At 69.1% G+C, this 449,187-nt stretch carries 446 protein-coding genes, 6 tRNA genes, 5 pseudogenes and 1 other annotated feature (2 of these 458 running past the window's edge); of the genes and pseudogenes, 275 read left to right on the top strand and 182 right to left on the bottom strand.

The window, feature by feature from the left end; all coding sequences use genetic code 11:
• Positions 1-41 carry the end of an urea carboxylase gene (gene uca, locus ACN27E_RS09710; protein WP_422748581.1) on the top strand. Its footprint begins 3,607 nt before the window's first position, so only the last 41 of its 3,648 coding nucleotides appear in the window; its start codon lies off the left edge, out of view; it ends in the stop codon at positions 39-41.
• A gap of 35 nt (positions 42-76) precedes the next feature.
• Positions 77-1,795: an allophanate hydrolase gene (atzF, locus tag ACN27E_RS09705; protein ID WP_422749765.1), complete on the top strand. Its 1,719-nt coding sequence runs from the start codon at positions 77-79 to the stop codon at positions 1,793-1,795.
• On the opposite strand, the gene ACN27E_RS09700 is transcribed toward atzF, so the two are convergent.
• Positions 1,774-2,454 carry a TetR/AcrR family transcriptional regulator gene (locus ACN27E_RS09700; protein WP_422748580.1) on the bottom strand — a complete coding sequence of 227 codons (681 nt, stop codon included), beginning with the start codon at positions 2,452-2,454 and terminating at the stop codon, positions 1,774-1,776. The genes atzF and ACN27E_RS09700 overlap by 22 nt on opposite strands.
• Positions 2,455-2,683: 229 nt before the next feature.
• On the opposite strand from ACN27E_RS09700, the gene ACN27E_RS09695 reads away from it, so the two are divergent.
• From ACN27E_RS09695 to ACN27E_RS09645, 11 genes are read left to right on the top strand one after another with little or no spacing between them, the layout of a single operon-like run.
• Positions 2,684-4,657: a dipeptide ABC transporter ATP-binding protein gene (locus ACN27E_RS09695; RefSeq protein ID WP_422748578.1), complete on the top strand. Its 1,974-nt coding sequence runs from the start codon at positions 2,684-2,686 to the stop codon at positions 4,655-4,657.
• Positions 4,657-5,535: an ABC transporter permease gene (locus ACN27E_RS09690; RefSeq protein ID WP_422748576.1), complete on the top strand. Its 879-nt coding sequence runs from the start codon at positions 4,657-4,659 to the stop codon at positions 5,533-5,535. Before ACN27E_RS09695 ends, ACN27E_RS09690 begins: the two co-directional genes overlap by 1 nt.
• 9 nt (positions 5,536-5,544) lie before the next feature.
• Entirely contained in the window at positions 5,545-6,549 is a 1,005-nt protein-coding gene (locus ACN27E_RS09685) for an ABC transporter permease (protein ID WP_422748574.1), read from the top strand.
• Positions 6,550-7,200 carry a cysteine hydrolase family protein gene (locus ACN27E_RS09680; protein WP_422748572.1) on the top strand — a complete coding sequence of 217 codons (651 nt, stop codon included), beginning with the start codon at positions 6,550-6,552 and terminating at the stop codon, positions 7,198-7,200. It abuts the gene before it with no gap.
• Positions 7,197-8,777, top strand: a complete 1,581-nt coding sequence (locus ACN27E_RS09675; protein ID WP_422748570.1) for an ABC transporter substrate-binding protein — start codon at positions 7,197-7,199, stop codon at positions 8,775-8,777. The genes ACN27E_RS09680 and ACN27E_RS09675 overlap by 4 nt, the downstream gene beginning before the upstream one ends.
• Complete coding sequence (locus ACN27E_RS09670; protein WP_422748568.1) at positions 8,777-9,619, top strand: N-acyl homoserine lactonase family protein; 843 nt, start codon at positions 8,777-8,779, stop codon at positions 9,617-9,619. Before ACN27E_RS09675 ends, ACN27E_RS09670 begins: the two co-directional genes overlap by 1 nt.
• The gene (gene allB / locus ACN27E_RS09665) at positions 9,619-10,917 is read left to right on the top strand and encodes an allantoinase AllB (protein WP_422748566.1); all 1,299 of its coding nucleotides are present in this window, start codon (positions 9,619-9,621) and stop codon (positions 10,915-10,917) included. The genes ACN27E_RS09670 and allB overlap by 1 nt, the downstream gene beginning before the upstream one ends.
• The gene (locus ACN27E_RS09660) at positions 10,914-11,666 is read left to right on the top strand and encodes an aspartate/glutamate racemase family protein (protein WP_422748565.1); all 753 of its coding nucleotides are present in this window, start codon (positions 10,914-10,916) and stop codon (positions 11,664-11,666) included. Before allB ends, ACN27E_RS09660 begins: the two co-directional genes overlap by 4 nt.
• Positions 11,663-12,694, top strand: a complete 1,032-nt coding sequence (alc, locus tag ACN27E_RS09655) for an allantoicase (RefSeq protein WP_422748563.1) — start codon at positions 11,663-11,665, stop codon at positions 12,692-12,694. The genes ACN27E_RS09660 and alc overlap by 4 nt, the downstream gene beginning before the upstream one ends.
• Positions 12,691-13,245, top strand: coding sequence for a hypothetical protein (locus ACN27E_RS09650; RefSeq protein WP_422748561.1), 555 nt, complete (start codon positions 12,691-12,693; stop codon positions 13,243-13,245). The genes alc and ACN27E_RS09650 overlap by 4 nt, the downstream gene beginning before the upstream one ends.
• Positions 13,242-14,279: an isopenicillin N synthase family dioxygenase gene (locus ACN27E_RS09645; RefSeq protein WP_422748559.1), complete on the top strand. Its 1,038-nt coding sequence runs from the start codon at positions 13,242-13,244 to the stop codon at positions 14,277-14,279. Before ACN27E_RS09650 ends, ACN27E_RS09645 begins: the two co-directional genes overlap by 4 nt.
• A gap of 6 nt (positions 14,280-14,285) precedes the next feature.
• Here ACN27E_RS09645 and ACN27E_RS09640 read toward each other — a convergent pair whose 3' ends face one another.
• Positions 14,286-15,374: an iron-siderophore ABC transporter substrate-binding protein gene (locus tag ACN27E_RS09640; RefSeq protein ID WP_422748557.1), complete on the bottom strand. Its 1,089-nt coding sequence runs from the start codon at positions 15,372-15,374 to the stop codon at positions 14,286-14,288.
• A 157-nt stretch (positions 15,375-15,531) separates the two neighbouring features.
• Here ACN27E_RS09640 and ctaD point away from each other — a divergent pair, with 157 nt between their 5' ends.
• Together ctaD and serB are read left to right on the top strand one after the other, a co-directional pair.
• Positions 15,532-17,283, top strand: coding sequence for a cytochrome c oxidase subunit I (ctaD, locus tag ACN27E_RS09635; protein ID WP_422749763.1), 1,752 nt, complete (start codon positions 15,532-15,534; stop codon positions 17,281-17,283).
• A gap of 29 nt (positions 17,284-17,312) precedes the next feature.
• A complete protein-coding gene (gene serB, locus ACN27E_RS09630) occupies positions 17,313-18,548 on the top strand; it encodes a phosphoserine phosphatase SerB (RefSeq protein ID WP_422749761.1) in 1,236 nt (411 codons plus the stop codon).
• A 28-nt stretch (positions 18,549-18,576) separates the two neighbouring features.
• Here serB and ACN27E_RS09625 read toward each other — a convergent pair whose 3' ends face one another.
• Entirely contained in the window at positions 18,577-20,031 is a 1,455-nt protein-coding gene (locus tag ACN27E_RS09625) for a PLP-dependent aminotransferase family protein (protein WP_422748555.1), read from the bottom strand.
• Between the two features lie 86 nt (positions 20,032-20,117).
• Between ACN27E_RS09625 and ACN27E_RS09620 the strand changes: the two genes are divergently transcribed.
• From ACN27E_RS09620 to ACN27E_RS09585, 8 genes are all read left to right on the top strand, one after another.
• The gene (locus tag ACN27E_RS09620; protein WP_422748553.1) at positions 20,118-20,249 is read left to right on the top strand and encodes a hypothetical protein; all 132 of its coding nucleotides are present in this window, start codon (positions 20,118-20,120) and stop codon (positions 20,247-20,249) included.
• Positions 20,250-20,326: 77 nt separating this feature from the next.
• The gene (locus ACN27E_RS09615) at positions 20,327-20,959 is read left to right on the top strand and encodes a YczE/YyaS/YitT family protein (RefSeq protein WP_422749759.1); all 633 of its coding nucleotides are present in this window, start codon (positions 20,327-20,329) and stop codon (positions 20,957-20,959) included.
• Positions 20,872-21,795, top strand: coding sequence for an ABC transporter ATP-binding protein (locus ACN27E_RS09610; protein WP_422748552.1), 924 nt, complete (start codon positions 20,872-20,874; stop codon positions 21,793-21,795). The genes ACN27E_RS09615 and ACN27E_RS09610 overlap by 88 nt, the downstream gene beginning before the upstream one ends.
• Positions 21,792-22,619, top strand: coding sequence for an NUDIX hydrolase (locus tag ACN27E_RS09605; protein ID WP_422748550.1), 828 nt, complete (start codon positions 21,792-21,794; stop codon positions 22,617-22,619). The genes ACN27E_RS09610 and ACN27E_RS09605 overlap by 4 nt, the downstream gene beginning before the upstream one ends.
• Before the next feature lie 2 nt (positions 22,620-22,621).
• The gene (locus tag ACN27E_RS09600) at positions 22,622-23,284 is read left to right on the top strand and encodes an enoyl-CoA hydratase (RefSeq protein WP_422749757.1); all 663 of its coding nucleotides are present in this window, start codon (positions 22,622-22,624) and stop codon (positions 23,282-23,284) included.
• A complete protein-coding gene (locus tag ACN27E_RS09595) occupies positions 23,281-24,261 on the top strand; it encodes a class I SAM-dependent methyltransferase (RefSeq protein ID WP_422748549.1) in 981 nt (326 codons plus the stop codon). The genes ACN27E_RS09600 and ACN27E_RS09595 overlap by 4 nt, the downstream gene beginning before the upstream one ends.
• Entirely contained in the window at positions 24,219-25,439 is a 1,221-nt protein-coding gene (locus ACN27E_RS09590; RefSeq protein ID WP_422749755.1) for a THUMP-like domain-containing protein, read from the top strand. The genes ACN27E_RS09595 and ACN27E_RS09590 overlap by 43 nt, the downstream gene beginning before the upstream one ends.
• Positions 25,440-25,472: 33 nt before the next feature.
• The gene (locus ACN27E_RS09585; protein ID WP_422748547.1) at positions 25,473-26,180 is read left to right on the top strand and encodes an esterase; all 708 of its coding nucleotides are present in this window, start codon (positions 25,473-25,475) and stop codon (positions 26,178-26,180) included.
• 2 nt (positions 26,181-26,182) lie between these two features.
• Here ACN27E_RS09585 and ACN27E_RS09580 read toward each other — a convergent pair whose 3' ends face one another.
• Entirely contained in the window at positions 26,183-27,727 is a 1,545-nt protein-coding gene (locus ACN27E_RS09580; protein ID WP_422749753.1) for an alanine/glycine:cation symporter family protein, read from the bottom strand.
• Between the two features lie 138 nt (positions 27,728-27,865).
• Complete coding sequence (locus ACN27E_RS09575; protein ID WP_422748545.1) at positions 27,866-29,143, bottom strand: PQQ-binding-like beta-propeller repeat protein; 1,278 nt, start codon at positions 29,141-29,143, stop codon at positions 27,866-27,868.
• Positions 29,144-29,252: 109 nt separating this feature from the next.
• On the opposite strand from ACN27E_RS09575, the gene ACN27E_RS09570 reads away from it, so the two are divergent.
• Complete coding sequence (locus tag ACN27E_RS09570) at positions 29,253-29,990, top strand: acyltransferase (protein WP_422748544.1); 738 nt, start codon at positions 29,253-29,255, stop codon at positions 29,988-29,990.
• A 55-nt stretch (positions 29,991-30,045) separates the two neighbouring features.
• Here ACN27E_RS09570 and ACN27E_RS09565 read toward each other — a convergent pair whose 3' ends face one another.
• From ACN27E_RS09565 to ACN27E_RS09550, 4 genes are all read right to left on the bottom strand, one after another.
• Positions 30,046-30,513 carry a hypothetical protein gene (locus ACN27E_RS09565; RefSeq protein ID WP_422749751.1) on the bottom strand — a complete coding sequence of 156 codons (468 nt, stop codon included), beginning with the start codon at positions 30,511-30,513 and terminating at the stop codon, positions 30,046-30,048.
• A gap of 122 nt (positions 30,514-30,635) precedes the next feature.
• A complete protein-coding gene (locus ACN27E_RS09560) occupies positions 30,636-31,877 on the bottom strand; it encodes a glycosyltransferase family 4 protein (protein WP_422748542.1) in 1,242 nt (413 codons plus the stop codon).
• 4 nt (positions 31,878-31,881) lie between these two features.
• Positions 31,882-33,423 carry a 1,4-alpha-glucan branching protein domain-containing protein gene (locus ACN27E_RS09555; RefSeq protein ID WP_422748540.1) on the bottom strand — a complete coding sequence of 514 codons (1,542 nt, stop codon included), beginning with the start codon at positions 33,421-33,423 and terminating at the stop codon, positions 31,882-31,884.
• Positions 33,420-34,214: a methyltransferase domain-containing protein gene (locus ACN27E_RS09550; RefSeq protein WP_422748538.1), complete on the bottom strand. Its 795-nt coding sequence runs from the start codon at positions 34,212-34,214 to the stop codon at positions 33,420-33,422. The genes ACN27E_RS09555 and ACN27E_RS09550 overlap by 4 nt, the downstream gene beginning before the upstream one ends.
• A gap of 206 nt (positions 34,215-34,420) precedes the next feature.
• Here ACN27E_RS09550 and ACN27E_RS09545 point away from each other — a divergent pair, with 206 nt between their 5' ends.
• The 11 genes from ACN27E_RS09545 (at position 34,421) to mnmA (ending at position 45,939) form a co-directional block, all read left to right on the top strand.
• On the top strand, positions 34,421-35,212 hold the full coding sequence (locus ACN27E_RS09545; protein ID WP_422748536.1) for an electron transfer flavoprotein subunit beta/FixA family protein: 792 nt from the start codon (positions 34,421-34,423) through the stop codon (positions 35,210-35,212).
• A 42-nt stretch (positions 35,213-35,254) separates the two neighbouring features.
• On the top strand, positions 35,255-36,211 hold the full coding sequence (locus ACN27E_RS09540) for an electron transfer flavoprotein subunit alpha/FixB family protein (RefSeq protein WP_422748534.1): 957 nt from the start codon (positions 35,255-35,257) through the stop codon (positions 36,209-36,211).
• Positions 36,212-36,292: 81 nt separating this feature from the next.
• Positions 36,293-39,043 carry an AAA family ATPase gene (locus ACN27E_RS09535; RefSeq protein WP_422748533.1) on the top strand — a complete coding sequence of 917 codons (2,751 nt, stop codon included), beginning with the start codon at positions 36,293-36,295 and terminating at the stop codon, positions 39,041-39,043.
• 60 nt (positions 39,044-39,103) lie between these two features.
• The gene (locus tag ACN27E_RS09530) at positions 39,104-40,051 is read left to right on the top strand and encodes an alpha/beta hydrolase (RefSeq protein WP_422748531.1); all 948 of its coding nucleotides are present in this window, start codon (positions 39,104-39,106) and stop codon (positions 40,049-40,051) included.
• Positions 40,048-40,791, top strand: coding sequence for an SDR family oxidoreductase (locus ACN27E_RS09525; RefSeq protein WP_422748529.1), 744 nt, complete (start codon positions 40,048-40,050; stop codon positions 40,789-40,791). The genes ACN27E_RS09530 and ACN27E_RS09525 overlap by 4 nt, the downstream gene beginning before the upstream one ends.
• Positions 40,788-41,189 (top strand): cupin domain-containing protein, encoded by a 402-nt coding sequence (locus tag ACN27E_RS09520; protein WP_422748526.1) that lies wholly within the window; start codon positions 40,788-40,790, stop codon positions 41,187-41,189. The genes ACN27E_RS09525 and ACN27E_RS09520 overlap by 4 nt, the downstream gene beginning before the upstream one ends.
• Complete coding sequence (locus ACN27E_RS09515) at positions 41,186-41,839, top strand: nitroreductase (RefSeq protein ID WP_422748524.1); 654 nt, start codon at positions 41,186-41,188, stop codon at positions 41,837-41,839. The genes ACN27E_RS09520 and ACN27E_RS09515 overlap by 4 nt, the downstream gene beginning before the upstream one ends.
• Before the next feature lie 107 nt (positions 41,840-41,946).
• Complete coding sequence (locus ACN27E_RS09510) at positions 41,947-42,786, top strand: GNAT family N-acetyltransferase (protein ID WP_422748522.1); 840 nt, start codon at positions 41,947-41,949, stop codon at positions 42,784-42,786.
• The gene (locus ACN27E_RS09505; RefSeq protein WP_422748520.1) at positions 42,783-43,619 is read left to right on the top strand and encodes a lysophospholipid acyltransferase family protein; all 837 of its coding nucleotides are present in this window, start codon (positions 42,783-42,785) and stop codon (positions 43,617-43,619) included. The genes ACN27E_RS09510 and ACN27E_RS09505 overlap by 4 nt, the downstream gene beginning before the upstream one ends.
• Positions 43,620-43,666: 47 nt before the next feature.
• Positions 43,667-44,860, top strand: coding sequence for a cysteine desulfurase family protein (locus tag ACN27E_RS09500; RefSeq protein ID WP_422748518.1), 1,194 nt, complete (start codon positions 43,667-43,669; stop codon positions 44,858-44,860).
• The gene (gene mnmA, locus ACN27E_RS09495; RefSeq protein WP_422748516.1) at positions 44,860-45,939 is read left to right on the top strand and encodes a tRNA 2-thiouridine(34) synthase MnmA; all 1,080 of its coding nucleotides are present in this window, start codon (positions 44,860-44,862) and stop codon (positions 45,937-45,939) included. Before ACN27E_RS09500 ends, mnmA begins: the two co-directional genes overlap by 1 nt.
• A gap of 19 nt (positions 45,940-45,958) precedes the next feature.
• On the opposite strand, the gene ACN27E_RS09490 is transcribed toward mnmA, so the two are convergent.
• The 3 genes from ACN27E_RS09490 to ACN27E_RS09480 all read right to left on the bottom strand — a co-directional run bounded on the left by ACN27E_RS09490 (position 45,959) and on the right by ACN27E_RS09480 (position 48,856).
• Entirely contained in the window at positions 45,959-47,680 is a 1,722-nt protein-coding gene (locus ACN27E_RS09490; protein ID WP_422748515.1) for an amidase, read from the bottom strand.
• Between the two features lie 54 nt (positions 47,681-47,734).
• The gene (locus tag ACN27E_RS09485) at positions 47,735-48,088 is read right to left on the bottom strand and encodes a hypothetical protein (RefSeq protein ID WP_422748513.1); all 354 of its coding nucleotides are present in this window, start codon (positions 48,086-48,088) and stop codon (positions 47,735-47,737) included.
• 135 nt (positions 48,089-48,223) lie between these two features.
• Positions 48,224-48,856 carry a sensor domain-containing protein gene (locus ACN27E_RS09480; protein ID WP_422748511.1) on the bottom strand — a complete coding sequence of 211 codons (633 nt, stop codon included), beginning with the start codon at positions 48,854-48,856 and terminating at the stop codon, positions 48,224-48,226.
• A 52-nt stretch (positions 48,857-48,908) separates the two neighbouring features.
• Here ACN27E_RS09480 and ACN27E_RS09475 point away from each other — a divergent pair, with 52 nt between their 5' ends.
• Positions 48,909-49,919: a methionine synthase gene (locus ACN27E_RS09475; RefSeq protein WP_422748509.1), complete on the top strand. Its 1,011-nt coding sequence runs from the start codon at positions 48,909-48,911 to the stop codon at positions 49,917-49,919.
• A gap of 45 nt (positions 49,920-49,964) precedes the next feature.
• Here the strand turns inward: ACN27E_RS09475 and ACN27E_RS09470 are convergent, their stop codons facing one another.
• Both ACN27E_RS09470 and ACN27E_RS09465 read right to left on the bottom strand, forming a co-directional pair.
• The gene (locus ACN27E_RS09470) at positions 49,965-51,572 is read right to left on the bottom strand and encodes a 4-coumarate--CoA ligase family protein (RefSeq protein WP_422748507.1); all 1,608 of its coding nucleotides are present in this window, start codon (positions 51,570-51,572) and stop codon (positions 49,965-49,967) included.
• Between the two features lie 50 nt (positions 51,573-51,622).
• Positions 51,623-52,537, bottom strand: a complete 915-nt coding sequence (locus ACN27E_RS09465) for a LysR family transcriptional regulator (RefSeq protein WP_422748505.1) — start codon at positions 52,535-52,537, stop codon at positions 51,623-51,625.
• A 125-nt stretch (positions 52,538-52,662) separates the two neighbouring features.
• Between ACN27E_RS09465 and ACN27E_RS09460 the strand changes: the two genes are divergently transcribed.
• From ACN27E_RS09460 to ACN27E_RS09450, 3 genes are read left to right on the top strand one after another with little or no spacing between them, the layout of a single operon-like run.
• Positions 52,663-53,787: an FAD-dependent oxidoreductase gene (locus ACN27E_RS09460; protein WP_422748502.1), complete on the top strand. Its 1,125-nt coding sequence runs from the start codon at positions 52,663-52,665 to the stop codon at positions 53,785-53,787.
• A complete protein-coding gene (locus tag ACN27E_RS09455; RefSeq protein WP_422748501.1) occupies positions 53,784-54,257 on the top strand; it encodes a nuclear transport factor 2 family protein in 474 nt (157 codons plus the stop codon). The genes ACN27E_RS09460 and ACN27E_RS09455 overlap by 4 nt, the downstream gene beginning before the upstream one ends.
• On the top strand, positions 54,254-54,871 hold the full coding sequence (locus tag ACN27E_RS09450) for a DedA family protein (RefSeq protein ID WP_422748499.1): 618 nt from the start codon (positions 54,254-54,256) through the stop codon (positions 54,869-54,871). The genes ACN27E_RS09455 and ACN27E_RS09450 overlap by 4 nt, the downstream gene beginning before the upstream one ends.
• Here the strand turns inward: ACN27E_RS09450 and ACN27E_RS09445 are convergent.
• Positions 54,849-55,244 carry an MmcQ/YjbR family DNA-binding protein gene (locus ACN27E_RS09445; RefSeq protein WP_422748497.1) on the bottom strand — a complete coding sequence of 132 codons (396 nt, stop codon included), beginning with the start codon at positions 55,242-55,244 and terminating at the stop codon, positions 54,849-54,851. The genes ACN27E_RS09450 and ACN27E_RS09445 overlap by 23 nt on opposite strands.
• Positions 55,245-55,317: 73 nt before the next feature.
• Between ACN27E_RS09445 and ligA the strand changes: the two genes are divergently transcribed.
• Positions 55,318-57,417 (top strand): NAD-dependent DNA ligase LigA, encoded by a 2,100-nt coding sequence (gene ligA / locus ACN27E_RS09440; RefSeq protein WP_422749749.1) that lies wholly within the window; start codon positions 55,318-55,320, stop codon positions 57,415-57,417.
• Here the strand turns inward: ligA and ACN27E_RS09435 are convergent.
• Positions 57,414-57,977: a hemerythrin domain-containing protein gene (locus ACN27E_RS09435; RefSeq protein WP_422748495.1), complete on the bottom strand. Its 564-nt coding sequence runs from the start codon at positions 57,975-57,977 to the stop codon at positions 57,414-57,416. The two genes, ligA and ACN27E_RS09435, sit on opposite strands and share 4 nt — an antisense overlap.
• Positions 57,978-58,147: 170 nt before the next feature.
• On the opposite strand from ACN27E_RS09435, the gene ACN27E_RS09430 reads away from it, so the two are divergent.
• Entirely contained in the window at positions 58,148-58,402 is a 255-nt protein-coding gene (locus tag ACN27E_RS09430) for a hypothetical protein (protein WP_422748493.1), read from the top strand.
• Position 58,403: 1 nt separating this feature from the next.
• Here ACN27E_RS09430 and ACN27E_RS09425 read toward each other — a convergent pair whose 3' ends face one another.
• Complete coding sequence (locus ACN27E_RS09425) at positions 58,404-59,063, bottom strand: amino acid-binding protein (protein WP_422748491.1); 660 nt, start codon at positions 59,061-59,063, stop codon at positions 58,404-58,406.
• A 66-nt stretch (positions 59,064-59,129) separates the two neighbouring features.
• On the opposite strand from ACN27E_RS09425, the gene gatC reads away from it, so the two are divergent.
• From gatC to gatB, 4 genes are all read left to right on the top strand, one after another.
• Positions 59,130-59,468, top strand: a complete 339-nt coding sequence (gene gatC / locus ACN27E_RS09420) for an Asp-tRNA(Asn)/Glu-tRNA(Gln) amidotransferase subunit GatC (protein WP_422748489.1) — start codon at positions 59,130-59,132, stop codon at positions 59,466-59,468.
• Positions 59,465-60,949, top strand: a complete 1,485-nt coding sequence (gene gatA / locus ACN27E_RS09415; protein WP_422748487.1) for an Asp-tRNA(Asn)/Glu-tRNA(Gln) amidotransferase subunit GatA — start codon at positions 59,465-59,467, stop codon at positions 60,947-60,949. Before gatC ends, gatA begins: the two co-directional genes overlap by 4 nt.
• Before the next feature lie 18 nt (positions 60,950-60,967).
• Positions 60,968-61,999 carry an ATP-dependent 6-phosphofructokinase gene (locus ACN27E_RS09410; RefSeq protein ID WP_422748485.1) on the top strand — a complete coding sequence of 344 codons (1,032 nt, stop codon included), beginning with the start codon at positions 60,968-60,970 and terminating at the stop codon, positions 61,997-61,999.
• A gap of 98 nt (positions 62,000-62,097) precedes the next feature.
• Positions 62,098-63,600, top strand: coding sequence for an Asp-tRNA(Asn)/Glu-tRNA(Gln) amidotransferase subunit GatB (gene gatB, locus ACN27E_RS09405; RefSeq protein WP_422748482.1), 1,503 nt, complete (start codon positions 62,098-62,100; stop codon positions 63,598-63,600).
• A gap of 35 nt (positions 63,601-63,635) precedes the next feature.
• Here gatB and ACN27E_RS09400 read toward each other — a convergent pair whose 3' ends face one another.
• The 4 genes from ACN27E_RS09400 to ACN27E_RS09385 are packed head-to-tail and all read right to left on the bottom strand — an operon-like array spanning position 63,636 to position 67,913.
• Positions 63,636-64,844, bottom strand: a complete 1,209-nt coding sequence (locus tag ACN27E_RS09400) for a hypothetical protein (protein ID WP_422748480.1) — start codon at positions 64,842-64,844, stop codon at positions 63,636-63,638.
• A complete protein-coding gene (locus tag ACN27E_RS09395) occupies positions 64,831-65,610 on the bottom strand; it encodes a sugar phosphate isomerase/epimerase family protein (RefSeq protein WP_422748478.1) in 780 nt (259 codons plus the stop codon). Before ACN27E_RS09395 ends, ACN27E_RS09400 begins: the two co-directional genes overlap by 14 nt.
• A 9-nt stretch (positions 65,611-65,619) precedes the next feature.
• Positions 65,620-66,789, bottom strand: a complete 1,170-nt coding sequence (locus ACN27E_RS09390) for a sulfotransferase family protein (RefSeq protein WP_422748477.1) — start codon at positions 66,787-66,789, stop codon at positions 65,620-65,622.
• A complete protein-coding gene (locus tag ACN27E_RS09385; RefSeq protein WP_422749747.1) occupies positions 66,786-67,913 on the bottom strand; it encodes an LLM class flavin-dependent oxidoreductase in 1,128 nt (375 codons plus the stop codon). The genes ACN27E_RS09390 and ACN27E_RS09385 overlap by 4 nt, the downstream gene beginning before the upstream one ends.
• A 137-nt stretch (positions 67,914-68,050) precedes the next feature.
• On the opposite strand from ACN27E_RS09385, the gene ACN27E_RS09380 reads away from it, so the two are divergent.
• From ACN27E_RS09380 to ACN27E_RS09370, 3 genes are read left to right on the top strand one after another with little or no spacing between them, the layout of a single operon-like run.
• On the top strand, positions 68,051-69,280 hold the full coding sequence (locus ACN27E_RS09380) for an acetyl-CoA C-acetyltransferase (RefSeq protein WP_422748475.1): 1,230 nt from the start codon (positions 68,051-68,053) through the stop codon (positions 69,278-69,280).
• A gap of 1 nt (position 69,281) precedes the next feature.
• Positions 69,282-70,058 carry an enoyl-CoA hydratase/isomerase family protein gene (locus tag ACN27E_RS09375; protein ID WP_422748473.1) on the top strand — a complete coding sequence of 259 codons (777 nt, stop codon included), beginning with the start codon at positions 69,282-69,284 and terminating at the stop codon, positions 70,056-70,058.
• Between the two features lie 16 nt (positions 70,059-70,074).
• Complete coding sequence (locus tag ACN27E_RS09370; RefSeq protein WP_422748471.1) at positions 70,075-71,370, top strand: acyl-CoA dehydrogenase family protein; 1,296 nt, start codon at positions 70,075-70,077, stop codon at positions 71,368-71,370.
• On the opposite strand, the gene ACN27E_RS09365 is transcribed toward ACN27E_RS09370, so the two are convergent.
• Together ACN27E_RS09365 and ACN27E_RS09360 are read right to left on the bottom strand one after the other, a co-directional pair.
• Positions 71,367-72,104 (bottom strand): SDR family NAD(P)-dependent oxidoreductase, encoded by a 738-nt coding sequence (locus tag ACN27E_RS09365; protein ID WP_422748469.1) that lies wholly within the window; start codon positions 72,102-72,104, stop codon positions 71,367-71,369. The genes ACN27E_RS09370 and ACN27E_RS09365 overlap by 4 nt on opposite strands.
• A 16-nt stretch (positions 72,105-72,120) precedes the next feature.
• On the bottom strand, positions 72,121-73,515 hold the full coding sequence (locus tag ACN27E_RS09360; protein ID WP_422748467.1) for an MFS transporter: 1,395 nt from the start codon (positions 73,513-73,515) through the stop codon (positions 72,121-72,123).
• A 105-nt stretch (positions 73,516-73,620) separates the two neighbouring features.
• Between ACN27E_RS09360 and ACN27E_RS09355 the strand changes: the two genes are divergently transcribed.
• Positions 73,621-74,337, top strand: a complete 717-nt coding sequence (locus ACN27E_RS09355; protein ID WP_422748466.1) for a TetR/AcrR family transcriptional regulator — start codon at positions 73,621-73,623, stop codon at positions 74,335-74,337.
• On the opposite strand, the gene ACN27E_RS09350 is transcribed toward ACN27E_RS09355, so the two are convergent.
• The 3 genes from ACN27E_RS09350 to ACN27E_RS09340 are packed head-to-tail and all read right to left on the bottom strand — an operon-like array spanning position 74,334 to position 77,288.
• Positions 74,334-75,299: a phosphotransferase family protein gene (locus ACN27E_RS09350; protein ID WP_422748464.1), complete on the bottom strand. Its 966-nt coding sequence runs from the start codon at positions 75,297-75,299 to the stop codon at positions 74,334-74,336. The genes ACN27E_RS09355 and ACN27E_RS09350 overlap by 4 nt on opposite strands.
• Complete coding sequence (locus ACN27E_RS09345) at positions 75,280-76,110, bottom strand: SDR family NAD(P)-dependent oxidoreductase (RefSeq protein WP_422748462.1); 831 nt, start codon at positions 76,108-76,110, stop codon at positions 75,280-75,282. The genes ACN27E_RS09350 and ACN27E_RS09345 overlap by 20 nt, the downstream gene beginning before the upstream one ends.
• Positions 76,111-76,169: 59 nt before the next feature.
• The gene (locus tag ACN27E_RS09340) at positions 76,170-77,288 is read right to left on the bottom strand and encodes a PQQ-dependent sugar dehydrogenase (RefSeq protein WP_422748460.1); all 1,119 of its coding nucleotides are present in this window, start codon (positions 77,286-77,288) and stop codon (positions 76,170-76,172) included.
• A gap of 118 nt (positions 77,289-77,406) precedes the next feature.
• On the opposite strand from ACN27E_RS09340, the gene ACN27E_RS09335 reads away from it, so the two are divergent.
• Positions 77,407-78,240 carry a DoxX family protein gene (locus ACN27E_RS09335; protein WP_422748458.1) on the top strand — a complete coding sequence of 278 codons (834 nt, stop codon included), beginning with the start codon at positions 77,407-77,409 and terminating at the stop codon, positions 78,238-78,240.
• A 10-nt stretch (positions 78,241-78,250) separates the two neighbouring features.
• Here ACN27E_RS09335 and ACN27E_RS09330 read toward each other — a convergent pair whose 3' ends face one another.
• On the bottom strand, positions 78,251-78,592 hold the full coding sequence (locus ACN27E_RS09330; protein ID WP_422749745.1) for a PH domain-containing protein: 342 nt from the start codon (positions 78,590-78,592) through the stop codon (positions 78,251-78,253).
• Positions 78,593-78,971: 379 nt separating this feature from the next.
• Between ACN27E_RS09330 and ACN27E_RS09325 the strand changes: the two genes are divergently transcribed.
• The 3 genes from ACN27E_RS09325 to ilvC all read left to right on the top strand — a co-directional run bounded on the left by ACN27E_RS09325 (position 78,972) and on the right by ilvC (position 82,352).
• Positions 78,972-80,780, top strand: coding sequence for an acetolactate synthase large subunit (locus ACN27E_RS09325; protein ID WP_422749744.1), 1,809 nt, complete (start codon positions 78,972-78,974; stop codon positions 80,778-80,780).
• Positions 80,780-81,286 (top strand): acetolactate synthase small subunit, encoded by a 507-nt coding sequence (gene ilvN, locus ACN27E_RS09320; RefSeq protein WP_422748456.1) that lies wholly within the window; start codon positions 80,780-80,782, stop codon positions 81,284-81,286. The genes ACN27E_RS09325 and ilvN overlap by 1 nt, the downstream gene beginning before the upstream one ends.
• A 64-nt stretch (positions 81,287-81,350) precedes the next feature.
• Entirely contained in the window at positions 81,351-82,352 is a 1,002-nt protein-coding gene (gene ilvC / locus ACN27E_RS09315) for a ketol-acid reductoisomerase (RefSeq protein ID WP_422749742.1), read from the top strand.
• 43 nt (positions 82,353-82,395) lie between these two features.
• On the opposite strand, the gene ACN27E_RS09310 is transcribed toward ilvC, so the two are convergent.
• A complete protein-coding gene (locus ACN27E_RS09310) occupies positions 82,396-83,844 on the bottom strand; it encodes a phytoene desaturase family protein (RefSeq protein ID WP_422749740.1) in 1,449 nt (482 codons plus the stop codon).
• Between the two features lie 63 nt (positions 83,845-83,907).
• Between ACN27E_RS09310 and serA the strand changes: the two genes are divergently transcribed.
• From serA to ACN27E_RS09295, 3 genes are read left to right on the top strand one after another with little or no spacing between them, the layout of a single operon-like run.
• The gene (gene serA, locus ACN27E_RS09305) at positions 83,908-85,494 is read left to right on the top strand and encodes a phosphoglycerate dehydrogenase (RefSeq protein ID WP_422748454.1); all 1,587 of its coding nucleotides are present in this window, start codon (positions 83,908-83,910) and stop codon (positions 85,492-85,494) included.
• Positions 85,491-86,501 carry a 3-isopropylmalate dehydrogenase gene (locus ACN27E_RS09300; protein ID WP_422748452.1) on the top strand — a complete coding sequence of 337 codons (1,011 nt, stop codon included), beginning with the start codon at positions 85,491-85,493 and terminating at the stop codon, positions 86,499-86,501. Before serA ends, ACN27E_RS09300 begins: the two co-directional genes overlap by 4 nt.
• Positions 86,502-87,074, top strand: coding sequence for a hypothetical protein (locus tag ACN27E_RS09295; protein ID WP_422748451.1), 573 nt, complete (start codon positions 86,502-86,504; stop codon positions 87,072-87,074). It abuts the gene before it with no gap.
• A gap of 25 nt (positions 87,075-87,099) precedes the next feature.
• Here the strand turns inward: ACN27E_RS09295 and ACN27E_RS09290 are convergent, their stop codons facing one another.
• The gene (locus ACN27E_RS09290) at positions 87,100-87,291 is read right to left on the bottom strand and encodes a hypothetical protein (protein WP_422748448.1); all 192 of its coding nucleotides are present in this window, start codon (positions 87,289-87,291) and stop codon (positions 87,100-87,102) included.
• Positions 87,292-87,312: 21 nt separating this feature from the next.
• Positions 87,313-88,494, bottom strand: a complete 1,182-nt coding sequence (locus tag ACN27E_RS09285) for an MFS transporter (RefSeq protein WP_422748446.1) — start codon at positions 88,492-88,494, stop codon at positions 87,313-87,315.
• A gap of 176 nt (positions 88,495-88,670) precedes the next feature.
• Here ACN27E_RS09285 and ACN27E_RS09280 point away from each other — a divergent pair, with 176 nt between their 5' ends.
• From ACN27E_RS09280 to ACN27E_RS09265, 4 genes are all read left to right on the top strand, one after another.
• The gene (locus ACN27E_RS09280) at positions 88,671-89,450 is read left to right on the top strand and encodes a fumarylacetoacetate hydrolase family protein (RefSeq protein WP_422749738.1); all 780 of its coding nucleotides are present in this window, start codon (positions 88,671-88,673) and stop codon (positions 89,448-89,450) included.
• A complete protein-coding gene (gene gltX, locus ACN27E_RS09275; RefSeq protein WP_422748445.1) occupies positions 89,447-90,919 on the top strand; it encodes a glutamate--tRNA ligase in 1,473 nt (490 codons plus the stop codon). Before ACN27E_RS09280 ends, gltX begins: the two co-directional genes overlap by 4 nt.
• A 136-nt stretch (positions 90,920-91,055) precedes the next feature.
• Positions 91,056-91,130, top strand: a tRNA-Gln gene (locus ACN27E_RS09270).
• A gap of 61 nt (positions 91,131-91,191) precedes the next feature.
• Positions 91,192-91,267, top strand: a tRNA-Glu gene (locus ACN27E_RS09265).
• Between the two features lie 21 nt (positions 91,268-91,288).
• Here ACN27E_RS09265 and ACN27E_RS09260 read toward each other — a convergent pair.
• On the bottom strand, positions 91,289-91,990 hold the full coding sequence (locus ACN27E_RS09260) for an IclR family transcriptional regulator (RefSeq protein WP_422748443.1): 702 nt from the start codon (positions 91,988-91,990) through the stop codon (positions 91,289-91,291).
• 76 nt (positions 91,991-92,066) lie between these two features.
• Between ACN27E_RS09260 and leuC the strand changes: the two genes are divergently transcribed.
• The 3 genes from leuC to ACN27E_RS09245 all read left to right on the top strand — a co-directional run bounded on the left by leuC (position 92,067) and on the right by ACN27E_RS09245 (position 95,018).
• Complete coding sequence (gene leuC / locus ACN27E_RS09255; protein ID WP_422748442.1) at positions 92,067-93,512, top strand: 3-isopropylmalate dehydratase large subunit; 1,446 nt, start codon at positions 92,067-92,069, stop codon at positions 93,510-93,512.
• Positions 93,513-93,527: 15 nt separating this feature from the next.
• The gene (gene leuD / locus ACN27E_RS09250) at positions 93,528-94,121 is read left to right on the top strand and encodes a 3-isopropylmalate dehydratase small subunit (RefSeq protein ID WP_422748441.1); all 594 of its coding nucleotides are present in this window, start codon (positions 93,528-93,530) and stop codon (positions 94,119-94,121) included.
• 204 nt (positions 94,122-94,325) lie between these two features.
• Complete coding sequence (locus tag ACN27E_RS09245) at positions 94,326-95,018, top strand: HU family DNA-binding protein (protein ID WP_422748440.1); 693 nt, start codon at positions 94,326-94,328, stop codon at positions 95,016-95,018.
• Between the two features lie 58 nt (positions 95,019-95,076).
• Here the strand turns inward: ACN27E_RS09245 and ACN27E_RS09240 are convergent, their stop codons facing one another.
• The 3 genes from ACN27E_RS09240 to cofC form a co-directional block, all read right to left on the bottom strand.
• Entirely contained in the window at positions 95,077-96,003 is a 927-nt protein-coding gene (locus ACN27E_RS09240; RefSeq protein ID WP_422748438.1) for an NUDIX hydrolase, read from the bottom strand.
• A gap of 83 nt (positions 96,004-96,086) precedes the next feature.
• Positions 96,087-98,258: an RNA degradosome polyphosphate kinase gene (locus ACN27E_RS09235; protein WP_422748436.1), complete on the bottom strand. Its 2,172-nt coding sequence runs from the start codon at positions 98,256-98,258 to the stop codon at positions 96,087-96,089.
• Between the two features lie 53 nt (positions 98,259-98,311).
• Positions 98,312-98,959: a 2-phospho-L-lactate guanylyltransferase gene (gene cofC, locus ACN27E_RS09230; RefSeq protein WP_422748434.1), complete on the bottom strand. Its 648-nt coding sequence runs from the start codon at positions 98,957-98,959 to the stop codon at positions 98,312-98,314.
• 91 nt (positions 98,960-99,050) lie between these two features.
• Here cofC and ACN27E_RS09225 point away from each other — a divergent pair, with 91 nt between their 5' ends.
• The 3 genes from ACN27E_RS09225 to ACN27E_RS09215 are packed head-to-tail and all read left to right on the top strand — an operon-like array spanning position 99,051 to position 102,315.
• A complete protein-coding gene (locus tag ACN27E_RS09225) occupies positions 99,051-100,031 on the top strand; it encodes an NAD(P)H-dependent glycerol-3-phosphate dehydrogenase (RefSeq protein ID WP_422749736.1) in 981 nt (326 codons plus the stop codon).
• Between the two features lie 5 nt (positions 100,032-100,036).
• Positions 100,037-101,140 carry a cystathionine gamma-lyase gene (locus ACN27E_RS09220; RefSeq protein ID WP_422748432.1) on the top strand — a complete coding sequence of 368 codons (1,104 nt, stop codon included), beginning with the start codon at positions 100,037-100,039 and terminating at the stop codon, positions 101,138-101,140.
• Between the two features lie 59 nt (positions 101,141-101,199).
• Positions 101,200-102,315, top strand: a complete 1,116-nt coding sequence (locus ACN27E_RS09215; protein ID WP_422748430.1) for a D-alanine--D-alanine ligase family protein — start codon at positions 101,200-101,202, stop codon at positions 102,313-102,315.
• Positions 102,316-102,436: 121 nt separating this feature from the next.
• On the opposite strand, the gene ACN27E_RS09210 is transcribed toward ACN27E_RS09215, so the two are convergent.
• Together ACN27E_RS09210 and ACN27E_RS09205 are read right to left on the bottom strand one after the other, a co-directional pair.
• Positions 102,437-102,970: a DUF3515 domain-containing protein gene (locus tag ACN27E_RS09210; RefSeq protein WP_422749735.1), complete on the bottom strand. Its 534-nt coding sequence runs from the start codon at positions 102,968-102,970 to the stop codon at positions 102,437-102,439.
• A 48-nt stretch (positions 102,971-103,018) separates the two neighbouring features.
• The gene (locus ACN27E_RS09205; protein ID WP_422748429.1) at positions 103,019-103,261 is read right to left on the bottom strand and encodes an Lrp/AsnC ligand binding domain-containing protein; all 243 of its coding nucleotides are present in this window, start codon (positions 103,259-103,261) and stop codon (positions 103,019-103,021) included.
• A gap of 75 nt (positions 103,262-103,336) precedes the next feature.
• Here ACN27E_RS09205 and ACN27E_RS09200 point away from each other — a divergent pair, with 75 nt between their 5' ends.
• Positions 103,337-104,302: a thiamine-phosphate kinase gene (locus ACN27E_RS09200; protein WP_422748428.1), complete on the top strand. Its 966-nt coding sequence runs from the start codon at positions 103,337-103,339 to the stop codon at positions 104,300-104,302.
• Between the two features lie 64 nt (positions 104,303-104,366).
• A complete protein-coding gene (locus ACN27E_RS09195; protein ID WP_422748426.1) occupies positions 104,367-105,050 on the top strand; it encodes a uracil-DNA glycosylase in 684 nt (227 codons plus the stop codon).
• Between the two features lie 18 nt (positions 105,051-105,068).
• On the opposite strand, the gene rpmB is transcribed toward ACN27E_RS09195, so the two are convergent.
• Positions 105,069-105,263: a 50S ribosomal protein L28 gene (gene rpmB / locus ACN27E_RS09190; protein WP_422748424.1), complete on the bottom strand. Its 195-nt coding sequence runs from the start codon at positions 105,261-105,263 to the stop codon at positions 105,069-105,071.
• Between the two features lie 229 nt (positions 105,264-105,492).
• Here rpmB and ACN27E_RS09185 point away from each other — a divergent pair, with 229 nt between their 5' ends.
• From ACN27E_RS09185 to ACN27E_RS09175, 3 genes are read left to right on the top strand one after another with little or no spacing between them, the layout of a single operon-like run.
• Positions 105,493-107,118, top strand: a complete 1,626-nt coding sequence (locus ACN27E_RS09185; protein ID WP_422748423.1) for a DAK2 domain-containing protein — start codon at positions 105,493-105,495, stop codon at positions 107,116-107,118.
• A gap of 1 nt (position 107,119) precedes the next feature.
• Positions 107,120-109,354: an ATP-dependent DNA helicase RecG gene (gene recG / locus ACN27E_RS09180; protein ID WP_422748421.1), complete on the top strand. Its 2,235-nt coding sequence runs from the start codon at positions 107,120-107,122 to the stop codon at positions 109,352-109,354.
• A gap of 26 nt (positions 109,355-109,380) precedes the next feature.
• Positions 109,381-110,055 (top strand): HNH endonuclease family protein, encoded by a 675-nt coding sequence (locus tag ACN27E_RS09175; protein ID WP_422749733.1) that lies wholly within the window; start codon positions 109,381-109,383, stop codon positions 110,053-110,055.
• 11 nt (positions 110,056-110,066) lie between these two features.
• Here ACN27E_RS09175 and ACN27E_RS09170 read toward each other — a convergent pair whose 3' ends face one another.
• Positions 110,067-111,461 (bottom strand): fatty acid desaturase family protein, encoded by a 1,395-nt coding sequence (locus ACN27E_RS09170; protein ID WP_422748419.1) that lies wholly within the window; start codon positions 111,459-111,461, stop codon positions 110,067-110,069.
• A gap of 13 nt (positions 111,462-111,474) precedes the next feature.
• Positions 111,475-112,572, bottom strand: coding sequence for a ferredoxin reductase (locus tag ACN27E_RS09165; protein WP_422748418.1), 1,098 nt, complete (start codon positions 112,570-112,572; stop codon positions 111,475-111,477).
• A gap of 133 nt (positions 112,573-112,705) precedes the next feature.
• Between ACN27E_RS09165 and ACN27E_RS09160 the strand changes: the two genes are divergently transcribed.
• Both ACN27E_RS09160 and ACN27E_RS09155 read left to right on the top strand, forming a co-directional pair.
• Entirely contained in the window at positions 112,706-113,530 is an 825-nt protein-coding gene (locus tag ACN27E_RS09160) for a TetR/AcrR family transcriptional regulator (RefSeq protein WP_422748416.1), read from the top strand.
• A gap of 9 nt (positions 113,531-113,539) precedes the next feature.
• Complete coding sequence (locus ACN27E_RS09155) at positions 113,540-114,529, top strand: aldo/keto reductase (protein ID WP_422748415.1); 990 nt, start codon at positions 113,540-113,542, stop codon at positions 114,527-114,529.
• Between the two features lie 11 nt (positions 114,530-114,540).
• Here the strand turns inward: ACN27E_RS09155 and ACN27E_RS09150 are convergent, their stop codons facing one another.
• A complete protein-coding gene (locus ACN27E_RS09150) occupies positions 114,541-115,389 on the bottom strand; it encodes an aldo/keto reductase (protein WP_422748414.1) in 849 nt (282 codons plus the stop codon).
• Between the two features lie 5 nt (positions 115,390-115,394).
• Positions 115,395-116,225, bottom strand: coding sequence for an aldo/keto reductase (locus ACN27E_RS09145; RefSeq protein WP_422748412.1), 831 nt, complete (start codon positions 116,223-116,225; stop codon positions 115,395-115,397).
• Here ACN27E_RS09145 and ACN27E_RS09140 point away from each other — a divergent pair.
• From ACN27E_RS09140 to smc, 13 genes are all read left to right on the top strand, one after another.
• Positions 116,224-117,363 (top strand): alpha/beta hydrolase, encoded by a 1,140-nt coding sequence (locus ACN27E_RS09140; RefSeq protein WP_422748410.1) that lies wholly within the window; start codon positions 116,224-116,226, stop codon positions 117,361-117,363. The two genes, ACN27E_RS09145 and ACN27E_RS09140, sit on opposite strands and share 2 nt — an antisense overlap.
• Positions 117,364-117,397: 34 nt before the next feature.
• Entirely contained in the window at positions 117,398-118,153 is a 756-nt protein-coding gene (locus ACN27E_RS09135; RefSeq protein WP_422748409.1) for a DsbA family protein, read from the top strand.
• Positions 118,150-118,782: a vitamin K epoxide reductase family protein gene (locus tag ACN27E_RS09130; RefSeq protein ID WP_422748407.1), complete on the top strand. Its 633-nt coding sequence runs from the start codon at positions 118,150-118,152 to the stop codon at positions 118,780-118,782. Before ACN27E_RS09135 ends, ACN27E_RS09130 begins: the two co-directional genes overlap by 4 nt.
• A 28-nt stretch (positions 118,783-118,810) precedes the next feature.
• Entirely contained in the window at positions 118,811-122,203 is a 3,393-nt protein-coding gene (locus ACN27E_RS09125; protein WP_422748405.1) for a pyruvate carboxylase, read from the top strand.
• Positions 122,200-122,760, top strand: a complete 561-nt coding sequence (gene rsmD, locus ACN27E_RS09120) for a 16S rRNA (guanine(966)-N(2))-methyltransferase RsmD (RefSeq protein WP_422749731.1) — start codon at positions 122,200-122,202, stop codon at positions 122,758-122,760. The genes ACN27E_RS09125 and rsmD overlap by 4 nt, the downstream gene beginning before the upstream one ends.
• A 22-nt stretch (positions 122,761-122,782) precedes the next feature.
• On the top strand, positions 122,783-123,259 hold the full coding sequence (coaD, locus tag ACN27E_RS09115; RefSeq protein WP_422748403.1) for a pantetheine-phosphate adenylyltransferase: 477 nt from the start codon (positions 122,783-122,785) through the stop codon (positions 123,257-123,259).
• Between the two features lie 178 nt (positions 123,260-123,437).
• Positions 123,438-124,175 (top strand): cell division protein SepIVA, encoded by a 738-nt coding sequence (sepIVA, locus tag ACN27E_RS09110; protein ID WP_422748401.1) that lies wholly within the window; start codon positions 123,438-123,440, stop codon positions 124,173-124,175.
• Positions 124,176-124,232: 57 nt separating this feature from the next.
• On the top strand, positions 124,233-124,814 hold the full coding sequence (locus ACN27E_RS09105) for a YceD family protein (RefSeq protein WP_422748399.1): 582 nt from the start codon (positions 124,233-124,235) through the stop codon (positions 124,812-124,814).
• Positions 124,811-125,503, top strand: coding sequence for a ribonuclease III (gene rnc / locus ACN27E_RS09100; protein WP_422748398.1), 693 nt, complete (start codon positions 124,811-124,813; stop codon positions 125,501-125,503). Before ACN27E_RS09105 ends, rnc begins: the two co-directional genes overlap by 4 nt.
• A gap of 5 nt (positions 125,504-125,508) precedes the next feature.
• Positions 125,509-126,378, top strand: a complete 870-nt coding sequence (gene mutM, locus ACN27E_RS09095; RefSeq protein WP_422748396.1) for a bifunctional DNA-formamidopyrimidine glycosylase/DNA-(apurinic or apyrimidinic site) lyase — start codon at positions 125,509-125,511, stop codon at positions 126,376-126,378.
• 71 nt (positions 126,379-126,449) lie between these two features.
• Positions 126,450-126,857: an OsmC family protein gene (locus ACN27E_RS09090; protein ID WP_422748394.1), complete on the top strand. Its 408-nt coding sequence runs from the start codon at positions 126,450-126,452 to the stop codon at positions 126,855-126,857.
• The gene (locus ACN27E_RS09085) at positions 126,854-127,129 is read left to right on the top strand and encodes an acylphosphatase (protein ID WP_422748392.1); all 276 of its coding nucleotides are present in this window, start codon (positions 126,854-126,856) and stop codon (positions 127,127-127,129) included. The genes ACN27E_RS09090 and ACN27E_RS09085 overlap by 4 nt, the downstream gene beginning before the upstream one ends.
• A 15-nt stretch (positions 127,130-127,144) precedes the next feature.
• Positions 127,145-130,732 (top strand): chromosome segregation protein SMC, encoded by a 3,588-nt coding sequence (smc, locus tag ACN27E_RS09080; protein ID WP_422748390.1) that lies wholly within the window; start codon positions 127,145-127,147, stop codon positions 130,730-130,732.
• A gap of 57 nt (positions 130,733-130,789) precedes the next feature.
• Here smc and ACN27E_RS09075 read toward each other — a convergent pair whose 3' ends face one another.
• The 4 genes from ACN27E_RS09075 to fni form a co-directional block, all read right to left on the bottom strand.
• Positions 130,790-131,980, bottom strand: a complete 1,191-nt coding sequence (locus ACN27E_RS09075; protein WP_422748388.1) for a hypothetical protein — start codon at positions 131,978-131,980, stop codon at positions 130,790-130,792.
• A 32-nt stretch (positions 131,981-132,012) separates the two neighbouring features.
• A complete protein-coding gene (locus ACN27E_RS09070) occupies positions 132,013-132,876 on the bottom strand; it encodes a hypothetical protein (RefSeq protein ID WP_422748386.1) in 864 nt (287 codons plus the stop codon).
• A 448-nt stretch (positions 132,877-133,324) separates the two neighbouring features.
• The gene (locus ACN27E_RS09065) at positions 133,325-134,428 is read right to left on the bottom strand and encodes a hypothetical protein (RefSeq protein WP_422748384.1); all 1,104 of its coding nucleotides are present in this window, start codon (positions 134,426-134,428) and stop codon (positions 133,325-133,327) included.
• Between the two features lie 198 nt (positions 134,429-134,626).
• Positions 134,627-135,628, bottom strand: coding sequence for a type 2 isopentenyl-diphosphate Delta-isomerase (gene fni / locus ACN27E_RS09060; protein ID WP_422749729.1), 1,002 nt, complete (start codon positions 135,626-135,628; stop codon positions 134,627-134,629).
• Between the two features lie 85 nt (positions 135,629-135,713).
• Between fni and ftsY the strand changes: the two genes are divergently transcribed.
• The 6 genes from ftsY (at position 135,714) to ACN27E_RS09030 (ending at position 144,281) form a co-directional block, all read left to right on the top strand.
• On the top strand, positions 135,714-137,123 hold the full coding sequence (ftsY, locus tag ACN27E_RS09055; RefSeq protein ID WP_422748383.1) for a signal recognition particle-docking protein FtsY: 1,410 nt from the start codon (positions 135,714-135,716) through the stop codon (positions 137,121-137,123).
• 189 nt (positions 137,124-137,312) lie between these two features.
• A complete protein-coding gene (locus ACN27E_RS09050; protein WP_422748381.1) occupies positions 137,313-138,653 on the top strand; it encodes an ammonium transporter in 1,341 nt (446 codons plus the stop codon).
• A gap of 33 nt (positions 138,654-138,686) precedes the next feature.
• Positions 138,687-139,025 carry a P-II family nitrogen regulator gene (locus ACN27E_RS09045; RefSeq protein WP_003881099.1) on the top strand — a complete coding sequence of 113 codons (339 nt, stop codon included), beginning with the start codon at positions 138,687-138,689 and terminating at the stop codon, positions 139,023-139,025.
• A 65-nt stretch (positions 139,026-139,090) separates the two neighbouring features.
• The gene (locus tag ACN27E_RS09040) at positions 139,091-141,604 is read left to right on the top strand and encodes a [protein-PII] uridylyltransferase (RefSeq protein WP_422748376.1); all 2,514 of its coding nucleotides are present in this window, start codon (positions 139,091-139,093) and stop codon (positions 141,602-141,604) included.
• Positions 141,605-141,626: 22 nt separating this feature from the next.
• Positions 141,627-143,189 carry a signal recognition particle protein gene (gene ffh / locus ACN27E_RS09035; RefSeq protein ID WP_422748374.1) on the top strand — a complete coding sequence of 521 codons (1,563 nt, stop codon included), beginning with the start codon at positions 141,627-141,629 and terminating at the stop codon, positions 143,187-143,189.
• Entirely contained in the window at positions 143,190-144,281 is a 1,092-nt protein-coding gene (locus tag ACN27E_RS09030; protein WP_422748373.1) for an amidohydrolase family protein, read from the top strand.
• Here the strand turns inward: ACN27E_RS09030 and ACN27E_RS09025 are convergent.
• From ACN27E_RS09025 to ACN27E_RS09015, 3 genes are all read right to left on the bottom strand, one after another.
• Complete coding sequence (locus ACN27E_RS09025; protein WP_422748372.1) at positions 144,278-145,891, bottom strand: diflavin oxidoreductase; 1,614 nt, start codon at positions 145,889-145,891, stop codon at positions 144,278-144,280. The two genes, ACN27E_RS09030 and ACN27E_RS09025, sit on opposite strands and share 4 nt — an antisense overlap.
• A gap of 84 nt (positions 145,892-145,975) precedes the next feature.
• On the bottom strand, positions 145,976-146,749 hold the full coding sequence (locus tag ACN27E_RS09020) for a D-alanyl-D-alanine carboxypeptidase family protein (protein ID WP_422749728.1): 774 nt from the start codon (positions 146,747-146,749) through the stop codon (positions 145,976-145,978).
• Between the two features lie 160 nt (positions 146,750-146,909).
• A complete protein-coding gene (locus ACN27E_RS09015; protein WP_422748369.1) occupies positions 146,910-147,785 on the bottom strand; it encodes a D-alanyl-D-alanine carboxypeptidase family protein in 876 nt (291 codons plus the stop codon).
• 60 nt (positions 147,786-147,845) lie between these two features.
• On the opposite strand from ACN27E_RS09015, the gene ACN27E_RS09010 reads away from it, so the two are divergent.
• Positions 147,846-148,277 (top strand): nuclear transport factor 2 family protein, encoded by a 432-nt coding sequence (locus ACN27E_RS09010; protein WP_422748368.1) that lies wholly within the window; start codon positions 147,846-147,848, stop codon positions 148,275-148,277.
• Positions 148,278-148,303: 26 nt separating this feature from the next.
• Here the strand turns inward: ACN27E_RS09010 and ACN27E_RS09005 are convergent, their stop codons facing one another.
• Positions 148,304-148,957: a class I SAM-dependent methyltransferase gene (locus ACN27E_RS09005; protein ID WP_422748366.1), complete on the bottom strand. Its 654-nt coding sequence runs from the start codon at positions 148,955-148,957 to the stop codon at positions 148,304-148,306.
• 212 nt (positions 148,958-149,169) lie between these two features.
• Here ACN27E_RS09005 and rpsP point away from each other — a divergent pair, with 212 nt between their 5' ends.
• Genes rpsP through trmD form a run of 4 tightly spaced genes read left to right on the top strand, consistent with a single transcriptional unit; the run spans position 149,170 to position 151,161 of the window.
• A complete protein-coding gene (rpsP, locus tag ACN27E_RS09000) occupies positions 149,170-149,676 on the top strand; it encodes a 30S ribosomal protein S16 (RefSeq protein WP_422749726.1) in 507 nt (168 codons plus the stop codon).
• Positions 149,677-149,684: 8 nt separating this feature from the next.
• Positions 149,685-149,927 (top strand): RNA-binding protein, encoded by a 243-nt coding sequence (locus ACN27E_RS08995; RefSeq protein WP_003928628.1) that lies wholly within the window; start codon positions 149,685-149,687, stop codon positions 149,925-149,927.
• Positions 149,928-149,940: 13 nt separating this feature from the next.
• The gene (gene rimM, locus ACN27E_RS08990) at positions 149,941-150,462 is read left to right on the top strand and encodes a ribosome maturation factor RimM (RefSeq protein WP_422748362.1); all 522 of its coding nucleotides are present in this window, start codon (positions 149,941-149,943) and stop codon (positions 150,460-150,462) included.
• A 15-nt stretch (positions 150,463-150,477) separates the two neighbouring features.
• Positions 150,478-151,161, top strand: a complete 684-nt coding sequence (trmD, locus tag ACN27E_RS08985; protein WP_422748361.1) for a tRNA (guanosine(37)-N1)-methyltransferase TrmD — start codon at positions 150,478-150,480, stop codon at positions 151,159-151,161.
• Here trmD and ACN27E_RS08980 read toward each other — a convergent pair.
• Positions 151,158-152,099 (bottom strand): hypothetical protein, encoded by a 942-nt coding sequence (locus ACN27E_RS08980; protein WP_422748360.1) that lies wholly within the window; start codon positions 152,097-152,099, stop codon positions 151,158-151,160. The genes trmD and ACN27E_RS08980 overlap by 4 nt on opposite strands.
• 352 nt (positions 152,100-152,451) lie before the next feature.
• On the opposite strand from ACN27E_RS08980, the gene rplS reads away from it, so the two are divergent.
• The 9 genes and pseudogenes from rplS (at position 152,452) to ACN27E_RS08935 (ending at position 160,340) form a co-directional block, all read left to right on the top strand.
• Positions 152,452-152,793 carry a 50S ribosomal protein L19 gene (gene rplS, locus ACN27E_RS08975; RefSeq protein WP_422748358.1) on the top strand — a complete coding sequence of 114 codons (342 nt, stop codon included), beginning with the start codon at positions 152,452-152,454 and terminating at the stop codon, positions 152,791-152,793.
• A gap of 73 nt (positions 152,794-152,866) precedes the next feature.
• Positions 152,867-153,721 carry a signal peptidase I gene (gene lepB, locus ACN27E_RS08970; protein WP_422748357.1) on the top strand — a complete coding sequence of 285 codons (855 nt, stop codon included), beginning with the start codon at positions 152,867-152,869 and terminating at the stop codon, positions 153,719-153,721.
• A gap of 2 nt (positions 153,722-153,723) precedes the next feature.
• A pseudogene (locus tag ACN27E_RS08965) lies at positions 153,724-154,406 on the top strand (ribonuclease HII); the annotation flags it as partial.
• A 111-nt stretch (positions 154,407-154,517) separates the two neighbouring features.
• Entirely contained in the window at positions 154,518-154,823 is a 306-nt protein-coding gene (locus ACN27E_RS08960; RefSeq protein WP_011559372.1) for a DUF2469 domain-containing protein, read from the top strand.
• Positions 154,824-154,859: 36 nt separating this feature from the next.
• Positions 154,860-155,633, top strand: a complete 774-nt coding sequence (locus ACN27E_RS08955; protein ID WP_422748355.1) for an HAD-IIA family hydrolase — start codon at positions 154,860-154,862, stop codon at positions 155,631-155,633.
• Positions 155,630-157,813: a thiamine pyrophosphate-dependent enzyme gene (locus tag ACN27E_RS08950; RefSeq protein WP_422748354.1), complete on the top strand. Its 2,184-nt coding sequence runs from the start codon at positions 155,630-155,632 to the stop codon at positions 157,811-157,813. The genes ACN27E_RS08955 and ACN27E_RS08950 overlap by 4 nt, the downstream gene beginning before the upstream one ends.
• Before the next feature lie 20 nt (positions 157,814-157,833).
• Positions 157,834-159,054: a CoA transferase gene (locus ACN27E_RS08945; protein WP_422748352.1), complete on the top strand. Its 1,221-nt coding sequence runs from the start codon at positions 157,834-157,836 to the stop codon at positions 159,052-159,054.
• The gene (locus ACN27E_RS08940; RefSeq protein WP_422748351.1) at positions 159,051-159,845 is read left to right on the top strand and encodes an acyl-CoA thioesterase; all 795 of its coding nucleotides are present in this window, start codon (positions 159,051-159,053) and stop codon (positions 159,843-159,845) included. The genes ACN27E_RS08945 and ACN27E_RS08940 overlap by 4 nt, the downstream gene beginning before the upstream one ends.
• Positions 159,846-159,941: 96 nt before the next feature.
• Positions 159,942-160,340 (top strand): heme-binding protein, encoded by a 399-nt coding sequence (locus tag ACN27E_RS08935; protein ID WP_422748349.1) that lies wholly within the window; start codon positions 159,942-159,944, stop codon positions 160,338-160,340.
• A gap of 99 nt (positions 160,341-160,439) precedes the next feature.
• Here ACN27E_RS08935 and ACN27E_RS08930 read toward each other — a convergent pair whose 3' ends face one another.
• Positions 160,440-161,282, bottom strand: coding sequence for a DUF1206 domain-containing protein (locus ACN27E_RS08930; protein ID WP_422748348.1), 843 nt, complete (start codon positions 161,280-161,282; stop codon positions 160,440-160,442).
• Between the two features lie 169 nt (positions 161,283-161,451).
• On the opposite strand from ACN27E_RS08930, the gene ACN27E_RS08925 reads away from it, so the two are divergent.
• From ACN27E_RS08925 to ACN27E_RS08900, 6 genes are all read left to right on the top strand, one after another.
• On the top strand, positions 161,452-161,817 hold the full coding sequence (locus tag ACN27E_RS08925; protein WP_422748347.1) for a YraN family protein: 366 nt from the start codon (positions 161,452-161,454) through the stop codon (positions 161,815-161,817).
• Positions 161,817-163,325, top strand: a complete 1,509-nt coding sequence (locus tag ACN27E_RS08920; protein WP_422748346.1) for a YifB family Mg chelatase-like AAA ATPase — start codon at positions 161,817-161,819, stop codon at positions 163,323-163,325. Before ACN27E_RS08925 ends, ACN27E_RS08920 begins: the two co-directional genes overlap by 1 nt.
• Positions 163,325-164,452, top strand: a complete 1,128-nt coding sequence (dprA, locus tag ACN27E_RS08915) for a DNA-processing protein DprA (protein ID WP_422748344.1) — start codon at positions 163,325-163,327, stop codon at positions 164,450-164,452. The genes ACN27E_RS08920 and dprA overlap by 1 nt, the downstream gene beginning before the upstream one ends.
• A gap of 64 nt (positions 164,453-164,516) precedes the next feature.
• The gene (locus ACN27E_RS08910; RefSeq protein WP_422748342.1) at positions 164,517-165,359 is read left to right on the top strand and encodes a siderophore-interacting protein; all 843 of its coding nucleotides are present in this window, start codon (positions 164,517-164,519) and stop codon (positions 165,357-165,359) included.
• Between the two features lie 33 nt (positions 165,360-165,392).
• Positions 165,393-166,553 carry a lactate 2-monooxygenase gene (locus ACN27E_RS08905; protein WP_422748341.1) on the top strand — a complete coding sequence of 387 codons (1,161 nt, stop codon included), beginning with the start codon at positions 165,393-165,395 and terminating at the stop codon, positions 166,551-166,553.
• A gap of 41 nt (positions 166,554-166,594) precedes the next feature.
• Entirely contained in the window at positions 166,595-167,497 is a 903-nt protein-coding gene (locus ACN27E_RS08900) for a tyrosine recombinase XerC (RefSeq protein ID WP_422749724.1), read from the top strand.
• Between the two features lie 127 nt (positions 167,498-167,624).
• On the opposite strand, the gene ACN27E_RS08895 is transcribed toward ACN27E_RS08900, so the two are convergent.
• Positions 167,625-168,113, bottom strand: coding sequence for a M23 family metallopeptidase (locus ACN27E_RS08895; RefSeq protein WP_422748339.1), 489 nt, complete (start codon positions 168,111-168,113; stop codon positions 167,625-167,627).
• A 279-nt stretch (positions 168,114-168,392) separates the two neighbouring features.
• Here ACN27E_RS08895 and rpsB point away from each other — a divergent pair, with 279 nt between their 5' ends.
• The 8 genes from rpsB to ACN27E_RS08855 all read left to right on the top strand — a co-directional run bounded on the left by rpsB (position 168,393) and on the right by ACN27E_RS08855 (position 177,735).
• The gene (rpsB, locus tag ACN27E_RS08890; RefSeq protein WP_422748337.1) at positions 168,393-169,253 is read left to right on the top strand and encodes a 30S ribosomal protein S2; all 861 of its coding nucleotides are present in this window, start codon (positions 168,393-168,395) and stop codon (positions 169,251-169,253) included.
• Between the two features lie 9 nt (positions 169,254-169,262).
• On the top strand, positions 169,263-170,090 hold the full coding sequence (tsf, locus tag ACN27E_RS08885; RefSeq protein ID WP_422748335.1) for a translation elongation factor Ts: 828 nt from the start codon (positions 169,263-169,265) through the stop codon (positions 170,088-170,090).
• A 100-nt stretch (positions 170,091-170,190) separates the two neighbouring features.
• Positions 170,191-171,594 (top strand): amidase, encoded by a 1,404-nt coding sequence (locus ACN27E_RS08880; protein WP_422748333.1) that lies wholly within the window; start codon positions 170,191-170,193, stop codon positions 171,592-171,594.
• A gap of 115 nt (positions 171,595-171,709) precedes the next feature.
• Entirely contained in the window at positions 171,710-172,852 is a 1,143-nt protein-coding gene (locus tag ACN27E_RS08875) for an FtsX-like permease family protein (protein WP_422748332.1), read from the top strand.
• A gap of 28 nt (positions 172,853-172,880) precedes the next feature.
• The gene (locus ACN27E_RS08870; protein ID WP_422748330.1) at positions 172,881-173,447 is read left to right on the top strand and encodes an ABC transporter permease; all 567 of its coding nucleotides are present in this window, start codon (positions 172,881-172,883) and stop codon (positions 173,445-173,447) included.
• 3 nt (positions 173,448-173,450) lie between these two features.
• Complete coding sequence (locus tag ACN27E_RS08865) at positions 173,451-174,185, top strand: ABC transporter ATP-binding protein (protein WP_422748328.1); 735 nt, start codon at positions 173,451-173,453, stop codon at positions 174,183-174,185.
• A complete protein-coding gene (locus ACN27E_RS08860; protein WP_422748326.1) occupies positions 174,182-175,726 on the top strand; it encodes an APC family permease in 1,545 nt (514 codons plus the stop codon). The genes ACN27E_RS08865 and ACN27E_RS08860 overlap by 4 nt, the downstream gene beginning before the upstream one ends.
• Positions 175,723-177,735, top strand: coding sequence for a primary-amine oxidase (locus ACN27E_RS08855; RefSeq protein ID WP_422748325.1), 2,013 nt, complete (start codon positions 175,723-175,725; stop codon positions 177,733-177,735). The genes ACN27E_RS08860 and ACN27E_RS08855 overlap by 4 nt, the downstream gene beginning before the upstream one ends.
• Positions 177,736-177,739: 4 nt before the next feature.
• Here ACN27E_RS08855 and ACN27E_RS08850 read toward each other — a convergent pair whose 3' ends face one another.
• The 3 genes from ACN27E_RS08850 to ACN27E_RS08840 are packed head-to-tail and all read right to left on the bottom strand — an operon-like array spanning position 177,740 to position 180,250.
• A complete protein-coding gene (locus tag ACN27E_RS08850) occupies positions 177,740-178,855 on the bottom strand; it encodes a glycerate kinase (protein ID WP_422748323.1) in 1,116 nt (371 codons plus the stop codon).
• Positions 178,852-179,814, bottom strand: coding sequence for a 2-hydroxyacid dehydrogenase (locus tag ACN27E_RS08845; RefSeq protein WP_422748321.1), 963 nt, complete (start codon positions 179,812-179,814; stop codon positions 178,852-178,854). The genes ACN27E_RS08850 and ACN27E_RS08845 overlap by 4 nt, the downstream gene beginning before the upstream one ends.
• 10 nt (positions 179,815-179,824) lie before the next feature.
• Positions 179,825-180,250 carry a MarR family winged helix-turn-helix transcriptional regulator gene (locus ACN27E_RS08840; protein WP_422748319.1) on the bottom strand — a complete coding sequence of 142 codons (426 nt, stop codon included), beginning with the start codon at positions 180,248-180,250 and terminating at the stop codon, positions 179,825-179,827.
• Between the two features lie 44 nt (positions 180,251-180,294).
• On the opposite strand from ACN27E_RS08840, the gene ACN27E_RS08835 reads away from it, so the two are divergent.
• The 5 genes from ACN27E_RS08835 to rlmN all read left to right on the top strand — a co-directional run bounded on the left by ACN27E_RS08835 (position 180,295) and on the right by rlmN (position 184,479).
• A complete protein-coding gene (locus ACN27E_RS08835) occupies positions 180,295-180,975 on the top strand; it encodes a class I SAM-dependent methyltransferase (protein ID WP_422748317.1) in 681 nt (226 codons plus the stop codon).
• 147 nt (positions 180,976-181,122) lie between these two features.
• Positions 181,123-181,869 (top strand): UMP kinase, encoded by a 747-nt coding sequence (pyrH, locus tag ACN27E_RS08830; protein ID WP_422748315.1) that lies wholly within the window; start codon positions 181,123-181,125, stop codon positions 181,867-181,869.
• A 14-nt stretch (positions 181,870-181,883) separates the two neighbouring features.
• Positions 181,884-182,441 carry a ribosome recycling factor gene (frr, locus tag ACN27E_RS08825; protein WP_422748313.1) on the top strand — a complete coding sequence of 186 codons (558 nt, stop codon included), beginning with the start codon at positions 181,884-181,886 and terminating at the stop codon, positions 182,439-182,441.
• 23 nt (positions 182,442-182,464) lie between these two features.
• A complete protein-coding gene (locus ACN27E_RS08820; protein ID WP_422748312.1) occupies positions 182,465-183,319 on the top strand; it encodes a phosphatidate cytidylyltransferase in 855 nt (284 codons plus the stop codon).
• A 35-nt stretch (positions 183,320-183,354) separates the two neighbouring features.
• Positions 183,355-184,479, top strand: coding sequence for a 23S rRNA (adenine(2503)-C(2))-methyltransferase RlmN (rlmN, locus tag ACN27E_RS08815; protein ID WP_422748310.1), 1,125 nt, complete (start codon positions 183,355-183,357; stop codon positions 184,477-184,479).
• Between the two features lie 93 nt (positions 184,480-184,572).
• Here rlmN and ACN27E_RS08810 read toward each other — a convergent pair whose 3' ends face one another.
• Positions 184,573-185,127, bottom strand: coding sequence for a TetR/AcrR family transcriptional regulator (locus ACN27E_RS08810; protein WP_422748309.1), 555 nt, complete (start codon positions 185,125-185,127; stop codon positions 184,573-184,575).
• Positions 185,128-185,407: 280 nt separating this feature from the next.
• Here ACN27E_RS08810 and ACN27E_RS08805 point away from each other — a divergent pair, with 280 nt between their 5' ends.
• Positions 185,408-186,565 carry a CaiB/BaiF CoA transferase family protein gene (locus tag ACN27E_RS08805; RefSeq protein ID WP_422748307.1) on the top strand — a complete coding sequence of 386 codons (1,158 nt, stop codon included), beginning with the start codon at positions 185,408-185,410 and terminating at the stop codon, positions 186,563-186,565.
• Positions 186,566-186,571: 6 nt separating this feature from the next.
• Here the strand turns inward: ACN27E_RS08805 and ACN27E_RS08800 are convergent, their stop codons facing one another.
• Together ACN27E_RS08800 and ACN27E_RS08795 are read right to left on the bottom strand one after the other, a co-directional pair.
• Positions 186,572-186,949, bottom strand: coding sequence for an NYN domain-containing protein (locus tag ACN27E_RS08800; protein ID WP_422748306.1), 378 nt, complete (start codon positions 186,947-186,949; stop codon positions 186,572-186,574).
• Between the two features lie 126 nt (positions 186,950-187,075).
• Positions 187,076-188,017 (bottom strand): LLM class flavin-dependent oxidoreductase, encoded by a 942-nt coding sequence (locus ACN27E_RS08795; RefSeq protein ID WP_422748304.1) that lies wholly within the window; start codon positions 188,015-188,017, stop codon positions 187,076-187,078.
• A gap of 59 nt (positions 188,018-188,076) precedes the next feature.
• Between ACN27E_RS08795 and ACN27E_RS08790 the strand changes: the two genes are divergently transcribed.
• Positions 188,077-188,997, top strand: a complete 921-nt coding sequence (locus ACN27E_RS08790; RefSeq protein WP_422748302.1) for an LLM class F420-dependent oxidoreductase — start codon at positions 188,077-188,079, stop codon at positions 188,995-188,997.
• On the opposite strand, the gene ACN27E_RS08785 is transcribed toward ACN27E_RS08790, so the two are convergent.
• Positions 188,981-189,682 (bottom strand): DUF427 domain-containing protein, encoded by a 702-nt coding sequence (locus tag ACN27E_RS08785; RefSeq protein WP_422748301.1) that lies wholly within the window; start codon positions 189,680-189,682, stop codon positions 188,981-188,983. The genes ACN27E_RS08790 and ACN27E_RS08785 overlap by 17 nt on opposite strands.
• A gap of 96 nt (positions 189,683-189,778) precedes the next feature.
• Here ACN27E_RS08785 and ACN27E_RS08780 point away from each other — a divergent pair, with 96 nt between their 5' ends.
• Both ACN27E_RS08780 and ACN27E_RS08775 read left to right on the top strand, forming a co-directional pair.
• A complete protein-coding gene (locus tag ACN27E_RS08780; protein WP_422748299.1) occupies positions 189,779-191,212 on the top strand; it encodes a WS/DGAT/MGAT family O-acyltransferase in 1,434 nt (477 codons plus the stop codon).
• Positions 191,212-192,612: an FAD-binding oxidoreductase gene (locus tag ACN27E_RS08775; RefSeq protein WP_422748297.1), complete on the top strand. Its 1,401-nt coding sequence runs from the start codon at positions 191,212-191,214 to the stop codon at positions 192,610-192,612. Before ACN27E_RS08780 ends, ACN27E_RS08775 begins: the two co-directional genes overlap by 1 nt.
• Here the strand turns inward: ACN27E_RS08775 and ACN27E_RS08770 are convergent.
• Both ACN27E_RS08770 and ACN27E_RS08765 read right to left on the bottom strand, forming a co-directional pair.
• Positions 192,569-192,823 carry a DUF2631 domain-containing protein gene (locus tag ACN27E_RS08770; protein WP_422748295.1) on the bottom strand — a complete coding sequence of 85 codons (255 nt, stop codon included), beginning with the start codon at positions 192,821-192,823 and terminating at the stop codon, positions 192,569-192,571. The genes ACN27E_RS08775 and ACN27E_RS08770 overlap by 44 nt on opposite strands.
• 74 nt (positions 192,824-192,897) lie before the next feature.
• A complete protein-coding gene (locus tag ACN27E_RS08765; RefSeq protein WP_422748294.1) occupies positions 192,898-194,226 on the bottom strand; it encodes a cryptochrome/photolyase family protein in 1,329 nt (442 codons plus the stop codon).
• Positions 194,227-194,311: 85 nt separating this feature from the next.
• Between ACN27E_RS08765 and puuE the strand changes: the two genes are divergently transcribed.
• Together puuE and ACN27E_RS08755 are read left to right on the top strand one after the other, a co-directional pair.
• A complete protein-coding gene (gene puuE, locus ACN27E_RS08760; protein WP_422748292.1) occupies positions 194,312-195,262 on the top strand; it encodes an allantoinase PuuE in 951 nt (316 codons plus the stop codon).
• Between the two features lie 36 nt (positions 195,263-195,298).
• Positions 195,299-195,433, top strand: coding sequence for a hypothetical protein (locus ACN27E_RS08755; RefSeq protein WP_422748290.1), 135 nt, complete (start codon positions 195,299-195,301; stop codon positions 195,431-195,433).
• Between the two features lie 88 nt (positions 195,434-195,521).
• Here ACN27E_RS08755 and ACN27E_RS08750 read toward each other — a convergent pair whose 3' ends face one another.
• Complete coding sequence (locus tag ACN27E_RS08750; RefSeq protein WP_422749722.1) at positions 195,522-196,106, bottom strand: fasciclin domain-containing protein; 585 nt, start codon at positions 196,104-196,106, stop codon at positions 195,522-195,524.
• Between the two features lie 70 nt (positions 196,107-196,176).
• Entirely contained in the window at positions 196,177-196,860 is a 684-nt protein-coding gene (locus tag ACN27E_RS08745; protein ID WP_422748288.1) for a fasciclin domain-containing protein, read from the bottom strand.
• Between the two features lie 183 nt (positions 196,861-197,043).
• Between ACN27E_RS08745 and dxr the strand changes: the two genes are divergently transcribed.
• The 5 genes from dxr to ACN27E_RS08720 are packed head-to-tail and all read left to right on the top strand — an operon-like array spanning position 197,044 to position 202,289.
• The gene (gene dxr, locus ACN27E_RS08740) at positions 197,044-198,258 is read left to right on the top strand and encodes a 1-deoxy-D-xylulose-5-phosphate reductoisomerase (RefSeq protein ID WP_422748286.1); all 1,215 of its coding nucleotides are present in this window, start codon (positions 197,044-197,046) and stop codon (positions 198,256-198,258) included.
• Positions 198,255-199,469: a M50 family metallopeptidase gene (locus ACN27E_RS08735; RefSeq protein WP_422748284.1), complete on the top strand. Its 1,215-nt coding sequence runs from the start codon at positions 198,255-198,257 to the stop codon at positions 199,467-199,469. The genes dxr and ACN27E_RS08735 overlap by 4 nt, the downstream gene beginning before the upstream one ends.
• Positions 199,470-199,477: 8 nt before the next feature.
• Positions 199,478-200,659, top strand: coding sequence for a flavodoxin-dependent (E)-4-hydroxy-3-methylbut-2-enyl-diphosphate synthase (gene ispG, locus ACN27E_RS08730; RefSeq protein WP_422748281.1), 1,182 nt, complete (start codon positions 199,478-199,480; stop codon positions 200,657-200,659).
• 54 nt (positions 200,660-200,713) lie between these two features.
• Positions 200,714-201,568: a GNAT family N-acetyltransferase gene (locus ACN27E_RS08725; RefSeq protein ID WP_422748279.1), complete on the top strand. Its 855-nt coding sequence runs from the start codon at positions 200,714-200,716 to the stop codon at positions 201,566-201,568.
• Between the two features lie 34 nt (positions 201,569-201,602).
• Positions 201,603-202,289 carry a GNAT family N-acetyltransferase gene (locus ACN27E_RS08720; RefSeq protein ID WP_422748278.1) on the top strand — a complete coding sequence of 229 codons (687 nt, stop codon included), beginning with the start codon at positions 201,603-201,605 and terminating at the stop codon, positions 202,287-202,289.
• Between the two features lie 63 nt (positions 202,290-202,352).
• Here ACN27E_RS08720 and ACN27E_RS08715 read toward each other — a convergent pair whose 3' ends face one another.
• On the bottom strand, positions 202,353-203,546 hold the full coding sequence (locus tag ACN27E_RS08715; protein ID WP_422748276.1) for an iron-containing alcohol dehydrogenase: 1,194 nt from the start codon (positions 203,544-203,546) through the stop codon (positions 202,353-202,355).
• Positions 203,547-203,628: 82 nt separating this feature from the next.
• On the opposite strand from ACN27E_RS08715, the gene ACN27E_RS08710 reads away from it, so the two are divergent.
• The 4 genes from ACN27E_RS08710 to ACN27E_RS08695 all read left to right on the top strand — a co-directional run bounded on the left by ACN27E_RS08710 (position 203,629) and on the right by ACN27E_RS08695 (position 207,810).
• Positions 203,629-204,339, top strand: coding sequence for a FadR/GntR family transcriptional regulator (locus tag ACN27E_RS08710; RefSeq protein WP_422748274.1), 711 nt, complete (start codon positions 203,629-203,631; stop codon positions 204,337-204,339).
• Complete coding sequence (locus tag ACN27E_RS08705; RefSeq protein ID WP_422748273.1) at positions 204,339-205,268, top strand: alpha/beta hydrolase; 930 nt, start codon at positions 204,339-204,341, stop codon at positions 205,266-205,268. The genes ACN27E_RS08710 and ACN27E_RS08705 overlap by 1 nt, the downstream gene beginning before the upstream one ends.
• 99 nt (positions 205,269-205,367) lie before the next feature.
• Positions 205,368-207,188, top strand: a complete 1,821-nt coding sequence (locus ACN27E_RS08700; protein WP_422748271.1) for a penicillin-binding transpeptidase domain-containing protein — start codon at positions 205,368-205,370, stop codon at positions 207,186-207,188.
• 16 nt (positions 207,189-207,204) lie between these two features.
• Positions 207,205-207,810, top strand: coding sequence for a DUF1707 SHOCT-like domain-containing protein (locus ACN27E_RS08695; protein ID WP_422748268.1), 606 nt, complete (start codon positions 207,205-207,207; stop codon positions 207,808-207,810).
• Positions 207,811-207,844: 34 nt separating this feature from the next.
• Here ACN27E_RS08695 and ACN27E_RS08690 read toward each other — a convergent pair whose 3' ends face one another.
• Together ACN27E_RS08690 and ACN27E_RS08685 are read right to left on the bottom strand one after the other, a co-directional pair.
• Positions 207,845-209,017, bottom strand: a complete 1,173-nt coding sequence (locus ACN27E_RS08690) for a sulfotransferase family protein (protein ID WP_422748266.1) — start codon at positions 209,015-209,017, stop codon at positions 207,845-207,847.
• A complete protein-coding gene (locus ACN27E_RS08685; RefSeq protein ID WP_422748265.1) occupies positions 209,014-210,093 on the bottom strand; it encodes a DUF1214 domain-containing protein in 1,080 nt (359 codons plus the stop codon). The genes ACN27E_RS08690 and ACN27E_RS08685 overlap by 4 nt, the downstream gene beginning before the upstream one ends.
• A 32-nt stretch (positions 210,094-210,125) precedes the next feature.
• On the opposite strand from ACN27E_RS08685, the gene ACN27E_RS08680 reads away from it, so the two are divergent.
• From ACN27E_RS08680 to ACN27E_RS08670, 3 genes are read left to right on the top strand one after another with little or no spacing between them, the layout of a single operon-like run.
• On the top strand, positions 210,126-210,710 hold the full coding sequence (locus ACN27E_RS08680; RefSeq protein WP_422748263.1) for a TetR family transcriptional regulator: 585 nt from the start codon (positions 210,126-210,128) through the stop codon (positions 210,708-210,710).
• Between the two features lie 16 nt (positions 210,711-210,726).
• The gene (map, locus tag ACN27E_RS08675) at positions 210,727-211,596 is read left to right on the top strand and encodes a type I methionyl aminopeptidase (protein ID WP_422748261.1); all 870 of its coding nucleotides are present in this window, start codon (positions 210,727-210,729) and stop codon (positions 211,594-211,596) included.
• Entirely contained in the window at positions 211,593-213,077 is a 1,485-nt protein-coding gene (locus ACN27E_RS08670) for a cobyric acid synthase (RefSeq protein ID WP_422748260.1), read from the top strand. The genes map and ACN27E_RS08670 overlap by 4 nt, the downstream gene beginning before the upstream one ends.
• On the opposite strand, the gene ACN27E_RS08665 is transcribed toward ACN27E_RS08670, so the two are convergent.
• Positions 213,061-214,101, bottom strand: a complete 1,041-nt coding sequence (locus ACN27E_RS08665) for a LacI family DNA-binding transcriptional regulator (RefSeq protein WP_422748258.1) — start codon at positions 214,099-214,101, stop codon at positions 213,061-213,063. The two genes, ACN27E_RS08670 and ACN27E_RS08665, sit on opposite strands and share 17 nt — an antisense overlap.
• A gap of 188 nt (positions 214,102-214,289) precedes the next feature.
• Here ACN27E_RS08665 and ACN27E_RS08660 point away from each other — a divergent pair, with 188 nt between their 5' ends.
• The 4 genes from ACN27E_RS08660 to ACN27E_RS08645 are packed head-to-tail and all read left to right on the top strand — an operon-like array spanning position 214,290 to position 218,161.
• Positions 214,290-215,276, top strand: a complete 987-nt coding sequence (locus ACN27E_RS08660) for a class I mannose-6-phosphate isomerase (RefSeq protein WP_422748256.1) — start codon at positions 214,290-214,292, stop codon at positions 215,274-215,276.
• Positions 215,273-216,037 carry an ATP-binding cassette domain-containing protein gene (locus ACN27E_RS08655; protein WP_422748255.1) on the top strand — a complete coding sequence of 255 codons (765 nt, stop codon included), beginning with the start codon at positions 215,273-215,275 and terminating at the stop codon, positions 216,035-216,037. The genes ACN27E_RS08660 and ACN27E_RS08655 overlap by 4 nt, the downstream gene beginning before the upstream one ends.
• The gene (locus ACN27E_RS08650; protein WP_422748253.1) at positions 216,034-217,128 is read left to right on the top strand and encodes an ABC transporter permease; all 1,095 of its coding nucleotides are present in this window, start codon (positions 216,034-216,036) and stop codon (positions 217,126-217,128) included. The genes ACN27E_RS08655 and ACN27E_RS08650 overlap by 4 nt, the downstream gene beginning before the upstream one ends.
• Entirely contained in the window at positions 217,118-218,161 is a 1,044-nt protein-coding gene (locus tag ACN27E_RS08645) for an ABC transporter substrate-binding protein (protein ID WP_422748251.1), read from the top strand. The genes ACN27E_RS08650 and ACN27E_RS08645 overlap by 11 nt, the downstream gene beginning before the upstream one ends.
• Here ACN27E_RS08645 and ACN27E_RS08640 read toward each other — a convergent pair.
• Positions 218,158-218,808, bottom strand: coding sequence for an HAD-IA family hydrolase (locus tag ACN27E_RS08640; RefSeq protein ID WP_422748249.1), 651 nt, complete (start codon positions 218,806-218,808; stop codon positions 218,158-218,160). The two genes, ACN27E_RS08645 and ACN27E_RS08640, sit on opposite strands and share 4 nt — an antisense overlap.
• Before the next feature lie 39 nt (positions 218,809-218,847).
• Between ACN27E_RS08640 and ACN27E_RS08635 the strand changes: the two genes are divergently transcribed.
• The 3 genes from ACN27E_RS08635 to ACN27E_RS08625 are packed head-to-tail and all read left to right on the top strand — an operon-like array spanning position 218,848 to position 220,856.
• The gene (locus tag ACN27E_RS08635; RefSeq protein WP_422748247.1) at positions 218,848-219,576 is read left to right on the top strand and encodes an SDR family oxidoreductase; all 729 of its coding nucleotides are present in this window, start codon (positions 218,848-218,850) and stop codon (positions 219,574-219,576) included.
• A 5-nt stretch (positions 219,577-219,581) separates the two neighbouring features.
• A complete protein-coding gene (locus tag ACN27E_RS08630) occupies positions 219,582-220,232 on the top strand; it encodes a hypothetical protein (protein ID WP_422749720.1) in 651 nt (216 codons plus the stop codon).
• A 60-nt stretch (positions 220,233-220,292) separates the two neighbouring features.
• Positions 220,293-220,856, top strand: coding sequence for an alpha/beta hydrolase (locus tag ACN27E_RS08625; protein WP_422748245.1), 564 nt, complete (start codon positions 220,293-220,295; stop codon positions 220,854-220,856).
• Here ACN27E_RS08625 and ngg read toward each other — a convergent pair whose 3' ends face one another.
• The 3 genes from ngg to ACN27E_RS08610 form a co-directional block, all read right to left on the bottom strand.
• Positions 220,857-222,581, bottom strand: coding sequence for an N-acetylglutaminylglutamine synthetase (gene ngg, locus ACN27E_RS08620; RefSeq protein WP_422749719.1), 1,725 nt, complete (start codon positions 222,579-222,581; stop codon positions 220,857-220,859). It lies immediately after the preceding gene.
• 44 nt (positions 222,582-222,625) lie between these two features.
• Positions 222,626-224,446: an N-acetylglutaminylglutamine amidotransferase gene (locus tag ACN27E_RS08615; protein ID WP_422748243.1), complete on the bottom strand. Its 1,821-nt coding sequence runs from the start codon at positions 224,444-224,446 to the stop codon at positions 222,626-222,628.
• A gap of 150 nt (positions 224,447-224,596) precedes the next feature.
• Positions 224,597-226,180: an amino acid permease gene (locus ACN27E_RS08610; protein WP_422748242.1), complete on the bottom strand. Its 1,584-nt coding sequence runs from the start codon at positions 226,178-226,180 to the stop codon at positions 224,597-224,599.
• A gap of 154 nt (positions 226,181-226,334) precedes the next feature.
• Here ACN27E_RS08610 and ACN27E_RS08605 point away from each other — a divergent pair, with 154 nt between their 5' ends.
• From ACN27E_RS08605 to ACN27E_RS08575, 7 genes are read left to right on the top strand one after another with little or no spacing between them, the layout of a single operon-like run.
• A complete protein-coding gene (locus ACN27E_RS08605) occupies positions 226,335-227,717 on the top strand; it encodes a glutamine synthetase family protein (protein ID WP_422748240.1) in 1,383 nt (460 codons plus the stop codon).
• A gap of 22 nt (positions 227,718-227,739) precedes the next feature.
• On the top strand, positions 227,740-228,462 hold the full coding sequence (locus ACN27E_RS08600) for a gamma-glutamyl-gamma-aminobutyrate hydrolase family protein (RefSeq protein WP_422748238.1): 723 nt from the start codon (positions 227,740-227,742) through the stop codon (positions 228,460-228,462).
• Positions 228,459-229,841: an aldehyde dehydrogenase family protein gene (locus tag ACN27E_RS08595; RefSeq protein ID WP_422748236.1), complete on the top strand. Its 1,383-nt coding sequence runs from the start codon at positions 228,459-228,461 to the stop codon at positions 229,839-229,841. Before ACN27E_RS08600 ends, ACN27E_RS08595 begins: the two co-directional genes overlap by 4 nt.
• Entirely contained in the window at positions 229,838-230,614 is a 777-nt protein-coding gene (locus ACN27E_RS08590) for a 3-oxoacyl-ACP reductase (RefSeq protein WP_422749717.1), read from the top strand. The genes ACN27E_RS08595 and ACN27E_RS08590 overlap by 4 nt, the downstream gene beginning before the upstream one ends.
• Positions 230,615-230,633: 19 nt before the next feature.
• Positions 230,634-231,353, top strand: a complete 720-nt coding sequence (locus ACN27E_RS08585; RefSeq protein WP_422748235.1) for a FadR/GntR family transcriptional regulator — start codon at positions 230,634-230,636, stop codon at positions 231,351-231,353.
• 36 nt (positions 231,354-231,389) lie between these two features.
• Positions 231,390-231,713, top strand: coding sequence for an ArsR/SmtB family transcription factor (locus tag ACN27E_RS08580; protein ID WP_422748233.1), 324 nt, complete (start codon positions 231,390-231,392; stop codon positions 231,711-231,713).
• A gap of 9 nt (positions 231,714-231,722) precedes the next feature.
• A complete protein-coding gene (locus tag ACN27E_RS08575; protein WP_422748232.1) occupies positions 231,723-232,499 on the top strand; it encodes a GntR family transcriptional regulator in 777 nt (258 codons plus the stop codon).
• Here ACN27E_RS08575 and ACN27E_RS08570 read toward each other — a convergent pair.
• Positions 232,477-233,193: an HAD family hydrolase gene (locus ACN27E_RS08570; protein WP_422748230.1), complete on the bottom strand. Its 717-nt coding sequence runs from the start codon at positions 233,191-233,193 to the stop codon at positions 232,477-232,479. The genes ACN27E_RS08575 and ACN27E_RS08570 overlap by 23 nt on opposite strands.
• Positions 233,194-233,263: 70 nt before the next feature.
• Between ACN27E_RS08570 and ACN27E_RS08565 the strand changes: the two genes are divergently transcribed.
• The 7 genes from ACN27E_RS08565 to ACN27E_RS08535 are packed head-to-tail and all read left to right on the top strand — an operon-like array spanning position 233,264 to position 240,712.
• Positions 233,264-234,220, top strand: a complete 957-nt coding sequence (locus tag ACN27E_RS08565) for a choline/ethanolamine kinase family protein (protein WP_422748228.1) — start codon at positions 233,264-233,266, stop codon at positions 234,218-234,220.
• Positions 234,217-236,679, top strand: coding sequence for a GcvT family protein (locus ACN27E_RS08560; RefSeq protein ID WP_422748225.1), 2,463 nt, complete (start codon positions 234,217-234,219; stop codon positions 236,677-236,679). The genes ACN27E_RS08565 and ACN27E_RS08560 overlap by 4 nt, the downstream gene beginning before the upstream one ends.
• Before the next feature lie 55 nt (positions 236,680-236,734).
• Complete coding sequence (locus ACN27E_RS08555; RefSeq protein WP_422748223.1) at positions 236,735-237,433, top strand: energy-coupling factor ABC transporter permease; 699 nt, start codon at positions 236,735-236,737, stop codon at positions 237,431-237,433.
• A complete protein-coding gene (locus ACN27E_RS08550) occupies positions 237,430-237,771 on the top strand; it encodes a PDGLE domain-containing protein (protein ID WP_422748222.1) in 342 nt (113 codons plus the stop codon). The genes ACN27E_RS08555 and ACN27E_RS08550 overlap by 4 nt, the downstream gene beginning before the upstream one ends.
• A 1-nt stretch (position 237,772) precedes the next feature.
• Positions 237,773-238,546 (top strand): cobalt ECF transporter T component CbiQ, encoded by a 774-nt coding sequence (cbiQ, locus tag ACN27E_RS08545; protein ID WP_422748220.1) that lies wholly within the window; start codon positions 237,773-237,775, stop codon positions 238,544-238,546.
• On the top strand, positions 238,531-239,280 hold the full coding sequence (locus ACN27E_RS08540) for an energy-coupling factor ABC transporter ATP-binding protein (protein WP_422748218.1): 750 nt from the start codon (positions 238,531-238,533) through the stop codon (positions 239,278-239,280). Before cbiQ ends, ACN27E_RS08540 begins: the two co-directional genes overlap by 16 nt.
• Positions 239,281-239,329: 49 nt before the next feature.
• Positions 239,330-240,712 carry a S1C family serine protease gene (locus tag ACN27E_RS08535; RefSeq protein ID WP_422748217.1) on the top strand — a complete coding sequence of 461 codons (1,383 nt, stop codon included), beginning with the start codon at positions 239,330-239,332 and terminating at the stop codon, positions 240,710-240,712.
• A gap of 24 nt (positions 240,713-240,736) precedes the next feature.
• Here the strand turns inward: ACN27E_RS08535 and mtr are convergent, their stop codons facing one another.
• Both mtr and ACN27E_RS08525 read right to left on the bottom strand, forming a co-directional pair.
• Positions 240,737-242,149: a mycothione reductase gene (gene mtr, locus ACN27E_RS08530; protein WP_422749715.1), complete on the bottom strand. Its 1,413-nt coding sequence runs from the start codon at positions 242,147-242,149 to the stop codon at positions 240,737-240,739.
• 11 nt (positions 242,150-242,160) lie between these two features.
• Positions 242,161-243,147 carry an alpha/beta hydrolase gene (locus ACN27E_RS08525; protein WP_422748215.1) on the bottom strand — a complete coding sequence of 329 codons (987 nt, stop codon included), beginning with the start codon at positions 243,145-243,147 and terminating at the stop codon, positions 242,161-242,163.
• Between the two features lie 166 nt (positions 243,148-243,313).
• Here ACN27E_RS08525 and mqo point away from each other — a divergent pair, with 166 nt between their 5' ends.
• The 7 genes from mqo (at position 243,314) to ACN27E_RS08490 (ending at position 252,003) form a co-directional block, all read left to right on the top strand.
• Positions 243,314-244,873, top strand: coding sequence for a malate dehydrogenase (quinone) (gene mqo, locus ACN27E_RS08520; protein ID WP_422748214.1), 1,560 nt, complete (start codon positions 243,314-243,316; stop codon positions 244,871-244,873).
• A 12-nt stretch (positions 244,874-244,885) separates the two neighbouring features.
• Positions 244,886-245,350, top strand: a complete 465-nt coding sequence (locus tag ACN27E_RS08515; RefSeq protein WP_422748212.1) for a GNAT family N-acetyltransferase — start codon at positions 244,886-244,888, stop codon at positions 245,348-245,350.
• On the top strand, positions 245,350-247,209 hold the full coding sequence (locus tag ACN27E_RS08510; RefSeq protein WP_422748210.1) for a VWA domain-containing protein: 1,860 nt from the start codon (positions 245,350-245,352) through the stop codon (positions 247,207-247,209). Before ACN27E_RS08515 ends, ACN27E_RS08510 begins: the two co-directional genes overlap by 1 nt.
• 11 nt (positions 247,210-247,220) lie before the next feature.
• Positions 247,221-247,835, top strand: coding sequence for a cob(I)yrinic acid a,c-diamide adenosyltransferase (cobO, locus tag ACN27E_RS08505; RefSeq protein WP_422748208.1), 615 nt, complete (start codon positions 247,221-247,223; stop codon positions 247,833-247,835).
• The gene (locus ACN27E_RS08500; RefSeq protein WP_422748206.1) at positions 247,829-249,196 is read left to right on the top strand and encodes a cobyrinate a,c-diamide synthase; all 1,368 of its coding nucleotides are present in this window, start codon (positions 247,829-247,831) and stop codon (positions 249,194-249,196) included. Before cobO ends, ACN27E_RS08500 begins: the two co-directional genes overlap by 7 nt.
• A complete protein-coding gene (gene cobA, locus ACN27E_RS08495; RefSeq protein ID WP_422748204.1) occupies positions 249,193-250,389 on the top strand; it encodes a uroporphyrinogen-III C-methyltransferase in 1,197 nt (398 codons plus the stop codon). The genes ACN27E_RS08500 and cobA overlap by 4 nt, the downstream gene beginning before the upstream one ends.
• Before the next feature lie 108 nt (positions 250,390-250,497).
• Positions 250,498-252,003: an MFS transporter gene (locus ACN27E_RS08490; protein ID WP_422749713.1), complete on the top strand. Its 1,506-nt coding sequence runs from the start codon at positions 250,498-250,500 to the stop codon at positions 252,001-252,003.
• 2 nt (positions 252,004-252,005) lie between these two features.
• Here the strand turns inward: ACN27E_RS08490 and ACN27E_RS08485 are convergent, their stop codons facing one another.
• On the bottom strand, positions 252,006-252,908 hold the full coding sequence (locus ACN27E_RS08485; protein WP_422748202.1) for a LysR family transcriptional regulator: 903 nt from the start codon (positions 252,906-252,908) through the stop codon (positions 252,006-252,008).
• 103 nt (positions 252,909-253,011) lie between these two features.
• Between ACN27E_RS08485 and ACN27E_RS08480 the strand changes: the two genes are divergently transcribed.
• The 4 genes from ACN27E_RS08480 to ACN27E_RS08465 are packed head-to-tail and all read left to right on the top strand — an operon-like array spanning position 253,012 to position 258,282.
• The gene (locus ACN27E_RS08480; protein WP_422748201.1) at positions 253,012-253,848 is read left to right on the top strand and encodes an SDR family oxidoreductase; all 837 of its coding nucleotides are present in this window, start codon (positions 253,012-253,014) and stop codon (positions 253,846-253,848) included.
• A 37-nt stretch (positions 253,849-253,885) separates the two neighbouring features.
• Positions 253,886-255,406 carry an MFS transporter gene (locus ACN27E_RS08475; RefSeq protein ID WP_422748200.1) on the top strand — a complete coding sequence of 507 codons (1,521 nt, stop codon included), beginning with the start codon at positions 253,886-253,888 and terminating at the stop codon, positions 255,404-255,406.
• A gap of 56 nt (positions 255,407-255,462) precedes the next feature.
• A complete protein-coding gene (locus ACN27E_RS08470) occupies positions 255,463-256,509 on the top strand; it encodes an ABC transporter permease (protein ID WP_422748198.1) in 1,047 nt (348 codons plus the stop codon).
• An 18-nt stretch (positions 256,510-256,527) separates the two neighbouring features.
• A complete protein-coding gene (locus ACN27E_RS08465) occupies positions 256,528-258,282 on the top strand; it encodes a proline--tRNA ligase (RefSeq protein WP_422748196.1) in 1,755 nt (584 codons plus the stop codon).
• A 20-nt stretch (positions 258,283-258,302) separates the two neighbouring features.
• On the opposite strand, the gene ACN27E_RS08460 is transcribed toward ACN27E_RS08465, so the two are convergent.
• Both ACN27E_RS08460 and ACN27E_RS08455 read right to left on the bottom strand, forming a co-directional pair.
• On the bottom strand, positions 258,303-258,791 hold the full coding sequence (locus ACN27E_RS08460; RefSeq protein WP_422748194.1) for a ferritin-like domain-containing protein: 489 nt from the start codon (positions 258,789-258,791) through the stop codon (positions 258,303-258,305).
• Positions 258,788-259,294 carry a hypothetical protein gene (locus tag ACN27E_RS08455; RefSeq protein WP_422748192.1) on the bottom strand — a complete coding sequence of 169 codons (507 nt, stop codon included), beginning with the start codon at positions 259,292-259,294 and terminating at the stop codon, positions 258,788-258,790. Before ACN27E_RS08455 ends, ACN27E_RS08460 begins: the two co-directional genes overlap by 4 nt.
• Before the next feature lie 144 nt (positions 259,295-259,438).
• Here ACN27E_RS08455 and rimP point away from each other — a divergent pair, with 144 nt between their 5' ends.
• From rimP to ACN27E_RS08420, 7 genes are all read left to right on the top strand, one after another.
• Positions 259,439-259,996 (top strand): ribosome maturation factor RimP, encoded by a 558-nt coding sequence (rimP, locus tag ACN27E_RS08450; protein ID WP_422748191.1) that lies wholly within the window; start codon positions 259,439-259,441, stop codon positions 259,994-259,996.
• Positions 259,993-261,036 carry a transcription termination factor NusA gene (gene nusA / locus ACN27E_RS08445; RefSeq protein WP_422748189.1) on the top strand — a complete coding sequence of 348 codons (1,044 nt, stop codon included), beginning with the start codon at positions 259,993-259,995 and terminating at the stop codon, positions 261,034-261,036. The genes rimP and nusA overlap by 4 nt, the downstream gene beginning before the upstream one ends.
• Complete coding sequence (locus ACN27E_RS08440; protein ID WP_422748188.1) at positions 260,918-261,433, top strand: YlxR family protein; 516 nt, start codon at positions 260,918-260,920, stop codon at positions 261,431-261,433. The genes nusA and ACN27E_RS08440 overlap by 119 nt, the downstream gene beginning before the upstream one ends.
• Positions 261,434-261,534: 101 nt before the next feature.
• Positions 261,535-264,303, top strand: coding sequence for a translation initiation factor IF-2 (gene infB, locus ACN27E_RS08435; protein WP_422748186.1), 2,769 nt, complete (start codon positions 261,535-261,537; stop codon positions 264,301-264,303).
• A complete protein-coding gene (gene rbfA / locus ACN27E_RS08430) occupies positions 264,303-264,776 on the top strand; it encodes a 30S ribosome-binding factor RbfA (protein ID WP_422748185.1) in 474 nt (157 codons plus the stop codon). The genes infB and rbfA overlap by 1 nt, the downstream gene beginning before the upstream one ends.
• A gap of 35 nt (positions 264,777-264,811) precedes the next feature.
• On the top strand, positions 264,812-265,807 hold the full coding sequence (locus tag ACN27E_RS08425; RefSeq protein WP_422748183.1) for a DHH family phosphoesterase: 996 nt from the start codon (positions 264,812-264,814) through the stop codon (positions 265,805-265,807).
• A complete protein-coding gene (locus ACN27E_RS08420) occupies positions 265,800-267,134 on the top strand; it encodes an MATE family efflux transporter (RefSeq protein WP_422748181.1) in 1,335 nt (444 codons plus the stop codon). Before ACN27E_RS08425 ends, ACN27E_RS08420 begins: the two co-directional genes overlap by 8 nt.
• Positions 267,135-267,136: 2 nt before the next feature.
• On the opposite strand, the gene ACN27E_RS08415 is transcribed toward ACN27E_RS08420, so the two are convergent.
• The 4 genes from ACN27E_RS08415 to ACN27E_RS08400 all read right to left on the bottom strand — a co-directional run bounded on the left by ACN27E_RS08415 (position 267,137) and on the right by ACN27E_RS08400 (position 271,077).
• Positions 267,137-267,949 carry an ABC transporter ATP-binding protein gene (locus ACN27E_RS08415; protein ID WP_422748179.1) on the bottom strand — a complete coding sequence of 271 codons (813 nt, stop codon included), beginning with the start codon at positions 267,947-267,949 and terminating at the stop codon, positions 267,137-267,139.
• A 14-nt stretch (positions 267,950-267,963) separates the two neighbouring features.
• Entirely contained in the window at positions 267,964-268,992 is a 1,029-nt protein-coding gene (locus tag ACN27E_RS08410) for an ABC transporter substrate-binding protein (RefSeq protein WP_422748177.1), read from the bottom strand.
• A gap of 34 nt (positions 268,993-269,026) precedes the next feature.
• A complete protein-coding gene (locus tag ACN27E_RS08405) occupies positions 269,027-269,914 on the bottom strand; it encodes an ABC transporter permease (protein WP_422748175.1) in 888 nt (295 codons plus the stop codon).
• A gap of 131 nt (positions 269,915-270,045) precedes the next feature.
• Positions 270,046-271,077, bottom strand: coding sequence for a LacI family DNA-binding transcriptional regulator (locus ACN27E_RS08400; RefSeq protein WP_422748173.1), 1,032 nt, complete (start codon positions 271,075-271,077; stop codon positions 270,046-270,048).
• Positions 271,078-271,261: 184 nt separating this feature from the next.
• On the opposite strand from ACN27E_RS08400, the gene ACN27E_RS08395 reads away from it, so the two are divergent.
• The 3 genes from ACN27E_RS08395 to ACN27E_RS08385 are packed head-to-tail and all read left to right on the top strand — an operon-like array spanning position 271,262 to position 274,433.
• Positions 271,262-272,422 carry a Gfo/Idh/MocA family protein gene (locus ACN27E_RS08395; RefSeq protein WP_422748172.1) on the top strand — a complete coding sequence of 387 codons (1,161 nt, stop codon included), beginning with the start codon at positions 271,262-271,264 and terminating at the stop codon, positions 272,420-272,422.
• Positions 272,419-273,603, top strand: a complete 1,185-nt coding sequence (locus ACN27E_RS08390; RefSeq protein WP_422748170.1) for a dihydrodipicolinate synthase family protein — start codon at positions 272,419-272,421, stop codon at positions 273,601-273,603. Before ACN27E_RS08395 ends, ACN27E_RS08390 begins: the two co-directional genes overlap by 4 nt.
• A complete protein-coding gene (locus tag ACN27E_RS08385) occupies positions 273,600-274,433 on the top strand; it encodes a sugar phosphate isomerase/epimerase family protein (protein WP_422748169.1) in 834 nt (277 codons plus the stop codon). The genes ACN27E_RS08390 and ACN27E_RS08385 overlap by 4 nt, the downstream gene beginning before the upstream one ends.
• Here ACN27E_RS08385 and ACN27E_RS08380 read toward each other — a convergent pair.
• Positions 274,430-275,200: an enoyl-CoA hydratase gene (locus ACN27E_RS08380; RefSeq protein ID WP_422748168.1), complete on the bottom strand. Its 771-nt coding sequence runs from the start codon at positions 275,198-275,200 to the stop codon at positions 274,430-274,432. The two genes, ACN27E_RS08385 and ACN27E_RS08380, sit on opposite strands and share 4 nt — an antisense overlap.
• 38 nt (positions 275,201-275,238) lie before the next feature.
• Between ACN27E_RS08380 and ACN27E_RS08375 the strand changes: the two genes are divergently transcribed.
• Both ACN27E_RS08375 and ACN27E_RS08370 read left to right on the top strand, forming a co-directional pair.
• On the top strand, positions 275,239-275,505 hold the full coding sequence (locus ACN27E_RS08375) for a DUF2277 domain-containing protein (RefSeq protein ID WP_422748167.1): 267 nt from the start codon (positions 275,239-275,241) through the stop codon (positions 275,503-275,505).
• Positions 275,502-276,050 carry a DUF1802 family protein gene (locus ACN27E_RS08370; RefSeq protein WP_422748166.1) on the top strand — a complete coding sequence of 183 codons (549 nt, stop codon included), beginning with the start codon at positions 275,502-275,504 and terminating at the stop codon, positions 276,048-276,050. Before ACN27E_RS08375 ends, ACN27E_RS08370 begins: the two co-directional genes overlap by 4 nt.
• Here ACN27E_RS08370 and ACN27E_RS08365 read toward each other — a convergent pair.
• Positions 276,039-277,667 carry a CocE/NonD family hydrolase gene (locus ACN27E_RS08365; protein ID WP_422748164.1) on the bottom strand — a complete coding sequence of 543 codons (1,629 nt, stop codon included), beginning with the start codon at positions 277,665-277,667 and terminating at the stop codon, positions 276,039-276,041. The genes ACN27E_RS08370 and ACN27E_RS08365 overlap by 12 nt on opposite strands.
• Before the next feature lie 20 nt (positions 277,668-277,687).
• Positions 277,688-278,266, bottom strand: a complete 579-nt coding sequence (locus ACN27E_RS08360) for a DUF3558 domain-containing protein (RefSeq protein ID WP_422748162.1) — start codon at positions 278,264-278,266, stop codon at positions 277,688-277,690.
• Between the two features lie 151 nt (positions 278,267-278,417).
• Here ACN27E_RS08360 and ACN27E_RS08355 point away from each other — a divergent pair, with 151 nt between their 5' ends.
• The 3 genes from ACN27E_RS08355 to truB are packed head-to-tail and all read left to right on the top strand — an operon-like array spanning position 278,418 to position 280,944.
• Positions 278,418-279,392, top strand: a complete 975-nt coding sequence (locus ACN27E_RS08355) for a metallophosphoesterase family protein (protein ID WP_422748160.1) — start codon at positions 278,418-278,420, stop codon at positions 279,390-279,392.
• Entirely contained in the window at positions 279,389-280,054 is a 666-nt protein-coding gene (locus tag ACN27E_RS08350) for a 4'-phosphopantetheinyl transferase family protein (protein WP_422748158.1), read from the top strand. The genes ACN27E_RS08355 and ACN27E_RS08350 overlap by 4 nt, the downstream gene beginning before the upstream one ends.
• A complete protein-coding gene (truB, locus tag ACN27E_RS08345; protein WP_422748156.1) occupies positions 280,051-280,944 on the top strand; it encodes a tRNA pseudouridine(55) synthase TruB in 894 nt (297 codons plus the stop codon). The genes ACN27E_RS08350 and truB overlap by 4 nt, the downstream gene beginning before the upstream one ends.
• 2 nt (positions 280,945-280,946) lie before the next feature.
• Here the strand turns inward: truB and mntR are convergent, their stop codons facing one another.
• On the bottom strand, positions 280,947-281,657 hold the full coding sequence (gene mntR, locus ACN27E_RS08340; RefSeq protein WP_422748153.1) for a manganese-binding transcriptional regulator MntR: 711 nt from the start codon (positions 281,655-281,657) through the stop codon (positions 280,947-280,949).
• Positions 281,658-281,738: 81 nt separating this feature from the next.
• Between mntR and ACN27E_RS08335 the strand changes: the two genes are divergently transcribed.
• The 7 genes from ACN27E_RS08335 (at position 281,739) to ACN27E_RS08305 (ending at position 290,312) form a co-directional block, all read left to right on the top strand.
• Complete coding sequence (locus ACN27E_RS08335; RefSeq protein ID WP_422748151.1) at positions 281,739-282,710, top strand: bifunctional riboflavin kinase/FAD synthetase; 972 nt, start codon at positions 281,739-281,741, stop codon at positions 282,708-282,710.
• 120 nt (positions 282,711-282,830) lie between these two features.
• Entirely contained in the window at positions 282,831-283,100 is a 270-nt protein-coding gene (rpsO, locus tag ACN27E_RS08330) for a 30S ribosomal protein S15 (protein ID WP_060999682.1), read from the top strand.
• 100 nt (positions 283,101-283,200) lie between these two features.
• Entirely contained in the window at positions 283,201-285,108 is a 1,908-nt protein-coding gene (locus ACN27E_RS08325; protein ID WP_422748149.1) for a potassium transporter Kup, read from the top strand.
• Between the two features lie 300 nt (positions 285,109-285,408).
• Positions 285,409-287,685 (top strand): polyribonucleotide nucleotidyltransferase, encoded by a 2,277-nt coding sequence (locus tag ACN27E_RS08320; RefSeq protein ID WP_422748147.1) that lies wholly within the window; start codon positions 285,409-285,411, stop codon positions 287,683-287,685.
• Positions 287,663-289,033: a M16 family metallopeptidase gene (locus ACN27E_RS08315; RefSeq protein WP_422748145.1), complete on the top strand. Its 1,371-nt coding sequence runs from the start codon at positions 287,663-287,665 to the stop codon at positions 289,031-289,033. Before ACN27E_RS08320 ends, ACN27E_RS08315 begins: the two co-directional genes overlap by 23 nt.
• The gene (bla, locus tag ACN27E_RS08310; RefSeq protein WP_422748143.1) at positions 289,033-289,935 is read left to right on the top strand and encodes a class A beta-lactamase; all 903 of its coding nucleotides are present in this window, start codon (positions 289,033-289,035) and stop codon (positions 289,933-289,935) included. The genes ACN27E_RS08315 and bla overlap by 1 nt, the downstream gene beginning before the upstream one ends.
• Positions 289,932-290,312, top strand: a complete 381-nt coding sequence (locus ACN27E_RS08305; RefSeq protein WP_422748142.1) for a YchJ family protein — start codon at positions 289,932-289,934, stop codon at positions 290,310-290,312. Before bla ends, ACN27E_RS08305 begins: the two co-directional genes overlap by 4 nt.
• Positions 290,313-290,316: 4 nt before the next feature.
• Here ACN27E_RS08305 and ald read toward each other — a convergent pair whose 3' ends face one another.
• A complete protein-coding gene (gene ald, locus ACN27E_RS08300) occupies positions 290,317-291,444 on the bottom strand; it encodes an alanine dehydrogenase (protein ID WP_422748140.1) in 1,128 nt (375 codons plus the stop codon).
• 92 nt (positions 291,445-291,536) lie between these two features.
• On the opposite strand from ald, the gene ACN27E_RS08295 reads away from it, so the two are divergent.
• A complete protein-coding gene (locus ACN27E_RS08295; RefSeq protein ID WP_422748138.1) occupies positions 291,537-292,052 on the top strand; it encodes an Lrp/AsnC family transcriptional regulator in 516 nt (171 codons plus the stop codon).
• A gap of 3 nt (positions 292,053-292,055) precedes the next feature.
• On the opposite strand, the gene ACN27E_RS08290 is transcribed toward ACN27E_RS08295, so the two are convergent.
• Positions 292,056-292,991, bottom strand: a complete 936-nt coding sequence (locus ACN27E_RS08290; RefSeq protein WP_422748136.1) for an SDR family NAD(P)-dependent oxidoreductase — start codon at positions 292,989-292,991, stop codon at positions 292,056-292,058.
• A gap of 104 nt (positions 292,992-293,095) precedes the next feature.
• On the bottom strand, positions 293,096-294,451 hold the full coding sequence (locus ACN27E_RS08285) for a DUF222 domain-containing protein (RefSeq protein ID WP_422748135.1): 1,356 nt from the start codon (positions 294,449-294,451) through the stop codon (positions 293,096-293,098).
• Between the two features lie 177 nt (positions 294,452-294,628).
• Here ACN27E_RS08285 and dapB point away from each other — a divergent pair, with 177 nt between their 5' ends.
• From dapB to ACN27E_RS08260, 5 genes are all read left to right on the top strand, one after another.
• The gene (dapB, locus tag ACN27E_RS08280; RefSeq protein ID WP_422748132.1) at positions 294,629-295,366 is read left to right on the top strand and encodes a 4-hydroxy-tetrahydrodipicolinate reductase; all 738 of its coding nucleotides are present in this window, start codon (positions 294,629-294,631) and stop codon (positions 295,364-295,366) included.
• Positions 295,363-295,827, top strand: a complete 465-nt coding sequence (locus tag ACN27E_RS08275; protein ID WP_422748130.1) for a hypothetical protein — start codon at positions 295,363-295,365, stop codon at positions 295,825-295,827. The genes dapB and ACN27E_RS08275 overlap by 4 nt, the downstream gene beginning before the upstream one ends.
• A complete protein-coding gene (locus ACN27E_RS08270) occupies positions 295,824-296,276 on the top strand; it encodes a flavodoxin family protein (RefSeq protein ID WP_422748127.1) in 453 nt (150 codons plus the stop codon). The genes ACN27E_RS08275 and ACN27E_RS08270 overlap by 4 nt, the downstream gene beginning before the upstream one ends.
• A gap of 35 nt (positions 296,277-296,311) precedes the next feature.
• Positions 296,312-296,497 carry an SDR family oxidoreductase gene (locus tag ACN27E_RS08265; RefSeq protein ID WP_422748125.1) on the top strand — a complete coding sequence of 62 codons (186 nt, stop codon included), beginning with the start codon at positions 296,312-296,314 and terminating at the stop codon, positions 296,495-296,497.
• Positions 296,498-296,614: 117 nt separating this feature from the next.
• Entirely contained in the window at positions 296,615-297,076 is a 462-nt protein-coding gene (locus ACN27E_RS08260) for a hypothetical protein (protein WP_422748123.1), read from the top strand.
• Here ACN27E_RS08260 and ACN27E_RS08255 read toward each other — a convergent pair.
• Entirely contained in the window at positions 297,073-297,813 is a 741-nt protein-coding gene (locus tag ACN27E_RS08255; RefSeq protein ID WP_422748121.1) for a dienelactone hydrolase family protein, read from the bottom strand. The two genes, ACN27E_RS08260 and ACN27E_RS08255, sit on opposite strands and share 4 nt — an antisense overlap.
• 43 nt (positions 297,814-297,856) lie before the next feature.
• Between ACN27E_RS08255 and ACN27E_RS08250 the strand changes: the two genes are divergently transcribed.
• Genes ACN27E_RS08250 through ACN27E_RS08240 form a run of 3 tightly spaced genes read left to right on the top strand, consistent with a single transcriptional unit; the run spans position 297,857 to position 300,415 of the window.
• Positions 297,857-298,657, top strand: a complete 801-nt coding sequence (locus ACN27E_RS08250) for a thymidylate synthase (protein WP_422748119.1) — start codon at positions 297,857-297,859, stop codon at positions 298,655-298,657.
• Positions 298,658-298,685: 28 nt separating this feature from the next.
• Entirely contained in the window at positions 298,686-299,171 is a 486-nt protein-coding gene (locus tag ACN27E_RS08245; protein WP_422749711.1) for a dihydrofolate reductase, read from the top strand.
• Positions 299,168-300,415: a winged helix-turn-helix domain-containing protein gene (locus tag ACN27E_RS08240; protein WP_422748118.1), complete on the top strand. Its 1,248-nt coding sequence runs from the start codon at positions 299,168-299,170 to the stop codon at positions 300,413-300,415. The genes ACN27E_RS08245 and ACN27E_RS08240 overlap by 4 nt, the downstream gene beginning before the upstream one ends.
• On the opposite strand, the gene ACN27E_RS08235 is transcribed toward ACN27E_RS08240, so the two are convergent.
• Complete coding sequence (locus tag ACN27E_RS08235) at positions 300,376-300,960, bottom strand: nucleoside deaminase (protein ID WP_422748116.1); 585 nt, start codon at positions 300,958-300,960, stop codon at positions 300,376-300,378. The two genes, ACN27E_RS08240 and ACN27E_RS08235, sit on opposite strands and share 40 nt — an antisense overlap.
• Positions 300,961-301,017: 57 nt before the next feature.
• Between ACN27E_RS08235 and thyX the strand changes: the two genes are divergently transcribed.
• From thyX to ACN27E_RS08220, 3 genes are read left to right on the top strand one after another with little or no spacing between them, the layout of a single operon-like run.
• Positions 301,018-301,770, top strand: a complete 753-nt coding sequence (gene thyX, locus ACN27E_RS08230) for an FAD-dependent thymidylate synthase (protein ID WP_422748114.1) — start codon at positions 301,018-301,020, stop codon at positions 301,768-301,770.
• 25 nt (positions 301,771-301,795) lie between these two features.
• Positions 301,796-302,698, top strand: coding sequence for a 4-hydroxy-tetrahydrodipicolinate synthase (dapA, locus tag ACN27E_RS08225; RefSeq protein WP_422748112.1), 903 nt, complete (start codon positions 301,796-301,798; stop codon positions 302,696-302,698).
• The gene (locus ACN27E_RS08220) at positions 302,695-304,371 is read left to right on the top strand and encodes a ribonuclease J (RefSeq protein WP_422748110.1); all 1,677 of its coding nucleotides are present in this window, start codon (positions 302,695-302,697) and stop codon (positions 304,369-304,371) included. The genes dapA and ACN27E_RS08220 overlap by 4 nt, the downstream gene beginning before the upstream one ends.
• Before the next feature lie 6 nt (positions 304,372-304,377).
• On the opposite strand, the gene ACN27E_RS08215 is transcribed toward ACN27E_RS08220, so the two are convergent.
• From ACN27E_RS08215 to ACN27E_RS08200, 4 genes are read right to left on the bottom strand one after another with little or no spacing between them, the layout of a single operon-like run.
• Entirely contained in the window at positions 304,378-304,662 is a 285-nt protein-coding gene (locus ACN27E_RS08215; RefSeq protein WP_422748108.1) for a hypothetical protein, read from the bottom strand.
• A gap of 27 nt (positions 304,663-304,689) precedes the next feature.
• Complete coding sequence (locus ACN27E_RS08210) at positions 304,690-305,583, bottom strand: SAM-dependent methyltransferase (protein ID WP_422748107.1); 894 nt, start codon at positions 305,581-305,583, stop codon at positions 304,690-304,692.
• 6 nt (positions 305,584-305,589) lie between these two features.
• The gene (locus tag ACN27E_RS08205) at positions 305,590-306,417 is read right to left on the bottom strand and encodes a mycofactocin-coupled SDR family oxidoreductase (RefSeq protein WP_422748105.1); all 828 of its coding nucleotides are present in this window, start codon (positions 306,415-306,417) and stop codon (positions 305,590-305,592) included.
• The gene (locus tag ACN27E_RS08200; RefSeq protein WP_422748104.1) at positions 306,414-306,731 is read right to left on the bottom strand and encodes a putative quinol monooxygenase; all 318 of its coding nucleotides are present in this window, start codon (positions 306,729-306,731) and stop codon (positions 306,414-306,416) included. The genes ACN27E_RS08205 and ACN27E_RS08200 overlap by 4 nt, the downstream gene beginning before the upstream one ends.
• A 170-nt stretch (positions 306,732-306,901) precedes the next feature.
• Here ACN27E_RS08200 and ACN27E_RS08195 point away from each other — a divergent pair, with 170 nt between their 5' ends.
• The gene (locus ACN27E_RS08195; protein ID WP_422748102.1) at positions 306,902-309,520 is read left to right on the top strand and encodes a DNA translocase FtsK 4TM domain-containing protein; all 2,619 of its coding nucleotides are present in this window, start codon (positions 306,902-306,904) and stop codon (positions 309,518-309,520) included.
• Positions 309,521-309,526: 6 nt separating this feature from the next.
• On the opposite strand, the gene ACN27E_RS08190 is transcribed toward ACN27E_RS08195, so the two are convergent.
• The gene (locus tag ACN27E_RS08190; RefSeq protein WP_422748100.1) at positions 309,527-310,567 is read right to left on the bottom strand and encodes a methyltransferase; all 1,041 of its coding nucleotides are present in this window, start codon (positions 310,565-310,567) and stop codon (positions 309,527-309,529) included.
• Positions 310,568-310,641: 74 nt separating this feature from the next.
• Here ACN27E_RS08190 and ACN27E_RS08185 point away from each other — a divergent pair, with 74 nt between their 5' ends.
• Entirely contained in the window at positions 310,642-311,493 is an 852-nt protein-coding gene (locus ACN27E_RS08185) for a UbiA family prenyltransferase (protein WP_422749709.1), read from the top strand.
• Positions 311,480-312,541 (top strand): type III polyketide synthase, encoded by a 1,062-nt coding sequence (locus tag ACN27E_RS08180; RefSeq protein WP_422748099.1) that lies wholly within the window; start codon positions 311,480-311,482, stop codon positions 312,539-312,541. Before ACN27E_RS08185 ends, ACN27E_RS08180 begins: the two co-directional genes overlap by 14 nt.
• 5 nt (positions 312,542-312,546) lie before the next feature.
• Here the strand turns inward: ACN27E_RS08180 and ACN27E_RS08175 are convergent, their stop codons facing one another.
• The gene (locus ACN27E_RS08175) at positions 312,547-313,068 is read right to left on the bottom strand and encodes an amino-acid N-acetyltransferase (RefSeq protein ID WP_422748098.1); all 522 of its coding nucleotides are present in this window, start codon (positions 313,066-313,068) and stop codon (positions 312,547-312,549) included.
• Positions 313,069-313,136: 68 nt separating this feature from the next.
• On the opposite strand from ACN27E_RS08175, the gene pgsA reads away from it, so the two are divergent.
• The 4 genes from pgsA (at position 313,137) to pspM (ending at position 315,921) form a co-directional block, all read left to right on the top strand.
• Complete coding sequence (gene pgsA / locus ACN27E_RS08170; protein WP_422749708.1) at positions 313,137-313,715, top strand: CDP-diacylglycerol--glycerol-3-phosphate 3-phosphatidyltransferase; 579 nt, start codon at positions 313,137-313,139, stop codon at positions 313,713-313,715.
• 95 nt (positions 313,716-313,810) lie between these two features.
• Positions 313,811-314,140: a transcriptional regulator ClgR gene (gene clgR, locus ACN27E_RS08165; protein WP_422748096.1), complete on the top strand. Its 330-nt coding sequence runs from the start codon at positions 313,811-313,813 to the stop codon at positions 314,138-314,140.
• Between the two features lie 113 nt (positions 314,141-314,253).
• A complete protein-coding gene (gene pspA / locus ACN27E_RS08160; RefSeq protein ID WP_422748094.1) occupies positions 314,254-315,066 on the top strand; it encodes a phage shock protein PspA in 813 nt (270 codons plus the stop codon).
• Positions 315,067-315,084: 18 nt separating this feature from the next.
• Positions 315,085-315,921, top strand: a complete 837-nt coding sequence (pspM, locus tag ACN27E_RS08155) for a phage shock envelope stress response protein PspM (RefSeq protein ID WP_422748093.1) — start codon at positions 315,085-315,087, stop codon at positions 315,919-315,921.
• Here the strand turns inward: pspM and ACN27E_RS08150 are convergent.
• Both ACN27E_RS08150 and ACN27E_RS08145 read right to left on the bottom strand, forming a co-directional pair.
• The gene (locus ACN27E_RS08150) at positions 315,918-316,343 is read right to left on the bottom strand and encodes a DUF5313 domain-containing protein (RefSeq protein WP_422748092.1); all 426 of its coding nucleotides are present in this window, start codon (positions 316,341-316,343) and stop codon (positions 315,918-315,920) included. The genes pspM and ACN27E_RS08150 overlap by 4 nt on opposite strands.
• A 9-nt stretch (positions 316,344-316,352) precedes the next feature.
• Complete coding sequence (locus ACN27E_RS08145; protein WP_422748091.1) at positions 316,353-316,802, bottom strand: limonene-1,2-epoxide hydrolase family protein; 450 nt, start codon at positions 316,800-316,802, stop codon at positions 316,353-316,355.
• Positions 316,803-316,867: 65 nt separating this feature from the next.
• Here ACN27E_RS08145 and ACN27E_RS08140 point away from each other — a divergent pair, with 65 nt between their 5' ends.
• The 4 genes from ACN27E_RS08140 (at position 316,868) to recX (ending at position 319,961) form a co-directional block, all read left to right on the top strand.
• The gene (locus ACN27E_RS08140) at positions 316,868-318,031 is read left to right on the top strand and encodes a glycosyltransferase (RefSeq protein ID WP_422748090.1); all 1,164 of its coding nucleotides are present in this window, start codon (positions 316,868-316,870) and stop codon (positions 318,029-318,031) included.
• A gap of 10 nt (positions 318,032-318,041) precedes the next feature.
• Complete coding sequence (locus tag ACN27E_RS08135) at positions 318,042-318,236, top strand: DUF3046 domain-containing protein (RefSeq protein WP_422748088.1); 195 nt, start codon at positions 318,042-318,044, stop codon at positions 318,234-318,236.
• 170 nt (positions 318,237-318,406) lie between these two features.
• Positions 318,407-319,450: a recombinase RecA gene (gene recA, locus ACN27E_RS08130; protein ID WP_422748087.1), complete on the top strand. Its 1,044-nt coding sequence runs from the start codon at positions 318,407-318,409 to the stop codon at positions 319,448-319,450.
• Positions 319,416-319,961: a recombination regulator RecX gene (recX, locus tag ACN27E_RS08125; RefSeq protein ID WP_422748086.1), complete on the top strand. Its 546-nt coding sequence runs from the start codon at positions 319,416-319,418 to the stop codon at positions 319,959-319,961. Before recA ends, recX begins: the two co-directional genes overlap by 35 nt.
• Here recX and ACN27E_RS08120 read toward each other — a convergent pair.
• The 6 genes from ACN27E_RS08120 to ACN27E_RS08095 form a co-directional block, all read right to left on the bottom strand.
• Complete coding sequence (locus ACN27E_RS08120) at positions 319,918-320,187, bottom strand: hypothetical protein (RefSeq protein WP_422748084.1); 270 nt, start codon at positions 320,185-320,187, stop codon at positions 319,918-319,920. The genes recX and ACN27E_RS08120 overlap by 44 nt on opposite strands.
• 5 nt (positions 320,188-320,192) lie before the next feature.
• Positions 320,193-320,597 carry a DUF1622 domain-containing protein gene (locus ACN27E_RS08115; RefSeq protein ID WP_422748081.1) on the bottom strand — a complete coding sequence of 135 codons (405 nt, stop codon included), beginning with the start codon at positions 320,595-320,597 and terminating at the stop codon, positions 320,193-320,195.
• Between the two features lie 70 nt (positions 320,598-320,667).
• Positions 320,668-321,543 carry an amino acid ABC transporter permease gene (locus ACN27E_RS08110; RefSeq protein ID WP_422748080.1) on the bottom strand — a complete coding sequence of 292 codons (876 nt, stop codon included), beginning with the start codon at positions 321,541-321,543 and terminating at the stop codon, positions 320,668-320,670.
• Positions 321,544-321,604: 61 nt separating this feature from the next.
• Entirely contained in the window at positions 321,605-322,285 is a 681-nt protein-coding gene (locus ACN27E_RS08105) for an amino acid ABC transporter permease (RefSeq protein ID WP_422748077.1), read from the bottom strand.
• Positions 322,286-322,306: 21 nt separating this feature from the next.
• Positions 322,307-323,155 carry a glutamate ABC transporter substrate-binding protein gene (locus tag ACN27E_RS08100; protein ID WP_422748075.1) on the bottom strand — a complete coding sequence of 283 codons (849 nt, stop codon included), beginning with the start codon at positions 323,153-323,155 and terminating at the stop codon, positions 322,307-322,309.
• Positions 323,156-323,175: 20 nt separating this feature from the next.
• A complete protein-coding gene (locus ACN27E_RS08095; protein WP_422749706.1) occupies positions 323,176-323,904 on the bottom strand; it encodes an amino acid ABC transporter ATP-binding protein in 729 nt (242 codons plus the stop codon).
• Between the two features lie 102 nt (positions 323,905-324,006).
• Here ACN27E_RS08095 and miaB point away from each other — a divergent pair, with 102 nt between their 5' ends.
• Together miaB and ACN27E_RS08085 are read left to right on the top strand one after the other, a co-directional pair.
• Positions 324,007-325,575, top strand: coding sequence for a tRNA (N6-isopentenyl adenosine(37)-C2)-methylthiotransferase MiaB (gene miaB, locus ACN27E_RS08090; RefSeq protein WP_422748073.1), 1,569 nt, complete (start codon positions 324,007-324,009; stop codon positions 325,573-325,575).
• Entirely contained in the window at positions 325,572-326,150 is a 579-nt protein-coding gene (locus ACN27E_RS08085) for a hypothetical protein (protein ID WP_422748071.1), read from the top strand. The genes miaB and ACN27E_RS08085 overlap by 4 nt, the downstream gene beginning before the upstream one ends.
• 4 nt (positions 326,151-326,154) lie before the next feature.
• Here ACN27E_RS08085 and ACN27E_RS08080 read toward each other — a convergent pair whose 3' ends face one another.
• Complete coding sequence (locus ACN27E_RS08080) at positions 326,155-327,516, bottom strand: DUF349 domain-containing protein (protein ID WP_422748069.1); 1,362 nt, start codon at positions 327,514-327,516, stop codon at positions 326,155-326,157.
• A gap of 231 nt (positions 327,517-327,747) precedes the next feature.
• Here ACN27E_RS08080 and ACN27E_RS08075 point away from each other — a divergent pair, with 231 nt between their 5' ends.
• Positions 327,748-328,614 (top strand): DMT family transporter, encoded by an 867-nt coding sequence (locus tag ACN27E_RS08075; RefSeq protein ID WP_422748068.1) that lies wholly within the window; start codon positions 327,748-327,750, stop codon positions 328,612-328,614.
• Here ACN27E_RS08075 and ACN27E_RS08070 read toward each other — a convergent pair.
• Complete coding sequence (locus tag ACN27E_RS08070; RefSeq protein ID WP_422748067.1) at positions 328,611-329,708, bottom strand: hypothetical protein; 1,098 nt, start codon at positions 329,706-329,708, stop codon at positions 328,611-328,613. The genes ACN27E_RS08075 and ACN27E_RS08070 overlap by 4 nt on opposite strands.
• Before the next feature lie 116 nt (positions 329,709-329,824).
• Here ACN27E_RS08070 and ACN27E_RS08065 point away from each other — a divergent pair, with 116 nt between their 5' ends.
• The 5 genes from ACN27E_RS08065 to ACN27E_RS08045 all read left to right on the top strand — a co-directional run bounded on the left by ACN27E_RS08065 (position 329,825) and on the right by ACN27E_RS08045 (position 335,305).
• The gene (locus ACN27E_RS08065) at positions 329,825-330,517 is read left to right on the top strand and encodes a hypothetical protein (protein WP_422748065.1); all 693 of its coding nucleotides are present in this window, start codon (positions 329,825-329,827) and stop codon (positions 330,515-330,517) included.
• The gene (gene miaA / locus ACN27E_RS08060) at positions 330,514-331,422 is read left to right on the top strand and encodes a tRNA (adenosine(37)-N6)-dimethylallyltransferase MiaA (RefSeq protein ID WP_422748063.1); all 909 of its coding nucleotides are present in this window, start codon (positions 330,514-330,516) and stop codon (positions 331,420-331,422) included. Before ACN27E_RS08065 ends, miaA begins: the two co-directional genes overlap by 4 nt.
• A 4-nt stretch (positions 331,423-331,426) precedes the next feature.
• Positions 331,427-332,299: a diaminopimelate epimerase gene (dapF, locus tag ACN27E_RS08055; RefSeq protein WP_422748062.1), complete on the top strand. Its 873-nt coding sequence runs from the start codon at positions 331,427-331,429 to the stop codon at positions 332,297-332,299.
• A gap of 45 nt (positions 332,300-332,344) precedes the next feature.
• Positions 332,345-333,760, top strand: a complete 1,416-nt coding sequence (gene hflX, locus ACN27E_RS08050) for a GTPase HflX (protein WP_422748059.1) — start codon at positions 332,345-332,347, stop codon at positions 333,758-333,760.
• Positions 333,761-333,958: 198 nt separating this feature from the next.
• A complete protein-coding gene (locus ACN27E_RS08045; RefSeq protein WP_422748057.1) occupies positions 333,959-335,305 on the top strand; it encodes a DEAD/DEAH box helicase in 1,347 nt (448 codons plus the stop codon).
• Here the strand turns inward: ACN27E_RS08045 and ACN27E_RS08040 are convergent.
• Complete coding sequence (locus tag ACN27E_RS08040; RefSeq protein WP_422748054.1) at positions 335,302-337,605, bottom strand: molybdopterin-dependent oxidoreductase; 2,304 nt, start codon at positions 337,603-337,605, stop codon at positions 335,302-335,304. The two genes, ACN27E_RS08045 and ACN27E_RS08040, sit on opposite strands and share 4 nt — an antisense overlap.
• 103 nt (positions 337,606-337,708) lie before the next feature.
• On the opposite strand from ACN27E_RS08040, the gene ACN27E_RS08035 reads away from it, so the two are divergent.
• Together ACN27E_RS08035 and ACN27E_RS08030 are read left to right on the top strand one after the other, a co-directional pair.
• Entirely contained in the window at positions 337,709-338,869 is a 1,161-nt protein-coding gene (locus ACN27E_RS08035; protein ID WP_422748052.1) for an acyl-CoA dehydrogenase family protein, read from the top strand.
• A gap of 177 nt (positions 338,870-339,046) precedes the next feature.
• Positions 339,047-341,044, top strand: a complete 1,998-nt coding sequence (locus tag ACN27E_RS08030; protein WP_422748051.1) for an LGFP repeat-containing protein — start codon at positions 339,047-339,049, stop codon at positions 341,042-341,044.
• Between the two features lie 2 nt (positions 341,045-341,046).
• On the opposite strand, the gene lexA is transcribed toward ACN27E_RS08030, so the two are convergent.
• Positions 341,047-341,742 (bottom strand): transcriptional repressor LexA, encoded by a 696-nt coding sequence (gene lexA / locus ACN27E_RS08025; protein ID WP_422748049.1) that lies wholly within the window; start codon positions 341,740-341,742, stop codon positions 341,047-341,049.
• 189 nt (positions 341,743-341,931) lie between these two features.
• Here lexA and ACN27E_RS08020 point away from each other — a divergent pair, with 189 nt between their 5' ends.
• Both ACN27E_RS08020 and nrdR read left to right on the top strand, forming a co-directional pair.
• Positions 341,932-342,393: a LysM peptidoglycan-binding domain-containing protein gene (locus ACN27E_RS08020; protein ID WP_422748047.1), complete on the top strand. Its 462-nt coding sequence runs from the start codon at positions 341,932-341,934 to the stop codon at positions 342,391-342,393.
• Between the two features lie 149 nt (positions 342,394-342,542).
• Complete coding sequence (gene nrdR / locus ACN27E_RS08015) at positions 342,543-343,007, top strand: transcriptional regulator NrdR (protein ID WP_422748045.1); 465 nt, start codon at positions 342,543-342,545, stop codon at positions 343,005-343,007.
• 19 nt (positions 343,008-343,026) lie between these two features.
• Here nrdR and ACN27E_RS08010 read toward each other — a convergent pair whose 3' ends face one another.
• The 3 genes from ACN27E_RS08010 to ACN27E_RS08000 are packed head-to-tail and all read right to left on the bottom strand — an operon-like array spanning position 343,027 to position 345,823.
• Complete coding sequence (locus tag ACN27E_RS08010) at positions 343,027-343,713, bottom strand: PhzF family phenazine biosynthesis protein (protein ID WP_422748043.1); 687 nt, start codon at positions 343,711-343,713, stop codon at positions 343,027-343,029.
• A 31-nt stretch (positions 343,714-343,744) separates the two neighbouring features.
• A complete protein-coding gene (locus ACN27E_RS08005; protein WP_422748041.1) occupies positions 343,745-344,767 on the bottom strand; it encodes an alpha/beta fold hydrolase in 1,023 nt (340 codons plus the stop codon).
• Between the two features lie 54 nt (positions 344,768-344,821).
• Entirely contained in the window at positions 344,822-345,823 is a 1,002-nt protein-coding gene (locus ACN27E_RS08000) for a proteasome assembly chaperone family protein (protein ID WP_422748039.1), read from the bottom strand.
• Between the two features lie 198 nt (positions 345,824-346,021).
• Here ACN27E_RS08000 and ACN27E_RS07995 point away from each other — a divergent pair, with 198 nt between their 5' ends.
• On the top strand, positions 346,022-346,810 hold the full coding sequence (locus ACN27E_RS07995) for a trypsin-like serine peptidase (RefSeq protein ID WP_422748037.1): 789 nt from the start codon (positions 346,022-346,024) through the stop codon (positions 346,808-346,810).
• Here ACN27E_RS07995 and sthA read toward each other — a convergent pair.
• Positions 346,791-348,197, bottom strand: a complete 1,407-nt coding sequence (gene sthA / locus ACN27E_RS07990) for a Si-specific NAD(P)(+) transhydrogenase (protein ID WP_422749704.1) — start codon at positions 348,195-348,197, stop codon at positions 346,791-346,793. The two genes, ACN27E_RS07995 and sthA, sit on opposite strands and share 20 nt — an antisense overlap.
• Positions 348,198-348,413: 216 nt before the next feature.
• On the opposite strand from sthA, the gene ACN27E_RS07985 reads away from it, so the two are divergent.
• Positions 348,414-349,439, top strand: coding sequence for a DUF4192 domain-containing protein (locus ACN27E_RS07985; RefSeq protein ID WP_422748035.1), 1,026 nt, complete (start codon positions 348,414-348,416; stop codon positions 349,437-349,439).
• A 10-nt stretch (positions 349,440-349,449) separates the two neighbouring features.
• Here the strand turns inward: ACN27E_RS07985 and ACN27E_RS07980 are convergent, their stop codons facing one another.
• The 3 genes from ACN27E_RS07980 to ACN27E_RS07970 all read right to left on the bottom strand — a co-directional run bounded on the left by ACN27E_RS07980 (position 349,450) and on the right by ACN27E_RS07970 (position 351,804).
• Positions 349,450-350,142, bottom strand: a complete 693-nt coding sequence (locus tag ACN27E_RS07980) for an iron dependent repressor, metal binding and dimerization domain protein (RefSeq protein WP_422748034.1) — start codon at positions 350,140-350,142, stop codon at positions 349,450-349,452.
• Positions 350,143-350,299: 157 nt separating this feature from the next.
• Positions 350,300-351,259 (bottom strand): sigma-70 family RNA polymerase sigma factor SigB, encoded by a 960-nt coding sequence (sigB, locus tag ACN27E_RS07975; protein WP_207358041.1) that lies wholly within the window; start codon positions 351,257-351,259, stop codon positions 350,300-350,302.
• A gap of 143 nt (positions 351,260-351,402) precedes the next feature.
• On the bottom strand, positions 351,403-351,804 hold the full coding sequence (locus ACN27E_RS07970) for a DUF3099 domain-containing protein (RefSeq protein ID WP_422748032.1): 402 nt from the start codon (positions 351,802-351,804) through the stop codon (positions 351,403-351,405).
• Between the two features lie 77 nt (positions 351,805-351,881).
• On the opposite strand from ACN27E_RS07970, the gene ACN27E_RS07965 reads away from it, so the two are divergent.
• Positions 351,882-352,118, top strand: coding sequence for a DUF3039 domain-containing protein (locus tag ACN27E_RS07965; RefSeq protein ID WP_066829222.1), 237 nt, complete (start codon positions 351,882-351,884; stop codon positions 352,116-352,118).
• Here ACN27E_RS07965 and ACN27E_RS07960 read toward each other — a convergent pair.
• Together ACN27E_RS07960 and ACN27E_RS07955 are read right to left on the bottom strand one after the other, a co-directional pair.
• Positions 352,108-353,046: a YihY/virulence factor BrkB family protein gene (locus tag ACN27E_RS07960; protein WP_422748030.1), complete on the bottom strand. Its 939-nt coding sequence runs from the start codon at positions 353,044-353,046 to the stop codon at positions 352,108-352,110. The two genes, ACN27E_RS07965 and ACN27E_RS07960, sit on opposite strands and share 11 nt — an antisense overlap.
• 63 nt (positions 353,047-353,109) lie before the next feature.
• Positions 353,110-353,301: a DUF7455 domain-containing protein gene (locus ACN27E_RS07955; protein ID WP_422748028.1), complete on the bottom strand. Its 192-nt coding sequence runs from the start codon at positions 353,299-353,301 to the stop codon at positions 353,110-353,112.
• 157 nt (positions 353,302-353,458) lie between these two features.
• Here ACN27E_RS07955 and ACN27E_RS07950 point away from each other — a divergent pair, with 157 nt between their 5' ends.
• Complete coding sequence (locus tag ACN27E_RS07950) at positions 353,459-353,851, top strand: DUF952 domain-containing protein (RefSeq protein WP_422748026.1); 393 nt, start codon at positions 353,459-353,461, stop codon at positions 353,849-353,851.
• On the opposite strand, the gene ACN27E_RS07945 is transcribed toward ACN27E_RS07950, so the two are convergent.
• On the bottom strand, positions 353,836-354,204 hold the full coding sequence (locus ACN27E_RS07945) for a RidA family protein (protein ID WP_422748024.1): 369 nt from the start codon (positions 354,202-354,204) through the stop codon (positions 353,836-353,838). The two genes, ACN27E_RS07950 and ACN27E_RS07945, sit on opposite strands and share 16 nt — an antisense overlap.
• Entirely contained in the window at positions 354,204-355,328 is a 1,125-nt protein-coding gene (locus tag ACN27E_RS07940; RefSeq protein ID WP_422748022.1) for a methyltransferase, read from the bottom strand. The genes ACN27E_RS07945 and ACN27E_RS07940 overlap by 1 nt, the downstream gene beginning before the upstream one ends.
• Before the next feature lie 190 nt (positions 355,329-355,518).
• On the opposite strand from ACN27E_RS07940, the gene ACN27E_RS07935 reads away from it, so the two are divergent.
• The 4 genes from ACN27E_RS07935 (at position 355,519) to ACN27E_RS07920 (ending at position 357,047) form a co-directional block, all read left to right on the top strand.
• Entirely contained in the window at positions 355,519-355,695 is a 177-nt protein-coding gene (locus tag ACN27E_RS07935; protein ID WP_422748021.1) for a zinc finger domain-containing protein, read from the top strand.
• Entirely contained in the window at positions 355,692-356,045 is a 354-nt protein-coding gene (locus tag ACN27E_RS07930; RefSeq protein ID WP_422748019.1) for a hypothetical protein, read from the top strand. The genes ACN27E_RS07935 and ACN27E_RS07930 overlap by 4 nt, the downstream gene beginning before the upstream one ends.
• Positions 356,042-356,329: a hypothetical protein gene (locus tag ACN27E_RS07925; RefSeq protein ID WP_422748017.1), complete on the top strand. Its 288-nt coding sequence runs from the start codon at positions 356,042-356,044 to the stop codon at positions 356,327-356,329. Before ACN27E_RS07930 ends, ACN27E_RS07925 begins: the two co-directional genes overlap by 4 nt.
• A gap of 277 nt (positions 356,330-356,606) precedes the next feature.
• Complete coding sequence (locus ACN27E_RS07920; protein ID WP_422748016.1) at positions 356,607-357,047, top strand: hypothetical protein; 441 nt, start codon at positions 356,607-356,609, stop codon at positions 357,045-357,047.
• A 99-nt stretch (positions 357,048-357,146) separates the two neighbouring features.
• Here ACN27E_RS07920 and ACN27E_RS07915 read toward each other — a convergent pair whose 3' ends face one another.
• From ACN27E_RS07915 to ACN27E_RS07865, 11 genes are all read right to left on the bottom strand, one after another.
• A complete protein-coding gene (locus ACN27E_RS07915; protein ID WP_422748015.1) occupies positions 357,147-357,482 on the bottom strand; it encodes a hypothetical protein in 336 nt (111 codons plus the stop codon).
• A 547-nt stretch (positions 357,483-358,029) separates the two neighbouring features.
• A protein-coding gene (locus ACN27E_RS07910; protein ID WP_422747100.1) for an IS3 family transposase occupies positions 358,030-359,291 on the bottom strand; the annotation gives its coding sequence in 2 pieces (ribosomal slippage) (positions 358,030-359,003 and positions 359,003-359,291; 1,263 coding nt in all).
• 48 nt (positions 359,292-359,339) lie between these two features.
• Positions 359,340-359,981, bottom strand: coding sequence for a hypothetical protein (locus ACN27E_RS07905; protein ID WP_422748013.1), 642 nt, complete (start codon positions 359,979-359,981; stop codon positions 359,340-359,342).
• Between the two features lie 131 nt (positions 359,982-360,112).
• Complete coding sequence (locus ACN27E_RS07900; RefSeq protein WP_422748012.1) at positions 360,113-360,580, bottom strand: hypothetical protein; 468 nt, start codon at positions 360,578-360,580, stop codon at positions 360,113-360,115.
• A 20-nt stretch (positions 360,581-360,600) separates the two neighbouring features.
• Entirely contained in the window at positions 360,601-361,482 is an 882-nt protein-coding gene (locus ACN27E_RS07895) for a major capsid protein (RefSeq protein WP_422748010.1), read from the bottom strand.
• A gap of 13 nt (positions 361,483-361,495) precedes the next feature.
• On the bottom strand, positions 361,496-361,882 hold the full coding sequence (locus ACN27E_RS07890) for a DUF2190 family protein (RefSeq protein WP_422748008.1): 387 nt from the start codon (positions 361,880-361,882) through the stop codon (positions 361,496-361,498).
• A 3-nt stretch (positions 361,883-361,885) separates the two neighbouring features.
• Positions 361,886-362,467 carry a hypothetical protein gene (locus tag ACN27E_RS07885; RefSeq protein ID WP_422748006.1) on the bottom strand — a complete coding sequence of 194 codons (582 nt, stop codon included), beginning with the start codon at positions 362,465-362,467 and terminating at the stop codon, positions 361,886-361,888.
• A gap of 32 nt (positions 362,468-362,499) precedes the next feature.
• Entirely contained in the window at positions 362,500-362,883 is a 384-nt protein-coding gene (locus ACN27E_RS07880) for a helix-turn-helix domain-containing protein (RefSeq protein ID WP_422748003.1), read from the bottom strand.
• The gene (locus ACN27E_RS07875) at positions 362,880-363,125 is read right to left on the bottom strand and encodes a hypothetical protein (protein WP_422748002.1); all 246 of its coding nucleotides are present in this window, start codon (positions 363,123-363,125) and stop codon (positions 362,880-362,882) included. Before ACN27E_RS07875 ends, ACN27E_RS07880 begins: the two co-directional genes overlap by 4 nt.
• 395 nt (positions 363,126-363,520) lie before the next feature.
• Positions 363,521-363,943, bottom strand: a complete 423-nt coding sequence (locus tag ACN27E_RS07870; protein WP_422748000.1) for a hypothetical protein — start codon at positions 363,941-363,943, stop codon at positions 363,521-363,523.
• Positions 363,936-364,919, bottom strand: coding sequence for an AAA family ATPase (locus ACN27E_RS07865; RefSeq protein ID WP_422747998.1), 984 nt, complete (start codon positions 364,917-364,919; stop codon positions 363,936-363,938). The genes ACN27E_RS07870 and ACN27E_RS07865 overlap by 8 nt, the downstream gene beginning before the upstream one ends.
• A 238-nt stretch (positions 364,920-365,157) precedes the next feature.
• Here ACN27E_RS07865 and istA point away from each other — a divergent pair, with 238 nt between their 5' ends.
• From istA to istB, 4 genes and pseudogenes are all read left to right on the top strand, one after another.
• On the top strand, positions 365,158-366,372 hold the full coding sequence (istA, locus tag ACN27E_RS07860; protein ID WP_422747997.1) for an IS21 family transposase: 1,215 nt from the start codon (positions 365,158-365,160) through the stop codon (positions 366,370-366,372).
• A pseudogene (locus tag ACN27E_RS07855) lies at positions 366,372-366,584 on the top strand (AAA family ATPase); the annotation flags it as partial. The gene istA and the pseudogene ACN27E_RS07855, both read left to right, overlap by 1 nt.
• Before the next feature lie 48 nt (positions 366,585-366,632).
• Positions 366,633-367,873 (top strand): IS3 family transposase gene (locus tag ACN27E_RS07850; protein ID WP_422746150.1). Its coding sequence is split into 2 segments (ribosomal slippage): positions 366,633-366,918 and positions 366,918-367,873, totalling 1,242 coding nucleotides; the frame shifts between segments, so codons are not numbered across the junction.
• Positions 366,908-367,024: a sequence feature (AL1L pseudoknot), on the top strand. Its footprint overlaps the gene before it by 117 nt.
• Positions 367,874-367,895: 22 nt before the next feature.
• Positions 367,896-368,501, top strand: a pseudogene (istB, locus tag ACN27E_RS07845) (IS21-like element helper ATPase IstB); the annotation flags it as partial.
• 1,015 nt (positions 368,502-369,516) lie between these two features.
• Here istB and ACN27E_RS07840 read toward each other — a convergent pair.
• The 4 genes from ACN27E_RS07840 to ppgK all read right to left on the bottom strand — a co-directional run bounded on the left by ACN27E_RS07840 (position 369,517) and on the right by ppgK (position 373,486).
• Entirely contained in the window at positions 369,517-369,960 is a 444-nt protein-coding gene (locus ACN27E_RS07840; RefSeq protein ID WP_422747995.1) for a hypothetical protein, read from the bottom strand.
• A complete protein-coding gene (locus ACN27E_RS07835) occupies positions 369,957-370,865 on the bottom strand; it encodes a tyrosine-type recombinase/integrase (RefSeq protein WP_422747993.1) in 909 nt (302 codons plus the stop codon). The genes ACN27E_RS07840 and ACN27E_RS07835 overlap by 4 nt, the downstream gene beginning before the upstream one ends.
• A 92-nt stretch (positions 370,866-370,957) precedes the next feature.
• Complete coding sequence (locus tag ACN27E_RS07830; RefSeq protein WP_422747992.1) at positions 370,958-372,457, bottom strand: RNA polymerase sigma factor; 1,500 nt, start codon at positions 372,455-372,457, stop codon at positions 370,958-370,960.
• Between the two features lie 219 nt (positions 372,458-372,676).
• A complete protein-coding gene (gene ppgK, locus ACN27E_RS07825) occupies positions 372,677-373,486 on the bottom strand; it encodes a polyphosphate--glucose phosphotransferase (RefSeq protein WP_422747990.1) in 810 nt (269 codons plus the stop codon).
• A 134-nt stretch (positions 373,487-373,620) separates the two neighbouring features.
• Between ppgK and ACN27E_RS07820 the strand changes: the two genes are divergently transcribed.
• Positions 373,621-374,490: an inositol monophosphatase family protein gene (locus ACN27E_RS07820; RefSeq protein WP_422747988.1), complete on the top strand. Its 870-nt coding sequence runs from the start codon at positions 373,621-373,623 to the stop codon at positions 374,488-374,490.
• A 3-nt stretch (positions 374,491-374,493) separates the two neighbouring features.
• Here the strand turns inward: ACN27E_RS07820 and cei are convergent, their stop codons facing one another.
• Positions 374,494-375,150 carry an envelope integrity protein Cei gene (cei, locus tag ACN27E_RS07815; protein ID WP_422747986.1) on the bottom strand — a complete coding sequence of 219 codons (657 nt, stop codon included), beginning with the start codon at positions 375,148-375,150 and terminating at the stop codon, positions 374,494-374,496.
• 181 nt (positions 375,151-375,331) lie between these two features.
• Between cei and ACN27E_RS07810 the strand changes: the two genes are divergently transcribed.
• Complete coding sequence (locus tag ACN27E_RS07810) at positions 375,332-375,634, top strand: DUF4193 domain-containing protein (RefSeq protein ID WP_066829195.1); 303 nt, start codon at positions 375,332-375,334, stop codon at positions 375,632-375,634.
• 17 nt (positions 375,635-375,651) lie between these two features.
• Here ACN27E_RS07810 and ACN27E_RS07805 read toward each other — a convergent pair whose 3' ends face one another.
• Positions 375,652-376,131, bottom strand: a complete 480-nt coding sequence (locus ACN27E_RS07805) for a DUF3093 domain-containing protein (protein ID WP_422747984.1) — start codon at positions 376,129-376,131, stop codon at positions 375,652-375,654.
• Between the two features lie 25 nt (positions 376,132-376,156).
• On the opposite strand from ACN27E_RS07805, the gene dut reads away from it, so the two are divergent.
• From dut to ACN27E_RS07790, 3 genes are all read left to right on the top strand, one after another.
• Positions 376,157-376,621 (top strand): dUTP diphosphatase, encoded by a 465-nt coding sequence (dut, locus tag ACN27E_RS07800; protein WP_422747982.1) that lies wholly within the window; start codon positions 376,157-376,159, stop codon positions 376,619-376,621.
• Positions 376,622-377,380, top strand: coding sequence for a DUF3710 domain-containing protein (locus tag ACN27E_RS07795; protein WP_422747980.1), 759 nt, complete (start codon positions 376,622-376,624; stop codon positions 377,378-377,380).
• Positions 377,381-377,480: 100 nt separating this feature from the next.
• Positions 377,481-378,443 (top strand): IS481 family transposase, encoded by a 963-nt coding sequence (locus ACN27E_RS07790; RefSeq protein ID WP_422749702.1) that lies wholly within the window; start codon positions 377,481-377,483, stop codon positions 378,441-378,443.
• A 13-nt stretch (positions 378,444-378,456) separates the two neighbouring features.
• On the opposite strand, the gene ACN27E_RS07785 is transcribed toward ACN27E_RS07790, so the two are convergent.
• Complete coding sequence (locus tag ACN27E_RS07785; protein ID WP_422747977.1) at positions 378,457-379,170, bottom strand: alpha/beta fold hydrolase; 714 nt, start codon at positions 379,168-379,170, stop codon at positions 378,457-378,459.
• A 148-nt stretch (positions 379,171-379,318) separates the two neighbouring features.
• Between ACN27E_RS07785 and ACN27E_RS07780 the strand changes: the two genes are divergently transcribed.
• The 3 genes from ACN27E_RS07780 to ACN27E_RS07770 are packed head-to-tail and all read left to right on the top strand — an operon-like array spanning position 379,319 to position 381,841.
• Positions 379,319-379,690 (top strand): OB-fold nucleic acid binding domain-containing protein, encoded by a 372-nt coding sequence (locus ACN27E_RS07780; RefSeq protein ID WP_422747975.1) that lies wholly within the window; start codon positions 379,319-379,321, stop codon positions 379,688-379,690.
• On the top strand, positions 379,687-380,397 hold the full coding sequence (locus tag ACN27E_RS07775) for a DUF3159 domain-containing protein (protein WP_422747974.1): 711 nt from the start codon (positions 379,687-379,689) through the stop codon (positions 380,395-380,397). Before ACN27E_RS07780 ends, ACN27E_RS07775 begins: the two co-directional genes overlap by 4 nt.
• Positions 380,398-380,404: 7 nt before the next feature.
• Positions 380,405-381,841 carry an MFS transporter gene (locus tag ACN27E_RS07770; protein WP_422747972.1) on the top strand — a complete coding sequence of 479 codons (1,437 nt, stop codon included), beginning with the start codon at positions 380,405-380,407 and terminating at the stop codon, positions 381,839-381,841.
• Here ACN27E_RS07770 and ACN27E_RS07765 read toward each other — a convergent pair.
• Together ACN27E_RS07765 and ACN27E_RS07760 are read right to left on the bottom strand one after the other, a co-directional pair.
• Positions 381,838-382,506, bottom strand: coding sequence for a potassium channel family protein (locus ACN27E_RS07765; RefSeq protein WP_422747970.1), 669 nt, complete (start codon positions 382,504-382,506; stop codon positions 381,838-381,840). The two genes, ACN27E_RS07770 and ACN27E_RS07765, sit on opposite strands and share 4 nt — an antisense overlap.
• Before the next feature lie 46 nt (positions 382,507-382,552).
• Positions 382,553-383,221 (bottom strand): potassium channel family protein, encoded by a 669-nt coding sequence (locus ACN27E_RS07760; RefSeq protein ID WP_422747968.1) that lies wholly within the window; start codon positions 383,219-383,221, stop codon positions 382,553-382,555.
• A gap of 98 nt (positions 383,222-383,319) precedes the next feature.
• On the opposite strand from ACN27E_RS07760, the gene ACN27E_RS07755 reads away from it, so the two are divergent.
• The 4 genes from ACN27E_RS07755 to dxs all read left to right on the top strand — a co-directional run bounded on the left by ACN27E_RS07755 (position 383,320) and on the right by dxs (position 389,924).
• Positions 383,320-385,311, top strand: coding sequence for an APC family permease (locus ACN27E_RS07755; RefSeq protein ID WP_422747966.1), 1,992 nt, complete (start codon positions 383,320-383,322; stop codon positions 385,309-385,311).
• On the top strand, positions 385,308-386,558 hold the full coding sequence (locus ACN27E_RS07750; RefSeq protein ID WP_422747965.1) for a class I SAM-dependent RNA methyltransferase: 1,251 nt from the start codon (positions 385,308-385,310) through the stop codon (positions 386,556-386,558). The genes ACN27E_RS07755 and ACN27E_RS07750 overlap by 4 nt, the downstream gene beginning before the upstream one ends.
• A gap of 89 nt (positions 386,559-386,647) precedes the next feature.
• Positions 386,648-387,961 (top strand): Na+/H+ antiporter NhaA, encoded by a 1,314-nt coding sequence (nhaA, locus tag ACN27E_RS07745; RefSeq protein ID WP_422747964.1) that lies wholly within the window; start codon positions 386,648-386,650, stop codon positions 387,959-387,961.
• Positions 387,962-387,989: 28 nt separating this feature from the next.
• Positions 387,990-389,924, top strand: a complete 1,935-nt coding sequence (gene dxs / locus ACN27E_RS07740; protein ID WP_422747962.1) for a 1-deoxy-D-xylulose-5-phosphate synthase — start codon at positions 387,990-387,992, stop codon at positions 389,922-389,924.
• On the opposite strand, the gene ACN27E_RS07735 is transcribed toward dxs, so the two are convergent.
• From ACN27E_RS07735 to ACN27E_RS07725, 3 genes are read right to left on the bottom strand one after another with little or no spacing between them, the layout of a single operon-like run.
• Positions 389,905-391,602: an alkaline phosphatase D family protein gene (locus tag ACN27E_RS07735; RefSeq protein ID WP_422747960.1), complete on the bottom strand. Its 1,698-nt coding sequence runs from the start codon at positions 391,600-391,602 to the stop codon at positions 389,905-389,907. The genes dxs and ACN27E_RS07735 overlap by 20 nt on opposite strands.
• A 44-nt stretch (positions 391,603-391,646) precedes the next feature.
• On the bottom strand, positions 391,647-392,927 hold the full coding sequence (locus tag ACN27E_RS07730; RefSeq protein WP_422747958.1) for an HRDC domain-containing protein: 1,281 nt from the start codon (positions 392,925-392,927) through the stop codon (positions 391,647-391,649).
• Between the two features lies 1 nt (position 392,928).
• Positions 392,929-393,522: a DUF3000 domain-containing protein gene (locus ACN27E_RS07725; RefSeq protein ID WP_422747956.1), complete on the bottom strand. Its 594-nt coding sequence runs from the start codon at positions 393,520-393,522 to the stop codon at positions 392,929-392,931.
• 226 nt (positions 393,523-393,748) lie between these two features.
• Here ACN27E_RS07725 and hemE point away from each other — a divergent pair, with 226 nt between their 5' ends.
• The 4 genes from hemE to ACN27E_RS07705 all read left to right on the top strand — a co-directional run bounded on the left by hemE (position 393,749) and on the right by ACN27E_RS07705 (position 399,283).
• Entirely contained in the window at positions 393,749-394,798 is a 1,050-nt protein-coding gene (gene hemE / locus ACN27E_RS07720; protein WP_422747955.1) for a uroporphyrinogen decarboxylase, read from the top strand.
• Positions 394,795-396,150: a protoporphyrinogen oxidase gene (locus tag ACN27E_RS07715; RefSeq protein WP_422747953.1), complete on the top strand. Its 1,356-nt coding sequence runs from the start codon at positions 394,795-394,797 to the stop codon at positions 396,148-396,150. Before hemE ends, ACN27E_RS07715 begins: the two co-directional genes overlap by 4 nt.
• Before the next feature lie 4 nt (positions 396,151-396,154).
• A complete protein-coding gene (hemQ, locus tag ACN27E_RS07710; protein WP_422747951.1) occupies positions 396,155-396,859 on the top strand; it encodes a hydrogen peroxide-dependent heme synthase in 705 nt (234 codons plus the stop codon).
• 111 nt (positions 396,860-396,970) lie between these two features.
• Complete coding sequence (locus tag ACN27E_RS07705; protein WP_422747950.1) at positions 396,971-399,283, top strand: putative bifunctional diguanylate cyclase/phosphodiesterase; 2,313 nt, start codon at positions 396,971-396,973, stop codon at positions 399,281-399,283.
• Here the strand turns inward: ACN27E_RS07705 and msrB are convergent.
• The 7 genes and pseudogenes from msrB to ACN27E_RS07670 all read right to left on the bottom strand — a co-directional run bounded on the left by msrB (position 399,246) and on the right by ACN27E_RS07670 (position 411,084).
• On the bottom strand, positions 399,246-399,659 hold the full coding sequence (gene msrB / locus ACN27E_RS07700) for a peptide-methionine (R)-S-oxide reductase MsrB (protein ID WP_422747948.1): 414 nt from the start codon (positions 399,657-399,659) through the stop codon (positions 399,246-399,248). The two genes, ACN27E_RS07705 and msrB, sit on opposite strands and share 38 nt — an antisense overlap.
• Before the next feature lie 9 nt (positions 399,660-399,668).
• Entirely contained in the window at positions 399,669-405,989 is a 6,321-nt protein-coding gene (locus ACN27E_RS07695; protein WP_422749700.1) for an AAA family ATPase, read from the bottom strand.
• Between the two features lie 75 nt (positions 405,990-406,064).
• A pseudogene (locus ACN27E_RS07690) lies at positions 406,065-406,205 on the bottom strand (double zinc ribbon domain-containing protein); the annotation flags it as partial.
• A gap of 2 nt (positions 406,206-406,207) precedes the next feature.
• On the bottom strand, positions 406,208-407,275 hold the full coding sequence (locus tag ACN27E_RS07685) for a phosphotransferase (RefSeq protein ID WP_422747947.1): 1,068 nt from the start codon (positions 407,273-407,275) through the stop codon (positions 406,208-406,210).
• Between the two features lie 92 nt (positions 407,276-407,367).
• Positions 407,368-408,687 (bottom strand): arabinofuranan 3-O-arabinosyltransferase, encoded by a 1,320-nt coding sequence (aftC, locus tag ACN27E_RS07680; protein ID WP_422747945.1) that lies wholly within the window; start codon positions 408,685-408,687, stop codon positions 407,368-407,370.
• A gap of 21 nt (positions 408,688-408,708) precedes the next feature.
• Complete coding sequence (locus tag ACN27E_RS07675) at positions 408,709-410,274, bottom strand: alpha/beta hydrolase (RefSeq protein WP_422747943.1); 1,566 nt, start codon at positions 410,272-410,274, stop codon at positions 408,709-408,711.
• Positions 410,275-410,298: 24 nt separating this feature from the next.
• Positions 410,299-411,084: a pyrimidine reductase family protein gene (locus ACN27E_RS07670; protein WP_422747942.1), complete on the bottom strand. Its 786-nt coding sequence runs from the start codon at positions 411,082-411,084 to the stop codon at positions 410,299-410,301.
• Here ACN27E_RS07670 and zapE point away from each other — a divergent pair.
• A pseudogene (gene zapE / locus ACN27E_RS07665) lies at positions 411,083-412,169 on the top strand (cell division protein ZapE). The gene ACN27E_RS07670 and the pseudogene zapE sit on opposite strands and share 2 nt — an antisense overlap.
• Positions 412,170-412,173: 4 nt before the next feature.
• Here the strand turns inward: zapE and ACN27E_RS07660 are convergent.
• The 7 genes from ACN27E_RS07660 to ACN27E_RS07630 all read right to left on the bottom strand — a co-directional run bounded on the left by ACN27E_RS07660 (position 412,174) and on the right by ACN27E_RS07630 (position 416,095).
• A complete protein-coding gene (locus ACN27E_RS07660; RefSeq protein ID WP_422747941.1) occupies positions 412,174-412,725 on the bottom strand; it encodes a GNAT family N-acetyltransferase in 552 nt (183 codons plus the stop codon).
• On the bottom strand, positions 412,713-413,210 hold the full coding sequence (locus ACN27E_RS07655) for a hypothetical protein (RefSeq protein WP_422747939.1): 498 nt from the start codon (positions 413,208-413,210) through the stop codon (positions 412,713-412,715). The genes ACN27E_RS07660 and ACN27E_RS07655 overlap by 13 nt, the downstream gene beginning before the upstream one ends.
• Before the next feature lie 66 nt (positions 413,211-413,276).
• Positions 413,277-413,702: a TIGR03618 family F420-dependent PPOX class oxidoreductase gene (locus ACN27E_RS07650; RefSeq protein ID WP_422747937.1), complete on the bottom strand. Its 426-nt coding sequence runs from the start codon at positions 413,700-413,702 to the stop codon at positions 413,277-413,279.
• Positions 413,703-413,739: 37 nt separating this feature from the next.
• Positions 413,740-414,330 (bottom strand): methylated-DNA--[protein]-cysteine S-methyltransferase, encoded by a 591-nt coding sequence (locus tag ACN27E_RS07645; protein WP_422747936.1) that lies wholly within the window; start codon positions 414,328-414,330, stop codon positions 413,740-413,742.
• The gene (locus tag ACN27E_RS07640) at positions 414,327-414,800 is read right to left on the bottom strand and encodes an RNA polymerase sigma factor (protein WP_422747934.1); all 474 of its coding nucleotides are present in this window, start codon (positions 414,798-414,800) and stop codon (positions 414,327-414,329) included. Before ACN27E_RS07640 ends, ACN27E_RS07645 begins: the two co-directional genes overlap by 4 nt.
• Positions 414,801-414,841: 41 nt before the next feature.
• A complete protein-coding gene (locus ACN27E_RS07635; RefSeq protein ID WP_422747933.1) occupies positions 414,842-415,558 on the bottom strand; it encodes a Clp protease N-terminal domain-containing protein in 717 nt (238 codons plus the stop codon).
• Positions 415,559-415,618: 60 nt separating this feature from the next.
• Positions 415,619-416,095, bottom strand: coding sequence for a polyketide cyclase (locus tag ACN27E_RS07630; protein ID WP_422747931.1), 477 nt, complete (start codon positions 416,093-416,095; stop codon positions 415,619-415,621).
• Between the two features lie 73 nt (positions 416,096-416,168).
• On the opposite strand from ACN27E_RS07630, the gene ACN27E_RS07625 reads away from it, so the two are divergent.
• From ACN27E_RS07625 to ACN27E_RS07615, 3 genes are all read left to right on the top strand, one after another.
• A complete protein-coding gene (locus ACN27E_RS07625; RefSeq protein ID WP_422747929.1) occupies positions 416,169-416,567 on the top strand; it encodes a helix-turn-helix transcriptional regulator in 399 nt (132 codons plus the stop codon).
• Between the two features lie 45 nt (positions 416,568-416,612).
• Complete coding sequence (locus ACN27E_RS07620) at positions 416,613-416,894, top strand: hypothetical protein (protein ID WP_422747928.1); 282 nt, start codon at positions 416,613-416,615, stop codon at positions 416,892-416,894.
• A 474-nt stretch (positions 416,895-417,368) separates the two neighbouring features.
• Complete coding sequence (locus ACN27E_RS07615; RefSeq protein ID WP_422747926.1) at positions 417,369-418,493, top strand: esterase/lipase family protein; 1,125 nt, start codon at positions 417,369-417,371, stop codon at positions 418,491-418,493.
• 50 nt (positions 418,494-418,543) lie between these two features.
• Here ACN27E_RS07615 and ACN27E_RS07610 read toward each other — a convergent pair.
• From ACN27E_RS07610 to ACN27E_RS07600, 3 genes are all read right to left on the bottom strand, one after another.
• Positions 418,544-418,618: transfer RNA gene (locus ACN27E_RS07610), tRNA-Val, on the bottom strand.
• An 11-nt stretch (positions 418,619-418,629) separates the two neighbouring features.
• A tRNA-Cys gene (locus tag ACN27E_RS07605) sits at positions 418,630-418,703 on the bottom strand.
• Between the two features lie 28 nt (positions 418,704-418,731).
• Positions 418,732-418,804, bottom strand: a tRNA-Gly gene (locus tag ACN27E_RS07600).
• A 214-nt stretch (positions 418,805-419,018) separates the two neighbouring features.
• On the opposite strand from ACN27E_RS07600, the gene ACN27E_RS07595 reads away from it, so the two are divergent.
• Positions 419,019-419,093, top strand: a tRNA-Val gene (locus ACN27E_RS07595).
• 49 nt (positions 419,094-419,142) lie between these two features.
• On the opposite strand, the gene ACN27E_RS07590 is transcribed toward ACN27E_RS07595, so the two are convergent.
• The 15 genes from ACN27E_RS07590 to ACN27E_RS07520 all read right to left on the bottom strand — a co-directional run bounded on the left by ACN27E_RS07590 (position 419,143) and on the right by ACN27E_RS07520 (position 430,576).
• On the bottom strand, positions 419,143-419,442 hold the full coding sequence (locus tag ACN27E_RS07590; protein WP_422747924.1) for a hypothetical protein: 300 nt from the start codon (positions 419,440-419,442) through the stop codon (positions 419,143-419,145).
• The gene (locus ACN27E_RS07585) at positions 419,442-419,756 is read right to left on the bottom strand and encodes a hypothetical protein (RefSeq protein WP_422747922.1); all 315 of its coding nucleotides are present in this window, start codon (positions 419,754-419,756) and stop codon (positions 419,442-419,444) included. The genes ACN27E_RS07590 and ACN27E_RS07585 overlap by 1 nt, the downstream gene beginning before the upstream one ends.
• Positions 419,757-419,883: 127 nt before the next feature.
• Positions 419,884-420,738, bottom strand: a complete 855-nt coding sequence (locus tag ACN27E_RS07580; RefSeq protein ID WP_422747920.1) for a phage major capsid protein — start codon at positions 420,736-420,738, stop codon at positions 419,884-419,886.
• Positions 420,739-420,846: 108 nt separating this feature from the next.
• Positions 420,847-421,062: a hypothetical protein gene (locus ACN27E_RS07575; protein WP_422747918.1), complete on the bottom strand. Its 216-nt coding sequence runs from the start codon at positions 421,060-421,062 to the stop codon at positions 420,847-420,849.
• A 190-nt stretch (positions 421,063-421,252) separates the two neighbouring features.
• The gene (locus ACN27E_RS07570; RefSeq protein WP_422747917.1) at positions 421,253-421,699 is read right to left on the bottom strand and encodes a hypothetical protein; all 447 of its coding nucleotides are present in this window, start codon (positions 421,697-421,699) and stop codon (positions 421,253-421,255) included.
• Positions 421,696-422,268 (bottom strand): hypothetical protein, encoded by a 573-nt coding sequence (locus tag ACN27E_RS07565; RefSeq protein WP_422747915.1) that lies wholly within the window; start codon positions 422,266-422,268, stop codon positions 421,696-421,698. The genes ACN27E_RS07570 and ACN27E_RS07565 overlap by 4 nt, the downstream gene beginning before the upstream one ends.
• Positions 422,265-423,620: a phage portal protein gene (locus ACN27E_RS07560; protein ID WP_422747912.1), complete on the bottom strand. Its 1,356-nt coding sequence runs from the start codon at positions 423,618-423,620 to the stop codon at positions 422,265-422,267. Before ACN27E_RS07560 ends, ACN27E_RS07565 begins: the two co-directional genes overlap by 4 nt.
• Entirely contained in the window at positions 423,617-425,068 is a 1,452-nt protein-coding gene (locus ACN27E_RS07555; RefSeq protein WP_422747910.1) for a terminase large subunit domain-containing protein, read from the bottom strand. Before ACN27E_RS07555 ends, ACN27E_RS07560 begins: the two co-directional genes overlap by 4 nt.
• Positions 425,069-425,522: 454 nt before the next feature.
• Positions 425,523-425,780, bottom strand: a complete 258-nt coding sequence (locus ACN27E_RS07550) for a hypothetical protein (protein WP_422747908.1) — start codon at positions 425,778-425,780, stop codon at positions 425,523-425,525.
• Between the two features lie 6 nt (positions 425,781-425,786).
• Complete coding sequence (locus tag ACN27E_RS07545; RefSeq protein ID WP_422747906.1) at positions 425,787-425,987, bottom strand: hypothetical protein; 201 nt, start codon at positions 425,985-425,987, stop codon at positions 425,787-425,789.
• A 314-nt stretch (positions 425,988-426,301) separates the two neighbouring features.
• Positions 426,302-427,756 carry a hypothetical protein gene (locus ACN27E_RS07540; RefSeq protein ID WP_422747904.1) on the bottom strand — a complete coding sequence of 485 codons (1,455 nt, stop codon included), beginning with the start codon at positions 427,754-427,756 and terminating at the stop codon, positions 426,302-426,304.
• 184 nt (positions 427,757-427,940) lie between these two features.
• Complete coding sequence (locus tag ACN27E_RS07535) at positions 427,941-428,162, bottom strand: helix-turn-helix domain-containing protein (protein ID WP_422747902.1); 222 nt, start codon at positions 428,160-428,162, stop codon at positions 427,941-427,943.
• Between the two features lie 221 nt (positions 428,163-428,383).
• Positions 428,384-429,532: a tyrosine-type recombinase/integrase gene (locus tag ACN27E_RS07530; RefSeq protein WP_422747901.1), complete on the bottom strand. Its 1,149-nt coding sequence runs from the start codon at positions 429,530-429,532 to the stop codon at positions 428,384-428,386.
• Positions 429,532-429,696 (bottom strand): hypothetical protein, encoded by a 165-nt coding sequence (locus ACN27E_RS07525; protein ID WP_422747900.1) that lies wholly within the window; start codon positions 429,694-429,696, stop codon positions 429,532-429,534. The genes ACN27E_RS07530 and ACN27E_RS07525 overlap by 1 nt, the downstream gene beginning before the upstream one ends.
• A 289-nt stretch (positions 429,697-429,985) precedes the next feature.
• Entirely contained in the window at positions 429,986-430,576 is a 591-nt protein-coding gene (locus ACN27E_RS07520) for a TetR/AcrR family transcriptional regulator (protein WP_422747898.1), read from the bottom strand.
• Positions 430,577-430,634: 58 nt separating this feature from the next.
• On the opposite strand from ACN27E_RS07520, the gene ACN27E_RS07515 reads away from it, so the two are divergent.
• Positions 430,635-431,528 carry an SDR family NAD(P)-dependent oxidoreductase gene (locus ACN27E_RS07515; RefSeq protein ID WP_422747896.1) on the top strand — a complete coding sequence of 298 codons (894 nt, stop codon included), beginning with the start codon at positions 430,635-430,637 and terminating at the stop codon, positions 431,526-431,528.
• Between the two features lie 126 nt (positions 431,529-431,654).
• Here ACN27E_RS07515 and ACN27E_RS07510 read toward each other — a convergent pair whose 3' ends face one another.
• The 4 genes from ACN27E_RS07510 to ACN27E_RS07495 form a co-directional block, all read right to left on the bottom strand.
• Positions 431,655-431,918 (bottom strand): SHOCT domain-containing protein, encoded by a 264-nt coding sequence (locus tag ACN27E_RS07510; protein WP_422747894.1) that lies wholly within the window; start codon positions 431,916-431,918, stop codon positions 431,655-431,657.
• Between the two features lie 61 nt (positions 431,919-431,979).
• Positions 431,980-432,684 (bottom strand): hypothetical protein, encoded by a 705-nt coding sequence (locus ACN27E_RS07505; protein WP_422747892.1) that lies wholly within the window; start codon positions 432,682-432,684, stop codon positions 431,980-431,982.
• 75 nt (positions 432,685-432,759) lie between these two features.
• Positions 432,760-433,713 (bottom strand): 1-phosphofructokinase family hexose kinase, encoded by a 954-nt coding sequence (locus ACN27E_RS07500; protein WP_422747890.1) that lies wholly within the window; start codon positions 433,711-433,713, stop codon positions 432,760-432,762.
• Positions 433,714-433,749: 36 nt separating this feature from the next.
• A complete protein-coding gene (locus ACN27E_RS07495) occupies positions 433,750-434,184 on the bottom strand; it encodes a pyridoxamine 5'-phosphate oxidase family protein (RefSeq protein ID WP_422749698.1) in 435 nt (144 codons plus the stop codon).
• A 221-nt stretch (positions 434,185-434,405) separates the two neighbouring features.
• Between ACN27E_RS07495 and ppsA the strand changes: the two genes are divergently transcribed.
• From ppsA to ACN27E_RS07480, 3 genes are all read left to right on the top strand, one after another.
• Positions 434,406-436,694 carry a phosphoenolpyruvate synthase gene (ppsA, locus tag ACN27E_RS07490; protein ID WP_422747888.1) on the top strand — a complete coding sequence of 763 codons (2,289 nt, stop codon included), beginning with the start codon at positions 434,406-434,408 and terminating at the stop codon, positions 436,692-436,694.
• A gap of 152 nt (positions 436,695-436,846) precedes the next feature.
• Positions 436,847-437,650 (top strand): sigma 54 modulation/S30EA ribosomal C-terminal domain-containing protein, encoded by an 804-nt coding sequence (locus tag ACN27E_RS07485; protein ID WP_422747886.1) that lies wholly within the window; start codon positions 436,847-436,849, stop codon positions 437,648-437,650.
• Between the two features lie 142 nt (positions 437,651-437,792).
• Entirely contained in the window at positions 437,793-438,797 is a 1,005-nt protein-coding gene (locus ACN27E_RS07480; protein WP_422749696.1) for a zinc-binding alcohol dehydrogenase family protein, read from the top strand.
• Here the strand turns inward: ACN27E_RS07480 and ACN27E_RS07475 are convergent.
• On the bottom strand, positions 438,794-439,198 hold the full coding sequence (locus ACN27E_RS07475; protein WP_422747884.1) for a DUF302 domain-containing protein: 405 nt from the start codon (positions 439,196-439,198) through the stop codon (positions 438,794-438,796). The two genes, ACN27E_RS07480 and ACN27E_RS07475, sit on opposite strands and share 4 nt — an antisense overlap.
• 344 nt (positions 439,199-439,542) lie before the next feature.
• Between ACN27E_RS07475 and ACN27E_RS07470 the strand changes: the two genes are divergently transcribed.
• A complete protein-coding gene (locus ACN27E_RS07470) occupies positions 439,543-440,427 on the top strand; it encodes a universal stress protein (RefSeq protein ID WP_422747882.1) in 885 nt (294 codons plus the stop codon).
• The gene (locus ACN27E_RS07465) at positions 440,424-441,029 is read left to right on the top strand and encodes a hypothetical protein (protein WP_422747881.1); all 606 of its coding nucleotides are present in this window, start codon (positions 440,424-440,426) and stop codon (positions 441,027-441,029) included. The genes ACN27E_RS07470 and ACN27E_RS07465 overlap by 4 nt, the downstream gene beginning before the upstream one ends.
• Positions 441,030-441,254: 225 nt before the next feature.
• Here the strand turns inward: ACN27E_RS07465 and ACN27E_RS07460 are convergent, their stop codons facing one another.
• Positions 441,255-442,133 (bottom strand): universal stress protein, encoded by an 879-nt coding sequence (locus ACN27E_RS07460; RefSeq protein ID WP_422747878.1) that lies wholly within the window; start codon positions 442,131-442,133, stop codon positions 441,255-441,257.
• 186 nt (positions 442,134-442,319) lie between these two features.
• Between ACN27E_RS07460 and arcD the strand changes: the two genes are divergently transcribed.
• Genes arcD through arcC form a run of 4 tightly spaced genes read left to right on the top strand, consistent with a single transcriptional unit; the run spans position 442,320 to position 447,010 of the window.
• Entirely contained in the window at positions 442,320-443,795 is a 1,476-nt protein-coding gene (arcD, locus tag ACN27E_RS07455; protein ID WP_422747876.1) for an arginine-ornithine antiporter, read from the top strand.
• The gene (locus ACN27E_RS07450; RefSeq protein ID WP_422747874.1) at positions 443,792-445,051 is read left to right on the top strand and encodes an arginine deiminase; all 1,260 of its coding nucleotides are present in this window, start codon (positions 443,792-443,794) and stop codon (positions 445,049-445,051) included. Before arcD ends, ACN27E_RS07450 begins: the two co-directional genes overlap by 4 nt.
• A 23-nt stretch (positions 445,052-445,074) precedes the next feature.
• Positions 445,075-446,079: an ornithine carbamoyltransferase gene (locus tag ACN27E_RS07445; protein WP_422747872.1), complete on the top strand. Its 1,005-nt coding sequence runs from the start codon at positions 445,075-445,077 to the stop codon at positions 446,077-446,079.
• Between the two features lie 10 nt (positions 446,080-446,089).
• A complete protein-coding gene (gene arcC / locus ACN27E_RS07440) occupies positions 446,090-447,010 on the top strand; it encodes a carbamate kinase (RefSeq protein ID WP_422747870.1) in 921 nt (306 codons plus the stop codon).
• Here arcC and ACN27E_RS07435 read toward each other — a convergent pair.
• Both ACN27E_RS07435 and ACN27E_RS07430 read right to left on the bottom strand, forming a co-directional pair.
• The gene (locus ACN27E_RS07435; protein WP_422747868.1) at positions 446,997-448,388 is read right to left on the bottom strand and encodes a wax ester/triacylglycerol synthase family O-acyltransferase; all 1,392 of its coding nucleotides are present in this window, start codon (positions 448,386-448,388) and stop codon (positions 446,997-446,999) included. The two genes, arcC and ACN27E_RS07435, sit on opposite strands and share 14 nt — an antisense overlap.
• A gap of 10 nt (positions 448,389-448,398) precedes the next feature.
• Positions 448,399-449,187: the 3' portion of a universal stress protein gene (locus ACN27E_RS07430; RefSeq protein ID WP_422747866.1), read on the bottom strand. The gene runs 102 nt beyond the window's last position; the window shows 789 of its 891 coding nt (coding positions 103-891); its start codon lies off the right edge, out of view; it ends in the stop codon at positions 448,399-448,401.

Genomic DNA, 449,187 nt, shown 5'->3' with positions numbered 1-449,187 from the left:
TGGTGGTGGCCGAGGACGACCTGACGGACATCCCGGCGTGACCGCCGTCGAGCGGGTGCGCGACACCTACGCGGCGATCGAAGCCGTCGACCGACCCGAGATCTGGATCACGTTGCGGCCGTTGACCGACGCACTCGCCGACGCGCAGTCCGTCGACGCCGCGACCGCGGCGGGGGAGGATCTGCCGCTGGCCGGGCTGACCGTTGCGGTGAAGAACAACGTCGACGTCGAGGGGGTGCCCACCACCGCCGCGTGCCCCGGCTACGCCACGGCGCCGGCCGACGCGGACGCGCCCGCCGTCGCCCGGTTGCGCGCGGCCGGCGCCGTCGTGATCGGCGCGACCAATCTCGATCAGTTCGCCACCGGTCTGGTCGGAACGCGCAGCCCGTACGGCGCCGTGCGCGACGCCCGGCGACCCGAGTACATCTCGGGTGGGTCCAGCGCCGGATCCGCGGTCGCGGTCAGCCTGGGGCTGGTGGACGTGGCCGTGGGCACCGACACCGCGGGCTCGGGCCGGGTGCCCGCCGCGCTGCAGGGAATCGTCGGCATCAAACCGACCTACGGTGTGGTGTCCACCGACGGGGTGATCCCGGCCTGCCGGTCCTATGACTGTGTCACGGTGTTCGCCCGGGACATCGACACCGCCGATGCCGCGATGGGGGTGATGGCGGGCGGGGCGCGGCCGTTCCCCCCGGACGCGCCGCTGGCCGCCCCGGCGGAGCCCCGAGTGGCGGTGCCGCGGGAACTACCCGCACTGTCGCCCGGCTGGCAGGCGGCCTTCCGCGCGGCCTGCGACCGCCTCGAGAGCGCGGGCAGCACCCTGGTCGAGATCGATCTGACACCCTTCCTGGCGGCGGCGCGGTTGCTCTACGACGGCGGCTTGGTGGCCGAACGGCACGAAGCCGTGGGCGATTTCGTCGATTCCCATCCCGACGACGTGGATCCGACGGTCGGCGCGATCGTGGCGGCGGCCGGTGGCGTGCCGGCCACCCGGCTGCTGCGTGACCGGGTCCGGTTGGCCGAACTGACCGGGGCCGCGTTGGCCGAATGGGGCGACTGCGATGCGCTGCTGATCCCGACCACCACCGAACATCCGACGATCGCCGAGGTGGCCGCCGATCCGGTAGGCGTCAATTCACGCCTGGGCACCTACACGAACTTCTGCAATCTGATGGACCTGTGCGCGGTCGCAGTGCCCGCCGGGACGGCCGACGGCGCCCAGTTCGGCGTCTCGGTCGTGGCGCGGGCGGGTGCCGACGCGCTCGCGCTCGATCTGGCGCGACGGGTCATCGCTGCGAGCGTACCGGTCGCCCAGCCCGGAGCGGCCGCCCTCGCGCGCCCCGCACCGGAGCCGTGGCCGGTGCGGGCCGGCGCGGCGGCGGTACCGCTGCTGGTGGTGGGCGCGCACCTGTCGGGCCAGCCGCTCACCTGGCAGCTCGAGCAGCGCGGTGCGCGCTGGCTGGGCCCGGTGTCGACCGCACCGCTGTACCGGATGGCCCGTCTGGACACCACCCCGCTCAAACCGGGTCTGATCCGGGTTGGCGCCCAGGACGGGGTGTCGATCGGTGGTGAGGTGTGGTTGATCGGCACGGCGATGCTCGGTGACTTCCTCGCGGCCCTGCCCGCCCCGATGACGCTGGGCCGGGTCACGCTCTCCGACGGCGTCGAGGTGATCGGATTCGGCTGCGCGCTGGACGCGTGGCGTGCCGGGGAGGACATCTCGGCCTATGGCGACTGGCGCAGCTATCTCGACGAACTCGCCGCCGTAGCCCCTCAGCGCATCGAGTCGGTGTAGCGCGCCACCTCCGCGGCGCTGCGTCCCCGCAGGGCGGGGATGTCGTGGTCGGTGATCCCCAGCACCCGCATGCAGGCGTCGGCCACGTGCACCGGCAGCTGCTCACGCTCGTCACCCGGGGGCACCGACCACATGTTCACCAGCGACTCCACCAACCGGAACGGCAGGTCGGCGGCCGCTTCGTGCACGCCGGTCTGCTCGACGACCGCCCGGCTCAGCGCCAGATAGTGCAGCCGCAGGCGCTCGCGATCCGACCAGAACGGTTCCAGGCGCGCATCGCGCAGTTCGGGCAGCAGATACAGCGCGCCGAGATTCCAGCGGCCGGCCAGCAGCTGGCCGCCGTCGAACGTGGCCAGCGCGTGCAGGTGCTCGGCCGCGGTGAGGGCGGGTTGCGCGCCGAGCAGCGTGGGGATGAACGACAGGGACGGGCTGACCGTCTGCCCCAGCAGGGCGCAGAGGATGTCGTCCTTGGTCCGGAAGTAGTGGTACAGCGACGCCTGCCGGATCCCGACCGATTCGGCGATGGATCGGGTGGAGGTCCCCGCGTAGCCCAGCGTGGTGAACAATTCGCCTGCCGCATCGAGGATTTCGTCACGAGCAGTCACCCCCGGTCGACGCGGGGTGGTGAGGCGCGGGCGCCCGGCCCGGGTCAGCGGCATGAGTCCATCGTGGACCACGAACCGCGCGATCCGAAAGGCCTCCGGTTTCTGTCACACGACAGAAACGCGCGATACGCATCGGTTACGTGCGGCGTCGATTGGTTACCTCGGCGACACCCATCGCCCGAACGCCCCGTGAAAACTGTCAACTGACAGGCGGGCGGTACACCGATGTGCCGCTGCGGCGTCGTATCGACGTATCCCACACTCGCACCGCAGGAGCGCTCCGATGGGCATCGCTGTATCCGAGATCGACACACCCGAGGCGGCGCCGTCGACGGTGGACCCGGTCGCGACCGTCAGCGACCTGCGCGTGTCGTTCCGCCGGGGCGGGCGCGTCGTGCACGCCCTGCGCGGCGTGTCACTGGCCGTCGCGCCGGGCGAGATCCTGGGCCTGGTCGGCGAATCCGGCTCGGGCAAGAGTGTGCTGGGCTTCAGCATGCTGGGCCTGCTGCCCGACAATGCGACGGCCACCGGCATCGTGCGGGTGGCCGGTTCGGACATGATCCGCGGCGACGCCAAAGCGGTGCGCAAGGTGCGCCGGCTCGATCTCGGTGCGGTGTTCCAGGATCCGATGACGTCACTGAACCCGACCATGCGGATCGGTAAGCAGGTGGCCGAGGCCGCGGGCAGCGACGAGGAGGCGCTGCGCCTGCTCACCGCTGTCGGGATTCCCGAACCCGCCCGCCGGATGCGGGCCTATCCACACGAACTGTCCGGCGGTCTGCGGCAGCGCGTGATGATCGCGATCGCGATCGCCGGCGACCCCGACCTGATCATCGCCGACGAACCGACGACCGCTCTGGACGTCACCGTGCAGGCGCAGGTGCTGCGCCTGCTGCGCCGGCTGCGCGACGAGATCGGCTGCAGCATCGTGTTGATCACCCACGACCTCGGCGTGGCCGCCCAGATCTCCGACCGCATCGCGGTGCTCTACGCCGGCCGAATCGCCGAGATCGGTCCCAGCGCAACGGTACTCGGCGCACCCGCCCACCCCTACACCCACGGGCTGCTGCGCTCACGTCTCACTCTGGACACCGCGCGGGACCGTCCGCTCGCCGCGCTGGCCGGTTCGGTACCCAGCCCGGTGTCCCCGCTGCCCGGCTGCCCGTTCGTGCCGCGGTGCGCGCTGGCGACCGACGAGTGCGAGAAGACGCCGCCGGACCCGATGGCCGTCGGCGCCGAACGCGTCAGTGCGTGCATCAGGCCGCTCGACGAGGTGCTCACCGCGCTCGGCGACACGTCGACCAACGTCGACGAGGCGTTCCCCGACGTCCCGGCGACCGATCGCGAACAACAGCCGCCGGCCGTGGTGCTGCGGGATGTGACGAAGACCTTCACCGTCAGCCGGCACGGCAGACTCCAGGCCCTGCGCGGTGTCTCGCTGCACGTCGGGCACGGAGAGTCGGTCGCGCTGGTCGGGGAGAGCGGTTCGGGCAAATCCACCCTGCTGCGGGTCATCGCCGGACTCGAACAGCCGAGCTCCGGCACGGTGGACCGGGCCGACGGGCCGCCCCCACAGATGGTGTTCCAGGACGCCGGCGCCTCCCTGACCCCGTGGCTGTCGGTGGGCGAGCTGATCGGGGAGCGGCTGCGCGCGACGGGGATGTCGCGATCGCGGCGCCGGGACCGCGTCGCGGAGGTACTCGACCGGGTCGGCCTGCCGCCCGAGGTCGCCAAGTCACGGGCCGGCCAACTCTCCGGTGGTCAGCGTCAACGTGTTTCGCTGGCCCGAGCGACCGTGGTGCCGCCCTCGGTGCTGCTGTGCGATGAGCCGACCAGCGCGCTGGACGTCTCGCTGGCGGCGTCGGTGCTCAACCTGATCGGCGAGCTACGGCGCAGCCTGGACATGTCGGTGGTGTTCGTCACCCACGACCTGTCGGTGGCCCGGGTGGTCGCCGACCGGATCGCGGTCATGTACCTGGGTCGCATCGTCGAGATCGGGCCCGCCGAGCAGGTCATCGGCCGTCCGGCCCACCCCTACACCCAGGCGCTCGTCGACTCCATCCCCGATCTCGGCCGTGAGCCGACCGCCCTCGCCGGCGAACCGGCCAGCCCACTGTCGCCGCCGAGCGGCTGCGCTTTCCATCCGCGCTGTCCGCTGGCCGTCGACACCTGCGCGGACAGCCTGCTCGACGTCCGGCTCGAAGGATTCCCCGGCAACCCACACCAGGTGGCGTGCATCGAACGAAAGGCGGGTTGATGGCCGTCCTCCCGGCTCAGGCCCTTCCGGCCCCTGCCCTGGTCCGCGGCCGCCGCCGGCTGCTCACTCTGCCCCAGGCCCGTTCCGAGGTGGTCAACTGGATCGGCTTCTCGCTCATCGTCATCGTGACCCTGGTGGCGGTGGCCGTTCCGGTGCTGGCGCCCCACGATCCGCTGCTGCCGGTCGGGATGCCGCTGCAGGCCCCGGGGCAGCACGGCTTCCTGCTGGGCTCCGACAGCGTCGGGCGCGACATCCTCTCCCGGGTGCTCTACGGAGCCCGCTCGAGCTGGTTCGCGGCGCTGGCCGTGGTGGCCGTCGGTGTGCTGATCGGTGGCCTGGTCGGCCTCATCGCCGGAACTCTGGGCGGCTGGGTGGATTCGACGCTCATGCGGATCACCGACGCGTTCCTCTCACTGCCGGCCCCGGTGCTGGCCATCGCCGTGGTGGCCGCCCTCGGACCCGGATTCCTGCACACCCTCATCGCCGTGTCGATCGTGTGGTGGCCGTTCTACGCCCGGCTGGTCCGCGGCGAGATCGCGCGCCTGGCCGCGCGGCCGCATGTGGAGGCGGCCAAACTCGCCGGGGTGGGGCGGATCCGGCTGGCCGGCCGGCATCTGCTGCCCGGCGCGGTGCCCAACACACTGGTGGCGGCGAGTCTGGACATCGGCACGCTGATCCTCACGCTGGCCGCCCTGTCCTTCCTCGGCCTGGGACAGTCCGCGCCGGCCCCGGAACTCGGCGCCGACTCCGCGCGCAATCTGAGCTATTTCCTGCAGCAGTGGTGGGTTCCGGTGATGCCGGGTCTCGGCGTCCTGGTGCTCGCGGTGGTCGGCAACATCGCCGGCGACAGTCTGCGCAATCTGATGAAGACGAAGTGAGGCGCGCTCATGCGTAGATTCGTGACGACTCGGGTGGCCGCGATGGTGGCCATCCTGATCGCTCTGACCGGGGTGATGTTCGTACTGCAGCACGTCTCACCGCTGGACCCGGTGAAAGCCCAGCTGGGCGCGCAGGCGTCCCAGGAGGCCGTCGCGGCGCGCCGGGAAGCGCTGGGGCTCAACGAACCACTGCTGGTCCAGTTCTGGAACTATCTGACCGGTGCCGTGACCGGCGACCTCGGCACGTCCTACCGCACCCGCCATGCGGTGGCCTCCGATCTCGGCGACTTCCTGCCCGCCACACTGGAACTCGCACTGTTCGGTATTGCGATCGCCTTGGTGCTCGCCGCTCTGCTGGCGTTCAGCACCACCCTGAAATGGCGTGGGTCGGCGGTGCTGAGGGCGGTGCTGTTCACCGGTTCGTCCGCACCGATGTTCCTGCTGGGCATCCTCGGACTGATCGTGTTCTACCAGCAGCTGGGGTGGGTGCCCGCCAACGGCCGAATCGGTATCGCCGACCCGCCCACCGGACCGACCGGACTGCTCACCGTCGACGGTCTGCTGCACGGCCGCTTCGACGTGGTCGCCGACGCCCTGCACCACCTGATCCTGCCCGCGGTGGTGATCGCGCTCGGCCCGGCGGTCGCGATCGGCCGGGTGCTGCGCTCGAGTCTGCTCGGCGACGTCGACAGCGACTACGCGAGAACCGCTCGGGCGAAGGGTCTTTCCGAACCCCGCATCATGGCCGGACACGTGTTGCGCAACTCCATCGGAGCGGCGCTGTCGATGACCGGTCTGCAGATCGGCCTGATGTTCTCGGGCGTGCTGGTCGTCGAGCAGGTGTTCGGCTGGCCGGGCATCGGGCAGTACATCGCGCAGAGCATTCCGGTCGCCGACTTCCCGGCGATCGCCGGCGTCACCCTGATGCTGGGCGCGCTCTACGTCTTCATCAACACCGCGGTCGACCTGTTGCAGGCCGCCGCAGATCCACGCATTGCCGTCAAAGGAGGATAAGTGCCGAAACAACCGCTCATCGTGGGCAATCCCGTGCTCGTCGTGGTCGACATGCAGGAGAGCGGCGACATGCCGGTCGAAGACGTCGGTATCCCGCACATGTCCGGCTACCCGGAGCGCATCGAGCGCGCCGAGCGGCTGGTGGCCGGAGCACGCGCGGCCGGCGTGCCGATCGTTTTCTTCCAGGAGGTGCACCGCCCGAGCGGCGTCGACTTCGGCCGGGAACTCGACGGTGTCGAAGGGGTGCACTGCGTCGAAGGACGGCCGGGTACCCCCCTGCACCCGCGGTTGTTGCCGGATCTGGCCGGGCCCCATCCCGAGTTCCACATCGTCAAACGCCGCTACTCGGGTTTCATCGGCACCGAATTCGACATCGTGCTGCGCGGGCTGAAGGCCGACACGCTGATCCTCATCGGTGGCCTGACCGACGTGTGCGTGCACTACACCTTCGCCGACGCCCATCAGCGGGACTACTACGTCCGGGTGGTCACCGACTGTGTCGGCGGCTCGTCGCAGTACCGCCACGATGCCGCGCTCGACGCCATGGAATATCTGCAGACCGGCGCCATGCGCACCACCGAGGAGATTCTCGCCGCGTTCGGCGCCCTGGCGTCCGCATCCGAACCCGTCCTGCAAGGAGCAGCCCGATGATCCGTCGCCTCAAGACCGTCGCCGCGCTGGCGGCCGCCGCCGCGCTGACGGTGTCCGCCTGCGGCGGTTCGGATTCCAGCGGCGGGGAACCGAACGCGGCGCCGACCGACAAGGTGCTGCACGTGTCGTTCCTGCAGGATCCGGGTCAGCCACCGGACCCCGACATCTTCTACGCCGGCCAGGGGCTGCTGCTGACGTCCAACATCTACGAGGGTCTGCTGCAGTACAAGGGCGGCACCGAGAAGGCCGAGATCGAACCGCTGCTGGCCACCGAATGGACCGAATCGCCCGATCACCGCGTCTTCACCTTCAAACTGCGCGAGGGGGTGACCTTCCACGACGGCACGCCCTTCACCTCCGCCGCGGTCAAGGCGTCGTTCGACCGGCGGGTGGCCGTCGACCAGGGGCCGGCCTACATGGTCAAGGACGTCGAATCCGTCACCACCCAGGGGGATTACGACGTCACCATCACGCTCAAGGCGCCGAACTCGGCGTTCCTGGACTACCTGGCCTGCCCCTACGGCCCGCGTATGCTCAGCCCGACCGGACTGCAGGCCAACGCCGGTGGCGACAACGCGCAGACCTATCTGACCACCCACGATCTCGGCACCGGCCCCTACACCCTGACCGCGGCGGAGGTCGGCTCGCGCTATGCGTTGGCCGCCTATCCCGAGTACTGGGGCGACAAGCCGTACTTCGAACAGGTCGAGATCCCGGTGATCACCGACGTCTCGGCGCAGCAGCTGCAGTTCAACAACGGGCAGATCGCGGCGATCATGCACGATCTACCGTCCTCGGCGGTCGAGTCCTATTTGAACAACGACAAGTTCGCGCACTATTCGCTGCCGACGATGATGTCGAACTATCTGTACGTGAACCCCCGGCGGGGGATGCTCACCGATCCGAAGAACCGGATGGCGTTGCTGCAGGCCATCGACGTCGATCAGCTGGTGAAGCAGACCTATTTCGGCCGTGGCGAGAAGGCCGAACAGCTGTACCCGCCCAACATGATCGCCCCGGACCTGGCCAAGCAGAACGTCACCCATGACCCGTCGATCCTGTCCGGGATCGCCGGCGGACTGCCCGCCGATCAGAAGTCGGTCACGGTGGGCTACGACTCGAGTAACCCCGACAACCAGCTGATCAACAACCTGATCCAGACGCAGCTGGCGGCCGCCGGACTCGAGGCCAAGGTGCAGAGCTATCCGACATCGGAGATCTACGGCTGGATCGGTAACGACGCCCCCAACGCACCGGACATCCTGACCGCGACCGCATGGCCCGACGCCCCGTCGCCCTACACCTGGGGCCACATCTCCTGGGATCCCGACGGCGGGCTGAACTATCTGGGCTGCTCGGCACCGCCGATCACCGAGGCGCTGGCCCGGGGTCTGGAAAGCGGCGATCCACAGGCGTTCTCACAGGCCGCCGATGCGGCCGGGCAGACCGGGTGCTGGCTCAACATCGCCGACGTCGACGATTTCGTGGTCGCCCAGCCCTGGCTCAAAGGGGTCGAGGAGGCGCACGTGGTGACCAACCCGAACTCGCTGCGACTGTTCGAACTGTCGGTCGCCTGATGGCGGCGACGCTGGTCGGCAAGAGCGGGGTCCGGCGGATCATCCTGTTGACGCTGGGCTGGGAAGAGCTGCCCAAATCGGTCAGCGTGTACGGTGCCCCGGCGCAGGAGCGGATGCGCGAACCGGTTCCGGGGGTGCTGCTGCAGACCGACGGCGGCTGGGTGCTGTTGGACACCGGATTCAACACCGCGCTGGTGCGCGATCCCTATCTGGCGCGCCGGTTCTTCCCGACCGTCGAATACCGGCCGGTGCTGCCCGGTCCCGGTGAACCGATCGAACAGCGCCTCGCCGAGGTCGGCGTCGACATCGACCAGATCCACACCGTGGCGGTCAGTCACCTGCATCACGACCACGCCGGCGGCCTGAAACTGTTCGCCGGTCGGGTACCGGTACACGCGCAGCGCCGGGAACTCGAGTACGGGCTGGCCAACCATCCCGAACCCGAGCACAACGCGATCGTGCGGGTGGATTTCGACGATCCGCGCATCGACTGGCAGCTCGCCGACGGGGAGGCCGAGGTGGCGCCGGGCATCACGGCGGTACCGACCTACGGCCATACGCCGGGCCACCAGAGTTTCGTGGTGGACCTCGACGATTCGGTGACCGGCGGGGGCGATGTGAGCGGTTATGTGTTCGCCTTCGACGCCGCCGATCTCACCGAGAACATCGAGCAGGAGCTGGCGATCGGTGGATTTATCGATGTGGATCCGCAGGACACCGTGGAGCCGATCCGGCGCCTGAAGAAGCTCGCCGCCGACAAGGGGTATCCGCTCATCCCCGGCCACGACCCGCATGTGTGGCCCGAGCTCACCCAGCATTTCCACGAGCGGTTCCCGGCCTGATGGATCTGGTACTGCGCGCCGGGCGGGCTCTCATCGGTACGACGCTGCGCCCGGCCGCGGTCGGGGTCGTCGACGGGCGGATCGCGGCGATCGGTCCGTTCGACGCCGGCTTCACCGCCGACCGGGAGGAGGTCCTGGCCCCGCAGGCGGTGCTGCTGCCGGGGTTCGTGGACACCCATGTGCACGTCGACGACCCCGGAACCGATTGGGAGGGTTTCGCTTCGGCGACCGCGGCCGCGGCGGCGGCCGGGATCACCACGCTGGTGGACATGCCGCTCGACAGTGTGCCCGTCACCACCTCGGTGGCGGCGCTGAGCGTCAAACAGGCCGCCGCCGAGGGTAACTGCGCTGTGGACGTCGGATTCTGGGGCGGCGTGGTGCCCGACAACAGCGCGGAGCTGGCAGCACTGACCGCCGCCGGAGTGCGTGGCTTCAAATGCTTTCTGACCGACTCGGGCAATCCGGATTTCGGGTATCTGTCACCCGCGCAATTCCGGCGGGCCGCCGCCCAGATCGCCGATCTGGGCAGTGTCCTGCTGGTGCACGCCGAGAGCCACGACGCCATCACCGCCGGGCCGGCGCCCCGCGGCCGCACGTACCGGTCCTTTCTGCGGTCGCGTCCCGCGGTCGCCGAGGCCGATGCCGTGGCGTGCGCGATCGACGCGGCCGCCTCGACCGGAGCCCGCGTGCACATCGTCCACGTGTCGAGCGCAGCGGCGCTCGCGCTGCTGGACCGTGCCAAACGCGCCGCGGTGCCCGTCACCGCCGAGACCTGCCCGCACTATCTCACCTTCACCGCCGAAGAGATCGGCGACGGAGCCACGCAGTTCGCCTGCTGTCCGCCGATCCGGGAGAGCCACCACCGTGACCGGCTCTGGACCGCGCTGGGCGACGGCACCCTGGACATGGTGGTCTCCGACCATTCGCCGTGTGCGCCGGAACTCAAGGCCGCCGGGGACTTCGGCTGCACCGTCGGGGGAATCAGCTCGCTGCAGGTGAGCCCGGCGGTCACCTGGACCGCCGCACGGGAACGCGGATTCGGCCTGGCCGAGCTGAGTCGCTGGATGTCCGAGCGGCCCGCCGAACTCGCCGGCTACGCCGACCGCGGCCGGATCGCCCTGGGCCTGCGTGCCGATCTGTGTGCCTTCGATCCGGACGCGCGCACCGTCGTCGACGCGGCCGCTCTGCGGCACCGCCACCCGCTGAGCCCCTACCACGGGGCGGAGCTGCGCGGCTCAGCCCTGCGCACCTGGGTGGCCGGGGCGGATGTCGGTGCGCAGGTGTGTCAGCCGGTATGAAGATCCTGCTGCTCAACCCGAACACGTCGCTGTCGATGTCGGAGGACATCGCGGCCGCCGCGCGCGCCGTCGCCGGCGCCGGTACCGAGATCGATTGTCGACAGCCGCTGTTCGGGTCGGTCGCGATCGATTCCGCGGCGGAGAGCTATCTCGCCGCCGTCGGTGTGATGGATCTGGTCGCGACGCTGGCCGCCGAGGACACGTGGGACCACGACGCGGTCATCCTGGCCGGATTCGGCGAACACGGCCGCGACGCGCTGCAGGAGATGCTGACGGTACCGGTGTTCGACATCGCCGAATGTGCGGCGCACATCGCGCAGCTGATCGGCCGACGGTACGCGGTGGTCACGACGCTGGCCCGCTCCATCGCGCCCATCGAGGAGCGGTTGCTGCTGGCGGGTCTGGCGGCGCACTGCGTATCCGTGCGGGCGTGCGGGCTGAGCACCGCGGAGGTCGACGCCGACCCCGCGGCGGCGGTGGCGGCGATCGTCGACGAGGCGGCCAGGGCCGTCGACGACGACGGCGCCGACGTGATCTGCCTCGGGTGTGCCGGCATGGCCGGTGTCACCGCGCAGATCACCGCCGAGCTCGGCGTCCCCGCGATCGACGGAGTGGGCGCCGCGGTGGCCCTCGCCCAGGCGGTCGTCGGGCTCGGACTGGCGACCAGCAAGGCCGGTGCCTACGCTCCCGGGCCGAGCAATCCACGCAGCCACTGGCCGATCTCGGCGGCGCTGGGGCTGCGGCCGTGACCGCGCCGGGCGTGGACCTCGCATCGCGGGCATTGGGGGGCAGCGTGATCGCCGCCAGCGACGAATCCTTCGGGGTGAAGGAGCGCCTGATCGTCGCGGCCGAGCCGGCGTTCGTTCCGGGAACCTACGATCTGCGCGGCGAAGTCGTCGACGGATGGGAGACCCGCCGGCACGCCGGCCCCGAAGGGGATTGGGTGATCGTCCGGCTGGGGGTGACCGGCCGCCTGCGCACCGTCGATGTGGACACCCGGTTCTTCTCCGGCAATCATCCGACCGCCTGCTGCGTCGAGGCGTGCGTGCTCGATCCCGGGGCTGATCCGACGAGTCCGACCGTGCGGTGGTGCACCGTCGTCGAATCCTCCCGCCTGCATGCGGATTCGCACAACCTGTTCCCGGTCGACGATCCGTGCCGCTACACCCACCTACGGTTGCGGCTGCACTCCGACGGTGGGGTGGCGCGGCTGCGGGCCTACGGTGACGTCATCCCGGACCCCGGGCTGTGGGCCGATGTCACCGTCGAGGTGTCCGGTGTCGAACAGGGTGGTCGCGTCGAATGGTGCAGCGACACCTTCTATTCGGACGCCGACGTGCTGATCGCCCCGGACCGCCCCCGCAACATGGGCGACGGATGGGAGGCCAGGCGGCGCCGCGATATCGGGCCCGACACCCACGACGCGGTGATGATCTCCTTCGCCGCGGCCACGGATCTGCAACGGATCGAGATTGACACGTCCTACTTCGTGTTCAACGCGTCCACCGAGGTGTCCGTGCTCGGGACCCGGTCGCATCCCGATGGCGAACACGGCTGGGGGCTGGTGGCGTTCGACGTCCCGGTGCTGCCCCGCACCGCTCTGGTCGCCGACGCCCGGCAGGTCTTCGCCGTCGACGCCGACAGCGTCACCGCACTGCGCGTTCAGGCCTTCCCCGACGGCGGGATCGCCCGGGTGCGGGCCTTCGGCCGGCCCACACCGTGCGGTATGAGGCAGCTGCGGCGGCGGTGGGACGCCGCGGAGCGGATCGGGTCATGAGGCACGGATCGCTGGGGGACTGCACCGGGTTGTGGCGACGCACGTTGCTGATCGAAGCCGACGGCTCGCGTGACGTCGGCACCGATGTCTGTTGGTTGCAGGGAATCTCGTGCTACGTCGACTCCCGTGGATTCGCCGGGGTGCTGCACCGGCGCGGCGACGTCTTCGAGTGGCAACGCGACATCGACATCGACATCGACAGCGACAGCGACACCGCCCCGCCCGAGCCGACGCCCGATGTCGGCGAGATGCATTGGGACGGCGACGTCCTGGTCGAGAAAGGAGTCCACGCGGACTACGTCGAGCACTGGGTGCGCGACGCCGGCCCGGTGACACCGGTGTGGGCGATGACGCTGGGCTCCCCGCACGAATCGGCGCTGCTGATCCAGGTCGGGCAGGCGTTCGGCTGGGCCGGCCCGCAGGGCGTCACGATCGGCCGGGTGGGCGACGGGCGATGGGGCCGCCTGGCCGCCGAGCGAATGGATGGACAACTGCGCGCCGACGGCGTGCGCTGGAGCGTATTGAGTTCGGAAGGGAACGTACAACTATGAGTGGCGCAACATCTTTCACGTCGGTACCGGTCATCGACATCAGTGGGTTGGGTTCGGCCGACCCGGCCGACCAGCAGCGGGTTGCCGCCGAACTCGGTGCCGCCGCCCGCGATGTCGGCTTCTTCTACATCGGTGGAACCGGCGTCGACGAGGTGTTGTTCGAGCGGATGCTGGCCGCCACGCAGGAGTTCTTCGCGCTGCCCTACGAGGAGAAGATGCGCAGCTACATCGGACTGTCGCGGTGTCACCGCGGTTACGTGCCGGTGGGCGAGGAGGGAGTGGAGAGCGGTACACCCGATCTGAAGGAGGCGTTCGACACCGCACTGGACCTGCCGGCCGATGATCCGGACTATCTGGCGGGCAATCCGATGCTCGGCCCGAACACCTGGCCGGATCTGCCGGGCTTCGCCGAGGCGGTCACGGCCTACTACCTGGCCGTGCTCGAGGTGGGTAACCGGCTGCTGCGCGCATTCGCCGTCGCGCTGGGGGAGGACCCCGACGTATTCGCCCGTCATGCCACGAAGACGCCGAGCCAGCTGCGCCTGGTGCACTATCCGTACAACCCCGATGCCGAGGACCATCTGGGCATCGGCGCCCACACCGACTACGAGTGCTTCACGCTGCTCAAGCCGACCGCGCCGGGTCTGGAAGTGCTCAACGGCGCCGGTGAATGGATCGACGTACCCCCGGTGCCGGGGACGTTCGTCGTCAACGTCGGCGACATGCTGGAGCTCTGGACCAACGGGACGTTCGTGGCCACCAGTCACCGGGTGCGCAAGGTCAAGCAGGAGCGGTACTCGTTCCCCCTGTTCTTCAACGTCGACTACCACACCGAGGTCAAGCCACTCCCACAGTTCGCCCCCCGCGACGACCGGCCGCGCCCGGCGTTGCGGGCCGGTGAGCACCTGTTCGCTCAGACCGCCCAGTCGTTCAGCTATCTGCGCAAGCGGTTGGACAGCGGTGAACTCGTGCTGCCGGACGGATCCCTGGAGCTCGGACAGTTCGGTCAGCAGGCGCTGCAGCGGGTCGACTAGCGGGACCTAGTTGATCGGGCCGTTCACCCAGCGCAGGTCGGCGACGATCCCGCGGGCGGCGACGATGCCCTGCCCGCTCTGCCACACCTCGTTGTTGACCACGAACACCCGGTCGTCCTTGGCCGCCGACAGGGCCCGCCAGGGGGCGCTGTCGAGGACGTCGGGAGCCGCGTCGCGCGCCGCCGGCGACGCGAAGGACAGGTAGACGATGTCGCCCTCGGCGATCGAGTAGTCGGCGCTGCCGCCGGTACCCACCTCGACATAGGGCCGGCCGGTGAAGCGCTGGGCGGGTGGGCGGTCGAGTCCGACCGCGGCCAGCACCGAACCGGCGAAGCTGTCCGGGCCGAACGCCCGCAGCGCGTGATCGGTCAACTGCACCACCGACGCCTGGAAGTGTGCGGCGTCGTTGGCCAGCCCGGCCCGGCGCGCCTCGTCGGCGAAACCGTCGACCAGCGCACCCGCGGCGTCGAACCGGCCGGTCGCCGCGCCCACGATCCGCAGATTGTCCCGCCAGTCCGCGCCGGCCGGCCCGGTGAACACCGTCGGCGCGATCTGGGACAGTTCGCCGAACAAGGCGGGGGTCAGCGCCTCGGAGCCGAGGATGAGGTCGGGCGCCGCGGCGCGGATCGCCGCCACATCCGGGGCGCTGCGGGTTCCGGCGGCGGGTAGATCGTGGATCACCGTGCCCAGATACGACGGCTGGGTGTCGCGTCCGTCGGGGAGCGCGGCCGCCGCGATCCGACCCTGCAGCCCCAGCGCGCACAGCGCGTCGAGCTGATCGCCGGCCAGGACGACGACGCGCTGGGGATCGGCGCGTACCACGGTCTCGCCGGCGGCGTGGCGGACCGGACGTTCGGGTGGGCCGGGATCGACGGCCGCGGGATCGGGCGCACAGGACTCGTCGGGCCGGCGCCCGTTGCCCAGGACGTCGGCGTGCGCGATCTCGGTGGTGCTGGTGATGACCGAACTCATCGGCGTGGCGGAATCGGTCTGGCCGCCGAGTGTCCCGCAGCCGGCCAGCGAGGCCGACAGCACCGCCGCCAGGACCACCGGCGGCGCAACGCGCGCGCCCGTCCTGCCTCGGCCGATCAGCACGCGCCGACGGTAACATCCTGCGCCGAAGCATCGTCTTCGCCGATCCGCCGGATCGAATACGACGGTTTGTAGGACCCAGGCTGACCCGGGGCGGCTCGGGGGCTACGATTCATACAGCAAGGCGGGGATTCCCCGACATGATTCTTTGGAGGACCTCTTGGTAGCCGAAGCGCCCCCGATCGGAGAACTCGAGGCACGGCGTCCGTTCCCGGAGCGGCTCGGCCCCAAGGGCAACCTGATCTACAAGCTCATCACCACCACCGATCACAAGCTGATCGGCATCATGTACTGCGTCGCGTGCTTCGCCTTCTTCCTCATCGGTGGGCTGATGGCGCTGTTCATGCGCACCGAGCTCGCGATGCCGGGGCTGCAGTTCCTGTCCAACGAGCAGTACAACCAGCTGTTCACCATGCACGGCACGGTGATGCTGCTGTTCTACGCCACCCCGATCGTGTTCGGGTTCGCGAACCTGGTGCTGCCCCTGCAGATCGGTGCGCCCGACGTGGCGTTCCCGCGCCTGAACGCGCTGTCGTTCTGGCTGTTCCTGTTCGGCGCGCTGATCGCGCTCGGCGGATTCATCACCCCCGGCGGCGCCGCCGACTTCGGCTGGACCGCCTACTCGCCGCTGACCGACGCGATCCACTCGCCGGGCGCCGGTGGTGACCTGTGGATCATGGGTCTGGCCGTCGGCGGTCTGGGCACCATCCTCGGCGGCGTGAACATGATCACCACCGTGGTCTGCATGCGGGCCCCCGGGATGACCATGTTCCGGATGCCGATCTTCACCTGGAACATCCTGGTGACGTCGATCCTGGTGCTGCTGGCCTTCCCGCTGCTGACCGCCGCACTGTTCGGTCTGGCCGCCGACCGCCACCTCGGCGCGCACATCTACGATCCGGCCAACGGCGGTGTGCTGCTGTGGCAGCACCTGTTCTGGTTCTTCGGTCACCCCGAGGTGTACATCATCGCGCTGCCGTTCTTCGGCATCGTGAGCGAGATCTTCCCGGTGTTCTCCCGCAAGCCGATCTTCGGGTACACCACGCTGATCTACGCCACCATCGCCATCGCCGCGCTGTCGGTCGCGGTGTGGGCGCACCACATGTACGCCACCGGTGCGGTGCTGCTGCCGTTCTTCTCGTTCATGACGTTCCTGATCGCGGTGCCCACCGGGATCAAGTTCTTCAACTGGATCGGCACGATGTGGAAAGGCCAGTTGACGTTCGAGTCACCGATGCTGTTCTCGGTCGGCTTCCTGCTGACCTTCCTGCTCGGTGGCCTGTCGGGCGTCCTGTTGGCCAGCCCGCCGCTGGACTTCCACGTCACCGACAGCTACTTCGTCATCGCCCACTTCCACTACGTGCTGTTCGGCACCATCGTGTTCGCCACCTACGCGGGCATCTACTTCTGGTTCCCGAAGATGACCGGCCGGCTGCTCGACGAACGGCTGGGCAAGCTGCACTTCTGGCTGACGTTCATCGGCTTTCACACCACGTTCCTGGTGCAGCACTGGGTGGGTGACGAGGGGATGCCGCGCCGCTACGCGGACTACCTGCCCTCGGACGGATTCACGACGCTGAACATCGTGTCGACCATCGGGGCGTTCATCCTCGGCCTGTCGATGCTGCCGTTCGTCTGGAACGTGTTCAAGAGCTGGCGCTACGGAGAGCCGGTCACGGTCGACGATCCATGGGGCTACGGCAACTCGCTCGAGTGGGCCACCAGCTGCCCGCCGCCGCGGCACAACTTCACCGAGCTGCCGCGCATCCGGTCGGAGCGTCCCGCGTTCGAGCTGCACTACCCGCACATGGTGGAGCGGATGCGCGCCGAGGCGCACATCGGCAAGCACGCGACCGCGCTCGAATCACCCGAAGGCTTCGGACCGCGCACCGAACCCGACCGCAGCAGCTGAGCGGCGGGGCGTCCACCGGGGTGAACGCAATAGTCGGTCAGAGGTCGAAGGTGTCGGTGTTGATCACCGTCACCGGGGTCGATCAGCCCGGTGTGACGTCGGCGCTGTTCGAGGTGCTCTCCCAGCATGCCGTCGAGCTGCTCAACGTGGAGCAGGTGGTGGTCCGCCGTCGGCTGACTCTCGGGGTGCTCGTGGCCGCGCCACCGGACGTGGCCGACAGTGCCGCACTGCGCGCCGACGTCGAGGCCGCGATCCATGGCGTCGGGCTCGAGGTGACGATCGAGCGCAGCCGGGACACCCCGGTGATGCGCGAACCCTCCACCCACACGATCGTCGTGCTCGGTCGGCCCATCACCGCTGAAGCCTTCGCGGCGGTGTCGCGCGAGGTCGCGGCGCTCGGCGTGAACATCGACACCATCCGCGGGGTGTCGGACTATCCGGTCACCGGGCTGGAACTGCGTGTGTCGGTGCCGGCAGGGGTGTACGGCCGGCTGCAACAGGCGATGGCCCGGGTCGCGGTCGGTGAGGGTGTGGACATCGCGCTGGAGGACTACAGCCTGGCCCGGCGCGCCAAGCGGCTGATCGTGTTCGACGTCGACTCCACCCTCATCCAGGGTGAGGTGATCGAGATGCTGGCCGCGCGCGCCGGTGCTGAAGCCGCCGTCGCCGAGGTCACCGAGGCGGCCATGCGCGGGGAACTCGACTTCGCCGAATCGCTGCACCGCCGCGTCGCGACGCTGGCCGGGCTGCCGGCCGAGGTGCTCGACGACGTCGCCGAACAGATCGAGCTGACGGCGGGAGCCCGCACCACCCTGCGCACCCTGCGCCGGCTGGGCTTCTACTGCGGCATCGTCTCCGGTGGCTTTCGCCAGGTGATCGAGCCGCTCGCCCACGAGCTGATGATGGATTTCGTCGCGGCCAACGAACTCGAGATCGTCGACGGTGTGCTCACCGGCCGGGTGATCGGTGAGGTGGTCGACCGGCCCGGTAAGGCCAAGGCGCTGCGGAACTTCGCCCAGCAGGTGGGCGTGCCGATGGAACAGACCGTGGCCGTCGGCGACGGCGCCAACGACATCGACATGCTCACCGCCGCCGGTCTGGGCGTGGCGTTCAACGCCAAGCCGGCGCTGCGCGAGGTGGCCGATGCCTCGCTGAGTCATCCGTATCTGGACACCGTGTTGTTCCTGCTCGGCATCACCCGGGGGGAGATCGAGGCCGCCGACGCGCACGACGGGCTCCTGCGTCGCGTCGCGATCGACGACTGACGGCCCGGCCCGAACACCGGGCGGCCGGCTACACGACCACCGCGCGCCGTGGGGCCGACCCGCCGGTGACCGTCGACCACGCCTGCGCCAGCAGCCGCACCGCCTCGGCCATCTGATCCGGCGGCAGGGTGTAGGGGATCCGCACGAAGCGTTCCAGGGAGCCGTCGACACCGAACCGCGGACCGGGCGGGATGTCCAGCCCCATCCGCGACGCCGCCGCCGAGAGCGCCGAACTCATCGGCGCCGGCAGGCGGACCCACAGGGCCAGGCCGCCGCCACCGGGACAGGGCTGCCAATCGGGCAGCCACTGCTCGAGCAGCGACAGCATCAGTGACCGCCGGGTGCGCAGCATCTCTCGGCGGTCGGGGAGTACGTCCTCGGCGACCCGCAGCAATTCCGCGGCGGCCAGCTGTTCGAGGATCGGGGTGCCCATATCGATCGACGGCCGCAGCGCGGCCACCGTGGCCAGGGTGGCCCGCTCGGCCCGGATCCAGCCGATGCGCAGCCCACCCCAGAACGACTTCGACATCGATCCGGTGGTGAGCACCAGATCCCGTCGCCGGGTCATCAGCGCCGCCACCGGCGGCGGTACCGGCTGGTCCAGCCACACGTCGGACATGGTCTCGTCGACGATCGTGCGGGTGCGGGTCTCGGTGACCAGTTCGGCGAACTCGTGGCGCTGCGCTTCGGGCATGGTCAGCCCGGTGGGATTGTGGTTGTCCGGAACCACGTAGGCCAGACTCGGGGCCAGCTGGCGGACCGCGGTGTGCAGAGCGCCCAGATCCCAGCCGTCCTCGGCGAGCGCCACCGGGATCGGCCGCCCGCCGGCGGTGGTGACCGCGGCGATCGCGCCGTGATAGGTCGGCTGCTCGACCAGGACGCGGTCGCCGGGCTGGGTGTAGGTCGCCAGGATCAGGCCGATCGCGTGTAGCGCCCCGGTGGTCACCATGATCTCGTCGGGTTCGGTGGGCAGGCCGCGCGCGCAGTATCGCTCGGCGATCGCCTCCCGCAGCGGGGTCACTCCCGCGAGTTCGATGCCCACGCCGTGCAGATAGGGGGCGATCTGCTGGGCGGCCGCGGTGTATGCGGTGTGCACGGCGGTGACCGGCGCGGCCATCGCCGCATTCGCGAGATTGACCGCACCGACGGTCGGCGAGCCCCCGACGACGCGTGTGGCGGCGGCGGAGGCGGCCGGTAGCGCGGTCGTGCTGCGGGCGCCGCGGCGGGCGTGCAGGTAGCCGTCGTCACGCAGTTGGGCGTACGCCGAGGTGACGGTGGTGCGGGAGACATGAAGCGCATCGGCCAGTGCGCGCTCGCTGGGCAGACGTGCCCCGACGGGTAGCCGGCCGTCCACGATGAGCATGCGGATGCCGTCGGCGAGGCCCTGATACACCGGGCCACTGGAGTTGGCCGTCCGCCAGTTGCCCAGTTCCCGGGCCAATCGGTCCACGTCGAGCGCCCGGACGGGGATATCGATCACCATTCGGGCCAGTATCGTCCAACTGGCTATTGGAAGGCAAGCATCCGCCGGCTCATCATGGGTCCATGGCATCAAACTGGATATCAAGGTTGGGAAGTGGACTGTCTGATCTGTTCGTATACCGGCCCGGCGATGTGTCCGGCGGCGAACTGGACTCCGATCTGCGGCGCGTGCGCCAGGAACTGGACGCCATCCGCGTCCGCTTCCCGGACCACGCGTGAGCACGGTCAGGCGGATCCGGAACGGGGCGCTGCGAGGGTCGGCACTGCTGGCCGGCCTGGCCGGCTACGGCTTCTCGATGGCAGTGATGATCCGCGCGGGGCTGGGTCTGGACCCGTGGGACGTGTTCCATCAGGGGCTGGCCCGGCATACCGCGATGAGCATCGGCGTCGCCACGGCCGTCGTCGGCGTCGCAGTGCTGCTGGCCTGGATCCCGCTGCGTAACCGCCCGGGCATCGGCACCGTCGCCAATGTGGTCGTCATCGCGGTGACCGTCGACGCGAGCTTTGCGGTGTTGCCGGATCCGCGGGGACTGCCGGCCCAGACGGCCTGGATGGTCGGCGCCGTGGTGCTCAACGCGTTCAGCACGGTCCTCTATGTGGGAGCAGGTCTGGGGCCGGGCCCCCGGGACGGGCTGATGACCGGGCTGATCGCGCGCACCGGCTGGTCGGTGCGATCGGTGCGCACGGCCATCGAGGCGGCGGTCCTGTTCGCGGGTTGGCTGCTCGGCGGCACCGTCGGGGTGGGCACGGTGGTCTACGCCTTCGGGATCGGCCCGCTGGTGCAACTGTTCGTGCGGCTGACACCCCGGCGGATTCTGGCCATCAGCGGGTGGGCGGGCCTGTGCCCGCCGCGCGACCCGCAGCGCAGCGCACCCGCCGAGTACGGCACCATGGTCGGGTGCCCGGAGAAGATGCAGCCGACGGTCTGACCGATGCGGAACTGGTCCCCGACCCGGACCTGCTGATCGACTTCGCCGAGGTCACGCTGCGCCGCGGCGGTCAGAAGCTGGTCGGTCCCATCACCTGGGCCGTCGAACTGGACGAGCGCTGGGTGGTCATCGGCCCCAACGGCGCGGGCAAGACGTCGCTGCTGCGCATCGCCGCGGCCATGGAGCACCCCTCGTCGGGCACCGCGTTCGTCTTGGGGGAGCGGCTGGGCCGCACCGACATGGCCGAATTGCGATCCCGGGTGGGTCTGTCGAGTTCGGCTCTGTCGCAACGAATTCCACCCGGCGAGGTGGTCCGCGATCTGGTGGTGTCCGCGGGTTATGCGGTGCTCGGCCGCTGGCGCGAGCGCTACGAGGACGTCGACTACCTGCAGGCGGTGGAGATGCTGGAAAGCGTCGGAGCCGAACACCTGGCCGAGCGGGTCTACGACACGCTGTCCGAGGGCGAACGCAAGCGGGTGCTGATCGCCCGGTCGCTGATGACCGATCCGGAGTTGCTCCTGCTCGACGAACCGGCGGCTGGACTGGACCTGGGCGGTCGCGAGGAACTGGTGGCGCGCCTGGCCGACCTGGCTGCCGACCCGGATGCGCCCGCGATGGTGCTGGTGACCCACCACGTCGAGGAGATTCCGCCGGGTTTCAGCCACTGCCTGATCCTGTCGGAAGGCGAGGTGGTGGCCGCCGGACTGCTCACCGACGTGCTCACCGGCGAGAACCTGTCGAAGGCGTTCGGCCAGTCGATCGCCCTCGACGTCATCGACGGGCGCTACTTCGCCCGGCGGACCCGTACCCGCGCGGCGCACAGGAGGCGTGCATGACCGACCAGCAGGAGACGACGGCGGCCGAACCTCTGACGCCGCGCCCGGCCGCGACCGTGATGCTGATCCGCTCGGCCGGCGAGACCGCCGGCGGCAATGAGGTCTTCCTGATGCGCCGCCACGCCGGGATGGAGTTCGTCGCAGGGGTGATGGTGTTCCCCGGGGGCGGCGTCGACGACCGGGACCGCAACGCCGACATCGCCTGGGCGGGACCCGGCCCGGACTGGTGGGCGCAACGCCTTGGCGTCGACGAGGAGCTGGCCCGCGCGCTGGTGTGCGCCGCTGCCCGCGAGACCTTCGAGGAATGCGGCGTGCTGTTCGCCGGAGCGGCCGACGACCCCGACGTCCTGGTCGACGACGCGTCCGTCTACCGCCAGTCACGCCAGGCGCTGGCCGACCGCACACTGTCCTTCGCCGACTTCCTGCGCGAGGAGAAGCTGCTCCTGCGTGCCGACCTGCTGCGGCCCTGGGCGAACTGGGTGACGCCCAAGGAGGAGCGCACCCGCCGCTACGACACCTACTTCTTCGTCGGCGCCCTTCCCGACGGCCAACGCGCCGACGGCGAGAACACCGAGACCGATCAGGCCGGCTGGATCGCGCCCGAGGAGGCGCTCGAGGACTTCGCCTCGGGCCGCTCGTTCCTGTTGCCGCCTACCTGGACCCAGCTCGACGCGCTGACCGGCCGCACCGTCGCCGAGGTGCTCGCCGTCGAGCGCCGCATCCAGGCCGTGGAGCCCACGCTGTCGGTCCGGGGTGGGAACTGGGAGATCGAGTTCTTCGACAGTGACCGCTACAACGCGGCACGCAACCACCGGTCGCCGTGACCGTGCGGGAGTTCGTGAGCGTGCACCTCTCCGAGGAACGCCCGCAGATCGCGACGCTGCTGCTCTCGCGGCCGCCGACCAATGCGCTGACCCGTCAGGTGTATCTGGAGCTGATCGACGCGGCCGGCGAGGTGGCCGCCCGCGACGACGTCGGTGTGGTCATCCTGTTCGGCGGTCACGAGATCTTCTGCGCCGGCGACGACGTGCCGGCCCTGCGCACCCTGGACGCCACCCAGTACGCCGGGATCGCCGCGCAGGCGGTGGCCGCGGTCGCCGACATCCCGAAGCCGACCGTGGCCGCGGTGACCGGATACGCCCTCGGGGCGGGTCTGACGCTGGCACTGGCGGCGGACCGGCGGATCAGTGGCGACAACGTCAAGGTCGGATCCACCGAGATCCTCGCCGACCTGGCCCCCAGCGCGGACGCCACGGCACGGCTGAGCCGCGCGATCGGCGCCAGCAAGGCCAAGGACCTGGTGTTCTCCGGACGTTTCGTGGGGGCCGAAGAGGCCCGCGAGATCGGCCTGATCGACGAGCTGACGGCCCCCGACGGGGTCTACGAGGCGGCACTGGGCTGGGCGCGACGCTTCGACGAGCACCCGCCGCACGTCCTGGCCGCCGCCAAGGCCGCGTTCGCCGACGGCCGGTTAGGCTGCCAGCCATGACGAGTATCGACCACACCGATCTGCCGGCGTCCAACCCGCACGCGACGGCCGAACAGGTCGAAGCCGCGATGAAGGACTCCAAACTCGCCCAGGTGCTCTACCACGACTGGGAGGCCGAGACCTACGACGAGAAGTGGTCCATCTCCTACGACCAGCGCTGCGTCGACTACGCGCGCGGCCGCTTCGACGCCGCCGTCCCCGAAGAGGTGCAGCGCGAGGTGCCCTACGACCGGGCGCTGGAGTTGGGGTGCGGCACCGGATTCTTCCTGTTGAACCTGATCCAGGCCGGTGTAGCCCGGCGCGGTTCGGTCACCGACCTGTCCCCGGGCATGGTGAAGGTGGCCACCCGCAACGGCCAGTCTCTGGGCCTGGACATCGACGGGCGGGTCGCCGACGCCGAAGGCATCCCGTATGAGGACGACACCTTCGACCTGGTCGTCGGGCATGCGGTGCTGCACCACATCCCCGACGTCGAACTGTCGCTGCGCGAGGTGGTCCGGGTGCTCAAACCCGGCGGCCGGTTCGTCTTCGCCGGGGAGCCCACGACGGTGGGCAACCGCTACGCGCGCGAGCTGTCGACGCTGACGTGGCGGGTGGCCACCAACGTCACCAAGCTGCCCCTGCTCTCGGAGTGGCGGCGGCCGCAGACCGAGCTCGACGAGTCCTCGCGTGCGGCGGCGTTGGAGGCGGTCGTCGATCTGCACACCTTCGACCCGGCTGATCTGGAGACCATGGCGCGTTCGGCCGGCGCCGTCGAGGTGTCCACTGCCAGTGAGGAATTCACCGCCGCCATGCTGGGCTGGCCGGTCCGCACCTTCGAGGCCGCCGTACCGCCGGGCCGATTGGGCTGGGGCTGGGCGAAATTCGCCTTCAACAGTTGGACGTCGCTGAGCTGGGTGGACGCCAACGTGTGGCGCCGGGTGGTGCCGAAGGGCTGGTTCTACAACGTGATGGTCACCGGGGTCAAACCGTCGTAACGTTCGACCTCGATGCGGTCGGCTACCTTCGCGGCGAGGAGGGCGTCCGGGCGCTGCGTGAGGTCGCGGCGCGGCCGCTCACCGATGCCACCCTGATCGCCGACATCGCCGCCGTGCGACGGTCTTTCGGCGATCACGCCGCGGTACTGGTGGAGACGGTTCGACTACGGCGCCGGGCGGCGGCCAAACTCCCCGCAAGCAGCCAGTGGCTGTTCACCGATGATGCGTTGCAACAGGCGACGGCCGGGCCGGTCGCGGCGCACCGCGCACAGCGGCTGACGGGTGCCCGCGTGCACGATGCCACGTGTTCGATCGGGGCGGAATTGGCGGCGTTGCAGTACCGGGCGGATGTGGTGTTGGGCAGCGACATCGACCCGGTGCGACTGGCCATGGCCCGCCACAATCTCGACCAGTCCGGTGGGGAGGTGGCCCTGTGTCGCGCCGATGCCCTGCACCCGGTCACCCGGGACACCGTGGTGCTGCTGGACCCGGCCCGTCGACGCGGTGGCCGGCGCACGTTCGACCCCGCCGAGTACACCCCGCCGCTGGACACGGTCCTCGATGTCTACCGCGGCCGCGATTTCGCCGTGAAGTGCGCTCCCGGGATCGATTTCGATGCCGTGCGCCGTCTCGGGTTCACCGGAGAGATCGAGGTCGTCTCCTTCGGCGGCAGTGTGCGCGAAGCCTGCCTGTGGTCGCCGGGGCTGGGCGCTGCGGGCGTCACCCGCAGCGCGGCCGTCCTCGACATCGGTGAGCAGATCACCGACGCCGAATCCGACGACTGCCCGGTCGCCCCGGCCGGGCAGTGGATCGTCGACCCTGACGGCGCCGTGGTCCGGGCGGGGCTGGTGCGCCACTACGCGGCCCGGCACGGGTTGTGGCAGCTGGATCCGGCGATCGCCTATCTGACCGGCGACGCGCTGCCCCCGGGGACGCGCGGATTCGAGGTGCTCGAACAAATCCCGTATCAGGAGCGCCGGTTGCGTCAGGCACTGTCGGCCCACGACGCCGGCGCCGTCGAGATTCTGGTGCGCGGAGTCGATGTCGACCCCGATGCGCTGCGTCGGCGGCTCAAGCCGCGCGGCACCGCAGCGCTCTCGGTCGTCATCACCCGGCTGGGCAGCGGGACGGCAAGTCGGGCAACGGCCTTTCTATGTCGGCCGTCACACGGTCGCTGAACTGCGCCGACCTACCACGTACGCTGGCCCGTGATGAGACGACTCCCTTCGATGGCGGCGCTGCTGACCGCCGCCGTGCTCACCGGCTCTGCCGGCACCGCGGTGGCGTCGGCGCAGACCGCCTGCGCCGACCTCGGCGGTGCGCTGGACAGCACCCAGAGCTGTCAGGTGCACGCCGCGACGCCCAGCTACACCCTGGACATGCAATTTCCCGCCGGCTACCCCGACGAGCAGGCGGTCGCGGCATATCTGACCCAGACCCGCGACGGCTTCGTCAACGTCTCGGAGATGCCCGGCTCCCGCGGACTGCCCTACGTCCTGGACGTCAACGGCACCGCGCAGCACTCCGGCTTGGCGCCGAACGGTACGCAGAGCCTGGTTCTGGAGATCTACCAGAACGTCGGCGGCGCACATCCGCAGACCTGGTACAAGGCCTTCAACTACGACCTGGCCGCCAAGGCGCCGATCACGTTCGAGACGCTGTTCCGGCCCGACTCCCGGCCGCTGGACGTGGTGTTTCCCGCCGTGCAGGACCAGCTGCAGACCGTGACCGGCACCGAACAGCCGGTGTTGCCCGGCGACGGCCTGGACCCGCAGAACTACCAGAACTTCTCGATCAGCGACGACGCCGTGACCTTCTATTTCGGTCAGGGTGAGATGTTGCCCGAGGCGGCCGGCGCCAGCCAGGCGACCATTCCGCGCTCGGCCCTGGCGCCGGTCCTCGCGCTGCCCTCGATGTAGACCTAGACCGTCGTCGGGCGCCGGTCCCGACCGGTGGTGGGATCGTAGGTCTCCCAGAAGCGTGCGCCGGTGATCTGCAGGGCGACCGGGTCGAAGGTGGGATCCAGTCCGCTCTTGCGCTGCCGCTCGTAATCCCAGAGCGCCTTGTACGCGGGCTGCTGCAGGATGATGATGCCGACGATGTTCAGCCAGGCCATCAGCCCGACGCCGATATCGCCGAGCACCCAGGCCTCGGATGCGGTCGATACGGCGCCGATCACGACGGACACCAGGATCAGCGCCTGCAGGGCCATCGTGAAGTTCGACCCGACGGTACCGCGGATGATGGGGACCTGACGGGTCGCCGACCGGCCCAGCATGAACCGCAGATTCGTCTCTGCCATGTAGTAGTAGGCGATCAGCGTGGTGAAGCAGAAGAACGCCAGGGAGATCGCGACGAACGTCGCGCCGGCGCCGCTCAACAGGGTGTCGAAACCGGCCTGGGCGAAGGCGGGCCCCACCTCCGTGTCCGCCGGCAGCACCCCGCCGTCGGCGATGATCGACCCGGCCGCGCTCTCCCCTTCGAACACCCGATATGCGCCGGTCGACAGGATGAGGAAACCTGTCGCGGAGCACACGAAGAGCGTGTCGACGTAGACCGCGAAGGCCTGGACCAGTCCCTGTTTGGCGGGGTGGGAGACTTCGGCAGCCGCAGCGGCGTGCGGACCGGTGCCCTGTCCGGCCTCGTTGGAGTAGATACCGCGTTTGACGCCCCACATCACCGCCGAGCCGATGATCGCACCGAAGGCCGAGTCGACCCCGAAGGCGCTGGCGAAGATCGTCCGCAGGATTTCCGGGATGTCACCGGCGTTGAGCAGCACGATCACCAGCGCAATGACGATGTACACCGCGGCCATGAACGGCACCACGATGGAGGCGAAGGCCGCGATCCGCTTCACACCGCCGATGATGACGAAGGCGAGCACGATGACGGTGCCGACGGCCACCCACCACTTCGACCAGCCCCACGCGGAATTCATCGCCGAGGCCATCGAATTGGATTGCACGCTCGGCAGCAGCAGCCCGCAGGACAGCACGGTCACCGCCGCGAAGACGACCCCGTAGACCTTGAACGCGGCCGCCGCGCGGGTGTGCGCCAACGCGCGGCTCAGGTAGTAGGCGGGGCCACCGCGATACTCGCCGGTCAGCGGGTCACGGGTCTTGTAGATCTGGCCCAGGGTGCATTCCACGAACGAGGTCGACGCACCGAGGAAGGCCACCGTCCACATCCAGAACAGCGCGCCGGGACCGCCGAACGCGATCGCTGTGGCGACTCCGGCGATGTTCCCGGTGCCGACCCGGCCGGCCAATGAGAGCGTCAGGGCCTGGAACGACGACACCCCAGAGGGCGATTTCTCGCCCTTGAGCATCAGCCGGATCATCTCCGGAACCTGACGGACCTGCACGAAACGCGACCGGATGGAGAAGTAGATGCCGGCTGCCAGACACAGGTAGACCAGCGCGTTGCTCCACACATAGCTGTTCACCGTGTCGAGGAATTCGGACAATTCGCACTCCTGCTGACGTCGACCGTGCCGCCCGCGAAGTGGGGCGACCGGGGACATGATGCCATTTCAGCGGAAGCGTTGTGTTAAACCGGTGTCATCTTGCTGTGACATTCCGGTTGGGGCGGTGTCGGTCCGTAACTATTCCGGCGCGAATCCGTAGACCTGTCCGTCGCTGGTGGCGACGACCACCCGCCGGTCCGACCCGATCGACACCCCCACCGGGAAGCCGGTGGCCTCGGGCAGCGGATAGCTGTTCACGGTGCGCCCGTCGGCCGGGTCGATCACCTGCAGCGTCTGATCGCCGGCACCGCCGGTGACCACGTACGCCGTGTCGCCGCCGCGGCTGGCGGTGGTCAGCGGTTCGACGTCGTCGCGGCGCCACACCACCTCACCGCGGTCGCCCCGATCGCGGATCGCGGTCAAGCTCGCGCCCGGCCCACCGCCGGCGATGATCAGCCCGTCCGGGGCGACCGACGGCGGGGTCTGAGCCAGGTAGTCCAGCGGCAGCGACCACTTCGCGGCGCCGTCGGCGGTGTCGATCGCCCACAATTTCTGGTCGCGGCCGTTGACGTAGGCGGTCGTGCCGTCACCGGAGAGCACCGGACTGGCCAGCGGTCCGCGCCCGACGGCGGGGGAGGTCCACTGCCGCGACAACAGCGGGGTCTGGCCGGGCCGGTAGGTCAGCCCCACGAGCACCGGCGCCTCGGCCCCCGGTTCCCACAGGGTGAGCACCACGACGTTGCCGGCGGCCGAGAACGCCGGTGCGGCGGCCACGGGGCATTCCGGGCCCGCGGCGGGGCAGTCCCCGAGACCGCGGCCGGAGTCGGTCGGGTCGACGGTGACCAGATCCAGCGGAGCCCCCTCGACGGTGCCACCGTGCGCATCGAAGACCAGCACCTGACCGAGATGGGTGACCACCAACAGCTGCCCGTTCGCGAGGATGCGCGGTGTGGTCGGCATGCCGATGACCGGGCGCCGCCACCGATACCACTGCGTCGACGGGAAGGACAGCATGGTGCCCGGCTGGCCGACGTAGACGTTGTCGAAGCCGTCCATCAGCGGACTGGCGCTGCCGCCGCCCTGTACGAGTCGGGTGCACCAGCGTTGCCGCCCGTTGTTGTCCGCCTCCCAGACCATCAGCGAGCAGCCGGCCGAGGTCTGGGCATTGGCCCCCAGATAGCCGTCCGACCCGAGCGACACCGCCGCCCCCAGCGTGCCCTTGACCGAACGGCTCCACTCGAGTTGCAGCTGCTGCGCGCCGTCGACATCGGCGAAGCTGCTGTTGGCGGCGTCGCCGTACTGGGCCGGCCAGCCCGAGGCGGCGCGGGTCTGCACCCAGGAGTCGTTGTTGCCGCATCCCGCCAACACGCCGACCGACAGCGCCGTAGTCACCAGCACCAGGAATCGCCGGAACACGGTGTCCTTTCGGGTCGGTGATCTCGTGGGCAGCCTCGCGATCGGAGCCCACGTGAGGGTAACCCGGGTCCCCGAATGCCCAGCGATGCCTCGCGTAGGCTTTGCGGCCATGACGACGATGTGGGGTGCGCCGCTGCACAAGCGGTGGCGAGGCTCGCGCCTGCATGACCCGCGTCAGGCCCGCTTCCTGACCGCCGCCTCACTGCGCTGGGTGATCGCCAATCGCGCCTACACCCCGTGGTACCTGGTCCGCTATTGGCGGCTGCTGAAGTTCAAGCTGGCCAACCCGCATGTGATCACCCGCGGCATGGTGTTCCTGGGCAAGAACGTGGAAATTCAAGCGACTCCGGAACTCGCGCAGCTCGAGATCGGCCGCTGGGTGCACATCGGGGACAAGAACACCATCCGCGCGCACGAGGGTTCGCTGCGCATCGGAGACAAGGTCGTCCTGGGTCGCGACAATGTGATCAACACCTATCTCGACATCGAGCTGGGCGATTCGGTGCTGATGGCCGACTGGTGCTACATCTGCGATTTCGACCACCGGATGGACAGCATCGAGTTGCCGATCAAGGACCAGGGCATCGTCAAGAGTCCGGTGCGTATCGGTCCCGACACGTGGGTCGCGACGAAGGTGACCGTATTGCGCGGCACCACGGTCGGCCGCGGCTGCGTGCTGGCCGCCCACGCGGTGGTCAAGGGCGATATTCCCGACTACTCGATCGCGGTCGGTGCGCCGGCCAAGGTGGTCAAGAACCGCAAGCTCGCCTGGGAGACCTCGGCGGCTCAGCGAGCCGAACTGGCGGCGGCACTGGCCGATATCGAACGCAAGAAGGCGGCGCGCTGAACGTCGTCTGAGTCGGCGACGACCGTCGATCGGTAGTCGCGGCGCGGGCTGACGGTCAGTGCCGCACCGGCAGCTTGATGACGCCCTCGGCGGCCGGGATCGCGGAGGCCGCCGGCTTGACCGGACGACGCAGCGTGCGTTCGGCCCGCGCGATGCGGCGCTCCAGGACGCGCAGCTCCCGCTTGGACAGCGTCCGGCTGGCTTCGGCCAGCGCGTCGAGTTGCTGCCAGCTCAACCCGTCGAGATCGCCGTCGGCGTCGTGGGTGGCGACCACCACCGCGCCGCGTAGCAGCGGAACGGTGCGCGCGGTGTAGCCCGTGGTGACCAGCAGGAGTTCGATCGCGCGCCGGTTGATCTTGCGGCAGCGCCGCGTCGAGGGGGTGAACCAGAAGTCGTACTGCCGGTCGCGGCTGGACAGGTTCTCCAGCCCGTGGTCATCGATCAGTTCGGCGATCTCGGCTTTGCTGTAGGCGCGGGTCTCGTAGATGACGCCGTTCGGGCTGGCGTAGAGCACCGTGTTCATGGGGGTGTCCTTTTCGGCTGTGCTGGCAACGGTGAGCCGAAGCTCGGAAAGAGACTTCCCCGTGATACTCATGTGATAAACGTGCTAATTGTGACAAATGTGACTGGTGTGATAAGGCGGGCTCACGACCGCCCGGGCAGCGCCTGTTCGGTGATCGGGATCCGGCCGAGCGGTTCGCGTATCCGTCGCTTGGCGGCGAGGTAGACCTGTGCGGTCTGGCTCGCCACCGTCGCCCAGGTGAAATCCGACGTCAGCCGGTCCCGGGCCGCGATGGCGCGTCGCTGGGCGGCGGTCGGATCGTCGAGGGCGGCCACGACGGCCGCGGCGAGGGTGCCGACGTCCCGTGCGGTGAACAGCAGTCCGGTGCGGCCGTCGATCACCGCCTCGCCCAGACCGCCGACGTCCGCGGTCACCAGGGGCGTCCCGGTGGCGGCGGCTTCGAGGGCGACGATGCCGAACGGTTCGTAATGGCTGGGTAGCACCGCGACATCGGCACCGTGCAATGTGTCGACGAGTTCGTCGTGCCCGAGATGACCGGCGAAGTGCACCGCACGGCGCACCCGGTGTCTGCGAGCCTGCTCGGCCAGCCAGTCCTGCTGGGTGCCCTCCCCGGCGATGGTCAAGGTGGTGCCCGGGTGGGCGCGCCGGATCCGGGGCAGTGCGGCGATCAGATCGTGCACTCCCTTCTCGTATTCGAGGCGACCGAGATAGAGCAGCCGCGGCGGGCCGGTGCGCGGCCGTCGTAGGGCGAACGGCCAGCGCGCCGCGTCGATGCCGTTGCGGATTACCCTGATCTCCGCGATGCCGGGCCCGAACAGTGCGGCGATCTCGTCGCCCATGGACGCCGAACAGGTGACCAGGAAGTCGGTCTCCCGCACCAACCAGGATTCGATGGCGTGCACCTGACGGCTGGTCGGGCCGGACACCCAGCCCGAGTGCCTGCCCGCCTCGGTGGCGTGAATGGTCGACACCAGGGGCACGTCGAAGAACTGGGCCAGCGCGATCGCCGGATGGGCGACCAGCCAGTCGTGGGCATGCACCACATCGGGTCGCCACGGTGCGTCGTGCGCGGTGAGCGCCAGTCCGGCGCGGACCATCGCGTGGCCCATCGCCAGTGTCCAGGCCATCATGTCGGTCGCGAACTCGAATTCGTGCGGGTCCTGCGCGGCGGCGATGACACGGACGCCGTCGCACACCCCGTCGGTGGTCGGATGCGTGCTCGGATCGGTTCCGAACGGCCGGCGCGCCAGCACCACGACCTCATGTCCCGCCGCGGCCAGTTCGGTCGCGAGGTGGTGCACATGACGGCCCAGGCCGCCGATCACCACCGGCGGATACTCCCAGGAGACGAGCAGGACCTTCACGGTGTCATCGGGGCAGCCGCCGCGCGTCGAGGGCGCCGAACAGGCCGTCGGCCCGGTTCCAGCCGTCGGCCAGGCGTTGGGCCTGTTCGCGACGGCCGGCCGCCAGCGCGTCGGAGATCTCGCGGGTGGCGTGGGCATGCAGATGCGCACGATAACGCGCGTAGTCGGCTGCGGAGTCCTTGCTCACCATGAACGGCCAGTCGCTGGAGACCGTCAGCAGCGCCTCGCGCAGGATCTGGTCGGCGACGGTGTCGCGCGGGGTGGGTGCGCCCACGGACGCGTGCTGGGTCAGTGCCTTGTCCACCGTTCCCAGCGCAGTGTCGACCACCTCGGTGTTCAGCTGCACCAGATCGGCCACCTGCGCACCGGACCACACCTGCCAGTCCTTACCGGAGCCCCACGAACTCGGCGGCAATTGCGTTGCGGTGCCGATGAACCCGTCGGTCACGGCGTCGGCCAGGGTGCCCACCCGCACGCCCGCGGCCGGCAGGGCGCGCAGCACCCGCTCCAGCCAGATCGGACCCTCGTACCACCAGTGGCCGAACAGTTCGGTGTCGAATGCGGCAATGACGTGCGCCGGCCTGCCGATGCGTGCGCTCTCCTCGGCCAAGCGCCGGCGCACCACCTCGACGAAGTCGCTCACGTGCGCGTCGACGGCGTGGTCGGCGCGCTGCGGGTCGTACGGCGCCTTGTCCGCCGAAGCCACGTTGCGTCCGGTCACCCGGGCCGGCTTGAGGCCGGTCGTGTGGTCGTAGGTGTGGAAGTCGCGGTAGGCGGCGTGGCCCGGATAGCCCGACTTCGGCGACCACACCCGGTAGCTCACCGACAGATCCCGGCCGAACGCGATCACCGACGAGTCGCCGACGGGCCGGCCGAGCGCGGTGTCCCCGTGTAGTGACGGCCCGTCGACCATGAAATGACCGACGCCGGCGGCGGCGTATCCGCTCTCCATCCCCGGCGCGTATGCGCATTCGGGGGCCCAGATTCCGCGTGGGGTGTGGGCGAACCGCTGACCCGCATCGGCGAGCCCCTCGCGCAGCGCGAAGTCCCGCAATCTCGGGTTGAGCAGCGGCTGGAACGGATGCGACAGGGGGCCGCCGAGCAGTTCGACGGTGTCGGCGTCGAGCAGCTCGCGCAGCAGCGGGCTGCCGCCGTGGCGCCACCGCGAGGTGAACTCCTCGAGCGCCTGGTCGGCCTCGGCGTGCTCGCGAATGCCGAACTCGCGCAATGGGTGTGGATGGGTGGACGCTTCCAGTGCGCGCAGGCGCCAGTTCGCCAGCCAGTGGTGCATGCCGGTGAGGCAGTAGGGATCGTCGAGTTGAGCGGTGACCACCGGGGTCATGCCCAACGTCACCAGATGCGACCGGTCCTCGGCCGCCAGTGTGCGCAACACCCGCAGCAGCGGCAGATAGGACGCCGACCACGACTGGTAGAGCCACTCTTCGCCGACCGGCCAGCGACCGTGGTGCGCCAGCCAGGGCAGATGGGTGTGCAGGACGAGGGTGAACAGCCCCGGTACCGCCGCGGCCGGCGCCTCGTCATTCACGGCCGCACCGCGATCGCCACCAGGTCGAGGCTCTCGTCGATATGCCGGCTGTCGGCTCGGCCGGCTTCGAGGAGGTCGAAGTCGTCGGCGCGGACGGCAGCGACGTCGGCGAGCAGATCGTCGGGCCAGGGTGCACCGGCGAGCGCCCGGGCCACCTGCGCCTCGATGATCGAACCGCCGTGCCGGGCGTCGAGCTCACGCAGCCGGGGGCCATGGAAGACGCCGTAGACGCCTTCGATGTCGAACCCTTCACCGGTGAGCAGATCCGCCAGTTCCGCAGGGTCGAGCTCGCGGGTGTGAAACGGGTTGAGCGGGGCGTCCAGCCCGGGCGAGAAGGTGATCCGGTTCGGGGTCGACATCAGCAGCTGACCGCCCGGTCGCAGCACCCGAAAGCACTCCCGCACGAATTGTGGCTGATCCCACAGATGCTCGATCACCTGAAAATTCACGACCACGTCGACCGAGCTGTCCGGCAGTGGCAGGGCGGCCAGATTCCCGTGCCGGACCTCCACGCGCGGGTAGCGGGTGCGGACGTGCGCGACCGTGGCCTCGTCGTAGTCCAGGGCGATCACCCGGTTGGCCACAGCCGCGATCAGATCGGCCCCGTATCCCTCGCCGCAGCCGGCTTCGAGCACGTCACGCCCGGCGCAGCGGTCGGCGAGGCGCGCATAGACCACCTCATGGCGACGGAACCAGTAGTTCTCCTCGGCCAAGCCGGGGATGGTCCGCTCTCCGGTCAGAGGGAGGGTGTCTTCGCCGGTGTCGCGCGGCCCCGCCACGTGTGCGCTCATCGCAAGGCAGGCTAACCCAGGGGACCGGTCGATGGCCGGTTCGCGAACACCCGACCACCCAAGGTGTGGCGAGAAGGCAAACTCCGACCGGTTATGGTGTCAGTGCTGAGTAGCATTAGTTACCGACGAGTAACATGCTGTTGGATGCATAAACGTGGTAACGGGCCGACCGCCGGCCGGCCTCATCGAGGAGGACGAACCAACCCATGACGAACATCGTGGTCCTGATCAAACAGGTCCCAGACACGTGGTCGGAGCGCAAGCTTTCCGAGGGTGATTGGACCCTCGACCGGGAGGCCGCCGACGCCGTGCTCGACGAGATCAACGAGCGTGCGGTCGAAGAGGCGCTGCTGATCAAGGAGAAGGAAGGCGGAGAAGGCACGGTCACCGTGTTGACCGCCGGCCCGGAGCGGGCCACCGAGGCGATCCGCAAGGCGCTGTCGATGGGTGCCGACAAGGCGGTGCACCTGGTCGACGAGGGTATGCACGGTTCGGACATGGTGCAGACCGGCTGGGCGCTGGCCCGCGCGCTGGGCACCATCGAGGGCACCGAGTTGGTCATCGCCGGTAACGAGGCCACCGACGGGGCGGGTGGCGCGGTCCCGGCCATCATCGCCGAGTACCTGGGCCTGCCGCAGCTGACGCACATGCGCAAGGTGACCGTCGAGGACGGCAAGGTCACCGGTGAGCGGGAGACCGATGACGGCGTGTTCACTCTCGAGGCTCCGCTGCCGGCGGTGGTCAGTGTGAACGAGAAGATCAACGAACCGCGTTTCCCGTCCTTCAAGGGCATCATGGCCGCCAAGAAGAAGGAAGTCACCACCCTCACGCTGGCCGAGATCGGCGTCGAGGCCGATGAGGTCGGCGTCGCGAACGCCGGTTCGAAGGTGTTGTCGTCGACCCCGAAGCCGCCGAAGACCGCGGGTGAGAAGGTCACCGACGAGGGCGAGGGCGGCAGCAAGGTGGCCGAGTACCTCGTTGGTCAGAAAATCATCTAGCAGAGCATTCCTCCAGGATTTCCAGAAACGAGAAACGAACCAATGGCTGAAGTACTCGTGCTCGTGGAGCACGCAGAAGGTGCGCTGAAGAAGGTCACCAGCGAGCTCATCACCGCCGCCCGTGCGCTCGGTGAGCCCTCGGCGGTCGTCGTCGGCAAGCCCGGCACCGCCGAACCCCTCGTCGAGGGCCTCATGGCCGCCGGCGCGGCGAAGATCTACGTCGCCGAATCCGACGACGCGGAGAGCTACCTGATCACTCCCTATGTCGACGTCCTCGCGGCGCTGGCCGAGGAGAACAGCCCCGCCGGGATCGTGCTGTCGGCCAACGCCGACGGTAAGGAGATCGCCGGTCGGCTGGCCGCCCGCATCGGGTCGGGCGTGCTGACCGACGTCGTCGCGGTCAAGGAGGGCGGCAAGGCCGTCCACTCCATCTTCGGCGGCGCCTACACCGTCGAGGCCGAGGTCACCGGTGACACCCCGGTGATCACCGTCCGTGCCGGATCGATCGACGCGGAGCCCGCCGACGGCGCAGGGGAGATCGTCAACGTCGAGGTGCCGGCCCAGGCCGAGAACGCCACCAAGATCACCAAGCGTGAACCCGCGGTGGCCGGTGACCGTCCGGAACTGACCGAAGCCACCGTGGTCGTCTCGGGTGGTCGCGGCGTCGGCAGTGCGGAGAACTTCTCGGTGGTCGAGGAGCTGGCCGACGCACTGGGCGGCGCCGTCGGCGCCTCGCGCGCTGCAGTGGACTCCGGGTACTACCCCGGTCAGTTCCAGGTCGGACAGACGGGTAAGACCGTCTCGCCGCAGCTCTACATCGCGCTGGGCATCTCCGGTGCCATCCAGCACCGCGCGGGCATGCAGACGTCGAAGACCATCGTCGCGGTCAACAAGGACGAGGAAGCGCCGATCTTCGAGATCTCCGACCTCGGCATCGTGGGCGATCTGTTCAAGGTGACCCCGCAGCTGACCGACAAGGTCAAGGCGCGCAAGGGCTGACCTGTCGAGTCCCATCACCATCCGCGAAACCCCGGCGCCGCTCTGGTGCCGGGGTTTCGTGTCGGTGAGACTGACGTGACCATGACCGACCCATCGGATGTCCTTCCCGGCCGGCGCGCCGAATGCGCCCGGCTGCGGGAGATGCTGACGCTCAGCCGGTCCGGGAGCAGCCAGGTGCTGGTGCTCTCCGGCGAGGCCGGTATCGGCAAGACCGCCCTGCTGGGCTTCGCGGCCGAGCATGCCGACGGGTTCACCGTGCTGCGCGCCGGCGGGGTGGAGTCGGACATGGAACTGGCCTACGCCGGTGTGCAGCTGCTGTGCGCCCCGCTGTTGGACCGCATCGACACCCTGCCCACCCCGCAACGGGACGCCCTGGCCGTGGCATTCGGGTTGCGTACCGGTCCGGTGCCCGACCGGTTCCTGGTCGGTCTCGCGGTGCTCGGCCTGTTGTCGGCGGCCGCTCGCACCCGTCCGCTGCTGTGCCTGGTCGACGATGCGCAGTGGTTGGACCGGGTGAGCGCACAGACGCTCGGCTTCGTCGCCCGCCGCCTGCTCGCCGAACCGGTGGCAGTGGTGTTCGCGCAACGGCTGGGCACCGCCGAGCTGGCCGGCCTGCCGGTGCTCGCCCTCGGCGGACTCGCCGACGCCGACGCCCGCATGTTGCTCGAAACCGCCGTCGCCGGCCGTATCGACGCCGGCGTGCGAGACCGCATCGTCGCCGAAACCCGCGGAAACCCGTTGGCGCTGCTGGAATTCCCCCGCGAACTGACGCCCCGGGAGTTGGCCGGTGGCTATCTGCGACCGGATGCCCGTCCGGTTCCTGGGCAACTGGAGAACCACTTCATCCGCCGCATCCGCGCGTTGCCGCACGATGCGCAGCGGGTGCTGACGATCGCCGCGGCCGAACCCCTCGGGGACGCCGCGCTGCTGCTGCGAGCCGCCGGCCACCTGGGTCTGACGCCCGGCGCCGCGGCACCCGCGGAAGGCGACGGTCTGCTCGACATCGGCACCCGGGTGCGGTTCCGGCATCCGCTGGTCCGCTCGGCGGCCTACCGCTGCGCCGGGCTGGCGGCCCGCCGCGCGGCGCACCGGGCCCTGGCCGACGTCACCGATTCGACCACCGACCCCGACCGCCGGGCTTGGCACCGCGCCCATGCGGCGCCGGGTCCCGACGAGTCGGTGGCCGCCGAGCTGGAACGCTCGGCGGGCCGCGCCGCGCAACGGGGCGGAAGTGCCGCTGCCGCAGCGTTTCTCACTCGGGCGGTCGAGCTCACGCCCGATCCGGCCCGGCGCGGCGAACGGGCGCTGGCGGCCGCGCAGGCCCAATGCGCGGCAGCCGCGCCGGAGGCCGCCGAGGAGTTGCTCGACGTGGCCGATCAGGCACCGCTGGACGAGTTGGGGCGGGCGCGGGCGGAGCGACTGCGCGCCCAGCTGATCTTCATCCGCGGGCGGGCGCAAGGGCAGGCGCCGGTGCTGCGTGCGTCGGTCGACCGGCTCGTCTCCGTCGCTCGCCGGCTGCAGGCCCTGGACCCGCCGCTCGCCACCGAGACACATCTCGATGCGATCACCGCCGCGGTGTATGTCGGCCGTCTCGGCGGCCCGGACCTGGCCCGCGACACCGCGGCGGCCGCCCGCCCGTCGGCCGGTTCGTCGCGGCCGGTGGACCTGGTCGTCGAGGCGCTGGCCTGCCGGCTGACCGAGGGCCACGCCGCGGCCGCGGGCCCGATGCGGGCCGCCGTCGACGCACTGCACCCCGACGACTGGCTGTGGCAGGCCTATCCGCTGGCACACGAGGTGCTGGCCAACGAACTGTGGGACGACGTCACCAGCCGTCGGCTCGCGCAGACCGCCGTGCGCCTGGCCAAGCAGACCGGCGCGCTGTCCGTGCTGCCGGCGGCCCTGGTTTCGGCGGCCGGCGTCCACGTCACCGCCGGTGAGTTCGACGCCGCCCGGACGCTCTTGGCCGAGGCCCAGGAGATCTCGACCGCCGCGGGGCATGGTCCGGTGCGGTATCACGCGCTGCTGCTCGCCGCCTGGACCGGCGACGAGTCCGAGGCCACCCACCTGATCGGCACCGCGCTGCGCGACGGGTCGGCGCGGGGTGAAGGCCGGTTGATCGGTCTCGCCGAGTATGCGACCGCGGTGCTGAACAACGGACTCGGCCGCTATCAGGTGGCGCTGGCCGCGACGACCCGCGCGGGTGAGTACGAGGACCTCAGCATCTACACCCGCACGCTGATCGAGCGGGTGGAGGCCGCGGTCCGGGCCGGCGAGCCGACGCCGGCCGCCGAGGCCGTCGCACGCCTCGACGACCGGACCGGCGCAGTCGGTACCGATGGCTCACTGGGGGTGCGTGCAGTGGCGCACGCGCTGATCAGTGCGGGCCGCGAGACCGAGGACCGATACGTCGAGGCGGTCGAGCGGCTGGCCGGCACCGGCCTGGCCGGATATGCCGCCCGCGCCCACCTGCTCTACGGCGAGTGGCTGCGTCGCGCCCATCGGCGCACCGATGCGCGCACCCAGCTGCGGTCGGCGCACGAGCGCTTCACGGCCATGGGTGCGGCGGCGTTCGCCGATCGCGCCCGCCGGGAGTTGCTGGCCACCGGCGAGAAGACCGCCAAACAGCCGGCGCGCTCCGGCGACGCCCTCACTGCGCAGGAGCAGCAGATCGCCGACCTGGCCGGCGCCGGATTGACGAACGCCGAGATCGGCGCGCAGCTGTTCATCAGCGGCCACACCGTGGAGTGGCATCTGCGCAAGGTGTTCGCCAAACTCGGGATCAGATCGCGGCGCGAACTGCGCACCGGATCCCAACGCCGCGCCACCCGCTGAGCCACGGACTACGGACTTTCCAGGGTCCGGCGACACGTCGACGGGTGCGACGGTGAACGGGTGAGTGAACACGTCCTCGAACCGGCGGCCGGCAAGCTGGCCGATGCCTCGTCGGCACCGCCGTTGCTCCACCAGCGGGGACCGGCAGGCGCCCGCAAGGTACTCGAGGATCTGCAGGCGCAGCCGGTGTACCGGCCCGCTGCCGACGACACCTGGGTCACCGTCGCCTGTGATCACGGTGATGTGCGGGTGCGCATCGTCACCCCGGTCGGTGCCCCGCGGCCACTGCCCGTGCTGTTGTACCTGCACGGCGGAGGCTGGGTGCTCGGCAGTGCGCGGACACACGACCGGCTCGTGCGGGAACTTGCGGTGGGCGCGCACGCGGCGGTGGTGTTCGTCGAGTACGACCGGTCACCGGAGGCGCAGTATCCGGTCGCCATCGAGCAGGCCTATGCCACGGCCCGGTGGATCGTGGGCGAGGGATCGCAGCGAGGACTCGATCCGTCGCGGCTGGCGATCGCCGGAGATTCGGTGGGCGGCAACATGGTTGCGGCGGTGACGCTGCTGGCCAAGGAACGCGGCGACGTCACTTTGGTCCACCAGTCGCTGTACTACCCGGTGACCGATGCCGCCCAGGACACGCAGAGTTACCGCGAGTTCGCCGACGGACCGTTCCTGACCGCCGCGGCCATGGCCTGGTTCTGGGACTGCTATCTGCCCGAGGTGGCGCTGCGTGCCGAGATCACCGCATCCCCGCTGCGGGCCTCCCTCGACGAGTTGGCCGGCCTGCCGCCGGCGCTGATCATCGTCGACGAGAACGATGTGCTGCGCGACGAAGGCGAGGCCTACGCCCGCAGGCTCACCGCCGCGGGTGTCCGCACCACCAGCGTCCGGTTCAACGGCATCCTGCACGACTTCATGATGCTCAATCCGGTCCGGGAGACCGCCGCGGCTGACGCGGCCATCGACCTGGCCATCACCACACTGAGAAAGGTATTCGCACAATGAAGATCACCGTCATGGGAGCGGCCGGCCTGATCGGCGCACAGGTCGCGGAACTCTTGCGCGCCGCCGGCCACGACGTGGTGGCTGCCGCCCGCTCCACCGGCGCCGACGTGCTGACCGGCGAGGGCCTCGACAATGCGCTGGCCGGCGCCGACGTCCTGATCGACGTCACGAATTCACCGTCCCTCGAAGATGGTCCCGTCATCGATTTCTTCAGTCGGTCGACGGCCAATCTGGTGGCGGCGGGCCGGGCGGCCGGCGTCGGGCATTACGTGGTGCTCTCGATCGTCGGAACCGACCGGCTGCCCGACAGCGGGTACATGCGCGCGAAGGTACTGCAGGAGAACGCGGTGATCGAGTCCGGATTGCCCTACACGATCCTGCGGGCCACCCAGTTCGACGAATTCGCCGAGATGATCGTCGGCTCGCTCGTCGTCGGCGACGAGGTGCACGCACCGGATGCGCGGATCCAGCCGATCGCGGCGGCCGAGGTCGCCGCTGAGGTCGCGCGGGTCGCCCTCGCCGCCCCGCACGGCGGGATCGTGAATCTCGGCGGGCCCGAGAAGCTGTCGTTCGCCGACCTCGCTCGGGCGCTGCTGGCCGCGTCGAACGATGCACGCAACGTGGTGGTCGATTCGGCCGCAACGTATTTCGGTACACCGATCGACGAGCACAGCCTGGTGACCGGCGACGACGCGGTGATCGCCGAGACGACGTTCGGCCAGTGGCTGGCCGCACGATGAGCGAGCCGGATCTGTCGAGTGCGCTGACGGTCATCCAGAGCGTCACACCACCGTTCATTCCCGCCGACGCCGAGGTGATGACCGCGGTCATCGAATGGCCGCCGGGTAGTCCCGGGGCGCCACCGCACCGTCACCCCGGCGGACCGGCCTTCGGCTATGTGCTCGACGGCGAGATGCTGTTCGAACTCGAGGGCGAGGCGCCGCGGGTGATCACGGCGGGGCAGGCGTTCTGGGAGCCCGGCGGCGATGTCATCCACTACTCCGATGCCAACCACCGCGACGACGTCCGGTTGCGATTCGTCGTCACCATGCTGTGCCGACCCGGTCAGCCGATGCTGGTCCCGGTCTCCGAGGACGAACTCGAACGCCGGCGCGACCGTCGGGTGCCGCGATCGTGACCGAATTGGCCGAGCTGGTGCGCGAGCGGCGCAGTATCCGGATGTTCCTGCGCGACAGACCGGTCGACCGCGAGCTCGTCGACGAGGCGGTGGAGCTGGCGTCGCGGGCTCCGTCGAATTCGAATGTGCAGCCGTGGCGGCTGTTCCTGGCCACCGGGCCGCGCCGCGACCGGCTCGCCGAGGCGCTGCTGGAGGCGGCGGCGATCGAACTGCCGGTCACCACCGGGCTTCCGGAGAGCTATCTGCCGCTGCGGCGCGAACTGGGTGCCCTGGTGTACGGCTCGATGGGCATCGCCCGCGACGACGCCGATGCCCGGCGCATCGCGCAGATGCGCAACTTCGAGTTCTTTCGGGCACCCATGGCCGGCGTGGTGTGTATGCACCGCGACCTCGGCCTGCCCGACGCCGTGGGGGTGGGTATGTATCTGCAGACCCTGCTGCTCGCGCTCACCGAGCGCGGTCTGGGCACCTGCGTCCAGGTGTCGATCGCCGCGTATCCGGAGATCGTGCGCGAGGTGCTGGGCATTCCGGAGGAGCTGACGGTGTTGTGCGGGCTGGCCATCGGCCACCCCGACGACAGCTTCCCGGCGAATCACCTGCACACCCCGCGTCGGCCCGTCGGCGAGACGGTGGTGCACGTCGCGCAGTGATCGGTCTCGGCGACCTGGCCGGCGGCTGACAACTCGTCACCGAGCGTGCACGAACACGTCACGCGATGCTTGCCGCGACGCCGGACACCTGCGCGACCGTGCTGGCTATGAGCACTGCATCTGTACTCATCGCCGCAGACCGACCGACCGGAGACGCTGCACCGGGCACCCCCACCTACTCACTGCTGCTGTCGTCGGACCCCCAGCTCATCGACGCTGCGCAGCGGCTGCGCCATGACGTGTTCACCGCCGAACCCGGGTTCACGCTGACCGGCGCGCACGACGGTCTGGACGCCGACCGGTTCGACGAGTTCTGCGACCACCTCCTGGTCCGGGAAGAAGGGTCCGGCGAGCTGGTCGGTTGCTACCGCATGCTGCCGCCACCCGGAGCGATCGCCGCGGGCGGGCTGTACACCGCCACCGAGTTCGACGTCCGGGCCCTGGACCCGCTGCGGCCCTCTCTGGTCGAGATGGGCCGCGCGGTGGTACGACAGGACCACCGCAACGGCGGGGTGGTACTGCTCATGTGGGCGGGCATCCTGGCCTACCTCGACCGCTGCGGCTACGACTACGTCACCGGATGTGTCTCGGTGCCGGTGCGCACCGCCGGGGAACCCGCGGGCGGCCAGATCCGCGCGGTGCGGGACTTCACCCGGCGGCGGCACGCCGCCCCGGAGGCCCACACGGTGTATCCGTACCGGCCGGTGACCGTCGACGGGCGGGGTCTCGACGACATCGACCCGCCGGCGCGGGTGTCCGTGCCGCCGCTCATGCGCGGATACCTGCGCCTGGGCGCGCAGATCTGCGGGGAACCGGCCCACGATCCCGATTTCGGTGTCGGGGATTTCCCGGCATTGCTCGACAAGCGTCGCGCCGACGTCCGATATCTGCGCCGGCTGCGCTCGGTGTCGGCGGCCGGCGATATGGCGAACGGACTGGGATCGTGACGCTGGCCACCGAACACGCCTGGTTGCAGCGCGCGACCTGCGACGCGAGCTGTGTGCAGGCCGGCGCGGACCAGCCCGGGCGGCGGTGGTGGGTGGCGCTGCGCACCACGGCGCGGGTGCTCGCCGCGCTGGCGTTGATCTCGTGGGTGTGGGTGCTGGCGTTGCCGCTGCCCTGGCGCGCGCATCTGCAGCGGGGCTACTGCCGGCTGATGCTGCGCAGCTTCGGGGTGCGGATGGCGGTCTCCGGGGGGCCGATCCGCAATCTGCGGGGTGTGCTGGTGGTCAGCGGACACGTGTCGTGGTTGGACATCTTCGCGATCGGCGCCGTGCTACCGGGCTCTTTCGTGGCCCGCGCCGACCTGGTGGACTGGCCGGCGCTCGGACCGATCGTGCGGATCATGAAGGTCATCCCCATCGACCGGGCCCGGCTGCGCAGGCTGCCCGCGGTCGTCGCTGCGGTCGGCGACCGGCTGCGCGCCGGGCACACCGTGGTCGCATTCCCCGAGGGCACCACGTGGTGCGGGCTGGGCTACGGACGTTTCCGCCCGGCGATGTTCCAGGCGGCGGTGGACGCGGGCAGGCCTGTGCAGCCGCTGCGCCTGGCCTACCGGCACCGCGACGGTCGCCCGTCCACCGTGCCGGCGTTCGTCGGCGACGACAGCCTGTTGGCCTCGATCAAGCGGGTCATCACCGCCCGCCGCACCGTATGCCACCTGCACGTCGATTCCCTGCAGCTGCCCGGTGGGGATCGGCGCGAGCTGGCCCGGCGGTGCGAGGCCGCTGTCCGCGGTGCGCCGCCGTCGCTGGCGCCTGCCCACGTTCTGGCTGCCTGAGCAGCGCGTCCGGCCGATCGGCCGGCGGCGGCTATTCTGGACGGGCTATGACCTCGCCGAAGTCGGTCTACCTCGATCACGCCGCCAGCACCCCGATGCACCCCGCTGCCATCGAGGCGATGGTGGCGGCGTTGGCCACCGTCGGAAACGCCTCGTCCCTGCACTCGGCCGGCCGCCTGGCGCGCCGGCGCACCGAGGAGTCCCGCGAGACGCTGGCGCGGCTGCTCGGGGCGCGGCCGTCGGAGGTGATCTTCTGCGCCGGTGGCACCGAGAGTGACAACCTCGCGGTGAAAGGCATCTTCTGGGCGCGCCGGGACGCTGCGCCGCAACGGCGCCGCATCATCAGCACGGCGATCGAACATCATGCCGTGCTCGACGCGATCGAGTGGCTCGTCGACCACGAGGGCGCCGAGGTGACGTGGCTCGCCGTGGACAGCGAGGGCGTCGTGTCCGTCGCGGCGCTGCGGGAGGCGCTACAGGCGGCCGACGACGTCGCGCTGGTGTCGATCATGTGGGCCAACAACGAGGTGGGCACCGTGCAGCCGGTCGCCGAGCTCGCCGCGGTCGCGGCGGAATTCGATGTGCCGATGCACAGCGACGCGGTCCAGGCCGTCGGTGCGCTGCCGGTCGACTTCGGGGCCAGCGGGCTGTCGGCAATGAGTCTGGCGGCGCACAAGTTCGGTGGTCCGACCGGTGTGGGTGCGCTGCTGCTGCGCCGCGACACCGCGTGTGTGCCGCTGCTGCACGGCGGCGGTCAGGAACGCGATGTGCGCTCCGGTACCCCGGATGTGGCCGCAGCGGTGGCGATGGCGGCCGCCGCCCGGGTGGCGATCGAGGGCCTCGATGGTTTTCGTGCGCGGGTGACGGCGTTGCGCGACCGGCTGATCGACGGCGTGCTCGCGTCGATCGACGACGTGGACGTCAACGGGTCGCGCTCCGACCGGCTGCCGGGCAACGCGCACTTCACGTTCCGGGGATGCGAAGGTGACTCGCTGCTGATGTTGTTGGACGCCAAGGGAATCGAGTGTTCGACGGGTTCGGCTTGCACGGCCGGGGTGGCGCAGCCGTCGCATGTGCTGACCGCGATGGGCGCCGACGCGGCGAGCGCTCGGGGATCGCTGCGCCTGTCATTGGGGCACACCAGCACCGACGCCGACGTCGACGCCCTGCTCGAGGTGTTGCCGGTCGCCGTGGAACGCGCGCGTCAGGCCGCGCTGGCGGCCTCGGGGGTGCCGGACTAGTGCGCGTTCTGGTTGCGATGAGCGGCGGCGTCGACTCCTCGGTCGCCGCGGCGCGAATGGTCGACGCCGGTCACGATGTGGTCGGGGTGCATCTGGCGCTGTCGAGCGCGCCCGGCACACTGCGCACGGGCTCGCGGGGTTGTTGCTCCAAGGAGGATGCGGGGGATGCCCGCCGTGTCGCCGACGTGCTCGACATCCCGTTCTATGTATGGGATTTCGCCGACCGCTTCAAAGACGACGTGATCGACGACTTCGTATCGTCCTATGCGCGCGGCGAGACACCGAACCCGTGCGTGCGGTGCAACGAGAAGATCAAGTTCTCCGCCCTGGCGGCCCGTGCGCTGGCTCTCGGGTTCGACGCGCTGGCCACCGGCCACTACGCCCGGCTGGCCGACGGGCGGTTGCGCCGGGCCGTCGACGCGGACAAGGACCAGTCCTATGTGCTCGCCGTGCTGACCGCAGATCAACTGCGGCACGCGGTCTTTCCCGTCGGGGACTCGCCCAAGGCGCAGATCCGGGCGGAGGCGGCCCGTCGCGGTCTGGCGGTCGCCGACAAGCCGGACAGCCACGACATCTGCTTCATCCCGTCGGGGGACACCCAGGCGTTTCTCGGCGCCCGCATCGGGGTGCGCCGTGGAGCGGTGGTCGACGCCACCGGGACGGTGCTCGCCGAACACGACGGCGTGCACGGCTTCACGATCGGTCAGCGTAAGGGCCTCGGCATCGCGGGCCCCGGGCCGGACGGCCGCCCGCGGTACGTGACCGGCATCGATGCCGACACCGGCACGGTACGGGTCGGTGCCGCAGAGGATCTCGACGTGTGGCGGCTGTCCGGGCAGCGGCCGGTGTTCACCTCTGGCACGCCCTTCGGTGCCCCGGTGGAGTGCCAGGTGCAGGTGCGGGCGCACGGCGGGCTGGCCGAGGGCGTCGCCTCCTGGGACGGCTCCGGCCTGACGGTCCAGCTGCGGAATCCGCTGCGGGGTGTCGCCGCCGGCCAGACGATGGTGCTCTACCGGCCGGATCCCGCCGGTGACGAGGTGTTGGCCAGCGCGACGATCGGCGCAGCCGAGGGGCGCTGAGTGCCGGACTGCGCGCCGATCAGACCAGCGGTGGTGTCCGGGGTGGCGATGTCCGCCGACGGCCGGTGGCTTCGAACGCCGCGGCCAGGCTCAGCAGCAGCGTGTCGTGGTAGGCCCGGCCGGCGAACGTGAGGCCGACGGGCATGCCGATGTCGGCCATGGTGCCCATCGGGACGGTGACGGTGGGGATGCCCAGGTGACGCGGGACGAGGTTCCCGTTGGCCACCCAGACGCCGTTGCGCCAGCCGAGGTCGGCCGACGCCGGATTGACGTCCATATCGGCGCGGCCGACGTCGGCGACCGCCGGGAAGATGACCGCGTCCAGGTGCCCGGCATCCATCCAGCCCTCGAGATCGACGCGGCGGGTCTCCTCGAGGCCGCGCAGACCGTCCGCCAGATGCGGGATGTCCAGAAACGAGGCGATCGGATGCGCCCGTAGGAACGCGGGGTAGCCGCAGATGTCGTCGCCGAAGCCGTCCGCACGGTCGGGCAGCGCGCCCGGCGGATGTACCCAGATGAGCTCACCGTCGACCTCGGTGAGTCGATTCAGCCCCGGATCGCCGTTGGCGTCCAGGAAGTCGTCCCACGACCAGGCCGAGAGATCGAGGATCTCGCGGGCGAGGAACTCGGGACTGACCAGACCCCGGGTCCTGATGGTCGGCGCACCGGGCCGGTCACCCTCGTAGTTGGTGACGGCGGGGAAGTCGACGGGTATGACATCGGCGCCTGCGCGGCGCAGCGCGGCTTCGGCCTCCCGGTACAGATCCAGGATCGACGCGCGGGTCAGGATCTGTTGGCCCGTCGCGCCACCGATACCCCGGCCGGCTCCGGTGCCCGCGTCGGGGTCGGCGTTGAGGTACATCCGCGGCACACCGAAGCGCCGACCCGCCAACGTCTGTCGCGCGTGGTTCGTATCGACGGGTTGCAACGCGCGGTAGCTGGGTGGGCGGACGGCCGACGCGCGGGGGATCGGAACCCAGGGCTGCGCGCGCCAGAAGTCGCCGCGCGTCTCGGGGTCGTCGGCGACGATCACGTCGAGGATCTCGAACATGTCGGCCATCGTGCGGGTATGGGGAACGACGACGTCCATGGTGGGCACCAGCGGCCAGTTCCCGCGCACCGAGATGACGCCACGCGACGGGGTGTACGCGCACAGCGCGTTGTAGGAGGCCGGCGCCCGCCCGCTGGACCACGTCTCCTCGCCCAACCCGAAGGCCGCGAAGGATGCAGCGGTGGCGGTGCCGGATCCGTTGGACGACCCCGAACCGAACGCCGACGTCAAATAGTCTGCGTTATAGGGACTTTCAGCACGCCCGTACAGACCTCGCTGCATCCCGCCGTTGGCCATGGGGGGCATGTTGGTCAACCCGAGCAAGATCGCGCCCCCGGCGCGGAGCCGCTGCACCGCGTAGGCGTCGCGATGGGCGACGAGGCCGGCGAAGGCGTGGGAGCCGGCCGCGACGGTCAGTCCTTCGGCCAGAAAGCTGTCCTTGGCGGTGTAGGGGATGCCGTCGAGGGGCCCGAGAGTGTGCCCGGCCCCGCGGCGGGCGTCCGACGCGCGTGCCTCCTCCCGTGCCCGCGGGTTGAACTCGACCATCGCGTTGAGCAGAGGACCGCTGCGGTCGTAGGCCTCGACGCGCTCCAGATACCGCTCAAGCAGTTCTTCGCTGGTCAGCGCACCGGATTCGAGTGCGGCCCGTAATTCGGCGATACCGGTCTCTACCACATCGAAATGCGCCATTGACCCATTGTCTTATCCGCACGGTCTAATCCGCACGGTCTAATCCGCACGGTCTTATCCGTACGGTGGCTTGGTCACCCCGCCACACGAGTTGTCCCAGGCGAACAGGCAGTTGATGCCGAGGTCGGACAGATTGCCCGGTTGTGGCGAGCCGGCCGAGATGTTCGGAACGGCGACGGCCGACTTACGGGTCTCGCCCTGGATCGCCGCTTTCTCCGCATTGCCCGAGGGGCGTACACCGTCCTCGACGGCTGGGCCGCTCGAGGGCTTCGACGGGTCGGCAGAGACCTCGTCGGCCGACGCGGTACCCGCGCCGACACTCAGCAGTGCTGTGGCGACGGCGAGTGCTCCGGCGGCCGTGGCGGCCCATCGCGGCGCACCGCGCAGACCCTCTGCCCTGACGGCCATGTGGCCCCCTCCCGTTGTCGTGGCGATGTCGAAACGCTAACAGCGGGGGACGGCCGGTAGCTGCCAGGAAACCGTCGGTATCCTGTGATGTCGTTGTGCGCCAGGCGCTTCCGTCGCAGGCCCTCGATCGCGCCGCTAGTCAGGCACCTTCGCGAGGATGTTCGTCATGACGATGCCGGGCACCGATTCGGAGAAGGAGCAGAACGTCACTTCGACCAGCACCACCGATTTGACCCGGTAGTCCCGGCCGCATCCGCCCGGGCGCGTCTGCACGGAATCGGGTGTGACGGCCAGTGCGCCGACGTAGCCCGGTCCGTCCGCGGTCGCCGCACACGCCCCGATGCGGGCGACCAGTGCACCGAAGGCCCGCCGGGCGGTGGCGGTGTCGCGGTACCCGGCGGCCCCCTGCGAGATCAACCCGCCCTCGGGTGGGTACTGGTACGTCGTCTTGTGGAACTCCTCGACCTCGTCGCCGAACGTCTGCGACTCGGCGAACACCCACGCACACGGCGTCGCCACGGTCTGCATCAACTGTTCGATGTCGACCGGGATCTTGCCGTCCATGGTGGGGATGATGGTCAGATCGTCGCCCGCCCCGGTGATCGCGCGCATCTGGGCCTGTTCGAGCAGTACCGCGTCGACGTCGACGGGGGAGCGTGAGTCGTCGTCCAGCCCCGGGACCGCCTTCACCGCCGTACCGCCGACCGTGGACACACACCCGGTGACGACCGCGGCCAGAGTCGACAGCAGCAGCGCCCGTGCGGTCATGGCCGGTCCCCTTCCCGAGGACGAGGATATCCGCGTCGAATAGGGTCAAACGGTGAGCGCCTACGCCGCCGCGACCGGTATCGGGTCCTGGCCGAACTCCCAGCCTCGACAGGCCGCCGAGGTGGTGGTCGGCGAACTGCACACGCTGCCGCATCTGGTGGAGATCCCTTCGCGCGGGGTCGGCGCCGACATCATCGGCCGTGCCGGGGCGCTGCTGATGGACATCGGGATCGACACGGTGCCGCGCGGTTACCGCATCGCATCGGGTCGCACCGGTGTCGCCCGCCGCGCCGTCAGCCTGCTCGACGAGGACGTCGACGCTCTCGAGGAGGCCTGGGAGAAGGCCGGTCTGCGCGGCTCAGGGCGCACCGTCAAGGTGCAGGCGCCGGGTCCGATCACACTGGCCGCGGAGCTCGAGCTCCCCGGAGGTCACCGGGCGCTGACCGACTCCGGCGCCGTCCGCGACCTGGCGGCGTCACTGGCCGAGGGTATGGCGGTGCACCGCGCCGAGATCTCCCGCAGGCTCGAGACGCCGGTCGTCGTGCAGTTCGACGAGCCGGTGTTGCCCGCGGCGCTCGCCGGTCGGCTCACCGGCGTCACGAGCCTCAGCCCGGTCCACCCGGTCGACGAGGCAGTGGCTACGCAGCTGCTCGACGAGTGCGTGGCGACCGTCGGCGGTGAGGTCCTGCTGCACAGCTGTGCGGTGGGTCTGCCGTGGAAGCTGCTGCAGCGCAGCGCTGTTCACGCCGTGTCGGTCGACGCCGCGATGCTGACCGCCGAAGACCTCGACGGCATCGGCGAATTCGTCGAGTCGGGGCGCACGGTGGTGCTGGGCACCGTCCCGGGCGCCGCGCCGACGGTGCGCCCGTCGGTCGAGCAGATCGCCCAGTCCGCGGTGACGCTCACCGACCGGCTGGGCTTCCCACGTTCGCTGCTGCGCGAGCGGATCGGCGTCACCCCCGCGTGCGGGCTGGCCGGCGCGACCGCGGACTGGGCGCGGACCGCCGTCGAACTCGCGCAGCGCACCGCAGACGCATTCGCAGACGACCCGGACGCCATCTGACGCGCCGCCACTGCGGGGACATCGCTATCCGGCGAGGTGCCTGGGTCAGCGCCTGAGGTCCTTGCGCAGGATTTTTCCCGACGCCGACTTCGGGATGGCGTCGATGAACTCGACCCTGCGCACCTTCTTGTACGGCGCGACCTGGCCGGCGACGAACTCCATGACCTCGGCCTCGGTCAGCGTGGATTCGGGCTGGCGCACCACGAACGCCTTGGGCACCTCTTCGCCCGACTCGGTGTCCACCACTCCGATCACGGCCACGTCGGCGATCGAATCATGGCTCAGCAGTACCGCTTCCAGCTCCGCCGGCGGCACCTGGTAGCCCTTGTACTTGATCAGCTCCTTGAGCCGGTCGACGATGTACACGCAGCCGTGCTCGTCCACCTGGGCGAGATCACCGGTGTGCAGGAAACCGTCCTCGTCGATGGTCTCCCGGGTGGCCTTCTCGTTGTTGAGGTAGCCGGTCATCACGTTGGGCCCGCGGAACCACAGCTCGCCGGTTGCGCTCAACCCGCTCGACGGCAGGTCGATCTCCGCTCCCGTCTCCGGATCGGTCAGCCTGCTCTCGGAGTTGGGGACCGTCCACCCGCTCGACGACAGCGGCGCCACCGTTCCGACGAGTTCGGTGCCGCCGTCGAACGGGGTGACGTGGCTGACCGGGCTCAACTCGCTCATCCCGTATCCCTGGACCACCGCGCATCCGAGCCGCTCGGCCACGGCGTGGCCGAGGTCCGCGTCGAGTGGTGCTGCGCCGGACATGATGCCCCGCAGCGGCGAGAGGTCGTAATCGTCGACCAGCGGGTGCTTGGCCAGCGCCACGGCGACGGGTGGGGCGATGAACGCGAACGTGCACCTGTAGTTCGCGATGTTGGCCAGGAACTCGGTGAGATCGAAACTCGGCATGATCACCAGCGCCGCCCGCGCATGCAACGCGGCGTCGAGCAGCACCGTCATGCCGTAGATGTGGAAGAACGGGAGCACCGCAAGGATCCGGTCGTCGGCGGTCATGCCCTGCACCGGGCGGATCTGCGCGCAGTTCGCGGCGAGGTTGCGATGGGTGAGCATCACCCCCTTCGGGTTCCCGGTGGTGCCGGAGCTGTACGGCAGCACCGCGATGTGCGTGGCCGGGTCGAAGGTCACCTGCGGCGCCGGGAAGCCCGGTCCGAGCAGTTCGGCGGCGTTGGGATGGCCGTCGACCCCGGTGCCGGGGCCGTCGAGCACCACCAGCCGGTCGTCGGCCAGGCCCACTGCGGCCGCGGCCTCGGCGGCCTGGGGGAGCAGCGCTGTGACGGTCACCAGCAGCGTGGCCCGCGAGTCGGTCAGCTGCTTGGCGATGTCCTTCGCGGTGAACAGCGCGTTGATCGTCGTGGCGGTCGCGCCCGCCCGCAGGATTCCGTGGAAGGCGACGGCGAACGCGGAACTGTTCGGCGCGAGCAGGCCGACGACGTCCCCGACAGCGATTCCCCGCTCGGCCAGGGCGCCGGCGAACGCGTCGATGCGGGTGAGCAGGTCACGGTAGGTCATCTCGTCGCCGGAGTTGGCGTCGATCAACGCGATACGCTGCGCATCCGCTTCGGTCAGGTCGGCGAACAGGTAGTCGTAGACGCTGGTGGTCGGAATCTGGACGCCGGGGTATGGGCTCGCGAAACTCATGGTGCCTCCGATCGAACCATGCGGCGGGACGGCGGTGGGGCGGACTCGGCTCATCGCCGTCCGGATCGGCTCCCGCCCGTCAAGATCAGGCGGGTGCGCTCCCGGAGCAGCTGATGCGCGCGGTCATGGTGGTTGCGAGGATGCCACGCCATGCTGATCGTGAGCTGCGGTAGCGGCACCGGAATCGCGAAGGTCGTCAATCCGAGGGTGTCGAACATCGGGCGCCCCGATCGGGCCGGGGCGACGCAGACGAGGTCGGTGGCGCGGGTCAGGTGCAGTGCGGTGGCGAAGTTGGGAACGACGGCCGCGACGCGCCGGTGCAGGCCCCGCGCGGAGAGTTCGTCGTCGATCGGCCCCAGTGCCCGACCGCGCCGCGACACGACGATGTGATCGGCGGCGGCGAACCGGCGCGCAGACACGCTACGGGCGCCTGCCAGCGGGTGTTGCGGACGCACGACGCCGACCACCGTGTCGCTGATCAGCGTGTCGACATGGATCTCGGGGTCCCCGGGACGGATCAGCCCGATCTCGAGGTCGACGACTCCCTCGCGCAGGACCGGCGTGTCCTCGAGGACCTCCGGCCGCACCCGCAGCGACATCCCGGGCGCCTGCCTCCGCAGGTCCTCCATGAGGGATGGCAGGAACGTCGTGGACAGCATGTCGGCGATCTGCAGGTCGAATACGCGCGACGTCGTCCGGGGATCGGCGGCGCCCGACGGGGTGAACAAGGCCCGCGCCTGCGTCGCGATGGCGTGCACCTCGCTGCGCAGTTCGAGCGCGCGTGGGGTGGGGACGAGCTCGCGCCCGGCCCGGACCAGCAGCGGATCGTCGAAGGCCCGCCGCAGGCGAGCCAGCGTGCGGCTCATCGCCGGCGCCGAGGTGTGCAGGCGGGCCGCGGCCTTGGTGACGCTGTTCTCGGCCAGCAGCGCGTCCAGGGCCTCGATGAGGTTCAGGTCGTAGTCCACCCATCGATTATCACTGGTGGTAATGACTATGTACCGACATTGCACTGGAGTTAACAAGCCCGCGTCCCTAGCGTCGGAAGCAGAACGACGACACGAAGGAGAACCGGCATGAACGAATACTCGCGATGGGTCGCGCACTGATGCGCGCGGTGGTGATCGGCGCCGGCATCGTCGGCTTGACCAGCGGACTGGCGCTGCGCCGCGCCGGGCTCGACGTCGTGGTCTACGAACGCGCACCGGAGATCCGCGCGTCCGGAACGGGTCTGGGGCTCTGGGCCAATGCGCTCGCGGTCTTCGGCGACCTCGGTGTGGGGGAGCAGATCCGAGCCATCGGTGAACCGGGTGAGATGTATTTCCACGACGCGGCGGGTCAACTGCTCACGACGCCCGGGTTCGGCGAGGAGGACCACCGGTTCCTCCTGGTGCACCGGGCCAAGCTCAACGACCTGCTCGCCGACGCCGTGGGTCGCGAGAACATCCGACTGGCAACCGGATTCGACCGATACGACGAGTGTCCCGACGGCGTCACCGTCCGGCTCGACGACGGTGCCGAGACCGTCGCGGATGTCCTCGTCGGCGCCGACGGTGCGTTCTCCAGGGTGCGGACGCAGCTGGTGCCGGACTCCGCCGCCCGCGAACATCCCGGCCACCACGTATGGCGCGCCCTCATCCCCAACCCGGGGATCACGTTGACCGACAACAGGTTGATCCTCGGCGCACACCGGTGCCGCGGCGGATATGTGCGCACCTACGACGGGAGTCTGTACTGGCTGGTGAACCAGTTCGACACCCCGGCCCTGCACGGCACCCGCAAACAGCAGGCGCTCGAACGCGCGGCGCACCTCGGCGAGCAGGGCCGCAGCGGCATCCTGGCCGAGCTCATCGCCGCGACCCCCGAGGAGGCAATCCTGCACAACCAGATCATGATCGTTCCGCCACTGCGGCACTGGGTCTCGGCCCGCGTCGCGCTGGCCGGCGATGCGGCGCACGCGATGTCACCGCACATCACCGCGGGCGCCACCCTGGGAGTGGAGGACGCCGCGCTCCTCGGCCACCTCCTCACCCCGCAGGCCGACGTACCCGCGGCGCTGCTGGCCTACCAGACCGACCGGATTCCGCGCTACGCCCATGTCGCGCAGCTGTCCGCCGCGGTCGAACACGCCCCGACTCCGGCGGAGTTCGCCGGACACTACGCCGCATTCCACCACTGGATGCTCAATGCGCAACCCGGCGAGCGGGTTTCGGCATGACCGGGTACGACGAGCTGGTGGACCGATCAGCCATCGCCGAGGTCGTCGCCGGCCTGGCCCACGCCCAGGACGACCGCGACTGGACGACACTGCACGCCCTGTTCGCCGACCGGGTCACCCTCGATCTGTCGACTCACTACTACGGCACGCCGCCGACCACCATGGCCGCCGCCGACCTGGTCGCGCTGGCCCGCAGGGGTTTGACGGGCTTCGACTGCACCCACCACGCCGCATCCAATCTCCGCACCCGGTTGGCCGGCGATGAGGCGCGCAGCCGCGCACACATGGTCGCCTACCACCACCTGTCGACCGGGCCAGGGGCCGTCGACTTCTGCACCATGCGCGGATACTGGGAACTCGAGCTACGAAAAGCTCAGGGACAGTGGCGGATCGAGCGCTGGTCGGTGGTCCGCACGGCCCCGTGGGAGGGCAGCCCGCAGCTCTACGACCTGGCAGCCAACGCCTCATGATCGACTGGCTGCAGTACGCGCAGGACCTGGCCTCCTCGCCGTGGCTGTACCTCATCCTGATCGCGGTGTCGCTGCTCGATTCGTTCCTGCCCGCAATCCCGAGCGAACCGGTCGTGGTCGTCGCGGGCGTCTACGCGGCCAGCGGCGAGGCACAGCTCGTCCCTGTGCTCGCCGCCACGGCGCTGGGCGCTTTCCTGGGCGACATGGTGCCCTACGGACTCGGCCGCCTCATGGCCGAGCGCATGCTCGCGCGGCTGACGCCGGGGACCAGGGTGCGCAGCGCGCACGACTGGCTGAAATCCCAACTCGAAGCCCGCGCCGGGTACGTCCTCATCACGTCGCGCTTCATCCCGGTCGGGCGGTACCTGGTGACACTGACCGCCGGCATCACCCGTCTGGCCTGGCCCACGTTCGCCGGCTATACGGCCATCTCGTGCACCGCATGGGCGACCTACACCGTGCTCGCCGGATACGCCGGCGGCGCCCTGTTCGGCGACAACCTGCTCGCCGGGATCGGCGTCGGCCTCGGCCTGGCGCTCCTCACGAGCGGCGCCGTCGAAGCGACCCGGCTGGTCGCACGGCGCCGGCGCGTCAGCCTGCGTCGAGTGCCCTGACCAGGCGGCGCGGCGCGACCATCCGGTACGAGGCGTCGACGAGTTCGCGCACCTCCGCCCAGTCCACCTCCGCCCTGACGAAGTCGAGCCCGACCCAGCCCGAGGCCCCGAGGTAGGCCGGATGGAAGAAGCGGTCGTCGGCCTGCAGCGCGGCGCGGTCGGAGTCGTCGACCTTGACGAGCAGGCAGTGCGGCACCGCGGACATCTCGCCGGATTCCCTGGTACTGCCGCCGTACATCGCGAACATCTTCCCCGCGAAGAACCCCGGCCTGCCGTGCGACACCTTCTCGACGGCCTCGGGGAAGCTCAGCGCGATGCCACGCACCTCGGCCAGGCCGGGGTCGTCCTCACGAAACATGATCGGATGGGGCACAGTCGTCACGCTAAACGGTGTCGGTGCACTTCGATAGCCTTCGACTGTGAGCTCCAAGGACGCCGAGGCGGCGCTGACACAGCAGGCCGACGAGGCGACGGATCCCGACGTCCGCCGCGAGTGGCAGGAGCTGGCCGACGAGGTCCGCGGTCATCAGTTCCGCTATTACGTGCGGGACTCGCCGATCATCACCGACGCGGAGTTCGACGCCCTGCTGCGCCGTCTGGAGGCGCTGGAGGAGGCTCATCCCGAGCTGCGCACCCCGGATTCGCCGACCCAGCTCGTGGGCGGCGCGGGCTTCGCGACCGACTTCACCCCGGCCGAGCACCTCGAGCGGATGCTCAGTCTGGACAACGTCTTCGACCCCGACGAGCTCGCCGCGTGGGCGGGTCGGCTCAAGAGCGAGATCGGCGATGACGCCCACTACCTCTGCGAACTCAAGATCGACGGGGTCGCGCTGGCACTGGTGTACCGCGACGGTCGCCTCGAGCGCGCCGCCACCCGGGGCGACGGGCGCACCGGGGAGGATGTGACGCTCAACGCCCGCACGATCGACGACATCCCCGAGCGGCTCACCGGCACCGACGAGTTCCCGGTGCCGACGGTGCTCGAGGTCCGCGGCGAGGTGTTCTTCCGGGTCGCCGACTTCGAGGAGCTCAACGCCGGTCTCGTCGCCGAAGGTAAGACGCCGTTCGCCAACCCCCGCAACAGCGCCGCGGGCTCGCTGCGCCAGAAGAACCCGGCGGTCACCGCCCGCCGCAGGCTGCGGATGATCTGCCACGGCCTCGGCCGGATCGAGAGCCCCGGCGGCTTCCCGTTCACCACGCTGCGCGACGCATACCGCGCGTTGCAGGCGTGGGGCTTGCCGGTGTCCACCCACACCGCGCGGGTGCAGGGCCTCGACGCGGTGACCGAGCGGATCGCCTACTGGGGTGAGCACCGCCACGACGTCGAACACGAAATCGACGGTGTGGTGGTCAAAGTCGACGAGGTGGCGCTGCAGCGCCGGCTCGGTTCCACCTCCCGCGCGCCGCGGTGGGCCATCGCCTACAAGTATCCGCCGGAGGAGGCGCAGACCAAGCTGCTCGACATCCGGGTCAACGTCGGGCGCACCGGTCGCGTCACACCGTTCGCCTACATGGAACCGGTCAAGGTGGCCGGCTCGACGGTGGGCCTCGCGACCCTGCACAACGCTTCGGAGGTGAAGCGCAAGGGCGTGCTGATCGGCGACACAGTGGTGATCCGCAAGGCCGGGGACGTCATCCCCGAGGTGCTCGGCCCGGTCGCCGATCTGCGCGACGGCTCGGAGCGCGAATTCGTCATGCCGACCCACTGTCCGGAGTGCGGCACCGAACTCGCTCCGGCCAAGGAGGGTGACGCCGACATCCGCTGCCCCAACTCGCGCACCTGTCCGGCGCAGCTGCGCGAGCGCGTGTTCCATGTCGCTGGTCGCGGTGCGTTCGACATCGAGGGTCTCGGCTACGAGGCCGGGATCGCGCTACTGCAGGCCGGGGTGATCACCGACGAGGGCGACTTGTTCACCCTCACCGAGGACGATCTGCTGCGGACGGACCTGTTCACCACCAAGAACGGCCAGCTCTCGGCCAACGGCAAGCGGCTGCTGGCCAACCTGGGCAAGGCGAAGGCCCAGCCGCTGTGGCGGGTGCTGGTGGCGTTGTCGATCCGCCACGTCGGGCCCACGGCGGCCCGCGCGCTGGCCACCGAATTCGGCAGTCTCGACGCCATCACCGCCGCCGACGAGGGGGCACTCGCCGCCACCGAGGGCGTCGGGCCGACGATCGCCGCCGCGGTCAAGGAGTGGTTCACCGTCGACTGGCATTGCGCCATCGTCGAGAAGTGGCGCGAGGCCGGGGTTCGGATGGCCGACGATCGCGACGAGGGCATCGAACGAACCCTGGAGGGTCTGTCGATCGTGGTCACCGGGTCGCTTCCCGGCTTCTCCCGCGACGAGGCTAAGGAGGCGATACTCATACGCGGCGGGAAGGCCGCCGGGTCCGTGTCGAAGAAGACGGCGTACGTGGTCGCCGGTGACTCACCCGGATCCAAGTACGACAAGGCCGTCGAACTCGGCGTGCCGATCCTCGACGAGGACGGTTTCCGCCGGCTGCTCGCGAACGGACCCGACGACCCAGCGGCGGACGCGGCCGGTTAGGCCGCGCCGCGCAGGGCGTCGCGGGCCCGGTCGAGCAGCGACGCGAACGGACCGACGGCGAAGTTGACCGCTGCCGACTCGACGCCCGGATGCGGATGCGTCGGCGCGATCCGCTCGGCGACCTGGACCGCCACGGCCATCCGCTCGAGCTCCTCGGCCTCCAGATTCTCGGTGAGCAGCGGGAACTCCTCGGTCTCCTCTTTCTCGGCGTGCTCGAGCACGGCGGCCTGGAGGTGGATGAGCGCCTTGCCGAATTCGGCGGAGTCGATGTCGAGTTTCTCCAGCTCGGACAATGCGACCTTGGAGTCGTGCTCCTCGGCGAGGCGGGCGTCGACGACCGCGTCACCGTTGTCGGCCTTGCGGCGCACCCGCGGGTGCACCATCATCTCCTCGGCCGTCTCGTGGACCGCGAGCAGCGTGCGCAGCCGGGTGAACGCCTGCTGGCGTGTCTTCGCGTCCGACGCGTCGAGCGTGGCGGTGAACGCCTGCCGGATCGTTTCGTGCTGGGCCTTGAGATAGTCGACGACGTCCTGACCAGTGGTGATGGGGCTGTTAGCCACGCGAGAAACCTCCGCATGTCGGGTGCTCAACGAGTCGGCGCAGTGGGCTGCGCGCCGCTGATTCGATACCCGTACCGCCGTCCCACAAAACGGCTGCTCGGGTTTGGCCCTCGACGTCCCGGGAACCCCGACGGAGACACCAAACCGACCCCGGCGAGGAGCGATTTCCCATGGCGACGTGCGACACCTGCGGCAACCACTACGACAAGGCGTTCACCGTGACGTGGGCCGATGGACGCAGTGCGACCTTCGACAGCATCGAGTGCGCGGCCGTGAAGGTGGCCCCCGAATGCGCCCACTGCGGATGCCGCATCCTCGGCCACGGCATCGAGACCGAAGAGGCGATCTTCTGCTGCGCCCACTGCGCCCGTAAGGACAGCAACGCCGACGTCAACGACCGCTACCCGGTGCCGGCGAGCGGCTGAGTCAACGCAGGATGGTCGCGACGATGCCGGCCAGATAACCCAGCCGGGCCACTTCTGACGGACGGAACGCCGGCCCACCCGGCCGGCCCAGCACCACTGCGGTCCGGTCGTCTCCCAGCGGTGCAGCGGCCAAGGTGGTGTCCATATCGCGCCACACCTGCGGCACCCAGTCGGCGGTCTCGTCCAGGGCGGCGGCCCGGGCCAGCGGCAGCCAGGGTGCGATGGTGGCCTGGGTCTCGGGCGCGCCGTGGCTTCCGACGATGCGCTCCAGCTCGGCCTCGCCGAGGCGGACGATCGTGCACCACCCGACCCGCAGCACCCTGGGCGCCTCGTCGGCGAAGGCCTGCAGCTTCGCCGACCGCCCCGGGGCCGCGGCGGTGTGGTCGATCAGTTCGAGTTCGCGGTGGGCTTCCAGCAGGCCGGTGTGCGGACGGATCGTGTCGACGTGCACCCCGGGTAGCGTCTCAGCCGCGGTGATCACCATGTCGGGCATGGCCCCGGCCGGCAGTTCGACGACGAGATCGTCGATGGCGTAGCCGGTGCCGCGCTCCACCACGTCCAGCGAGAGGATGTCGGCGCCCACCGAACCGAGCGCGACGGCCAGTGCGCCGAGGCGACCGGGCCGGTCTTCGAGCTCGACCCGCAGCAGATAGGAGGGCACGGCGACCACTGTCGCACGGGCCTCGGCGCAGAAGCGACTCGAGCACAGGGACTAGGCTGCGTGGTCGTGTCGCAGATCTCCCGAGACGAGGTGGCCCACCTCGCGCGCCTGGCCCGGCTGGCGCTGACCGACAGTGAACTCGACAGCTTCGCCGGTCAGCTCGACGCCATCCTCGACCATGTCGGAGCGATCCAGGCCGTGGACGTCACCGGCGTGGAGGCCACCGACAACCCGCTGTCCGGACGGCGGGCAGGAGCGGAGCGACCCGGGGAGCCGGGTCTGGTCAATGTCACCCGTCCGGACACCGTCGAACCGTGCCTGACGCAGGGCCAAGCGCTCGACGCGGCGCCCAACGCCGCGGACGGCCGTTTCGCGGTCCCGCGGATTCTGGGGGAGGCGGAATGAGCAACCAGCTGATTCGCGAGGACGCCGCCACACTGGCCGGCCGCATCGCAGCCAAGCAGATCTCCTCGGTCGAGTTGACCCAGGCCTGTCTGGACCAGATCGCCGCCACCGACGACCGCTACCACGCGTTCCTGCACGTCGCGGGGGACGGGGCGCTGGCCGAAGCCGCCCGCGTCGACGCCGCCATCGCTGCCGGAGAGCAGCTGCCGTCCCCGCTGGCCGGTGTCCCGGTCGCGCTCAAGGACGTGTTCACCACCACGGACTCGCCGACGACCTGCGGTTCGAAGATCCTCGAGGGATGGCGCTCGCCGTACGACGCGACGGTCACCCTGCGGCTGCGGGCGGCGGGTATCCCGATCCTCGGCAAGACGAACATGGACGAGTTCGCGATGGGCAGCTCGACCGAGAACTCGGCCTTCGGCCCGACCCGCAACCCCTGGGACACCGACCGGGTGCCCGGTGGCTCGGGCGGCGGCAGCGCCGCGGCGCTGGCCGCCTTCCAGGCGCCGCTGGCGATCGGCACCGATACCGGCGGCTCGATCCGTCAGCCGGCGGCGCTCACCGCGACGGTGGGGGTCAAGCCGACCTACGGCACGGTGTCGCGGTATGGGCTGGTGGCGTGCGCCTCGTCGCTGGACCAGGGCGGGCCGTGCGCCCGTACGGTGCTCGACACCGCGCTGCTGCACGAGGTCATCGCGGGCCACGACCCCAAGGATTCGACGTCGGTGGCCGCGCAGGTGCCCGACATCGTCGCCGCGGCGCGCGCCGGCGCGCAGGGTGATCTGCGCGGGGTGAAGATCGGCGTGGTCAAACAGCTGCGCGGTGAGGGATACCAGGCCGGCGTGCTGTCGTCGTTCACCGCCGCGGTCGACCAGCTGACCGCACTGGGCGCCGAGGTCACCGAGGTCGACTGCCCGAATTTCGACCACTCGCTGGCCGCGTACTACCTGATCCTGCCCTCGGAGGTGTCGTCGAACCTCGCGCGGTTCGACGCGATGCGCTTCGGACTGCGCGTCGGCGACGACGGCACCCACAGCGCCGAAGAGGTGATGGCGCTGACCCGCGCGGCCGGGTTCGGTCCGGAGGTCAAGCGCCGCATCATGATCGGCACGTATGCGCTGTCGGCGGGCTACTACGACGCCTACTACAACCAGGCGCAGAAGGTGCGCACGTTGATCGCCCGCGACCTCGAGGCGGCCTACGAGAAGGTCGATGTGCTGGTCTCGCCGACGACGCCGACCACGGCGTTCCGCCTCGGCGAGAAGGTCGACGATCCGCTGGCGATGTACCTGTTCGACCTGTGCACGCTGCCCCTGAACCTCGCCGGCCACTGCGGTATGTCGGTGCCGTCGGGACTGTCGCCGGACGACAATCTGCCGGTCGGGCTGCAGATCATGGCACCGGCGCTGGCCGACGATCGGCTCTACCGGGTGGGTGCGGCCTACGAGTTGGCGCGAGGACCGCTGCCAACGGCGCTGTGACAGGGGAGGATGGCAACCATGCGCATTGGAGTTCTCACCGGCGGTGGTGACTGTCCCGGCCTGAACGCCGTCATCCGGGCGGTGGTCCGCACTTGCGATGTCCGCTACGGATCCTCGGTGGTCGGATTCCAGGACGGGTGGCGCGGTCTGCTGGAGAACCGGCGTATCCAGTTGCGCAACGATGACCGCAACGATCGGTTGCTGGCCAAGGGCGGCACGATGCTGGGCACCGCGCGGGTGCATCCGGACAAGCTGCGCGCCGGACTCGACCAGATCAAGCAGGTGCTCGACGACAACGGCATCGACGTGCTGATCCCGATCGGCGGTGAGGGCACGCTGACCGCGGCGCACTGGTTGAGTGAGGAGAACGTGCCGGTGGTCGGGGTGCCGAAGACCATCGACAACGACATCGACTGCACCGATGTGACGTTCGGGCACGACACCGCGCTCGGGGTGGCCAGTGAGGCGATCGACCGGCTGCACTCCACCGCCGAATCGCATCAGCGGGTGATGCTCGTCGAGGTCATGGGCCGTCACGCCGGGTGGATCGCGCTGAACGCCGGTCTGGCCTCCGGAGCGCATATGACGCTGATTCCCGAGCAACCCTTCGACGTCGAAGAGGTGTGCCGCTTGATCAAGAGCCGGTTCGTGCGGGGGGATTCACACTTCATCTGCGTGGTGGCCGAGGGCGCCAAACCGGCTGAAGGCACGATGCAGTTGCGTCAGGGTGGTCTCGACGAATTCGGACACGAGAAGTTCACCGGGGTGGCCCAGCAGTTGGCGGTCGAGGTGGAGAAGCGGGTGCGCCGCGATGTGCGGGTGACCGTGCTCGGCCATGTCCAGCGCGGCGGCACGCCGACCCCGTACGACCGGGTGCTGGCGACCCGGTTCGGGGTCAATGCCGCCGACGCGGCGCACGCCGGCGAATACGGGATGATGGTGTCGCTGCGCGGCCAGGAGATCGGCCGGGTGTCGTTGGCCGATGCGACGCGTCAGCTCAAGCTGGTGCCGCAGAGCCGCTACGACGACGCCGCGGAATTCTTCGGCTGAGCTTCTCCCGCGAGCAGACAGAAACGCACCCGGTTCACGGCGTGTCGCGGGCTTTTTGCGTCTGCTCGGCGGGAAAGGCGACCAACTAGACTGGCGGCATGTCTGTCGCCACCGCCGAGCTGCTCGACTACGACGAGGTCGTCGACCGTTTCGATCCCGTCATGGGGCTGGAGGTCCACGTCGAGCTCTCGACGCAGACCAAGATGTTCTGCGGGTGCGCCAACCGCTTCGGCGCCGAACCGAACACCCAGGTGTGCCCGGTGTGCCTCGGTCTGCCCGGGTCGCTGCCGGTGCTCAACCAGGCCGCCGTCGAGTCGGCGATCCGCATCGGGCTGGCGCTGAACTGCGATATCGCCCCGTGGGGCCGGTTCGCCCGCAAGAACTACTTCTATCCGGACCAGCCGAAGAACTATCAGATCTCGCAGTACGACGAACCGATCGCGATCGACGGCTACCTCGACGTACCGCTGGACGACGGCTCGACGTGGCGGGTCGAGATCGAGCGCGCGCACATGGAGGAGGACACCGGCAAGTTGACCCACCTGGGCAGCGACACCGGCCGTATCGCGGGGGCGACAACGTCGCTGGCGGACTACAACCGGGCCGGCGTGCCGCTGATCGAGATCGTCACCCGGCCGATCGAGGGCACCGGCGCACGCGCCCCCGAGATCGCCCGCGCGTACACGACCGCCCTGCGGGATCTGTTGCGCGCCCTCGATGTGTCCGACGTCCGGATGGACCAGGGTTCGATGCGCTGTGACGTCAACCTGTCCCTGAAGCCGAAGGGCCAGAACGAGTTCGGTACCCGAACCGAGACCAAGAACGTGAACTCGCTCAAGAGCGTCGAGGTCGCGGTCCGCTACGAGATGCGCCGCCAGGCGGCGGTCCTCACCTCCGGTGGCCGGGTGCATCAGGAGACGCGCCACTTCCACGAGGACGGTTACACCTCGCCGGGTCGCAGTAAGGAGACCGCGGAGGATTACCGGTACTTCCCGGAGCCCGACCTCGAACCGGTCGCCCCCGAGGCCGAGCTCGTCGAACGTCTGCGTCAGACGTTGCCCGAGCTGCCGTGGTTGCGCCGCAATCGGATTCAGCAGGACTGGGGCATCTCCGACGAGGTGATGCGCGATCTGGTGAACAACGGTGTGATCGACCTGGTGACCGCGACCGTCGATCACGGCGCCGCCAGCGAGTCGGCCCGCGCGTGGTGGGGCAACTTCCTGGTGCAGAAGGCCAACGAAGTCGGGCGGACGGTGTCCGAATTGCCCATCACGCCGGCGCAGGTGGCCGCGGTCATCAGGCTCGTCGACGACGGCAAGCTGTCGAACAAGCTGGCCCGCCAGGTGGTCGAGGGCGTGCTGGCCGGTGAAGGTGAACCCGACGAGGTCATGAAGGCCCGCGGCCTGGAGGTGGTGCGCGACGATTCCGCGCTGCAGGCTGCCGTCGACGAGGCACTGGCGGCCAATCCCGGCATCGTGGAGAAGATCCGCGGCGGCAAGGTGCAGGCCGCGGGTGCGATCGTCGGTGCGGTGATGAAGGCCACCAAGGGGCAGGCCGACGCCGCGCGCGTGCGGGAACTCGTCCTGGCCGCTTGCGGCTAGGACCATCTGGCAGCGTCTGGCCGCCTGCGGCTGACCTACAGCCGGTGACGCCGGCGGATCCCGGTGAAGCGGTCCCACAGCTGGGCCGTGCGCTGTTCGGGGGTGACGGTCGTGGTGTCCGGCGGCAGCGCCGACGCGAGCTCGGACCGGCGGACCACGGTGGTGCTCAACGGCACCGGATGCCCGTCGAGCATGTGGCGGTAGGTGACGTTGCCGCGCGTGAAGCCCTGGGTGTCCAGCCAGTTGTGGTAACCCGGATCGTCGTGGGCGAGCACGATCCGGATCCGGCCGTCGCCGTCGACACGGGTCCGCGCCGGGGTGTAGCTGACGGGCCGGTACAGGTAGTCCATGCTGGTGAAGAAGGCGCCCATGTTGGTGAGCATCCACAGTCCCGCATGGGCGTCGAACTCGATGATGAGCGCGTTGTCGGGGCCCAGTTCCCAGTACATGTTCGCCGCGGAGCGACCGCGTTTGTCGTCGCCGTCGGTGGCGTCGGCGGCCGGAAAGCTGTTGGGGTGTGCGGCGTCGACACCGCCGTGGGCGAACGGGAATTCCGGCCAGTCGGCCATCAGACCGGTGACGAAGTCGCCGGCCCAGTCGACCGCAGCGAGGATGTCCGCGGCGGTCGGAACCGGGCGCGGGGAGTCCATGTCGATGCGTTCGATGTGCAGTTCGGCGGGCTGTTCGTCCCAGCGGTCGAAACCTTGCCGGATGAACAGCTTTCGGGAACCCGCGGTGGTCGGCAACCAGTTCCCGTCGCGGGGCGGTCCGCCGATGTGGAGCTCGAAGTCCCCGGCGATTCCGGTGTTGAGCTGGTGGCCGAACAGGTTGGCCTCCGGAACATCGCCGAACGGTTCGTGCAGCACCCCGGGACCGGATCGCCGCGGACCTTGCACCGTGACGTTGAAAAACGGTGCGCTGCCACGGTTGCCGGCGATGCGGTAGTGGTGCCGGCCGTCGATCCAGGCTTGGTGATAGGTGAAGTCGGCGCAGTCACCGCCCAACTTGCGCAGCGGCGTGCAGAAGGGATGCACGATCGGATAGCGGGTGTCGGCGGTTTCGAGCGCGAGATCGAAGGCCTGTCCGAGGTTCTGGGTGAGGAAACGGAACCCGTCGGCCCGCTGGAGTCCCGAGGTGCTGTTGTGGTCCTTGAACACCTGGGCGCCCGCGGCTTTGAGGCGGTCGCAGAACACCTCCCACGCTGCGGCCAGCGCGGCGTCGTCGGCGCCGTCACCGAACGCCATGGATGCTCTCCAGCCGATCGAGCATCGCGGCGACCGTTCGGCACGCCCGATGGGCGGCCTCGACGCGACCCTCGGATTCGATGCGGGGGCCGATCAATTCCAGGTCGAAGCCGTGCGGGTAGCCGGCGGCGAGCACGCGCGCGAGGAACGGTTCGATGGGGACGGCGCCGTCGCCGGGCACGGCCCGGGCCGGCAGCCACCGATCGCCGAGTACGTAGTCGCTGAGCTGGATCAACCGGGTGCGGGGCAGCGCGCGGTCGACGAGTGCGTCGAGGCCGGCCTCGGCCCAGCAGTGAAACAGGTCGATGCAGATGTCCAGGCCCGCCAGTTCAGCCAGGGTGATGGTGTCGCGCAGCGAGTGGGCGAAATGGATGTCGGCGTAGAGGCTGGACGCATTCTCGACGGCCAGGCAGATGCCGGCGTTCCCGGCCGCGGCCACCCCGGGCGCCACGGCGGCACAGAAGCGGTCGGCGGCCTGTTCCCAGTTCAGTCCACGTCGTCCGCCGGTCAGCAGGTAGACCATCGTCGCGCCGATGTCCGCGGCCGCGTCGATCACCCGCAGCAGCTCGTCGCTGGTCGAGAAGACATGGCAGACGGCGTGGGTGCGGTAGCCGCGCGCGGCGATCAGCGGGGCCAGCCCGGGGTCGGACAACTGGACGTCGACGAGGCTGAGCCGGTTAAGTCCCGCCGCGCGCCAGAAGCGGTCGAGCTCGTTCAGCGGGGCGCCGGTAAAGGTGACGCTGTGCACCGAGAGCCGGTCGTGCATCGCGATTCCTCAGTCCCGCTTCTCGATCGGTACGCCGAAGCGCTCACGGAACGGCCGGAATTCCTCGTTGAGGTCTGCGATGTTCTCACCGATGTCGGTCAGCAGGGAGGTCGAGTAGCGGAACTTGCCGTACCGGTCGCCGCGGTTGTTCGCCAGATAGTCGCGCATCGCGGTGTCGGCGGCCGCGGTCAGCGTGCGCCCGCAGAATCTGTAGTACGCCCGGACCGTCTCGACCGGGTCGGCGACGAAGTCGGTGTAGCGGACGTGGCGGATGCGTGGGTCGTCGACCATCGGATGGGTCATGGTGTTGGCGACGCTCGCCCGGGTCAGTTCCAGGTGCATCTTCGCCGCGGCGTGCAGATCGATGGGCCCGACGATGCCGTCGAGGATGTCGGCCATCATCATCGTGCGCGACGCGGCGACCTGGACCGGATCGCGGTGCAGCCACAGCAGGCGGGCATCCGGATAGGCGGCGAACAGTTCGGTGAGCCGGAAACCGTGAAAACCCTTGAGGACCCAGTACTTACGGGGGCGCGCGTACTGGAATTGCTGCAGCATCGCCGTGTGCAGACGGTACTGGGCGGCCGGGTCGGTGGGTAACCCTCCGACGAGCGTCTGCATCGGGACCCGCCACCACGCCGTCGGTGTCATCACCCGGAAGTCGAACGCCCACGTGCGCTCGTCCTCGGGCAGCCCGTCGCCGTGCATGTCGTTGTAGGGGTGGCTGTGCAGCCACTTCGGCATCTGTGCGTTGATCTCCCGCCAGTCGGCATCGGCCCGGGCGCGCCGTGGATCGTCGGGTTCACTCAGTCCTGGCGGGGGCGACGGATACATCACCTCCCAGAACCGCAGCGACCGGGCATCCGGGTCGACCGACATCAGGGCGTGCATGAGGGTGGTGCCCGAGCGGGGTTCGCCGGTGACGAACATCGGCGCCTCGATCACCTCGTCGGCGATCGGGTACCGGTCGCGATCGGCGAACAGTTCGAGTCGCGACGTCAGCAGCCACCGGCACACCTCCGAGGCCCGTTGCCGCCCGTCGGCATCCATGCCGAGCGCGTTGAGGTGGTCGACGGCCAGGCGGAAGCGCTCCGGCAGCGTCGGGTCACCGTAATCGGCGCGCCCGGTGTCCGCTTCGGCGCGGGCCAGCAGGTCGGCGGCGTCCAGCAGGTCGGTCATGGTTCGCCTCCACACAGACGGATCAGTTCATCTTCGGCCCGGCGCACGTTGGCGGCCGACGCCGCGGCGAACCGCAGCCCGGCCATGGCGCCGTAGTCCATGATCTTGGGCACCCGCAGACCGGCCTCGACGTAGGTCTTGACGATGCGGGCGACCTGTTCGGGGGTGCCGTGCGGGACCACCGCCAGTACCGCCTCGGGCTCCACGCGATTCAGGAAGTCCAGGATCCGCTCACGGGTCAGGGTCGCCGGGTCGATGTCCTGGAAGCCGCGCCAGTTCTCGCCCATCGGGTGGCGGAAGCCGAGCCCGCGCAGTGTCTCGGCCGACACCTGCAGCAGGAACGCCTTGACCAGCGGTGCTTCGAGGACGTCAGCCAGCGCCGCCTCGTCCGCGCCGATCAGGCAGACCTGGATGAAGCACGGCGTGATCGCGGCCGGGTCGCGGCCGGCCCGCTCGGCCGAGGTGCGGATGGCGGCGAGCATGTCCGCGTAGTGTTCGGGCGTCCACGCGCCGGCCGGCCACCAGCCGTCGGCGTGTCGGCCGACGATGTCGAGCATGCGGGGGCCGCTGGCGCCGATCCAGATCGGCGGGGGACTGCCGCCGTAGGGTTCGGTGTCCAGGCGCGCGTGGTCGAGCGTGTAGAACCGCCCCTGGAAGTCCACCGGTCCGTCGGAGTCCCACAGCAGCCTGATCACCTGTAGCGCCTCCTCGAACCGGCTGACCGGACGGGAGAAGTCGAAGCCGTAGGGCACGATGTTCTCGCTCTCGCCGCTGCCCAGCCCGAGGATGAATCGGCCACCGGCCAGGTGGTCGATCGTCAGGGCGCTCTGGGCCAGCGAGGCGGGGTGGCGGCGCACCGTGTCGACCACGCTGGTGACCAACGGTGTGCGCTCGGTCAGGACCGCGGCTGCCGCGGCCACGGCCATTCCGTCCAGGTGGCGGTGCGGCGACGGTGAGGCGGTGGCCAGATCGGTGAACTCCGGCGTCCAGATCGAGTCGGGCCAGAAGCTGACCATGTGGTCGGGCAGCCAGATCGAGTGATAGCGGCCGCTGTCGAGGGCGGCCAGGACCGACAGGTCGAGCGGCAGGGTGGTGCGCAGAAACGCGGCGGGCTGAACGGTCACCGCCGACGACACGCTGGGCACTCGCCCAGCTTAGGGGCGTGCGGTTGTTGCACCGAGAGTTTCGGGAGAATAGCCTTCTCGCGATACGTGAACGCGTTCTCGCCGAGTGCGCCGGCGCGTGACGAAGGGACCTGCCGATGACGGACGCCTGGATCCTCGACGCGGTGCGGACCCCGCGCGGGCGCGGCAGGGCCGACGGCGCGTTGCACGGGGTGCATCCGCAGGACCTGCTGGCCCAGTGCCTGGGTGCGCTCGTCGCGCGCGGCGGCTTCGACCCGGCCGACGTCGACGACGTGATCGCCGGCAACGGTCTGCTGGCCGGGGAGCACGGCGACGACATCGCCCGGCTCGCGCTGCTGCTGGCGGGCTGGCCGGAGACGGTGCCCGGGATGACGCTCAACCGGTTCTGCGGTTCCGGGCAGCAGGCGGTCACCGTCGCGGCGGCCGGCGTCGCCAGCGGAGCCCAGGATCTGGTGGTCGCCGGCGGCGTGGAATCCATGTCGCGGTGGGACGTGGGTGTGGGCGTTCCCACGATCGACGGTGCCAATCCCGCATTCCGGCAGCGGTATCCGACGGTGCCGCAGGGCATCTCGGCCGACCTAATCGCCTCGCTGGAGGGGTTCGGCCGCGCCGACGTCGACGGGTACGCCGCCGAGAGTCAGCGCCGCGCCGCCCAGGCCATCGCCGAGGGCCGGTTCGACCGGTCGATCATCGCGGTGACCGACGCGGACGGCACCACGCTGCTCGACAACGACGAGCACCCCCGGCCCGGCACCACCGTCGAGAAGCTCGCCGGACTGCGCCCGGCGTTCGCCGCGATGGGTGCCGCGGGAGTCGAGGGGGAGGGCCGCAGCTTCGACGAGATCTGCCTCGATCGGTATCCCAAGGTAGAGCGCATCGACCACGTGCACCACGCGGGCAACTCCTCCGGCGTGGTCGACGGAGCCGCGGCTGCCGTCATCGCGGCACCGGAATATGCCCGCGCACACGGCTTTTCGCCGCGAGCCCGCATCCGCGCGACCGCGGCGATCGGCAGTGAGCCCGTCATCATGTTGACCGCGCCGGGCCCGGCCGCGGCACGCTGCCTGGCCAAAGCGGGCATGCGCACCGGCGACATCGACCTCTGGGAGGTCAACGAGGCCTTCGCCGCGGTTCCGCTGAAGACGATCCGCGATCTCGATCTCGATCCGGAGCGGGTGAACGTCAACGGCGGCGCCATCGCGCTCGGCCACCCGATCGGCGCCACCGGCGCCATGCTGATCGGCACGGTGCTCGACGAACTCGAGCGTCGCGATCTGGCCATCGGGCTGGTGACGATGTGCACCGGCGGGGGCATGGGCACCGCGACGATCATCGAGCGGATCTGAGGTGGAGACCCTCGAACTCGACACCGCCACCGACGGTGTCGCCGTCCTGCGACTGAACCGGCCCGACCGCCTCAACGCGATCAACGAGGCGATGCGCGATGACCTGCTGCGGACGGTGACGGCGGTGGCGGGGGACCGGTCGGTGCGCGCTGTGGTGCTCACCGGGGCGGGTCGTGGCTTCTGCTCCGGTATCGACGTGCGGGACTTCGGCCCCGGCATGCTGGAGGCCACCGCGCCCGCGATCGACCGGATGCGCTTTCAGGAGGCGATGGCCGCACTCCCGCGGGCGATCCGCGAACTCGCGCAGCCGGTGATCGCCGCCGTCAACGGTGCGTGCGTGGGGGCGGGTTTCGCCCTGTGCCTGGCGGCCGACGTCCGGATCTGTTCGGCGACAGCCACATTCGGCAACGCCGCGATCCTGCTCGGGCTGTCCGGGGCGGAGATGGGGATGAGCTACCACCTGCCGCGGATCGTCGGCACCAGCGTCGCCGCCGACTGGATGCTCACCGGACGCACCGTGACGGCCGAGGAAGCCGACCGGCGTGGACTGGTCAGCCAGGTCGTCGAGCCCGACGAACTCCGTAGCCGTGCCCTCGAACTCGCGACGCGGATCGCCGGCCACGCGCCACTGGGCGTCGAGCTGACCAAGCGCGCGCTGCAGGTCAACACCGACGCCACACACCTCGAGGCGGCGCTCGAGCTGGAGAACCGTAACCAGGTACTCACCCATGCCACCGACGACGCCGCCGACCGGCGCTCGACGTGGTCCGGACGCTAGACGACAGGAGCGAAACATGGCCTGGGACTTCTCGACCGATCCCGAATGGGAGGAGCAGCTCAAGTGGGTGGAGGCCTTCGTCCGCGAGGAGTGCGAGCCGATCGACTACATCGTCAAGGAGTCCCACGACCTCGACGACCCGGTGCGCCAGGCGCTGATCCCGCCGCTGCAACAGATCGTCAAGGAGCGCGGCCTGTGGGCCACCCACCTCGGACCGCACCTCGGCGGGCCCGGTTTCGGCCAGGTGAAGCTGGCGCTGCTCAACGAGATTCTGGGCCGCAGCGAGTGCGCGCCGATCGTCTTCGGTTCACAGGCACCCGATTCCGGCAACAGTGAGATCCTGGCCCACTACGGCACCCCCGAACTCAAAGAGCGCTATCTGGAACCGTTGCTCGACAACCGGATCATCTCCTGCTTCTCGATGACCGAGCCCCAAGGCGGCGCCGATCCGAAGATCTTCGAGACCACCGCGGTGCCGGACGGCGACCACTGGGTCATCAACGGCGAGAAGTGGTACTCGTCGTTCGCCTCCAAGGCGTCGTTCCTCATCGTGATGGCGATGACCGATCCGGAAGCCGCGCCCTACGAACGGTATTCGATGTTCGTGGTGCCCGGTGACACCCCGGGGATCAACGTGCTGCGCGACGTCGGACTGGGCTATCAGCCGCTCGGCGGTGGCGGGCGCGAGGGCTACGTGCGGTATGAGAACGTGCGGGTGCCCGCCGATCACATGCTCGGTCCGCGCGGCGGTGCGTTCGTGGTGGCGCAGACCCGCCTCGGCGGCGGCCGGATCCATCACGCGATGCGCACGGTCGGACTGGTGCGACGCATCTTCGACATGATCACCGAACGCGCGGTGTCGCGCTACACCCAGGGCAGCGTGCTCGCCGACAAGCAGATGGTGCAGGAGATGGTCGCCGACTCCTGGATGGAGATCGAGGCGTTCCGGCTGCTGACCCTGCAGACCGCATGGAAGATCGACCAGTACAACGACTACAAGGCCGTGCGCGCCGACATCTCGGCGGTCAAGGCCATGATGCAGAAGGTGCTGCACGACGTGTCGGCGCGCGCCCTGCAGATCCACGGATCGCTGGGCACCAGCCACGAGATGCCGTTCGTGCAGTACCTCACCGAGTCGTTCGTGCTCGGGCTGGCCGACGGACCCACCGAGGTGCACAAGGTGACCCTGGCCCGGTTGTTGCTCAAGAATCGCGAGCCCGCACCCGATGTGTTCCCGTCGGAGCATCTGCTGCGGCTGCGCGCCGCCGCGGAGGAGAAGTTCGCCGACAAGCTGGCCGGGATCCCGCGCTAGCTCAACTCGACGACCGGCTGACCATCGCGGAACAGCATCCCGTTCGGGCCGTCCGGACCGAGGGTCGCGGCCCAGACGATGTCGCGGGCGCTCTCGGCCGCCGGGCGTGAGTGATCGTCGCCGCGTTCGGGGTGGGTCGCGGTGTCGCCGGGGTCGACGGCGTTGACGAGGATCGGGCCATCGGCGAGTTCACGGGAGAGGATGCCGGTCAGGACGGTGAGGTTGTACTTGGCCATGGAATAGGCGGGCGCGCGCAGGGGTGCGCCGAGGTCGAGTCCGGATGCGATCTGCTGGGCGGACACACTCGACACGTTGACGATGCGGGCGGCCGGAGCCCGGCGCAGCAGCGGCACCATCGCCGCGGTGAGGCGCCAGGATCCGACGACGTCGACGTCGAACGCGGCCCGCACCTCCTCCGGGTCGGCGTCGAGCGCGGCCAGCACGGTGTGGTCGGGTCCGTGCGTCGCGTTGTTGACCAGGACGTCGAGGTGGCCGAACGTCTGCTCGATGTGTTGGGCGGCATCGACGACGCTCTGACGTTCGGTGAGGTCGAGCGCGAGTGCGTCCGCGCTCAGACCGCGCGTTCGGAGCTCCTCGGCCAGGCCGTCGGCGCGCGCGCGGTCCCGAGCGCTGAGGATCACGTGGTAGCCGCGTTCGGCAAGCTGCTGCGCGACGGCGAATCCGATTCCCAGCGGGCGGCCGGAACCGGTGATGAGGGCGACTCGGGTGGGCATGGCGGACCTTTCGTGGTCAGGCAGGGGAGTGCCGTGGCTGCCGGGGCAGGAGCCCGACCAGGAGCAGCGTGCAGGCGAACAGGGCGGCGCACGCGGCGCCGACCGCGACACCGGCGTGCGAGTAGCCGGTCGCCATCGGCTCGTCGACCCGGGTGAAGAACACCGTGCCCAGGGCGGCCACTCCGACGGCGGACGAGAACTGCTGAACGGCGTTGAGCATGCCCGATCCCGTCCCGGCCTCTGCCGGCGTGGCGTCGCCGAGCACGTACTCGAACAGGGGAACGCCGACCAGGCCGGTGCCGAAGCCGATGGCGAGCAGTGCGGGCGCCAACGCGGCGACATCCAGTCGTTCCTGCCCGTGCGCGACGGTGACGCACAGCGCGATGGATCCCGCTGTCGCACAGCCCAGCCCCAGCTGCAGGGTGGCGCGTCCGACCCGCGCGGCCAGGATCGCGCCCGCCAGGCCCACACCGATTGCGCTGCCGAGCGCCCAGGGCACCAGTGCGAGACCGCAGCGCAGCGGTGTCCAGCCCATTCCCAGCTGGAGCAGCAGGTTGAGGGCCAGCAGAAAGCCGCTCTGCGCGGCGAAGAAGCCCGCCACGATGACCAGACCGACGACGAAGCTGCGCTTGGTGAACAGCGACGGGGCGATGACCGGATGACTGCTGCGCCGCTCAGACCTCACGAACAGCGTCAGCGAGATGCCTGAGGCCGCCATCATCGCGAAAGACCAGTTGGGCCAATGGAGTTCGCGGCCCTCCACAAGGGGGACGATGAGCAGGGCGCAGGAGAGGGTGAGCAGCCCGACGCCGGTCGGGTCGAGCCGGGCGGCGGGGTCCTCTCCGCTGTGGCGGGGCAGAACGCGGCGGCCGAACAGGTAGGCGGCGAACCCGATGGGGACGTTGATCAAGAAGATCGACCGCCAGCCGATGCCGAAGGGATCGAGGTGCAGCAGCCAGCCGGCCAGGATCGGACCGGCGACGGCGGCCAGCCCCATCAGCGGTCCGAAGGGCACGAACGCCCGACGCAACCGCTCCGGTGGGAAGACCACCGTGAGCAGCGCGAACCCCTGCGGGATCATCAACGATCCGAAGAGTCCCTGCGCGGCACGGGCGGCGATCAGGAACGCCACCCCGGGGGCGGCGCCGCACGCCAGTGAGGACGCGGTGAACCCTGCCATCCCGAGCAACAGCAGCCGACGCCGCCCGATCAGGTCGCCGAGCCGGCCTCCGGTGATCAGGCCGATCGCGAAGGTGACCGTATAGGCGGCCAGCACCCACTGCAGGGTGGATTCCTTCCCGCCCAGGTCGTCGCGAATGGCGGGACCGGCCAGGTTCGCGATTGTGGAGTCCAGCAGATCCATCAGATCGGCCACGAAGACCACCACCAGGACGAGGTATGCCCGGATCATCCCGCTCCGCGGAGCAGTGCCGCTCGGCATGGACGAACGGCGTTCGTTAAACACGAACAACGTTTTATTCGACGAACGGCGTACGTGTCAAGGTAGGCTGACCCGGTGCCCCGTGTAGATCCCAAGGCCCGGCGCGCTGCACGACATGCGCACCCCGCCGTGGTGCCGGCGCCGCCATCGAAGAAGCCGATCACGGTCGAGCGCATCGTCGAGGCGGCGCTCGACGTGGTCGCCACCCAGGGTTATGACGCGCTCACCATGCGCAGTGTGGCCGCGGAGTTGGACACCGGACCGGCGTCGCTGTACGCCCACGTGGTCAACAAGGCGGACCTCGACGAACTGCTCATCGGTCGGTTGTGCTCAGAAGTCGTTCTGCCGGCGCCCGATCCGGCCGGCTGGCAGGCGCAGATCCTCGATGTCTGTGCGCAGCTGCGCGATCGATACCTGCAATTCCCCGGCATCTCCCGCGCCGCCCTGGCCGTCGCGTCGACCAACCTCGACACGCTGCGGCTGGCCGAGGGCATGCTGGCGATCCTGCTCACCGGCGGGGTGGCGCCCCGCGCGGCGGCGTGGGCGATCGACGCCCTGACCCTGTACATCAACGCCTACACCCTCGAGATCTCCCTGATCCGTTCCCGGGCCGACAAGGGTGAGGACGACTGGGTGCTCGGCCGCGAAGAACTCGTGCGACGCCTCGAGGCGCTGCCCGCCGAGACCTTCCCGTACACGCGCAGGCATGCGGCGGAATTGACCTCCGGTGCCGACCACGAACGCTTCGACTTCACCGTCGGCCTGATCGTCGCCGATCTCGCCCGCGGCTAGTCGAGCAGTTCGCGGGCCCGCTCCAACAGCCGGGGCAGCGTGCCGGCCATCGCCTCCATATCGCGGTCGGGGGTACGGCGGCGCCGGTTGTGTTTGACGATCAGGGCCCACGTGGCGGTCGACTTGAAGCAGGCCAGTGCGGCGAACCAGTCGAGATCCTCGACGTCTGTCCCGCGGGCCGCGCGGTACACCTCGGCGAGTTCGCCGGGCGGCGGGGTGGCCCCGCGGTGGGGCGTCGGCCGGTCATAGGTGCACGGATCGCTGTTGATCAGGAACCAGCCGACGTCCACCCGCGGATCACCGACCGACCAGATCTCCCAGTCGATCACGGCCGTGATCCGCCCGCCGTCGGCCAGGAGATTGCCCAGCCGGAAGTCGCCGTGCACGATCGCCGCAGGCGCGCCGGCGGGCAGCGTGGCGCGCAGTGTCCCGGCCACCTCCCGCCACCCCGGCGCCAGCTCGGGGTCCACCGTGGTGAGGGTGCGCTCCCAGCGGGCGATCTCGTCCACCGGCCCCGATGTCGGCTCGTCGGCCAGGCCGACCGACTCCGGCGTCACCCGGTGCAGGTCGGCCATGGTGGTCGCCGCACTCCGGAAGCGCTGCGCGACAACATCTTCGGGTCCCGCGTCGGCGGAGTCGAACAGCGGCTCGACCGAATCGCCCGGCAGGAACGACATCACGAACAGCGGTGGCACGGCGGGCGGCGCGCCGGTGTCCTCGGCCAGCACCACCGGCACCGGCACTGCGGTGTGCTCAAGTGCCCGCAGCACGCGCGCCTGGCGCAGCACGTCGCGGTGCCCGGTCGGCGCGACCCCGGGCGGCGCCACCTTGACCACCACCGGATCGCCGTCCCGCACACCGGCATAGGTCAGGCTCGACGCGCCACCGCGCAGCGGCCGGACCTCGCGGACCCCGACGCCGGACAACCGGGCGGCGAGCTCATCAAGCGCGAGTTCGGTCACCGGTCCACCCGGCCTCCTGCAGGAACGACTGGGTGTGGGCAATCCGCCCGGTGAGTGTCGCGGGGTCCCCGGTGCACAGCCGCAGTGCCGTCTCGGTGATCAGCCCGATGTCCTCGGTGTCGGTCTTCGCCAGATCCAACGTGCCGGCTCCCGGGGTGGCGACCGGGTTGGTCGGCGCGGCGGCATTCACCGCGATACCGTCGTCGTACAGTTCCGCGGCAAGGCTTTTGGTCATCCGGTTCAGTGCGGCCTTCGCCGTGCCGTAGATGCCGAACCCGGCCGTGCGGTCGAATTCCGCGAACGGCGGGCCGTCGGGGAGGTCGCCGCCCACCGAGGTGATGTTCAGGATCCACCCGCGACCACGTTCACGCATAGCCGGAATGGCCAACTGGCACAGGTGTAACGGGCCCAGCAGATGCATCTCCAGCATCAGCCGGACCCGCTTGTCGGGGAACCCGTCGAGCGGCCGCAGGAACGTGACCGCGGCGTTGTTGACCAGGATGTCGGGGGAACCGACGGCCTCGACGGCTTCGGCGAACAGCCGCGCACGGTCGCCGGGGTCCGACAGGTCAGCGGCGATCGCGATCGCCGAACCGCCCGCGTCGCCGATCTCCTGAGCCGTCTGCCGCAGTGAACCTTGGTATCTCGGATCGGGATCGAGCGTGCGCGCGGTCAGGACGACCGTCGCGCCCTCCTCGGCCAGCCGGATCGCGATCGCCTTGCCGAGCCCCCGGCTGCTCCCGGTCACCAACGCGACCCTGCCCGCACACCGACCTGCCACGTCGCCTCCTCGCGAGAATGCGTCTTCCATCGAGGAGAATGACATTATCGCTTGGCGTGGCGTTGTCGGACGCGGACCGGCGAACCGGGTCAGGTGTTGTCGGCGCTGCTGCGCGGGAAGCCGCCCTCTGGGAACAGCGGGAACACCACGTCGTCGGTGATCTCGGCATCGCCCGCGGTCTTGTTCACCGTGGCACCCCAGACGTTGCCGTCCGCGGAGAGCTGCAACGCCCAGGCGTGACCGCGGGTGTCCTGGCGGATCACCTCGGGTTCACCGGTCACCGCACCGGTGTCGGGGGCCATGCGCACGGCCACCGTCTGCTTGGTGTTGACGAGGTTGACCAGCACGGTGCCGTCGAGGGCGGCGCAGCCGGCGACGCCGGGCCGATCCGGCCAGGTCCACACGGTGGATACCTTCGAGTCTTTCGTCATCTTCTGCAGCCGGTCGCCGGTCGGCGTGCGGTCGGTGATGTAGAGCGCGCCGTCGGCCGGGTCGATGCACATCGCGCCGCCCGCACCCATCCCGCTCAGCGCCGTCGTGGTGGGCGCCTGGTTGACCGTGGTCGGCTGTTCGATGCGCAGCACCTTGCCCGCCTGCGACGCCGGGTCGGCGGCCAGCGCGGGGTTGCCGGCATCGCCGGTCTGCACCAGCAGCGTGGTCGGGCTCGTGAAGATCAGCGACCCCATATTGCCGGTGGTCCCCTTGGGGATTCCGGTCAGGATCGGCTTGGGCACGTCGCCGTCGGCGATGCGGATCACCCGGTTGTCGGTGGGGGTGCTGACATAGGCGTACATCAGCCGGTCCTGCGAATAGGTCGGGGACAGCACGATGTCCATCAGGCCGCCGTCGCCGGACGGATCGACCGGGATCGTCGTCTTCACCTTGGGCTCTGCGCGGACCGACACTTCCTTGACCGCGCCGGTGGTGCGTTCGGCCACCAACGCCGACTGGCTGTCGGGCAGCATGATCAACCCGCTGGTGCTCTCCAGGCAGCCCTGCATCACCCCCTGGGCAGGACACTCCTTGGGGAACGGCTTGGCCGGCAGCGGCGGGGGCGGGGGAGGCGTCGAGGTCTGCCCGGGAGCCATCTCGGGTTCGGTGGTGAACGGTTGGGACTGGGCGTCGTCGAAACGCGCGCAGGCCGATCCGAACAGCGCCGTCGCGCACAGCAGTGCTGCCAGTCCCGTCAGCGGCCGGCGCATCGTCATGCAGGCCAGGTTACGGATCGCGCGGCGGTACGCGCCACGGCCCGGCGAAGCCAGACCGTGACCAAAGCGCCGTGGCAAATGCGCGGTTCCGCGGTGATCTGCACCTACCCTGGCAGGCGTGACCAGTCAACCCCAGGACGCGCGCACCTGGCAACGGCCCGACGACCCGGCCCGGCCCGCCACGGCGAGCCTGGTCGACCCGGAGGACGACCTGCCGTCATCGACGTACGGCGGCGACTTCGAGACCACCGCGATCCCGCGCTGGGACGCGAACAAGGGCGCCCCGGCCCAACCGGTGTACAACCTGATGAACGAGCCGGAGCCGCTGCCCTATGTGCAGCCCGGAAACGGCCATCCGCTGGGGCATTACGGCGCCGAGCCGACGGAGGTCGGGTACGACCCCTTCGCCGAGGACCGGCTCAAGGCGGCGGGCCGGCGCGGTACCCAGGATCTCGGGCTGATGCTGCTGCGCGTCGGTCTGGGTGTCCTGCTGATCGCCCACGGGCTGCGGCAGGCGTTCGGGCTGTGGGGCGGCACCGGACTGAACGGCCTGGAGAACGTTCTCGGCGACGCCGGCTACCAGCACGCCGACATCCTGGTCTACCTCGCCGCCGCCGGGCAGATCGCCGCAGGCGTGCTGCTCGCACTCGGGCTGTTCACCCCGGTGGCCGCCGCGATCGCGCTCGCCTATCTGATCAACGCCTTGCTCGCCTCGATCACCACCCAGGGCAACGGCTTCGCCTTCTTTCTGCCCGACGGGCACGAATTCCAGGTGACGCTCATCGTGGTCGCCGCGGTGGTCGCCCTCAGCGGACCGGGCCGCTACGGCTTCGATGCCGGACGGGGCTGGGCACGGCGGCCGTTCGTGGGGTCATTCGTGGCCCTGCTGCTCGGCATCGGCGCCGGTGTCGCGGTGTGGGTGCTGCTCAACGGCGCCAACCCGCTGGGCTGACCGGGCTGGTTCAGCGGTAGGGGTTGGGCACCCGCCCGCCGCTCACCGCAGTGAGCTCGGGCAACGTATTGAACGTCACCGCGGGCAGCGTCGTCTCGGTGCCGTCCTTGCACCGGGCCTTCGCCCAGGCGCCCCTGCCGAAGCGCAGCCCGTCCATATCGCTCCAGGCCAGCGTGCGGCTGCTCAGCAGGGTGCGGGCAGTGACGCCCGCGCCATCGGCGACGGTGCGGTACCGCGCGACCGCCACCGCGGCGATCACCGGGATAACCAGCAGCGGCAGGAACCACCTCGGGTTGGCCAACACCACCGACAGCAGACCGAGGGTGAAGAAGCCGACCGCGAGGTGGGCCATCGGGGAGATCCGCACCACAACCGGTTCCGGCGTCGCGGTTGACGACGACCCGGACCCGGACACCGAAGATGAGCTCACCCCTCCGATTCTGGCACCGTCGCCGGGCGGCACCGCAATTTGACCTTTGAGCTGTGCGGAGGCTACCGTCGAGTGCTATGCAGTCGCTGGAGCTCGTAGTAATCGGTTGGCGCGTTGATGCCGCGCTGGCCCGCTGCCGGGCATAGCAACCAGCATCGACGCGCCACCCTCGAACAGCGACCCGCTGTCGGGGGTTTTTTCTTGCCCGAGGAACCGCACCACACACCGAAGAGGGAAACCAGTGAGCGCACCGACCACGCGACCACCGCACCGCCCGAGCACGCCCAACGGCGAGCAGGCCGTGTCGGCCGTCAAGTCCACCAGCCCCAAGGTCGTGACGCCGCGCCAGGTCGCCCCGGAGCAGATGACCGGCGCTCAGGCGGTGATCCGGTCCCTCGAAGAACTCGACGTCGACACGATCTTCGGTATCCCCGGTGGCGCGGTGCTGCCGGTGTACGACCCGCTGTTCGATTCGCAGAAGCTGCGCCACGTGCTGGTCCGCCACGAGCAGGGCGCCGGGCACGCCGCCAGCGGCTACGCCCACGCCACCGGCAAGGTCGGGGTGATGATGGCCACGTCGGGCCCCGGCGCGACCAATCTGGTCACTCCGCTGGCCGACGCCCAGATGGATTCCGTCCCGGTGGTGGCGATCACCGGTCAGGTCGGGCGGAGCCTCATCGGCACCGACGCATTCCAAGAGGCCGACATCTCGGGCATCACCATGCCGATCACCAAGCACAACTTCCTGGTGCGCCGGGGCGACGACATCCCGCGGGCGCTGGCCGAGGCGTTCCACATCGCCGCGACCGGCAGGCCCGGTGCGGTGCTCGTCGACATCCCCAAGGACATCCTGCAGGGGCAGTGCACGTTCAGCTGGCCGCCGCAGATCGACCTGCCCGGCTACAAGCCGAACACCAAACCGCACAACCGCCAGATCCGGGAGGCCGCCAAGCTGATCGCGGCCGCCCACAAGCCGGTGCTCTACATCGGTGGCGGGGTCATCCGCGGCGAGGCCACCGAGGAGCTGCGCACGCTCGCGGAGATGACGGGCATCCCGGTGGTCACCACCCTGATGGCGCGCGGGGCGTTCCCCGACAGCCATCGGCAGAATCTGGGCATGCCGGGGATGCACGGCACCGTCGCCGCGGTCGCCGGCCTACAGCGCAGTGACCTGTTGATCGCGCTGGGCACCCGGTTCGACGACCGGGTGACCGGGAAACTCGACTCGTTCGCCCCCGGTGCCAAGGTGATCCACGCCGACATCGACCCGGCCGAGATCGGCAAGAACCGGCACGCCGACGTGCCGATCGTGGGCGACGTCAAGGCCGTGCTCACCGATCTGATCGAGGTGCTGCGCCGTGACGACTCCGTCGGCGCGCTCGACATCGACCAGTGGTGGCAGTACCTGCAGGGTGTGCAGGACACCTATCCGCTGAGCTACGGTCCGCAGAGCGACGGCAGCCTGTCACCCGAATACGTCATCGAGACGCTGGGCAAGCTCGCCGGCCCCGACGCCATCTACGTCGCCGGCGTGGGCCAGCACCAAATGTGGGCGGCCCAGTTCATCTCCTATGAGAAGCCCAAGACATGGCTGAACTCCGGGGGTCTGGGCACGATGGGCTACGCCGTGCCCGCGGCCATGGGCGCCAAAATGGGCCGCCCGGATGCCGAGGTGTGGGCCGTCGACGGTGACGGTTGCTTCCAGATGACCAATCAGGAACTGGCGACCTGTGCCATCGAGGGCATCCCGATCAAGGTCGCGCTGATCAACAACGGCAACCTCGGCATGGTGCGGCAATGGCAGACGCTGTTCTACGAAGAGCGTTACAGCCAAACCGATCTGGCCACGCATTCACGTCGCATCCCCGACTTCGTGAAGCTGGCGGAGGCGCTGGGCTGCGTCGGGCTGCGCTGCGAGCGCGAAGAGGATGTCGCCGACGTCATCAACCAGGCACGCGCGATCAACGACCGGCCGGTGGTCATCGACTTCACCGTGGGCGCGGACGCGCAGGTGTGGCCGATGGTGGCTGCCGGCACCGGCAATGACGAGATCATGGCGGCGCGAGATATCCGTCCGCTGTTCGACGACAACGAAGAGGGGCACGCCTGATGGCCATCTCCACCCACACCCTCTCGGTGCTCGTCGAGGACAAACCCGGCGTGCTCGCCCGGGTCGCGGCGTTGTTCTCCCGGCGCGGGTTCAACATCCAGAGTCTGGCCGTCGGCGCGACCGAGCAGAAGGACCTCTCGAGGATGACGATCGTCGTCAGCGTGGAGGATCAGCCGCTCGAGCAGATCACCAAACAGCTGAACAAGCTGATCAACGTGATCAAGATCGTCGAACAGGATGAGGAGAACGCGGTCTCGCGCGAACTCGCCCTGATCAAGGTGCGCACCGACGCCACCACGCGCGGCCAGGTCATCGAGGCGGTCAACCTGTTCCGCGCGAAGGTGGTCGACGTGTCGACCGAATCGCTGACCGTGGAAGCCACCGGCACCGCCGCCAAACTCGAGGCGCTGCTGCGGGTGCTGGAGCCCTACGGGATCCGTGAGATCGTGCAATCCGGCGTGGTGTCGTTGTCGCGGGGTCCGCGGGGCATCGGCGCGGCCAAGTAATACCCGGAACAGAAGACAACCCCAGAAATAGGACAAGGAAGAAGAAGCACGTATGGCAGTTGAGATGTTCTACGACGACGACGCCGATCTGTCGATCATCCAGGGCCGCAAGGTCGCGGTCATCGGCTACGGCAGCCAGGGCCACGCGCACTCGCTGAGCCTGCGCGACTCCGGTGTGCAGGTGAAGGTCGGTCTCAAAGAAGGCTCGAAGTCCCGCGAGAAGGTCACCGAGCAGGGTCTGGAGGTCGACACCCCGGCCGAGGTCGCCAAGTGGGCCGATGTGATCATGCTGCTCGCGCCGGACACCGCCCAGGCCGAGATCTTCAAGAATGACATCGAGCCCAATCTCAACGACGGTGACGCGCTGCTGTTCGGTCACGGCCTCAACATCCACTTCGGCCTGATCAAGCCGCCGGCCAACGTGACCATCGGCATGGTCGCCCCCAAGGGGCCCGGCCACCTCGTGCGCCGTCAGTTCGTCGACGGCAAAGGCGTGCCCTGTCTGATCGCCGTCGACCAGGACCCCAAGGGGGAGGGTCAGGCGCTGTGCCTGTCCTACGCCGCGGCCATCGGTGGCGCGCGCGCCGGCGTGATCAAGACCGACTTCAAAGAAGAGACCGAGACCGACCTGTTCGGCGAGCAGGCCGTCCTGTGCGGTGGCACCGAGGAACTGGTCAAGGCCGGTTTCGAGGTCATGGTCGAGGCCGGTTACGCCCCTGAGATGGCGTACTTCGAGGTGCTGCACGAGCTCAAGCTCATCGTCGACCTGATGTACGAGGGTGGCATCGCGCGGATGAACTACTCGGTGTCCGACACCGCCGAATTCGGTGGCTATCTGTCGGGTCCGCGGGTCATCGACGCCGACACCAAGGATCGGATGCGCGCCATTCTGAAGGACATTCAGGACGGCACCTTCGTCAAGCGCCTGGTCGCCAACGTCGAGGGCGGCAACAAGGAGCTCGAGGGTCTGCGCAAGCAGAACGCCGAGCATCCGATCGAGGTCACCGGCAAGAAGCTGCGGGATCTGATGAGCTGGGTCGACCGGCCGATCACCGAGACCGCCTAGTCACTGATGCGACACAGCATTCCCGGTCGTCGATTCGCGAGAATCACGGCCGGGAATGTTGTTTCGGGGCCAATGACGGCGTGGTCTCGATGCCGAACTCGCGGCGCAGCACGGTGCGGGCCGCGTAGTAGCCGGCCATGCCGTGCACCCCGGTGCCCGGCGGAGTCGCCGACGAGCACAGATAGGCCTGGGGGATCGGCGTCGTCCAGGGGTTGAGCCGGAGGGTGGGGCCGATCAGCGCGGCGGGTAGCGTCGCGCCGCCGACGATGATGTCGCCGCCGACGTAATTCGCGTTGTGAGCCGACATCTCGGCGGCCGGCACACAGCGTGCGCCCAGCACCAGATCGCGGAAGCCCGGGGCCACGCGCTCGAACATGGACGTGATCGTCTCGGTGAGATCGGCGGGCGACCCCGAGGGCACATGGGCGTAGGTCCACAGCGGGCGGCGGCCCTGGGCGTCGATGCGGGACGGATCGGCCAGATGCGGCAGCGACGCCAGCGTCATCGGCCACTCGGCGTGGCGGCCCGCCGCGATCTCCCGTTCGGCCAGCGCCATCTGCGTCCGCGTCCCACCCATGTGCACGGTCGCCGCGTCGGCCACCCGCGGGTCCCGCCACGGGATGTCGCCGGAGAGCACGAAATCGACCTTGCAGACGCCCGGACCGAATCGGTAGCGCCGCAACGCCCGCGCGTACCGGGCCGGCACCGCGTCGCCGTAGATGCCGAGCAGCGCCGTCGGGGCGGTGTCATAGATCACCACCCCGTCCGGGGCAGCGGTGACCGGTTGGCCCAGCACCACCTCACCGCCGTGGGCGATCAGGTCGGCGACGAGCGCCTCGGTGATCTGCTGGGTGCCGCCGACAGGCACCGGCCAGCCCGCGGTGTGGGCGACGGTGCCCAGCATCAGCCCGGCGCCGCTGTTCACCGGCGACGGCATGGTGTGGATCGCGTGCACCCCGACCCCGCTGAACAGCGAACGGGCGTCGATGCCACGCAGCAGCCCCCACAGCGGGCTGCCCTGGGCCAGCACCCGCAGTCCGGTGCGGACCGTCGTCGGCAGATCCGGCGGCAGCGACCGCTTGTCGCCGAGGAAGAAGCCCAGCACCCCGTCGACGTGCTCGACGAGCGGACCGAACAGCCGTCGCCAGCTGTCGCCGTCGTCGAGTTCGTCGCACGTGCGGTCCAGTGACCGGTAGGCCACCGCCGCCGGCCGGCCCGGCAGCGGGTTGGCGTAGGACACCGCCGGGGACACCAGCGAGACGCCGCGCGCGGCCAGGTCGAACTCGGCGAAGAACGGTGACGCGATCCCGAGCGGGTGCACCGCCGAACACACGTCGTGCAACACCTCGGGGAACTGCGGATCCGCGGCGCTACGTGCCCCGCCCCCGGCGGTCGGCTGACCTTCGATCACCCGGACCGAGAGCCCGGCGCGCGCGCAGATCACCGCGGCGGCCAGCCCGTTGGGGCCGCTGCCCACGACGGTCACGTCCACTGATCCCGCTGCCGCCCCGCTCCTGCCCGCCATCCCGATATTGAAGCCCATTAGGCTGGCCGCGTGAGTCTCCCCGTTGTGTTGATTGCCGACAAGCTCGCGGAAAGCACCGTCGCCGCCCTCGGCGACCAGGTCGAAGTCCGGTGGGTCGACGGTCCCGACCGGCCGAAGTTGCTGGCCGCCGTGCCCGAGGCCGACGCTCTGCTGGTGCGCTCGGCGACCACCGTCGACGCCGAGGTGCTGGCCGCCGCGCCGAAACTCAAGATCGTCGCGCGTGCCGGTGTCGGTCTGGACAACGTCGACGTCGACGCCGCCACCGCCCGGGGCGTGCTGGTGGTCAACGCGCCTACGTCGAACATCCACAGCGCCGCCGAACATGCGCTGGCGCTGCTGCTCTCCGCGGCCCGGCAGATCCCGGCGGCCGACGCGACGCTGCGCGAACACACCTGGAAGCGATCGTCGTTCTCCGGCACCGAGATCTTCGGCAAGACCGTCGGCGTGGTCGGGCTGGGCCGGATCGGTCAGCTCGTCGCCCAGCGCCTCGCGGCATTCGGTACCCACGTCGTGGCCTACGACCCCTATGTCTCCGCGGCCCGCGCCGCGCAGCTGGGTATCGAGCTAATCAGCCTCGACGAGCTGCTCGGCCGCGCGGACTTCATCTCGGTGCACCTGCCCAAGACCAAGGAGACCGCAGGGCTGATCAACGCCGACGCGCTGGCCAAGACGAAGCCGGGCGTCATCATCGTCAACGCCGCCCGCGGTGGGCTCATCGATGAGCAGGCGCTGGCCGATGCGATCACCAGCGGTCACGTCCGCGGCGCCGGTCTCGACGTGTTCTCGACCGAACCGTGCACCGACAGCCCACTGTTCGAGTTGCCCCAGGTGGTCGTCACGCCGCATCTCGGCGCGTCGACCGCCGAGGCGCAGGATCGGGCCGGCACCGACGTCGCGGCGAGCGTGCGCCTGGCGTTGGCCGGCGAATTCGTCCCCGACGCGGTCAACGTGGGCGGCGGTGTGGTCGGCGAGGAGGTCGCCCCGTGGCTGGAGCTGGTGCGCAAGCTCGGGCTGCTGGCCGGCGCGCTGGCGACCGAACCGACGACGACGCTGTCAGTGCGGGTGTGCGGTGAGCTGGCCGCCGAGGATGTGGAGATCCTCAAGCTGTCGGCACTGCGCGGTCTGTTCTCCACCGTCACCGACCAGCAGGTGACATTCGTCAACGCCCCGGCACTGGCCGCCGAGCGTGGTGTGCAGTCCGAATTGGTGACCGCCTCGGAGAGCCCCAACCATCGCAGCGTGGTCGACGTCCGCGCGGTGGCCGCCGACGGTTCGATCACCAACGTCGCCGGCACGCTGTCCGGCCCGCAGCAGGTGCAGAAGGTGGTCCAGATCAACGGCCGCAACTTCGATCTGCGCGCCGAGGGGGTCAACCTGATCGTCAACTACGCCGATCAGCCCGGGGCGCTCGGCAAGATCGGCACGCTGCTCGGCGGCGCAGACGTCAACATCCTGGCCGCGCAACTCAGCCAGGACGCCGAAGGTCCCAGTGCGACGATCCTGCTGCGACTGGACCGCGAGGTGCCCGCCGATCTGCGGTCCGCGATCGCCGACGCCGTGGGCGCCAACACCCTCGAAGTGGTGGACCTCGCGTGAAACTCGCTGTCATCGCCGGGGACGGCATCGGCCCGGAGGTCATCGCCGAGGCGCTGAAGGTACTCGACGTGGTGCTGCCGGGGGTGGAGCGCACCGAGTACGACCTGGGCGCGCGCCGCTACCACGCGACCGGTGAACTGCTCACCGACCAGACCATCGAGGAACTTCGCGGATTCGACGCGATCCTGCTCGGCGCGATCGGTGACCCGTCGGTCCCCAGCGGTGTGCTCGAGCGCGGTCTGCTGCTGAAGCTGCGGTTCGCCCTGGACCATCACGTGAACCTGCGGCCGGGCCGGCTGTTCCCGGGAGTGGACAGCCCGCTGTCGGGGGTGACCGGCATCGATTTCGTGGTGGTGCGCGAGGGTACCGAGGGCCCCTACACCGGCAACGGCGGCGCCCTGCGCGTCGGCACCCCGCACGAGGTGGCCACCGAGGTCAGCGTCAACACCGCATACGGCGTCGAGCGGGTGGTGCGTGACGCGTTCGCCCGCGCCCAGTCCCGCCGCAAACACCTGACCCTGGTGCACAAGACCAATGTGCTGACCTTCGCGGGCAGCCTCTGGTCGCGGGTGGTCGCCGAGGTGGGCGCCGAATACCCGGACGTGGACGTCGCCTATCAGCACGTCGACGCGGCGATGATCCACCTCGTCACCGACCCGGGCCGATTCGACGTCATCGTGACCGACAATCTGTTCGGCGACATCGTCACCGATCTGGCCGCCGCGGTGTGCGGTGGGATCGGGCTGGCGGCCAGCGGCAACATCGATGCCACCCGCTCGAACCCGTCGATGTTCGAGCCGGTGCACGGCAGCGCGCCTGACATCGCCGGACAGGGGCTCGCCGACCCCACCGCGGCAGTCATGTCGGTGGCCCTGCTGCTCCACCACATCGGCGAGACCGACGCGGCCGAGCGGGTGGACCGCGCGGTCGAGGCGCACCTGGCCGACCGCGGCACCGAGCGGTTGTCCACCTCGGCGGTCGGCGACCGGATCGTCGGTCTGCTGTAGGTGACGCTGGCACGGCAGTGCTGGCTGTTCGTGATCGGCTCATCGCTGTTCGCGCTCGCCACGGTGCCGGGCTTCGCCCCGACCGCCGGGGCCGGAGCGGCCAACGCGCTGTGCTTCGCCGGCTCGTTCTTCTTCACCGCTGCGGCGTGGATCCAGCTGAACCGCGCGCGTTCGCAGTCCCAGACGGACTGGTGGAGTGCGGCAACCCAATTCGCGGGCACCCTGTTGTTCAACGTGAGTACCGGCGCGGCGGTGTGGGCGCATGCGGTCACCCAGGAGCGCCGCCTGGTGTGGGCGCCCGACGCGACCGGTTCGGTGGCGTTCCTGATCAGCGGGGTGCTCGGCATCGTGGCCGTCAGCACCTCGATCGGGCTCGTCGCACCCGCAGCCCGTGACTGGCAGGCCCAGTGGGTCAACATGATCGGCTGCGTGGCGTTCGGCATCTCCGCGGCCGGTGCGTTCGTCAGCCGCGCCGGGATCACCGAGGATGCGTTGCTGGCCAACCTCGGGACGTTCATCGGGGCGCTGTGTTTCCTGGCCGCGGCGGTGCTGGTGCTTCCCGCCCGCAGCTGAGGAACCCGCCGCGCGCGACGGCGGGTCAGCCCGGCTGATGGACGGCCTCGACGGTGTAGAGGTGGGGGTCGAAGCCGATCGCCAACTCGGCCGCCCGGGCCATGTGCTCGCGGGCAACGGGATCGCTGAACATCCGCTCGTGGGCCGCTGCGCTGTCCCACTGCGCGTGGTTGACGACCCGGGTGCCGTCGGTGCTGAGGTGAACCTCGAGACGCAATGACCCGGCGCGGCGCCCGGGCTAAGCCTCGGTGTCGGCGGGTACCAGCGGCAGGGCGACGACCGGTAACACCGCGCAGACGGCGAATGCGATGGGATACCCCGCGGCGCCGATCATCGTGCCGAAAGTTGGGGCCGCGATGGCCGACGCCAGGTGCTGGCTGGTGTTCTGCGCGCCGAGTGCCCGTCCACTCCAGAACGGGCCCGAGATCTCGGCGATTGCGGTGAAGGCAAGACCGTTGTCGGACACCGTGATCACCGAGGCGATGAGCATGAGTCCGACGCTGACCGGCGAACCCAGCGCGTCGGTCAGCGCGAGCAGTGCCATGGTGGCCGCCGCCGCGGCGGCAATCCACCGGATGGGCCGCAGGCGCTCGCCGATCCGGTCGGACAACCATCCCGCGGCGATCCGTCCTCCTGCGCCGAGGATCTGCGCGATGGTGACCAGGACACCGGCCGACGCCGCCGACCAGTGTCGATCAGCGATCAGCCATACCAGCGTGAACGTCCACATCACCGATTGGGGAACCACCAGCAGTACCGAGGCGGCGTGGATCCGCCACAGCACTGCCGAACCGCGGTACGGATTCGCGAGCGCCTCCGCTGGCGCCTGCGCGCGCGGCGGCCGCGGCGGATCGAGCACCCCCAGCAGGCAGGCGACCGCCGATACGGCGCACACCACGGCGGGGAACGCCAGTGCGGCCGAGACCCCCTGACCGGCGGCCAGGCGCGGAATCACCAACGCACCCAGACCGACACCGAGCGGGACGGCGGTCTGGCGTACACCCATCACCAGTCCGCGCTGATGCGGCGGGAACCACCCCACGACGAGGCGGCCGCTGGCGGAGTTGCTGCTCGCCGCGGCCATGCCGCCCAGGAACAGCAGTGCCCCGACTGCGGGCAGGGAGTCGACCAGAGCGGCGCCCAGAGCCGCCGCGGCGGTCAGGGCCGAGCCGACGGTCAACACGATCCGCTCCCCGATGCGGTCGACGACGTACCCCCAGGCGATGAGGGTCACCACCATGCCGAAGCTCGGCATCGACGACATCAGACCGGCCAGTCCGAGATCGAGTCCGCGCTCGGTGTGCAGCGTCGGGATGAGGAACGCGACGCCGTTGATGAACACGTTGGCGCACATGGTCGACGCCAGTGCCAGTGCCAACATCGACCAGCGTCGTACCGTGCCGATCTCGGTGGCCGTCATGGCGGCCATCGTGCCACGGCAATCTCAATATATGAACTGATGTCTCAAAAAGTGAGACGATCATTCAGGGTGTGGGCGGTGGTCGGCGCCTCCGCACGGCAAGCCGGCCGCCGCCCGCTGCCTCGGTGGGACGGCGCTCGGCGGACGCGCCGATGGCGGACACTAGGCTGACGGGTATGCGCCTTGGTCGAATAGCCAGCCCGGACGGGGTCGCCTTCGTCAGCATCGAGGGGGAGTCCGGCGACGCGGTGGCCCGCGAGATCGCCGAACACCCGTTCGGTAACCCGACATTCACGGGCAGGTCCTGGCCGCTGGCCGACGTTCGGCTGCTCGCGCCGATCCTGGCCAGCAAGGTGGTCTGCATGGGCAAGAACTACGCAGCCCACATCGAGGAGATGGGGGGCGGGCACTTCCCGGATCCGATCATCTTCCTCAAGCCGAACACCGCGATCATCGGGCCCGGGGTGCCGATTCAGCTGCCCGCCGACGCGAATCCGGTGCATTTCGAAGGTGAGCTCGCCGCGGTGATCGGTCGACCCTGCAAGGACGTGCCCGCGGCGCGCGCGGCGGAGAACATCCTCGGTTACACGATCGCCAACGACGTCTCCGCGCGCGACCAGCAGAAAAAGGACGGCCAGTGGATGCGGGCCAAGGGGCACGACACGTTCTGCCCGGTCGGACCGTGGATCGTCACCGACGTGGACGCCGCCGATCTCGAATTGCGCACTGAGGTCAACGGCGAGGTCAAACAGCGCAGCCGGACCTCGATGATGATGCACGACATCGGTGAGATCGTGGAGTGGATCTCAGCGGTGATGACGCTGCTGCCCGGCGACCTGATCCTCACCGGCACCCCGGAGGGGGTCGGCCCGCTCGAACACGGCGACACCGTCAGCATCACGATCGAGGGTATCGGCACGTTGACCAATCCGGTTGTGCGCAAGGGAAGATCATGACCGTTCGCGTCCGGTTCTGCCCCTCGCCGACCGGGATCCCGCACGTCGGCCTGATCCGCACGGCACTGTTCAACTGGGCCTACGCCCGCCATACCGGTGGTCAGCTGGTGTTCCGGCTCGAGGACACCGATGCCCAACGCGACAGCGAGGACAGCTACCTGGCGATCCTCGATGCGCTGAATTGGCTGGGCCTCGATTACGACGAGGGGCCCGATATCGGTGGACCCTATGCGCCCTATCGGCAGTCCCAGCGCCGCGAGATCTACCGCGACGTGGTCGCGCGACTGGTCGAGGCGGGGGAGGCCTACGAGGCGTTCTCCACACCGGAAGAGGTCGAGGCTCGCCACGTCGCGGCCGGCCGCAATCCGAAACTCGGCTACGACAACTTCGACCGCGATCTCGGCGACGATGAGCGTGCGGCGCTGCGGGCGCAGGGCCGCAGTCCGGTGATCCGGCTGCGGATGCCCGACCGCGACATCACCTGGCGCGACCTGGTGCGTGGCGAAACGACCTTCGCCGCGGGCACGGTGCCGGACTTCGCGCTCACCCGGGCCAGCGGTGATCCGCTCTACACCCTGGTCAATCCCGTCGACGACGCGCTGATGAAGATCACCCACGTGCTGCGCGGTGAGGACATCCTGCCGTCCACCCCGCGTCAGATCGCGCTCTACGAGGCCTTGACCCGGATCGGGATCGCCGAGGGAGTCCCGCAATTCGCCCATCTGCCAAGCGTTCTGGGGGAGGGGAACAAGAAGCTCTCCAAACGCGATCCGCAGTCGAATCTGTTCCTGCACCGCGACCGGGGCTTCATCCGGGAGGGGTTGCTGAATTACCTGGCCCTGCTGGGCTGGGGGATCGCCGACGACCGTGACCTGTTCAGCATCGACGAGATGGTCGCTGCTTTCGACGTGGCCGACGTGAACTCCAATCCGGCCCGCTTCGACCAGAAGAAGGCCGATGCGATCAACGCCGAACACCTGAGGCTGCTCAGCGAGCAGGACTTCACCGCGCGGCTACAAGCGTTCTTTGCCGAGCACGGCCACGACACCGGACTCGACGACGCCCAGTTCGCCGAGGCGGCCGGCCTCGTGCAGACCCGCATCGTGGTGCTCGGCGACGCCTGGGAGCTGCTGAAGTTCTTCAACGACGCCGAATTCGGGCTCGACGAGAAGTCGGCGGCCAAGGAGCTCAAGGCGGACGCCGTGCCGGTGCTCGACGCCGCCATCGCCGCTCTGGACGGTGCGCCAGACTGGACGACCGAGGCCATCGAGGCCGCGCTCAAGGCCGCTCTGCTCGACGGGCTGGAACTCAAACCGCGCAAGGCGTTCGGTCCGCTGCGGGTGGCCGCGACGGGGGCGACGGTCAGCCCGCCGCTGTTCGAGTCGCTGCAATTGCTGGGCCGCGACCGGAGCCTGGACAGGATGCGGGCCGGCCGCGAGCACGCGGCGGCCCAGACAGCTCCGGGCTGAGGTGGCGGGTGCCGTGGCGAACGCACCCCGAAACCTTTGGTAGTCTTCTCGTCGGCCCGTCAACGGCACGACGTGGTCCCGCTCGAACGTCCCGGACGCTCGAAAAGGATCATGACCTGCGGTGATGGGTGGCCAATGGGGTATGGTGTAATTGGCAACACAGCTGATTCTGGTTCAGCCATTCTAGGTTCGAGTCCTGGTACCCCAGCCAATCGGAGCGATTAGGTCGCCGCCAGCGGCTGAGCTATGCTGTCTCTCCGGATCAAGTTCTAGCCCCCGTCGTCTAGCGGCCTAGGACGCCGCCCTCTCACGGCGGTAGCGTGGGTTCGAATCCCATCGGGGGTACCACATCTTCGGCGGCCGGGCCGATCACAACCGGCGGGTCAACGCATCGGCGGCGGCAAGTAGATCGGTCGCCCAGCGCACACCGGGACGTCGCCCCATCCGATCGATCGGACCCGACACCGAGATCGCGGCCACCACCGCTCCCGTCGCGTCGCGCACCGGCGCCGAGACACTCGCCACACCCGCTTCGCGTTCGGCCGCACTCTGCGCCCAGCCACGTCGGCGCACCTCCGCCAGGGTGCGGTCGGTGAAGGTGGCCGAGGCCAGCACCGCCTGCTGAGTGGCCGCGTCGGCATGGGCCAGCAGCACCTTGGCGCCCGATCCGGCCGTCATCGGCAGACGGGTGCCCACCGGCACCGTATCCCGCAGGCCCACCGGCGGTTCCAGTGCGGCGACACAGACCCGGGTGGTCCCTTCACGCCGGTAGAGCTGCACGCTCTCCCCGGTGATCTCGCGCAGTCGCGGCAGGACGACCGCCCCCGCTGCCAACAGCGGGTCGTTGACCTTGCCCGCCAGTTCGGTCAGCGCCGGGCCCAAGCGCCAGCGGCCGTCGTTGTCACGGGCCAGCAGCCGGTGTGCCTCCAGGCCGGCCGCCAGTCGATGGGCGGTCGCCCGCGGGAGGCCGGTCCGATCGCAGAGTTCGGCCAGGGCGCACGGTGACTCGGCCACCGTGTGAAGTACGCCCACCGCTTTGTCCAGCACACCGATCCCGCTATCCTGTCCCACAGGGAGATACTAACGTCCCGAAATGTGAGATGGCCAGTGTGACGACGCAGGCCGCCGAGAAGGAATCGAGAAGGTCATGGCACAGCCCGCCAAACCCCGAACCCTGGCAGAGAAGGTGTGGGACGACCATGTGGTCGCGCTCGGCACCGGAGAAGGCGCCGCCCGCGAGCCGGATCTGATCTACATCGACCTGCACCTCGTGCACGAGGTGACCAGCCCCCAGGCATTCGACGGTCTGCGATTGGCCGGCCGACCGGTCCACCGGCCCGATCTGACCATCGCGACCGAGGACCACAACGTCCCGACCGTGGACATCGACAAGCCCATCGCCGACCCGGTGTCCCGCACCCAGGTGGAGACACTGCGCCGCAACTGTGCGGAATTCGGGATTCGGCTGCACCCGATGGGCGACGCCGAACAGGGCATCGTGCACATCATCGGACCGCAGCTGGGGCTGACGCAGCCCGGTATGACCATCGTGTGCGGCGACAGCCACACCTCCACCCACGGAGCCTTCGGCGCGCTGGCCATGGGCATCGGTACCTCCGAGGTCGAGCATGTCCTGGCCACCCAGACGTTGCCGCTGCGACCCTTCAAGACCATGGCGGTCAACGTCGACGGCGTCCTGCCGCCCGGCGTCAGCGCCAAGGACATCATCCTCGCGGTGATCGCCAAGATCGGCACCGGTGGCGGTCAGGGCTACGTCATCGAATACCGGGGCAGCGCCATCGAATCGCTGTCCATGGAAGGCCGGATGACGATCTGCAACATGAGCATCGAAGCCGGCGCTCGCGCCGGCATGGTCGCTCCGGACGAGACCACGTTCGAGTTCCTGCGCGGGCGGCCGCATGCGCCCACAGGTGCCGACTGGGATGCGGCGGTCACCGCGTGGAGCGAGCTGCGCACCGACCCGGGAGCCGAATTCGACTCCGAGGTCTATCTCGACGCGTCGACGCTGAGCCCGTTCGTCACCTGGGGCACCAATCCCGGCCAGGGCGTCCCGTTGGCGGCAGCGGTCCCCGACCCCGAGCTGATGGTCGACGAGGGTGAGCGCCAGGCCGCTGAAAAGGCTTTGACCTATATGGATCTGCGGGCCGGGACGGCGATGCGGGACATCGCCGTGGATGCCGTCTTCGTCGGCTCGTGCACCAATGGACGGATCGAAGACCTTCGGGTGGTCGCCGATGTCCTGCGGGGCCGCACGGTGGCCGACGGCGTCCGGATGCTGGTGGTGCCCGGGTCGATGCGGGTGCGCGCACAGGCCGAAGCCGAGGGACTCGGCGAGGTCTTCACCGCCGCCGGTGCCGAATGGCGTCAGGCGGGCTGCTCGATGTGCCTGGGCATGAACCCCGATCAGCTCTCACCGGGACAGCGCTGCGCCTCGACATCGAACCGCAATTTCGAAGGACGCCAGGGCAAGGGCGGCCGGACTCACCTGGTCTCCCCGGCTGTGGCTGCCGCCACCGCGGTCCGCGGCACGCTGTCCTCACCCGCCGATCTGGCCGCCGTGCCGAATCCCTGACCGAAGGAACAGACGATGGAAGCCTTCCGTACCCACACCGGGATCGGTGTGCCCCTGCGCCGCAGCAATGTGGACACCGACCAGATCATCCCCGCCGTGTACCTGAAGCGGGTCAGCCGAACGGGTTTCGAAGACGGACTGTTCGCCGCCTGGCGCAACGACCCGTCGTTCATCCTCAACCTCGCCCCGTTCGACCGCGGGTCGGTTCTGGTCGCCGGGCCGGATTTCGGCACCGGTTCGTCGCGCGAGCACGCGGTGTGGGCGCTCATGGACTACGGATTCCGGGTCGTGATCTCGTCGCGCTTCGCCGATATATTCCGCGGCAATGCGGGTAAGGCCGGCCTGCTGGCGGCCGAAGTCGGGCAGGATGATGTGGAACTGCTGTGGAAATTGATCGAGCAGAATCCGGGCCTGGAACTGACTGTCAATCTGGAAGATCGCAATATCACCGCGGGAACGGTCGTGGTGCCCTTCAAGATTGACGACTACACCGCGTGGCGATTGCTCGAAGGACTCGACGATATAGGCCTTACGCTGCGTAAACGCGATGAAATCGAGGCGTACGAGCAGCGCAGGCCGAGCTGGAAACCGCGCACTCTGACGGTCTGATCCGCGGTTGCGGCGCCGCGAAATCGCCGCCTTCACACCCCTTTCCCGGTGGCCTCTCAGGAGGCCAAGGGAGGCAACCGGATTGCCGATTTGTTCGCTGGAACAGGGCGAAACCGTGCGTGGCTCTTGGAAATCAGTGGTCAGAGGGTTTACCGTGTCCACTAGTCGGTCCAAGAAGGACCACTGGTTTCGGAGGGTGTTTGCATGAACAAAGCGGAGCTTATCGACGCACTGACAACCAAACTGGGCACCGACCGTCGGCAAGCAACCGCCGCGGTGGAGAACGTCGTGGACACGATCGTGCGTGCCGTGCACAAGGGCGAGAGCGTGACCATCACGGGCTTCGGTGTTTTCGAACAGCGTCGCCGGGCCGCCCGGGTCGCTCGCAACCCGCGCACCGGTGAGACGGTCAAGGTGAAGCCCACCTCGGTTCCGGCCTTCCGGCCCGGCGCCCAGTTCAAGGCGATCGTGGCCGGCTCGCAGCGGCTCTCGGCCGAGGGCCCCGCGGTGAAGCGTGGCGTGTCGGCCGGTCCGGCCAAGCGCACGGCCAAGAAGACGGCCCCGGCCAAGAAGACCGCCGCGAAGAAGACGACCACCGCGGCCAAGAAGGCGGCGCCGGCGAAGAAGGCGGCCACCAAGTCGACGGCCACCAAGGCGGCGGCGAAGAAGACCACCCCGGCGAAGAAGACCACCGCGGCGGCCAAGAAGACCACCCCGGCGAAGAAGACGACGGCGGCGGCCAAGAAGACGGCGCCGGCCAAGAAGACAGCCACCAAGGCGCCCGCCAAGAAGGCCACCGCCAGTTCGGCGGCCAAGAAGACGACCGCCTCCGCGGCGAAGAAGACCGCGAGCAAGGCGACGGCCCGCAAGGCGCCGGCCAAGAAGGGTCGCAAGTAGTTCACATCCGAAACCGCCGGGGGTCGGCTGACCCCCGGCGGTTTTCGCGTGTCCGGCGCTACTTCGGTGCCAGTGGGCTGGGGAGGTGGTCCGCGGCGATGAGCCGCCCACCGGCCAGCGACAGCACCCACGTCGACCCCTTGCGGTTGCGGGATTTGTCCGGCCGCACGCCGTCTCGTTCGCACCACCAGGCGATGAGGTCGGGAATCACCTTGCCCTGCGAACAGATGACCGCGGTGTCGTCGGCCTCGGCTGCCTCGGTCACGATCTGCAGCACGCGCCTTCGAGCGGCCTTCTTGTCGTCGGCGTAGGACTCTTCGGTCAGATCCGGCTCGGTGCGCACCGTCGTCCCGAGTTCCTCGGCCAGCGGCTCCACCGTCTGCACGCAGCGGGTCCGGTCCGCGGCATAGAGCCGGTCGCCACCGAAGGCGAGCAACAGACCGACCAGGGACTCGGCTTGGGCGCGGCCGTTCTTGTCGAGTGGTCGCTTGCGGTCGTCACCGTGGTAGCGCGACTTGCTGCCCGCGGTGGCGTGCCGGACCACCAGCACGGTCTGGGTGTCAGCGGGCGCTTTGGCGAATCGCCGCAACACCTTCCGGTCGTGGGGATAACCCACCTGCTTCATCGCTTCGGCAACGGGTAGCCACAGCAGCCGGTCCACCTCGTCGTTGGGAGCGAATTCGCCGTCGAGTGCCCGCGCCGCCCAGTAGCGGACCTTTTTCTTGACACCGTCCCCGAGCGGATAGCTCACCGACGGCAGCCTTCGCCCCAGTACCGATGCGTAGCCGGTCTCCTCGTGGATCTCGCGGACCGCGGTCACCGGTTCGGTCTCGCCCGGGTCGACCTTGCCCTTGGGCAGCGACCAGTCGTCATAGCGGGGGCGGTGGATCACCGCCACCTCGACCGCGTTCGGCCCGTCGCGCCACAGTACGGCTCCCGCCGCGAGCACAGCCTTACCCGACCTCGCCGGGTTGTCTTTGGACACCTCAACTCCTGCTGGTCATCGAAAGTCCCGCGATGCTGCGGAAAATGGGCGGCGGGAAACGGGCGGCCCGATAGGCCCGGCGGTCACTGGTGGCGGTGGCGCTCCATCAGCGACACCTGGTGGTCGCGCACGGTCTGCCCCGCCCGCGGCGAGGCCGTCCAATGGCCGTCGGCGCCCAGTTCCCAGCAGCGGGTGGCGGGGTCCAGGGCGGATTCGAAGACGTCGTTGAGTTGCGCTGTCAGCCGCGGATCCTTCACCTGGGCCATCACCTCCACCCGGCGATCGAGGTTGCGATGCATCATGTCGGCGCTGCCGATCCAGAACTCGTCGATGGCGCGGAAGTGGATGATCCGCGAATGCTCGAGAAAGCGACCGAGAATGGAGCGCACCGTGATGTTCTCGGAGAAACCCGGGGCGCCCGGACGCAGCGCGCAGATGCCGCGCACCACCACTTCGACCGACACTCCGGCCTGGGCGGCGCGGTAGAGCGCATCGATCACCTGCTCGTCCACCAGGGCGTTGGCCTTCAGGCGAATTCGCCCTTCGGCTCCGTCGCGAGCCGCGGCGACCTCCCGCTCGATGCGGTCGATGATGCCTCGGCGCACACCGTGCGGCGCCACCAACAGGTTGCGGTAGGCGTCCTTACGCGAGTAACCGGTCAGCGAGTTGAACAGATCGGTCAGGTCGGCGCCGATGTCGGGTGCGGCCGTCAGCAGCCCCACATCCTCGTAGAGGCGCGCGGTCTTCGGGTTGTAGTTGCCGGTGCCGATGTGGCAGTACCGCCGAATCATCGAGCCTTCACGGCGAACGACGAGTGCGGTCTTGCAGTGGGTCTTGAGTCCGATCAGGCCGTACACCACGTGCACGCCCGCCCGCTCCAGAGCACGCGCCCATTTGATGTTGGCCTGTTCGTCGAATCGAGCCTTGATCTCGACCAGTGCCACCACTTGCTTACCGGCCGCCGCCGCGTCGATCAGGGCGTTGACGATCGGGGAGTCGCCGGAGGTCCGGTAGAGGGTTTGCTTGATGGCCAGCACATTCGGGTCGGCGGCGGCCTGTTCGATGAAGCGCTGCACCGTCGTCGAGAACGAGTCGTAGGGATGGTGCACCAGCACATCTCCGTCACGCAGCGTCGCGAAGATGCTCTTGGGAGTCTCGCGTTCGCCGAACGCCGGCGGCGTCGCGGGGACGAACGGACGGTCCTTGAGGGCGGGTCGGTCGACGTCGTAGATCTGCCACAGCGCCGACAGATCCAGCAGACCCGGCACCTCGACGACGTCGCCGGGGTCGACGTCGAGTTCGCGCAGCAGCAGTTCGAGCATGCTCTCGGTCATATCGTCGGAGACCTCGAGGCGCACCGGCGAGCCGAACCGCCGACGGGCCAGTTCGCGTTCGAGTGCCTGCAGCAGGTCCTCGTCGCGGTCCTCCTCGACCTCGAAATCCGCGTTGCGGGTGATGCGGAACGCATGGTGCTCCACGATCTCCAACCCCGGGAACAACACCGGCAGGAAGGCGGCGATCAACTCCTCCATCGGCAGGAAGCGGACCTCGCTCGACGATCCGGCGCGCTCACCGAGGACCACGAAGCGGTCGACGTTGTCGGGCACCTTGATCCGCGCGAAGTGCTGTCCGCCGTCCTCGGGTTGTTTGACGGTGATCGCGAGATTGAGTGACAGCCCACTGACGAACGGGAACGGATGGGCGGGGTCGACGGCCAGCGGCGTCAGCACCGGGAACACCTGTTCGTGGAAGTAGGTGCTCAGCGCGCTACGTTCGGCGTCGTCGAGTTCGGCCCAGGTGACGATCACGATGCCTTCGGCGGCCAGCGCTGGGCGTACCGAGTCGAGGAACACCCGCGCGTGGCGCGAGGCGATCTGTTGGGTGCGTTCGCTGATCCGGCGCAGCTGTTCGCGGGGGGAGAGCCCGTCGGCCGAGCGCACCGAGAGTCCCATCTCGTCGCGGCGCTTGAGGCCGGCGACGCGCACCATGTAGAACTCGTCGAGGTTGGAGGCGAAGATCGCCAGGAACTTCGCGCGCTCCAGCAACGGCAGCGAGGTGTCGGCGGCCAACGCCAGCACCCGGGCGTTGAAGTCGAGCCAGCTCAGTTCGCGGTTGAGATAGCGGTCCTCGGGCAGCGCATCCTCGATCGTGGGGGAGGTCAACGCGGGAGGGGCGGCAGGTGGCGCCTCGGGCGAGGAGTCGGCGGATCCGCGCTCGACATCTCCGGTGCTGATCTCGGCCTCGGCTTCGGTCATGAATCGATCCTTCCCTATCGTCTGGACCTCCGGCTACCTTGTTCGACAGCTGTTCACACCGGCGGCCCGATCGCGCGGGCGGTGACCGGGCCGACACCGAGACGCTGGGCGGCCAGCAGATCTTCGGGGGTGTCGATGTCGCACCGCAGTCCGGGCCAGGCCACCGTCAACTCGACTGCACCCGAACGGCGATGCCGCTCAGCGGAACCGGCGCCGAACCGGGGTTCGAGCCCGACGCCGAACGCAAACAGGGCCGCGGTGCCCGTGCCGTGGCGGTCGGCGACGAAACTGCGCGGGTGGGCCCGCGCAGCGGTCAGTGCCGCCGACAGCTCGGCGGAGCGCAGAGCCGGTAGATCGCCCTGGAGGGCAACGACATTGGGGACGGTGGCGCGCAATTGGGCCTCCGCCGCGGCGATCGCGTTGTTGAGCGGGTCGGGATGGCCGTCCGGAGTCGGGTCGTCGAGCACCCGCGCGCCCAACCGGCGTGCCGCGTCGGCGGCCGCGGCGTCGGGGGTGACGACGGTGACGCCGGCCACCGCGGCCGCGGCGGTGATGGTGTCGACGAGCATGGCCAGCACGACGGCCTCACGGGTGGCGACGGAGAACACCGGCGCCAGGCGGGTCTTGGCGGCGGCGAGGCGCTTGACGGCGACGATCACCGCCACCTCGCCGTCGGGTGTCCTGCCGCTCATGGGCGCCATCCTGCCAGCCTGCACCGCTGCCGCGGACGGCTCGACCCCGGGTGGCCGTCACCAGGCGCGCTAGGGTTGACCCGTGGTGGAGGCGGCGGTCATGGGTTCCGGTGCGTGGGGTACCGCACTGGCCAAGGTCCTGGCCGACGCGGGTAACTCCGTCACGCTGTGGGCGCGCCGGCCGGAAGTCGCGGACGAGATCAATCAGACCCACCGCAACAGCCGCTACGTCGGGCAGGTCGCCCTGCCCGAGTCCATCCGCGCCACCAGCGATCCGGCCGCCGCGCTCGACGGCGCGTGCACCGTCCTGCTGGCCGTGCCGGCGCAGACCCTGCGGGTGAACCTGACCGAGTGGAAGCACCTGATCGGCGACGATGTCACGCTGGTGAGCCTGGCCAAAGGGATCGAACTGGACACGCTCATGCGGATGAGTCAGGTGATCACCCAGGTGACCGGGGGGGACCCGGGCCGGGTCGCCGCTGTCAGCGGCCCCAACCTGGCCGAGGAGATCGTCGACGAGCAGCCCGCGGCGACGGTGGTGGCGTGCAGTGATTCCGGCCGCGCGGTGGCGTTGCAGCGTGCCCTGGCCACCGGGTACCTGCGGCCCTACACCAACGCCGACATCGTCGGAGCCGAAGTCGGCGGGGCCTGTAAGAACGTCATCGCGCTGGCGTGCGGAATGGCTGCCGGCGTCGGACTCGGCGAGAACACCGCCGCCGCGATCATCACCCGGGGGCTGGCCGAGATCATGCGGCTGGGCTTGGCACTGGGTGCCAAGCCCGCGACGCTGGCGGGGCTGGCCGGGGTCGGTGACCTCGTCGCCACGTGCACCTCACCACGTTCGCGTAACCGTTCGTTCGGGGAGCGGTTGGGCCGGGGCGGCACCATGGAGTCCGCTCTGGAAGCGGCCGGCGGGCATGTCGCCGAGGGGGTGGCGTCCTGCCGGTCGGTGCTGGCGCTGGCGGCCAGCTATGACGTCGAGATGCCGCTGACCGACGCCGTCCACCGCGTCTGCCACCGCGGTCTGTCGGTCGACGAAGCTGTCGCTCTGCTGCTGGGCCGCAGCACCAAGCCGGAGTGACGGGCGTGGAGGGTACTTACGGCGACTCCACTCGAAGCGTCAAAGCCGTTGCAGCGCAGTCTGTTCCTGGCGAGCCCGTGTCGTCACCCCCGGTGCCGGTGTCGGCATACCACCTCTCTCCGGACGAGTCGGAGCCGCTGGACACCTACGGCCGTTCGTCCAATCCGACCTGGCGGCGCCTGGAAGCCGCACTGGCCGAACTCGAGGGCGCGACGGCGGCGCTGACGTTCGCCTCCGGGATGGCCGCGATCACCTCGGCGCTGCGGGTCCTGTGCCGGCCGGGGGTTCGGCTGGTGGTGCCGGCTGACGGGTACTACCAGGTGCGTCGGTACGCCAGCGAATGCCTTGCGCCCCAAGGTGTCACCGTCGTCGAAGCCGGTGTGGTCGACATCTGCGCGGCCGCAAAGGACGCCGACGTGGTGCTCGCCGAGACCCCGGCGAACCCCGGGCTGGACGTGGTCGATCTGCACCACCTGGCGATGAACTGCCGCAGCCGCGGCGCGGTTCTGATGGTGGACAACACCACCGCGACGCCACTGGGGCAGCAACCACTTTCGCTCGGGGCGGATCTGGTGGTGGCCAGCGCCACCAAGGCGCTGGCCGGGCACAGCGATCTCATCGCCGGATACGTCGCGGGCAGCCATCCCGAGCTGATGGCGGCCATCGAGCGGGAGCGCCTGCTCGCCGGAGCGGTGCTCGGTCCGTTCGAGGCATGGCTGGTGTTGCGCAGCCTGGGCAGTGCCGGCTTGCGATTCGACCGGCAGTGCCAGAACGCCCAGGCGGTCGCCATGTGGCTGCGTGCGCATCCCGCCGTGCGCCGGGTCCGCTATCCCGGCCTGCCGCAGGACCCCGCCCACGCGGTGGCATCGCGGCAGATGAAGCGTTTCGGCGGGCTGGTGTCGGTCGAATTGAACGACGCCGATGCGGTGCACGAGCTGGTCCGGCGCAGTGCGCTGCTGGTCGCGGCGACGAGTTTCGGCGGCATCCACACCTCCGTCGACCGTCGCGCCCGGTGGGGCGACCCGGTGGCGGACGGATTCGCCCGCCTGTCCATGGGCATCGAGGACACCGACGACCTGATCGCCGACCTGGCCGCGGCGCTGGGCTGACCGCAGGTCCGGTAATCGAATCGCAGCGCGCCCGAGCGGGGCGGTAGCCTCTCCAGATCATGACCGCCCGCAACCAGCGCACCCGCGTTGCCGTCGTCTACGGCGGGCGCAGCTCCGAACATGCCATCTCCTGTGTGTCGGCGGGCAGCATCCTGCGCAATCTCGATCCCCAGCGGTTCGAGGTCGTGGCGGTCGGGATCACCCCCGAAGGCTCCTGGGTGCTGACCGACGGAGACCCCAGCACCCTGGCCATCTCCGGCGGGACCCTGCCCGAGGTGAAGCCGGCTTCGGGCACCGCACTGGCACTGCCTGCCGACCCGGGCCGTCGCGGTGAGCTGGTCTCGCTCGAGCCGAGTGCCGCGGGGGAGATCCTGGCCTCGGTGGACGTCGTCTTCCCGGTCCTGCACGGTCCCTACGGTGAGGACGGCACCATCCAGGGACTGCTGGAATTGGCCGGCGTGCCGTACGTGGGCGCCGGAGTGCTGGCCAGTGCTGCCGGGATGGACAAGGAGTTCACCAAGAAGCTGCTGGCCGCCGAGGGCTTACCGATCGGGGACCAGGTGGTGCTGCGTCCGGGACAGGCGACCGTGGAGTTGGACGACCGGGAGCGCCTGGGATTGCCGGTGTTCGTCAAACCTGCCCGTGGCGGGTCCTCGATCGGCGTCAGCCGGGTGGCGGCGTGGGACCAGTTGCCGGCCGCGATCGACCTGGCTCGCCGACACGACCCCAAGGTCATCGTCGAGGCTGCCGTACCCGGCCGGGAGCTGGAATGCGGCGTCCTGGAGTATCCGGACGGACGCGTCGAGGGCAGCACGGTGGGGGAGATCCGCGTCGCCGGAGTGCGTGGCCGCGAGGATGGGTTCTACGACTTCTCCACCAAGTATCTCGAGGACGGCGCCGAACTCGACGTGCCGGCCAAGGTCGACGACGATGTGGCCGAACGGATCCGCGCGCTGGCGATCCGGGCGTTCCGGGCCATCGACTGCCAGGGCCTCGCCCGCGTCGACTTCTTCCTGACCGACGACGGCCCGGTGGTCAACGAGATCAACACCATGCCGGGTTTCACCACCATCTCGATGTACCCGCGGATGTGGGCCGCCAGCGGCGTCGACTACCCGACTCTGCTCGCGACGATGGTCGACACCGCGGTGGCCAGGGGAACTGGTCTGCGCTGACGACGAGCCGGTGAGGGACGAGCCGGTGAGGAGCAGCGCCATCGGGCCGCGCTGACGACGAGCCGGTGAGGGACGAGCCGGTGAGGGACGAGCCGGTGAGGAGCAGCGCCATAGGGCCGCGCTAGCGCGGCGGCCCGGGTTGCAGTGGGCGCGACGGCAGCGTGTCCGCCAGCACCCGCGACATCACCTGGATCGGCGTCGGGCCGGACTGCTGGGGCAGGGTGAGTGCGACATAGACCGGCCGGTCGACGGCATACCAGGTGCTGCGGGTCTGTTCGGGCTCCGGCCGGCTCCCCGGTGCGGCCTCCTCGCCCACGCGGAACCACTGCACCGCGTCCACCTGCTGCAGCGGTGCCCCGACGACGAAATCGACCGGGCGCTCCAGACCGCAGCGCAGGATGATCGCCTCGGTGTCCGGCCCGGCCCGCCAGGCCGCCGCACCGGCGGGAGTCGGTTCAACGGTGGGGGCGCGCCGGAAGTCGCCGAGCAGTTCGGGCACCGCGGCCAGCAGTGACCGGCAATCCGGGCTGTCGGCCTGCGGGGCGGGCACCGCGGCGATCGCCACCGGCTGCTGTTCGGGTCGGCCCTGACGCACCGCGGCGATACCGAGCACCACCACCAAAGCCGCGACCGCGACCAGGATGGCCGCGATCATCAGCGCGCGCGGCGGTCCATCGCGCGATTCGGAGGTCACCGGCCAACTCTAGGGGTGCGCTCCTCCGGCGATCGGGCAGGTCAGCGTCCGGGTCACCCCGGGCACCTGCTGCACGGCCGGCACCACGTCGGATCGCAGTGCGTCCAGAGACGGTCCGCCGATCCTCACGACGACGTCGTAGGGGCCGGTGACGGACTCCGCGGACAGCACCCCGGACAGTTCGGCCAGCTGGGCGGCGACGACCTCAGCGCGGCCGACCTCGGTCTGGATCAGCATGAATGCCTCGGCCACCCGCCCTCGCCTCCGTCGCTCCCCATAGACTTCTCCATCGGACCCAGGGGAACCAAACGTACCGGTGGAGGTGGGATGGCGCCGGACGAACGGCTACCCGGGCCGCCCACCCTGGCGGATCTCGGCGAATTCGCGGTGATCGACGAGGTGGTGCGCGGACGGCGTCAGCCGCCGGTGGTCACGGTCGGTCCGGGCGACGACGGGGCGGTGCTGAGGGCTCCCGACGGCAACGTCGTGGTGTCGGTCGACATGCTCGTGGAGGGCAGGCACTTCCGCCTGGACTGGTCCACCCCGCATGACGTCGGACGCAAGGCCGTCGCGCAGAACGCCGCGGACATCGAGGCCATGGGCGCGGTCGCCAGCGGCTTCGTCGTCGGGTTCGCCGCGCCGGCGGACACGCCCGCGGAATCGGCGGTGGCCCTCGCCGACGGCCTGTGGGCCGAAGCCGGCAGCATCGGCGCCGGCATCGTCGGCGGCGACATGGTCAGCGCACCGCAGTGGGTGGTGTCGGTGACCGTGCTGGGCGACCTGGCGGGCCGGCGTCCGGTGCGCCGCGGCGGCGCCCGGCCCGGCGACCTCGTGGCCGTCGTCGGCGATCTGGGCACCTCGGCGGCCGGATACGCGCTGTGGTGCGCCGGCGTCGACCGGTTCGAGCGGTTGCGCCGGGCCCACCTGGTGCCCCGCCCGCCGTATGGTCAGGGGCGCGTCGCGGCCGACGCCGGGGCAACCGCGATGACCGACGTGTCCGACGGACTGCTGGCCGACCTGGGTCACTTGGCTGCGGCGTCCGGCTGCACCGTAGAGGTCACCCGCGATCTGCTCCGCGATGACCAGGGCGCCCTGCTCGACGCGGCCGCGGCGGTCGGTGCCGACGCATGGCAGTGGGTTCTGGGCGGGGGCGAGGAGCACGCGCTGGTGGCCACGTTCCGCGGCGATCCACCTCGGGGCTGGCGGGTGATCGGGCGAGTGGTTGCCGGCGCGCCGCAGGTCCTCGTCGACGGTCGGGACTGGACCGGCGAACGGGGCTGGCAGTCGTACTGAGCCGGTATGCCGACACGCTCGCCCGATGCCCCGTCGCGTCGCTCGCCCGCTATGTTGGCTTCCCGTGACTGCACGCGCGCTGGAGGAACTGGTCGACGCCGGATGGTCCCGGGCACTGTCCCCGGTACAGGATCAGGTGACGCGGATGGGTGAATTCCTGCGCGCCGAGATCGCCGACGGGCAGCGCTATCTGCCGGCCGGGCCGAACATCCTGCGGGCGTTCAGCTACCCGTTCGAACAGGTTCGCGTCCTCATCGTCGGCCAGGACCCATATCCGACACCCGGCCACGCCGTCGGGCTGAGCTTCTCGGTCGCCCCGGACGTGCGGCCGCTGCCGCGCAGTCTGGCCAACATCTTCACCGAGTACGCCAGCGACCTCGGGCATCCGCAGCCCAGCACCGGCGACCTCACGCCCTGGGCGCAGCGCGGCGTCATGCTGCTCAACAGGGTGCTCACGGTGCGCCCGGGCACCCCCGCGTCCCATCGGGGCAAAGGCTGGGAGGCCGTCACCGAGTGCGCGATCAAAGCCCTCGCGGCGCGGGATCAGCCGCTGGTGGCCGTGCTGTGGGGGCGCGACGCGTCGACGCTCAAACCGATGCTGACCGGCCGCTCCTGCGTGGCGATCGAGTCGGCGCACCCGTCGCCGCTGTCAGCTTCGCGGGGGTTCTTCGGCTCGCGGCCGTTCAGCCGCGCGAACGAACTGCTGGCACAGATGGGGGCGGACCCGATCGATTGGCGGCTGCCCTGAACCGGGCGCAGCGGCACGTCAGCCGCGAGCGAGCTTTCCGGCCTTGAGGCAGGAGGTGCACACGTTGACGCGGTGCTTGTTGCCACCCGGTGTCGACGCGGCCCGCACGCTCTGGATGTTCGGGTTCCACCGACGGCTGGTCCGGCGATGGGAGTGCGACACCGACTTGCCGAAGCCGGGGCCCTTTCCGCAGACATCGCACACGGCAGCCATATTGAGAACTCCTCGAATCAGTACTTGGGGATCCGGGCCTTCGCACCGCGATGGGCGCGGGCGGACCCGACAACCTGATCAGAATACCGGCCCGCCGCGAGATAAGCCAAAACGCCTCGGCCGGCCGTCCACAGCGCGGTGATCCTGGGACTCGGTGTTGTCTGCGCGGGTGGCTAGGCTGGCGCGCACGACACGGCTGTTTGGGCTGGCTGTGAGGGCAGGAGGGGTGATGACGGCTCGGCCACTCGACGCGGCGACGCTGCTCACCTGGGCCCATGCCGCCGTCGAGGACCTGATCGGCCACACCGATGAGATCAACGGTCTGAACGTGTTCCCGGTGGCCGATGCCGACACCGGCACCAACATGCTGTTCACCATGCGTTCGGCGCGGGTGGAGGCCGATGCGTGCGGCGGTGACGTCGCCGCGGTCGCGTCGGCACTGGCCCGCGGCGCGCTGCACGGCGCGCGGGGTAACTCCGGGGTGCTCCTGTCCCAGATCCTGCGTGGGCTGGCCGAAGAGGCGGAGTCCGCGGCCGCCGCCCGGGACGGTTCCCTCGACGAGGTCGGCGCCGCGGAGTTCACCGCGGCCCTGCGCCGCGGGGTCGATCTCGCGGCGGCCTCGGTGGGCGAGTTGGTCCCCGGCACGATCGTGTCGGTCCTCGGGGCGGCGGCAGCGGCCGCGGCGGCCGTATCGAGCGAGGATCTGCCCGCCGTCGTGCGGGCGGCCGCCGAAGCGGCCGCGACGGCACTGGACGAAACCCCTCGCCAGCTCGACGTGCTCGCCGATGCCGGAGTGGTGGATGCCGGCGGCCGCGGACTGCTCGTCCTGCTCGACGCCCTGAGCCGCACCCTGACCGGCACGACCGTGGAGCGAACGGTCTATCCCCCCGCGCCGCGCATCCCGCGGTCCGCACCGGCGGTGGCCGCACCCCCGCAGTACGAGGTCATGTATCTGTTGAGCCGGTGCGGCGCCGACGGCATGGAGATCCTGCGCGGCCGGCTCGAGCGTCTCGGCGAATCGGTCGTCATCGCGGCGTCGGGGTCCGGACAGCCGGGCCGCTACTCGGTCCACGTCCATGCCGACGATGCCGGCGCTGCGGTCGAGGCGGCCCTCGACGTCGGGACGCCCAGCCGGATCCAGATCACCGCGCTGGGCGGCGCCGCCCCGGGGTCGCATGGCGGCTGGAACCGGGAGCGGGCGGTGCTGGCGGTGGTGGACGGCGACGGCGCCGCCGAACTCTTCGCCGGCGAGGGCGCTCACATCCTGCGCCGGCCCGACCCGCAGGCGCCGGTGAGCGCCAAGGAGTTGGTCAGCGCGCTGGTGACCACGGGCGCCGGTCAGGCCCTGGTGCTGCCGAACGGCTACGTCGCCGCCGAGGAGTTGGTCGCCGGCTGCACGGCTGCCACCGGCCTCGGGATCGACGTGGTGCCGGTGCCGGCGGCGTCGATGGTCCAGGGGCTGGCCGCGCTGGCCGTGCACGATCCCGTCCGCCACGCCGTCGACGACGGCTACACGATGGCCCGCGCCGCCGCGTCGGCCCGCCACGGCACCGTCAGGGTGGCCACCGAGGAGGCACTGACCTGGGCCGGCAGCTGTAATCCCGGCGACGGGCTGGGCATCTCGGGCGACGAGGTCCTCATCGTGGGCCACGATCTGGCCGCTGCGGCCGCCGGCCTGATCGACCTGCTGCTGCTCTCCGGCGGCGAGCTGGTGACGGTGCTGACCGGTGACGGGGTCGATACGGCGGTCGGTGATGCGCTGCGGGCGCATGTGCATCGGGAGCACATCGGCACCGAACTGGTCACCTACCACACCGGGCATCGCGGCGACGCCCTGCTCATCGGGGTCGAGTGACGTGGCGACCCTGACCGACCGGCTCGACATGGTGATCGGCGCGCGTTCGGCGAAGCCCCTGGAGGAGCACTTCGGCATCCGCACCGTCAACGACCTGCTGCGGCACTATCCGCGCAAGTACAGCGACGGTATGACGGTGCGCGGCGAAGGGGAGAGCCTCGACCTGGAGGAAGGCGACCACGTCACCTTCGTCGACGAGATCGCCGAGGCCGCACCGGGCAACATGAGACCGCAACCGGGTAAGCGGCCGCGCAAGTATTTGCGGGTCACGCTCAAGAACCGCACACCCAAAACCACCGCCACGTTCTTCAACGCCGACTGGATGATCGACAAGTTGCCCGTCGGCACCCGGCTCATGCTCTCCGGTGAGGTGAAGTACTTCCGCAACACCCTGCAGCTGTCGCATCCGGCGTTTCTCGTGCTGGAATCCCCGGTGGGCAAGACCATCGGCACCAAATCGCTCAAGACCATCGCGACCTCCTCGGGGGCCACCGGTGACGATCTCCTCGCGGCGTTCGAGAAGGAGTTCTTCCCGATCTACCCGGCGAATCACAAGGTGCAGAGCTGGGACATCTACGCCTGCGTTCGGCAGGTTCTCGACGTTCTGGACCCGGTTGCCGAGACGCTCCCGGAAGATCTTGTGCGCGAGCATCATCTGGTGTCCGAGGACACCGCGCTGCGCAACATCCACCTCGCGGAGAACGCACGTCAGCGCGATGAGGCCCGGGAGCGGTTGACCTTCGACGAGGCGGTGGGCCTGCAGTGGGGTCTGGTGTCGCGACGGCACGGGGAGCTGACCCACACCGGTCCGCAGGCACCGTTGCGCGACGGCGGCCTCGTCGCCGCGATGCGCGACCGCCTGCCCTTCGAATTGACCGCCGGGCAGCGCGACGTCCTGGCGGTGCTGTCGGGCGAATTGTCCGGTCCCCGGCCGATGAATCGGATGCTGCAGGGTGAGGTGGGGTCCGGTAAGACGATCGTCTCGATGCTGGCAATGCTGCAGGTCGTCGACGCCGGCTTTCAGTGCGCACTGCTCGCTCCGACCGAAGTGCTTGCCGCGCAACATGACCGGTCGATCCGCCAGATCCTCGGTCCGCTCGCCATGGCCGGTGAGCTCGGAGGGGCCGAGAACGCGACCCGGGTCGCATTGCTGACCGGGTCGATGGCGGCGGCGCAGAAGAAGCAGGTGCGCGCCGAGGTGGCCACCGGGCAGGCCGGCATCGTGATCGGCACCCATGCCCTGCTGCAGGACGCGGTCGAGTTCGACAATCTCGGCATGGTGGTCGTCGACGAACAGCACCGCTTCGGTGTCGAGCAGCGGGACCGGTTGCGCGCCAAGGCCCGTGACAGCGTCACCCCGCACCTGCTGGTGATGACCGCGACGCCGATTCCCCGCACGGTGGCGCTGACCGTTTTCGGTGACCTCGAGACCTCGACGCTGCGGGAACTGCCTCGGGGCCGTCAGCCCATCACCACCAACACCATTTTCGTCGCGCAGCACCCCACCTGGCTGGACCGCGCCTGGGCACGCATCACCGAGGAGGTGCGCGCGGGTCGTCAGGCGTACGTGGTCGCGTCGCGCATCGACGAGAGTGACGCCGACGCCGCCGGATCCGCGAACTCGGCCGGCCCGCCCCCGATCACCGTGCTCGCGCTGCTGGACATGCTGCGGGGCGGCCCGCTGGCGGGGCTGCGGCTGGGCCTCATGCACGGGCGGTTGTCCGGGGACGAGAAGGACGCGGTCATGTCGGCGTTCCGGGCCGGCGAGATCGATGTGCTGGTGTGTACCACCGTGATCGAGGTCGGTGTGGACGTGCCCAACGCCACCGTCATGGTGGTCATGGACGCCGACCGGTTCGGGATCAGCCAGCTGCATCAGCTGCGTGGCCGGATCGGGCGCGGCAGCCATCCGAGCCTGTGCCTGCTGGCCACCCGGTTGCCGGAAGGCTCCCGCGCCGGAGCACGGCTCAAGGCGGTCGCCGGCACGCTGGACGGATTCGCCCTCGCCGATCTGGATCTCGCCGAGCGCCGCGAAGGTGATGTGCTCGGCCACCACCAGTCCGGAACGCTGAACTCGCTGCACTTCCTGTCACTGGCCGACCACCTGGAGATCATCCTGGCCGCGCGCCAGCTGTGCGAAGCGCTCTACGACCGGGATCCGGACAACCCGGGTATGGCGGTGCTGGCCGCGCCGTTCACCGCCTCCGACCGCGTCGACTATCTGGACAAGACGTGAACCGCACCACCGGCTGGCTGTCGGCGATGGTGGTGGTCGCGGTGCTGGTCGCCGTCGGCACGCTCACTTCGGGCCGGGACGACGACCGCTTCGTGGCCCAGGCCGACATGCCCACCGTCGCACCCGGAGTGGACATTCTCGCCGGGGTGCCCGAGATCCCCGCACGGGTGCGCGGCCACGATTACCGGCGCGCCGCATTCGGCGAATCGTGGACCGATGACACCGCGGCCCCGGGCGGGCACAACGGTTGCGACACCCGTAACGACATCCTGCAACGGGATCTGACCGACAAGACCTACGTCGCCATCAGCCGCTGTCCGAACGCAGTGGCGACCGGAACGCTGCGCGATCCCTACACCAGTACGACGGTCGGCTTCGTGCGCGGCAACCAGACGGGCGCGTCGGTGCAGATCGATCACATCGTCCCGCTCGCGCTGGCCTGGGATCTGGGGGCGCGGACCTGGCCCGACGACCTGAGGGCCAGGTTTGCCAACGATCCGGCGAATCTGCTTGCGGTGCAGGGCCAGGCCAATCAGGACAAGGGTGACGATCCCCCCGCGCAGTGGATGCCGCCCAACCGCGCGTTCTGGTGCCAGTACGCGGTGCAGTTCAGCGCGGTGCTACGTGGATACCGGCTGCCGGTCGACGCACCGTCAGCGGCGGTGCTGCGCGAGGCGGCGAGCACCTGCCCGGCGGGCTGAGTCCGCCCCGGTCAGTCGTCACCGCGCGCGGGCGGGTCGACCGCCACGCCGCCGGACTCGTGTTCGGGTCCGGCGGCCGGATGTTCGGCGGGCACCCTGCTGCGGAACCGCTCCGCCTCGCTGGTTCCCGCCGGCGATCCCGCCCGCTGCTGGCCGCGGTAGGGCCCCGGCTTCGGCCGGGGGGTACCGCCGGGGAAGGCCAGCCGGAAGATGGTGCGGTGCACGGTGAACCACTGCTTACCGAAGCGCCCTGAGTTGTACGGGAGTTCGTAGCGCTCGCAGATGTCCTTGACCTTGGGCGCGATCTCGGCGTAGCGGCTGCTGGGCATGTCCGGGAAGAGGTGATGCTCGACCTGGTAGCCGAGATTGCCGCTGATGACGTGGAACAGCGGGCTGCCTTCGATATTCGCCGCCCCGAGCAGCTGCCGCACGTAAAAGCCGCCGCGGGTCTCGTTCTCGACGTCTTCCTCGGTGAAGGTCCACGTCTGGTCGGGAAAGTGGCCGCAGAAGATGATGGCGTGGGCCCACACGTTACGGATGAGGTTGGCCAGCACGTCGGCGCCCAGTGTGCGCAGGTAGGTGCTCTCGACGCCGGGAGCCCAGCGATCGAGCAGGTCGGCGACGGCCCCGGTGCGGCGGCCCCCCGAGAGCTGCCGCAGCCGCCTGCCGATGCGTGAGCGCTCGGGCTGCTCGAGCCGGCCGCGTAGCGCGAGCTGAGCGATGGCGAAGGCGCCGGCACTGATGAGCGGCCAGCCGAGGTAGTCCTTGATGATCTGCTGGCGCGCCTTGCCTCCGATGGCTTTGAAGTCCTCCTTGAGGTCCTTCAGTTTCTTCTCGCCCCGGAACAGGGCCTCGACGTCGGTATCGTGCACGGCGACACCCCACTCGAACAGAATGGTGAGCAGGAAGTTGTAGAACGGCTGGCCGAGATTGCTGGGGCGCCACTTCTGGTTCGGGTCGATGCGCATGATCTCGTAGCCGAGATCTTTGTCCTTGCCCAGAATGTTGGTGTACGTGTGATGGATGTAGTTGTGGGAGTGCTTCCAGGCCTTGGCGCTGGAGGCGGTGTCCCAGTCCCACACCGACGAGTGGACGTCGGGATCATTCATCCAGTCCCACTGCCCATGCAGGATGTTGTGGCCGAGTTCCATGTTTTCCAGGATCTTGGCCATGCCCAGACATGCCGTACCCAACAGCCACGGCGTGCGACCGCGGGAGGCCAGCAGCAGCACGCGGCCGGCCACCACGATCTGGCGCTGCACCGAGATCACGGTCTTGATGTAGTGGCGGTCCCGGTCGCCCAGTTCGGCGAAGACCTCGTCGTGGATGGCGTCGAACTCCTTGGCGAGCTTCTCCAGTTCCTGTTCGGTCAAGCGGGCCAACGGACTCGGTGCGGTGATGGTCATGGCATTCCTTCGTTCATAGTTCGAGTTCGACATCGCCCTCGGGGGCATGGATGCAGATGCGGATGTCTCCGCCGGTCGGCTCGCTGATCTCCCCGGAACGGAGATCGCGCACCTTGCCGGATTTCACGGTGCCCACGCAGGTGTGGCAGATCCCGATCCGGCAACCGAAGGCGAGTTCCAGGCCGGCCTGTTCACCGGCCTCCAGTATCGGTGTGCCACCGTCACATTCGGTGGTGGTGTCACTGTCCAGGAAAGTGACGGTGCCCCCCTCGCCGGCACCGGCGTCCCCACCGATCTTGGGCTGGAAGCGTTCATAGTGCAGCCGTTCGGGATCACCGTCCCGCTCCCAGTGTTCGATCAGGGCGTCGAGCAGTTCGCCGGGACCCGAGCAGAATGCCTCTCGCGCGCGCCAATCCGAGCACACCTCGTCGAGCTCCTGCGGGGTGAACCGACCTCGTTCACTGGTCAGGCGCAGGTCGAGGCGCACCCCGTCGTGGCGGCGTTCGAGGTCCTCCAGCACGTCCAGGAACATGACGTGCTCGCGGGTGCGGTCGGAGTGGATCACCACGACGTCGGTGAGGTCGTCGCGGTGGTCGAGGTTGCGCAGCATGCTGATGATCGGCGTGATGCCGCTGCCGGCGCTGACGAACAGCAACTTCGCCGGCAGCGGATCGGGGAGGGTGAACTGACCTTCGATCTCGCCCAAGCGCACCAGCTCACCCGGCTGGATCTTCTCCACGAGGTACGGCGACACCACGCCGGTGTCGACCTTCTTGGGTGTCACGCTGATCAGCCCGTCCTCCGGCTGCGGATCGGAGGTCAGCGAGTAGGCGCGCCAGTGGTAGCGGCCGTCGATCACCAGACCGAGACGGACGTACTGACCGGGTTGATGCCCAGGCCACTCGTAGCTCGGCCGGATCAAGACGCTGGCCGCCTCCGAGCCCCGCGGCTCCACCCGCTCGACCTTCCCGCGCAACTCCTTGGTCGTCCACAACGGGTTGACCATCTCGAGATAGTCGTCGGGTTTGAGCGGCTTGAACAGATGCGACACCGCCCGAAGCAGCAGCCGACGGCCGCGGGGCACAGGTGGTTGGGCACCACGTTCCGCCATGTGATCTCTCCCTTTCCCCGCCACGGATGTGAGCCGTACCACGGCCGTGCGGACGGGGTATCCGCGCCGGCAGGCCCTGAAACACCATTTGAGTCGCGTTCTAGTTGTGTTCCAGCATGGGATCATCGGAGGCATGCCCCGGCGCCGGACCCGTCGCGCTTCCGCTGTACCCGCAGAGGTGATCCACGCGACGCTGCGCTCGGCTGAGCAACTGGGACGCGACGTCGCCGATGTGCCGATCGTGATGATCGCGCACGCTCTGGGCGTCTCCCGGAGCACCCTGTTGCGCCAGCTGGGCGGGTCGCGCAAAGCACTCGACGACGCCGTACGCGGGCTCGGCGTGGATCCTGGCGGGCGGCCGCCGGTGCGCTCCCGCGCGATCGAAGCCGCGGCGACGTTGATCGGTGCGAGCGGCGTCGCCTCCGCGACGCTGGAGGCCGTCGCGGCGAAGGCCGATTGTTCGGTGCAGAGCCTGTACGCCGCTTTCGGCGGTCGTGAAGCCCTGCTCGAAGCCGTCTACGACCGCCATCTGCCCGCGCTCGACGTCTCGGTGCTGCTGCCCGGCGACCGGGCCACGGCCGGCGTGCGGGAGACGGTCCGCACCGTCTACCGGGGGCTCGCGGAACTGTGCGCGCGTGAGCCGCGGGTGCTCTCGGCCGTGTTGACCGAGACCCTGGCCCGGCCCGCAGGTCCCAGCGCGAGCGTGCTCATCGAGCGCGGCGCACTGCGAACGGTCGCCGTCCTGCGCGAATGGCTCGACGCCGAGGTTGCCGCCGGACGCATCCGCGATGTGCCGAGGCCGCTGCTGATTCAGCAGTTCATCAGTCCGGTACTCGTCCACGCGGTGATGCGTCCCGGCCTCGAACAGTTTCCCCACGTGGGTCGGCCCGACCTCCAGGCGAGCTGTGACTTCTTCGCCGACGCCTTTCTGCGGGGCGTCGGAATGCCGGAGGCGTAGGAAGGACCGATGCACACACGCACACTCGGCCAGGGTCTGGAGGTCTCGGCGATCGGTTTCGGCGCCATGGGCATGTCGCACGGGTACGGCCCCAACCCCGGCGGCCGCGACGACATGATCGGCGTCCTGCGCCATGTCGTCGAGCACGCGGGCATCACCTTCATCGACACCGCCGAGGTCTACGGGCCCTATGTGAACGAGGAGCTCGTCGGCGAAGCGCTCGCACCGCTGCGCGATCGGGTGGTCATCGCCACGAAATTCGGCTGGGACATCCGGGACGGGCGGTTGGGCGGCACCGATTCACGCCCGGAGCAGATCCGACGGGTGGCCGACGCATCGCTGCAGCGCCTGCGCATCGACGCGATCGACCTGTTCTACCAGCACCGTGTCGACCCCGATGTGCCCATCGAGGAGGTCGCCGGCACCGTCGGTGAGCTGATCGCCGCCGGCAAGGTCCGCCACTTCGGGCTGTCCGAGGCCGCCGCGGCCACCATCCGCCGCGCCCACGCCGTCCACCCGGTGACCGCGGTGCAGAGCGAATACTCCCTGTGGACCCGCGACCCCGAACCCGACGTCCTGCCCACCTGTGCTGAACTCGGCATCGGCTTCGTGCCTTTCAGCCCGCTCGGCAAGGGCTTTCTCACCGGGACCGTCTCTGCGTCAACCACTTTCGCCCAGGGGGACATCCGCGCGACCATCCCACGGTTCGCCGGGGACAACATCGGGGCCAACCAGGCGCTGGTGGACCACGTCCGCGGTCTCGCCGCCGCGAAGTCGGCCACCCCCGGCCAGATCGCGCTGGCGTGGCTGCTGGCGCAACAACCCTGGATCGTCCCGATCCCGGGGACCCGCAGCAGAGCACGTGTCGACGAGAACTCGAGCGCGACCACGGTGGCGCTGTCGGCCGACGAGATCGCCGATCTCGACGCGCTGGCCTCGCGGGTCGGCGTGCACGGCGACCGCTACAACCCGGCCGGCATGGCGATGATCAACCGGTAGGCGAGCGCGATCTACGGCCCGGTGTAGGTCTCCGGATCGGGCCGGAAGCGGGTGCCCTCGTCGAGGCCGTTGAGCGAGGCCATCTGCTCCTCGGTCAGCTCGAAGTCGAAGACCTCGAAATTGGACACGATGCGCTCCGGGGTCGCCGAGCGGGGGATGACCACGTTGCCGAGCTGGATGCTCCAGCGGATCAGCACCTGCGCCGGGGTCTTACCGTGCGCCTCGGCTACCGCGGTGACGGCGGGGTGGTCGAGCAGCCTGCCGACGCCCAGCGGGCCGTACGCCTCGGTCACCACGTCGTTCTCGGCGTTGATCGCCCGCATCGCCGCCTGGTTGAGCAGCGGGTGCAGCTCGATCTGGTTGACCGCCGGGGTGAAGAACGACAGCTGGATGATGTTCAGCAGATGCTCTTCGTGGAAGTTGCACACGCCGATGGAACGGGCCAGGCCGTCCTGGCGCGACTTCATCATGCCGCCCCAGCTGTCCACGTACTTGCCCTGCTCGCCGGCCGGCCAGTGGATGAGATACAGGTCGACGTAGTCCAGACCGAGACGCTCGAGGCTGGCGCGGATCGCGTCCTGCGACGACTGGAAACCCAGATCGGCGACCGCCAGCTTGGTGGTCACGAAGATCTCCTCGCGCGGGATGCCCGACGCGTTGACCGCCCGCCCGACCGCCGCTTCGTTGCCGTACACCGCCGCGGTGTCGATCAGCCGGTAGCCGGCCTCCAGTGCCGTGGACACCGAGCGCTGCGCCTCGTCCTCCGACAATTCGCCGACCCCCAGCCCGATGACGGGGATCGTGTTGTCGTCGTTGAGCGTGACGGTCGGAACCGTTGCCGGGCCGGAAGCTGAGGTCATGGCACCTAACCTGTGAAGTTGAAGGTTCGAGGGTCGGGACCCATTCGTGTGCCGTCGGCGAGTGAGGAGATGGACGCCATGTCCTGCTCGCTCAGCTCGAAGTCGAACACGTCGAAATTGCTCTCAATCCGTTGCGGGTTGACCGACTTGGGGATGACGATATTACCGAGTTGGATATGCCACCTGATCAGTGCCTGGGCAGGGCTTTTCCCGTGCGCCTCGGCGACGGAGGTGACGGTCGGGTTGGCCAGCAGCGAACCCTGGCCGAGCGGGCTCCACGCCTCGGTGGCAATTCCCCACTGCGCGTGCGCCTCTCGCAGTTCCTCCTGCGGCAGCAGCGGATGCAGTTCGATCTGGTTGACCGACGGCACGATGCCGGTCTCGTCGATCAGCGTGCGCAGATGCTCGGGCTCGAAATTGCTCACGCCGATCGACCGGATCCGGCCCTCGTCGCGAAGCTTCGCGAACGCCCGGAACGTCTCGACGAACAGTTTCTTCTCGGGCACCGGCCAATGGATCAGATAGAGGTCGAGGTAGTCGACACCCAGCCGCCCCACGCTGGCCTCGAATGCGGCCAGCGTGCGGTCGAAACCCTGCTCGGAGTTCCACAGTTTCGTCACCAGGAACACCTCCGAGCGGTCCAGGCCCGATTGCGCGATCGCCCGGCCCGTCTCGGTTTCGTTGCCGTACGCTGCCGCGGTATCGATGTGCCGGTAACCGGCGGCGAGTGCGGCGCCCACCGCGCGTTCGGTGTCCTCGGCCGGCGTCTGCCAGACGCCGAGCCCCACCTGAGGTATCGAGATGCCGTCGTTGAGCGTCAACAGAGGAGCAGCCATGTCGTCGAGTCTGCCAGTCGGGGCCCCGTCGGTCGGACCGCCCGCCCCGCACGCCGATCCCGCCCCCCGGGGTAAGAGCCGATTCCGCGATGCCGCGGTCAACGTCGCCACCCGGGTCTCGCTCCGCGTCATCCCGCTGCTGCCCGACCCGGTGAAGCGGCTGCTGATGGGCGGGCGCACCGTCACCGTCGACGGCAACACCCTCGACACCACCCTGCAGTTCATGCTGAGCGCACAGCGCGCCGCGGGGCTCGGCGGTCTGGTCGCCAGCCCGGACGTCGCTGTCGCGCGGGAACAGCTGCGGATCACCTCGGCGATGTTCGTCGCCGAGGTCCGGGCCGACGTCACCGAGCTGTCGATCCCCGGACCCGCGGGTGCCCTCCGGGCGCGCCACTACCGGCCGACGGGTGCGTCCGGCCGCCTGCCGCTGCTGGTCTTCTACCACGGCGGCGGATTCGTGGTCGGCGACCTGGACACCCACGACGACCTGTGCCGGCTGATCAGCCGCGACGGCGGCATGGGGGTGCTGTCGGTCGACTACCGGCTGGCGCCCGAGCACAAGGCGCCGGCCGCCGCCGACGACGCCTATGCCGCCTATCGGTGGGCCCTCGAACACGCTGCCGAACTCGAGGCCGAGCCCGAGCGCATCGCCGTCGGCGGCGACAGTGCCGGCGGCAACCTCGCGGCCGTCGTCGCCCAGCGCTGCCGCGATGACGGCCTGCGGCTGCCCGCGCTGCAGGTGCTCATCTATCCCGCGGTCGACGTATGCGGCGACACCCGGTCCAAGACGCTGTTCGCCGACGGCTACTTCCTGACCAAGCGCGATATGGACTGGTTCATGGACCACTATCTGACGGGTGCCGCCGTGGACTCCCGGGACCCGATCGTCTCGCCGCTGCTCGCCGCGGATCTGTCCGGGCTACCGCCTGCGCTCGTGCTGACCGGTGGCTTCGATCCGCTGCGGGACGAAGGGAACGCCTACGCGGAGGCGCTGCGGGCCGCCGGGGTGCCCGTCGACCTGCGCGAGGAGGGAACCCTGGTGCATGCGTTCGCCAACTTCTTCCCGCTCGGTGGCGGCAGCGCCACGGCCACCGAGGGCATGATCTCGGCCATCCGGGCCCACCTCAGCCGCAGTTAGGGCGGTCGCGGACCCCGCCGGTACTCTTTACGGCGTGGCCACGAAACCCAAGAAGAACGCCCGCTACGACCTGAAGGCTGCCGATCGCAAGCGCAATCTGTTCGTCCAGATCGGTCTGACCGCGGTGGTCGTGGTTTTCGCGGTGGCTCTCGTGCTCTACATCGTCATGTCGGCCGACGACAAGCCCGAAGCCGGCGCGGAGTCGGGTATCCGGGTGTCAGCGGCCAACGTGGTCACCAAGGAGGGGTCCTCGGATCCCAAGGTCGTGCTCTCGATGTACGAGGACTTCCTCTGCCCGGCGTGCGGCAACTTCGAGCGGCAGTTCGGCCCCACGGTCAACAAACTGATCGACACCGGAGCGGTGGCCGCCGACTATTACATGGTGGCCATCCTGAACTCCCAGGGCGACGGCTACTCCTCGCGCGCGGCCAACGCGGCCTACTGTGTCGCCGACGAGAACAAGGATGCGTTCCGACGGTTCCATGAAGCGCTCTACACCAAGGAGATCCAGCCCGCCGAGGGCAGCGGCCAGTATCCCGACGACGCCCGGCTGACCGAACTGGCCCGCCAGGCCGGCGCCGGTGGCTCGGTTCCCGAATGCATCTCCAAGGGCACCTACGTCGACATGGTCGAGGATCTCGCGGGCGCCACCGAGATCCGAGCGACCCCCACCGTGCGCATCAACGGTGAGGACTACAGCCCCACCAGCCCGGAGGATCTGGTCAACAAGATCAAGTCGATCGTCGGTGACGTTCCCGGCCTCGACGGTCCGGCGCCGGCACGTCAATGACCGCCGCCGCGCCCAGCGCCGTCGCCGCGGTCGAGCCCAGCGCCGACCGGGCGGCCGGTGTCGCGGTGCCCAGGAGCAGCGCCCTGTGGGTGCTCATCGCCGGTGTCGTCGGCCTGGTCTCGGCCGCGACCCTGACGATCGAGAAGATCGAGCTGCTGATCGACCCCAGCTATGTGCCGTCCTGCAGTCTGAACCCGGTGTTGTCGTGCGGGTCGGTGATGGTCACCCCGCAGGCCTCGGTCTTCGGCTTCCCCAATCCGCTCATCGGCATCGCCTCCTTCGCGGTCGTCGTGGTCACCGGTGTGCTGGCCGTCGCGAAAGTGCGGTTGCCGCAGTGGTATTGGATCGGCATGGCCGTCGGCACCCTGCTTGCAGCGGTGTTCGTGCACTGGCTGATCTTCCAGAGCCTCTACCGCATCGGGGCGCTGTGCCCGTACTGCATGGTCGTGTGGGCGGTGACCATCCCGCTGCTGGTGGTGGTGTCGTCGATCGCGCTGCGCCCCTGGTCCGGGAATGCGGTCGCACGCGGGCTCCATCAGTGGCGCTGGTCGCTGACCGCGCTGTGGTTCACCGCAGTGCTCCTGCTGATCCTGGTGCGCTTCTGGGACTACTGGTCGACCTTTCTGTGAGTGTCCCGCGGGCGCGTTAAGGTAGCGCGTGATCTCCAAAGTCCTGGTGGCCAATCGCGGCGAGATCGCGATTCGGGCCTTTCGTGCCGCATACGAGATGGGCATCGCCACCGTCGCGGTCTATCCGTACGAGGACCGCAACTCGCTGCATCGGTTGAAGGCCGACGAGTCCTACCAGATCGGCGACGTCGGCCATCCCGTGCGGGCGTATCTGTCGGTGCCGGAGATCATCCGGGTGGCCCAGCACGCAGGCGCCGATGCCGTCTACCCGGGCTACGGATTCCTGTCCGAGAATCCGGAACTCGCGGCGGCCTGCGCGCAGGCGGGCATCACCTTCATCGGGCCCAGCGCCGAGGTACTGGAGCTGACGGGCAACAAGGCGAGGGCGATCGACGCCGCCCGCGCTGCCGGACTACCCGTGCTGACGTCCTCGGCGCCGTCGTCGTCGGTCGACGAGCTGGTGGCCGCGGCGGACGGGATGGAATTCCCGCTGTTCGTCAAGGCGGTATCCGGCGGTGGCGGGCGGGGCATGCGTCGGGTGGCCGACGCGTCGGGGTTGGCCGAGGCCATCGAGGCGGCCAGCCGCGAGGCGGAGTCGGCGTTCGGGGATCCGACGGTGTATCTCGAGCAGGCGGTGCTGCGACCGCGTCACATCGAGGTGCAGATCCTGGCCGACACGCACGGCAACGTCATGCACCTGTTCGAGCGGGACTGCAGCATGCAGCGTCGCCACCAGAAAGTCATCGAGCTGGCGCCGGCCCCGAACCTGTCCGACGAGCTGCGCGAGAAGATTTGCGCGGACGCGGTGGCCTTCGCCCGCCAGATCGGCTACGCGTACGCCGGGACGGTCGAGTTCCTGCTGGATGAGCGGGGGCATCACGTGTTCATCGAATGCAACCCGCGCATCCAGGTCGAGCACACGGTCACCGAGGAGATCACCGACGTCGACCTGGTGGCCAGCCAGCTGCGTATCGCCGACGGCGAGTCGCTGGCCGATCTCGGGTTGAGCCAGGACACGCTGGTGATCCGCGGTGCTGCGATGCAGTGCCGCATCACCACCGAGGATCCCGCCAACGGATTCCGGCCGGACACCGGGCGCATCACCGGATACCGCTCACCGGGCGGGGCGGGTATCCGGCTCGACGGTGGCACCGTCCTGGGGGCAGAGATCAGCGCGCATTTCGACTCGATGCTGGTCAAATTGACCTGCCGGGGCCGGGATTTCCCGACCGCGGTGGCGCGGGCCCGTCGTGCGTTGGCGGAGTTCCGGATCCGCGGGGTCTCCACGAACATCCCGTTCCTGCAGGCCGTGGTGAACGATCCGGATTTCCGGGCCGGCCGGATCACCACCGCCTTCATCGACGAGCGCCCCTATCTGTTGACCGCCCGCACGCCCGCCGACCGCGGTACGAAGATTCTCAACTATCTGGCTGATGTGACGGTCAATCAGCCGCACGGGCCGCGTCCGTCGACGGTGTATCCGCATGACAAGTTGCCCGAGGTCGACCTCACGGCGGCGCCGCCGGACGGGTCGCGGCAGCGGTTGATCGAGTTGGGGCCGGAGGGTTTTGCGCGGTGGCTGCGGGACACGCCCGCGGTCGGGGTGACCGATACCACCTTCCGGGATGCGCACCAGTCGCTGTTGGCGACCCGGGTACGCACGACGGGTTTGTTGGGGGTGGCCGGGCATATCGCGCGGACCACCCCGGAATTGTTGTCGTTGGAGTGCTGGGGTGGGGCGACCTACGACGTGGCGCTGCGGTTCTTGAAGGAAGATCCGTGGGAACGGTTGGCCGCGCTGCGCGAGGCGGTCCCGAACATCTGTCTGCAGATGTTGCTGCGTGGGCGTAACACCGTCGGATACACGCCGTATCCGGAGTCGGTGACCCGGGCTTTCGTGGACGAGGCGACCGCCACGGGCATCGATGTCTTCCGGATCTTCGACGCGCTCAACAACATCGACTCGATGCGCCCGGCCATCGACGCCGTGCGGGGCACCGGCACGGCGGTGGCCGAGGTGGCGATGTCCTACACCGGGGATCTGTCGGATCCGGGGGAGCGGCTCTACACGCTGGACTACTACCTGACGCTGGCCGAACAGATCGTCGACGCCGGAGCGCACGTGTTGGCGATCAAGGACATGGCCGGACTGCTGCGCCCGCAGGCGGCGACGATGCTGGTCTCGGCGCTGCGCGAGCGCTTCGATCTGCCGGTGCATGTGCATACCCATGACACCCCCGGTGGGCAGCTGGCCACCTACCTCGCGGCGTGGCAGGCGGGGGCGTCAGCTGTCGACGGGGCGGCCGCGCCGATGGCGGGCACGACCAGCCAGCCGGCCCTGTCCTCGATCGTGGCGGCGGCCGCACACACCGAACATGACACCGGGCTGTCGCTGTCGGCGGTGTGTGACCTGGAGCCGTATTGGGAGGCGTTGCGCAAGGTGTACGCGCCGTTCGACGTCGCGGCGGCAGGTCCGCCGGCACCCACCGGGCGGGTATACACCCACGAGATCCCCGGCGGGCAGTTGAGCAACCTGCGTCAGCAGGCGATCGCGCTCGGGTTCGGGGATCGCTTCGAGGAGATCGAGGCGAATTACGCGGCGGCCGACCGGATCTTGGGCCGGTTGGTGAAGGTGACGCCGTCGAGCAAGGTGGTCGGGGATCTGGCGTTGGCGTTGCTGGGTGCCGGGATCAGCGCTGAGGAGTTCGCGCAGGATCCGGCCCGTCTCGACATCCCGGATTCGGTGATCGGTTTCCTGCGTGGAGAGTTGGGGGATCCGCCCGGTGGCTGGCCGGAGCCGTTGCGCACCAAGGCGCTTACCGGGCGTGCGCCGGCGCGGCCGGTCGAGGAGCTGACCGCCGAGGACGAGACGGCGCTGGCCCAACCGGGGCCCACGCGTCAGGCTGCGTTGAACCGGTTGCTGTTTCCCGGGCCGACCGCCGAGTTCGAGGCGCACCGGGACCAATTCGGCGATACCAGCCGGCTGTCGGCCAACCAGTTCTTCTACGGGTTGCGTCAGGGTGATGAGCATCGTGTCGAGTTGGAGAAGGGTGTGCAGTTGCTCATCGGGTTGGAGGCGATCTCGGAGGCTGACGAACGGGGGATGCGCACGGTGATGTGCATCCTCAACGGGCAGCTGCGCCCGGTGGTGGTGCGTGATCGCAGCATCGCCAGCGACGTCCCGACCGCCGAGAAGGCCGACCGCACCAATGCCGATCACATCGCGGCGCCGTTCGCCGGTGTGGTCACCGTCGGGGTGAGTGCGGGTGACGCGGTCGAGGCGGGGCAGACGATCGCCACCATCGAAGCGATGAAGATGGAGGCCGCGATCACCGCCCCCAAGGCCGGCACGGTGGACCGTGTCGCGGTCTCGGCGACCGAACAGGTCGAGGGCGGCGACCTCCTGGTGGTCGTCAGCTGACCCGCATCATCGCGGGCCGCTTCGGGGGTCGGCGAATCTCGGTGCCGCGCAGTGGGACCCGGCCGACCGCCGATCGGGTGCGCGAAGCGGTGTTCAGTGCGCTCGCGGCGCGGATCGACTTCGACGGCCGCACGGTGCTCGACCTCTACGCCGGTTCGGGCGCCCTGGGGTTGGAGGCGCTCTCCCGGGGGGCCGCGCGGGCCGTATTCGTCGAACAGCACCACCGCGCGGCCGGAGTCATCGCAGCCAATATCGCCGACCTCGGGGTCGGCGCCGCCGCCGAGGTCCGCCGGGCCGCGGTGGGCACCGTGCTGGCCGGGGGCACCGAGCGGCCGGTCGATCTGGTGTTCGCCGATCCGCCCTACGACGTACCGGATTCGGAGATCGTCTCGACGCTGACGGCGCTGCAGACGGGCGGCTGGCTGCGCCCGGGCGCCGTCGCGGTCATCGAGCGTCGGGCGTCCGGTGAGGCGACCGCGTGGCTGCCGGGATGGTCGGCCTGGCCGCCACGGCGCTACGGCGACACGCGAATCGACATGGCCGAACTCGACGACTGAGCAGCCGGTACCGTCGTCACCCATGAGTGGAGCGGTGTGCCCGGGGTCGTTCGACCCGGTGACTCTCGGACACGTCGACATCTTCGAACGCGCCGCCGCACAATTCGACGAGGTCGTCGTCGCGGTTCTGGTCAATCCGAACAAGAAGGGCATGTTCAGCCTGGACGAGCGGCTGGAGATGATCGCCGAGACCACCGCCCACCTGCCCAATGTGCGCGCCGAATCCGGTCAGGGCCTGGTCGTCGACTTCGTGACCGCACGCGGATTGACCGCGATCGTCAAGGGACTGCGCACCGGCACCGACTTCGAATACGAACTGCAGATGGCGCAGATGAACAAACACATCGCCGGCGTCGACACGTTCTTCATCGCCACCGCGCCGCAATTCTCGTTCGTGTCCTCGTCGCTGGCCAAAGAGGTCGCCACGCTCGGCGGTGACGTGTCCGCGTTGCTGCCCGGGGCCGTCAATCGGCGCCTGCAGGCCAAGCTCGGCAGCTGACCGCGCTCGGGTCCGGTGCCGGCCCGATTGAGCGGTCCGTCGACGGGCGCCGGTGCTGCCCGTCGTCCACAAAGCCACCGTGCACTGCTGAGCGGCGACACACCGGACACCAAAGCTCAGTCACAGGCGTAACACCAGGCACACTGGTAACCAACAACGACGCCTGGAGGGTTCCGCCGTGTACCGAGTTTTTGAAGCGCTCGACGAGCTGGGCGCAATCGTCGAAGAAGCCCGCGGTGTGCCGATGACGGCCGGCTGCGTGGTGCCCCGCGGCGATGTCCTCGAGCTGATCGACGACATCAAGGACGCCATCCCCGGCGAACTCGACGATGCGCAGGACGTCCTCGACGCCCGCGACTCCATGCTCCGCGACGCCAAGGATCATTCCGACAAGATGGTCTCGACGGCCAACGCCGAGGCCGACTCCATGGTCAACCATGCCCGCGCCGAGGCCGACCGGCTGCTCGCCGACGCCAAGTCGCAGGCCGACCGGATGGTCGCCGAGGCGCGCCAGCACAGCGAACGGATGGTCGTCGAAGCCCGCGAGGAGGCGTCGCGCGTGATGGCCACCGCCAAGCGCGAATACGAGGCGAGTACCGGGCGGGCCAAGTCGGAGGCCGACCGGCTCATCGAGAGCGGCAACCTCGCCTATGAGAAGGCCGTGCAGGAGGGCATCAAGGAGCAGCAGCGCCTGGTGTCTCAGACCGAGATCGTCTCGACCGCGACCGCCGAGGCCAACCGGCTGATCGACTCGGCCCACGCCGAGGCCGACCGCCTGCGCGGTGAATGTGACATCTACGTGGACAGCAAACTGGCCGAGTTCGAGGATTTCCTCAACGGAACGATCCGGTCGGTCGGCCGTGGCCGCCACCAGCTCCGCACGGCGGCCGGCACCCACGACTACGCGGCGCGCTGATCCCGGCGGGCCCCGGCACCGCGGGATTCGCGGTGTCGTGCGCCGTAGGATCGTCGTATGGCGACAAAGAGCAACGCGGTCCGTCGCGCGGCACGATCGCCGCTGGTCCTCGACATCTCACGATTGGGCCGGCGGCCCGGATCGATGACGGCGTTCCACGAGACCGTGCCGAACCCGTCGCGGATCGGCCTCGAGCTGATCGGTGTCGAGGAGGACGCGCCGCTCGACCTGGACCTGCGCATCGAGTCGGTTTCCGAGGGCGTGCTGGTCACCGGGACGGTGAGCGCACCCACCAGCGGTGAGTGCGCCCGCTGCCTGACCCCGATCGCCGGCCGGGTCGACATCGACCTGACCGAGCTGTTCGCCTACCCGGACAGCGCGACCGACGAGACGACCGAATCCGACGAGATCGGACGCGTCGGCGCGATCGGTGTGCCCGACACCGTGGACCTCGAGCAACCCGTGGTCGACGCGATCGGACTCGCGCTGCCGTTCTCGCCGCTGTGCGGACCGGACTGTGCCGGACTGTGCGCGGACTGCGGGGTGGCGTTGGCCACCGCCGAGTCGGGACACCATCACGAACAGCTGGATCCGCGCTGGGCCAAGCTGGCGGGGTTCCTCGAGCGAGACGAGACGTGACGCAGGATCGCTCGGCGCTGCTCGAGGCGCTCGGGGTCACCCTGCCGGCCGACCTGCTGACCATGGCGCTGACGCATCGCAGCTACTCCTACGAGCACGGCGGCGTGCCCACCAACGAACGGCTCGAATTCCTCGGCGACGCGGTGTTGGGACTGACCATCACCGAGGAGCTCTACCACCGTCACCCCGACCGCAGCGAAGGCGATCTGGCGAAGCTGCGCGCCAGCATCGTCAACACCCAGGCGCTGGCCGATGTCGGTCGCACACTGTCCGACAGCGGTCTCGGGTCCTACCTCCTGCTGGGCCGGGGCGAACAGAACTCCGGCGGTTCGGACAAATCCAGCATCCTGGCCGACGGCGTCGAATCGCTGCTGGGAGCGATCTACGTCGAACACGGACTGACCGGCGCGCGGGAGGTGATCCTGCGACTGTTCGGCACCCTGCTCGAGACGGCGCCCACGCTCGGCGCCGGCCTGGACTGGAAGAGCAGCCTGCAGGAGCTGACGGCGGCGCGTGGGCTCGGCGCCCCGACGTACGTGGTGACCTCGACGGGTCCCGACCACGACAAGGAGTTCACCGCCACGGTGATCGTCACCGACGCCGAATACGGCCGGGGAGTCGGCCGGACCAAGAAGGAAGCCGAGCTCAAGGCCGCTGCGGCCGCCTGGACCGCCCTCGACAGTGATTGACCTGCATGCCTGAACTGCCCGAGGTCGAGGTCGTGCGGCGCGGCCTGGACGCCCATGTCACCGGTCGGACGATCACGGCCGTGCGGGTCCACCACCCGCGGGCCGTGCGGCGGCACGAGGCGGGTCCCGCGGACCTCACCGCCCGCCTGCTCAACGCCCACGTCACCGGAACCGGCCGGCGCGGCAAGTATCTCTGGCTGACCCTCGACGGGGACAGCGCTCTGGTCGTCCACCTGGGGATGAGCGGACAGATGCTGCTGGGGCCGATCCCGAAACAGGACCATCTACGGATCGCGGCGCTGCTCGACGACGGTACCGCGCTCAGCTTCGTCGACCAGCGCACCTTCGGCGGCTGGTTGCTGGCCGACATGGTCACCGTCGACGGGACCGACGTGCCCGTCCCCGTCGCACATGTCGCCAGGGACCCGCTCGATCCGCGGTTCGACCGCGACGCCGTCGTCACGGTGTTGCGCGGTAAGCACTCCGAGATCAAACGTCAGTTGCTCGATCAGACCGTCGTCTCCGGAATCGGCAACATCTACGCCGACGAGGCGCTGTGGCGAGCCGAGATCAACGGCGCCCGGCTGGCGTCGTCGCTGACCCGCAAGGCGCTGGGGGCGGTGCTCGACGCGGCCGCGGAGGTGATGACCGCGGCGCTCGGGCAGGGTGGCACGTCGTTCGACTCGCTGTATGTGAACGTCAACGGCGAGTCCGGCTACTTCGACCGGTCGCTGGATGCCTACGGCCGCGAAGGGGAGCCGTGCCGCCGGTGCGGAGCGATCATCCGGCGCGAGAAGTTCATGAACCGCTCGTCGTTCTACTGTCCGCGCTGCCAGCCCCGTCCGCGTGCGCGGCGCACCCTGTCCGCGAAATAGCATTCCCTGCGGTCAAGGCGCAGGCTTGACGACCGGGAATGCTGTTTCGCGCAAAGTTGTAGAAAGAGACCATGACCGAATTGTGGGTGGAGCGCACCGGTGTGCGCCGCTACACCGGGCGCAGCACGCGCGGCGCCGAAGTCCTGATCGGCTCCGAGGACGTCGACGGCGTGTTCACCCCGGGGGAGCTGCTGAAGATCGCGCTGGCGGCGTGCAGCGGGTTGAGCAGCGACCAGCCGCTGCGACGCCGCCTCGGTGACGACTACGCCGCCACCGTCCGGGTCTCCGGTGCCGCCGACCGCGAGCAGGAGCGCTATCCGCTGCTCGAGGAGAAGCTCGAGGTCGATCTGTCCGGGTTGTCCGAGCCCGAGCGCGAGCGGCTGCTCACGGTCGTCGAACGCGCCATCGATCAGGTCTGCACGGTCGGCCGCACCCTCAAGTCGGGCGCCGAGGTCCGCTTCGAGGTCGACGGCTCGTGAGCCCGGCCCGGCTCGACGCCTGGGTGCATGGACACGTGCAGGGCGTGGGCTTTCGCTGGTGGACGCGGTCACGGGCACTCGAGTTGGGCCTGACCGGCTACGCCGCGAACAAGCCCGACGGGCGGGTCCACGTCGTTGCCCAGGGTGAGCGTGCCGACTGTGAGCGGCTGTTGGAGCTGCTGCGGGGCGGCGACACGCCGGGCACGGTGGACAAGGTGCTGGCCGACTGGTCCGAGGCCGGCGAGCAGATCCAGGGATTCCGCGAACGCTAGGTACTCTGATCGGTCATGCATCTGAAGAGTCTGACGCTGAAGGGCTTCAAGTCCTTCGCCTCGCCGACGACTCTGCGCTTCGAACCGGGCATCACCTGCGTCGTCGGCCCCAACGGATCGGGTAAGTCCAACGTCGTCGACGCCCTGACCTGGGTGATGGGCGAACAGGGCGCCAAAACTCTGCGCGGCGGGAAGATGGAGGACGTCATCTTCGCCGGCACGTCCTCACGGGCGCCGCTGGGCCGGGCCGAGGTCACCCTGACCATCGACAATTCCGACAATGCGCTGCCGATCGAATACTCCGAGGTGTCGATCACCCGGCGGATGTTCCGCGACGGCGCCGGCGAATACGAGATCAACGGCACCGGGTGCCGGCTGATGGACGTCCAGGAACTGCTCAGCGACTCCGGCATCGGCCGCGAGATGCACGTCATCGTCGGCCAGGGCAAGCTGTCGGAGATCCTCGAATCGCGCCCGGAGGACCGTCGCGCCTTCATCGAGGAGGCGGCCGGGGTGCTCAAGCACCGCAAGCGCAAGGAGAAAGCGGTCCGCAAGCTCGACTCGATGCAGGCCAACCTCGCGCGGCTCACCGATCTGACCACCGAACTGCGCCGTCAACTCAAGCCGCTGGGTCGACAAGCCGAGATGGCGCGACGGGCGCAGACGATCCAGGCCGATCTGCGTGACGCCCGGCTGCGGCTGGCGGCCGACGACCTGGTGTCGCGACGTTCGGAGTTCGACAGCAGCAATACCGCCGAAACCACCCTGCGCCGCGAACATGACGAGATCACCAGCCGGCTGGAGATCGCCACCGCCGAACTCGACGCGCACGAGGCCGCCGTGGCCGATCTGACCGGACGCGCCGAGGCCGCCCAGCAGAGCTGGTTTCGGCTCTCGGCGCTGGCCGAGCGGGTCAGCGCCACGGTGCGCATCGCCACCGACCGCGCGCAGCTCCTCGACACGGCGCCCGAGCAGCAGACCGGACGCGACCCGGAGGTGCTGGAGGCCGAGGCTGAGCAGATGGCGGCTCGCGAAGCCCAGCTGCTCGCCGAACTGGCCGCCTCGCGGGCCACTCTCGAACAGGCCCGCGCCGAGTTGACCGAGAAGGAGCGCATCGCCGCCGAGGCCGAGCGCGCCCACCTCGCCGCCGCCCGCGCCGAGGCCGACCGCCGCGAAGGCCTCGCCCGGCTCACCGGTCAGGTCGAGACCATGCGCACCAGAGTGGAATCGGTCGACGAGACCGTCGAGCGGCTGACGCTGCGGATGGAGGAGGCCGCGGCCAAGGTGCAGCAGGCGCAGGCCGAATTCGAGACCGTGCAGAGCCGGGTGGGGGAGCTCGACGCCGGTGAGGTCGGGCTGGACGAACACCACGACCGCACGGTGGCCGCCCTGCGCTTCGCCGATGAGCGGGTCGCCGAACTGCAGACCGCCGAACGGGTGGCCGAACGGCTGGTGGCCTCGCTGCGCGCCCGTATCGACGCTCTCTCGGTGAGCCTGGACCGCCGCGACGGCGCCGCTTGGCTGCAGCAGAACCACAGCGACGCAGGGCTTTTCGGAACGGTGGCGGATCTGTTGAAGGTGCGCTCGGGGTACGAGGTGGCGGTGGCCGCGGTGCTCGGCGCCGCGGCCGATGCGCTGGCAGCCGAGAACTCCGGTGCCGCCCGCGCGGCGGTGGCCGCGCTCAAATCGTCCGACGGTGGCCGGGCGGCGATCGTCCTGGGGGACTGGCCCGACGCCGGGACGGCGACGGCGGCGCCGCTACCCGACGGTGCGCGCTGGGCCGGGGATCTGGTCGACGCTCCGCAGCGGTTGCGCGGCGCCGTGACCGCCATGCTGGCCGGCGTCGCGGTCGTCGACGATCTGGCCGCCGCCCTGGATCTGGTGTCCGCGCAGCCGCAGCTGCGCGCCGTCACCGTCGACGGTGACCTGGTGGGTGCCGGGTGGGTCGCCGGCGGATCGGATCGCAAACCGAGCACACTGGAGATCGCCGGCGAAATCGACAAGGCGCGTGCCGAACTCGAGGCCGCCGAGAAGCAGGTCGGCGAACTCAGCGCGGCGCTGGCGGGTGCGCTGGCCGAGCAGCGAGCCCGTCAGGACGCCGCCGAACAGGCGTTGGCGGCACTCAACGAATCCGACGCCGCGATCTCCTCGATCTACGAGCAGCTGGGCCGGCTCGGTCAGGACGTCCGCCTGGCCGACGACGAGTGGCGGCGGTTGGTGCATCAGCGTGACGAGCTCGAGGCCGGTCGCAGCCGTACCGTCGAGGAGCTCGCCGAACTCGAGGACCGGCTCTACAACGCCGAACAGATGCCGATGTTCGAGTCCGAGCCCGTCGACCGGCAGACCTCCACAGCGGCCGCCGAGGTGGCCCGAACCGCCGAGGTCGAGGCCCGACTGGCCGTGCGGACCGCCGAAGAACGGGCCAATGCCGTTCGCGGACGCGCTGATTCGCTGCGCCGCGCCGCTGCGGCCGAACGTGAGGCGAGGGTACGCGCGCAACGGGCCAAGGCGGCGCGCGAACACGCCGCTGCCGTCGCCGCCGCCGTCGCCGAGTCCGGCCGCCAGATCGCGGTCCGGTTGAGCGCTGTGGTGGCCGCGGCGTCGCGCACCCGCGACGGGCTGGCCGCCGAACGCACCGCCCGGGCGGCGGCCCTGGCCACCGCCCGCGAGGAGGTGTCGGCGCTGAGCGCCAGGATCACCGCGGTCACCGACGCGCTGCACCGCGACGAGGTGGCCAAGGCGCAGGCGGCGATGCGTATCGAACAACTCGAGGCCACCGTGCTCGAACAATTCGGCATGGCTCCTGCCGATCTGATCGCCGAATACGGTCCCGATGTGGCCTTGCCGCCGTCGGATCTCGAGATGGCCGAATACGAACAGGCCAGGGAACGCGGTGAACAGGTCACCGCGCCGGCGCCGATGCCGTTCGACCGGCCCACCCAGGAGCGCCGGGCCAAACGGGCCGAGCGGGAGCTTTCCGAGCTCGGCCGGGTCAACCCGCTGGCACTCGAAGAGTTCGCGGCGCTCGAGGAGCGCTACAACTTCCTGTCCACCCAGCTCGAGGACGTCAAGGCCGCCCGCAAGGATCTGCTGGACGTCATCTCCGAGGTCGACGCGCGCATCCTGCAGGTCTTCGCGGAGGCGTACGCCGATGTGGAGCGCGAGTTCACCGGGGTCTTCGCCACGCTGTTCCCCGGCGGTGAGGGCAGGCTGCTGCTGACCAACCCCGACGATCTGCTGACCACCGGTATCGAGGTCGAGGCCCGCCCGCCGGGTAAGAAGATCAAGCGGCTGTCCCTGCTGTCCGGCGGCGAGAAATCGCTGACCGCCGTCGCGATGCTGGTGGCGATCTTCCGGGCCCGCCCGTCGCCGTTCTACGTGATGGACGAGGTGGAGGCCGCCCTGGACGATGTGAATCTGCGCCGGCTGATCAGCCTGTTCGAGCAGCTGCGGGAACGTTCACAGCTGATCGTCATCACCCATCAGAAGCCGACGATGGAGGTCGCCGATGCGCTCTACGGCGTCACCATGCGCGACGACGGCATCACCACCGTCATCTCCCAGCGGATGCGGGGCGAGGAACGGGTTTCGGCCTCGAGTTAGTGCTGCGTTCGCGTCATCTCCCGTTCGCCGGTCGGGCGATCGTTCAGCCTTTTGCGTTCACCGCTTTTCCAACAGACGTCGCACGACAGCCGGGTCGAGCTTCAGGTAATTCCTGATGTCGTTGTCGAACCTTCTGTCATAGGCTGCAGCCGACTGCCACGGTGCTGGATTCCCCCGTCGAATGGTCACGAGTTGGGCCTGACGCGGGTGCTCGGTAACCACATTGCCGTAGACGGTAGAACCTGAGCTGGCGTACCTCACGAAGGTCCTGCCATCGGTGGTGTAAACCGGCCATCCATCTGCGGCAGTGAGCTTTGTGCCCTTTTGGATGATGTCGTTGATCTGTCGGCTCTTGGCGTCCTGTTGCCGCTGGGCGTCCGCCTCTTGTGCCTGTCTGATGGCGTTCCTGAGCGGATCGTTGACCGTGTAACGGGTTTTCGGGATCAGGTCCAGGAGACCCGGGAGCTTGGGACCTTGTCCCTGGAGAGTGTTCTGGAGCGGTCTCGAACTAAGGGCGTCTTTGACTGCTTGCGCCAGTAATTTGGCGGCCGCGCCGAGGCCGTCGCGAACGCCTGCCGTGACGACCGGGAGCGGTCCGGAATCCTGTAACGACTCGACAGCTTCGCCGTTGGTCCTCTCGGCGACCTTGTCTGTGGCAGATGAGCTTTCGACAGCCGCGACGCGATTCGAGCGGGACACGACCCGCGCGGGCGGGGTGCTCGCCGGCGGAGCAGCCGCGGCGGTCTGCGCGGCGCGCAGCGGGGTGCTGCTCGGGGTGGCGGCACGCACTGCCGGCGGTGAATCCACGCTCGTGGCGGTGTTCGACCTCGTACCGGTGGAGGAGGACCTGGTACCGGTAAAGGACGATGCGGCAGACACGGCGCGGTCCGAATGCGCCGCCCCCCTCGACCGCAAATCCGCCTCGTCGGTCGCGGTCCGGTTCGCCCGGCGAGACGTCGTCGTCCGACCATCGGCATCGGCATCGGCACGCGACGCGGCCGTGCGGGTGCGGCCGGGAGTGGACGTGACCCTGGAACCGGCGTCGACCCCCCTGGGCCCGGCGTCGACACCCCTGGATGACGGGGCGGCCGGTCCCGCCGACGAGGATTCGACGCCACTGTCTGCGCCGGCGACACCGATATCGGATCCGACCAGCGACCAGCCGAGCAGCGCCGCACCCATCCCGACGGACGCGGCCCCGAGTTTCAGCACGTCACGCACCGACAGATGCGCAAGACGACCTGCCACGTGGCGATCTCCTCGGGGGGAAGTCGGTGCATTCATCGGAAACTCCGTAGGCCCAAAAGAGGGTTGTTGGCTGGATTGTAGCCAGAGATGCCGTTGAGCTGCGCCTGAGACACCCGCGCTACGGCTTGGCGCAACGTTGACTCCGACTGCGTCCGGCCCCAGAGACCGCGCGCGTCTTGGGGATCGAGTCTGAGGTTGTTCCGGATGATGATGTCGGTATTGCGGTCGTAGTGCTGATCGGATTCGGCGAATTGACGCGGCCGGTCGAGCTTGATGAGCGAATCGCCCCGGACAAAGGTCTTCCCGTCGATGGTGTACACGGGTATCCCGTCCGAGCCCATGAAGGTCAGCCGCCGGCCACTTCGGGTGATCTCATCGATCTGCCGTGTTCTGTCGTCGACTCGCCGCTGCCGTTCGGCCGCTGCGGCCTGTGCTTCTCGATACATCGTGGTCTGTTCCCTCGGAACAGGGATCTTCGGAATGCGGTCGAGCAGACTCGGGTGATTGCCGTCGAGTCTCTGGACCGGGTTGGCGATCGTTTTCGACTTCAGACCCTCTTTGACCGCATCTTTGATGAGTTTGCCCACCGCGGCGAGCGCGTCCCCCTTGCCCGCCATGACCATCGGCAGCGGTCCGGCTCCTCCGCCGCCGAGGAATTGGGTGCCAGGGTCCTGCAGCGTCTGTGTTGCGTCGCCGCCGCTGGTGGCCGCAGGCGTGGGGGCGATCGGCGTCGCGCCGGCGGTCGTGTTGGGCGGGGCGGTGGCCTGCGTAGCCGTCCGGGTCTCGATGGTGGTGGAGGTGGCCGCCCGCTTCGTGGCCGAGGAGGCTTCGGCTGCGGCGACGCGATTCGCGCGGGACACCACCCGGGCGGGCGGATCACCGTCGTCGGCGGCCATCGCCCGGTTCGTCCTGCGTGATGTCGCCGACGGGCCGGCGGCGCCGTCACGTGATGTGACCGCTTCCGTTCGGCCGGACGACGAAGACGACGCTGCGGAACCGGACTGCACACCCCGAGACGGAGCGGCAGCCGGGCCGGCCGACGATGACGATTCGACGCCGCTGTCGGCGCCGGCGACAGTCACCTCGGAGCCGAGAAGCGACCAACCCAGCAACGCGGCGCCCATACCAAGGGTCGCCGCACCGAGCGTCAGCCACCGACGCGCGGACCTATCCTCGCCGCGGTGCCCAGCGACGCTCCTGCTCTGCTTCGACGACATATCCGATCTCCCGCGTCCTATGCGGCCTGACCGCCCCACCAGTCAACACCAGTGCCTGGTCGGCCGGGCGGTAATGGCGCACGTTCGCCGGCGCGGGTGCGCCCTCCGGTGACCCGGGATCTCGCAGTCATGGCCGCAGGTACTTGCCCCACTCGGTGCGCACCACAGCCGGGTCGAGCTTCAAATTGTTGCGGATGATGATGTCGGTGTTCCGGTCGTAGTGGGCATCGGATTCACCGAACTGCCGAGGCCGCACCAGATTGACCAGTTTGGCTTCCGGCGGGCGGTCCCGGAACACCCTGGTGTATTTGACGAAGGTCTTTCCGTCGGTGGTGTACACCGCGGATCCGTCTCTGGCGGTCAGCTTCACGCCCGTCCGCACGATGTCGTCGATCTGCCGGGTCGCTGCGTCAGCTTTCCGCTTGTATTCGGCTTCGCTGGCCTGCGCTTCGGCTTTTCGCAGGGCGTCACCGCCCGGTATCCGGACTTTGGGGAGCAAGTCGAGCAGTCCGGGAAGCTTGCCGTCCAATCTCTGAAAGGGATTGGCCAGCGTCTTCGACTTGAGGATTTCGCCCAGGAGTTTGCCGAACGCGCCGAAGCTGTCGCGGGTACCCGCCGTGACGCCCGGAAGCGGTCCGACCCCTCCACCGCCCAAGAACTGGGTGCCGGCAGTCGGTGGGTTCTGGGTCGGCGCACTGCCGGTTGTCGCGGTCTGGTTGGCCCGCTGGCCGGGCGACGGTGTCCCCGCCGCGCGAGCCTCGGTCTTGGACCCGGGAGCTGCGCTGTCCTGGCGGGCGGCCCGCGATGCGTCCCGAGTGTTCAGGACGGTCGCGCCTGCGGTTCTGTCGGTGACCGGGGCGGTCTCGGCGGCCGCGGAGCGGCCCGACGGCTCGTCCTTGGCGACCGCGCCGCGGTTGGCGGCGTGGGACGTCGCGGACAGGCCCCGGGTGTCAGAGGTGTCACGTGAGGTGGCCGTCGTCGCGCGGCCCGGTGCCGATGCTGCGGACCCGGACTTCACCCCGTTGGCCGGGGCGGCCGGTCCGGCCGCGGACGACGAGGCGACGCCGCTGTCGGCTTGGGCGATACCGACCTCGGACCCGAGCAGCGACCAGCCGACCAGCGCCGCACCCATGCCGGCGGACGCGGCACCGAGCTGCAGCCACCGGCGCACCGGCAGGTCTTCGGCGCGACGATGCCGACCGATATGACCGCTCGTCTTCCACGTTGACATGTCTGATGCATCCCGGGGTCGCGCTGATGAGGACTGGGCGGCGTTCTGCACCCGAATGGTCGCGCCGGTGAGCGCGACCGCCTACCAGCTAAGCACGACAGCGAACCAAACAGCTGCCAACCCAGGACAATGTCATAAGTTCGATGTCCGTGGCGACTTCCGTTGCGAGGGTGCGCGCCCGTTCGTCCCTCCGCCGGCCTATGCGGGCAGGACACCGCGCCGACGCAGCGCCGCGAGATCGGCCGCGCCACAGCCGTGCAGGCATACCCGCAGTTCGTCGATTAAGCCCGACAGCCAGTCCACCACGGCCGCCGGCGAGTCGACGGCCGGCGCCAGCAGTGGCCGGGCCACGGCCACCACCGCGGCGCCCATGGCCAACGCCTTGGCCGCATCCATTCCGGTGCGGATGCCGCCGGAAGCCACCAGCGGCATGTCGGGCAGGGTGCGCTTCACCTCCAGCAGCGCCTGGGCCGTGGGGATGCCCCACTCCGCGAGCGCGGGACGGCGGATCTCGCCGTCGCGCACCAGCTGCTCCACCCGGGCCCACGACGTCCCGCCGGCGCCGGCCACGTCCACCGCCGCCAGTGGGATGTCGACCAGTTCCGCGGCGGCGGTGGCGCCGATCCCGTGGCCCACCTCCTTGAGCAGTACCGGACGCGGCAGGGTGCCCGCGACGGCGCGCAGCCGCCCGATCGACCCGGTGAAGTCGGTGTCGCCGTCGGGCTGCATCGCCTCCTGCAGTGGGTTGGTGTGCACGGCGAGCGCATCGGCGCCGACACGGTCCAGGACGCGTTCCAGCGCGGGCACCACGGAATCGGACAGCTGCGCGAGGCCGATGTTGCCGATCAACAGCACGTCGGGAGCGACGGAGCGCACGGCGAACGTCCCGGCCGCCTCCTCGTTGTCGATCATGATGCGCTGGGAGCCGAGCATCATGCCGACCCCCAGCTGCTGGGCGGCGGTGGCCAGGTTCCGGTTGATGGTGGCCGACAGCTCACTGCCGCCGGTCATCGCGCCGATCAGCACCGGCGCCCGCAGCCGCTTACCCAGGAATTCGGTGTGCAGATCGAGGCGGCTCAGAGCGGTCTGGGTGAGGGCGTTGTAGGGCAGCCGGTAGTTCTCCAGACCGGTGGTCACCGTGGTGTACTCCACCGGTCCGTCCAGGCACACGTCGATATGGCGGCGTTTGCGCTTCTCGATGCCGTTCTCCGTGTCCGGGTGCCCGGCGGCGGCCGACCCCGTCACCGGCTGACCACCGTTGGACGGGCCCTGAAACAATGGCCGGGTGACCCAAGATGTTCCGGTCGGTGTGTGGATCGCAATCGCCGTAATCGCCGTTCTGCTCGTCACTGCTCTCGTCGTTGGTCTGGTCCGCTATCGGCGCCGCCGGATCAGACTGTCGGAACCCGACACTGCCACACCCATCGACCGGTCCGGCGGGTACACCGCGTCTTCGGGCATCTCGTTCACACAATCGTCAGCACCGCCCGCACCACCTGCACCGCAGGCACCACCGCGGCGTCCCGCGCCCGACCGGATCGACACCACCGGACTGCCCGCTGTCGGTGACGACGCGACCATCCCGCGGGATGCGCCGAAGCGTCCCATCGCCGACGTCCGGCTGCCCGAGCCGCCCGTCGAGACCACCGCGCCGCCCGCACCGCGCCCGGCGCCCGAACCGCAGGCGCGCCCCGAACCCGAACCGCTCCCGGAACCCGAACCCGAACCGGCGCCCGCCGAGGCCAGCGCGCCCGCGGCGCCCGCCGAGGACATCGCGCCCGCCGAAGGCCGGCTGGACCGGCTTCGTGGCCGGCTGTCCAAATCCCAGAACGCGCTGGGCCGCAGCATGCTCGGCCTGCTCGGCGGTGGCGACCTCGATGAGGATTCCTGGGAAGCGGTCGAAGACACCCTGCTGATCGCCGACCTCGGCCCCGTGGTCACCGAATCGGTGATCGGCGCACTGCGGGAACGCATGGCCAGCGACGCCGTGCGGACCGAGGCCGACGCCCGCGCCGTGCTGCGCGATGTGCTGATCAACGAGCTGCACCCCGAGATGGACCGCTCGATCCGCGCCCTGCCGCATGCCGACAAGCCGTCGGTGCTGCTCATCGTGGGTGTCAACGGCACCGGCAAGACCACGACGGTCGGCAAGCTGGCGCGCGTGCTGGTGGCCGATGGCCGCCGCGTCGTGCTCGGCGCCGCCGACACCTTCCGTGCCGCGGCGGCCGATCAGCTCGAGACCTGGGCGTCGCGGGTGGGCGCCGAGGTGGTCCGCGGGCCGGAGGGCGCCGATCCGGCCTCGGTCGCGTTCGACGCCGTCGACCGGGGGATAGCCGACGGCGCCGATGTCGTGGCGATCGACACCGCAGGCCGGTTGCACACCAAGACCGGTCTGATGGACGAGCTCGGCAAGGTCAAACGTGTGGTCGAGAAGCGTGCCGCGGTCGACGAGGTGCTGCTCGTGCTGGACGCCACGATCGGACAGAACAGCCTGCCGCAGGCGCGCGTCTTCGCGGAGGTCGTCAAGATCACCGGAGTGGTGCTGACCAAGCTCGACGGCACGGCCAAAGGCGGAATCGTGTTCCGCGTCCAGGAGGAGCTCGGTGTGCCGGTCAAACTCGTCGGTCTCGGCGAGGGGCCCGACGATCTGGCGCCGTTCGAGCCGGCCGCGTTCGTCGACGCGCTGCTCGGCTGATCCGGCGGCTCGGCGCCGGCTCGTAGGCCCGCCGCAGCCTCCGGTGAGGCGTCCGAAACATGAGCGTAACCGCCTCGGCCGCTGCGTTCACATTCCGGAAACCTCGGTGCATCACCGGCGAAACGCGAGCGAAAGAGTCTTCTCGGGAGGCCGATCCGTCGGCCCATTTCCCAAGGAGGTTCACACAAAGTGGTCTTAGCCTTACCCGACGACGCGTACGCCGCCTTCGACACCGGCGACACCGCCTGGGTGCTCACCAGCGCCGCGCTGGTGCTGTTGATGACACCCGCTCTCGCGTTCTTCTACGGCGGTCTGTCCCGCCAGAAGTCCGTGCTCAACATGATGATGATGTCCTTCGGCTCCCTCGGGGTGGTCAGCGTCATCTATGTGCTGTGGGGCTACTCGATGTCCTTCGCCTCGGCCCACACCGGCAACAGCGACATCCTCGGCATCTTCGACAACCCGTTCGCCCTGTTCGGGTTGTCGCCGCTGCTGGAAGCGCGAGAGATCGGCGGGGAGGAGCTGTACCCGATCGGCGGCTTCGGCTCGGTGCCTGCGATCGTGTGGGTGGCCTTCCAGCTGACCTTCGCGGTCATCACGGTCGCGCTGATCAGCGGCGCAGTGGCCGAGCGGATGAAGTTCGCGACCTGGCTGGTGTTCGGCGGGCTGTGGGCCACTCTGGTGTACTTCCCGCTGGCGCACATGGTTTGGGGCGGCGGGCTGTTGTCGGGTGCTGAGAACGGTTTCGCCTCATGGATTTTCGGCTACAACGCCGACGAAGGCACGGCCAACGTCCCGCCGATCGACTTCGCCGGCGGCACCGTGGTGCACATCAACGCCGGTATGGCGGCGCTCGTGCTGGCGCTGCTGCTCGGTAAGCGCGCCGGCTTCGGCAGGACGGCGTTCCGCCCGCACAACATCCCGTTCGTGATGCTGGGCGCGGCCCTGCTGTGGTTCGGCTGGTTCGGCTTCAACGTCGGATCCGAGGGCGCGGCCGACGCCACGGCCGGCCTGGTGTGGGTGAACACCACCGCCGCCACCGCCGCCGCGATGCTCGGCTGGCTCGCCGTCGAGCGCATCCGTGACGGGCACGCCACCAGCGTGGGCGCCGCATCGGGCATCGTCGCCGGTCTGGTCGCCATCACCCCGGCGTGCGGTTCGCTGTCGCCGATCGGCTCACTGATCCTCGGCGTCATCGCCGGTGTGCTCTCCGCGCTGGCCATCGGCCTGAAATACAAGTTCGGCTACGACGATTCGCTCGATGTCGTGGGTGTCCACCTGGTCGCCGGCCTGTGGGGCACGGTCGCCATCGGCTTCCTGGCCACCGAGACCGGCCTGTTCTACGGTGGTGGAGTTCAGCAACTGGTGGTACAGATCGTCATCGCTCTGGTAGCAGTGGTCTTCACAGGGATCATGACCGCCATCATCGCGTTCATCGTGAAGCCGATGGGGTGGCGCGTGACGAGGGAAGACGAGGACACGGGCATCGATGAGACCGAACATGCGGAAACGGCTTATGAACTTGTCTGATCGGCAACACACTCATACGAAGGGACCGACTCGATGAAGCTGATCACTGCGATCGTCAAGCCGTTCACGCTCGAAGACGTCAAGACCGGCCTGGAGCAGACGGGCATCCTGGGGATGACCGTCAGCGAGGTCCAGGGCTACGGCCGCCAGAAGGGTCACACCGAGGTCTACCGCGGTGCCGAGTACTCGGTCGACTTCGTGCCCAAGGTGCGCGTCGAAGTCGTCGTCGATGATTCGGCGGTCGACAAGGTCGTCGACGTCATCGTCCAGGCCGCCCGCACCGGCAAGATCGGCGACGGCAAGGTGTGGGTGAGCCCCGTCGACACGGTGGTGCGCGTGCGGACCGGCGAGCGGGGGGCCGACGCCCTCTAGTCCATCGGGGGTCGTCTCCCGGCCCAGTAGTTGCGCTTCACCGGACCCGGGGGAGGACTTCGAGGATGACAGAACAACATTCAGACCCCGCCGCCGGTGCCTCCCGTTGGACGGCACCGGCGGCGGGTTCGTTACGACCCGCCGACGACCTCGCCAAAGCGGCGCAGCAGCTGCTCGCGGGCGGCGGCCGGCAGCTCGAGGCGCCTGCGCTGCGTGACGCCCTGCTCGATCTGCACGAATTCTGGCTCAGCACAAAAGCAGCCGAGATCGGCATCACCGCCACCAGTGGCTTCGCCATCGTCGCGACCGGGGGTCTCGGCCGGGGCGAACTGCTCCCGTACTCCGATCTCGACCTGATGCTCCTGCACGACAACATGCCCACCGATGTCGTCGCGCAGGTAGCCGAGCTGCTCTGGTATCCGCTGTGGGACGCCAATATTCGGTTGGACCACAGTGTTCGCACGGTGCCCGAGGCGTTGGCGGTCGCGGGGGAGGACATCTCCGCGGGTCTGGCGATGCTCGAGGTGCGTCACATCGCCGGTGACGCCGACCTGTCCTCGTTGCTGGTCGGCGGTGCCCGCCGGCAGTGGCGCACCGGCATCGCCGGACGCTTCGCCGATCTGGTCGAGCACACCCAGTCGCGCTGGCAGCGCAGCGGCCAGATCGCCCACCGCGCCGAACCCGACCTGAAATCCGGCCGCGGCGGTCTGCGCGACGTGCAACTGCTCAACGCCCTGGCTATCGCACAACTGGCCGACGTGTATCCCAGCCAGGCGCTGGCCTCGCCGACCGGAACCCTGGGTGGTGCACATCTGGCGCTGCTCAACGTCCGCACCGAACTGCACCGGGTTTCGGGTCGCGGACGCGATCTGCTGCTCGCCCAGTACGCCGACGAGATCGGCGCGTCGCTGCGCATCGGCGACCGCTTCGACCTGGCCCGGATGCTCTCCGACGCCGCGCGGACCATCAGCTACTACGTCGACGCCGGTCTGCGCACCGCCGCCAACGCCCTGCCGCGGCGTGGCTTCGCCGCGTTGCGCCGCCCGATCCGCCGTCCGCTCGACGAGGGCGTGATCGAATACGCCGGTGAAGTGATCCTCGCCCGGGATGCCCGTCCCGAACGTGACCCCGGCCTGATCCTGCGGGTGGCGGCGGCCTCGGCGACGACCGGGTTGCCGATGGCGGTCTCGACGTTGAGCCGGCTGGCGGAGACCGCGCCGGAACTGCGCACCCCGTGGCCGCGGCAGGCGCTCAAGGACCTGCTGGTGCTGCTGGCCGCCGGCCCGTCGGCGGTCGGGACCATCGAGGCGCTCGACCGCACCGGGCTGTGGGGGCGGCTGTTTCCGGAGTGGGGCGCGGTGCGCGACCTGCCGCCCCGCGACGTCGTGCACATCTGGACCGTCGACCGGCACCTCGTCGAGACCGTCTCCCGGGCAAGCGCCTTCACCACCCGGGTGTCCCGGCCGGACCTGCTGATGCTCGGCGCGCTGTGCCATGACATCGGCAAGGGACGCGGCGGCGACCACAGCGTCATCGGTGCCGAGCTGGCCAACCAGATCGGCACCCGGATGGGGTTGTGGCCATCGGACATCGACATCCTGTCCAGGATCGTGCGTTATCACCTGCTGCTGCCCGAGACAGCGACCCGACGCGACCTACAGGATCCGGCCACCATCGCGGCGGTCGTCGACAAGCTCGACGGCGATCTGCTGTTGCTCGAGCTGTTGCACGTTCTGGCCGAGGCGGATTCGCTGGCCACCGGACCCGGCGTATGGGGCGACTGGAAGGCGTCGCTGATCGGAGATCTGGTCCGGCGCTGCCGGTTGGTGATGGCCGGTGAGCCGTTGCCCCAGCCGGATCCGATCGACCCGCGGCACCTCGAGCTGGCCGCGTCGGTCGGGGTACACGTCGAACTGAGCGCCGGCGACAGCTCCCACATCTATCAAGTGACGATGATCGCGCCGGATCGGCGCGGACTGCTGTCCAAGGCCGCCGGTGTCCTGGCGCTCAATTCGCTGCGGGTGCACTCCGCCTCGGTCAACAGTCACCAGGGCTCGGCCATCAACACCTTCGTGGTATCGCCGCACTTCGGATCCCCGCCGGCCGCGGAGCTGTTGCGCCAGCAGTTCATCCTCGCCCTCGACGGCGACTTCGACGTCATCGCCGCCCTGCAGCGCCGGGAGGACGATGCCGCTCAACACGGCACCGGCCGCGCCGGCGAACCCGGCGCCGCCGTGCCGGGCAACCATGTGCCCGCGCCACCGCGGGTGCTGTGGTCGGCCGGGGCCGCGCCGGGTGAACTCGTCGTGCAGATCCGCACCACGGACCGGACGGCTCTGCTGGCCCGGCTGACCGCGGTGTTCGAACGCGACGGGGTGGACATCTCCTGGGCCAAGGTCACCACGCTGGGCTCGTCGGTGATCGACGTGTTCGGCATCGTCGTGCCCGCACTGGCGGCCGACCCCGCCGCCGACCCCGCAGCGGACCACGCCGCGATCCGCACCGAGCTCGAGGCCGACCTGTATGCGGTGCTCCCGGCGCCGCCGCCGGCCCCGAAGCCGGCAGAACAGGCCAGCTGAGCGGGAAGATAGGCTTGAGCTCGTGTTCGAATCCCTGTCCGACCGGTTGACCGGGGCCCTACAGGGGCTCCGCAACAAGGGTCGACTCACCGACGCCGACATCGACGCGACCACCCGGGAGATCCGGCTGGCGCTGCTGGAGGCCGACGTATCGCTGCCGGTGGTGCGTGCGTTCGTCGCCCGCATCAAGGAACGCGCGAAGGGCGCCGAGGTGTCGGCCGCGCTCAACCCGGCCCAGCAGGTCGTCAAGATCGTCAACGAGGAGCTCATCGGCATCCTCGGCGGTCAGACCCGCCAGCTGGCGTTCGCCAAGACCCCGCCGACGGTGATCATGCTGGCCGGCCTGCAGGGCTCGGGTAAGACCACCCTGGCCGGCAAGCTCGCCAAGTGGTTGCGCGGCCAGGGGCACACCCCGCTGCTGGTGGCGTGCGATCTGCAACGCCCGGGTGCGGTGAACCAGCTGCAGATCGTCGGGCAGCGGGCCGGGGTGTCGGTCTTCGCTCCGCATCCGGGTACCGCGCCGGGTGCCGACGAGGTCAAGGGCACCGCCGACCCGGTTGCCGTCGCGGCTGCGGGCCTGGCCGAGGCCAGAGCCAAGCACTTCGACGTGGTGATCGTCGACACCGCCGGCCGACTCGGTATCGACGAGGAATTGATGGGGCAGGCCGCCGCGATCCGCGATGCGGTGAACCCCGACGAGGTGTTGTTCGTCCTCGACGCCATGATCGGCCAGGATGCGGTCTCCACCGCCGAGGCGTTCCGGGAGGGCGTCGGGTTCACCGGCGTCGTGCTGACCAAACTCGACGGCGACGCCCGCGGCGGTGCGGCCCTGTCGGTGCGTGAGGTCACCGGCGTACCGATCCTGTTCGCCTCGGCGGGTGAGAAGCTCGAGGACTTCGACGTCTTCCATCCCGACCGGATGGCCGGCCGCATCCTCGGCATGGGCGATGTCCTCACCCTGATCGAGCAGGCCGAGCAGGTCTTCGACGCCGAACAGGCCGAAGCCACCGCCGCCAAGATCGGCAGCGGCGAACTCACGCTCGAGGACTTCCTCGAGCAGATGCTGGCCATCCGCAAGATGGGTCCGATCGGCAACCTGCTCGGCATGCTGCCCGGCGCCGGTCAGATGAAAGAGGCGTTGGCCGCCGTCGACGACAGCCATCTGGACCGGGTGCAGGCCATCATCCGCGGTATGACGCCGGCCGAGCGCGCGGACCCGAAGATCATCAACGCCTCCCGCCGGCTGCGCATCGCCAACGGGTCCGGCGTCACGGTCGCCGAGGTCAATCAGCTCGTGGACCGCTTCTTCGAGGCCCGCAAGATGATGTCCCAGATGGCCGGGCAGATGGGAATGCCGTTCGGGCGCAAGAACACCCGCAAGGCCGGTAAGGGAAAGAACAAGCAAGCCGGCAAGAAGGGACGCAAGGGGCCGACGCCGCCGAAGAACCGCAACCCGCTGGGTGCGGGTATGCCGGGGATGCCGGCCGGATTCCCGGATCTGTCGAACATGCCCAAGGGCCTCGACGAGTTGCCTCCCGGGCTGGCGGGTATCGACCTGAGCAAGCTCAAGTTCCCCAAGAACTAGATGGCGGCCTCGACGCCTCTTCATCTGCGGGGCCGCGGCCTGCCCGGTGAAGCACCGGTCGAATGGTGGGTGGCCGACGGCGTGCTGCGCGCCGAACCGGTCCGGGGGGCGCAGACCGTCTGGGACGGCGGTTGGATGGTGCCCGGCCTGGTCGACGCCCACTGCCACGTCGGGCTGGGACCGGTCCCCGGTGGCGCGGTGAGCCTGGACGAGGCCGTCGCCCAAGCCGAGACCGAACGCTCGGTCGGGGCGTTGCTGCTGCGCGACTGTGGCTCGCCGACCGACACCCGCAGCCTCGACGACCGTCACGACCTACCGCGTATCATCCGGGCGGGCCGGCACGTCGCCAAGCCGAAGCGCTATATCGCCGGTTACGCCGTGGACGTCGAGGACGAAGCCGAATTGCCGGGCATCGTGGCAGAGCAGGCGCGCCGCGGCGATGGGTGGGTGAAGCTGGTCGGCGATTGGATCGACCGGTCGATCGGTGATCTGGCGCCGCTGTGGGACGACGACATCCTGCGCCAGGCGATCGACGCGGCGCACGCGCACGGGGCGCGGGTGACCGCCCACGTGTTCGGGGAGGACGCGCTACCGGGTTTGATCACCGCGGGCATCGACTGCATCGAGCACGGAACCGGCCTCACCGACGACACGATCGCTCTGATGGTCGAGCACGGCACCGCTCTGGTGCCGACGCTGATCAACGTGGAGAACTTTCCCGGCATCGCCGACCAGGCCGCGAAATACCCGACGTACGCGGCCCACATGCGCGACCTCTATCAGCGCTGCCGTCAACGGGTCGCAGCCGCCCGCGAGGCCGGGGTGCCGATCTATGCGGGCACCGACGCCGGCAGCACCATCGTGCACGGACGCATCGGTGACGAGGTGGATGCGCTGCGCGGCATCGGCATGACCCCGACCGAGGCGCTCGGGGCCGCCTGCTGGAACGCCAGGGACTGGCTCGGGCGTCCCGGTCTGCACGACGGCGCATCCGCGGATCTGGTCTGCTACCGCGACGATCCGCGCCTCGGCGCGGGCGTGATCAACGAACCCGCGCTGGTGGTCCTGCGGGGCAGGGTGTTCGCGTCCTAGTACACATCGCGAACGTAGCGATGGTTTCTGACTAGATCGTTGACGTAGGCGTGAGCGCCGTCGCCGTCGAAGCCGCCGTGCTCGGCGACGATCTGGTGCAGCGCGGCGTCGACATCGCGGGCCATCCGGTCGGCGTTGCCGCACACGTAGACGTGCGCGCCGTCCTGCAACCAGCTGAACAGCTCTGCAGCGTTTTCCCGCATTCGATGCTGGACATAGGATTTCGCGTGGCCATCGCGGGAGAACGCCAGGTCGAGCCGGCTGAGGGTGCCGTCGTCGACGAACTCCTCGAGTTCGGCGCCGTACAGAAAATCCCTGGCGCGGTGACGGTTTCCGGAGAACAACCACGACCGGCCGCCGGCCGCCGTTGCCCGGCGCTCTTGGAGAAAGGCGCGGAACGGTGCGACGCCGGTGCCGGGCCCGATCATGACGATCGGTACGTCGTCGGCAGGCAGCCGGAAGGCGTGGTTGGGCCGCAGATGCACCCTGAGCGTGTCACCGCGATCGGCCAGGAAGGTCGACGCCACCCCGCCGTGCCGGCGTGCACCTGCGGTGTAGCGCACCGTGGCCACCGTGAGGTGCGCGCTGTCGGGGTGCACGAGCGGACTCGAGGCGATCGAGTAGTCCCGGAACTGCAGGGGCCGCAGTGTGTCCACGAGCTCGTCGACCTCGACGTCGGCCAGCCGGAGCAGGTCGAGCACGTCCTTGCCGTAGGACCACGAACCCGGTGCCGCGACGGACTGCGCCCACAGGGCGGCCGCCGCGTCGGCGTCGTCGGTGCGGGCGGCGACCAGCGCCTGCAGCGCCCGCGACGGGGTTCGGATCTCCAGGCGGTCGGTCAACAGGACACCGAGCGCGACATCGTGGTCGGCCACCGCCAGGTTGGGGTCGACGCCTAGGTGTGCGAGGAGCTGATCCACCAGCACCGGGTCGTTGGTGGCGTGCACGGCAAGGGAATCGCCTGCGCGGTAACTGATCCCGGAACCGGCGAGATCCACCTCGTAGTGGCGCACCTCCCGGTCGGAATCGGCGGTGGTCAGAACCCGGTTGGCGCCGAGCCGAGTGGCGTGCGGGCGGTGGCGCTCACGGGCGGGGGTGTCGGCCGGCTCGACGGTGGCCGCGCCCGGCGCGGTCTGGGCGGTGGGACCGGATTGCGCGGCCAGCAGCAGCTTGACGACGTCGGTCGTCCACATCTCGGCAGGTTGTTCGTAGAAGCCGTCCACGTCGACACGTTCGGCGAGCCGCGTGGCGCCGAGGGTTTCGAGCCGCTCGTCGAGCAGCTTGCCGGCATTGCAGAACAGATCGTAGGCCGTGTCCCCGAGCGCGAGCACCGCGAAGCTCAGGTGGTCCAGCGGGTCGGTCTCGGCGCTCAGCGCTTCCCAGAACAATGTGGCGGTATCGGGGAATTCGCCGTCGCCGAACGTCGAACAGACGACCACGAAGTGGGTGGCCGACCGCAGGTGCGCCATCTCGATCTGGTTGAGCTCACGGGCCTCGGCAGAGATGCCGACCCCCTGACAGGCCTCGGCGAAAGTCATCGCCGCGTCCTCGGCATTGCCCATGTCGGTGCCGAAGGCGACGATCAGTGAGAATCCGGATCCGTTCGTCATCCGCCGCTCCCTTCCCGAAGTTAGGGTGACCTTACTTCGGGTGGGAATGCGGTGGGGCGCTCCCTTGCCGGGGTGTCCCGCGGGCTAGGGCTGGCTGAACCCGTAGTCGAACAGGTTGATCGCCTGGCTGTACAGATCGCCGGTGCCGTACATCTGCACCACGACCAACCGGCGCGAACCCCGCTGCGCTGCACCGACATAGGTCTTGCGGGCGAGGTTGGTGAAGCCGGTCTTGCCGGCGAGATCGCCAGGATAGCGGCTCAACAGTTCGTTCTGGTTGGACAGCGTCTTACCCGGGAAGGGCGCCGACGGCGAGCGCATGATCTGCGCGATCAGGGGGTATTGCAGGGCGGCCCGCATCATCGCCCCGAGGTCGTGCGGGGTGGTGATCGATTCCCAGCCCGGCCCGTCGAGGCCTGACGGCGACGACGCTCTGGTGCTGCGCGCACCGACCGCGGACGCCTTGCGATTCATCGCCGCCACCGCCACGCGCTGACCGCCGAGCATATCGGCGAGCATGTTGGCCGCATCGTTGCCCGAGACCATCAACAGCGCGGACAGCAGTTCGCGCACCGTGTACGGCTGACCCGGTTTCAGTCCGACGCAGGAGCACTCGACCTGGGTGTGCGATGCGTTCGCCTTGGCGAAGTTGTCGGGGGAGAGGTGGTCGAGCACCACCATGGCGAGCAGGATCTTGATGGTGCTGGCGGGGGCATGGGGTTCGGTGGGGTTGCGGCTGGCCAGAATCCGTCCGGTGTCCAGGTCGGCGACCAGCCAGGCCTGGGCGGGACCGTCGGGCAAGGCGACCGCGCCCGCGGGCTGGGGTTGTGCGGCAGCCGGCGCCGGGATGACGGCGATGGACGAAAGTACAAGAGCCGCAAGATATCCGGTGGCCGGCGTGCGCGGCCACCGACGCGCACGCCACCAGGTCACGACATCAGAGCCTAAGCCCGGTTACGCCTCGAATCGGTCTCGGTGGAGTTGCAGCTCAGTGACAGTGCCGACACCGGGGTTTCGGTTACAGTGCGCCGACGTTCGCGCCGCGGTCCAGGGCGAAACCCCAATCGAGGAGCGCGCCCGCCTGGTCCCAGTAGGTGGGTCCGCCCTCTTTGACCAGGCCGTGCATCAGGGCGACCACCAGCCGGCGGCCGTCGCGCTGCGCCGCGCCGACGAAGGTTTTCTGGGCGATGTCGGTGTAACCGGTCTTGCCGCCGAGTGCGCCGGGATAGCGGTGCAACAGCTCGTCCTGGTTGACCAGCACGACGTCGCCGGTCCTGGCGGGAAAGACAGCGGTCGGCATCGCGGTGATCTGGGCGAACACCGGGTGGGCCATCGCCGCCCGGAAGATGACGGCCAGGTCGTGCGGTGTCGACCAGAACGGCATACCCGGCCCGTCCAGACCCGACGGCGTGACGACGTTCGTCCCGTGCGCACCCAGAGCGGCGGCCTTGGCGTTCATCTTGGCCACCGCCGGGCCGACACCGCCCAGCATGCGGGCCAGCGTGTTCGCCGCATCGTTACCCGACACCAGCAGCAGCCCTTCGAGGAGCTGACGGGCGGTGTAGGTGCGGCCCGGCGCCACGCCGGCGCAGTTGCACTCGACCCGGGTGTCGGCCTCGTCGGCCACGATGGTGGCGTCCAGCGGGAGCTCGTCGAGCACCACCTGGGCGAGCAGAGTCTTGATGGTGCTGGCCGGCGCATAGCGCGTGTTGTCGTTGCGCCCGGCGAGCACCTGGCCGGTGTCCATGTCGGCGACGATCCACGCCTCGGCCGGTCCGGCCGGAATGGGTACCGAGCCGACCGGCTGGATGTCCAGATCGGCCGAGGCGGCCGGTGCGACGACGATGCTCAACGCGGCGGTCAGGACGGCGAATACGGTGACGAGCCTCCCCATGGCCGGTGAGCCTAACCCGCGGTGCTGGAGTTCGCGCCGACTGCGGTGTTAGATCAGCCCATGCTGAGCCTGGAGGAGATCTCGGACCGGCTGGAGATCCAGCAACTGATGATCGACTACTCGACCGCGATCGACCAGCGGCGCTTCGACGACCTCGACCGGGTGTTCACCCCGGACGCCTACATCGACTACCGCGCCACCGGGGGCGTCGACGGGCGCTTCCCCGAGGTGAAGAACTGGCTGGCCGACGTGCTGCCCAACTTCCCCGCCTACTCCCACATGCTCGGCAATGCCGATATCCGGATCGCCGGTGACACCGCGTCGGCCCGAACCATCTGCTTCAACCCGATGGTGCTGGGCGGTGACGGCGGATCGGCCGGCGGACAGGTCTATTTCGTCGGGCTCTGGTATGTCGACGAGTTCGCCCGCACCGGGGAGGGTTGGCGGATGACCCGCCGCGTCGAGGAGAAGTGCTTCGACAAACTCCTCTGAGTCCTCCCGGGATGCCTCCTGGAACGTCAGCCGTCGCGCTGTGCGGTGATTGTGTGCCGGGGCAGCCGCCCGTCGGCCCGGCTCAGCACATCGGTGGTCAGACCCGCCCGCTGCGCGCCGGCGACGATCTCCTCGACCGGTCGCAGCCGGAAGCCGTGCGGCGTCACCGGCAGCCGGCGCATCGCGTCGGGATCCCCGATGCCGATGGCCACCCGGCCCCCGGGCCGCAGCACCCGGGTGAACTCCGACCAGACGGCGTCGAGGTCGTCGATGAAATAGATCGTGTTGACGGTGATCGCCGCTTCGATGGCAGCGTCGTCGAACGGCAACGCGGTCAGTGAACCGCGGGTCAGGGTCAGGCGGTTGCTGTCGATGTCTCGACGAAACCTGCGCCGGGCCCGCGCCAGCATGTCGTCGCTGATCTCCACACCGTGCACCGTGCCGCCGGCGCCCACCGCGTCGACCAGCAACCGCAGACCCGCGCCCCCGCCGAATCCGATGTCGGCCGCCACACCGCCGGCGGGCGGCTGCGCGGCGGATATCGCCGTCGCGATCGCCTGCCCGTTGCCGCGGTCGAGCGCGCCCGCGACGACTCCGCCGAGGGCGCCGTGCGGCCGGCCCAGCTGTCCGGCGACGGTGCGGGCGAGCGGAGTCATGAGGTGCTGTCGCAGTGAGACCATGGCAGCAGTGTTCCCCGAAGCGCTCGCGCGCAGACATGGCGGGGTCCGCGGCGCGATTTCCGCTGGACCGAGCGGTTCTGGCACAATGGTCGGCTGTCCGCCTGCGACCACGGCTGCAGGGCGGTCACACACGTGAGGCAAAACCGGATTCGGGCAATTCCGCCCGCATCGCCGAATTGCAGCGTGGCAATCATCAGGAGAATCGCTTCGTCATGGCTGTCAAGATCAAGCTGACCCGTCTGGGCAAGATCCGCAACCCGCAATACCGCATCGCCGTCGCCGACGCGCGGAGCCGCCGCGACGGTCGCGCCATCGAGGTCATCGGTCGCTACCACCCGAAGGAAGAGCCGAGCCTCATCGAGATCGACTCCGAGCGCGCCCAGTACTGGCTGGGTGTCGGCGCGCAGCCGACCGAGCCGGTGCTCGCGCTGCTGAAGATCACCGGTGACTGGCAGAAGCACAAGGGCCTGCCGGGCGCCGAGGGCACGCTGAAGGTCAAGGAGCCCAAGCCCAGCAAGCTCGACCTGTTCAACGCCGCGCTGGCCGAGGCCGAGGGCGGCCCGGGCACCGAGGCCACCCAGCTCAAGAAGAAGAAGGCGCCCAAGAAGGAGGCGTCGGACGTCGAGGCGACCGCCGATCCGTCCGGCTCCGCCGACAAGTCCGAGCCCGCCGCTGAAGGCGAGGACGCCACGGTCGCCGGCGCCACCGCGGAAGGCTGAGCGAGACCGTGAGTTCAGTCGTCGTCGACGCCGTCGAACATCTGGTTCGCGGAATCGTCGACAATCCCGACGATGTCCGGGTCGACATGGTGACCAATCGCCGTGGCCGCACTGTCGAGGTGCACGTCCACCCCGATGACCTGGGCAAGGTCATCGGACGCGGCGGCCGCACCGCGACCGCGCTGCGCACCCTGGTCGCCGGGATCGGCGGCCGGGGAATCCGTGTCGACGTGGTGGACACCGACCAGTAGTCGAGGGGAACCTGTGGACCTGGTGGTCGGACGGGTCGCCAAGGCCCACGGCGTCACCGGCGAGCTGGTGATCGACGTCCGCACCGACGATCCCGAGGGACGTTTCATCCCGGGCGCCGAACTGCGTGGCCGCCGGCCCAAGGCCGGTACCGAACAGCGCTACGTCGTCGAATCCGTTCGACCGCACGGCGGCCGGCTGTTGATCCGTCTCGACGGGATCGCCGACCGGACCGCGGCCGACGGGATGCGCGGGACGGTGTTCGTCGTAGACACCGCCGAACTGCCGCCGATCGACGATCCCGACGAGTTCTACGACCATCAGCTCGAGGGCCTCGCCGTGCGCACGGTCGGCGGCGACGACGTCGGGGCGGTGGCCGAGGTGCTGCACACCGCGGCGGGCGAGCTGCTGGCGGTCAAGACCCCCGCCGGTGCCGAGGTGCTGGTGCCGTTCGTCAGTGCGATCGTGCCGCGCGTGTCGCTGGCCGAGGGTGTGGTCGAGATCGACCCGCCCGACGGACTGCTGGACCTCGAATGACCGGGCGGCGCCGCTGTGCGGATTGACGTCGTCACGATCTTCCCGCGGTATCTCGATCCGCTGCGTGAATCGCTGCCGGGCCGGGCGATCGAATCGGGTCGGATCGAACTCGGAGTACACGACCTGCGGCAGTGGACCCATGACGTACACCGGTCGGTCGACGACTCGCCCTACGGCGGCGGCCCGGGAATGGTGATGAAGGCGCCGATCTGGGGAGCCGCGCTCGACGACATCTGCACCGAGGACAGCCTGCTCGTGGTTCCCACCCCGGCCGGCCGGCTGTTCGACCAGGCGACGGCGCACCGCTGGGGGGCCGAGAAGCACCTCGTGTTCGCCTGTGGGCGCTACGAGGGCATCGATCAGCGGGTGGTCGAGGATGCGGGCCGACGGATGCGGGTCGAGGAGGTCTCCATCGGCGACTATGTGCTCACCGGCGGGGAGTCGGCCACCTTGGTCATGATCGAGGCCGTGGTGCGGCTGCTGCCCGACGTCCTGGGCAACCCCGCCTCCCATGCCGACGACTCACACTCGGCGGGTCTGCTCGAGGGGCCCAGCTACACGCGCCCGCCGACCTGGCGCGATCTGGACGTCCCCGCCGTCCTACGCTCCGGTGATCACGCCGAAATCGCTCGGTGGCGCCACGAGCAGGCCCTGGAAAGGACCCGGCAGCGTCGACCGGACCTATTGTCCGACAGCTAGATTCGGCCATCTGGGAACATCGTCTTGACCACCTGGGTGATGGTTTCCCTGGCCTCGGGGGCGTCGGCCGGCTGATTCGAGCCGATGACCATGACGTAGCGCCGGTCCGCGCCGATCACGCCGGTGGACAGATGCATCCAGTCCGCGCCGATACAGCACATCCAGCCCTGCTTGACCGCGACGGGCTCGGCATAGAGCCCGTCGGGAATGCCGAAGCGCTGCGGATAGACACCACCGGGTTGGGTGCCGTCGATGCCCGTCGGCGTGGACTGAGCGAGATTGCTCATGATGATCTCCGCCTTGTCGCGGGGCAGCCCCCCGGCGCCGGAGAGCAGCTTGTCGTAGAAGCGGACCAGATCGGCGGCCGTGCTGGTGGTGTTGTACCATTCGCCGTCACCCGGCGGGTGGGTGCCTGCGAGTCCGTAGCGCTTGGCGACGCGCGTCACGATGGCGCTGCCGCCACTGCGGTTCCAGAAGACCTCGGCTGCGCTGTCGTCCGACGAACGCAGCATCCGGTCGAAGGACTGCCATTCGTCCGGAGTCAGCTCGGTGCGCCCTTCGGACAGCTGCAGCAGCAGATCGTCGGCGATGAAGAGTTTCACCACCGAGGCGATCGCGATGCTGCGCGTGTTGCCGTTGGAGATGAGCTGTCCGGTGTTGCGGTCCTGCACCAGCAGCGTGACATCGGCGCCGACGGCCTCGGCCTGATCGGTGGCCTGCCTGGCCCGCTCGGCGAGTCCGTTGAAGGTGGCCGAGGGCTCATCCGGGGGCGCCTCCGGCAGCGGTGCGGACGTGCCCTGAGGCGCGACCACGGTCAGCTGGGGGCCGTTCGGTGGCGGAGGTGTCCCGTACACCCGTGCCTCGCACCCCGAGACCATCACCGTCGCCACCATGCCGGCGGCGGTGGCGGTCCACAGCACGGACGGCCGGAGTCGCATAGTCCACCCTCTTTCGGAGATCCATCGGTGAACACCGGAACCGGCGGCTTCCCGCGTGCGCCGACTGTGGTTACGGCACAGGGGCCATCCGGTGCTCCCAGCCTAACCAATACCCGGCAGCAGTGCTGTTCAGGCTTACGGACCTGTGACCACTGCCGGTCGCCGCGATTTCACTCCACCGGCGCCCGTCTGGCACAATTGAGCAGTTGTCCGCGCGGGACGGGTCATGCCCGGTTCGTCCGCGCAGGGATACACCCCGAAAACGTCCGAGAGATCGGATCGGTGCGCCGTTCAGCCGAGCAGCCGCCCGACCAGACCGCGATCCACCCCGACCAACAAGGAAGTGTCACCGATGAACACGCTGGACTTCGTCGATCAGACGTCGCTGCGCGACGATATCCCGACCTTCGGACCCGGCGACACCGTGAACGTCCACGTCAAGGTCATCGAGGGTTCCAAGGAGCGGATCCAGGTGTTCAAGGGTGCCGTCATCCGCCGCCAGGGTGGCGGGGTCCGGGAGACCTTCACCGTCCGCAAGGAGAGCTACGGCGTCGGCGTCGAGCGCACCTTCCCGGTGCACTCCCCGAACATCGACCACATCGACGTCGTCACCCGCGGCGACGTCCGCCGGGCCAAGCTCTACTACCTGCGCGAGCTCCGCGGCAAGAAGGCGAAGATCAAGGAAAAGCGCTGACTGTCGAGCGGATCTGCGGCATCCGCCGCGCCGCTCGCGCCAAGCCGGGTCCGGCCCTGACTAGTCTGTTGCCGTGACCCACGCTGACTCTGCCGACCCGTCACCCGAGGACACCGTCGAGGGTGAGGATCTCGAGAACGACGAGAGCACGCCGCGCCGCAAGCACTCAGCTCTGCGGGAAGGCGCGATCCTGGTCGTCATCGCCGTGGTGCTCTACTACGTGATGTTGACCTTCGTCGCGCGGCCGTACCTCATCCCGTCGGAGTCGATGGAGCCCACGCTGCACGGGTGCGCCGGATGCACCGGCGACCGCATCATGGTCGACAAGATCAGCTACCGCTTCGGTGAGCCGCAACCCGGCGACGTGATCGTGTTCAAGGGGCCGCCCAACTGGAGCATCGGCTACAAGTCGATCCGGTCGGACAATCCCGCGATCCGGATGGTCCAGGACGCGTTGTCGGTCGTCGGTTTCGTCCCTCCCGACGAGAACGACCTGGTGAAACGCGTGATTGCGACCGGCGGCCAGACCGTGGAGTGCCGGGCCGACACAGGTCTGACGGTCGACGGCAAACGCCTCGTCGAGCCCTACCTCGACCCGTCGACGATGATGGCCGATCCGGCCGTCTATCCCTGCCTGGGCAATGAATTCGGACCGGTCACGGTACCCGAGGGCAGGCTGTGGGTGATGGGGGACAACCGCACCCACTCGGCGGACTCGCGTGCCCACTGCTCGAATCTTCCGGCCGATGCCCAGCGCGGGCTGCTGTGCACCGGTGATCCGACCGCCGGCACCATCCCCGTTTCGAACGTCATCGGTAAGGCCCAGTTCATCGCCTGGCCGCCGGGCCGCTGGGGTGGCATCGATTCGGTGAATCCGCAGACCGCCGCGCAGCCGAGCGCGCAACCCGTGGCCGCATCGGCGGGCTGACTTTGCCGGCCCGTTGCTCGTCGCGCGAGCGCTCTTCGAGCCCTCCGTGGCCGCCGCGTACGGTCATCCGCAGATCCTCGGGTCTGCGTACCCTGGAGTCCGCTCTCTACCGCAACGGCCTCGGCCCGGTGGCGGGTGTCGACGAAGTGGGGCGTGGGGCGTGCGCCGGACCGCTGGTGGTGGCGGCGTGCGTGCTCGGACCCAACCGGCTCGAGAGCCTGGCCGCGCTCGACGATTCCAAAAAGCTCGGCGAGAAGGAGCGCGAGCGACTGTTCCCGCTGATCCGTCGCTACGCCCTGGCATATCACGTGGTGTTCATCCCGTCGGTCGAGGTGGACCGGCGCGGCGTGCACGTCGCCAACATCGAGGGCATGCGCCGGGCCGTGGCCGGCTTGCCGATCCGGCCGGGATATGTGTTGAGCGACGGTTTCCGGGTACCCGGTCTGCCCATGCCGTCCCTTCCGGTGATCGGCGGTGATGCGGCCGCCGCGTGCATCGCCGCGGCCAGCGTGCTGGCCAAGGTCAGCCGCGACCGGCTGATGGTGGCGATGGACCGCGATCACCCCGGTTACGGCTTCGCGTTGCACAAGGGGTACTGCACACCCACGCACACCGCCGCACTGGCCGAACTGGGTCCGTGCGCGCAGCACCGGCACTCGTTCGTCAACGTCCGCAGGGCCGGCGGCCGCACCGAGGTCGTCGTGGCCGGCTCGGGGGTCGAAGGCGGACCGGAACAGCGCGACGAAGTCGGGTGAGGAAAGATGGATTCAACCCAACACAAAGGACAGCAGGACAGATGAGCGCCGAGGATCTCGAGAAGTACGAAACCGAGATGGAGCTCTCGCTGTACCGCGAGTACAAGGACATCGTCGGGCAGTTCAGCTACGTCGTGGAGACCGAGCGCCGCTTCTATCTCGCCAACAGCGTCGAGATGGTGCCCCGCAACGCCAACGGTGAGGTGTACTTCGAGCTGCGCCTGGCCGACGCCTGGGTCTGGGATATGTACCGTCCCGCCCGCTTCGTCAAGCAGGTCCGGGTGATCACCTTCAAGGACGTCAACATCGAAGAGGTGGAGAAGCCGGAGTTGCGGCTACCCGAGTGATCCCCAGGCGCGGGCCACAGCTGACACACTGGAGTCGTGCGTTCGAACTCACAGTGCTGGCTCACCGATATGGACGGCGTCCTGGTGCGCGAAGAGCACCCGTTACCGGGGGCCGCCGAATTCCTCGCGCGGCTGGTGGAACGTGAGCGCCCGTTCCTGGTCCTGACCAACAACTCGATCTTCACCCCGCGCGACCTGGCGGCCCGGCTGGCCCGGTCGGGGCTGACCGTTCCAGAGGAGTCGATCTGGACGTCGGCCCTGGCGACGGCGACCTTCCTGTCCGACCAGCTGCCCGGTGGGTCGGCCTACGTCATCGGCGAGGCCGGACTGACCACCGCACTGCACGAGGCCGGCTACACGCTGACCGATGTGCGCCCGGATTTCGTCGTGCTCGGGGAGACCCGCACGTACTCATTCGAGGCCATCACCAAGGCGGTACGGCTGATCCTGGGCGGGGCGCGCTTCATCGCCACCAATCCCGACGTCACAGGCCCGTCGGCGGAGGGGCCACTACCGGCCACCGGTTCCGTCGCGGCGATGATCACCAAGGCGACCGGCCGCGAACCGTACTTCGTGGGCAAACCGAATCCGATGATGTTCCGCAGTGCGCTAAACCGGATCGAGGCCCACTCGGAGAACACCGTGATGGTCGGCGATCGGATGGACACCGACGTGGTCGCGGGAATCGAGGCCGGGTTGGAGACCATCCTGGTGCTCACCGGGTCGACCAGCGTCGAGGACGTCGAACGCTACCCCTACCGGCCGAGCCGGGTGTTGCCGTCGATCGCCGAGGCGATCGATCTGGTGTGAGCGCCCACGAGTCGCTCGACGACCACTTCGCCGCCCGGATCGCGGCACTGACCTCGCCCCGCGGCGCCCGGCGCTGCGCAGACCACCCGGTGCGCGACGGGTCGACGGTGACCGTGGCCGACGCGCTCGCGGTGTTCGACGCCGCGATCGGCAGCCGCCACCTCGACCTGGCCGCCCGGTGGCTGCGGTCGCAGGGGCGCGGCTACTACACGATCGGCTCGTCGGGTCACGAGAGCAACGCCGGCGTCGCCGCCGCCCTGCGACCGACCGATCCCGCACTGTTGCACTACCGGTCGGGCGGGTTCTTCCTCGCCCGCGCCCAACAGGTGGACGCCGATCGGGCCCGGGGGTTGCGTGACGTGCTGCTCGGGTTGGTCGCCGCCACCGAGGAGCCGATCTCCGGGGGACGGCACAAGGTCTTCGGCCGCGCCGATCTGGCCATCATCCCGCAGACCAGCACCATCGCCTCACATCTGCCCCGGGCGGTCGGGGTGGCGTTCTCCACCGCGCGGGCACGCCGACTCGGGGTCGAATGCCCCTGGCCCCACGACGCGGTCACGGTCTGCAGTTTCGGCGACGCCTCGGTGAACCACTCGACGGCGGTCGGCGCGTTGAACACCGCGATGCACACGGCCTATCAGGGGATGCCGATGCCGCTGTTGTTCGTCTGCGAGGACAACGGCATCGGCATCAGCACCAGGACGCCGCGAAACTGGGTGGCGCGCACCTACTCCCACCGCGAAGGGCTCGAATATTTCGCCGCCGACGGGTCGGATCTGGTGTCGGCGCTCGAGACCGCCCGCGCCGCCGCCGCCTGGGTGCGCGAGCAGCGGCGGCCGGCGTTCCTGCACCTGACCACGGTACGGCTGATGGGCCATGCCGGATCGGATTACGAGCCCGGCTACCGCCGTCCCGACGAGATCCTCGCCGACTTCGACCGCGATCCGCTGGTGTGCACGGCAGGAACGCTGGTTGCCCATGGGGTTCTGACACCCGAGGAGGTGTTGACACGCTACGAGGACATCCGCGGTCAGGTCATGGCGCTCGCGCAGGAGGTGATGGACGCACCGCAGCTGGACAGCTCCCAAGCCGTGGTGCGTCCGCTGCGCGACAGTCTTGCCGACGCCGTCGCGGCCTCGGCGGAACCGTTGCCGGACACCGAGATTGCTCCGGCGCCGCTGACGTTGGCCCAGTCGGTCAACCGCGCGCTGAGCGAGGTGCTGGACCGCTACCCCGAAGCGCTGCTCTTCGGCGAGGACGTGGCCCGCAAAGGCGGCGTCTACGGTGTCACGCGCGGCCTGCAGAACCGGGCCGGGCGCGCGCGGGTGTTCGACACACTGCTCGACGAGCAGGCCATTCTGGGATTGGCGTTGGGCGCCGGACTTTCCGGCTTGCTGCCGCTCCCGGAGATCCAGTATCTGGCCTACGTCCACAACGCCGCTGACCAGATCCGCGGGGAAGCCGCCACCCTGCAGTTCTTCGCCGACCGGCAGTACCGCAACCCGATGGTGGTGCGGATCGCCGGATACGGCTACCAGAAGGGCTTCGGTGGGCACTTCCACAACGACAACTCGATCGCCGCGCTCCGCGATATCCCCGGTGTGGTGATCGCCTCGCCCGCGTGTCCCGACGACGCCGCGGCGATGCTGCACGCCTGTATCGGCGCCGCGAAAACCGCAGGCGCGGTGTGCATCTATCTCGAGCCGATCGCGCTGTATCACACCCGCGATCTCTACGACGACGGCGACGAGCAGTGGCTGGCGCCTTATCCCGGCGCCGCCGCACCCATCGGCCGGGCCCGCACCCATGGTGACGGCACCGATCTGACCATCCTCACGTTCGCCAACGGGGTGTACCTCAGCCTGCGGGTGGCCCGTCGCCTCGCCCGCGCGGGGATTGCGGCGCGCGTGGTCGATCTGCGCTGGCTGGCTCCGCTGCCGGTCGAGGACATGCTGACGGCGGCCGCGGCCACCGGCCGGGTGCTCGTCGTCGACGAGACGCGCCAGACCGGTGGTGTCGGTGAAGGGGTGGTGGCCACGCTGCTGGCCGGCGGGTTCACCGGATCCGTGCAGCGGGTGGCGAGCGCGGACAGCTTCATCCCGTTGGGTGACGCCGCTCTGCAGGTGCTGCTCGATGAATCGACCATCGAGGCTGCCGCGGTGGCCCTGGTGCGTCGATGACGCCTTGCTAGCTTGGGCGGATGGCTGACACGGATCCGGCCCGGCCGCTGGCCGGTGTGCGCATCGTCGAGATCTCCAGCTTCGTCGCTGTGCCGCTGGCCGGGATGACGCTGGCCCAGCTCGGCGCGGAGGTCGTGCGGGTGGACCCGATCGGCGGGGCGGCGGACTATCGGCGCTGGCCGGTCACCGAGGTCGGCGAGAGCGTGTACTGGGCGGGCCTGAACAAGGGCAAACGCTCGGCGGCCGTGGACATGCGCACCGCAGAGGGGCAGGAACTGGTGGCCCGCCTGATCGCCGACGCGGGCATTCTCATCACCAATGCCGCTGGGCGACAATGGTCTTCCTACGACGCCCTGGCGGCCCGGCGACCGGATCTGATCCACCTCGAGGTGTCGGGCCGTGCCGACGGCGGCACCGCGGTCGACTACACCGTGAACGCGGCCACCGGGTTCCCCCTGATCACCGGGCCCGCCGAACTCGCCGCCCCGGTCAACCACGTCCTGCCCGCGTGGGACGTCGCGTGCGGGTTGTACACCGCGCTGGCGGTGGTCGCGGCCGTGCGGCACCGCGACTCCACCGGAACCGGGGCGCGTCTGGCCATCCCGCTGGAGAACGTCGCCCTGGCCACCGCGGGCAACCTCGGATTCCTCTCCGAGGTCATGGTCAACGGCGTCTCACGCAGCCGGTTGGGCAACTCGCTGTTCGGTACCTACGGCCAGAACTTCGTCAGCAGTGACGGGGCCGCGTTCATGGTCGTCGCACTGACCAACCGGCACTTCCGCGACCTGAGTGAAGTGACCGGGACGACGAAAGCCGTTGCGGCGCTGGGTGAGGCCCTCGGAGCCGATCTGAGCGACGAAGGCGAGCGCTTCCGTCACCGCGATGCGTTGACCGGATTGTTCACCGTCTGGTTCTGTGCGCACACGGGCGACGAGGTGGCCGCGGCGCTGGCACAGACGTCGGTGCTGTGGGAGCGCTACCGCAGCTTCGCCGACGTGGCGAACGACCCACGGGTGACGGCGAATCCGCTGTTCACCGAACTCGATCAGCCGCGGATCGGGCGCTACCACGCACCTGGGCTGCCGGTGGCCATCGACGGTGACTACCCGCCGGCGGTCGCTGCACCCGCGCTGGGCGACGACACCGCCGCCGTGCTGTCCGAATGGCTGGCAATGGCGCCCGGCGACATCGAGGAATTGCGTGAATCCGGCGCGGTGGCAACGGGATCGGAGACGCGGTGAGCCGGCTCCTTGATCTGCTGCAGGTGCGTCCCGCCGGTGACGTGTGGACCGGACCGGCGAGCGGCCCGGCGGGTAAACGGGCCTTCGGGGGGCAGTTCACCGCCCAGAGTCTGGCCACCGCCGCCCGCACCGTCGACCCCGACCGGACGCCGACCAACATGCACCTGCAGTTCCTGCGCGGCGGTGAGGCCGGTGAAGCGGTCGAGTACACGGTGACGCCGGTGTTCGACGGTCGTACCTCGGCGTCGCGCCGGGTCGAGTCGCGACAGGACGGCCGGCTGCTGACCACCGCGAGCGTCTCGTTCGCCACACCGGCGGCCGGGCCGGAACATGGACGGGTCGCGCTGCCCGACGTCGACCCGGAGGACCTCGAGCGCACCGGACCCGCCGGGCCGGCACCGTCGCTGCCGCTCGACGAACTCGACATCCGGATCGTCGACGACCGGTCGGGCGGCCGCTTCGTGCGCCGCCTGTGGTGGCGGATGACGGCGCAGCTGCCCGACGATCCGCTCGTCCATACGCTCGTGGCGGTCTACGTCACCGACGTGTACGGCATCGACCCCGCCCTGCAGGTGCACGGGCACTCGATGCGAGCCCGGACGCACCGCAGCGGCACCACCGACTCGTCGATCTGGTTCCACCAGCCGGTGCGGGCCGATGAGTGGAATCTGCTCGAGTCGACCTCGCCCGCGGCCGCGCGGGGGCGCGGTCTGGTGACCGCGTCGCTGGTCAGCGCGGACGGGACCGTCGCGGCGAGTCTCGCCCAGGAGGGCCTGATCGCCGAGCGGTAGGACTCCGGCCACGATTGATCCCGCGCCTGGGGGGTACCTGTGTGTCGGGTCGCGGGGGAAGTGACCGGATTCCGACACAGACGAGGAACTGACGACATGAAGATCTCTGCCACGACAGCGCGCCGCGGAGTCGGCGGCGCCTTCGCCGCATGCATGCTCGGCGGGGTTGCCGCGGCGACCATCGCGGTGCCCACGGCGGCTGCCCAGCCAGCGCCGTGCAACGCCAGCGATTTCGCATTCACCGCCAGCGGCGTGCTCAACTCCGCCGGCGGTTACCTGAACACTCACCCAGGCGCCAACGACGTGCTGACCAGGGCTGCATCTCAGCCGGCGGCCGAGGCGGAGTCCAACGTCCGCGGCTATTTTACCGCTCATCCCAACGAGTACCTCGATCTGCGCAACATCGCGCAGCCGCTGATCAACCAGCGCAACCAGTGCGGTTTCAACGTGGGACCCAATCAGTTGTCGCTGCTGTTCAACGAGCTCGCCAGCTAGGTTCACGCGGCGGTATCGACGACGACGCCCGCAGTGAAGATCTCTTCACTGCGGGCGTTTCGCCGTCTGCGCGGGAACTGGCTGCGGCCGGCTACATGGCTACATGCGGCCGTAGCGACTGCGGACGAAGCTGTAGGCGCCGTACGCGGCGATACCGACCGCGGCGATGATCAACAGGAATTTCCCGAACGGCGCCTGGCCGAGCGTCTTGACCGCGGCGTCCAGACCGGAAGCCTTGGCGGGGTCGGCCTGCAGTGTGGCCACGATGACGAGAATGCCGGCGCCCCCGAGCACCAGACCCTTGGCGACGTAGCCGGCGACGCCGACGGCGGTCACCCCGGTTCCCCCGGACACCCGCAGATCTTTGAGGAACTTCTTCGAAACGCCCTTGTACACGTGGTAGCCGCCGACCGCGGCCACCCCGATACCGACGACGATGAGCACGAACTTGCCGAATCCCGAGCCCATCAGTTGGGCCGAGATGCCGGAATTCTGCTGTCCGCTGGAGTGCCCGCTGCCCATGGCGAACTGCATCGCCGAGAACGCGATCGCCGCATTGGCGATCGCCAGGCCGACCGATTTGGCCCGCTTCCACGCCGGGGAGTCGTCATCACCGGAGCGCTCACCGGGTTTGGACCCGACAACCGCTTCGGCCAGGTGCCACAGGGCGAGTGCAAACAGGCCGATGGCGGCGATCCAGAGAACGATCTTCCCGCCGGTCTGAGCGCCCAGCGTCGCCAGTGCACCGGACTGGTCGGCATTGCCGCCGCCGCCGAGTGCCAGGCGCAGCACGATATAGGCCAGCAGCAGGTGCAGGACACCGCTGGCGGCGTACCCGACGCGCGCGACGTTCTGGAAGGCGTCGCTGTCGGTCGCGCGGTCGACGGCGCCGTGCATGTTGCCCGGCCTGCCGCCGAGCCCGGATTTGGCGCTCATGCTCATCGGAAACCTCCTGCGTCGGTGCGGCTCCCGCGGACGGAGCGGGCTGGATGGCCCCGTATACCCCGGATTTCGCAAGGGCGAAACGCTGTGGGTTGTGGATGAATCCGCCGCTGGGGACAACTGCGCCGAGGCGGGGTCTGGTGTCGGGTGCGGCGGTCACAGTGTCTTCATGACCACAGATACGCGGGCGGCCGTCGGGGCCCGGGGCGAGCAGCTGGCCGTCGATCATCTGAGCGGCTTGGGTCTGCGGGTGATCGACCGGAACTGGCGGTGCCGCTATGGCGAATTGGACGTCGTCGCCGCCGATCCAGCGACGGGCACGGTGATCTTCGTCGAGGTGAAGACCCGCACCAGCGACGCGTTCGGCGGCGTCGCGCAGGCGGTGACCCCGCAGAAGGTGCGGCGGTTACGCCGGCTGGCCGGGCTGTGGCTTGCCGGTCAGGATCGGCGCTGGGCCGCCGTGCGCATCGACGTGATCGGTGTGCGCCTCGGTCAGGGCAATCCGGAGATCATGCACGTTCAGGGGGTGGGGTGATGGCGCTGGCGCGGGCGTTCTCGGTGGCGGTGCTCGGCCTGGACGGCGTGATCGTCGAGATCGAGGCCGACATCAACTCGGGATTGCCCGGGGTGCATCTGGTCGGGCTGCCCGATGCGGCGCTGCAGGAGTCCCGCGACCGGGTTCGGGCGGCGATCACCAACTGTGACAGCGACTGGCCGATGGCCCGGTTGACGCTGGCCCTGTCCCCGGCGACGCTGCCGAAGATGGGGTCGGTCTACGACCTCGCGCTGGCTGCGGCGGTGATGTGCGCCCACGGCAAGAAAGACTGGCATCGGCTCGACAAGACGGTTCTGCTCGGGGAGTTGGCGCTCGACGGACGGGTGCGTCCGGTCAAAGGGGTGCTGCCCGCCGTCCTGGCCGCCAAGCGTGAAGGGTGGCCCGCAGTGGCGGTGCCGTCGGACAACCTCGCCGAGGCCTGCCTGATCGACGGCATCGAGGTGTACGGGGTGCGCACGCTGACGCAGCTGCGCGACTGGCTGGACGGCGCCGGTGCGCTGGACGCGCGGATCAGCGCGGTGCCACCGGAGCCGGACGATTCAGCGGATCTGGCCGACGTGGTGGGGCAGTTCCACGCCCGCTACGCGGTCGAGGTGGCCGCGGCCGGGGCGCACCACCTGATGCTCACCGGACCGCCGGGCGTCGGTAAAACCATGCTCGCCCAACGTCTTCCTGGTTTGCTTCCGCCGCTGGCCGACGACGAGGCGCTCGAGGTGACGGCGATCCACTCGGTGGCCGGCCTGCTGACCGGTGAGGCGCCGCTGCTGACCCGCCCGCCGTTCGTCGCTCCGCACCACACCTCGAGTGTGGCGGCGCTCGTCGGGGGCGGATCCGGGTTCGCGCGTCCGGGCGCGGTCAGCCGGGCGCACCGCGGTGTGCTGTTCCTCGACGAATGCGCCGAGATCGGGACGAGGGCGCTGGAGGCCTTGCGAACGCCCCTGGAGGACGGCGAAATCCGCTTGGCGCGCCGGGACGGCGTCGCGCGCTACCCGGCCCGCTTCCAGTTGGTGTTGGCCGCCAACCCGTGCCCGTGCGCCCCTCCCGATCCGCGCGACTGCACGTGTCCCATCCCGGTGAAACGGCGCTACCTGGGCAAACTGTCCGGTCCGCTGCTCGACCGGGTGGATCTGCGCGTCGAGATGCATTCGGCGCGCGCCGACGCCTTCGCGCCCCAGGCCGGCGAATCGACCGAAGCCGTGCGCGCTCGCGTGGCCCAAGCGCGCACCGCGGCCGCCGACCGCTGGCGGCCCTATGGCATCCGCACCAACGCAGAGGTCGGCGGTCCACTGCTGAGGCGCAGATTCCGGCCGGCCAAGACGGCGATGGAGCCGTTGACCACCGCACTGGATCGTGGACTGCTGAGTATCCGAGGACTGGATCGCTCACTGCGGGTGGCCTGGACGTTGGCCGATCTGGGTGGGCGCGTCTCTCCGACCCGCGACGACGTGTGCCTGGCCTTGAGCTTCCGCCAGCCCGGTGGTGCCTGATGAGCGATGCCCTTATGCGTGCCTGGGCGTATCTGGCGCGGGTCGCCGAACCGCCCTGTCCGGAGCTGACCCAACTGGTCGCCGACGTCGGTGCTGTCACCGCCGCGCAGCAGGTGCGTCGCGGCGACGTGTCGGACACCTTATTGCGCCACACCGCGGCGCGATCGCACCTCGACTGCGCCCGTGAGGACATCGACAGAGTCCAGCGTCTCGGCGGGCGGCTGGTCACCATGGACGACGACGAGTGGCCGCTGCTGCGTTTCGTCGCGTTCGGTGGGGACGACGTGCGGACGCGACCGCAGGGGCATGCGCCGCTGGCGTTGTGGGTGCTCGGTGACGTGCGCCTCGACGACGCCGCGGAACGGGCGGCCGCCATCGTCGGCACCCGGGCGGCGACGGCTTACGGCGAACACGTCGCCGCGGATCTGGCGGCGGGCCTGGTCGCTCGCGATGTCACCGTGGTGTCGGGTGCGGCGTTCGGTATCGACGGGGCCGCGCATCGGGCGGCCTTGGCCTGCGACGGCCGCACGGTCGCGGTGCTCGCCGGGGGAGTGGACGTGCCGTATCCGGCCGGACATTCCGCGCTGCTGCACAGAATCGCCAAGGAGGGGCTGGTGGTGAGCGAGTATCCGCCAGGGATGCGTCCCAGCCGGGTGCGCTTCCTGACCCGCAACCGCCTGGTGGCCGCGTTGTCCGGTGCGACGGTGGTCGTCGAGGCGGGTGTGCGCAGCGGCGCGGCCAACACCGCGGGTTGGGCCGCTGCACTGGGCCGGATCGTGTGCGCGGTGCCCGGGCCGGTGACGTCGGCGGCGTCGACGGGCTGTCACACGCTGCTGCGCGACGGTGCGCATCTGGTCGGTCGCGCCGAGGAGATCGTGGAACTGATCGGGCGCATCGGCGAGCTCGCTCCCGTCGAGGAGAAGCCGGTGTCGCCGCTCGACGACCTCAGCATCGACGAGCGCCGAGTGTATGAGGCGCTGCCGGCCCGGGCGGCCCGTTCTGCCGACGAGATCGCCGTGTCCGCGGGCATGCCCGCCTACCAGGTGCTGGGTTCGCTGGCGATGCTGGAGATGGCCGGACTGGTGATTCATCGCGACGGACAGTGGAAGCTGGGCGCCCGCCGGTAGCGCCCTGCGATCGACGTACCGCTCGTATAGTCGGTGAGGTTAGCTAAGCAGTCGGAGGAGAGCAGTGGCTGGACGTCCCGTGCACACGTTCGAGGTGATCGGCACCGAACACATCGCCCCGCATATGGTGCGGGTGACCCTCGGCGGCGGGGGTTTCGACACCTTCGCCCCGAACGATTTCACCGACGCCTACGTCAAGCTGGTCATCGTTCCCAGTGGAGTGGACGTATCCCGGCTCGCCCGGCCGCTGACCCTGGACAGCTTCAAGAAGCTGCCGGCCGACAGGCAGCCGACCGTCCGGACCTACACCGTGCGCAAGGTGAACCGCGAACGGCGCGAGATCGCCATCGACTTCGTCGTGCACGGCGACCATGGGGTGGCCGGTCCCTGGGCCGCATCGGCGGCTCCCGGCGATCCGGCCTACCTGATGGGTCCCAGCGGTGCCTACGCCCCCGACCCGTCGGCCGACTGGCATCTGTTCGCCGGCGACGAGGCCGGACTGCCGGCGATCAGCGCCGCCATCGAGTCGTTGCCGCCCGACGCGGTCGGCAAGGCCTTCATCGAGGTCGCCGGACCCGACGACCAGGTGCCGATCACCGCGCCCGACGGCGTCTCCATCCACTGGATCTACCGCGGCGGCCGCGCGGATCTGGTGCCCGAGGAGGCCGCGGGCGATCACGCGCCGCTGATCAAAGCCGTGAAGGAGACCGCCTGGCTGCCGGGCCGGGTCCAGGTGTTCATCCACGGCGAGGCCCAGGCGGTCATGCACAATCTGCGGCCCTACATCCGCAAAGAGCGTGCGGTCGAAGCGAAATGGGCGTCGTCCATCTCGGGCTACTGGCGGCGCGGCCGCACCGAGGAGACGTTCCGCGAGTGGAAGGCCCAACTCGCCAAAGCGGAGTCCTGAGCCGACGCCCCGGTCGATGGCAGGCTGACACCCATGGCGTTCAGCGACTACCAGCTCGAGATCTATCTGCAGGGGTTGTCCGGCATCATGCCGAACCTTCCCATGACGTTCGAGGAGTGGGAGGCCAAGGCGCAGGCAGCGATGCCGCCGTCGGTCTACTCCTACGTCGTCGGTGGGGCCGGTGACGAGCGCACCCAACGGGTCAACCGCACCGCGTTCGACAGCTACGGACTGGTACCGCGGATGTTGCGGGCCACCCGGGAGCGCGATCTGTCGGTCGACCTCTTCGGTCTGTCGCTGCCGTCGCCGGTGTTCATGGCGCCCATCGGCGTCATCGGCATCTGCGGTCAGGACGGCCACGGCGACCTCGTCACCGCCCGCGCGGCGGCGCAGACCGGAGTGCCGATGGTCGTATCGACCCTCACCGAGGATCCGATCGAGGACGTCGCCGCCGAGTTCGGCGAGACCCCGGGCTTCTTCCAGCTCTACACCCCGACCGACCGGGACCTGGCTGCCAGCTTCGTGCAGCGGGCCGAACGCGCCGGGTACCGGGGCATCATCGTCACCCTCGATACCTGGGTCCCGGGCTGGCGGCCGCGCGACCTGTCGACCTCGAACTTCCCGCAGCTGCGGGGCAAGTGCCTGTCGAACTATCTCAGCGATCCGGTGTTCCGTGCCGGGCTGGCGCAGCCACCCGAGGAGAACATGCAGGCCGCGATCCTGAACTGGGTCTCGCTGTTCGGCAATCCGCTGACCTGGGACGACCTGCCGTGGTTGCGGTCGCTCACCAGCCTGCCGCTGATCCTCAAGGGCATCTGCCACCCCGACGACGCGCGGCGCGCCAGAGACGGCGGGGTCGACGGCATCTACGTCTCGACGCACGGCGGTCGTCAGGCCAACGGCGGGCTGCCTGCCATCGACTGCCTGCCCGGCGTGGTCGACGCCGCGGACGGTCTTCCGGTGTTGTTCGACTCGGGTATCCGCAACGGCGCCGACATCGTCAAAGCGCTGGCACTGGGGGCCACCGCCGTCGGAATCGGCCGACCGTATGCCTACGGGCTGGCGCTGGGCGGACAGGCCGGCGTGGTGCACGTGCTGCGCTCGCTGCTCGCCGAGGCCGACCTGATCATGGCGGTCGACGGCTATCCGAGCCTGGCCGATCTCACCCCGGACACACTGCGGCGCGTCGGCTAGACAGCCGGTCACCGCGCCGCGACGGTGGGGGCGTGGCTCGAATCGATGCGGTACTCGAGGAGTTCGACGCGCACCTCGCGCTCGAACGGGGCCGCTCGGCACACACCCGCCGCGCCTATCTGGCGGATCTGCGGTCGCTGTTCGACTTCGCCGGGCAGCGGGTGCCCGACCCCGGACCGCACAACCTCACCCTGCCGCTCCTGCGCGCCTGGTTGTCCGCTCAGGCGGCGGACGGGGCGGCGCGCACCACGCTCGCGCGGCGCACCTCGGCGGTGAAGACCTTCACCGCGTGGGCATTGCGGCGGGGGCTGATCACCGCCGATCCCGCAGTGCGGCTGCAGTTGCCCAAGGCGCGCCGCACGCTGCCCTCGGTATTGCGGCGCGATCAGGCTCTCGACGCCATGGCTGCGGCGAATTCCGGTGCGCAACAGGGTGATCCGGTTGCCCTGCGGGACCGCCTGATCGTGGAGATGCTCTATGCCACCGGAATCCGGGTCAGCGAACTGTGCGGCCTCGACATCGACGACGTCGACCTGGCGCGACGGGTGCTCCGGGTACTGGGCAAGGGCAACCGGCAGCGCACCGTCCCGTTCGGTGAACCCGCCGAGCGGGCCGTGCGGTCGTGGCTGGCCGACGGCCGACCCGCGCTGGCCACCGCCCTGTCCGGTCCGGCGCTGCTGCTCGGCGCCCGCGGTGGACGCCTGGACCCACGACAGGCCCGCACCGTCGTGCATCAGACGATCGGCGCGGTCGACGGCGCCCCCGACATCGGCCCCCACGGGCTGCGCCACAGCGCGGCCACCCACCTGCTCGAGGGCGGAGCCGATCTGCGCATCGTGCAGGAACTGCTCGGCCATTCGACGCTGGCCACCACGCAGCTCTACACCCACGTCACCGTTGCCCGCCTGCGCGCCGTGCACGACCAGGCCCATCCGCGGGCGTGAGGCGCCGCCGACGATCGAGTGTGCGGCCACGGCGTCGAGTGTGTACACAGGGCGGACCTCAGGCGGTTTTCTCGCCGTGGGCGCACGCCCGACGCCCTGGGTGCACACTCGAGGCGCCTCGGATATTTCAGCGCCACGGTTTCAGCCGAATCTGCGTCTCGGTCAGCAGGCCGATCGGATCGACGTAGTCGGCGCGCGATGCCGGCCCCCACATCGCACCCCAGTGCAGACATGCCGCCGACCCGCATCCCGGGTGGCCGGCGACCACCTCACCGAGTGGTGTGCCCGCACCGACGGCCTGGCCGCGGCGTACCGACGGCATGACCGGCTCATAGGTCGTGCGCAAACCACCGGGATGTGCGACCGAGACCAGCGGCCGGCCCGCCAGCTCGCCGGCGAACACCACCGTCCCGGCCCGCGCCGCATAGACCGGCGTGCCCGCGGCCGCAGCCAGATCGACGCCGCGGTGCCCGGACTGCCAGCGCACCGCCGGGGCATCGAAGGTGCGCAGCACCGCAGGTCGCGGCCGCAGCGGCCAGTCCAGCCGCCCGTCGTCGGCCCGCGCCGGGGCGGCCAGCGCCACAGCGACCGCCAGCAACAGCATGCAGAACCGCATCAGACCAGTTCAGAGCCCGCGACGGCCGAGCGCCAGCGGTCCGGACGGCGCCTGTGGACAGGCCCTGCGCTGTGGACAAAGCACCTGTTCCGACGGTGTAAACTTCTCCGTGCAGCTCGCTTGCGCGGGCTGACTTCGCGTGTCTGCACACGACCTCGGTCGAGGTTCGTACCCGGATGCCGGCGGTCTCGCTCTCGGGCGGGTCCGGCACCCCGCAGTCACCAGGGCCTGGCATCACCCGACGCCGGGCATCAACCGACACATAGGTAAGGCACAAGCATGGCTGTTGTGACCATGAAGCAGCTGCTCGACAGCGGCACTCACTTCGGGCATCAGACCCGACGCTGGAACCCCAAGATGAAGCGGTTCATCTTCACCGACCGCAACGGTATCTACATCATCGATCTGCAGCAGACGCTGACCTACATCGACAAGGCCTACGAATTCGTCAAGGAGACGGTCGCTCACGGCGGCACCATCCTGTTCGTCGGCACCAAGAAGCAGGCTCAGGAGTCGATCGCCGAGGAGTCCACCCGCGTCGGCATGCCCTATGTCAACCAGCGCTGGCTGGGCGGCATGCTCACCAACTTCTCCACCGTGCACAAGCGTCTCCAGCGCCTCAAGGAACTCGAGGCGATGGAGCAGACCGGTGGCTTCGAGGGTCGCACCAAGAAAGAAATCCTGATGCTGACCCGCGAGAAGAACAAGCTCGAGCGCAGCCTGGGCGGTATCCGGGACATGGCGAAGGTGCCCTCGGCCATCTGGGTCGTCGACACCAACAAGGAGCACCTCGCGGTTGCCGAGGCCCGCAAGCTCAACATCCCGGTCATCGCGATCCTGGACACCAACTGCGACCCCGACCTCGTCGACTACCCGATCCCGGGCAACGACGACGCCATCCGGTCGGCCGCACTGCTGACCAAGGTCGTCGCCGCCGCCGTCGCCGAGGGCCTGCAGGCCCGCTCCGGCGCAGGCAAGTCCGAGGCGTCGGACTCGACGGCCGCCGAGCCGCTCGCCGAGTGGGAGCAGGAGCTGCTCGCTGGTGCGACGGCCACGGCCTCGCCGACCGCCGACGGCGCCGCCCCCGGCACGCCGGAGGCGGAGATCCAGACCGAACCCACCGCTCCGCAGAACCCCTAGGGAGTATTTATGGCGAACTACACCGCTGCCGACGTCAAGCGGCTTCGGGAGCTGACCGGCGCCGGAATGATGGACAGCAAGAACGCGCTCGTCGAGGCCGGAGGCGACTTCGACAAGGCCATCGAGCTGCTGCGCATCAAGGGTGCCAAGGATGTCGGCAAACGCGCCGAGCGTGCGACCGCCGAGGGCCTGGTGGCCGCGAAGAACGGCGCGCTCATCGAGCTCAACTCGGAGACCGACTTCGTTGCGAAGAACGCCGAGTTCCAGGCCGTGGCCGACCAGATCGTGGCTGCGGCCGCCGAGGCCAAGGCGAGCGACGTCGACGCCCTCAAGGCCGCTCACATTTCTGGCGGTCAGGCGACCCCTACCGTCGAGCAGGTCATCGCCGACCTGAGCGCCAAGATCGGCGAGAAGCTCGAACTGCGCCGCGCGGCGTACTTCGACGGCAAGGTCGAGACCTACCTGCACAAGCGCGCCGCGGATCTGCCGCCGGCCGTGGGTGTGCTGGTCGAGTACGAGGGTGACGACCAGGGCGCTGCCCACGCCGTCGCCCTCCAGATCGCCGCGCTGAAGGCCAAGTACCTCACCCGTGAGGACGTGCCGGAGGATCTCGTCGCCAACGAGCGTCGCATCGCCGAGGAGACCGCCCGCAACGAGGGCAAGCCCGAGCAGGCCATGCCCAAGATCGTCGAGGGCCGCGTGACCGGTTTCTACAAGGACGTCGTGCTGCTGGATCAGCCGTCGGTGTCCGACAGCAAGAAGTCGGTCAAGGCGCTGCTCGACGAGGCCGGCGTCACCGTCACCCGCTTCGTGCGCTTCGAGGTCGGCCAGGCCTGACCGCCTGACCGATCGCAAAAAGGCCCCCGGAACCGCGGTTCCGGGGGCCTTTCGCACGGGTGTGGAGGATCCTGCGGTACGGCTTGGTACCGTCGGCATCGTGGAACGGATCAACGCGTTCGGTGACGACGCGCTCGGCACGCTGGACGCCGTCGGCATCGTCGAGGCTCTCCGGCGTGGAAAGGTCTCGCGCGAGGAAGTGGTCGAGGCGGCCATCGCCCGCGTTGAGGCGGTCAACCCGGCGCTCAACGGCCTGGCCTACGAGGCGTACGACCGGGCCCGGGCGCGGGCGGATGCTCCCCGACCCTATGGGGGCTACTTCGATGGCGTTCCGACCTTCGTCAAGGACAACGTCGCCGTCGGGGACATGCCGACGATGAACGGCACCGACGCATGGGATCCGCATCCGGCCGCCGTCAACGGTGACTTCGCCCGCGACTATCTGGCCACCGGGCTGGTTCCGCTGGGCAAGACGCGGCTGTCGGAGTTCGGCTTCTCGGCTTCGGCCGAACATCCGCGTCTCGGGCCCGTCCGCAACCCGTGGAACACCGAGCACACCGCAGGGGCCTCCTCGTCGGGGTCGGGCGCGTTCGTGGCCGCGGGCGTGGTGCCGATCGCCCATGCCAACGACGGCGGCGGCTCGATCCGCATCCCCGCCTCGTGTAACGGCCTCGTCGGGTTGAAACCCTCGCGCGGACGGCTCCCGCTCGACCGCGAGATGCGGCAGATGCCACTGCGCATCGTCGCCAACGGCGTCCTGACCCGCTCCGTCCGCGACACCGCGGCGTTCTACCGCGAAATGGAACGCGTGCAGCGCAACCCCAAGCTGCCGCCGGTCGGCGACGTCACCGGCCCCGCCCCGGCGCGGCTGCGGATCGCCGTGTGCACCGAGTCGATCGCCCGCGAGGCGGCCCCGCAGGTGCGCGAGCAGACCCTCAAGACCGCGGCGCTTCTCGAGGAACTGGGGCACCGCGTCACCCAGATCGGCAACCCGATCCCCACCCGGTTCATGGACGACTTCCTGCTCTACTGGTCCTTTCTGGCGTTCGCTCTGGTGCGCGGCGGGCGGCGGTCGTTCGGCCCGACCTTCGACCGCACCCGGCTGGACAACCTGACCCTGGGCCTGGAGCGCTTCGCCGGGCGCAATCTGCACCGGCTGCCGCTGGCCATCTCCCGGTTGGCGCGCACCCGCCGGATCACCCAGGGCCTCTCGGCCGACTACGACGTGGTGTTGATGCCGACGTTGGCCGATGTGCCACCGCGTATCGGCCATCTGGACCCGAGTGCCGACTACGAGCAGATCATCGCGCGGCTGATCGACTGGGTGGCCTTCACCCCGCTGCAGAACGCCACCGGCGACCCGGCGATCTCGCTGCCCCTGGGCATGTCGGCCGACGGGCTGCCGATCGGCATGATGTTCGCCTCGACGGCCGGTCAGGAAGCTCGGCTTCTGGGCCTGGCCTACGAATTGGAGGAAGCCCGGCCGTGGCCCACCATCAGGTGACGACGAAATCCGAAGCCGTGGCGACACAATGACGTAACTCGCCCTATGGCGAGTTAACCGGCCGGACACCGCCGGTGGCGCTGGGTGAAACAACCCGAACCCACCATCGCTGTTTGTGGAGACCACCGCGGTCATCGCTCCCGCATCGGGCAACACCTTCGGGTGCCTGGTCCGGTTCGCGCTGGCCAACATCCGCCGCCGCCCCGAGCGGTTCGTACTGTCGGTGCTCGGCATCGCCTTGGCCATCGCGTGTGTCACGATCGTCCGCACCATCTCCTCGAGCTTCGCGATCACCGGCGCCGACGCCGTCACCGACGTGCTGGGCGACGCCCAGGTGTGGGCAATCCCCGCGGCCGGCGTGCAGTACGACGCCGACGTGCAGGCGCTCGTCGCCGGGGGCGCGGCCCCGGCCGTCGTCGTTCCCGACGGCTGGCGCGCCGAGCGCACCCTCTCCGGTGTCACGCAGATCGCGGGGACTGCCGTCTCGCTTCGCGGCATCGACGAGATCCCTTCGGGCCAAGCGCGTTTCGGGACCGCGGTCGCCGAGCGCGTGGGCGTCTCCAGCGGTGACACGGTGACCGTGGGCGGTGAGAACCTGACGGCCGCGGTCGAGGGCTCCGGGCAGAGCGTCTGGGTGCCGAGCACGCTGGCGTCGACGATCGTCGGGGACCGCGGGTGGTACACGGTCTGGGCCCCGGCCGGGCAGGAGAAGCGACGTGACCTCGGAGCCACCGTCGGTGCAGCCTCGGACCTTCCCGCCACCTACGACCCATCGGTCGTCCCAGACCCGGCCGGGCGCGGGCTCGTTTACGACCTCGTCGGTGGCTCCGGCCCGCTCACCTTCGACCAGAACTATTCCGCGCTGTTCTCCGGCAAGGTCACCAGCAGCACCCTCGGCCTCATCTCGATCATCGGTCTGGTCCTCGGCTTCGTGATCGCACTGTCGTCCTTCCTGGCCGCGGTAGCCGAGCGCAAGCGTGAATTCGGCATCATGTCGAGCATCGGGCTGGCCGACGAGGTCCTCTACTTCTTCCTCGTCGAATCCGGCATCGTCTTCGTCGTCGCCTACCTCGTCGGCGTCGTCGGCGCGGGCGCCGCTGTTGCACTGACCATTCCGAGTATCGCGACGCCGACGGCGTGGCTGCAGGCCGCGGCGATGGTGGCGGCTTTCCTGCCCGCCATGGCGATCGTCGGCGCGCTGGTACCCGTGCACCGGCTGCTGCAACAGCGCCCGGTCGACCTGTTGGGGGACCGATGAACGCTTGCGCGAAGAGGAGGCACATCCGATGATCTCGAAAGGCCTCGCCTACGGGTGGCTCGCGGCGCGCCGCAGGGTCGGTGAGATGGTGCTTCCCATCGTGACGACCGCGACCGGCGCCTTCCTGGTCGTCATCGTGTTCGGCATGTCCGCAGGCATCGCCGCACAGTCGGCGACGCTCGGGCACGCCGACGAGATCGGCCGCGCCGTCGTCCTGATCGCCGTCACCGTGCTGCTGGTCGGCGTCGTCGAGGTCGCGGTCGCGACCACCCGGACCGTCGCCCACCGCACGCGTGAACTCGGAGTGCTGGGCGCCAACGGGATCCCGCGCGCACCCGTGGTCGTCGCCCTGCTGGTCGAACCGGTGGTGGCAGCCGTTCTCGGTGCGATCGTCGGTGTCGCGCTGGCCGCGCTGTGCGGGTGGATCGTCGGCGTGACTGGGCTGGCGCCGGCCGGCGTGGCGGTCTCCGGCGTGCTGCTCGGGTCCGGGATCGCCGTCGTCATCAGCATCGTGGCGGCGTTGGCCACCAGCATCATCCCGACGTGGAACGCGGCGTCGCGCCCACCGATTCATTCCCTCTCGGCAGGAGGCTAGATCGTGACCGCACTCGACGACACCAGGGACGTCACGGCGTCCGAGCAGGATCCGACCGCGGGCGCGTCGGCGCCGGTCATCGAGATCTCCGACGTGTGGAAACTGCACAAACTCGGCGATGAGGTGGTCAAGGCCCTCGTCGCCGTCGAACTGCAGGTGATGCCGGGCGAATTCGTCTGCCTGATGGGCCCCAGCGGCAGCGGGAAGTCGACGCTGCTGAACATCATGGGCGGACTGGACCGGCCGACCAAGGGCACCGTGAAGGTTGCCGGTCAGGACACCGGCAAGATCACCGAGAGCCAGTTCGCGGCGCTCCGTCACGACACCATCGGCTTCATCTTCCAGAGCTACAACCTCATCCCGTTCCTGTCCGCGGTGGAGAACGTCGAACTGCCGTTGATGTTCGAGCCGTATGACCGGAAGGCATTGCGTCGGCGGGCCACCGAGCTGCTGGAACTCGTCGGCCTCGGTCATCGCATCAACCATCAGCCCACCAAGATGTCGGGCGGTGAGCAGCAGCGCACCGCGATCGCCCGGTCGCTGATCAGCAACCCGACACTGGTGCTCGCCGATGAACCCACGGCGAACCTCGACCACCGCACGGGGGAGACGGTGGTGCGCATGCTGCGCGACCTGTGCTCGACGCTCGGCGTCACCGTGGTCGCCAGCACCCATGACCCCACGGTGGCCGACGAAGCGAGCCGTGTCGTACGGATGAAGGACGGACAGATCGTATGACCGCAGAACTGGAGGCGCCGGGACCTGCCAAACCCGGCCCGGTTGGCAGCACCGCCGACCGCGACGCGCTGATGACCACCGAGCTGGTCCCCGAGCAGATCCTGCCCAAGGTGATGAGCACGTTCGGCCTGACCGCCGCCTACGTGTTCATCATCTGCTGGATCACCGGCTCGTCGGTCATGGCCACCGGGGGCTGGACCGCCATCCCCATGTGGATCCTCGGCATCCTCACGTTCCTGATTCCCGCCGGCATGGCCGTCGTGGAACTGGGCAACCTGTGGCCCGGCCAGGGCGGCGTGTACATCTGGGCCACCCGGACCATGGGGGAGACGTGGGGCTTCATCGGCGGCTACCTGTCGTGGGTGCCGGTGATTCTCAACGCGGCGTCGTCGCCGGCGGTGGTGCTCTCGTTCCTCTTGTTGGCGTTCCACGCCGAGCTGGGCGTGATGACGAGCGTAATCCTGCAGCTGGTCATCATGTGGGTGGTCATCGGCCTGGCGCTCGCCAAACTCGCTGCCAATCAACGCATCATGAACGTCGTCTTCGTGGTGTTCGGCGTGCTCGCGCTGACGATCTTCGTCTGCGGCGCGCTGTTCGCGGCGAAGAACGGCTCGGCGACCCCGTTCAACTGGCACGACGCCGTGATCCCCAACTTCGCGGTGGCGGGCTTCCTCTACGGCACCGTGTTGCTCTACCTGCTCGGCGTCGAGACCCCGTACAACATGGGTGCGGAGTTCCTGTCCGTCCGCAGGAGCGGCCCGCGGATGATCCTCTGGGGCTCGACGGCGCTGGTGGCGATCTACCTGCTCACCACGCTGGGCACCATGATGGCACTGCCCACCGACGAAATCGACGCGGTGACGGGCGTCATCGGGATGCTCGACGTCGCGGGCTTCCCCGGCCTGATGGAGATCTGCGCGATCGTGCTCGCGCTGATCATCGTGGTGGCGTTGATGACCTACCAGGTCGCCTACTCGCGTCTCATCTTCGTGTCAGGCCTGGAGCGGCACCTGCCGCGCATCTTCACTCACCTGAACCCGCGGACGCGTAACCCGGTCAGCGCCATCCTGATCCAGGGCGTGCTCTCCTCGCTGCTGATCATCGGGCTGTACTCACAGAGCAGCCTGGTGAACACGACGATCTTCCTGCAGGGCGGTCTGTCGACGGTGTGGCTGCTGTCGGGATTCTTCTTCCTGATCCCGGTGGTCGTCGCGCGCAAGAAGTATGCGGACCGCTACGCCAACGAGACGTTCTGGCGCATCCCCGGCGGGATGGTCGGCGTCTGGATCACCGTGGTCGTCGGCACGCTCGGCACCATCGGCGGAATCTACTACTCGTTCGCGAAGTCGTGGCTCGCGAGCAGTGGCGTCGGCGACGGCGAGTGGATGACGTGGGTCGGCAGCATCAGCCTCGGCATGTTCGCCCTCGGCCTGGTGGTCTACGTCTTCGGCCGCCGGTCGGCGCACAAGACCAGTCAAGCGGACTCGCTGGCCCACCTGGCGGTGTTCGACCTCACCAAAGAATCGGAGAAGACCACATGACGTTGGAGGACACGGTTGCCTCGACCGGGGCCGTACACAGTGCCCGGTATCCGCTGGATCCGCTGAGCGGCGCCGAGATCGAGTCGGCCGCGGCGATCATCACCGGATCCGAATACGCCACACCGACATTGAAGTTCGTGATGATCCAGCTCGCCGAGCCGGCCAAACCGGCCGAGCTCACCTACGCTCCCGGGACCGAACCGCCCCGCCGGGCGTTCGCGTCGATGTACGACGCCGCGGCCAAGCTGGTCTACGAGGCGGTCGTGGACCTGAATGCGCGGGTGATCGACGAGTGGAAGTCGGTACCGGGGCGGTTCCCGTCCTATCTCGTCGAGCACATGACCGGTGTGGAGGAGAAGGTCAGGCAGGATCCGCGCTGGCAGGAGGCGATGCGCAAACGCGGTGTCACCGATTTCTCGCTGGCGATGATCGATCCCTGGCCTGCGGGCTATTACGGCGGCCAGGACCACTACGACAACTCGGCCCTGATCTGCCGGCCGCTGACGTTCATGCGGGCCGCGCCGTCCGAGCACGGCTACGCGCGCCCGGTCGAGGGGCTGATCGTCACCTTCGATCTGGATGCGATGGAAGTGCTCGACATCGAGGATCACGGGGTGGTGCCGCTCCCGCCGACCGCCGGCAACTACAGCGAGCAGTTCATGTTCGACGCCAACAACCGTCCGGCGTTCACCCAGTTCCGCGATGACGTCAAGCCCATCGAGATCACCCAGCCGGACGGCCCCAGCTTCACCGTCGACGGGTGGCGGGTGCAGTGGCAGAAGTGGTCGCTGCGAATCGGTTTCAACCCCCGCGAGGGCATCACGCTGCACGAGGTCAGCTATACCGACCGTGGGCAGACCCGGCCGATCCTCTACCGCGGCTCACTCTCGGAGATGGTGGTGCCCTACGGCGACACGTCGCCGACGCACTGGAACAAGAACGTCTTCGACATGGGCGAGGTCGGGATGGGCTTCTCGGCCAATCCATTGACGCTGGGCTGCGACTGTCTCGGTGAGATCCACTATTTCGACGGGACGGTCAACGACTCCAGCGGGAACGCGGTCACCATTCCCAACGCCATCTGCATGCACGAGGAGGATTACGGCATCTCCTGGAAGCACACCGACTTCCGCACCGGTGAGGTCGAGGTGCGGAGATCGCGGCGGCTGGTCATCTCGATGATCTGCACCGTCGGCAATTACGAATACGGATTCTTCTGGTACTTCTACAACGACGCCTCGATCGAGGTCGAGGTCAAGCTCTCGGGTGTGCTCACCACCGGAGCGGTGCCCGAGGGGGAGTCACCGCGCTGGGGCAAGATGGTCGCGCCCGGCATCTACGGACCGAACCACCAACACTTCTTCAATTTCCGGCTCGACATGTCCATCGACGGGCCGGGAAACAGTGTCTACGAGGTGGATTCCATCCCCGAGCCGGATCCGGAACTCAATCCCCACCACAATGCCTGGATCACCCGGGACACGCTGGTCGCCTCCGAGTCCGACGGGGCCCGCGACTGGAACTGGCAGACCGGACGGTACTGGAAGATCACCAACCCGTCGAAGGTCAACGAACTAGGCAGTGCCGTGGGCTACAAACTGACGCCGAAGGACGTGGTCCCGGTGATGGTGCAGGAAGGGTCCTACATCTACGACCGGGCCCGGTTCGTGCAGCACAATCTGTGGGTCACCCGATACGAGCCCGAGGAGAAGTTCGCCGCGGGGGACTACATGTACCAGTCGGCCGACATGCAGGGGCTGCCGGAGTTCATCGCCGATGATGCGCCGCTGGAGGACACCGACGTGGTGCTGTGGTACACGGTCGGCGCCCACCACGTGGTGCGACCCGAGGATTGGCCGGTGATGCCCTGCGCCTACACCGGATTCCATCTCAAACCGGTCGGATTCTTCGACGGGAACCCCGCGCTGGATCTGCCACCGTCACCGCCCAAGGCCTGCCACGCCCACCACGCGGGTCTGCCGGTCGCCGACGTCGCCCGGGAATCCTGACCGCTCAGGCCAATCGGCGACGCGCGAAATCCGCGGCGGCCCGCGCCAGTGCGGCCGGGCCGTCGCGGAGCGCCTGCTCCAGCGGGGTGCCTTCGGCGGTGATGCCGATGATCTCGTCGACGCCGTGGTCCAGCAGGACCGCGGCATCGGGCGCCACGCGGCCGGCGAAGATCGCCACCCGGGCTCCGGCACGGGCGGCGACCCGGGCAACCCCGTAAGGCGTCTTACCCATCAGGGTCTGTGCGTCGACACCGCCTTCGCCGGTGAACACCCACTGCGCATGCTGCAGTGCCTGCTCCAGGCCGACCGTCTCGGCGACCAGCTCGACACCGGGACGTGCGGTGGCACCGAGGAATTCGAGGAGCGCGAAACCGAGTCCGCCGGCGGCTCCGGCACCCGGCGTTTCGGCATGCGCAGCGCCGGCCGTCTCGGCGAAGTGCGCGAGCGCGGCCTCGAGCAGCTCGACATCGGCCGGTGTGGCCCCCTTCTGCGGACCGAACACCGCACTCGCGCCGCCGGCGCCCAGCAGCGGGGCGGTGACGTCACAGGCCAACTGGATACGGACCCCGGCCAGTCGCGGGTCGAGGCCGTCGAGATCGATGCGGTCCACTCCGGCCAGCGCGGCCCCGCCGGGCGGCAGCGCTGCGCCCGCGACGTCGGTCAGTACGCCACCGAGAGCCGTCAGCATGCCGGCGCCGGCGTCGTTGGTCGCCGATCCACCGAGTCCGATCACGAACTCGAGCGCGCCCCGGTCGAGCGCATCGCGGATCAGCTGACCGACTCCGAAGGTGCTGGCACGCAGGATGTCCCGTTCTCCCGGCGCGATCCGTTCCAGGCCGGCGGCCGCAGCCATCTCGATGACCGCAAGCCGGCGGTGGGCGACGAACCCGTAGCGGGCCGGCACCGGACGGCCGAGCGCGTCGGAGACCTCCACGGTGACGTGGTCACCGGCCAGCGCGTCGACGACCGCGTCGACCGTGCCCTCGCCCCCGTCGGCCATCGGCACCCCGACGCACTGCGCGTCGGGCAGCACGGCGGCCACGCCCTGCTGCATGGCCGTGATCGCCCGCGCAGCGCTCATCGACTCCTTGAAGGAATCGGGGGCCAGGACGATCTTCATCGGACCGGCGTCAGGGCCGGGCGCCCGCTCAGCACGGCTGCCACATTGTCGACGGCGAGCACACCCATGGCGTCGCGGGTTGCCACCCCGGCGCTGGCGATATGTGGTGTGAGAACGAGGTTCGGGGCATCGAGCAGCGTGGCACGCACATGGGGTTCATTCTCGAACACATCCAGCGCAGCGCCACCGATACGCCCTTCGGTCAGCGCGTCCACCAACGCCGCCTCGTCGACCACGCCACCCCGGGCGGTGTTGACCAGCAGCGCCGTCGGCTTCATCCGGGCCAGCGCCGCAGCGTCGATCAGATGGTGGGTCTGCTCGGTGAGGGGAGTCAGCACGCACACGACGTCGCTGTCGGCGAGCAGAGTGTCGGTGTCGACGAAGCGGACGCCATCCTGCTCGCCGGCGGTTCGACTGCGCGAGGTGGCCAGCACCCTCATCTCGAAAGCGCGGGCACGCCGCGCGACGGCCCGGCCGATCCGGCCGTAGCCGATGATGCCCAGGGTCGCGTCGGCGCTGACGTCCAGGCCGAGCAGCATGCGCGGGCCCCAGACCCACTCGCGCCCGGAGCGCAGGAGGCGGTCACCCTCGACCACTCGCCGGGCGGCGGCCAGGATGAGTGCGAAAGTATGGTCGGCGGTGGCCTTGTCGAGCACGCCCGGAGTGTTGGTGACGGTCACGCCCGCCGCGGAGGCCGCCACCAGGTCGATGTTGTCGTAGCCGACCGCGACGTTGGCGACCACCTGCAGAGCCTGGCCGGCCGCGTCGAACACCTCGGCGTCGATACGTTCGGTGAGGGTGACCACCGCGGCCTGGGCGCCGGCGATGTCGCGCACCAGTTCGCTTCGGCTGGGCGGGTTTTCGCCACCGATACGCAGCGGACGGTTCAGGGAGTCGAGCCGGTCCATCGCGGCGTCGGTGAGCAGCCGCGAGACGTAGACATGCCCGGACGAAGTCACGGGGCCGACTCTAGTCCGAGGCGACGGCAACCAGCAGGCGCCGGAACTCCCGTCGCTGCTCGGCGGTGAGGTCGGCCAGCACCTTCTGTTCGGCCGCCCGCACGCCGGCGTCGATCTCGGCGAGCGCGTCGCGGCCGGCCCGCGTCAGCTCCGCGGGCAGCGACCGGCCGGCGGTGACGGTCGCCGGACGGGAAACCAGTCCGCGTTCCTGCAGGCTGCGCACCACCGTGTTCATCGCCTGCGGTGACACATTGACGTCCCTGGCGAGTGAGGCGTTGGTGCGTCCCGGCGAGGCCGCCAGCACCCGCATGCAGATGTACTGCGGGAACGTCAGGCCGATCGGTTCCAGAGCGGTCGCGGTGACCTCGCTACGCAGGGCGGCCGCCACCCGGTGCAGCAGATATCCCAGTGGCCGATCGTCGCCGCGCCCAGACATGTCAAGTATGTTGACATATATCAACCAGATTGATATCAAGGGGTATGACCAACCACCAGCAGATGTTCGAATCGGCATACCGCGGCGACGGCCCGGAATTCGCGGGCGCCCGCCCGCCGTGGAGCATCGGCGAGCCGCAGCCCGAGATCGCCGCACTCATCGACGCGGGGAAGTTCCACGGGGATGTGCTCGATGCCGGATGCGGCGAGGCAGCGACGTCGTTCTACCTCGCCGAACGCGGCTTCACCACCGTCGGGCTGGACCTGGCGCCGACGGGTATCGAGCTGGCGCGCGCGGAGGCCGCCCGGCGCGGCCTGACCAGCTGCAGCTTCGAGGTCGCCGACATCAGCGACTTCGGCGGCTACGACGGCCGCTTCGGCACCATCGTCGACAGCACCCTGTTCCACTCCATGCCCGTCGACCTGCGCGAGGGCTATCAACGGTCGATCGTGCGGGCGGCCGCGCCCGGAGCGTCGTATTTCGTACTGGTCTTCGACGCCACGAACATGCCGGCCGAAAGTCCGGTGAACGCCGTCACCGCCGACGAATTGCGCGAGGTGGTCGGCCGGTACTGGCAGATCGACGAAATCCGGCCGGCGCGTATCCACGCCAACTTCCCCACGAGCATCGGTGAGGTCGAGGCCTTCGCCGGGGCGGGTGTGCGTCAAGAGGGTGGGGACCGCCACTCGATGCCGGCCTGGCTGCTCTCGGCGCGCCTGGCCTGAGCGGCGGCGGGTCCGGGGCCGCCGGGTCAACCCGCGAAGAATCGGCCGCCCCGGCCTCGCTCCGCACCCGGCATGAGGCAGGATGGGTGTGCCGCGCAGGGACACCGATTCCGGCGGCATGTCGCAGCGAGGAGGCCGAGGAAACCGATGTCGGAGCCGACGCTGACCAACGGGGACGGCGCCCACCGGCCTGCGTATTCGCGGGTGCTGCTCAAACTCGGCGGGGAGATGTTCGGCGGCGGTGCCGTCGGACTGGATCCCGACGTCGTACACCTGGTGGCGCGCCAGATCGCCGAGGTCGTCCGCAGTGGTGTCCAGGTGGCCGTCGTCATCGGCGGCGGCAACTTCTTTCGCGGCGCCCAGCTGCAGCAGCGGGGTATGGAGCGCACCCGCAGCGATTACATGGGCATGCTCGGCACCGTCATGAACAGCCTTGCGCTGCAGGACTTCCTGGAAAAGGAAGGGATCGACACCCGCGTGCAGACCGCCATCACCATGGGGCAGGTCGCCGAGCCGTACATTCCGCTGCGTGCGGTGCGTCACCTGGAGAAGGGCCGCGTGGTCATCTTCGGCGCCGGGATGGGGTTGCCGTACTTCTCCACCGACACCACCGCCGCCCAGCGCGGACTGGAGATCGGTGCCCAGGTGGTGCTCATGGCCAAGGCTGTCGACGGGGTGTACACCGCCGACCCTCGTCTCGAACCCGACGCCGAGCTGATCCGGGCCATCAGCCACCGCGAGGTGATCGACCGCGGGCTCAAGGTGGCCGACGCCACCGCCTTCTCACTCTGCATGGACAACGGAATGCCGATCCTGGTCTTCAACCTGCTCGTCGACGGCAATATCGCCCGCGCGGTCGCAGGTGAGAAGATCGGAACACTGGTCACCAGCTGAGTGGGAGAAAAACAGTGATCGACGAGACCCTCTTCGATGCCGAGGAGAAGATGGAGAAGGCCGTAGCCGTCGCGCGCGACGACCTGGCCTCGATCCGCACCGGCCGCGCCAATCCCGGCATGTTCTCCCGGATCAGCGTGGACTACTACGGGGCGTCCACGCCGATCACCCAGCTGTCGAGCATCAACGTGCCCGAGGCCCGCATGGTGGTGATCAAGCCCTATGAGGCCAACCAGCTGCGCACCATCGAAGACGCGATCCGCAACTCCGACCTCGGCGTCAATCCAACCAACGACGGCAACATCATCCGTGTCTCGATCCCGCAGCTGACCGAGGAGCGTCGGCGCGACCTGGTCAAGCAGGCCAAGTCCAAGGGTGAGGACGCCAAGGTCTCGGTGCGCAACATCCGTCGTAAGGCGATGGACGAGCTGGCCCGGATCAAGAAGGACGGCGAGGCCGGTGAGGACGAGGTCGGCCGGGCCGAGAAGGACCTCGACAAGACCACGCAGACCTACACCAGCCAGATCGACGAGCTGGTGAAGCACAAAGAGGGCGAGTTGCTGGAGGTCTAGCGGCCCAGCAGCGAGCAGAACCCGTGTCAGACACACCGGTCGACGAGCCGACGAAGAAGCCGTCGCGTGCCGGCCGTAACCTCCCTGCGGCCATCGGGGTGGGCGTGCTGCTGGGTGGCGGACTCATCGCCATCCTGCTGTTCGCGCCGTACCTGTGGCTGGCGCTGGTGGCGGCGGCGGTGGCGGTCAGCACATTCGAGGTGAGTTCCCGGCTGACCGAGGCCGGCTATCGGATGCCGCTGATCCCGCTACTGGTCGGTGGTCAGGCCACGCTGTGGCTGACCTGGCCCTTCGGAGCCGCGGGGGCGTTGGGCGGCTTCGGAGCCTCCGTCGTCGTCTGCATGATCTGGCGACTGGTCGGCCAGGGCCTCAACCACACCCCGCAGAACTACTCCCGCGACATCAGCGCCGCGGTCTACCTGCTGACCTGGATACCGCTGTTCGCGAGTTTCGGCGCCCTGCTCATCTATCCCGACGACGGCGCGAACCGGGTGTTCTGCCTGATGCTCGGCGTGGTGTTCTCCGATATCGGCGGCTACATCGCCGGAGTCCTGTTCGGCAGGCACACGATGGCCCCGGCGATCAGCCCGAAGAAGTCGTGGGAGGGCCTGGCGGGGTCGCTGCTGTTCGGGGTGACGGCCGCGGTGCTCGCGGTCGTCTTCCTGCTGGACAAACCGTGGTGGGCCGGGGTCGCGCTCGGCGTGATGCTGGTGATCACCGGCACGCTCGGAGATCTGGTCGAATCGCAGTTCAAACGCGATCTCGGCATCAAGGACATGAGCAACCTGCTGCCGGGCCACGGCGGAATGATGGATCGCATGGACGGCATGTTGCCGTCGGCCGTCGCCACCTGGATCGTGCTCACGCTGCTGGCGTAGCGCCCCGCGCACGCAGTGCGATACTGGGACAGGTCATGCCCGATCCACTGCCCCTCGTTTTCGACGCCCCGCGCCGGGCCAAGCCGCCGCGGCATCTCGCCGACCTCGACGCCACCGAACGCGCGGCCGCCGTCGCGGAGCTCGGCCTGCCCGCCTTCCGGGCCAAACAGCTGGCCAACCACTACTTCGGCAGGTTCACCGCCGACGCGCACCAGATGACCGATCTGCCGGCCGGGGTGCGGGAGAAGGTGGCCGCGGCGCTGTTTCCCACCCTGCTGACCGCGGTGCGCGAGATCGAGACCGATGCGGGGGAGACCCGCAAGATGCTGTGGCGTTCGGTGGACGGCACGACCTTCGAATCGGTGCTGATGCGATACGCCGACCGCAATACCGTGTGCATCTCCTCACAGGCCGGCTGCGGAATGGCCTGTCCCTTCTGCGCGACGGGCCAGGGCGGGCTTAAGCGCAACCTGTCCACCGCCGAGATCCTCGAGCAGGTGCGTGCGGCGGCGGTCGAACTGCGCGACCGCGATGGTGACGGCATCGCGGCGGCGGCACGGGCGGGGCGGCTGTCCAACATCGTGTTCATGGGTATGGGCGAACCCCTGGCCAACTACAACCGGGTGCTCGCCGCGGTGCGTCGGATCACCGCACCGGCGCCCGACGGGTTCGGTATCTCGGCGCGGTCGGTGACGGTGTCGACGGTCGGTCTGGCGCCGGCGATCCGCAAGCTCGCCGACGAGCGGCTCAACGTCACGCTGGCGGTCTCTCTGCATACCCCCGACGACGAGCTGCGCGACACGCTGGTGCCGGTGAACAACCGCTGGCCGGTTTCCGAGGTTCTCGACGCCGCGCGCTATTACGCCGATGTCACCGGGCGGCGGGTGTCGATCGAATACGCGCTGATCCGCGACGTCAACGACCAGCCCTGGCGGGCCGACCTGCTCGGCAAGAAGCTGCACGGTGCGCTCGGGCCGCTGGTGCACGTCAATCTCATTCCGCTGAATCCGACGCCGGGCAGCGAGTGGGATGCCAGTCCGAAGCCGGTCGAGCGGGAGTTCGTCCGCCGCGTGCGGGAACGCGGGGTCTCCTGCACGGTCCGCGACACCCGGGGCCGGGAGATCGCGGCCGCGTGCGGTCAGTTGGCCGCCGAAGGCTGACACCCGTGCGCCCGAACGAACACTCGGGCGCGGGAGTACGAGTGGAACCCGCCAACACGTCGATCTCGGCGCGGGTACCTCGCTATCGATCAGTCAGTCGGGCTGGCGGATGCCGACGGCGTGCCGCAGCTGGGCCAGGAATTGCTCGCCGTCGTCGCTGCGCACGACGTAGTGCGACACCGCGACGCGGATCGCGGTGGCCGCCTTCAGGTTGGCGTTGGCCCCGGTCAGGAGCTTCTCCAGCCGTGCGCGCATCAGCGGCAGGATGCGTGACAGCTGGGCGACGACCACCTCGGGTTCGATGTCCACCAGCCGTACCCCCGAGTACGACTGTTGATAGGACACGATGAAACGCAGTGCCGCATCCAGCTTTTCGGTGCCCCGCAGACCAGCTGTCGCCCGGCTGACGCCGGTATCGAACATCTCGCGCTCGTAGCGCCCGAATGCGTCGAGCAACTCCTGTTTGGAGGCGAACCAGCGATACAGCGTGGGCCGGGAAACCCCGGCTTGCAGCGCGACCTCGGACAGGCTCAACTTCGTCTGTCCACTGCGGGCGAGCACTTCTGCCGTCGCGGCGAGGATCCGGCTGCGGGTCGACGATTCGTCTGGGGGACCGGTGTCCCGGTGCGCGGTCAGTGGTGGGTTCACAGAGCCCTCGGGTGGTTGCGGTGTTGCAGAAATGGTAGTGGCTGTAATCGGTGATCAGGGCAAAGCCACCCGGGGGTGTCCATCACAATGCTGCACTCAGCGCGGTGACGGTGTCTCGATCTCTCAGCGCGGCCACGGCGCGGCTGTGCCACCGCATCGAATCACCGGAGTTGAGGGTCACCGGTCCGATAGCCTCCTAGGGCGGCCCGAAGGCACGCGGGTGAGTTTACAGATTATCGTGGATATGTAAACAATAGTCGACGAGCGCGGGAAGGGGATCATGGCCGGTCCGTTGACGGGCGTGCGCGTGGTCGAACTCGGGGTCTGGGTCGCGGGCCCGGCGGCCGCGGCCATCCTGGCCGACTGGGGCGCCGACGTCGTCAAGATCGAACCGCCGACCGGGGACCCGGCGCGAAGTTTCGGCCGGATGCTCGGGGTGGAGGACGGCCTGAACCCACCGTTCGAGATGGACAACCGCAACAAGCGCAGTATCGTGCTCGACCTCACCGCCGCCGCGGGACGCGACACCGCCCACCGGATGATCTGTGGCGCAGACGTTTTCCTGACGAACGTGCGGCCGGGCGCCCTCGGCCGCCTCGGCCTGGACTTCGCGACACTGGCCGCCCGCAACGAACGGCTCGTCTACGGGCTGATCACCGGCTACGGCGACGGCGGGTCCGACGCGGACCGCGCCGCTTACGATGTCGCCGCCTTCTGGTCACGGGCCGGGTTGGCACACCTGCTGACCCGACCGGGGGACACCCCGCCGTTTCAGCGCGGCGGGATGGGTGACCACACGGTGGGAATGACCATGGCCGGGGCGGTGTGTGCGGCACTCGTGGCCAGGGCGCGCACCGGGACCGGCCAGTTGGTCACGACGTCGCTCTACCGGCAGGGCGCCTACACGATCAGCTTCGACCTCAACACATTCCTGATGACGGGCAGCCAGATCGCGATCGGTCAGCGCGAGAGCATGGGCAACCCCTGCATGAACAACTATGCGGCCGGTGACGGGCGGCGCTTCTGGATCGTCGGTCTGCAGGGCGAACGGCACTGGCCCGCGCTCTGCCGTGCGGTCGGGCGCACCGAATGGCTCACCGATGACCGCTTCTCGCAGGCGCGCGGCCGCGCCGTCCACGCCGCGGAACTGGTCGGCGCGCTCGACGAGATCTTCGCGACCAGACCTCTTGCGGAGTGGGCGGAGGTATTCGACGCCGAAGCGGACTTCTTCTGGTCGCCCATCAACACCCTCGAGGACGTGCTCGGCGACGAGCAGTTCCATGCGGCGGGGGGCATCGTGCATGTCCCGCAGGGGGATTCGATCATTCCGATGGTCGCCACACCGGCGGACTTCCACGGTACTCCCGCCGCGCACCGGTCGGCTGCGCCCGCACTCGGCGAACACACTGCCGAGATCCTCGCCGAACTCGACGGGTAGCGGCGCTCAGCGGCCACCGTCGAGCTCGGCCCGGAAACTCGCGGCCGGGTGCACGGACGCCCCCGAGCCGGTGACCCGCTCGATCAGCACTCGGTCGGAGGTGACCACCCGCAGGTCGCTCGGATCGGGGTCGGCGCTCACCAGGCGGGCAATCTCGTCATCCGCGGAATTCGCGGCCGCCCGCTCGGCGTGGGTGATCTGTACGGTGTCGGACTCCAGTGGGGGGTGCGGCGGTGCTTCGAAGACCACGGTGACGTCGGCGTCGTGAGCCGCAGCCCAACGCTCGAGCCGCTCGACCAGGCCGGTCATCGCGGCGTGGCGGTCGCGCCACCAGCCGTCGGGCCGGGACCCGATGACATTCATCCCGTCGACGATCCACCGCATGGCTCAGCCCGGGGCCCGCGGTCGCACCAGCACCGACTGCGTGATGACAATGGCCATACCGGAACCCTACAAACGGTCGCCGAGTGTCACGCCGGTCTGTGGCTCACCCCGGTCGGGCCTGAGTCCTCACAGGGCGTCGATCACCGACTCGGCGAGCAGGTCGAGGGTCCGGTCGGACGCACGGTCGTGGGTGAACAGCACCACCTGCCCGAAGCCCAGGGCGTGCCATTCGAGCAGCCGGTCGACGATCGCGGGCGGCGTACCGATGAGCCCGCCGGCGTGTAGGCCGAAACCCGCTGCGCCGAAATGCTTCTCCGCCTTCGCACGGACCGCGGGCAGGGCGGCGTCGTCCGGGGCCAGGGCCATGACGGCCTCGACCGACATGAGGATCTCGTCGGGGTCGCGGCCGATGTCGGCGCACAGGCCACGCAGCACCGTCAGTTTGTGCTCGAGTTCGCCCAGCGCGTAGGTGGGGACGTTCCACACGTCGGCGTAGCGCGCCACCAGCGGCAGGGTGAACCGTTCACCGACGCCGCCGACGACGATCGGGGGGTGGGGCCGCTGGACCGGCCCGGGTGTGACCGGTAGATCGCGGATCGTGAAGTGGTTTCCGGCGAAGTCGATCCGCTGCCGGGTGAAGGCCTGGGTGAGGATCTCGAGCGTCTCGCCGAGACGGGCCGACCGCTGCCCGAAGGTGCCCCAGGGCAGACCGGCCCTGTCGTGTTCCTCGGCGATCGAGCCGCTGCCGATGCCGAGGTGAATGCGCCCGGCCGAGATCTGGTCGAGGGTGGTCACCATCTTGGCCAGCACCGCCGGGTGGCGGAACTGATTGCACAGCACGAGATGTCCGACGACGAGGCGTTCGGTGCGGCTGAGCAGTGCGGTCGCCAGCGTCCACGCCTCGAGCGACGGGTGCTCGGGCGCGCCGGGGCCGTACAGGTGGTCGTAGAGCCACAGTGTGCCGATGCCGAGTTCCTCGCAGCGCAGCGCGCGGTGCAGGACCTCGGCATAGGGAAGACCGATCTGCGGTACGTAGACCCCCACGTCGAGGGAATCGGTGTTCGCCATCGAAGAGAATCGTATTCTCCCGAAGAACGTTCCTCAATGACCGGTCCGGAAGGCGGACGATGCACTTCTCCATGACCTATCCGATGCACACCCACCCCTACAACCCGGAATTGGCGACCGGCGCGGGGGTGGCGGCGCTGGCCACTGCCGCGGAGACCGCCGGATTCGCCGGGTTCGGCTTCACCGACCATCCCGCGCCCTCCCAGCGCTGGCTGGATGCCGGCGGCCATGACGCGCTCGATCCCTTCGTCGCGATGGGTTTCGCCGCGGCGCACACCTCGACACTGCGATTGATCCCCAACATCGTCGTGCTGCCGTATCGCAATCCCTTCGTCGTGGCCAAGGCCGGCGCGACGCTGGATCTGCTGTCGGGCGGTCGGTTCACCCTGGCCGTCGGGGTCGGCTACCTCAAAGGCGAATTCGCCGCACTCGGAGTGGATTACCAGGCGCGCACCGCTGTGTTCGAGGAATCGCTGGCGACGATCCGTGCCGCGTGGACCACCGACGACCTCTCGGTCGACGGGGCCGGATTCAGCGCGGTCGGCATCACCGCGCACCCGCGGCCGGCGAGCGCGCCTCACCCGCCGATCTGGATCGGGGGCAACACCACGGCAGCGCGGGTGCGGGTCGCCGCGCACGGCGACGGCTGGTGCCCCTTCCCGGCCCCGGCCCGGCTGGCTCGAACCGCACGCACCGCGGCGCTGGCCTCGGTGTCGTCGCTGGCCGCGGCGATCGACGATCTACGCCGGCGCTGTGCGGCCGCCGGGCGCGACCCGTCCACCGTCGACGTCAGCTTCAGCAATATCACCGGCGGTGATCCGGCAGCCGAGGACTTCGACGCCGACGCCTACCTGGCCGGGGTCCGCGAACTCGAGGCCGTCGGCGTGACCTGGCTGCAGGTGACGATCCCCGGCGACAGCGTGCGCCACGCCCGCGAGGTGATCGACCGCTTCGGCAGCCAGGTCATCGCCCGCGTCTAGCGATTTCGACCGAGACGGGAAACTCTGCGACGACGTCGGCGCGCTGGGCGTCGAAGCTCAGATGGCCGCGGATCGGCAGCGATTCGGGCGGCGGGTCGGGGTAGCTCCACGCGACGTCGTGGTAGCTGGTCCCGTCGACGACCACCGACCAGTACGTCGCCCAGCCCTTGTAGTTGCAGTAGCTCGTGGTGTCGCTGCGTCGCAGCAGGTCGGTTCGGACGCGCGCGGGGTGCACGTAGAGCCGGGGCGACAGCGCCGTCTCGAAGACCGCGACGGTGTCGGCGGTGTCGACGAGGACCGTGTCGCCGGCGCGGACCCGCAGCCGCCGGGTGCCGGGCCGGCAGTCGACGCGGTGGTACGGATTCGGCGGGTAGTGCACGAGTGCGCGTCCTTCTTCGACCCAGGAGTCGACCGCGTCCCACGGCACCGCCACGTAACCGGGCGCCTCGTCGACCGGACGGTGGGGGAGATCGCCGACCGTCTCGCGGGGGAACGCATAGCTCAGCGGATGACCGCGGCGGTGGACCAGCAGAGCTCGCTCGGTGTCGATCACCGTCTGTGCGCCCGCCCTCGCCTGGACCCGCCGCGGATGCGGTTCGACGAAGACCGCGTCCGACGGCACCGGCGGCTGGAACCACCCCGCCGGGTCCGCGCTGAGCGGTCCGCGTCCTGCCGTGAGGGTCATGGACCGAACACTACGTCGACGCATCGGCAATCGGGGGTGCGAAGATCACCGCGGCGGGGTACAAGCTGGCGAGGGCATCGACGGACGGGGTGACAGGTGGAACGACTCAACGGCGTGGATGCGCTGATGCTCTACAGCGAGACGCCCGAGATCCACATGCACACACTCAAGATCGGCATCGTCGACGTGTCCGGACTCGAGGGGACCTACAGCCGCGACCTGTTCCGGCAGATTGCGGCGCCCCGGCTGCTGGCGCTGCCGCCGTTGCGGCGCCAGCTCGTCGAGATCCCGGGCCGGGTGCACCATCCGATGTGGCGGCAGAATCCCGATATCGACTTCGACTACCACGTGCGCTTCGTCGAAGCCTGCGCACCCGGCGGCCGCCGTGAGCTCGACGAGCTCATCGGCCAGGTGGCCAGCACACCGCTGGACCGGTCGAGACCGCTGTGGGAGATGTACGTCGTCGAGGGGCTGACCGGCGACCGGATCGCCATCGTGCACAAAGTGCATCACGTGCTGGCCGACGGGGTGGCTTCGGCCAATCAGATGGCCCGCGCCATCTCACCGGCAGACCCGGAACCCGGTGCCGACGTCGCGACCGGACCCGACCTGGCGCAGGACCCGGTGACCCTGCTGCGCGCCGCAGGCGGTGACCACATGCGTCAGATGCGCAGGCTGCCCGGGCTACTGCGGGCGACCGCGGGCGGCGTGTCCGAGGTACTGCGCCGGGGCCGCGAACGCGAGGCGAACCCCGATCTGGCGCGCAACTTCTCGCCGCCGCAGACGTTCCTCAACCACGTCGTCAGCCCGGTCCGGCGGTTCGCGACCGCACCGCTGGCCCTGCCCGACGTCAAGGACGTCGCGCGCCGGCTCGGGGTGACGCTCAACGACATCGTGCTCGCCACCGCCGCGGGTGCGCTGCGCGAACTGTCGCTGCGCTACGACGGCCGCGCCGACGCCCCGCTCATCGCCGGTGTTCCCGTCGCTTTCGACACCTCACCGGATCGGTTGTCGGGCAATCACTTCAGCTACATCACTCCCTCGATCCCGGTGCACATCGCCGATCCGCTCGAGCGGGTCCGGCTGACCGCGGTCGCCACGGCCATCGCCAAGGAGAACCACCATCTGCTCGGTCCGACGACGATCGCGTCGTGGCTGAACTACCTCCCGCCGCAACTTGTTCCGTCGGTGTTCAGATTTCAGTCGCGGCGCATGGAATCCAGCATGATCATGAACCTGACCATCTCCAATGTGCCGGGGCCGCGGACGCCCGGGCTGATCTCCGGCGCCGCAGTCAACGAGATCTACTCCGTCGGGCCCCTGGTGGTGGGCAGCGGGATGAACATCACCGTCTGGAGCTACGTCGACCAACTGAGCATCTCGGTGCTGACCGACGATCGCACTCTCGAGGACCCGCATGAGGCGACCGATGCCATGGTGCGCGCCTTCACCGAGATCCGCACTGCCGCAGGCGTCGACTCCCCGCCGAGCGAGGTGGACGGCGTCCTACCGCTCGCCGGGGTCGGTTGATGCACGATGACCTGGCCGCCCGCTTGTCGTCGATCGTCGGGGCCGCCGAGGTCGTGAGCGACCCCGATGTGGTGGGAGCGCGCAGCGTCGACTACACCGGCCGGTATCGCGGCCGGGCCGGGCTGCTGGTCCGGCCCGGGTCCACCGGCGAGGTCGCGGCCGTGCTGACCGAATGCCGGGACGCAGGTGCCTACGTCACGGTGCAGGGCGGGCGGACCTCCCTGGTGGCCGGCACCGTTCCCGAACACGACGACGTCCTGCTGTCCACCGAGCGGCTGCGCGCCGTGGAGCCGGTGGACACTGTCGAGCGCAGGGTGCGCGCTGGTGCCGGCGCGACCCTGGCTGCCGTGCAACGGGCCGCCGCGGCCGAGAGTCTGGTGTTCGGGGTCGATCTGGCGGCCCGCGACTCGGCCACCGTCGGCGGGATGGCGTCGACCAATGCCGGGGGGTTGCGGACCGTGCGCTACGGCGACATGGGCGCCCATGTGCTGGGACTGGAGGTGGTGCTGCCCGACGCGACGGTGCTGGTCCGGCGCAGCGAGGTACGCAGCGACAACACCGGCTACGACCTCGGCGCGTTGTTCGTCGGCGCGGAGGGCACCCTGGGGGTGATCACCGCGCTCGACCTGCGGCTGCACCCGGCCCCCGCGCGACGCGTCACAGCGGTGTGCGGCTTCGCCCGCCTCGACGCCCTGGTCGACGCGGGACGGATGTTCCGAGATCTCGCCGATATCGCCGCGCTGGAGCTGATCGACGCGGGGGCGGCGGTGCTGGCCGCCGAACACTTCGACACACCCGTCCCGGTCGCGGGGGACTGGTTGCTGCTCGTCGAACTGGCCGCGGACGCCGATCCCACCGATGAGCTGGCCCGCGCACTGGACGGGCTCGCCCTGTGCGGCGAACCGGCGGTGGGGGTGGACGCGTCAGCGGCTGCCCGGCTGTGGCGGGTGCGCGAGGCGGTGACCGACGTCGTCAGCCTGTTCGGGCCTCCGCTCAAATTCGATGTGTCGCTGCCCCTTTCTGCGATTCCGGGATTCGCCGCGGAGTCGGCGACGTTGGTCGCCGAACACGCCCCTGATGCCGTGCCCGTCCTGTTCGGTCATATCGGCGAGGGGAACCTGCACCTCAACGTCCTGCGCTGTTCACCCGAGGCCGAGCGCGGGCTGTATGCCTCGATGATGTCGCTGATCGCCGCACACGGCGGAAATGTCAGTTCCGAACACGGGGTCGGCACCCGCAAGCGGGACTACCTGGGGATGTCCCGCACCGAGGTGGACATCGCAACCATGCGGGCGGTCAAGAGGGCGCTGGACCCCACCGGCTATCTGAACCCGGCGGTGCTGTTCAGCAGTGTGGCTAGCGGGTCCAACCGCGCTTGCGCAGCCACCAGTCCCGGATGACCCAGCCCACGAGCACCGCGGCGAACCCGATCAGGAACCAGTCCTCGACGTGACCGACATGGTTGCCGCGCATCATCACCAGCAGGAAAGCCGCCCCCAGCAGCAGAGCGGCATGGATCACCCGGGGGTTCTCCTTGCTCCATCCCCAATTCGCGGACGGTACGTCTTCGACGTCGACGCCGGTGTGTCGTTCCACCTCGGTGCTGGCCACGGGGTGCTCCTCACAGTCGGACGGCAGCTGGCCTCATTCTGGCATACGACAGGGCGTCGTAGCCGCTGGGTCACCTAGTCGATCTCCGCGTACCGGCGCAGCGCTTCGGCGCGCGCACTGGCGTGGTCGACGATCGGTGGCGGATAGTCGGCGGGCCGGTCGTCGCCGAGCTTGTGGACGTCGGCCACGCCGGCCAGTTCGGGGACCCACCGTTTGACGTAGCTGCCGTCCGGATCGAACTTCGCCCCCTGGGTCGTCGGGTTGAACACCCGGAAGAACGGCGCGGCGTCGGTACCGCTACCCGCCGTCCACTGCCAGCCGTGCTGGTTGTTGGCCATATCGCCGTCGACGAGCTGGTCCAAGAACCAGCGCGCGCCCCACTGCCACGGCAGGTGCAGGTCTTTGACGAGGAAGGACGCCACGATCATCCGGACCCGGTTGTGCATCCAGCCGATGCCGGAAAGCTGGCGCATCCCGGCGTCGACGATGGGAAATCCGGTGCGACCCTCCTTCCACGCGGTGAACAGCTTCTCGGCCTTGGCGTCCTCGTCGACCTTGATCGCGTCGAAACCCCGGTTCCAGTTCCACCACACCGAGTGCGGCCACTCGTTGAGCACCGATGCGTAGAAGTCGCGGAACGCCAGTTCCCGCAGATAGGCCTGTGATCCTTGGTCGCGGCCCAGGTCGGGCACCATCGTGCGTGGGTGGATCGTGCCGAACTTCAGGTGCGCCGACATGCGGCTGGTGACATCGAGATCGGGGCGGTTGCGGTCGTCGGCGTACCCGCTCAGATCGTCGGCGACGAATCGCCGCCACTGCTCGAGGGCCGCGCCCTCGCCGGCCGGGATGTCCAGTTCGACGCCCCCGTCCGGGATGTCGACACCCCTGCCCACATCGGCGGGATCGATCCACGACGCCGACTTCGGACCGGTCCGCGCCGGCGGCCGCCAGCCATGCTTGCGCCACGCGCCGAAGAACGGGCTGAACACCTTGTAGGGCGTGCCGTCCGCCTTGGTCACCCGGCCCGGCGACACCAGGTAGGGCGAGCCGGTGGCCTGCAGTGGCACATCCGCCAGGGCGGCGCGCACGGCATCGTCACGCCGACGCCCGAACGGGGTGAAGTCCTCGGAGACGTGGACCGCCGAGGCTCCGATCTGCTTGACCACCGCGGGGATCCGCGCTTCCGGACGGCCCCGGGTGACCAGCAGACGCCCGTCGAGGCTGTCCCGCAGATCCCGCAGCGCGTCGTGCAGGTACTGCAACCGCCTGGGCCCCGACGACGCATGCAGACGGGGATCGAGGACGTAACACGCCAGCACCTGCCCGTCGGCCGCGGCCGCGTCGGCCAGAGCGGGCAGATCGTGCAGTCGCAGATCGCGGCGGAACCACAACACGGTGGGCATGTCCATGGTGCTGCCCGGATTCGCCGGCGGGGAAACCGGCGCGACGCTGACAGAAACGTGACCGGTTCCCTGCCAGAATCGGGGCATGCCTTCCAGCCGTGACACCGACTATCCGCGCGACATGGTCGGGTACGGGCCGCATCCCCCCGATCCGCAGTGGCCGGGTGATGCACGCATCGCTGTGCAGTTCGTCCTCAATTACGAGGAGGGTGCGGAGAACAACGTCTTGCACGGCGACCCCGGATCGGAGACGTTTCTATCTGAAATTGTTGCTGCACAGTCTTTTCCAGATCGACACATGAGCATGGAGTCGCTGTACGAGTACGGTTCGCGAGCGGGTCTGTGGCGCGTTCTGCGGGTGTTCGACCGCCGCGGGCTGCCCCTGACCGTTTTCGGCGTCGCGCTGGCGCTGGCCCGCAACCCCGAGGCGGTGGCCGCGTTCACCGATCGCGGCGATGAGATCGCCTGCCACGGTCTGCGTTGGATCAGCTATCAGGACGTACCCGCGGAAGTCGAACGGGCCCACATCGCCGAAGCGGTCGAGCTGCTCACGCAGATCACCGGGAGCGCCCCGCTCGGCTGGTACACCGGCCGTGACTCGCCGAACACCCGACGGCTGGTGGTCGAGCACGGTGGTTTCGTCTACGACGCCGACTCATACGCCGACGATCTGCCGTATTGGACCCAGGTCGACGGGCGTGATCACCTGGTGGTGCCCTACACACTCGACACCAACGACATGCGGTTCGCGATCGCCGGCGGATTCCCCAGCGGGACCGACTTCTTCACGCATCTGCGCGATGCGTTCGATGTGCTCTATGCCGAAGGCGTCGCAGGCTCCCCGAAGATGCTGTCCGTCGGTCTGCACTGCCGCCTCGTCGGTCGGCCGGCCCGCACGGCGTCGTTGGAGCGCTTCCTCGATCACGTGCAGTCCCACGAAGGGGTCTGGATCACCCGCCGAATCGACATCGCGAAGCATTGGATCGGCCGATTCCCGCCGCCCCCGACGGAGACGCTGAAGGGCGCTCCCAGATAGTTTGCTGTGAGTCGCCATCCGTCGGCTCGTAGCGCGGTGACCGCTGCCAGCTGGTGGCGGCCGCTCGTCGCCGCGCCGGCCGCCCCGTACGCGCCGGTGTACGGGATGGGGCTGGTCGGCTTCCTGTTCCTACGGCGCCGGAAGCGTCAGGAGGCCGATACGGAGGACTGAGCACCCTCCGGAACCACCCCGGAAGACGAGGATCCCCCGCACGGATGGGGGCCAGGTGCGGGGGATCCTCTGTCTCGGACGTCGGGAACTACGCCGACGGCGGCATGAGCACGGTGTCGATCAGGTACACGGTCGCATTCGCGGTCTGGACACCGCCGCAGACGACCGAGGCGTCGTTCACCATGAGGTGATCAGGCGTTCCGGTGACCGTGACGTCGGCGCCCTGCACCGTCTTGTGGGTGCCCACGACATCGGCGGGAGCGGCCTGACCCGGCACGACGTGATAGGTCAGGATGCTGGTCAGCAGGGCCGAATCCGTCTTGAGTGTGTCGATCGTCGCCGGATCGATCTTCGCGAACGCCTCGTCGGTCGGGGCGAACACGGTGAACTGGCCGCCGTTGAGGGTGTCGACCAGGTTCACGTTCGGGTTGAGCTGACCGGAGATCGCCTTGCTCAGCGTGGTGAGCATCGGGTTGTTCGACGCGGCCTCCGCGACCGGCGCCATCGACATACCCTGCACCGATCCCGGCCCGTCGGGCACCTGCGCGGCGTAGGCGGCGCACCCCGGACCCACCGGGGCGGCGGCGGCGGTCCCGGCCGACCCCAGTGTCAGGCCGAACGCCGCCACCGCTGCGAAGCCGGCACCGGCCACTCGCTGTGCATTGACAGTCATCATCGTTGATTCCTTTCGTCGTGCGGTCGACATGACCGCCGATCGGGTTGTGGGAGTGGTGTTTTCGAGATCAATTCGCGGGCGGCATCAGCACGGTGTCGATCATGTACACGGTGGCGTTGGCGGTCTTCACCCCGCCGCACACCAGCCCGGCGTCGTTGACCTTCAGATCGTCGCCGGCCCCGGTGACGTTGACCGAGGAGCCCTCGACGGTGACGTGGTCGCCGGCCACCGCGTCAGGTGCGGCCTGACCCGGAACGACGTGGTAGGTCAGGATTTTCGTCAACAGATCCGAATCGGTCTTCAACGTCTCGAGTGTGGCGGGGTCGATCTTGGCGAAGGCGTCGTTCGTGGGCGCGAACACCGTGAACTCGCCGCCGTTGAGGGTGTCGACCAAGTTGACGTTGGGATTCAACTGACCGGAGAGTGCTTGGCTGAGTGTGCTCAGCTGCGGGTTGTTCGATGCGGCCACGGTGACCGGGTCGGCGGCCATACCCGCGACCGAGCCCGGGCCTGACGGCACCTGTTCTGCGTATGCGGCGCAACCGCTTCCGATCAGGCCCGCCGCGGGATCAGCAGCCGGTGCCGGTGCGGCCGAAGACGTCTCCGTCGCGGATTGGACCGCCGAACTGGCGGCGCTGGTCGCGGAGGAGACAGTGCTCTCGGCCTCTTCGCTCGAGCAGGCGGCGGCGCCGAAGACGGCGACGGCGGCGAGGCCGGCGACGGCGAGTGACTTCCGGTGAACTGTCGTCATTGACTGGTATCCCTTCGTCGAGCGGGCCCGAGTGCCCGTTCTGGTGCTGACACAGGTGATTCCCCGCGGATCGCTCGACGGATGGGCCCGCGCGGCGCATGTCACAGACGCGTCACGGATTCGGCGCGGTCCGGGGACCGGGCGGGATGGGTCCCCATCGGCCGATGACGGCACAATGAACGGGTGAATCGGCAGACCGAGCCGGGTGAGCGCACCCGCGTGCTCATCCTGGGCAGCACCGGCTCCATCGGCACCCAGGCCCTGGAGGTGATCGCCGCCAACCCCGGCCGCTTCGAGGTCGTCGGGCTGGCGGCCGGGGGCGGCAACCCCGACCTGCTGGCCCGCCAGCGGGCGCAGACCGGCGTCCGCCGGATCGCCGTCGCCGACGAACGCGCCGCCGAACAGATCGGGGACGTCACCCACGCCGGACCACATGCGGTCACCCGACTGGTCGAGGAGGCTGCGGAAACGACCGGCGTCGATGTGGTGCTCAACGGGCTGGTGGGCGCCCTGGGTCTCGAACCGACGTTGGCCGCCCTTGCCACGGGTGCCCGGCTGGCGTTGGCCAACAAGGAGTCCCTGGTCGCGGGCGGGCCACTGGTGCTCAAGGCCGCCGCCCCGGGCCAGATCGTGCCGGTCGACTCCGAACATTCAGCCATGGCCCAGTGCCTGCGCGGCGGTACCGCCGAGGAGGTGGCCAAGCTGGTGCTCACCGCGTCCGGCGGGCCGTTCCTGGGCTGGTCGGCGAGCGACCTGGAATCGGTCACCCCGGAGCAGGCCGGTAAGCACCCGACCTGGTCGATGGGGCCGATGAACACGCTCAACTCGGCGACACTGGTCAACAAGGGGCTCGAGCTGATCGAGACCCATCTGCTGTTCGGTGTCCCTTATGACCGTATCGACGTCGTCGTACATCCGCAGTCGATCGTGCACTCGATGGCCACCTTCACCGACGGGTCCACGCTCGCCCAGGCGAGCCCACCCGATATGAAGTTGCCGATCGCGCTCGCCCTGGGCTGGCCGGAGCGGGTGCCCGGGGTGGCCGCGGCCTGCGACTTCACCACCGCCTCCACCTGGGAGTTCCTTCCCCTCGACGACGAGGTGTTCCCGGCCGTTCGGTTGGCCAGAACCGCCGGTGAGGCCGGCGGGTGTTTGACGGCGGTGTACAACGCGGCGAACGAGGAGGCGGCCGCGGCGTTCCTGGCGGGGCGGATCCGGTTCCCGCAGATCGTCGACACCGTCGCCGACGTGCTGCGCGCTGCCGATGCATGGCGGGCCGAACCGGCTACCGTGGAGGAGGTGCTCGAGGCCCAGCGTTGGGCGCGCGAGCGGTCCCGGTCCGTGCTCGAGCGGCTCGGCGGCCAACACGGTTCGAGTAAAGGGTTGATCACCAGATGATGTTTGCGCTGGGCGTCGTCGCGTTCGCACTCGCGATCCTGGTGTCGGTGGCGCTGCACGAGTGTGGGCACATGTGGGTGGCACGCGCCACCGGGATGAAGGTGCGGCGCTACTTCGTCGGCTTCGGGCCGACGGTGTGGTCCACCCGCCGGCCCAACCGGCTGGGCAGCACCGAGTACGGCGTCAAGGCCATTCCGCTCGGGGGGTTCTGCGACATCGCCGGCATGACGTCGGTCGAGGAGCTGGTCCCCGAGGACCGTCCGTACGCGATGTTCCGGCAGAAGGTCTGGAAACGGGTCGCGGTGCTGTTCGCCGGGCCGGCGATGAATTTCATCATCGGCCTGGTGCTGATCTACGCCATCGCGGTCATCTGGGGGTTGCCCAACCTCAACCCGCCGACCTCAGCGGTCGTCGGACAGACCGGGTGTGTGGCCGCCCAGATCAGCAAGGACCAGATGGCCGACTGCACCGGGCCGGGACCTGCCGCCGAAGCCGGTATCCGCTCCGGTGACGTGATCGTCCGGGTCGGTGACACCCCGGTGTCCACCTTCGACGAGGCGCGGGTGGCGTTGCAGAAGGCGTCCGGGCCGACCCCGATCGTCGTCGAACGCGACGGTCAGGATCTGACCACGGTGGTCCAGGTGACCCAGACCCAGCGACTGACCGGGGACAACGGCGAGCCCACCACCGTCGGGGCCATCGGCATCAGCGCCGCCTCGTTCGGCCCGACCCAGTACAACGCGCTGACCGCGGTGCCCGGCACGTTCGCCTTCACCGGCGATCTGGCGGTCGAACTGGGGAAGGCGCTGGCCAAGATCCCCACCAAGATCGGCGCCCTGGTCCACGCCATCGGTGGCGGCGAGCGCGACCCCGAGACTCCGATCAGTGTGGTCGGGGCCAGCATCATCGGCGGCGAGACCGTCGACGCCGGACTGTGGGTGGCGTTCTGGTTCTTCCTCGCTCAGCTGAACTTCGTGCTCGGGGCGGTGAACCTGATCCCGCTCCTGCCCTTCGACGGCGGCCACATCGCCATCGCCGTCTACGAGAAAGTCCGCAATATGATCAGGTCGGCGCGCGGCAAGGTGGCCGCGGCGCCGGTGAACTATCTCAAGCTCATGCCGGCCACTTACGTAGTCTTGATCGTGGTGGCCGGATACATGCTGTTGACCGTGACAGCCGATCTGGTCAACCCGATCAGCATCTTCCAATAGGAGAAGCCATGACTTCCGGCCCTGTCATCGGGCTTGGTCTGCCGGTGCCGCCCCCGCCCACCCTGGCGCCGCGGCGTAAGACCCGACAATTGATGGTCCGCGATGTCGGCGTGGGCAGCGATCACCCGATCGCGGTGCAGTCGATGTGCACCACCAAGACCCACGACATCAACGCGACGCTGCAGCAGATCGCCGAGCTGACCGCATCGGGCTGCGACATCGTCCGGGTGGCCTGCCCCCGGCAGGAGGACGCCGACGCGTTACCGGTGATCGCGAAGAAGTCCAAGATCCCGGTGATCGCGGACATCCATTTCCAGCCGAAGTACATCTTCGCCGCGATCGACGCGGGGTGCGCGGCCGTCCGCGTGAACCCGGGCAACATCAAGGAGTTCGACGGACGGGTCAAGGAGGTCGCCAAGGCCGCCGGTGACGCCGGCATCCCCATCCGGATCGGTGTCAACGCCGGATCGCTGGACAAGCGGATCATGCAGAAGTACGGCAAGGCGACACCCGAGGCGCTGGTCGAATCCGCGCTGTGGGAGGCGTCGCTGTTCGAGGAGCACGGCTTCGGTGACATCAAGATCAGCGTGAAGCACAACGATCCGGTCATCATGGTCGCCGCCTACGAATTGCTGGCCGCGCAGTGCGACTATCCGCTGCACCTCGGGGTCACCGAAGCGGGACCGGCGTTCCAGGGCACCATCAAATCCGCCGTGGCGTTCGGCGCGCTGCTGTCCAAGGGCATCGGCGACACCATCCGCGTCTCGCTGTCGGCCCCACCCGCCGAAGAGGTCAAGGTCGGCAACCAGATCCTCGAATCGCTGAACCTGCGCCCGCGCGGACTGGAGATCGTGTCCTGCCCGTCGTGCGGCCGCGCCCAGGTCGACGTCTACACCCTGGCCAACGAGGTGACCGCGGGTCTGGAGGGCATGGACGTCCCGCTGCGTGTCGCGGTGATGGGCTGTGTCGTCAACGGCCCCGGCGAGGCCCGGGAGGCCGATCTCGGTGTCGCGTCGGGCAACGGCAAGGGTCAGATCTTCGTCCGCGGTGAGGTCATCAAGACCGTGCCCGAGGCGCAGATCGTGGAGACCCTCATCGAGGAGGCGCTGCGCATCGCCGAGGAGATGGGCGTAGCGGACGCCGACGGCGAGTCAACTGCCACCGGTTCGCCGGTTGTGACCGTAAGCTAGGACCCGACGCGGTGATCCGCCTCACCGCCTCGGATCCACCAGAAAGCAGTCACGATGTCGGCTCCGCCGCTCTCCCGCCTCGCCGACGGCCGACGGGTCTCGGTGGTGCGCGATGTCGCCGCGGTGCGACGCGTCCTCGACGACGATCCGATCGGATCATGCATGGTGGCCTCCCGGGTTGCCGACCACGGTGTGGAGCCCGGCGCGATCGGGGGGGAATTGTGGACTCGCCGCCACGCCACCGATTCGCTGTGTTACGCCGGCGCGAACCTCATTCCGCTGCGCGGCACCCCATCGGATATGCGCGCCTTCGCCGACAAGGCGATGAGCGCCGCGCGGCGCTGTTCGTCGTTGGTCGGGCACGCCGACTTCGTCATGCCGATGTGGCGGCGCCTCGAGACGGTATGGGGGCCTGCTCGCGACGTGCGCGACGACCAGCCGCTGCTGGCGTTGAACGCCGTACCTCACGAGCACATCGACGCCACGGTGCGACCCGTACGCATCGAGGAACTCGACGCCTACCTGGTCGCGGCCATCGACATGTTCATCGGTGAGGTCGGGATCGATCCACGCATCGGTGACGGCGGCCGCGGATACCGGCGTCGGGTCGCCAGCCTGATCGCCGCGGGCCGGGCCTGGGCCCGCTTCGAACGCGGCGAGGTGGTCTTCAAGGCCGAGGTCGGTTCGCAGTCACCCGCGGTCGGGCAGATCCAGGGCGTATGGGTGCACCCCGACCGGCGCGGCCACGGGTTGGGAACCGGCGGTACCGCCGCGGTGGCGGGTGCGGTGGTACGCGGCGGACGCATCGCCAGCCTCTATGTCAACAGCTACAACTCGGTGGCACGCTCGACGTACGCGCGGATCGGCTTCGACCAGGTAGGCACCTTCGCGACGGTGTTGCTGGACTGACGGTGGCCCTCGAGGCGGGGTCTAGGCTGCGGTGATGACCGATCTCGACGACGCCGCCGCCGACCGCACCGACCGCCGGGTCGCCCGCCGTGAGATCGCCGATGCGCTGGTGCGGGCGCTCGAGCGCCGCCACGAGGTACTCGACGTGATCGTCGCTTCGGAGGACTACGACGCGGCGATCGACAACATCGCCGCGTTGCTCGGCACGTCGCCGGAGTGCGGTGAGGCGGTGCTGCGGCTGTCCTTCGACCGGCTCACCAAGGTGGCGCGCCGCCGGATCGCGACCGAACTCGAGGACCTCAACAACCAGCTGAGCTACACGATGGGCGAGCAGCAGCCGCGTCCGGCCGAACGCGTCGTGCTGCGGCCGTTCTCGGCCGCGCAGGACCGGGACGTCTTCGCCGCCCGCACGCGGGACGTCGGCGCTGCCGGAGACGGTTCCGGCGCGCCCGCCGGGGACCTCGACGACGAGATCCGCGCCGCGATCAACCGGGTGGAGGCCGAGGAGGCGGTGTGGCTGGTCGCGAGCGTCGGAGCCCGCAAGATCGGCATGGTGTTCGGCGAACTGGCCGACGGGGAGGTCAACGTGCGGATCTGGATCCACCCCGACCACCGCAAGAGCGGTTACGGCACCGCGGCACTTCGCGCCTCGCGGTCGGAGATGGCCGCCTACTTCCCGGCGGTGCCGCTGGTGGTCCGAGCTCCCGCGGCCGGCGGCTGACCGGCGCAGCGCGCCGGCCGTTACGGGCCCGGATCAACTCGCCGGCCGGGGTGGCACCGATCTCTATCGAACCGTCGCCGCGATGCGGCGGCGGGGTGTGTCGAGGGCGTCGGCGAATGCGCTGCGGACCTCGGCGCGCTGCCACGGTTGCGGTGACATGGTGATGAAGTAGTCGGCCAGCGCGGCGTCGGTGAGGTCGTCGAGATCGGCGTCGGTCAGACGCAGGTCGGCCAACACCGGGAAATGCAGTTCGTCGAGCAGGTGGCGAACCGCCGTCACCAGCCGGCTGCCGTCACGGGAGCCGTCGTCGGGCAGGCCCCAGGCATCGGCGATGCGCTCGAGACGTTCGGGGACCACCCGGCGTTCCCGCTCGAGGGTCTCGGCCAGCACCACGCCGATGGTCAGACCATGGGGCGCACCGGTCCGACCGCCGATGGCCTGTCCGAGGGAGTGTTCGGCGGTGCAGTCGGAGATGTTCATCGCCAGACCCGCCATCATGGCGCCACAGGCCATCTGCTCTCTGGCCTGCGCGTCGTCGCCGCTCCGGTAGGCGCTGACCAGCGACCCGCTGATCAGCCGGACCGCTTCGAGCCCGATCGCGTCACCGATCGGGGTGCGGACCTTGGCGATGACCGAAGCCATCGCCTGGGCCAGGGCGTCCACGCCGGTGTTGGCGGTCATCGCCGGGGGCATGCTCCAGGTGAGCACCGGGTCGACCACCGCGTACTGGGCGCGCAGATTCGGGTGGGCGATGCCCGCCTTGCGCCCGGTGGCCGGATCCGACACGACCGATCCGCCGGAGACCTCCGAACCGGTCCCGGCGGTGGTCGGTACCGCGATGAGCGGCAGCATCGGAGCCGGATACCGGCGGTCGGATTCGAGGAACCGGCCAAACGTCATCGCGTGCTGATGGCACAACCGCGCCGCCTTGGCGGTGTCGATCACCGAGCCGCCGCCCAGTGCGACGATGGCGTCGACGGGTTCGGCGGCCAGGCGGGCGGCCGCGGCGTCGACCATGTCGATCGTCGGTTCGCCGGCCGGCTTGTCCCAGCGCACGACGGTGCGCACGCCATCGGCCAGCGTCGCGAGCACGGTGCCGGCGGCTGCGTTGTAGACCTCGATGTCCGCATCGGTGACCACCAGCACCCGGGCGGCCGCAATGCTGTCGAGGAGTTCGGGGAGGCGCAGCGCGGTTCCGTCGCCGAAGGAGACGCGGACCGGCAGGTGGTTGGCGAACGGTCCGATGCTTTCGATCACGGTGCTCCAATCGGAAATACGTCTTGGTCTTATTTTCATACCATCAGACCGGCTGTCCGTAAACCGTTATCCTTCACTCGACATGTCCGACGATTACCTTCTCCGCCCCCTGGACACCGCACCGGCCTATGCGGCGGTCGTCGACCGCGTCCGGCGCGCGGTCGCGCTGGGTGTCCTGCTACCCGGAGAACGGTTGCCCGCCGAGCGGGCACTGGCCGAAGGGCTGGGCGTCTCGCGGGTCACCGTCCGCGAGGCCCTACGGGTACTGCAAGGTGAGGGACTGCTGATCACCAGGCGCGGCGGAACCGTCGTATCGCCGACGGCCGCAGCGCTGGAGAGCGTGCAGGACGACGAAGAGTACGGCCGACGGATCGGTGACGTGTTCGAGCTCAGGCTGGCCGTCGAGGCGATGGGTGCGGCGCTGGCCGCCGAGCGCGCGAGCCCCGCGGACGTTACCTGGCTCGACGGCTGTCAGGCCGAGCTGACCCGCAGCGGCGATGTGCACGAGTTCCGCCGCGCGGATTCGGGGTTCCATCTGGCCGTGGCACGCATGAGCGGGAACGCGTTGCTCGTCGAGGTGGTGGAGGATCTGCGCGCCGCGGCGTTCTCGAGGACCGACCGCGACGACCTCGCCCTGATCCACGAGTCGTCCGTCCGCGGGCACGCCGCCGTCATCGCCGCGATCCGCGACCGGGACCCCGGTGCCGCGTCGACCGCGATGACCGCGCATCTGCAGGAGGCGCGCGCCGAGATCGACGCCGTCCTCGTCGAGCGCCGCCGGTCCGCCCGCTGATGCCCATCGACCCGGTCGCCCAGCGCCTTCTCGATGACGCCCGCGCCAGCGGGCGCCCGAACGCCCATCTGCTTTCGGTGTCGGTGGCCCGGCAGAACTTCGAGGAATCGTGCACCCAATTGACCCGCCCGGCGGTGCATCGCGTGATCGACACCGCCATCCCGACGCGCGACGGGCGGTCGATTCCCGGGCGGCTGTATCTGTCCGGTCCGGATGCCGCGCCGCCGTTGACGGTGTATCTCCACGGCGGCGGGTGGCTACTCGGCAGCATCGACAGCCACGACGTGACCACCCGGTTGCTGGCGAACGCCTCGAGGGCCGCGGTGCTCTCGGTGGGCTATCGCCGGGGGCCCGAGGCGAGGTTTCCGACGGCGGTCGACGACGCCGTGGACGCACTGGCCTGGGCCGGTGACCCGGCGTCCGGGCTCGGGGTCGACCACCGTCGCCTCGCCGTGGCCGGTGACAGCGCGGGGGGAAATCTCGCCGCCGCGGCCGCGCTGCAGGTCCGCGACGCCGGTTCGGTCCCGCTGCGCCACCAACTGCTCGTCTATCCCGTCACCACCACGGATCTGACCCGCGGTATCGACCCCGCCTACGACGGGGTCGTCCTGGAGCGCGACGAACTGCAGTGGCATCAAGACAACTATCTGGCCGATCCCGCCCAAGCGGGCGACCCGCGCGTCGACCTCCTCGGCGCCGATGTGGCCGGTCTGCCCGAGACCACGATGGTGCTCGCCGAATGCGACCCCATCCGCCCGCAAGGCGAGCTGTATGCGGCGGCGCTCGAAGCGGCCGGGGTGCCGGTGGGCCGTCATGTCGGGCCGGGCATGGTGCACGGCTTCTTCGGGCTCACCGAGATCTACCCGTGCGCGGCCGAGGCGATGACCTACGCCGGTGAACGGCTCGCCGAGGCGTTCGGTCGACCGTGAGGCGATGGGGGCCACGCGACCGGCGACGACCGCGCGATAACGAAAGCGTCTCGGTGCGCCTCCCCGGAATTCCGAACCACACTCCTAACATCAGCCTCAATGGCAACTCGAATCACAGCAGCAACACGGGTCACCGGATTGCTCACGGTGGTGACCGTCGCGAGCAGCCTGGCCCTGTCCGGCTGTACGCCCAAACCGAACGGACCCGAACCGGCGGCCGAGGAATTCTTCGCCGCCCTGTCGACCGGGGACACCGGCGCGGCGGCCGAACTCGCCGACCGGCCCGCTGACGCGCGTGCAGCGCTCAACGAGGCCTGGGCGGGTCTGCAGGCCACCCACCTCGACACCCAGATCCTCGGCTCGAAGTACACCGAGGACACCGGCAGCATCACCTACCGGTACACCTGGCACCTGCCCAAAGACCGGCTGTGGACCTACGACGGTCAGCTGAACATGGTTCGCGACGAGGGCCGGTGGGAAGTTCGTTGGGGCGCAACGAATTTGCACCCTCGACTGGGTGAGAATCAGAAGTTCGCGCTGCGCGCCGACCCGCCGCCACGGGCGTCGGTCAACGAGCGGGGCGGCACCAGTGTGCTGATTCCGGGGTTCCTGTACCACTTCCAGCTCGACGCCAAGGCCGCCGGAGGCGAGCTGATGGCCACCGCCCGCGCCGTGGCCGACGCGCTGCGTCCCTTCGATCCCGGATTCGATGCGCAGCGGTTGGCCGAACAGGCCAGTTCGACCGATGGGCCGATGAGTCTCATCACCTTGCGTCAGGCCGATCACGACCGGGTCGCCGGTGTGCTGCAGCAGCGACCGGGGGTCGTCATCACCCCGCAGCCGGCCATGCAACCCACCGACGACCGGTTCGCCCCCGCGATCATCAACCAGATCAAACAGGAGGTCTCCGACGAACTCGACGGCCGTGCTGGCTGGCGGGTGGTGACGGTCAACCAGAACGGCGTGGACGTCGACGTGCTCAACGAGGTGTCGGGCGATCCGGCCCCGTCGATCACGATAAGCCTGGACCGTCAGGTGCAGAACGCCGCCCAGAACTCGGTGAACTTCACCGACAAACAGGCGATGATCGTGGCGATCAAACCCTCGACCGGTGAAATACTCGCTGTCGCACAGAATCCCGCGGCCGACCGGGACGGTCCGCTGGCCACGATGGGCCTTTATCCGCCCGGCTCGACCTTCAAGATCGTCACGGCGGGCGCGGCTATCGAGCGCGATATGGCAACGCCCAACACACTTCTCGGATGCCCCGGCCACTTGGACATCGGCCACCGCACCGTGCCCAATTACGGCGGGTTCGATCTCGGTACCGTCCCGATGTCGCGGGCCTTCGCCAGCTCGTGCAACACCACCTTCGCCGAACTGGCCAGCCGGATGCCGCCACGCGGGCTGACGGCCGCGGCCGCCCAGTACGGTCTCGGCCCGGACTATCGCGTCGAAGGCATCAACACGGTGTCCGGCTCGGTGCCGCCGACGGTCAATCTCGCCGAACGCACCGAGGACGGATTCGGCCAGGGAAAGGTGCTGGTCAGTCCGTTCGGGATGGCCCTGGTGGCCGCGACGGTGGCGGCCGGACACACGCCGGTGCCGCAGCTGATCGAGGGCAGGCAGACCGTCGTCACCGGAGATCGCACTCCGATCTCGCCGAAGATGGTGGATGGTCTGCGGCCGATGATGCGCCTGGTGGTCACCAACGGCACGGCCGACGATCTGGCGGGCGCGGGCGACGTGCGGGGGAAGACCGGCGAGGCGGAGTTCGCCGGCGGCTCGCACTCCTGGTTCGCCGGCTACCGCGGGGACCTGGCCTTCGCGGCGCTGATCGTGGGCGGTGGCAGTTCGGAATACGCGGTGCGGATGCTCAAAGGCATGCTCGAGGGTCTGCCGGACGGTTACCTGACCTGAGTAACCTGGGGTGGCTATGACGACCCCGGCCGACAATGGCGACCCCACGCCGATGCGCATCTCCGACGCGGATCGCAACGGGACCCTGCGGCGGCTGCACAACGCGGTCGCGCTGGGCCTGCTCGACATCGACGAGTTCGGTGAACGCTCGGCGCGGGTGTCGCAGGCGCGGATGCGTGCGGATCTCGACGCGCTCGTCGAAGACCTCCCCGGACCCGGCGCCATCGTCACCTCGGCGACCGACCGGGTCGAATTGCGCGGCGTCCTCGGCTCGCTGAAACGCCAGGGGGAGTGGACGGTTCCGACGCGGCTGGCGCTGCACCGCCGGATGGGCTCCATCGATCTGGACCTGACCCGGGCGCGATTCGCCGGGCCTATCGTGGTGATCGAGCTGGACCTCATGTTCGGCGGGCTGAACCTGCGGCTGCCCGACGGCGCGAGCGCCTCGCTCGACGACGTCGAGGTGGTCGTCGGCAGCGCGACCGACCATCGCAGGGACGCGCCGGGCGAGGGTCGCCCCCATGTCGTGCTCACCGGAAAGGTGGTCTGGGGTTCGGTCGACGTCCGCGGTCCGCAGACCGGATGGTTGCGCCGGCCGCGGATCCTGGGCGAGCGGGGCTGACGTCAGCCGGTGCTCAGGGTCGCTCAAAGGCCGCTCAGCGTAGCGCCTCGCTCGGAACCTGGAAGGCGGCCTGATAATCGGCGACCTGCTCGCGCACCGCACCGGCGTCCAGACCGGTGTCGGACCACGTGTAGCCGACGCCACCGACGTCACCGGGATGGGCGGCCAGATGGGCGCGCATCCGTTCCTCGGCCAGCGGCGTCAGGTCCCGTCCGAGCGCGGTGTAGAGCGTGCGCACCGTCGCGATCGGATCGCGGACGAAGTCGCCGAAGTGGACATCGACCACCTGCCCCGGCTGCAGGACACCGGATCGGCGCACCGCCATGCTGCGGCGCAGTCCCACGACGATCTCCTCGCACGACTGCCGTGCGCATTCGCCGATGTCACTGTGGTCCGACGCCAACCGGCGCAGGTGGTGGGTCAGCCCGGCGATGGACGAGATGACGTTGAGCGGGTCTCGGTGGGTCTGCACGATGAGTGCGTCGGGATATTCGGCGACCAGCGTGTCGAGTTGCCAGAGATGGGCCGGCGACTTGAGTAGCCATTGACCACCGACGCCGGATTGCAAGTGTTGCAGGAAGATTCGATGGTATCGGTAAGCATCGCGATGGTCGGCGTCGTACAGCAGCCACCGGCCGTAGCCCGGAAGCCGGTACTGCACCGGGAAGATCATGCTGCAGAAGTGCGCCGCGGTGATGCGCACGCACTCCTGGCCGACCAGGGCCCCCATCGGGTGCCGGGCCAGGAGACCGGGGACCAGCTGTTCGGACATGTCGATATTGGCCTGGATCTGGGCGATCCGCGGGTCGGTGGCGTAGGTGTCGGGCTGTGGCACCGGCCACGGCGCGTCGACCTCCCAGGTCAGTGGCGGCCGGAGATCCGGGTCCTGGGCCAGCACGTCGAACAGGATCGTGGTGCCGGTGCGGGGCTGACCGACGATGAAGATGGGCCGCTCGATCGGCGCCTGCGCGACCTCCGGACACTGCTTGCGCCACTGCATGATTCGCAGCCGATTGGTCAGCGGGCCGACGATGTCGAGCACGGCGATCTCGGTGCCGAGTTCGGACAGCTGCGCGTCGTGGCGCAACCCGTCGACGAGTCGATCCAGATTTGCCCGCCAGCCGTCGGGCGGTCCGAAATCGTCGCTACCGGCGCTCTCGCAGACCTGCTCGACGAGAACGTCCGGGTTGAAGCGGTCCGGGTTCACCGGCGCACGCTGACGTCGACGCGCGGTGGAGCGGGGTTGTCCAGCCAGCGCAACACCACGAACCCCCGACCGAAGCCGCCGGTATCGAGCCAGTGGCCATGCCCGTGATCCGTTGCGCCGATGGCCAGCCGGATCCGGCCGTCGGCATCGGGCAACACTGCGGCGGCGGTGACCGAACTGTGCCGGCGGCGGGGTTCGATGCACTCGTGCCAGATGTTCTCCAGCGTGACGTTCCAATAGCGGGTGTCGGGTGGATCGATCTCGAGGACCAGCGATTGGCCGGGTTCGAGCGCGAACGAGCCGAGCATGTACAGGTTGTCCGGTGTGGTGTCGGCCGCGCCGAGGTCGGCCGCCTGCGCGGTGTGCAGCACGTTGGGCTCGGTGAGCAATTCCGGCTTGATGGTGCGGTGCAGCGTCGCCAGTTTGAACATCGTCCAGGCCATCGCGGTGAACTGCTCGGCCACCTCGGAATCGGTCGGCGCCCGGGGCGGCGGCGGGTCGAGCGCTGCGATGGACAGGTTCGCGGGGCGTTCGGTGGCCGCATCGCCGATGTACTCGCGTACGACGATCGACGACGCATCGGCGGGGATGGCGACCCACTGGGCGCCGTCGAGTTCGGCGGCCGCCGGCTCGTCGGCGGCGAAGACCACGGCGAAGTCCTCGCCGTCGAGGTGCAGATCGGTGTCGCTGAGGTAGGCGGCCATCCGGCGCGGCGTCATCCCGGTTCCGGCGAGCACCTGGAACCCCAGGTAGGCCGTGGTGCCGCGCTGTCCGGTGACCCGGTAGCGGCGGTCCCCGCGGATCATCGCCAGGAAGTAGTTGCCGTCCGGGTTCGGGCCGCCGACCAGCCTGGTCGGTGAGCACATGTCGAAGAACCACGGCACCTCCGGATCGGCTTCGACCGTGAGTTCCGAGCACAGCGCGCCCACCCGCGAAACCATCCGCAATCCGGCGAGCACCTCCTGTTCGTCCTGGGCGTCGTCGAGGACCGTCTGGGTGAGGTCGCCGAGCATCTGCTGGACGAACTGCCAGGCCGCCAACGACTCCGGCGCATGCTGAACCGTCATACGAGACATAGTCTCATTCGAGACGTAGTCTCATAGCTGAAATGTCCGATCCGACCGCACTGCAGGTGCGCAAACGCCAGGCCACCCGGGACCGCATCGCGGCCTCGGCGGCTCGGCTGGTCGCAGCCGGCGGTCTGGGTGCGACGACCGTCGACCGGATCGCCGCGGACGCCGACGTCGGTCGGGCGACGTTCTTTCGGTACTTCAGCTCGAAGGAAGCCGCCGTCGCCGACGGTATGACCAGGCACTGGCTGGACGTGATCACCGCCGAAGTCGCGCGGCAGCCACCCGGGCTCTCGGCGCGCGACGCCGTGCTCGCCGCGTTCCAGGGGCTGGGCGACGGATTCGACGCGATCAGCGAGCAGGTGCGCGAGCTGGCCGCCATGACTCGCCAATCGCCGGTGCTCAGTGCGTGGACGCTGCAGGTCTACGTCGGCTACGAGAATGCGATCGCCGATCTGGTGGCGCCGCGACTGCCCGGTGCGGGGCCGGATGATCCGCGCCCGCGCCTCATCGGTGCGCTGGCGATGGCCGCGGTGCGGATCGCCCTCGACGACTGGCTGCGCCACGGCGGATCGCTACCCCAGCGGGTACGCGACGCGCTGGCGTCGCTGCGGGTCGAGTGACGATTACCCTGACAGGGTGACCGTTCGTACCGCACTGCGCCCCGGCGAGCTCTCCCCGACCCTGCCGGTGCCCAAGTCCATCGCACGGCCCGAGTACGCCTGGCGGCCGACGGCCGTCGAGGGCCACGAGCCGTGGGTGCAGACCCCCGAGGTGATCGAGAAGATGCGGGTGGCCGGCCGGATCGCGGCCGGTGCGCTGGCCGAAGCGGGTAAAGCCGTCGCACCGGGCGTCACGACCGATCAGCTGGACCGGGTGGCCCACGAGTACATGGTCGACCACGGTGCGTATCCCTCGACCCTGGGCTACAAGGGCTTTCCCAAGTCGTGCTGCACCTCGCTCAACGAGGTGATCTGTCACGGCATCCCCGACTCGACGGTCATCCAGGACGGCGACATCGTGAACATCGACGTCACGGCCTACATCGACGGTGTGCACGGCGACACCAACGCCACCTTCCTGGCCGGCGATGTCTCCGAGGAGCATCGGCTACTCGTGGAGCGCACGCACGAGGCGACGATGCGCGCGATCAAGGCCGTCAAACCGGGCCGTGCGCTCTCGGTGATCGGCCGGGTCATCGAGGCCTATGCACACCGGTTCGGCTACAACGTGGTTCGGGACTTCACCGGCCATGGGATCGGCACCACCTTCCACAACGGTCTGGTGGTGCTGCACTACGATTCGCCCGCCGACCAGCTCGCGTCCGAGACCATCATCGAACCCGGGATGACGTTCACGATCGAACCGATGATCAACCTCGGGTCGCTCGATTACGAGATCTGGGATGACGGCTGGACGGTCGCCACCGTCGACAAGAAGTGGACCGCACAGTTCGAACACACCCTGGTGGTGACGGACGCGGGCGCGGAGATCCTGACCCAGCTGTGACCGCCGGCGCCCTGCTGGTCGCCGGCACCACGTCGGACGCCGGGAAGTCCATGGTGGTGGCCGGGCTGTGCCGGCTGCTGGCCCGCGACGGGGTGCGGGTGGCGCCGTTCAAGGCGCAGAACATGTCCAACAACTCCGCGGTCACCGTCGAGGGCGGCGAGATCGGCCGCGCGCAGGCGATGCAGGCCCGTGCGGCCGGGCTGGCGCCGAGCATCAGGTTCAACCCGGTACTGCTCAAACCCGGCAGCGACCGCACCTCGCAGCTGGTCGTGCGGGGGCAGGTGACCGGGTCGGTGGCCGCCGCCGATTACATCAAGCATCGCGACCACCTCGCCGACGTGGTGGCCGCCGAGTTGGCCGCCCTGCGCGCCGACTTCGACGTCGTCCTGTGCGAGGGCGCGGGATCACCGGCCGAGATCAACCTGCGGGCCACCGATCTGGCCAACATGGGGTTGGCGCGCCGGGCGGATCTGCCGGTGATCGTGGTCGGCGACATCGACCGTGGGGGAGTGTTGGCCCACCTGTTCGGCACGGTCGCGGTCCTCGAGCCCGCCGACCAGGCACTGATCGCGGGGTTCGTGGTGAACAAATTCCGCGGCGATCCGGCGCTGCTCGCGCCCGGGCTCGACCAGCTGCACGAGCTGACCGGCAGGCCGACCTACGGCGTCGTGCCCTACAGCGAGCACCTGTGGCTGGACGCCGAGGACTCGGTGTCGGTGCAGGCGGGCGGTGTCGTCGGCCGACCCGCACCGCCGCGGGGGGCCGAGGGACTCACCGTGGCCGCGGTGCGCCTGCCGCGCATCTCCAACTCCACCGACGTCGAGGCGCTGGCGTGTGAACCGGGCGTGGCGGTGCGCTGGGTGAGCGACCCCGCGGGCGTGGCCGACGCCGACGTGGTCGTGCTGCCGGGGACCAAGGCGACCGTCGCCGATCTAGAGTGGCTGCGCGACCGGGGTCTGGCCGACGCCGTGGTCGCCCACGCCGGTGCCGGACGGCCGGTGCTCGGGGTCTGCGGCGGCTTCCAGATGCTCTGCCGCCACATCGAGGACACCGTCGAATCCCGCGCCGGTCGGATTCCGGGACTCGGTCTGCTGGACGCCGACATCACGTTCGTCGCGTCGAAGACGTTGCGGCACTGGGATTCACCGCTGCACGGCTACGAGATCCACCACGGGCAGGTGACCCGCTGCGCGGAGACCGACTGGGCGGGTGTGGGGGTGCGGTGCGGCACCGTGTTCGGCACCCATTGGCATGGGCTGATGGACAACGACGCGCTGCGCCGGGAGTGGCTGACCGAGGCCGCCGCGGCCGCGGGCCGTCCCGGGTTCGTGGTCGCCGACGACGTGGACGTGCCGGCGCGGCGGGACGCGCAGCTGGACGTGATGGCCGATCTGCTGGCGGCGCATCTCGACGTCGACGCGGTGGGTTCGCTGATCGCGCACGGTCCGCCGAGCCGGCCGACGATCACGACGTCGCGGTGAGCGCGGCCGCCGGCTCGCCGTGTCCCGCGCGCAGTCGCCGGCCGTTGAACGCACACGATGTGCGGGTGACCAGGGACACCGGAAGCACCTCGCGGCGACGCATCCGCCGGGCCGGCTGATCGAGCCGCGCGAAGAGGCGGTCGACGGCGATGCGGCCCATGGCGTCGCCGTCCTGGTGGATCACCGTGACCGCGGGGCGCAGCGCGGCGGCGGTCGGGAAGTCGCCGAATCCGACCAGGCCGACGTCGCGTCGCCGTGCGGTCTGCAGCGCGGTCACCAGCGCGACCGTGGCGCGGGCGTTCGACGAGAACACCGCCGTGGGCGGATCCGGTGCGGCCAGCATCCGCCGCAGCGCCGGGGTGACCGCATCCGCGTCGACGTCGCCCAGATGCACGAGGTCGTCGCGCGCAGGTAGCCCCGCCTCGTCGAGGGCCGTCCGCCAGCCGGTGAGCCGGCGCCGTCCGGTCCAGGTGTCGTCGCCGACGAAGGCGATGCTGCGGTGCCCGTGTGCGATGAGGTGTGCGGTGGCCTGTCTGCCCCCACCCACGTCGTCCTGGACGACGGAGTCCGCGCGCAGGCGTCCGGGTTCGCGGTCGACGAAGACCAGCGGCGTGCGCTCCTGCCAGGGTCGTAGGTAGGACATGTCGTCCCCGACCGGACAGATGATCATGCCCGCGACGCGACGTTTGAGCACCGCTTCGATGGACCGCTGCTCGTGGCTGGGCTCCCAGCCGACCCCGGTGACGATGACCGCGACGCCGCGTCTGCTGGCCTCGCGCTCGACGGCCTCGATGATCTCGGCGAAGAACGGGTCGGCCACGCCGGGCACCGCGACACCGATCGCCGGGTCCCGCCCGGACCGGAAGCTGACCGCCAGCATATTGGGCACGTAGTGCAGGTCCTCGATGGCGCGCTCGACCCGCCTGCGGACGTCGGCCGAGACGTACCGGTCGTTGTTGACGACCCGGGACACGGTCTTCGCGCTCACGCCTGCCCGGTCGGCGACGTCGCGCATCGTTGCCATCGACGACCCCTCCCGCTCGGTTGAGCGCCCAGTATGTCACCGATGTCAGGCCGGAAACGGCCGAAATTTCTGACACCGGTGACATACGACCGAAGTCGGCGTACTGTCCGGCACACGGCCGCCGACTGTGATGCAGGACACCGAGGAGAGAAGCCATCGCCGCACACGCTCAGATCCTGCCCCCGAACGTGGTGCCGCACTGGTACGCCGGCGGGCCGGCCCTGAGCGCCTGGCGGGGCCTGGAACCGGTCGGCAACCGCTCGCCCGAGGAGTGGGTGGGCGCCACGGTGTCGCGGTTCGGGGAGCCCGGGCTCGGCCCCGCCCGGCTCGCCGGCGGCGGGCTGCTACGCGACGCGGTGTCCGCCGACCCGGTGGGCTGGCTGGGGCGCGACGACGGGGAGCCGGGCGACACCGGGGTGCTGGTCAAACTGCTCGACGCGGGCCAACGCCTGCCCGTCCACGTGCACCCCACCCGCTCCTATGCCTGCCGCCACCTCGGCTGCGCGTACGGGAAGACCGAGGCCTGGTACATCCTGGCGGCCGAGGGTGACGCCGCGGTGTGGGTCGGCTGGCGCGAGGACGTCGACCCCGCCATGCTCTCGCGGCTGGTCGACGACCAGGATGCCGAGGCGATGCTGGCCCTGATGCACCGCATCCCGGTCCGGCCCGGTGACGGCGTACTGGTGCCCGGCGGCACCCCGCATGCCATCGGCGCCGGGGTCTTCCTGGTCGAGGCGCAGGAGCCCGTCGATCAGTCGATCCTGTTGGAGCGCACCAACACCACCGCCTCCGACGAGGAGGCCTTCCTGGGCCTCGACCGGGAGATCGCGCTGTCGGTGGTGCACGGAGCGGCCATCGGGGACGTCGGCGCCCTCACGCGACACACGGCCGACAGCGACGGTCTGGTGGCCGTGCTGCCCGACGACGCCGTCCCCTTCTTCCGGATGGACCTGCTGGCGCCGGGCGCCGATGTCGGTGCGGGCTTCGCCGTCGCGGTGGTGCTCTCGGGGTCCGGCGCGCTCACCGACGGCCAGGGCGACCGGCTCACCCTGACCCGCGGGCAGACCCTCGTCGTCCCCGCCGCGTCGGGCCCCTGGGGGGTCGACGGCGACCTCAGGTTACTCGTCTGCCGGCCCGGTTCCACCTGGCCGCCGAACCCGGAAGGCGTTGTATGACAGCTCTTCTCGAAGCGCGGGGACTGTCCCGCAGCTTCGGTCACGTCCGGGCGCTCGACGGCGCCGACTTCGATGTCGGCGCCGGTGAGGTGGTCGGGCTGATCGGCGACAACGGGGCAGGCAAGTCCACTCTGATCAAGGCGCTGTCGGGCAACCTCGATCTCGACGCCGGTGAGATCCGCATCGACGGCAGGCCGGTACGCCTGTCCGGCCCGCGCGACGCCGAGGACCTGGGCATCGAGGTCGTCTACCAGGATCTGGCGTTGGCCCCCCACCTGAACCCCGTCCAGAACGTGTTCATGGGCCGCGAGCTGATGCGCAAAGGTGTGCTCGGCAGGCTCGGATTCATGGACGAGAAACAAATGCGCAGACGCGCGGCCGAATCCTTCACCGAGATCGGGGCCACGGTCCGGTCGCTGAGCTCACCGGTCGGCACGATGTCGGGTGGCCAGCGTCAGGGCATCGCGATCGCCAGGGCGATGGCGTGGGCGCGCAACGTGCTCATCCTCGACGAGCCCACCGCCGCGCTGGGCGTCGTCCAGACCAACAACGTGCTGGAGTCGGTGAAGCGGGTGCGTGACAAGGGAATCGCGGTCGTCTTCATCAGCCACTCCATGCCGCACGTCCTCCAGGTCTGCGACCGTATCCAGGTGCTGCGTCTGGGCCGGCGGGTCGCCACGTTCACCGCCGGCGACACCACCGTCGAGACGCTGGTGGGCGCGATGACGGGTGCGCTCGACGGCAGGGAGGGCGCCGCATGAGCACAGTGGCGGATCAGTCGGCCATCGTCGGCGGCGGTGCCGACCCGGGCGGATCCCCGCCCTCGCTGCTGCGGCGCGTGCTGGGCCTGCAGGCGTTCTGGATCCTCGGCGTCCTCATCGTCATCTGCCTGGTCTTCTCCGTCCTGGCCGGGGATCGCTTCCTCTCCACCGGCAACTTCTCGCTCATCAGCCAGAACGTGGCGGTCTGGGCGGTGATCGGCGTCGGCATGACGTTCGTGATCATCACCGCGGGCATCGACCTGTCGGTCGGGTCGGTCCTGGTGTTCGCCTCCGTGGTGGCGGCGAAGGTGATGGAGTCCATGGGCGGCACCGGGCCCACGGTGGCCGCCGTGGGAATGGTGACCGCGATCGTGAGCGGTATGGCGTGGGGCACGATCAACGGGGTGCTGGTGGCCAGGGCCAAGGTGCCGCCACTGATCGTCACGCTCGGCACGCTCTCGGTCGCGCTCGGTCTCGCCCAGGTGCTGACCGGGGGTATCGACATCCGTTCGGTCCCCGCGGAACTGACCGATTTCAGCGCCTACACGAAAGTCCTCGGCATCCCCGGTCTGCCCTTCGTGGCACTGATCGTCATCGTGCTCGGCGCGATCCTCCTGCACAAGACCAGGTTCGGCCGCTACACCTACGCGGTCGGCAGCAGTGAGGAGGCGGCCCGCCGCGCCGGGATCAAGGTGACCCGCCACCTGGTGCTGGTCTACGCGCTCGCCGGCACCCTCGCCGGCGTCGGCGCGATCCTGTCGCTGGCGCAGTTCGGGACCACCACGATCGCCGGCCAGTCGCTGACCAACCTCAACGTCATCGCCGCGGTCGTCATCGGCGGCACCTCGATCTTCGGCGGTGAGGGCACGATTTTCGGCACCGTCGTCGGCCTGTTCATCCCCGCTGTACTGCAGTCCGGGTTCGTGATCATCGGCGTGCAGCCGTTCTGGCAGGGCGTCGCGGTCGGCTCCGTCCTGATCGCCGCCGTGTACGTCGACCAGTCCCGCCGCGCCGCGGCGCTGCGCGGTACCCGATCCCGCAGCTTCCTCCACCGAAGAAAACCCAACGAAAGGAACGCCAGTGAACGGTAAGCGCGTGAAGCTGGTCGCCGGAGCCCTGGGAGTGGTCGTGTTGGCCCTCCCGGGCTGTACGTCGTCCAAACCGCAGTCGTCGGGCTCGGGGGAGGAGACCGGCGGATCGGCCCCCGCCGCGGCGGCGACCACGGTGACCGCGCCGGCCAAGGCCAGCAAGGACTACAACATCCAGCTGCTGCAGGGCGTCACCGGCGACCAGTTCTACATCACCATGCAGTGCGGGGCGCAGGAGGAGGCGGCGAAACTGGGCGTGACGCTCGACACGCAGGGCCCCCAGAAGTTCGACCCGACACTGCAGAAGCCGATCCTCGACTCGATCGTGGCCGGGCGACCCGACGCGATCCTGGTGGCCCCGACCGACGTGCAGGCCATGCAGCAGCCCCTCGAACAGGCGGCGGCTGCGGGCATCAAGGTGGTGCTCGTCGACACCACCACCGAGGATCCGTCGTATGCGGTGTCGGCCATCGCCAGCGACAACGAGGGCGGCGGCCGCGCGGCCTTCGAGGCCATCAAGGCGCTGCGCCCCGAGGGCGGCAAGGTCATGGTGATGAACATCGATCCGGGCGTCTCCACCACCGACGCCCGGGCGAAGGGTTTCGAGGACGCGGTCAAAGAGGACGGCACGTTCACCTATGTCGGCGTGCAGTACAGCCACAACGACCCGGCCACCGCCGCGCAGCTGATCGGCGCGCAGCTGCAGAAGGATCCGGACCTGGTCGGGGTGTTCGCCACCAACCTCTTCTCGGCCGAAGGCTCCGCGACGGGTATCCGGCAGGCGGGCAAGAGCGGCCAGGTGCAGGTCGTGGGCTTCGACGCCGGACCCAACCAGATCGAGGCGCTACGTCAGGGCACCGTGCAGGCGCTCGTCGCGCAGGAGCCCGGCACGATCGGCCGGTTCGGCGTCGACGAGGCGGTCACCGCACTGGAGGGTGGTCAGAACACCAAAAACGTCCAGACCGGGTTCACGATCATCACGCCGGAGAATCTCGACGGCGACGGCGGCGCGGCGGCCTACAAGTCGAGCTGCTAGCGGGGGATGGACAGCCGGCGTCCGTCGAACCGGACGCCGCGCAGGTCCTCGACGACGGCCGTGACCGCGGTCGTGGCCGCCAGCGCGCCGACGCCGACCACGGTCATGACACCGGCCGCGTGCGCGGCGGCGACGCCCGCGGGTGCGTCCTCGAACACCGCGCACCGCCCGGGCGGCACGCCGAGGCGCTGTGCGGCCAGCAGGTAGGGGTCGGGAGACGGTTTGCCGTTCTCGACGTCCTCGCCGGTCACCAGGACCTGCGCCGGGGCCAGGCCGGCCGAGGACATCCGCGCGGTGGCGATCGCGCGGCCGCCGGAGGTGACCACCGCCCAGCGCCCGGGTGGCAGCGAGGCCAGCAGCTCGCGGGCCCCGGCGACCTCGACGACGTCGCCCGCGTGCTCCACCTCGCGCTGGACGAGGTCAGCGACCGCCTCATCGAGATCACCTGTGCCACCGATCAATTCGGCCACCACATCGCGGATGCGCCGACCGTGTTCGATATCGCGGTGGAAGTCGAAGCCCGGCGCCCACCGCTGCGCCCAGGCGTTCCACGCCACCGCCGCCGCATCGTGGGAGTCGACCAGCACGCCGTCGCAGTCGAGCAGCAGCGCGTCCGCTTCGAGAACCAGGGTGCCGTCGTCCGCCACGAGCAGAATGCTAGTGACACCGGCGACATAGAGTGAGGCATGGGCGACTTCACCGGACGCGGCGTATTGGTGACGGGGGCGAGCGGTGGAATCGGGGCGGCGACCGTCCGCCGCCTGGTCGGCGGCGGGGCGCGGGTGTATGCGGGCGGACGCGACGTCGAGACGCTCAACCGGCTGGCCGCGGAGACCGGAGCCCACCCGCTCCCGTTCGACCTCACCTCTGAAGAAGAGATCCGCGCCGCGGTCGATGACCTGGACCTGTGGGGCGTGGTGAACTGCGGCGGCTTCGGGGGCGAGATCGCGACGCCGCAGGACACCGACATCTCCGTGTTCGACACGGCCATGAGCATCAACGCCCGCGGCGCCCTGCTGGTGATCAAGCATGTGGCGCCGCGCATGATCGCCGCCGGTCGCGGCGGGTCGATCGTCAACGTGTCGAGTCAGGCCGCCCTGGTGGCGCTGCCCGGCCACATCTCCTACGGATCCTCGAAAGCCGCGCTGGACAACATCACCCGCGTCGCCGCGCTCGAGCTGGGTCGTCACGGCATCCGGGTCAACAGCGTCAACCCGACGGTGGTGATGACCGAGATGTCCGCGTCGCACTGGGGTCGCCCCGACGTCGGCCCGCCGTTCCTCGAGCAGATGCCGCTGGGGCGCTGGGCGACCGAGGACGAGATCGCCGGGCCGATCGCCTTCCTGCTCAGCGACGACGCCTCGATGATCACCGGTGTCTCGCTGCCCATCGACGGCGGATACTCATGCCGGTGAGATCGATGTGCGCCACCGCGCTCGCCGCCGCCACGCTGCTCGCCGGCTGTTCGACCACGGTGTCCGGGTCGCCGACGTGGCCGGGCGCGAAACTGGACAAGGTCCTGCTCACCGCGGCCGACGTACCGCCCGGCGCCCGCTACGACCGCATCGTCGACGATCCGAGGGCGTCGGGTGGATCGGACCGCCCGCCGGCCATGCTGACCCGGCCGGCGGGGTGCTCGGACGCGCTGACGCGGGTGATCGAGGACAATGCGCAACGCGGACCCGGCAGCGCCGGCAAGTACACGGTGTCCTTCGACGGTGCGCGGCTCGCGATGACGGTGCTCACCTGGAACCTCGATCTCGACCGCCTGCAGGCCGCCGCCGACCGGTGCGCCCGATTCGAGACCTTCTTCGACCCGGGCGACAAGGGCATACCCATGACGACCACGCGGCTACAGACACCACGTCCCGATGCGCTGGTCTATCAGCAGACGATGACGCTGGCCGGGGTCGACAGCAGCGTCTTCTTCAGTTTCGAGAACGTCGGCAGCATGGCCGTGTTCGGTATCGCGTTCCCCACCCCGAATCCGGACATCGCGGCGAAAGGTGAGCTGCCGCAAACCTTCCTGGACATCGCCGGCGAACAGGCGGAGCGTATGCAGGGCGCGTGAGCCCACGGCGAGACTGGCGAATCCGGCTCGCGGCCGATCGGTTGCCTGTAGCGTGGCCGAATGCTCTCCTCGATGGTCACCGTCGAAGGGTTCGCCGTACCGGTTGATGTGGCTGGGCCCGAGAAGGGCTCGGTGGTCGTGGTGCTCGGTGCCTCGCAGCACTCGCCGGCGGCATATGACGGGGTGTGTCACCGACTGCACACCGCGAACCTGCGCACCGTCGTGATCGGACCGGATCCGCGGCTGACGGCCAAGGCGGTCGTCGGGGTGCTCGACGCACTCGACGTGCGATGGGGGCTGCTCGTCGGTGACCGGACCGGTGGGGAACTGGCCTGGCAGCTCGCCGCCACCCGCCTCGACCGGTTCATCGGGCTGGTCGTGATCGACCGCGGTCATCCGCGGGTCGCCGACCAGGCCGGCGTGATCCGCGACGAGCACTGCCCACCGGTCGAGATGAACACCACGGCGTTGGTCAGCAATGCCGCGGCCCGGGCAGTGGCCAAGGCGAGTCAGCGCTATGTGTTCGGCGATTTCCGCCTGGTCGACCTCCTCGGCCGACGCAATGCGGCCGACTCGACCGCCCAGCTGGCCGGGGAGATCGTCCTGCGCACCAGCACCTGGTAGTCAGGAGGGCGGCTCGTCGGGCGTCCACGCCTGCGGCAGACCGGGCTGGTTGGGGAACAGATAGTCCACGAAAGCCGCTGCGGTCGGCTGGGGTTCATGATTGGCCAATCCCGGCCGCTCGTTCGCCTCGACGAAGACGTAGTCGTCCTCGGTCACGTCGGGCACCAGCAGATCGATCCCGGTCACCGGGATGCCGATCGCCTGGGCGGCGGCGACCGCCACCCGGCACAGCTCCGGGTTCACCTCGGCGGTGACATCGTGGATGGTTCCGCCCTGATGCAGATTCGCGGTGCGGCGCACGCGCAGCCGCTCACCCTCGGGCAGCACGTCGTCGAGCGACCAGCCGGCCTCTTTGACCGTCCCCTCGGTGACGGCGTCCATCGGGATGCGGGATTCCCCGCCGGTGGCAGCGGCCCGCCGGCGGCTCTGCGTCTCGATCAGTTCCCGGATGGTGTGCTTACCGGTACCCATGACCTCGGCGGGCATCCGCAGTGCGGCGGCCACCACCTTGCCGTCGATGACCACCAGCCGTAGATCGTCGCCCGGGGCCCGCTGCTCGATGAGCACCTCGGGATGCTGTTCGCGCGCCCGCGCGAGCGCCGCGTCGAGTTCCTCGGGTCCGTCGACGCCGACGGTGATGCCTTTGCCCTGCTCGCCGCGCGTCGGCTTGACCACGACGTCACCGACCTCGGCGAGGAATTCGTGGTCCTTCTCGTCGAAGCTGGCCAGCCGGCCCTTGGGTACCGTGATCCCCGCGTCGGCCACGATGCGCCGGGTCTGACGCTTGTCGTCGCAGCGGCTCATCGCGACGGCAGAGGTGAACTCCGACAACGACTCCCGGGTGATGACGCTGCGGCCGCCGTGGCTCAGTCTCATCTCGCCGGCGCCGGCGTCGAGCACCTCCACCCAGATGCCGCGCCGGATCGCCTCGTCGGCGATGATGCGGGCGTAGGGGTTCAAATCGTCGACGGTTTCCGGCGGATGGGTGAACAGCGGCTCGTTGATGGCGTTCTTGCGTTTGACCGCGAGCACCGGGACGCGCTGGAAGCCAAGCTTCTCGTACAGCGCGATCGCCGCAGCGTTGTCGTGGGCCACCGACAGATCCATGTAGGCACGGCCTCGTTCGAGGAAGATCCTGGCCAGCGATCGAGTCAGTGCCTCGCCGACCCCCGGCAGGCTGGAGGCCGGATCGACGGCCAGCGTCCACAGACTCGACCCGTTCTCGGGATCGGAGAACAGCAGGGTGTGGTCGACGCCGGTCACCGTGCCCAGCACACTGCCGTCGTCGTCGCGCACCGCGACCAGATAGATGACGGCGTCCTGGCTGGTGTGGTTGTCCCAGATGACCTCGTTGGGCGAGGGCACCATGCCGCAACGCACGAAAACCCGGTTCATCTCGTCGGCGTCGGAGGGATCCTCCAGGCGCCGGACCGTGAACCCCACCGGCTCCCGGCCGGCGATGTCGTCGCCGAGGAAGCGAAACCGGTAGGTGTGGCTGGGGTCGATGAACAGTTCGGCCGGGGACCGCGCCACCAGCACGTGCGACTCGCGCGCGTAGATGCAGATGTCCCGACGGCCCGAGCGCTCCTGTTTGAGCACTTCGGCCAGCCGCTCCGGTTCGGCGAAGGTCTGCCCGAAGATCAGCCTGCCCCAGCCGAGTTCGAGCACCACGTCGTCGGCCATGGCGTCCACCAGGTGCTGCGGTGAGGCGCCGTGCAACCCCATCGTGATGGCCTCGGTGTGGTCCTCGGTGTGGTCCTCGGTGTCGGTCACGCGGCAGGCCCCGTGATCCCGTGGTTCTGCAGCCACAGTTCGAGCAACGCGATCTGCCACAACTCGTTGCCACGCAGGGGGGTGAGCCTGCCGTTGGGATCGGCGAGCAGCCGTTCGACGGCTTCGGGGCGGAACAGGTCCCGCTCCTTGGCGGCCGGAGTGAACAACGCATCGCGGACCAGATCCAGGTACGGGCCCTCCAGATGAGTCAGCGCGGGCACGGGGAAATAGCCTTTGGGCCGGTCGATCACCTCGGCCGGAATCACCCGTCGCGCAGCTTCTTTGAGAACACCCTTACCGCCCTGAGCGGTCTTGTAGGCCGGGGGGCAGGTGGCGGCCAGCTCGACGAGCTCATGATCGAGGAAGGGCACCCGGCCCTCCAGTCCCCACGCCATGGTCATGTTGTCGACCCGTTTGACCGGATCGTCGACCAGCATGACCATGCTGTCCAGCCGCAGCGCACGGTCCACGCCGGTCTCGGCCCCGGCGCGAGCGAAGTGCTCGGTGACGAAGCGTCCGCTGGGGTCGCCGTCGGCGAAGTACGGCGGTGTGACCAGCCCCCCGAGGTCGGCCGGGTCGCGGTCGAAGAACGCCGCGCGGTAACTGGCCACCGAGCCGTCGACGGTCGCGGCGCCCGGTTCGGCCATCGGCGGATACCAGTGGTAGCCGGCGAACACCTCGTCGGCGCCCTGCCCGGACTGGACGACCTTGACGTGTTTGGCAACCTCCTGGCTGAGCAGGTAGAACGCGACGCAGTCATGGCTGACCATCGGTTCGCTCATCGCGCCGATCGCACCGTCGAGTGCGGGCAGCATGCGCGCGGTGTCGATCCGGATCTGGTGGTGGTCGGTGGCGAAGCGCTCGGCCACGATGTCGGAGTACTTGAACTCGTCGCCGGCCACCCCGTTGACCGACTCGAACCCGATCGAGAAGGTCTGCAGACCGACCTGTCCGGCCTCGGCGAGCAGTCCCACGATCAGACTGGAGTCCACCCCGCCGGACAGCAGGCAGCCGACCGGCACGTCGGCCACCAGACGCCGCTCCACGGCGCGGCGCAGCGCCGCGAGCACCGCGTCCTCCCAGTCGCGTTCGGACCACTCGGCGCGGTCGGCGTGCCGGGTGAAGTCGGGCGCCCAGTAGGTGGTCGTCACCGGTGCGCGGTAGCCGCCGTGGCCGTCGGGCTCGATCGCCACCAGCGAGGCGGGCGGCACCTTCTTGACCCCGCGCAGGATGGTCAGCGGCGCCGGAACCACCGAATGGAAGCTCAGATAGTGATGCAGTGCCACCGGGTCGATGCGGGTGTCGACGCCGCCGCCGGCCAGCAGCGCGGGCAGCGACGACGCGAAGCGGATGCGCTTGGGGTCTTCGCTGATGTACAGCGGCTTGATGCCCAGCCGATCGCGGCCCAGCAGCACCCGGCCGCTGTCGCGTTCGACGATCGCGAACGCGAACATGCCGTAGAGGTGGTCGACGAACCGGTCACCCCAGTGGTGATAGCCCTTGAGCAGGACTTCGGTGTCGCTGGTCGAGAAGAAGCGGTATCCGTGACCGGACAGTTCGGTGCGCAGTTCCTGATAGTTGTAGATGCAGCCGTTCCAGACGATCGACAGCCCCAGCTCGGAGTCGATCATGGGCTGGCCGCCGGCGTCCGACAGGTCGATGATCTTGAGGCGGCGGTGGCCGAGGGCAACTGACCCCTGCGCCCACACCCCGGCCCCGTCTGGGCCGCGGGGGGTCATCGCCTCGGCCATCGCCGAGACGGCTCTCACATCCGGGCTGTTGCCGTCGAGGCGCACCTCGCCGGTGGCTCCACACATCGCTCAGACCCTACCGCTGCGGCGATCGGCGTGCCTGTCGGTGGCGTAAATCCTCTTCACTACGGTAAACACCCCGCGGGGGTACCCCGTGGCCGCCGGGTTATCCCCGGTGCATGGCGTAGCTCACAGACCGCCGGGTGCGGCGCCCGGTCAGGACACCCCTTCCAACTGGCCGCCGGTTTCGTCGACCTGCTTGATCGGGCCGGTGAACCAGTGCTTCACCGAGACGTGCCAGTAGATGTAGAGCAGGACCAATACGCCGCCCACCAGCAGCGGCGTGTAGTTGACGAACTTCCACTCGAAGCTGGGATCCCACGGCACACCGCCCAGCGAGGTCGGGAACATGGCGATCACCGAGGTGAGCACGATCTCCACGATGGCCACCGGCGCCATCCACCGGTGATGGCCACGCAGGTTCCACCGGCCCACGTCGAACCGGTCACCCATCTTCCAGCGGTAGAAGATCGGTACCGCGAAGCACAGGTAGAGACCCACCACACCGATCGAGACCACCGCGAAGAACGCCACCGGCACCGGGGCGCCGTTGATGTCGACCTCCACCAGCGCCGGCAGGGTGATGATCGCGGCGATCACCGCGGTGACGATCACCGCGTTGGCCGGCACCCGCCGCGAACTGATCTTCGACCACAGCTGGTGGCCCGGGACGGCGCGGTCGCGGCTGAACGCGAACAGCATCCGAGAGGCGCTGGTCTGGCAGGCGGTCGCGCAGAAGAACTGTCCCGCCGTCGAGATCAGCAGCACGATGGCCACCCACTTGGAGTCCATCGCCTGGCTGAAGATCGTCACCACCGCACCGCCGCCCGCGGACACCTCGTCGGCGTCCTGGACCGCGAACAGGAACGTCAACAGCAGGATCCAGCCGCCGATCGCCGAGTAGAAGATCGACCGCCAGATGCCCTTGGCCGCCGCGTTGGCGGCGCTGCGGGTCTCCTCGGACAGGTGAGCCGAGGCGTCGTAACCGGTGATCGTGTACTGGGTGAGGATGGCCGAGATCGGCAGTACGAAGAGCAGGAAGCCGATCCCGGATGTCTCGCCGCCGAACATCCCACTGTTGTTCACCGTGCGGGCGAACACATCGCCGAAGCTGGCGTGCTGCTCGGGGATCAGCCAGAGGATCGCGACGACGGCCACAGCGCCTGCGACATGCCACCACACCGAGACGTTGTTGATGACCGCCAGCAGATGGCTGGAGAAGATGTTGATGACGGCGACCGCGATGAGGATGACGACGAACATCACGAACGTGCGCTGCAGGCTGTAACCGGCCAGCCAGCCCTCGCTGAAGGTGCCCAGCGTGAGGTCGAGGAAGGTGGCGCAGCCGTAGGCGACCGACGCCAGGATCGCGATGAGACCGATCAGGTTGAGCCATCCGGTGTAGAAGCCGGCCTTGGGGCCGCCGAGTTTGGCCGCCCACCAGTAGATCCCGCCCGAGGTGGGGAACGCCGACACCAGCTCCGAGAGGCAGAGGCCGATCACCAGGATGAACACCGCCACGATGGGCCAGCCCCAGGCGATCGCCGCGGGGCCGCCGTTGTTCCAGCCCAAGCCGAACGAGGTGAAACAGCCGGCCAGGATCGAGATGATCGAGAACGAGATGGCGAAGTTGGAGAAGCCCGACCAGGAGCGCTGCAGTTCCTGGACGTAGCCGAGGCGGGCGAGATGTCGCTCGTCGTCATCGAGAGCGTCGTCGAGATGTTCGTGGCCTTCGGGCATCACGAGTCTCCTTCGAATCGTCGGGCGGAGTGGGGGTCGCGCTCGCTAGATCTGGACAATAGAGTGCTAATGGACGGCTGTCCGACCTTTGAAAAGGTACGGTCGTCGGATTCGGTGCCGACGGGTACCGCCGTCGCATGGAGGAAGGTCCCCAATGAGCCCCAACCCAGGCATTCTGTCGCAGGCCGACCTCGAGCAACGGGTCGCCGACGGAGCCGTCGACACCGTCATCGTCGCGTTCACCGACATGCAGGGCAGGCTCACCGGCAAGCGCATCTCCGCGCGGCTGTTCGTCGACGACGTGGCCGAGCACGGCGCGGAGTGCTGCAACTATCTGCTGGCCGTCGACGTCGACAACAACACCGTCGACGGGTACGCCATCTCGAGCTGGGAGACCGGTTACGGCGACATGGTGATGACACCGGACTTCAGCACGCTGCGGCTGCTTCCGTGGCAGCCGGGCACCGCGTTGGTCATGGCCGATCTGTCCTGGACCGACGGTAGGCCGGTGACCCAGGCTCCGCGCAGCATCCTCAACCGCCAGATCGACCGGCTGGCCGAGCGGGACCTGGTGCCCTATGCCGCCACCGAACTCGAGTTCATGGTGTTCGACGACACCTACCGCGACGCGTGGGCCGCCGGGTACAAGGGCCTCACGCCGGCCACCGACTACAACATCGATTACGCGATGTTGGCCTCGACCCGGATGGAGCCGCTACTGCGCGACATCCGCCTGGGCATGGACGGTGCCGGGATGTACTGCGAGGGCGTCAAGGGTGAGTGCAACTTCGGCCAGCAGGAGATCGGCTTCCGCTACGACCATGCGCGCACCACGTGCGACAACCACACGATCTACAAGAACGGCTCCAAGGAGATCGCCGACCAGCACGGCAAGAGCCTGACGTTCATGGCGAAATTCGATGAGCGCGAAGGTAACAGCTGCCATATCCACATCTCGCTGCGGGGCTTGGACAAGGAGGGCCGGCCCAGTGTTTCGGTGTTCGCCGATCCGGATGCCGAGGACGGGATGTCGCCGCTGTTCCGCAGTTTCATCGCCGGTCAGCTGGCAACCATGCGGGAACTGAGCCTGTGTTACGCCCCGAACATCAACTCCTACAAACGCTTCGCCGACGGCAGCTTCGCGCCCACCGCGATCGCCTGGGGTTTCGACAACCGCACCTGCGCACTGCGGGTGGTCGGACATGGTGCGGGTATGCGGATGGAGAACCGGGCGCCCGGCGGAGACGTCAACCAGTATCTGGCCGTGGCTGCGCTGATCGCCGGGGGTCTGCACGGCATCGAGAACGAACTCGAACTCCCGGAACCGATGGCGGGCAACGCCTACACCAGCGGCGCGGAGCGGTTGCCGACCACGCTCGCCGAGGCCGCCCGGCTGTTCGAGGAGTCGCAGGTGGCCCGGGACGCGTTCGGCGACGACGTGGTGGAGCACTACCTGAACTATGCGCGGGTGGAGCTCGCGGCCTTCAACGCCGCGGTGACCGATTGGGAGCGGGTGCGTGGCTTCGAACGGCTCTGACGTCGTGCGGCCCGTGCTCGGTATGACAACCTATCTGCAGCAGGCCCAGACCGGCGTGTGGGACGTCCACGCCAGCTTCCTGCCGGCGATCTACTTCCAGGGGGTCAACCTGGCCGGCGGAGTCGCGGTGCTGCTCCCGCCGCAGACCGTCGGTCAGCAGGAGGCGGCCCGGGTCCTCGACGGTCTCGATGGTCTGATCCTCACCGGCGGCAAGGATGTCGACCCGGCCCGCTACGGACAGCAGCCGCATCCGAGAACCGAGGAGCCCGACCGGGTGCGCGATGCGTGGGAGTTCGCGTTGCTGACCGAGGCGCTGCGTCGCGGGCTGCCGGTGCTCGGCATCTGCCGTGGCACCCAGGTCCTCAACGTCGCACTGGGGGGCACCCTGCACCAGCATCTGCCCGAGGTGCTCGGCCACGACCATCACCAGCGGGGGAACGCCGTCTTCGCCACCTCGGCGGTGCGCACCCGGTCCGGCAGCCGGCTCGCGGACCTGATCGGGTCGTCCTCGGACGCGCAGTGCTACCACCACCAGGCGATCGACCGCGTCGGCGACGGACTCGTCGTCACCGCACGAGACGACGAGGGTGTCATCGAGGCGGTCGAGCTGGACCGTGCCACCCATCCCGAGCACTGGGTGCTGGGCGTGCAGTGGCATCCCGAAGAGCGGCTCGACGATCTTCGGCTGTTCGCCGGAATCGTTTCGGCAGCAAGCGAATACGCGACGGAAAGGGTACGTGCTTGACCACCACTGACGTGATCAACCCGGCGACCGAGGAGGTGCTGCGCACGGTCGACCTGGTCGATGTCGAGGGCGTGGACGACGCCGTGGCGCGGGCTCGTTCGGCGCAGCGGGCCTGGGCCGGGCTGGCCCCGGCGCAGCGTGCCGGGGCGCTGCGGGATTTCGCCGCGGCGGTCGATGCGCACGTCGACGAGCTCGCCGCGCTGGAGGTGGCCAACTCCGGACACCCGATCGGCAACGCCGAATGGGAGGCCGGGCATGTGCGTGACGTCCTGCAGTTCTATGCGGCCAGCCCGGAACGGCTGTCGGGCAAGCAGATCCCGGTCGCCGGCGGACTGGACGTGACTTTCCACGAGCCGCTCGGCGTGGTCGGGGTGATCACCCCATGGAACTTCCCGATGACCATCGCGGCGTGGGGTTTCGCGCCGGCGCTGGCCGCCGGCAACGCCGTCGTGCTCAAACCCGCCGAATGGACGCCGCTGACCTCGATCCGTCTCGGCGAACTGGCGCTCGAGGCGGGCTTGCCCGACGGGCTGTTCCAGGTGCTGCCGGGCCGCGGATCGGTCGTCGGCGAGCGTTTCGTCACCCACCCCGACGTCCGCAAGATCGTCTTCACCGGTTCGACGGAGGTCGGTAAGCGGGTGATGGCCGGGGCTGCCGCCCAGGTCAAGCGGGTGACCCTGGAACTCGGCGGCAAGAGCGCCAACATCGTCTTCGACGACTGCGATCTGGAGAAGGCCGCCGCGACGGCACCCTACGGGGTGTTCGACAACGCCGGTCAGGACTGCTGTGCACGTAGCCGGATCCTGGTGCAGCGCAACGTCTACGACCGCTTCATGGAGTTGCTCGAACCGGCCGTCGATGGTGTGGTGGTCGGCGACCCGAGCGCCAGGGACACCGAGATGGGTCCGCTGGTGTCCAAGGCGCACTGGCAGTCCGTGTCCGATTACGTGCCCGACGACGCGCCGGTGGCGTTCCGCGGTGCCGCGCCGTCGGGCCCCGGCTACTGGTTCGCGCCGACGGTGCTCACCCCGTCCTCGCGCGCCGACCGCACGGTGACCGAGGAGATCTTCGGACCCGTGGTGACCGTGTTGCCGTTCGATGACGAAGCCGATGCACTCGCGCTGGCGAACGACACCCCCTACGGGCTGTCGGGCTCCATCTGGACCGAGAACCTCTCGCGCGCGGTACGGGTCTCCCGCGCGCTGGAATCGGGCAATCTGTCCGTCAATTCCCATTCGTCGGTCCGGTACACCACTCCGTTCGGCGGCTTCAAACAATCCGGTCTGGGCCGCGAACTCGGCCCGGACGCCCCGCTGTCCTTCACCGAGACCAAGAACGTGTTCTTCGCGGTGTCGGAGATGAATCGAGAGGGAAACTGATGGACCTGACCCAGCGGCTGGCGGGCAAGGTCGCCGTCATCACCGGCGGCGCCAGCGGCATCGGCCTGGCCACCGCCAAGCGGATGCAGGCCGAAGGCGCCATCGTCGTCATCGGGGATCTCGACGCGGTCACCGGCAAATCCGTCGCGAACGACCTCAACGCGACGTTCGTGAAGGTCGATGTCTCCGACCAGGTGTCGGTGGACCAATTGTTCGACACCGCGTTCGAGGTACATGGTGGCGTCGACATCGCGTTCAACAACGCCGGTATCAGCCCGCCGGAGGACGACCTGATCGAGAACACCGGGATCGACGCCTGGCAGCGCGTCCAGGACATCAACCTCAAATCGGTGTTCCTGTGCTCCAAGGCCGCGCTGCGCCACATGGTGCCCCAGCAGAAGGGGTCGATCATCAACACTGCGTCGTTCGTCGCGGTGATGGGTTCGGCGACCTCGCAGATCTCCTACACCGCGTCCAAGGGCGGGGTGCTGGCGATGTCGCGGGAACTGGGTGTCCAGTACGCCCGTCAGGGGATCCGGGTCAACGCGTTGTGCCCTGGCCCGGTGAACACCCCGCTGCTGCAGGAGCTGTTCGCCAAGGATCCGGAACGGGCCGCCCGGCGGCTGGTCCACATCCCGCTCGGCAGATTCGCCGAACCGGAGGAGCTGGCAGCCGCCGTGGCGTTCCTGGCCAGTGACGACTCCTCGTTCATCACCGGATCGTCGTTCCTGGTCGACGGCGGCATCAGCTCGGCGTATGTGACCCCGCTGTGAACCGAGCCCGCAGGTAATCATGACCGCCGAACCGGATCCGCCCGCCAGTGAGACCCTCCTGCGGCCGGTCCGGCAGGGCAATACCTTCGAGGACACTATGGGGCGGCTGCTCGAGACCATCCGGCTCGGTGTGTTCGCCCCGGGGGAGTCGCTGCCACCGGAGCGGGAGCTGGCCGCCCGGCTCGGGGTGAGCCGCGACACCGTCCGCGAGGCCATCAGGTCGCTGGCCGACGCCGGCTACCTGGTGGTGCGGCGCGGACGTTATGGCGGCACCTTCCTGACCGACGAACTGCCGCGTCACACCGGGGATCACACCGGGCTGAGCGCCGAGGAGATCGACGATGTGCTGCGGTTGCGGGACATCCTGGAGACCGGCGCCGCCAGGGCGGCCGCGCTGCGTGAACTGACCGATTCGCAGTGCGAGGATCTGCGGGCGCGGCTGGCCGACGTCCGCGCGGCCGCCCCCGACGACTACCGGCGGCTGGATTCGCGGCTGCACCTGGCGATCGCCGAGGCCGCCGGACCGCCGTCGCTGGTGGCACTGGTGGCCGAGAATCGGATGCGGCTCAACGCGCTGCTCGACCGCATCCCACTGCTACGCCGCAACATCGCGCATTCCGACGATCAGCACGAGGCCATCGTCGGCGCGATCCTCGCCGGTGACGCGCGCACGGCCGAATCGGCGATGCGTGACCACATCGCCGGATCGAGCGCGCTGCTGCACGGCTTCCTCGACTGACGCGATGCCGGCCCGCCGCGCCACTACATTGATCTGGTGACCGATCCGCGGCGTGAGGTGCAGCGTGCGACGTCCGCGCTGTCCGACGTCGACACCGCGGGGTGGGTGCAGCGCTTCGATCTGCTGTCCGATCCGCACCGCCTGGAGATCCTGCTGGCACTGCACCGCGCGCCCGGCATCTGCGTCGGTGACCTGGCGTCGGCGCTCAACCGCTCGGAGAACGCCGTCTCCCAGGCGCTGCGGGTGTTACGCCGCCAGGGCTGGGTGACGTCCACCCGGGTGGGACGGCTGGTCAGCTACCGGCTCGAGGACGACACCGTGCACGATCTGCTCCACTGGATCGGCGCTCGGCACGCCTGAGGAGGGTTCATGCGTACGTGGACGATGGCCGAACCGCAGTTCGCGGACAGACCCGACCTCCACGGCGCCGCGGACACGCCGGTCCATGCCCAGATCACCGCCTGGCTCGAGGCGTTGATCACGTCGTCGGTGCTGGCGCCCGGCGACCGGTTGCCCTCGGAGGTCGAGTTCGCCGAAGCGCTGGGCGTGAGCCGGATGACGTTGCGTCAGGCGTTGGCCGCGATCGAGGCCCGGGGGCTGATCGACCGGCGCCGTGGGCGCTCCGGCGGCAATTTCGTGTGTTCGCCGCGGTTCGAGTTCGACCATGCCAGCCTGCCCGGATTCACCGAGCAGATGCGGCGGATCCAGGTCGAAGCCGGCGCGCGGGTGCTGCGGGCCCGCACGGTCCGGCCGCCGTCCGACGTCCGCCGCCACCTCGAGCTGACCGGCGAGGCTCAGGTGCACGAGGTGCTGCGGGCCCGCTCGGCCAACGGTGAGCCGATCGTGCTGGAGCATGCCTACCTGCCCGCGGCCGTGTTCCCGGATCTGCTGGCAGGAGATCTGACCGGCTCGCTCTACTCGCTGATGCGCGGGTACGGCTCGGCGCCCTTCTCGGCCGAGGAGCAGATCGAGGCGGTCCGGGCCGAGGCCCGCACCGCCGATCTGCTCGGCATCCCGCCGGGAGATCCGGTGCTGCTGATCACGCGGACCGCCCGCACCGAGGACGGCGTGGCCGTCGAGTTCTCCCGCGACCACCACCGGTCGGACCGCACGCGGATCCGCATCACCGCCCAGGTCGGCGGGTGAGCAGCGCCTCGGCGACCAGGGTGGGGGACAACCGGGGAACCACCGCGGGAGCCAGACCGCACAGCTCTGGCGACGGATCTTCGGCCACGGCGACGCAGTGCATTCCCGCGGCGAGCGCCGCGCGCACCCCGGGCGGCGAATCCTCGAACACCAGGATGTCGCCGGGGCGACGATCGAGCAGCCGGGCGGCGGTCTGAAAGCCTTCGGGATCGGGTTTGCCCCGGGCGACGTCCTCCTCGGCGACCAGCACGGCGAAGTGCTCGCCGATCGCGCTGTGGGCCAACACGACCCGAACGTCGTCGCGCTGGGCGCCGGTGACGATCGCCAGCGGGATGCGGTGGCCGGCGAGGGCCGTCACCAGCGCGGCGGTGTCCGGCAGGATCGGTGAGCGGGCCGCGACGTGCTCGCGGTAACTGTCCCGGCGCAGGCGCAACAGCTCCTCGACATCAGGGCTGTCATCGGTGCCCCGGCCGTGGTGGCGCACCGCGTACTCGACGATCTCGCGGTCACTGCGCCCGAGCAGATGGTCCCGGTAGTCCTGTGCCGTCATCGCCCAGCCCAGCCGGTCGGCGAACAGATGACTGAAGATGTCGAACAGAATCGGCTCGTCATCGGACAGCGTGCCGTTGAAGTCGAAGACGACCGCGGGTGCGGCGCTGCGCAGCCACTCGTCGATCACGTCGGTCGCTGACACGCGCAATAGTCTAGACCTTAAGAGCGATGCCTCCTAGAGTGGGAAGGACCCACCTGCGCGGAGGACCTGCATGTCGTTTCTGCTCAGCGAGATCGATGCGCTGCTCGACGAGTTCCCCGTGCTGGCCGGGCGGCCCCGGCGGGTGGAGGAACTGTCCGGCGGGCTGACCAACCGCAACGTCAAGGTGATCACCGCCGAGGCGACCTACGTGGCGCGCTGCACCGGCACCGGTCCCAATCTGCTCGGAATCGATCGCGACGCCGAACTGTTCAACACCCAGGCTGCCGAGCGGGCGGGCGTCGGTGCTGCGGTGGTGGACCACCGGCTCGATCTGGGGGTGTTGCTGCTCGGCTATATCGACGGAAAGACGCTGTGCAATGCCGACTTCCAGCGTCCCGGCATCCTGGCGAAGGTGGCCGACGGCTGTCGCGCGCTGCATGCCGGTCCCCGCTTCCGAGGCCGGTTCGACATGTTCGAGCGCCAGGCCGCCTATCAGCAGACGGTCCTCGACCACGGATTCCGGATGCCGCGGGACTACCTCGAGCACGCCGACGCCTTCGCCGAGGTCGGGCGGGCACTGGCCGCCACGGACGAGGGCACCGTGCCGTGCAACAACGACCTGCTGGCCGAGAATTTCATCGAGACCGGCGACCGTGTGAGGATCATCGACTACGAGTACGCCGGCAACAACGACCCCTGTTTCGAACTGGGGAACATCGCCGGGGAATGCGGCCTGTCCGTCGATCAACTCGACGAACTGGTCACCCTCTACTACGGCCGGCCGTTGCCGCACAAGATCGCCCGCGCCCGGGTCATGACCACCGTCGCCCGGTACGGCTGGACGATGTGGGGTTGTATCCAGCACGGTTCCAGCCCCTTGGACGTCGACTTCTGGCAGTGGGCCATGCAGCGATACGAACCCGCCGTCGAAGCGCTGCGCGATCCACGCCTGTCGCGGCTACTCGACGAACTGCGCCCGCCCCCCGACCGCCCGGAGACCGACCCGAGGAAGCAGCCACACCCATGACCCCCACCGCCCTGCCCGATCGTGCCCGCGTCGTCGTCATCGGTGGCGGGGTGATCGGCACCAGCGTGGCCTACCACCTGACGCACTGTGGCCTCACCGATGTGGTGTTGCTCGAACAGGGACAGCTCTCGAGCGGAACCACCTGGCACGCCGCCGGATTGGTGGGGCAGCTGCGAGCCTCGGAGAGCGGCACCCGGCTCGTGCAGTACTCGACGCAGCTCTACGCCGACCTCGAAGCCGAGACCGGGCTGTCGGCCGGGTACAAGCAGTGCGGGGGAGTGATCGTCGCGCGGACCGAGGACCGGATGACGCAGCTGCGCCGGACCGCGGCCAATGCCGCCGCCTTCGACATGGAATGCGAACTGCTGACTCCCGAGCAGGCGGGTGAACACTATCCGGTGATGCGGGTCGACGATCTGGTCGGCGCGATCTGGTTACCGGCCGATGGTAAGGCCAACCCCACGGATCTGACCATGGCGCTGGCCAAGGGGGCCAGGCTGGGCGGCGCCAGGGTGATCGAGAAGACCCGCGTGACAGGCATTCTCACCGCGAACGGCCGGGTGCGCGGAGTGCACACCGACGGAGGCGAGATCGAGGCGGAGATCGTCGTCAACTGCGCCGGCCAGTGGGCCAAACAGGTCGGTGCGATGGCCGGGGTCAACGTTCCGCTGCACTCGGCCGAACACTTCTACGTCGTCAGCGAGGCCATCGACGGGGTGCATCCCGATCTGCCGATCCTGCGCGATCCCGACGGCTACACCTATTTCAAAGAAGAGGTCGGCGGGCTGGTGATCGGCGGGTTCGAGCCGGAGGCCAAGCCATGGGTGTCACCCGACGCCGTGCCCTATCCCTTCGAATTCCAGCTGCTCGACGAGGACTGGGATCACTTCGAGATCCTGATGGACAATGCGCTGCTGCGCATTCCGGCCCTCGAGGTTACCGGTATCAAGAAGTTCTACAACGGTCCGGAGAGTTTCACCCCGGACAATCAGTTCCTGCTGGGCGAGGCACCGGAGCTCGGCAACTTCTTCGTCGGCGCCGGCTTCAACTCCGTCGGCATCGCCACCGCGGGCGGCGCGGGCCGGGCGCTGGCCGAGTGGATCGTCGAGGGCGCTCCGAGCGGTGACCTCACCGGGGTGGACATCCGGCGCTTCGCGCGCTTCAACGGAAACAACCGGTGGCTGCACGATCGGGTCGCCGAAGTCCTCGGCGTGCACTACGAGATTCCCTGGCCCAACCGGGAACTCACCACGGCACGGCCGTTTCGCCGGTCGCCGGTGCATCATCTGCTGGAGGCGGCCGGCGCCAACTTCGGCAGCAAGATGGGTTGGGAACGCGCCAACTTCTTCGCCCCGCCGGGGCAGCCGCCGGCCATCGACTACACCTGGGGCAAACCGAACTGGCTGCCGTGGTCGGCGGCCGAACAACGCAGCACCCGCACCGGTGTCACGGTCTTCGACCAGACGTCGTTCTCCAAGTATCTGATGATCGGTCCCGACGCCGAGGCGGCCCTGCAGTGGCTCTGCACCGCCGATGTCGGGGTGGCGGTCGGCCGGACCGTCTACACCGGCATGCTCAACGCCCGGGGGACCTACGAATCCGACGTCACCGTCACCCGCACCGCGGCCGACGAATTCCTCATCGTCAGCAGCGCGGCGACGACCGAGCGCGACCGCGACCACATCCGCAAAAATCTGCCACCGGGGGCGAATGCGACGCTGGTGGACATGACCTCGGCATACGCCGTGTTCGGGGTGATGGGTCCGGCCTCGCGAGATCTGCTGGGTGCGCTGACCGACGCCGACCTCTCCGACGCCGCCTTCGGGTTCGGCACCAGCCGGCTCATCTCCCTCGGATACGCCACCGTACGGGCCACCAGGATCACCTATGTCGGCGAACTCGGGTGGGAACTCTATGTGCCCACGGAGTTCGCAGTGGGGGTCTACGAGGATCTGATGCGCGCGGGTGCCGGACTGGACGTCGCCCGCGGCGGCTACTACGCCATCGAATCGCTGCGGCTGGAGAAGGGATACCGGGCTTTCGGCCGCGAACTCACGCCCGGCGAGAACCCGGTCGAGGCCGGTCTCCTGTTCGCCTGCAAGCTGGGCACCGACATCGATTTCCTCGGTCGCGATGCGGTCGAGAAGGCGAAAGCCGAAGGGGTGCGCAAGAAGCTGGTCAGCTTCCGGGTCGACGATGCGGACGCCATGCTCTGGGGTGGCGAGGTTCTGCTGCGCGACGGTGTGGTCGCCGGTCAGGCCACCGCCGCGGCCTGGGCGCAGACCACCGGATGCTGCGTCGGCCTGGCTTATGTCCGCGCGCCGAACGGTGCACCGGTCGACCCGGCGTGGGTCAGATCCGGCAGGTACGAGGTGGATGTGGCCGGGGTGCGCCACCCGGTGTCGGTGTCGCTGCGGCCGCTCTACGACCCGGACAATCGACGGGTTCGGGAGGGCTGACACCGTTTCACCTGTTCACGTGGACAGATGTCGTGGGCGGTCCTACGCTCAGGCGATGTCCGTGTCCCAGGTCGCCATGCACATGAGCGACGGCATCGTCAACGCGCCGGTGTCGATGCTGTTCGGGATGCTCGCGCTCGGCGCTGTCGCGTTCAGCGCAGTCCGCGCCCGGGCCGAACTCGACGAACGCGCGGTACCGCTGGCCGGTCTGGTGGCCGCGTTCGTGTTCGCCGTTCAGATGGTCAACTTCCCCATCCTGCCCGGCGTCAGCGGCCACCTGCTCGGTGGCGCGCTGGCGGCGATCCTGGTCGGTCCCTACACCGGCGTGCTGTGCATCGCGATCGTTCTGGTGGTGCAGGCCCTGTTGTTCGCCGACGGCGGTGTGACCGCGCTCGGCACCAACATCGTCAACATGGGGGTGATCGGAGTCGCCGCCGGGTATGGCACCGCAGTCGCACTGCTGGCCGTCATCCGTCGCCGCGCCGACCGGACCGGACCCGCCCTCGGGGTGGTGGCGTTCATCGCCGCCTTGGTCGGGACTGTTTGTGCAGCAATGGGTTTCGTGATCGAGTACGCGATCGGCGGTGCCGGCGGCGTATCGCTGGGTACCGTGACCGCCTACATGTTGGGCACCCATGTCCTGATCGGCGTGGGTGAGGGCCTGATCACCGCGGTGACGGTGCTGGCGGTGGCTCGGGCCAGACCCGACCTGGTGTATCTGCTGCGCACGTCACGCCGGGAGGTCGCGGCGTGACCGGGCGCCGCTGGTTCTGGGTGGCGTCGGTGATGCTGACCCTGCTGATCGCGGGAGGCCTGTCCGCCTTCGCCAGCGCCAGCCCGGACGGGCTGGACTCGGCCACCCTGCAGGGCTGTCAGGTGGTCGAGACGCCCGGTGGCGAGGAATTGACCGGGGACTGCATCGCCCAGCACGCGACCGACCACGCGCTGGCGGACTCCCCGCTGGCCGACTACACGATCGGTGGTCAGGAGGCGACCGGCGGACTGGCCGGGATCATCGGGGTCGCCGTCACGGTCGCGACCGCTGGGGGCGTGTTCTGGCTGATCGCGCGGACACGCCGCGGCCGAAGCTGATATGGGGGCCGGCGCGCATCCGCTCTACCGGCACGGGGACTCGATGGTGCATCGACTGCCCGCCGAGGTCAAAATCGTCGGACTGCTGGCGTTCGTGCTGGCGGTGGTCGCCACGCCGCGTGAAACTCTCTGGCCCTACGGGATTTACGGTCTCATCGTGGCAGCGGTGTGGTGGCTGGCGCGCCTGCCGCTGCGCTGGGTGCTGCCCCGGATGCTGATCGAGGCGCCGTTCGTGGTGCTGGCGCTGCTGCTGCCGTTCACCGAAGGCGGTGAACGCGTGCTCGTCGGCGGGGTGTCACTGTCGGTTGCGGGGCTCTACGCCGCATGGGGGATCGTGGCCAAGGGCACCCTGGGCGTCGCCGCCGCACTCGCCGTGGCCGCCACCACCTCGGCCGCGCAACTGCCCGCCGCGCTGAGCCGGCTGGGCGCGCCCCCGGTCGTCACTTCGGTGCTCGTCCTGATGATCCGCTACGTCGATCTGCTGGCCGCCGAGGCGGCCCGGATGCGGCTGGCCCGCATCTCCCGCGGGGACTCGCCCCGCGCGCTGCACCAGGCCGGCGCCATCGCCACGGGGATCGGCGCCTTGTTCGTGCGGTCCTACGAGCGGGGCGAGCGGGTGTATGTGGCGATGCTCTCGCGCGGATTCGAGGGGCGCGCGCCCGACCTCGCCGCCGTCGGCGCGCCGCCGCGCGCCGGTGCCGCGCAGTGGACGTTCGCGCTGGCCCCCGCCGCGGCCGCGCTCGCGGTCAGCGCGGTGGCGTGGACGCTCACGTGACCCCGGCGATCTCCATCGCGGGTCTGCGCCATGTCTACCCGGACGGCCACACCGCGCTCGACGGCGTCGACATCGAGGTCGCACCGGGTGAACGCGTCGCGGTGCTCGGCCCGAACGGTGCGGGCAAGACGACCCTGATGCTGCATCTCAACGGTGTGCTGACCGCCAGCGGGGGCACCGTGACGATCGGCGGTACCCCGGTCAGCCGCACCACCCTGCCCGGCATCCGCCGACGTGTCGGGCTGGTGTTCCAGGATCCCGACGATCAGCTCTTCATGCCGACCGTGGCCCAGGATGTCGCCTTCGGACCAGCCAACTTCGGGGTGCGCGGTGACGAGCTGGCCGAGCGGGTCCGCCGGGCCCTGCAGACGGTGTCGCTGTCGCAGGCCGCCGACCGCAGTCCCACCCACCTGTCGGCGGGCCAGCGGCGCCGAGCGGCGCTGGCCACCGTGCTGGCCTGCGAACCGGAGATCCTGGTGCTCGACGAACCCTCGGCGAACCTGGATCCGCTCGCGCGTCGCGAACTCGCCGAAACCCTGCGGTCGCTGCCGGCCACGATGCTGATCGTGACCCACGACCTGCCCTATGCGGCGCAGTTGTGCGAACGGGCCGTCGTGATGGACGGCGGCCGGGTCGTCGCCGACGGACCGGTCGGCACGATTCTGGCCGACTCGCAGCTGCTGGCCGCCCACCGGCTGGAACTGCCGTGGGGCTTCGCCGTGCCGGAGACCTGACCGTCGCCGCCGGTAGGCTGAGCACCATTCGCGACGAAAGTGATCATGCGTGACCGATGAGCTCGATCCGGCGACCCGACGCACCTTCGGCCGCCCAGACGGTGTGACGGGCGCCTTCGCCGGCCCCGACCGCCGCCACGACCAGGGCCGGTATGCGCCGACCGACCAGCCGCCCGACGCCGTGCTGGCCGAGGTCTTCGCCCGCCGGGACGACGATGCGGGCGATACGAGCGATGCGGGCGATCTGCCGCCGACCGCAGCCGCCCCAGAACCCGCCGCCGAGCCGGAGCCCGCACCCGTCCCGGCCGCCGCACCCGCCGGCCCGACCGAGAAGCTCGGCGTGCGAGATCTGCTGTTCGGCGGGAAGGTATCGGTCCCGGCCCTCATCGTGCTGACGGTCATCGCCCTGGCGGTCGGTCTGCTCGGCGGGTGGGTCGGCAGCAGGTCGGCCGCCATCCTGGAGGCGTTCGCCACGCCCAAGGTGAGCCTGTCGACCACCGACACCAGCGACCTGCCCGAAGGCCGGTTCACCCGGGTCGCCGATGCGGTCGCCGATTCGGTGGTGACGATCGAAGCGGTCAGCGAGTCGGCCGGTACGCAGGGTTCCGGAGTCGTCGTCGACGGGCGCGGATACGTCGTCACCAACAACCACGTGGTCGAAGAGGCCGCGATGGACCTGAGCAAGTGGAAGCTGACCGTGGTCTTCAACGACGGCAAGACGGTTCCGGCCAACATCGTCGGACGCGACCCGACCACCGATCTGGCCGTCCTGAAGGTCGACAACGTCGACAATCTGACCGTCGCGCGCCTGGGGAATTCCGACAAGCTGCGGGTGGGTCAGGAGGTCATCGCCGCCGGCGCCCCACTCGGCCTGCGCAGCACCGACACCCAGGGCATCATCAGCGCGTTGAACCGGGCGGTCCGGTTGTCCAGCGGAGACTCCGGCGACACGGTGATCGCCGCGGTGCAGACCGACGCGGCGATCAACCACGGCAATTCCGGCGGGCCGCTGATCAACATGGACGCCGAGGTCATCGGCATCAACGCGGCGGGGCGCTCGCTGTCCGACAGCGCCAGCGGTCTCGGGTTCGCGATCCCGGTCAACGAGGTCCGCCACGTCGTCGAGACGCTGATGCGCGATGGCGTGATCGCCCATCCCACCCTGGGTCTGTCCGCCGAGTCGGTCAGCGAGACGGCGTCCGACGGTGCGCGGATCACCGAGGTCAAACAGGGCAGCGCGGCCGACCGGGCCGGGCTGCAGAAGGACGACATCGTGGTCAAGGTCGACAACCACGACGTCGGCGATCTGGACGCCTTCATCGTCGCGGTCCGTCAATTGCAGATCGGACGGGAAGCCCCGGTCGAGGTGCTGCGCGACGGAAAGCCCGTCACCGTGACCGTCAGTCCGGAGGCCGGCAAGCCCTCGACGTGAGCGGGGTGGTGCGGCTCGCCTCTGTCAGTGCCGTCGCGCCGGTGGCCACGGTGGCTCGCCGCACAGGGCGAGCAGCGCGTTCTCGATCACCTCGGGCAGCGCCGGGTGGATCCAGTACTGACCGCGCGCCATCTCCTGGGCGGGCAGTCCGAACGCCATCGCCTGGATGATCGGCTGGATGATCGACGACGCCTGGTGGCCCATGATGTGGGCGCCGAGCAGAAGGCCGGTCTCGTCGTCGACGATCAGCTTCGCGAAGCCCGACGTGTCCTCCATCGCCCATCCGTACGCGACATCGCTGTAGTCCTGGACCTTGCTGCGGATGCGATGACCCGCCGCCCGCGCCTCGTTCTCGGTCAGTCCCACCGAGGCAATCTGCGGTTCGGTGAACACCGCCGACGGCACATTGCGGTGATTGGCCGGCATCAGCGCATCGGTGTCGTCCCAGTCGACGAGCAGATTGTTCTTGACCACGCGCGCTTCGTGATTCGCGACGTGTTTGAGCTGGTACGGGGAGCAGATGTCGCCGAGTGCGAAGACGTTGCGTGCGGTGGTGCGCTGGTAGTCGTCGACGGTGACCAGCCCGTCGGTGACCTCGACCCCGGCCAGGTGCGCGTCGAGACGGTCGCCGTTGGGCACCCGTCCGGTGGCCACCAGCAGGACGTCCCCGCGTAGTGCGGAACCGTCGTCGAGTTCGAGGGTGACCCCGTCGGAGTCGCTGCTGCCGCCGAGGATGTTGCGCCGGCTGCGGATCTCCCACTTCTTGCCCGCGATGTCGGTGAATCGCTCGCAGATCGTGTCGTCGGTGTGCGCCAGCAGCGTGGTGCCGCGGATGACGATGGTGACGCGTGACCCCAGCGACGAGAAGATGTGCGCGAACTCCGCGGCCACATAGCCGCCGCCGGCGATGATGATGTGGTCGGGCAGATCGGCCAGGCGCATGATCGTGTCGCTGGTGTGATAGGCCACGCCGCAGTCGCGGATGGCCGGTGGCACCGTGGCCCGCGAGCCGGCGGCCAGCACCACCTGTGTTGCGGTGAACTCGTCGCCGTCGTCGGTGCGCAGGGCGTACCCTCCGTCGGGCAGCGTGCCGGTGAATCTGGTGTGGCTGGCGAAGACCTCGACGTCGGGGGAGGACCGCCGATAGTGCTCACCACCGGTGGCCAGCGGGTCGATGCGGCCGAATACCCGCGAGACGATATCGCCCCACCGGACGCCGTCGACATGGGCGTCGATGCCGTATTGCGCCGCATCCCTGACGTTCTGGGTGACCCCGGCGGCGTAGACGAACATCTTTGTCGGAATGCAGCCGACGTTGAGACAGGTCCCCCCGAAGGTGCCCTCCTCGCAGATCGCCACCCGCTTGTCGAGGTAACGCTCGTCCAGAATGGTGTTGCCCGAACCGGTTCCGATGATGGCGATGTCGAAGTGCGTCATGTGCGTGTCCGTCATCCCCGTTCGGTGTACCAGTCCAGCCAGCGATCCAGCTCACGGTAGGCCGCGGCGCGCGGTTCGGCCAGCGACAGGAACACATCGTGTTTGGCGTCGGCGATCGGCACGACCACCGACCGGTTGCCGATGCACCCCGCCCAGCGGGCGATCTGCGCGACGTCGAGCACCGCGTCGCCGCGCTGGATGCGGGCCGGATCGCGGGCCTCCCGCACGCTGTGGTCCGAGCGCAGAATGAGGTTCGGCACCCCCACATCGAGGCCGCGGTGCAACCGGGCGTGCCCCCGCCGGATCGCATGGATCCAGCCGAAGGTGACCGGGAAACCGCCCACCGGCTTCCAATCCAGGTTGTAGTCGAACTCGCCGGCGTAGTCGCGGTGCAGGGAGGCGCCGTACCCGCCGTCCGGAACCGGCGCCCGCACCACCCGCCGCTTGCGGATGCGCGACATCGCGCCGATCGCCGCCGAGGCGCCCGTCGTGCGCAGGATCGCCGGGCCCTGCAGGTCCAGCCAGGGGCTGTTGAGGACCAGACCGCCCAGATGCCGTCGCGCGGTGTCCCCGCGACGGGCCACCCGGTCCAGCCACAGCGACACGATCAGTCCGCCGGCGGAGTGGCCGATGACCAGCACCTGGGCACCGGCCGTCTCGTCGGCGATGACCGCCAGCGCCCGCTCGAGTTCGGTGTCGTAGCGGGCCAGATCGGTGGTGAAGTGCGGCGTTTGCCCCGCCCGTCTTGACCGACCACATTTGTGCAGGTCCAGCGCATAGAACGCGAACCCGCGGCCGGCCAGGTGCTCGGCGAGGCCGGTATGGAAGAAGTAGTCGGTGAAACCGTGCACCAGCAGCACCGCGTGGCGGGCGGCGGGTGACCCGTCGCCCCGGCGCACCAGCGTGGCATAGAGGTCGCCCTCCCCGTCGGGGTCGGGACCCAGTGCCAGCGTCTGCTGGAGGTAGTCGGGCAACTCGTCGGGCACCCAGGCGTCCACGCAGCCACCTTAGGCCGCGAGCCAGGCCGCGAGCGGTCGCACCGGTCCGGACGGTGAGCAGATGCACAGTGGCCGCGGGGTTGGCCGAACCTGTGTCGGGATAACCTGGGAGACGGCGGACCGCCGTGACTCGCGATGATTAAGGACCGATGACGTGCCTGACGCAATGTCTGATTCCCAGGTAGCCAAGACAGACGTCGTGCTGGTGGGCGCCGGCATCATGAGCGCCACACTCGGGGTCCTGCTCAAGTTGCTCGAGCCGAACTGGTCGATCACCCTCGTCGAGCGTCTGGACGGCGCGGCCGCCGAGAGCAGCGATGCGTGGAACAACGCGGGCACCGGCCACTCGGCGCTGTGCGAACTGAACTACACCCCGCAGAATTCCGACGGCAGCATCGACATCAGCAAGGCCGTCAACGTCAATGAGCAGTTCCAGGTCTCGCGCCAGTTCTGGAGTTACGCCGTGGAGAACGGCGTCCTGCCCGACGTGCGCAGCTTCATCAACCCCATCCCGCATGTGAGCTTCGTCAGCGGCGCCAAGAGCGCCCAGTATCTGCGCGCCCGCTACGACGCCCTGGTGACCAACCCGCTGTTCGGGTCGATGGAGTACATCGACGATCCCGCCGAGTTCGCCCGCCGCCTGCCGTTCATGGCCGAGAAGCGCGACCTGCGCGAGCCGTTCGCCCTGAACTGGAGTCAGGACGGCACCGACGTCGACTTCGGGTCGTTGTCGCGCCAGCTGATCGGCTATTGCGCGCAGCGGGGCATGCCCACCCTCTTCGGCCACGAGGTGCAGGATCTGTCCAAGCAGTCCGACGGCACCTGGCTGGTCAAGGTGGTCAATCGGCGCACCGGTGCCAAGCGCAAGATCAACGCGAAATTCGTCTTCGTCGGCGCGGGCGGCGGCGCGCTGCCACTGCTGCAGAAGGCGGGCATCAAGGAGGCCAAGGGATTCGGCGGCTTCCCGGTGGGCGGGCAGTGGCTGCGCACCGCCAATCCCGAGCTCACCGCGCGGCACCAGGCCAAGGTGTACGGTCAGCCGCCCCTGGGTGCGCCGCCGATGTCGGTGCCGCACTTGGACACCCGCGTCATCAACGGAAGGTCGTTCCTGCTGTTCGGTCCGTTCGCCGGATGGTCGCCGAAATTCCTCAAACAGGGCAAGGTCACCGATCTGCCGTTCTCGGTGAAGCCCAACAACCTCGCTTCGATGCTCGGTGTCGGACTCACCGAGATGGGGCTGCTGAAATATCTGATCGGTCAGCTGCTGCTCAGTGAGGCCGATCGCGTCGAGGCGTTGCGGGACTTCGCCCCGAGTGCGCGCGACTCGGACTGGGAACTCGACATTGCGGGTCAGCGGGTACAGGTGATCCGCCGCAAGGGCAAAGGCGGCGTGCTGGAGTTCGGTACGACGGTGCTGGCGGCCCAGGACGGCAGCATGGCGGGTCTGCTGGGTGCCTCCCCGGGGGCGTCCACCGCGGTGCCGGCGATGCTCGACGTCATGCAGCGCTGTTTCGCCGACCGCTACACCGCCTGGCTGCCCAAGCTCGAGGAGATCGTGCCGTCGCTGGGCACCAAACTCTCCACGGAGCCCAAGCTGTTCGAGGAGATCTGGGCGCATGGCACCAAGGTGCTCAAACTGGACCGGCCGGCCGAGGGCCTGCCCATCGCCGGTCCGGAAACCGAGCACGCCGAAGCGGACGGCGCCCCGGCCGCGGTGACCGCCTGACGTGGGTCGGCGATGACGGTCGCGCTGCGGCGCAGCTGGGCCAAGGATCTCGACGCGGCGACGCTCTACGAGCTGCTGAAGCTGCGGGTCGAGGTGTTCGTGGTCGAACAGGCATGCCCCTACCCGGAACTCGACGGCCGCGATCTCCTGGCCGAGACGCGGCACTTCTGGCTCGAGAGCCCTGACGGCGAGGTGATCTCCACCCTGCGGCTCATGGAGGAACATGCCGGCGGGCAGAAGGCGTTCCGCATCGGCCGCGTCTGCACCAAGCGCAGCGCTCGCGGCCACGGCCACACCACTCGGCTGATGCAGGCCGCGCTGGCCGACGTCGGCGACTATCCGTGCCGTATCGACGCCCAGACCTATCTCGAAGAGATGTACGCCCAGCACGGATTCGTCAGGGACGGCGACGAATTCCTCGACGACGGCATCCCGCACGTGCCGATGCTTCGTCCTGTCCCCGGAGGCGCGCACTGATGCCCGTACCGACGTATCCGTTCTCCGCGATCGTCGGGCAGGACCGGCTGCGGCTTGCGCTCCTGCTGTGCGCGGTGCGGCCCGAGATCGGCGGCGTGCTCATCCGCGGGGAGAAGGGGACCGCCAAATCCACTGCGGTGCGCGCTCTGGCGAAGGTGCTGGGCGCGGTCGACTCAGGGGCACTCGTCGAACTACCGATCGGCGCCACCGAGGACCGCGTCGTGGGATCCCTGGATCTGCAGAAGGTGCTCCGCGACGGCGAACATGCGTTCTCGCCGGGCCTGCTGGCCCGCGCCCACGGCGGCGTGCTCTACGTCGACGAGGTCAATCTGCTGCACGACCATCTGGTCGACGTGCTGCTCGACGCCGCAGCGATGGGCCGGGTGCATGTGGAACGCGACGGGATCTCGCACACCCACGAAGCCCGCTTCATCCTGATCGGCACCATGAACCCCGAGGAAGGGGAGTTGCGGCCGCAGTTGCTCGATCGTTTCGGGCTGACCGTCGATGTCGCGGCATCACGCGACGTCGACGTGCGGGTCGAGGTGATCCGCCAGCGGATGGCGTTCGAGGCCGACCCGACCGGATTCGCGGAAAGCTACGCCGCAGCCGATTCCGAACTGGCCCGGCGGGTCGCCGCCGCCCGGGCGGCCGTTGCCTCGGTGGTGTTGCCCGACAGCGAGTTACGACGCATCGCAGCGCTGTGCGCGGCGTTCGACGTGGACGGTATGCGGGCCGATCTGGTGGTGGCACGCACCGCGGTCGCCCACGCGGCGTGGCGCGGTGCGGCCACCGTGGGCGAAGAGGACATCCGGGTGGCGGCCGAATTCGCGCTGCCGCACCGGCGTCGGCGCGACCCCTTCGACGACCCCGGGCTGGATCAACAGCGCCTCGACGAGGCGATGGCCGAGGCGGGCGAGTCCGCAGAGGCCTCCGGCGGCGGGGACCCCGAGCCGGATCCGGACCCACCCGGCGGCGGATCGGACTCACCCTCCGAGGGGTCCGCGAACTCCGCTGGTGCGCAACGCAGTTCGTCAGCGCAGACGCGTTCCAACGCGGCACCCTCGGCCACGTTCCGTACCCGGGCGCTGACGGTGCCCGGCGTCGGCGAGGGTGCGCCGGGACGGCGGTCGCGGGCTCGTAACCGCACCGGCACCGTCGTGTCGGCGACCGCGGACGGCGACGGGCAAGGCCTGCACGTCTTCGGCACCCTGCTGGCCGCGGCCGGCAACCAGCATTCGCCCGGGCGGCCACGTCCGGGTCCGGGAGACGTCCGCCGCGCCGTACGCGAAGGCCGGGAAGGCAATTTGGTGGTGTTCGTGGTCGACGCGTCGGGTTCGATGGCGGCGCGGGACCGGATGTCCGCGGTCGGCGGTGCCACCCTCTCCCTGTTGCGCGACGCCTACCAGCGCCGCGACAAGGTCGCCGTCATCACCTTCCGTCAGCACGAAGCGCGGCTACTGCTGCCGCCGACGTCGTCGGTCCACATCGCCAGCCGGCGACTGTCGCGGTTCGACACCGGTGGCAAGACGCCGATCGCCGAGGGGCTGCTGGCCGCGCGCGACGTCGTGGTGCGGGAACGGGCGCGCGACCGAGCGCGGCGCACCCTGGTGGTCGTGCTGACCGACGGCCGCGCCACCGGCGGGCCCGATCCGCTCGGCCGGACCAGGGCCGCGGCCGCCCGTCTGCTGGCCGAGGGTGCCGCGTCGGTGGTGGTGGACTGCGAGACCTCCCCGGTCCGGCTCGGCCTGGCCGAGGACCTGGCCATTGCGCTGCGGGCGCCCGCGGTGCGCCTGGCGCAGCTGCGCGCCGACGAGCTGACCCGCGTGGTGACCGACACCGGACATCGCGCGGCCTGAGGGAGGTAATCGTGCCCCAGGGCAAACCGCTGACCGTGCCCGACGACGGGCTCACCACGCGGGCGCGCCGCAACGCGCCGTTGCTGGCCGTGCACACCGGCCCCGGCAAGGGTAAGTCGACCGCGGCGTTCGGGATGGCGTTGCGGGCGTGGAACTCCGGTTTCGACGTCGCGGTGTTCCAGTTCGTCAAGAGTGCGAAGTGGAAGGTCGGCGAGGAGACCGCGCTGCGCGAGCTGGGCCGCGTGCACCGTGAGCACGGCGTCGGCGGACCCGTCGAATGGCACAAGATGGGTTCGGGATGGTCGTGGACCCGAAAGCGGGGCGACGACGTCGATCACGCTGAGGCGGCGGCCGACGGGTGGGCCGAGATCGCGCGTCGGCTGACCGAGGCGCGCCACGACTTCTACGTCCTCGACGAGTTCACCTATCCGCTCAAATGGGGTTGGGTGGATGTCGACGAGGTCGTCGAGGTGCTGCGCACCCGCCCCGGTACCCAGCATGTGGTGATCACCGGCCGCGACGCGCCGCAACGGCTGATCGACGCCGCCGATCTGGTCACCGAGATGACCAAGGTCAAACATCCGATGGACGCGGGGCGCAAGGGCCAGCGGGGGATCGAGTGGTGACACCGGCCATCGTCCTGGCCGCTCCGTCGTCGGGCAGCGGAAAGACAACGATCGCAACGGGTTTGATGGGTGCGCTGCGCAACGCCGGTCACCGCGTGGCGCCGTTCAAGGTCGGACCGGATTTCATCGACCCCGGCTATCACGGCCTGGCCACCGGCCGGCCGGGCCGCAATCTCGATCCGGTACTCGTCGGCGAGGAGCTCATCGGTCCGCTCTACGCGCACGGGACGGGCGGTGCGGACATCGCCGTCGTCGAAGGCGTCATGGGCCTGTTCGACGGGCGCATCGAAGCGCAGATGTCGGGCCCGGCAACAGGTTCCACCGCGCACGTGGCGGCACTGCTCGGCGCGCCGGTGGTCCTGGTCGTCGATGCGCGAGGGCAGAGCCACAGCGTGGCCGCACTGCTGCAGGGCTTTTCGAGCTTCGATTCGCAGACCCGCATCGCCGGTGTGGTGCTCAACCTCGTCGGCTCACCGCGGCACGAGGAGGTGTTGCGCCAGGCTTGCGAACACGCCGGGCTACCGGTACTCGGTGCGGTGCCGCGCACTGAGGCACTGACGGTGCCGTCCCGTCACCTCGGTCTGGTCACCGCCACCGAACACGGCCTGCGCGCACGAGAGGCGGTCGCCGCGATGGCCGACCTCGTCGCCCGCCACGTCGACCTCGACGCCGTCATGCGCAGCGCCGGAGCCCGCGTCGGCGTGCCCGCCTGGCAACCGGTGCTCACCGAGTCCGCCGGCCCACCGGTCACCGTGGCGCTCGCCGCCGGTAAGGCGTTCACGTTCGGCTATCCCGAACACGGTGAACTGCTGCGCGCGGCCGGCGCCGAGGTCGTCGAGTTCGATCCGCTGACCGATCCGCTGCCCGCAGACACCGCCGCGCTGGTCATCCCCGGCGGATTCCCCGAACAGCACACCGCCGACCTCTCGGCCAACGCCATTGTCCGTCAACAGATCCGGGAGCTCGCGGCGTCGGGTGCGCCGATCCACGCCGAGTGTGCCGGACTGACCTACCTGGTCGACGACCTCGACGGGCATCCGATGTGCGGGGCGCTGGCCGGATCAGCTCGGTTCACCGAACGTCTCACCTTGGGCTACCGGCAGGCCGTCGCGGCGACCGAATCGTCGCTGCACGCCGCGGGCGAACGCGTCACCGGACACGAATTCCACCGCACCGCGGTCACTTTCACCGACACCTACCGCAGCGCATGGCACTATTCGGGCCGGTCCGGGCAGACCGCGGTCGACGGGGTGGTGCGGCGCGGTGTGCATGCGGGATATCTGCACACCCACCCGGCCGCTCACCCGCAGGCGATCGCCCGCTTCGTCGGGGCTGCCACACGCTCTAAGCTCGCCGGGTGACCGATAACGCGTACCTCGTCGGCCTGCGCCTGGCCGGCAAGAAGGTCGTCTTCGTCGGTGGGGGAAGTGTCGCGCAGCGCCGGCTGCCGCTTCTGGTCGCCAACGGCGCCGACGTGCACGTGATCGCCCGCGAGGCGACGCCCGCGGTGGAGGCCATGGCGGGAATCACACTGACGTTGCGCGAATTCCGGACCGGCGACCTCGACGGCGCCTGGTACGCCGTCGCCGCCACCGACGATCCCGACGTGAACACCGCCGTCGTGGCCGAAGCCGAGCGGCGGCACATCTTCTGTGTCCGCGCCGACATCGCCCGCGAAGGCACCGCCGTGACCCCGGCGACGTTCGATTACGAGGGCCTGTCGGTCGGCGTGCTGGCCGGCGGCGAACATCGCCGGTCGGCGGCGATTCGCTCGGCGATCCACGAGGCGCTGGCCGGCGGGCTCATCACCGCCGACGACCCGGACACCGCGCCCACCGGTGTGGCCCTGGTCGGTGGTGGTCCGGGTGACCCCGAACTCATCACCGTCCGTGGCAGGCGGCTGCTCGCCCTGGCCGACGTCGTGGTGGCCGACCGGCTCGCGCCCCAGGAACTGCTCGCCGAGCTGGGCCCGCACGTCGAGATGATCGACGCCGCCAAGATCCCCTATGGCCGGGCGATGGCCCAGGACGCGATCAACGAACTGCTCGTCGACCGAGCGAAGGCAGGCAAGTTCGTGGTGCGCCTTAAGGGCGGCGATCCGTTCGTGTTCGCGCGCGGCTACGAAGAGGTGATCGCGTGCGCCGACGCCGGCATCCCGGTGACCGTCGTACCCGGTGTGACCAGTGCCATAGGGGTGCCCGCGCTGGCCGGCGTACCCGTCACGCACCGCCACGTGACGCATGAATTCGTGGTGGTCAGCGGCCATGTTGCGCCCGACCACCCCGAATCGTTAGTGAATTGGGATGCGTTGGCCGCGCTTTCGGGCACCATCGTGTTGCTGATGGCGGTCGAGCGGATCGAACTGTTCTCGGAAATCCTCATTGCAGGCGGCCGACCAGCAGATACGCCGGTGCTGGTGGTGCAGCACGGCACGACCCCGGCGCAGCGAAGTTTGCGGGCGACGCTACGGGACGCGGCGGAGAAGATCCGTGCGGAGGGCATCAGACCGCCCGCGATCATCGTGATCGGGGCGGTCGCGGGCTTCGCCACATAAAGGGTTCCTAAGATTACTGTAAGGTAACCCGTTATGACGGCTCTCAACGACGCCGAGCGCGCAGCCATGTACCGGGACGCCGAGGGCGGCTCGAAACGGGCCCGCCCGATGAGCGTGGAGCGCACCTCCGTGCCGCGCACCGCCAAGCCCCCGGCCTGGGTTCCGTCCAGGCGTTTCTTCGCCGCGGTGATCGCCATCGCCGGCATGCAGCTGCTCGCCACCATGGACAGCACCATCGCGATCGTGGCGCTACCCCACATCCAGGACGAGCTCGGTCTGTCCGACGCGGGCCGCAGCTGGGTCATCACCGCCTACGTCCTGACGTTCGGCGGGCTGATGCTGCTCGGCGGACGCCTCGGAGACACGATCGGCCGCAAACGCGCCTTCATCGCCGGTGTGGCGCTGTTCGTCATCGCCTCGATCCTGTGCGGCATCGCCTGGAACGAGGCGACGCTGGTGATCGCCCGGCTGCTGCAGGGCGTCGGCGCGGCGATCGCCTCCCCGACCGGCCTGGCGCTGGTCGCGACGACCTTCCCCAAGGGTCCGGCCCGCAATGCGGCCACCGCTGTTTTCGCCGCCATGACCGGCGTCGGATCGGTGATGGGCCTGGTCGTCGGCGGCGCATTGACCGAGGTGTCGTGGCGCTGGGCGTTCCTGGTCAACGTGCCGATCGGCCTGATCATGATCTATCTCGCCCGGACCACCCTGCGCGAGACCAGCAAGGAGCGGATGAAGCTCGACGCCGCGGGCGCGATCCTGGCCACCCTGCTCTGTACCGCCGCGGTCTTCGGCTTCTCGATGGGGCCGGAGAAGGGCTGGGCGTCGCCGCTGACCATCGGTTCCATCGTGGCCGCGGCCGTCTTCGGCATCGCGTTCATCATCGTCGAGCGCACCGCGGCGAACCCGGTGGTGCCGTTCAAGCTGTTCAAGGACCGCAACCGGCTGGCCACCTTCTCGGCGATCTTCCTCGCCGGCGGCGTGATGTTCACCCTGACGGTGCTGATCGGCCTGTACGTCCAGGACATCCTCGGCTACAGCGCGCTGCGCGCCGGGATCGGGTTCATCCCGTTCGTCATCGCGATGGGCGTCGGCCTGGCGCTGTCATCCCAGTTGGTCTCGACCTTCCCGCCGCGGATGTTGGTGATCGGTGGCGGCGTGCTGGTCCTGGGCGCGATGATCTACGGCTCCACGCTCAACAGCGGGATCCCGTACTTCCCGAACCTCGTGCTGCCGATCACCGTCGGTGGTGTGGGCATCGGCATGATCGTGGTGCCGCTGACCATCTCGGCCATCGCCGGTGTCGGCTTCGACCAGATCGGTCCGGTGTCGGCGATCGCTCTGATGCTCCAGAACCTCGGCGGACCCGTCGTGCTGGCCATCATCCAGGCCGTGATCACCTCGCGCACGCTGTACCTGGGCGGCACCACCGGCCCGGTGAAGAACATGGACAGCACCCAGCTCGCTGCGCTCGACGCCGGCTACACCTACGGTCTGCTGTGGGTGGCCGCGGTCGCGGTGCTCGTGGGCGGCGCGGCGCTGCTGATCGGCTACACCAGTCAGCAGGTCGCCCACGCTCAGGAAGTCAAAGACGCGATCGACGCCGGAGAGCTCTGAGGTCAGGATCGCAGCTCGTCGGCAACTGCGCGCAGGGCGTCGATGACGGCGCGTGATTCCTCACCCGGCGCCGACCGCGTCAGCGCCACCGACATGCGGCCGGGCCACGCCGGATCGTCCACCCGCACGGTCCGCACGCCCTCGGGCACCGACTGTGCAGCCAGTTCGGGCATCAGACAGACACCCAGGCCGGCCGCCACCAGGCCCAGCCGGGCCGGCCAACCCACCACGCGGTAGCGGATCAGCGGCTCGGCCAGCGTCGGCCAGGCGGTGAACTGCGGGTCGCCCGCCGACCCCGCCCCGGCGATCCACGACTCACCGGCCAGTTCGCGCACCGCGACCCGCCCGGCACCGGCCAGTCGGTGCCCGCTGGGGACCGCGACGCACATGTCCCCGGCATAGATCCGGTGTTGGCTGAGACCGTTCAGGTCGTAGTCGGGCAGTCCGGCGCCGACCGCGATCACCGCGATCTCGAGCCGCCCGGCGTGCACGTCGCGCACCAGCACGCGCGAGGACGCCTCGGTCAGCCCGACCACCAGCCCCGGATAGTCGGTCGCCAGCCGGGCGACGGCGCGGGGGACGAGCACCGCCATGGCCGCCGGGAACGCGCCGACCGCCACCCGTCCGGCCAATCGCTCACCCAGGGCCGCCACATCGTGGTGCAGCGCGGCCGCCGTCGCGATGATCCGGGCCGCGTGTTCGACGACCACCGCGCCCGCCGGGGTGACGCTGACGCCGCGCACCTCCCGGGCGAACAGCCGGTAGCCGAGCGCGGCCTCCATCGCCGCGATCTGCCGCGAGACCGCCGGCTGCGAATACCCCAGGGACCGCGCCGCGGCGGTGAAAGATCCCAGCAGGGCCACCTCCCGGCAGACTCGCAGCCCTTCCAGCGTCACCTCAGCCATGTGCAGATCGTATGGCTATGCGCCGAAACCGTCATGAATCGCATGGACTGTGGGGCGCGAACCGCCGGTTGACTCGGGTGTACCTCCGAGAAAGGAATCCAGAATGACCAAGACCTGGTTCGTCACCGGCGCATCGCGAGGCATGGGCCGTGAACTCGTCGAACAACTGCTCGACCGGGGCGATCGCGTGGCAGCGACCCTGCGCAATCCCGGACAACTCGACGACCTCGCGGCACGTCACGGTTCCCGGCTGTGGCGCCGCACGCTCGACGTCACCGACGCCGCAGCGATCCGGGCAGCGGTCGGCCTGGCGTTCGACGCCCTGGGGCGTATCGACGTGGTGGTCTCCAACGCCGGCTACGGGGTGTTCGGCACCGCCGAGGATCTCACTGACCACGACATCGACGATGTCATCGCGACCAACCTGACCGGATCCATTCAGCTGGCCCGTGCGGCACTGCCGCACCTGCGCCAACAGGGTGGCGGGCTGCTGGTGCAAATGTCGAGCATGGGCGGACACATGACGTTTCCGGCCTTCTCGATCTACCACGCCACCAAGTGGGGCATCGAGGGCTTCTACGACGCGCTGGCCCAAGAGGTGGCGCCCTTCGGCATCCGCACCACACTCGTCGCCCCGGGGATCGTGCGGACGGGCTTCTTCGATGCGGCCACCCGGGTCCCGTTCAGTGAGCCCTATGTGGGCGGGCCGGCCGACCGCACACCGACGCGCACCGAGGAGATGTCGGTCGACCCGGTGCGGGCAGTCGCGGCGATCATCCGGGCCGCGGACTCCGAGGCCCCGCCGCACCGACTCGTCCTCGGCACCGACGCCTACACCGCGATGACCGAGGCGCTGAACAGCCGGCTCGCCGAAGTCGCCGCCCAACGAGACAACGCTGCCGGCGCCGACTTCCCGGCCGCGGTGGCGCCGCAGGGCTGAGTCGGCGGGCCGGCGCCGCTGGGTAGGGTGATGAGCCATGTCAGCGGCGGGCGCTTCCGGCACCGGCGAACCGACCCCCGCGTCGTCGTCGCCGTCGCAGCCACTGACCACGTCGGTGGTGGGGATCGCGATCGTGGCGATCACCGGCATGCAGCTGATGTCGACGCTCGACGGCACGATCGTGATCGTCGCGCTACCGCGGATGCAGGCCGATCTCGATCTGTCCGACGCTGCCAAGAGCTGGGTGATCACCGCATACGTGCTGGCGTTCGGCGGGTTACTGCTGCTCGGCGGCCGGATCGGGGACGCGATCGGCCACAAGCGGGCATTCCTGTCCGGGGTCGGGGTGTTCACGCTGGCATCACTGGTGTGCGGTCTGGCGACCGACGGCGTGACGCTCGTGGTGGCGCGCGCGCTGCAGGGCACCGGTGCGGCCGTCGCCGCCCCGACCGGTCTCGCGCTGATCGCGACCACCTACGCGATCGGTGGTGCCAGGAACCGGGCGCTCGCGGTGTCGGCGGCCATGCAGGCCGCGGGGTCGGTGCTCGGGCTGATCCTCGGCGGCGCCTTCACCGTGGTGTCCTGGCGGCTGGCGTTCCTGATCAACGTGCCGATCGGCATCGTCATCATCGTGATCGCGGTGTACCGCATCCGCGAAACGCATCACGAAAGACTCAAGCTCGACGTCGTCGGCGCCCTGCTGGCCACCCTCGGCTGTACGGCCGCGGTACTGGTGTTCACCCAGGGTCCCCCGCGAGGCTGGATCGACCCACTGGTCATCGGCGCGGGCGTCGCCGCGGTGGTGTTCTTCCTGGCGTTCCTGGCGGTCGAGCGCCGCGCCGCGCATCCGATCGTGCCGTTCTCGATCTTCGACGACCGCAACCGGGTCGCCACGCTGGTGGCCTACTTCCTGGCCGGCGGGGTGATGCTCACCATCTCGGTGATGATGGGTCTCTACATACAGGACGTGATGGGCTACTCGGCGCTGCAGGCCGGGGTCGGATTCCTGCCGTTCGCCGTCGGTTTCGGGGTGGGCAACGTCGTCGCCACGCGATTGGCGCCCAGAATCGCGCCGCGCTGGGTGGTGATCGGTGCCGGCGTGCTGGTCCTGGGCGCCATGCTCTACGGGTCGACACTGACCCGGACCGTCGGATACTTCCCCGACCTGTTCGCGCCCATCCTGGTCGTGGGATTCGGCATCGGGGTGATCTCGGTCGTGTTGCCGCTGTGCGCGATCGCCGGGGTCGGTGCCCGCGAGATCGGGCCGGTGTCGTCGATCACGTTGATGGTGTTCAACCTCGGCGGCCCGCTGATGCTGGTCGCGATCCAGGCGGTGCAGACCTCTCGCACGCTGTACCTCGGCGGGACCACCGGAGGAGTCGAGAACATGAACCCGGCCCAGCTCGACGCCCTGGGGGCGGGCTACACCTATGCGCTGCTGTGGGTGGCCGGGATCGCCGTGTTCGTCGGCGCGGCCGCGCTGTTCATCGGCTTCTCGGCGCGCGACATCGCGGTCGCCCAGCACACCAGAGAGGCCGTCGAGGCAGGCGAACTCTAGCCCTTTGACCAGGTCGGTACGTGTGTGTTCCAGGCCATAGACGACACTGGAGTCCCGTGAGCAACAAGCACGTGGCGCCCGAGGCGCCGGAGACCATCGCCGACCGCCTCCGCGACGCCGTCGCACCCCGCACCCTGGCCCTGGGCGTCGGCGTCCTGATCCTGCAGTTCGGATTCATCCTGTCCTACATCGGCGCCTTCCATGCCCCCGCGGCCCACCGCATCCCGGTCACGGTGCTGGCCCCGCCCCAGATGGCTGAGCAGGTCGTCGACCGCCTCAACGGCATCGCCGGCGAGCCGGTCGACGCACACACGACCACCGACGAGGACGCCGCGCGCACCGAACTGCGGCAGGGCGACACCTCGGCGGTGTACCTGGTCAACCCGTCGGGCCCCAACGACACGCTGTTGGTCGCGTCGGGCGGCGGCGCGTCGGTGGCCACCGCGGTCCAGCAGCTGTTCTCCGAAGCCGCCGCCCAGCAGCAGCGCACCGTGACGGTCACCGACGAGGTGCCGCTGCAACCCGGCGACGCCCGCGGTCTGTCGGGCTTCTACCTCGTGATCGGCTGGGCCGTCGGCGGCTACCTGTTCGCCTCGATGCTCGGCATCGCCAAGGGCGCGCGGCCGGCGAACTTCCAGCGCGCCCTGTGGCGGTCGGGGGCGACGCTGCCCTATGCCCTGGCCAGCGGCATCGGCGGTGCGGTCATCGCCGAACCGGTGCTGCACGCCATGGACGGCCACTTCTGGTCGATCGTCGGCATCGGCGTGCTGGTCAGCCTGTCGGCCGCCACCGTCACGATCGCGTTGCAGACCCTGTTCGGCGTGCTCGGCATCGGGCTGACCGTCATCATCTTCGTGATCCTGGGCAACCCATCGGCCGGCGGCGCCTACCAACCGGGACTGCTGCCGCCGTTCTGGCGGGCGATCAGCAGCGCGCTGCCCAACGGCGCGGGGACCGAGGCGATTCGGCGCATCGTGTACCTGGGCGGCCACGGCGTGACCCCCAACATCGTGGTGCTGGTGATGTGGGTGGTGGCCGGGGTGGCGCTGGCGCTGATCTCGGCCGGCGTCGTGCACCGGCGCAACCGGCGCGCTGCGGCCTGACGGCTAAGGTGGTCGCCTGTGATCACCCGGATGTCCGAGCTGTTCCTGCGCACGCTGCGCGACGATCCCGCCGACGCCGAGGTGCCCAGCCACAAGCTGCTCATCCGTGCCGGCTACATCCGGCCGATCGGGCCGGGCCTGTACAGCTGGCTGCCGCTCGGCCTGCGGGTGTTCCGCAAGATCGAACAGGTCATCCGCGAAGAGATGAATGCGATCGGCGGCCAGGAGATCCTGTTCCCGGCGCTACTCCCGCGCGCGCCGTACGAGACCACCAACCGCTGGACCGAGTACGGCGACGGGTTGTTCCGCCTCAAGGACCGCAAGCAGAACGACTATCTGCTCGGACCGACCCACGAGGAGCTGTTCACCCTGACGGTCAAGGGGGAGTACTCGTCGTACAAGGACTTCCCGGTCGTGCTCTACCAGATCCAGACCAAGTATCGCGACGAGGCCCGGCCGCGGGCGGGCATCCTGCGCGGGCGCGAATTCGTCATGAAGGACTCCTACTCCTTCGACATCGACGAGGACGGCCTGAAGACCGCCTATCACGCACACCGTGAGGCCTACCAGCGGATCTTCTCGCGGCTGAGCGTCGACTATGTGATCGTCTCGGCGGTGTCCGGGGCGATGGGCGGCAGCGCGTCCGAGGAGTTCCTGGCCGAGAGCGACATCGGCGAGGACACCTTCGTGCGGTGTGTGGAGTCCGGTTACGCCGCCAACGTCGAGGCGGTCATCACCCGGGTGCCCGAGTCGCGGCCGGTCGACGGCCTACCCGAGGCCGTGGTGCACGAGACCCCGGATGCGCCCACCATCGCCACGCTGGTCGACTGGGCGAACTCCGCGGACCTGCCGAGTTTCGCCGGTCGTCAGGTGAGCGCCGCCGACACGCTGAAGAACGTGCTGCTCAAGGTGCGTCAGCCCGGCGAGGACTGGGAGCTGCTGGCCATCGGAGTGCCCGGTGACCGCGACGTAGACGAGAAGCGTTTGGGCGCCGCGCTCGACCCGGCGGAATACGCCCTGCTCGACGACGCCGACTTCGCCAAGCATCCGTTCCTGGTGAAGGGCTACGTGGGGCCGAAGGCCCTGCGCGAGAACGGGGTTCGCTATCTGCTCGATCCGCGTGTGGTGGACGGCACGGCGTGGATCACCGGAGCCGACGCCCCCCACCGGCACGTCGTGGACCTGGTCGCCGGCCGCGACTTCCACGGCGACGGCACCATCGAGGCGGCCGAGGTGCGTGACGGAGACCCGTCGCCGGACGGCGCCGGGCCGCTGGTGAGCGCGCGCGGCATCGAGATCGGCCATATTTTCCAGCTCGGCCGCAAGTACACCGATGCGTTCACCGCCGACGTGCTCGGCGAGGATGGCAAACCGGTGCGGTTGACCATGGGTTCCTACGGTATCGGGGTGTCCCGGCTGGTCGCGGTGATCGCCGAGCAGCAGCACGATGACCTGGGGCTGCGGTGGCCCGCAGAGGTGGCACCGTTCGACGTGCACGTGGTGATCGCCAATAAGGACACCCAGGCGCGCGAGGGTGCAGTGGAGCTGGCCGGCGAGCTGGACCGCATCGGCATCGAGGTGCTTCTCGACGACCGGCAGGCCTCGCCGGGGGTGAAGTTCAAGGACGCCGAACTGCTCGGGGTGCCGTGGATCGTCGTCGTCGGCCGCGGCTGGGCCGACGGCGTGGTGGAACTGCGCAACCGGTTCACCGGCGAGAAGAGCGAGGTCGCCGTCGACGCGGCGGCCACCGAGATCGCCTCCGCGCTGGGCTGACGCGGCCGGCGAGGAGACCGCTACTCGTTGCCGCCGGGGAACGCCACCGTGACGGGTCGGTCGCCGAGGATCTGCGTCCACTGCGCCGCGGCGACGGCCGACTGGGTCAGTGCTGTCACGCCGAACGCGCGGTCCTCCGACGCGCTCGCCTGCTCGACGACCGCCCGCCAGGCGGTCGCGGCGTCCTCTTCCATCTGGACGGCCAGCCGGGCAGCGTCGTCGGGGCTCTCGACCGGCTGGGGTAACTCATAGCCGGCGGCCGGCAGCGGCGGGGCGACGCCGCGCGCCTGCAGCATCGCGATGGCCGCCTCCCGCCGCTCCCGGTGCATCGAGATCGAGGTGGCGACCAACCAGTTGTCGTCCGGCGTCGAATGCGCCGACACCAGGCCGTATCCGTAGATGATCCCGTGTTCGACGGCGACGGCGTCGTACAGCGCGCCGTCCGCCGCGCCGGACGGACGGGGCGGCTGATCAGGCCCGGGCTCGGTGGTCGGCTCCGGGGAGGTCACGGCGTCCGGTCCGTCCCGGCGAGCGCGACCCGGTAGGCCGCGGTGCAGGAGGCCGCGATCGAACCCATCAGGCCGGCGCGGTAGCCGGACCACTCGGTGGCCAGTTCGGTGGCGCTCTCGGCGGATCGGCGCAGCGCCGCGACCACATCGCCGATGACCGGTGGCGTGGCCGGTGCGGCCGTGCTCGTCGACGCGGTGCTGGTGGCCGCTGCGTCACCGGCGAGCCGGAGGAGCTCATCGGTAAGCGCCTGTGCATGCGCGGAACGCTCGCCGGCGACGGCGTCCAGCACCGCGGCGACCGGCCGGGACGAGGTGGCGGCGACGTCGGTGGCCAGCCGGCTGTCGGCCCGCGCCCGGTCGATCTGGGCGCGCAGCTCGTCGAGTTCCGGTGGCGGTGGCGGGGAGCCGCACGCGGCCGCGGAGACGGTGAGCACCGCCAGCACGGCCCCGACGAGCACACCGCGCCTGCTGACGGAATCCAGGGCGCTCGGCACGAGCCACATCCTGCCATTGATGCATCGCTGCCCCGCCGGTGCGGACCTCTGTGTTGGCTATCCGGGGCCATCGGGCTGGCGTAGGGTGGAAGCTCGACTCCGGGGCGTACGACCACCCCGGATGCGTCCACAATTCAACACGAGGAGCTCGCCGTGGGAACCCATCCCAGATCGCGACCGGCGGGATTGCCGTCCCAGGAGCAGGTGATCGAACTACTCGACGGCGAGTTCGCCCGAGCCGGGTACGAGATCGAGGACGTCACGATCGACGGCGCCGCCCGGCCACCGCGGATCACCGTCGTCGCCGACGGCGACCGGCCGCTGGACCTGGACACCGTCGCCGCCCTGTCGCGCTCGGCCGCCGATCTGCTCGACCGGCTCGACGCCGCACCCGGTGGCGCCCCCTATGTGCTCGAGGTCACCTCGCCAGGGGTCGATCGTCCGCTGACCACCGAGAAGCACTACCGACGCGCCCACGGCCGCAAGGTGGAACTCGTGCTGTCCGACGGCTCGCAGCTCACCGGCCGGCTCGGCCCGGTGCGTGACGGCGCGGTGGCGCTGGTGGTGCGCGAGGGCGCCCGCGCCGACTATACGGTGCGTGACCTGCCGCTCGGGGAAATCGCGAAAGCTGTTGTCCAGGTCGAGTTCTCGCCCCCGAACGAGCGTGAGCTCGAACTCGCCGGACAGCCGGGACAGGAGGGGTCAGCGTGAACATCGACATGGCGGCACTGCATGCCATCGAAGCGGACAAGGGGATCTCGGTCGACGTCGTCGTCGACACCATCAAATCGGCGCTGCTGACCGCCTACCGGCACACCGACGGCCATGAGCCCGACGCCCGTATCGACATCGACCGCAAGACCGGTGCGGTCACGGTGCTGGCGCGCCAGACCGACGCCGACGGCAACGTCGTCCACGAGTGGGACGACACTCCGGAGGGTTTCGGGCGCATCGCCGCGACGACCGCCCGGCAGGTCATCCTGCAGCGGCTGCGCGATGCGGAGAACGAGAAGAACTACGGCGAGTTCTCCGCCCGAGAGGGCGACATCGTGGCCGGAGTGATCCAGCGCGATGCCCGGGCCAACGCCCGCGGTCTCGTCGTGGTCCGGATGGGCAGCGAGACCAAAGGCAACGAAGGCGTCATCCCGGCCGCCGAGCAGGTGCCCGGGGAGCGGTACGAACACGGCGACCGGCTGCGCTGCTATGTCGTCGGGGTGACCCGCGGCGCCCGCGAACCGCTGATCACACTGTCCCGCACCCATCCCAATCTGGTCCGCAAACTGTTCAGCCTCGAGGTTCCCGAGATCAGCGAGGGTTCGGTCGAGATCGTCGCGGTCGCCCGTGAGGCCGGGCACCGCAGCAAGATCGCCGTCGCCTCCCGGGTGCCGGGGCTGAACGCCAAGGGCGCCTGCATCGGCCCGATGGGTCAGCGCGTGCGCAATGTGATGAGTGAGCTGTCGGGGGAGAAGATCGACATCATCGACCACGACGACGATCCGGCCAGGTTCGTGGCCAACGCACTGTCTCCGGCCAAGGTCGTCTCGGTCACCGTCATCGACGAGGCAGCGCGTGCCGCCCGCGTCGTCGTGCCCGACTTCCAGCTGTCACTGGCGATCGGCAAGGAGGGCCAGAATGCCCGCCTGGCGGCCCGGCTCACCGGTTGGCGCATCGACATCCGCAGCGACGCTGCGGGTCCCGAGGAGTCCCGACCCGCCGCCGACGCCGCCCGTCCCGCAGCGCGGGACCGGTAGCGCGACGCCGGTTCGGTCAGCGGCGCCGGTGACGGTAGACTCGCCTGTGTTCCAGCGTGAGACCTCGGCTTCGGCCCACGGCAGCACTGCCGACCCTCGGGTCGGTCCGGTGCGGACGTGTGTCGGGTGCCGGACGCGAGCGCTGGCCGACGAATTGCTTCGTGTGGTCGCTGGTGTCGGCGGGAATGGCGAATGCGCCGTGACCGTTGATCCAGCGGGTATTCTGCCCGGGCGGGGTGCGTGGTTGCATCCCGACGAGCAGTGTCTACACGCAGCGATCCGGCGGCGAGCGTTCACCCGAGCGCTGCGAATCACCGGCTCACCGGAGTTATCCGGGGTGATCGAATACGTCGAGAACCTCTCGGCGGGTCCGCTCGCCCAGCAAGAGAACAGGTAGCGAAGAACATGAGCACACCGTGAAGTCCCGATGACCATGCGTCATAGCTAACCCGAGGCGCGGCGCCTCCCACTGCTGTCGCCTCTAGAGATGGAGATGTAGTGGCAGGTAAGGCCCGCGTGCACGAGTTGGCGAAGGAACTCGGTGTCACAAGTAAGGAACTCCTCGCAACGCTGAAAGAGCAGGGCGAGTTCGTCAAGTCCGCCTCGTCGACCGTCGAGGCTCCCGTCGCTCGCCGGTTGCGCGAGAAATTCGGAACCACCCCGGCCGCCGCCGAGAAGCCCAGAAGCTCCGGTAACGGCGCGTCCGCGGCCCCGGTCCCCGGCCCGCCGGCACCCAAGGCCCCGGTTCCGAGCGCTCCGATGCCCGCTGCACCGGCCGCACCCGCGGCAGCAGCGCCGGCCCCCGCGGCACCCACCCCCCCTCCTGCGCGTCCGGCGGCACCCAAGCCCGCCGCTCCGCAGCCACCGGCTCCGCAGGCGCCTGCGGCGGCACCCGCGCAGCCCGCGGCGTCGGCTCCGGCGCCCGCGCGTCCGGGCCCCACGCCCGGCCCGACCCCGGGCCCCCGCCCCGGACCGCCCGGCGGTCCCAAGCCGGCTCCGCGCACCCCGCGCGTCGGCAACAACCCGTTCTCGTCGCAGCAGCCGGTCGATCGTCCGGCTCCGCGGCCGCAGCCCCGCCCGGGCGCACCGCGGCCCGGCACACCACGTCCGGGCATGTCGCCCAACAACATGCCGCCGCGTCCTGCAGGTCCGCGCCCCGGCGCCCCCGCGGGTCGTCCGGGTGGTCCGCGCCCCGGTCCCGGTGGCCGCGGCCCCGGTGGCGGTGGCCGTCCCGGTGGTGGCGGCGGTGGTAACTACCGCGGCGGCGCAGCCGGTGGCGGCGGTGGAGCGGCTGCCGGCGGTTTCCGGGGTCGCCCCGGCGGCGGCGGTCGCCCGGGTCAGCGCGGTGGCGCGGCCGGTGCATTCGGCCGTCCCGGCGGAGCCCCGAAGCGTGGTCGCAAGTCGAAGCGCGCGAAGAGGGCCGAATACGAGAACATGCAGGCCCCGGTCGTCGGTGGCGTGCGGTTGCCGCACGGTAACGGCGAGACCATTCGGCTGGCCCGCGGCGCATCGCTGTCCGACTTCGCCGACAAGATCAACGCCAACCCGGCTTCCCTGGTCCAGGCGCTGTTCAATCTCGGCGAGATGGTCACCGCGACGCAGTCGGTCGACGATTCGACGTTGGAGCTGCTCGGCGGCGAGATGAACTACGTCGTGCAGGTCGTCTCCCCGGAGGACGAGGATCGCGAACTGCTCGAGTCGTTCGACCTGTCCTACGGAGAAGACGCAGGCGACGAGGACGACCTCGAGGTCCGTCCGCCGGTCGTCACCGTCATGGGCCACGTCGACCACGGCAAGACCCGCCTGCTGGACACCATCCGTCAGGCCAACGTCCGCGAGGGCGAGGCCGGCGGCATCACCCAGCACATCGGCGCCTACCAGGTGCTGACCGAGCTGGACGGCGTCGAGCGTCTGGTCACCTTCATCGACACCCCCGGTCACGAGGCGTTCACCGCCATGCGTGCCCGCGGTGCGAAGGCCACCGACATCGCGATCCTGGTGGTCGCGGCCGACGACGGTGTCATGCCGCAGACGGTGGAGGCGATCAACCACGCCCAGGCGGCCGATGTGCCGATCGTGGTCGCGGTCAACAAGATCGACAAGGAGGGCGCCGACCCGGCCAAGATCCGCGGTCAGCTGACCGAGTACGGGCTGGTGGCCGAGGACTTCGGCGGCGACACCATGTTCGTCGACATCTCCGCCAAGCAGGGCACCAACATCGACGCGCTCCTCGAAGCGGTGCTGTTGACCGCCGACGCGGCGCTGGACCTGCGGGCCAACCCGGACATGGAGGCCCAGGGCGTGGCGATCGAGGCGCACCTCGACCGTGGCCGCGGCCCGGTGGCGACCGTGCTCATCCAGCGCGGCACCCTGCGGGTGGGCGACTCGATCGTCGCGGGCGACGCCTACGGACGCGTCCGGCGCATGGTCGACGAGCACGGCGAGGATGTCACCGAGGCGCTGCCGTCGCGGCCGGTGCAGGTCATCGGCTTCACATCGGTGCCCGGCGCCGGTGACAACCTGCTCGTCGTCGACGAGGACCGCATCGCCCGGCAGATCGCCGACCGGCGCAGCGCGCGTAAGCGCAACGCCCTGGCCGCGCGCAGCCGCAAGCGGATCAGCCTGGAAGATCTGGATTCGGCGCTGAAGGAGACCAGCCAGCTGAACCTGATTCTCAAGGGCGACAACTCCGGCACCGTCGAGGCGCTGGAGGAGGCCCTGATGGGTATCGAGGTCGACGACGAGGTGGAGCTGCGCGTCATCGACCGCGGTGTCGGTGGCGTGACCGAGACCAACGTCAACCTGGCCTCGGCCTCGGATGCGATCATCATCGGCTTCAACGTCCGTGCCGAGGGCAAGGCGACCGAGCTGGCCAACCGCGAAGGTGTGGAGATCCGCTACTACTCGGTGATCTACCAGGCGATCGACGAGATCGAGAGCGCGATCAAGGGCATGCTCAAGCCGGTCTACGAGGAGAAGGAACTCGGCCGCGCCGAGATCCGCGCCATCTTCCGCAGTTCGAAGGTCGGCAACATCGCGGGCTGCCTGGTGCAGTCCGGGATCATGCGCCGCAACGCCAAGGCCCGGCTGCTCCGCGACAACGTCGTGGTCGCCGAGAACCTCACCGTCTCATCCCTCAAGCGGGAGAAGGACGACGCCACCGAGGTCCGCGAGGGGTACGAGTGTGGTCTCACGCTCACCTATAGCGACATCAAGGAAGGCGACGTCATCGAGACGTACGAGCTGGTCGAGAAGGCCCGCACGTAATGGCTGATCCGGCACGGGCACGCCGGCTGGCCAAACGCATCTCCACCATCGTGGCGTCCGCGATCGAATACGAGATCAAGGACCCACGATTGGCGGGGGTGACGATCACCGACGCCAAGGTCACCAACGACCTGCACGACGCGACCCTGTACTACACGGTGCTCGGCCGCAGTCTGGACGAGGAACCCGACTACGCGGGCGCCGCGGCGGCGCTGGAAAAGGCCAAGGGTGTGCTGCGAACCAAGGTGGGCGCCGGGACCGGGGTGCGGTTCACCCCGACCCTGGCGTTCGTCCGCGACACGGTGCCCGAGGCCTCGGCGCACATGGAGGCGCTGCTGGCCCGGGCCCGGGCGGCGGATGAGGATTTGGCAAGAGTTCGGCAAGGTGCCAAGCATGCGGGGGACAGTGACCCGTACCGTGTGACGGGGGGCGAGGACGACGGCGGGGAAGTACGAGACGAGTTCGACACTTAGGTTCGACACTGTTGAGTTCAACCCCGAGGACACCGGTGACCGCTATCGACAAGACGACTGACGCACCTGGCGGTGCGCGGGTGGACGCCCACTGGGCGGCCGACATCCTCGACTCGGCGGCGACGGTCAGCGTGGTCTGTCACGTCTATCCCGACGCCGACACCATCGGCGCCGGGCAGGCGCTGGCGCTGATCCTCGACCACGCCGGCAAGAGTGTGCAGGTGAGCTTCGCCGCACCCGAGCAGCTGCCCGAGTCGCTGCAGTCCCTGCCCGGTGGGCATCTACTGGTCGCCCCGCAGGATCTGCGCCGTGATGCCGATCTGGTGGTCACCGTCGACATCCCGAGCGTCAACCGGCTGGGTGCACTCGGCGATCTGGTCGAACCGGGCCGCCACGTCCTGGTGATCGACCATCACGCGTCCAATCAGCTCTTCGGCACCGCGAATTACGTGGATGCGTCGGCGGATTCGACCACCATGCTGGTGGCCGAGATCCTCGACGCCTGGAACAAGCCGATCGACAAGGGCGTCGCGCACTGCCTGTACGCCGGTTTGACCACCGATACCGGCTCGTTCCGGTGGGCCACCGCCCGCGCCCACCGGCTGGCTGCGCGACTGGTCGAACTGGGGGTGGACAACGCCTCGATCAGCCGCACCCTGCTCGACACCCACCCCTTCGCGTGGCTGCCGATGCTTTCGCGGGTATTGGGTTCGGCCGAACTGCTGCCCGACGCTGTCGACGGCCGCGGTCTGGTCTACGCGGTCGTCAGCCACGACGAATGGCGGCAGGCCCGGGCCGAAGAGGTGGAGAGCATCGTCGACATCGTGCGCACCACGCGCCAGGCCGATGTGGCGGCGGTGTTCAAGGAGATCGAGCCGCAGCACTGGTCGGTGTCGATGCGAGCCAAGACGATCGACTTGACCTCCGTCGCCGGCGCGTTCGGTGGCGGTGGACACCGGCTGGCCGCGGGCTACTCGGCCACCGGGTCGGCCGACGACGTCGTGTCGGCGTTGCGCGCAGCGCTTGGCTGAGCCCGACCGGCGTTCCGAGCCACCCGCGGCGACCAGCCGGCGGATCGCCGGGCTGGCGATACCCGCCCTGGGGGTGCTCGCGGCCGAACCGGTGTACCTGCTGTTCGACCTGGCCGTCGTCGGGCGCCTGGGTGCCATCTCGCTGGCCGGCCTGGCCATCGGCGCGCTCATCATGGGTCTGCTGACCTCCCAGCTGACGTTTCTGTCCTACGGCACCACCGCGCGTTCGGCGCGCCACTTCGGCGCGGGTGACCGCGGCGCGGCGGTCGGGGAGGGAGTGCAGGCGACATGGCTTGCGCTCGGCATCGGGGTACTGATCGTCGCGGTCGTCCAGGTGCTGACGGGGCCGCTGGTGTCCGTGCTTGCCGGGTCTTCGGAGATCGCCGATGCCGCGCTGCCCTGGGTGCGCATCGCCAGCCTCGCCGTCCCGGCCATCCTGGTTGCGGCGGCCGGGAACGGCTGGATGCGCGGTGTGCAGGACACCGTGCGTCCGCTTCGCTACGTCGTCACCGGGTTCGCGCTGTCGGCCGTGCTGTGCCCGCTGCTGGTCTACGGCTGGCTCGGCGTGCCGCGCCTGGAGCTGGCCGGCTCCGCGCTGGCCAACATCGTCGGACAGTGGCTGGCCGCGCTGCTGTTCATCGGGGCGCTGATGGCCGAGAAGGTATCGCTGCGTATCCGGCCGGCAGTCCTGCGGGCGCAGGTCGTGATGGGCCGGGATCTGGTGTTGCGCACCCTGGCGTTCCAGGCGAGCTTCGTCTCCGCCGGTGCCGTCGCCGCCCGCTTCGGCGCGGCCGCGGTCGCCGCCCACCAGGTGGTGCTGCAGTTGTGGAATTTCCTGGCGCTGGTGCTCGATTCGCTCGCGATCGCCGCGCAGTCGCTGGTCGGCGCGGCTTTGGGCGCCGGACAACTCGACCACGCCAAGTCGGTGGCGTGGCGGGTGACGATCTTCTCGACGGTGGCCGCCACGCTGCTGGCGCTGGTGTTCGCCGTCGGCGCGCCCGTGATTCCCGCGGTGTTCACCGACGACCGTTCGGTACTCGACGAGATCGGTGTGCCGTGGTGGTTCCTGGTTGCTCAACTGCCCATCGCGGGTGTGGTGTTCGCCATCGACGGGGTACTGCTGGGCGCCGGCGACGCGCCGTTCATGCGCAATGCCACCCTGTTGTCCGCCCTGATCGGCTTCCTGCCGCTGATCTGGCTCTCGCTGGCGTTCGGCTGGGGACTGCTGGGCATCTGGTCGGGGTTGACGACGTTCATGGTGCTGCGGCTGGTTTTCGTCGGCTGGCGTGCGCTGTCGGGTCGTTGGTTGGTTCCCGGGGTGCGCTGAGGTCAGTCGGCCGCGCTGGAGCTGCCGAGCAGATCGCGCACCCGATTGGCCACCCGGATGAACTCCGGGCGTTCCATCGTCTCGGCATAGTCGCGTTCGGTGGGCAGGTTCACCTCGAGCGTCTCGACGATGCGGCCCGGCCGGGGGCTCATCACCACCACGCGGTTGGCCAGATAGACCGCTTCGGCCACCGAGTGCGTCACCAACACCACGGTGGTGCCGGTCTCGCGCCAGATGCGGTGCAACTCGATGTTCATCTTCTCGCGGGTCAGCGCGTCGAGGGCACCGAACGGTTCGTCCATCAGCAGCACCTCGGGCTCGTGCAGAAGTGCCCGGCACAGCGAGACCCGTTGCTGCATACCGCCGGAGAGTTCGTGGGGCAGGGCGTCCTCGAATCCGGAGAGACCCGTCATCTCGATGAGGTGCGCACAGCGGCGGGCGGCGTCCTGACGGGGCATTCCCCGCATCTCGGCCTGCAGCAGGATGTTCCGCCGTACCGAACGCCACTCCAGCAGAGCGGCGCGTTGGAACACGTAGCCGATTTCCCGCTGCGGTCCGCGAACAGGCTTGCCGCGCAGACGAACCTGTCCGGACGTCGAATCGGTCAGACCGGCGACCACCTTGAGTAGCGTGGACTTGCCGCAGCCCGACGGTCCGGCGATCGAGACGAACTCGCCCTCGGCGACCTGCAGGTCGATGTCGTCCAGAGCGGTGACGGTGGCCCGCTTGGAGGAGAACGTGACGGTCAGATTCTCGATGGTGATGGCGTCTGAGGTCACCGTGGTCCTCGGGGCGGCGATCGTCGGGCTCGACATGTTCACGCCCCTTCCTACTGCTCGGCCTTGGGGGCGAACGACGAATCCCAGTATTCGGCAGGATCCTTCGCGGTTTCCAGCAGCCCGGCATCGGTGAGTGTGGTGATGGTCGTGGTCCAGTCCTGCATCGAATTCGATCCGGGCGCCTGATCCGCGGTCGCCGGTGTGTGCAGCAGCGGGATGGTCTGCTGCCACTGCTGCAACAGGACTTCGCGCGGCGGCATCTGCGGATCCTTGCCCGCCATCGCGTCCACGGCGGCCTCCGGGTTCTGCGCAGCGGCCGCGTAGGCCTCGCTGGTCGCGTCGACCATCGACTGCACCAGCTCGGGGTTGTCGGCGATGGTCGACTCGTTGGCGATCAGTCCGTTGCTGTAGAAGTTCAAACCGGCGTCCGAATACCTCAGGTAGCGCACCTCTTTGCCGCTCTTGTCCGCGATCGTCGGGCCCTGGTCGTGGGCGAAGCCGATCAGGCCGTCGACGCGGCCGGACAGCATGGCGGCCATCTTCCCCGCGGCGTCGAGGCTCTGCTGGGTCACCTGGTCCGACGGGACGCCCACCTTGTCGAGATAGATCGGGAACGTGGTGGTCGGTGCGTCGCCGGCGGACACCGCAATGGTGCGCCCGGCGAGGTCCTGCGGGGTGTTGATGCCGGAATCGGCGAACACCTGCACCGCCGACGGCGTGGTCTGCAGGAACACCCCGGTGCTCTTGACGGCCACACCTTTGTCGATGTTGCTCAACACGGCCGGGGTATCGGCCCAGCCGAAGTCGGCCTGACTCGATCCGACGGCCTGAACCGTCTTGGTCGAGCCCTGCCCGGCATCGATCTGCAGGTCGATGCCGTGCTTGGCGAAGATGCCCTCCTGTACGCCGTAGTAGAACGGCGCATGCTCCCCGTAGGGATACCAGTTCAGCATCAGCGTGGTGGATTCTCCTGCGCCGTCGGCGTTCTGGGAGCTCTCGCCGCCACCGCAGGCGGCGAGGCCGAACGCGGCGACGGTGGTCACGGCCGCGACGGCGGCGCGGCGGCGGAAGGACGTCATGTCGGTTCTCCTCATCGAGATGGTTCAGTGGGGTTCAGGCGGAGGTACTGGCGGAGTTGGTGGTGCGGCGCGACGAGTGCCACGGGATCAGTAGCTTCTCGGCGATCTCGATGATCGCGAAGAGCACGATGCCGAGCGCGGACATGATGATCAGCGCCGCGAACAGCATTGCGGTGTCGACGTTTCCGTTGGCCTGCAGGATGACGTAGCCCAGACCCTCGTTGGACCCGACGAATTCACCGACGACCGCACCGGTCACGGCGAGTGTCGCGGCGACTTTCAGACCCGACATCAACTGCGGCAGCGATGCCGGGAAGCGCACCTTCATGAAGGTCTTGAATCGGCTCGCGCCCATGGTGGAGGTCAGTTCGATGATCTCGGGGTCCACCGACCGCAACCCGGCCAGGCCGGAGATGACGATGGGGAAGAACGCCATCAGCACCGCGACGAGGATCTTCGGCGACGGCCCGAAGCCCAGCCACACGATGAACAGGGGGGCGATGGCGATTTTCGGGATCACCTGGGCGAACAGGATCAACGGGTACACCGTCTTCTCCAGACTCGCCGAGTAGACCATCATCACCGCCACGAATTCACCGACCAGCGCGGCAATGAGGAAGCCGATCACGGTCTCCCAAGTGGTCACCCACGTGTTCTGGGCCAGGTATGCCGCGTTGTCCTGCGCGGTGGCCCAGGTGTCGGCCGGTGACGGCAGGATGTAGGGGGCGACGAGTTCGGCCTCGGTGACCGCCCACCAGGCGGCCACCAGGGCGACGACGAGCACGAGGGGCCGCCACAGGCTCGCGGCGGTGCGCCGTGGGGAGAAGGTCGGGCGCCGGGTGCGCCGGGGGGATGTCGCGGTCGCCGGAGGGGAATCGCCACGCCCCGAGGCGCGCACGCCGGCCGATGCCGTAACCGCCATGGAGAAGTCCTAAGTTCGCAGTGGTTCGGACCTGGGTCCGACTGGGAATGCGCTTTCCGAAGCAACTTCGACCCTAACGTGATGCAGCCCACAGTGTCAACGTCCGCCGGGCCGCCGGGGGTTCGCCGGACTCAGGGCAGTCGGGTGCTGTCCCGCAGCACCACCCGTCCCGCCACACGTTCGCGCAGGTCAACTCCACCTTCGGACGGACACAGGGCCAGCTCGACGGCCCGGGCGCCGATGTGTTCGAGCGGCAGTGCGACGGTGGTGAGGCTCGGCGTGTGATCCCGCAGGGTCGGGATGTCGTCGAATCCGGCGACGCAGACGTCGCCGGGGACGGTCAGGCCCAGCCCGCGCCAGGCCGCGATGGCGCCGATCGCCATCACATCGGTCACCGCGAAGACGCACACCGGCGGGGCATCGGCGCCGGCTCGGATCTGCAGCGCTGCCGCCAGCCGGCGGGCCGCGGAGTGGCCGCCGTCCCGGGTGAAGTCGCCCGACACCTCCACCAGGGGCGTCAGGCCGCGCCGGCCCAGGGCTTCGACGAACCCATTGCGCCGGTCCACCGCGGTCCGCACGCTGGCCGGTCCGCCGATCACGGCGAAGTCCGTGTGACCCGCGTCGACCAGCGCATCGGCCAATTCCCCTGAGGCAAAATGGTTCTCGGGCTCCACCGCGCTCCCGAAGGCCAGGGGCTGGCCGATCGCCACGACCCGGCCGCCGTTGTCGCGGTAGCGGCCGAACTCGGCTTCGAGATCACGATCGAGGTCTCCGCTCTGACGGGAGCCCGCCAGCACGATGGCGTCCGCCCGGTGGGCGATGAAGGTGCTCACCGCCTCGCGCTCGATGTCGAAGTCCCGGTCGGTGCTGGCGAGCAGCACCTGTTTGCGGGCGGTGCGCGCGGCCGCCTGCACACCGCGCGCGATCGAGGAGAAGTAGGGGTCGGCGATGTCGTGAACGATCAGGCCGAGCAGGCCGGTCGAGGCGCGGGCCAGTGCCTGGGCTTGGGCGTTCGGCACATATCCGAGTTCTCGCGCCGCGGCCCGGACCCGGTCGGCCACCCCCTCGCCCGGTACCCGAACCGATCCGTTGAGCACACGGGATGCGGTGGCCTGAGAGACGCCCGCCAGGGCCGCCACGTCCTGCAGCCTCACCGCCGCCATGAAGTGCCCGCCTTTCGGTGACGCGCCCGTCTTGACCGGACGCTGCGCAGAGCTTACCGTGGAAAGCGCATTCCGAAGTGCTGGACGCCGCGCTCCGCCCGATGTCGGTGGGGCGACGGTGGATCCGACGACAGCACCCGCCGGCGCCGCCCGTTCGGCCCGGCGCTCAGACGAAGGAATCCCGATGGCAACACCCTCAGCCCGCCGCACCCTGCGCATCGCCATGAACGGCGTGACCGGACGCATGGGCTACCGCCAGCATCTCGTCCGATCGATCCTGCCCCTGCGCGAAAGCGGCCTGACACTGCAGGACGGCACCCGGTTGGACGTCGAGCCGATCCTGGTCGGCCGCAACGCCGACAAGCTCGCCGAGCTGGCCGCCGAGCACGGCGTCGAGCAGTGGACCACCGACACCGCGTCGGTGATCGCCGACCCGACCGTGGACGTGTATTTCGACGCCCAGGTCACCTCCCGGCGGGTGGAGGCGTTGACCTCGGCGATCAAGGCCGGCAAGCATGTGTACACCGAGAAGCCGACGGCCGAGACCCTCGCCGAGGCCGTCGAACTCGCGCGGATGGCGGAGAACGCCGGGGTGGTCGCCGGCGTGGTGCACGACAAGCTGTACCTGCCCGGTCTGGTCAAGCTGCGCCGACTGGTCGACGAGGGCTTCTTCGGTCGCATCCTCTCGATGCGTGGCGAGTTCGGCTACTGGGTGTTCGAGGGCGAGGGCCAGCCCGCGCAGCGGCCCAGCTGGAACTACCGCGCCGAGGACGGCGGCGGTATCACCGTCGACATGTTCTGCCACTGGAACTACGTGATGGAGGCGCTGCTGGGGACGGTGCAGGCGGTCACCGCCCGCGCGGTCACCCACATCCCGACCCGCTGGGACGAGGCGCACCGGTCCTACGACGCGACCGCCGACGACGCCGCCTACGGCATCTTCGAGATCGAAGGCGGGATCATCGCCCAGATCAACTCGTCGTGGGCGGTGCGCGTGTATCGCGACGAGCTCGTCGAATTCCAGATCGACGGCACGCACGGCTCGGCGGTGGCCGGTCTGCGCCGTTGCGTGGCCCAGCAGCGCGCCCACACCCCGAAGCCGGTGTGGAACCCCGACCTGCCGGTCACCGAGCGCTTCCGCGAGCAGTGGCTGGAGGTGCCGGCCAACGCCGACCTCGACAACGGTTTCAAATTGCAGTGGGAGGAGTACCTGCGCGACGTCGTGGCCGGCCGGCCGCATCGGTACGGACTGCTCTCGGCCGCCCGCGGTGTGCAGTTGGCCGAACTGGGCCTGCGCAGCTCGGCCGAGGGCCGTCGTCTGCAGGTCCCGGAGATCGCGCTGTGAGCGCCGCGTCGCTGACCGGCACGACGGTGACCCTGCCCCTGCACGGCGAGTACCGACTCGGCGAACCGGGGCCGTGGCAGCGCCCGCAGCGGTCCATCGCTTCCCGGATCGCCTATGCCGCAGCCCATGTCGTGCCCAGGGCGACGAGCGACACCAGCCCCGGTGCGCCGGCCGATCTGGACTGGGATGCCACCCTGGCTTACCGGCACGAGATCTGGTCCTACGGGCTCGGGGTGGCCGACGCGATGGACACCGCGCAGCGGGGAATGGGTCTGGACTGGCCGGCCACCAAGGAGCTGATCCGCCGCAGTGGGCGCGACGCGGCGGCCGCCGGGGGTCTGCTGGCCTGCGGTGCCGGCACCGACCAACTCGATCCCGCCGACGTGCCCCCAGGCGCCCGGGGTCTGTCGGTGATCACCGACGCCTACCGCGAACAGATCGCGGTGGTCCGGGAGGCGGGCGCGAACGTCGTGCTGATGGCCTCGCGCGCCCTGGCGGCGGTGGCGGTCTCGCCTGCCGACTATCTCGCGGTGTACGGTCCGCTGCTCGCCGAGGCGGATCGTCCGGTGATCCTGCACTGGTTGGGGGAGATGTTCGATCCGGCGTTGCGCGGCTACTGGGGCGAACGCGACATCGATCGGGCCACAGCGGTTTTCCGTGAACTCATCGAGGCCAATGTCGACCAGGTCGACGGCGTCAAGGTGTCGCTGCTCGACGCCGCCCACGAAGTGGCCCTGCGCCGGGCGCTACCGCCCGGGGTGCGTCTGTACACCGGCGACGACTTCAACTACCCCGAGCTGATCGCCGGGGACGGCACCGAACACTCCGATGCGTTGCTCGGCATCTTCGCCGCCATCTACCCCGCGGCCTCGACCGCGCTGCAGGAACTCGATGCCGGCCGGCCGGCGCGGGCGCACGCCATCCTCGAGTCGACCCGTACGCTCGGCCGGCACATCTTCGCCGCGCCGACCTACTACTACAAGACCGGCATCGCCTTCCTGGCCTGGCTGAACGGACGCCAACCCGGCTTCACGATGGTCGGGGGGTTGACCGGTGGACGGTCGCTGACCCATTTGTCTGAGGTGTTCGTCCTGGCCGACCGGGCCGGACTGCTGGCCGATCCGGAGCTCGCCGCACACAGAATGCGAATCCTGCTGTCACTGAACGGATTCGACGCATGAGTGACCCGATGACGCGGCTGTCACTGAACACCATGACCACCAAGGCGTGGACCCTGCGCGAGGCGGTCGAGGCCGCCGCGGGCGCCGGGCTGCAGGCGATCGGGCTGTGGCGGGACCGGGTCGCCGAGGCGGGCGTCGACACCGCGGCCAAGGTGGTCCGCGACCTCGGCCTGCGGGTCTCGAGTCTCTGCCGTGGTGGCTTCCTCACCGGCCAGGGAGACGGGGCCGACGCGCTGGACGACAACCGACGGGCCATCGACGAGGCCGCGACGCTGGGCACCCGTGAGCTGGTCCTGGTCGCCGGCGGCATTTCGGACCGCGACCTGGTCGGCGCGCGGGCCAGACTGGCCGAGCGGTTGGCTGTTCTGGTGCCCTATGCCGCGCAACGGGACATCCGGTTGGCGCTGGAACCACTGCACCCGATGTTCTGCGCCGACCGCGCGGTGATCTCGACACTCGCTCAGGCACTCGAGCTCTGCGCGCCACACCCCGCGGAGACCGTCGGCGTGGTCGTCGACACGTTCCACGTGTGGTGGGACCCCCACCTCGCCGACGGCATCGCCGCCGCCGGGGCACAGGGCCGGATCAGCGCGTTCCAAGTGTGCGACTGGCTGGTTCCGATGACCCCCGACCCGCTGGTGTCGCGCGGGATGATGGGCGATGGGGTCATCGATTTCGCCGCGATCGCGCGGATGGTCACCGCCGCGGGCTATCGGGGTGACGTCGAAGTGGAGATCTTCAACGAATCGGTGTGGGCCACCGACGGGGACCAGGTGCTGCGAACGATGACGCAGCGCTACCGGGAGCTGGTCGCACCCGGTCTGGGCTAACGGTTCTGCGCGCGGCCCCGCTCGATCACCGACGACCGGCTGGCGGCGATGTCGTCGCCGGTGGTCGATGCCATCCACTGGCGTGCCGAGTCGGCCTCGATCCACAGTCCGGCGTTGGTCTGCGACTCGTCGATGCGGTGGTAGGACGCCAGCAGCGACCGCACCGCGCGCTGGTTGTTGCCCACGATGGCGGCGGCGACGGCCCGCGCGGCCGGCAGCAGGTCCTCGTGGGGCACCACTTCGGTGACCAGCCCGGCGCGCAGAGCGTCGGCCGCCGACAGATAGTCACCGGTCAGGCTCATCCGGCGGGCCAGACCGACTCCGACCTTCTGCGGCAACCGCACCGACAGCCCCCAGGTGGGCAGCAGTCCCACACGGGCGTGGGTGTCGGCGAAGCGGGCCCGCTCCGAGGCGATCAGGATGTCGCAGTACAGCGCGAACTCCAGACCGCCGGTCACGGCAGCACCGTTGATCGCCCCGATCACCGGCTTGGTCATCGGCGGCCACTTCGGGGAGATGTCGGGCAGCTGGGTCTGGTCGCCGAGCTCCTTGAGGTCCAGCCCCGCGCAGAAGACCGGATCGGCGCCGGTCAGGATCACCACGTCGACGGCGTCGTCGGCTTCGGCCTCGCGCAGCGCCGCGAAGAACGCGCCCCGTAGCTCGGCCGACAGTGCGTTGCGGGCCTGCGGCCGATTCAGTGTGAGGGTGCGGACCCGCTCGGTGGTATCGATCAGCAGGACATCGGCTGCGGTGTCAGCGGTGCTCATGGTGCTAGACGGTAGCCTCCGCGCCTATCGTGGCTGACATGTGCCGAAACATCACCGAGTTGCGGGGACTGGAACCCGCCGCGACCGACGAGGAGATCGAGGCCGCCGCCCGCCAGTACATCCGCAAGGTCAGCGGGATCACCCGCCCCACGGCCGCGAACGCCGCGGCGTTCGAGGCCGCCGTCGCCGAGGTGACCGCGACGACCACCCGGCTGCTGTCGGGTCTGCCGCCGCGACGTCAGCCGCCCAGAACCGTCCCACCGCTGCGCCGGCCGGAGGTGCGGGCGCGGCTGAATCTCGCGTGAGCACCCCGGCGCTCAAGGAGTGGAGCGCCGCGGTGCACGCCCTGCTCGACGGCAGGCAGACGGTGCTGCTGCGCAAGGGCGGCATCGGTGAGAAGCGCTTCTCCCTGACCGCCGAACGGTTCCTGCTGTTTCCGACCGTCGCGCACAGCCACGCCGAGCGGGTGCGCCCCGAACACCGCGATCTGCTCGCCCCCGCCGCGCCCGACAGCACCGCCGAGCAGATCATCGTCCGTGCGGGCGCCAGAGTCGTTGCCGCCGTGGAGGTTCGCCACCCCGAGGCGATCGGCGAACTCGAGTCGCTGCACATCTGGACCACGCAGTCGGTCCAGGCCGACCGGCTCGACTTCCGGCCCAAGCGCCGGTTGGCCGTGCTGGTCGTCCAGGTCAGCCCGCTGCTGGAACCGGTGACGGTCGCACGCACCGCCCAGCACGGCGGCTGCACCAGCTGGGTCGACCTGTCGGTGACGGCCCGGTGGGGTGAACCCGTGCACGGCGACGCCGGCCTGGAGACCGTCGCCGAGCAGGTGCACCGGTCAGTCGGCTGACGGCGGGCGGTTCGCCGCCGGGAGGACGATCCGCGACACCCCGCCCTGACCGTGCCGGACAGTGTGGACCGACGTGGCCATACCTCGGCCGGTGACCGGCGGCTCGCCGGTGCCCAGATTGCGGGCGAAGCGCGGATGGGATCCACCGGCCACCAGCACGCGCAGCCGCGAGCCGGCGGGGAAGCGGTGGGCTACGGCGTCGAGGTCGAGGCGCACCGTGCCATTCTCCCCGTTCAGCCGCCGGAAACCTTCGGTCACGTTGTGCGAGTGCCCGTTTCGATCGACCTGGCTGAGCCGGACGAACAGGTCGCGATGCGGGTTGTCGGCGTCGGTGACCAGCTCGACATACGGCGTACCGACGACGAACAGATCGGCGGCCAGCTGGTCGCCGGTGAAGGTCAGCACATCGGCGCGCTGCGCCATGCGGTCGTCGCGGCGGTATCCGCCCTTGGCCGAGAGCAGCCGCCCGCCGATCGTCGGGGTGGGGTCGGCGGGGTTGTAGGTGAACGCCGACGGCGGTGCGGTCGGCGCCGGCGGATCGGTGGCCAGCCGTCCACCGGGCTGCAGGAACAGTTCCCGCTCACCCGACGGCGGCGGCCAGTCGGCGAGTTCGCGCCACCCCACGCCGTCGATCTCGATGCGAACCGGTCGGGTGCGGCTCTCCGGCGCCCTGCCGAGATGGGTGTCCAGCCAGTCCAGCGTCTCCCGCAGCACGGTCGGCGCGCCCTTCGTCATGACCTGACTGTGCGTCCACGATCCGACGGTCAGCCCGACCGGGACGCCGCGCTCGCGCAGATGCCGGTACTGCGCCAGGGTCTGGTCGAGGAAGAGGTCCTGCCAGCCGCCGAACAGCAATACCGGGACGTTCACCCGGTCGAGCGCCTCACCCACCCGCAGCCGGTCCCAGAACATCGCGTCGTCGGGGTCCTGCAACCACGACTCGTACCAGGGTGCCGCCGCTCCCAGCAGCCGCCGGCCGGCCTCGCCGAGCGGCAGGCCGGCGGTCGCGCGGGCGACTCTGCGCCCGGCGCGCACCTGGCGGACCAGCGCGGCCAGCCGCCCCGGATCCTCCTGATGGGCCATCATGTCGCTCCAGCCGAGGAAGTCGTTGAGCGAGAACGATCCGGTGCCCCACGACGAGGTGTGGAAATCGTGTGGGCCCACTGCGATCACCGCCGCGCGCAGCTCCGGTGGCGGGTCGGTGAGCAGCGCCCACTGGGTGAACCCCAGGTAGCTCAGGCCGACGGTGGCGAAGGTGCCGGTGAACCACGGCTGTTCGCGCAACCACGCGACGGTGTCGGCGCCGTCCTGGCGCTCATGCACCATCGGCGTGAAGTCGCCGCCCGAGCCGAAGGTGCCCCGCACACTCTGCACCACCACGTGATAGCCGCGGCCGGCGTACACGGCGGCGAACAGCAGCGAGAACGGAAACCCGCGGCCGTAGGGGCAGCGCACCAGCAGGGTGCCGGCGGGGTGTGGGGTGTCCGGGACGTAGTGGTCGGCCAGCAGGTTCACCCCGTCGCGCATCGGGACCCGCACTCGGCGGTCGACGGTGTACCCGCTGGTCCGCGGGGGAACTCGCAGCAGCCGGCTGACGGCCCTACCGGTAACGCTCACCTGGCCACGGTAACCAGGGCTCAGTAGATGTAGTGCGGAGCCAGCTCCTGGGCCTTCTGCAGGTTGGTCTGCATGCAGTCCACGTTGGGCACCGAGTAGATCGGCGAGTAGAACAGGACCTGCTGGATCACGCCGTAATCGGTCTTGAACGCCAGCGCACACGTGATCCACCAGCGGTTGTTCCAGTCGGTGGGCTTCATGATCCAGAACTGGGCGGCCCGATGACCGGCGATGTCGAGCTGCACCGCGTCCGGCGGCAGGGTCTGATCGAAGGTGCGCCAGACGAACGCCTCAACGGTCATCTGGTAGTTCCCCGCGTCGTACTTGCAGCGCAGGCTGTCCTCCGGGACCGGCGGCGTGTAGGCCAGGCCGGCGCGCTGGACGACGTCGAGCGGGATGTCTCGGCACGGGTCGAACGGGGACGGATCGGTGGTCTCGATCACCGGGTACTTGATCGACGACGACGCCGGCATGGGCAGAAAGGTCGAGCGCAGATCCACCGGGCGCGCACCGCCGGAAACCGGGTTGGCCTGCACCACCACGATCACTGCCGCGAACAGCGCACACAATGCAGAGAGCACTCTCAGCCTGGCGGCCATCACACCCCCTTGTGTCCGGGCGCTCACCGCCCTGCGAGTCCGACCCTGCCGGGGAGTGTAGCGGGCCGCCGACACCAGCTGAACCGGAAACCAGAACACGTTCTAGTTGCCCGAGGAAAGGCCGCCGGGCCGTTCAGTAGCCTGGTGCGTTGTGGTGACTCCAGCGCAGAGCCGGAATCGGCGGCCGATCCTGTGGGCGATCAGCGATCTGCACACCGGTCACACCGGTAACAAGCCGGTCACCGAGTCGCTGTACCCCGCCTCTGACGACGACTGGCTCATCGTCGCCGGCGATGTCGGCGAGCGCACCGACGAGATCCGCTGGGCACTGGACCTGCTGCGTAAGCGGTTCGCGAAGGTCATCTGGGTGCCGGGCAATCACGAGCTGTGGACCACGAAGAAGGATCCGCTGCAAATCTTCGGCCGCTCGCGCTACGACTATCTGGTCACCATGTGCGACGAGATGGGCATCGTCACCCCCGAGCATCCGTTCGCGGTGTGGACCGGCGAAGGCGGCCCGGCGACGATCACGCCGATGTTCCTGCTGTACGACTACAGCTTCCTGCCCGAGGGCACCACCACCAAGGCCGACGGGCTGGCGGTGGCCCGCGAACGCAACGTCGTCGGCACCGACGAATTCCTGCTCTCCGCCGAGCCCTACGCCACCCGGGATGCCTGGTGCCGCGATCGCGTCGACTACACCCGCAAGCGGCTCGACGACCTGGACTGGATGACGCCCACCGTGCAGGTCAACCACTTCCCGATGGTGCGGGAACCCTGCGACGCGATGTTCTACCCCGAGTTCGCGCTGTGGTGCGGCACGACCGCGACCGCCGACTGGCACACCCGCTACAACGCCGTGTGCTCGGTGTACGGCCATCTGCACATCCCACGCACCACCTGGTACGACGGCGTGCGCTTCGAGGAGGTGTCGGTCGGCTATCCGCGAGAGTGGCGCCGCCGCAAGCCCTATCGCTGGCTGCGCCAGATCCTGCCGGACCCGCAGTACACCCCCGGCTACCTCAACGAGTTCGGCGGGCACTTCGAGATCACCGAGGAGATGCGGGAGAACGCGCAGCGGATGCAGACCAGAATCCGGGAACGCATCGAGCGGCGGCAGCCGTGAACCTGCTCGGCACTGTCCTGCCCGACGTCGTGGCCACCGCCGAACGCTATGACGACCCGCCGGAGGCCGCGCCGCTGCCCGAGGAGGAGCCGCTGATCGCCCGCTCGGTGGCCAAGCGGCGCAACGAATTCGTGACGGTGCGCTACTGCGCCCGGCAGGCGCTCGGTGAGCTCGGTCTGCCACCCGCCCCGATCCTCAAGGGTGACAAGGGCGAGCCGTGCTGGCCCGACGGGGTGGTCGGCAGCCTCACGCACTGTGCGGGCTTCCGGGGAGCGGCCGTCGCCCGCCGCAGCGACACCCGCTCGATCGGCATCGACGCCGAACCACACGACGTGCTGCCCTCCGGCGTACTCGACGCGATCAGCCTGCCGGTGGAACGCCACGAGCTCGCGCGGCTCCCGGCCGGACTGCATTGGGATCGAATCCTGTTCTGCGCCAAAGAGGCCACCTACAAGGCGTGGTTCCCGCTGACACACCGCTGGCTGGGTTTCGAGGACGCCCACATCACCTTCGACGTCGATCCCGGCGCCGACGGGGCGCGTGGCGGCTTCGTCTCCGAAGTGCTGATCGATCCCGCCGCCGAACACGGCCCGCCGCTGCGAACGCTGTCCGGCCGCTGGTCGGTGCGCGACGGTCTGACCCTCACGGCGATCGTGTTGTGAACGCCGCGAGCCCCCCGGCGGGCCTGGTGATCGTCGACAAACCGGCCGGAATGACCAGCCATGACGTGGTGGGACGGTGCCGGCGCATCTTCGGAACCCGCAAGGTGGGCCACGCCGGAACCCTGGACCCGATGGCCACCGGCGTGCTCGTCGTCGGCATCGAGCGCGCCACCAAACTGCTCGGCCTGCTCACCGCGACGGACAAGTCCTACGACGCGACCATCCGGCTGGGGCAGACCACCACCACCGAGGACGCCGAGGGGGAGATCGTGGCCAGCTGCTCGGCGGCCGGGGTGAGCGACGAGGCCATCGCCGACGCCGTCGCCGCGCTGCGCGGGCCGATCGAGCAGGTGCCCTCGGCGGTCAGCGCGGTCAAGGTCGGCGGCCAGCGCGCCTACAAGCTGGTCCGCGAGGGTCAGCAGGTCGAGCTGGCCGCTCGTCGGGTGCGTATCGAGCGGTTCGACGTACGCGCAATCCGCCGGAACGGTGAGCTGGTCGACGTCGATGTGGCGGTGGACTGTTCCAGCGGCACCTACATCCGCGCGCTGGCGCGGGACGTCGGTGTCGCGCTCGGCGTCGGCGGCCACCTGACCGCGTTGCGGCGCACCCGGGTCGGCCGGTTCGGCCTGGATGAGGCCGACGAACTCGACGCGCTGGCCGATCAGCCGAAGGTGAGCTATTCGCTCGATCAGGCCTGCCTGCTGTCCTTTCCGCGGCGCGAGCTGAGCGCGCAGGAGGCGGAGTCGGCCGGCCACGGCCGGGCGCTGGAACCGGCGGGTATCGCCGGCGTTTACGCGGCGACGGCTCCGGACGGTTCGGTGATCGCGCTGCTCGAGGACGGGCCGAAGCGCACGAACTCGGTCGTCGTCGTCCGGCCCGCGACGCTGTAGCGTCAGCTCGCGACGACCCAGATCGCCTGTGCCGCAGGCGAACCCAAATCGACGGTGGCATCGGTGTCGGCGCCGGACGGATTCCCCGGTCGTTCGATGGCGACGGTGATCAGGCCGGCGAAGTCGCGCCGCGCGACCACCCGCAACCGCGAATCCAGGCTGATGCCGACGCTGTCGAAGTACCGCAGCATCTCGGGGTCGGCGTCGGAGATCCGCGCGACCGTGCCGGCGTCCCCGTCCTCGCACGCCGACAGCTGCCGCGCGGGCGGCGTCGGCACCCGGCCGTCGGCGGCCGGAATCGGGTCGCCGTGCGGATCTCGGGTCGGATGGCCCAGTTTGGCGTCGATGCGGTCCAGCATCCGGTCGGATACGGCGTGCTCGAGCACCTCGGCCTCGTCGTGCACTTCGTCCCAGCTGTAGCCGAGTTCGTTGACCAGGAAGGTCTCCATCAGCCGGTGGCGGCGCACCATCTGCAGCGCGGCCTGCCGGCCGGCGTCGGTCAGTGTCACCGCGCCGTACTTCTCGTGGTTCACCAGACCCTGGTCGGCCAGTTTGCGAATGGATTCCGACGCGGTCGACGCCGAGACACCGATCCGCTCGGCCAGCAGCTTCGTGCTGACCTTCTCGTGCGACCACTCCTGCGCGGTCCAGATGACCTTCAGGTAATCCTGCGCGACCGTCGTCAGGTCCCGCGCGGTGTCATCCGGACTCACAGTCCTGGAGTTTAGGCAATCGTCACCTGATCCGGAGAGCCAGCGCAGCCATCGAGCGCGTCGCGCCGTAGGCTTGGCGTCGTGCAGCGCTGGCGGGGTCAGGACGAGATTCCCACCGACTGGGGCCGATGTGTCCTCACCATCGGCGTGTTCGACGGCGTCCATCGGGGTCACGCCGAACTGATCAACCATGCGGTCAAGTCGGGCCGTTCCCGCGGCGTGCCGACGGTGCTCATGACGTTCGACCCGCATCCCATGGAGGTCGTCTTCCCGGGCAGCCATCCCGCCCAACTCACCACGCTGACGCGACGGGCCGAGCTGGTCGAAGAGATGGGCATCGACGTCTTCCTGGTCATGCCGTTCACCGCCGACTTCATGAAGCTCACCCCGGAGCGGTACATCCACGAACTGCTGGTCGAGCGGCTGCACGTCGTGGAGGTCGTGGTGGGGGAGAACTTCACGTTCGGCAAGAAGGCCGCAGGCAACGTCGATCTGCTGCGCCGGGCCGGGGAGCGGCTCGGCTTCGCCGTGGAAGCGATGTCGCTGGTCGCCGACGAACACCAGTCCGAAGCGGTGACGTTCTCGTCGACCTACATCCGGTCCTGCGTCGACGCCGGAGACATGGTCGCCGCCACCGAGGCCCTCGGCCGCCCCCACCGCGTCGAGGGCGTCGTGGTCCGCGGCGACGGGCGGGGCCGGGGGCTGGGTTTCCCGACCGCCAACGTCGCGCCCCCGATGCACTCGGCGATCCCCGCCGACGGGGTGTATGCCGCGTGGTTCACCGTGCTGGGCCACGGTCCGGTGATGGGGACGGTGACCCCCGGCGAGCGCTATCAGGCCGCAGTGTCGGTGGGCACGAACCCGACGTTCTCCGGACGCACCCGCACCGTCGAGGCATTCGTCCTGGACACCGCCGCCGACCTCTACGGCCAGCATGTCGCGGTCGACTTCGTGGCCCGCATCCGCGGTCAGGAGAGGTTCGGCTCGGTCGACGAGCTGATCGAGGCGATGGGCCGCGACACCGATCGCGCCAGGGCGATCCTGCGCGGCTGAGCGATTCTGCCTGCTCGGTACCGCACTGTTAGACTCTCCGACGTCTCGACGTGTGCTGCAGTTCGCGGCGGCCGCGTCGGTTTTTCTTGTCATTCGCGGACCGATCGATGGAGTTGTTTCATGGCGCTTACCGCCGAGCAGAAAAAAGAGATCCTGGGCCAGTACGGCCTGCACGACACCGATACCGGGTCGCCCGAGGCGCAGGTCGCCCTGTTGACCAAGCGAATCTCGGACCTCACCGAGCACCTCAAGCAGCACAAGCACGACCACCACTCGCGGCGGGGTCTGCTGCTGCTGGTCGGCCGTCGCCGCCGGCTGCTCAAGTACGTCGCCCAGGTCGACGTGGCGCGCTACCGGTCGCTCATCGAGCGTCTGGGTCTGCGTCGCTGACCTGAGCGTTCGCACCACGCAAAGGGCCGGCTGCCGTCAGGGCAGCCGGCCCTTTCGGTGCTAGCATGCCTGCGGTCGACCGCATCAGCGAGGGGGCAGCGTGCGCGCGCAGTCGGACGTGGCGTCGCCCCGGGCGGCACTGGTGCTCGGCGCACTCGGCGTGGTGTTCGGCGACATCGGCACCAGTCCCATCTACACCGTGCAGACGGTGTTCGATCCGACCGACCCGCACCCGATCCCGCTGACCATCCCACACGTGTACGGCGTGGTCTCGCTGATCTTCTGGTCGATCATGGTGATCGTCACGCTGACCTACGTGACCCTGGTGATGCGCGCCGACAACGAGGGCGAGGGCGGCATCATGGCGCTGATCACCCTGTTGCGGCGGCTGGTCGGGACGCCGGGCCGACGCTCGACCGCCCTCCTGGCCGGCCTCGGTCTCTTCGGCGCGGCGCTGTTCTTCGGGGACAGCATGATCACCCCGGCCATGTCGATCCTGTCGGCGGTCGAGGGGCTCAAGGTGGTCGACCCCGACCTGTCGGACTGGGTCGTCCCGATCACCGCCGTGATCATCTGCATCCTGTTCGCGGTGCAGCGCCACGGCACCGCCCTGGTCGGCAGACTGTTCGGGCCGGTGATGCTGGTGTGGTTCGTGGTCGTCGGGATCTGCGGTGTCGGCGGGATCCTGCAGCACCCCCAGATCCTCAAAGCGCTGTCGCCGTACTACGCGTATCTGTTCATCACCGAGCACTTCGAATACGCGTTCTTCGCGCTCGCCGCCGTGGTGCTCGCGGTCACCGGGGCCGAGGCGCTGTACGCCGACATGGGCCACTTCAGCCGCACGGCCATCACCCGGGCCTGGCTCTTCGTCGTGCTTCCGGCGCTCGCGCTGAGCTATCTCGGCCAAGGTGGGCTGCTCATCGGCGACGAGGCCGCGATCAGCAATCCGTTCTTCCTGCTGCTGCCCGAATGGGGCCAGCTGCCGATGGTGATCCTGGCGACCGCCGCGACCGTGATCGCCAGCCAAGCCGTCATCACCGGGGCGTATTCCGTCGCCTCGCAGGCCGCCCAGCTGGGATATCTGCCACGGCTGCGCATCGCGCACACCTCGGAGAAGGCGATCGGCCAGATCTACGTCCCGTGGATCAACGGCGTGCTGTTCATCGCGGTACTCACGCTGGTGTTCGCGTTCCGCAGCTCCTCCGCACTGGCCTACGCCTACGGAATGGCCGTGACGGGCACGATCACCATCACCACGCTGCTGTTCTTCTACGTCGCCCACGTGCGCTGGCGGACACCGCTGTGGCTGGTCCTCGCCGGGGCGGTGCCGCTGCTGACCATCGACCTGCTGTTCTTCTCGGCGAACCTGACCAAGCTGATCCACGGCGCCTGGCTGCCGATGCTGATCGCATTGGCCGCCTTCACCGCGATGCTCACCTGGCGCCGGGGCAGCGAACTGGTCACCAGCCTCCGCCGCGAGCGGGAGGGGCCGCTGCCGGACTTCCTGACCATGTTGCGTGACCGCCGCCCGCCGCTGACACGGGTTCCCGGCACCGCCGTGTTCCTCAACCGCACCACCGAGACCGCACCGCTGGCGCTGCGGGCGAACGTCAGGCACAACCAGGTGCTCCACGACGAGGTGGTCATCGTCGTGGTGACCACCGAGCCGGTGCCGCGCGTCGCGGACGCCGACCGCGTCACCGTCGAGGACATCCTCTACACCGATGACGGGATCTACACGGTGACAGCGCGTTTCGGATACATGGAAACGCCTGACGTGCCCGCGGCCCTGCGGCTCGTGGACCCGGAACTAATGCCGCCCGTCGATATCGAGCAGGCGTCGTACTTCCTGAACAAACTGGAGCTGACCATTGGCCCCAGCACCGCCATGGCGCCGTGGCGCAAGCGTCTGTTCATCGCGACGTCGTTCATCTCCGCCGACACGGCCGGCTTCTTCTCCCTGCCGCTGGACCGTACGGTGATCGTCGGGGCTCGCCTCCCGGTGTGAGCCGCGCCGAGTGCGGGCAGGTCGCCATGTAGCATGGATACGTTCTGTATCGATCCCTTCGGGTCAGAACACCGGGTGCGGTACTCGCGCTCCGCGAGAGCCGTTCCCGCGCGTCATGTCAGAGCCCGCCTGATCGGGCGGTCTTCGGTAGTGGCTGCCGAGAGTGGACGACATCACTCCGACAGCTTCGATCGACGGCCGTAGCCGCATCGGAGCCGGTGCTCTTCGATCGCATACGCGGTCCCCTGTCGTGACGTCGCGAAACAGTTGAGTGAATGCAGAGAGGCTGTACGGACGTCAATGTCTGCAGTTGAAATTGAGGACGGCGTGTTCGAATCGACCGCCGTCATCGACAACGGGAGCTTCGGCACCCGCACCATCCGTTTCGAGACCGGGCGTCTGGCCAAGCAGGCCGCCGGTTCGGTCGTCGCCTATCTCGACGACGAGACCATGCTGCTGAGTGCCACCACCGCCAGCAAGCAGCCCAAGGACCATTTCGACTTCTTCCCCCTGACGATCGACGTCGAGGAGCGGATGTACGCCGCGGGCCGCATCCCCGGTTCGTTCTTCCGCCGTGAGGGCCGGCCCTCCACCGACGCGATCCTGACCTGCCGTCTGATCGACCGGCCGCTGCGCCCGACCTTCATCTCGGGTCTGCGCAACGAGGTCCAGGTCGTCATCACCGTGCTGAGCCTGGATCCCAAGGACCTCTACGACGTGCTGGCGATCAACGCCGCGTCGGCGTCCACCCAGATCTCGGGCCTGCCGTTCAGCGGCCCGGTCGGCGGCGTGCGCGTCGCCCTAATAGACGGGCAGTGGGTCGCCTTCCCGACCGTCGAGCAGCTCGAGCGGGCCGTGTTCGACATGGTCGTCGCGGGTCGTAAGACCGACGATGACGTGGCCATCATGATGGTCGAGGCCGAGGCCACCGACAACGTCATCGAGCTGATCGGCGGCGGCGCGGGTGCGCCCACCGAGACCGTCGTGGCCGAGGGTCTGGAGGCCGCCAAGCCCTTCATCGCCGCCCTGTGTACCGCCCAGCAGGAGCTCTTCGAAGCGGCCGGCAAGGAGACCGCGGACTACCCGGTCTTCCCGGACTACCAGGAAGACGTGTACTACGCGGTCTCCTCGGTGGCCACCGACGCGCTGTCCGAGGCGCTGACGATCGCCGGCAAGGAAGAGCGCAACGCCCGCACCGACGAGGTGAAGGTCGAGGTGCTGTCGCGTCTCGCCGAGCAGTTCGCCGGCCGCGAGAAGGAGGTCGGTGCCGCGTTCCGGTCACTGACCAAGAAGCTGGTGCGCCAGCGCATCCTGACCGACCACTTCCGCATCGACGGCCGTGGCATCACCGACATCCGCGCGCTGAGCGCCGAGGTCGCCGTGATCCCGCGGGCGCACGGCAGCGCGCTGTTCGAACGCGGCGAGACCCAGATCATGGGTGTCACCACGCTGGACATGATCAAGATGGCCCAGCAGATCGACTCGCTGGGGCCCGAGACCTCCAAGCGCTACATGCACCACTACAACTTCCCGCCGTATTCGACCGGTGAGACCGGCCGCGTGGGTTCCCCGAAGCGCCGCGAGATCGGTCACGGGGCGCTGGCCGAGCGGGCGCTGATGCCGGTGCTGCCTAGCGTCGAGGAGTTCCCGTACGCGATCCGTCAGGTGTCCGAGGCGTTGGGTTCCAACGGCTCGACCTCGATGGGTTCGGTGTGTGCGTCGACCTTGTCGCTGCTCAACGCCGGTGTGCCGCTGAAGGCCCCGGTCGCGGGTATCGCGATGGGTCTGGTGTCCGATGACGTCGAGGTTGACGGTAAGACCGAGCGCCGCTTCGTCACGCTCACCGACATCCTCGGCGCCGAGGACGCGTTCGGCGACATGGACTTCAAGTGTGCGGGCACCAAGGACTTCGTCACCGCCCTGCAGCTGGACACCAAGCTGGACGGGATTCCCTCCCAGGTGCTCGCGGGTGCGCTGGCGCAGGCCAAGGACGCGCGCATCACGATCCTCGAGGTGATGGCCGAGGCCATCGACGAGCCCGACGAGATGAGCCCGTACGCCCCGCGGATCACCACGATCAAGGTGCCAGTCGACAAGATCGGCGAGGTCATCGGACCCAAGGGCAAGATGATCAACTCGATCACCGAAGAGACCGGCGCGTCGATCTCGATCGAGGACGACGGCACCGTGTTCGTCGGCGCCTCCAACGGCGAAGCCGCGCAGGCCGCGATCGACAAGATCAACGCCATCGCCAACCCGCAGCTGCCCAAGATCGGCGAGCGGTTCCTCGGAACCGTGGTCAAGACCACCGACTTTGGTGCGTTCGTCTCGCTGCTGCCGGGCCGCGACGGCCTGGTCCACATCTCGAAACTAGGCCGCGGCAAGCGGATCGCCAAGGTCGAGGACGTGGTGAAGGTGGGCGACAAGCTGCGCGTCGAGATCGCCGACATCGACAACCGCGGCAAGATCTCGCTCGTGCTCGTGGCTGAAGAAGGGGCCGACGCAGCCGGGTCCGCCGACGCGGCCGGTGACAGCGGTGCGCCCGCGACTGCCGATGCCGCGACCGCCAGCAGCTAGCCGGCGGTCGTTGCGACGCGGCTCGGACAGCGTGGACGCGGTCACCCAGACGTCGACGAACGCCCGATCGACGTCCACGGTGCACCGCACCACGCTGCCCGGCGGTGTGCGCGTCGTGACCGAGCGCATCCCGTGGGTGCGCTCGGCGTCGGTCGGCGTCTGGGTGAACGTCGGATCGCGCGACGAAGGCCCGACTGTGGCCGGCGCCGCGCACTTCCTCGAACACCTGCTGTTCAAGTCGACGCCGACGCGCACCGCCGTGGACATCGCTCAGGCGGTGGACGCGGTGGGCGGCGAGCTGAACGCATTCACCGCGCGTGAGCACACCTGTTACTACGCCCATGTGCTCGACACCGACCTGGAACTCGCCGTCGACCTGGTCGCCGATGTGGTGCTGCGCGGACGGTGTGCGGCCGACGACGTCGAGGTGGAACGCGATGTCGTGCTCGAGGAGATCGCCATGCGCGACGATGATCCCGAGGACACCCTGGGCGATGTGTTCCTGTCGGCGATGTTCGGCGCGCACCCGGTGGGGCGCCCGGTGATCGGCAGCGTCGAGTCGATCTCGGATATGACGCGCAACCAGCTGCATTCGTTCCACGTTCGGCGCTACACGCCGGAGCGGATGGTGGTCGCGGTGGCCGGCAACGTCGACCACGACCGGGTGGTCGCCCTCGTGCAAGAGTACTTCGGCCCCAAGCTTGTCCGCGGTCGCAGCGCGGTGCCGCCGCGTAAGGGCAGTGGGCGGGTGCCGGGCCGGCCGTCGTTGCAGATCGTGAACCGTGACGGCGAGCAGACCCATCTGTCGATGGGGGTGCGTACCCCGGGACGGCACTGGGAACACCGGTGGGCGCTTGCGGTTCTCAACACGGCGCTAGGCGGCGGGCTCAGTTCCCGTCTGTTCCAGGAGGTTCGGGAGACGCGGGGCCTGGCCTACTCGGTCTATTCGACGGTGGACACCTTCTCCGACAGCGGAGCGCTGTCGATCTACGCCGGGTGTCTGCCGGAACGTTTCGACGAGGTGGTCCGCGTGACCACCGATGTGCTCGACGTCGTCGCGCGCGACGGGATCACCGAATCCGAGTGCCGGATCGCCAAGGGGTCGCTGCGCGGTGGACTCGTTCTCGGACTGGAGGATTCGGCGTCACGGATGAACCGGATCGGCCGCAGCGAACTGAACCACGGTAGGCACCGCACCATCGACGAGACCCTCGAGCAGATCGGCGCCGTGACCCTCGAGGAGGTGAACGCGGTGGCCAGGCAGCTACTGACCCGGCCGTTCGGCGCGGCCGTGCTGGGCCCGCACCGCTCCAAGAGATCGTTGCCGAAACGACTACAGTCCATCTGATGGCATTCACGCGACGACAGGCGATTTCCGGAGCGGCGGTACTGGCGGGTGCGGCGCTGGCGGCGTGCTCGCAGCGCACGGTCCTGGCCGACCCCGCCGAGCCCGTGCCGCCGATCGGTGAGCGCCTCGACGAACTGGAACGCCGTCACGATGCGGTGATCGGGGTGTACGCGGTCGACCTCGGGTCGGGCCGCACCGTCGAACACCGGACGCAGGAGTCGTTCGCGATGTGCTCGACGTTCAAGGGCTATCTCGCCGGGCTCGTCCTGCGGATGGTCGGACACGGCGAACGCTCGCTCGAACAGCGGCTCTACATCGATCCGGCCGCCATCGTGGCGAACTCGCCGCGCACCGGACCACGTGCCGGAGCGGATATGGCCATCGGCGACCTGTGTCAGGCGATCCTCCAGGTCAGCGACAACACCGCGGCCAACATCCTGCTCCACGACGCCGGCGGTCCCGCCGCCGTGACGAATTTCGCGCGCAGCATCGGGGATCCAAGGTCGCGGCTCGACCGGTTCGAGACCGAACTGAATTCCGCGGTGCCCGGCGATCCGCGCGACACCAGCACCCCGCAGGCGCTCGGCAACGGATACCGCACCCTGCTGACCGGTGATGCGCTTGCCGGAGCGCAGCGTCAGACCCTCGAAGACTGGATGCGGGCGAACGAGACGTCGAGCATGCGCCCGGGTCTGCCGCCGGGCTGGACCACCGCCGACAAGACCGGCAGCGGTGACTACGGCACCACCAACGACGTCGGGATCGCCTACGGTCCGCAGGGGCAGCGGGTGCTGCTGGCGGTGCTGACCCACTCGGCGCGAGACGACGCCGATGCGCAGGGCAATCGGCCCCTGATCGGTGAGGTTGCCTCGGCGGTGCTGCCGGCTCTCCTGACGCCGTGAGCGCGGATCCGTTGTGCCCCTGCGGGTCCGGCACGTCGTTTGGGTCCTGCTGCGGGCCGTTGATCCGCGGTGAGCGGCAGGCCGATACACCTGAGGAATTGATGCGCTCACGGTACAGCGCCTATGCCGCAGGCGATCTGGAGTACGTGTGGCGGACGTGGCATCCGCGGACCCGGCCGGACCAGCTGTCACCGGATGACGTTGTGTGGACCGGCCTGCAGGTCGTCGAGGCGTCCGGGGACGAGGTGGAGTTCGTGGCGCAGTATCGCGACGGCCGACGCTCAGGCCAGCTTGCCACGGGGGGAACGCTGCATGAGCGGTCCCGGTTCGCCGTTCGAGCCCGTCGCTGGTTCTACGTCGACGGAGAGGTGTTCTAGGGCGTCACGCGAGCAGCGTCACCGGGTCGGTGAACGGCAGGCTCAGATCGGCCGCGACCTGCTCGCTGAGCAGGTCGCCGGCGTGGGTGGACAGGCCCTTGGCCAGCGCCGGGTCGGCCTGGCAGGCGGCCTGCCAGCCCTTGTCGGCGAGCTTGAGGACGTAGGGCATCGTGGCATTGGTCAGGGCGAAGGTCGACGTGCGAGGCACGGCGCCGGGCATATTGGCCACGCAGTAGAAGACCGTGTCGTGGACGGCGAAGGTCGGGTCGTCGTGGGTGGTTGGGCGGGAGTCTTCGAAGCAACCACCCTGGTCGATGGCGATGTCTACGAGTACGGAGCCCGACTTCATCTGTGCAACAGTCGAATTGGTCACCAGCTTGGGCGCCTTGGCGCCGGGGATGAGCACGGCGCCGATGACCAGGTCGGCCTGCTTGACGGCCTCCTCGAGCTCCAGCGACGACGAGTAGCGGGTTTCGATGGCCCCGCCGTATTCGGCATCGATCTTGCGCAGGATGTTGATGTTGAGGTCGAAGACGGTGACGTGCGCACCCATACCCCAGGCCACTGCGGCAGCGTTGTCGCCGGCCATGCCGCCGCCGATCACCACGACCTTGGCCGGGGCGACACCGGGGACGCCGCCCATGAGCACGCCGCGGCCACCCTGCGTCCGCATCAGGTGGTAGGCGCCGACCTGCGCGGAGAGCCGGCCGGCCACCTCGCTCATCGGGGCGAGCAGCGGGAGTGCGACCGACCCGTCTGATCCGGTGGTCTGCACCGTCTCGTAGGCGATCGAGGTGGTACCCGAGGCGAGCAGCGCATCGGTGCAGGGCCGGGACGCCGCCAGATGCAGATAGGTGAAGAGCGTCTGGCCCTCGCGCATACGGGCGTATTCGGGTTCGATCGGCTCCTTGACCTTGAGGAGCAGATCGGCCTCGGCCCACACCTCGTCGGCGCTGTTGATCATCTGCGCGCCGGCGGCCTTGAAATCGGCGTCGGTGATGGCGGATCCGTCACCGGCACCGGACTGCACTAGGACGTCGTGACCCCGGCGCACCAGCTCGGCGACGCCGGCCGGCGTGATCGCAACACGGTATTCGTTGTTCTTGATCTCGGTCGGGATACCGACACGCATGATCGCTCCTCGAGTCGAAGTGGTCGCGTCAAGTCTGAAGAAACTTCGACAAATAGGCAACAGGTTCAGTGATAATTCGATACGGTCCCACCATGGTCGAAGATTCACCAGAAGACGAGGTGAAGGAAGCGCGTGCGCCGAAGGATGTTCGGCCCACCGACATCGACGCCGTGGACCGACGGATACTGACCGCGCTGCACGACGACGCTCGAATATCCAACAGTGCCCTGGCCGACCTGGTGGGCATCGCCCCGTCGACGTGTCACGGACGGGTGCGTCGGCTGCAGGAGCTCGGGGTGATCCGCGGCTTCTACACCGATATCGACCCGGCGGCGATCGGTCTGACGCTGCAGGCGATGATCTCGGTGACGCTGCAATCGCATGCGCGCGGCAAGATTCGCAGTTTCATCCAGCAGATCCGCCGTAAGCCGCAAGTCATGGGCGTCTACTTCCTCGCCGGGGCAGACGATTTCATCCTGCACGTGGCGGCACGGGACACCGAGGATCTGCGCGCGTTCGTCGTCGAGAACCTCAATGCCGATGCCGATGTCGCGGGCACGCAGACGTCGCTGATCTTCGAGCACCTGCGCGGTGCGTCGCCGCTGTAGGCCTCAGGAGCGCTTGGCCGAGCGCACGTCCACCCGCAGGCCGGTCTCGTTCTCCGCGACCTGCCACAGCGTCTTGACCGCACCTTCGCTACCCGGCCGGACCAAGGGTTTGCGGACCGGGGGACCGTTGGTCACAAAAAGAGGTCCGTAGAACCCGCCGCCCGGAGCGCTCGGATCGACCGCCGCCCGGATCTGGCTGAGGGCGCCCTGATCGGTCGACATACCGGCGACTTTGGTCCACTTCTCGAAGACGGCGCCGAGGGGACCCGCGCCGCCGTGGGACTGGGATGTGGTCTGCAGGTCGGAATTCGTCAGACCTGGTTGCGCGGACAGCGCCTTCGCGTCGATCCCTTCCCGGTCGAATTGCTCCTGCAGACCGACGGCGAGGTGGCGCATGGCCAGCTTTGTCTGGCCGTACATCCGCCACGGGTCGAAGTTGGAGCGCATATGTGGATCGGCGGGATTGATCGCGCGTCCGGCGTGCTGAGCGGTGCTGGACAGGGTCACCACGCGGGCCCCGGGCGTGGCCACGATGATGGGTAGCAGACGCGATAACAGCGCCCAATGGCCCAGCACGTTGGTGCCCATCTGGGTGTCGAAGCCGTCCTCGGTGGTGCCCTGCGGGACGGCCATCACGCCGGCGTTGCACATCAGGATGTCGATGCGCGGATGCTTCGCGGCGATCTGTTCGGCGGCCGCCGCCACCGAACTGAGCGAGCTCAGATCGAGCTCGACGATCTCCAGCGATGCGTCGGGATGCGCGCTCAGGATCTCCGCCTGCGCCTCGGCCGCCTTGGCCTGATTGCGGGCCGCCATCACCACGTGCGCGCCACGGCCGGCGAGGGCCTTGGCCGATGCCAGTCCCAGGCCACCATTGGCTCCGGTGATGACGGCGACCTTTCCGTGCAGATCGGGGATGTCCTTTGTTGACCAGCTCATGGTGCCCACGGTAGCCGGGCCGAAACCAACGTCCAGCGCCACCACAGCATTCTGTTCCGCTCGGTGGCGGAGCAGTGTTGCCGGGCAGCACTTCTGAGATCCCGCTATTCGGGGTCGTCGTCGTCCCCGTCGCTCGCTTCTTCGCGCGCGTCGTGGATGTAGCGCTCGGGGTGGAAGTAGTTGTTGACCCGGGTCTGGCCGGTGTCGAGCGCCGGGGGTGGTACCCATTCCGTGCGGCCGTTGCGGCGGATAGTGGTCCATTCGGTCTCTTCGATGAGCAGGTTGTCGCTCTTGCAGGCCAGCCGCATCACGTTGGTGTTCGTGAGTCCGCCGCGGGCGTAGTCGTCGTCGTGGTGGACCTCGCTCTGAAACGCCGGTTTGGGGCAGCCGGGTCGGGTGCAGCCGATGTCGCGGGCGAACAGGGCGAGCCGTTGTGCGGTCGACGCGCAGCGTTTCGCCCGACCCAGGTAGAGGACTTCCCGGTGGTGGTCGTCGAACACCGCCAGGTAGTGGTGGGCTTGTCCGGCCATCCGGATGAGGTCGCGTACCGGGAGGCGGGTGCCGCCCGCGGTGTGGGCGTAGCCGGCCGCTCGTTCGAGTTCGGTGACGGTGGTGGTGGCGACGATGGTGGCGGGCAGGCCGTTGATCTGGCCGAGTGCCCCGGAGGCGACGAGTTCGCGCAAGCCGGTCTTGATGGCGTCGTGGTGGCGTTGGCCTTCGGTGCGGGTGTCAGGCATCCCGGCCATATCCGGTGGCAGATTGTGGCCGGGTTGGCCGTGTTTGGCGTGGACGACGTCGATGAGGGCGGCGAGTTCGGGGTCGACGTAGCCGCTGATGTTGGTCATGCCGTCAGGGCGTTGTCTTCCTTTGCGAAACCGGCGCAGCCGCTGCTGGAGCGCTTGGTCGGGTTCGGCGCCGTCCGGGTCGACGAGGGCGATCAGTACGTCGACGGCTTTACGCAGTTGTTCAGGGTCCAGGCCGACGGCCTGCTCGGCGAGGGTGTGTTCGGCCAGATCGCGGGTGTCGGCGTCGACCCAGCGGGGCAGCCTCTTGAGCCCTTTCTGGATTGCTTCGACGTGCGGGGCGCCGATGGGCCCCCGCGCGAGGGCGGCCGCGGTTTCGGGCATCTGCGGGGGCAGCGGTTCGCCGGTCATCGAGCGGCGCGGCGCGAGTTGCTCGGCGTCTTTGAGTCGGCGGCCGGCGTCTTTGGGTTCGATGCGCAGCCGGGTCGCGACGACCATGCGCAGCGTCTTCTCCCCGAACATCAGAGGGTCGACCCCGTCGGCGAACGCGGCTGTGGCTTGGTGGCTGAACGCGAGGTCTCGGCGCAGTCCGCGCTCGGCGTATTCGACGATGGCGAGGCGTTCGGTGGTGGTGAGCATCTCGAGAGGGAAGGCCGCGAGCTCGGCGCGGGCGGCGTCGAGCCGCTCGAGCGTCGCCTGTAGGTCTTCCCGATCCATATGTCGAACACTAGTACGACCCACCGACACGTGTGCGCGGCGAAAGCCCGCCGCCGGCAACTGTTTTCGAGTGCACGCGATGCGCCGCGAGCGTGCGCAAACTGCACACCGAACCGCGGCGTGTCGTGTGCAAACCCGCACGCTCGTGGCAGGAATTCCGCCGACTAGGGTGGGCGCATGCGAGTAGGCGTGCTGGGCGCGAAAGGCAAGGTCGGGGCGACGATGGTGCAGGCGGTCGAGGCCGCCGACGACCTCACCTACACCGTCGGGGTGGACGCCGACGATCCGTTGAGCGCGCTCGTCGACAGCCGGACCGACGTGATCATCGACTTCACCCACCCCGCGGTGGTGATGGACAACCTGAAGTTCCTCATCGACAACGGCATTCACGCCGTCGTCGGCACCACCGGGTTCACCGACGAAAGACTGGAGCAGGTCCGGTCCTGGCTGGCCGACAAGCCGGAATCGGCGGTGCTGATCGCGCCGAACTTCGCGATCGGCGCCGTGCTGTCCATGCATTTCGCGCAGCAGGCCGCGCGGTTCTTCGAATCGGTCGAAGTGATCGAGTTGCACCATCCGCACAAGGCCGATGCACCGTCGGGCACCGCGGCCCGCACGGCGAAGCTCATCGCCGAGGCGCGAAAAGGTATGCCGCCCAACCCCGATGCGACCAGCACCGGTCTCGACGGAGCGCGCGGTGCCGATGTCGACGGCGTGCCCGTGCACTCGGTACGGCTGGCCGGTCTGGTCGCCCACCAGGAGGTGCTGTTCGGCACCCAGGGGGAGACGCTGACCATCCGGCACGACAGCATCGACCGCACGTCCTTCGTTCCCGGCGTGCTGCTCGCAGTGCGCCAGATCGGACAGCGGCCCGGTCTCACCGTGGGTCTCGAGCCGCTGCTCGACCTCACATGACCGACGACCGGCGTGCGCTGCGCCTCCAGCTGCTGATCGCGCTGATGTGCGCGGCACTGGTGGTGTACTTCGTGCTCCTCGGCCGGACGGCGCTGGCGTTCATCACCTCCGGCACGCCGACCGCGATCGGCCTGGGCGTTGCGCTGCTGGCCCTACCGGTGATCGGTATCTGGGTGATGGTCAGCACGCTGCGCGCCGGGTTCGCCCATCAACGGCTGGCGCGACTGGCCCGGGAGCAGCATCAGGAACTCGACGTCAGCGATCTGCCGCGCCGTCCGTCGGGGCGCATCGAACGCGATGCCGCCGACGCGCTGTTCCAGACCGTGCGCGCCGAACTCCAGGCGGACCCGGAGAACTGGGTGCGCTGGTACCGGCTGGCGCGTGCGTATGACTACGCCGGTGACCGCGCCCGGGCGCGCACCGCGATGCGCAGGGCCGTCGAGATGCAGGAACAGGCATGAGCACCCTGCTGATCGTCCACCACACGCCCTCGCCGCATACGCAGGAGATGTTCGAGGCAGCGCTCCGCGGCGCCACCGATCCGGAGATCGAGGGTGTGGAGGTGATCCGTCGTCCGGCGCTCACTGTGTCGGCGGTCGACATGCTCGACGCCGACGGCTATCTGCTCGGCACACCGGTGAACCTGGGCTACATGAGCGGTGCGCTCAAGCACGCATTCGACCAGTCCTACTACCAGTTGCTCGATGCCACTCGCGGCCGACCATTCGGTGTCTACCTGCACGGCAACGAGGGGACCGAAGGAGCTGTGCGCGCGCTGGACGGCATCACCGCGGGGCTCGGCTGGGAACGCGCCGCCGAGACCGTCGTCGTCTCGGGCAAGCCGGCCAAAGCCGATCTCGAGGCCTGCTGGAATCTGGGCGCCACCGTGGCTGCCCGACTGATGGGGTAGCCCCGGGCCGCACCGCCACGGACGCCGATTCGCCGATGTCGCGGCCGAAAAGCGAGCGGGGCGGCGCCGAGTACCTCGCCGACATTGAGCGTATGCACCCGATGGGCCGCCTCGGTGACCCGATCGAGGTCGCCAACGCCATCGCCTTCCTGGCCTGCGACGAGGCGTCTTTCGTCACTGGAGCGGTGTTGCCCGTCGACGGCGGATTTCTGGCGCAGTAGCCCCGCACCGGTCGACCGCCACCGACCGGCGGTACCTTTTCGGGAACCGCCGCACACCGACGCTCGGGCCGCTCCGCGGCGGTATGCCGAGGGCCGTCACCAGAAAGGACCCCAACGATGCCGGGTATCGCGGAGATCGCGCTCGGGGCCGCGCCGCTGGCCGGCGGAGCTTTGCTCGGCCTGGCCGCGGGCGGCCTGAAGGGACCTGATATCCGGGGCGCGATCGCCAAGGACATGGACCTGATCGAGCGGATGACCGACGAGCAGGCCGACCTCAAACGGAGGCTGCAGGAGAGCGTCGACCTGCGCATCAGCGACCTGATCGACGCGACCGAGAAGAGCCGCGCCCTGCGCGACGTCGCCTTCTCCTACCGGGGCAATTGGCGCGACATCGTGGTGTTCGTCTGTGCGCTGCTCTTCACCTTCATCTGGTGGAACGTCAAACACAGCCGACCGCACTGGCTGATGACGTTCGTCGTGCTGGTGCTCCTGTGCATCCTCACCGCGGTCTACGCTGTGCGCGGCCTCATCGGCGCCGCTCAGACGTTCCGCGCCAACCGCCGTCGCGGCGGCACCTAGCTCGGCAGCGACGTCTCGAACAGCTCCTGCAGGGCGATCCAGTGCCGCTGCGCGGACTCCTCGTCGTAGGGCGCATTGTCGGGCACCGCGAATCCGTGCTCGGCGGGATAGATCTCGACAGTGTGCTGCACACCCGCGGCCGTCAGCGCCTTGTCGAGCGTCTGGGCCTGCTCGGTGGTGAAGGACGCGTCGTTCTCGGCGCCCGCGACGTAGACCGTCGCGGTCATCCGGTCGGCCAGCAGGTGCGGGCTGGTCTCGTCGTCGGTCACCAGGCCGCCGCCGTGGAAGGACCCTGCCGCGGCGACCCGCCCGGGGACCCGGCCCGCCACGATCAGCGAGGTTCGTCCGCCCATGCAGTAGCCGCATACGCCGAACCGGTCACCGCGAACCTCGGGGCGGCTCCCGAGGAAGTCGAAGAATGCGGTCGCGTCGGCTTCCATCCGCTCCGGCGTGACCGAGCCGATCAATCCGAACAACCGTTTGCGCTCGGCCTGGTCGCTGAACACCGTGCCCATGTCGAACGGCTCCCACTGGCCGCTGCGGTAGTAGACGTCGGGCAGCAGCACCGCATGCCCGAACGCCGCCAACCGGTCGGCCATCTCGTGGAAGGTGGGCCGCACCCCGCCGGCATCGGGGTACATCACCACGCCCGACCAGGGTCCGCTTCCGTTGGGGGTGTGCAAGGTGACGGGGCAGGAGCCATCCGGGGTGGTGACGGTGGCGCTGATGCTCGGCATGGCTACCGTTCTACCCGCCGGTGCGGGCAGTAGGCTGACCGACGTGCCGATTCCCACGCCGTACGAGGATCTGCTGCGGGTGGTGCTCGAGCGCGGCACCCCGAAATCGGATCGCACCGGCACCGGCACTCGCAGCCTGTTCGGTCATCAGCTGCGCTACGACCTGGGCGCGGGTTTCCCGCTGATCACCACGAAGAAGGTGCACCTCAAGTCGGTGATCTACGAACTGCTGTGGTTCCTGCGCGGCGATTCGAACGTGCGGTGGCTGCAGGAGCACGGCGTCACGATCTGGGACGAATGGGCGAACGACTCCGGCGATCTCGGCCCCGTCTACGGGGTTCAGTGGCGGTCCTGGCCGACGCCGTCCGGTGCGCACATCGACCAGATCAGCGCAGCGCTGGAACTGCTCCGCCGCGACCCCGACAGTCGGCGCAACATCGTGTCGGCCTGGAACGTCGGCGAGATCCCGCAGATGGCGCTGCCGCCCTGCCACGCGTTCTTCCAGTTCTACGTCGCCGATGGACGGTTGAGCTGCCAGCTCTATCAGCGCAGCGCCGATTTGTTCCTCGGCGTGCCGTTCAACATCGCGAGCTACGCGCTGCTGACCCACATGATGGCCGCGCAGGCCGGTCTGGACGTCGGCGAGTTCGTCTGGACCGGCGGCGACTGCCACATCTACGACAACCACGTCGAGCAGGTCACCGAGCAGTTGCGCCGCGACCCGCGTCCCTATCCGGAACTTGTTCTCGCGCCGCGTGATTCGCTGTTCGACTACACGTATGAGGATGTCGTGGTGCGCAACTACGACCCGCATCCGGCGATCAAGGCGCCTGTCGCTGTATGAGGACTGCTTGCAGGTCCGAATCATGACCATGACCGACATCGGGCTCATCTGGGCGCAGTCCAGCTCCGGAGTGATCGGCCGCGACGGCGGCATCCCCTGGCGGCTGCCCGAGGACCAGGCGCGGTTCAAGGAGCTCACCATGGGCCACCGGGTGGTCATGGGCCGGCTGACCTGGCAATCGCTGCCCGCACGGGTCCGCCCGCTGCCGGGCCGGAAGAATGTCGTACTCACCCGGCAGGCTGACTACATGGCTGACGGGGCAGAGGTGGTGACCACCATCGAGGACGCGTTCGGTGACGAGGACACGTGGGTGATCGGCGGCGAGCGGGTCTACACCCTGGCGCTGCCCAGAGCCACTCGCTGTGAGGTCACCGAGGTCGAGGTGGACCTGAAACGCCGAGACGCGGACGCGATGGCCCCGGTACTCGGGCAGGCGTGGATCGGCACCACCGGGGAGTGGGCGATCAGCAGTTCCGGGCTGCGCTACCGCTACCACAGCTACCGCCGGGCATGAGGCTCACCGGCGCGCAGGCCCGCCGGGTCGCCGTCGCCGCGCAGGGCTTCGTCGAGCCCCGCCCCCGGGGACCGGTGACCCGCGCCCATCTGCGCCGCCTGGTCGACCGCATCCAGATCCTTCAGCTCGACTCCGTGTCGGTGGCGGTGCGGGCGCACTATGCGCCGGTGTTCAGCCGCCTCGGTCCCTACGACCGGGACGTGCTGGACCGGGCTGCCTGGGCACATACCGCGCGCTCACCCCGACTGCTCGTCGAATACTGGGCCCATGAAGCCGCATTGATGGCCGTCGACGACTGGCCGCTGCTGCGCTGGCGGATGCGCGAGTACACCCACGGTCGGTGGGGCGTGCACATCGTCAAGAACAACCCGCAGTTGGTCGAGAACGTGGTCGCGGCGGTCACCGAACTCGGGCCTGCCACCGCCGGGCAGATCGAGGAGTACCTCGGCGGCGGCCGCCGCAGGGCCGCGGGCCCCGCCAAGAAGGAGATGTGGGATCGCAGCGACACCAAGTGGGTGACCGAGGCGCTGTTCGCCGCGGGCGTGCTGACCACCGCCACCCGGGTCGGCTTCGCGCGGCACTATGACCTCACCGAGCGAGTGCTGCCCACCGAGGTGGTCGCGCGGCAGGTCGACGAGGCCGACGCGGTGCGCGAGCTCTGCCGGCGGGCGGCCGGAGCGCTCGGGGTCGCCACCGAGGCCGACATCCGCGATTACTTCCGGCTGGCGGCCAGACAGGTCAAACCCGCCCTCGCCGATCTGGTGGCCGAGGGCGAACTCGAACCCGTGGAGGTCGACGGATGGGCGGCGCCCGCCTATTTGCGCGCCGGACAGCTGGTGCCGCGCCTCGACCGCGGAACCGCACTTCTGTGCCCGTTCGACCCGCTGATCTTCTTCCGTCCGCGGGTCGAACGGCTGTGGAACTTCCACTACCGCATCGAGATCTACACCCCCGCGGCCAAACGCCGATTCGGGTACTACGTGTGGCCGTTCCTGCTCGACGGCAGGCTGGTCGGCCGCGTCGACCTCAAAGCCGACCGGGTCGGCGATGCCTTGCACGTGGTGGGCGCGTTCGCCGAGCCCGGTGCGGAGCCGTCGCGGGTGAGCGAGGCGCTGGCCGTCGAGCTGCGCAGCATGGCCACCTGGCTCGGTCTGACCGACGTGACGGTCGGTGACCGGGGTGACCTGGTGGCCGCGCTCGACCGTCAGCTCAACGGAATGTCGTTGCCGTCCTTGGACTCCTGATACGTGGTGCTCAACGCGCGGTAGCGGGCGCGGATCCGGCGGTCCTGCTCGCGGAGTTCGGCGCGCGACGCCTCCGGCCCGGAATCCAGCAGATCGACAATCGAGTACGCCGTCCAGAAGGCGTTGCTGCGCTGATATCCGCCGGGCGGCAACCCGAAGACCTCGGCGAGGATGCGCAGATCGTGCGGGATCGCAAAACTGTCGCGCGAATCCTCGTGGCTGAACAGGTAATAGACGTTGTCGAAGCCTGCCCAGGTGATCGCGGACATGCACATCGTGCACGGTTCGTGGGTCGACAGGAACAGCAGCTCGCTGGTCGCCGGGCGTTCGGTGAGTTCGTAGAACAGGTTGAGGGTGTTGATCTCCCCGTGCCGCAGTGGGTTGTTCAGTTCGTCGTTCGTCCCGGCGATCACCAGGCTCAGATCGGACTTGCGCAACAGCGCCGCACCGAACACCTTGTTGCCGGCGAGCACCCCGCGCTCGGTGAGCGGAAGAATGTCGTTCTCCACGACATCGAGCAGGCGCGCAGCCACCGGTTCGGGCATGGCCCACACTAACCCCGCAGGTGGCAGGGCACCCGTCGCGCAGCTTAGGGTGACGCGGTGGCCGAGATCGCGCCGCTGCGCGTGCAGCTGATCGCCAAGACCGAATTCACCGCCCCGCCCGACGTGCCCTGGCAGACCGACGCCGGCGGCGGGCCGGCGCTGGTCGAGTTCGCCGGGCGGGCGTGCTATCAGAGTTGGTCGAAACCGAATCCGCGGACGGCGACCAACGACTCCTACCTACGTCACATCATCGACGTCGGACACTTCTCGGTGCTCGAACACGCGTCGGTGACCTTCTATATCACCGGCATCTCCCGGTCCTGCACCCACGAACTGATCCGGCACCGGCACCTGTCGTATTCGCAGCTCTCCCAGCGGTATGTCCCCGACACCGAGGCGCGCGTCGTCGTCCCGCCGGGCATCGAGGACGATGCCGAACTCACCGAGGTGTTCATCGACGCGGTCGATGCCGCGCACGCGGCATACACCCGGGTGCTCGCTGAGCTGGAGGCGAAATTCGCCGATCAACCCAACGCGGTACTTCGACGTAAACAGGCGCGTCAGGCGGCCAGATCGGTGCTGCCCAACGCCACCGAGACCCGCATCGTCGTCACCGGCAACTACCGGGCGTGGCGGCATTTCATCGCCGTACGCGCCAGCGAACATGCCGACGTCGAGATCCGGCGGCTGGCGATCGCCTGCCTGCGTGAACTGGTTGCGGTCGCCCCGGCGGTCTTCGCCGACTTCGAGGTCACCACCCTCTCGGACGGCAGCGAGGTCGCGACCAGCCCGTTGGCCACGGAGGCATGACGTCCAACGGGTAACCTTGTCTAGCGTGAGTGCCAGCGGATTCGACGTGACGGCCCGAGTGGGCACGATGCTGACCGCCATGGTGACCCCGTTCAAGCCCGACGGCTCGGTCGACACCGAAACCGCAGGACGCCTCGCTGCCCACCTTGTCGATGCCGGCTGTGACGGACTGGTGCTGTCGGGCACGACCGGCGAATCGCCGACCACCACCGACGCCGAGAAGCTGACCCTGCTGCGCACCGTCCTCGAGGCCGTCGGCGATCGGGCCCGCATCATCGCCGGAGCCGGCACCTACGACACCGCGCACAGCGTGCACCTGGCCAAGGCCTGCGAGGCTGAGGGTGCGCACGGGCTGCTCGTGGTCACGCCGTACTACTCGCGGCCGCCGCAGGCGGGATTGATCGCCCACTTCACCGCCGTCGCCGACGCCACCGCGCTGCCGAACATCCTCTATGACATCCCGCCGCGCTCGGTGGTGCCCATCGAGTGGGACACCATCCGCACGCTGGCCGGTCACCCGAACATCGTCGCGATCAAGGACGCCAAGGCCGACCTGCACGGCGGCGGCCAGATCATCGCCGAGACCGGGTTGGCGTACTACTCAGGGGACGACGCGCTGAACCTGCCCTGGCTGGCCATGGGGGCGGTGGGCTTCATCAGCGTGTGGGGACATGTCGCCACCAGCCAGCTGCGCGAGATGCTCTCGGCCTTCCATTCCGGCGACGTCGCCACCGCCCGCAAGATCAACGTCACGTTGGGCCCGCTGAGCGCCGCGCAGGCCCGGCTGGGTGGGGTGACGATGGCCAAGGCGGGCCTCGGACTGCTGGGCTTCGAGGTCGGCCCGCCCCGGTTGCCGCAGGTGCCCGCCACCCCCGAGCAGCTGGACGGACTCGCGACCGATATGCGTGCCGCCGGCGTGCTGCGATGAGCGCGGAGATGGAACCGCCGGGCCCGCTGGCGGTCGGCGGTCTGCGGGTGACCGCGTTGGGCGGCATCAGCGAGATCGGCCGCAATATGACGGTGTTCGAGCACCTCGGGCGGCTGCTCGTCATCGACTGCGGTGTCCTGTTCCCCGGGCACGACGAGCCCGGCGTGGACCTGATCCTGCCCGATCTGCGCCATATCGAGGACCGCCTCGACGACATCGAGGCGCTGGTCGTCACCCACGCCCACGAGGATCACATCGGGGCGATCCCGTTCCTGCTCAAATTGCGGCCCGACATCCCCGTCGTCGGCTCCAAGTTCACCCTGGCCCTGATCCGCGAGAAGTGCCGTGAGCACCGCATCAAACCGGTGTTCACCGAGGTCGCAGAGGGGCAGAGCAGCAGGCACGGCGTATTCGAATGCGAGTACTTCGCCGTCAATCACTCGGTGCCGGGCTGTCTGGCCGTCGCGCTGCACACCGGGGCGGGCACCGTCCTGCACACCGGTGACATCAAACTCGACCAACTGCCGCTCGACGGCAGACCCACGGATCTGCCGGGTATGTCGCGTCTCGGCGACGCCGGGGTGGACCTGTTCCTGTGCGACTCCACCAACGCCGACCGGCCCGGCGTCGGCCCGTCCGAGAGCGAGATCGGCCCGACGCTGCATCGCCTGATCCGCGGCGCCGAGGGCCGGGTGATCGTCGCATGCTTCGCCTCCAACGTCGACCGGGTCCAGCAGATCATCGACGCCGCGGTCGTACTCGGCCGGAAGGTCTCGTTCGTGGGCCGGTCGATGGTGCGCAACATGGGCATCGCCCGCGAACTCGGCTATCTCACGGTCGAGGACTCCGACATCCTCGACATCGGCGCCGCCGAGATGATGCCCGCCGACCGCGTCGTGCTGATCACCACCGGCACCCAGGGCGAGCCGATGGCGGCGCTGTCGCGGATGTCGCGCGGCGAACACCGCAGCATCACGCTCACCGCGGGCGATCTGATCGTGTTGTCGTCGTCGCTGATCCCCGGAAACGAGGAGGCGGTGTACGGCGTGATCGACGCGCTGGCCAAGATCGGCGCCCGGGTGGTCACGAATGCACATGCACGCGTTCATGTTTCAGGTCACGCGTACGCGGGCGAACTGCTGTTCCTCTACAACGGCGTCCGCCCGCGCAACGTGATGCCGGTGCACGGCACATGGCGGCATCTGCGCGCCAATGCGGCGCTGGCCGCCAGCACCGGGGTCGACCCGGCGTCGATCGTGTTGGCGGAGAACGGGGTGAGTGTCGACCTCGTGGCCGGAAAGGCGAGCATCGCCGGTGCGGTCACGGTCGGCAAGATGTTCGTCGACGGTCTCGTCACCGGAGACGTGGGCGAGACGACGCTCGGCGAGCGGCTGATCCTGTCGTCGGGTTTCGTCGCGGTCACCGTCGTCGTCCACCGCGGCACCGGCCGTCCCGCCGGGCCGGCGCACCTGTTCTCCCGCGGATTCTCCGAGGATCCCAAGGCGCTCGAACCGGCGGCGCGCAAGGTGGAGGCCGAACTCGAGGTGCTCGCCGCGGATGCGGTCAGCGATCCGGCCCGCATCGCGCAGGCGGTCCGGCGCACGGTCGGCAAGTGGGTCGGCGAGACCTATCGCCGCCAGCCGATGATCGTGCCCACGGTCATCGAGATCTGAGCGACGTCACGCCGGGTCGGCGGCCGGCGCGACGCACGTGAATCCCGACCCCTCGGGCTGGGGGATGTACGCGCCGCGCGCGACGTCGCAGCAGGTGCGGTAGGCGTTCTGCAGCGCCGCATCGTCCATCCGGCCCTTCGGGGTGAATTCGCCGCCGACGAAGGGGGTGATCACCTGGTCCGTACAGGCGATGTAGGCGTTGACGTCCCACCCGGCGGGCTGGGCGGCGGCGACGGCCGGGCACCCCACGATCGCGGCGAACGCCAGCGCGGCGACGATGAACGGCTTCATGACACCAAGGGTCTCTGTTGTAACGCGTCAGCGCAAGGGTGGGTCGGCGGTCTTCTCGGCGTGCGCCGTCCATTCCACCTCCGAGGCGCCGAGCCGACGTCCCGCGGGTGAGAGGTAATGCCCCTGGTAGTACTCGGGTCCCGCCTGCTCGACCAGGCGCCAACCGTGACATGCCAGCAGCGGCGCCACGTCATCGGGACCGATGCCGTACTTCCAGATCTGCCGGCGCTGTCGAAAGCGACGGTGCAGCGAGCCAGCGCCGTAGAGGTCGGTGCCCTCGATGAATTCCCGACGCACATACGTGAAGACCAGGCGGCTGCCCGGTGCGGCGCGTGCGAGGTGAGCGAACGTCGCGTCCACCGCGTCGGCGGTGAGGTACTGGGTGACGCCCTCCCAGATGAACAGCGTCCGGCTGTCCGCGGAGCACCCGCGCCCGGCGAGGGTCCCGGTCAGATCGTCGCGTTCGAAGTCGACGTCGACCAGATGCACGTTGGCCGGGACGGCGCTCAGTGCGCGCTCGATCACCGTGCGCTTGCGCCGGATGTTCACCGGCAGATCGACCTCGTAGAACCCGATGTCGGTGTGGTCGGCGAAGCGGCACGCGCGTGTGTCCAGGCCGGCGCCGAGCACGACGACCGCGTCGATGTCCGGCAGCGCCGCCTCGAGCACCTCGTCGATGAACCGTTTGCGGCACACCAGATTCGCCCACAATCCCGGCGCGGCCCGTTCCATGGTGGCGACCAGGGCCCGGCGCACGACGCGCACCCGGGTCGCGGCGACCACCGCGCGGGGGCCTCTCGGGAGAAAGGACGCCGCCAGCGCATCGGTCACCAGGCGACGTCCCGGCGCGAGGTGCTGTTCGACCGCGGCCAGCACCATCGGCCCGACGGCGGTGGCTGCGGCGGGTTGGTCGTCGGTCATGTCGCGTCAGCGTTTGTTGACGTATCCGGCGTCGACCGGCAGCGCGACTCCGGTGATGTATCGGCCGGTGTCGGAGACCAGGAACTCGACCGCCGCCGCGATGTCCTCGGGTTCGAGGGCCTGCACCGGCAGCGCGTTCCCCATGTCCGGGCCACCCTGGGATTCCTGCGCCAGGCCGTCGAGCCAGCTGCGGGTGAACTCGTTGTCGATCATCGGGGTGTTGACCCCGGCGGGGTGCACGGAGTTGACCCGGATGCTGTAGGGCGCAAGGAAGTTGGCGTACGCGCGCATGAGGCCGACGATGCCGTGTTTGGCGGCGGTGTAGCCCACCGAACCCGCCAGGGGTGCGCCCAAGCCGACCAGGCCGGCCACCGAGCTGGTCAGCACGATCGAGCCACCGTTGCCGAACTTGATCATCGGCTTCATCGCCACGTCGATGGTGTGGTAGACGCCGGTCAGGTTGACGTCGATGACGTCCTGCCAGGCGTCCTCCGCAGCCATCGGTGCGATACCGGCGTTGGCGACCACGATGTCGAGCCGGCCACCGAGTTCGTCCACACCCGCCTTGAGCGCACTCTTCACCGCAGCACGGTCCCGGACGTCGGTGACCGCCGCGACGATGCGCGCACCGGTGTCCTCGACCAGCTTGACCGTCGCGGCCAGATCGTCGGGCGTCGCCAGGGGATAGGGGACCGACGCGATCTGGTCACACAGGTCGACCGCGATGATGTCCGCGCCCCGGCTCGCCAGCCGGACCGCATGCGCGCGACCCTGACCGCGCGCCGCGCCGGTGATGAAGGCGACCTTGCCGTCCAGGGCGCCCCCCGCGGTCACGGCCGCAGCTGACCCTTGGCGGGATCGCCCGCGACCACGGGCGAGGCCACCTTGATGTCCGGGGCGCCCGCGAGGTGGTCGCCGAGATCGGCGAACATCTGGGTGACGGCCGGCGCACCGCCATGGGTGGCCAGGGCGTCACCGTCGGCCCACTGCTCGACGAAGATGAACGTTCCGCCGTCGACCTCGTGCAACGAGTACAGATCGCAGCCGGGCTCGCCGTGTACCTCGGCGATCGTCCTGGTGAGGATGTCGCGGGCGGTGTCGAGCGACTCGGGCTTGACGCTCAGGGTGGCGACGACGGTGACGGGCATGGGGGAGGGCCTCCTCATCGAGTGCAAGGGCTGTCGGCGACCGCGGTGCACCGCGAACCAGACAGGTGTCCACCCTACTCAGGTGGGCCGCCGCGAGACCCATCCGCAACCAATCTGTTACCCGTGTGGCAGATGGTGATTATGAGGTTGGTGCGACTAGGCTGGACGGTATGGCAGGTAAGACCGTCACCCGCTCCGGAGCCCGTTCTGGCAGCTCAAAGGCCGGAACGCGGACGCGGTCCGGGGCCCAGCGTCCGGCCGGAGCGGCCAAGCGGCCGGCGCGCCCCTCCAAGGGGGCGGCCCCGCGGCGCAAACCCGCTGCCCGCCGCGGCGGTCCGTCGCCGGTCGCCACGGCGGGAGCCGCCGTCGGGCGGGGGGCCCGCGCGGGCTGGCTGATGGTCGCCAAGGGCGCCGGTTCGACGGCCCGTTCGGTCGGCCGCGCCCGGGAGATCGAACCGGGCCACCAACGGGACGGAATCGCCCTGGCCCTGCTGGGTGTCGCCGTGGTGATCGCCGCGAGTTCGTGGTTCGACGCCGCCCGGCCGGTCGGCGGGTGGATCGACTCGGTGCTGCGCACCCTGGTGGGTGGCGCCGTCGTGCTGCTGCCCATCGCTCTCGCCGGGATCGCGGTGGCGCTCATGCGCAGCGAACCCGATCCGGAGTCGCGTCCACGGGTGATCCTGGGCGCGGCCATGGTCACCCTGCCCGCCCTCGGGCTGTTCCACCTGTGGTCGGGCTCGCCGCAACCGCCGGCGGAGCGCCAGCACGCCGCCGGATTCGTCGGGTTCGCCATCGGCGGTCCGCTCGCCGACGGGTTGACCGCGTGGATCGCGGCACCGCTGTTGTTCATCGGCGTGCTTTTCGGCGTGCTCCTGCTCACCGGCACGACGATTCGCGAGGTACCCGAAACCGTCCGGACGATGTTCACCGCGCGCGGCTACCGCGACGGCGACGACGACTACGACGGTGACTACGACGGCGAGTACGACGACGACTACTACGCGGACGAGGAGTCCGCCGGGGAACCGACCGGTTCTGCGCCGGCGCCGGCCGACGACTTTGCCGACGGCTACTACGACGACCCGTCCGCCGCGCGGCACCAGGACATGTGGCCGTCGGGTTCCCCGATGGACAACTACCCGCTGGATCCCCAGGACGCCGGCGACGCGCCCACCATCCCCGAGCCGGTGCCCGTCGCGGAGGACAAGCCGCGCCGCAAGAAGCCGGCCGCACCGGCGAAGCCCGAGCCGCAGTCGGACACGCTCTCGCTGGACCGGGTGGTCGACGGCAACTATGTGCTGCCGCCGCTGGACCTCCTCATCGCCGGCGACCCGCCCAAGCTGCGCAGCTCGGCCAACGATCGCATGATGGACGCGATCTCGGAGGTGCTCACCCAGTTCAAGGTCGACGCCGCCGTCACCGGCTGCACTCGCGGCCCGACGGTCACCCGCTACGAGGTTGAGCTGGGTCCCGGTGTGAAAGTCGAGAAGATCACCGCGCTGCAACGCAACATCGCCTACGCCGTGGCCACCGAGAGTGTGCGCATGCTCGCGCCGATCCCGGGCAAGTCCGCCGTCGGCATCGAGGTGCCCAACACCGACCGCGAGATGGTCCGGCTGGCCGACGTGCTGACCGACCCCAAGACGCGTCGCGATCACCATCCGCTGGTGATCGGGCTCGGCAAGGACATCGAGGGCGAGATGATCTCGGCCAATCTGGCCAAGATGCCGCATCTGCTGGTGGCCGGCTCGACCGGTTCGGGCAAGTCGAGCTTCGTCAACTCCATGCTGGTCTCGCTGCTCGCCCGCGCCACCCCGGAAGAGGTCAGGATGATCCTGATCGACCCGAAGATGGTGGAGCTCACGCCGTACGAGGGCATTCCGCACCTGATCACACCGATCATCACCGAACCCAAGAAGGCGGCCGCCGCGCTGGCCTGGCTGGTCGAGGAGATGGAGCAGCGTTACCAGGACATGCAGGCCTCGCGCGTGCGTCACATCGACGTGTTCAACGAGAAGGTGCGTTCGGGGGAGATCAGCACGCCGTTGGGCAGCGAGCGCGTCTACAAGCCCTATCCCTACATCCTGGCGATCGTCGACGAGCTCGCCGACCTGATGATGACCGCGCCGCGCGACGTCGAGGACGCCATCGTGCGCATCACGCAGAAAGCCCGCGCCGCGGGCATCCACCTGGTGCTCGCCACGCAGCGGCCCTCCGTCGACGTGGTGACCGGTCTGATCAAGACCAACGTGCCGTCGCGGCTGGCGTTCGCGACCTCGTCGCTGACCGACAGCCGGGTCATCCTCGACCAGCCTGGGGCCGAGAAGCTCATCGGTATGGGCGACGGACTGTTCCTGCCGATGGGTGCGGGTAAGCCGATCCGGCTGCAGGGTGCGTTCATCACCGACGAGGAGATCCAGGCCGTCGTCTCGGCGACCAAGGACCAGGCCGAGCCCGAGTTCGTCGAGGGTGTGACCGCGGTGAAGGCCGGCGAGCGCAAAGACGTCGACCCCGACATCGGTGACGATATGGACGTGTTCCTCCAGGCGGTCGAACTGGTGGTGTCGAGCCAATTCGGGTCGACGTCGATGCTGCAGCGCAAGCTGCGGGTCGGCTTCGCCAAGGCCGGCCGCCTGATGGACCTGATGGAGACCCGCGGAATCGTCGGACCGTCCGAGGGGTCCAAGGCCCGCGAGGTGCTGGTCAAGCCCGACGAACTGGCCGGCACGCTGGCGCTGATCCGCGGGGGCAGCGACGCCGGCGGCGCCGACGCCGGCGACGAGTTCTAGGCCGACCTAGGTCCTGGTGGCGACGTACATGGCCTGACCCGGTATCCGCAGGATCCTGGTGCGCCGCGGCGTGCCGAATCCGGCCTCGGCCAACCAGGCGTGAAGCTGCTCTGGCGGGTGGACCTGCGCGCCGGAGCTGAGGTAGACGAACAGGCTGAGCACGTTGGCCGCCGCCGACGTTCGCCGGCTCGGCTCGGCGAAGGCATCCATCACGGCCAGCACGCCGCCCGGGCGGAGCGCGTCGTGGATCCTGGCGAACAGGTCGACGGTCTGCGCGGCGGTCAGGTGATGCAGCAGGTTGAAGCACAGCACCGCGTCGTATCCGGTGCCCAGGTCGGCGGTCGTCGCGTCACCGTCCCGGTGGATCACCCGATGGGACAACCCGGCGCCCGCGACGATCTCCCGGTCGATAGCCGCGCTGCCCGGTAGGTCGAGCACGGTCGCCGTCAGCCGGGGGTGGCGCCGGCACAACTGGGCCGAATACCACCCATGGCCGCCGCCGACGTCCAGGACGCTGCGCGTCTGGCGGGGCAGCCGCAGTTTTCGGGCCACCTCGCCGGCGCTGAGGCGGGCCAGGTCGAGCTGACCGCCGATGTAGCGCCGCCAGTACGGGTCACCGGGCGGCGCGTCGTGGTGGCCGGCCGGCCGGCCGGTTCGGGTCACCTCGTCCAGCTGCGACCACCACGGCCAGTAGTCCACGGTGCCCGCCACGTACTGGGCGACCGACAGCGGGGAGGCGGGGTCCAGCCACCGCCGCGATGCGCGGCTGAGCCGGTACCGGCCGGAGCGAACCGTGACGTGCCGGCCGGAGCGCAGGCAGTCGAGCAGTAGCCGGGTCGGAACCGGATCGAGGCCGAGCGCGGCGGCGACTTCGTCGGCCGTCGAGGGTCGGCGTGCCAGGTGGGCCGTCACGCCCGTCCGCACGGCCGTGACGACCACCGCCGACAACGCCATTCCACCCCACGCCTCGGCCGCGGCGGTGGGGACGACACCGGCCCGCAGCGCGAGCCATTCGACCGCGTTGGCGGCGCGCAGTCCGAGCCTCACGCATCACGACCTTGGGACACCCAAAATTTACTACCATGTCAACACCCGTCTCGCCGACCTGAGGGAGCCCGACGATCACGGCCCACACCCGCACGGCACCACGCGTCGGCAGCCGCATCCGCGCCCTGCTGGTCGCCGGTCATGTCGGTCCGTCGCTGACGATCACCGCGCTGGCGACGCTGCTGGCGGCCCAGGCGGCCCCGGTCGGAATCGGTCCGCTACTCACCGGACCGGCGATGCTGGCCGGACAGCTGTCGGTCGGCTGGTCCAACGACGCCATCGACGCCACCCGCGACGCCGCCGCCGGGCGGACCGACAAACCGGTCGTTGCCGGCCTGATCAGCGTGCGCACGGTATGGGTCGCCGCTGTCACGGCGCTGTTCGCCGGGCTGGGCATGGCCCTGGCGATCGGGGTGCCCACCGCCATCCTGCTGGCCGTGATCGTCGGCGCCGCGTGGGCGTACAACCTCGGTCTCAAAGCCAACGCCGGTTCCGGCCTGATGTACGTCCTGGGCTTCGGGCCGATCCCGGCGTACGCGGCGAGCACCCTGCCCGGCCACCCGTTGCCGACCTGGTACGCGACCGCCGCGGCGGCCCTGGTCGGGCTCGGCGGTCACTTCACCAACGTGCTGCCCGACGTGGCGGCCGACCGGGCCGCCGGCGTCGACGGGCTGCCTCAGCAGGTGTTCGCCCGCTGGGGAGAGCGGGCCGTGCGGGCGGTCGCGGTGCTGCTCCTGTCGGCCGCGTCCGCGGTGCTGGTGGTGGCCTCCGGCTTCCACGGGGTGGCGGTGGCCGGGATGGGCGTCGCGGTGCTGCTGGCGGTGGTGGCCGCCCGGGGCCGCGGCCGGGTTCCGTTCGCCGCCGCCTTCGGTATCGCGGCCGTCGACGTCGTACTCCTGATCGTGGTGGGCTATGCGCAGAGCTGAGGGCAGCCGGATCATGGCGGTGCGTTCGGCGTTTCCGGTTCACCGTCACCCCCAGGACCGGCTGACCGCCGAGGTGGCCGAACTCAGCGGCCTGGACCCAGACCAGCGGACGCTGCTGGAGCGGTTGCACGCCAAGGCGGGGGTCGATCACCGCCATACCGTGGCGCCGCTGGCGGAGTACTCCGCCCTACGTACCGTCGACCGGGCCAACGACCGCTACGTCGAGGAGGCCGTCGACCTCGGCGAACACGCCCTGCGCCGGGCCCTCGAAGCGGCCGGGCTGACGGCGGGCGAACTGGACCTGCTGATCGTCACGTCGGTGACGGGGGTGGCGGTGCCGTCACTGGACGCCCGGCTGATCCCACGGCTGGGTCTGCGCCCCGACATCACGCGGTTGCCCATCTTCGGTCTCGGTTGTGTGGCCGGCGCGGCCGGGCTGGCCAGGCTCAACGACTATTTGTTGGCCTGGCCCGGGCGCCATGCCGCGCTGTTGGCGGTCGAACTGTGCTCGTTGAGCTGGCCGACCTTCCAGCTCACCACCGCCGACCTGGTGGTGACGGGTCTGTTCGGCGACGGAGCGGTCGCGGTGGTGGCCGCAGGTGAACAGGCCGGCGACGGGGTGCGGGTGGTCGCCACGCGCAGCGAAGTGTACCCGGCCACCGGGGACACCCTGGGCTGGCGGCTGGGCGCGGACGGGTTTCGCATCGTGCTCACGGCCGAGCTGGCCGATGTGGTCGAGCGGCGACTGGGGGCGACGGTCACGTCGTTCCTGAACGATCACGGGCTGGACATCCACCATGTCGCCCGATGGGTCTGCCATCCGGGTGGACCCAGAGTGCTCGATGCCGTGCAGGCCGCTCTGGGATTGCCCGACCGCGCCGTCGAATCGAGCCGGCGGTCCCTCGCCGAGGTCGGCAACCTCTCCTCGGCGTCGGTGCTGCACATTCTGCAGCAGACCCTCGACGCCGCACCGCCGCCGGGCTCGACCGGTCTGATCATCGGCCTGGGCCCCGGGGTGAGTGTCGAACTGCTACTCCTACAGTGGTGAATCGCCTACAGCGTCAACAGCATGCGGGTGTTGCCCAGGATGTTGGGTTTGACGTAGGACAGGTCGAGGAATTCGGCCACGCCGGTGTCGTAGGACCGGCACATCTCCTCGTACACCTCGGCGGTGACCGGTGTCCCGTCGATCTCGGCGAAGCCGTGGCGGGCGAAGAACTCGGTCTCGAACGTCAGCACGAAGATGCGCTGCAGTCGCAGTTCGCGGGCCACCCCCAGTAACCGGTCGACCAGCAGATGGCCGACACCGCGGCCTTTGACCTTCGGGTGGACCGCGACGGTGCGGACCTCGCCGAGGTCGGCCCACAACACGTGCAGTGCGCCGCAGCCGATCAGCTCGCCGTCGTATTCGGCCACCCAGAACTCCTGCACCGCTTCATACAGCGTGACGAGGTTCTTCTCGAGCAGGATCCGGCCCGCGTAGATGTCGACGAGCGCCTTGATCCCGGGCACGTCCGACGTGCGGGCGCGACGCACCGACACCGCGTCGGACGGCCGGGCTTGCGCTGAGCTCACGCTGCGAGGGTATCCGGAGGGACAACCGATATTCTGTGTCGGTGTCGGGCCCGTCTCCTACTGATCCGGTGGTGCCGCGCGCCCGAGTGGCCAATCTGGCCAACGTCCTCACCGGTGTGCGTTTCCTTCTCGTGCCCGTCTTCCTGGCCGCCCTCTTCGTCGGCGACGGCCACGAAACCTATTGGCGCGTCGTGGCATTCGTGGTCTTTGCGGTCGCGGTGATCACCGATCGGTTCGACGGCGCACTGGCCCGCAGCTACGGGATGGTGACCGAATTCGGGAAGCTGGCCGATCCGATCGCCGACAAGGCGCTGATCGGCTCGGCGCTCGTGGGGCTGTCGCTGCTCGGCGATCTGCCGTGGTGGGTGACCGCGGTGATCCTGGTTCGTGAGCTCGGAATCACAGTGTTGCGCTTCGTGGTGCTGCGTCACGGGGTGATCCCCGCCAGCCGGGGCGGCAAGATCAAGACCCTCGTACAGGCGGTGGCGATCGGGTTGTTCGTCCTGCCGCTGTGGGATTGGCCGGGGCCCTGGGTATCGGTGGCGTGGGTGATCATGGCCGCCGCCGTCCTGCTGACGGTGTTGACCGGGGTGGATTACGTCATCTCGGCGCTGCGGGATTCCCGGGCGCGACCGATCGGCAGATGACCGGAGATCGGACGCGAATATTCGCCTCCGGCGGGAACCACCGGGCGGTCGGAGGCGTTGTCCACATAGCAACCCCAGCCGACAAAGGAGGCACGATGTCCGCATTGTTGCGCGAGGTGATCGGCGACGTCCTGCGCCGTGCCCGGATCTCGCAGGGCCGGACGCTGCGCGAGGTCTCCGACTCAGCCCGCGTCAGTCTCGGATATCTCTCCGAGGTGGAACGTGGCCGCAAAGAGGCGTCGAGCGAGCTGCTCGGCGCGATCTGCGGAGCGCTGGAGGTGCCGCTGTCGCGGGTGCTGTCCGACGCCGGTGAAGAGCTGGCGGATCAGGAGCGGGCCGCCGTGCCGGCGCGTGCCGCGGCGCCCAGTATCGACGTGAGCACCAAGGTCGTCATTCCGCAGGCTGTGTCGATGGCGGTGGCCTGAGCGGTCCGATCCGAGATCGCCGCGGGGGTGTGGTCGGGTGTGCGGAACCGATAAGTTGGCAATAGTTACCTGTTGGACGCAGTCGACAAGACACACGAAGGCGGAGTGAAGCGATGGCCAACCCGTTCACCAAGGCGTGGAAATACCTGATGGCGCTGTTCAGCTCCAAGGTCGACGAATATGCCGATCCGAAGGTGCAGATCCAACAGGCGATCGAAGAAGCGCAACGGCAGCACCAGGCGCTGACCCAGCAGGCCGCGCAGGTGATCGGCAACCAGCGCCAGCTGGAGATGCGGCTCAACCGCCAGCTCGCCGACATCGAGAAGCTCCAGGTCAACGTGCGCCAGGCCCTGACGCTGGCAGACCAGGCCGTCGCGGCGGGCGACGCCGCCAAGGCCACCGAGTACAACAACGCCGCCGAGGCCTTCGCCGCCCAGCTGGTGACCGCCGAACAGGGGGTCGAAGACCTCAAGTCGCTGCACGATCAGGCGCTGCAGGCCGCCGGTCAGGCCAAGAAGGCCGTCGAGCAGAACGCGATGATGCTGCAGCAGAAGATCGCCGAGCGCACCAAGCTGTTGTCGCAGCTCGAGCAGGCCAAGATGCAGGAGCAGGTCAGCGCCTCGTTGCGCGGTATGAGCGAGCTGGCGGCCCCGGGCAACACCCCCAGCCTGGACGAGGTGCGCGACAAGATCGAGCGCCGCTACGCGACGGCGATGGGCGAAGCCGAGCTGGCCCAGAACTCCGTGCAGGGCCGCATGCTGGAGGTGCAGCAGGCCAGCGTGCAGATGGCCGGACACTCCCGCCTCGAGCAGATCCGCGCCTCCATGCGCGGCGACGCCCTTCCCTCGGGCGGTGCGACCCCGAACCCGGCCGCCAACCCGGCGCCGGCGACCCCGGCGACCCCGGAAAATCCTCTGTCCCAGTGAGTTTCGTGAGGTGAGGCAGTGAAGGTCCAGACCAGGCAGACGCCGTCGGCGTGGCGTTCGGTGCTGCAGCGCGGTGTGGACAGTGCCGCCGAGTTCACCGACGTGGTGGCCGAGCGCCTGCACGCCGCCTCCGACCCGCGGGCCAAACTGCTGCGCAAGCGCCGCTGGGCCCTGCGGCTGGGTCTGTTCTTCACCGTCACCACGCTGTTCTGGCTGGTCGTCACCGCCGTGCTGGCGTCGTGGAGCACTCCGTTCTGGGTGTTCATCATCACCGGTGCCATCGCGGCCGGCGCGATGTTCCCGGCCACTCTGCTGCTCCTGCGTTACCGATGGCTACGCGCCGAACCGCTACCGCCGGTCCGCACGCGCTCCTCCCGCCGACTGCCCCCGTGGAACTCCGCGGCGCGGGCGCCGATGGCCGCGCTGGTCTCCGCCGAGCGGGGTCTGACATCGCTGCTGGGCGTGCTGGAACGCGGCCGGATGCTGCCGGCCAGCGAGTTGCGCGAACTCCGCGTCGCCGCCGAGCAGAGCGCCGCGACGATGGCTGCCACCGCCGCCGAAGTGGTCTCGATGGAACGGGCCATGGCGTCGTCGCCGCAGGCCCGCGCGCATCTGCAGCCGACCGTGGCCTCGTTCGTCGCGCAGATGGACCAGGGCGTGCGTCAGTACCACGAAATGGTCAGCGCGGCAGCGCAATTGGTTTCGACGGTGAATAGCGGACCGATGTCGAGTTCGCCGATGTACGGTCGGCGCTACCGTGACGAACTGGTCGACGCGACCGACCGGCTGCAGGGCTGGGCCCAGGCGTTCGACGAGCTGGGCGCGACCGCGCCGGGCCGCTACCGGACGGCTTAGAGGTCGGTGGAACTCGGCGGCCCCGACCGCGGGCCGTACCGCTCGATGTAGGCCTGGTGGATGTGGGCCTTCTTGCGCCGGGGAATCACATCGGTCAGAGCGGGGTCCAGACCGTGTTTGCGCAACATGTTCTTGCGCCACACCTTGTTCAGGGCGTGTGAGAAGTACACGAACGGGATCAGAATCGGCAGCGTCATGCTCAGGTGCACGTCCAGCGTGGTCGGGATCAACCAGAACGGCGCCATCACCAACACCGCCGGGAGGAACACGCGCACCATCATCCGTCTGGTGGCGCCCTCGCCGGCGAGATCCTCGGCGACCCATCCGCTCATCTCGTCGGGGAGCCGTTTGCCGTAGCAATACGCGAGATACTGCAGCGGCCCCGGCCGCGGGCCGGGTGCGGGATTTCCTCTGCGGCCCACGCGTGCGGCCTACAGCGTCGGGCGCAGCGACGGGACCGCCGCACCCAGCACGCCGCGCACGGTGCCCTTCAGGAAGTCCACCATGTCGAAGTAATCCCGCCACAGCGTGATCCGCCCGGCATGTACCTCGAAGACGCCGCACACCCAGAACTGCACCCGCAACGGACCGAAGACCAGCGCGTCGGTGCGTTCGGTCAGCACCGTGGTGCCGTCAGCCGCGATGCGATGGATCTTGACCTCGAAGCCGAACTTGCCCTGGCCGCGGCGGAACAGACCGGAGATGCGCTGGCGCCCGCGGATGATCGGGAAGCCGACGTTGTGCCAGGCGATGTGGTCGGCCATCAGGGCGTCGGTGGTGTCGAAGTCCTCGTCCTGCAGGGCGTAGAGGAAGGACTCGACGACGCGGGCGGTCGCGGCGCTGTCGATGGCGGAAGTGGTGCCGTTGCTCGCATCGGTCATGCGGCCAGCGTAGCCCTGTGCATCCGTACGCCCAGAGCCTTCGCAGACTGTGACAGGGTGGGTCGGTGCGTGTCGCCGTCGTCGCCGGTCCCGATCCCGGCCACGCCTTTCCCGCGATCGCCCTGTGCCGGAAATTCCTGGCGGCCGGTGCCGAACCCACCCTGTTCACCGGCGTCGAATGGCTGGACACCGCGCGGGCCGCCGGCATCGCCGCCGAGGAACTCGCGGGCCTCGACCCGACCGAGGATGACGACGACACCGACGCGGGCGCCAAGATCCATCGGCGGGCGGCGCGGATGGCGGTGCTCAACGCCCCGCGGATCGGCGAGTTGGGCGTTGATCTGGTGGTCTCCGATGTGATCACCGCGTGCGGGGGGATGGCCGCTGAACTGCTCGGGATCGGGTGGGTGGAGCTCAACCCCCATCCGCTGTACCGGCCCTCGAAGGGGTTGCCGCCGCTGGGCAGCGGTCTGGCTCCCGGGGTGGGGCTGCGGGGCCGGGTGCGCGACTCGGTGATGCGGGCGCTGACGGCCCGCTCCTGGCGCGACGGCCTGCGGCAGCGCGCCCATGCCCGGGCCGGGATCGGATTGCCCGCCGACGACCCGGGACCGCTGAGGCGCCTCATCGCGACCCTGCCGGCCCTGGAGGTGCCGCGTCCGGACTGGCCCACCGAGGCTGTCGTGGTGGGACCGCTGCACTTCGAACCGACCTCGACGCTGCTGCCGCTCCCACCCGGAGACGGTCCGGTGGTGCTGGTGGCGCCGTCGACGGCCGAGATCGGGGAGCGGGACATCGCCGAGGTGGCGTTGGAGGCGCTGATCCCGGGACAGACGCTGCCGGTGGGCGCGCGGGTGGTGGTGTCGCGGCTGTCCGGCGCGGACGGCCCCGTGCCGCCCTGGGCCGTCGTCGGGCTGGGCAGGCAGGACGAACTGCTGACCCATGCCGATCTCGCGATCTGCGGCGGCGGACACGGCATGGTGGCCAAGACGCTGCTGGCCGGCGTGCCGATGGTGGTGGTGCCCGGGGGTGGCGACCAGTGGGAGATCGCCAATCGTGTTGTGCGACAGGGCAGCGCACAACTGGTGCGTCCGCTGACCGCCGACGCGCTGGCGGGGGCCGTCGGTGCGGTGCTGGCTTCGCCGAGTTACCGCGAAGCGGCACGGCGGGCCGGGGCAGGCGCGACGCAGGTCAGCGATCCGGTACAGGTGTGCCAGGACGCCCTCGCGTAGTTTGGTCTTCGTGCGGTTGACGGAATTCCGCGAGCTCGTCGAGGGTCAGTTCGGACCGGTCCGCGGGCAGTCGCTCCTGGTGGACCATGTGCTGACCGCCCTCGGTGGCCGGACGGCCGCTCAGGCCATCGAAGACGGCGTCGAGCCGCGTGACGTGTGGCGGGCGCTGTGTGCCGATTTCGACGTCCCGCGCGATCAGTGGTGAACCCGACGGTGCGCTGAGGCCTCGTCCGGCGCGCCTCCTTGCCATCGAACACACGTTCGCTAACGTGGTCGGTGTTCGTCCGCGGTGACTTGTCGGTGGCCACCTCTACTGTCGCAGCCAACCGACCGGATCGCCCGGTCACCCGAACATCCATGAGGACGGAGAGACAGATGGCGCAGCAGGCCCCCGATCGCGAGAAGGCCCTCGAACTGGCGCTCGCGCAGATCGACAAGAACTTCGGCAAGGGTTCGGTGATGCGGCTCGGCGACGACGTCCGCGCGCCGATCTCGGTCATCCCGACCGGATCCATCGCCCTGGACGTGGCGCTGGGCATCGGCGGCCTGCCCCGCGGCCGGGTCGTCGAGATCTACGGCCCGGAATCCTCGGGTAAGACCACCGTGGCGCTGCACGCGGTGGCCAACGCCCAGGCTGCGGGCGGGATCGCGGCGTTCATCGACGCCGAGCATGCGCTCGATCCCGACTACGCCCAGAAGCTCGGTGTGGACACCGACTCGCTGCTGGTGTCGCAGCCCGACACCGGGGAGCAGGCGCTCGAGATCGCCGACATGCTGATCCGGTCGGGTGCGCTGGACATCCTGGTGATCGACTCGGTGGCCGCGCTGGTTCCCCGCGCCGAGATCGAAGGTGAGATGGGCGACAGCCACGTCGGCCTGCAGGCCCGGCTGATGAGCCAGGCGCTGCGGAAGATGACCGGTGCGCTGAACAACTCGGGTACCACCGCGATCTTCATCAACCAGCTCCGCGAGAAGATCGGCGTGATGTTCGGCAGCCCCGAGACCACCACGGGCGGTAAGGCGCTGAAGTTCTACGCCTCGGTCCGCATGGATGTCCGCCGCATCGAGACGCTCAAGGACGGCACCGACGCCGTGGGTAACCGCACCCGCGTCAAGATCGTCAAGAACAAGGTGTCGCCGCCGTTCAAGCAGGCCGAGTTCGACATCCTCTACGGCAAGGGCATCAGCAAGGAGGGCTCGCTCATCGACATGGGCGTGGAGCACGGCTTCATCCGCAAATCGGGCTCATGGTTCACCTACGAAGGGGAGCAGCTGGGGCAGGGCAAGGAGAACGCCCGCAACTTCCTGCTGCAGAACCCCGAGGTGGCCAACGAGATCGAGAAGAAGATCAAAGAGAAGCTCAACATCGGCGCTGTGGTGACCGATGACGACGTCCTCCCGGCGCCCGTTGACTTCTGAGCCGGCCGCATCGGAACCGGGTCGCGAAGAGCAGGCGCGGGCGTACTGCCTGCGCCTGCTCACCGCGCGGGCGCGCACCCGCTCGGAGCTGGCCGCAAAGCTCACTCAACGGGGCTATCCCGACGACGTCGGTGAACGCGTGCTCGACCGGCTGGCCGACGTCGGGTTGATCAACGACGAGGACTTCGCCGAGCAGTGGGTCCGATCCCGACACACTCATGCCGGGAAAGGCAAGCGCGCGTTGGCTGTCGAACTCCGCCGCAAGGGCGTCGACGCGCAGGTCATCACCGAAGCGCTCGCCGACATCGACGCGGGAGCCGAACGCCGACGCGCCGAAGAGTTGGTTCGTGCGCGGCTGCGCCGGGAGAGGCTCGACGACGATCCGGCTGAGCAGACCAAGGTGATGCGGCGGCTGGTGGGCATGCTGGCTCGCCGTGGATACGGCCAGACGATGGCCGCCGACGTGGTCAGTGTCGAACTGGCCGGGGAGCGCGAACGCCGTCGGGTCTGACGGCCCTCAACAGACTGCCGGTGACCAGACGCCGTAGCAGGATCACCGCGGCGGTGACGGCGATCGCCGGCCAGTCGGCATCGGCGCTGAGCCGCAGCAGGCCCGCGGCGAGTAGCAGGTCGAGCAGCACGTGCAGGGCGAGTGCCGGTTGCCGGAACATCAGCACTGTCGCGGCACTCAGGACGATCCCGGCGCCGGCGATACACCACGAGAGGCCGACAACCATCGTGGTCACGGTGCCGATTCCGTCGTCCGCCGTTCGCCCCGCTGCTGCTCGACCGTGCGCTGTTCCTCGGCGATCTCGCGGGCCAGGAAGAAGTTCAGTGCGGTCCGGATCGCGGCGATCGCGGCCAGCTTCCCGATCTCGTCGAAAGACGGCGAGATCGCGGTCCGAAGCACATCACTGGCCAGCTGGAACTCCAGACCGAGCGCCAGGAATCGGCCCAGGGTGAGTCGCACCCCGGTGAATTCGCCGATGTCGCGCCGGGTGAGTGCGATGACGAACTTGGTGATCGCGACCAGCGCGCCGGCCACAATGACCACCGCTCCGCAGGCCTCGACCAGCCGCACGGCGACGTCGACGACACTGCGCAGCGTCGATTCGGGCAGGAGGTCGAACGCCAGCGTCTCGATCATCCGCTCAGTGTGGCCCGGTGAGCCCGCCGTGGGCGCCGATCGTGGCGAGAAGTCGGGACGACCGCAGCAGTCAGACCGCTTTCGCGCCCGGAGCGCCCTCCTGCTCGACGGCGTCGGCCTCCAGCGGAGCCGGCCCGCGCCGCGACCGGCGCAGCCGGCGTTCCAATCGGGTGGCCACCGCCGACAGCGCGAAGTTCACGCTGATCATCAACAACGCGATCACGATGAGGGCGGGAATGTAGTTGCCGTACGACGACCCCACCACGGTGCCCTGGCGCACCATCTCGACGAACGTGATCTGGTAGCCGATCGCGGTGTCCTTGAGCACCACGACCAGCTGGGATACCAGCACCGGCAGCATCGAGGTCACCGCCTGCGGCAACAGCACCGAGCGCATGGTCTGACCCCACCGCAGGCCCAGCGCCGACGCCGCCTCGGACTGTCCACGCGGCAACGCGGCCACCCCGGCGCGCACGATCTCGGCGATGACCGCGCCGTTGTAGAGCGTCAGACCCGTGATCACCCCGGCCAGCGCCAGATACTGCGAGGCGAACACCTCATAGAACGCGTAGAGGAAGTACGCGAAGATCATCATGATCAGAACCGGTACGGCGCGGAAGAACTCCACGATCACCGCACACAGCCACCGAATGGGCGCGATCACCGACAGCCGCCCCACCCCGAGCACGAAGCCCAGCGCCAGCGCCAGCACGATCGACACCGCCGCGGCGGTCAGGGTGCCCTCGACACCGGGCAGCACGTAGGTCGTCCACAGATTCGAGGTCAGGAACGGCTCCCACTTCGCCGCGTCGAGCTGACCTTTGGCCTGCAGCCGGGCGTACACCCCCCACACCACCGCCACCAGGAGCAGCACCGTGACGACGGTGACGATGTGGTTTCGCCGCCGGGCGCGCGGGCCGGGGGCGTCGAAGAGGACCGAACTCATTGTTGTCCGTTCTTCGCGCAAGCGCTCATCAGTGGCGTCTCGTTCTTCGCGCAAGCGCTCATCACCGCGCCACCGCCCAGCGCCTACCCAACCAGCCGAACACCAGCCCCAGTGGCAGCGTCAGGATGATGAATCCGGCCGCGAAGATCGTCCCGACGACCATCAGCGCAGCGGTGTTCTCGATCATCTCCTTCATCAGCAGAGCCGCCTCCGCCACCCCGATCGCCGAGGCGATGGTGGTGTTCTTCGTCAACGCGATGAGCACCGAACCCATCGGGATCAACACTGCGCGAAACGCCTGCGGCAGCAGGATCATCCGCAGATTCTGACCGAACGTCAGACCCAGCGACCTGGCCGCCTCGGCCTGACCCAGCGGCACGGTGTTCACCCCCGAGCGCACCGTCTCACAGACGAACGACGCGGTGTAGACGGTCAGGCCGAGCACCGCCAGCCGGAAATTGCTGTCCTCGATGGACGTCGTCGACTGCGGGTCGACCAGCGTGATGCCCAGCGTCTGGGACACCCCGAACGAGCAGAACAGGATGATCAGCGTCAGCGGGGTGTTGCGCACGATGTTGACGTAGGAGGTCCCCACCCAGTTGAGCACCGGCACCGGCGACAGCCGCATCGCGGCCAGCACCGTACCGAGGACGAGAGCTCCCACCGCGGAGAAGACCGTCAGCTGGATCGTGGTCCAGAACGCCTCGAAGATCTGCGGGCGGTATTCGGTGAATATCTCCACGGCCGGAGCGGGTCCTCGAGGTCAGTAGCGATCGATGGGCGGCGGCGTCGGCGCAGTGATGCCCGCCGGGCCGAGGTTCTTGTCGAACGCTTCCTTCCACGCCCCGCTGGATTCCATCTTCTCGATGGCATCGTTGATCTTGGTGCGCAGCTCGGTGTCGCCCTTCTTCAGGCCGATGCCGTAGCGCTCCTCGGAGAAGGTCCCGCCGACCACCTTGAACGCACCCGGATCCTGCGCGGCGTATCCGGCCAGGATCACCTCGTCGGTGGTGACCGCGTCGATCGCGCCGTTCTTGAGTGCCTCGATGCACGCCGAGTACGTGTCGTACTGCTGCAGCTGCACCCCGGGATACTCGTCCTTGATCCGCTGTGCAGGTGTCGAGCCCGACACCGAGCACAGTCGCTTGTTGTTCTGCAGCGACGCCGCACCGGTGATGTCGGTGTTGTCCTCGCGGACCAGCAGGCTCTGACCGGTGAGCAGATACGGTCCGGCGAAGTCGACCTTCTCCTTGCGGGCATCGGTGATCGAATAGGTCGCGACGATGTAGTCCACCTGGCCGTTCTGGATCAGCGTCTCGCGCTGCCCGGACGGGGACTCTTTCCACTCGATCTTGTCCGGTGCGTAGCCGAGTTCCCCGGCGACGTAGGTCGCCACGTCGACGTCGAAGCCGCTCATCGTGCCGTCGGGATTCTTCAGGCCCAGACCGGGCTGGTCGAACTTCGTGCCGATGACGATCTTGCTGTCGTCGCCGCCTCCGCCGCCCCCGCAGGCCACGGCCGCGAACGGAAGGGCGGCGGCCAGTGCCAGCGCACCGACGACGCGTCCGGAAAGGGAGGGCTTCCGAAGAACGGACGTGGAGAAAACAGGCATAGCGTTCCTTTCGCCGGTATTCAGTGGTGGAGGATCTTGCCGAGGAAGTCTTTGGCGCGATCGGTGCGGGGATTGTCGAAGAACTGGGCGGGATCGGAATCCTCGAGGATCGCGCCGTCGGACATGAACACCACGCGGTCCGATGCGCGGCGCGCGAAACCCATCTCGTGGGTGACGACCAGCATCGTCATCCCCTCGCCGGCCAGCGACGACATCACCGACAGCACTTCGTTGATCATCTCCGGATCCAACGCGCTGGTCGGCTCGTCGAACAGCATGACCTTGGGGTTCATCGCCAGCGAGCGGGCGATCGCCACGCGCTGCTGCTGCCCGCCCGACAGCGCAGCGGGATACTTGTCGGCCTGGTTGGCCACCCCGACACGCTCGAGCAGCGCCATCGCCGACTCGCGCGCCTGTTCCTTGGACAGCTTGCGCACCTTCATCGGCGCCAGCGTCACGTTGTCGAGGATCGTCTTGTGCGCGAACAGGTTGAACGACTGGAACACCATGCCCACGTCGGAGCGCAACTGCGCGAGCTTGCGGCCTTCGGCGGGTAACTCCTCGCCGTCGATCGCAATGCTGCCCGAGTCGATCGTCTCCAAGCGGTTGATGGTGCGGCACAACGTGGACTTGCCCGAACCCGACGGTCCCAGCACGACGACCACCTGCCCGCGGTGCACCATGAGGTCGATGTCCCTGAGTACGTGCAGGCTGCCGAAGTGCTTGTTGACCCCCTGCATCGAAATCATCGGCGCCGTCTGCGTCGGTTCGACCATGGCAGCTGACCTTACCCAGGGTCGCTGCCATGTGCCCGGAACTCGTCAATCCGACGCCCCCGTACCATTGGGGCCGTGACTTCGACGGTGACCCAGGACGTGGTGGCGGCGCCGCCTCGTCCCGCACGCACCTTCCAGGTCCGCACCTACGGCTGCCAGATGAACGTGCACGACAGCGAACGGCTGGCCGGGCTGCTCGAGGCGGCCGGGTACCGGCGCGCCGCCGAGGGCGCCGACGCCGACGTGGTGGTGTTCAACACCTGCGCGGTGCGGGAGAACGCCGACAACAAGCTCTACGGCAACCTGTCGCATCTCGCGCCGCGCAAACAGTCCGACCCCGACCTGCAGATCGCCGTCGGCGGGTGCCTGGCCCAGAAAGACCGCGAGGCGGTGCTGAACCGGGCGCCGTGGGTCGACGTCGTGTTCGGTACCCACAACATCGGCGCGCTGCCCACGCTGCTCGAGCGCGCCCGGCACAATCGGGTGGCGCAGGTGGAGATCGCCGAATCTCTGCAGGAGTTCCCGTCCACGCTGCCCGCGGCGCGCGAATCCGCCTATGCCGGTTGGGTGTCGGTGTCGGTGGGCTGCAACAACACCTGCACCTTCTGCATCGTTCCGGCGCTGCGCGGCAAGGAGGTCGACCGGCGACCCGGCGACATCCTGGCCGAGGTGCAGACGCTCGTCGACCAGGGTGTGCTCGAAGTGACGCTGCTGGGTCAGAACGTCAACGCCTACGGGGTCTCGTTCGCAGCGGACGAGCGCTTGCGCGAGGACCCGACGATGTGGCGGGAGTTGCCCCGCGACCGCGGCGCATTCGCCAAGCTGTTGCGCGCCTGCGGCGGCATCGACGGCCTGGAACGAGTGCGCTTCACCTCGCCGCACCCCGCCGAGTTCACCGACGACGTGATCGAGGCGATGGCCGAGACCGCGAATGTCTGCCCGGCACTTCATATGCCGCTGCAGTCGGGTTCGGACCGCATCCTCAAGGCGATGCGCCGGTCCTACCGCGCCGAGAAGTATCTGGGCATCATCGACCGGGTCCGCGCAGCGATTCCGCACGCCGCGATCACCACCGATCTGATCGTCGGTTTCCCCGGCGAAACCGAGGAGGACTTCCAGGACACCCTCGACGTGGTCGCGGCCTCCCGATTCGCCAGCGCGTTCACGTTCCAGTACTCGAAGCGCCCCGGTACCCCGGCCGCCGACATGCCCGGTCAGTTACCGAAATCGGTTGTCAGCGAACGCTATCAACGGCTGATCGAGCTGCAGGAGAAGATCTCACTGGAGGAGAACCTCGCCCAGGTGGGTCGCACCGTCGAGCTGCTCGTCGCGACCGGCGAGGGGCGCAAAGACGCCGCGACCGCTCGGATGTCCGGCCGCGCCCGCGACGGGCGGCTCGTCCACTTCGCGCCCGGCTCGAATTCTTCCGCCGACCGCGCCATCCGCCCCGGCGATGTGGTCACCACGACCGTCACCGGGGCCGCGCCGCATCACCTGATCGCCGACGCCGAACTGCTGTCGCACCGTCGCACCCGCGCCGGAGACGCACACGCCGCCGGGCTTCGTCCGCGCACCGGCACCGGTCTCGGGATGCCGGGCATCGGGGTGCCCGCGCCTGCGCCCGCAACGGGGTGTTCGCGGTGACCCGTCCCGGCGAGTTCGACGACTTCAAGGGCGACCTGGAAGCCGCCGAACGGCGTGTGGCGCGCGAATTCGATCCGGGCGCAAGAGCTTTGGTCGTCGCCATCCTGGTATTCCTGGTGCTGCTGTCGTTCGTGCTGCCGCACACCGGCGGCGCCAGGGGCTTCGACGTGCTGGTCTCCTCCGACGCCGCGGCCCGCGAGGGCGTCTCGCTTCCCTCCCGGGTTTTCACGATCCTGGCGATCGTGTTCTCGGTGGGATTCTCGATACTGGCCCTGCTGACCCGCCGGTGGGCCGTGGCCTGGATCGCGCTGGCCGGCTCCGCAGTGGCCAGTGTCATCGGCATGCTCGCCGTGTGGTCCCGGCAGACCGCAGCCGACCCGTACCCCGGCCCGGGCATCGGCCTGATCGTGGGCTGGCTGGCCGTCATCGTCCTGACGTTCCATTGGGCCCGGGTGGTGTGGACCAGGACCGCGGTGCAGTTGGCCGCCGAAGAGGAGCGACGCCGCCGCGCCGCCGAGACCGAACAGCGGGGACTGCTCGACGACGACGACAAGCGGCCGCCGCCCGGCGCGTGAGGATCTAGCGGCGCTTGCCCAGCGCCTCGACCGCGGCGTCGGCCCACTGACGCCACTGCTCGGCGTTGGCCCTGGCCTTCTCCGCGTCCTTGGTCTTGCCCGCCGCGGCGGCCTTCTCGGCCTGGCGCTCGTACTGTTCGGCGCGGGCGCGGAACTGATCGGCGCGCGCCTGAGCCTCCGGGTCGACCCGGTTGGAGGTCGCAGCGTCGCGGATCCGCTGCTCGACCGCCCGCAACCGCCGCTCGAGGTCGGCGCTGCGCTCCCGCGGCACCTTGCCGATCGCATCCCATTTGTCGCCGATCGTGCGCAGTGCGGCCCGGGCGGCGTCCAGATTCGACGTGTCGAGCTGCTCGGCCTGAGCCAGCAGCGCCTCCTTGGCCGCGAGATTGGTGCGGAACTCGGCGTCGCGTTCGGCGGTGGCGGCATTGCGGGCGGCGAAGAAGGTGTCCTGGGCGGCCTTGAAGCGCTGCCACAGGGCATCGTCGACGTCCTTGGCGGCGCGGCCGGCAGCCTTCCACTCGGCCAGTAACTCGCGGAAGGCGCCGCTGGTGGGTCCCCACTCGGTCGACCCGGCGAGCTTCTCGGCCCGTTCGCACAGCGCTTCCTTGGCCTGACGCGCCCCGGCGCGGCCCCGGTCGAGCTCGGCGAAGTGACTCCCGCGGCGCCGGTTGAACGTCTCACGCGCGGCCGAGTAGCGCTTCCACAGCGCATCGTCGGTCTTGCGGTCCAAACCGGTGATGGTGCGCCACTCGTCGAGGATCTCGCGCAACCGGTCACCCGCGCTCTTCCACTGCGTCGAATTGGCGGCCAGCTCCTCGGCCTCGGCGGCCAGCGCCTCCTTGCGGGCCAGTTGGGCGGCGCGGTGCTCGTCGCGGCGGGCCCGCTCGGCCTGCGCGGCCTCGTCGGCGTGCTCCACGATGGCGCTCAGGCGTGCGGCCAGCGCATCGACGTCCCCCAGCACGTGCGCCTCGGGCAGGCCCTCGGCCAGCGTCGCGGCGGCCGCCTTGATCTTGCGGGCATCGCCGGCGTGGGACGCCAGCCGGGTCTCGAGCAGGACCACCTCGGTGTGCAGATCGTCGAACCGGCGACCGAAGTGGGCGAATGCGGCCTCGGGTTCGCCGGCCTGCCAGGAGCCGATGACCCGCTCGCCGGATCCGGTCACCAGCCACACGGTGCCGTCGTCGTCCACGCGGCCGTAGCGGTGCGGATCGTTGGCCGTCGTCGCGGCCACGGGCGCAGCAGGCCGACCCGGCCGGGGTGCGGGGCGCGGGGCCGGTCGGGGACCCGGCGTGGGCACCGGTCGGGGCGCCGGTGCCGCGGTCGCGTCCGTGACCTCGGAAGTGCCGCCTGGCTCGCTGGTCGTCATATCCGTCCTCGCACAATCCGCGCGGGTGTTCCGCGCACTGCCGCGCACCGCGGCGCCCTCTGTCTGGTGTCCGATCAGAAGCGACAACGCTTCGCCCGCTATTCAAACAGGTCACCGCGGGGTGCGCGCACACTTGACCCCTTCGGTTTGCGCGACCGCGGGGTTCCTGGGCACGCTCAGACCCTCGTCGGCTCGGCTGAGCCGTTCCTCACGAACCCGACCGGAGACCACATGGCTCGCGCGGACATCGCCGCGCTCCTCGCGCTGGGCGCCGCTTTCTTCATCGCGATCGGCGACGTCATCCAGCAGCGTTCGGCTCACGCCGTCACCGAGGAGCCGACCGGCCACCTCGCGCTGCTCTGGCAGCTGCTGCGCGATCCACGGTGGTGGGCGGGCGGAATTGTCGCCGTCGCCGGGTTCGGGCTGCAGGCCGCCGCCCTCGGGCTCGGCTCGGTGCTCCTGGTGCAGGCACTGCTGGTGACCTCGCTGCTGTTCGCCCTCCCGATCAACGCCCGGCTCACCCATCGCCGGGTCACCAGGTGGGAATGGCTGTGGGCCGTGCTGCTCGCCGGGGCGGTCGCGGTGATCGTCACCGTGGGCAATCCCACCGAGGGGCAGGCGCGCGCCGGACTGGAGGTCTGGGCGGTGGTCGCGGCAGTACTGGGGCCGGCGCTCGTGCTCTGCGCGATCGGGGCGCGGATCTGGCGCGGCACCGCAGGGGCGGTGCTGCTGGCCCTCGTCTCCGGAGCGCTGTGGGGGGTGTTCGCGGTACTCACCAAAGGCGTGGTTGAACGGCTCGACGACGGGCTGGCGGCGGTACTCGCCACCCCGGAGCTCTACGCACTCGGGGTCGTCACCGTCGCCGGCACGGCCTATCAGCAGGCGGCGTTCCGGGCGGGCGCGCTGACCGCCTCGCTACCCACCATGACCGTCGCCGAACCGGTCGTCGCCTCGGTGCTCGGCGTGGTGGTGCTCGGCGAGACCATGCGGCCCGGTGAGGCCGGTTGGCTGACCCTGATCGTGGCCGCCACCGCCATCGTCGCGGCGACCGCTGCGCTGGCCCGTAGCGAGGCTGCCGGCAGCACCGCCCAAATCTAGAGGCGCCGCACCCCGGTGGCGCGCAGTTCGACGACGGCGGCGAATCCGTCGTGGTCCCCGGTGGTCTCCTCGCGATTCTGCACAGCGTTGCCCAGGAACAACGCGCCGAGATCTGCCGCACCGTGACCGATCAGGCTGTCGCGCAGGGTGTCTCGCGCCGCCACGAAGGACACGTAAGTGTGGGTGAGCTGCCCGCCGGAGAACCCGACCTCCTCGCGGCTGAGCGTCGCGGTCCAGACGTATCCCACCCCGTCGGGCGCCGGAGCCGGTCCGAAGAACCGGGCGTGGTCGTTGGGGAGCAGGTAGAAGTCGTTGGAGAACGCCTCCTGCGCACCGGTGGGCTCCTGGTCGTAGATGACGCCGTCGATCAATCCGCGGTAGCCCGTGCTGTGGACGGTGCGTGCCGGGAAACCGGCCGCGGTCAGGTCCTCGGTGAGTCGCTGCGCAGACTCTTCAGGGGTCCTGGAACCGCGGTCGAGCACCACGACGTTGACCGGTTCCAGCAGTGCGCGGTCGCCGAAATACCGCTGGCCGAGCCAGTCGGAGATCTGACCGTTGGGCTGCAGCGACCACGAGCCGATGTCTCCGTAGGGGGTCGCGACGCTGTCGTCGGGCTGCGGGTCCCCGGGCAGGCCGGCCGGCGATGCGTCCGACGGCACCGACAGTCCGGGAGCGACCGGAACTGCCCGTGCCGGGCTACCGCGCTGCTCACGGCTCGCCGCGGCGAGCACGGTCTGCACCACCGGTGCCGCGGGTGCCGGAGCGCCGGGGGATTCGTCGGCCGCCGCGGCGGCGCGTGCGGCGATCCGCCGCGAGACCGGCGCCGACACGGTTCGCTCGTCGCTGTCGTCGCGTCGGGTGCGGTCGACGCCCTGGGTGCCGCGCCCGCGGTCCCGGACTTCGTCGTCGCTGCCCCCAACCGGCGAGTCGTTCGTCGCCGCGGACGCCGACACCCCGGACCGAGGAGTCTGCGGACCTGCGCCGGTGGCCGAGGACTCGACGTCGGCGTGGGCGACGGCGGGCGACCCGGCCAACGCCATCCCGACGCCGACGACCGCGCCGGCCAGCCATATGAGACGGCCTTGGGTATCCATCGGTCGAGTATGGGCCGACCACGGTGTCGGCAGGATCGGAAAGTGCGGCGTCTCAGCTGATTTTCACGTCCACGCCATCCGCCGGTTGTCGACAGGTCGTGGCCTAGGTTGGTGGCGTGCTGTCCGCCGTCGCCCTGATGCCGTCCGCACCCGTGCTCGTGCCCGAACTGGCCGGCGGGGCAGCCGACGAGCTGACCGATCTGCGCGATGCCGTCGCTGTCGCCGTCGAGACGCTGCCGGACCGTTGGGTGGCGCTCGGCGTCGGTCCGGACGACGCGGTGCTCACCCCGCCGCGAGCAGGCACTCTCGCCGGCTACGGCGCCGACGTGCCCGTGACCCTGTCACCCCCGGACGGCCCGGTGCCGGCGCCGGTGCAACTGCCGTTGTGCGCATTGATCACCGGCTGGGTGCGCGGCCGGTTCGCCCCCGGGGCATCCGCCGAGGTGCGGGTGTTCTCCGTGGACCACCCCGCCGAGGCCGCCGTGGCTCGTGGCCGAGATCTGCGCGGCCTGATCGACGAGGCCGCGGATCCGGTCGGCGTGCTCGTCGTCGCCGACGGCTGCCACACCCTGACCCCGCCCGCCCCCGGCGGATATGACCCCGATTCGCTGCCGGTGCAGGCGGCGCTGGACGACGCACTGGCCGCCGGTGACAGCGCCGCGCTCACGCGGCTACCCGCATCGGTGGTCGGCCGCGTCGCCTATCAGGTACTGGCGGGTCTGGTCGACTCCGGGCCCCGGGCGACGCGGGAGCTCTACCGCGCCGCGCCCTACGGGGTGGGTTATTTCGTCGGCCTCTGGCGGCCATGACCAGACCGATCGCCGTCATCGGCCCGACCGGGACCGGGAAGTCCGCGCTCGCCCTCGCGGTGGCCGAACGGCTCGGCGGAGAGATCGTCAACGCCGACGCCATGCAGCTCTACCGCGGGATGGACATCGGGACCGCGAAGCTACCCGTCGACCAGCGGCGGGGCGTCCCGCACCACCAGCTCGACGTGCTGGCCGTCACCGAGACCGCGTCGGTGGCCCGCTACCAGGCTGCGGCGGCCGCCGACGTCGAGGCGATCGCGGCGCGCGGCGCCGTGCCGATCATCGTGGGCGGTTCGATGATGTACATCCAGGCGCTGCTCGACGACTGGGCGTTCCCGGCCACCGACCCGGCCGTACGCGACCGGTACGAGCGCCGCCTCGCCGAGCTGGGGGTGGCGGCGCTGCACCGCGAACTGGCCGCCGTGGACCCCGGGGCGGCCGCCTCGATACTGCCGACCGACGGCCGGCGCATCGTGCGCGCGCTCGAGGTGGTGGAGCTGACCGGCCAACCGTTCGCGGCGTCGGCGCCCACCATCGGGCCCGCGCGCTGGGACACCGCGATCGTGGGTCTGGACTGGCCGACCCCGCAGCTCGACGACCGGCTCGTCCGGCGCACCGACGCCATGTTCGACGACGGCCTGGTCGCCGAGGTGGTGGCCCTGGCTGCCGACGGGTTGCGGGAGGGGGTGACCGCGGCGCGGGCGCTGGGCTATGCGCAGGTGCTCGCCGACCTCGACGCCGGCGGCGACGGATCGGCCGCCCGGGAGCCCACCTACGTGGGCACCCGCCGCTACGTGCGGCGGCAGCGGTCCTGGTTCCGCCGGGATCACCGCGTGCACTGGCTCGACGGCGCGTCCGACGCGGCCCTGGCGGACACGCTGCGGGTGTGGCGCGCCGTATCCTGACCTGGTGGAGTTCGCCAAGGGGCACGGCACGCAGAACGATTTCGTGCTGCTTCCCGACGTGCAGGCGCAGCTGTCGCTGACTCCGGCCGCCGTGTCCGCGCTCTGCGACCGGCGGCGCGGCATCGGCGCCGACGGCGTGCTGCGGGTGACCACGGCGGGCGCCGCGCAGGCCGCCGGCGTGTTCGACCGGCTGCCCGAAGGCGTCGCCCACGACGACTGGTACATGGACTATCGCAACGCCGACGGCTCCATCGCGCAGATGTGCGGCAACGGTGTGCGGGTGTTCGCGCACTATCTGCGGGCGGCCGGTTGGGAATCTCGGGATCGCTTCGTCGTCGCCTCGCTGGCGGGTCCCCGGCCGGTGGTGCTGCACGGCTTCGACGCTTTCCGGGCCGACGTCACCGTCGAGATGGGCAAGATCAACCGGCTCGGCACCGGTGTGGCGGTCGTGGGCGGCCGTCGCTTCAGCGGGCTGGGCGTGGACGTCGGCAATCCGCATCTGGCGTGTGTGGACGACACCCTCACCGAGGTCGAGCTCGCTGCCCTGGACGTCGCCGCACCCGTGCAGTTCGACGCCGGGCAGTTCCCCGAGGGCGTCAACGTCGAGGTGCTGACCGCGCCTCGTGACGGCGCGGTCCACATGCGGGTGCACGAGCGCGGGGTGGGGGAGACCCGTTCCTGTGGCACCGGAACCGTGGCGGCCGCAGCGGCGGCGCTGCAGCACAGTGGGGTGGCCAGTGGGACGGTGGAGGTCAGAATTCCCGGCGGCGTGGTCAACGTCACCATCGCCGAGACCACCAGCTACCTGCGCGGACCGTCCGAACTGGTTGCCACCGGGGTGCTCGCCGAGGAATGGTGGCGCGCCCATCAGCGTTAATCCGGATGTATGTCACAGCCATCTCATGCCATCCTGTCTGCACGTATGACAGAACCCGATTTCTTCCCCCAGGACACGCCCAGCGCGGGTGAGCTCGCGCTCGAGGACCGCTCCGCACTGCGTCGCGTCGCCGGTCTGTCCACCGAACTCACCGATGTCTCCGAGGTCGAATACCGCCAGCTCCGCCTGGAGCGGGTGGTGCTGGTCGGGGTGTGGACCGACGGCAGTGCCGCCGATGCCCAGGCCAGCCTCGCCGAGTTGGCCGCCCTGGCCGAGACCGCCGGCTCGGAGGTACTCGAAGGGGTCGTCCAGCGACGGGACAAGCCCGACGCGTCGACCTACATCGGTTCGGGCAAGGCCGCCGAACTGCGCGAGATCGTGCTCGCAACCGGCGCCGACACGGTCATCTGCGACGGTGAGCTCAGCCCCGCCCAATTGACCGCGCTCGAGAAGGTGGTCAAGGTCAAGGTGATCGACCGCACGGCGCTGATCCTCGACATCTTCGCCCAGCACGCGACCAGCCGTGAGGGTAAGGCCCAGGTGTCGCTGGCTCAGATGGAGTACATGCTGCCCCGGCTGCGCGGCTGGGGTGAGTCGATGTCGCGGCAGGCCGGTGGTCGCGCCGGCGGCGCCGGTGGCGGAGTCGGTACCCGCGGGCCCGGCGAGACGAAGATCGAAACCGACCGTCGCCGTATCCGTGAGCGGATGTCCAAGCTACGCCGGGAGATTCGCGATATGAAGAAGATCCGCGACACCCAGCGCAGTGGCCGCCGACGCAGCGAGGTGCCCTCGGTGGCGATCGTCGGTTACACCAATGCCGGCAAGTCGAGTCTGCTCAACGCGCTCACCGGCGCTGGCGTGCTCGTCGAGAACGCACTGTTCGCGACCCTCGAACCCACTACGCGCCGAGGACAATTGGATGACGGACGGCCGTTCGTGCTGACCGACACGGTCGGCTTCGTTCGGCATCTGCCCACCCAGCTGGTGGAGGCGTTCCGCTCCACGCTGGAGGAGGTCGTGGGCGCCGATCTGCTGGTGCATGTGGTCGACGGCTCGGATGCCAACCCGCTGGCGCAGATCAGCGCGGTGCGCCAGGTGATCAACGACGTGGTGGCCGAACGCGACGGACATCCGGCCGCAGAACTGTTGGTGGTCAACAAGATCGACGCGGCGGATGGACTGTCACTGGCGCATCTGCGCGGGGCGCTGCCGGGGGCGGTGTTCGTCTCCGCGCACACCGGCGAAGGTCTCGACCGGTTGCGCGCCAGGATGGCCGAGCTGATCGAGCCCACCGACGCGGGCGTCGACGTCACGATCCCGTATGACCGTGGCGATCTGGTGGCGCGCGTCCACGCCGAGGGCCGCATCGACGCCACTGAGCACACCGCCGACGGCACGCGGATCAAGGCGCGGGTGCCGGTGGCGCTGGCCGCGGGCCTGCGCGAGTTCGACACCTTCTGATGCGCTAGACTGCTCGAGAACGCCGCTCGCATCACCGATGATGCCGACGGCTCGTCGTGGAACGCTTACCATCGCGTCCGGCTCAAGCTCTTCTCGCGGCGATCGATTTTGCCGACCGGCAATCTCGCCACCCAGTGTGCCTCCCGCTCAGCGCCCCTTGGTGCGCGCCGCACACTCACACTGCCTGAAAGGCATTAAATGACAACCGAACCCACCTTCGCCGACCTCGGTGTGCGCGGACCTCTGCGCCGCGTCCTGGAGAACCGCGGTATCGACGCGCCGTTCCCGATCCAGAGTGCGACCCTGCCGGACAGCCTGGCCGGTCGTGACGTACTGGGCCGCGGGAAGACCGGCAGCGGTAAGACGCTCGCCTTCTCGCTGCCGCTGGTCACCCGCCTCGCGGACGCAAAGCGCCGTCCGCAGCGTCCTTCGGGGCTCGTGCTGGCGCCCACCCGCGAGCTGGCCAGCCAGATCACCTCCACCCTCGAGCCGCTGGCCGCGGCCTACGATCTGCGCGTCGCGACCATCTTCGGTGGCGTGTCGCAGAATCCCCAGGCCGCCGCGCTGCGCGCGGGTGTCGACATCGTCGTCGCCTGCCCCGGGCGGCTCGAAGATCTCATGCGGCAGAAGCTGATCAGCCTGGACGCGGTCGAGATCACCGTGCTCGACGAAGCCGACCACATGGCCGATCTCGGATTCCTGCCCGGGGTGACCCGCATCCTGTCGGCCACCCCCGCCGGCGGACAGCGCCTGCTGTTCTCGGCCACCCTGGACAACGGGGTGGACAAACTGGTGCGCCGCTTCCTGCGTGAACCCGTCACCCATTCGGTCGACGAGGTGAACGCGCCGCCGCCGGCCATGACCCACCACGTGTTCCATGTCGCGGGGGCGCAGGAGAAGACCAAGCTCGTGCAGACCCTGGCGTCGGGCACCGGTCGCCGAATCCTGTTCATGCGCACCAAACATCAGGCTCGCAAACTCGCCCGCCAGCTCACCGAGGCCGGGGTGCCCTCGGTCGACCTGCACGGCAACCTGTCCCAGAACGCCCGCGAGCGCAACCTCGCCGCGTTCTCCAGCGGGGAGGCCAGTGTGCTCGTCGCGACCGACATCGCCGCTCGCGGGGTGCACGTCGACGAGGTGGAACTCGTCGTGCACGTCGACCCGCCGGTCGAGCACAAGGCGTATCTGCACCGCTCCGGCCGCACGGCGCGCGCTGGAAGTGCCGGTGACGTGGTGACCGTGGTGCTGCCCGACCAGCGCCGGGACACCTCGGCGCTGCTGCGCCGGGCCGGGATCACCGTCGCGCCACAGCAGGTGGCCGCCGACTCGGCCGAGGTGGCCGCGCTGGTGGGCGAGGTGGCGCCCTACCGTGCCCCGGCCCCGAAGCCGGTCGAGCAGCCACGTGCGGCCGGCGGTGGCCGGCCCCGCCGTGGGCGCCCGGCCAAGCCGCAGCAGCGCAACGGTGAGCCGGCCCGCACTCACGGTGGCGGTGACCAGGCCAGTCGCAACCGCAGGCCGCGGCGCCGTCCGCAGGCCGCGCGCTAGGCTCGCCGCCGCACCACCGGCGGCTCGTGCGCGCGCACCGGTGGCGGTGTCGCGTCGAAGCGCTCGACCTCGACGAGGACATGGGCGCCGGTGCAGCCGCGGGCCAGTGACGACGTACCGACGTCGTCGGTCAGCACATTCGGGTTGCCGTGCACGCACATGGCGTCCGGATCGGCCGGGTCAGCCGGATCGAACCATGCGCCCGTGGGCAGTTGCACCACCTGCGGGCGCAGCCCGTCGTCGACGACCAGACCGGCCAGGCAGGCCCCGCGGTCGTTGAACACCCGCACCACGTCGCCGGCGTCCAACCCACGCGCCGCGGCGTCGTCGGGGTGCATTCGGATGGCCTCGCGGCCGGCGACTTTGGCACGTTGGCTGGTTGCCCCGCCGTCGAGTTGACCGTGCAGTCGAGACGGCGGCTGGTTGGCGATCAGATGCAGGGGGTACGCCTGCGCGCGCGGGCCGCCGAGCCATTCGGTCGGCGGAAACCAGGTGGGGTGCCCCGCGCAATCGGGATAGCCGAATCCGTCGATCGTCTCGGAGAAGATCTCGATTCGGCCGCTCGGTGTCCCGAGCCGGTGGTTGACCGGATCGGCGCGGAAATCGGCCAGCAACGTCAGCCCCGGTTCGGTCGGCAGTCGTAGGCTGCCTCGTCGCCAGAACTCTTCGAACGTCGGCACGGTGAAATCCAGGCCCGCTGCCCACTGCTGGTACAGATGCGCCAGCCACTGCCGCGCCGAGCGGCCCTCGGTGAACGCTTCGGCGAAGCCGAGCCGGTCGGCCAGCGCCGCGAAGGTGTCATAGTCGTCCCGGCTTTCGGCATACGGCTCGACCAGACGGGGCATCGCCATGAACACCGGGTCATTGCGTGATCCCGAATAATCCTCCCGCTCGAAGGCGGTCGTGGATGGCACCACGATGTCGGCGTGTTTGGCCATGGCCGTCCAGTACGGATCGTGCACCACCACGGTGTCCACCCGGGCCAGTGCGCGCCGCAACCGTGGAATGTTCTGGTGGTGGTGAAACGGATTGCCGCCGGCCCAGTAGACACAACGGATGTCGGGGTAGGTCAGCCGCGTACCGTTGTAGTCGAACGGTTCTCCTGGATGGAGCAGCATATCGGTCACCGCCGCGACCGGGATGAAAGTGCGGACCGGGTTGACGCCCTGTGGCAGGCGGGGCAGACCGCAACGCAGTGGCGCAAGCCCTGATTCGTTCATCGAGCCGTAGCCGTGGCCGAAGCCCCCACCGGGAACACCGATCTGACCGAGCATGGCCGCCAGTGTCAGACCCATCCACGGCGCCTGCTCGCCGTGGCGGACACGCTGCAATGACCAGCTCACGGTGACCAGGGTTCGCCCGGCAGCCATCGTGCGCGCGAGTGCGGTGAGTTCACCGGCGGGCACACCGCAGATCTGCTCGGCCCACTGTGGTGACTTCGCCACACCGTCGTCGAGGCCCAGCAGGTAGCGTTCGAATCGGTGGTATCCCACGCAATATCGCTGCAGGAAGCCATGATCGGCCAGCCCTTCGGTTGCCAGGACGTGGGCCAACGCGAGCATGATCGCGACGTCGGTGCCCGGAACCGGTGCGTACCAACGGTGTTCGCCATCGACGTCGTCGCGCTGAGGCGAAAAGGACACGATCTGCCCGCCGCGTGCACGGAATCGTCGCAGCGCCGCACGCGCCGGATGGGCGGTGGTGCCCCCGTGGTTGGTGCCGGTGTTCTTCAGCGCCAGACCGCCGAAGCACACGAGCAGATCGGTGTGGGAGACGATGACCTCCCAATTCGTCGAGCGTTTGAACAAATCGTCGTGGGTGCCCACCACGTGCGGCATGATCACGCCGGTCGCCCCGAGACTGTAGGAGTGGCGCGAGAAGGTGTAGCCGCCGAGCAGCTTGAGGAAGCGATGTACCTGGCTCTGCGCGTGATGGAAGCGGCCCGCGCTCGCCCAACCGTAGGAACCCCCGTAGATCGCCTCGTTGCCGTGGGTGTCGACCACCCGGCGCAACTCGGCGGCAAGCCGTTCGGTCAACTCGTCCCAGGACACCGCGACGAATTCGTCGGCGCCCCGGGCGGCGCTCGGCCCCGGACCGTCGTCGAGCCAGCCGCGCCGGATCGCAGGGGTGGCGATGCGCGACCGGTGCCGGATCGAGCCGGGCAGGTTGCCCAGCAGGGGGGAGGGATCGCTGTCGGCGGCCGGCGGGGTCACCGCGGCGATGTCGCCGGACTCGATGTACGCGGCAAAGGCCCCCCAGTGGGTCAGGCTCGTCGGCGCGGGAGCCACGGGGTCGGCCATGACGCGCCATTCTAGGGCCCGGCCGACGTCACAAACCGGTCAGCCAACCATCCGGTTGGCTGGTATAGGGTCGGCGCACCTGCACCAACACCGGAGGTGAGCAATGAGCGGTCCCGTCGCCTACCAGCGCACGCTGTTCGAGCCCGAGCACGAGCTGTTTCGCGAGTCGTACCGGGCCTTCCTCGAACGCCATGTGGCGCCGCAGCACGATCAATGGGAGAAGGACAAGATCGTCGATCGCGGCGTCTGGCTGGAGGCGGGGAAGCAGGGCTTCCTCGGCATGGCGGTGCCCGAGGAGTTCGGTGGCGGAGGCAACGCGGACTTCCGCTACAACACCATCATCACCGAGGAGACGTCGGCGGGTCGCTACAGCGGCATCGGCTTCAGTCTGCACAACGACGTCGTGGCGCCCTATCTGCTCCGGTTGGCCACCGAGGAGCAGAAGCAGCGCTGGCTGCCGAAATTCTGCTCCGGGGAACTGATCACGGCGATCGCCATGACCGAACCCGGCACCGGTAGTGACCTGCAGGGGATCAAGACCCGCGCGGTCCGTGACGGCGACCGGTACATCCTCAACGGCTCGAAGACGTTCATCACCAACGGGATCAACGCCGACCTGGTGATCGTGGTTGCTCAGACCGATCCGGACAAGGGCGCTCTGGGATTCTCACTGCTGGTCGTGGAACGGGGGATGGATGGATTCGAGCGCGGTCGCCATCTCGACAAGATCGGCCTCGACGCTCAGGACACCGCCGAATTGTCCTTCACCGATGTCGCGGTGCCCGCGGAGAATCTCCTCGGTGAGGAGGGCCAGGGATTCGTCTATCTGATGCAGAACCTGCCGCAGGAACGCATCTCGATCGCCATCATGGCCGCGGCGGCGATGGAGTCCGCGCTCGCGCAGACCGTTCAATACGCCAAGGAACGCAAGGCTTTCGGCAAGCCGATCGGCAGCTTCCAGAACTCGCGATTCCTGCTCGCCGAACTGGCCACCGAGGCGACCGCAGTGCGAATCATGGTCGACGAGTTCATCGGTCTGCACCTCGACGACAAGCTGACCGCTGAACAGGCGGCAATGGCCAAGTGGTACACCACCGAAAAGCAGGTCCATCTGATCGACCGGTGTCTACAACTGCACGGCGGCTACGGCTACATGCGCGAATACCCGATCGCGCGTGCCTATCTCGATGCCCGGGTGCAGACCATCTACGGCGGCACCACCGAGATCATGAAGGAGATCATCGGGCGAAGCCTCGGCGTGTGAGGCGTCGCCGCGCCGCTTTCGTCACCCTCAGGCCGACTTTGGGACGGCAAGTGCTCGCGTCGACTCGAATTTCCAGGTATTTTGCGCAGGATCGGTGTGGTGCGCTCGAAATCGCCGTCACGTGAACAAGGATTGGCCGACGCGATACTTTCGAGGTTCGCCGACACGGGAGGTTCGATGAGCGGGCGACTGACCCTGCTGTGCACGGCGTTGGTACGGGTGACGGCCGGAGTTGCGGTGATGGCGGCCGGAATGCTGCTGGCGCCGACGGCGGCGGCCGATCCTCGTAGCGATGCCAACGACGCCATCACGGCGAGTTACGACGCCAGCGGAGGCCCCGGCGGACCGCTCGGTGCTCGTGAGGGTGATGTCTACCCCGTTGGCGCCGGTTTCGGGCAGAACTTCGCCGCGGGCAAGATGTTCTTCACCCCGGCCACCGGCGCGCACTTCATGCAGGGCGCTGTCCTCGAGAAGTACGAGGCGCTCGGCGGGCCTGCCGACAGCGACCTCGGCTTTCCCACCATCGACGAGGGTCCGGGCCGGGTGGGGCCGGACAGCCGCAACGTCACCTTCTCCGCCGCCGACCGGCCGGTGATCTTCTGGACCCCCGCGACCGGCGCCCGCGTCGTCCGCGGAGCCATCAACGCCGCGTGGGACAAGCTCGGTGGGTCGGCGGGCCAGCTCGGCGTGCCGTCCGATGACGAGGTCTACCGCGGCGGCGTGGTCTCGCAGACGTTCACCGGCGGGGAGATCTCGTACGACACCAAGGCGAAGACCTTCACCACGGTGCCGCCCGAGCTGGCCGACCAGTTGGCCGGCCTCGACGTTCCCGGGGATGCGACCTCGGCCATCGCCGCCGCACGGCGCGCGGCCGGCGGTCCACTCGGCCCACTGGGCGCGGCGGACGGCGGGCAGTATCCAATCGGCGATGACGGGGTTGGACAGAACTACGCCGGCGGAAAGATCTACTACACCCCCGCCACCGGTGCGAATGTGGTGACCGGTCAGGTGCTGGAGAAGTACGAGAGCGTCGGCGGCCCCCAGGGCGATCTCGGATTCCCCACCACCAGCGAGACCGACGGGGGGTTGGGATCCAACAGCCGGATCAGTACCTTCTCCGCGCCGGATCGTCCCGTCATCTTCTGGACGCCCGACTACGGCCCGGTGATCGTGCGTGGCGCGATGAACGCGGCCTGGTCGAAACTCGACGCCGCCCGGGGTCCGCTCGGGGCTCCGATGGCCGACGCCACGGAGAACGGCACGGTCACCACTCAGCGCTTCAGCGGCGGCGTGCTCTCCTACGATCGCGCGACCGGCAAGTTCACCACCGAGCCCGCAAATCTGGCCGCGCAGCTCGCCGGGCTCGAGATCCCCGGCGCGGACCTCCCCGCGAACACGCCCGGACCGCAATCGCAGGCAGCAGATGACGGGGGTAACTGGCTGAACTGGCAGTGGAATTGGTGGTGGCTGCTCGCCCTGGTGCCGGTGCTGATCCTCGCCGGCCTGGCCGTCGGTGCGACGGTGATGGGCCGGCGGCGCGGCCGCCGCGACGAACGCCGGTTCGATGACGACTACTTCGCCGGCTCACCGGACGAAACCTCGTACACGCCGGTCGGCGCGGGAATCGTCGGTGACGGTGGGGACTCCGGGGAGGCCGAACGAGAACACTTCGGCGGGACCTACCCGTCGCCGTCCGGGCTGTTCGGTGATCCCGACGCCGACCGCGACCAGTCGCCGCCCGACGAGGTGGACCTGTGGAACATGCGCGAAGAACCCGTCGGCGCAGGCGACGATGTCGACCATTCCCTCGAAGATCTGGACGACCGGACCGGCGGTGAGGTCGCCGAGGAGGATCCGGATGCGGTGGACACCGCCCCGACCCCGATCGTGACCTCCGACCCCGAACCTGCACTGGCGGCCGCGATGTTCGTCGACGACGCGCCCAGTGGTCGCCACGCGGCCGTCGAGGTGGACGAGCCGACACCCGGCCGGACGGCGATTCATCTCGGCGTCGACGAAACCGGACGGGCACCGGAGGGCTATCCGGTGAAGGCCGACACTCGCTCCGGTCTGTACTGGGCCCCGGGTAGCCGCCACTACCACGAGGCCGTCGCCGAGATCTGGTTCGCCAGCGAGGAGTTCGCGCGGACGAACGGATTCGTCCGCGCCGACTGACGTCAGATCTTGCGGATCACGGTCACGACTTTGCCGAGCACCGCGGCATCGTTGCCCGGGATCGGTTCGAACGCCGGGTTGTGCGGCATGAGCCAGACCTGACCGCGTGAGCGTTTGAACGTCTTGACGGTGGCCTCGCCGTCGATCATGGCGGCGACGATGTCGCCGTTGTCGGCGACGTTCTGCTGACGTACCACCACCCAGTCCCCGTCGCAGATCGCGGCGTCGACCATCGATTCACCGACCACCTTGAGCAGGAAGAGCGATCCTTCCCCGACGAGCTCGCGGGGCAGTGGGAACACGTCCTCGACGGCCTCCTCGGCCAGAATCGGCCCGCCGGCGGCGATCCGGCCCAGAACCGGGACGAACGTGGGTTCCGGGAGCGCATCGCTGCCTGCGACGTCGGTGGTGACGGCCGGCGAGGCGGCGTCGTCGGCAGCCCGCACGTCGACTGCACGGGGCCGGTTGGGATCGCGGCGCAGGAAGCCCTTGCGCTCCAGGGTGCGCAGCTGATGAGCCACCGACGAGGTCGACGTGAGGCCGACCGCGTCACCGATCTCGCGGATACTCGGCGGATAGCCGCGGGTGGTGACCGAGGCGCGAATGACCTCGAGGATGGTGCGCTGACGCTCGGTCAGCCCGGAGCCGGTGCTGCGGCGGCCTTCGCCGCCGGGTGAGTCGCTGCTGTCGTCGGTCATGACTGCTGAATGTAGTCGCGTCGACGCCGATGATCAAACATGTGTTCGACGCGTGTCGCCGCCGATGCGTCCGAGGCGACTTGTCGGTGGGGTGATCTAGCGTTCGCAACAGTTCGATCACACGTTCTAGTGTTCGAACACATGATCGACTACGTTCGAACACACGAGCGACGGTGGAAAGGTAGGAACATGACGATCCTGGAGATGAACCCCGGTCAGGCAGGACCGGTTCGGGTGGTCGGGCGCACCGAGCAGGTCCGGACGCCGGTCGCCCGGCGTAGACCGCCGGCGCGCCGGCCGGCGGGTGCGCCGCTGGCCCACCGGGGGTCCGGTGTGCTGATGTCGCGGGCCTCGCACCGACGCGGACCCATCACCCCGGCCAAGACCGTCCTGCTGGCTCTGGTCGCAGCGGCAATCACCGTCTGGCTCGGGGCGATCGCCCAGCTCGGCGGCGTGGAGGGCGCCCAGGCAGGGGAGCCGCCGCAGCTCGCTGTGGTCCAGGTGCAGGCCGGGGAGACGCTGCACAAGGTCGCGCAGCGGGTGGCACCGGATGCTCCGGTGAGTGACGTCGTCGAACGGATCCGCGAACTCAACCGGCTCGACTCGGCCGCACTGGACGCCGGGCAGACGTTGATCGCGCCCGTCGGGTGAATTCCCAGGCGGTGGGTCAATCCTCCTGCGTCACTTCGTCGATGCCGCCGGCCATGCCCGGACGGGCGCCGCGGACCGGTGCCGCCGCGGCGCAGGTACGCTCGGGGAGGCCCGAGAGGCGGGTCTGCCGGCGAGGCGAAGGAGCGGAGATGCACTGCCCGTTCTGTCGTCATCCTGATTCGCGGGTGGTCGACAGCCGTGAGACCGATGAAGGTCAAGCCATCCGGCGTCGGCGGTCGTGCCCGGAGTGCGGGAAGCGATTCACCACCGTGGAGACCGCGGTGCTCGCGGTGGTCAAACGCAGCGGCGTCACCGAACCGTTCAGCCGGGAGAAGGTGATCAAGGGTGTGCGGCGGGCCTGTCAGGGCCGGCAGGTCGACGACGACGCACTCAACCTCCTCGCTCAGCAGGTCGAGGACGCCGTGCGGGCCACCGGATCGCCCGAGGTCTCCAGCCATGAGGTCGGGTTGGCGATCCTCGGTCCGCTGCGGGATCTCGACGAGGTCGCCTACCTTCGTTTCGCCTCGGTGTATCGGTCCTTCGAGTCGGCAGCCGACTTCGAACGCGAGATCGAAGCGTTGCGCGCACACCGCGACGTCGCGGCACCGGGCTGATCGGACGCTGGAGCGTCGGTCACCCGAGTGAGCGGGACCCGTCGCGGACCACGCGGCCAGCGAAGCGCACCCAGCCCTCCGGGCTCCACGTCGTGTGCAGGTGTGACCCCTTGCCCTGCAGGATTGTCAGATCGCGGCTGAGGAACTCGGTGATCCGTACCGCGGCCGCACCGGTCGCCTCGTCCTCCGGGACGCCGAGATTCGCCGCGAACATCCGCGAGCGGATATGGCCGGCGTCGCGGTCGGTCCAGGTCCACAGGTAGTGCTGGATGTCATCGGAGTAGTCGCCCGCGTCGGCCGCGGCCAGCGCCTCGACGGAGTCGAATTCGTGCAGGGCGAACTCGGGTGCCCAATCCGCGCGGGCGCTGACCGAGGTGAGTTCGTCGTCGTAACCGACCTGCACGATGCCCGCTGGAACCTGAAGTGTGCGCACCGGGACGCCACGGTCGCGCAGCCACCAGGAGGCACCGACCGTCGGATGGCCGGCGAACGGCAGCTCGGTGGCGGGCGTGAAGATGCGCAGGTGCGCGGTGCGGGCGCCGTGCTCGGGTATATCGACGAAAATGGTTTCGCTGTAACCCAATTCGCGGGCGATGCGCTGCCGGTCGGCGGGGCTCACCGTGGCGGCGTCGACGACGCCGAGAGGATTGCCGAAGCTGCCGTCGGGGGCGGTGAACACGCGGAGCACGTCGACGTCGATGGCCATGCGCCGATGCTACGTCGCGCTGCGTCCACGGTCAGGTCGCGCTGCGTTCGTCGGTTCCCATCGCGTCGAGCACGGCCACCCGGGTGTCGGCCGGACCGCTGATGGCGGTCTCTCGAATGCCGGTGCGCAGCAACTGGCGCAGCATTTCCTGATCGTGGGCGGCCGGTGCGGTGGTGTCGATGAAGTTGCGAACCAGCTCGACGAATCGGTCCGGATCGTCGTGGAACGGAAAGTGTCCTGCACCGTCGAAGATGTCCAGCCGCGAGCCCGGCATGGCGGCGTGGGCGAGATGACCGTGGGCGGCGGGGATGACCGAGTCGTGGCTGCCCCAGACCAGTTGCACGGGAACCGATTCGGTGAGGTAACAGCGGTCGAGCATGGTGACCACCTGCCCACGCCAGTCGACGACGGCGCGCAGCGTACGGGCAAAGGCCGAATTGGCCGTCGGCTCGGGCAGGTCGGCGAGAATGCGCATCATCTCCGACAGATCGCGGCCCACGCGGGTGGAGCCCAGCGCCGTGCCCGCGGCGCGGCCGAGCAGCTGCATGGCCGGCAGGACCATCGGTAGCCGCAACAGCGCAAGCGCCTCACTGCCCATCGGCAACGCCGCGATGCGCAGTGCCACGTTGACGTCTTTGGTCACCCCACCGGCGCCGACGAGCACCAGTCGGTCGACGAGTTGGGGGAACTGGTAGGCGAACTGCATGGCGACCCCACCGCCGAGTGAGTGCCCGACCACGGTGGCCCGGTCGATGCCCAGGACGCTGAGCAGATCGCGCATACCGTTGGCATACGCCGCGACGGAGTAGTCGGCGCGCGGCTTGTCGGATCTGCCGTGCCCGAGCAGATCGGGAGCGATGACGGTGAACCGCTGGGCGAGCATGGTCTGGACGGTGCTCCACGTCGTGGAGTTGTCGCCGATCCCGTGGATCAGCAGGATGGCGGGGCCGTCGCCGGCGATCCGGTATGCCCGGCGGTAACCATGAATCGTCCGGAAATGCAGCGTCGGTGTCACGTCGCGGACCGGTTGCAGGTTCGGCTTGCGTTCGATCATATCGGCCAGCCTCGTCGTCGGGCCGGCTGTCCGAGCCCGGCTAGGGGCGTTCCCTCACGGACGGTCCTCCCCGTCGGAGAAGCCGTCCCGGTACCGGTCTTCCTTGTCCTTCTCACCGGTCTGCTGGGCCAGGAAGCGCTCGAACTCGGCGCCGAGTTCATCCCCGCTGGGCAGGTCTTCGTCGTGCGCCAGGAGCGAGCGATTCTCCTGAGCCGCAACGAACGCATCGTACTGTCGCTCCAGGGCCGTCACCACTTGAGCGACCTCGGCGCTGGACTCGACCTGTTCGTTGATCTTGCTGTAGACCTCGGCGCCCGCCTCGACCAGCGCGGCAAGCGGTATCTGCAGCGATGCCGTCTTGGCCACCTCACCGAGCAGCGCTTCGGCGGCCGGCGGGTAGGCCGTCTGGGCCAGATAGTGCGGGACGTGGACGGTGTAGCCGAGGGCGTCGTGGCCATGCTGGGCCATCCGGAACTCGAGCAGGTTCGACACGCTTGCCGGCACCTGAACCTCGCCCACCCACGGGGTGTGCTCGCTGATCAAATCGGTGTTGCTGGCGTGCGCGGTCATCGAGACCGGTCGCGTGTGCGGGACGGCCATCGGGATGGTGCCCAGCCCGATCACCTGGCGCACGCCGAGCCGCTCGGCCAGCAGCCGCACCGCTGTGATGAACCGCTCCCAGCGCAGATCCGGTTCCATCCCGGCGAGCAGGAGGAACGGCGTGCCGACCGTGTCGTGCAGCGCATAGAGGTTCAGCTCGGGTTCCTCGTAGGCGGTGAAGTGGTCGGTCTTGAACGTCATGAGCGGGCGACGCGATCGGTAGTCGAGCAGTTCGTCGATCGCGAACGACGCGACCAGCTCGGTGTCGAGGGTGTTCTTGAGGTGCTGAGCAGCCAGCCGGATCGCGTGCCCGGCATCGGAGAAGCCCTCGAGGGCGTGCACCAGCACCGGGCCGCGACCATCGGCGGCCGACAGCTGCGGAGCCGGGAACTCCAGCTCGTACATGCCCGTCGGATCGGGCTGGTACTGCTCGGGGCTGTCTGCGTTGTCTGCCATCTCACGCCTCCCTTGCCAGGGCGCCGAAGCACCTCCTGGTGAACCAGTGTTGCGCATGTTGCGGTCCCCGCCGCAAGGAGGCCGCCTCAGGGCCAACATCGCCCGGGCAGGGCCGCATTCCACCGAGGATGCCCCGGCCGGGGAGCGGCGAATCGCTTCAGTGAGCGCATCCACAGCCACATCGGGCACCATCGCACTATGCAGCCACGGGTGCGCCACCTCGTTGCGGTCGTGCTGACCGCGGGGTGCGCCTGCGCGGCGGCCGCGTGCACGACGGCGCCGGCCGAACGCGACCAGTCCGCGGTCTCGTCGCTGGCCATCGCCGCCCCGGTGCGCCCGGACCCTCGCATCGGCGCGCTGTTCCCGGGGGACGGGACGGTGCACACCTGCAGCGCCTCGGTGCTCGACACCCCCGGCGCCGACCTCATCCTGACCGCTGCGCACTGTCTGGCCGGTCATCCGGACGCGACGTTCGTGCCCGGGTTGACCGAGGGGGCAGCCGACGACGGTATCCGGGTTCAGGCGGTCTACCTCGATCCCCGCTGGCTGTCCGATCAGGATCCCCGCGCAGACTTCGCAATTCTGCGGCTTGACGCCGCTGTGCCGGCCGCCGGCCGGGGGGTGACCGTCGGTGCGGCGCCGCGGGCGGGAACGGCGGTGACCGTCGAGGGCTATGCCGGTGGGGAGGGCGTCACGCCGATCGGGTGCCGCGCCCCGACCGAGTTGGTCGTCGGTTTCCCGGAATTGCCCTGCGCCGGGCTGGTGGCCGGCATGAGCGGCGCCCCGTGGATCGTCGGCTCAACCGTGGTCGGCCTCATCGGCGGCCTGGATGGCGGGGGCTGTGACGATGACCTCTCGTATTCGCCGCCCTTCGACGCGGCCATCACCGATCTGCTCGCCCGGGCTCAGGCAGGCGGGAACGGTGACGTCGCCCCGGTCGCCGACGACGACGGCTGCTCGGCCGAGCTCACCCCCGGAACTGGCTGAGGGCCCGCAGCTTGTTCATCACGTCCAGCGCGGCCACCTTGTAGGCCTCGGAGAAGGTCGGATAGTTGAACACCGCGTCGACGAGATACTCGACGGTGCCGCCGCACCCCATCACGGCCTGGCCGATGTGCACCATCTCGGTGGCGTTGGTGCCGAAGATGTGCACGCCCAGCAGACGCAGGTCCTCGGTCGACACCAGCAGTTTGAGCATGCCGTAGGAGTCGCCGGCGATCTGGCCGCGAGCGAGCTCGCGGTACCGCGAGACGCCCACCTCGTACGGGATCGAATCCTTGGTGAGGTCGACCTCGGTGGCGCCGACGTAGGACACCTCGGGGATCGAGTAGATGCCGATCGGCTGGAGCTCGGTCATGGAACGACTGGGTTCGTCGAACGCGTGGTAGGTGGCCAGCCGGCCCTGGTCCATCGACGTGGCCGCCAGCGCTGGGAAGCCGATCACGTCGCCGACGGCGTAGATGTGGTCGACCTTGGTGCGGTAGTTCTCGTCGACGAAGATGCGGCCTCGGGCGTCGGCTTCCAACCCGGCGTTCTCCAGATCGAGGTGATCGGTCTGGCCTTGGCGGCCGGCCGAGTACATCACGGTCTCCGCGGGGATCTGCTTACCGCTGGCCAACGTGGTGACCGTGCCGGCCGCACCGACGTCGACCGCAGTGACCTCCTCGCCGAAGCGGAAGGTGACGGCAAGGTCGCGCAGATGGAACTTGAGCGCCTCGATGATCTCGGGATCGCAGAAATCCAGCATGTTGGTGCGCTTCTCGACCACCGTCACCTTGGTGCCCAGCGCGGCGAACATCGAGGCGTATTCGATGCCGATCACCCCGGCGCCGACCACCACCATCGACGACGGGATGAACGTCAGGTCGAGGATGCCGTCGGAGTCGAGCACCCGCTGCTCGTCGAACTCGACACCGACCGGTCTGGCCGGTTTGGTGCCGGTGGCGATGACGATCTTGCGGCCGCTGACGGTCACCCGTTCGGCGCGGTTGGGGTCCTCCACCAGCACGGTGTGTTCGTCGACGAATCGGGCGTGCCCGACGTAGAGCTCGATGCGGTTGCGCATCAGCTGGCTGCGCACCACATCGATCTCCTTGCCGATGACGTGCTGCGTGCGCGCCATGAGGTCGGCAGGGGTGATCTTCTCCTTCACCCGGTAGCTGGCGCCGTAGAGCTCGCGCTGGCTCATGCCGGTCAGGTACACCACGGCTTCGCGCAATGTCTTCGAGGGGATCGTGCCGGTGTTGACGCACACCCCGCCGAGCATGCGGCCGCGCTCGATGACCGCCACCGTCTTGCCCAGCTTCGCCGCGGCGATCGCCGCCTTCTGCCCGCCCGGGCCGGAGCCGATGACGACGAGGTCGTACTCCTGCATGGAACCCATGGCAACAGATCTACGCCGCCGGGCGGCGTCGCGCATGTCGACCGACGTCAATAGCGCGTGAACATTTTTCTGTCCGGGACCGGCAGCGTGCCTGACCCGGCCGGTCAGCGGTCACCTGGATCCCCAGCGGCGAATCCATCCCCAGGCGCCCGGTTGCGCGGCCCCGCGGCGGCCGCCGTGACGGTCGCGACGGCCAATGTTCCTGCTATGACGACATCGCGCTTTTCCGATCACACCCTCGACCATCCCGGCATGCTGATCGCGGCGCTGCCCGCGGTACTCGGTTTCGTCCCGGAACGCTCCCTGGTGCTGCTCACCGTGGACTGTGGCGAGCTGGGATGCGTCCTGCGCATCGATCTGCCCGACCCGCCGGCGCAGATGACCCGTGACCTCGCGCATCTGGCCGAGGTGGCGGCCACGGCGCAGCCGGACGCCGCGATCGCGGTGGTGGTCGACGCCGGGGGCGGTGACCACTGCGATCTCACCGACGATCTGGCCGAGCTGCTCGCCATCCACGGCATCGAACTGCTCGATGCGCACGTGGTGGACCGGGTCGCCGAAGGCGGCCGCTGGTGGTGCGCCGACGGATGTGGCCGCGGTGGACTGATCGACGACCCGTCAGCGTCGCCGATGGCCATGGCCGCGGTGCTCGACGGGCGCCGGCTGTACCCGCGCCGAGCCGATCTGGAGGCGGTCATCGCCGTCGATTCCCGACGCGCCGCAGCGCTGCACAAGGTGATGGGCCCACCGACCGGTCTGGAGTCGGCGCGCGAGGCCCGTGCGGCCGTCGAGGACGCCGTGGCACTCGCCGCCCGGGTGGCCGGGGGACAGGCCATCACCGACGTCGAGGCGGCCCGCGTGGGGGCTGCATTGCGGGACGTGCGCGTCCGCGACACCCTGTTCGCGCTCGCGGTCGGTGTCGAGGCCGGATCCGCCGAAGCACTGTGGGCGACGCTGGCGCGCCTGCTGCCGACACCGTGGCGCACCGAGGCGCAGGTTCTGCTGGCGTTCTCGGCCTACTCCCGAGGCGACGGACCCCTGGCCGGGGTTGCACTCGAGGCGGCACTGCGGGCGGCTCCGGAGCACCGGATGGCGGGCATGCTGGATCAGGCGCTGCAGTCGGGGATGCGCCCGGACCGGATCCGGGAACTCGCCGTCACCGGATACCGGTTGGCCGACCAGCTGGGGGTCCGCCTGCCACCGCGCCGCCTGTTCGGGCGGCGCGCGGGTTGAGGCGGGCGGCTCAGACCTTCTCGACCTTGACGGCGTGGGCCATGTGGTGGGGCAGCTCGACCTGTTCGTGGCCGGGGATGATGATGTGCACGCCGCCGTGATCAGCGGCCTCGACCGTCACGCGCGCGTTGGGCACCACGCCCGCGTCCTTGAGGCGCGCGATCAGCTCGGCGTCGCCCTGTACGTGCTCGGTGAGTTGGCGCACCACCACCGCCACCGGCATGCCGGCGGGCAGTTCGGTGAGCCGCACGAGATTGACCGCTTCCGCGCGCGCCGAGGCGGCCAGGCCCAGTTCGGTGAGGCCGGGGATGGGGTTGCCGAACGGGGATGTCGTCGGATTGTCGAGCACCTGCACCAGGCGGCGCTCGACATCCTCGCTCATGACGTGCTCCCAGCGGCAGGCCTCGGCGTGCACCTCTTCCCACGGCAGGCCGATCACGTCGACCAGCAGCCGCTCGGCCAGCCGGTGTTTGCGCATCACGGCGATGGCCAGCGAGCGACCCTTGTCGGTGAGTTCGAGGTGCCGGTCCCCGGCGACGTGCAGCAGACCGTCGCGCTCCATCCGCGACACGGTCTGGCTCACCGTCGGGCCGCTCTGATCGAGGCGTTCGGCGATGCGCGCACGCAGCGGAATGACGCCCTCTTCCTCGAGGTCGTAAATCGTCCGCAGGTACATCTCGGTGGTATCGATCAGATCGTTCATTCGGCGCCTCTCAACCCCTGTTGCCCGCACGAGTCTACCGGCTGACCCGCGTCATCTGCGGTCTCTCGTCGTGACGACACACACGTGCGGGCAAGGCCTGCGCGCACCGACGACATCGGGCCCGCCGGCTGATGCGGCGGGCCCGAGGGTCGTCGTACTAGCTCGCGTACGAACGCAGCCGGTCGGCGCGTTCGCCGTTGCGCAGCTTGGCCATCACCTCGCGCTCGATCTGGCGGACCCGCTCGCGGGACAGCCCGAACAGTTTGCCGATCTGGTCGAGGGTGCGCGGCTGACCGTCGTCGAGGCCGAAGCGCAGACGGATCACCTGCTGCTCACGTTCATCGAGAGTGGCCAGCACGTGGCGGATGTCGGTGTGCAGCAGCTCGGAGATGACGGCGTTCTCGGCCGACATCGCCTCGGCGTCCTCGATGAAGTCGCCCAGGGGCGCTTCCTCGTCGCTGCCGACCGGCATGTCGAGGCTCACCGGGTCACGGCTGTGCTCGAGCAGGTCGGTGATCTTCTCGACGGGGATGCCGGACTCGGCGGCGAGTTCCTCGTCGGTCGCCTCCCGCCCGAGGTTCTGGTGCATCTCGCGCTTGATCCGGGCGAGCTTGTTCACCTGCTCGACCAGGTGGACCGGCAGCCGGATGGTGCGGCTCTGGTCGGCCATACCGCGGGTGATCGCCTGGCGGATCCACCAGGTCGCATAGGTCGAGAACTTGAAGCCCTTGGTGTAGTCGAACTTCTCCATGGCGCGGATCAAGCCCAGGTTGCCCTCCTGGATCAGGTCGAGCAACGGCATCCCGCGTCCGGTGTAGCGCTTGGCGAGTGAGACCACCAGGCGCAGGTTCGCCTCCAGCAGATGACGGCGGGCCGCTTCACCGTCGCGCACCACGGCCGCCAGCTCGCGCTTGCGATTGTCGCCGAGGCGCTTCTTGGTGTTGAGCAGGTGCTGGGCGTAGAGCCCGGCTTCGATCCGCTTGGCGAGCTCCACCTCGTCGGCCGCGTTCAGCAGGGCGGTCTTGCCGATGCCGTTCAGATACACGCGTACCAGATCAGCGGCGGGACTCTGAGCGTCCAGATCGCTGTCGATGCGGCTGGTGGTGGCATTTGCCATGACGGCCTCCTGACTGGGTCGAACTGTCATGAGCTACAACGTTCAAGTGCCGTCAGTAGTTCCCGGACATCACCGGCTTCACACGTCGTGATCAGCGGTTTTTCCGGGGCGACCTGAGAATGTCCTGAGATGTGGGACGCAGATCAGCGCGGGCCGTCGTACTCGCGCTCGGTCTCGCCCGGTTGCGCTACCGGTTCGGCGCGGTACTCCAGAGCCGGCCGTTCGGCGGTCGGGAAGAGGGGGATGCGTCGGTGATGGTCGAACCGGCGCGGCTCCTCGGCGCGGCGGGGCGGCCGGTCGTTGGCGATCAGCACCGCCATCCAGGGCAGCGGAATGGAGACCACGACGATCGCCAGGGAGATGAGCCCGTTCTCCCAGATGCTGTAGGCGACCGCGGCGAGAATCAGCGCCGGGATCCGGAAGGACATCAGCGTCAAATACTTGCGGACGCGCTGGCGGTGCTGCTCTTCGTAGGCGGGCGCGGCGCGGGTGATCAGAACTGGCCGACCCTCATCGTCGAAACCCAGCTCGGGGCCGTGTTTCATACCTCCACTGTGGCACAGACGGCGGCACCTGTGCCGGTGACATTTCTTACCGAATGCTTGCCGGGCACAATGGACGCATGGAGACGCAGACGATCGAGCGCCCGGACACCGACGAACGTCTCGACGACGGATCCGACAGCGACCGCCCCAAGTTCTTTCATTACGTCAAAAAGGACAAGATCGCCGAAAGTGCCGTAATGGGCACCCACGTCGTCGCCCTGTGCGGTGAAGTGTTCCCGGTGACCAAATCGGCCAAGCCGGGTTCGCCGGTCTGCCCCGACTGCAAGCGGATCTACGAGTCGCTCAAGAAGTAGGGGGACCGTCGGGCGTGGTCCGCGTGCCTAACCACCCGCGCACGCGGTGGGCGTGGGTCATGGGTGCCGGCCACTCCTCTTCGATGGCCGCGTTGAGTTCGGCGCCGATCATGATGGCGAAGCCGAGGAAGAACGCGAACAGCAGGAAGGCGATCGGCGTCGCCAGCGCCCCGTAGGTGTAGCCCGTGCTGGTGATCCATTGCAGGTACACCCGCAGTCCCAGCGTCGCCACGAGGAAGACGACCGTCGCCAGCACCGCACCCGGCACCAGGCGGTGGGAGGGCAACGGTTTGGGCAGCGACACCCGGAACAGGATGTTGATCGCGATGGCGAGGCTGATGAACAGCGTCGGCCAGTAGCCGAATCGGAGCAGGTCGTCCCACCCGTCGGGGATGACGCGTGCGACCTTGCGGGGCCCCAGCACCAACAGCGGTGCCGCCGCGATGGCGAACACCAACATCACCACGTACAGGCCCAGCGCGTAGAACCGCTGCCGCACCGGGTGGCGCAGCGGCGTCTGGTCGTGGGCCTCGACGATCGAGTCCACGAACGCTGAGATGGCCGACGAGCCGGCCCACAACGAGATCACGAAGCCCAACGAGACCACCTCGCCTCGCGCGCCCAGGACGATGTGGCGCACGGTCGGCTCGATGATCTCGTTGACGACGTTCGACGAGAAAAAGCTGTTCGCCGTGCGAATCAGTTGGTTCTCGATAGTAGGTAGTACATCCGGTCCGAACAGCGGGGCCACATAGGCCAGACTGCCGAGCATCCCCAGAAGCAGGGGCGGTAGCGACAGCGCGCACCAGAACGCGGCCTGAGCCGACTCCGCGAAGATCGAGTCGTCCCAACTCTTCGACAAGGTACGCCGAATGATGGGCCAAATGTGGTGACGCGATTGCGTTACCCGCCGAGGCTGGTCTGTCATTACCAGACCAGCATTACCGATGCTCGGCGGTAACGCCGGTAAAGGCCGATGGCCGGTGTGGCGTTACTGCTCCGCGGGGCTGACTTCAAGCACCGCGGCCGACTCGATGAGCTTGGCCTCATGCTCGTTGGCGTGGTGCTGGCAGAACAGCAGCTCGAATCCGGAGGGCAGCTTCGCGCGCACACGTGCAGCGGCTCCGCAGCGATCGCAGCGATCAGCCCGCGTCAGTTCGGGACTGGTCAGAGTTGCGGTCATGACTCCTCCATTCCTACTTACGACGGTTCGGGCGGTTCGCCCTCCCCGCGTATCTCCACTCTGTCAGACGTATTCGGTTCCGGCCTTGTTCCCTGGGGGTTCACCGGTGTGTCGTGTCTCACGTCATCCCGAGTAGCTGGCCCGTCAGGCTAGAGCTATGTACCCAGAATCGACACGTAAATCACCTTTGTTTGTACACGTCTGTGGAGCCGCCGAGTGGGAATCCAGCTCAGCCCTAGGCGAACACCGGCCCGCCTCGCTCGCCGAGGTCGGTTTCGTGCACCTGTCGACCCCCGAGCAGGTGCATCTGCCGGCCAACCGGCTCTTCCGGGGGAGGACGGATCTCGTTCTGCTGCACGTGGACCCGGCGCTGTTGTCGGATCCGGTCCGGTGGGAACCGGGGGTTGCCGACGACCCGGCGTCGATGCGTTTCCCGCATCTGTACGGGCCGTTGCCGACCGCAGCGGTGATCGGTGTCACGCCATATCGGCCGGAGCCGGACGGATTGTTCGCCCCACCCGCTCGGTTGCCGGGTCAGAGCGGGCGGTAGGCGTCGGCTTCGATCTCGACCAGGAGCTCCGGGGAGATCAGCGCGGAGACCTCGACCATCGTGGACACCGGCCGGATGTCCCCGAACACCTCCGCGTGGACCGCGCCCACCTCGCGCCACCGCGAGATGTCGGTGACGTAGATGCGGGTGCGCACCACGTCGGACAGGGACGCCTCCACGCCGGACAAAGCAACTTCTATGCGGCGCAACGCATCCCGGGTTTGAGCCGCGGCGTCGCGACCGCGGCCGGTGGTGCCTGCGACGGCGATGTTTCCGCCGATCCGGACGGCGCGCGAATAGCCAACGAGGGCTTCGTATTCCGAACCGGACCCGTGGCTGATCCGGTCGTGCATCAGACCGGCTCGGCTTCGATCAACGACAGGGGAGTCACCGTCTCGACCACTCGGGTCAGCCGGAAACCGCTGCGTGCCAACAAATTCGCGTACTCCGCACGGGTGCGCTCGCGGCCGCCGGCGGTGACCAGCATCTCCAGGTCGAGCAGATGCCCGATGAACGCGTCGGCGCGCTCGGGCAGCACCATCTCCAGAAGCAGCAGTCTGCCGCCGGTGGCGATCGCGGTGCGGATGTTGCGCAGGATCCGGACCGCGTCGTCATCCTGCCAGTCGTGGATGATGTTCTTCATCACATACGCGTCGCCGCCCTCGGGCACCGCGTCCATGAAAGATCCGCCGGTCACCGAGGCGCGTGCCTGCACGCCCGCGGCAGCGAAGGTCGGCCCGGCATCCTGCACCACCGAGGGCAGATCTAAGAGGATGCCGCGGGCCTCGGGGGCGCTGCGCAGGATGGTCGAGAGCACCGAGCCGTGGCCGCCGCCGACGTCGACGACGAGACCGAACCCGGTGAAGTCGTACCGGCTCAGCGCCACCTCGTCGGCCAGCCCGCTGCCGGCGGTCATCGCCAGATTGAACACCTCGGCGAACTCCGGGTCGGTCTCGAGGTAGGCGAAGAAGGGTGCCCCGTGCAGTTCGGAGAATGCCGTTCGGCCGGTCCGCACCGAGTGTTCGAGGTGTCCCCAGTCGGCCCAGCGGATCGGGTGCCCGACGAACAGGATCATGTCGCGCAGCGAGCCGTCCACACCCGATCGCAGCGCGTCCCCGACCCGGGTCAGCGAGAACGAGCCGTCGGCGCGGTGGGTGAGCACGCCTCGGCTCGCCAGTGCCCGCATCAGTCGGTAGACGCCGTCGGGATCGGCGCCGACGCGTTCGGCCACCGTCGCCGCCCGCGCGGGCCCGGCGGCAAGCTGGTCGGCGATCCCGAGCCGGGCGGCGGAGTACAGCGCCGCCGTCGTCCACGCGCCGGTGCCGAGCTCGAGCAGTGCGATGTTGCCCGGCACCGTGGAACGGTGCAGCCGAGCCAGACCGGCGCGGACCCGGTCGACGTAGCGGACCAGCCGCTGCGGCGGCGCCGCCCGCTTCCGATCGGCTGACCGGATCACCGGTGCATTAGGTCGTCCCATGGCAGCGACAGTAAATGACCCGCCTTGAACAATTCTTGGACGGCGCTTGGTGCGTTCTAGTCCAGGTAGTCGCGCAGTAGGGACGCATGAGCGCTGTAGGCGTCATGGGTTGATGCTGTTCGCGTCAGAGCGCTATGGCCCTCAATATCCTGGATTGACGGTGCTCCGCTCACGAGCAGGAGCCTAATCGATGACAACCGAACCGCACCCCGCACTCGCGCACCTCTGCCCGTTCTGTCGATCGCAGCCGACCGTGCCGTGCTCAGACATCCTGGGCGGCCGGCCCCGCGCAGTCGGCCCACACCTGAGCCGAATCGCCGCCGCTGTAGACCCGCACGGCGTTCGCGGACGGGAGTCGAACCGATGACCACCACCGAACGAATCCCAAGCGTTCCGCTGCCGGCGGGCGCAGATGACGGCCCAAATCGGAACGACGACTGGCAGCCCGCCCAGTACGGCTTTCCCGGCTACCGCTGTGTCGCGTTCACGACGGGTGAAGACATCCGATGCGTTGCCGTGCAGTACGAGGACGGGCGGATCGCAACCGAGGGCGGCGACGCACCTCTGATCTACATCGGGGGCAGCGAGTACCTGCCCGACGAGGCCCGCAAGTATGCGGATGCGATCCGAGCCGCAGTCGACATCGCCGACCACTTGGCAGGTGTCCCACTTGGGACAGCTGAACTTCCCCGCGTGGCGACTGGAGGCGTACGGTGAGCGCGACGTGTGGCTTCGACTGGTGCGCCAATACCGACGATCACAAAGAGCACACCTGGACCGATGGGGTCTCCGCGACCAGCATCACCGGAAAGGTGCGGCACGTATCGGTATGGAACTCGATACAAGAAGGCTGCGCTGAACCCATCCTGATCGGCATCGAGGGCGGCCCCGAAGAAGTCGATGACGGGTACGAGGCGTGGTTGACCATCGACGATGCAGAGCACCTGCTCGCGGCGCTGACCCAGGCTATTCAGCACGCACACGAGGGGGCCCAGCGATGACCGCGGCCGAGAAGCTGAGCACAATTCCCCGGCCATGCGACATCCTCGATGCGTCACTGCGCCTGACACCTGACGAGGCCGAGAAGCTAACCGGCGCTCTACTCGAGACCGCGAGATTGGTGCGCAAGAGCCCTTTACCGCCGCCCTAAGCTAAGAAGTTCTCACCCCTCGGCCCCCGCCTTCGATCTACGGTGCGGGGGCCGAGTCACATCAGCGCCCCGCACTTTCACCGACCATGTCGGTCGCCACCGATAGGCTCTCGCCAGGAGGCGAGAGTATGGCGACGAGACTGAGCGCATCTCAGCAGCGCAACGGCGTTTCTGAGGGCATCGCGCTAGGATTTTGCATCCTCGGGCGGACTGAGTTCCGCTTCGACAAGCTGCGGATCGACCTCGCCTTCGAGCGCGCGTGGCGCGACTGGCCGGATCGGTATCGGTCGCAATATCCACAGGTCAGCACGGACTTGCGGAATGGCAGCGACGCCGTCTGGAAGATGCTCCACGCTAGCCACCGCAGCCGGGTGTTCGCGCTCTACTGGGATTGGGAGAGCCCCGGTCCGATCACGATCTATGCCCGGCAGGACGACTGGGATCCCGAAGATCCGGACGATGTGGACTTCGCGGTCAGCGTCATCTCAGGCGATGTGCCGGCCGACGGGTGGGTCTTGCTGGCGCGCACCTTCCTCGAAGATTTTGATCGTCAGTACGAGCAAGACTGACCGGCTCTAGCCAGAAGCGAGCCTCGATCCGAGGCGTCGAGGTCACCCTCCAACGCGGCGCAGAAAAGACCGCGGCTGAACGACACCCCTGGTAGGGGGCTAAGCGAGCGCCAAATTGCGAGTCGACTTGACCTCATGGCCGAGATCAGCCTCGACACCCACCGCTGTCAGCGCAATCTGTAGCGCGGTGACCGCCTGGAGGAGCCCGCGCTCTGATCCGTCGGCCACCTCGATAGTGAACGACGCCTCTAACGTCGAGGCCACCGCCGTGTAGTCGACGTCAAAGCCCTGCTTCGCGAACTCGTCAATAACCGAGTCCAGGAAATCCTCGAACCGAGCGGGATCGTCCTTCGAGCCACCTTCGGTAGTGAACTGCATCTCAATCTCGAACATCGCCGGCAACTGACTCACTTCCCTTCTCAGTTGTTCCAACACGTTGCACGAGACAGCTGATTCCTCAACTGCTGCTCATAGTACGGATTCGACGGACTCAACTTGACGGTCTTGATGTGCATAGCGTCACAAGGGCATTTCAGCTTAAAGTACCTGTTCGGACGTTTCTCCACCCGCCATCCTTTCGCCTCAGCTTCGCGAAGGACTTGCTCAAGCTCCTTGGTGGGATGCCGCGGTCGCGTCACGTGCTCACAGTCCTCCCCGCTAGGCCGCTGGCTGCCGGTTTCGGTCAAGCTCAGCCGATCACGACGGAAGCCGACAGTGATCTTAGCCAGCGTCTCATCAGCCCACCCTCGTCCGTACGTAGACAGCCCAGCCTCTACGATTCTGCGGCCCGCAGCGACAGCAGCCGCCAACCCTGCTGACCAAGGTGATACGCCGCCATGTAGGCGTTCGCCATCCGGGCGAGGGAACCGCCCGTCTGGAACTCGGCGATGCCGTCCTCGCCGGCGAGTTTGGTCTGGATGGTTCCCGGCGTGCCGAAAAGTGAACCGCCCCGGGGAGTCCGGAGACTTTCTGATTTGAGGACTCAGCTGGCGGCTGGCCTCGTTCGTTGAGCGTAGTAGGCAGCCTCAAGCTCGGCCGGTGGGATGTCGCCGCAGTACCCGTAGAGCCGGCGGTGGTTGAACCAGTCGACCCAGCGGGCGGTCGCTAGCTCGACGTCCTCGATGGTGCGCCAAGGCTTGCCCGGTTTGATCAGTTCGGTCTTGTAGAGGCCGTTGATGGTCTCGGCGAGCGCGTTGTCATAGGAGCTTCCGACCGCACCGACCGACGGCTGAATACCCGCCTCGGCGAGGCGTTCGGTGAACCGGATGGACGTATACTGTGAGCCTCTATCCGTATGGTGGACAACATCTTTCAAATCGATAACACCGTCTCGCTGTCGTGCCCAGATGGCCTGCTCGATCGAGTCGAGCACCATCGTGGTCGCCATCGTCGATGCCACCCGCCAGCCCAGGATCCGGCGGGCATAGGCATCGGTGACAAACGCGACGTAGGCGAACCCCGACCAGGTCGACACATAGGTCAGATCAGCCACCCAGAGCCGATTCGGGGCGACCGGGCCGAAGCGGCGCCCGACCAGATCAGCTGGCCGCACAGCACCCGGATCAGTGATGGTCGTGGCGGTGGCCTTGCCCCGCACCGCACCGGTCAACCCGAGGTCGGCCATCAGCCGCTCCACCGTGCAGCGGGCCACCTCGATGCCCTCGCGGTTGAGCGCCAACCACACCTTGCGCGCCCCATAGACGCCGTAGTTGGCGGCGTGAACACGGTTGACGTGGGCTTTGAGTTCCTCGTCGCGCACCTCGCGGCGAGTGGGCTCCCGCTCGAGATGCTCGTAATAGGTCGAGGGGGCGATCTGCACACCGAGCCCGACGAGCTCGGCGCAGATCGACTGGACACCCCAGCGCAGACCATCAGGGCCATCGCGGCGGCCCTGATGCTCAGCGATGAATCGACAGACTAGTGGTGTGGCCGGTCCAGTTCGGCCGCGAAGAAAGCCGATGCCGTCTTCAAGATAGCGTTGGCTCGCTTGAGTTCGGCGTTCTCCCGGCGCAGCTTCTTGAGCTCAGCGGATTCCTCGGTCGTGGTTCCCGGCCGGGCGCCGGCATCGACCTGGGCCTGGCGCACCCACTTACGCACCGTCTCAGCCGTACCGACCCCCAACAGCCGGGCGACTTCACCCATCGCTGCCCACTCCGACTCGTGCTGATCGCTGATCTCGGCGACCATGCGCACCGCCCGCTCACGCAGCTCCGGCGGATACCTCCTCGACGAACCACCTGACATGACCCCATCCTTCCCAAGAAGTGGAGTCTCCGGACATGCCGGGGTGGTTCAAAGCGACCACGGGAACCCGTGAGCGGCGCCGGATGTGCTACGCCACGCGAGCACAGCTTCTTTGGCGAGGTCCGCCCGCTTAAAACACTCGGTCGCGGCTTCGCGGACCATCTGTGTGTTGTCGAGCGTGGCTACTTGCACATCGGCATCGCGCTTGGTCTTCAGTTCGGCTTTACGTTGCGCGATAACAGCGGTGACGGTGTCTGTTCCCATGTGCGGGGTGTCGGCAAGTTGTTGGGCCTCTTGCAGCCACTGCAGGTGCCTTTTGTATGACTCAGTCAGGATCGTCCTAGTACGTGCCAGCCGAGTGGCCGAGTCGCTCGGGGCTAGCACCCATACGGCCTGGCTTGCGCCCACTAATGCAGTCCGGCAGAGGGTCAGATGTGCCGACGGGAAAAGGGTCCGCGCCTCGACGTGTCTGCGGATCGCGTTCAGATGGTCCGATGCGGCAGCTAGGCCCGACCAAACTACCTGCGAAGCAGGGAACCCGGGCCAGTCCTCGTCGTCGGCCGCAAGCTGGGAGGAAGCCGGGGGCTGAAACGGCTGACTCAACCGGACCTGCCACTCTGCGATCGTTTCAAAGGTACCGATTACGGCCGCTGCGGCAAAAGCCTCGCTGCCGAAGGGTTGATCGGTCATAGCGAGCGATCATCGCACTTCCAGGCCTGTCACCCTGCGAACATTCCGGCCGCCGTGGAAAAAAATTCCTGACTGACCGGGGAGTCAGGTGGTGGGGGCCACCCTAGATATTTTCGGCCCACCTGGATCGGTCAGCGGAACCACTCGGCCGTCTCACTGTGGGGCGCGCTGGCTTCGACGCCGTGGCCGATCTCGGTCAGAGGTACTGCAGTCTCGTCAGGCACTGAGGCGAGCACGTCAGCCATACCGGGGTCGGCGGCGATGAGGTCGACCCAGTGCTTACGCCGGCTGAAGGTGATCTTGCCCTTGCCGATCGCTTTGTCGACGGCATCCTCGACGGCCTGGCGTGCTGCTGCGGCCTTGATCTGCCGGCCCTCGGCGGCGTCGTGACGCAGCGCGGTGAGAGTGTCGGTGTCGACCACTTCGAGGCCTACACGCTTGGCCGCGGCGGCGACGGCTGAGGGCTTGGCGTCGTCGATGGGTTGCCCGACGGCGTCTTTGACGGTGGCGAGGATGGTGTCGATGTCGGTGGTGTCGGACGGCAGGCCGAGCAGGTCAAGCAGTGCAGTGGCCTGGTCGTCGGTGAAGGTGAGTGCCATGGTCGGTCAGTCCTTCCGGGTCAGGCCGCGAGGCCGGTGAGCTTCTTGAGGGCGTACGGACGCTCGACGGCGAACGCGGGCACGGCGTATGCCTGCACCCACATCGACCGCGTCTTGCGCTCGTCGATGACATCGACGGTCAGCGGTCGCTCGAATCCGACAGCACCGACAGCACCGCGTTCGAGGACGTAGGCGACACCGGCGGTGACGCGGGGGTTGGAGAACATCGAGAGCCCGGCGGACTGCAGCATCGCATCGAGCTTGTCGCCGTACGCAACTCGCAGCGCGTGGGCCTGGTTCGGGTGAACGATGAGCAAGTTGTGCTTGACGCCGAGTTCCTGCAGGTCGCTCTTGAGTTGCGCGGCGGACAGGTCCGCGGTGGGAAGCGAGCCGCTGGGGGTGAGGTCATCCTCGGGGCCGATGGTGACGACGGTGCTCCAGTTGTGGCCGGTGACGGTGTTGGCGCTATCGATCGCCGCCTCGATTTTGGCGATGGCCGCGGTGTCGAGCTTGCGGGCGATGGTGTTGGCGAGCTGGGTGGTCTGCAAGTCGAGGTAGGAGACGTTGTTGCGGTCGCGCTGCTCGTCGGAGACCTGGAAGGTGCCGCCCCAGTCCTCGACGGTGGCCAGCTTGGTCTCGGGGTCCACGCCCTCGACCACCTTGTATTCCGCACCGGGCGAACGCCGTTCGACGTCGCTGGTGAAGAAATCGCTGGCTTTGATGACGTTGTAGAGGATGCCGCCGCCCTGGACCTGTGCGCCGAGGCCGCTGTAGATCTTGTCGAGGATGATCTGATCGTCGGCAAGCTTGGCGATGCGCGCGCGGATGGTGGTGGGCTGCTTGAGGGCGACGTCGACCGTCAGTGATCGGGTCGACAACTGCGGCAGGAGTGCGCTGGGCATGGGTGGATTCCTCTCAGTACAGGGAGATTTCGGCGTCGGTGTTGTTCGACGCGGCGGTCAGGGCGTATCCGACGGCGATGCCGCTGGACTGGGTGACAGCGCGGCCGGCGGTGCCGACTTCAACTTCGGCGAAGGCGGCGATCGAGCCTCCGGCGGTCACCTTGACCACGCGGGAGTTGCCGCGCACGACGGTGACGAGTTCACCGCTGGCTGCGTCGGTGGCAGCCACGCCGCAGACCCGGCCCGCGGCGGTGGCGTGGGCAACGGAGATGTTGCCTCCGCTGGCCCGATCGCCGCTGATGGCGAGGAATCGGCGGGCGGTGATCGCGCCGGTGGCTTCGGCAGTGATGTCCGCGCCGGGGGCGTAAACGCTGGGGTTGGCGATGGTGGTGGACGGCATGGGTCAGCCTTTCGTTGTGATTCGTTGGATTCGGCGGCGGCGTGCGGCGGCAACTGCGACCGCGCGTGCACGGTGATGAGCACCGTGCAGGTTGGCCGCGAGGACAACGCGTTTGGCAGCGACATCGACGCCGTAGAGCGCGCCGACGTCCTGTAGGGACTGCAGGGTCTCGATGCCCGGGGCTTGCCCTCCGAGTAGCGCCAGACCGGTCAGGACGAGCGGCCACACCGTGCCCGACTGGTCGGTAAAGCCGACGTATGCCTCGATCGAGCGATCTGGGTAGGCGTGGGGCAACAGTTTGGCGACCGGGCCGGGCACGTTGACCAAGTCGCCGACCAGCGTGCGACCGCCGTCGGACAGGCGCAGGTTGTCGACGTAGCCCAGCGCCGGTCCACCGTCGAAACGTGGGTCTTCGTGGCCGATTTTGACGACAGGCTTACGCGTGACCCCGGCACGGTGGGCTTCGATCGCTGCGACCAGGTCGGCCTCGGTAACGGTCCAGCCGTCGTCGCCCGGGCACACATGCGGATCCCAGTGGCCCACCTTGACCAGCTCGATGCCGCGGATCGTGTGCAGATCAGGCATAGCCGGCCTTCTTGTCGGCGCCGGCAAAAAGGTCAGCGGCGGCGTTCCGCTCGGGCGATAACAGCGGCTGCCGGATAGAAATAGCGCCCGCCAGCGCGATGGCCCGGCAGTACGCCTCGGCGGCGCAGATCCCGTACACCGTTGGCGGTGATGCCGAGCACCTTGGCCGCTTCCCCGGTGTCGAGTAGGTCATACAGCGCATACTGCGCCGAAACACCCTGACCGCCAACAATTCTGGCGCCTGCGACAGTTATCCCGCCTGAAACACCAGATTTTTCGCCAGCCTTGCGTAGTCGGTCGATGAATTCCCGCAGCTGCGCCGACGGCCGACGATCACGGAGCAGTTGTTCGAACGCTTCCGCGGCGTACTGCGCATCCTCGGCGCTGAGAAGCACTCCCTCCACCCGCGAGATCACGACCGCACTCCCAATTTCGAGGCCAGCCGGTGAATCTCCTCGCGTAGCACCACCAACGCTCGGTGCCTGAATTGTCTGATCAGCAGGCGCAATTCATCCCGCATGTCGTCGGCATCGAGTCCTTCGATGGCCGCAGCCCGGGAGAGTGCCTGCGCCTGTTCGTGGTGGCCTTCACTGACCGCGAGCAGCAATTGTGCTGCCCGCCAGCGCAGATGAACCATGCCGGAGAGGTCACGAATCATCAGACTCACCTCGTATCGGGGTGTAGCTCTCGGTATACGCCTGGCCGTCTCGCAGAGCATCGACCGCGCCGAGCAGCTGACGCGCAAGTTCGATGGCCTCCTCAGGTGTTGCGGCGTAACGCTGGAACCCACATCGGAAGAACACCCGCCGGGAGTCCGCAGTAGCCCACACCGCGAACCCGGTCGACTTCACACCACTGACCCTCATCCGGTTACGACCCGGCAGAAAGCGCACACCCCGTCGTCGCCGTCGGGCAGATCGCGCACACACTCTCGGCACAGGGAGCGAATGAGAGGGTCGCATTCGGGATGCGAACCTTGCTCGAGTTCGAAATCGGGCCTTTGGGTCACCTTTCGGAACACGTACTCCATCTCGTCGTCGTAGTCGAGGGGGTTCATGCGATCCTCACAGCCCGGACGTGAATGCTCTGCGTTGCAGGGTCTGTCGACACTTCATAGATGCCGGGGCTCGGTTCTCCCGGGTCGTGGCGCAGTGCGCCGCGCCATGAGCGCGGTTCCTCGGCCGCCGGGTCGGGATGCCAGACGTGGTGCGTCACGACACCGTCCTCGATCTGCGCGTACTGCTCGACGGCGCGGCCATCGCTGTAGACCATCAGGTCGTTGCCGAAGAGGTCGATGGCCATGGCGCGGATCTCGGTAACCACGTCGTGGATGGCGTCGAGTTCAATCTCGTGGCCGCTCTCGTGATCGCACGCCGATCCCCCGATGGAGTCGGTGACCCACTCTTCTCGGGCGCGAAGGATGGCAACGGCGTACTTCAGATAGTCGGCTGTGGTCGATGTGGTGGTTTCAGACATGGCTCTGCTCCTGCTGGTTGCGGTAAGTGCGTAGTGCGTTGGCGGTGCGCTGTTTTTGCCATTTGAGACGGGTACGGGCGTCCTCGACGGAGATAGGCAGTGGGTCGAGAGCGGCGAGTGCCGCCACGTCCTCGGGGGGTGCGTTCTCGTCGTCGTTGCGCTCACCTTCGGCAGGCGGGTAGATCGCCCACTCGAGGACGCCGTCCCTGAAGGCAAGGAGCTTGAAGGTTCCGGCGACGGGTTCGCGGTCCCCCACGGGGCAATGCTTGCGGAGCCCTCCGTGGCGGTCCTTATTCACGACGAGCGTGGCGCTGCCGCCGTGCCCCGGCGTGAACGGCTGTTTGACCTTCACGCGGATGGAGACACCGCCGATGGCTCGCCGCTTGGCTGCGGTTCCGCCCGGGCCCACCGCGCGCGAATCCGCGCTTTTGGCGAGGTGGTCGACGGCTAAGACCGCGGCCCCTGCCTTCGCCAGTGGTTTAAGCACATTGCTGTGAACGGTGGTGAATTCGTCAGCGCTGTTGGAATTTGATCCGTACATCGGCAGCAGCTCGCCGATGCTGTCGACGATGGCGACGGCGGGTCGCCATGCCTTGGCGTCGTCCACAACCTGACGTAGCTCCGCGCGGTCCTCAGGCTCGCAGTACCGGAACACATTCGGATCGCGTAGGGCGTCCAAGGGAGCGCCGAGGTCGACTAGCCGCCGAACGGTGGCGGGGCCGCCGTTGTGATCCAGGTCGATGACGAGCGCCCTCTTACGGCGTTTGAGAGCCTCGACCACGCATGCCATGCACAACCACGACTTGCCTGACTCGGGGTCGCCAAAGACCCAATTGACCTGCCCCGCATAGAACAGGCAGTGGCCATCAGCGCGTCGGCCGAGCACCGGTTCCGGCGGTTCCGGCATGGTTCCATCAAGGAGTGCGGAAACGTCGAGGTAGAGGGGCTTTTCGTCATCGGTTCCCGGTTCCCGCATAGAGGGTTGGGAACCGGGAACCGCGGGCAATTGATCTACGGCTGCGGTTCCCGGGCGGTTCCCAGAACCGGGAACCGCAACGGTTCCCGGTTCCGCACCCACGTTCCCGGAACCGGGAACCGTAGACGTTGCTGGCGAGCTGTCACTCGCGGCGGACCAGTCTGTCGGCTCCGGTCGAAAAGTGAGCAGGTAGTTCCGGTCGAAAAGTGAGCACCCTTCTGATTGGAGAGTGATCACTGTGGAGGATTGGGCGGAGATTCGCCGGCTGTATCGGTCGGAGAACCTGTCGCAGGCTGCGATCGCGCGGCGGTTGTCGTTGTCGCGTAACACGGTGGCCAGGGCGATCAGCGCCGAGGCGCCACCACGCTACGAGCGGGCCGCGTCGACGACGTCGGCGTGGGCGCAGATCGAGATGGCGGTACGGGTGCTGCTCGGGCAGTTCCCGACGATGCCGGCCACGGTCTTGGCCGAGCGGGTGGGCTGGACCGGTGGGCATTCCTGGTTCGCCGAGAATGTGGCCCGGATCCGCCCGGAGTATGCCCCGGCCGATCCGTGCGACCGGCTGGTGCATCGACCCGGTGAGCAGGTGCAGTGCGACCTGTGGTTCCCCGGTGCGCTGGTGCCCGATCACGCCGGAGTGCTGCGGTCGTTCCCGGTGCTGGTGATGGTCGCGGCGTATTCGCGGTTCATCGCCGCGATGATGATCCCCTCGCGGGTCACCGGTGATCTGCTGGACGGGATGTGGCAGCTACTTCAGGGCTTCGGCGCTGTGCCGCGAACACTGTTGTGGGACAACAAGTCTGGTATCGGCCAACGCGGTCGCCTAGCCGACGGAGTGGCCGGATTCTGCGGCGTACTTGCCACCCGGCTGATCCAGACCCGCCCGTACGACCCCGAATCCAAGGGGCTGGTCGAGCGGTCCAACGGCTACCTAGAGACCTCGTTTCTGCCCGGCCGGACGTTCGCCTGCGCGGCGGACTTCAACACGCAGTTGTGGGCGTGGCTGGCTGGGATCGCCAACCGCCGCACCCACGCGACCACCGGCCTGATCCCCGCTGATGCGCTCGCGGCGGATCGAGCAGCGATGGTCGCACTACCGCCGGTGGCCCCGAGCACGGGCACTACGGTGACGACCCGTCTTGGTCGCGACTACTACGTCAGTTGCGGCGGCAGCGCCTACTCGGTGCATCCGGAGGTGATCGGCCGGATGATCACCGTCACCACGTCCCTGGATCGGATCATCGCCGTCTGCGGGGACCGAGTGGTCGCCGATCACGAACGGCTCTGGGGCAGAGCCGCTCTGGTCACCGATCCGGATCACCTCGCCGCCGCGGCGGTGCTGCGAGAGCAGTTTCGAACTCGTCCCGCTGCGGGATCACATCTGGCGGTCGACGTCGAGGTGGCCGACCTGAGTGCCTACGACGCGCGGTTCGGGACCGGGGAGGTCGCCTGATGCCCGCCAAGCGCACACCGTCGGCCCCCGGTGACGCCGACAAGCTCATCGCCCATCAGGCCCGACTGCTCAAGGCCCCGCGCATCGCCGAGCACTACGCTCGGCTGGCCGAGCAGGGCCGAGCCGCCGGCTGGTCGCTGGAGGACTACCTCGGCGCGGTGCTGGCAGTAGAATCGAATGCACGTGCGGAATCCGGAGCTCGACAACGAATTTGAACTACCCCAGGTTTCCTTCCGATCTTTATAGGAGGATTGGAAGTTATGCCCCGTCAGTATCCGCCCGAGTTCCGGGCGCGTGCGATGCGCATGTTGGACGCCTCGTTGGAGGACTCGCAAGTGTCGGAGTTCGAGGCGATTAGGTCTGTTGCGAGCAAACTCGGGGTGGCCGAGGAGTCGGTGCGGCGGTGGCGGCGCAAGGCGCAGATCGATGCCGGTGAGCGCCCTGGCACCTCGACCGCAGAGCATGAGGAGATCCGCCGGCTCAAGCGCGAGGTATCCGAATTGCGCAGAGCCAACGAGATCTTGAAGTCCGCGTCAGCGTTTTTCGCAGCGGAGCTCGACCGCCCCGGGACGAAATGATCGCCTTCATCGATGCTCATCGGGATCAATTCGGGGTCGAGCTCATCTGCCGGGTTCTGCGGGCAGCTATCCCAGGGTTCATGACCTCACGGGGGTACCGGTCAGCGATCACCCGGGCGCCGTCAGACCGGGAACTGCGCGACGAGCAGCTCATCGATGACCTGCGCACCGTGCACCGTCAGAACTACTCGGTCTACGGCGTCAAGAAGATGCACCAGGCGATGAAACGCCGCGGCTGGGTCCTCGGACGCGAGCAGACGCGCAGGTTGATGCGCAAGGCCGGCCTGCGCGGTGTCCAACGCGGCAAACCGGTGTTCACCACAGTCAGCGATCCGGCTGCCCCGCGGCCCGCCGACCTGGTCAACCGCCGCTTCGGCACCGCCGCACCGAACCGGCTGTGGGTCGCCGACATCACCTACGTGCGGACCTGGCAGGGCTATTGCTACACCGCCTTCGTCACCGACGCCTGCACCAAAGCGATCAAGGGATGGGCCGTATCGGCGACGATGCGCACCCAAGACCTCCCATTGCAAGCATTCAATCATGCTGTGTGGCAATCGAACTGCGATCTATCCGAGTTGGTCCATCATTCCGACCGCGGATCGCAGTACCTATCGCTGACCTATACCGACCGGCTCGCCGAACTCGGGATCGCCCCGTCGGTCGGCTCGCGCGGCGACAGCTATGACAACGCCCTCGCCGAGTCGGTCAACGCCAGCTACAAAACCGAGCTCATCCACCCCAACCGACCGTGGCGAAGCATCGCCGACGTCGAGTTGGCAACTGCCGAGTGGGTCGCCTGGTACAACCAAGAACGCCTGCACGAGAATCTCGACTACACGACCCCAGACGAACACGAGGCCGCCCTGACCGGCACCTCACCCCATGTGAGCCAGCCCGTCCCGGCCCTCACACAACCATAGGAAGAAAACCTGGGGTAGTTCAATTCGGTATGCCGGGTTCCCAGCGATCAAGACGATCACCGATTTCGACTTCACCGCCCAACCCGCCGTCGACCGCGCCCAGATCGCCCGCCTGGAAGCCGGCGGATGGCTCGCTGAAGCGCGCAACATCGTCCTACTCGGCCCACCGGGCACCGGCAAGACCCATCTGGCCACCGCCCTGGCGATCGCCGCCGCCCACGCCGGACACCGCGTCGCATTCGCCCCCGCGACCGGCTGGATCACCCGACTGGCCGAAGCGCACCGCACCAACCGCCTCGAGGCCGAGCTGCGCAAGATCAGCCGCTACGGGCTCATCGTCATCGACGAGGTCGGCTACATCCCGTTCGACACCGAAGCGGCCAACCTGTTCTTCCAACTGGTCTCCACCCGATACGAGAAATCGTCGATCATCCTGACCTCCAACCTGCCGTTCTCCCGCTGGGGACAGGTCTTCGGCGAGGCCACCATCGCCTCGGCCATGATCGACCGGATCGTGCACCACGCCGACGTCATCGCCCTCAAGGGCACCAGCTACCGCATCAAACACACCGCGATCGACACGCTGCCCTCCGTGGAAGCCGATCGTCAGGCAGACTCAACCCCGTAAACCTGCTCACTTTTCAACCGGAGCAGGCTGCTCAGGATTCAACCGGAGCCGACACCAGTCATCCGGAAGGGTCGGATTCGAAATCGCACCCTCCTGCTTGGCGTTAAGCCGTTCTGCGATGGCCCTTCCGCGGCCGATGAGATCGGAAGTCATGCGGCCACCCCCGAGTTCGCCGCGTGCACTCTCAGGGACAGTTCACGATCTGTACCGCCCCGGCGATACAAGGCCCTCAGCACCTCGATGGGCAGAACCGGGAACTGACCGGCCGCGAGGACATGGACAGCCGCATCGCGCCACGCGTCAAGAGCCTTCTCGGACAACGGAGGCTCGGTGCATCGGCAGGGCCACGGGTCTCGGCAGCCGCAGTCCAGCGGAGGCAATCTGTGTGTCGCTGCGTGGCGGCGCTTCCATGCCGCGATGCCGTGGGCGATCACGATGCCACCGCCTCGCGGAGAAGCGCACGGCGGCAACGCCGGCCGCAACCGCGCGAAATCGACACGACGGCGGACAGAGGGCGCCGGCAACGGCGGCAACGCGCTACATCTTCGGTAGAATCCTGGTCATCGACTGTGGCGGTTGACGTGGATGCCCGGGCAACAAGTCCCGGGCTTCTTCGTATCTGGGTCATGACGCCGACCGCCGCCGCCGGGCCTGCGCGCTCTTGAGCGCCAGCCTGGCGAAGTAAGCCTTACGCGCGTGCGCGGCCCGCCGCGCACGTTCAGCTGGCAAGAGCGACCCATCGGGGTCGACCTGTTGCTCGAATCTGTCGAGCATTGCCCTGCGCGCGTTGGCTGTTCGTGCCGCGCGATCTTCGGTCCTGGCCCAGGATTCGTGGGCCGCGATCTGGCCGACAATGGACTTCTCGGTTGGGGTGAGTCTGTTGGCAGGCACGACGAAACCTCCACAAATGTGAAGGCCCGTTGGAGACCTACCCTGAGGGCGTACCGTCCGGTGGGGGAGCCGTAGCCGGACGGGGCGGCTGTTGACGCACAGTGTACCGAACGCTGTGCCTCATTCAGTTGGTGAGCTGATACTCGGCGTGTCCGGACGCTGCGGCCGTGCCGAGGTCGGCGGCCAAGCCGAAGTACTCGAACGATCCGCTATAGGAGCAGCGTTTGCGCGGGCACTCCAGAACGAGTTCAACCCGGTGGTATGTGCCTATCCGGTCGCTCGTCTGCTTCAGCAATCCTGCTGTGCCCCTCGGCGGCCGACGCAGGGCCGCTTCGATGAGGTCGTAAATTGGTTCCTCAGGATCGAATTGGCGGTTCTTGTCGAGAGGCGAGAGCAAGACGAGGTGGTCATCAAGGTTTATGACTGCTACAGCCTGTATGAAATGCCCTTTCGTGCAGAGCAAGCGCATCTCCCACGCCCGCAGCCCGCTGATGTCGATGTTCAACTTCGAAACTTCCGGTTCCGCAGCAAGGCGCGCTCTCACCACGTCTGCGAGATCAGTGCTCACAGTTCCCCCAGTCCCAGGCCGCGAGCCTCGGCGGCAGCACGGTCGGCCGCAGTCGATCGCGTGTAGCGGTCGATCATGTCGCGCGTCGACCAGCCTGCCACGGCCATTAACCCACCCTCGGAACCACCGGCGGCTAGCCAGCGTGACGCCGCCGTGTGCCGCAGCAGATGGGGGTGAAAGCCGGTCAGCCCCGCGAGGTCGGCGCGGTACTTCAGCGTCTTGTGCAGTCCGTCATAGTTGAAGCCCTTGCCGCGGTCTCCGAGCCACAAGGCCGCGGTGTCGGCGAGCAGGTGGGTCCGGCGCATGCGGGTGTACCGATCGATGGCGCGGGCGGTCTGCGGCCCGAACGGCGACGTGCGGCCCTTGCCGCCCTTGCCCCGGTGCACGGTCGCCAGCCCACGCGCTAAGTCGACATCATCGACCTTCAGCCCCACGACCTCGCCGGCGCGCATGCCGGTCTCGACCATCAGCCGCACGATCGCTTCGTCGCGCCGATCACGCATGTCCGGGCCGGCGCACGCCTTCACCAACCGGCGCACCTCATCGTCAGTCAGCGAGTTGGTGATCTTCGCGTCAAGCTTCGGCGCCTTGAGGCCGAGCAGCGGATCCGTGGGGATCTCGCCCTCTTCCTCCAACCATGCCGAGAACCGTCGCACGGCAAGCTGGCGCGCCCTCGCCGTGGCCGCTTCGACGCCGCTGTCGAGCAGATCGGCGACGAACCCCTTGACCAGATCGCGCTCCAGGGCCGGGGTGTGGCCGTTGGTGTCGCACCAGCGGAAGAACGCCCGCACGCCGTCGCCGTAGGACTTCAGCGTGGCCGGTGATTTCCGCTCGGCGCGCAGCGCGAGCTCCCAAGAGGGCAGCATGGCCACCAGATCAAGGGGGACCGGTTTGCGACGCGCCATGCCGAATATCTTGACTGACAGCGCTGTGCATGCCTACTATTTCGGCACTGGCCCGCAAATCTGCAGGTCAGGACACCGAACCGGAGTGTCGCTCAGTCCAGGTAGTCGCGCAACACCTGGGAACGACTGGGATGGCGCAGCTTGCTCATCGTCTTGCTCTCGATCTGGCGGATGCGCTCACGGGTGACGCCGTAGACCTGGCCGATCTCGTCGAGGGTGCGCGGCTGTCCGTCGGTGAGGCCGAAGCGCAGCCGGACTACGCCGGCCTCGCGCTCGGACAGCGTCTCCAGGACCGACTGCAGCTGATCCTGCAGCAGTGTGAAGGACACCGCGTCCACGGCCACGACGGCCTCGGAATCCTCGATGAAGTCGCCGAGCTGGCTGTCGCCCTCGTCGCCGATGGTCTGATCGAGCGAGATCGGTTCACGCGCGTACTGCTGGATCTCCAGCACCTTCTCCGGCGTGATGTCCATCTCCTTGGCGAGCTCCTCGGGCGTGGGCTCGCGGCCCAGGTCCTGCAGCAACTCGCGCTGGATACGACCCAGCTTGTTGATCACCTCGACCATGTGCACCGGGATGCGGATGGTGCGGGCCTGGTCGGCCATCGCGCGGGTGATGGCCTGGCGGATCCACCATGTGGCGTATGTGGAGAACTTGTAGCCCTTGGTGTAGTCGAACTTCTCGACCGCGCGGATCAGGCCGAGGTTGCCCTCCTGGATGAGGTCGAGGAACGCCATACCGCGTCCGGTGTAGCGCTTGGCCAGCGACACCACCAGGCGCAGGTTCGCCTCGAGCAGGTGGTTCTTGGCGCGGTCACCGTCGCGGCAGATCCACTGCATATCGCGACGCTGCTGGACGGGCAGCTTCTCGCCCTTCTCGGCGAGCTCGGCGAGTTTCTGCGTCGCGAACAGGCCGGCCTCGATCCGTTTGGCGAGTTCGACCTCCTCCTCCGCGTTGAGCAGCGCGACCTTGCCGATCTGCTTGAGGTAGGCGCGCACGGAGTCGGCCGACGCGGTCAGCTCGGCGTCCTTGCGCGCCTGACGCAACGCCTCGGACTCCTCCTCGTCCCAGACGAAGTCGCCGGAGGCCTTGTCCTTCTCGGACGGTTCGGCGATCTCTTCGTCTTCGGTCGCCGGTGCGGCGGTCACCACACCCTTGGCGGGCGCGGCGGCTCCGGCCGCGGCCGGCTCCTCGTCGGCGTCCTCGGCATCGTCGGAGTCGTCAGAGTCGTCAGAGTCGTCGTCCGCGTCCTCGGCATCGTCGGTGTCGAGCTCGTCGAGTTCGATGTCGTCGGTGTCGAGGGTCTCCAAATCGTCGCCCGGCTCACCGTCGAGTTCGTCGGTCGACTCGAGGTCCTCGTCGACGACTCCCTCGGCGCCGGCCTCCGGTGCGGTGGACTTCTTCGCGCGGCCCCGCGCGGCCGGACCGGTCGTCGATTTGGCGGCCCGCTTGGTGCCGGCGGCCTTGGCGGCCCGCTTGGCGGGGGCCGCTCCGTTCGAGGTCTTGGCCGCGGACGCCTTCTTCGCGGGAGTCTTGGTGGCGGTGCGCTTCACCGGCTCGTCGGTTGCCGGGCTTGCCTTTGTCGCTGCCACGTACGCCCTTTCGGTCTTGCATGTTCCGGTGCGCACCCGGCATCCCTCGCTCGGGCGGGGGACAGGGCGCTACCGAAAGCGTCGGCTATGTCGAATGCTGGCGTGATCTCTAGCTCGGGATATCTGCCGCTATTCGGTTGGCGGCCGCCGCAGATCATTGTAGCGACTACAGCGGGGTGTGCCGCGCCGTGCGGCCGTTTCTCCGCGGGGCGCGCGGAGTTACCGAACGGTAGCTGTGACGTTGACCTCGGCCGCCATCGCGGCGCCCACGATGCCCGCGGAGTTCTGCAGGGCCGCGGCGACCACCGGTGTCCGGTTCTTCAGCAGCGGAATCCACTTGTCCGCCTTGCGGCTGATACCGCCGCCGGCGATGAAGAGATCCGGCCAGATCGCGTTCTCGATCGCGACGAGCACCTTGGTGACCTCGACGGTCCACCGCTCGTAGCTCCAGTCCTTGCGCTCCTTGACCGAGGACGCAGCGCGGTGCTCGGCCTCCTTGCCGCCCACCTCGAGATGGCCGAATTCGGTGTTCGGCAGCAGGATGCCGTTGTGGATGACCGCCGAGCCGATGCCGGTGCCGAACGTCAGCAGCACGATCACGCCGGTGTTGTCCTTACCCGCCCCGAAGCGCTCCTCGGCCAGACCGGCGGCGTCGGCGTCGTTGAGCACGGTGACCGGTTGCCCGTCGAGCGCGGCGCTGTACACCTGCTGGGCGTTGACGCCCAGCCATGATTTGTCGACGTTGGCCGCGGTGTGCACGACACCGTTGGTCACGACGCCGGGATAGGTGACGCCGAGTTTGCCGGTCCAGCCGAACTCGCGGACCACCTGGGCGATCGTCGCGGCCACCGCATCGGGCGTGGCGGGCTGCGGGGTGGGCAATTTGAACCGCTCACCGACCAGCTGGCCGGTGTCGAGGTCGACGATGCCGCCCTTGACGCCGCTGCCACCGACGTCGATACCGAATCCGCGGCGGGCCGGCTCGCCGTCTGTTGCGGCTACGACAGCAGGCGGATCGGTGGCGGTCATCGGCGCTCCTAAGCAGATCGGCCCGGCGGGTGACGCGCGAGCCGCGTCCGCGGTTGACAGCGTAGTGGCTCACCGATTCCCCCGCGTGGGTGTCGGTCACCTCGACGCAGACATTCGGCGCGCGCCGTGGTGCGATGGCACGCGTGAGCGACGGCGACGCAGACCGAGACGATCCACGGGCGTTACGCGCGGTGGCCGAACAGCTGGCGACCGAGGCGGCGGAGTTCGTCCGACGCCGCCGGGCCGAGGTGTTCGGGACCACGGCGGCCGCCGCCGGATCCGGGGCCGTGACGGCCAAGAGCACCCCGACCGATCCGGTCACGGTCGTGGACACCGAGACCGAACGGTTGCTGCGCGAACGATTGGCCACCCTGCGCCCGGACGACCAGATCCTCGGTGAGGAGGAGGGCGGCTCGGCCGACGCCGCGGCCGGTCAGCTGACCTGGGTGCTCGATCCGATCGACGGCACCGTCAACTTCGTCTACGACATCTGGGCCTATGCGGTGTCGGTGGCCGTACAGCGCGACGGCGAGTCGGTGGCCGGTGCCGTGGCCGACGTGGCGAACGCCGCGGTGTACTCCGCGGCCCGCGGTGACGGCGCGGTTCTGCGCGCGAAGGGCGAGGTGACGCCGCTGCGCTGCAGTACCGCGAGCGAGCTGTCGCTGGCGCTGTTGGGCACCGGGTTCGCCTACGCGCCTCAACGGCGTCACGAGCAGGCCCGCGTTCTCGTCGGCGTGCTGCCCCGGGTGCGCGACGTGCGCCGCATCGGCTCCTGTGCGCTGGACCTGTGCATGGTGGCGGCGGGCCGGCTGGACGCCTACTACGAGGACGGCGTCAACGTGTGGGACTGGGCGGCCGGGGCACTGATCGCCGCCGAGGCGGGGGCCACGGTGCGCCTACCCGCCACGGCCGGCGCCGTGGGCGGCGCAGGTCTGGTGGTCGCCGCCGCGCCCGGGGTCGCCGCGGAACTGGACGACGTGCTGCGCGAGGTGGGCGTCCGGTAGCGCTCAGCAGGTGCCGTTGTGGATGCGGGTGATCAGCGCGGAGTCGGCCGGGGCCGTCGCATCCGGACGCAGGCTGGCCAGCACCGCCTCGATGTCTTCGCTGCTGCTGAGCTGGGAGAAGTCGGTACCGATGGCCAGGTCGACGGTGTCGTCGGGCCGCTGATCCTCGAACAGCTCGGTGCACGGTGCCACCAGCCAGACCGCGGCGGCGGCGGCCCGTCCGGCCGGGCCGAACCGGATCTGGCCCTGGCACTGCAGCCGGGCGGTGGCGTAGATGGGATCGTTGGCGGCCTCGGGGGCGGTGAAACCCAGATCGCGTAGTTCGCCGGCCACCTCGCCGGCCTGGCCGCCCTGACCGCTGGCGTTGAGCACCCGGATCTTGGTGTCGGCGAGCTTGGCGGGCGTGACACCGGCCATCTCTTCGCGCGAGACCTGCTGCCCCAGCGGCGGTGGCGGCGGCTGGGTCGCGGGGGCCGGCGGCGGCTGATTGCAGACCGCCGCGGCGGGTACCACTGTCTGCTGGTTGAGCGCGATCAACCACACCACCATCGAGACCACCGCCAGGGCCGCGATCAGGGCGATGCCGGGCAGGTAGTTGCGCCGGCGAAAGGGGCGACCGTTTCTGTCGAACGCGGTGCCTTCGGTGATGTGTGCGACCACCCCGACACTCTAAAGCCACGGTGGCGCGACACCCGTTCCAGGTGACACGGCGGGTGTGAGGTAAATCACAGTCGAGGACGGCGGTTTGCGGGCACGAATCGTTTGGTGAATGCGTTCGACGCTGGTACAAAGCACTGCTGCAGATTGACGGTGCGGGATTTTTCGGAGGGGACGGCACTACATGGCTACCGACTACGACGCCCCACGGCGTACGGAGACCGACGACGTCTCCGAGGATTCACTGGAGGAACTCAAGGCCCGGCGTAACGAGGCGCAATCCGCGGTCGTCGATGTCGACGAGTCCGAGACGGCCGAGAACTTCGAACTGCCCGGCGCGGACCTGTCCGGCGAGGAACTCTCGGTTCGCGTCGTTCCCAAACAGGCCGACGAGTTCACCTGCTCGAGCTGCTTCCTGGTTCACCATCGCAGCCGGCTGGCCAGCGAGAAGAACGGCATGATGATCTGCTCGGACTGCGCGGCCTGACCGCTGGGCGTTGACCGTCAGCGATCCAGCGCGGCCAGCACCCGGTCGGGATGACGGGTGCTGATCAGCCAGTACGGCGTGGGATCCTCAGGGTCGTCGAGGACCAGGAGCACCAGCGGGCCGACCCAGGCCCGGTGCACGACGTACGCGGCCGGATCGAGCTGACGGCCCAGCGCCGCCGACTTCGCCGAGCGCGGCACCTCGGCGCGTCGCGACACCACGCTCATCGGCACGTGCGCGGGTCCCACCCACAGCTCGACCTCCCCACCGGGCTCACCGAGCACCCTGACCTCGGTGCGGCCGAACCACACCAGCACGACCCCGGCCACCGGCAGCAGCACCGCGAACGGCACCCATGCGGGCATCGCCTCGATCCCCATGTCGACTTCGTAGGCGATGAGCGCCGCAAGGCCCAGGCCGGGCAGCCACCACCACCACGGCACCGACAGCCGCTCCCGATAGCGCACCGTTTGGGTGGCTGCGCGCGTGTCAGACATGCGGCTCAGAGTAATCTCGTGCGTCGTGTCCACCTTCCTGGCGGTCGTGCGGCTGGACCGCGAACTGCCGATGCCCACCCGGGCTCACGACGGCGACGCGGGCGTCGATCTGTGCAGTGCCTGCGATGTCGAACTGGGTCCCGGTGAACGGGCGCTCGTGCCGACCGGCATCGCAGTGGCGATTCCGCACGGCATGGTGGGGCTGATTCATCCACGATCGGGTCTGGCTGCGCGCGTTGGCCTTTCGATTGTGAACAGCCCCGGTACGATTGATGCGGGCTATCGGGGGGAGATCAGGGTTTCGCTGATCAACCTCGACCCCCGCACACCGATCGTGATCAGGCGCGGGGACCGCATCGCCCAGCTGCTGGTGCAGCGGGTGGAACTGCCCGAGCTGGTCGAGGTGACGTCGTTCGACGACGCCGGACTGGCTGAAACCACCCGTGGCGCAGGCGGCCACGGATCCTCCGGCGGACATGCGAGTTTATAAATGGCAATCGGTAAGCACAGAAGCGACGACAGTGCGGAGCGCGACCTCGAGGTCGGCGAGAACGTGGCGAACGGGGCCTCCGACGACGACTTCGACGGGCCGTTCGACATCGAGGACTTCGACGACCCCGCGGTGGCCGCAGAAGGCCGCCTGGATCTCGGATCGGTGTTGATCCCGATGCCCGCCGGGGGCCAGGTCCAGGTCGAGCTCAGCGAAAACGGGGTGCCCAGCGCGGTGTGGGTGGTCACCCGCAACGGTCGCTTCACCGTGGCGGCCTACGCTGCGCCCAAGTCCGCAGGGCTGTGGCGCGACGTGGCCACCGAACTGGCCGAGTCGCTGCGCAAGGACGGCGCCTCGGTCACCATCCAGGACGGCCCCTGGGGTCGCGAGGTGGTCGGCACCGCGGCCGGGGTCGCCCGATTCATCGGCATCGACGGGTACCGGTGGATGATCCGCTGCGTGGCCAACGGCCTGGCCGAGAACTTCGACGCGCTGACCGCCGAGGTGCGCGAGGCGCTGCGCGACACCGTCGTGCGCCGCGGTGACACACCGCTGCCGGTGCGGACACCGCTGCCGGTGAACCTGCCCGAACCGATGGCCGAGCAGCTGCGCGCCGCCGCGGCCCAGCAGGCCGCCGCGCAGCAAGCCCAGCAACAGCAGGCCCAGCAGCAGCACCAGCAGGCGCCTCCGGAGCCGGCGGCCCGCCGCAGCGCACAGGGCTCGGCGATGCAACAGCTGCGCACCATCACCGGCGGCTAGCTGTACCCGGCAGGGACGTTGTTGACGGTTTGGCTGTGAGAAGGGAGGACCTCCGGGCTTAGTGGAGATGTCTGACGTCTTCACACACTCGGAGGTCCTCGTGTCCCACGCTAACGCTCGTTTGACGGTTCATGGTCGACAACTACTCGTCGACCGGATTCTGATTGGTGGTCGCAAGGCCGCTCACGTCGCCGCTGAACTCGGTGTGTCCCGTCAGTGCGCGTATCGCTGGGTAAGCCGCTTCCTCGAGGAGGGTGCGGCCGGACTGGCCGACCGCTCCTGCAGGCCGCATCACAGCCCCGCCCGCACCGCGCCAGAGGTAGAAGCCGCGATCGTGGTGCTACGCCGGTCTGCTCGGCGTGGCCAGCAGTTCATCGCCGACGAGCTGGGCGTGCCGGCCCGCACCGTCAGCACGGTCCTGCGCCGCCACCACCTGCCCTATCTACGCGACTGCGACCCATTGACCGGGCAGGTCATCCGCTCGTCGAAAGCCACTGCGGTCCGGTATGAACGTGAGCGCCCGGGCGAGCTGATTCACATGGATGTCAAGAAGATCGGGCGGATCCCCGACGGCGGCGGGTGGAAAGCTCACGGCCGCAGCGAACAGGTCCGCGGGCGCGGCATCGGCTACGACTACGTGCACTCAGCGATCGACGACCACTCCCGGCTGGCCTATTCAGAGATCTTGCCCGATGAGAAAGGGCCAACCTGTGCCGAATTCTTGACTCGCGCAGCGGCCTACTTCACCACCGCAGGCATCGAGCGCATCGAAGGCGTGATGACCGACAACGCGTTGGCTTACCGCCGCAGCACCGACATGCACAAGGCAGTGGCCCGGCTGGGAGCCCGCCAGGTGTTCATCCGCCCGCACTGCCCCTGGCAGAACGGCAAGGCCGAGCGGTTCAACCGCACCCTGCAAACCGAATGGGCCTACCACCAAGTGTTCGACTCCAACGATTCCCGCTGCGCAGCCCTTGCCCCATGGCTCGAGCACTACAACAATCAGCGACGCCACTCAGCCATCGGAGACCAACCCCCGATCAGCCGACTGTCAACAACGTGACTGCCGGGTACAGCTAGCTCAGGCGCCCGGCAGCCTCGCGCAGGGCGGCCACGGCGGCGGTGCCCAACACCGCGGGATCGGCGCCCATCTCGTCCAGCGTGACCGTGCGCACGGCGGCGGCCGGCGCCGCGGAGACCCATTCGACCGCGACCTCGACCGGATGCACCGGATCGTCGGTGGCCGCCACGACACCCAGCGGCGCGCCCAGCGTCTCGAGTTGCGCCACGGTCGGCGCAACGTACTCGGCCGCCTCCGCCATGGCGTCCGGCAACCCCGGCCACTGCCCGGCCCACGAACGGGACAGCTCGTCGGCGAGCCAGCGCGGACTGGAGTCCCGCATCTGATGCGTTGCGGCGACCAGTCCGTCGCGGCGCAACACGTGCGCGGAGTGCCGCGCGGTCATCGCCGCCGGCGTATTGTGCGGTGACCCGCTCCAGGCCGGCAGCACGGCGAGGACCCCCACCGTGCGGTCGGGATGGGCCAGCGCCCACTCCACCGCCACCGCCGCCCCGATCGACACCCCGCCGACGGCGACCGGGCCCGCGTCGGCGGCCTCGTCCAGAGCATTCCGGTACCCGCCGATCAGGTGTTCCGGTCGGGGCGCGGGGGTGACCACCACCGCTCCGGCTGCGTGCAGAGCAGGGGAGAAGGCCCGGTAGACGTAGTCGTCGTCAGAGCCGGTACCGGGGAGCAACACCGTGGTCACGCCGCGCAGATCGACCGTCACGAGACGATCGTGCCCGCTGCGTCAAATCCGGGGGATTAGAACGGCGCGCCGTGGTCAACCCCGCATGGCATATCGGAACCAAGAGGTCTACCGTGGCGTTGCATCAATGGTGGATCCACGGTGGATCCGCAGAAGGTCAGGAGTGGCCATGGCAACGGCCGAAGGGTACCTACGTCGACTCACCCGACGTCTGACGGAGGACCCAGAGCAACTCGACGTCGAGGAGCTCAACGACGAAGCCGCCAGTACCGGCGCCCAGAAGGCGATCGACTGCCGGCGCGGTCAGGAAGTCACGATGATCGGCACCCTGCGCAGTGTGGAGACCAACTCCAAGGGCTGCGCCGGCGGTGTGCGAGCCGAGCTGTTCGACGGCACCGACACCGTGATGCTGGTGTGGCTGGGTCAGCGCCGGATCGCCGGCATCGAATCCGGCCGCACGCTGCGCGTGCACGGACGGGTCGGAAAGCTCGAGAACGGCACCAAGGCGATCTACAACCCGCTCTACGAGATCCAGAAGTGAGCGAACCCGGAGACGAACCGGGCCAGAAGAGCACCGCCCAGGCGATCCTGGCGCAGATGGGCGGCGTGAGCGGCCTGATCTATTCCTCGCTGCCCGTCCTGGTGTTCGTCCCGATCTCCTCGATGGCCGGGCTCGTCCCCGCCATCGGGGCCGCCCTCGGCGTGGCGACACTCATCCTCATCTGGCGGCTGGTGCGCAAGGACTCGGTGCAGCCCGCGATCTCCGGATTCCTCGCCGTCGGCGTCAGCGCCCTGATCGCCTATCTGGTCGGCGAGTCCAAGGGCTACTTCCTCTACGGCATCTGGATGTCGCTGGTGTACGCGTGCCTGTTCGCGCTGTCGGTGCTGGTGCGCCGGCCGATCGTCGGCTTCTTCTGGAGTTGGATCGGCGGGCATGGCCGCACCTGGCGTGCGGTTCCCAAGGCGGTGCGGGCGTTCGACGCGGCGACGCTGACCTGGGTCGCGGTGTTCGCGTCTCGCTTCGTCGTCCAGGAACATCTCTACGACCAGGACCAGACCGGCTGGCTGGGTGTCGCGCGCATCGCCATGGGCTGGCCACTCACCGGGGTCGCCGCGTTGGCCACCTATCTGGCGATCAAATCGGCCCAGCGGGCGATCGACGCCCACACCGCTGCGGACCGGCCCGACCCCACGCTCGCCGACGACGCGGCCGACGCCTCCACTGACATCGACACCCGCGTCGACTGATCCGGCGGTGCCCCCCGACGACCGCACCGATCGTCGTCTTGTCGCGGTCGCGGTGCTGGCCTCGTTCGTGGCGTTCCTCGACGGTTCGGTGGTCAACCTCGCGCTGCCCGCGATCAGCGCCGACTTCGGCGGCGGTCTGTCGCTGCAGCAATGGGTGGTCGACGGCTACCTGCTCGCGCTGGGCGCGTTGATCCTGGTCGCCGGTGCGGTATCCGACCAGTTCGGGCGGTTGGCCGTGCTGCGGGCCGGGTTGGTGCTGTTCGGTGTCGCCTCGGTGGTGTGTGCGGCCGCGCCGACCGGTGCGGTGCTGGTCGCCGCACGCTGTCTGCAGGGCGTCGGCGCTGCGTTCCTGGTGCCCAGCTCCCTGGCGATGATCAACAGCCGGTTCTCCGGGGCCCGCCAGGCCCGGGCCATCGGCACCTGGACGGCGTGGACCGGTACGGCGTTCGTGGTGGGACCGCTGCTCGGCGGCCTGCTCGTCGACGCCGTGCACTGGCGGGCGATCTTCGGGGTGAACGTCGTTCCGCTCGCTCTGACGCTGTGGCTGATGCGTGCGCTGCCCGGCGACGCGCCGCAGCGCCGCGGCACGGCGCGGGTCGACGTGGCCGGCGCGGCACTCGCGGCGGTCGGGCTGACCGGAGCGGTCTATGCGCTGATCGAACAGCAGCGCCTCGGCCTCACCCATCCGAGCGTGCTGATCGGCCTGGTGTCCGGCGTGGTGTGTCTGACCGCATTCCCGTTCTGGGAGCACCGTTCCCGCCACCCCATGATGCCGCTGTCCATCTTCGCCTCGCGCAACTTCGCGGTCGGCAACCTCGCCACCGTGTTCCTGTACGCGGCGGTGTCGCTGGGCCCGCTGCTGATCGCGTTGTTCCTCCAGGAGGGGGCGGGGCTGTCGGCCACCGCGGCCGGGCTGGCCACGCTGCCGATCCCGGTGCTGTCGTTCCTGCTGGCCCGCCGTTTCGGCACGCTGGCCGGGATGTACGGGCCACGCCTGTTCATGGCTGTCGGCCCACTGATCGGTGCGGCCGGGTTCGTGCTGATGGCCGGCGCGGGCGATCCGTTCGACTTCTGGACCCAGATGCTGCCCGGCCTGGTGCTGTTCGGTCTCGGCCTGACGGTGACGGTGTCGCCGCTGACCGCCGCGGTGCTCGCCGCGGTCGATCCGGCCCAGAGCGGAATCGGCTCGGCGGTCAACAACGCCGTATCTCGCATCGCCGGTCTGGTCGCGATCGCATTCACCGGCCTGATCGTCGGTCAAAGCGCGCTCAGCGCAATGGATTCGGTCGGATTCCGGCGCGGTGCGCTGGTGGTCGCGGCGCTGCTGGCGATCGCCGGGGCGATCTCGGCGGTCGGTATCGGCAACGCCGGAGCGAGCCGCGGCGTCCCCGCCCACGTGGCCGCGCAGTGTCATGACCGCGCGGCTCCGCCACCGGGCCCCTAGCGGGATCGACCCTTCAGCAACAGGTCTCGCAACTCCTCCTCGGCCTCGGCGACCGCCACGAACAGCAGCTCGTCGCCACCCTCGAGGGGTTCGTCGGCTTCGGGCACGATCACCCGGGGGCCGCGCAGGATGGACACCAGGGTGGTGTCGCGCGGCAATTCGAGGCGTTTGACCGGTTTCCCGCCCCACGGTGTGTCGTCGGGCAGCGTGATTTCCAGCAGCGCCGCCTGGCCGGTGCGGAACTCCATGAGCCGCACCAGATCCCCGACGGCCACCGCCTCCTCGACCAGCGAGGCCAACATGCGCGGGGTCGACACCGCGACGTCCACGCCCCAGTTCTCGTCGAAGAGCCATTCGTTGCGGGGATCGTTGACCCGCGCCACGACGCGCGAGACACCGAACTCCGTCTTCGCGAGCAGGCTGACCACCACGTTGACCTTGTCGTCGCCGGTGGCGGCGATCACCACGTCGAAATCCTCGAGGCTCACCGACTCGAGCACCGTGAGCTCGCAGGCGTCGCCGAGGCGCCACTGGGCGGCCGGGATCGCGTCGACGTCGACGTGGTCGGGGTTGCGTTCGAGCAGTGTCACCTCATGACTGCTGTCGAGCAGCTCCCGGGCGATGGAGCGGCCGACGGCTCCGGCTCCGGCGATCGCGACCTTCATCGGCGCCGCTCCTCCGTGGTCCCGCCCGTGTTGATGCCGGCGGCTCTCATTGCTCCTCCTCACCCGGAGGCAGCGCGCTGATCGCCATCGCCTCGGCGATATGGCCGGAGACCGCGGCGATGTACACCTGGTCGCCGGCCTGGATCACGGTTTTGGCGTCGGGCAGCAGACCGCTCCCGAATCGGATCAGGAACGCCACCCGGCCCCCGGTGGCCGCCTCCAGGTCGGTGACCCGGCGGCCGACCCAATCCTCGTGCAGCGGCAGTTCGGCGACCCCGACGTTGCCCGAGGGGTCGCGCCACTTGGTGGTCTCGGTCTCGCGGGTCAGTACGTTGAGCAGCCGGTCGGTCGTCCAGGGCACCGTCGCCACCGTCGGAATGCCGAGGCGCTCATAGACCTTGGCGCGTTTGGCGTCGTAGATACGCGCGACCACCCGCTCCACGCCGAACGTCTCCCGGGCCACCCGGGCTGAGATGATGTTCGAGTTGTCGCCGGACGACACCGCAGCGAATGCGCCGGCCTCCTCGATCCCGGCCCGCAGCAGCACATCGCGGTCGAAGCCCATGCCGAGCACCCGCTCGCCGGCGAACTCCGGACTGAGCCGGTGGAAGGCCGTGCTGTCGCGGTCGATGACCGCGACATCGTGCCCGATCCGGGACAAGCTGTCCGACAGCGACGCGCCCACCCGGCCGCATCCCATCACCACTACACGCACCAGCGGTTTCCTTTCGGCTGTGCCGGTTGTCGGCCGGTAGCGAATCTCCGCAACCGGAACGCTACCGCTAACCGTCGCTGGGCTTACCCTTGGCTCTCGTGTCCAAGGTTTCGACCGCTGCTCGTCGGCTGCTCCTGGGGCGGCCGTTCCGCAGTGACCGGTTGTCCCACACGCTGCTGCCCAAGCGCATCGCGCTACCGGTGTTCGCCTCCGACGCGATGTCGTCGGTGGCCTACGCGCCGGAGGAGATCTTCCTGGTCCTGTCGGTTGCGGGCCTGACCGCCTACTCGATGGCGCCGTGGATCGGTCTGGCGGTGGCGGTGGTGATGCTGATCGTGATCGCGAGTTACCGCCAGAATGTGCACGCCTATCCATCCGGTGGCGGCGACTACGAGGTGGTGACGACCAACCTCGGGCCCACCGCCGGTCTCACCGTGGCCAGCGCACTGCTGGTGGACTATGTGCTCACCGTGGCGGTGTCGATGGCCTCGGCGATGTCGAACATCGGCTCGGCCATCCCCTTCATCGGCGAGCACAAGGTCTGGTTCGCGGTCGCCGCGATCCTGCTGTTGGCCTCGATCAACCTGCGCGGTATCCGGGAATCCGGGACCGCGTTCGCCATTCCCACCTACGCCTTCATGATCGGCATGTACATCATGCTCGGTTGGGGGCTCTTCCAGATCTATGTGCTGGGCGAACCGCTGCGCGCGGAATCCGCCGACTTCTCGGTCGAGGCCGAACACGGCGACGTACTCGGATTCGCCATGGTGTTCCTGGTGGCCAGGGCCTTTTCGTCGGGTTGTGCGGCGCTGACCGGGGTGGAGGCGATCAGCAACGGCGTGCCCGCGTTCCGGAAACCCAAATCGCGCAACGCCGCCGCCACCCTGGCCTTGCTGGGGCTGATCGCGATCAGCCTGTTCATGGGAATCATCATGCTGGCCAAGGCCACCGGGGCCAAGATCGCCGACACGACCGAGCAGCTGATCGGTGCGCCGGAGGGCTATCAGCAGAAGACCTTGATCGCCCAGCTCGCCGATGCGGTCTTCCACGACTTCCCGATCGGCCTGTATCTGATCGCCGGAGTGACCGCGCTGATCCTGGTCCTCGCGGCCAACACCGCGTTCAACGGCTTCCCGGTGCTGGGATCGATTCTGGCTCAGGACCGTTACCTGCCGCGGCAGCTGCACACGCGCGGCGACCGGCTCGCCTTCTCCAACGGCATCCTGTTCCTGGCGTTCGCCGCGATGGCCTTCGTGGTGGCGTTCCAGGCTCAGGTGACGGCGTTGATCCAGCTCTACATCGTCGGGGTCTTCGTGTCGTTCACGCTCAGTCAGATCGGCATGGTGCGACATTGGACCCGGCTGCTGCGCACCGAGACCGATCCCGAGCTGCGCCGCCACATGATGCGCTCACGGATCATCAACGGCATCGGGCTGAGCTGCACCGGCACCGTGCTGGTCATCGTGGTGGTCACCAAGTTCATGGCCGGCGCCTGGATCGCGATCTTGGCGATGACGATCCTGTTCCTGTTGATGAAATTGATCCGCAAGCACTACAACACCGTCTCCCGGGAGCTGGAGGCGCGTGCGGCCGAAGAGGGCGACATCGTCCTGCCCAGCCGCAACCATGCGATCGTGCTGGTGTCGAATCTGCATCTGCCGACCCTGCGCGCCCTGGCCTACGCGCGGGCCACCCGTCCAGATGTGCTCGAGGCGATCACCGTCAGCGTCGACGACGCCGAAACCCGTGCGCTGGTGCACAAGTGGGAGGACAGCGACGTCGCGGTGCCGCTCAAGGTGATCGCCTCGCCCTACCGCGAGATCACCCGACCGGTGCTCGACTACGTCAAGCGGGTCACCAAGGAGTCACCGCGCACGGTGGTCACCGTGTTCATCCCCGAGTACGTGGTGGGTCACTGGTGGGAACAGCTGCTGCACAACCAGAGCGCGCTGCGACTCAAGGGCAGGCTGCTGTTCATGCCCAACGTGATGGTCACCTCCGTACCGTGGCAGCTGACGTCCTCCGAGCGGCTCAAGACCCTGCAACCGCAGTCGGCGCCGGGTGACGCGCGCCGGGGCTTCCTGGAGTGAAGAGACCCGGCACCGCCGAAACCCACGAGCCGGCCCGGGAACTCACCCTGACCACCGGTCCGGCAGCCAACGGCGGCAGCTGCGTCGCCCGCCACGACGGCCGGGTGGTGTTCGTCCGCCACGCGCTGCCCGGCGAGACCGTGCGGGTGCGGGTGGTCGACGAACGCGGGTCGTACTGGCATGCCGATGTGCTCGAAGTGCTCGACGCCTCGCCCGACCGCATTCCGTCGCAGTGCCCGATCGCCGGTGTCGACGGGTCGGGCTGCTGCGATCTGGCGTTCGCCACGCCGGAGGCGGCGCGGCGGCTCAAGGGTGCGGTGGTGGCCAACCAGCTGATGCGCCTGGGCGGATACGCGTGGGGTGCCGACGACGCGGCGGCGGCCGAGCCGCTCGGCGACGGGTCGTCCACCGGATGGCGCACCCGGGTCCGCCTCGACACCGGCGAGCGCGGAGCCCAGTCCGGCCGGGCCGGCTTTCACCGCTACCACAGCGCCGAGCTGGTCACCGATCTGAGCTGCGCCCAACTGCCGGTCGGACTGCTCGACGATCTCGCCCTCCGGCGCTGGCCGCCGGGTGCGCACGTGCACATCGCGCTCGACGACGACGGCGCCCGGCACGTGGTGCAGACCGGGCCCAAGGGGCGGCGCGGCGCAGCGTCGACGACTGTCGTCTCCGGTGGATACGAGGCGGTGCAGCGGGTGGGTGGCCGGGTGTGGCGGATCCCGGTGACGGCCTTCTGGCAGGCCCACCGCGACGCGCCGGGGCGCTACCGCGATCTGGTGACGCACCACGCGCAGCTGCAGCCCGGGATGACCGCATGGGATCTGTACGGCGGCGCAGGGGTATTCGCCGCGGCGCTGGCCGAACAGGTCGGCTCCGGCGGTCGGGTGGTGACGGTCGACACCTCGCGGGCCGCGGGCCGAGCGGCGCGCGCCGCGCTCGCCGACCTCGACCAGATCGGCGTGGTGACCGATTCGGTGCGTCGTGCCCTGTCCGAGCAGCGCGCCGGCGCCGACGTCGCCGTGTTGGACCCGCCGCGCGCGGGGGCGGGCGGCGAGATCATCGGGACGATTGCCGCAGCCGGGGTGCCGCGCATCATCCACATCGGATGCGAAGCCGCCTCGTTCGCTCGCGACGTCGGGCTCTACCTGCGAAACGGCTACACGGTCGAGGAGATCCGGGTGTTCGACTCGTTCCCGCTGACCCATCACGTCGAATGTCTGGCGGTACTCACCCGCTCACGCTGACCCGGGCCCGCTCGACGGCGGTGGGTTACATTGATTCCGGTGTGCCGGGAAGTCTGGTCGGCGACAACATTGCCGACCCCGGAGCCGAAATGACCGAATCGTCCAACCGTCGCCTCCTGTCGCGGGGGTCCTGGCGTGAGACCAGCCGGGCCGCCGAGATCCTGCGCAAGGAGACCGTCGGCGGCGCCATTCTGTTGGTCGCCGCGGCGGTCGCGTTGATCTGGGCCAACTCGCCGTGGTCGGCCGCCTACTTCGGGCTGCGGGATCTCGAGGTCGGCGGCGAACCGTTCGGTCTGCACCTGAGCCTCACCCTCGGCGACTGGGCGGCCGACGGACTGCTGGCGATTTTCTTCTTCGTCGTCGGGCTGGAACTCAAACGCGAATTCGTGGCGGGGGATCTGCGCGATCCGGCGCGTGCTGCCCTGCCGATCGCCGCCGCGATCGGCGGCATGGTCGTGCCGGCGATCATCTTCGTCGCCTTCGCCCTGCCCGCCGGGGACGGCGCGGTGCAGGGGTGGGCCATCCCGACGGCCACCGACATCGCCTTCGCGGTCGCGGTGCTCGCGGTGCTGTCCACCCACCTGCCCTCGGCGCTGCGGACGTTCCTGCTCACCCTGGCCGTCGTCGACGATCTGCTGGCCGTGACCGTCATCGCGGTGTTCTACACCGACAAGATCAACGCGCTGGCTCTTGGGCTGGTCGTCGTTCCGCTGGCCGCGTTCGGGCTGTGCGTACAGCGCCGGATCCGGTCGTGGTGGCTGCTCGTCCCGCTCGCCATCGCGACCTGGGTGCTCATGCACGAATCGGGAGTGCACGCCACCGTGGCCGGTGTGCTGCTCGGCTTCACCGTGCCGGTGGTGCGCAGTGCCGCCGCCGGGGGTCCCGACGCGGGACCGGGTCTGGCCGAGCACTTCGAGCACCGGCTGCGGCCGCTCTCGGCGGGTGTCGCGGTGCCGGTGTTCGCCTTCTTCGCCGCGGGCGTGGCGTTGGGCGGTCTCGACGGTTTTACCCGGGCACTGACCGACCCGGTGACGCTGGGCATCGTGACCGGCCTGGTGGTCGGCAAACCGATCGGGATCTTTCTCACCACCCGGGTGATGTCCGCGGTCACCCGCGCCACCCTCGACAGCGCGCTGGCCTGGGTGGATGTGCTCGGAGTGGCGATGCTGGCCGGTATCGGGTTCACCGTCTCGCTGCTGATCGGCGATCTGGCCTACGGGCAGGGCTCCGTTCGTGACGATTTCGTGAAGGTGGGCGTGCTCACCGGATCGCTGTTGGCGGCGCTGCTGGCCGCGGTGCTGCTGAGGGCCCGCAACCGCCACTACCGGGCCGTTTACGCCGAGGAGACCGCCGACGCCGACCTCGACGGTGTGCCCGATGTCTACCAGTCTCGACAGGACTGACCGCTGGGGCCGTGCGTAGACTGGTCGGATGCTTGAACAGATCCGCGGTCCCGCTGATCTCCAGCACCTTTCGCAAAATCAGCTGGGTGAACTCGCGGGGGAGATCCGTCAGTTCCTCATCCACAAGGTCGCTGCGACCGGTGGCCACCTCGGGCCCAACCTCGGTGTGGTGGAGTTGACGCTGGCCTTGCACCGGGTCTTCGACTCGCCGCACGATCCGATCGTCTTCGACACCGGCCACCAGGCCTACGTCCACAAGATGCTGACCGGACGCGCCCACGACTTCGACTCCCTGCGCAAGAAGGACGGGCTGTCGGGGTATCCGTCGCGCGCCGAGAGTGAACACGACTGGGTCGAGTCCAGCCACGCCAGTGCCGCGCTGTCCTACGCCGACGGACTGGCCAAGGCCTTCGAGCTGACCGGTCACCGCAACCGCCACGTGGTGGCCGTCGTCGGTGACGGAGCGCTGACCGGCGGAATGTGCTGGGAGGCGCTGAACAACATCGCCGCCGCACGCCGGCCGGTGATCATCGTCGTCAACGACAACGGGCGCAGCTACGCACCCACCATCGGCGGCTTCGCCGACCACCTCGCGGCGCTGCGCCTGCAGCCCGGCTACGAGCGCCTGCTCGACGAGGGCCGCAAAGCGGTGCGCGGGCTGCCGGTCATCGGCGAGTTCTGCTACCAGTGCATGCACAGCGTGAAGGCCGGCATCAAAGACGCGCTGTCGCCTCAGGTGATGTTCACCGACCTCGGGTTGAAGTACGTCGGCCCGATCGACGGCCATGACGAACACGCGGTGGAATCAGCGCTGCGCCATGCCCGCGGCTTCAATGCGCCGGTGATCGTCCACGTCGTCACCCGCAAGGGCAACGGCTACGCGCCGGCCGAGAACGACGAGGCCGAGCAGATGCACGCCTGCGGCGTCATCGATGTCGCCACCGGCGCTGCCACCAAGGTGGCCGGTCCGGGGTGGACGTCGGCGTTCACCGAGGCCCTGCTGGCCGCGGGCGCCCGACGGCGCGACGTGGTCGCGATCACCGCGGCGATGCCGGGGCCCACCGGGCTCTCGGCGTTCCGCGACCGGTTCCCGGACCGGTTCTTCGATGTCGGCATCGCCGAACAGCACGCCATGACCTCGGCCGCCGGCCTGGCCATGGGCGGATTGCACCCGGTGGTGGCGATCTATTCGACATTCCTCAACCGCGCGTTCGACCAGATGATGATGGATGTCGCGCTGCACAAGCTGCCCGTCACCATCGTGCTCGACCGCTCCGGGGTCACGGGTCCGGACGGCGCCAGCCACAACGGCATGTGGGATCTGTCGATCCTCGGCATCGTGCCGGGCATGCGGGTCGCCGCGCCGCGTGACGGCGCCCGGTTGCGCGAAGAACTCGCCGAGGCGCTCGACGTCGCCGACGGGCCGACCGCGATCCGGTTCCCCAAGGGCGACGTCGGTGCCGACATCGAGGCTGTCGAACGTCGCGGCGGGGTGGACGTGCTGGCCCGGCCCGATCAGGGCCTGTCCGAGGACGTGCTGCTGGTCGCCGTGGGCCCGTTCGCCGTGATGGCGATGACGGTCGCCGAGCGGCTACGCAACCAGGGCATCGGCGTCACCGTCGTCGATCCGCGGTGGGTGCTGCCGGTCCCCGAGGCGATCACCGAGTTGGCCGCCGCGCACAAACTGGTGGTGACCCTGGAGGACAACGGCGTACACGGCGGCGTCGGATCCGCGGTGTCAGCGGCGCTGCGGCGCGCCGAGATCGACGTGCCCTGCCGCGATCTCGGGTTGCCTCAGCAGTTCTTCGACCACGCCTCGCGTGGCGAGGTACTCGCCGAGGTGGGGCTCACCGACCGCAACATCGCCCGCCAGATCACCGGCTGGATCGCCGCCCAGGGCAGCACCGGCACCGAGACCGGCAGTGCCGACAGCGCCGACGAGGTCAGCGAGCAGCTGGACTGATCGCCGGCTGACCCTGACCCAGGGCCACTCTGGCGACTTCGTCGATACCGTCCTCGCCGCTGGGCTGTTCGAACAGCACCTCGGCGTGCCGACCCGAAATCGACAGCGTCGCAATGGTGTTGCCGAACAGGGGGCCCGCGGAGTTGTTCCAGCTCACCGGCAGATCCGGTGAGCCGTGACGGCGCGCCCAGCGCCGCGTGATCGGCGCCATCCTGTTCGACCACCCGATCTTGAAGGCGGGTTTGACGTAGCCGGGCACGTAGTTGTGCACCGGCGAGCACACCAGCTGGTGTACCGGCACCGCGTCGGGCACGCCGTCGAGGATCGCCCGCGCCGCATAGCTGTGGTGCACATCGCCGGAGAGCACCGTCACGGTCGCGGGCCCGCCCGGACGGGTCGCCGCGCGGCGGATCATCGTCGTCAGCCGGAGAAACGACTTCATGAACGCCGGCCAGTGTTCCAGGTCGGCGGCCTGGCGGATCTGCTCGGCAGGCCACCCGCGCCATCCGGGCTTGTCGGCGGAGATCTCGTTGACGGTCTGCAGGTCCGAGAGCACCGGCGGGAGCAGCCACGGCACCGAAGAGCCGAGGACCAGGTGGTCCACCTCTTCGATGCCGTCCTCGGCCTGAGCCTCGAGCCAGGAGAACTCACGTTCGCCGATCATCATGCGCTCGCCGGAATCGAGGATGCGTCCGTTGCGGCTGTCCATCATGAGGAACCGGCTGCGGCCCATGTCCCAGCGGTAGGAGAACCGCACACCCTTGTTGGCGTCGACCTCGGCGTCGGCGCGGTCGGCCATCTCCACCAGGGCCGGCCACCAGTCGCCGTCGGTGGCGGTCATCCGCTGGTGGTCCTCGTCGGCGGCCAGCTCGTCCGGACTCAGATTGCCCATGTGCTGATAGACCCAGTAGCACGCCAACCCGGCCCGGATCCGGTCGCGCCACCACGGCTCCTGGTTGATCTCGGCCCGCCAGGCCGCGGAGGTGTTCCAGTCGTCGCGGATATCGTGGTCGTCGAAGATCATCGCTGTGGGAACGGTCGACATGATCCAGCGGATCTCCGGATCCGACCACGAATGCCGGTACAGCTCTTCGTATTCGTCGAACGACACCACCTCGTCCGGGGGGCGGTGGGTGTGGTGGAGTCGGCCCCGTCGGCGTCCGGTGAGGTGTTCGCGGGCCTCGGGGGTGAGTTCGTCGGCGTACACCTGATCGCCCAGCAGGATCAACACGTCGGGCCACTGCTCGACCGGCAGCCGGGCCATCCGGCCGGCGTAGCGGTCCAGGGCGTCGGCGCCGAGTTTGTCGTCGATCTCGGCGACCCCGGTCTTGGGATACCGGCAGGAGCCGAACACCGCGCGCAGCCGCTCGGCCATCTGCGGCCCCCGGGTGCGGATCACGCTGGGCGGGAACGGGCTGCCGGGTTCGGGCCACACCTGTCTGCCGTCGATCGACACCTGGTATTCGACGGTGGAGTCCGGCTCCAGGCCGGTGACGGTGACCAACGCATAGTGATGGCCCTGCACCTCGAAAGTGTCGGCGGCACAACCCAACACGGTCACGGTGGCGGGCTTGTCGGTCTGCACCCACACCACGGCGGTGGTCTCACCGACATGGCGTAGCGCAGGGCCCAGAAGGAGGGGATTCTCGACGGCGGTTGACGCTTCGGCGCTCGGCACCAGGAGGCGGTTCCCCCTTCGTCAGAGCCTCAAACGCTACCGGTTCAGCCGTCGGCGGAGGGGGTCAGTGCCGCGGTCAGAACGGGGACCACGAGTTGGCGTTGCCAGGGTCGAACGGCGCTGTCGACGAGGAACTGTTCGATCTGTGTCGCGGTGTCGCCGACGGACTCCCAATCCCAGCACAACCGCCGGACCACCTCGGGTGTGATGAGGTTCTCCGACGGAACGTCGACCCGTTCGGACAGCGCCGCCAGCCCGGCGCGTGCAGCCTCCAGCCGGGCGGCCGCCTCGGGTTTGCGACGCGACCAGCGGGACGGCGGCGGTGGACCGTTGGGCGGTTCGGCCGATTCGGGTGGGTCGTCGGCGGTGCGGGCACGCTCCAGCGCAGCCAGCCACACATTGGCGCTCCGGCGCTGGCGTGTCCCGCCGAAGACCGGCAGCGCGGTGAGCTTGTCGATGGTGTCGGGATCTGTGGTGGCGGCATTGATGATCGCTGCGTCGGGCAGGATGCGTCCCGGTGCGATGTCGCGGCGCCGGGCGATCTCGTCGCGCGTCGTCCACAACTCGCGCACCGCGGCCAGCGCGCGCGGATTGCGGATCTTGTGGATCCCGGATGTGCGCCGCCACCGGTCGCGGCGGGTGGGGGCCGCCGTGTAGGTACGCAGGTGCTCGAATTCCTGTGCCGCCCAGTTCGTCTTGCCCTGCTCTTCGAGCACTGCGGCGACCGCGTCGCGCAGCTCCAGCAGCACCTCGACGTCGAGTGCGGCGTAGTTCAGCCATTCCTCGGGCAGCGGGCGCTTCGACCAGTCGGCGGCCCCGTGCCCCTTCATCAGCTGCAGCCCGAGCAGTTCGGAAACCATGGTGGCCAGATTCACCCGCTGATACCCGGCGAGTCGTCCGGCGAGTTCGGTGTCGTACAACGCCGGCGGCCGCATCCCCAGTTCGGCCAGGCACGGCAGATCCTGATCGGCAGCGTGCAGCACCCATTCGCCGGTGTCCAGGACGTCGGCCACCGGCGCCATCACCATCGTGGGGTCCTCGCCGTGGTTGACCGGGTCGATCAGCACCGTGCCGGCCCCGGCGCGGCGGATCTGCACCAGGTAGGCCCGGTTGGAGTAGCGGAAGCCGGATGCGCGTTCGGCGTCGATCGCGAACGGCCCGTGGCCGGATGCCAGCAGTTCGGCCGCGGAGAGGATCTGCTCGGTGGTGACGGCGAGTTCGGGCACCCCGTCGACGGGGGCCAGCAGCGGCGTGGTCGGCGTCGCGTCGGATTCGGTGGTCTCGGGTTCGGCGCCGTCGGCGTCGCGGTCGGGCTCGTCGGTCATCTCACGCGCGGCTGCGGGAACTCAGATCGGTCACCCCGGCCGGCGGTAGACCCGCGGCATGCTCGAGCACCTCGCAGAACGCCTCGACGTGGGGTCCCAATTCCAGCGAGGTGGCGGTCCAGGAGGCGCGCAGCTCCAGCTGGTGGGCGCGCGGCGGGCCGGAGATGTCGCCGTACCGCACCGAGGTGGTGGCGGTGACCGTGCCGCCCAGCGCCGTCACGTGGTCGGCTCGGGTTTCCAGCGCCTCGACCAGCCAGCTCCACGCGACCTCCGGCAGCAGCGGGTCGACGGCTTCACTGGAGTCGAGGTCGGCCTGGATGTAGGCGACCAGACGCATCGTGCCGTCCCACGCCTCGGCGCCCTCGGGGTCGTGCAGCAGGATCAGTCGGCCGAAGGCGTCGCCGTCGCTGCGTTCGGGCACGATCATCGCGTCGGCGCCCTCGCCCGGGTGACGGACCTCGGCGCCCAGGGCGTAGCTGTAGGGCGCGAGCCGCTGCGGCGGACGAATCGGGCCCAGCTCGATCTCCGGTCGCACGGTGGTGGCATTCATCGCCGCCACCGCAGTACGGAACTGAGCCGGTTCGGCGGTGGTCACGCCGAATGACGCTAGACCATTGCGCCGCACGTCGGCGCAGGCGCGCCGTAGCCGGCGACCACGCCGTGCCCGTCCCGCGTTGACTCTGCCGTCAGATCGTGGGATCGGCGATTCCGGCGATCTGTGCGCAATCTCGAAACGCTGGATCGCGACGCCGAATCGGGCTCGACCGGACCGAGGCTCCCGTCACGGGAGCACCGGCGTGGGCGTGGCAGCATTGATGCCGATGAACAGCCGTCGCGAACTGCCCGAATCGCCCTACCTCGCCGCCGTCCGCGGTCGCAAACCCCACCGGGTTCCGGTGTGGTTCATGCGCCAGGCCGGCCGGTCGCTGCCCGAGTACCGGGCGTTGCGGGCCCGCAACACCATGATGCAAGCCTGTTTCGACGCCGAGCTGATCACCGAGATCACGCTGCAGCCGGTTCGTCGCCACGGCGTCGATGCGGCGATCCTGTTCTCCGACATCGTGGTGCCGTTGCGGGCCTCGGGCATCGCCCTGGACATCGTGCCCGACGTCGGGCCGGTCATCGAGCATCCGATCCGCACGGCCGCCGACGTCGCGGCGGTCAACCCGCTGGACCGCGATCAGGTGGCGCCCGTCGCGGCGGCGATCGCGATGCTGACCGAGGCGCTCGGCGACGTACCGCTCATCGGTTTCGCCGGTGCCCCCTTCACCCTGGCCTCCTACCTGGTCGAAGGCGGGCCCAGCAAGCACCACGAGCGCACCAAGGCGATGATGTTCGGCGAACCGCAGACCTGGCACGCGCTGATGAGCGCGCTGACCGACGTGACGATCGGCTTCCTGCAGACCCAGGTCGACGCGGGGATCGACGCGCTGCAGGTCTTCGACTCCTGGGCGGGCACGCTGTCGCTGGCCGATTACCGCAGCCATGTGCTGCCGCACTCCGCCCGGGTCTTCGCCGAACTCGCACCCGCGGGCGTGCCCATGACCCACTTCGGTGTCGGCACCGCCGAACTGCTGGGTGCCATGTCCGAGGCTGGTCCGCACGTGGTCGGCGTGGACTGGCGCACCTCGCTGACCGACGCCGCGGGCCGGGTCCGCCCGGGCACGGCGCTGCAGGGCAACCTGGACCCGGTGGTGATGCTGGCCGGCTGGCCGGTCGTCGAGAAGGCGGTGCGCTCGGTCGTCGAAGACGGCCGCCGCGCGGTGGACGCCGGCGCCACGGGGCACGTCTTCAACCTCGGCCACGGGGTGCTACCGGCCACCGACCCCGAAATCATCACCGCGACCGTGGAGCTGGTGCACGCGCTGTGAGCCGGTCGTACTGCGTTGTCGGAGGAGGCATCTCGGGCTTGACCGCGGCATATCGGCTGCGGGTCACCGCGGGTCCCGACGCGACCATCACCCTGCTCGACCCGGCCGACCGGCTGGGGGGTGTGCTGCGCACCGAACGGGTGGGCGGCCAATGGCTCGACGTCGGGGCCGAGGCGTTCGTCGCCCGGCGTCCCGAGGTGCCCGCGCTGCTGGCCGAACTCGGCCTCGCCGACCGCCAGGTGGGCACCACCGGCGTCCGCCCGCTGATCTACAGCGGCGCCCGGCTGCATCCGATGCCGCAGGGCGCATTGCAGGGCATCCCCGCCCAGGCGTCGTCGGTGGCCGGTTTGGTCGACGACGCCACCGTTGCGTGGATCACCGACGAACGGTCGCGGCCGTTGTCCTGGCGCCGTGGCGCGGATCCGACGGTGGCCGCCCTGGTCGGTGACCGCTTCGGCGAGCAGGTGGTGACCCGATCGGTGGATCCGCTGTTGGCCGGGGTGTACGCCGGCTCGGCCGCGACCATCGGTCTGCGCGCGGCGGCACCGACACTGGCCGACGCGCTGGACCGGGGGGCGCGCAACCTGACCGACGCGGTCCGCGCGGCGCTGCCGCCGCCGGCGACCGGTTCGGTCTTCGGCGCGATCGACGGTGGTTACACGGTCCTGCTCGAGGCGCTGCGTGAGCAGGCGGGTATCTCGTGGTGCCAGGTCGGCGCCGATCGGGTGGAGCGCAGCGCCGGCGGCTACGACGTCCTCGACGACGAAGGTGGCCGGCATCGCGCCGACGCGGTCGTGCTGGCCGTACCGGCGCCGCGGTTGCCACACCTGGTCGAGCAGCTCGCGCCGCGCACCGCCGTGGCGGCGCGCCGCATCGCGGTCGCCTCGGCCGCGGTGGTCGCCCTCGCCCTGCCCGGCGGAACTCCGCTGCCACAGCAGTCCGGCGTCCTCGTCGCCGGCGGAGAACGGCTACGGGCCAAAGCGATCACCCTGTCGTCGCGTAAATGGGGGGCCCGCGGCAACGTGGAGTTGCTGCGGCTGTCCTACGGCCGATTCGGTGATCAGCTGGCCCGCAGCGCCGGCGACGACGAGCTGGTGAACTGGGCGGTCGAGGATCTTGGCGCGGTGTTCGGGATCGCCGCCGAACCCGTCGACCACCACGTGCAGCGGTGGCTGGACGCGATGCCGCAGTACGGTCCCGGTCACGCCGAGCTGATCGCCGAGCTGCGGGCCGGACTGCCGGCCGGGCTGGTGGTGGCCGGCGGTTATCTGGACGGGATCGGGGTGCCGGCCTGCGTGGCGTCGGCGGCGAAGGCGGTGGCGTCGCTGGCCACCTCCGGCGTGGCACGATAGGGCCATGGCCAAGCTCGACTTCGACGCCCTCAACTCCCAGATCCGCTATCTGATGTTCTCGGTCTTCGCCGTGCGACCGGGGGAGTTGGGCTACGAGGACGAGGCCCGCGCCGCGATCGCCGACGAGACCGCCACCTTCCTCAAACAGCAGGAGGAACGCGGCGTCGTCGTCCGGGGCCTCTACGACGTCGCCGGTCTGCGGGCCGATGCCGACTTCATGATGTGGACCCACGCCGACAACGTCGAGGCGCTGCAGGTTACCTACGCCGACTTCCGGCGGGCCACCACGCTGGGCCGGACCAGTTCGCCGGTGTGGAGCAACGTCGCGCTGCACCGCCCGGCGGAGTTCAACAAGAGCCACATCCCGGCGTTCCTGGCCGGCGAAGAGGCCGGAAACTACATCTGCGTGTATCCCTTCGTGCGCTCGCTGGAGTGGTATCTGCTACCCGACGACGAGCGCCGCCGGATGCTGTCCGAACACGGCATGGCCGCCCGCGATTACAAGGACGTCCGCGCCAACACCGTGCCGTCGTTCGCGCTCGGCGATTACGAGTGGATCCTCGCCTTCGAGGCGCCCGAACTGCACCGCATCGTGGATCTGATGCGCGACCTGCGCGCCACCGATGCCCGCCGGCATGTCCGGGAGGAGACGCCGTTCTTCACCGGGCCGCGGGTCGGGGTGGAGGAACTGGTGTCGCGGCTGCCCTGACGCCGTATCGGTTCCTGGGTTCACCGGCCCGAATTTTGCTAGGTTCGCAGCCAGCATGGGCGCGGATTCTCCGCTCCTGGCGGGGATGGGCTTGGAGGCGGGGTGCCTGGTGTGCACGGGGGACCCCGGGCGGCGATGACGGCCTCGGTCGTCGTGGTGGTGGTCCTGGCGGTATGGCTGTTCGGTCAGCTGCCGGGGTCGGTCGTCGCGGCGAACCTCGGCATCATCGTGTGCACCGGCTACGCGGCGGTCTGCGCCGCGCTGGCGGTCGGGGCGACGACGGGGCGGCGGCGCAGCGCCTGGGTGTGCTGGGCCATCGCGCTGAGTGGGTGGACGCTCGGGGAGACCCTCTGGGCGTTCTACGAATTGGTCGCCCACGAGAGTCCGTTTCCCTCACCCGCCGACATCGCCTATCTGATGTTCCCGCTCTTCGGCTGTCTGGCGTTGCTGCAAATGCCGGTCGGATCGGCCGGGCAGTCCCGGATCCGCCTCTTCCTCGACGGCCTGATCGTGGCGTTGTCGCTGTTCCTGCTGTCCTGGGTGACGGCACTGGACGACGTCTACGCGGCCGACACGGGGGACCGGTTCGGACTGGCGCTGGCGCTGCTCTACCCGGTGACCGACCTCATGATCGTGGCCATCGCGTTGCTGGTGCTCGTCCGCGCCGACATCGGGCAGCGGCTGCCGATCACGCTGCTGACCGGGGCGATGCTGATGGTCACCCTGTCCGACAGCGCGTTCGCCTGGCTCACCGCCGAAGACGCCTACGGCTCCGGTCATCCCGTCGACCTGGGCTGGATGGTGGGAGCCGTGATGTTCGGTGCCGCGGCGTTGGTGAGCCGCGATTGCCCGGCGCCGCCGGCGGACGTCCCGCAGGTGCCGACCAAGATGTCGATCTGGCTGCCGTATCTGCCGCTGCTGGTGGGCGGCACCGTCGCGGCCGTGATGGTGCTCGACGGGGTGCTGCGGGCCGTCGTGCTGGCGGTGCTCTTCGCGATCTGCATTCGGCAGACGCTCGCGTCGTGGGAGAACCGCAGGCTGCTGAGCCGGGTGGCCGACCAGGCGTTACGCGATCCGCTGACCGGGCTGGCCAACAGCACGCTGTTCAACGACCGGTTGGCCCACGCCATCCAGCTGCGGGAACGCGACGGCCGCAAGGTAGCGGTGCTGTCGCTGGATCTCAACGATTTCAAGGTGGTCAACGACTCGCTGGGCCACAGTGCGGGCAACGAGCTGCTGGTCAAGGTCGCCGAGCGGTTGCTGCGATGCGTGCGGCCGGGGGACACCGTCGCCCGCCAGGGCGGTGACGAGTTCGCGATTCTGCTGGAGGAGCAGGTCGACCACTCCACCGAGGTGGCGCACCGCGTCGTCGAGGCGTTCGACGCTCCGTTCACCCTCGACGGCCACGATCTGCTGATGCGGCCCAGCATCGGGCTCGCGGTCGCGGGTGCGGACGCGGTGTCCGGCGACGAGCTGTACAAACGCGCCGACGTCGCGATGTACGTCGCGAAACGGGCCCGCGCGGGCGGTGTCCACGAATTCACCCCGGAACTTGCCCTGCTGTATCCCGACGTGGCCGCGCCGACCTCCGGCGCGCACACCGATGACCCCAATACGGGTGCGGCGGCGGTGCAGCTGCTGGGTCAACTGCGCCACGCGATCGAACGCGATGAGCTGACCGTGGTGTATCAACCCAAATACGAGCTGGCGACCTCCCGTGTCGTCGGGGCCGAGGCGCTGTTGCGCTGGCGGCACCGGGTGCACGGCCTGCTGGGCCCGGCCGCGTTCCTTCCGCTGGTGCGCCGGCACGGCATGATGGGGGCGATCACCGATCTGGTCCTGAGCAAATCGCTCGACGATGCCGCCCGGTGGGCCGCCGAGGGGATCGCGGTGCCGGTCGCGGTGAACCTGTTCGCCCCGTCGGTCGCCGATCTGCAGCTTCCCGACCGGATCAACGAAGCGCTGGCGGCGCGGGGACTGCCCGGTGCGGCGTTGATCGTCGAGATCACCGAAGATCTGTTCCTGTCGGACATCAAGCGGACCTGTGCGGTGCTGCAGCAGTTGCGCGACCACGGCGTGCGGGTGGCCATCGACGATTTCGGCAGCGGCTATTCGGCGCTGAGCTATCTGCGCGAACTGCCGGTCGACGAGGTGAAACTCGACCGCGGGTTCATCGAACCGATCGTGTGGGACGCGCGCGCCGCGGTGATCGTGCGGGCGGTGGTCGGGTTGGCGCGCGTGCTGGGGCTGACCACCGTGGCCGAGGGCGTGGAGAACCTGGAAACCGCCGAGCGGCTGCGCGCCTACCAGTGCGACGTGGCGCAGGGGTATCACTACAGCCGGCCGCTGAGTCCGGCCGACATGTTGGAGCTGTTGCGCGCCGAGGCTAGCCGGCGCGCACCAACCGTAGTGAGATCGAGTTGATGCAGTAGCGCTGATCGGTCGGCGTGGGGTAGCCCTCGCCTTCGAACACGTGACCCAGGTGGCTGTGGCAGTTGGCGCACAACACCTCCACCCGGCGCATGCCCAATGAGTCGTCGGGGCGCAGGATCACCGCATCCAAGGCGGCCGGGTCGAAGAAGGACGGCCAGCCGCAGTGGGACTCGAATTTCTCGGTGCTGCGGAACAGTTCGGCCCCGCAGGCCCGGCACTGGTACACACCCTCGGTTGTGGTGTCGGTGTATTCACCGACGAAGGGCCGCTCGGTACCGGCCTGCCGCAGCACGTGGAATTCCTCCGGCGTGAGCTTCTTGCGCCACTCGTCGTCGGTCAACTGGAGTTTGGGCGCCGATGAGGTCATGTGTTTACGTTAGCGAGTTTTCGGCGCACGCACCCGTTCCTGGGCGTGCGCGAACGCGGCGGCCTCGTCCTCAGGGTCGAACTCGCAGACCCCGACCACCTGTCCACCGGCGATCTCGGTGACCAGGATCCGTTCCCAGAGGTAGTGCTCGCCGTCGCGGCCGACGGCTTCCCGCTCCATGCGGCTGAGCAACACTCCAGGTGCCACCCACCACACGACCGAATTCCAGATGCGTGACGTCGACACCATCGCGGCCATCTCCTCGACGCTGGCACGCAGGGCCGTGCGCGAACGGTCCGGGAAGCCCGAGCGTGAGCGGTTGCCGAAGCTGATGTCGGGATGGGTGAGCTCACCGAACATCCGCTCGAAATCGCCGGTGTTGTAGGACGCCGCGTAGCCCACCTCCACAGCGCCCCACTCGGCGAATGCGGCGCCTTCGCCGGCGTGGTAGCGATCCGACAGTTCCCGGTAGGCCGCAACGAAGTCGTCGGCATCGAAGCGTCCCTCGAAGAGGAACCGCCCGTCCGGGCCGACCTCGTAGACATGCAGATAGACCGATTCGTTGCCCGCTTCGTCGGACCAGGCGCTCCTGTGCAGACTCAGTCTGTCGCCGCGCACGGCCACCACCTGGAATCGGAAGCTGGTGTACTGCCGCAGGATTCGTTCGCCGGCGGCCCGCAGACCGGCGGCGTCGCGGACGGGAGCGCCCCGCAACCGTCGGTGGTCGTCGTACACCGAGGGGTGCGCATAGCAGGCGACGGCCGCGTCGAGATCGGCGTCGTTCATCGCCCGCTGCAAAGCCTCGACCGTCTCGCAGCACCGGTTCGTCTTCGCCAACCGCGTGGCATCGGTTCGGTGTCCCTGCTCGGCGAGGGCGAACGCCGCATCCTCGTCCGCGAGGTCGAACATGTGCGTCGCGACGAAGCGGCCGGCCAGCGTTTCGCATACCACCAGCCAGGTCCACGAATAGGATTCGCCGTCCGGGCCGGTCGCCTCGCGTTCCAGGCGCGCCACTGCGAAGCGTCCGATCCAGCGCAGAGCCGAGGCCCAGGTGCATGCCGAGGAGACCATGGCGGTCAGGCTCGCGAGGCTGGCCGCGAGACCACTGACCGCCGGATCGGGGAACACCGCGCGGGACCGATTCTCCGCCGGTGCGACGGGGTAGGTGTCACCGTCGAAGGCTCGGTCGAAGTCTCCGCGGTTGACCGCGGTCACCCACCCGGTGGCGGCCGCGCCGATGTCGGCGTGCGCCGCGCCCTCGCCGGCGTAGTAGCGCTGCTCCAGTTCGGAGTACGCGGCCTCGAAATCGTCGGTGTCGAATCGGCCTTCGTACCGGGAGAGGCCGTCGTGGCCGATCTCGAACACATGCAGGAAACCGGTCTCGTTACCGGAGTCGTCCAGCCAGCGGCTGCGGTAGAGGCACACGGTGTCACCGCGCACCGCCAGCGGCCGGTAGTGGAAGTGGCTGTACTGCTTCCGGATTCGGTCGGTGGCGGTGCGCAGGGTCGCGATGTCGTCGATGACCGTCCCGGCCAGGCGCCGCCGGTCGTTGTAGACGTATGACTCGGAGATGCGGGCGAAGGCGCCATCGATGTCGTTCGCGTCGAAGGCCGCCAGCACGTCGGCGACCATCTGAGTGCACCGGTTGCTCACCGCGAGCCGGTGGGCGGACGGTCGCGCGCGCTCCTCGACGTAGGCGAAAGCGGCGTCCTCGTCCTCGAGCTCGAATTCGCACATCAGGGTGAGGCGGTCGTCGCGAATCTCGGTCACCAGGATGCGCTCCCAGGTGAAGCGCTCACCGTCCGGTCCGACGGCTTCGCGTTCGAGGCGCGTGACGTTCCAGTGGGGTGACATCCAGATCACCGCGGCCAGCCAGGTGCGCGCCGAGCTGACCATCGCGTTCAGCTGGCCGAAGCTGGCCCGCAATTCGTCGGCCGAGCGGTCGGGGAACAGCGAACGGCTGCGATTCTCGACCCGCAGGTCCGCCGAGGCGACCTCGGTCATCAGCCGGTCGTAATCGTTGCGGTTGATCGCCGAGATCGCCGCGGTCGAGACGACGCCCGACGCCGCGAAGGCGGCCCCCTCCCCGGCGTAGTAGCGGCGCTCCAGTTCGGTGTAGGCGGTCTCGAAGTCGTCGGCGTCGAATCGGCCCTCGTGCGTGATCAGGCCGTCGTCCTCGACCTCCTGGACGTGCAGATGACAGGTCCGGTTCCCTGCGTCGTCCGACCACTGACTCCAGGCCAGAAGCAGACGGTCGCCCCGGACCGCCAGGGGCCGCCAGTCGAAGTGGTTGAACTGCTCGACCACCCGCAACGTCGCCGGCCGCATGTCGTGGATCGGAGCGCCGCCGAGCGCCCGGTGGTCTGCGAAAGTGAAGCGCTCCGAGAGCAGCGCCAGGGTCGCCTCGACGTCGCGGCGGCCCAGGGCGGTGACCATGGCGGCCATCGTGTCGGTGGCACGATTCGCCAGCGTCAGCCGATGGGCCGTTCGGGCACGCTCCTCGGCGTAGGCGAATGCGGCGTCCTCGTCGTCGGCGTCGAATTCGCAGATCGACACAATTCGGCCGGAGCGGTGCTGGGAGACCAGGATCATCGTCCAGGCGTACCGCTCACCGTCGGATCCGGTGGCTTCGCGCTCCAGGCGCACCACGCTCCACGTCGGTGACAGCCATCGCACCGTCGACATCCAGGTCCGCCTGGCGGTGACCATGTCGTCGAGCTGCCCGAGGCTCTCGCGGAGATCGCCGGCGGATCGGACAGGGAACCCGCGTGCCGATCGGCTCTCGACCTGCAGGTCCGGCGCCGTCAGTTCACTGAACAGGGTGTCGAGTCGCCCGCTGTCGAGGAGCCGGGGAGCTTCGCTGGCCGGAAGTCCGTTCTCGGCGAACCGCGCACCCTCGCCGGCGTAATAGCGCCGGTCCAGTTCACGGGTGGCGTTGTCGAGGTCGTCGTCGTCGAAGCGCCCGAAGTAGTTGATGCGTCCGTCGGGTCCGGCCTGCAACACGTTCAGCGTCGCGGCTTCGTTGCCGGCGTCATCCCACAGCCTGCTCCACCGCAGTTCCAGGTACTCGCCGCGCACCGCCAGCGTGCGCCAGTCGCTATGCGGATACTGATCGAGGATGCGCTCGGACGCCGCGCTCAACTCGGCGACGTCGTCGATCGGTTCCCCGCTGACCCGCCGCCGGTCGTCGTAGGTGAAGCGGTCGGAGTGCACCGACACCGCCGCCGCGACATCGCGCGACGCCATGGCCTGCCAGGCGCTGTCGGCCAGTCTGCTCACCCGGTTGACCACCGCCAGCCGCGTTCCGGGGGCGGTGTGCTCGGTGTCAGGTGGCGCGCCGCCCGAGGCCGCCGTCGCGCGGGCGGCGGCCGCCACCTCTTTGGCGGCGTAGAGCGACGTTGCCTCGTCGAGTGCCCGCCGGGCGCCGTCACTGTCGCCGGCCGCGGTCAGCACCCGGGTCAGCGCGAGGCAGGCCTCCGCGTGGTCGAGTACCAGGTCGGTGCCCGCCGCCACCGCCACCGCATCGCGCGCGGTGGCGACGGCGTCGTCATGTCGGCCTTGGGCGGCCAGGATCTCGGCGCGCACCGCGCGCCAGGCGATGGCGGTCTTGAGGTTTCGTCCCGCCAACCGTTCGCTCTCGCGCGCGTAGCGGTCGGCTTCGTCGACCCGGCCCTGTTCGAGCACCGCACGCGCGAGCAGGGCAGCGGCCTGGCCGGCGTCCACGCCGACGCCCAGTGCGTCCAGCCCCTCCAGCGCCGTGCGAAAGTGCGGTTCGGCGGCGACGAAGTCGCCCTGGGAGGCTTCGATGATCCCCGCGAAGAGTTCGGTTTCCATGAGCCCGTGGCGCAGACCGAGGTCGGCGACCACCTGACGGGCTTCGGCGAGCATCGAGCGCGCCTTGGCCGGTCGCCCACGCAGGAGTTCGAGCACCGCGAGGCAGCGCAGCGACGTGGCCTCCAGCGAGGGGGCGGCCGTGGTCATTCGCTGCATCCGCACCACGTCGAGACAGCGCCCGCCGGCCTTGGGCACCGGGCTCGGCCCCCACAGCGCGGCGCTGGGAGCCGCCCCGAGCGCTGCAGCGATCTGCCGGTGGTCTCCGCTGCGCCGGGCGGCGATGAGCGCTTCGAACAGATCGGCTTCGCAGTCACCGATGCGGCCCAGCCGCGATCGGGCGCCGGCACGCACCCGGTAGGCCTTGGCCAGGCCGGCCGCATCCTGGCGCGCGGTGAATTCCTCGATGGCCGAGGTGAGGTCGGCGTCCACCTCCAACAGCCGCTCGGGGTCGGTGTAGACGCTCAGCTGGGCGCGGTAACAGGTGGCCCAGGGGCGGAGGTCGGATTCGGCCGTGCCGGCGAACTCGTCGACCAGGGGTGCACCCGAGGCCACGTCGCCCGCCGACAGGAACGCCTCGCACCCGATCAGAAGCAGTTCGTTGCGCACCGGATCCTCGGCGGGGGCCAGCGCGGCGCCGCGCACGGCCTGCGTCCCCGCCGAGATCAATTCGTCGCGGTCCAGTGCGCGGCGCGCGGAAACGGCGTAGTGGCGGGCGGCGCGTACCGCCAGCTCGCCGACGTGCTGGGTCGGGGCACCTAAATCGACGCGATAGCCGTGGGCCGCTTCCAGATGCCGGGCGATCACCTCGTCGGTGTCGAACGCCGCGTGTCTGCCGGCCCGCACCCAATCGGCCAGCCGCTCATGGAGTTCGGCGCGATCGGACTTGAGCAGCCGCCGATACGCCACGTCGCGGATCAGGACGTGGTGGAATCGCCACACGGGCTCGTCTCCGAGGTAGGCGCCGCTGGGCTGGGCGAGATCCAGGCGCCGCAGCCGGTTCAGGGACTCGGCGATCGCGGCGGGGTCGGCTGCGGTGAGCGCGACAACAGAGTCGATCGAGAAGTCGTATCCGCTCACGGAGGCGACCTCGAGCACACGCCGGTCAGCGGGCGCGAGCCGCTCGAGCCGGGAGGCCAGTAGCGCATGGATCGTCGGCGGAATCGTGATGGCGTCGACGTCGATGGTGAGGCGCCAGCCGGCCGATTGTTCGACGAGAACCCCGTCGTGGGCCAGCATTCCGATCAGCTCCCGCACGAACAGCGGGTTGCCACCGGTGGAGGAGGACAGCCGCTCCACCAGTTCTGCGGGCAGCCGCTGGGTGCCCAGTACCGTGGCGGCCAGCCGCGCGGTGGCGGCGCCGTCGAGGCCGTCGAGGTGGATCGCCTCGAACACCCAGCGGCTTGCCGTGACGAGATCCGGTCGTACCTCCCGCAGTTCGGGACGGGCCAGCGCCAGGACGAGGAGCGGCGCGTCGTGTACCCATTCGACGAGGTGCTCGATGAAGTCGAGCAACAGCGCAGCCGCCCACTGGATGTCATCGAGGATCAGCACCACCGGATCGGTGTGACCGAGCACCTCGACGAAACGGCGCAACGCCCAGAAGGTCTCCTCCACCGATCCCGGGACACCCATCATCAGCCCGTCGAGGTCGCGCAGCAGGCGCTCCCTCTCGGGGACACCGCTGGGGACCGAAGTCCGGAGGTCCACAGCGCGCAGCATCTCGACCAGCGGCGCCAATGCGACCGTACCGTCGAGGTCGCAACGGGCCTGCAGCACAGTTGATTGCGGAAGGCCGGCGGCGAACTCCGCGGCCAGCCGGCTCTTCCCGACACCGGGTTCACCGACGACCGTGACCAGCCGCGCCGTCCGGTTCGTCCGCGCGCTGTCCAGCGCGGCCTGCAGCCGGGTCAGTTCGGTGGTCCGACCGACCAGGGCGACGGGTGCGGGGGTGTCGGATCGGCGACCGCGCCAGTGATACACCGCCACCGGTGCGCTGCGGCCCTTGACCTGGACTCGCCCGGCGGACTCGTAGCGGTGGCTGTCGCGTGTCGAACGCCAGGTTTCCTCGCCGACCACGACACCGCCGTGCGGACACAGTGATTCGAGCCGAGCGGCCACGTTGAGCGCGTCGCCGACCAGATCGGCATCGCCGAGCCCGACGACCACCTCGCCGGTGTTCACCGCCACCCGCAACGCCAGTTCGGCGCCGTAGGTGGCCTGCACGTGTGCGGCGAGCCCGACGAACTCGTCCTGCAGCGCGACGGCGCCCTCGACCGCGCGCACCGCGTCGTCCGGGCCCACATCGGGTACTCCCCACAGCGCCATGAACCCGTCGCCGATGTACTTGACCACACCGGCGCGGTGGCGGTCGGAAGTCGTGCGGAGCAGGGTGTGGTAGCGGCCGATCACCTCGCGCGCGGTCTCGGCGTCGACGCGCTCCTCGAAGGCTGTCGAGCCGGCCAGATCGGCGAACAGGACCGTCACGGTCTTGCGCACCGGTCCGGCCGTGAGGTCAGCCCCGTGACGGGATTCGGGGACCGTCGAATCGTTCAGTGGCGCGCCGCAACCGCGGCAGAACCGTGCCGCGGAGCTGGCCGCCACGCCGCACGCCGTGCAGACCCGGGCCAGCGGCGACCCGCACGCTTCGCAGAACCGAGCGTCGTCTTCGTTCGCCGTACCGCAGGCCCCGCAGCCGGGGCGGTGCCCGGTCATGGTCAGTCGGGTCTCAGCGAGAAGGCGTCGTGGTCGCCGAGCGCCGTGACCGCATTGGTGAACATGGCGCGCACCAACGCGAGCTGCCGGTCATTGACGATGTCGACGCGGCCGGCGGCGAGCACCGGATAGGCGAAACACCATCCGGTGGTGAGCCGGTAATCGCGCCACAATTGTGGCGCCGGGTAGGAGATGCCGCGCTCGGCGAGGCGCTGGGCGTAGCGCTCGATCAGCCCGGCTTCGCAGGCACGCCGAGTCTCGATGCTCAGGCTCTGGGTGAGGAAGTAGGCGAGGTCGTAAGCGCCTCGTCCTTTGCCGGTGATCTGCCAGTCCAACGCAGTGACCGGGGGATCGTCCGCCCCTGTCGCGAAGAACAGTTGATCCAGACGCAGATCGCCGTGCAGGAAGGTCTGCGGGGGGCGCGCCAGTTCGGACAGGAACCACGGGATCAGCGATGCGAAGCGCTCACCGTAGGTGCGGACGGCCGGTGTGAGGTCGACGTCGAGGGTGTTGAGCAGAGCCGGCCAGGCTGCCCGGTAGTTGGCGGCGGTCACGGCAACGAACGTGGGATCGCCGAACGACACCAGCCAGGACAGCCGCATCAATTCCTCGTTGTCCCACCAGTGGGCGTGGTGGGCGGCGATGGCGTCGACCACCGTCTCGGCGTCCGCCGCTGCGCAGCCGACGATCTGGTCGACGGTCCGCAGCCGGGCGAGGTCCTCGAGCACCAGCACGAAGTCGTGCGTGGCCTCGTCGATGGCGGCGAAGTAGGGCGTTGCCGGGCGCAGCGGGTTGGCCACACCGATGTGCTGATAGAAGCGAATCTCGCGGAGGTAGAGGCCGAGATCTTCGCACAGCGCGGAGCGGGCGCGGGCGTCCAGCGTAGGCATCTTGATGACCACCGAATCGGGGACGTCGGGCCCCTGCAGATGCGCGCGGAACAGCCGGCCGAGAAGTCCGACACCGACGGCGATCTGCTCGAGTTCCACGGCGCGCACGTCGGCATCCATGACGTCGCTGAGCCACTCGGCAGTGATGGACGACGGTTCGACCGGAATGGTGTACACCACATCGGCCTCCCCTCGAACGGATCAATCGTACGAGATCGGAGGCTTCTGAGCAGCCTAAATCCGCGCCGGGGGAGCCTGCCGAGCGGCGGCGGTCAATCGAGCGATTCGGCGCGGGCGGGCGTTGTCGCACCCGCCGGTACGGCCTTGCCCAGCCACGGCGGATCGATGCCACCGTCGAGTCGGCCGTCGGCTTTGGCGTCGAGATACCGGAAGTACAGCACCGAGAACACCACCACCAGCATCAGTGACCACCCGTAGGTCACCTTCATGTACTCCAGGAACCGCCCGGTGGTGGGCCACTGCCACATCAGCCACTTGTCCATCGTCATGAACCCGTACACCGCCAGCCAGGCCGGCCAGTTGCGCAGCACGGAGTTCGGCAGAACCACCGTCATCAGGAACGGGAACAGCATCATCGAGTAGTAGGCCTGGCCGAGGGAGAGCACGAGGAACGAGGCGGTCAGCAGCACGCCCGAGGATGTCAGCATCCAGAACAGCGGATCGCGGGTGCGGTAGAAGCGGTACAGCAGTACCAGACTGCCGATGGCCAGGAGCAGGAACAGGATTCGCAAGCCGAGGATCAGCAGCGGGGGCAGGCCGTAGTAGATGCCGTTGCCCTGGATCGAGCTGTTGAAGTAGTCGCGGGTGCCCATGATGTAGGGAACGGTGCGGGTGACGAAGTCCATCGGGTCGGTGTGCAACGGCCAGGCGGCGGCGTTGAAAACGACCGGTACCGCGACCGCGGTGACCAGCGGCCGCCATTGCCGGTTGAGCAGCGGCAGCAGCAGCAACGGCGCCAGTGACGGTTTGACCACCAGCGCCAGCCCGATCGCCGCGCCGGCCAGCCACTCGTGACCGCGCCGCCCGTCGAGCAACCAGCGGAAGAAGAGCACCTCGGCCAGCAGCATGAAGCCGTTGATGTTGGTGAAGACCAGCGTGTTGGTCACCGATTCGGTGCAGTACATCGCCAGCAGCAGCGCGGGGGCGGCCACCGAGGCCAGCGTGTAGTTGAACAGGCGCAGCAGCAGATAGGCCGCGATCACGGTCGCGAGGCTGTTGAGCGTGAAATACCAGTTGCGCGAGGCCACCTCGGGCAGGAAGCCGAACGGCGACAGCAGCAGGGTGCCGCCGGGCGGATAGAGGTAGTGCGGATCGACGTGTTCGAAGTGCTCGTTGTAGATGTCCAGCCCGAGGCGCAGGTTTGACACCGCCCGGTAGACGGGCCCGAAGTCGTCGGTGATGAATCCGTTGGTGGCCAGCACGTAGGTGCGGTGGATGATCGTCAGAATCGCGATCGGCCACAGGATCGAGCGCAGCACCGACGCGGTGCTCGGTGGCGACGTGCGGGGCCGGAAAGCGTTCGCCAATCCGGAGCGAAGAGAGTCTGCTGCCAGCACGAGCGAACCGTACACCGGGGGCGATCGTGTCGGCCGTCAGGCCGGGCAGTACGTGTCGGTCTCCGGCGCCCGACCGGACTCGAGGTAAGAGAGCACCGGCGCCAGCGCGCAGGAGGAGTAGATGCTGGCCCCGTGACCGATGCCCTGCCAGATCACCCGCTTGTTGGCCGCGCCGGCGTTGAGGATCGTCGCCGCGACGGCCGCGACGCCCTCGTTACCGACGATGGGGTCGTTCTGCACACCCAGCAACAGGACCGGGATCGTGAGGTCTTTGGGCTCCTGAGGGGCGGATCCGCTCGGCCAGTTCAGACAGGTGACCAGGTCGAGTGCGCCCACCGCGCCAAACTGCGGATACTGCTTTCCCCAGGCGACGACCAATTCCCGCACCCGGTCGGGGGTGGGCCGGTTGAGCGCATCGCTGCATGAGTTCACGAACTGTCCGTCGGTCTGGCGCAGCGACTCGGCCGTGGCGATCAGGGCGGTCAGCGGACCGGAGTCACCGCTGCGGGCCGCCGCGAGCGTCGCGCCGAGGGCGTTCGTGGCGGCGACGCCTTCGCCTTCGGGATAGGCCAGCGCCGTGGAGATCGCCTCGGTCAGCGCCGACACCGACGCGCCGCCGGGTCCGTTGCCGGCGCGGGCGGCGTCGAGCAGCGCGTTGACCGCGCCCTTGGGATCGGGGGCCAGCGGGCAGTTGACCGCCACGCACTGGGCGGCGAACGCGTCGAGCGCAGCCTGCTCACCCTTGACGCGCTGTTCGGCGGCGGCTTCGGCACCGATTCCGAGCGGCAGCGGCGAATCGAGGACCAACCGCGCCACCTTGTTGGGGTGCGATCCGGCGTAGGCCAGCGCGACCTGCGCGCCGTTGCCGATGCCGAGCAAGGCCAACGCGGGCACGTCCCAGGTGCTGCGTAGCCGTTCGAGGTCCTCGGCGGCGTGCCGGTTGTCGTAGGCGGAATCGCCCGGTGCGATGGTGTCGGTGCAGCTCGTGGTCGCCGTCATGGTGACCGCACCGAGATTGGCCACCGGATCGTCGCCGTAGCCGAACTGGGCCTGCTCGATCATCTCCTGGCGGTCGTACAGGTCACGGCATTCCAGGGCCCCGGACCTGCCGATGCCGCGGCGGTCCACGGCGACGATCGGATGCTGGTCGAGCACCGAGCCGTTCGAGCGGGCCAGCCACACCGGCAGCTGGATCGACGACGGCAGGTCGGTGCCCGTGGTCATCACCAGCGGGCCGGCCTCGGCCGGGGTACGCGGTGAGCTGGCCCGCACGACGCCGATGCTGACCGTGCCGGTCGCCCCGTCGATCGGATCGAGATCGGCGTCGTAGGTCGCGCAGTCCAGGCGCACACCGGGCGGCGCGCTGACCGACGCGTCGCGGAACACCTGCGACGTGCACTCGCGCCACGACAGGTCGTTCTTGGGCACCTCGATGGGCGGCGGACCGTCTTGCTGCGGTGTCTGGGGCGCTTCACCCTGCGGCCGGGCGCCGCTGTCGGTGGCGTAGCGCGGGTTGGCCGCGAACATGGGCGCACAGGCCGACACCATCAGCGCGGCCGCCGCGAGCCCGAGTGCCCGGCGGTACAGGGGGTGCCGACGCATGGAGACCACAGTAGCGATCGGTATTCAGCGGGCTCGGACGTAGCGGCAGTACAGATAGCCGTCGTCGTCGGCCAGCACGTGGCTGCGGGTCAGCGCGGTGTGCACACCGCCTCCGCCGCTGACGATGCGCTGGGCCTCGCCGCCCACCAGCACAGGTGCGACGGTCAGGCACAGTTCGTCGAGGAGCCCCCGGCCGGTCAGCATCCCGAGGATGCCCGGTCCGCCTTCGGCCAGCACCCGCCGCAGACCGCGGGCCGCCAGCAGGTCCAGCGCGACGGCCGGGTCGACGGCATCGGATCGGTCGCCCGAGGCGGCCACGATCTCGGCGGCGCCGCCGAGCCGGTCGGCCGCTTCCGCGGCGCCGTCGGTGCTGGTGACGATCAGTGGCGGCGTCTCGGTGCGGGTGAACAGCAGCGCGTCGTGATCCAGCCGTCCGCTGCGGGTCAGCACGGCGATCGGCGGCACCTCGGACTGTCCGCGCAGCCGGCGCGCCTCCCGGGCGGCCGGGCTGAGCCGCACCCCGGAATAGTTCTCCACCCGCACGGTCGACGCCCCGACCAGGATGACGTCGGCCGCCTCGCGCATCAGCCCGAACAGCGCGCGGTCGCCGGTACCGCCCAGCGCGCCGGATTTGCCGTCGCTCGTGGCGCCACCGTCGACGCTGGCGATCATGTTGCCGCGGACCCAGCAGCGGTCCAGGCCGTCGGGGTAGGCGTAGAGCGCGGCCAGCCCGTCCTCGGTGAGGGGTTGCGCCGCGCCGAGGAGCCGGAACGGCACTGTGACCTGTGTCCCAGGGGTGGAGTCGGGCATGGGTTTGATTCCAGCACGTCGCTACGCTGCTTCGCATGCACGGGCCCAACGGTGTGACGGCTCAACCCGGTCACCTCGTCGACCGCCATCCCACCGTGACTCCGGAGCGGCTCGTCGCGCAGTTGGTGCCGCCGCCGACGTTCACCCATGTCGGCTTCGACAACTACCGGCCCGATCCGGCCGAGCCGTCGCAGGCCGCGGCCGTGGAGTCCTGCCGGTCGTTCGTCGACGAAGCGCTCACCCGCCGCGCCGGGAAGAAGAAGCTGTTCGGCAAGCGTGAGGTGTTACCCGGTGTCGGCCTGTACCTCGATGGCGGGTTCGGTGTCGGCAAGACCCACCTGCTCGCATCGTCGTATTACGCCGTCCCCGACGCTTCGGCTCATCGCAAGGCGTTCGCGACGTTCGGGGAACTGACCCAGCTCGCCGGGGTGTTCGGATTCGTGGAGAGCGTCGAGTTGCTCAGCGACTACGTCCTGGTGTGCATCGACGAGTTCGAACTCGACGACCCGGGCAACACGACGCTGATCTCCCGGCTGCTGTCCCAGCTGGTCGAGCGTGGTGTGTCGATCGCGGCGACGTCGAACACGCTGCCCGAGCAGCTGGGTGAGGGTCGCTTCGCCGCCCAGGACTTCCTGCGCGAGATCAACACGCTGGCGGCGATGTTCACGACGGTGCGGATCGAGGGACCCGACTACCGGCACCGCGATCTACCGCCGGCTCCGGAGCCGCTGTCCGACGCGGAGGTCGCCGAGCGGGCCGGGCAGTCCCCAGGTGCCACCCTCGACGAATTCGACGCGCTGTGTGCGCATCTGGCGACCATGCACCCGTCGCGCTATCAAGCGTTGATCGAGGGGGTCGAGCACGTGTTCATCACCGGAGTGCATCCACTCGACGACCAGAGCGTGGCGCTGCGCGTGGTGTCGCTGACCGACCGGCTCTACGACGCGGGTATCCCGGTGGTGGCCTCCGGCACCAAACTCGACACGATCTTCTCCGAGGAGATGCTGGCGGGCGGGTTCCGCAAGAAGTATCTGCGGGCCACGTCGCGGCTGCTGGCGTTGACCGCGGCCGGGGAGCAGCGCTGAGGCGCTACAGCGGGCAGACCATCACGTAGTCGTTCTCGATTGCCGTGCCCAGCCGGAAGGTCTTGGTTCCGGTCACGGCGAAGCCGTGTTTGGCGTAGAACCGTTGTGCGCGCCGGTTCTGCTGGTTGACGCCCAGCCAGACACACCGGTAACCGGTGTCGCGGGCGAGCTGCAGTGCTTCGGACATCAGGGCCGCTGCGGCGCCGGCACCGTGGTGTTCGGGCAGCACATAGATTTTCGACAGCTCGATGGTCGGGCGCAGGGGCACCGCGCGGGCGACCACGGGGTCGGTGGGTTCGCCGCGAATCAGCATGGCGTAGCCCAGGATCGGCGCGTCGCCGGCCTCGTCGGCGGTGGCCAGGAGAACCACCCGGTCAGGGTCGGCGAGGTAGTCGGCGAATCGGGCCGGCGACAGATGTTCGGTGACGAACGCCGCGACGTCGGATTCGCGCGCCGCCGGCGGGCAGGCCAGCGGGAACGTGCGCGCCGCGACGTCGGCGAGTTCGGGCAGGTCGGCGGATGTGGCCGGACGGACGTGTGGCGCTACAGATTCCACTGCGCGAGGTGCTCACCGGTGATCTTGTCCACCAGTACGACGTTGGTGACGAGGTCGCGGTAACAGTCCCACCAGACGCGTCCGGTCACGGTCGAGCCGGCGGGCGCGTTCTGCAGCAGCGTCGCCAGCGCGTCGGGGGAGTCGGAATTGCGGGGTTCGTAGGCGTCGCCGGTCGGGGTGACGCCGCGGAACGAAAAGGTGATGGCCATCGCGTACGGCACCGGCACCTGGACCGGTTTGACGACGATGTTGGCGCTGTAGACCTGGTGGCGCGGTGGCCGTGGTGGATAGCCGAATCCGGGGGGCACGGGTGAGGGATCGACGCTGAGCACGGTCACGTCGGCGACCAGTCCCTGGAAGCTCACGCGCAGCTCGTCCCCGATCCGCCCGATCGGCGAGTCCACCGCGGACGCGGGTGCGGCGGTGAGCCCGGTGGCGACGGTGAGGGTGGCCAACAGCATCAGAAACCAGCGTGGTGCCCGCATGTGTCCCTCCCTAGGTGTGCAACGCATGATGGCACACCGGTCTCGGACTGCACACCGGTTCGGTGGTCAGGACGCCCAGGGGCCGATGCCGCCGACCTTGTCGATGCGGATGCGGGTGAGGTATCCCGGCGGGGCGTCCGGCGGCGGGAACTGCACGTCCGGGCCCGCCAGGGCGGGCGCGAGCTCGGCGAGCAGTTCGGGTGCGCCGCCCTCGACGATGCGGGCGGTGCCCGTGATCGACAGGTAGGGCCGCATCACCGCGCCGGCCTGCGCGTCGGCCAGGATCGTCACGGCGACGCGGGGATCGCGCCGTACGTTGCGGACCTTCTGGTATTCGGCGAGGTGCGCGGTCACCAGTTCGTCGCTCTCGGCTGTCCGCTGTAGGGCGACCCACACCACCGACACCTGTGGGCTGCCGTCGGCGTTGAGGGTGACCAGGGTGGCGTCGGCCCCAGCTCCGATGAGTGTGCGGGCGGCCTCGGGAAGGTTCATGTGCAGTTCTACCGCGGCGGGCGGCGGATCATTCCCGTCACGCAGCTTCCAGGTCGAGCAGGGCAGCCTTCGCGGCGGGACCGCCGACGTACTGCCCGGCCGTACCGTCGGAGCGGACCACCCGGTGGCACGGGATGACCACCGGCAGCGGGTTGCGCGCGCAGGCGCTGCCGACGGCGCGGACCGCGCCGGGGTTGCCGACTGCGGCGGCCACGGCGGCGTAGGTCGCCCGGTCTCCGTAGCCGATCTGGCGGAGGTGTTCGACGACGCTGCGCCGGAAGCCTTCGGTGAGCCGCAGATCGACCGGGACGTCGAAGGCGGTGCGGCGCTTGGCGAAGTATTCGTCGAGTTGGTGGGCCACGGCGTCGAGGCGCCGCGGGGCGCGCAGGATGCGGGGGCTGAGCCGGGCGGCCAGCGTGGCCAGCACCGCGTCGTGGTCTTCGACGTCGAAGGCCACCCGGACCAGGCCGGCGGGGGTGGCGGCGAGCAGCAGCGTGCCGACCGGCGTGTCGAGCGTGCGGTAGGACACGTCGAGCAGGTCGGCTGCCGCGGCAGCGTCGGTGAGCCGGGTGTGCAGCCGGGCCAGGGTCGTCTCGTCGGTCAGGGTGTCGAACGGGTTCGCGGTCACAGGGCGTCCTTGCGGTAGAGCGTGCGCAGTGTCTTCACGCCGTCCGCGCAGGCGCGGCGGGCGGCGTCGGGGGAGTTGCCGAGGAGTGCGGCGATCTCGGCGTGCGGTAGGCCGGCGATGTGGTGGTAGGCCACCGCCTGGCGCTGTTTGGCGGGCAGCGCCTCGAGGGCCGTCCAGATGTCGGGATGTCCGGCCGCGGGGTCGGCGCGATCGGCTGGGCGGTCGGGAACGGTGGCGATGGGCACCGGCCTGCGGGAGTTGGCCCGCCCGACGTCGAGGGCGCGCCGATGGGCGATGGTGACCAGCCACGCTTCGACGTTCGCGTCGCCGGGTAGGTCGGGATAGGCGCGCAGCGCGGACAGGAATGTCTCGGACCAGGCGTCCTCGGCGTCGGCCGGCCCGACGACCGCCCGGCACACCCGCAGCACGGTCGGCCCGTGCTCGGCCACCACCTCTTCGAATGGTCGCATCGTCACACCCTGTAGACGCTGTCCGACGACGAGATGTGAGGTCAGTTCTTCGGCGTGACGTCGTCGAGCAGGGCGATCAGGTCGGTCTGCGTGCGGGCCTTGTCGACACCGAGGCGGCGCAGCGGGCCGTCGGCGTCCTCGGATTCCAGCAGCGCCAGCAGCAGGTGTTCGGTGCCGACGTAGTTGTGGCCGAGTCGGAGCGCTTCGCGGAAGGTGAGTTCGAGAACCTTCTTGGCGGGGCCGTTGAACGGGACCAGATGCAGCTCCGGGCCACCGGCGTCGGGGGTCAGGGCCACCGCGGAGCGGACGGCGTCGGCGGTGACGCCCTGCGCGCTGAGCAGTGCGGTGCTCAGCGCCTGGCTGTCGACGAGGATTCCGAGTAGCAGGTGCTCGGGGGTGATCTCGGCATGGCGGGCGTCGCGCGCGGCGTTCTGGGCGTGCACGACGGCCGCGCGGGCGCGGGGTGTGAAGCGGGCGAAGCCCTGTTCGGGGTCGACCGGTTCGGTACCCGCCTTGGGGACGAAACGTTTCTGGGCGGCCTGTTTGGTGACGCCCATGCACCTGCCGATATCGGTCCACGACGCCCCAGAACGGCGGGCCTGGTCGACGAAGTGGCCGATCAGGTGGTCGGCGACCTCGCCGAGCGCTTCGGCCGCCAGCACCGCGTCGGTCAGCTGTTCGAGTGGTTCGTCGTGAACGTTCTTGATGGCGCTGATCAGGTCGTCGAGACGCACCGGATGGCTGATCGAATTCGTCATGGCGTCAACTGTAAGTTGACGACCGCGGTCCGTCAACCGTGGGTTGACCCCGGGACGGACTTAGCTGCGCACGTATCCGCGTCGAGCTGTCCGGTCGAGGATGCCCAGTGTGCCCCGCAGGGCGGCCTCGGAGATGACGGGGAAGATGCCGGCCTCGCGCCACTGGTCGTCGATCTGTGACCAGTCGTAGAACGATGTCACCAGCGTCGCGTCCGAACGCGGTTCCAGGGTGTAGCCGTAGACGTGACCGATCTGCGGGCGGATCTGGCCGAGAATCGTCCACGCGATGCGCCGATTCGGCTCGAACTCTCGGATGTCGACCGTCACATCGTATTTCCCCATCGGGAAGTCGCCGAGGGCTTCCCGGTCCATGTGCACGACGAAGCTGTCACCGACCGCGCCGACGGGTTCGCCGTCGGCGTCCTGGAGCATGCCGGTGGCGTCGATGGCGACGTGACCCTGCGGATCGCAGAGCACGTCGAAGATCGTCTCGGCGGGGGCGGGAATGAGGCGCTGCACCTCGATGCGATCGGTCATGGCATCGATGGTGTCACGCACCGGCCCGTCGAGCGGGTTTTCCGTCGTTTGCCAGGGGGTATCGGTACAGAGCATGACGGGGATCAACGACAACGCATCCGGGGGTTCCCGACCGCCCGGATTGCGCCGCTCGGTGAGCTTCATCCACGACAACGCCGACGGTGACATCGGTCTTGCCGAGATAGCGGCGGCGGCCAATCTGACGCCCCGGGCGGTGCAGTACATGTTCCGCCGACACCTCGGTGTGACACCGATGGAGTATCTGCGCCAGGTACGTCTGGATCTGGCCCATCGTGATCTCCAGGCGGCCAACCCCGCGGTCGACACCGTCAACTCGATCGCCGGCCGGTGGGGCTTTGCGCACGCCGGACGGTTCAGCGTCGCCTATCGACGGGCCTATGGCATGCCGCCCAGCGCGACGTTGCGGATGAACCGGCCCCGGCATGACCCGAAGGCGATCCACGGCGCCTGATCAGCGATATCCTGGGGACGGGTCGGGCCAGTGTGAGGAGACCTGATGGGGGCCGTGTCGCACCGCAGGGCAATCGCAGGCGCACTCGCTGTGGCGCCGTGGGTGTTTCTGGCCCTGGCGCCGCCCGGAGTGAGCAACGCCGCCGAATGCGGACCAGGGACGTTCTTCGACGCGGCGACCAACACCTGCCTGGTGGCCGGTCCGCCGCCGCCGCCTCCTCCTCCGCCGCCACCGCCGCCGTTGGGCGACCTCACGCCGGGTTTCGGGGTGGGTGCCTGCATTCCCATCCCGGTGCCGTTCGCGCCGTCGATCTGCGCCGGCATCTAGCGCGACGGGGTCGGCTCGGCGGCCGATCAGCGCGGCGGACCACCCCACTCATGCCCTATCGTCTGAAGAGCCGGATGTGACGATCGTCTCAGCCGACCGATACGGCCTGGGGGCAGACCGATGCGAGCGACGGGGTGGTCCGGCGTCCTGTTCGGGTGCGCCGCTGCGGCGGCGATTCTCGGGGCGGGGACGGCCCAGGCCGACGACGGCGTATCCGCTTCGGGGGTCGAGCGCCCGCCCAGTGCGAGCAGCGACGCCTCCGAGGTCTCTCGCTCCCCGGCGTCTGGCGTTCAGCGCCGTGGTGCCGCGCGTGTCGACCGTCCGGATGAGCCGCGCACCACCAAGCCGTCCGCCCGCGACCTCGAGCGCTCGGAGCGACCGACCCGCCTGTCGGTGGTTCGCGATGGACGCGATGGTGTTGTCACACAGGGTGATTCGATCGAGGATCGGCCCGGCCCGGCGCGTGGCGAGGGGATGGACCACCCGTCGCAGGTTTACGAGCCGCTCGCCGAGGCGGTGCGGGATCCGGGCCGCGCGGCCACCCAGTTCACCCGCCAGGGCGTCGGTCTGGTCGCTGATGGTTCGGCGGTGGCGGCCTCCCTGGTCAACAACATCGCCACCCAGATCGCGACGGGATTCGGACCGGGCCCGGTGGGCGCGATCCCGCGCTCGGTGGCGCTGAGCATCGCCGACGCCGCGGGCGACGTCAGCCGGGCGTTCACCGGCACGCCGTTCAACGCCGCGTCAGCAGGTCGGTTCCCGGTCGAATACGGGGTGTTCAACGTGCTCGCCTACCTCACCCCGGCCGCCGTGCCGCCCGGGGCCAACGACCCCTCGATCTCCGTGTCACCCGCCCATCCGCTGCCGGTGATCCTGGTAAACGGCACCGGGATGACCGCGGCGTTCAACTGGAGTGTGGGGGCGCCGGTGCTGGCCAACGCCGGCTACAAGGTCTGCTCGTTCAACTACGGCAACCGGTCGGGCTATCCGGGCTTTCCCGTCCAAGGGGTCAACGACATCACCGTGTCGGCACAACAACTTTCGCAGGAAATCGACCGGGTACTCGCCGAAACTGGTGCACCGAAGGTCGTGCTGGTCGGCTATTCGCAGGGCGGGGGGATCCTGCCCGCGTACTACATCAACGTGCTCGGCGGCGGCCCCAAGGTGTCGCAGGTGATCGGGTTGGCGCCCAGCAACCACGGCACCGATCTGGACTATCTGGCGTATGCGACGCTGCTGCCTGTCATCGGTCCGCTGCTGGCGTTCGTCGTCGGCACCGTGGCCCCGGGCGCGCTGCAGCAGACCATCACCTCGCCGTTCCAGGAGGTCGTCTACGGGGGCGGTGATACACGCCCAGGGGTGCTCTACACCAACATCGTCTCGATGAACGACGAAGTGCTCACGCCGTACACCCGGCAGTTCCTGTCCGGGCCGGAGGTGACCAACATCGTCATCCAGAGCCGCCAGCCCGATTTCATCGGCGGCCACGGCAGTGTGCTGGTCAACCCGACCGTGTGGTCGCTGGTGCTCGAGGCGCTGGCGGCCAATCCCGAGGCCAACCCCCTGCAGGCGCCGCGGGGACGCTCGGTGGCCGCCTAACGGTGAACGACGAAGGCCCGGTCGAAACCGGGCCTCATCTGTGCGAACTATGGTGCGCGATACTGGGATTGAACCAGTGACCTCTTCCGTGTCAGGGAAGCGCTCTCCCGCTGAGCTAATCGCGCCGGATAACTGATGGAGGTGGAGACGGGAATCGAACCCGTGTGCACGGCTTTGCAGGCCGTTGCCTCACCACTCGGCCACTCCACCGCTGGGGTTGATGCATGACTGCACCTCGAGCGGATGACGGGATTCGAACCCGCGACCCTCACCTTGGCAAGGTGATGCGCTACCAACTGCGCTACATCCGCGTGCTACGGGCGAGATCGTCGTCCGTCGCGATGCAGAACACTAATGCACGAACCACGAGCCACACAAATCCCCTGGGAATCAGGCGCGTCGTGCCTGTTCACCCCGTCGGCATCCGGCGGGGGACGACGATCTGACCAGCGGATTAAGGGCCGTCAACCCGCGCGTGATAATCTTCGACGTCGTTCGGCCAGGTTCGTCCGCCGGATCCCATCAGGTCTCGTAGCTCAGTGGGAGAGCGTCCGCCTCACACGCGGAAGGTCGCTGGTTCGATACCAGCCGGGACCACCAGGTCAGAGTACGTTTCTGCTGATTGCGTGCAACTTACGTGCAAGATCGGTCAGCCCGACTTGATCACGCCTTCGTAGTGGTGCACGCGGCCACGGCCGTCCCGGATCGGCACCATGGGCTTTTCCAGCCGTGCGTTGGCGCGGTCGCCGAACGCAAACGACACGTTGCACGCGGCGGCGTCGGGGGGGTCGAAATGGCGCGGCAGGATCAGCCGGGTTTGGGTCACACCGCCGAAAGGTCCGAGCTTTCCGGCGTGGTGCTCGGTGACCACGACGCCGTAGTACACGACTGTGACGGCGGGGCCGTTCTTCGGGCAGAACTTCACCTCGATACGGTCGCGGCCAAGCATCACTGCGCCCTCACCCGGTAGCGGTTCAATACGATCTGCTCGGCGAGGTTCCAGCCCTGCCAGCCGCCGCGGAGCGCCACGCTGCCGTAGTCGGTCGCGATCTGCTCGGGGTTGGCGACCAGTCGCGCCGTGGCCGTCACGATCACGGCCGCAACGTCCTCGGCGGGCTCGGCACCGATGAACCCGCGTCCGCGGGTGTAGCTGCGCGCCAGCGCGGTCACGATCCCGGCGTGCTCGGATGCCAGAGCAACCAGGCTGACATCGTCGCCACAGCCCAGGAAGTCGGCTACTTGCTGGCCGGTCACTGCCGCCATGTCGGCTATCCTTTCGAGTGGATGACCCCCCAACCAATCCAAAGTCCGGGGCTGGGGGGTTTTCCGCTTTCCGCTTGCGGGCCTTCCCCTTTCAATGCCTATGTCAGATAGGCATTGTGGTTGCCTGTCAGGCTTCGGTCAGCAGCGTCACGGCCTTCGCCTGCAACAGCGCTGTGTCCCAGCGGCTCACGACGCGGATACCGATGCTGTCGTAATCGCCCCACGTCTGATCGAGAATCTTCACCTCGGCGTCCACGTCACGCGCCACGACGACCCTGGACATATCGACCAGGGCCACGCGCGCCTTGCCGGTGGCGTCTGGGATGTTGTCGGTGATCACGACCGGCAGGCCCAGTAGACGGAACTCCGTGCCGTTCTGGATGGTGTTGGGGTCCATCACGTACCGGCGGTCACCGGTGCCGACCTTCACCTTGCGGACTTTTGCGAAGCTGGCAGCGGTCATCACCCAATGAGTCGGGCTGACCTTGTTGCCCTGCGCGACGGCCAGCCCGTCGATGAGCGAATCGGGGTCGGTGAGGTCCAGCGCGCCGGTCTGGATGCCGGTCTGGCGAAGGATGCCCTTGATCGTGTTCGACGCGCCCGTACCGTCCCACAGCGCCGCGTCGAGCGCGTTGGCTACGTCGGTCACCAGCCGGGTACGCAGCACCGATTCCAGGCCGACGACGCTGGTACGGATCAGCTCGTTGGAGAGCTTCACCAGCACCTTGAGGCCCTTGAGGGTCGACGGCAGCAGCGTCACCTCATCGAAGGCAACGTCGCCGTCGCTGATCTGAGCGCCTTCGGCGACGAACCCGGCCGTGACGCCGTTGGCGATGCGCGGCACCCGCACGGGGCTGGAACTGTCCAGCACGACGGGGCCAGCGGCCAGGAACGTGGACGCCTGCTCAAGCGGCTGGACGAGCAGGCTGGCGACCTGCGACTGAATGAGAGTGTTGTTGCCCGAAGTGACTTCGATGGCCATGAGGGAAATTCCTTATGCGGCATAGGGATTGTCGAATGAACTACACCCGTGCCGCCAGGACAACCGTGGGGCCGGTCCGCCAGGAACCGACCCCACCAGGTTACCGAATTAGGCCATCGTGGGATTCCAACGTCTCGCCAGTTCGGAATTGAGCCGGTCCAGAGCCGCCCGCAGCTCGGGGTGTTCGCTGACCTCCCCACCCATGCTGCGGAGCACGTTCACGCAGCGGGCGGCGTTCGCCAACTGGTCGACCTCGGTGCCGTGGCCCCGGCCCCACCACGTCAGGATTGCCCGCCGCTGGTCGGGAATGGAAGTACCCACCATGCTCGCGTGGTACTGCTGCCACCGCATCCATGCAGGAGCGTGATACAGCGCCCAGTCCAAGAGGGAGGACCATCCCGACCGGGACTGATCCTCGTTCCCGTCCCAGCGACATTCCGCCTGTCGATGAGAGTCGTGTTCGACCACAGCAACCCCCTGCCTAGATATGGGTCGCTGATTATAACGGCGGTGATCAGGTCAGAGATTTGAGCGTGTCCAGCAACGAGAACGAGCCGGACGCGGGTCCGCGCTGTCCCTGTCCGATGTCACCGGACGGCTTGCGGGACGCGAGGTGCGGCTTGTCGGTCAGCAGTGCGTCCAGGGCAGCGGTCAGCGCGTCCGGGTCGTCCAGGTGCTCGGCGTCGTAGGGAAGGTCTGCCGGGTCGGCCAGACGGCCGGTAGCGGCCACGAGCGCCGTGTGTAGCCGCTGCGCGTAGATGTCGGTCTGCGCGGCGCGCTGCCGGTACTTGCCGTTCTCCTGACGCAGCTTCTCGACCACCGACCGCGGAAAGGTCTCGGCGTCGTCGTCGGGCTGCTCGTTGCCCTCGGTGGGGTCGGTGCCTTCGGTGGCAGCGTCCGTGTCCTCGGTGCCCGCGGTCGCGGCGTCTTCGGTCGCCTTTTCGGTGTCGGTGTCGGTCATGGTGTTGGTTTCCTTTCGGTGGTGACGATTTCGGCTTGGCAGTTGCAGCCGTAGTGCCGTTTGAAGTGGTGGCCCTTCGGGAACACCCGGCCGTCCTCGGCCCAGCGGACGCAGCGCTCGCAGGGGTCGGCGTCCAGTCGCCGCGTCCAGCCCTCCACGGCGGCTGACCGATTCACGATCTCGGCGGTGACGGCATGGCCCTTTTCCAGCGGTTCGGATCGTGCCAGCCGTTCCAGCCGCATCCCGGCGGGTTCGGCGGGTTCGTCGGCGTCATCGAAGACCGTCGCCACAGCCCTAGCCAGCCGCTCGGTGTCGTCGCTCGGCGCGATACCGGTGGGCGGTGCGGGTGCCCCCGTCGCCGCTTCGATCTGTGCGGACACGGCCACGTCGGCCAACGTGGTGGCTGCTGCGTTCGCCGTGGCGATCACCGCGGCCACCGCCGTCACCACCACGGCCGGCGGCAGTGCGCCGGCCTGCAGAGCGGCGTAGAGCGCGAGCACGGCCGCGACGGTCGACGCGGCCAGCGCCTCGGTCTCGTGCTGGTAGTCGTCCACCACCGCGGCCGTCATGCAGCACCGCCGCGCAGAAGGGTTACCCCGGCCCCGTCGAGCGCTTCGGCGCGGCGAGCGGTGCGGATCTCGGTGATTTCGTCGTCGCTGTATCCGAGCTTCGCGAGCGCGGCGGAGATCGGCAGTAGACCGGCCTGGTACAGCTTCACCACGGCGTCGGCCTCTTGCGCTACCGAACGGGTGGCGGCGTCGGCCCACTGCACCCGTGCCTCTACCTGTGCCGGGTCGCGGCCGTCGCGGACGGCCACCATCAGCTTGGCGACCTGTTCCCATGCTCGGCCGAAGGTCTGCTGCCGCGCCTCGGCACGGGCGGTCAGCGACGCCTCGGCAGCGCGCAGCGCGTCCGCGCTGGCCGGGTTGTCGGTGAACACGCCGACGTAGTGCGCGGGCAGCGTCGACACGGCCATGATCTGACCGAGGATCACCCGCACCGACGCTTCATAGCCCGACAGGTCGGCCGCGTTGAGCTGACCGAACTTAGCCTGATCACTCTCCGAGATCATCGCCCGATGGCCTTCGGGAATTGGGTTGACTTCCCGCATCACGGGCTGGCCGTCCAAGTCAAGCACCGGCGCGCCCTCGTCATCGAACACCGGTTCCTCGGTCAGCTCGATTCCAGTGGCCCAGCGCCGCGGTCGGCCGACGAACTCGCTCGTGACCATCATGTCGGCCAAGCTCTTGTTGAGCGCGTCCACAAGGGGTTTGAGGTCATCGACCTCACTGCTGCCCCAGTCGCCGACGATGCGGTCGGTGTTGCGCAGGTTGACCACCGGCACCACACCGAGCGGGTTGGGGAACACCTCGACGGTATGGAAGCCGTTGGCTACCGCGCCCTGCTGGTCGGCGCGCAGGTGGCGAATCTCGTCGGGCAGGTACACGAAGGCCTCGGTCGTCTTGGCCTGCGTGTCCTCCCACCGCTTCACCGCGGCGACGACCTCACGGCTGCCCGGATCGGTGAGCACGGCCACCTGTTTGGCGCTCTCGACCGTCACGCGCGGTCGGCCGAACGGATCGGTCCACACGATCACATACGAGTCGCCCAACAGCAGCGCCTCGCGGTGCGCGACACCGCTGGTCTGGTCGAGATCGTTGCGCAGCCAGTCGGGCCACACCCCGGCAGCCTCCCCGGTGAAGCCGGTCACCCGCAGCCGCTCGGCCAGCGCCGTGACGGCCAGCCGCGGGAGGTTCGACGCCATCACGCCGAACCTGTTGCCCAGCGCCGTCTTGGCCTCCGGGGACAGGAACGCCAACGGCTGCTTGCCGTCGTAGTACCGGTCCAGATCGGCGTAGCGCGCCAGCGGTTCGTTGAGCCGCTGCAACAGGATGGTCAGCAGCTCGGTTTGGGTGGTCATGCGAATGACCTCACTCTCTTGCGGTTCTTCTGCTGGTGAAACGCCGCCCGGTCGAACGCCACGATGGCAGCGACCGCGGCGTCAATCTTGCGAGGTGACCCGCGCTTGTCCTTGCTCACCAGGTCACCCATCGGGGTCGGTTTGGCGACGCAGTGCGCGACGTGCGCGGCCATCCGGGCGTCGCCGTCATGGGTGACCGCCCGTGTCGCCACAGCCTGATACAGCCGGTCGGTGGCCGGTGCCATGCGCTGCGCGTTGGCGGTGTTCCACTCCAACACCCGGCGCTCGCCGTGACGCTGCGCCCACTGCTCGATCTCGCTGCGCCAGCCCCACGGGTCGGCAGCCAGCTCGATCACGTCGTATTTCTGAAATGCCATCTGCACGGCCATGTCTACGTCGGCGCGCGGCACCCGCCAGCGCGGATCTCCGGGGTTGTCCCACATGCCCTCGAGCCACAGGTGTCCGTCGAGCGTGCAGCCGACCAGCGCTGTGGAGTCACCGGACGCCGAACCGTCGAACGCCAGCACCACCCGGTCACGGGGCTGTACGTCGCGCTGAGCCGCGCAGGCGTCCCACATGCCCCAGGGCAACCAAGACTCGACGCCGGTCACCCACTGGCCCAACCGAAGCTGCCGGAACACCGGTTCCCGGATCGTTTTGCGCGCCGCTTCGATGCCATCCTCGGACAGGAACGGGTCTCGGCACGCCAGCGCGGGGTTACCGATGCGCCATGCCTTGCGGTCGGTCACCGCGCACCCGTCCGGGGCGGCGAACTCGCGGAAGTAGAACGACGGGTCATCCCCGGCGCGGCCGTGCTCGACCAGCCGCCACATGATCGAATCGGGCGAGCTGGCCGGGGTGGAGATCGCCAGCGTCAGCGATTCGGGCCGCTTGCCCGACACGCTCGTCACGGCCTCCCACACAGCCTCGGTCACCACGTGCAGCTCGTCCACGATCAACAGCGAGGGGTCGTGGCCGTGCAGGGCACCGGGTTCGGCGGGCAGCGGCAACAGGGTGGCGTCGTTCTCGGGCAGATACAGCCGATCCGCATAGACCTGCACACGTTCTGCCAGAACAGGATTCAATTCGACCATGCGCTTGGCATACTTGAGCGTGATGTTCGCCTGACGCTGATCAGAAGCGACTACCAGCACCTCGGCTGAAGGTGGTCCCACGTGCAGCTCCGCGAGCGCCAGCGCCGCAGCCAGCATCGTCTTGCCGTTGGCGCGCGGGATGCTCACCAGCGCCGTACGGATGCCCGGCGCGAACGCGCCGCCGATGATCTCCCGCTGAAAGGTCCGCAGCTTGAACGGCTCACCGGCACCCTGCCCGCGCGGGGTCACAAGGTACTTGCCGATGAACCGCTCACGCCGTCGCGCACGGTCGGCCGACCAGCGCGACAGGTCCAGCGGTGCCGCGCGAACGGTGCCCTTCGGTCCGGCTCTCATGCCGCCACCATGTTTGCTGGCCGCAGCGCCACAGCCGGGATCTCGGTGTGTAACTCAGATTTGGCCTCAAGACGGGGGTCCATAGGGGTCTGACCAGGGGGGTTGCCCCTGGTCGCCGTCACCGGAATGTTTGCTGGCACGTCCGCGATTGCTGGACGAGCAGCACCGCGGCGTCGGTTGCACGGGCCGCACACCACGTCCACGTCCCGGAGCCGGATGGCCTTGCCCGCAGCCCTGCGCGCCCACGCTTCCGGGCTGTGGTCGCACTGTAGGTCCTCGGTGGCCCCGCAGTCCGAGCACCACGGCTGCAACCGGCGCGCACGGGCACTCAGACGCGCCCAGGCGGCATCGTAGCCGCGCGCGGAAGCCGAGACCTTCGGTCGCCAATCCCGTGCGTGCTCGGCGCAGCGGGGACCGTCTGCGGGCTCGCCACAGTCGATGCACGGCCGCAGCGTCACGCGTCCAACCCCCTTTCGGCGATCTGCGCCAGCGCGCGGCGGCGCAGCTCCGCAATCGGCTTGCGCGGATCGTCCTGAGTCACCACAGCCAGAATGCGCAACAGCCGGTGCACGACTTCGAGCAGATTCGACACCACCGGCGCAGCGTCGATCCCGTCGAGTAGCGCGCTAATTGAATCCTCGTCGCGCTCGGCGTAGGCGTCGATCAACGCGAGGGCCGTCAGCAGCGCGCCATATTCTTCCGTCGTCGCCATCGTGCCCTATCCTCCCATTCCGTTGGCGTCCAACAACTCTGGTGACCAGTAACACGTCCAGAAGTGACCACAGCCGCACAGATACCTAGCCACCAGCATGAAACCCACGCCATGCCAACTGATCTCGTCAGGATCGGTGAGCGCCTCGGTACGGCCGCAGCCGTACACCTCGACACAGCGACGGCAGTAATCCTGTAGCTCGGTCATCGGGTTGTCCTTTCGGTTCTTCCGAGATGTGGCACCTGCGGCACAAGCGCGTTGGCACTCAAACGTGCAGGTCGAAGGCACGTTGGCACCTGTGGCACCGTTGGCACCCAAGGGCGAAAGTGCTTCCAGCACTGCTGAATTAACTATGTGTAGATGATCTATGTAACTGGTTTTGGTGTCACGTGAACAGGGCTGTGCGGGTTTCCGCGCGGCAGGGGTGCCAACGGTGCCACGGGTGCCACACCCACTCTGAGCTGCGGAAGCACTAGAGCCGTCGGTGCCACACCTCGGTGCCGCAGGTGCCACACCGGTTTTCATGATCGCGCCGCCGTCGCCCGGTACTGAACGACTTCCGGCTTGCCATCACGTTTGACCTTCCGGCGCTCGACAGCGCCGCTGTCCACCAGCGCGGCAAGTGCGTCGGGAAGGTTGCGCCGCAGCTTGCCGGTAACCGATCGCGTGACCGCGCTGTGCGGCACCCAATCCGTCTGTGCGCCGAGATACCGGTTAACCCGTTCGACCAGGCTGCGCAGGGCAGCGGCGTCACGGGCAGCGTCGGTGGCGGCGAGCCGCTGACCGTCACGCACAGCGTCACGTTCGGCAGCGGCACCGGATGCAGCGGCGACGGCACGAGATACGGCTGTGGACACCGCCGTCAGGCGTCCGGCGCGCTGCCAGTCTTCGGTACCGACGTCCGTCCTGCCGTGCAGCACCGCGAGAGCAGCGGCGAGCTTCAGCTGTGCGAGCAGCCGGTGTCCTGCCAGCGCGTCGGCGCTGCGGCCGAATGGGTCTAGATCCTTGGCGGCGTCGGCTTCGATGATCTGTTGCCGGATGGCCGGTGCGACAGCGAGGAATACCAACGGCTGATCAGCCATCGGGTCGATACCGAAGTCAGGCACCGAGACCGTCAGCGGTTCGACAACCCCGGCGCTGGGGTCGCGGGTGACACCGGGCCGGACGGGTGCCCAGAGGAATCGCTGCGGCACCCCGTCCCGCTGCGCCTGATCGTTGAGCAGCACCGCGCCGTTTTCCGGCTGAACACCCGCTGCGAGGCCGAACCGGTAGCTGTGCGGCGGCAGGATCACCCTGAGTTTCGGGTCGGCATTGGCGAACCCGAGTGCCTCGCCCATATACGCCTTCAGTAGCTCGGCCAACAGTGTCGAGCCCAGGCGTGACGTCAGTGCGCGGATTGAGGCGATGTCGGGGCAGACGAACATCCCGGCGCGGGTGAGCCATTGCAGTTCCACCCGCCCGGTGAGCGGGTCACGGTCGGCGTAGGCGTACGTGCGGCTGATCCCCTCACCGCTCCCGATCGGCAGCATCGGCAGCACTGGCAACGGGGGGCGACGCCCGCCGATCGACAGGTGTACGGCATCGGCTGCCACCTTGTCGGCGGTGCCCTTGCCGCCACCGCTGGCACCGACGACGGCCAGCAGCAGGTTCAGCGAGACCGCGCCGCCGATGATCGGCGGCAGGGCCACTCGCGGCGGCACAGCCAGCACAGCACGCAGGAGGACACCGAATAGCACGGCGTAGCTCCCAGCGCGGCGCGCGTCTGCGAACCGCGCCGTGTGGTCCAGAATGGCCGTCGACGTGAGCACGTCGGCGTTATCGTGCATCACCTTTCGTAGGTCAGCGTCCGCGTCCGCCGCAGCCGTGGAATGGTCGCCCGTGCTCGCCAGCTCACGCAACCGGTGTTGATCGGCCGACTTTTCGTCCTGCTCGTCGCGCTGCCGCTCGGCCTTCTCCTGGCGCACAAGCGCGGCCATCGGGGAACTCGGGTCGCCGAACGGATTGTGAGCGTGGGTATCTCGACCGGGACTGCTGTCCGTTGTAGACTCGGTAATAGTCACTCGGACTCCTATCTGGTGGCGAACAGTAATTCGGTTAAGTCGCCCCGCCGGGATTGGTCTCCCGGCGGGGCGCAGCCGTCTCCGGGGGTCGGTCGGCGAATCACCGCGAGGCGGTTACCGCCGCAGGAATCACCGGCTGCATCAGCGCATCTACGTCGGAGACCTTGACCCGAATTGCACTTCCGGGCTTGTCGGAGATCCGGTAAGCGGGCAGCTTTCCCTCATTGATCAGTTCGCGAAAGGTGAAGACGCTGAACCCTGTTCGGGCTGCTGCGTCTTGCAGGGAAATGTAGAGCGGCGTGGTCTTGGCACTGGCGCGCACGAATCTAACTCCATCGGTGTGACGAACGACGATCCCCAAGGCGTGTGGCTTGCGCGTACGTGTGAGGTGGGGGGCGTGGAGTGTGCGTGTGCAGTGGAAGGCTGGCTAGGGGCGGTGGCCTGACCGCGAGATTACCTCAGAAAGTGTGGGTTTGCGAGAGCCTATCGCAGACGTGTGTTCCGTGAAAGGCTCTGTGGCGCAGCTAATTTAATTCAATCTGCCTAGTACGGATCGGCGCTGGCGAGCGCGGACAGCCGTTCCGCCAGCGAGTCCGCGCGCCCGGCCGCGACGTGCTGGTAGCGCATAGCCGCCGCCGCGGTCGTATGTCCGAGCCGGTCCATCACCTCTTTTGTGGTCGCACCGGCCACCGCGGCCATGACACCGCCGAAGTGCCGCAGGTCGTGGAAGTGGAGTTCGTCTTTCCCGATGGCCGTGCGCGCGGCGAAGAACGGCACCCTGAACCGGCCTTCGGTGTGGAACTCACCAGTTTCGGGGTCTGGGAACAGTAGCGCCGTCTTGGCTGGTCCCACAGCCGTCGCCAGGTGTTCGACCAACGCCTTGCGTAGATGGGTCGGCACCAGCACCGTGCGGTTGGACTCCCGCGTCTTAGGCGGGCCGCAGACGTACTTCCGCTCCCGATATGTGACGGCCTTGTTGATCTGCACCGTCGATCCGTCCGGCGCAACGTCGGCCCGCGTGAGAGCAAATAGCTCACCGCGTCGCAGGCTGCACCAGCCCGTCAGTAGCACCGCCAGCCCCAGGACTCCGGGCATGGCGTCGGCCAGCTTGGCGAGTTCGTCCGGCTCCAGCAGAACAACTGGCCGCTTGGTGCGCTTCACCGCCCGTGCACCCTTGATCCGGGCGGGGGAGCGGTCCAGTAGGCCGTCATCCACGGCGGTGTTCAGCACTGCCGTCAGAACGCCATAGGCCCGTGCATTGCGCGTCTCGTAAACGGTGCCCAGTCCGGAGAACCACACGCGCACGTCCTCGGCGGTGATTTCGGTCAGGGCCTTGTCGCCCAGCACGGGAAAGATGTTCGTATCCAGGTGATAGGTGTAGTTCTCCCGCGTCCGCCGCGCCACGTTGCGGTGCTCCAGCCACCGCCGCGCGTACTCCCGCAGCGTCAACTTGGCAGCAGTGGCCTTGGTCTCTCGTTCGACCGGAGGCGCCCACGCACCAGGCCTGCGCCGGTCCAGGTCGATCAGGTCCGCTTCACCTTGCAGCCAGTGCGACGCCGAAGACTTGGTTGGGAACGTCGCCACGGCCTTATGCACGGTTCCGCGGTGTAGATACGACGCCTGCCACCGGCCGGACGGCAACTGACGCAGCCGACCGAACTGCCGCCGCGTCCGCTCTCCCTTCACCACCATTACACCACCCGGAGGTCGGCGGGGTGCACGTCGTCAAGCCTGCCGTCGTCCCACCGCACCCGCACCGCGGCCTTGAGTACGCGGCTGACGCGGCCGGTTGGCCCGTCAGCGGTCCCATGAATGCCGACGTACTGGACGCGGCGTCCCGACTTGAGCGCGGTCATGTGTCCTCGATTCCGTGCAATCTCCGTGCAATAGTGAGCTACACAGAACCATACAGAGTCTCACAGCCGAAAGTGGCGTCACCGCAGGTTAAATTAGGTTTCAGAGCCCAATCGCCAGGTGAGACGGTATCAGGATAATGTGCAATCGGCTGGTTCGATACCAGCCGGGACCACCACATAAAGCCGGCTAAACGGTGTTCTCGTCGCTCGGCCACCCGCCGGATCGGACCATCCGCCTACCGCCCGAGGGCGCCGAGCTCGAGATGGCCAGGCACCAGGCGCCGACCACCTACCCCTTCTGGACGCCGCCACTGGTCTGGTGGATGACGGCGATGATGCTGGCGGTGAGTTCTTCGGCCGTGGTGTGCCATTTCGCGGTGGTCAGCAGTCCGCTCATCTCCAGTGCCGCGGCGCCGTGTGTGCCGGTCAGCAAGATCGCCGCGTAACGCTGCGCATCGGCCGCGCCGACGACGTCGGTCACGATGGTGAGGAACTGATCGCACGTGCGCTGGACTGCCTGGGTCAGTGCGGTCGAGTCCCCGGCGGGCGGAGTGAACATCAACTGATAGAGACGCGGGCGCTGTCGGCTGAGTGTCACGACATCCGAGAGAGCCGCCTGTAGCTTCTCGGCGGGGGTGATATTCGAACCGTCATGCAGGGCAGACATATTCGCACTGAGTCGCTCCCATCCTTCGGCGGCGACCGTGGTCAGCAGGCTGTCTTTGTCGGCGAAGTGGCGGTAGGGCGCACCGCGAGTCACTCCTGCCCGTGCGCCCACCTCGCGCAGTGTCACAGCGTCGGGACCGCCGTCATCGAGCAGGTGTGCGGCCTCGTCGAGCAGTGCGCGTCGGGTAGCGGCGGCTGCTTCCACTCGACTCACTGCGTTCCCTCCTCACCATGAAGTTGACAACGTCATCTTACCCAGTAAAGTCTTGCAGATGACGCTGTCATCTGAAAATGAATTTGTCGTTGTCTCCGGGGCTTCCACCGGCATCGGTGCGGCGACAGCACGAGAGTTGGCGCGCAGGGGTTTTCACGTCCTGGCCGGTGTGCGGCGCGCTCATGATGCGGACATCATCCAAGGGCCTGGTGTCGAACCGGTGATCCTCGACGTCACCCACCCCGACCACATTCGGTCATTGGCCAGTCGCATCCGAGATGATCCACAGCGCCGCACGGTGCGCGCGTTGGTGAACAATGCCGGTGTCGGCGTCAATGTGCCGGTTGAAGCCTATCCACTCGATCAGTGGCGGCGTCTGTTCGAAGTCAATCTCTTCGGCCACATCGCCATGACTCAGGCACTGTTGCCCGCGCTTATCCGTGCGCGAGGTCGCGTGGTCAATGTCAGCTCCGTCGGCGGAAGGATGGCCATGGCCACATACGGACCGTATGCCGCCACCAAGTTCGCCTTCGAAGCCGTCAGTGATGCCCTTCGTCGGGAACTCGCGAACTCAGGTGTGGGAATTGTCGTGGTGCAACCGGGTGCGATCCGTACCGAGATGCCTGGTCGCGCGATCGCCACGGCCAACGATCTCGCATCGAAGATGACGGCGGCACAGCGCGAGCGTTACGGCTCGCTCGTACGCGCCGTCAACACCCAGACCGCCGCTCATGCGGGGCGGGGATTGCCGGCCGAGAGCGCGGCCACGGTGATCGCCAAAGCAATCACCGCGCGTCGCCCGCGCCCCCGCTACACCGTTGGTCGCGAAGCTGCGCTCCTGGGGTTGGTGCGATTGCTCCCCGACCGACTACTCGACGGCGTGCTCGCCGCGGCGTTGCGGCCCCACCTGCCCGCCGCGACACCGACCGGTGCCTTCGCTGCACACGCCTGAAACTGATCCGTCATGAATTCGAGGCCGGCGAGCTGGGCCCGACCACTCCGTCGTCACCTGCGAAGACGACGAGTTGACCCGAAACGCCCAGCCCGGTACGCCCTTGACGTAGCCCCCGTCACCGCGTCACAACCGGCTGTCACCTCGCAGCACCGCAAGCTTCCGCCGGTATTCTGCCTCGTTGATCTCGCCGCGGGCGAAGCGAAGCGCCAGCAGTTGTTGCGGGTCGATCTTCTCCGGCGCCGGCGCGGGAGAAGCGGTGTCGTTGCCGTTGACGTGGCCGTCGAGCAGGAAGATGCCGCCGAGAAGCAGCGCCCAGAACAGGGCCATGCCGATGAGCATCCCGGCGTAAGTCCATCCGCCGAATCCGTGGTCAGACCCGAACATCATGGGCGCGACTCCTTTCGGCGGGCTGTGTGTGCGTCTCTCGGCGTAGTCTGCGACCCGCCAGTCAGGTCGTCGGTACCCGGTGTTCGGGGTGCTGCGGCGAATGTGGTTGCGCGTCATCGAGGTCGGCTGTCGCGCACCGTGTCCGCTTGGCGCGGTCAGCGATTCCGCGCATCATCTTCTGCTCCATGATGAAATGTGGAATGTCGAACCAGAAGTGACCGGCCGGATATCCACTGCCGCGGACCACCAGCCGGGTGTGCCCGGCGCCGGCGAACAGGGCGAAAGACCAGCAGCCGTGCGCCCGCTCGCCACGACGGATGCGTTCGAGGTTGACCGGCGACATCAGCACCAGATGGGATCTGGTCTCGACCACGGCGACGATCTGGCGTGCGGCGGGTCCATAACGGCGGGCCAGCCAGATGGTGTCGCCGACGCGCAGGTCCTGCCATTCCGGATGCAGGGTGTCGGCGTTGTGGATGTCGGCACCGGCGGCGCGTTCGAGCACTGAGTAGCTGTAGAAGCCACCTCGGTCCTCGCCCATCTGCATCAGCCAAGGCCAGACATCGCCTGCCGACGCATCGATGGTGATCGCGCGGGTAGTGCGTGGCGCGTCGCCGGCCACGAACTCGTCACCGGGCAGCGTCATGGTGACCTCGTCGTCGTCAGCTCCCCAGGTCGTCAGCCACCCGCGGATGTGCAGTCGGTAGATCGCCGCGACGCCGACAAGCGCCAGCACGTTGGCGAGCAGTGGTCGTTGTCTTCCCATGGACCGACGGTACGAACTGCGGTCGCTACCCGAAAAGAGACGAAGGACTCTCGGCGAGTGGACGTTTGACCGCGGTCACTCGAGACGCCTGGGTTCCGGTGCGAGCTCGAAGAGTCGGTCAATGTCGTGTCGGGTACAGGTGGCGGTACCGGGGGTGAGGAGCATTGCCGCGCCCGCCGCGATGCCGAAGCGGACGGACTTGTCGAGGTCCCACCCTCGAATGAGTCCGACCAGGATGGCCGCGACCATCGCGTCGCCGGCCCCGACCCCGCTTCCAGCACGGACGACCACCGCAGGAAAGCGCTGGCTTCGGCGCGCGGTGACGAGTAGAGCGCCTTCGGATCCCCGGGACACCAGGACGACCCGCGCTCGGCCGGCATCGATGACCTCGCGCGCTGCGCGTACTTGGTCGGCATCGGTGCTCAATTCGTGTGCCGCGCACTCACGAAGCTCGCGAACACTCGCCTTCAGCAGATACACCCCCGAGGTTGTCCTCGCCAGGCCCCGCCCCGAGGTATCGAGAACGAACAGTGCACCGAGCGTTCGGCATAGATCAGCAACGCGCTGCGGGAAGTCCGCGCCCACGCCCGGCGGCAGGCTGCCGCTGAGCACGATGAACCGCGCCGCCCGCGCGGCCTCGCGCACGGCATCCAGGCAAGCGGCCTGCTCGGCGAACGGCACTGTCGGTCCCGGCATCACGAAGCGGAACTGCCGACCGGAGCGGCTCTCGCTGACCGTGAAACTCTCGCGGGTCGACTCCGACAGCGTCACGGCTCGCGAGGGCACGCGCGATCGGTTCAGCAGGTCGGTCAACAGACCGCCCGTCGGTCCACCGGTCGGAAACACCGCGCACACCTCGGCGCCCAGGACATGGGCCACCCTGGCCACGTTGATCCCCCCGCCGCCTGGATCGTAACGAGGCGTCCCGCAGCGCATCTTGTCGGTCGGCCGCACCCGGTCGACATCGGTCGTGACGTCCAAAGCCGGGTTCATCGTTAGGGTGACGATCTGGGGGTCTGGCGACCGCATGACTGGCCTCACTTCCCGCTGGAATGCGTCTCGGCCTCATGACGGAGCGGCTTCGAGGGCAGGCTCACCTCCGAAGACGAAGCGTCGACCGGTGACGCTGAGCGGCCGGATCCGGACATAGTGCTGCTTGGCCGTCGCCGTCCAGGGAAACAGCTGAGCGCGTTGCGCTTCGGTCACGTCATCGTCGTCGCGGAGGATGCGTGCGATGCCCTTGACGATGACGCTCCACCCGTCGGCGACATTGTGGTCGTCGGCCTCGAAGAGCACATGGTGGTTGATCGCAGTGCTCACCAGCTTCGTGCCTTCGGCGGTGCGGAACAGCACGCTGCGTCCCTGAACGACGAAATTGACCGGGAAGATCTCCGGCTGGCCGTCGACACTGGTGACGAGCCGCCCGAGCGACGCGCTCCCGAGTAGATTCCAGCATTCACTTTCCGGGAGAACGGTCACCGGGTCGAATTCATCGGACATGACGGTGACGCTATCGCGGACGATCGGCGGCGGCTGAGGTCCAAAGTCCCACCATGGGAGCCGAAATACCCCTACGGCACGGGTCGCACGCCACGGATCCGGTACGGCCCGCATCTGACCATCTCCGAGGACTTTGGGCCCTCGGCCGCGATGACCTCTGGCGCGGTGTCCGCGGTCCTCGGACGCTACCGGCAGCACCCGGCAGCCGCCAAAGTGAAGCCATGCCGAACGCCACCTATGTCCGCGACATCTCCGCACTGCGGATCTCCGACGCCGAGGAAGCCGGCGGCAAAGGCGCCAACATGGGCGAGCTGGTCGCCGCGTCGCTGCCGGTTCCGCCGGGATTCGTGATCCTGCGTGACGCTTACCGCGATTCGATGCAGGCCGGCGGCGTGGCCGCCGATCTGGGAGCCCTACACCGGGAAGCGCTCGCTGCGGTTTCGGACGGCACCCGTCTCGCCGAACTCTGCGAACGGATGCAGGGGCTGGTGCACAAGGCCGACATCGCCGACGGCGTTCGGCGTTCGCTCCTGGATGCGTATCGTCGTATGGGCGCGGATACCGGCGCGGATGTCGTTGTTGCGGTGCGCTCTTCAGCAACGGGCGAAGACGGCCGTGATGCTTCCTTCGCCGGGATGAACGCCACCATGACCGACATCTGCGGCGAAGACGCTCTCGTCGATGCCGTAGTGCGCTGCTGGATGTCGCTGTTCTCCCCACGGGTGCTCACCTATCGCGCCAGCCGCGGGTTCACTGCTGACCCGGCCATGGCGGTCGTGATCCAGCAGATGATCGCGTCGGACAAAGCCGGTGTGGCGTTCACCGCCGACCCGAGCACCGGTGCGTCCGACCGGCTCGTGGTCGAGGCGGCATTCGGGCTCGGTGAGGTCGTGGTCTCCGGCGCGGTGGAGCCGGACACCTACGTCCTGCTCAAGGAGTCCCTCGACGTCGTCGATGTACGGGTGGGCCATAAGGCGTTCAAGATAGTGCGGGCCGAGGACGGCCAGGACACGGCTGTGCCGCTCGGTGAGGCGCAGGCCGACACCCGAGTGCTCTCCGACGCCGAACTGCGGTCCATCGCCTCACTGGCGATCGCCATCGAACGACACAACGGCTGTCCTCAGGACACGGAGTGGGCCATCGCGGGCGGCCGGACCTACCTCGTCCAAGCGCGACCGATCACCACGCTCACGCATACGGCACCCTCGGTGCCGCATGACGATTCCGTGCTGGTCCGGGGACTGGCCGCTGCGCCGGGCAGCGCCTCGGGCCGGGTCCGGGTGCTCGAAAGCCCCGACCAGGGAGACCATCTGCAGGCGGGGGAGATCCTCGTTGCTCAGATGACAAACCCCGACTGGTTGCCGACGATCCGGCGGGCAGGCGCGCTGGTCACCAACACCGGCGGTATGACGTGCCACGCAGCCATCGTGGCCCGCGAACTTGGTGTTCCATGTGTGGTGGGAGCGCGTACCGCCACCTCCGAGCTGCACGACGGGACCATGGTGACCGTCGACGGCACCCATGGACGGGTGCTCTCCGGAGTTGTCGAGGCCGCACCGGCCGTCTCGGCGCACGACCGGGCCGGCGCCCCCACGGCTGCACCGTCGGCCGAGGTCACGGCCACCCGGGTGTACGTGAACCTCGCGATGCCGGACAACTCGGAGGCTGTCGCGGCACTGGACGTCGATGGCGTCGGCCTGCTGCGTGCCGAATTCATGTTGACCCACGCTCTCGGTGGCCGGCATCCCCGTGACCTGATCGCCCATGGTGAGCAGCAGTCGCTGGTCGACGGCATGGTCGCTTCGGTGGGACGCATCGCATCGGCATTCGCGCCGCGTCCGGTCGTCTACCGGGCGACCGATTTCCGCACCAACGAGTTTCGCGGACTCATCGGCGGGGACAGCTTTGAGCCCGTCGAACACAACCCGATGATCGGCTACCGAGGTTGCTACCGCTACATCCGGGAGCCCGATGTGTTCGCCGTGGAGTTGCAGGCGCTGGCTCGGGTGCGCGAACAGTTCCCGAACGTTCATCTGATGATCCCGTTCGTGCGAACCCGCTGGGAACTCGAGGAGTGCCTCACCCTGGTGGACGCCAGCCCGCTGGGTCGGCACCGCGGGCTGCACCGGTGGGTCATGGCGGAAGTGCCCTCCGTCGTGCACTGGCTGCCGGAATACGCCGGTATGGGTATCGACGGTGTGTCCATCGGCAGCAACGACCTCACGCAGTTGATGCTGGGGGTCGACCGGGACTCCGATGTCTGCGCCGATCTGTTCGACGAATCCGATGCGGCCGTGCTCGATGCCATCGGCCAGATCATTGCCATCGCCCGTCGCTGCGGAATCACTTCGTCGCTGTGTGGGCAAGCGCCGTCGACCGATCCGGCGTTCGCCGAACACCTCGTCCGGATGGGCATCACCTCGATATCAGTCAATCCGGATTCGGTGGTCGCGGCCCGGCGGTCGATCGCGTCCGCGGAGCGGCGGATCCTGCTCGAGGCGGCGCGGTGAGAACTCGTGACGACGGCCCAGGACTGGCCGCCACTTCCCATTTCGCCAACTATGACCGGATGTGCCGAGTTCGGCCGATGATGAGGCCACTGCCTCGTCGGCGGTGACCAATGGCCCTCGCCCGCGGCCGCGGGCCTGAGTATCAAGGTGCTATGAGCCAAAGCCGTTCTCCTCAAGCTGGTTTCGATATCCGGGTAGCGACCAAGGGTGAGCTTCCGGGTGCCGCCGACTACGCCAGAGCCAAGATCGGCCGGGTGGCGCGATTGGCCGACCGCCCGGTGCTCGATGCCCGGGTCAGGCTGACCAAGCACGCGGACCCGGCCGTCGAACAGCCCGTCGTCGCCCAGGCCAACCTGGATGTCGACGGCCGGATGGTGCGCGCCCAGGTGCAGGGCGCCACCGCCCGTGAAGCGATCGACCGACTCGAAGCCAGGCTGCGCCGCCGGCTGGACCGCGCGGCCCAGCATTGGGAGGCGCGACGCGGCGGGTTGCCCAGCGGCCGGCCGCACGAATGGCGCCACCAGTCCGCGCCGGCGGATCGGGCGGGTCGCTTCCCCCGACCGCCGGAGGAGCGGAGGGTGGTGCGGCGCAAGTCATTCACGCTCGGGGCGTGCACGGTGGACGAGGCCGCAGCCGACATGGACCAGTTCGACTACGACTTCCACCTGTTCACCGAGAAGGGCACGGGATATGCCGGGGTGCTCTACCGCGCCGGCGACACCGGGTACCGACTGGCTCTCGTCGCGCCGGTCACCCGCGAAAAGCTGGCCCGCTTCACCCTGCCGCTGACGATCAGCGAGCAACCGGCGCCCTGTATGACCACCGCACTGGCGGTGGACCGCCTGAACATCTCCGGGCAGCCGTTTCTGTTCTTCGTCGACGCGGCCGAAGGCCGGGCGTGCGTGCTCTACCACCGCTACGACGGTCACTACGGGCTGATCACACCGGCGGGATAGCGACGGAAGGGAGTCGTCCGGCCCGGGGAGGCTTTCGACCCTACGGCGACGTGCCGCGCATGGCTACGCTCTCGTACATGCCCCCGACACCAGCGTCGCTCCCGCTGCCGAGGCCGTCGGAGGACCCCCGGTGACCGCCCGGATGATGAATGCCTGGCGGGTGCGCACCCCGGGCCCCGTGGCCACGCGGCCCCTCGAATGGGTCACCACCGAGGTGCCCGAACCGGCGGCCGGTGAACTGCTGATCGCCGTGCGGGCCTGCGGGGTGTGCCGCACTGACCTGCATGTCGCCGAGGGTGACCTTCCCGTGCACCGGCGGCATGTGACGCCCGGTCATGAGGTCGTCGGTGAGGTGGCCGGAATCGGCCCCGGCGTCGGTGGCGACATCGCGATGGGAGACCGCGTGGGTGTCGCGTGGCTCAGGCATACCTGCGGCCGATGCCGCTTCTGCCGGCGAGGGCACGAGAACCTCTGTCCCGAGTCGCGGTACACCGGGTGGGACGCCGATGGCGGCTATGCCGAATTCGTCACCGCACCGGCCGATTTCGTGCATCCCCTGCCGTCCGGGTACACAGACGCCGAACTGGCGCCCCTGCTGTGCGCCGGAATCATCGGATACCGGTCGCTGCTGCGGGCGGATCTGCCCCCGGGCGGGCGCCTCGGCATCTATGGATTCGGCGGCAGCGCCCACATCACCGCCCAGGTGGCGCTCGCCCAGGGAGCCGAGGTCCACGTGATGACCCGAGGTCAGGATGCCCGAGCGTTGGCACGGGCGCTGGGCGCCGCGTCGGTGCAGGGTGCCGCCGACTCGCCGCCGGTGAAACTCGACGCCGCCATCCTCTTCGCACCGGTGGGGGAGTTGGTGTTACCGGCACTCGAGAGCCTCGACCGGGGCGGCACGCTGGCCATTGCCGGCATCCACCTCAGCGACATCCCCGCGCTCGACTACCAGCGCCATCTTTTTCAGGAGCGCCAGGTCCGGTCCGTGACGGCCAACACCCGCGCCGACGCCCGAGACTTCCTCGCCTTCGCCGAGGGTCACCACATCCAGGTGACGACGCCGGAGTATCCGCTGGATCGCGGCGACACCGCGCTGGCGGATCTCGCAGCCGGCCGAATTGCCGGGGCGGCAGTCCTTCTGGTCTAACCGACAGGGGCCAGCGAGTCGATGGCCGCTTGCAGCTTGGCCGCTACGTCATCGGCGACCGGACGTAGCTCCGCATCGCCGCTGACGTCGACGAGTACCTGCGGATCCATCGCCTCGACGAGCACGCTGCCCGGCTGGTCGCGGTCGGTCCGAACGACCACATTGCACGGCAGCAGCAGTCCGATCTGACGGTCGATCTCCACTGCTCGGTGTGCGAGCGGCGGATTGCAGGCCCCCAGGATCAGATACTCCTCCATCTCCTCACCGAGTTTGGCTTTCAGGGTGGCTCGCACATCGATTTCGGTGAGAACCCCGAAACCCTGGTGCGACAGGGCTTCACGAGTGCGCTCGACAGCATTCTCGAAGGTCGTGTTCAGCCGGGTCGACAGTGCGAATCCCATATTTCCATCCTCCCTGCATGCGCGTCACGTGGGCGGCGTGTCCGACGCCCGATCTGACTGCTACACCATTATCGCCGCGTAGCGGGCTGCCCGTGAGCATCTCGCGCGATCGGTCCGCGCTCTGCGGTGACGAGGACCACCGGCATCACCGTCCGGGACCTACGACCCTGCCCTGGGCGGCGCGGGCTTCCTACCGTGGTGGACACGCCCACAGGGGCATCCGTCGCCGAGGAGGACCGCCATGGATTGGCCGACCGCCGCCGTACTCATCGCGATCGTCATCGCTCTCATGGCGATCGCCACCACCTACATCGCGTCCCGATCGTCGAAGTGAGCACCCATAGATGTCCACTGTCCCAACACGTCTCGGCATCGTCGTCGGAGTGGACGGCTCCCAGGAGTCGCACGCCGCCGTTCGCTGGGCGGCTCGCGAGGCGCAGACGTCGGACACGCCCGTCACGTTGATGAACGTCGTCACTCCGCTGGTGGTGAGCTGGCCTTCTGCGCCTCTCCAGCAGACCATCTCGGCCTGCGAGGTGCAGAACGCCGAGGACATGCTCGGCCACGCCCGCCAGCTTCTGCTGGGCGAAGGCGGTGAGGGTCGTATACCCGGGGTGCACAGCCGGGTTGTCTTCGAGGCCGCGGTACCGGCACTGGTCGACGCGTCCAAGAACGCGCAGATGGTGATCGTCGGCACCCGGGGCAGAGGTGCACTCGGGCGAGTGCTGCTCGGTTCGGTGAGTGCCGGACTGCTCCACCACGCACACTGCCCGGTCGCGGTGGTCCACAGCCGGGAAGGACGGCTGCCCGCCGCCGACGCACCCGTGGTGGTCGGAATCGACGGATCGCCGGCCTCCGAAGCGGCCACCGCGTTGGCTTTCGACGAGGCGTGTCGACGGAAGGCCGAACTCGTGGCCCTGCACGTGTGGAGCGATGTGGGCATCTTTCCGGCACTGGGAATGGACTGGCGCGAGTTCGAGGAGAAAGGCAGTGAGATCCTGGCCGAACGGCTCGCCGGTTGGCAGGAGCGCTATCCCGACGTCCAGGTACGGCGAGTCCTGGAGTGCGACAGACCCGCGCGCTGGCTCATCGAGCACTCGCGCGACGCGCAATTGGTCGTGGTGGGCAGCCATGGCCGGGGCGGGTTCGCCGGCGCGCTGCTGGGGTCGGTGAGTTCGGCGGTGGCTCAGTCGGTCGACATTCCCGTCATCGTGGTGAGGGCCCGGTGACCGGTCCTGAGAATCGTCAACCCCTACCGCAGGCCGTCGAGAGCAGTGCCCCCGCCCCCGCCGACGGTCGGCGCGGCCGCTGGTACCGCCGGGCGACCCGCCGGGCCATCGTCGTCGCCACGGCGACCGCGGTCGCGGCGGGTCTGGGGGGACTGATCTTCCTGGTCGACAGCACCAAGCCGGCTGACGTCGCGGTTCCCTCACAGCAGGCCGCGCTCAGGCAGTGGTGGTCGACGGCGGAGCCGGCGGTCAAGGAACTTCAGGCCGCGCTCTACGAGTCGCAGTTCGCGTTGCGTCGCTTCGATGCCGCCGCCCTGGGGCCCGCCTGCCAACGCATGCATGATGCCGCGGCGGTGGAGCTGCCTGCCCGGCTCCCAGCCCCGGACCGGATGCTGACCGCCGAACTGAACGCGGCGGCCGAGGATGCGCACCACGCCGCACACATGTGCCTGGCGGTGCTAAACAATTCGCCGACCAACTATGTCGGCGAATTCGCCTCCAGCGTGGAGCAGGCCGAGAAGCAGCTGCGCGCCGCTAATGCGCGTGTCGAGCGCATCCTGACCACGCGCGCCGCCTGGGACGCGAAGAGCGGAAAGCAGTGACGGCTGCGGTGCGGCGTCGCGAGATCACAGGTTGTGCACGGTCAGTGCTTCAGGTCTTGCGGCGTCGGTGACCACGAGACACTCAGGGCCGTCCCAGCTGATGCAATCACATTTGCGGTGCCAGGGGTTTCCCTCGAGTGCGGCCGGCCGGCCGGACGGCGGTGCACCGACCGGCGTCGCGGTCGACGGCTTCACTCAATCGGTTCAGCCCGGGGTTGCCCGCGCTCATCGCGGCCGGACGACGATCACCGGGATGCGGGCGGCCTGGACGACGGCGGTACTGACCGAGCCGAGCAGGGCGCTGGCGACCCCACCGTGGCCATGACTGCCCACCACGAGCAGTTGCGCCGAGCCGGCATGGTTGACGAGTCGTTGGGCCGGCAGGTCCGGAACGACGATCCGCTGCACCGTGACGTCCGGGAACCGCTCCTGCCACACCGCAAGTCGATCGACGACGTCACGCTCGATGGCCGGCTGCACGTCCTCCCAGACGAAGCCGGGGAACTCATAGGCGCCGGGTGACCACCAGGCGTGCAGCGCGATCAACTCGACACCGCGCCGGGATGCCTCCTCGAAGGCCAGCGCTGTCGCAGCTTCGGACGCGGGCGAGTCGTCGAAGCCCAGCAGCACCGGAGCGGTGGGCACGGGTGGCAAGGCGTCTTCGTCGTGGATCACCGCGACCGGGCAGTGCGCCCGGTGGATGAGTCCGGTGCTGACCGAGCCGAGGATCGTTCGGGTCAGCGCGCCTCGACCACGACTACCGACCACCACCATCCGGGCGTGCTTCGAACGCTCGACCAGCGTGGTGATCGGAGGTGCGACCGCGAGCTCGGTCGAGACCGGTATCGCGCCTTGGCTCACGTCTTTCGCGATCTGTGCGGCGTCTTCGAGGATCTGCTGTCCTATCGATCGCTGCCACTCGAGGAACCCGGTGGGAGCCGGGACAGCCGACCAGGCGACCATCGTCGGCGCGAGCGCATACACGATCACCAGCGGGCACTTGCGTAGCGCGGCCTCCGCGGCCGCCCAGCGCAGTGCCGGCTCCGAAGACGGCGAATCATCGACGCCCACCACGATTTCGGTATCCGAAGCACTCTCGGTCATCACGTTGTCCTCTCGCTGCGGCCGCGGCGCTCAGCACGCCCGTCGTCGGCGACGATAGGTCGGTCGCCACGGCAGCCCTAGGGACCTTCGGCCCTGAAACGACGGCACCCGGTCACCGTTGGACTGCCGGGTCTGGGGACCAGCGGCCCTGTCGGTGTCGTCGGCGGTTGCCGGACAGTTGCCACTATGACGACATCGATGTCACCACCTCAGAAGACGCGTCCCGCCGCGCCCAAGGCCGGTTTGACGCTGACCGCCCTGACCGCGTTGGTCATCGGATCCATGATCGGCAGCGGAATCTTCGCCCTGCCGTCCCAGATGGCCGCGAGCGCTGCACCGGGGCCGCTGCTCATCGGGTGGGCGATCACCGGGGTCGGCATGCTCACCTTGGCTTTCGTCTTCCAGACCCTCGCCCAGCGCAAGCCCGACGTCGACGGTGGCGTCTACGGTTATGCGCGAGCGGGTTTCGGTGATTACATCGGCTTCACCTCGGCCTTCGGCTACTGGGTGTCCGCATGGGTGGGCAACGTCGCCTATCTGGTGCTGTTGTTCGCCACGCTGGGATACTTCTTCCCGGCGTTCGACGGTGGTGTCACGGTCGGCGCGATCGTGGGGGCTTCGGTGCTGCTGTGGGCTGTGCACGCCATGACGTTGCGCGGCATCCGCACCGCCGCGTTCGTCAATGTGGCGGTCACGATCGCGAAGGTCGTGCCGATTCTGACGTTCGTCGCGATCGCCGCCGTCGGCTTCAAGGCGGGCCTTTTCACCGCCGATTTCTGGGGCCGAACCACCCAGATCGACGGAACTTCGCTGGGCGACACCATGTCCCAGGTGAAGAACATGATGCTGGTGACGGTGTGGGTCTTCATCGGCATCGAAGGCGCCGCCGTGTACTCCCAACGGGCCGCGCGCCGCAAAGATGTCGGCCGAGCCACGGTCCTCGGATTCGCCGCGGTTCTGGCGCTGCTGCTCCTGGTCAACCTGCTGTCCTACGGTCTGATGGCCCAGGCTGAGCTGGCCGGCGTGCCCGATCCGTCGATGGCCGGGGTGCTGGAAGCCCAGGTCGGCAGCTGGGGTGCGGCCTTCATCTCCATCGGTTTGGTCGTCTCGCTGCTGGGTGCCCTCATCGCCTGGGTGATGTTGTGCGCGGAGATCCTGCGTCTGCCGGCGCTCGAGGGTGTGATGCCCAAGGCGCTGGCCCGGGAGAACAGCCACGGTGCCCCGGCGAACGCCCTGTGGCTCACCAACATCTGCGTACAGATTCTGCTGTTGTGGACGCTGGCCAACGAAAGCACCTATCTGAACCTGGTGCTGCTGGCCACCTCGTTGATCCTGCTGCCGTATCTCTGGTCGGCGGCCTACCAGGTGCTGCTGGCCATCCGCGGTGAAACCTACGAATCCGGTCACGGCCGAACCCGTGACCTCGTGATCGGCATCGTCGCCCTCGGCTACGCAGTCTGGCTGGTCTACGCCGGAGGCTGGGAGTATCTGTTGGTCGCCGCAGTGTTCTATCTCGTCGGCACCGGGCTGTACCTGTGGGCTCGACACGAGCGGGGACGGACGTGGTTCACCGCGGCCGAGTGGGCGATTGCCGCGGTCGTCGCCGTCACCGCGGTGGCCGCCGTCGCCCTGATGGCCACCGGCCACCTCGCGGTGCTGTGAACGCCGGCGACTCGCGCCTCGGGGTGTGGTCGGAGGCGGGCAAACTGCGCCGCGCGCTGGTCTGCGCGCCCGGCCTGGCCCATCAGCGGCTCACTCCGCAGAACTGCGCGGAACTGCTCTTCGACGACGTCATCTGGCTGCAGCAGGCACGGCGGGACCACTTCGACTTCGTGGCCAAGATGGTCGATCACGGCGTGCAGGTTCTCGAACTGCGCGACCTGCTCGCCGACGTGCTCACCACGTCCGAGGGCCGCGAGTGGCTGCTCGACCGCAAGGTCACCGACGACCTCGTCGGGTCCGGCATGCGGCACGAGATCCGTGCCTGGCTGGCCGATCTGCCGTCCGATCAGCTCGCCGAACTCATGATCGGGGGAGTGGGCTATCAGGATCTGCCAGTCGACATCGGCGGCCGCTTCCGCACGGCCTTGGCCGACCTCGATCCGGCCGGCTTTGTGATTCGACCGCTACCCAACACCCAGTTCATGCGCGACAACAGTTCCTGGATCTTCGGCGGCGTCACGCTCAATCCGATGTACTGGCCGGCACGGCGACAAGAAACCCTGCTCACCACCGCGGTCTACAAATTCCATCCGGAGTTCGCCGACGAGAAGTTCGACGTATGGCTCGGTGATCTCGACGGGTCGGCCCGCGACCACGGCGCGGCGACGCTCGAAGGGGGCGACGTCATGCCGATCGGCAACGGAGTGGTCGTCATCGGCATGGGGGAGCGGTCGTCGCATCAGGCCATCACGCAGGTGGCGCGCAATCTCTTCGCCTCCGGGGCCGCGACCCAGGTGATCGTCGCCGGATTGCCGAGGACCAGGGCGGCCATGCATCTGGACACCGTCTTCACCTTCTGTGATCACGACGTGGTGACCGCATACCCGCCGGTCGTCGACGGCATCGTGCCCTTCACCCTGCGACCGGATGATCGCGCGGATTCCGGACTGGACATCCGGCGCGAGGCCCAGGGCCTGGTGGCCACGATCGGCGCTGCGGTGGGCGCGGAGTTCCGCGTCGTCACCACCGCCGGTGACCTCTACGGAGTCCAGCGTGAGCAGTGGGACGACGCGAACAACGTCGTCGCACTCGAACCCGGGGTGGTCATCGGATACGACCGGAACACGTTGACCAACACCGCACTTCGCAAGGCCGGCGTCGAAGTGATCACGATCGACGCCAGTGAACTGGGCCGGGGGCGCGGCGGCGGCCGCTGTATGACCTGCCCCGTCGCCCGCGATCCGCTCTACACCTGAACAGACAAGGAAGTACACCAGGCATGGCATTCAACAATCGCAACCGCAGCATGTTGAGCCTCATCCACCACTCCGAGCGCGATCTGCACTATCTGCTCGACCTGTCGCGCGATCTCAAGCGGGCCAAATACTCCGGCGTGCGTCAACCGACGCTGGCCGGCCGCAACATCGCGTTGATCTTCGAGAAGACCTCGACCCGCACCCGCTGCGCCTTCGAGGTCGCGGCCTATGACGAGGGCGCACACGTGACCTACATCGACCCGGCCTCGTCACAGATCGGGCACAAGGAGTCGATGAAGGACACCGCGCGCGTGCTGGGGCGCATGTACGACGCGATCGAGTACCGCGGCGCCGGACAGCACATCGTGGAGGAACTCGCCGAGTATGCGGGCGTGCCGGTGTTCAACGGTCTGACCGACGAATTCCACCCCACCCAGATGCTGGCCGATGTCCTCACCATGACCGAGCACTGCGCCAAACCGTTGCCGGACATTGCCTTCGCCTTTCTCGGGGACGGACGCAACAACGTCGCGAACTCGTTGTTGTTGGTGGCCGCGAAACTCGGCATGCAGATGCGCGTCGGCGCGCCGCGCGAATTGTGGCCCAGCGACGAACACGTCGACATGTGCCGATCGTTCGCCGACGCATCGGGTGCCCGGCTGATCATCACCGACGATCCGATGGAGGCGGTCAGCGGTGTCGACTTCATCTACACCGACGTCTGGGTGTCGATGGGTGAGCCGGTCGAAACCTGGGCGCAGCGCATCGACACCCTGCTGCCCTATCAGGTGAACGCGGCACTCGTGGCGGCCAGCGACAACCCACGCGTCAAGTTCATGCATTGCCTTCCGGCGTTCCACAACGCGGAGACGACGATGGGCGCCCGGATCGCCGAGCAATATCCCCTGCTGGCCAACGGCATCGAGGTCACCGACGAGGTGTTCGAAAGCCCGGCCAACATCGCCTTCGAACAGGCCGAGAACCGGATGCACACCATCAAGGCGGTCCTCGTGGCCGCACTGGGATAGGGGCCTCCCGGTGCGGATAGTGGTCGCCCTGGGCGGCAACGCGCTGCTGCGACGCGGCCAACCCATGACAGCGGAGAACCAGCGGGCCAACATTCGGGTGGCCGCCGAAGCGATCGCCGCGGTGGCCGAAGGCAACGACATCATCATCGCGCACGGAAACGGTCCCCAGGTTGGTCTACTGGCGCTCCAGGCGGCGGCGTACCACGAGGTCGCCCGGGACATCGGGCCGTATCCCCTCGACGTGCTGGGCGCCCAGACCGAGGCCATGATCGGCTACGTGATCGAGCAGGAGCTCGCCAATGTGCTTCCCGCAGGCCGATCGCTGGCCACCGTGCTCACCATGGTCGAGGTCGACCTGGACGATCCCGCGTTCGACGATCCCACCAAGCCGATCGGGCCCGGCTACAACAGACCGACCGCGGAGCGACTGGCCGCCGAGGGCGGGTGGGCCATCGCACTGGACGGTGACAGCTACCGGCGGGTGGTGCCCAGCCCCGCGCCGAAGCGGATTCTCGAGCTGCACGCCATCGCGGGTCTGGTCGATGACGGAACCGTGGTGATCTGTGCGGGAGGTGGCGGGATACCGACCACGTATGACCGAGACGGCCGGCTCGTCGGGGTCGAAGCCGTCATCGACAAGGATCGCGCCGCTGCACTGCTGGCCGAACAGCTGGACGCCGATCTCCTGGTGATCGCCACCGACGTCGACGGCGTCTACCTCGGCTGGGGGAGCCCGGACCAGAAGCGCCTGACCGACGTCAACCCCACAGAGCTGGAAGCACTGCATTTCCCGGCCGGATCGATGGGCCCGAAAGTCCAGGCGGCCTGTGACTTCGCCCGCGGGGCGGGAAAGACGGCCGTCATCGGAGCGCTGGCCGATATCGCCGCGATCGTCGAGGGCACCGCCGGCACGAGGGTCAAAGCGGGGTAGGCGCCTGACGCGATCTGCGCGCGGCGGCGAGCAGCGCCGCCACGGCTTTTCGGACCCCGAAGGTCAGTTCGGCCACGTCGGGCACGGCGTCGAAGTCGGTGGTGATACCGAACGCGAGGCGGTCGTCGTAGCTCAGTATCGCCACGGCGGATCGAAGGCGCAACGCCATCGGCGGGATGGGGAGCAGCCGCACCACGTCGTGCCCGAGTATCTGCAATCGCTCCCGCGGCCCAGGCACATTGGTGGCCAGTGTGACCACCCCGCGTTGCGGCAGGCTGGTCACTGCGCGCACCAGCCAGGAGGTGAACGCGAACGGCGCCAGCTTGAGCGCGGACACGGCAACACGTCCGGCCTCCCGCTGCCCCCCGGATTTGACCTTGGTCAGTCGCCGGTGCACCGCCCGTAACTGCTCGACCCGGTCGGACTGGTCCACCGGCAGATACGGGAGCATGACCGACACCCGATTGTCGACGCTGTCCATCGCGTCGCCGGTGCGCACCGATACCGGCACCAGCGTGCGCAGGGAGTCCCGGCGGGGCTGCTGCCCGCGACGCAGGAGTGCCGCGCGGAAGCTGTCGGTGATCGCGGCCAGGGCCACATCGTTGACGGTGACCCCGAACGCGTCGCCGATCGCGGCGACGTCCGCCAGCGGCACCTCGACCGCACTGTAGCGGCGCAGTGTGCTGACGGGACCGACCAACGGTGACCCGGTTCCGGCGCGAACCAAGCCGTCGACGATCTCGAGAGCCCCTTCGGCGGTCACCGCAACGGTTTTCGTCACTGCTGATGCCGTGCCCCATGCGGTATTGATCCACCGCAGCGGGTTCCAGAGACTCGCGGTGTGTGATTCCCCGCCGGTGCGGGAAGTCGGATGAGCGCCCTGGATCCGATCGACATAGGTGTGGCCTTCGCCGCCGTCGGCCAGCCCTGCGAGCAGGTGCATGGTGGCGATGCCGTCGGCGATGCAGTGGTGCACCTTCATCAGCACGGCCCAGCGGTTCTCGGCCAGCCCCTCGATGATCCAGCATTGCCACAGCGGCCGGTCCCGGTCCAGCCGCGCTTCCATCGCCTCGGCGACGAACCGGAACACCGCCGCGTCGTCGCCGGGGTGGGGTAACGCCGCGCGGTGGATGTGATGCGCAAGATCGATCGCGGGGTCGTCGGCCCATTCCGGGGCCGTGAGGTCCAGCGGATGCCGGTGCACCACCTGGCGAAGCCGCGGGACGCGAAGGACCCGCTCACCGATCGCCGACTCCACTTCCCGGTAGTCGGGCATCGGACCCTCGAGGATGGACACCGCCCCCACGGCGAGACTGATGTGTCGGTCGGCGTCCTCGGCGTCCAAGAACCCTGCATCGAAGGTGCTGAGGCGTTCCACTACGGCACGCTCACGTCATCGGCTCTGCATGACAGATCATCACCGGAACACTGCTGTGGTGCAGCAGGTTCAAACTCGTCGAGCCGATCAGTGCGGCGCTCAGCGCGTTGGACCGGTGGTTGCCGACCACCACCATCTGCGCACCGGAGAGGCGATCCAGTAGCGATCTGCTCGGTTTCGCGTCGTCGAGCAGCGTCGTGACCGCGACATCGGGGTACTTCGCGGTCCACGGCTCGAGAGCGTGGGTGAGCAGTGCCCACTCGGCGGCTTCGAGGGCGTCCCAGTCGATCAGGTACGGAATGGTCACCTCGTCTGCCGGCAATCGAGTCGACCACGAGTGCACCGCGACGAGCGGCGCGCCGAAATTGTGGGCGTACTCGAAGGCCGCCGCGAGCGCCGCCGTTCCGGCCGCCGTGCCGTCGACGCCGACGACGACCTGATCAGTGTTGGGCTGCACTGTGTTTCGCCAGGCCACCACGGGGCATACGGCGTGGCTGGCCACGTGCATCGTGGTCGAGCCCACCAGCAGTGCGGCGACCGGGTTGACGTCGTCACTGCTGACGACGACGAATTCCGCGTCACGGCTGAGTCGGACCAGAGCCTTGCCGGCGGGCTCCTCGACGATGTCGGCATCCACGGTCAGCCCCGGGAACTCTCCCGCGATCGTGTCCTTGGCCATTGTCACCGTCTTCTCCGCCGCCCCGCGCTGGTCCGCGGCCGCCGCTGCCCGGATGGCGATGACCGCCGCATCGGAGATGAAATGGCCGGCGGTGGCCGTCGAATGGACGAGCAACAGTGA

The organism is Mycobacterium sp. WMMD1722, from assembly GCF_049315205.1.
Classification (GTDB): Bacteria; Actinomycetota; Actinomycetes; order Mycobacteriales; family Mycobacteriaceae; genus Mycobacterium.
Note: the sequence above shows the minus strand (reverse complement) of the source record. Positions and strands in the feature narration are given on the sequence as shown.

Excerpts from the sequence above, each read along its gene's own strand:
- ACN27E_RS09660 (WP_422748565.1), top strand. The coding sequence starts at position 10,914 with ATGAAGATCCTGCTGCTCAACCCGAACACGTCGCTGTCGATGTCGGAG.
- ACN27E_RS08275 (WP_422748130.1), top strand. The coding sequence starts at position 295,363 with ATGACCGACGACCGGCGTGCGCTGCGCCTCCAGCTGCTGATCGCGCTG.
- ACN27E_RS08575 (WP_422748232.1), top strand. The coding sequence starts at position 231,723 with ATGCGTACGTGGACGATGGCCGAACCGCAGTTCGCGGACAGACCCGAC.
- ACN27E_RS08320 (WP_422748147.1), top strand. The coding sequence starts at position 285,409 with ATGTCTGCAGTTGAAATTGAGGACGGCGTGTTCGAATCGACCGCCGTC.
- ACN27E_RS08850 (WP_422748323.1), bottom strand. The coding sequence starts at position 178,855 with ATGAAGATCGTCCTGGCCCCCGATTCCTTCAAGGAGTCGATGAGCGCT.
- ACN27E_RS08180 (WP_422748099.1), top strand. The coding sequence starts at position 311,480 with ATGCGCAGAGCTGAGGGCAGCCGGATCATGGCGGTGCGTTCGGCGTTT.
- ACN27E_RS09525 (WP_422748529.1), top strand. The coding sequence starts at position 40,048 with ATGAAGATCACCGTCATGGGAGCGGCCGGCCTGATCGGCGCACAGGTC.
- bla (WP_422748143.1), top strand. The coding sequence starts at position 289,033 with ATGGCATTCACGCGACGACAGGCGATTTCCGGAGCGGCGGTACTGGCG.
- ACN27E_RS08765 (WP_422748294.1), bottom strand. The coding sequence starts at position 194,226 with ATGCCCACCGTGTTGTGGTTCCGCCGCGATCTGCGACTGCACGATCTG.
- ACN27E_RS08980 (WP_422748360.1), bottom strand. The coding sequence starts at position 152,099 with ATGCGACTCCGGCCGTCCGTGCTGTGGACCGCCACCGCCGCCGGCATG.
- ACN27E_RS08120 (WP_422748084.1), bottom strand. The coding sequence starts at position 320,187 with ATGGTTGTCGGCCTCTCGTGGTGTATCGCCGGCGCCGGGATCGTCCTG.
- ACN27E_RS08210 (WP_422748107.1), bottom strand. The coding sequence starts at position 305,583 with ATGACCGACGACCAACCCGCCGCAGCCACCGCCGTCGGGCCGATGGTG.
- ACN27E_RS07580 (WP_422747920.1), bottom strand. The coding sequence starts at position 420,738 with ATGGCCATCGAAGTCACTTCGGGCAACAACACTCTCATTCAGTCGCAG.
- ACN27E_RS08195 (WP_422748102.1), top strand. The coding sequence starts at position 306,902 with ATGGCAGGTAAGACCGTCACCCGCTCCGGAGCCCGTTCTGGCAGCTCA.
- ACN27E_RS07460 (WP_422747878.1), bottom strand. The coding sequence starts at position 442,133 with ATGACCGAGAGTGCTTCGGATACCGAAATCGTGGTGGGCGTCGATGAT.
- rbfA (WP_422748185.1), top strand. The coding sequence starts at position 264,303 with ATGGCTGATCCGGCACGGGCACGCCGGCTGGCCAAACGCATCTCCACC.
- ACN27E_RS08220 (WP_422748110.1), top strand. The coding sequence starts at position 302,695 with ATGAGCGCGGAGATGGAACCGCCGGGCCCGCTGGCGGTCGGCGGTCTG.
- ACN27E_RS09030 (WP_422748373.1), top strand. The coding sequence starts at position 143,190 with ATGGCGGCCTCGACGCCTCTTCATCTGCGGGGCCGCGGCCTGCCCGGT.
- ACN27E_RS08835 (WP_422748317.1), top strand. The coding sequence starts at position 180,295 with ATGACCAACCACCAGCAGATGTTCGAATCGGCATACCGCGGCGACGGC.
- ACN27E_RS07560 (WP_422747912.1), bottom strand. The coding sequence starts at position 423,620 with ATGACCACCCAAACCGAGCTGCTGACCATCCTGTTGCAGCGGCTCAAC.
- ACN27E_RS08480 (WP_422748201.1), top strand. The coding sequence starts at position 253,012 with ATGACCAAGACCTGGTTCGTCACCGGCGCATCGCGAGGCATGGGCCGT.
- rpmB (WP_422748424.1), bottom strand. The coding sequence starts at position 105,263 with ATGGCTGCCGTGTGCGATGTCTGCGGAAAGGGCCCCGGCTTCGGCAAG.
- ACN27E_RS07950 (WP_422748026.1), top strand. The coding sequence starts at position 353,459 with ATGTACCCAGAATCGACACGTAAATCACCTTTGTTTGTACACGTCTGT.
- ACN27E_RS08855 (WP_422748325.1), top strand. The coding sequence starts at position 175,723 with ATGACGTTGGAGGACACGGTTGCCTCGACCGGGGCCGTACACAGTGCC.
- ACN27E_RS07470 (WP_422747882.1), top strand. The coding sequence starts at position 439,543 with ATGTCCACTGTCCCAACACGTCTCGGCATCGTCGTCGGAGTGGACGGC.
- ACN27E_RS08245 (WP_422749711.1), top strand. The coding sequence starts at position 298,686 with ATGACCGACATCGGGCTCATCTGGGCGCAGTCCAGCTCCGGAGTGATC.
- ACN27E_RS09695 (WP_422748578.1), top strand. The coding sequence starts at position 2,684 with ATGGGCATCGCTGTATCCGAGATCGACACACCCGAGGCGGCGCCGTCG.
- ACN27E_RS08650 (WP_422748253.1), top strand. The coding sequence starts at position 216,034 with ATGAGCACAGTGGCGGATCAGTCGGCCATCGTCGGCGGCGGTGCCGAC.
- coaD (WP_422748403.1), top strand. The coding sequence starts at position 122,783 with ATGAGTGGAGCGGTGTGCCCGGGGTCGTTCGACCCGGTGACTCTCGGA.
- ACN27E_RS09585 (WP_422748547.1), top strand. The coding sequence starts at position 25,473 with ATGAGACGACTCCCTTCGATGGCGGCGCTGCTGACCGCCGCCGTGCTC.
- ACN27E_RS07635 (WP_422747933.1), bottom strand. The coding sequence starts at position 415,558 with ATGACGAATTCGATCAGCCATCCGGTGCGTCTCGACGACCTGATCAGC.
- ACN27E_RS09570 (WP_422748544.1), top strand. The coding sequence starts at position 29,253 with ATGACGACGATGTGGGGTGCGCCGCTGCACAAGCGGTGGCGAGGCTCG.
- ACN27E_RS09215 (WP_422748430.1), top strand. The coding sequence starts at position 101,200 with ATGACCGCCCGCAACCAGCGCACCCGCGTTGCCGTCGTCTACGGCGGG.
- ACN27E_RS09280 (WP_422749738.1), top strand. The coding sequence starts at position 88,671 with ATGCGCCTTGGTCGAATAGCCAGCCCGGACGGGGTCGCCTTCGTCAGC.
- ACN27E_RS09540 (WP_422748534.1), top strand. The coding sequence starts at position 35,255 with ATGGCTGAAGTACTCGTGCTCGTGGAGCACGCAGAAGGTGCGCTGAAG.
- ilvC (WP_422749742.1), top strand. The coding sequence starts at position 81,351 with ATGTTCTACGACGACGACGCCGATCTGTCGATCATCCAGGGCCGCAAG.
- ACN27E_RS07805 (WP_422747984.1), bottom strand. The coding sequence starts at position 376,131 with ATGTCTGACACGCGCGCAGCCACCCAAACGGTGCGCTATCGGGAGCGG.
- puuE (WP_422748292.1), top strand. The coding sequence starts at position 194,312 with ATGCCTTCCAGCCGTGACACCGACTATCCGCGCGACATGGTCGGGTAC.
- ACN27E_RS09625 (WP_422748555.1), bottom strand. The coding sequence starts at position 20,031 with ATGGTGATCGATATCCCCGTCCGGGCGCTCGACGTGGACCGATTGGCC.
- ACN27E_RS09090 (WP_422748394.1), top strand. The coding sequence starts at position 126,450 with ATGACCGAATTGTGGGTGGAGCGCACCGGTGTGCGCCGCTACACCGGG.
- ACN27E_RS09225 (WP_422749736.1), top strand. The coding sequence starts at position 99,051 with ATGGGTTCCGGTGCGTGGGGTACCGCACTGGCCAAGGTCCTGGCCGAC.
- ACN27E_RS08735 (WP_422748284.1), top strand. The coding sequence starts at position 198,255 with ATGATGTTTGCGCTGGGCGTCGTCGCGTTCGCACTCGCGATCCTGGTG.
- ACN27E_RS09340 (WP_422748460.1), bottom strand. The coding sequence starts at position 77,288 with ATGACGATGCGCCGGCCGCTGACGGGACTGGCAGCACTGCTGTGCGCG.
- ACN27E_RS07550 (WP_422747908.1), bottom strand. The coding sequence starts at position 425,780 with ATGGCGACGACGGAAGAATATGGCGCGCTGCTGACGGCCCTCGCGTTG.
- ACN27E_RS07675 (WP_422747943.1), bottom strand. The coding sequence starts at position 410,274 with ATGCGTCGGCACCCCCTGTACCGCCGGGCACTCGGGCTCGCGGCGGCC.
- ACN27E_RS08750 (WP_422749722.1), bottom strand. The coding sequence starts at position 196,106 with ATGACTGTCAATGCACAGCGAGTGGCCGGTGCCGGCTTCGCAGCGGTG.
- pyrH (WP_422748315.1), top strand. The coding sequence starts at position 181,123 with ATGTCGGAGCCGACGCTGACCAACGGGGACGGCGCCCACCGGCCTGCG.
- recX (WP_422748086.1), top strand. The coding sequence starts at position 319,416 with ATGACGACGTCCTCCCGGCGCCCGTTGACTTCTGAGCCGGCCGCATCG.
- ACN27E_RS09460 (WP_422748502.1), top strand. The coding sequence starts at position 52,663 with ATGGGTCGCGCACTGATGCGCGCGGTGGTGATCGGCGCCGGCATCGTC.
- ACN27E_RS08005 (WP_422748041.1), bottom strand. The coding sequence starts at position 344,767 with ATGATCGAACGCAAGCCGAACCTGCAACCGGTCCGCGACGTGACACCG.
- ACN27E_RS08255 (WP_422748121.1), bottom strand. The coding sequence starts at position 297,813 with ATGCCGAGCATCAGCGCCACCGTCACCACCCCGGATGGCTCCTGCCCC.
- ACN27E_RS09690 (WP_422748576.1), top strand. The coding sequence starts at position 4,657 with ATGGCCGTCCTCCCGGCTCAGGCCCTTCCGGCCCCTGCCCTGGTCCGC.
- cbiQ (WP_422748220.1), top strand. The coding sequence starts at position 237,773 with ATGGGGGCCGGCGCGCATCCGCTCTACCGGCACGGGGACTCGATGGTG.
- ACN27E_RS09410 (WP_422748485.1), top strand. The coding sequence starts at position 60,968 with ATGCGCATTGGAGTTCTCACCGGCGGTGGTGACTGTCCCGGCCTGAAC.
- ACN27E_RS09210 (WP_422749735.1), bottom strand. The coding sequence starts at position 102,970 with ATGATCGCGGCCATCCTGGTCGCGGTCGCGGCTTTGGTGGTGGTGCTC.
- ald (WP_422748140.1), bottom strand. The coding sequence starts at position 291,444 with ATGCGTGTCGGTATCCCGACCGAGATCAAGAACAACGAATACCGTGTT.
- pspA (WP_422748094.1), top strand. The coding sequence starts at position 314,254 with ATGGCCAACCCGTTCACCAAGGCGTGGAAATACCTGATGGCGCTGTTC.
- ACN27E_RS08685 (WP_422748265.1), bottom strand. The coding sequence starts at position 210,093 with ATGTCTCGTATGACGGTTCAGCATGCGCCGGAGTCGTTGGCGGCCTGG.
- mtr (WP_422749715.1), bottom strand. The coding sequence starts at position 242,149 with ATGACGCACTTCGACATCGCCATCATCGGAACCGGTTCGGGCAACACC.
- ACN27E_RS08935 (WP_422748349.1), top strand. The coding sequence starts at position 159,942 with ATGAAGATCTCTGCCACGACAGCGCGCCGCGGAGTCGGCGGCGCCTTC.
- ACN27E_RS07495 (WP_422749698.1), bottom strand. The coding sequence starts at position 434,184 with ATGTCCGATGAATTCGACCCGGTGACCGTTCTCCCGGAAAGTGAATGC.
- mutM (WP_422748396.1), top strand. The coding sequence starts at position 125,509 with ATGCCTGAACTGCCCGAGGTCGAGGTCGTGCGGCGCGGCCTGGACGCC.
- ACN27E_RS09175 (WP_422749733.1), top strand. The coding sequence starts at position 109,381 with ATGGTGGTGGTCGCGGTGCTGGTCGCCGTCGGCACGCTCACTTCGGGC.
- ACN27E_RS08000 (WP_422748039.1), bottom strand. The coding sequence starts at position 345,823 with ATGGCAGACAACGCAGACAGCCCCGAGCAGTACCAGCCCGATCCGACG.
- nhaA (WP_422747964.1), top strand. The coding sequence starts at position 386,648 with ATGACCGAATCGTCCAACCGTCGCCTCCTGTCGCGGGGGTCCTGGCGT.
- lexA (WP_422748049.1), bottom strand. The coding sequence starts at position 341,742 with ATGACCGACGACAGCAGCGACTCACCCGGCGGCGAAGGCCGCCGCAGC.
- ACN27E_RS08235 (WP_422748116.1), bottom strand. The coding sequence starts at position 300,960 with ATGCCCGAACCGGTGGCTGCGCGCCTGCTCGATGTCGTGGAGAACGAC.
- ACN27E_RS08035 (WP_422748052.1), top strand. The coding sequence starts at position 337,709 with ATGAGCGGTCCCGTCGCCTACCAGCGCACGCTGTTCGAGCCCGAGCAC.
- rplS (WP_422748358.1), top strand. The coding sequence starts at position 152,452 with ATGAACACGCTGGACTTCGTCGATCAGACGTCGCTGCGCGACGATATC.
- ACN27E_RS08075 (WP_422748068.1), top strand. The coding sequence starts at position 327,748 with ATGGCTCGCGCGGACATCGCCGCGCTCCTCGCGCTGGGCGCCGCTTTC.
- ACN27E_RS08115 (WP_422748081.1), bottom strand. The coding sequence starts at position 320,597 with ATGATCGAGACGCTGGCGTTCGACCTCCTGCCCGAATCGACGCTGCGC.
- ACN27E_RS08400 (WP_422748173.1), bottom strand. The coding sequence starts at position 271,077 with ATGGCGGCGGTGAGGCTGCAGGACGTGGCGGCCCTGGCGGGCGTCTCT.
- ACN27E_RS07780 (WP_422747975.1), top strand. The coding sequence starts at position 379,319 with ATGGCAACGGCCGAAGGGTACCTACGTCGACTCACCCGACGTCTGACG.
- ACN27E_RS07820 (WP_422747988.1), top strand. The coding sequence starts at position 373,621 with ATGGCACGCGTGAGCGACGGCGACGCAGACCGAGACGATCCACGGGCG.
- ACN27E_RS07765 (WP_422747970.1), bottom strand. The coding sequence starts at position 382,506 with ATGAAGGTCGCGATCGCCGGAGCCGGAGCCGTCGGCCGCTCCATCGCC.
- ispG (WP_422748281.1), top strand. The coding sequence starts at position 199,478 with ATGACTTCCGGCCCTGTCATCGGGCTTGGTCTGCCGGTGCCGCCCCCG.
- ACN27E_RS07835 (WP_422747993.1), bottom strand. The coding sequence starts at position 370,865 with ATGGCGCGTCGCAAACCGGTCCCCCTTGATCTGGTGGCCATGCTGCCC.
- ACN27E_RS07480 (WP_422749696.1), top strand. The coding sequence starts at position 437,793 with ATGATGAATGCCTGGCGGGTGCGCACCCCGGGCCCCGTGGCCACGCGG.
- ACN27E_RS08625 (WP_422748245.1), top strand. The coding sequence starts at position 220,293 with ATGCTCTCCTCGATGGTCACCGTCGAAGGGTTCGCCGTACCGGTTGAT.
- gatB (WP_422748482.1), top strand. The coding sequence starts at position 62,098 with ATGTCTGTCGCCACCGCCGAGCTGCTCGACTACGACGAGGTCGTCGAC.
- leuD (WP_422748441.1), top strand. The coding sequence starts at position 93,528 with ATGGAAGCCTTCCGTACCCACACCGGGATCGGTGTGCCCCTGCGCCGC.
- cofC (WP_422748434.1), bottom strand. The coding sequence starts at position 98,959 with ATGGCGCCCATGAGCGGCAGGACACCCGACGGCGAGGTGGCGGTGATC.
- ACN27E_RS07515 (WP_422747896.1), top strand. The coding sequence starts at position 430,635 with ATGACGCTGTCATCTGAAAATGAATTTGTCGTTGTCTCCGGGGCTTCC.
- ACN27E_RS08600 (WP_422748238.1), top strand. The coding sequence starts at position 227,740 with ATGACAACCTATCTGCAGCAGGCCCAGACCGGCGTGTGGGACGTCCAC.
- ACN27E_RS09485 (WP_422748513.1), bottom strand. The coding sequence starts at position 48,088 with ATGGCCGTCAGGGCAGAGGGTCTGCGCGGTGCGCCGCGATGGGCCGCC.
- ACN27E_RS09700 (WP_422748580.1), bottom strand. The coding sequence starts at position 2,454 with ATGCCGCTGACCCGGGCCGGGCGCCCGCGCCTCACCACCCCGCGTCGA.
- ACN27E_RS08385 (WP_422748169.1), top strand. The coding sequence starts at position 273,600 with ATGAGTGACCCGATGACGCGGCTGTCACTGAACACCATGACCACCAAG.
- ACN27E_RS08490 (WP_422749713.1), top strand. The coding sequence starts at position 250,498 with ATGAGCGTGGAGCGCACCTCCGTGCCGCGCACCGCCAAGCCCCCGGCC.
- ACN27E_RS08720 (WP_422748278.1), top strand. The coding sequence starts at position 201,603 with ATGACCGATCTCGACGACGCCGCCGCCGACCGCACCGACCGCCGGGTC.
- ACN27E_RS07895 (WP_422748010.1), bottom strand. The coding sequence starts at position 361,482 with ATGCCCAGCGCACTCCTGCCGCAGTTGTCGACCCGATCACTGACGGTC.
- ACN27E_RS08020 (WP_422748047.1), top strand. The coding sequence starts at position 341,932 with ATGACGATCCTGGAGATGAACCCCGGTCAGGCAGGACCGGTTCGGGTG.
- ACN27E_RS07955 (WP_422748028.1), bottom strand. The coding sequence starts at position 353,301 with ATGACCGCAACTCTGACCAGTCCCGAACTGACGCGGGCTGATCGCTGC.
- ACN27E_RS07615 (WP_422747926.1), top strand. The coding sequence starts at position 417,369 with ATGGACCACCCGTCGCAGGTTTACGAGCCGCTCGCCGAGGCGGTGCGG.
- ACN27E_RS07655 (WP_422747939.1), bottom strand. The coding sequence starts at position 413,210 with ATGCGGGCACCACGCTGGTTTCTGATGCTGTTGGCCACCCTCACCGTC.
- ACN27E_RS08440 (WP_422748188.1), top strand. The coding sequence starts at position 260,918 with ATGCCCGCCTGGCGGCCCGGCTCACCGGTTGGCGCATCGACATCCGCA.
- ACN27E_RS09380 (WP_422748475.1), top strand. The coding sequence starts at position 68,051 with ATGACGGACGCCTGGATCCTCGACGCGGTGCGGACCCCGCGCGGGCGC.
- ACN27E_RS08100 (WP_422748075.1), bottom strand. The coding sequence starts at position 323,155 with ATGCCTGTTTTCTCCACGTCCGTTCTTCGGAAGCCCTCCCTTTCCGGA.
- ACN27E_RS09450 (WP_422748499.1), top strand. The coding sequence starts at position 54,254 with ATGATCGACTGGCTGCAGTACGCGCAGGACCTGGCCTCCTCGCCGTGG.
- tsf (WP_422748335.1), top strand. The coding sequence starts at position 169,263 with ATGGCGAACTACACCGCTGCCGACGTCAAGCGGCTTCGGGAGCTGACC.
- ACN27E_RS07890 (WP_422748008.1), bottom strand. The coding sequence starts at position 361,882 with ATGCCGTCCACCACCATCGCCAACCCCAGCGTTTACGCCCCCGGCGCG.
- ACN27E_RS08790 (WP_422748302.1), top strand. The coding sequence starts at position 188,077 with ATGCACTTCTCCATGACCTATCCGATGCACACCCACCCCTACAACCCG.
- ACN27E_RS09480 (WP_422748511.1), bottom strand. The coding sequence starts at position 48,856 with ATGACCGCACGGGCGCTGCTGCTGTCGACTCTGGCCGCGGTCGTCACC.
- ACN27E_RS09650 (WP_422748561.1), top strand. The coding sequence starts at position 12,691 with ATGAGGCACGGATCGCTGGGGGACTGCACCGGGTTGTGGCGACGCACG.
- dxs (WP_422747962.1), top strand. The coding sequence starts at position 387,990 with ATGCTTGAACAGATCCGCGGTCCCGCTGATCTCCAGCACCTTTCGCAA.
- gatA (WP_422748487.1), top strand. The coding sequence starts at position 59,465 with ATGAGCAACCAGCTGATTCGCGAGGACGCCGCCACACTGGCCGGCCGC.
- nrdR (WP_422748045.1), top strand. The coding sequence starts at position 342,543 with ATGCACTGCCCGTTCTGTCGTCATCCTGATTCGCGGGTGGTCGACAGC.
- gltX (WP_422748445.1), top strand. The coding sequence starts at position 89,447 with ATGACCGTTCGCGTCCGGTTCTGCCCCTCGCCGACCGGGATCCCGCAC.
- ACN27E_RS09360 (WP_422748467.1), bottom strand. The coding sequence starts at position 73,515 with ATGATCCGGGCATACCTCGTCCTGGTGGTGGTCTTCGTGGCCGATCTG.
- ACN27E_RS09645 (WP_422748559.1), top strand. The coding sequence starts at position 13,242 with ATGAGTGGCGCAACATCTTTCACGTCGGTACCGGTCATCGACATCAGT.
- ACN27E_RS08560 (WP_422748225.1), top strand. The coding sequence starts at position 234,217 with ATGACCCCCACCGCCCTGCCCGATCGTGCCCGCGTCGTCGTCATCGGT.
- ACN27E_RS08800 (WP_422748306.1), bottom strand. The coding sequence starts at position 186,949 with ATGCGGTGGATCGTCGACGGGATGAATGTCATCGGGTCCCGGCCCGAC.
- ACN27E_RS09045 (WP_003881099.1), top strand. The coding sequence starts at position 138,687 with ATGAAGCTGATCACTGCGATCGTCAAGCCGTTCACGCTCGAAGACGTC.
- ACN27E_RS08700 (WP_422748271.1), top strand. The coding sequence starts at position 205,368 with ATGGCAACTCGAATCACAGCAGCAACACGGGTCACCGGATTGCTCACG.
- ACN27E_RS08795 (WP_422748304.1), bottom strand. The coding sequence starts at position 188,017 with ATGGCGAACACCGATTCCCTCGACGTGGGGGTCTACGTACCGCAGATC.
- ACN27E_RS08930 (WP_422748348.1), bottom strand. The coding sequence starts at position 161,282 with ATGAGCATGAGCGCCAAATCCGGGCTCGGCGGCAGGCCGGGCAACATG.
- ACN27E_RS09455 (WP_422748501.1), top strand. The coding sequence starts at position 53,784 with ATGACCGGGTACGACGAGCTGGTGGACCGATCAGCCATCGCCGAGGTC.
- hflX (WP_422748059.1), top strand. The coding sequence starts at position 332,345 with ATGACAGAACCCGATTTCTTCCCCCAGGACACGCCCAGCGCGGGTGAG.
- ACN27E_RS09345 (WP_422748462.1), bottom strand. The coding sequence starts at position 76,110 with ATGGAAGACGCATTCTCGCGAGGAGGCGACGTGGCAGGTCGGTGTGCG.
- ACN27E_RS07875 (WP_422748002.1), bottom strand. The coding sequence starts at position 363,125 with ATGATTCGTGACCTCTCCGGCATGGTTCATCTGCGCTGGCGGGCAGCA.
- ACN27E_RS08925 (WP_422748347.1), top strand. The coding sequence starts at position 161,452 with ATGACCACAGATACGCGGGCGGCCGTCGGGGCCCGGGGCGAGCAGCTG.
- ACN27E_RS08030 (WP_422748051.1), top strand. The coding sequence starts at position 339,047 with ATGAGCGGGCGACTGACCCTGCTGTGCACGGCGTTGGTACGGGTGACG.
- ACN27E_RS07555 (WP_422747910.1), bottom strand. The coding sequence starts at position 425,068 with ATGAGAGCCGGACCGAAGGGCACCGTTCGCGCGGCACCGCTGGACCTG.
- dprA (WP_422748344.1), top strand. The coding sequence starts at position 163,325 with ATGAGCGATGCCCTTATGCGTGCCTGGGCGTATCTGGCGCGGGTCGCC.
- ACN27E_RS08110 (WP_422748080.1), bottom strand. The coding sequence starts at position 321,543 with ATGAGTTCGGTCCTCTTCGACGCCCCCGGCCCGCGCGCCCGGCGGCGA.
- ACN27E_RS08040 (WP_422748054.1), bottom strand. The coding sequence starts at position 337,605 with ATGGCCGACCCCGTGGCTCCCGCGCCGACGAGCCTGACCCACTGGGGG.
- hemQ (WP_422747951.1), top strand. The coding sequence starts at position 396,155 with ATGGCCAAGCTCGACTTCGACGCCCTCAACTCCCAGATCCGCTATCTG.
- hemE (WP_422747955.1), top strand. The coding sequence starts at position 393,749 with ATGAACAGCCGTCGCGAACTGCCCGAATCGCCCTACCTCGCCGCCGTC.
- ACN27E_RS09070 (WP_422748386.1), bottom strand. The coding sequence starts at position 132,876 with ATGGCCGCCGACGACGGTGATCCGCCCGCCCGGGTGGTGTCCCGCGCG.
- ACN27E_RS09105 (WP_422748399.1), top strand. The coding sequence starts at position 124,233 with ATGGCGACAAAGAGCAACGCGGTCCGTCGCGCGGCACGATCGCCGCTG.
- ACN27E_RS08665 (WP_422748258.1), bottom strand. The coding sequence starts at position 214,101 with ATGGCAACGATGCGCGACGTCGCCGACCGGGCAGGCGTGAGCGCGAAG.
- ACN27E_RS09245 (WP_422748440.1), top strand. The coding sequence starts at position 94,326 with ATGAACAAAGCGGAGCTTATCGACGCACTGACAACCAAACTGGGCACC.
- clgR (WP_422748096.1), top strand. The coding sequence starts at position 313,811 with ATGTCCGCATTGTTGCGCGAGGTGATCGGCGACGTCCTGCGCCGTGCC.
- ACN27E_RS07930 (WP_422748019.1), top strand. The coding sequence starts at position 355,692 with ATGACCACCACCGAACGAATCCCAAGCGTTCCGCTGCCGGCGGGCGCA.
- ACN27E_RS08960 (WP_011559372.1), top strand. The coding sequence starts at position 154,518 with ATGAGCGCCGAGGATCTCGAGAAGTACGAAACCGAGATGGAGCTCTCG.
- ACN27E_RS09535 (WP_422748533.1), top strand. The coding sequence starts at position 36,293 with ATGACCGACCCATCGGATGTCCTTCCCGGCCGGCGCGCCGAATGCGCC.
- miaA (WP_422748063.1), top strand. The coding sequence starts at position 330,514 with ATGACCAGACCGATCGCCGTCATCGGCCCGACCGGGACCGGGAAGTCC.
- ACN27E_RS09130 (WP_422748407.1), top strand. The coding sequence starts at position 118,150 with ATGACCGCCGCCGCGCCCAGCGCCGTCGCCGCGGTCGAGCCCAGCGCC.
- ACN27E_RS08630 (WP_422749720.1), top strand. The coding sequence starts at position 219,582 with ATGTGCGCCACCGCGCTCGCCGCCGCCACGCTGCTCGCCGGCTGTTCG.
- ACN27E_RS07905 (WP_422748013.1), bottom strand. The coding sequence starts at position 359,981 with ATGACCGATCAACCCTTCGGCAGCGAGGCTTTTGCCGCAGCGGCCGTA.
- ACN27E_RS07870 (WP_422748000.1), bottom strand. The coding sequence starts at position 363,943 with ATGTCTGAAACCACCACATCGACCACAGCCGACTATCTGAAGTACGCC.
- ACN27E_RS09160 (WP_422748416.1), top strand. The coding sequence starts at position 112,706 with ATGCCCCGGCGCCGGACCCGTCGCGCTTCCGCTGTACCCGCAGAGGTG.
- ACN27E_RS08585 (WP_422748235.1), top strand. The coding sequence starts at position 230,634 with ATGACCGCCGAACCGGATCCGCCCGCCAGTGAGACCCTCCTGCGGCCG.
- rpsP (WP_422749726.1), top strand. The coding sequence starts at position 149,170 with ATGGCTGTCAAGATCAAGCTGACCCGTCTGGGCAAGATCCGCAACCCG.
- ACN27E_RS07620 (WP_422747928.1), top strand. The coding sequence starts at position 416,613 with ATGGGGGCCGTGTCGCACCGCAGGGCAATCGCAGGCGCACTCGCTGTG.
- ACN27E_RS07920 (WP_422748016.1), top strand. The coding sequence starts at position 356,607 with ATGGCGACGAGACTGAGCGCATCTCAGCAGCGCAACGGCGTTTCTGAG.
- ACN27E_RS08455 (WP_422748192.1), bottom strand. The coding sequence starts at position 259,294 with ATGTGGCTCGTGCCGAGCGCCCTGGATTCCGTCAGCAGGCGCGGTGTG.
- ACN27E_RS08860 (WP_422748326.1), top strand. The coding sequence starts at position 174,182 with ATGACCGCAGAACTGGAGGCGCCGGGACCTGCCAAACCCGGCCCGGTT.
- allB (WP_422748566.1), top strand. The coding sequence starts at position 9,619 with ATGGATCTGGTACTGCGCGCCGGGCGGGCTCTCATCGGTACGACGCTG.
- ACN27E_RS09685 (WP_422748574.1), top strand. The coding sequence starts at position 5,545 with ATGCGTAGATTCGTGACGACTCGGGTGGCCGCGATGGTGGCCATCCTG.
- ACN27E_RS07960 (WP_422748030.1), bottom strand. The coding sequence starts at position 353,046 with ATGACAGACCAGCCTCGGCGGGTAACGCAATCGCGTCACCACATTTGG.
- ACN27E_RS07570 (WP_422747917.1), bottom strand. The coding sequence starts at position 421,699 with ATGACCGACACCGACACCGAAAAGGCGACCGAAGACGCCGCGACCGCG.
- ACN27E_RS07540 (WP_422747904.1), bottom strand. The coding sequence starts at position 427,756 with ATGGCCGCGCTTGTGCGCCAGGAGAAGGCCGAGCGGCAGCGCGACGAG.
- leuC (WP_422748442.1), top strand. The coding sequence starts at position 92,067 with ATGGCACAGCCCGCCAAACCCCGAACCCTGGCAGAGAAGGTGTGGGAC.
- ACN27E_RS09170 (WP_422748419.1), bottom strand. The coding sequence starts at position 111,461 with ATGACCATCACCGCACCGAGTCCGTTGGCCCGCTTGACCGAACAGGAA.
- ACN27E_RS07810 (WP_066829195.1), top strand. The coding sequence starts at position 375,332 with ATGGCTACCGACTACGACGCCCCACGGCGTACGGAGACCGACGACGTC.
- ACN27E_RS08285 (WP_422748135.1), bottom strand. The coding sequence starts at position 294,451 with ATGGATCGGGAAGACCTACAGGCGACGCTCGAGCGGCTCGACGCCGCC.
- ACN27E_RS07970 (WP_422748032.1), bottom strand. The coding sequence starts at position 351,804 with ATGAAACACGGCCCCGAGCTGGGTTTCGACGATGAGGGTCGGCCAGTT.
- ACN27E_RS08265 (WP_422748125.1), top strand. The coding sequence starts at position 296,312 with ATGTCGCGGCCGAAAAGCGAGCGGGGCGGCGCCGAGTACCTCGCCGAC.
- ACN27E_RS08380 (WP_422748168.1), bottom strand. The coding sequence starts at position 275,200 with ATGAGCACCGCTGACACCGCAGCCGATGTCCTGCTGATCGATACCACC.
- ACN27E_RS08410 (WP_422748177.1), bottom strand. The coding sequence starts at position 268,992 with ATGACGTCCTTCCGCCGCCGCGCCGCCGTCGCGGCCGTGACCACCGTC.
- ACN27E_RS07730 (WP_422747958.1), bottom strand. The coding sequence starts at position 392,927 with ATGACCGACGAGCCCGACCGCGACGCCGACGGCGCCGAACCCGAGACC.
- ACN27E_RS09285 (WP_422748446.1), bottom strand. The coding sequence starts at position 88,494 with ATGACGGCCACCGAGATCGGCACGGTACGACGCTGGTCGATGTTGGCA.
- ACN27E_RS08010 (WP_422748043.1), bottom strand. The coding sequence starts at position 343,713 with ATGGCCATCGACGTCGACGTGCTCCGCGTGTTCACCGCCCCCGACGGC.
- ACN27E_RS09470 (WP_422748507.1), bottom strand. The coding sequence starts at position 51,572 with ATGAGTTTCGCGAGCCCATACCCCGGCGTCCAGATTCCGACCACCAGC.
- ACN27E_RS09040 (WP_422748376.1), top strand. The coding sequence starts at position 139,091 with ATGACAGAACAACATTCAGACCCCGCCGCCGGTGCCTCCCGTTGGACG.
- ACN27E_RS08375 (WP_422748167.1), top strand. The coding sequence starts at position 275,239 with ATGTGCCGAAACATCACCGAGTTGCGGGGACTGGAACCCGCCGCGACC.
- ACN27E_RS08145 (WP_422748091.1), bottom strand. The coding sequence starts at position 316,802 with ATGACCGATGCGAGCAACGGCACCACTTCCGCCATCGACAGCGCCGCG.
- ACN27E_RS07670 (WP_422747942.1), bottom strand. The coding sequence starts at position 411,084 with ATGCCCGACTCCACCCCTGGGACACAGGTCACAGTGCCGTTCCGGCTC.
- ACN27E_RS08315 (WP_422748145.1), top strand. The coding sequence starts at position 287,663 with ATGCCGCGACCGCCAGCAGCTAGCCGGCGGTCGTTGCGACGCGGCTCG.
- ACN27E_RS07475 (WP_422747884.1), bottom strand. The coding sequence starts at position 439,198 with ATGGGATTCGCACTGTCGACCCGGCTGAACACGACCTTCGAGAATGCT.
- ACN27E_RS09615 (WP_422749759.1), top strand. The coding sequence starts at position 20,327 with ATGGCAGTGATGATCCGCGCGGGGCTGGGTCTGGACCCGTGGGACGTG.
- ACN27E_RS09145 (WP_422748412.1), bottom strand. The coding sequence starts at position 116,225 with ATGGCTGCTCCTCTGTTGACGCTCAACGACGGCATCTCGATACCTCAG.
- ACN27E_RS09200 (WP_422748428.1), top strand. The coding sequence starts at position 103,337 with ATGGCGCCGGACGAACGGCTACCCGGGCCGCCCACCCTGGCGGATCTC.
- ACN27E_RS08680 (WP_422748263.1), top strand. The coding sequence starts at position 210,126 with ATGTCCGATCCGACCGCACTGCAGGTGCGCAAACGCCAGGCCACCCGG.
- ACN27E_RS08045 (WP_422748057.1), top strand. The coding sequence starts at position 333,959 with ATGACAACCGAACCCACCTTCGCCGACCTCGGTGTGCGCGGACCTCTG.
- ACN27E_RS08655 (WP_422748255.1), top strand. The coding sequence starts at position 215,273 with ATGACAGCTCTTCTCGAAGCGCGGGGACTGTCCCGCAGCTTCGGTCAC.
- ACN27E_RS07995 (WP_422748037.1), top strand. The coding sequence starts at position 346,022 with ATGCAGCCACGGGTGCGCCACCTCGTTGCGGTCGTGCTGACCGCGGGG.
- ACN27E_RS09595 (WP_422748549.1), top strand. The coding sequence starts at position 23,281 with ATGACGAGTATCGACCACACCGATCTGCCGGCGTCCAACCCGCACGCG.
- ACN27E_RS09005 (WP_422748366.1), bottom strand. The coding sequence starts at position 148,957 with ATGGTCTCACTGCGACAGCACCTCATGACTCCGCTCGCCCGCACCGTC.
- ACN27E_RS09605 (WP_422748550.1), top strand. The coding sequence starts at position 21,792 with ATGACCGACCAGCAGGAGACGACGGCGGCCGAACCTCTGACGCCGCGC.
- ppgK (WP_422747990.1), bottom strand. The coding sequence starts at position 373,486 with ATGACCGCCACCGATCCGCCTGCTGTCGTAGCCGCAACAGACGGCGAG.
- ACN27E_RS09510 (WP_422748522.1), top strand. The coding sequence starts at position 41,947 with ATGAGCACTGCATCTGTACTCATCGCCGCAGACCGACCGACCGGAGAC.
- smc (WP_422748390.1), top strand. The coding sequence starts at position 127,145 with ATGCATCTGAAGAGTCTGACGCTGAAGGGCTTCAAGTCCTTCGCCTCG.
- ngg (WP_422749719.1), bottom strand. The coding sequence starts at position 222,581 with ATGGGGTTGCACGGCGCCTCACCGCAGCACCTGGTGGACGCCATGGCC.
- ACN27E_RS09330 (WP_422749745.1), bottom strand. The coding sequence starts at position 78,592 with ATGGCCCACCTCGCGGTCGGCTTCTTCACCCTCGGTCTGCTGTCGGTG.
- ACN27E_RS08695 (WP_422748268.1), top strand. The coding sequence starts at position 207,205 with ATGACGACCCCGGCCGACAATGGCGACCCCACGCCGATGCGCATCTCC.
- rpsB (WP_422748337.1), top strand. The coding sequence starts at position 168,393 with ATGGCTGTTGTGACCATGAAGCAGCTGCTCGACAGCGGCACTCACTTC.
- ACN27E_RS07885 (WP_422748006.1), bottom strand. The coding sequence starts at position 362,467 with ATGCCTGATCTGCACACGATCCGCGGCATCGAGCTGGTCAAGGTGGGC.
- ACN27E_RS09550 (WP_422748538.1), bottom strand. The coding sequence starts at position 34,214 with ATGAGCGCACACGTGGCGGGGCCGCGCGACACCGGCGAAGACACCCTC.
- sigB (WP_207358041.1), bottom strand. The coding sequence starts at position 351,259 with ATGGCAAATGCCACCACCAGCCGCATCGACAGCGATCTGGACGCTCAG.
- ACN27E_RS09155 (WP_422748415.1), top strand. The coding sequence starts at position 113,540 with ATGCACACACGCACACTCGGCCAGGGTCTGGAGGTCTCGGCGATCGGT.
- ACN27E_RS08215 (WP_422748108.1), bottom strand. The coding sequence starts at position 304,662 with ATGAAGCCGTTCATCGTCGCCGCGCTGGCGTTCGCCGCGATCGTGGGG.
- ACN27E_RS07500 (WP_422747890.1), bottom strand. The coding sequence starts at position 433,713 with ATGCGGTCGCCAGACCCCCAGATCGTCACCCTAACGATGAACCCGGCT.
- ACN27E_RS07505 (WP_422747892.1), bottom strand. The coding sequence starts at position 432,684 with ATGGGAAGACAACGACCACTGCTCGCCAACGTGCTGGCGCTTGTCGGC.
- ACN27E_RS08705 (WP_422748273.1), top strand. The coding sequence starts at position 204,339 with ATGCCCATCGACCCGGTCGCCCAGCGCCTTCTCGATGACGCCCGCGCC.
- ACN27E_RS09025 (WP_422748372.1), bottom strand. The coding sequence starts at position 145,891 with ATGACGAACGGATCCGGATTCTCACTGATCGTCGCCTTCGGCACCGAC.
- ACN27E_RS08270 (WP_422748127.1), top strand. The coding sequence starts at position 295,824 with ATGAGCACCCTGCTGATCGTCCACCACACGCCCTCGCCGCATACGCAG.
- ACN27E_RS08290 (WP_422748136.1), bottom strand. The coding sequence starts at position 292,991 with ATGAGCTGGTCAACAAAGGACATCCCCGATCTGCACGGAAAGGTCGCC.
- ACN27E_RS08070 (WP_422748067.1), bottom strand. The coding sequence starts at position 329,708 with ATGGATACCCAAGGCCGTCTCATATGGCTGGCCGGCGCGGTCGTCGGC.
- ACN27E_RS09370 (WP_422748471.1), top strand. The coding sequence starts at position 70,075 with ATGGCCTGGGACTTCTCGACCGATCCCGAATGGGAGGAGCAGCTCAAG.
- ACN27E_RS08905 (WP_422748341.1), top strand. The coding sequence starts at position 165,393 with ATGGCGTTCAGCGACTACCAGCTCGAGATCTATCTGCAGGGGTTGTCC.
- ACN27E_RS09490 (WP_422748515.1), bottom strand. The coding sequence starts at position 47,680 with ATGGCGCATTTCGATGTGGTAGAGACCGGTATCGCCGAATTACGGGCC.
- ACN27E_RS07625 (WP_422747929.1), top strand. The coding sequence starts at position 416,169 with ATGACGGGGATCAACGACAACGCATCCGGGGGTTCCCGACCGCCCGGA.
- ACN27E_RS08610 (WP_422748242.1), bottom strand. The coding sequence starts at position 226,180 with ATGCCCGAAGGCCACGAACATCTCGACGACGCTCTCGATGACGACGAG.
- ACN27E_RS07935 (WP_422748021.1), top strand. The coding sequence starts at position 355,519 with ATGACAACCGAACCGCACCCCGCACTCGCGCACCTCTGCCCGTTCTGT.
- ACN27E_RS08745 (WP_422748288.1), bottom strand. The coding sequence starts at position 196,860 with ATGACGACAGTTCACCGGAAGTCACTCGCCGTCGCCGGCCTCGCCGCC.
- ACN27E_RS09235 (WP_422748436.1), bottom strand. The coding sequence starts at position 98,258 with ATGACCGAAGCCGAGGCCGAGATCAGCACCGGAGATGTCGAGCGCGGA.
- ACN27E_RS07980 (WP_422748034.1), bottom strand. The coding sequence starts at position 350,142 with ATGAACGATCTGATCGATACCACCGAGATGTACCTGCGGACGATTTAC.
- ACN27E_RS09675 (WP_422748570.1), top strand. The coding sequence starts at position 7,197 with ATGATCCGTCGCCTCAAGACCGTCGCCGCGCTGGCGGCCGCCGCCGCG.
- ACN27E_RS09400 (WP_422748480.1), bottom strand. The coding sequence starts at position 64,844 with ATGGCGTTCGGTGACGGCGCCGACGACGCCGCGCTGGCCGCAGCGTGG.
- ACN27E_RS09065 (WP_422748384.1), bottom strand. The coding sequence starts at position 134,428 with ATGTCAACGTGGAAGACGAGCGGTCATATCGGTCGGCATCGTCGCGCC.
- ACN27E_RS08095 (WP_422749706.1), bottom strand. The coding sequence starts at position 323,904 with ATGATTTCGATGCAGGGGGTCAACAAGCACTTCGGCAGCCTGCACGTA.
- ACN27E_RS09010 (WP_422748368.1), top strand. The coding sequence starts at position 147,846 with ATGCTGAGCCTGGAGGAGATCTCGGACCGGCTGGAGATCCAGCAACTG.
- ACN27E_RS09395 (WP_422748478.1), bottom strand. The coding sequence starts at position 65,610 with ATGCACGACCGGCTCTCGGTGCACAGCGTCACCTTTACCGGCGCCCCG.
- dapB (WP_422748132.1), top strand. The coding sequence starts at position 294,629 with ATGCGAGTAGGCGTGCTGGGCGCGAAAGGCAAGGTCGGGGCGACGATG.
- ACN27E_RS08395 (WP_422748172.1), top strand. The coding sequence starts at position 271,262 with ATGGCAACACCCTCAGCCCGCCGCACCCTGCGCATCGCCATGAACGGC.
- ACN27E_RS08870 (WP_422748330.1), top strand. The coding sequence starts at position 172,881 with ATGATCTCGAAAGGCCTCGCCTACGGGTGGCTCGCGGCGCGCCGCAGG.
- ACN27E_RS09015 (WP_422748369.1), bottom strand. The coding sequence starts at position 147,785 with ATGGGGAGGCTCGTCACCGTATTCGCCGTCCTGACCGCCGCGTTGAGC.
- ACN27E_RS07565 (WP_422747915.1), bottom strand. The coding sequence starts at position 422,268 with ATGACGGCCGCGGTGGTGGACGACTACCAGCACGAGACCGAGGCGCTG.
- ACN27E_RS07795 (WP_422747980.1), top strand. The coding sequence starts at position 376,622 with ATGGCAATCGGTAAGCACAGAAGCGACGACAGTGCGGAGCGCGACCTC.
- ACN27E_RS09670 (WP_422748568.1), top strand. The coding sequence starts at position 8,777 with ATGGCGGCGACGCTGGTCGGCAAGAGCGGGGTCCGGCGGATCATCCTG.
- ACN27E_RS07630 (WP_422747931.1), bottom strand. The coding sequence starts at position 416,095 with ATGACCGATCGCATCGAGGTGCAGCGCCTCATTCCCGCCCCCGCCGAG.
- ACN27E_RS08775 (WP_422748297.1), top strand. The coding sequence starts at position 191,212 with ATGCACGATGACCTGGCCGCCCGCTTGTCGTCGATCGTCGGGGCCGCC.
- ACN27E_RS07945 (WP_422748024.1), bottom strand. The coding sequence starts at position 354,204 with ATGCACGACCGGATCAGCCACGGGTCCGGTTCGGAATACGAAGCCCTC.
- ACN27E_RS08785 (WP_422748301.1), bottom strand. The coding sequence starts at position 189,682 with ATGACCCTCACGGCAGGACGCGGACCGCTCAGCGCGGACCCGGCGGGG.
- ACN27E_RS08555 (WP_422748223.1), top strand. The coding sequence starts at position 236,735 with ATGTCCGTGTCCCAGGTCGCCATGCACATGAGCGACGGCATCGTCAAC.
- ACN27E_RS08615 (WP_422748243.1), bottom strand. The coding sequence starts at position 224,446 with ATGTGTGGAGCCACCGGCGAGGTGCGCCTCGACGGCAACAGCCCGGAT.
- ACN27E_RS07530 (WP_422747901.1), bottom strand. The coding sequence starts at position 429,532 with ATGGTGGTGAAGGGAGAGCGGACGCGGCGGCAGTTCGGTCGGCTGCGT.
- ACN27E_RS09365 (WP_422748469.1), bottom strand. The coding sequence starts at position 72,104 with ATGCCCACCCGAGTCGCCCTCATCACCGGTTCCGGCCGCCCGCTGGGA.
- ACN27E_RS08805 (WP_422748307.1), top strand. The coding sequence starts at position 185,408 with ATGGCCGGTCCGTTGACGGGCGTGCGCGTGGTCGAACTCGGGGTCTGG.
- ppsA (WP_422747888.1), top strand. The coding sequence starts at position 434,406 with ATGCCGAACGCCACCTATGTCCGCGACATCTCCGCACTGCGGATCTCC.
- ACN27E_RS07985 (WP_422748035.1), top strand. The coding sequence starts at position 348,414 with ATGACGACATCGCGCTTTTCCGATCACACCCTCGACCATCCCGGCATG.
- ACN27E_RS08710 (WP_422748274.1), top strand. The coding sequence starts at position 203,629 with ATGTCCGACGATTACCTTCTCCGCCCCCTGGACACCGCACCGGCCTAT.
- ACN27E_RS08415 (WP_422748179.1), bottom strand. The coding sequence starts at position 267,949 with ATGTCGAGCCCGACGATCGCCGCCCCGAGGACCACGGTGACCTCAGAC.
- ACN27E_RS07590 (WP_422747924.1), bottom strand. The coding sequence starts at position 419,442 with ATGCTTGGCCGCGACCGTATCGAGGTGAAGTTCTGCCCGAAGAACGGC.
- ACN27E_RS07545 (WP_422747906.1), bottom strand. The coding sequence starts at position 425,987 with ATGACCGAGCTACAGGATTACTGCCGTCGCTGTGTCGAGGTGTACGGC.
- ACN27E_RS07445 (WP_422747872.1), top strand. The coding sequence starts at position 445,075 with ATGGCATTCAACAATCGCAACCGCAGCATGTTGAGCCTCATCCACCAC.
- ACN27E_RS08725 (WP_422748279.1), top strand. The coding sequence starts at position 200,714 with ATGTCGGCTCCGCCGCTCTCCCGCCTCGCCGACGGCCGACGGGTCTCG.
- ACN27E_RS08605 (WP_422748240.1), top strand. The coding sequence starts at position 226,335 with ATGAGCCCCAACCCAGGCATTCTGTCGCAGGCCGACCTCGAGCAACGG.
- ACN27E_RS08565 (WP_422748228.1), top strand. The coding sequence starts at position 233,264 with ATGTCGTTTCTGCTCAGCGAGATCGATGCGCTGCTCGACGAGTTCCCC.
- ACN27E_RS07510 (WP_422747894.1), bottom strand. The coding sequence starts at position 431,918 with ATGATGTTCGGGTCTGACCACGGATTCGGCGGATGGACTTACGCCGGG.
- recA (WP_422748087.1), top strand. The coding sequence starts at position 318,407 with ATGGCGCAGCAGGCCCCCGATCGCGAGAAGGCCCTCGAACTGGCGCTC.
- ACN27E_RS08405 (WP_422748175.1), bottom strand. The coding sequence starts at position 269,914 with ATGGCGGTTACGGCATCGGCCGGCGTGCGCGCCTCGGGGCGTGGCGAT.
- sthA (WP_422749704.1), bottom strand. The coding sequence starts at position 348,197 with ATGCAGGAGTACGACCTCGTCGTCATCGGCTCCGGCCCGGGCGGGCAG.
- ACN27E_RS07525 (WP_422747900.1), bottom strand. The coding sequence starts at position 429,696 with ATGACCGCGCTCAAGTCGGGACGCCGCGTCCAGTACGTCGGCATTCAT.
- ACN27E_RS09150 (WP_422748414.1), bottom strand. The coding sequence starts at position 115,389 with ATGACCTCAGCTTCCGGCCCGGCAACGGTTCCGACCGTCACGCTCAAC.
- arcD (WP_422747876.1), top strand. The coding sequence starts at position 442,320 with ATGACGACATCGATGTCACCACCTCAGAAGACGCGTCCCGCCGCGCCC.
- ACN27E_RS08260 (WP_422748123.1), top strand. The coding sequence starts at position 296,615 with ATGCCGGGTATCGCGGAGATCGCGCTCGGGGCCGCGCCGCTGGCCGGC.
- ACN27E_RS08200 (WP_422748104.1), bottom strand. The coding sequence starts at position 306,731 with ATGCCCGTCACCGTCGTCGCCACCCTGAGCGTCAAGCCCGAGTCGCTC.
- ACN27E_RS07965 (WP_066829222.1), top strand. The coding sequence starts at position 351,882 with ATGGAGACGCAGACGATCGAGCGCCCGGACACCGACGAACGTCTCGAC.
- ACN27E_RS09185 (WP_422748423.1), top strand. The coding sequence starts at position 105,493 with ATGACGGCTCGGCCACTCGACGCGGCGACGCTGCTCACCTGGGCCCAT.
- ACN27E_RS08080 (WP_422748069.1), bottom strand. The coding sequence starts at position 327,516 with ATGACGACCAGCGAGCCAGGCGGCACTTCCGAGGTCACGGACGCGACC.
- msrB (WP_422747948.1), bottom strand. The coding sequence starts at position 399,659 with ATGACCTCATCGGCGCCCAAACTCCAGTTGACCGACGACGAGTGGCGC.
- ACN27E_RS08945 (WP_422748352.1), top strand. The coding sequence starts at position 157,834 with ATGGCTGACACGGATCCGGCCCGGCCGCTGGCCGGTGTGCGCATCGTC.
- ilvN (WP_422748456.1), top strand. The coding sequence starts at position 80,780 with ATGGCCATCTCCACCCACACCCTCTCGGTGCTCGTCGAGGACAAACCC.
- ACN27E_RS07900 (WP_422748012.1), bottom strand. The coding sequence starts at position 360,580 with ATGGCACTCACCTTCACCGACGACCAGGCCACTGCACTGCTTGACCTG.
- ACN27E_RS08895 (WP_422748339.1), bottom strand. The coding sequence starts at position 168,113 with ATGCGGTTCTGCATGCTGTTGCTGGCGGTCGCTGTGGCGCTGGCCGCC.
- ACN27E_RS09140 (WP_422748410.1), top strand. The coding sequence starts at position 116,224 with ATGTCGTCGAGTCTGCCAGTCGGGGCCCCGTCGGTCGGACCGCCCGCC.
- rlmN (WP_422748310.1), top strand. The coding sequence starts at position 183,355 with ATGCCCGATCCACTGCCCCTCGTTTTCGACGCCCCGCGCCGGGCCAAG.
- ACN27E_RS08240 (WP_422748118.1), top strand. The coding sequence starts at position 299,168 with ATGAGGCTCACCGGCGCGCAGGCCCGCCGGGTCGCCGTCGCCGCGCAG.
- ACN27E_RS09545 (WP_422748536.1), top strand. The coding sequence starts at position 34,421 with ATGACGAACATCGTGGTCCTGATCAAACAGGTCCCAGACACGTGGTCG.
- ACN27E_RS07940 (WP_422748022.1), bottom strand. The coding sequence starts at position 355,328 with ATGGGACGACCTAATGCACCGGTGATCCGGTCAGCCGATCGGAAGCGG.
- rpsO (WP_060999682.1), top strand. The coding sequence starts at position 282,831 with ATGGCGCTTACCGCCGAGCAGAAAAAAGAGATCCTGGGCCAGTACGGC.
- ACN27E_RS09565 (WP_422749751.1), bottom strand. The coding sequence starts at position 30,513 with ATGAACACGGTGCTCTACGCCAGCCCGAACGGCGTCATCTACGAGACC.
- ACN27E_RS09165 (WP_422748418.1), bottom strand. The coding sequence starts at position 112,572 with ATGGCGGAACGTGGTGCCCAACCACCTGTGCCCCGCGGCCGTCGGCTG.
- ACN27E_RS08295 (WP_422748138.1), top strand. The coding sequence starts at position 291,537 with ATGGTCGAAGATTCACCAGAAGACGAGGTGAAGGAAGCGCGTGCGCCG.
- ACN27E_RS08515 (WP_422748212.1), top strand. The coding sequence starts at position 244,886 with ATGACGGTCGCGCTGCGGCGCAGCTGGGCCAAGGATCTCGACGCGGCG.
- ACN27E_RS09500 (WP_422748518.1), top strand. The coding sequence starts at position 43,667 with ATGACCTCGCCGAAGTCGGTCTACCTCGATCACGCCGCCAGCACCCCG.
- ACN27E_RS07865 (WP_422747998.1), bottom strand. The coding sequence starts at position 364,919 with ATGCGGGAACCGGGAACCGATGACGAAAAGCCCCTCTACCTCGACGTT.
- ACN27E_RS08475 (WP_422748200.1), top strand. The coding sequence starts at position 253,886 with ATGTCAGCGGCGGGCGCTTCCGGCACCGGCGAACCGACCCCCGCGTCG.
- ACN27E_RS08485 (WP_422748202.1), bottom strand. The coding sequence starts at position 252,908 with ATGGCTGAGGTGACGCTGGAAGGGCTGCGAGTCTGCCGGGAGGTGGCC.
- ACN27E_RS07575 (WP_422747918.1), bottom strand. The coding sequence starts at position 421,062 with ATGGTGGGTACTTCCATTCCCGACCAGCGGCGGGCAATCCTGACGTGG.
- ACN27E_RS07485 (WP_422747886.1), top strand. The coding sequence starts at position 436,847 with ATGAGCCAAAGCCGTTCTCCTCAAGCTGGTTTCGATATCCGGGTAGCG.
- ACN27E_RS08635 (WP_422748247.1), top strand. The coding sequence starts at position 218,848 with ATGGGCGACTTCACCGGACGCGGCGTATTGGTGACGGGGGCGAGCGGT.
- ACN27E_RS09520 (WP_422748526.1), top strand. The coding sequence starts at position 40,788 with ATGAGCGAGCCGGATCTGTCGAGTGCGCTGACGGTCATCCAGAGCGTC.
- ACN27E_RS08920 (WP_422748346.1), top strand. The coding sequence starts at position 161,817 with ATGGCGCTGGCGCGGGCGTTCTCGGTGGCGGTGCTCGGCCTGGACGGC.
- ACN27E_RS07650 (WP_422747937.1), bottom strand. The coding sequence starts at position 413,702 with ATGAACCTTCCCGAGGCCGCCCGCACACTCATCGGAGCTGGGGCCGAC.
- ACN27E_RS08510 (WP_422748210.1), top strand. The coding sequence starts at position 245,350 with ATGCCCGTACCGACGTATCCGTTCTCCGCGATCGTCGGGCAGGACCGG.
- mqo (WP_422748214.1), top strand. The coding sequence starts at position 243,314 with ATGTCTGATTCCCAGGTAGCCAAGACAGACGTCGTGCTGGTGGGCGCC.
- ACN27E_RS09390 (WP_422748477.1), bottom strand. The coding sequence starts at position 66,789 with ATGACCGACCTGCTGGACGCCGCCGACCTGCTGGCCCGCGCCGAAGCG.
- ACN27E_RS08360 (WP_422748162.1), bottom strand. The coding sequence starts at position 278,266 with ATGGCCGCCAGGCTGAGAGTGCTCTCTGCATTGTGTGCGCTGTTCGCG.
- ACN27E_RS08840 (WP_422748319.1), bottom strand. The coding sequence starts at position 180,250 with ATGTCTGGGCGCGGCGACGATCGGCCACTGGGATATCTGCTGCACCGG.
- ACN27E_RS07585 (WP_422747922.1), bottom strand. The coding sequence starts at position 419,756 with ATGGCGGCAGTGACCGGCCAGCAAGTAGCCGACTTCCTGGGCTGTGGC.
- ACN27E_RS09430 (WP_422748493.1), top strand. The coding sequence starts at position 58,148 with ATGGCGACGTGCGACACCTGCGGCAACCACTACGACAAGGCGTTCACC.
- ACN27E_RS07640 (WP_422747934.1), bottom strand. The coding sequence starts at position 414,800 with ATGCGACCATTCGAAGAGGTGGTGGCCGAGCACGGGCCGACCGTGCTG.